Below are 461373 nucleotides of genomic sequence, written 5' to 3'. Positions count from 1 at the left end.
CTCCCGGATGGATGCCACGATCTTGGCCTTGGGAGCAATCTCCCGTGCCGTCAAAGTGACCAGCGCGGCGGTGTCGTCGCGGTTGGTGGCGACGATGATCGAGGCCGCGTGCTGGGCCCCGGCCAGCCGCAGTACGTCGGACTTTGTGGCGTCACCGTGCACGGTGACCAGGCCGGCGGTCGCGGCGTGATCAAGGGCGCCGCGATCGGTGTCGACGACAACAATGTCACCCGGGGCGGCCTGGTCACCGAGTATCGCGTCGACGGCGGTTTTGCCCTTGGTGCCATAGCCGATCACGACGGTGTGATTGCGCACTTTGTTCCTCCAACGCTGGATCTTCCATGCCTGTCGAGAGCGCTCGGAGAGGACCGCCAGAGTCGTACCCACCAACACGACCAGGAACGCGATCCGCAGCGGCGTCATGATCACGATGTTGACCAAGCGCGCGGCTTCGGAGTTCGGGGTGATGTCGCCGTAATCGGTGGCCGACAGTGACACCGTCGCGTAGTACAGACAGTCCAGGAAGGTCAGCGGCTCGCCCCGCACGTCGCGGTAACCGGTGCGGTCCAAGTAGACGATGGCGGCGGCACCGAACAACACCACCAAGGCGATGGCCACCCGGCGCGTGATGACTCGGGCGGGGCCGGCGTGATCTTCGGGAATGCGCAGGACGCCGACTAGCAGGTGACCGGGTTTAGCGGTCAGCGTCTCATCCAGCCCGCTCCGTTGCCGCAACCTACCCTTGCGCACGGCGATCCGTCATCGACTCGTCCCCAGCGCGCACGACACCAGACAAATGTAACCACCTTGACGTGCTCCCCGGCGTAAACGCCGGGGATTCCCGAGCGGCTACGCCGCTGTTGGGGTGCTTCCTGCTTCATCGCCCCGCGCCTTCCGAGTTGTGGAAGGACTTACCAGGACTCCACAGGGTCCGCCGGCGCGATCCCGCCCACGTTCGTGGGAGGCGTTTATTCTCTCCGCCCGCCCGGCGGCGAGAATGACTTTGGCGGCGTTGTAGTCGCGGTCGTGGACCGTCCGGCAAGCCGGACACATCCACTGGCGCACCTGTAGAGCCAGCGCGTCGAGCCGATGCCCACACTCCGAGCAGGTCTTGCTGGACGCCAGCCAACGAGACACCGAATGCAGTGTGCGCCCGTATCGTTGGGCTTTTTCGCCGATGATCCTCACGAACTGGCCCCAACCCGCATCGCTGATGGCCCGCGCGAGCCGACGGTTTTTGACCATGCCCACAATGTTGAGGTCTTCGACGTAGATCACTTGGTTGTCGCGAACCAACGCCAAAGCCTGCTTGTGGTGATCCTCCCGCCGCGCCCGGGCCACCTTGCCGTGCGCGAGGGCGAGCTTGCGCCGCGTCTTGTCCCTGTTGGCCGATCCTTTCTGCCGGCGGAACTTCTCCCGCTCCAACCGCCGCAGTTTGCGTAACTTGCGGCCCAAGAGCTTTGGGTTCTCGATATCCGTGCGGGTTTGGTCGCTGGTAGCGACTGTCGCCAACCGGCAGATGCCCACATCCACGCCGGCTTCTTGATCCACCACCGGCAGCGGGGTAGTGGCAACGTCGGCAACGAAGCTCGCGTAGTAGTGACCGTCGGGTTCGCGGATGATCGTGACCGAGGACGGTTCGCTGGGCAGTTCGCGCGACCAGCGCACCCGCACCTCGCCGACCTTCGTCACAAACAACCGGCCGTTCGCACGGACGCTGAATCCATTGCGGGTGAGCCGAAACGACTGCCGATGATCCTTCTTCGACTTCATGCGTGGCCGGCCCAACCGCCGGCCACGCCGTTTGCCCGTGGCCGAGTCGAAGAAATGGCGCCAGGCCCGGCGTGAGTCGTTGACTGACTGCACCAGCGCCAGGCTGGGCACTTCGGCCAGCCAGCCCCGTTCGGTGGTCTTCTTGGCTAAGGTGACGACGCGCCGTTGAATCTCGCTGTCGGACAGCTTGACCCCAGCCTGGTACGCCTGGTCGCGGACTCGCAGCGCGTCGTTGAACACCACCCGAACACACCCGAACACCCGCGCCAGCATCCACGCCTGGGCCGGTGTCGGTTCGATGCGGTATCGGTAGCGCATCTGCACACCGCAACCGTAAGGCCCGACACTGACAACCCAGACCTACCGCCGTGCCCGACACAGCGTGTCGGTGCCGCGCGCCACTAGGTGTTCGTGACCAAGTACAGATGCAGGCTCTTCACCCGCCAGAGGTGGAGTTCAACGGCGAAGCCGACCACGTGCGCCTGCTCGTCGCGTATCCGCCGACCTTGGCGATATCGACGCTGGTTGCAGCGGCTCAAGGGTCGCACGGCTAACGCCGTGCGACGCGCATTCACCGGCCCGTGTGTCCGCGCACGTATGCGCGGAGACCTTAGTCACCGTCCTACTTCGCCGTCTCCTGCGGAGGTGCCCCGCTGTCGATCATCAAGCACTACATCGATGGCCAGCCCGACCGCTTTGAGCGCCGGGCTGCGCCCGGCGACAAACGGGATGGGCTAACCCACGGGCTAAGCCGAAGTTGCGGTCAGACGTCGGCTCGGCGGCCGGCGTCCACAAGTAGCCCGGCCAACTCGGTGAAGTCGGGCAATCCCCCGCAAGCGGGCGCTACCCCCACATCGGGGATGACGGTGACGCCGCTGCGCACGTAGTAGAAGGCCGTCCGCACCGATGACTCCGGGCATCCGTTCAAAGCGGCCCACGCCATCCGGTAGACCGCAAGCTGGATGGCGGCCTGCCGCATGGCTTCCGGCCCATGCGGCGGCTCGCCGGTCTTCCAATCCACTATGGTGACGCCGCCGTCGGGGTCATCGAATACCGCGTCGATGCGGCCGCGCACCACGGTGTCACCGATCGGCATCTCGAAAGGCACCTCGACGGCGACCGGGGTACGGGCCGCCCAGCGCGAACCGGCGAAGGCCGTTTGCAACGCGGCCAACTCGACGGTGTCACCCACATCGGAGTCCGCGGCGCCCGGCAGATCGCCCAGATCGAACAACAACTCGGCGCCGTAGAACCGTTGTACCCAGGCGTGAAAAGCATCGCCCAGCAATGCATGCGGATCCGGACGCGTCGGCAGGCGATGTATCAGCCGCTGCGCAGCCCCGACGGGGTCGCGCGCCAGATCCACCAGACCGCTGACCGACAACTGGCCCGGCAGAGTGCGCACAGGCGGAATCGTCGCACGCGCCCGCTCGGCCAACAGCGCGTCGACGTCGGCGTCGGTATCGGTGGCCCGTCCCTCGATGCCGGTCATCTCAGCCGACATCGCCGCGGTCACTAGCGCGGCGCCACGTTCCACGTCGCCGCGGCGCGCAGCAAGCGGATCAGCGGGCCAAACTGCTTCGAAAACGTTGTCGCGCAATGGGTTTCGTTCTCCGTCGGCCGGCGCCGGCGCCCAGTGTTCCACGACGCCGCACGGATCACCCGCCGCTGCCGAGCGGTCGATGACGTCCTTGATTTCGCACAGGAATTCCGACGGACCACGCGGTTTGATCCCGGTGGAGCCCCAGTGATGGCCGGATACCAGCAGGGTGTCTTCAGCCCGGGTGATGCCCACATAAAGCAATCGGCGCTCCTCGTCGATGCGTCGTTGATCGAGCTGACTGCGATGTTCGAAGATCTTGTCCGACAGCTGTTTTCGATTGACGACGGCGCCGATGTCCAGTACCGGGATACCAAGTGCGCCCGCCGCGGCACGGTCACCACGCAGCAGCGGCGGCAACTCGGCAGCGTCGGTAAGCCAGGTGCTCCCGGACGCGGTCGACGAGAATGTTCCACCCGATAGGTGCGCCACGGCCACCACCTGCCACTCCAGTCCCTTGGCGGCGTGCACGGTGAGCACCTGGACCCGGTCCCGGGCGACGGCCGACTCCGCGGGCGGCAGACCATTCTCGACTACCTCGGTGGCGTCGAGGTAGGTCAGCAGGCCAGCTACCGATGCGCACCCGGCCGTAGCGGATGCTCGCTCGGCGTAGCCGGCGACCACGTCGGCAAACGCATCGAGGTGCTCGGCGCCGGCCCAAGCCCCCAGGGTCGCCCCCGGGGTCACCGCGGCGCGGACTTCGCAATCGACCCCCAGCACCCGGCGCACCTCGGCGACCAGTTCGGGCAGGGTATGTCCGAGGTGGCCCCGCAGGGCATCCAGTTCGCTGGCCAGCGCGCAGATGCGCTGATATCCCGCAGTCGAATACCCGCCGGCCGGACCCGGGTCGCTGATGGCGTCGGCCAGGCACGCGGTGTCGGCGTCCCCACCGGCCGCCATCGCCACCGCCTCGGGCGAGGGCGACGCACTCGACGCCGATCCGCCACTGATCGCCAGCGCGCGACGCCACAGTGCGGCGAGGTCGCGGCCGCCAAGCCGCCATCGTGCACCGGTTAGCACGCGCATGGCCGCCGCTCCGGCCGTCGGGTCGGCGACCAGCCGCAACATGGCGACCACATCGGCGACCTCGGGAACGGAGAGCAGACCGGCCAGCCCGACCACCTCGACCGGGATCCCCCGGGCCCGCAACGCATCGGCGATCGGCGCAGCGTCGGCGTTGCGTCGCACCAGCACCGCGGCGGTCGGTGGGCTGACGCCAGCGGCCTGGGCTCGCCGGTAGTGCCCGTGCAGGTGGTCGGCGATCCACTCGCGTTCGGCCTGCACATCGGGCAACAGCGCGCAGCGGACGGTTCCGGGCGGGGCATCCGGCCGCGACCGCAGCGCGCGCACCGCGACGGATCGCCGCCGGGCATCGGCCGATATCGCGTTGGCCACACGCAGCGCTCGCGGCGGGTTGCGCCAGCTGGTCCGCAGCTCCAGGACCGGCGCGGGGCTGCCGTCGGATCGGGGGAAGTCGGTGGTGAACCGCGGCAGGTTCGTCGCCGACGCGCCCCGCCAACCGTAGATCGACTGAATCGGGTCACCGACGGCCGTCAGCGCCAACCCATCGTCACGGCCACCGCCGAACAGTGCCGACAATGCGACGCGTTGGGCGTGCCCGGTGTCCTGATATTCGTCGAGTAGCACCACCCGGTAGCGATCACGCAGATCCTGACCGACCTGCGGGAACGTCGCCACCAGCCGCGCGGCGGAAGCCATCTGCAGGCCGAAGTCCATCACCTTCGCGGCGCGCATCCGGTCGCGCAACGCGTCGAGCAGCGGAACCAGCTCGGCGCGCTCGTGCTGGGTGGCCAGCATCCGCAGCAACCACTGGCTGGGGCCACGGTCACGCTGGTAGGGACCCGCCGGCAGCGTGTGAACCAGCCTTTCCAGCCCTACGTGGGTATCGCGGAGCTGCCGGGTGTCCACCAGGTGCTCAGCGAGCTGACCCCACAGCCGCAGCACCATCGCGGTGACCCCGGCCGGGGTCTTGCCGGTCCGCAGCTCGCCGCCGTACCCGTTGACCACGTCGAACGCCAGCTGCCATAGCTCGGTCTCGCTGAGCAACCGGGTGTCGGGCTCAAGCGATAGCAGCAGGCCGTAGTCACGTAGTAACGAGCCGGCGAAGGCGTGGTAGGTGCTGACCACCGGTGTGCCCGCGAGTTCCGGGGCCGCCGGACTGCCGCCCGCACCCATCCCGGCCAACCGCGCCAGCCGCGTGCGGACGCGGCGCAGCAACTGGCCGGCGGCCTTACGCGTGAACGTCAAACCCAGCACCTGGCCCGGTTCGGCGTAGCCGTTGGCGATGAGCCACACCACCCGTGCGGCCATGGTCTCGGTTTTTCCTGCTCCGGCCCCCGCGATGACGACCAGCGGTCCAGGCGGCGCGGCAATGACCGCGGCCTGCTCCTCCGTGGGCGGGAAAACCCCTAGCGCGCGGGCTAATTCAGCGGGGCTGTAGCGCGCCGACACAGCGGTCACAACGCTGACCTGCCGGCTTGGGCTGGACAGCACGGCCGTATCGGACAATGCCCGCAACCATCGTTGCGTCGCGCGACGAAATTCGGCCCGGCCGTCGCGGCGGCGGCCTGCCGAACAAGGTTGCGCCATTCGTCGCGGGCGGCCGGCGTAAGTGGATCCTGCTCCCGCTCGGTGGCGCCGCCGGTCCCGGGCTTGCCCAGGTAGACCAGCCGGGCACCGCCGGGCTCCGTACCGGCGGGGCCCGCCGCGATCATGCCTTCGGACACCGCCAGCTGATACATCGCAAGCTGTGCATGTCGTTGAGCGTCATCCTTGCTGACGGGTGTCTTGCCCGTCTTGATGTCGACGATCACCGGCCGCCCGGCGCCATCGCGTTCGAGGCGGTCGACTCGGCCGCGCAGCCGGACTTCTCCCCCGCCGTCGCGTGCTGTCCCCAGGACTCCGTCGACATCGACCTCCACGCCCATCTCGGTCAGCTCGGACCGGGTCTGTGTCCGCCACTCGACAAACGCCCGAATCATGGCGCGGTGGCGGGCAAGCTCATTGGCCGAATACCACTGCGCCTCGAACGGCAGGTGCTCCCACACCCGGTCCAGCTCGGCCAGCAGTTGCGCTTCACTTCCGGCCGGCTGGGCGATCAGCGCGTGCAACACCGACCCAACTGTGGACCGCAACTCGCGCGGGTTGGTCCCGCCATGCCGCTCGGCGAGCCAGCGCAGCGGGCAGTCGATGAGCGTCTGCAGGGTCGACGGCGTCAAGGTGACGAGGTCGTCGCCACCGCCGAGCGGGTCGCTGCTGCTGACCGGTATCAGGCCATGCCATCCCGCGGGATCGGCGCCCGGCACACCGGCTTTGGCCAAGCGGGCCAATTGCGTTGCCGCACCACGGCGAGCGGCGTCATCCACCGCGCCGTCGGGCGCGCACACCACACCGCGTAGCCGGCCCACCACTTCGGCGGCCGACAACACTCGCGGTGCCGAGATTGGCTGCGCCGCAACCGAATCACCCTCGCCGCTGGCCCACTGAGCTACCTCGTAGAAAAACGCCGACGGCAGCGCGGCTTCCACGTTGCTGCCGGCGTCGCTATCAATGGCGGTCACCAACAACCGGCGCCGCGCGCGGCCCATCGCCGCCACCAGCAGCCGACGCTCCTCGGCCACCAGCGGCGCTCGCAGCGATGCCTCCCCGGTGATGCCGTCGAGTTCATCGAGCAGCCGCTGGGTGCGCAGCACACCGCCACGCGGAACCGTGTTGGGCCACAACCCGTCCTGCAGGCCGGCGATGACCACCACCTCCCATTCGTGTCCCAGAGCCGCGTGCGCGCTCAGCACCGGGACCTGCTCGGCCGCACACACCGGCTCTGGGCTGACCCTCGGCAGCTGTAGGGTCGCGACGTGCTCGATGAGTCCGCGCAGCGATGCACCGGACGTGCGGGACACGTAGCGATCGGTGATGTCGAACAAGGCTGTCACCGCCTCGAGGTCGCGGACGGCGCGGGCGCTCGCCGGGCCGCCGCGTTCGCAGGCTGCCAGCCAGCGGCGCTGCAGACCGGACCGGTGCCAAGCCGCCCACAGTGTGAAGCGCGGATCCATTCCGTCGCGGTGGCAGCGAGCGGCGGCGTCCAGCACGGCGCGCACCCGCCGCACCGGGCGAAACTGCGCCCCGGACAACGGCGCGTCGCCGGTCAGAGCGTCGGCCAACAGCTCGCCGAATTTGCCTGGGACACAGTCAGTCCGGGCGCGCTGCAACGACCGGCGCAGCCGGCGAAGTGCGATCGGGTCGACGCGACCGATGGGACCGGTCAGCAAGGCGAGCGCCTGTTCGGCGCCCAGGCCGTTGGCGGTCGCCGCGAGGACCGTGAGCAGCGCCTGCGCCGCGGGCTCATCAGACAGCGGCCCGCTGGTTGGCGGCACGGCCACCGGCACTCCAGCGGCAGCCAAAGCGCGCGGCAATCGGGTGGCAGCTCGCGGCACCGATCTGACGATCACCGCCATCCGCGACCATGGCACCCCGTCGATCAGGTGCGCGCGCCGCAGCGCATCGGCGATCATCGCCGCCTCGGCGTGCGCCGACGCGGCCAGGCGCACCGTAACGCATCCCTCCTCGGCCCCCGTGCCCTCGATCTGCCTGCCGTCGCTGCTGCCGGGCAACCGGCGCGCGATGCCGCTGACGGCCCGCGCCACCGCGGGTGCGCAGCGACGCGACACCGTCAGCGTCACCGCGGGCGTGTCGTCGGCTAGCAGGCCGGCTAGTTCGCCGCCCCGAAAGCCGAACACCGCCTGGTTCGGGTCCCCGGCGACAAGGGCCAGCCCGCTGCCCGCCGCCAACACCCGCACCAAACGCGCCGCCTGCGGGTCGAGCTGCTGGGCGTCGTCGATCAGCAGGAGCCGGATCCGTGCACGTTCGGCGGCCAGCAACTCGGGATCAACCGCGAACGCCTCCAACGCGGCACCGACGAGTTCGGCGGCGCCCAGCGCCGGCGTCGTCGCCTGCGGCGCCGCCATCCCGACTGCCGCCCGCAACAACATCACCTGCTCGTACTGTCGGGCAAACTGGCCGGCGGCGGTCCACTCGGGGCGCCCGCGCCGGCGGCCCAGCCGCTCCAGCTCGTGCGGGTCAACCCCGCGTTCGGAGCAGCGCGCCAACAGATTTCGCAGCTCGGTGGCGAAGCCGGCGGTGCTCAGCGCCGGCCTCAGATGCGCTGGCCAGGTGGTCGTGGCCGCCGGTCCGTCTTCGAGGTCGCCGGCCAGCAGTTCCCGAATGATGGCGTCTTGCTCGGCGCTGGTGACCAGGCGCGGGGGCGCGTCGCCGGCACGCTCGGCGGCTCGCCGCAAGACGGCGTAGGCATAGCTGTGCACGGTGCGCACCAGCGGTTCGCGGACCGCGGCACGCGACGCCCCGCGTGACCCCAGCAACGCCGTCGTCAGCGTGCTGCGCGCCCGCATTCCGATGCGGCCGGAACCGGTGAGCAGCAACACCGATCCCGGATCGACACCGGCGGCGATGTGGGTGACCGCGGCGTCGACCAGCAGACTGCTCTTACCCGTCCCGGGCCCACCCAGAACGCGCACCAGGCCGCGCCGGCCCGGTGCCAGAACAGCCTGCGCTTCCGCACCCCACGTGAATGACATAGCGGCATGACATCACGAGGGTCCGACAAGGTGGGTGCGGCTAGGGCCCCGCGAACGCGGCCTGCAGCGGCCGCCCGTCCAACCCGCCCGGCGCCTGGCCGGTAACCGCGTACTCGTAGACGGCGACGCGGAAAATCTGGCTCAGCGCGCTCGAGACGAACGAGACGACGACGATGCCCGTGACCGTCGAGGCCAGGACCGCGACGCCGACCGCCAGCAAGCCGATCGCGACCAGTGCGGCGCCGCCGAACCCCCCGATGACGGCGATTCCGAGGTTGATCAAAAGGTCGCCAGGCCTATCGTGGCCGCCCCCGTCGCGCCGTAGCGAGTGAGTGATTTTTTAATGGTCACGCGACGCGCATCCCGTCTCGGGGGTGTTCGGCAGCGGTTCGGCTGCGTCCCTTGCGCGCTTCACGGCCACCAGCCGGGCGAGGCCCGGTCTTACGGTCGGCTCCACGCTTGACGGCGGCCCCAACTGGGCCGACGACGCTAGGTGTTTCCTCGTAGGCCGGGCGCGGGTGCTGGCGATCACGGCACGCCGGCCGACGCCGATGACCGCGCCCGAGGCCACCCGCGTGCTAGGCAGCTCGACCTGCTCGCCGATCAACCGCGAAAGACCGGTCTGCTCAGCCAATTCCAGCACCGGCACCAAACCCGCGGGCCGACACCAAATTCTGCTCGTCAAACACCGCCGACCCGGCGGTGAACGTATAGGATGAGTGCATCGAAAGTGCCTTCTCGGACTGTGGCCAACGACGACGTAAGCACTCGTATTGTCCCAGTCCGCAAGGCATTTTCGCTGTTCGCATGCCGACCAAATCACCGCCCATCCACGGATCCAGGCTTAGCCCGCCCAACGGGTACCCCACCCTGGTTTCAAGGGCGTCAGAGCGCGATAGGCGGCGTCAGCCGGATACTGGACCGGGAAGCCGACGAAACACGGTGGTAAGGAGGGGTTCCGATCATGAGGAACGTGGAGGACGTCGGTCCGCAGGACGAAGTGCCTGAAGCCGACGCAATGGAACAACGTCGCGCTGTCGAATTCGACGACGAGATCGGGTTAGACACCGCCTACCTAAGCGACGCCCGTGATCGGGATGCCAACGAGGCCGACGTGGTTGATCAGGCCTTCATCGTCGAGGTCGCAGACGACGAACGCGACATCGACCGCTAATCTCGCCGCGTCGCGCCGACGGGCCGGCCGCCCGGCTGCGACCACCGCAGCCCCAGCTGGCACCATCGAGGCGTGGCCGCTGATCTTCATGTGCATCGCTACGGTCCGTCCGGCCCCGTGCAGGTTTTGGCGATCCACGGGGTGACCGAGCACGGGCAGACCTGGCAACAGCTGGCCGGCCACCTGCCCGAAATCACCATCGCCGCACCCGATCTGCTGGGCCATGGCAATTCCTCGTGGGCCGCGCCATGGACCATCGACGCCAACGTTTCGGCACTGGCCGCACTGGTCGACGATCACGCCGACGGTCCGGTAATGGTGGTTGGGCACTCATTCGGCGGCGCTGTCGCGCTGCAACTGGCCGCGGCTCGTCCGGACCAGGTGGCGGCGCTGGTGCTGCTTGATCCGGCGGTCGGTTTGGACGGTACGCGGGTGCGCGAGGTCGTCGATGCGATGGTGGCCTTCCCCGACTACCTCGACCCGGCCGAGGCCCGGGCGGAAAAGGCAGACGGCGCCTGGGCGGATGTCGACCCTTCCGTGCTCGACGCCGAACTCGATCACCACCTCATCGCATTGCCGAATGGGCGATACAGCTGGCGGATCAGCCTGCCAGCGATGGTGTGCTACTGGAGCGAATTGGCCCGTGACATCGTGCTGCCGCCGCCCGGAACGGCTACCACTCTGGTACGAGCGGTGCGCGCCTCGCCCGCGTACGTCAGCGACGAGCTCGTCACGGCGCTTCACCAACGATTAGGAGTCGCATTCGAGCTGCTGGATTTCGAATGCGGGCACATGGTGCCCCAGGCCAAACCCACCGAGGTCGCCGCCTTGATTCGGGACCGGCTGGAAACGCCCCAACCGTGGCTCCGGTAACCGACGAGCAGATCGAGCGGGTCCGTACGCTCGTCGCGTCCATCCCGCCCGGCAGAGTTGCCACCTACGGCGACATCGCCGCCGTCGCAGGACTTTCCAGTCCGCGCATCGTCGGCTGGATCATGCGGACCGACTCTTTGGACCTGCCCTGGCACCGGGTGATCACCGCGTCCGGGCGCCCGGCCCGGCACCTGAGGACCCGACAGCTGGACCTGTTGCGCGCGGAAGGAGTTCTCAGCGTCGACGGCAGGGTCGCGCTGAACGAGGTCCGCCACGAGTTCCCGTCCAGCTGAACACGTTTAGAGCACCAGCCGAACCAGGGCCGCGGTGCGGGCCAGACCCGGAAACGCCTCCGCGGTGGACCGCGGGTGAAGTGCATGTACGGCCAGGCGAAACATCAACGCGCGCAACAACATTTGCGGCCACTCTGGCAACGCATTCCATCGCTCGATCAGTCCATCGTCGGCCTCCCCCCATGACAGCGCGTCGACAACGACCACGCCCGCGGCCCAGGATGCGGGCCGCCAGTAGGGCGTGATGTCGGTGATCCCGGGCGCGGCGGTGCCCACGAAAAGCACTGTCCCGTAAAGATCTCCGTGCACTACCTGGTTCGGGCTCTTGGTCGGCCGTCGCAGCGCGGCAAGCTGATTGATCAGATCCGTCGAACGCTCGGCGTCCGCTGCAGGAGGCGCCGTCCGCGCGCCCGGCGGGATCGACTGCAACGGCCGTTCTTCCCACGCGGCACGGTCGGCGGCGATGAAGACGTCGACGTCCTGCCAGGGCGCGCTGGGCCCCTGAGTCAGGAATCGGGGGCGTTCCAGTTTGCCGGTGGCTTCGTGCAGCCGCACCGCTGCAGAGACGACTTCATCGTGCCTGGGCTCCGGCGTGCCCGCGACGAATGTGTCTGCCCGCCAGCCGGAAACCACGTAGCGCCCATCGGTCGAGCGGACCGGTCGGGCCAGGCGCACGCCGTCGACGAACAGCGTCTCCCGCACCCGGGCCGACCAGGCCGCGCGGGCGTGGTCGGCCACCGTCGACACCACGACTTCCCCGCATCGCCAGCCGCCATCCCAGCTGCCACCCAAAGCAATGGGCTTCACACCGGTCAAACCAAACGCCGCCAAAACGTGCTCAGGCGGTGGCTCGACACTCACACGGGTCAGCGTAGTCGGGCGACAATGCGGGCCGGCACGACCCGCTGACATGCCCGAGAATCCGATCTAGAGCGAAGCCCGCGATCGACGACTAGTACATCACCATGTCGGGCTGCACCTGTTTCGCCCACGCCACGATCCCACCCTGCAAATGAACGGCGTCGGAGAAACCTGCCTTTTTCACCGCCACCAAGGCCTCGGCCGAGCGCACACCGGTCTTGCAGTACAGCACCGGCATGCGGTCCTGGGGCAGCCGAGCCAGGCCCTCACCCGAGTTGATCAACGACTGCGGGATCAGCTGGGCGCCGTCGATGTGCACGATGTCCCACTCCACGGGCTCACGAACGTCGATCAGGGCCAGCTTCTTGCCAGAATCCAGCAAATCGCGCAGCTCCCGCGGCGTGATGGTGGAATCGGTCACCGCTTCCGCGGCATCCTCGGACACCACGCCGCAGAAATTCTCGTAGTCGATCAGCTCAGTGATCTTAGGTGTGGCGGGATCCTTGCGGATCCTGATCGTGCGGTAGCTCATCTCCAGCGCGTCGTAGATCATTAACCGGCCGAGCAGCGGTTCGCCCAGCCCGGTGATCAGTTTGATCGCCTCGGTGCCCATCACCGACGCGATCGACGCGCAGATGATGCCCAGTACGCCGCCTTCGGCGCAGGACGGCACCATGCCGGGCGGCGGCGGCTCGGGGTATAGGTCGCGGTAATTAAGGCCACGCCCGTCGGGTGCGTCCTCCCAGAACACCGAGACCTGGCCCTCGAAGCGGTAGATCGACCCCCACACGTATGGCTTCGCGGCCAGCACGGCGGCGTCATTGACCAGATACCGGGTGGCGAAGTTGTCGGTACCGTCGAGGATCAGGTCGTACTGCTTGAACACGTTGACGGCGTTGCGCGGCGACAACCTGACCTCGTGCAATCGCACTTCGACCAGGGGGTTGATGGCGGCAATCGAGTCACGTGCCGACTGGGCCTTGGACCGTCCGACGTCGGCCACGCCGTGAATGATCTGGCGCTGCAGGTTCGACTCGTCGACTACGTCGAACTCGACTATTCCGATCGTGCCGACACCGGCGGCGGCTAGGTACAGCAATGCCGGCGCTCCGAGACCGCCAGCGCCGATCACCAGCACCCGCGCGTTCTTGAGCCGCTTCTGCCCCTCGACACCCAGGTCGGGAATGATCAGGTGGCGACTGTAACGGGCCACCTCTTCGCGGCTCAGCTCCCGTGCGGGCGCAACTAGCGGCGGCAGTGATGTCGGGGATGTCGGGGATGTCGGGGATGTCGACACCGAATATCACCTCGGTTGGCTTCGCGATTCAACGTTCTGATGCTAGTCGTCCACGACCATCACAACAGCTCTCATCAACAACGGCAAACGACTGCGGTAGCTTCCCGGGCTAGGCGATCGGGTACGGCCACGGATTGAATCGGCAGGTCTTGCCGTCCGGCTTGACCCACTCGGGGTCGAACTTGGCGCCGTCATCATTGGATGTGGAGAACGTCTGCTGCATCATCACCGGCGCCAGACCGCCCTGCTTGTCGCATGGCTCGTGGCGCACGTAGCCGACGGCATGGCCGACTTCGTGGTTGATCACGTACTGCCGGTATGAACCGACATCGCCTTCGAAGGGAACGGCTCCGCGCACCCAGCGCGCCTCGTTGACGAAAACCCGCGCCTGCCGGTCCGGCCCGAACGACGGGTTGTAGCAGGACGTCTCCAGCCGGAACTCGTAACCACACCCCTCACGCACCGTCATCGGCGACACCAGCGAGATCCGCAAGTCGGGTTTGCCCCCGCTAGTTCCGTCCACCCTGACGAACGCGAATTGCGGGTTGTGCGTCCAACCCTTCGGATTGGCCAGCGTCTGGTCGACCATCTGGGCGAACGCATTGTCGCCACCGAACATGGCGGGGTCTAGCCCGTTCTCAATCTCAACGGTGTACTTGAACGCCTTCGCGGTCCCTTGGCCGACCTGCGGCGCCGTGCCCGGCACTACCCGCCACGTCTTGTCGCCCGCTTCGGTGAACGGTCCGCCCTCCGGTAAGGTCCCGGCCGGCAAACTGGCGTCGAAGGCGGCCAGGCCACGGGGCGGCGCATCGAGAATCACGGTGCCCACCGCACCGATGGCCGGCGGGCCCTGGATGGGCTGGGCGGCCGCCTGCTTGGGCGCACGCGTTCCGTCCACCGTCTGGTACAACACCACCGCGGTGAGCGCCACCAGGACGGGCAGCGCATACGCGCGCCAGCCGTACGTCGACACGAACCGCCCCAGCCACGTTTGTTTGCGCCATTGGCGCGGGCGGTCGCGATGGGTGCGCACCCGTCCGGCACCCCGGGCGAGCGGATCACGCTGGGCCCGCAGCGGTTCACGCCAATCCTCGCGCAACACCGGTACTTGACCGGCACTGCGCACAGGCCCGGGGAACGTCATTTCCCCAGGATCGCATAGCCGGCGCCGGCTGGTACTCCTGGCGCGCCCGAAACGCGGCGCCCGACTCGGCCCGACCAGGTTCTGCTGGCACCGATAAGCGCCGGTTTAGGCCGGTGAGACGCCTCGGGTAGTAATGTCGTTGCGACAAAACGTGCGGCCGCGGGGATGGGAAAGTGGCCGTCGAACTTGATGCGATCGGATCGAGGATCGATGAGCGAACTCGCCAAAACGGCGCCACGCCGTGCCGTCAAGCCGGCTGACCGCGGTCACCCGGTCGACGTCGTAGCGGCCTCGAACCGGCGCGGGAATCGATTGCCCCGTGACGAGCGTCGTGGCCAGTTGCTTGTCGTTGCCAGCGATGTCTTTGTCGACCACGGGTATCATGCGGCCGGAATGGACGAGATCGCCGACCGCGCAGGGGTCAGTAAACCCGTTCTCTATCAACACTTTTCGAGCAAGTTGGAATTATATCTGGCGGTGCTTCATCGGCACGTCGAGAACCTCGTGTCGGGCGTGCAGCAGGCGCTGAGCACCACCACCGACAACCGGCAGCGGTTACACGCGGCGGTGCAGGCATTCTTCGACTTCATCGAACACGACAGCCAGGGTTACCGGCTGATCTTCGAGAACGACTATGTGACCGAGCCCGAGGTCGCCGCGCAGGTGCGGGTGGCCACCGAATCGTGCATCGACGCGGTGTTTGCCCTGATCAGCGCGGATTCTGGACTGGACCCGCACCGCGCCCGGATGATCGCGGTGGGCCTGGTCGGCCTGAGCGTCGACTGCGCCCGGTACTGGCTGGACTCGGATCGCCCGATTTCCAAGTCGGACGCCGTCGAGGGCACCGTGCAGTTCGCCTGGGGCGGGTTGTCACACGTTCCGCTTACTCGCTCGTAGCGGCCTTTCCGCCGCGCCTGGAGGCGGCATCGACGCCGATTCCGAAGCCGACCCGGCGGGCGTCGGCGACGCCGATCTCGACATAAGCGATCTTCGCGGAATGGATCAGGAAACGACGGCCTCGCTCGTCGCTCAGGCTCAGTAAGCCGGAGTCCGTGCGCAACGCGGCGCTGACGAGTTCTTCCACTTCATCGGGCGTCTGCGTACTGGTGAAGACCAGCTCGCGTGGGCTGTCCGTGATACCGATCTTGACCTCCACCCGGGCCCCTTCCATCGATGTTCCGTCGCAGGCGTGTCAGCAGCAGGCTAGTGGACACAGCTAGACGCATCGCCCGGCGGTCCCCGTGACCCCTTCGCGGTCCGCGAAACGGGGTCTTCCACGGATAACGATTCGCTCCCAGCTGGGCCAACATCGCACGCGACGCCAGACGCCCGATATTCACATCGGTAACATCGGCACCATCAGAAACACACTTGATGAGCTCTACGGCGAAGCCCACGGCCACCCCTACGACGAGAGCTACGAGACAGACGGAGCCGACTACGACGGCTACGGCGATCTCGTCTGGCCTGCGGATCGTCGGTGGCGCCCGGTGGCCGCGATCGTCGGCGTCGTGCTGGCGCTGGGCTCCATCGCCACCGCGGTGATCATCAATAGTGGAGACAGCGCCTCAACCAAAGCGACCGTCGGAGCACCCATGCCGCGGACGGTGATCTCCACAACTTCCATGCCTAAGCCAACGCCCTCGCCCGGCACCTCTCGGGTGCCCCAGCTACCACCCGAGACGGTCACCACCGTGCCACCGCACCGCCCATCGCCCAGCGTCGGGCCGACCACAACGCCGACCGCCGCGCCACCGCGAACAGCGCTACCGCCAACGGCCGTGCTCAATCCGCGCACCGTCGTCTACACCGTCACCGGGACGAAGCAGCTCCTTGACCTAGTGAACGTGGTCTACACCGATGAGCGGGGTTTCCCCGTGACCGAGTTCAACGTGTCGCTGCCGTGGACCAAGACGGTCATCCTGAACCCGGGCGTGCAGACTCAGTCGGTGATTGCGACCAGCGTCTATGGTCGGCTCAACTGCTCGATCGTCAACGCCGTCGGTCAGACGGTCGTGGCGAAAACCAATAACGGGATCATCGCGACCTGCACTCGTTAGATCCCAGTGCTTTAGCTAAGACCCAGTTCCCGCATCCGTTGGTCGTGCGTGTGCTGCAGCCGTTCGAAAAACGCGCCGATCTGGCTCAAACCACCGGTACCGGATACCACCAGGTCGACCAGCTCGTCGTGGTCGGCGAGCACATACTGGGCCTGGGTGATCGCCTCGCCGAGCAGGCGACGAGACCACAGCGCCAGCCGGCTGCGCTGTTTGCTGCTGCTGGTCACCGCGGCGCGCACTTCGGCGACGACGAACTGCGAGTGCCCGGTCTCCGCCAAGGCCGCCCGCACCACGTCGGCAACCTCGTCGGGCAGTCCGTCTGCGATCTCGAGATACAAGTCGGCGGCCAGAGCATCGCCGACATAGGTCTTCACCAGGGCTTCCAACCACGTGCTCGGCGTCGTCAACCGATGGTAGTTTTCCAGCGCTGAGGCGTATTTCTGCATCGCCGGCACCACGTCGACGCCGCGGGCTTCCAGGGCGTCGCGAAGTAATTCGTAGTGCGCCATCTCCGCGGCGGCGATGCTCGCCATCGAGATCCGTCCGCGCAGGTTGGGCGCCATCCGCGCCTCGTCGGTCAGCCGGTAAAAGGCCGCCACCTCGCCATAAGCCAGCAGCGCGAACAATTCGTTGACGCCAGGATGATCCGCCGACAACCGGGGCCTGGGCGAATCGGCCACCTGATCGGCGGACGAGGGCGAAGTCATGGCCACACTCTAGTCGGCCGGGTTCGGAGAAACGGGTGGCCGCCGAGCGAGCGGCTATCATTCACATAGGCAGTGACGGCGTGTGAAGTGCCGCCGCTGCCGGCGAAATGTGCGTGCACGCAGCTGGCCCGCTGGATCGAGCATGGGCCGGCGACTCGGCGACGTATCGGAGTCGGAACTCGTGCGCGCGTGAACCGCGACAGAAAACACGACACACGACCGATACCGTCACCGAAAGGCGTCTCACCCACACATGACCGCTCTGAAACGCACAACTGAACCGGCCCCGAAACCGACATTTGCCAAACTTGGAGTTCGCGACGAAATAGTGCGCGCACTGGCCGACGAGGGCATCGAGCGCCCTTTTGCTATCCAGGAACTCACACTGCCGCTCGCGCTCGCCGGCGAGGATGTGATCGGCCAGGCCCGCACCGGCATGGGCAAGACCTTCGCGTTCGGCGTCCCACTTCTGCAGCGCATCAGCGCGCCCACTGGTGCGAGGCCGCTAACCGGCACTCCGCGGGCCCTGGTCGTAGTGCCCACCCGGGAGCTGTGCCTGCAGGTGACCGATGACCTGGCCGCTGCTGCTAAGCACTTGACCGCCGACGGCGGCCGCCGCCTGTCAGTGGTGTCCATCTACGGAGGACGGGCCTACGAGCCCCAGATCGAGGCGCTGCACAAAGGCGCTGACGTCGTGGTGGGCACCCCGGGCCGGCTGCTCGACCTGTGTCAGCAGGGCCACCTGCAGCTGGGCGGATTGTCGGTGCTGGTGCTCGACGAGGCCGACGAGATGCTCGACCTGGGGTTCCTACCCGATATCGAGCGCATCGTGCGACAGATCCCCGCCGACCGGCAATCGATGCTGTTCTCGGCGACCATGCCGGACCCGATCATCACGCTGGCCCGCACGTTCATGGACCAGCCCACGCATATCCGTGCCGAGGCACCGGACTCCTCGGCGGTGCACGACGCCACCGAGCAGTTCGTCTACCGCGCGCACGCGCTGGACAAGGTGGAGCTGGTCAGCCGCGTGCTGCAGGCCCGCGATCGGGGGGCGACGATGATCTTCACCCGCACCAAACGCACCGCGCAGAAGGTTGCCGACGAGCTGAACGAGCGCGGCTTTGCGGTGGGCGCCGTGCATGGCGACCTAGGGCAGGTGGCGCGTGAGAAGTCGCTCAAGGCGTTTCGTTCCGGCAATATCGACGTGCTAGTGGCCACCGACGTGGCAGCCCGCGGCATCGACATCGACGATGTCACCCATGTCATCAACTACCAGTGCCCGGAGGACGAGAAAATGTACGTCCACCGAATCGGGCGCACTGGCCGCGCGGGGCGGACCGGGGTCGCGATCACCCTGGTGGACTGGGACGACCTGCCCCGATGGGCGATGATCGACAAAGCGCTGGCCTTGGGCTCCCCCGACCCGGCCGAGACCTACTCCAACTCGCCGCACCTGTACACCGAGCTGGCCATCCCCGCCGAGGCGGGCGGCACCGTCGGGTCGCCGCGCAAGGCCCAGGTCGAACGACGCGACGCCGACAAGGGGGCGGCGCGCAGCCGCGCCGGCTCCAAGAGGCGGCGCACCCGCGGCGGCAAACCCATCAGCGGACACCCCGCCACCAGCCCCGTTGCCTACGGTGAGGCGGCGCCGGAGACGCCAGCGTCCGGTTCCACGCCGAGTCAGGCTGGAGCTGCCCGGCGCCGGCGACGCCGCCGTCGCTCGCAGAGCGCCGAGCAGAACCTAGCAACGCAAGCCCACTGAACGTGCGCTGGCGCATGGTCAGACCCGAACGCCGCACCAAGGCCGACATTGTGGCCGCGGTGGCGATCGCCGTTGTCGTCGTGGTGGCCGCCGCAATTATCTGGTGGACGAGCGACGCGCGGGCCACCATCAGCCGGCCGGCCGCGGTTCCGGCGCCCAGCCCGACGCCGGCCCGGGAAGTTCCGGCTTCCCTGAGGGAGCTCTGGACGGCTCGCAGCCCGGCCACCCGCGTGCCCGTGGTGGTGGGCGGGACGGTGACCACCGCCGATGGACGCCAGGTGGACGGGCGCGACCCGGCCACGGGTGAGTCGCGCTGGAGCTACTCCCGCGACACCGACCTGTGCGGGGTGACCTGGGTTTACCACTACGCCGTCGCGGTTTATCGGGACGACCGCGGTTGCGGTCAGGTCAGCACCATCGATGGATCTACCGGTCGTCGCGGAGCCGCCCGCAGCAGCTACGCCGACCCGCGCGTGCGCTTGTCGTCGGACGGAACCACGGTGTTGTCGGCCGGTGACACCCGCCTGGAACTGTGGCGTTCCGATATGGTCCGAGTGCTGGCCTACGGCGAGATCGACGCCCGGGTCAAACCGTCGTCCCGGGGCCTGCATTCCGGGTGCACGCTGGAGTCGGCCGCGGCCAGTTCGTCGGCGGTATCGGTGTTCGAGGCCTGCGGGAATCCGGCCAATCTCAGGCTCACCCTGTTGCGGCCCGCCAAGGAAGACGACGAGCCCGAACAACACTTCGTGCCCGAGCCCGACGTGCGGCCGGGTTCGGGCGCTCGCGTGCTGACCGTCGCGCAGAACAAGACGGCGGTGTATTTGCCTGCGAATTCCGGCGCGCAGCCGAGGGTGGACGTGATCGACGAGACTGGCACCACGGTGGCGAGCACCCTGCTGGCTAAGCTGCCGTCGACCTCGGGCGTGGTGTCGCAGACCGGCAACCTGGTGACGTGGTGGACCGGCGACGAGTTGATGGTCTTCGACGCGACCAACTTGACCCAGCGCTACACCATCGCCGCCGGGGAGACGGTGGCGCCGCTGGGGCCGGGCGTGATGATGGCAGGTCAGCTGCTGGTGCCGGTCACGGGTGGGATCGGTGTCTATGACCCGGTCAGCGGCGCGAACAGCCGCTACATCCCGGTGGACCGGCCACCGGGCACCTCAGCGGTGATTCCGGCGGTGTCGGGTTCCAGAATCTTCGAGCAGCGCGGCGACATCCTGGCGGCCCTGGGCTGACCGGCGCGAGCAGTCGCAGAATCGCACGAAACCGCTGCGCGGCGTGCGATTCTGCGACTGCTCGCGCTACATCTCCACGGTGAACGTGGGCAGTGGTTTACCGGACTTCCAGTGCTTGAGCAGCGCCTGCGCCAGCTCGCGGTAGGCGGAAGCACCCTTGTTCTTGCGTGCGGCCATCACCGACGCCCCCGAGGCGCTCGCCTCCGCGAAGCGCACGGTGCGCGGGATGGGCGGGGCCAGCACCGGCAGGTCGTAGCGGTCGGCGACGTCGAGCAGCACGTCACGCGTGTGCGTGGTTCGGGAGTCGTACAGCGTCGGCAATGCGCCCAGCAGCCGCAGATTCGGGTTGGTGATCTGCTGGACATCCGCCACCGTGCGCAGAAACTGGCCGACGCCGCGGTGCGCCAGCGTCTCGCACTGCAGCGGCACGATGACCTCGTCGGCGGCCGTCAGCCCGTTGAGGGTGAGCACACCCAGCGACGGCGGGCAGTCGACGATGACCACGTCGAACTGTTCGGAGAGCTTGGCCAACGCGCGTTTGAGCGCATACTCGCGGCCGGCCCGCATCAGCAGCATCGCCTCGGCGCCTGCCAGGTCGATATTGGCCGGCAGCAGGGTCATTCCCTCCATCGTCGTGACCAGTGCGGCGTTGGGCTCGACCTCACCGAGCAGCACTTCGTGTACCGACACCGGCAGTTTGTCGGGATCGTGGCCGAGCGAAAAGGTCAGACACCCCTGCGGATCGAGGTCGACGAGTAGCACTCGCCGTCCTTTGTCCACCATCGCCGCACCCAGCGAGGCGACGGTCGTCGTCTTGGCCACGCCACCCTTCTGGTTGGCCACCGCCAGTACCCGGGTCTCAGTCATAAGCGCCATCCTGGCATGCCCGTCGCCGGGTGCTTCGAGCGACGGGCCCGGCATGTTGTCCGGCAGAATCGGTCGCTATGGGCTTGCACAACCACCGCCTGGTGCTGCTTCGCCACGGCGAGACCGAATGGTCGAAATCAGGCCAGCACACCGGTCGTACCGACCTCGAGCTAACAGACCTCGGGCGGGTTCAGGCCGAACTCGTCGCGCGGACGTTGCGTGAACTCAAACTCGTTGACCCGCTGGTGATCAGCAGCCCCCGCAAACGGACCCTGGCCACTGCGCAGCTCGCCAGCCTTACCGTCGACGAGGTGTCCCCGTTGCTAGCCGAATGGGACTACGGCACCTATGAGGGCCTGACCACGCAGCAGATCCGGGAATCCGACCCCGACTGGCTGGTGTGGACACACGGATGCCCCGGTGGTGAAAGCATCGACCAGGTCCGTGAACGTGCTGACAGGGCCGTGGGGATGGCGCTTGAGCACCTGGCATCGCGTGACGTGTTGTTCGTCAGTCATGGTCACTTCTCCCGTGCGGTGATCACGCGCTGGGTGGGGCTGCCGCTTGTCGAGGGCAGCCGCTTTGGCATGCCCACCGCCTCGATCGCGATCTGCGAGTTCGAGCACGGCGTTCGTCAGCTCGGTCGGCTCGGCTTGACCGGTCACTGGGCCCATTGATGACCGAGAAACAACCCTGCGAACCTCCGTTCGCGCTGTGCGGGCCGCGCGGGACTCTGGTTGCCGCGGGGGTGCAGACGCGTTACGGCGACATATCGGCGGCGCAGGCTGCAATGCGCTCGGGAGCAGCACCAATGCTGTTGGGCGCATTGCCTTTTGATGTGAGCAAGCCCGTCGCGTTGATAGCGCCGACCGGGGTGCTGCGCGCCGGCACGCTACCCAACTGGCCCACGGGCCCACTGCCGGGCGTCCGCATCGCCGCTTCCGTCCCAGCGCCGGCCGAATACCGAACCCGGATCTGCCGCGCACGCGATCAACTCGCCGCACCTGATAACCCGTTGCACAAGGTGGTGCTGGCCCGCGCGCTGCACCTTGTCGCCGACGCTCCGCTGGACGCCCGCATCCTCCTACGCAGGCTCGCCACCGTAGACCCAGCCGCCTACGGCTATCTTGTCGACCTCACCCCGGCCGGCGACGACTACGCCGGCGCGGCGCTGGTGGGTGCCAGCCCCGAACTGCTCGTCGCTCGCTCCGGCGATCGCGTTGTGTGCCAGCCGTTTGCCGGGTCGGCCCCACGTGCCGCCGACGTTGAACTCGACGCAGCCAACGGGGCCGCGCTGGCGGGATCGGCCAAGAACCGCCACGAGCATCAGCTGGTCGTCGACACGATACGTGCCGCGCTGGAGCCACTGTGCGATGGCCTGGCAATCGCATCCGAGCCCCGGCTGAGCCGCACCGCGGCAGTCTGGCACCTGTGCACACCGATCAGTGGCCGGCTGCGCGACACTTCAACTACGGCAATCGATCTCGCCATGGCGCTGCATCCCACACCGGCGGTCGGGGGTGTGCCGGCAAGCGCCGCGGCCGAACTCATCACGGCGCTGGAAGGCGACCGCGGTTTCTACGCCGGAGCCGTGGGTTGGTGCGATGCCTCCGGTGACGGCTATTGGGCGGTGTCCATCCGGTGCGCGCAACTGTCGGCCGACCGCCGCACGGCCGTCGCGCGCGCCGGGGGCGGCATCGTCGCCGAATCCGATCCCGACGATGAAGTTGACGAGACCACAACGAAATTCGGGACAATACTGTCCGCGCTGGGAGTAGAGCAGTGAGCGAGAAGGTCCGCCGAGCCAAACCGGAAGACGCCGCCGATATTGCGGCGATGATTCATGCATTGGCCGAATTCGAGCGCGCCGCCGATCAATGCACTGTCACCGAAACACAGATCTCCACAGCGCTTTTCGGCAGTTCGCCGACCGTGCACGGCCATGTCGCCGAGGTTGAGGGCGAGGTCGCCGCGATGGTGTTGTGGTTTCTCAACTTCTCCACCTGGGACGGGGTGGCGGGCATCTACGTGGAGGATCTGTTCGTACGGCCCAGATTTCGCCGCCGCGGCCTGGCCCGTGCGCTACTGGTGACGCTGGCGGGTGAATGCCTCGACAACGGCTACACGCGGCTGTCATGGGCGGTGCTCAACTGGAACTCCGGTGCCATCGCGCTGTACGACGGGATCGGCGCGCAACCGCAAAGCGAGTGGACCACCTATCGGCTGTCCGGCCCACGACTGGCCGAGCTGGCCGGCCCGCGGTGATCACCGCGGGCCGCCCAGCGCACGGCCGCGGGACTGAAGAGCAGCACCAATGCGCTCAAAGCCACGATCGCGACCGGGATCCCGAACGCCGGCTGATGCGAGCCCACCGCGAGATACCACGCCACGGGCAGCAATAACAGCTGTGTGAAGACGGCCAGCCCGCGGCCCCAGCGCTTGCCCGCCACCAGTGCGCAACCGCCAGCGAACACCCCGCCACCGATTAACACAAACCACATCGCGGTTCCCAACCCGTTGACCACGTGCTGGTCTGCTCCCCCGAACCCGCGCACCACCAAAATCGCGGCAACCACCAGCGCAGCAGCGCCTTGCGCCGCGACGATCAGTCCCGCACCACGCACGGCACCCGGAGCGCGAACGGTCACAGCGTCAGCGTAGTCATGCCGGCCGGCCGCGCCGTCTGCATCGTCGCCGCGCCTGACCTGATTGCCGCGCGCTCCTCAGCGGGCCGCTCACCGGCCCGCATCGTCGCACGGCCTAGGCTCGTGCGTCATGCGTGCCGTTCTGATCGTGAATCCCACCGCCACCTCCACCACACCGGCCGCTCGCGACCTCGTTGCGCACGCACTCAAGAGTCGCCTTCAGCTCGTCGTTGAGCACACCAACCACCGTGGTCATGGGGCCGAACTCGGCCGGGCGGCGGTTGAAAACGGGGTGGACCTGGTTGTCGTTCACGGCGGCGACGGCACGGTGAGCGGCGTGGTCAACGGCATGCTGGGCCGGCCCGGCACCCCCGGTTCCGGCCCCGCCGGCCCCGTGCCGGCGGTCGCGGTGGTGCCCGGTGGGTCGGCGAATGTGCTGGCCAGAGCGCTAGGCATTTCCCGCGACCCGATCGCCGCCACCAACCAGCTCATCCAGCTGCTGGACGACTACCGCCGCAACCAGACGTGGCGCCGCATCGGGCTGATCGACTGCGGTGAGCGGTGGGCCGTCTTCAACGCGGGTATGGGCGTCGACGCCGAGGTGGTGGCCGCGGTCGAGGCCGAACGCGACAAGGGCGGCAAAGTCACCCCATGGCGCTACATCCGCGCGTCGGTGCCCGCCGTGTGGCGCTACACACGCCGCGAACCGACCCTTACGCTGCAACTTCCCGGCCGTGACCCGATCACGGGGGTGAGCTTCGTCTTCGTGTCGAACTCGCGTCCGTGGACCTTCGCAAACGACCGCCCGGTGTGGACCAATCCCGGCTGCGCCTTTGATTCGGGACTGGGAGTGTTCGCACCTACCACCATGAAGACGATCCCGACCCTGCGGATCGTCCGACAGATGTTTGCAAAACGGCCGAAGTTCGAGTTCAAGCACCTCATCAACGAGGACGACGTGGCTTGTCTGCGGGTTACGTCCACCGCGGCCGCAATCGGCTGTCAGTTCGACGGGGACTACCTCGGCGTGCGCGAGAGCATGACGTTCCGCGCGGTCCCGAACGCGCTGGCGGTGGTCGCCCCACCCGCAAAATACCGGCCCTGACCTGCGGTAACCAAATCTGTGACGCGCTCGCGACGCAACTGTTGGGCGAAATTTGCGACACAGTGTAGTACAACTGAGTAAGGGCTTTGGTAAGAGAACGTCAAAGTGAGATAGCCCACGGGCCCACGTAACACTATTGACATCTGTTGAGCCTGTGAAACGATCAAAAGGTTGTATGCAGCGGCATGCAGAGATATGTAGGGGTACGGAACCTTTCCTGTGCAGCGATAACAGCGAGGAAACACGCGTGCGCAGTGCTGCGCACATAGTGAGGAGTAGCAACTAATGGATTGGCGCCACAAGGCGGTCTGTCGTGACGAGGACCCGGAGCTGTTCTTCCCGGTTGGAAACAGTGGTCCGGCTCTCGCGCAGATCGCTGACGCGAAACTGGTCTGCAATCGGTGTCCAGTGACCACGGAATGCCTAAGTTGGGCACTGAATACCGGCCAGGACTCGGGCGTATGGGGCGGCATGAGCGAAGACGAGCGGCGCGCTCTCAAGCGTCGCAACGCCCGGACGAAGGCCCGCAGCGGAGTCTGACCCCAGTCTCCGCCCGACAGTGCGGCCCCGACGATCGTCGGGGCCGCACTGTTGCGTATATGGTCACAGCACCAAACGGCCCCGACGACCAATGGGCACCCGCAGCACCACATCCGTGCCGCGCTCGGGCGCTTCCCGCATACCCAACGTGCCGTCCAGCTCGGCGGACACCAAGGTCCGCACGATCTGCAGGCCCAGGCTGTCCGACTTCTCCACGCTGAATCCTTCGGGCAGACCGCGCCCGTCGTCGTGCACCACGACGTCGAGCCACCGTGCCGAGCGCTCGGCCAGAATCGTCACCGACCCTTCTTCGGCCGTCGGGTCGAAGGCATGCTCGATCGCGTTCTGCACGAGTTCGGTGATCACCATGATCAGTGCGGTAGCGCGGTCGGAATCCAGCACGCCAAGGTCGCCGACCCGGTTGATCCGGATCGGCCTGTCCACCGATGCGACATCGTTCATGATCGGCAGGATCCGGTCGATGACCTCGTCGAGGTTCACCTGCTCGTCCACCGACATCGACAACGCGTCATGGACCAAAGCGATCGACGACACCCGGCGCACCGACTCGATCAGCGCCTCCCGCCCTTCGGCGTTGGCCGTCCGCCGGGCCTGCAGGCGCAGCAGCGCCGCCACAGTCTGCAGGTTGTTCTTGACCCGGTGGTGAATTTCCCGGATTGTGGCGTCCTTGGATATCAGGGCGCGGTCGCGGCGCTTCACCTCGGTGACGTCGCGGATCAAGATCGCCGCACCGGCATTGCGGCCATGGACCACCAGCGGCAGCGTCCGCAGCAGCACCGTCGCGCCGCCCGCGTCGACCTCCATCCGCATGCTCGACCCCCCTGCCAGCAAGTCGAGCACATGCTCGGCCACCTCCTGCGCCTCGAACGGGTCCGAGATCAGCGGCCGCGTGACTTTGATGAGATTGTGGCCCTCCAAATCGGAAGTCAGACCCATCCGGTGATACGCCGATAGCGCGTTGGGGCTGGCGTAGGCGACGACACCGTCGACGCCGAGGCGGATGAACCCGTCGCCTGCCCGCGGGGTAGAACGCGACATCGCCACGTCGCCCACGTCGGGAAAGGTGCCCTCCGACACCATGTGGAGAAGGTCCGTGGCGCATTCCCGGTAGGCGGTCTCCAGATGGCCCGACATGCGCCGGGCCGCCAGTTCTGTTTGGTGTACCGTCAGCACCGCTACCACCTGGCCGCCGTACCGCACCGGTGAAGCCTCAACGTTCGGACCGGGCAGTTGCCACGAATGCTGTTCGCCCGCATCGTTTTTCCGCACACCGTCACCGGCGGCGGCGGCGAAAGCCTCGGCGACCAGCGGCAGCCGATCGGCGGAGACGACGCTGCCGACGGCGTCGGTCTGCAGCACCGTCGGCGCGGTGTTAGGCCGGCACTGCGCCACGCACACGAGCACACCGTCGTCGCGGCGAACCCACATCAGGTAATCGGCGAACGACAGGTCGGCGAGCAGCTGCCACTCCCCGACGACCGCGTGCAGGTGGTCGACCGCATTGCCCGGCAGCACCGTGTGTTCGGCCAACAGGTCACCGAGGGTGGACATGATCTACTCCGAGTGGATCCCGGATGGCAGGCATGCAGCGTTCAACGGCTAGCTGATCACCGCGATCAGGTCGCCCGCCTGAATGACGTCCCCCACCGACACGCTCACCTTGCTGACGGTGCCGGCGACTTCAGCCAGGACGGGAATCTCCATCTTCATCGACTCCAGCAGCACCACGATGTCACCCTTGCCGATCTGGTCGCCTTCGCTGACAACGACTTCGAGCACGCTGGCCACGATCTCGGCACGAACATCCTCGGCCATCTTCACCCCACTCTTCCGGCCATTGGCGCATGCTGGCTGCTGGTCCATCGGGCTTTCGTCAGACCCGTGTATATCGAACCATAAGACCGCTCAGGCCCGCCGCACGTGGGCTACCGGGTCCTCACCTGACGCGGCGTGAGACACTGTGCAGCAACCCGGGCACGCCTTGGCTGCCCCGCATTTGACGACGACGGAGGTTCTCAGTATGGCCAAGCGTGGCCGCAAGAAGCGCGACCGCAAGTACAGCAAAGCCAATCACGGCAAGCGGCCAAATTCCTAGGACCTGGTAGATGGGGGCTATGACCCACCACGAATGATCGTGGTGCGGCGGATCTCCAGCCGGAGGCGCTCACGTAGGCCTTCAGGGGCCTTCTCGCCCTGGCACTTGGTGGCGATCAACGCCTTGATCCGCTCCTCGATCCCGTAATGCTGGAAGCACCCGGGACATGCCTCGAGGTGCCGACGCAGCTTTTCGCGAGTTTCCGGGGTGCATTCTCCGTCAAGCAGGGTCCATACCTCGGCGATCACTTCCGCGCAATCGAGGGTGCCGTGGGAATGAATGCCCTCGGCGGGCGAGCCGGAAGGGTTGGACGAGCACGAGAATTCGCTCTCCGAGCGCCGCTCCTCCTCATCGCTTCGCTCTGCATCGTCGCCGGCGCGGCTCATGACGACACCTCCTCGTGCGCTTGCTCACCACGAGCGAAGCCCCGCTCCTTGGCCACATCGGCCAATAGACCACGCAGCTGACGTCTGCCGCGGTGAAGCCGCGACATCACGGTCCCAATCGGCGTATCCATGATCTCGGCGATCTCCTTGTAGGGAAAGCCTTCGACGTCGGCGTAGTAGACGGCCATCCGGAACTCTTCCGGCAAGGCCTGCAGCGCCTCTTTGATCTCGGTATCCGGCAGCGCTTCCAGCGCCTCGACCTCAGCCGAGCGCAACCCCGTCGAGGAATGCTCGGCGTTAGACGCCAGTTGCCAGTCGGTGATCTCTTCGGTCGGATATTCCGCCGGTTGCCGCTGCTTCTTGCGATAGCTGTTGATATAGGTGTTGGTCAGGATCCGGTAGAGCCACGCCTTGAGATTGGTACCCGCCCGGAACGAGCGGAATCCCGCGTAGGCCTTCACCATCGTCTCCTGGAGCAGGTCCTCGGCATCGGCGGGATTGCGTGTCATGCGTAGTGCGCCGCTGTACAGCTGGTCCAGCAGGGGAATCGCGTCGCGCTCGAAACGCGCAGTCAGCTCCTCGTCCGTCTCCTCGGTCGAGACGGGATCCGAAACCTCCGAGCCGGTGGCACCACCCCCCAGGTTTTCCAGGTCGGCCATCTTGATTAACACGGTCCCTTCGGTCGCGGAGTCGCCGGACAGCACCGACAGCCACCCAGGACCGGCAAGAAAATCCAACCGCTCCTCTATCAACGGGCTCGCCGTTGACACCGGGCTGTCCTCCTCCCAATCTAAAGGCCGCGACCGACAGTGTCTGCCCCCCACTCCGCGAGGACACGGCCGGCAAACCGCCTCGAACAACAGCGTTGACAAGCGCGCTATTTCCAGCACCGCCCGGGTCGGAGCGGTCCCGCAGTCCGGTCGTATCGCGCATGGCGTTAGTGTGACGCCATGTCCCTCACCGGCAAGACCATGTTCATCTCGGGCGCCAGTCGCGGCATCGGCCTGGCGATCGCCAAACGCGCCGCGAGCGACGGCGCCAACATCGCTCTGATCGCCAAGACCGCCGAGCCGCACCCGAAGCTGCCCGGCACGGTGTACACCGCGGCGAAGGAACTCGAGGACGCCGGCGGTCAGGCGCTGCCGATCGTCGGGGACGTTCGCGACCCGGATGCCGTCGAGTCCGCGGTGGCCAAGGCCGTCGAGCAGTTCGGCGGTATCGACATCTGCGTCAACAACGCCTCGGCGATCAATTTGGGGTCGATCACCGAGGTGCCGATGAAGCGTTTCGACCTGATGAACGGCATCCAGGTACGCGGAACGTACGCGGTGTCGCGAGCGTGCATCCCGCACATGAAGGGCCGGGAGAACCCGCACATCCTGACGCTGTCGCCGCCGGTGCTGCTGGACAAGAAGTGGCTCAAACCGACCGCCTACATGATGGCCAAGTTCGGCATGACGCTCTGTGCGCTGGGCATCGCCGAGGAGATGCGCGACGAGGGCATTGCGTCGAACACGCTGTGGCCGCGCACCCTGGTGGCCACCGCTGCGGTGCAGAACCTGCTCGGCGGCGACGAGGCGATGGCGCGGGCGCGCAAGCCCGAGGTGTATGCCGATGCGGCCTACGTCATCCTCAACAGGCCCTCCCGCGAGTACACCGGCAATTCGGTGCTGTGCGAGGACGTGCTGGTGGAATCGGGTGTCACCGACCTGTCGGTCTACGATTGCGTGCCGGGCGCGAAACTGGGCGTCGACCTGTGGGTGGAGGAAGTCAACCCGCCGGGCTACGTCCAGTCCTAAGCACGCCCGCACGCACCTTCTCATCTCGCTCGGCGACCAGCGCACCACGATCGGAGGCCGGGGCCGATCCGTGGCATCGATGGTTCGCAGCCCGGTGATGAAGTGAGCGATATCCCCGACGAGCTGGGCAGGCTCGGCCGCGCTGGGGTTCTCGCCGGCCACCCAGCAACACACCGACCATGGCCATTCGAACCCCGCCGTCGGGGTGCCCAACCCCACCGGAATCGGATTGGCGACAGAAAGTTGTGGGGCTGTCCATGGCAGCCGCCGTTGCTCGACGTGCAGGCGTCTCGACGGCCCAGTGAATGCGCGGAATACGCACGCCATGGTCTCCCCGAGCCGATACATCGCATTGTCCGTGGCCGTGGAGCTGACCGTTCCGACCAGGGTTTCCTCAGGCATGATCCGGATGCCGAAGGACCGCAGCAACCCGTCGGTCGCCCATCGCTCACGGCCGTGCTCGATGTAGGCTTCGATGCCCTCCCGGGTCGCGCGCCCACCGCTGAGCCAGCGCACCAGCTGTTCGTCCTCGCCAGCCAGACACGACTCGACATCGTCGCTGCGCAAAGACGACAGCGTGACCATCCCGTCTGGTAGCTTCTGCTCGCGCACCCCGCGGTCCTGGCGGCTGAACGACCTTCCGACAATTCGACATTCGCGGGTGACGACCCGGCCGTTCTCGCCTGTTCTGGCTATTCCGCCGTCCTCGGCAGCTCGAAGCGGCGGATTTCGAAAGTGGCCAGCGCGCAGCGTAAGCACCGTCAACCAGCCCGAGAACTCCCGCACGACGAGGACGGCTGCTCCGGGGGGTTGCACATCCCCGCGCGCACAATGTGCTACAGCACAGTGATCTGTTCGGGCTGCGGCTCGACCGGCTCCAGCAGCTCGGGCCCGTTGTTGCGCACGCTGTTGACCAGCGTCGACACCTCGCGCAGCCGGATGTCGCCAACGTCGTGTGGGCGGGCCAGCAGCTCGGGATCCAACGGCGTGTCGGGATTCAGCCAGGCATCCCAGTCGGCTTCGGCCAGCATCAACGGCATCCGGTCGTGGATATCGGCCAGCTCCCCGACGGCGTCGGTGGTGACTATCGTGCAACTCAGCAGTGGCGCTGTGTCCTTCTGTTCTTTGCGACCTCTCCATACCGCCCACAGGCCCGCCGCGAACAGCGGCTCGCCGTCGCCCCGGTACATGTAGAACGGCGTCTTGGGAGACTTTTTGCCGGCCGGGCCGTCGGGGTTGACACGCCACTCGTAGTAGCCGTCCATGGGCACCAGGCAGCGCTTGGTTCTGGCAGAACCCCGAAAGGCCGGTGAGGTGGTGAGCTTGTCCGCCCGGGCGTTGATCAGTAACGGCGCCTTGTTGTCGGGGGCCCCGTTGGGACCGGCTTTGACCCACGGCGGAACCAGTCCCCAGCGCATGAGCCGGATCCGGCGAGTCGGCTCGTCGTCGGGTTCGCTATGGCGGCTGACGACGGTCGCGATGGTGGCGGTGGGAGCCACGTTGTAGTTGGGCGCCCCCGCGGACGAGGCGCCAGTGGCCGCGGTCGCTTCATCGATCGCCTTGATTTTCTCGGCCAGCAGGGCCGGATCCGTCGTCACCGCAAACCGTCCGCACATGACTCCCATGGTGCCTGGTGCACGCGACACCCGCCGACACGGCAGGATGAAACGGTGAGCAGTAGCGAGCCCACGAAAACATGGGCGGCCCCCCACGCGACGGCACCGGTGCACGCGACCGTGACCGTTCCGGGCTCGAAGTCTCAGACCAACCGGGCGCTGGTGCTGGCGGCGCTGGCCGCCGCGCAGGGCGAAGGTACCTCGACCATCAGCGGCGCACTGCGCAGCCGCGACACCGATCTGATGATCGGAGCGCTGAATACGCTGGGTCTGCGCGTCGACGGGACCGGTTGCGATCTGAAGATCAGCGGACGAATCCAACCGGGCCCCGGCGCCCGCGTGGACTGCGGCCTGGCCGGCACGGTGTTGCGCTTTGTTCCGCCGCTGGCCGCGCTGGCCGAGTGGGCGGTGGACTTCGACGGCGACGAACAAGCGCGGGCCCGTCCGATCGCGCCGCTGCTGGAGGCGCTGCGTGGTCTCGGCGTCCGCGTCGACGGCACGGGTCTGCCTTTCCGGGTTCGCGGAAGCGGATCGGTCGCCGGCGGCACCGTGGCCATCGACGCATCCGCGTCATCGCAATTCGTGTCGGGCCTGCTGCTGTGCGGGGCATCGTTCACCGAGGGCCTGACCGTGCGACACACCGGTTCGACGCTGCCGTCGGCGCCGCACATCGCGATGACGGTGACGATGCTGCGGCAGGCCGGCGTCACTGTCGACGACTCGACCGCCAACCGCTGGCGGGTGCAGCCCGGCCCGGTCGCGGCCCGGCACTGGGACGTCGAGCCGGATCTGACGAACGCCGTCGCATTCCTGGCGGCGGCCGTGGTCAGCGGCGGAACCATGCGCATCACCGGCTGGCCCGCGGAAAGCGTCCAGCCCGCCGACCACATCCTCAACATCTTACGAAGGCTCAATGCCGTTGTCACCCACAATGATTCGTCACTTGAAGTGCGTGGCCCAAAGGCGTACGACGGGTTCGACGTCGACCTGCGCGCCGTCGGCGAGCTCACGCCGTCGGTGGCCGCGCTGGCGGCGCTGGCCGCCCCGGGATCGGTGTCACGGCTGAGCGGCATCGCCCATCTGCGCGGTCACGAAACCGACCGGCTCGCGGCGCTGAGGACCGAGATCAACCGCCTGGGCGGCGACTGCCAGGAAACGCCCGACGGCCTGGTGATCACCGCGATCCCGCTGCGGCCCGGTATCTGGCGAACGTATGCCGATCATCGGATGGCGACGGCCGGCGCGATCGTGGGCCTACGCGTCGCGGGAGTGGAGGTGGACGACATCGGCGCCACCACCAAGACGTTGCCGGAATTCCCGCGGCTGTGGGCCGAGATGGTCGGGCCTGGCGACAATGCGGGTCGCCGTAGCGGCCCGGGGAGCCGGGCAATCAAGCGGGGGTCCGGCGGTTGAGGCCTGGCGACTACGACGAGTCCGACGTCAAGATCCGCTCCGGTCGAGGTTCGCGACCCCGGACCAAGACCCGTCCCGAGCACGCCGACGCCGAGGCCGCCATGGTAGTCAGTGTCGATCGCGGGCGGTGGGGGTGCGTGCTTGGCGGCGACCCGGCTCGTCGGGTCACGGCGATGCGGGCGCGCGAGCTCGGCCGCACCCCGATCGTCGTCGGCGACGATGTCGACGTGGTCGGCGATCTGTCCGGTCGGCCGGACACCCTGGCCCGCATCGTGCGGCGTGGACCGCGGCGAACGGTGTTGCGGCGCACCGCCGATGACACCGATCCGACCGAACGAGTGGTGGTCGCCAACGCCGACCAACTGTTGATCGTGGTGGCGCTGGCCGACCCGCCGCCACGGACCGGCCTCGTCGACCGGGCGCTCATCGCCGCCTACGCGGGCGGGCTGATGCCCATCTTGTGCCTGACCAAGACCGACCTGGCCCCACCAGAACCGTTTGCCAAGCAGTTCGTCGACCTGGACCTGAAGGTGGTCGCGGCGGGCCGCGACGATCCCCTGCTTGCGGTGGCGGACTTGCTCGGCGGCAAGATCACCGTGCTGCTCGGACATTCCGGGGTCGGCAAATCGACCCTGGTGAATCGTCTTGTGCCCGAAGCTGATCGCGCGGTCGGCGAGGTCACCGAGATTGGCCGGGGGCGGCACACCTCGGCACAGTCGGTGGCTTTTCCGCTAAGTGAGCCCGTGGAAGGTTCCGGTTGGGTCATCGACACCCCGGGAATCCGTTCGTTCGGCTTGGCCCACATCCGGTCCGACGACGTGCTGTTGGCCTTCTCCGACCTGGCCCAGGCGATCGAGGGCTGCCCACGCGGGTGCGGACACATGGGCCCGCCGGCCGACCCCGAATGTGCGCTGGACAACCTGTCAGGGCCCGCCGCCCGCCGAGTCGCCGCGGCCCGGCGGTTGCTGACGGTGCTCAGGGAGCTGTGAAACTGCCGAGCGCGCGTGCCAGCACACCGCACGCCGAGCGTGCGGCAGCCTAGGCCGCCAGGCCATCGTCGGCGCTGCGTCCCGGTCCGGTCGACGCACGCTTGCCGCGCCGCCAACCCTGTACGGTGGCGAGGGCCGTCTTCAGCCCGCGGCGACGTCCGGTTGCCGGATCGGTGCCCGCGAAACCCGGCTCGAGAGCAGCGAACATCCGCTCGCTGCGGGTTTCCGGCGCATCGTCGGTGCTGTCGAGCAGGTACCTGTTCGGCAGGGACAGCTTGGCGATGGTGCGCCACGTCTTGGCGTACTGCACCAGGAATGAACCGGTGGTGTACGGCAGGTCGTACTTGTCGCAGACCTCACGCACCCGCACCGAGATCTCGGCAAGCCGGTTGCTCGGCAGATCCGGATACAGGTGGTGCTCTATCTGGTGACACAGGTTGCCGCTCATGAACCGCAGCGCGGGCCCGGCGTTGAAGTTCGCACTGCCTAGCATTTGACGCAGGTACCACTGGCCCTTGGTTTCGCCGATCATGTCCGTCTTGGTGAATTTCTCGGCGCCATCGGGGAAATGGCCACAGAAGATCACCGCGTTGGACCACACATTGCGGATCACGTTGGCCATCACGTTGGCCGTCAACGTGGACTTGTACGTCGCACCCGGTGACAACGAGGTCAACGCGGGGAACGCCACATAGTCCTTGAACAGCTGGCGGCCGGCCTTGCTGGAGAACTCACGCAGCCGAACCTTGGCCGCATCGCGATCGGCCCGGCCCTTGAAGATCTTGCCGATCTCCAAGTGCTGCAACGCAACTCCCCACTCGAAGCCAATCGCGAGGATGGTGTTCCACACCACATTGAAGATGTTGTGGCGCTTCCAGCGCTGATCGCGGGTGACGCGCAGCATGCCGTAGCCCACGTCGTCGTCCATGCCCAGGATGTTGGTGTACTTGTGGTGCACGAAGTTGTGGGTGTATCGCCAGTGCTTGGCCGACCCGCTGATGTCCCATTCCCACGTTGTGGAATGAATCTCCGGGTCGTTCATCCAGTCCCACTGGCCGTGCATGACGTTGTGGCCGATCTCCATGTTCTCGATGGTTTTGGCCACGCCGAGGGTGACGGCGCCCGCCCACCAGGCCGAGCGCCGTGAACTGGCGGTCAGCAGCACCCGGCCGCTGACCTCCAGCGCGCGCTGCGCGGCGATGGTGCGACGGATGTAGCGGGCGTCCCGCTCGCCGCGAGAGTCTTCGATGTCCTGACGTATCGCATCGAGCTCGGCTGCCAGGCTTTCAATGTCGGCGTCCGTCAGATGGGCGAATACGTCGACATCTGTGATCGCCATCGTCTTCATCTCCCTGCGGTCGGTGGGGCTGCCTTAGACCTATCCCAGACCTACGCTATCGTAACCTACGAATCCGTAGGTTACCTGTGAGTAACCTTAGATGTCCACCACACAATCCCCCGATGCGGCTGACACACAGGTCTGGATCCGAGACCCGGGGTCGTGTTCGGCGCCCGTCCGCAGGTCCCGGACGTGACCTTCCACCAGGTCAACCACGCACGATTGACAGATACCCATCCGGCAGCCGAACGGCATCTGCACACCTGCGCCCTCACCCGCGTCCATCACCGACGTCGCGGCGTCAGCGGCCACGGTCTTGCCACTGCGGGCGAACGTGACCGTCCCACCCGCTCCGGCGGGTGCGGCCCTCGACACCGCGAACCGCTCCAGGTGCAGCCGATCGCCGATGCCCGCCGATGACCAGACCTTCTCGGCCTGGTTGAGCATGCCTTCCGGCCCGCAGGCCCAGGTCTGACGGTCGCGCCAGTCGGGCAGCTCCTGATCGAGCCGGGCAAGGTCGAGCCGGCCTTCGGTGCGAGTCTCTCGCACACGCAACCGATAGCCGGAGCGGTCGGCGGCCAGCGCACGCAGCTCGGGGCCAAACATCATGTCGGACTCGGTGGGCGCCGAATGCAGGTGCGCGATGTCGGTGATCTGGTCGCGGCGCGCCAACGTGCGGAGCATCGACATCACCGGGGTAATCCCGGACCCCGCGGTGAGAAACAGGATCGACGGCGGCGCCGGGTCGGGCAGCACGAAATTGCCCTGAGGCGCGGCCAGTCGCACGATGGTCCCGGGCTCGACGCCCGCCACCAGGTGGGTGGACAGGAAGCCTTCGGGCATGGCTTTCACGGTGATGGTCACGGTGCGCGAGGCCGTTACCGGGCTCGACGTCAGCGAGTACGACCGCCAGCGCCAGCGCCCGTCCAGCAGCAGTCCGATGCCCATGTACTGGCCCGGCTGGTAGTCGAAGCTGAAGCCCCAGCCCGGTTTGATGACGAGCGTGGCGGAGTCTTCCGTCTCCCGGCGGACCTCGACGATGCGCCCCCGCAATTCGCGCGCGGACCACAGCGGATTGGCCAGGTGCAGATAGTCGTCGGGCAACAGCGGCGTGGTGATGCGCGCAGCTAGCTTGCGCAGCACGTGCCAGCCGGAGTGCTTGTCCGCCCCGGCGATGGTTGGGCGCTTGGTGTCGACCACCTTGGCAGTGACCGGCGCGTACTTTTTGCCCATAGGAAGCTCCTGCTCACGATGCGGCCTTTGGCTTCCGCTCATGCTGGGGGCCGTTCCATGCCCACCCAATGAAGCTACGGTACCGTAACTTACGGTTGCGTATCTAGCCCTTGAACGGCCCGAATGCGTCACATCCACGGCCGCGCCGCGCTCGTCCCGATTGCCTGGCTCCCTCACGCCGTCGCCCTCGCCGCTACGCGGCTGGGCGGGACCCCAACGCGGCGAGCATCGTCGCCGGGCTCAGAGCAGGTCGAGCAGGAACGGCAGCTCCTGGTTGGCGTACCAGGCCAGATCGTGGTCCTGGGCATCACCGACAACCAGGTCAGCGTCCTCATCGCCGAGGTCGGCGGCATCGATGACCGCGACCGCCGCCGTGACGGCCGGCTCGGCGACGGCGTTGTCGACGTAGGCGGCGACCACCTGCTCGATCGTCACGGGTCCGCCCAGCCTGACGACGGCTTCGTCGAGATCGGGGCGGTATTGGACGTCATCGACCTCGGCGGCCAGCACAGCGCGCCGCGGCCGCACGGTCCGCGGGATGGCATCGGCGTCGGCTGCCAGCAATCGCAGCGACGCCAGCGCCGCCTCACGCAGCGCCACCTCGGCGAGTTCGTCGTCGTCACCCTCGGCGTACGACTCGCGCAACGCCGGTGTCACCGCGAATGCGGTGCCGTTGACCGGCCACAACGAACCCTCGGCGACGAGCTGCTGCAGCATGGGCAGGGTGGCAGGGATATAGACCGCGATCGCCACGGCTAACCACCCATCAGCGTGGCCACATAGTCATCGACATACGTCGACAACTCACGCGGCGGGCGCTTGTAGTTGTCACTGACGATCGGCTGCTGCGGGAGACGGACTTTGGGCTGCTTCACGTCGCGGTACTCGATCGTGGACAGCAGGTGCGCCATCATGTTCAGCCGCGCGTGCTTCTTGATATCGGATTCGACGACATACCACGGGCTAACCGGGGTATCGGTGTGCACCATCATCTCGTCCTTGGCGCGCGAGTAGTCCTCCCACCGATACACCGATTCCAGGTCCATCGTGCTCAGTTTCCATTGCCGGACAGGGTCATTCCGTCGCGCTTTGAACCGGCGCAGCTGTTCGGCTTCGGAGACCGAGAACCAATACTTGCGCAGCAGAATCCCGTCATCGATCAGCATCTGCTCGAAGATCGGCGTCTGCCGCAAGAACAGCACATACTCTTGAGGCGTACAGAATCCCATGACTTTCTCGATGCCGGCGCGGTTGTACCACGACCGGTCGAACAGCACGATTTCCCCCTTGGCGGGCAGATGTGCGATGTAACGCTGGTAGTACCACTGGCCGCGTTCCCGATCGGTCGGCACGGGCAGCGCCGCGATGCGGGCCACCCGGGGGTTGAGGTATTCGGTGATTCGTTTGATGGCTCCACCCTTGCCCGCCCCGTCACGGCCCTCGAAGAGGACGACAAGGCGTCCACCCGTATACCGCAACCACTCCTGCAACTTCACGAATTCTGTTTGCAGCCTGAATAATTCGGATTCGTAGAGGGCGTTGGGGATCTTGCGGGCGGCCCGCGCAGTCGAATCCTTTGTGTCCCCCTTCACCGACGCTCCTTTGTTCGTCGCGGTGCTCACATCAACGGATGGTATATCCGCTCACCAAACGTGGACCCCCGGCAGCTACCGGGCAATTACCGGGAAGCTTCCAACAGCTCGTCAAGCGATTGACTCAACAGCCCCGGCAGCAGGTCGACATCGCTCATTGCGGCGCGGTCGGCGTTGATTCCGAAATACAGCATGCCGTTGTAGGACGTCACGCTGATGGCCAGCGCCTGGTTGTGCAACAGGGGCGGCACGGCGTAAGCGGCCAGCAACTTGGTGCCGGCAACATACATCTGCGCCTGGGCTCCGGGGGCGTTCGTCACCAACAGGTTGAACAATCGTGCCGAAAAACTGGTGGCGACCCGGATACCCATGGCGTGCAGGGTGGGTGGCGCAAAACCGGACAGCGTGACGATGGTCCGGGCATCGACCAGGCTGGCGGCCGTCGGATTCGACTCGGTGGCGTGGGCGATCTGCGACAGCCGCACCACAGCGTTGCCCTCCCCCACCGGCAGGTCAACCAGGAACGGCGTCACCTGGCTGATCGCCTGACCTGGGCCGGTTGAGTCGAGCTGGTCATCGGCATAGACCGACAACGGCGCCATCGCCCGAATCGTCGCGGTGGGTGCCAACGCTTCGCCGCGCGACATCAACCAGCTGCTCAGCGCCCCGGCTATCACCGCAAGCACCACATCGTTGACGTCGCAGTCGTAGCGCGCTCGCACGGTTCGGTAGTCCTCAAGACGTCCCTGGGCAACGGTGAACCGACGATTGCGTGAAACGGTGGCATTGAGCGGGCTACTGGGTGCGGTGCCGCGGGCCAGTGTGCGGGCGATATCGACGAACCGGCGAGCGGTATCGACGACTTGTCCGGAGTTCGTCACCAACCCCGCGATCGCGGATCCGACGGCCTGCATCTGCGCGCCCGGGCCAACCACCCAGTCGCCGATCGCGCCCAGCAACAGCCGGATGTTGCCGGGATCGCGTTCCGGGATCCAGATGTCTTCGGGGAACGGCGGCGGACGCCGCGTCCGGTCGACGATGACGTGGCCTATCGCCAGCGCCGTCACGCCGTTGATAAGCGCTTGGTGCGACTTCGTGTAGAGGGCGACGCGATTCTTGTCCAAGCCCTCGACGAGATACATCTCCCACAACGGCCGCGACTTATCCAGCGGCCGCGCGGCCAGCCGCGCGATCAGCTCGTGCAGTTGCTCGTCACTGCCCGGCGATGGCAGCGCGGACCGCCGCACGTGATAGGTGATGTCGAAGTCGGGATCGTCGATCCACACCGGCCTGGCCATGGCGACGTTGACTTCGCGGACCTTCTGCCGGTAGCGCGGTATCTGGGGTAGCCGCTGCTCGATGGTGGCCAGAAGCGTCTCGTAGCTGAAACCCGCCCGCGGACGGGCCAGGATGAACAGCGAGCCGACGTACATCGGGGTGGCGGTGTTCTCCAGCCGGTAAAACGACGCGTCCACCGTGGACAACCGGGTCACCATTGCGGACCTGGCCTCCTTGTCAATTCATCGCGCCGACCGACGTTGTCGCTCACGCTAACCCCCGGACCGCGCACATCACCGGGCGGGTACGCACCACCCCCGGTTGTGCGATGATGGCCAAGCATCTGAACACCACCGCAACACCTGCCACTCTCCAGCAGGCTCGGAGATGATCGATGAGTTTGGAGGGTGCCCGTTGTCCGTTCGTCCCATCGCGAGCCCGCCCCGCCGCGATACCTTCGCCGTCATACCCGTCGTCGAATACGAGCCGCCGACACGAAACGTCCCGCAGTGCCGGCAGTCATCCCACGCGACGTTGCGGCCCCACCCCGCGCGTTCGACTCGCCGACAGCCGGCCGCCGCCCCGGCGGTCAGGGCGGCGGCCGCGTCTACCCCGATGCGCCAGGCGGCGGCCTTCGCCGACGCCGCACTGCGCCGAGTGCTGGAAGTCATCGACCGCCGCCGGCCGGCGGCCCAGCTGCGCCCGCTGCTGGCTCCAAGCCTCGTCGACTCCGTGCTCTCGGTCGGTCGCGCGGCGAGTGGGCACGCCGCCGGGCAAGGCTCCGCGGTGTTGCGCCGCACGCGCCTGCAGCCGGCCGGGCGTGACGCCCCGCAGACCGCGGCGGAGGTTTTCGGCACCTACAGTCGCGGGGACCGAGTCCACGCGATCGCCTGCCGAGTGGAACTGCTGCCCACTGCCAACGGAACCAAGTGGCTGGTGGTCGCCTTGCATATCGGTTGACCGGGCCGGCGCCGGCATGCGCCACGCTCCTCGAAAGTTAGTTCCGCCCAGCCGTTTCGGCCGGGCGCCGGCGTGGCCTCGGGAGCAGCATCGACACACTCCGGCGGTACTCGTGGTATTCGGGTCCCAGCGATGCGACGAGGTCGCGCTCCTCCAATTGCACGGCGATCAGGATGTAGCCCGTGGTGGCGATCGAGAAGAGCAGGTGCCCGGCGGTCATCGTGGGGGCCGCCCAGAACGCGATGACGAAACCGAGCATGAGTGGGTGCCGCACCAGCCGGTAGAACCATCGAGCCTGAAAAGCCAGGTCGGTGTAGGGCTCTCCGCGCCAAGCCAAATACACCTGCCGGAGGCCGAACAAATCGAAGTGGTTGATCATGAAGGTCGACGCGAACACGGTCGCCCACCCGAGCCAGAACAACGCCCACAGCACCAGCCGACCCGCCTGCGGTTTCACGTCCCAGATGACCGCGGGCATCGTTCGCCACTGCCAGTAGAGCAGCAGCAGTAGCGCGCTGGCCAGCAACACATAGGTACTGCGCTCAATCGACGGCGGCACGAATCGCGTCCACCACCGCTTGAACCACCGCCGCGCCATGACGCTGTGCTGGACGGCGAACGCACCGAGCAACAGCACGTTGATCGTGACCGCCGGGCCGATCGATGCCGTGATCGCGTGATCGACGCTCCGCGGCACCACGAGGTTGCCCACGAAGCCGATCGCGTACAAGAAAGCCACCAGGAAGACCACGTAGCTCGCGGCACCGTAACCGATGATCAAGTAGCGCTTCATGGACTAAGTGTCCGCCTCGCGGGCACGTTCGCATATAGCATGTTTGACTCAACCGCCCCCAACGGACTAGGCATTTTTGACTAGTCCACGTCGAAGCGCATGCAACCTGGCGCCGATCCGGTTCTACACGCCGATCTTGGCGTAGGAGCGCTCCAGGTGGTTGCGGGAGGTCATTTCGGTGATCGCCGACCACGCCGCGATCTCCTGGTTGGACGCGCCACGGGCGAGAAGGCACAGCACTTCGTCCTCTCGTGGGGTGAGGCCGTCCGGACGCAGGTTCGGCCGTGCGGTGGGCGGATGGGTAGCCGACCGCGGCCGCCAGAATCCCGCCGCGGGCCCGCTAGCGCTTCTTCACCGATTTCGGTGGCTTGGCGCCCCGACCTTGCCGTCGCGCGGCCTCGCGCCGCTCGCGCCGGCTGGCGCCCGCGGGCACGCCGGCCGGCGTCCGCTGTCCAGCGCCGTTGCGTTGCACCTGCGCCGAGCCGTCCTCGGACGGGCCCGAATACGTCAGTGCGGGCGCCTCGGCCTCAATTCCCTTGGTGCGCAAGGTGCTTGGCGCCTCCCGGCGCACGGCCGCGGGCGCGCCCCCGGTGCTGCGTTGCTGCGCCGCGGCCGCCGCGGCCGTCGCGAATTCCGCCAGGTCTTCGGGTTCTGCGACCGGGGCGACCTGCGGGGCCGGGACCGCCTCCACGGTGACGTTGAACAGGAAGCCGACCGACTCCTCTTTCAGGCCGTCGAGCATGGCCATGAACATGTCGTAGCCCTCGCGCTGGTATTCCACCAACGGGTCGCGCTGCGCCATCGCACGTAGCCCGATGCCCTCCTTGAGGTAGTCCATCTCGTAGAGGTGCTCGCGCCACTTACGGTCGATGACGTTGAGCAACACGTTGCGCTCCAGCTGCCGCATCGCGCCCTCACCGGCGATTTCCTCCAGCTCGGCTTCCCTTGCGGCATAAGCACGTTCGGCGTCTTTGAGCAGCGCGTCCAGCAGCTCTTCGCGGGTGAGCTCGTCGCGCTCGGACTCGTCGTCGTGACGCGTCAGCGTCTCGTGGGAGATCCCGACCGGGTAGAGCGTCTTGAGCGCCGCCCACAACGCGTCCAGATCCCAATCCTCGGCGTAGCCTTCGCTGGTCGCGCCGTCGACATAGGCGGTGACGACGTCGCGGACCATGTCCAACGCCTGGTCCTTGAGGTTCTCGCCCTCGAGGATGCGGCGGCGCTCGGCGTAGATCACCTTGCGCTGCTGGTTCATCACCTCGTCGTATTTGAGGACGTTCTTTCTGACCTCGAAGTTCTGCTGCTCGACCTGCGTCTGGGCGCTCTTGATCGCCCGGGTGACCATCTTGGCCTCGATCGGCACGTCGTCGGGCAGGTTCAGCCGGTTAAGCATCGCCTCCAGCGCGGCCCCGTTGAACCGGCGCATCAGCTCGTCGCCCAGCGACAGGTAGAAGCGTGACTCGCCCGGGTCGCCTTGGCGGCCGGAACGGCCGCGCAACTGGTTGTCGATGCGCCGCGACTCGTGCCGCTCGGTGCCCAGCACGTACAGGCCGCCGGCCTCGATCACCTCGGCGGCCTCCTTGAGGGCCTCCTCTTTGACGACGGGCAGTTCCTCGTGCCAGGCCGCCTCGTACTCGTCGGGCGTCTCCACTGGATCCAGACCGCGGGCCCGCAGCCGCTGGTCGGTGAGGAAGTCGACGTTGCCACCCAGCACGATGTCGGTGCCTCGCCCGGCCATGTTGGTGGCGACCGTGATGCCGCCGCGGCGGCCCGCCACCGCGATGATGCCCGCCTCCTGCTCGTGGTACTTGGCGTTGAGGACGTTGTGCGGGATGCGGCGCTTGGTGAACTGCCGCGACAGGTACTCCGAGCGCTCCACGCTGGTAGTGCCGATCAGCACCGGCTGGCCCTTCTCGTAGCGCTCGGCGACGTCGTCGACCACGGCGATGTACTTGGCTTCCTCGGTCTTGTAGATGAGGTCGGACTGGTCGGTGCGGATCATCGGCTTGTTGGTCGGGATGGTGACCACGCCGAGCCTGTAGATCTCGTGCAGCTCGGCGGCCTCGGTCTGGGCGGTGCCGGTCATGCCGGCGAGCTTGTCGTAGAGCCGGAAGTAGTTCTGCAGCGTGATGGTCGCCAGGGTCTGGTTTTCGGCCTTGATCTCGACGTGCTCCTTGGCCTCGATGGCCTGGTGCATGCCCTCGTTGTAGCGGCGACCGATCAGCACCCGACCGGTGAACTCGTCGACGATGAGCACCTCGCCGTCTCGGACGATGTAGTCCTTGTCGCGGTGGAACAGCTCCTTGGCCTTCAGCGCGTTGTTGAGGTAGCTGACCAGCGGCGAGTTGGCGGCCTCGTACAGGTTGTCGATGCCTAGCTGGTCCTCGACGAACTCCACGCCCTTTTCGTGCACGCCGACAGTGCGCTTGCGCAGGTCGACCTCGTAGTGGGTGTCCTTTTCCATCAGCGGCGCCAGCCGGGCGAACTCGGTGTACCAGTTGGACGCGCCGTCGGCGGGACCGGAGATGATCAGCGGGGTGCGGGCCTCGTCGATCAGGATGGAGTCAACCTCGTCGACGATCGCGTAGTTGTGTCCGCGCTGCACCAGGTCGTCCAGTGAGTGCGCCATGTTGTCGCGCAGGTAGTCGAAGCCGAACTCGTTGTTGGTGCCGTAGGTGATGTCGGCGTTGTAGGCCACGCGGCGTTCATCCGGCGTCATGGGGGCCAGGATCACCCCGACCTGAAGCCCGAGGAAGCGATGCACACGACCCATCCACTCGCTGTCACGTTTGGCCAGGTAGTCGTTAACCGTGACGATGTGCACGCCCTTACCGGCCAGGGCGTTGAGGTAGGCGGGCAACACGCAGGTCAGGGTCTTGCCCTCACCGGTCTTCATCTCGGCGACGTTGCCCAGGTGCAGCGCGGCCGCACCCATCACCTGGACATCGAACGGCCGCTGGTCGAGCACCCGCCAGGCGGCCTCGCGGGCCACCGCAAACGCCTCGGGCAACAGGTCGTCGAGGGTTTCGCCGTCGGCGAGGCGCTTTTTGAACTCGTCGGTCCTCGCCCTCAGCTCGGCGTCGGTGAGCAACGCGGCGTCGTCGGACAACGTGTTGACATAGTCGGCCACCTTTTTGAGGCGCTTGACCATGCGACCTTCGCCAAGCCGCAGCAACTTCGACAGCACAGCTATGTCCCCTGTTGGATTGAGTGTTCGGCGTCCCCCATCCTAGGTGACGTCGGGGTGTCGACCGTCGATCGTCAGGCCAGCCTGATCAAGCCATAGTCGTAGCCGTGCCGACGGTAGACCACCGACGGCCGCTCGGTCTCCTTGTCGTAGAACAAAAAGAAGTCGTGGCCGACGAGCTCCATCTCGTACAGCGCATCGTCGACCGACATCGGCTTGGCCGGGTGTTCCTTGGTGCGGACGATCCGCCCGGGTTCGTGGTCCTTCGTGGCTTGCAGGCCGACGTCGGCGCCGTCATGCTCGTGTGGCTCCACCACCTGGGTGTCAAAGGCCTGCTCCGGCGGCGGGATCACCGCGGTGGCCTCGGCCAACGACACCGGAGTCTTGTCGCCGTAGTGCACCTTGCGGCGATCCTTGCCGCGGCGCAGCCGGCTCTCCAGTTTGACCACCGCCGACTCGAGCGCGGCATAGAAGCTGTCGGCGCAGGCCTCCCCACGCACTATCGGCCCGCGCCCACGAGCGGTGATCTCAACGCGCTGACAGGACTTGCGTTGGCGACGGTTGCGTTCATGATCGAGTTCGACGTCGAACAGATAGATGGTCCGGTCGAACCGCTCCAAGCGGGCGAGTTTCTGGGAGACGTAGATGCGGAAGTGATCGGGGATCTCGACGTTGCGGCCCTTGAACACGACCTCGGCATGTGTCGGTTCGACCCGCTCGTCGGTTCCAGCCGACTCGTCGAGAACATGACCGGATTCCACGGTTAGCCTTGACATACGTGACAACTCGTTTCTCTTTTCACGTCACACGCGCCCTGCGTGTCCGGATTTCAGATACGCGCCGACGGAGTTAGAGCGGTTTGGACACGTTACCGCCGCAGGCTGCCCGCCGGAGCAAGATGTCGAATTCTCACCTCCTCCGCGGGGGGCACTTCAACGTGGGAAATCGCGACCGTGAGTCTGCTTCGTAAGTCTTGCAGGTTGTTCTCGACGTTAGCTCGTGTTCGCCTCGCCATGCCACCAATTTGGTCGACCTGTTGCGAGTTCTTCACGTTCTCATGGGAACTTCCTGGGTCCACGCCGATTCCGTCATGCCGCCGCTACCGCCAGCACCGCAGCGACCCGCATCCCGGCCGCCTGCAGGACACGCACCGACTCGCGCGCGGTCGCGCCGGTGGTGACGACGTCGTCGACGAGCAAGACTTCGTTGGCGGTCGGCAGCCGCCGACGCCTTAGCAGCACCCGACCGGCGATATTGCGCTCACGGGCGGAGGTGCCAAGGCCTACCGAGTCGCGGGCCAGCGCCCTTATGCGCAATGCCCGCACAACGGTGATCTCGGGGTCGCCGCCGACGGTGGCCGCAGCTAACCGGGCGAGCCGGGTGACGGGGTCGCCCCCGCGCCGCCGTGCCGCCGAACGCCGGGTCGGCGCGGGCACGATCGTCAGCGGGGTCTCGACGATGCCCCAGGACAGCAACCGGTGGACACCGCTGGCCAGTGCGCGCGCCAGGGGGTGCACGAGATCACCGCGGCCGCGCTCCTTCATCGCCAGGGTCGCCTGGCGACGGGCGCCGGCGTAGCGGCCCAGCGCGAAGACGGGCACCTGCGGGTCGGCGCGCGGGCTGATCAGATGCGGTTGGCCGGGTTTGATGACGAGTTCGGCGGCGCACCCTGCGCACCAGCGGGTCGACGGCGCCCCGCACCCGCCGCATTCCAGCGGCAGAATCAGGTCGAGCATGATGCGAGTATGGCGCGCCGGGGCGACAGGCGGGGGCGCGGCCGCTCAGTCGGAACCTCTTAGCAGCGACGGCCAGGTAAAGCTGAGCGCGCCCTGGCTCAACCGTGTGATGAGGTCTTCCAGATACTTCAGGGGCAACTCGGTTCGCCATTCCGGCAGTAGGGCCGACAGCGTCAGCGATTCCGGGGCGAGGCTGACGTCGGTGACGACGAGCCCATGCGGCAGGTCCGGCAGCCGCACCCGATAAGCGGGAATCCGCGCCGGGAGCACCCACCGTCGCTGGCCGGTCATCAGGGCGCGCGGTCGCAGCCACAACGTTGGTTCAGACGCCGTCCCGGCAACGTCGACGTCGACCTGGAGACTTCCCCAGCCCGGCTGGCGCGCCCAGTGCAGGCGAGCCGTCCCGTCGTCGCACAGCTCAGCGCGCAGCCGCGGCACCGCTTGACGCAACACATCGTCGAAAATCGTTGCCGGCAGCACCGACGACAACCTCACGGGCGCGGCCACCACCAGCGGTGGCATGCCCGGACGGATGTGCACGTTGCGCAGGACGGCAACGGCGTGCTGCAAGCGCTGCCGGTCCCATTTGATGTCGCGCGCAGCCACCCGGACCTCGCCGAGCTGGCCGACAGCCAGCCCCTGGGGCTCCAGTGCCGAGTCCAATTCGGTGACGGTCAGCACCACGTCCTGGTTGCCCACCCGGACCGTGACTTCCTTGCCGACGAGCAGCTGCTGCAGCGTCGTGAACAACGTCCGGTAGGGCGCGCCAACCGCATAGGCAGCCCCTGCGCTTACCGACGGCAGCCCGGTCGACGACCACAACGAGGCCAACGTTTCCAGCGCGCGGAAGGGATCATCCCAGCGCAGACGGGGAACTCTGGGCGACATCGACACGCGCCTCCTCAGTCAGAGGGTAGCCGGTGCGGCTGTCGCGTGATGAGGGGTCCGATTACTTACCCAGGCAGCACCGGCGCCGCCCCGGGCACCATCAGCCCCGCTACCCCCGACCAGCCCTGCTGGCTTTCGGCGGCGGACGCCGAATACATCAGCACCCCGTCCGGAGTGGCGACGTAGACCGTCGACGGGTTGGCCGCAATCGCGAAGAGCGGAATCTGCAATCCGCGGGCCGGGGCGTCGGAGTTCACCCCGTCGAGGTTCACATACGACACCGGATGAGAAGCATCGGTACGGGTCACCACGATGTCGTCACCGGTTCGCCAATACAACGACACCACCGAGGAGCCCAGACCAAAACCCAGCCGCCGCGGGTAGGTCAGAGCGAACTGGCCGGCCTGGGTTTGCTCGACACTGGCCAGGATCACCTGCCCTCCGATCACCATCGCGGCACGTGTCCCGTCGCGGGACAGCTGCAAGTCGGTGATCGGCCCCGGGAAGCGGCTGGCCACCGCCGTGGAATCCACCGGAATGCGAGCGGGTTGTCCGGACGCCGGTTCCTGAATCGCCCGCAGCACGTTGTTGGTGTCGACCACCACCCAGACGGCATCGTCCAGCGACCAGCTGGGTCGCGACAGGCTGTGCCCGTCGGCGGACTGGACCGCCTCGCCACCGAGGTCGCCGATCCACAACGACGCCGCCGCATCCGGGGCGCCACGCCGCAACGTCACCACCGTCGCCACCTGCCGGCCGCTGCGTGACAGCGCGGCGTCGGTCTGGTCCGGCATCCGCCCGAAGGCTCCGGCCACCGTGGTGATGCGCTGGCCGTCCAGCGACACCAGCGACCCACCCACCAGGGCATGCAATCCAGCCCCCGCGCCGTCGGCCACGCCCGGGTCGGTGGCCGCGACATCGGAGGTGGTCCACCCGTCGACAAACCTGTCGTCCAGCGGCGCGCCGTCGGCGTTGATCACGTACGGCCCTCTGATGTCCGCTCGGGCCAGCGTCCAAATGATCTGCGCGGCAAGCAATGCCCTGCTGTGTGGATCGGTCGTAGACAGCTTCTCCAGATCGATGCGCGCACCGCCGTAACCGCGCCCGATCCCGCTCTTGCCGCCGTCGGCCCGGGTGACCGGTCCGCGTAGCCGCAGCGGCGGAGCCAGCAGATTGCGCACCGCGTGCGCCATCTCCGGACGTGCACCCGCCAGCAGCTTGGAGATGAGTTCCGTGGCCAACTGATCGTGGTCGGACACCGCGACGTAACGCGGATCGGGGACCACGGTCTTACCGGTCGGGTCGGCGAAGTAGAGCGTGTTGCGCTTGTAGGTCGCCTGGAACTGCTGCCAGTCCAGGAAGACACCGTTGGGCAGGCGATCGATGCGCCAGCCACCGGATGTTTTCACCAACTCGATCGGCCCCGGGTCGGGCAGCTGGCCCTCGGCGGTCTCGAATACCCCCATGTCGGACAGCGAGCCCAGGATATCTGCCCGCATCGTGGCCGAAACCCGCTCGGCGCCACGGGTTTCCACGAACACAACGTGGTCGATCAGCAGCGCGCTACCGGCGTCGTCCCACGAGTTGGATGCCGATTGGGTGAGGAATTGGCGCGCCGCCAGGTGCCGATTGGCCGGATCGGCTGTGGCCTTGAGGAATTCGCGCAGCAGCACGTCGGGATCCATACCCGGGGTCGGCTTGGGCAAGTTCGACGGTGCCGGTCGCTCGACGGTGCCGATCGCCTGCGGGGCCGACGAGCTGGGCACTCCCGCACAGCCGGCGAGCAACACGGTCACGAACATCAGCGCCAGGACCCGCATTACGAGCCCCTCTCGGCGTGCTCGCGGTGACGCTGATGCTCTTTGCGTTCCGGCTTGTGTTCCGCGCCAGCGGGCTGCGGAATCGGCTGCGGGATGGGTTGCGGGACCGGTTTCATGGGCAGCGGGCTGGTGGTGACCTTGTGGCCACGAACCAGGGGAAGCGTCAGGCGGAAACAGGCCCCCTGGCCCGGCTCGCCCCATGCCTCCAGCCGCCCCTGGTGCAGGCGAGCATCCTCGATGCTGATCGCCAGCCCGAGCCCGGTGCCGCCCGACCGCCGCACCCGCGAGGGGTCCGAACGCCAGAACCGGCTGAACACCAGCTTCTCCTCGCCGGGCCGCAGCCCAACCCCGTAGTCGCGGACGGTGACCGCGACCGTGTCTTCGTCGGCGGCCATCCGGATGTCCACCGGTTTGTGCTCGGCATGGTCGATGGCGTTGGCAATCAGATTGCGCAGGATCCGCTCCACCCGGCGCGCATCGACCTCGGCGATCACCTCCTCGGCGGGCATGTCCACCAGCAACTTGATGCCGGCCTCCTCGGCCAGGTGACCCACGTTGCCCAGCGCGCTGTTCACCGTCGCGCGCAGGTCGACCGCCTCGACGGACAGCTCGGCCACACCGGCGTCGTGCCGGGAGATCTCTAGCAGGTCGTTGAGCAGCGTCTCGAACCGGTCCAGCTCGCTGACCATCAACTCGGTGGACCGCCGCAGTGTCGGGTCGAGGTCGGAACTGTGGTCGTAGATTAAGTCCGCGGCCATTCGCACGGTGGTCAGCGGCGTCCGCAGCTCGTGGCTGACGTCGGACGTGAAGCGGCGCTGCAGGTTGCCGAATTCCTCCAGCTGGGTGATCTGCCGCGACAAACTCTCGGCCATGTCGTTGAACGACACCGCCAGCCGGGCCATGTCGTCTTCGCCGCGCACCGGCATGCGCTCAGACAAGTGCCCCTCGGCGAACCGTTCGGCGATCCGCGACGCCGACCGGACCGGCACCACCACCTGGCGCGACACCAGCAGCGCGATGCCGGCCAGCAGGACCAGCAGCACCAGACCCCCGGTGGCCATCGTGCCTCGCACGAGCGTGATCGTGGCCTGCTCGTTCGCCAGGGGAAATATCAGGTATAGCTCGAGGTTGGCCACCCGCGACGACGTCGGTGTGCCGACGATCAGCGCCGGTCCGGAGAAGCCTTCGGTCTGCACCGTCGCGTACTGGTAGGCCGCCTGACCGGCCTTGACGAAACCGCGCAGCGCGCTGGGCACCTGATCGACCGGTCCGGCACTCGAGGCGGCGCGCGGCCCATCCCCCGGCACCATCAGCACCGCATCGAACGCACCGGCTTGGCCGGCGCCCCAGGCCGGGTCGGTTTTCGATGTCAGCGTGTTGCGGGCCAATTGGAGGCTGCTGTCCAGCGAGCGAGTTTCCTCACCGTTGACGATCCCGCTGACCGTGGTGCGGGCCCGCTCGATCTGGTCGATCGCCGCCTTGAGCTTGACGTCGAGCACACGATTGGTGAGCTGGCTGGTCAGCACGAAACCGAGCGCCAAGATCACGGCCAACGAAAGTCCAAGGGTCAACGCCACAACTCGCAGTTGCAGCGATCGGCGCCAGGCAATACCCACGGCTCGACTCAACGCGCCCATACCGCGCGTCATGGGACCAGAGCGCCCCCAGCGACCCCGAGTGCGTCGCCGCGAGCCCCGAATCAATGGCGCCACTCCTTAGCATCGCGACAACGCCCTGCGTCGTCGCCGGCGCGGATCACGGAGGTCCGGCCTTGTAACCCACTCCTCGAACGGTCAACACCACAGTCGGGTTCTCAGGGTCTTTCTCGACCTTGGCCCGCAGCCGCTGGACGTGCACGTTCACCAGGCGGGTATCCGCCGGGTGCCGGTATCCCCACACCTGTTCGAGCAGCACATCTCGAGTAAACACCTGGCGTGGTTTGCGCGCCAACGCGACCAGCAGGTCGAACTCGAGCGGTGTCAGCGAAATCTGCTCGCCGTTGCGGGTGACCTTGTGTGCCGGCACGTCGATGTCGACGTCGGCGATCGACAGCATCTCGGCCGGTTCGTCGTCGTTGCGTCGCAGCCGTGCCCGCACCCGGGCGACTAGCTCCTTGGGCTTGAACGGCTTCATGATGTAGTCGTCAGCGCCGGACTCCAGGCCCAACACCACGTCCACGGTGTCGGTCTTGGCGGTCAGCATCACGATCGGCACGCCGGAATCGGCGCGCAACACCCGGCACACGTCGATGCCATTCATTCCGGGCAACATCAGGTCCAGCAGCACAAGGTCGGGGCGCAGCTCGCGCACCGCGGTCAGGGCCTGCGTACCGTCACCGATGACAGCGGTGTCGAAGCCCTCCCCACGCAGCACGATGGTCAGCATCTCCGCCAGCGAAGCGTCGTCATCGACGACGAGAATCCTTTGCCTCATGCTGTCCATGGTGTCACCAGATCGGGACAAAACTGGCGCGCCACACGGGTGTTTCTTGCTTGATAGGGGCAATTACGCCTCAATTTCCTGTTCGGGGGCGCTTTACAGGGGCCTGTCACCCGCCAAAGTGGCCGCGAGCCGGCCCGGATCTACGTCGGCGTCGACGACCAGCCATCGCCCGCCCCAGCCCGCCGCGGCCAGCCCGGCGTATACCGCGCCGGTGCGCCGCTGAAGTTCGTCGTCACGTTCGTAGCTATCGCGCGCCCGGCCCGGATCGCTTTCGGCCCGGCTGCGGGCGCGCTCGGCGGCGAGCTCGGCGGGCACCGCGAGCAGCACTTGCCAGTCCGGCGCGGGCACCCCCAGCCTGCGGTATTCGATCTCGTGCACCCAGGCAACCGCCGCGCCGGCGGCGTCCTGGTGCAGACGCGCCGCACTATAGGCCGCGTTGGAGGCGACGTAGCGATCCAGGATCACCACGTCGTGGTCACGCCTGGCGCCCTCGATCTCCGCGATCGCGCCGGCGCGGTCGAGCGCGAACAGCATCGCCATCGCGTACGCCGACGACGCGAGGTCGCCGTGCGCGCCGTGCAGTGCCTCGGCCGCGACGTCGGCAACCACCGACTGCCCGTATCGGGGAAAGGCCAGCGTGGCCACCGACTTCCCGGCCGAACGGAATGCGCCGCCCAGCCCGTCCGACAAAGTCCGCTTGCCGGCGCCGTCGACCCCCTCGATCGCGATCAGCACGGCGCGAGCCTATCGGTGCGGGCGCGAGCAGACGCAGAATCGCGCGGCCAACGGCCTTTTCGTGCGATTCTGCGTCTGCTCGTGGAGGGAGTGGAGGGAGAGGGCCTCAGTAGCGGTAGTGGTCCGGCTTGTAGGGGCCCTCGACGTCGACGCCGAGGTATTCGGCCTGCTCCTTGGTCAGCTTCGTCAGATGACCGCCGAGGGCCTCGACGTGGATGCGGGCCACCTTCTCATCGAGGTGCTTGGGGAGCCGGTACACCTCGTTGTCGTACTCGTCGGACTTGGTCCACAGCTCGATCTGGGCGATCGTCTGGTTGGCGAAGCTGTTGCTCATCACGAACGACGGGTGCCCGGTGGCGTTGCCCAGGTTCAGCAGCCGACCCTCCGACAGCACGATGACCGACCGCCCGGTGTCGCCGAAGGTCCACAGGTCGACCTGCGGCTTGATATTGACCCGGGTGGCCCCGGAGCGCTCCAGCCCCGCCATGTCGATCTCGTTGTCGAAGTGGCCGATGTTGCCCAGGATGGCGTGATCCTTCATCGCCTTGATGTGCTCGAGCATGATGATGTCTTTGTTGCCGGTGGCGGTCACGACGATGTCGGCGTCGCCGATGGCCTCCTCGACGGTCACCACCGGGAAGCCCTCCATCAGCGCCTGCAGGGCGTTGATCGGGTCGATCTCGGTGACGCGGACCCGGGCGCCCTGACCCTTCATCGCCTCCGCGCAGCCCTTACCGACATCGCCGTAGCCACAGATCAGGACATTCTTGCCGCCGATCAGCGCGTCGGTGCCGCGGTTGATGCCGTCGATCAGGGAGTGCCGGGTGCCGTACTTGTTGTCGAACTTGGACTTGGTCACCGAGTCGTTGACGTTGATCGCCGGGAAGGCCAGATCGCCGGCCGCGGCGAATTGGTACAGACGCAGCACCCCGGTGGTCGTTTCCTCGGTAACGCCCTTGACCGACTCGGCGATCTTCGTCCACTTGCCCTTGTCGGTCTCGAAACGCTTGCGCAGCAGGTTCAGGAAGACCTTCCACTCGGCGGGGTCGTCCTCCTCGGCGGGCGGCACCACGCCGGCCTTCTCGTACTGCATACCCCGCAGCACGAGCATGGTGGCGTCGCCGCCGTCGTCGAGGATCATGTTGGCCGGCTTGTCGGGGTCGGGCCAGGTCAGCATCTGCTCGGCCGCCCACCAGTACTCCTCGAGCGTCTCGCCCTTCCAGGCGAACACCGGGACGCCCTTGGGCTCCTCCGGGGTGCCGTGCGGCCCGACGACGACGGCGGCCGCGGCGTGGTCCTGGGTCGAGAAGATGTTGCACGAGGCCCAGCGGACCTCGGCGCCCAGCGCGGTCAGGGTTTCGATCAACACCGCGGTCTGCACGGTCATGTGCAGCGAACCCGAAATCCGGGCCCCCTTCAGCGGCTGCACCTCGGCGTACTCCCGGCGCAGCGACATCAGGCCGGGCATCTCGTGCTCGGCGATCCGGAGCTCTTTTCGACCGAAATCCGCGAGCGACAAATCGGCGATCTTGAAATCGATGCCGTTACGTACGTCTGGGACTAGCGAAGTTTCGGTCAGCAAGTTTCCGGTCATGGCGTGTTTCATCCTTACTACGGGGCTCACGGGGGCTCTAAAGGTCCGAGCGGGCTGCATCGCCTCAATACGCTCGAGCGCCACTTTAGTCGCCTCACCGTCAGCCCCGCAGGTCAGGGGACGTTGATCACACCGTGCCGCTCCGCGAACGGCGTCATCAACCGCGCCAGGTCGGCCGCCACATCGTGGTCGGCCTCGGGCGGCATGGATACGTAGCTCAACGCCAGCCGCACGATGGCTCGCGCCAGTATGCCGGCGTCGTCATCGCTGGCAGCGACCCAGGTATCGGTGAATGCCGTTGCCAGCCTTCCGGCCGCGCGGTTGATGATGGGCGCACTATCGGTGGTAATGAGCTGCAGTAGGTCGGGTTTGGCGACTCCGGTCAGCAGCGAGATCACCAACGGATCCGCCGCCGACTCCGCGAAGAATCTCCGAAAGCCTTGCAGGAACGATTCGTAGATGTTGCCGACGTTGGCGTCCAGGGCCTCATGGACGGTGTCGACCAGGCGGTCGGCCAGGCGCAACGCGTAGCCCTGCGCCAGGCCCTGCCGCGAGCCGAACTCGTTGTAGATAGTCTGCCGGCTGATGCCCGCGACCCGGGCCACGTCGGACAGGGTGATCGCGGACCAGTCGCGGGTCAGCAACAGATCCCGCATCGCGTCCAACACCGAATCACGCAGCAGGACTCGTGACGCCTCGGCGTAAGGAATCCGCTTCACAGGCGCGACAATAGTATTTGGTGCGGTCACGGGCGAGCCACCTCCACCATCACGAAGTCCGACTTGGCCGCACCGCAGTCCGGGCAGCTCCAGTCATCGGGTATGTCATCCCAACGGGTGCCCGGCGCGATGCCGTCTTCCGGCCAGCCCAGCGCCTCGTCGTACTCGAACCCGCACTGGACGCACTGAAACAATTTGTAGTCACTCATTTGTTGCCCTTTCCCATTTGTCCAGCTCCTCGTCAGCCGCTTGCGCGGCTGCGTCGTCGCCGGACGCTATCTGTTCGAAATCGACCTTCTCGCGGACAGCGCAGTCCGGACAGCACCAGTCATCGGGAATCTGATCCCACGCCGTTCCGGCCGGGAAGCCTTCCCTGGCATCACCTTTGGCCTCGTCGTAGACGTAGTCGCAGACGGGACACTGGTAGGCAGCCATCATTGCCCGACTCCATGGCGGGCCAGCAGCTTCTCCCGCAGCCGGGGCTGCAGGTTAACCCTGGTGATATCGCCGTCGTAATGCTCGAGCACCCGGTGGTCCATCACCTTGCGCCACAGCGGCGGGAAGTAGGTCAGCGAGATCATCGACGCGTATCCGCTGGGCAGGTTGGGCGCGCCGGCCATGCTGCGCAGGGTCTGGTAACGACGGGTGGGGTTGGCGTGGTGATCGCTGTGCCGCTGCAGGTGGTACAGGAAGAGGTTGGTCACGATGTGGTCGGAGTTCCAGCTGTGCACCGGCGCGCAGCGCTCGTAGCGGCCGTTGGCATTCTTCTGCCGCAATAGCCCGTAGTGCTCGAGGTAGTTGACCGCCTCCAGCAGCAGGCAGCAGCCAAAGACCGCCTGGATGATCACGAACGGGATCAGCGCCGGGCCGAAGACCGCGATCAGCACACCCCACAGCACCACCGACATCAACCACGCGTTGAGAACGTCGTTGCGCAGATACGTCTTCGGATTCCACGGGTTGTCACCCGCTCGCCGCAGCCGCTGGGCCTCGAGGCGGACGGCCGAGCGCAGGCTGCCGATGACGCTGCGGGGCAGGAACTCCCAGAAGGTTTCGCCGAACCGCGCCGACGCCGGGTCCTCCGGTGTGGACACCCGCACGTGGTGACCGCGGTTGTGCTCGATGTAGAAGTGTCCGTAGCAGCTCTGGGCCAGCGTGATCTTGGACAGCCAGCGCTCCAGCGCATCCTTCTTGTGGCCCATTTCGTGGGCGGTGTTGATGCCGACGCCGCCGAGCACGCCGACCGACAACGCCACGCCAAGCTTCCCCACCCAGCTCAAGGCGCCGTCGAAGCCGAGCCAACTGAGATCGGCGGCGGTGAACAGATAGGCGCCCAGCACCACGCTGAGGTACTGAAACGGGATGTAGAGGTAGGTGCAGTAGCGGTAGTACTTGTCGTTCTCCAGCCGCTCCATGACCTCGTCGGGCGGGTTCTGCCCGTCGGGCCCGAAGCGCAGGTCGAGCAGCGGCAACAGGATGTAGAGCAGGATCGGCCCGATCCACAAGGGGACCTGCGCGGCGACGTGCCAGCCGAGTTGGTTGAGCCCCCAGACGGCCGGCAGCATCACCAACAACGCCGTCGGGGCGATCAGTCCCATCAGCCACAGGTAGCGCTTCTTGTCCCGCCACTCGGTCGGAGCTTCCCGGGCGAGTTCGCGTCCGAGCTGGGTGGTCATATGCCAAACCTCCTTGTGAGTCACACCACGTTGGGTTTGGACAATACGACACTTTGCGTCTCATGTCTAGACATTTAAGGCTCTTTTGTAAAAGACGTTTGGCGAACTAGGTGGCGATCTCCGCCTCGGCGTCTTCGGCCTCCCGACGACCCTGCACGGAATGGCGGCGGCCATAGAAGACATAGATCGCGACTCCCGCCAGCAGCCAGACGCCGAACCGGACCCAGGTCAAGGCGGTGAGGTTCACCATCAGCCACAGGCACGCGCCCACCGAGGCAATCGGAAGCAACGGCACCCAAGGCGCCCGGAACCCACGTTGCAGGTCCGGCCGGGTCCTACGCAGGACGATCACACCCGCGGAGACCAGAACGAACGCGAACAGCGTGCCGACGTTGACCATCTCTTCGAGCTTGGCGATGGGGAACGCGGACGCCGTCGTGGCCACCAGCAGCGCGACCAGGACGGTGATTCGGACGGGGGTGCCGCGTGAACCGGTCTTGGCCAGCTGCTGCGGCAACAGCCCGTCTCGGGCCATGGCGAACAACACCCGGCACTGCCCGAGGATCAGCACCATCACCACGGTGGTCAGCCCGGCCAGCGCGCCGACGGAGATGACGCCACTGGCCCAGTGCAGCCCGTGCGCCTTGAAAGCGGTGGCCAGGTTCGCGTGCGTATTGCTGCCCGGGACGCTCTTGAGCTGGGTGTAGGACACCATGCCGGACAGCACGACCGAGACCGCGACATAGAGCAAGGTGACGACCCCCAACGACGCCAGGATTCCCCGGGGGACGTCACGCTGCGGGCGCTTGGTCTCCTCGGCCATGGTCGCCACGATGTCGAACCCAATGAACGCAAAGAAGACGATCGATGCCCCCGCTAACACGCCGTAGAAGCCGTAATGACTGCCGGGAGCGCCGGTCAGCAGCGACAACACCGACTGGTCAATCCCGCGTGCGTCGTGTCCGGCTTCGGGCTTGGGAATGAACGGCGAGTAGTTGGCGACATTGATGTAGAAGGCGCCGACGATGACGACCAGGACGACCACCGACACCTTGATGGCGGTGACCACCGCGGAGAATCTCGACGACAGCTTGGTGCCCAGCGCACACAGGGTCGCGACCACGGTGACGATCAGCAGCGCGCCCCAGTCAAGACTGAGCCGGCCGAGATCGACTGTGCCACCTGCGAATCCGAACACCGTGCCCAGATAACTGGACCAGCCCTTGGAAACCACGGCCGCGCCGATCGCCAACTCCAGCAGCAGATTCCAGCCGATCACCCAGGCCATGAATTCGCCGAAGGTGGCATAGGAGAAGGTGTACGCGCTGCCCGCCACCGGCAGGGTCGAGGCGAATTCGGCATAGCACAGCGCCGCCAGCGCGCAGGTGGCCGCCGCGATCAAGAACGATATCCAGATGGCCGGGCCGGTGATGTCGCCGGCGGTCGATGCGGTGACCGTGAAAATTCCGGCGCCGATCACCACCGACACCCCGAACACGACCAGGTCCCACCAGGTGAGGTCCTTGCGCAGCCGGGTGCTCGGCTCGTCGGTGTCGGCGATCGACTGTTCGACCGACTTCGTGCGCCATCGACCAGCCATCCCCCAGGTCCTTTCTCACCGCTTGTGACCGCACAGTACCGAGTACTCTCGCGAAGATGCGCGGGCTAGAGGAAGACACGAGGCGCCACGCCGTAGTCATCGGGGGGAGCATCGCGGGGCTATGCGCCGCGCGGGTCCTCTCGGATTTCTATTCGCGGGTGACGGTATTCGAGCGCGACGACCTGCCGAGCGCACCGGCCAACCGGGCCACCGTCCCACAGGACCGTCATCTGCACATGCTGATGGCCCGCGGGGCAAACGAGTTCGAGAGCCTGTTCCCCGGTCTGCTGAAGGACATGGTGGCGGCCGGCGTGCCCATGCTGGAAAACCGGCCGGACTGCATCTACCTGGGCGCGGCGGGCCATGTCCTCGGGACGGGGCATACTCTGCGCGACGAATTCACCGCCTATGTTCCCAGCCGGCCCCACCTGGAATGGCAGATCCGGCGGCGAGTCCTCGACATCGACAACGTCGACATCGCGCGGCGCGCCGTCGCCGAGCCACGGTTCGAGCCGGCGCGACAGCGGGTGACCGGCGTGCTGCTGGATCCCGCCGACCGGGAAGGCGGACAGCCCGAATTCCCAGAATGCCCAGAATTTGTCGCCGCCGACCTTGTCGTCGACGCGGCCGGCCGCGGCACTCGGCTGCCGGGGTGGTTGGAACAGTGGGGCTACCAGCGCGCGCCGGAGGCGACGGTCGACATCGGCATCCACTACGCCACCCAACAGTTCCGCATCCCGGAAGGCTTGCTTGCGGAGAAGGTGGTGGTCGCCGGCGCGTCCCACGACCAATCGCTGGGTCTGGGCATGCTGGGCTACGAGGACGGCACCTGGGTACTGACCACCTTCGGGGTGGCCAATGCCAAACCGCCGCGGACCTTTCCCGAAATGCTCGCGCTTGCCGGCAAGCTACTGCCGGACCGCTTCAACACGGCGCTGGCGCATGCCGAACCCGTCGGCGAACCGGCATTTCATGCTTTTCCGGTGAGCAAATGGCGCTGTTACCACAAACTGAACCGCTTCCCGGCCGGGATCGTCCCCCTCGGTGACGCGGTGGCCAGTTTCAACCCCACCTTCGGGCAGGGCATGACGATGACGTCGTTGCAAGCCGGTCATCTGCGCCGGGCGTTGGAATCCTCCGGCAGGGACCCCGGTAAAGACGTTGCGGCCCAACTCAATCGGCTCACCGCCAAGACCACCTATCCGGTGTGGATGATGAACGCCATCGGCGACATCACGTTCCACCACGCCGTCGCCACGCCCGTCCCGTGGTGGTGGCGGCCATCCGGTGCGCTGTTTGACCAGTTCCTCGGGGCCGCCGAGACCGAACCCGTTCTCGCCGAATGGTTTTTGCGCCGGTTCTCGTTGCTCGACAGCCTGTACATGGTGCCGCCCCCGCGGATCATCGGCCGTGCGATCGCCCACAACATGCGGCTGTGGCTGGCGGAGCGACGTGAGCAACGCCAACAACGGCGAGCCGTCACAAGCCCACGGTCGCCCTGAACAGCCTGGCGCGCTCGCGAGCGACCAGCCGGATCGGGCCGTCGTCGGCTGCCACCCAGGCGGCCATGCCGCGTTGTAGCGTGAGCGAGTCGGACTTCGCGTGCACGGTCGTCACCCCCTCGGCGCACAACAGGATCTGCGGGCCCTCATGGCGCGACGACGCATCGACCTCGTGGCCCAGGTATTCGCCGTCCAGCACCAGCAGCGCGACCGCGAATTCGTCGGTCGAGGTGTCGTAGATCAGCGCCATGCCGTCGCGGCGGATCGGTGGCCGCAGCCCAGACTCGTCGGTTGGGGCAAAGTCCAGTACCCGCAACAACTCGGGCACGTCGACGTGCTTGGGCGTGAGGCCCCCGCGCAATACGTTGTCCGAGTTGGCCATTACCTCCAGGGCGAACCCACGCAAATAGGTATGCAAGTTGCCGGCGGGTAGGAAGATGGCTTCCCCGGGGGCGAGGCTGACGCGGTTGAGCAACAACGCTGCCAGCACTCCGGCGTCGCCAGGGTAGCGTTCGCCGAGCTCCAGCACGGTCTTGGCCTCGGCTGCAAATTCCGTTGCTCCGGAGCTGACGTAGTGGATGGCTCCCTCCAGCACGGCGGGCACCAGCACGTCGAGGTCCGGCTGTGGTGCGGTGATCCAGGTGGTGAAGAGCGCACGCAGGCCGTCGGCGTCGGACTGGTCGCTCAGCAAATCGATGAAGGGGTCGAGGTCGGAGACGGCCAACGCGGCCAGCAGATCTCTGGTCCGCGACGCCTGCCGAAACCCGCCCAGTGCCTCGAATGGCTGCAGCGCCACCAACAACTCGGGCTTGTGAGAGGTATCGCGGTAGTTGCGGACGGGCGATGACACCGGAATGCCCAGTCTTTCCTCGCGCAGGTAGCCCTCGACCGCCTGCTCGGCGCTCGGATGCGCCTGCAGCGACAGAGGTTCATCGGCGGCCAGGATCTTCACCAAAAACGGCAGCACATCACCGAATCGGGCACGGCATGCGGGGCCGAGCTGTCCCTCGGGATCGGCCGCCAGCGCGTCCAGCAACGACGTTTCGCCGGTGGGCGTTTCCAGCCAGGCCGGGTCACCGGGGTGTGCGCCGAACCAGAGTTCGGCCTCGGGATGAGCGGCCGGCACCGGCCGGCCGGTGAATTCGGCGATGGCAGTGCGCGATCCCCAGGCGTAGGTCCGTAACGCTCCGCGTAGCAGTTCCACCGTCTCACTATCCCCGCACCAGTCGCAGGTAGACCGCGGCCATCTCCAGCCGAACGGCCAACACTGCCAATTGCTGCTCGGCGCGACCGATCGCGGTCTGTGCCGACAACCCAGCCAGGCCGCCGGCCACATCGGGCAACTCCGGTACGTCCTCCGCCGCGACCAGGTGCACGTCGTGGAGGCCGGCGACCCGAGCGGCCACCACCGTCCGTTCGTCGGCCAGCGTCAGCGCCAGCACCCGCAGCCGCTCGGGCCGTGGTCCGTCGAGCTGTTCGTCGTGAAAGAGGGCATCCACGGAATAGCCGGCAACCCCGGATTCTGCGGTCGCGCGCAGTGCCACGACCGCATCCGCGAGACCGGTGGCCGCGACCACCTGGTGCGCGATCCGCAGCAGGACCGAACTCCCGTGGCGGGCCAGCGCCAGCGTCGCGGCGCTGTCGCCGGCCAGCGCCACCCGGCAATCGGCCACCCGCGCCGCGAGCGTCTTGGCCGGATTCGTGAACACCTCGCGGGCGGCGCTGTTACGCAGCGTTTCGGCGTCCAGTTCGTCGGCAACCAACGCCAGATCGACGCGCAGTTTCGGATCCACGGTGTGCAGGACGGCCAGGCCCGCCGCCAGGTACCGGGACAATCCGAACTCGTCGGGCACCCACAGCCGTGGCGCCAGCACCGCGACGCGGCCCGCGGTGGTGTCGCGCAGCGGACCCTCATAGGGTGCCACCACGACGACCCGCGCGCCCCTGCGCACCCCGGTCGCGGCCGCGGAGACCAGCGCGGGATCGCCGGGGTCGTCGCCGGCGACGATCAGCACATCAAGCGGCCCGACCCAGGGCGGCGCCCCGGTGACGACGGCGATCGGCGCGGCGGCCACCGCACCCAGGGTCGCGGCCAACATGGCCCCGGCCGTCTCGGCGGTGCCGCGGCCGGCCACCCAGATCACCGAGCGCGGCGGGGCGTCACCGCGCAGCGACTCCAGTTCGCCTTCCTCGTGCGCCGCGGCGACGGTGCGCACCTGCGCACCCGCGTTCGAGGCGGCCCGCAGCAGGCCGATCCGGTCGGCAGCGATCAGGCCGTCGGTGTCCTCGAGATCGATCGCCCGGGTGGCGTTCATGGCCCCGCCGTTTCGCGTGCCGCTCGGGCGATTTGCGCGCTGATCTCGGAAACCACCGCGTCGACATCCTCGACGCTGCGTCCCTCCACATTGAGCCGCAGCAACGGCTCGGTGTTGGAGCTGCGCAGGTTGAACCAGCTGCCGTCGCCCAAATCCACCGTCACCCCGTCCAGGTGATCGATCGACTGAATCCGGCTGCCGAGCGACTTCAGCACGGCGTCCACACAGGACGGCGCGTCGGCGACGGTGAAGTTGAGCTCGCCGGACGACTCGTAGCGTTGGTAGTCGGCCATCAGCTCCGACAGGGGTCTGGTCTGCTCGCCCAGCGCGCCGAGCACATACAGCGCGGCCAACATCCCCGAATCGGCGCCCCAAAAATCACGGAAGTAGTAGTGCGCCGAATGTTCCCCGCCAAAAATCGCGCCGGTGTCGGCCATCAGCGCCTTGATATAGGAGTGGCCGACGCGCGAGCGCAGCGGGGTGCCGCCGCGCTCGAGGACCAGCTCGGGCACCGCGCGGGAGGTGATCACGTTGTGGATCACGGTGGCGCCGATCTCCCGATTCAGCTCGCGCGCGGCCACCAGGGCGGTCACCGCCGACGGCGACACCGGCTGGCCTCGTTCGTCGACCACGAAGCACCTGTCGGCGTCGCCGTCGAAGGCCAGCCCGATGTCGGCACCGACGGCGCCGACGTACTTCTGCAGGTCCACCAGGTTCGCCGGGTCCAGCGGGTTGGCCTCGTGGTTGGGAAAGGAGCCGTCGAGCTCGAAATACAAGGGCAACAACGTGATCGAGTCGATCGGACCGAACACGGCCGGTGCCGTGTGGCCGGCCATGCCGTTGCCGGCGTCCACGGCCACCCGCAATGGACGCAGCCCGGAGGTGTTGACCAACGAACGCAGGAACGCCCCGTAGTCGCTGAGCACATCCCGATCCGCGATGGTTCCCGGCCGCTCTGCCCCCGTGCCGGGGCCGGGGCCTGGACTGATCAGATCGTCGGTGATGGCCGTCAGCCCGGTATCCGCACCAACCGGTTTAGCGCCTGCCCGGCACATCTTGATGCCGTTGTAGGCCGCCGGGTTGTGGCTCGCGGTGAACATCGCCCCGGGGCAATCCAGCAGGCCCGACGCGAAATAGAGCTGGTCGGTGGACGCCAAACCGATTCGCACCACGTCGATCCCCTGACCGGTCACCCCGGCGGCAAACGCAGCGGAAAGCCCCGGCGAACTGTCCCGCATGTCGTGGCCGATCACCACCTGGCGGGCGCCCTCAGCCCGCATCAGCCTGGCGAACGCGGCGCCAATGTCGGCGCACAGCGATTCGTCGATCTCTTCGCCGACCAGCCCGCGCACGTCGTAAGCCTTGATGACACGGCGGATAGCCGCGGCGGGCCAAGACATGCGGGGCTCCTGACGACGTGGATTGCTAAGCCTCTTCGCCGCCAGCCTAGTGGTCCGCGACGGATGCGGCCCGGCCTAGTCGGTACTAATCGGAGGGGTCGGGCAGCACCCGCAGATGGCCGCGCCGACGCCCGGAGCGGGGCTCGGGTGCAGCGAGCACGCCACCGCTGGGCGCGGTGGCCTGGGCCCCCGCATGGTGCAGGTGGGGATCGGAAAAGCCGTCGTAGCCGTTCAACGGCGCACCGGTTGCGGCCGGACGGGATCGACCCCCACCAGGGCCGCCCTCGCGCACCGCGTCCGCCAGCGCCACCAAGTCGTCCTCATCGGGATGGGTGGGCTCAGAACTAAGGGGCCCGGCATGGCGCACGAGTTCCCACCCGCGCGGTGCGGTGATGCGGCGGGCATGGCCGACGCACAGGTCCCAGGAATGCGGTTCCCGCGCGGTGGCGAGCGGACCTACCACCGCCGTCGAGTCCGAATAGACGAACGTCAACGTCGCCACGGCATAGTGCGGACACCCGGGCCGGCAACAGCGACGGGGTACGTTCACGATCGAAAGGCTATCGTGGACAAACGCCGCCGAAGCGGCGGACACGCGCATCCGTTCGAGCCGCGATGTTCAACCGTTACCATCGGCCCAGTGAGTGATTCCTGCAGCGATTCGCGCGGGTCTGGCCGGCGCGGTCGGTTCGGGCGCCGATCGGCGTCATACCGGGCGGCTCGGCGGGGCCGCGATCTGCGCGGTCCGCTGCTACCGCCGACCGTGCCGGGATGGCGCAGCCGGGCCGAGCGGTTCGATATGGCCGTGCTCGAGGCTTACGAACCCATCGAGCGGCGCTGGCACGAGCGGGTGTCCGAGCTCGATGTCGCGGTCGACGAGATCCCCCGCATCACGGCCAAGGATCCCGAGAGCGTGCAGTGGCCGCCCGAGGTGATCGCCGACGGACCGATCGCGCTCGCCCGCTTGATCCCCGCCGGCGTCGACGTCCGCGGCAATGCGACACGCGCACGAATTGTCTTGTTCCGCAAGCCGATTGAGCGGCGGGTCAAGGACACCGTCGAGCTTGGCGAATTGCTGCACGAAATCTTGGTGGCTCAGGTTGCCATCTACTTGGACGTCGAGCCTTCGGTCATCGACCCGACGATCGACGACGACTGAGCAGGGTTGGCTGGCCCTTCCTCAGATGATGCCGCGCTTGAGGCGGCGGCGTTCGCGCTCGGAGAGGCCGCCCCAGATGCCGAAGCGTTCGTCGTGAGCCAGGGCGTATTCGAGGCACTCGTGACGGACCTCGCAGCCCAGGCAGATCTTCTTGGCCTCACGGGTGGAGCCGCCCTTTTCCGGAAAGAATGCTTCCGGATCGGTTTGCGCGCACAGCGCGCGGTCTTGCCATTGGTCACTGCTGACCGGCAGGGGTTCGGCTTCGAATGCGGCCGGCGCATCGGGCACCACACTCAAACGCGGTCGGCCAGCTGCCCCCTGGGTCGCGCCGGCCCTGATGTGCGGCGTGATTCCCATTACGCCCCGAAGATGCTCGTAGGACATGCGTCGTCCGCCTCCTCACCCTGATTGGGAGTGAATGCTTCCACTGTTGTGATGTACAGACAATTCGAACAAGTGATCGAATCTCGGTCTGCGACACCGGAACCGGCCGGCCAACCGGGAAATGACACTGATGTGATTAGACACGGGTTGACCTGTCCGGTCAAGCATTACGCGGCATTTCCATACCATCTCGTGATCAAATTTCCGCGCTTCTGTCACGATTGGGCCCCGGCGTGTCGGGTGCAACTCCTCACATTGGTCACTTGAGATCACTCGAATCCCTTCTGACTCTTCCGTTTCGCTTACCTTCCTTCCGTTTCGACCCGTCGGCCCGTTGGCGCATGGCCGCCGGAAGGTACTGTCGTGCGCTGTGAAGGTCACCGTTCTGGTCGGTGGGGTCGGCGGTGCCCGCTTCCTGCTCGGGGTTCAGCAGCTGCTCGGCCTGGGCCAGTTTGCCGCGGGCGACGTCTATCCTGGGGAGGCGAGCCACGAGCTAACTGCCGTCGTCAACATCGGCGACGACGCCTGGATCCACGGACTGCGCGTCTGCCCGGACCTGGACACCTGCATGTACACGCTGGGCGGCGGTGTCGACCCGCAACGCGGCTGGGGCCACCGCAACGAAACCTGGCACGCCATGCAGGAACTGGCACGCTACGGCGTGCAGCCCGACTGGTTCGAACTCGGCGACCGCGACATCGCCACGCACCTGGTGCGCACCCAGATGCTGCGGGCCGGCTACCCGCTGTCACAGGTCACCGCGGCGTTGTGCGACCGCTGGCAACCGGGCGCGCGGTTGCTGCCCACCACCGACGACCGTTGCGAGACCCACGTGGTGATCACCGATCCGGCCGACGACAGCCGGCGCGCGATCCACTTCCAGGAGTGGTGGGTGCGCTACCGCGCCCAGGTGCCGACGCACAGCTTCGCCTTCGTCGGGGCCGAAAAGGCCAGCGCCGCAACCGAAGCGGTGGCGGCCATCGCTGATGCCGACGTCGTCTTGCTGGCGCCGTCCAACCCGGTGGTCAGCATCGGTGCGATCCTGGCCGTCCCGGGTATTCGCGGTGCGCTGCGCACGGCCACCGCCCCGATCGTCGGCTACTCCCCGATCATTGGCGGAAAGCCGTTGCGCGGCATGGCCGACGCGTGCCTGAGGGTGATCGGGGTGGAGTCCTCGGCGGAGGCGGTGGGCCGGCACTACGGCGCGCGGCGCGCAACCGGGATACTGGACTGCTGGCTGGTGCACGAAGGCGACCGCGCCGAAGTCGATGGGGTCGCGGTGCGGTCGATACCGCTGCTGATGAGCGACCCGAAGGCAACTGCGGAGATGGTGAGCGCCGGTCTACAGCTCGCGGGCGTGGCGGCGTGACCGGCCCAGGTTCAATGACCGAGCATGGCACCGGCTCGACGATCGAGATCCTGCCTGTCGCAGGGCTTCCCGAGTTTCGCCCCGGCGACGACCTGAGCGCGGCGATCTCCGCGGCCGCGCCGTGGTTGCGCGACGGCGACGTCCTGGTGGTCACCAGCAAGGTGGTCTCCAAGTGCGAGGGCCGGCTGGTGCCGGCACCCGAAAATGCCGAGGAGCGAGATCGGCTGCGCCGCAAGCTGGTCGAGGATGAGGCGGTGCGAGTGCTGGCCCGTAAGGGCCGAACGTTGATCACCGAGAACGGGCTCGGGGTCATTCAGGCCGCCGCCGGCGTGGACGGCTCCAACGTCGGCCGCGGCGAGCTCGCGTTGTTGCCCGTCGATCCCGACGCCAGTGCGGCGGCCCTGCGCGCCGGGCTGCGCGCGCGGCTCGGCGTGAGCGTCGCCGTGGTCATCACCGACACGATGGGCCGCGCCTGGCGCACCGGCCAGATCGACGCCGCCGTCGGCGCGGCCGGTCTTGCCGTGCTGCACAACTATTCGGGTGCCGTCGACCGATACGGCAACGAATTGGTGGTCACCGAGATCGCGGTTGCCGACGAGGTCGCCGCGGCCGGTGACCTGGTCAAGGGCAAGCTGACCGCGACGCCGGTCGCCGTCGTGCGCGGTCTCGGCAGGAATGTCGTGACGGACGACGGCTCGACTGCCCGGCGACTGCTGCGCCCCGGCGCCGAGGACCTGTTCTGGCTCGGTACCGCCGAGGCGATCGACCTCGGTCGCCGGCAGGCCCAGCTGTTGCGCAGGTCGGTGCGCCGGTTCAGCAGCGAGCCGGTGCCGCCCGAGCTCATCGAAGCCGCCGTCGCCGAGGCCCTCACCGCGCCGGCCCCGCACCACACCCGGCCCGCGCGCTTCGTCTGGCTGCGGACCCGCGCCACCCGCATTCGGCTGCTGGACGCGATGAAAGACAGGTGGCGTGCCGACCTTGCCGGTGACGGCAAGCCCGCCGGCGCGATAGAGCGGCGGGTGGCGCGTGGCCAGATCCTCTACGACGCACCGGAAGTCATCGTCCCGATGCTGGTGCCCGACGGCGCCCACACCTACACCGATCGCGCCCGCACCGACGCCGAGCACACCATGTTCACGGTTGCGGTGGGCGCGGCCGTGCAGGCCCTGCTGGTCGCGCTGGCGGTGCGAGGGCTGGGCAGCTGCTGGGTCGGCTCAACGATCTTTGCCGCCGACCTGGTCCGTGCCGAGCTGGACCTGCCCGCCGACTGGCAGCCGTTGGGTGCCATCGCGATCGGCTACGCCCAAGAGCCGGCCGCGCCGCGCGACCCGGCCGCTGTCGCGGACCTGCTGATCCGCAAGTGAGCGCCGATCCCAAGCTGCCGCGGAGATACTTGTCCCATGACGACCTTCGCCGGCAAGACGGCCGCGTCCGCTGACAAGGTTCGCGGGGGCTACTACACGCCGGCGCCGGTGGCCCGATTTCTGGCGCGCTGGGTTCGCAGGGCAGGGCCGCGGATCCTTGAGCCATCGTGCGGCGACGGCCAAATTCTCCGCGAGCTTGCCGCGATCACCAACCAGGCGCACGGCGTCGAACTCGTCGCGCGCGAGGCGAGAAAGTCGCGACAATTCGCTTCCGTCGACACCGCGAACCTCTTCAGCTGGATGCGCAGGAGCCGCACCGGCAGCTGGGATGGCGTGGCCGGCAACCCGCCGTACATCCGCTTCGGAAACTGGGCATCGAAACAACGGGCTCCGGCACTCGAACTGATGAGGCATGTGGGCTTGCGCCCGACCAAACTGACCAACGCTTGGGTCCCGTTTGTGGTGGCCAGCACGCTGCTCGCGCGTGACGGCGGACGAGTCGGCTTAGTAGTCCCGGCGGAATTGCTTCAAGTCACCTACGCGGCACAGCTGCGCGAATTCCTGCTGGGCCGCTATCGCGACATCACCCTGGTCACCTTCGAGCGGCTGGTGTTCGACGGAATCTTGCAAGAAGTCGTGCTGTTCTGCGGCGTTGTCGGTGCCGGTCCGGCACGAATACGCACCGTCAATCTCAGCGATGCCAGCGACCTGAGCGCGCTTGGGGACAAGGACCTCAACCACAAGTCGGCACCGGCCCTTCTCCACGAAAACGAGAAGTGGACCAAGTACTTCCTCGACCCAGCTCAAATCCGGCTACTGCGAAGACTCAAGCAGTGCGATTCCCTGACCCGGCTTGGCCGCATGGCTGACGTGGATGTGGGCATCGTTACCGGCCGGAACAGCTTCTTCACCTTCACCGATGCTGAGGCACAATCACTGGGACTGAGGAATCACTGCGTCCCCCTCGTCTCGCGCAGCGCTCAACTGAACGGCCTGGTGTACGACGACGATTGTCGGGCAAGCGATGTCGCGGCCAAACACCGGACGTGGCTACTCGACGCGGCCGACAATCCGACCGATCCCGCTCTGGTTGCCCACATCAACGCGGGTGAAACCGCCGGCGTCCACCTCGGCTACAAGTGCTCGATCCGCAAGCCATGGTGGACCACACCGTCGTTGTGGACCCCCGACCTCTTTATGCTGCGCCAGATCCACTTCGCGCCGCGCCTAACTGTCAACGCGGCCGCGGCCACCAGCACCGATACCGTGCATCGGGTCCGGCTTGACTCGAACCTCGACCCCGCAATATTTGCCGCGGTCTTCCACAACAGCGCAACATTCGCCTTCGCCGAAATCATGGGCCGCAGCTACGGTGGCGGCATATTGGAGTTGGAGCCCAGGGAAGCCGAGCAGCTACCCGTTCCATCGCCGGCGCACGGAAGCGCAGAACTTGCCCAGGATGTCGATCTACTCCTCAAGGCAAACGAGACCGAGAAGGCGCTCGACGTGGTGGATCGCCGTGTGCTGATCGACGGGCTGGGCTTGTCGCCCGGTCTCGTCGCGCAGTGCCGGGCCGCGTGGATCACGCTTCGCGATCGGCGGACGAAGCGAGGTTCCCGGCGAGCGTCCCGCCAATGAGCCTTCGACAATCGGCGATCGCCATCCTCACCGACTGGCAGGCGCCCGACCCGGCCCAGGAGTCGTTGCGGCACGCGGTGCTGGCCTTCGTGCACGGCCGTGCCGACGCCTGCCGTCGCGACTGCGAAGCGGGCCATATCACCGCCTCCACGCTGGTGCTCGACGACAGCGGCAACCAGGTGCTGCTCACTCTGCACCCCCGCCTCGGCCGCTGGGTGCAGCTGGGTGGGCACTGCGAGGACGACGACGTGGATGTCGTCGCCGCCGCGCTGCGCGAGGCCACCGAGGAATCGGGCGTCGCCGGTCTGCGCATCGACCCCCACCTGGCCGCTGTCCATGTTCATCCAGTCACGTGCTCGTTAGGGATTCCCACGCGCCACCTCGACCTGCAATTCGTGGCGCGCGCGCCGGCTGGAGCGCAGATCGCGGTCAGCGACGAATCCGAGGACTTGCGCTGGTGGCCGGCCGACGCGCTGCCGCACGGGTCCGACCACGCGCTGGCGTACCTGGTCGCTCGGGCCACGCGCCGAGCGTGAACCGGGCTCACACGTCGGACGAGTAGCGGATCCCGCCGTCGGGAATGGTGATGCCGGGCCACACCCGCGCGCCGCGCAGCAGCTCGCAGCGCGCGCCGATGTCGGCGCCGTCGCCGATCACGCCGTCGCGGATCAGCGCCCGCGGGCCGATGCGGACCCCGAAGCCGATGATCGAGCGTTCGATCACGCTGCCGGCCTCGATCTTGACGCCGTCGAAAATGACGGCGCCGTCCAGCCGGACACCGGCGCCGATCTCGGCGCCCCGCCCGACGACCGTGCCGCCAATCAATACCGCCCCGGGCGCCACCGCCGCGCCGTCGTGCACCAGTTGCTCTCCGCGATGGCCGTGCAGGGCCGGCGACGGGGCGATCCCGCGCACCAGATCCGAGGATCCGCGCACGAAGTCCTCCGGGGTGCCCATGTCGCGCCAGTAGGTGGCATCGACGTAGCCGAACACCTTGACTCCCCCGTCGGCCAGCAGGGCCGGGAACACCTCGCGTTCGACAGAGACTTCGCGGCCACGGGGAATCCGGTCGATGATCGCGCGCTCGAAGACATAGCAGCCGGCGTTGATCTGATCGGTCGGCGGATCCTCCGTCTTCTCGAGAAAGGCGACGACGCGGTGTTCCTCGTCCGTGGTCACGCAGCCGAACGCCCGCGGGTCCCCCACCCGCACCAGGTGCAGCGTGACGTCGGCCTGGTTGGTGCGGTGGAACCCAAGCAGCTGACCCAGGTCGGCACCGGAGAGCACATCGCCGTTGAACACCATCACGGTGTCGTGGCGCAGGCGGTCCGCGACGTTGGCGATCGCGCCACCGGTTCCCAGCGGTCGCTCCTCGGTCACGTAGTCGATCTGCAAGCCCAGCTTGGATCCGTCGCCGAACTCGGCCTCGAACACCGCGGCCTGGTACGACGTGCCCAGTATCACGTGCTCGATTCCGGCCGCCGCGATCCGCGACAGCAGGTGGGTGAGAAACGGCAGCCCGGCCGTCGGCAGCATGGGCTTGGGAGCCGACAATGTCAGCGGCCGCAGCCGGGTGCCCTTGCCGCCGACCAGGACCACCGCATCGACTTGGCTGGTCGCCACCTCAGTGCCCCCCTTCCGCCAGTTTCAGCGCATGCCTTCGAGACCTGCGCTGTGAGCTGCGCACCATGAGTCGGGAACGCACGGCCAACGATCCCCGTAGCGCCCAGCGCAGTGGGGCCCGCCACCAACCGGGATGCCGATCGGCCAAAAAGATGTAGGTGCTTCTGTGATGGGCAGTCAGGTGGCTTGCCGGGTCACGGCCGGTGGAGTGCCCCTTGTGGTGCAGCACCTCGGCCGACGGCACGTAGACACTCGGCCAGCCGGCCTTGCCGAGCCGGTCGCCGAGGTCGACGTCCTCCATGTACATGAAGTAGCGTTCGTCGAACCCGCCGACCTCGCGAAACGCCGACCGGCGCACCAGCAGGCACGACCCCGACAGCCAGCCCACCGTTCGTTCGCTGGGCTCCAGCCGCTCCTGGCGGTAGGCCGCGGTCCACGGATTGCGCTTCCAGATCGGCCCGAGCACCGCGTGCATGCTGCCGCGGACCAGGCTGGGCAAGTGGCGCGCCGACGGGTACACCGACCCGTCCGGGTCCCGGATGAGCGGTCCCAGCGCGCCGGCGCGTGGCCATCGGGCCGCGGCGTCCAGCAAGGCGTCGATGCTGCCCGGGCCCCATTGCACGTCCGGGTTGGCCACGATCACCCATTCATGAGCATCGTCGAGCTGGGCGATCGCGCGATTGACCGCGGTTCCGTATCCCAGGTTGGCCCCGGTGTCGAACACCCGGACGTTGGGGTAGCGCTCGACTGCGGCCTCCGGCGTTCCGTCGGTGGAGCCGTTATCGGCCAACACCACACTCACCGGCCGCTCAGTGGCCAGCGACAACGACGCCAGGAAGCGCTCCAGGTGCGGGCCCGGCGAGTAGGTCACCGCAACGACCGGCAGGACGTCAGTCACTCGTAGAGGGTAACGGTCGATCGGCCGGAGTTGTGCTGGCAGCCGCCATCAACGCGGCGACAAGTGCACTGCGCCAGGGCCTTAGCGGCGTCAAGCCCGCCGCGGCCCATGACCGGCCGGACAGCGCGGAATAGCTCGGCCGGGGCGCCGGTCGCGGAAATTGGGCGCTGCTGACCGGACGCACCCGCGCCGCGTCGGCCCCACATTCTTCGAACACCGCACGGGCTTGCCCGAACCGGGAGACCGCGCCCTCGTTGGCCGCGTGCAGGATGCGCCCCCGCACGCCGACCGGGTTGTTGTCGGCCAGCTCCAGCAGCGCGGCGGCCAGGTCGGCGACGTAGGTGGGCGAGCCGGTCTGGTCGTCGACCACGTCGACCGGGCCGTCCCCGGCGGCCAGTCGGCGCATGACGGCGACGAAATCCTTGCCGGTCCCGCCGGTGTAAACCCACGCGGTGCGTACCACGACGGCCTCCGGCAGCGCTGCCCGCACGGCCATTTCGCCGGCGAGCTTGCTGCGGGCGTACACGCCCTGCGGAGCGGTCTCATCCTCGGGCTCATAGGGATGCGGCTCGGCCCCACCGAAGTCGCCGTTGAACACATAATCAGTGGAGACGTGGATCAGCCGAGCTCCGGCACGTGCGCAGGCGCGGGCGAGGTTTTCCGGGCCGGTGGCATTGACCGCATACGCGGCCCGCTCGTCGCTCTCGGCGCCGTCGACGTCGGTGTAGGCCGCGCAATTGACGACGACATCGCCGCCTCTGATGATCCCCTCGGCCCCTCCCGGATCGGTGATGTCCCACTGCGACGACGCACACGCCAGCATCTCGCGGCCCTCACGGGCGACCAGCGCCGTCAAATGGCTGCCCAATTGCCCACCGGCACCGGTGATCACTAGCCGTCCTGGCCTCCCCGACATGCTTGAAGTCTGGCACGCCGAGCTTGGCTAACCGGAAAGTAGCTGTGACACACGTAACCTACAGTGATGCCTGTGCAACGTGTGGCTCGTGCGATTGGTACCGCGCTGGCCGTCGCGATCGTCCTCGGGACAGGAGTGGCGTGGAGCAGCGTCCGGTCATTCGAAGACGGCATCTTCCACATGTCCGCGCCCTCGTTGGGTCACGGCGGCGACGACGGCGCGATCGACATCCTGCTGGTCGGCTTGGATAGCCGTACCGATGCCCACGGCAACCCGCTGTCAGCCGAGGAACTGGCGACGCTGCGCGCCGGTGACGAGGAAGCCACCAACACCGACACCATCATCCTGATCCGCATACCCAACAACGGGAAGTCGGCCACCGCGATCTCGATCCCCCGCGACTCCTACGTCGCCGCCCCTGGATTGGGCAAGACGAAGATCAACGGCGTCTACGGCCAAACCAGAGAGGCCAAGCGGGCCAGCCTCGTCCAGGCCGGTGCTTCTGCCGCCGACGCCGCCGCGACGGGCACCGAAGCCGGCCGCGAGGCCCTGATCAAGACGGTCGCCGATCTCACCGGAGTCACCGTCGACCACTACGCCGAGATCGGACTGCTCGGTTTCGCGTTGATCACCGATGCGCTCGGCGGGGTCGAGGTTTGCCTCAAAGATGCGGTCTACGAACCACTTTCCGGCGCAGACTTTCCGGCCGGCCGCCAGAAACTCGACGGCCCGCAGGCACTGAGCTTCGTCCGCCAGCGCCACGACCTGCCACGCGGGGACCTGGACCGGGTGGTGCGCCAACAGGCGGTGATGGCGTCGTTGGCCCATCGGGTCATCTCCGGCCACACGCTGTCCAGCCCCGCCACCCTGAAGCGGCTGCAGCAGGCCGTGCAGCGCTCGGTGGTGCTGTCCTCGGGCTGGGATGTCATGGATTTCGTCCAGCAGCTGCAAAAGCTGGCCGGCGGTAACGTCGCGTTCGCCACCATTCCGGTGCTCGACGGGGCCGGGTGGAGCGACGACGGCATGCAAAGCGTGGTGCGGGTGGACCCGCACCAGGTGCAGGAGTGGGTCGCCGGCCTGCTGCACGAGCAGGATCAGGGCAAGACCGAACAGCTGGCCTACACACCCGCCAAGACCACGGTCAACGTCGCCAATGACACCGACATCAACGGACTGGCCGCGGCGGTGTCAAACGTGCTCGCCTCCAAGGGATTTACTCCCGGCGACGTCGGCAACAACGACGGCGGCCATGTCAAGGGCAGCCAGGTGCGCGCCGCCAAGACCGACGACCTGGGCGCGCAGGGGGTCGCCAAGGAGCTGGGCGGTTTGCCGATCGTCGCCGATGCGTCGCTGCCGGCGGGATCGGTGCGGGTGGTGCTGGCCAACGACTACACCGGTCCGGGCTCTGGGCTCGACGGCGGCGGCGGCGTGACAGCTGCCCGCGCATCGAACGCCGGATCCGGCGACGGCACCGCCCCCCCGCCGTCGCCGATCCTGACCGCGGGCTCCGACAAACCCGAGTGCATCAACTGACCACGCTCTCCGGGGCGATCCTGGACCCGATGCTGCGGGCCGATCCGGTCGGCCCGCGCATCACCTACTACGACGAGGCCAGCGCCGAGCGCATCGAACTGTCCGCGGCGACGCTGGCCAACTGGGCCGCCAAGACCGGCAACCTCCTGCGCGACGAGCTGGGCGCTGGACCGGCCAGCCGGGTCGCGATCTTGCTGCCGGCCCACTGGCAGACGGCGGCGGTGTTGTTCGGGGTGTGGTGGATCGGCGCCGAGGTGGTGTTGGCCGGCCCTGCCGACTTGGCGATGTGCACCGCCGACCGGCTGGACGAGGCCGACACCGCGGTCGGCGCCGGCGGCGAGGTGGCGGTGCTGTCGCTGGATCCGTTCGGCCGGCCGGCATCCGACCTGCCGGTCGGCGTCACCGACTATGCGACCGCGGTGCGGGTGCACGGCGATCAGATCGTTCCCGAGCGCCGCCCCGGTCCGGCGCTCGCCGGCCGATCCGTCGAGCAGATCCTGGCCGAGTGTGAAAACTCAGCGGTGACAAGGGGTTTGACCGCCGCGGATCGGGTCCTGTCCACCGCCCCGTGGACCACACCCGGCGAGTTGGTGGACGGCCTGCTGGCGGTCCTGGCCGTCGGCGCATCGTTGGTGCAAGTGGCCAATCCCGATCCGGCGCTCCTGCAGCGCCGCATCGACACCGAAAAGGTCACCCGCGTCCTCTGACGAGCAGACACAAAATCCCCCCAGAGGGGCCCGGTGTGGGCGCTTTTGCGTCTGCTCGCCGGGCACCAGATTCATGTTGATATCGCGATATTTAGATGTTAGCGTCGCAGGAGGCACAATGTCAGATCAGAAGGAAGGCTCAGGCAATGGCAGTGCAGGCGTTACTGGCGAAGGCGGCAACTACAGTGATCACCGGCCTGGTCGGCGTGACCGCGTACGAGGTGGTGAAAAAGGCCGCCAAAAAGGCGCCGCTGCACCAGACTGCCGTCTCGGCGGCGGAGCTGGGCCTGCGCGGAACCCGCAAGGCCGAGGAGGCGGCGGAGTCGGCCAGGCTGAAGATTGCCGACGTGGTGGCCGAGGCCCGCGAGCGCATCGGCGAGGAGGCACCGACGCCCGCCGTCAGCAGCGTCCACGACCACGACCACTGACCTCCTCGACATGACCCTCGCGATTGCTCGAGAACAAGTCGCAGCAAGCGACGACCCTGCCCTGGTGGTGGTCTCGGATGCGGCCGGGCGCATGCGCGTCCAGGTCGATTGGGTCCGCTCCGATTCCCGGCGCGCCGTGGCGGTCGAAGAGGCCGTCGCCAAGCAAAACGGAGTGCGGGTCGTGCACGCCTATCCGCGCACCGGGTCGGTCGTCGTCTGGTACTCGCCCAGACGTTGCGACCGCGCGTCGGTACTGTCCGCGATCAGCGGCGCCGCACATATCGCCGCCGACCTGATCCCTGCACGCGCGCCGCATTCGTCCGAGATCCGCAACGCCGACGTGCTGCGCATGGTCATTGGCGGTGTGGCACTGGTCCTGCTCGGCGTGCGCCGCTACGTGTTCAAAAGACCTCCCCTGCTCGGGCCCAGCAGCCGGACGGTCGCCACCGGCGTCACCATCTTCACCGGCTACCCGTTCCTGCGCGGTGCACTGCGCTCGCTGCGCTCCGGCAAGGCCGGCACCGATGCGCTGGTCTCGGCGGCGACGATCGCAAGCCTGATCCTGCGCGAGAACGTGGTCGCCCTGACGGTGCTGTGGTTGCTCAATATCGGTGAGTATCTTCAGGATCTGACACTGCGGCGGACCCGCCGGGCGATCTCGGAGCTGCTGCGCGGCAACCAGGACACCGCGTGGGTTCGCCTCACCGAAGGTCCCGACGCCGGCGCCGAGGTCCAGGTGCCGATCGACACCGTGCAGATCGGCGACGAGGTGGTGGTCCACGATCACGTCGCGATACCGGTCGACGGCGAGGTCGTCGAGGGCGAGGCGATCGTCAACCAGTCCGCGATCACCGGGGAAAACCTACCGGTCAGCGTCATCGTCGGGACCCACGTGCACGCCGGTTCGGTGGTGGTGCGCGGTCGTCTGGTGGTGCGCGCCCAGGCCGTCGGCAAACACACCACCATCGGCCGCATCATCACCAGAGTCGAGGAGGCTCAGCTCGACCGGGCGCCGATCCAGACCGTCGGCGAAAACTTCTCCCGCCGCTTCGTTCCCACCTCGTTCATCGTCTCGGCGATCACCTTGCTGATCACCGGGGACGTGCGCCGCGCGATGACGATGCTGTTGATCGCGTGTCCCTGCGCGGTGGGACTGTCCACCCCGACCGCGATCAGCGCGGCGATCGGCAACGGCGCGCGCCGCGGCATCCTGATCAAGGGCGGGTCTCATCTCGAACAGGCCGGCCGCGTCGACGCGATCGTGTTCGACAAGACCGGTACCCTGACCGCCGGCCGGCCGGTCGTCACGAATATCGTTGCGATGCACAAGGATTGGGAGCCCGAACAGGTGCTGGCCTACGCGGCCAGCTCCGAGATCCATTCCCGGCATCCGCTGGCCGAGGCGGTGATCCGCTCGACCGAGGAACGTCACATCAGCATTCCGCCGCACGAGGAATGCGAGGTGCTGGTCGGCTTGGGCATGCGCACCTGGGCCGACGGCCGGACGCTGCTGCTGGGCAGCCCGTCACTGCTGCGCGCGGAAAAGGTGAAGGTGTCCAAGAAGGCGTCGGAGTGGGTCGACAGTCTGCGCAGTCAGGCGGAGACCCCGCTGTTGCTGGCGGTGGACGGCACGCTGGTGGGCCTGATCAGCCTGCGGGACGAACTGCGGCCCGAGGCAGCGGCGGTGCTGAAGAAGCTGCGGGCCAATGGGATTCGACGGATCGTCATGCTCACCGGCGACCATCCGGACATCGCCAAGGTGGTTGCCGAGGAGCTCGAGATCGACGAATGGCGCGCCGAGGTGATGCCGGAGGACAAGCTCGAGGTGGTGCGCGAGTTGCAGGACGACGGTTACGTCGTCGGCATGGTCGGCGACGGCATCAACGACGCCCCGGCGTTGGCGGCCGCCGATATCGGGATCGCCATGGGCCTGGCCGGGACCGACGTCGCCGTCGAGACGGCAGACGTGGCCCTGGCCAACGACGATTTGCACCGCCTGCTCGACGTGCGGGACCTGGGCGCCCGGGCGGTGGACGTGATCCGGGAGAACTACGGCATGTCCATCGCGGTTAACGCCGCCGGGCTGCTCATCGGCGCGGGCGGGGCGCTCTCGCCCGTGCTGGCCGCTATCTTGCACAACGCGTCATCGGTGGCCGTCGTCGCCAACAGCTCCCGGCTGATCCGCTACCGCCTCGATTAGTGGCGATCGCCAGCGCGGCGGGGCCGGGCGCTGGGGGTTGCCGGCTGCTCCGTGGCGACCCCGCCCGCTTGCGCTGGACGGGTCGCCACGCGTCTACCGAGGCCTCAGCAGCCGCAGTCGTGGCCGCGCCAGGCTCGGACGCCCTGCCACGCCGCGACACCCGCGACGGCCAGCCCGACCATGGGGTCGATCCACCAGCCGCCGGACCACCAGGCGGTCACCGCGAGGCCGATCAACACCCCGGCGGCCTGGGCGGCGCATAGATAGTTCTGCGTACCTTCGCCCTCGGTGGCCTCCGATTTCAGCCGTGCGCCCAGCTTGTGGTTGGCCCAGCCGAGAACCGGCATCAGTCCCAAGGCGATGGCGGTCAGCATGATGCCGATCACCGAGGTCTCGGCGCGGTGCTCTGCCGTTAGGTGCCGGATGGATTCGACCGCGATGTACGGGGCGGTCAGCCAAAACGAGACCGCAACACCGCGTTGGGCGCGTCGCTCGGCGGTCGGGGACAGGGTGCGGTCGCCGGTGAAGCGCCAGATCACCATCGCGCTGGCCAGGCCCTCAGAGCCACCGCCAAGCGCCCACCCGGTCAACGCGACGGATCCGACCGCCAGGCCCTCCCACAACCCCAGGCCGCCCTCGGTGAGCAGCACGGCCAGGCTCGCCCAGGCCAGCCGCCGAGCCCAGAGGACGTTCCGCTGCCACCCGGCGTCCCGGGTGAGCGGCGGCGGGGATCCGTCGTGGCGGGCGCCGGCAACGAGCCCGGCGGGGGTCGGCATCTCCATCCCGACGATGGTAGGGGCAATTCGGATGCCGAGCAGTCGCAAATGCCCCTTGACACGCCGGGCGCCAGGGGCCTTTGCGTCTGCTCGGCGCATCGACGCGAAGAAGGCTTAGGGGGCCACAGTGGGCCGATCCCAACCGGGTGGCTACGGCGGCCCGTCCGTCCCGCGTTTGCCGAACAGCCACCCGGCGGCGCCACCGATGCCTCCGGGTGCGGGCGGGACACCAGCTCCGCCGTTACCGCCGTTGCCGATCAGCCGGGCGGCATCACCGCCGTCGCCTCCGCCACCTCCGGCGCCCGCATTACCGCCGGTGCCGCCGGCCCCGCCCGCCCCGCCATTCCCGCCGGCCCCGCCGTTGCCGTACACCAGCCCGCTCTGGCCGCCGCCGGCCCCAGCACCTCCGTTACCGCCATCCATGCCGACGCCGCCGACACCACCGGCGCCGGCCGAGCCGCCGGCGCCGCCGTCACCGAACAGCAGCCCGCCGACGCCACCGGCGCCTCCGCTGCCGCCGTCGCCCCCGGCGACAGGCAGAACCGTTATCACGCCGGGGTCACCGTTCCCGCCGGTCGCGCCGTTCCCGCCAGCACCACCGTTGCCGACCAGCCATGCGTGGCCGCCCACCCCGCCGTTGCCTAGACGAGCGCTGCCTCCGCCGCTGCCCCCGTTACCGCCGTGGCCGCCGTTGCCGTACAGCAGCCCACCGTTGCCGCCGTCACCGCCCGTTGCGCCTATCTGGGCCTGCAGCGGGCCCACCCCGACGTCGCCGCCGCTGCCGCCGTCGCCGCCGTTTCCGAGCAGCCCGACCTGCAACTGGAACCGCCCAGGGGTGCCGCCGTCGCCGCCGAGGCCGCCGAGGCCGCCGTAACCGGTCGTGGTGCCGGCGCCGCCGTCGCCGCCGGAACCCCCGCTACCGCCGGCCCCGCCATTGCCGACCAAAAACCCACCGAAACCGCCGCTGCCGCCCGACCCGCCGGAACCGCCGAAACCACCGTAGTCGTCGGCAGGAACTCCTCCTCCGGCCCCTCCGTGACCGCCGCTTCCCCCAGCCCCGCCGTTGCCGAACAGCGGCGAGGCGTCGCCGCCGGAACCGCCCGTGCCGCCAAAACCGCCTGTGCTGTGGAGGCCGACGCCGACGGCCCCGTCACCGCCGTTACCGCCGAGCCCCCCGCTGCCGAGCAGCAACCCGCCATTGCCGCCCGCGCCGCCGTCGCCGGCCAAACCGCCGCCACCGCCCAGTCCGCCGGGCCCGCCGGCCGCACCGACCCCGCCGACCCCGCCGGCTCCACCGTTACCGATCAGCCAGGTGCGCCCGCCGGCCCCACCGTTCCCCGCGGTTCCGCCGGTCCCGCCCGCGGCGCCGCCCCCGCCGGCCCCTTCTGGCCCGCCACCGTCCCGCCCGCCGCCGTTGCCGATAAGCCCGGCCACGCCCCACCGCCCGGCCGCCCGCCACCCCGTCCATCCATCCCGCCGCCCCCTCCCCGCCGGCATTTCCACCGCCCGCTTTCCTCCTCCGTTGCCGCCAGCACCGCCGGTGCCAGCGGTGCCGTTCACCCCGTCGTCGTCACCGCCAGCGCCGCCGTTACCGCCGCTGGCCCCGTCTCCGGGGCTGCCTCCCAATAGGCCCCCTCGCCCCCCGGCCCCGCCCTGGCCGCCGTTTCCGCCGTTGCCGGCTGTGCTTCCCATGCCGGACGCATTCGCGCCGGCCCCACCGTCGCCGCCCGGCGCGCCAGCCCCACCGTGGCCGAACAACCATCCGCCGTTGCCGCCGTTGCCGCCGTTGCCGCCATTGGCACCTGCCGCGGCGTTGCCGCCAGCCCCGCCGGCCCCGCCGTTACCAATCAATCCCGCGGACCCGCCGCTCCCCCCGGCCTGGCCCACCCCGCCGGATCCGCCGTTACCGCCGTTGCCGTACAACAGCCCGCCCGGTCCCCCGTCTGCTCCGGTTCCCGGGAGCCCGTCGGCGCCGTTGCCGATCAATGGGCGTCCCAGCAACGCCAGGGTGGGCGCATTCACCGCGTCCAGCAGATTCTGCGACGCGTTGGCGATTTCGGTGCTCACATACGACCCCGCACCCGCAATCAGGGCCTGCACAAACCCTTCATGAAAAGCGGCCGCTTGAGCGCTGAGCGTCTGATATCCCTGGGCGTAGGTCCCGAATGCGGCCGCGATGGCCACCGACACCTCATCGGCCGCTGCCGGCAGCACCGACGTCGTGGCGATCGTCGCGGCCGCGTTGGCGGCGCCTATACCGGAGCCGATCTGTCCCAAATCTCCTGCCGCAGCAGCGATCACGTCCGCAGCCGCTCGCACAAACGACACCTGGACCACCTCACAGCACCAGAACCGGCAACTTGTCCGATCGTCACCCAGGAAGCGGCAACGAAGAAAGCGTAACCACTCGCTGGCACCAAATTCCGCTTTCGCAAAAGGGACACGCCAACGCCTGAGCAACGCTCGGCAATTTCACGTAGGCTCGGCATTCTGTTGGCGGACATCGACATCTGCTCGGCCCCGCCGGGCGGCGGAGTGCGTGTGTTCAGACCCCAGTCTTTCGGAGGAGTTCCGTGAGGTTCACTCGATCTGGCGGCGCGCTTGGCCTGCTGGTTGCCGGCGCCTTGGTGTTATCGGCATGCGGCGGCCATTCCGGCACGTCGTCGACCTCCAGTGCGCCCTCCGTGCCGGTGGATTGTGGCGGCAAGAAGAAACTCTTGGCCGCCGGCTCGACCGCGCAAAAGAACGCGATCGAACAGTTCGTCTACGCCTACATTCACGCATGTCCGGGCCACACGCTGGACTACAACGCCAACGGTTCCGGCGCCGGGATGAAGCTGTTCCTGGGCAATCAAACCGATCTGGCCGGGTCCGATTCGCCGATGAATCCGTCGAAGGGTGAGCCCGACCGGGCGGCGGAACGGTGCGGGTCACCGGCGTGGGACCTGCCGGTGGTGTTCGGTCCGATCGCGGTGACCTTCAACATCAGCGGCGTGAGCGCGCTGAAGCTGGACGGGCCGACGATCGCGAGAATCTTCAACGGCGCCATCACCAGGTGGGACGATCCGGCGATCAGGGCGCTCAACCCGAATGGCAACCTGCCCCCCACGCCGATCCACGTCGTCTTCCGCAGCGACCAGTCCGGGACCACGGACAACTTCCAGAAATACCTCGACGCCGCGTCCGACGGCGCGTGGGGTAAGGGCGCCGGTCAGACGTTCAACGGCGGTGTCGGTGAAGGCGCCGCCGGAAACGACGGCACCTCCATGGCGATGAAGAGGACCGACGGCTCGATCACCTACAACGAGTGGTCGTTCGCGGTGGGCCACCAGCTGAACATGGCGCAGATCATCACGTCGGCGGGCCCGGAAGCGGTGTCGATCACCGCCGACTCGGTCGGCAAGACGATCGCCGGGGCCACGTTCCAGGGTTCGGGCAACGACCTGGTGGTGGACACGTCGTCGTTCTACCGGCCGACGCAACCCGGTGCCTACCCGATCGTGTTGGTGACCTACGAGGTCGTCTGCTCGAAATACCCGGATGCGCCGACCGGTACCGCAGTAAGAGCCTTTATGCAGGCCGCAATTGGTGATGGCCAAATTGGTTTGGACGAATATGGTTACATTCCGCTGCCGAAGTCGTTCCAATCGAAACTGGTGTCGGTGGTCAACCAAATCGCGTGATTAGGTGTTCCCGTGGCCGGCAACGGGGCGATCGGCTCCGCCACGTTCGCGTCGACGGTGAGCTCCGGAAGACGTCGCCGCACAGCGGTCGCCGGATGAATTCCTCGGGACCCGAGCGGCTTTGGACGCTGCAGCAAACAACCACACGATGGCGATCGCAATGGGCACGTACAATTCGTGACGTACACAGCCGTGGCTAAATCGTTGTGTTGGGTAGTCGCGCGCGACGTCCCGGATGATTGAAGAATTGGCTGAGAGTAGCGCGATTGTTATGGCGCGCGACTCACCGAAGATTTACCGTGTGTTCACCATCGGTTTCTCGGCGACACCGACGACGCCGGAATCGGGTGGCCGGGCGAAGGGAGCGTCGAGGAATGAGCGACAACCAGCCGGGTTCGCGGGTGGGGTCGCGGTTTGGGCCCTATCAGCTGCTGCGGCTGATTGGGCGCGGGGGGATGGGCGAGGTTTATGAGGCCGAGGACACCCGCAAACATCGGGTGGTGGCCCTGAAGCTTATTTCGCCGCAGTTCTCCGGCAACCCGATATTTCGCGCGCGAATGCAACGCGAGGCCGACACCGCAGGACGGCTGACCGAGCCACACATCGTGCCGATCCACGACTACGGCGAAATCAGCGGGCAGTTCTACGTTGAGATGCGCCTGATCGACGGCGCGTCGCTGCGCACGATGTTGACGCAGTACGGTCCGCTGACCCCGGCACGAGCCGTCGCCATCGTCCGCCAGGTCGCCGCGGCGCTGGATGCCGCGCACGGCAACAGCGTTACCCACCGCGACGTCAAACCGGAAAACATCCTGGTGGCCGACAACGACTTTGCCTACCTGGTGGATTTCGGTATCGCGCGCGCCGTCAGCGACCCGGGGCTGACCCAGAGCGGGACCGCCGTGGGTACCTACAACTACATGGCCCCGGAGCGGTTCACCGGCGACGAGGTCACCTATCGCGCCGATATCTATGCGCTGGCCTGTGTGTTGGGCGAATGCCTGACGGGGGCGCCGCCGTATCGCGCCGATAGCGTCGAACGGTTGATCGCCGCGCATCTCATGGAACCCCCGCCGCGGCCCAGCCAGCTTCGGCCCGGGCGGATTCCGCCGGCCCTTGACCAGGTGATCGCCAAAGGCATGGCGAAGAATCCCGCGGAGCGCTATCTGTCGGCCGGCGACTTGGCGGCTGCCGCCCACGACGCACTCACGACGGGCGAGCAGCGCCAGGAAGCCACCATCCTGCGGCAGGGCGGCAACGCGACCCTGGTTGCCGCCGCCGAAACGGGCTTTGCTGGCGCCTGGACCAACTACACCGGTTCGGGCCCCGAACCCCAAACAACGGCTGCGCCGCCGCGCTTTCTCGGCGACGACGAGACAATGGCCCGTCCGGTGCCCTCGGGTACCGGTGCCCAGAGCTGGCGCCAGACAGGACGGTCGGCCCCGGACTCCCCCACCCAGTGGCGCCAGGCCCCTGCCGCCGGCGGCTGGCCCAGTCAGCCCGGGATCCCCGCGGGCCAACCGACTTCCGGCCAGCCCACCCAGACCCAACCCGCGGCCAAGCCCCGCGACAAACGCAAGCTGTGGCTTGTCGCCGGCGGTGGTGCCGCGCTCGTCCTCGTCGTCGCGATCGTCGCCGCGTTTTTGATCGTGAAACCGTCGAGCGCACCCCAACAGGGGTCGGGGCAAATCGTGCTGCCGTTCACCGGCCTCAACTTCCGGCTATCCCCGGGCGGTGTGGCGGTTGACGACTCTGGCACCGTCTACGTCACCAATCAGGGGATGTACGGCCGGGTCGTGGCGTTGGCCGCCGGAACGAACACCCCGACGGTCAAACCGTTCACCGGACTTTACGAGCCCCAGGGCGTGGCGGTGGACACCTCCGGCAGGCTCTATGTCACCGATTTCAACAATCGGGTGGTGGCGTTGTCGGCCGGGTCGAACAACCAGGTCCAGCTGCCGTTCACGGGCCTCAATTACCCCGAGGGGGTGGCCGTGGACGCGCAGGGCAACGTGTATGTGGCCGACCGGGGTAACAACCGGGTGGTGAAGCTGGTGGCCGGGACGAACAACCAGATCGTGCTGCCGTTCAACGGCCTCAAGAATCCCGACGGGGTTGCCGTGGGCGCCGACGGCGACATCTTTGTGACCGACACCGACAACAACAGGGTGCTGAAGCTGGAGGCGGGGTCAAACGATCAGACCGTGTTGCCGTTCACCGGCCTCACCGCGCCGTGGGGTATTGCCGTGGACATCGTCGGCAACGTCTACGTCACCGAACACGACAACAACGTGGTGGTGAAACTGGCCCCCCTCGCGACCGCCCCGACCGAGCTGCCGTTCACCGGCCTCAACACCCCCCTATCGGTGGCGGTGGACAAGGACGGCAACGTATACGTCGCCGACCGCGGCAACGGCCGAGTACTCAAGCTCCCGCACAGCTGACCCGGCCGGGCGACACGCCCTCACCGCCGTCGGGTTGCCAGGAAGCGGATGCCCGCGGCCGTGAGGTTGATCGCCGCCACGATCAGTATCAGGGTCAGCGCCGCTCCCCAGATGCGCAGGTAACCGGCGTGCTCGGGATTGGTGAGCTCGCTGTAGATCAGCAGCGGCAGCGAGGCCATGTTGCCGTTGAAGATGTCGAGGTTGATGGAGCGGCTGTATCCGACCAGCACCAGCACTGGCGCGGTTTCACCGATCACGCGCGCGATCGACAACAAGACACCCGACACGATGCCCGGCATCGCGATCGGGGCGACGATTCGCACGATTGTTTTCCATTTCGGAACGCCCAACGCGTAGCTGGCTTCTCGTAGTTCGTCGGGCACCAGGCGGAGTATCTCCTCGGCGGATCGCACCACCACCGGCAACATCAGCAACACCAGCGCCAACGACACGGCGAAGGCGCTCTGCTCAAATCCCAGGGTGGCGATCCAGAGGCTGAAGATGAACAGCGCCGCCACGATCGACGGCACCCCGGCGAGCACGTCGACCATGAACGTGGTCACCCGCGCCATGCGCCCCGAACCGTACTCCACCAGATAGACCGCGGTCATCAATCCCAGCGGCACGGCCAGGACGGCGGCGACCCCGGCCTGAACCAGCGTCCCGTACAGCGCGTGATAGACGCCGCCGGCGAACTGCTCGGGCAGCACGCCGCGCAGCGAGTGGGTCCACCAGCCCGACCGGGTGATCGCGTACCAGCCGCGGCCCACCACCACCCCCAACACCCAGATCAGCGGCACCAGCGCGACGGCGAAGGAGGTGACGAAAAACAGTGTCGCGACGTTGTTTGTGATCCGCCGCCTCATGCTCAGCGGACGAAACACCACCGCCTTGACCGGCTCATCGAGCGCGTCGGTACCCGTCGGGGGGCTCATCGGGCGACTCACGCATTGACCTTCCCGCCGGCGATCGCGCGGGCCGCCGCATTGACCACAAACGTTAGGACGAACAGCGCGAATCCCGCCGAAATGTAGGCACCGGTGGGCAGCGGTTCGCTGAATTCTGACGCCGCGGAGGCGATCTTGGAGGCGAACGTATAACCACCGTCGAATAGCGACCAATCCCCGGGACGGGCGGCCGCGCGCAAAATGATCAGCACCGCAACGGTTTCGCCCAGTGCCCGGCCCAGGCCCAGCATCGACGCCGCGATGACGCCGCTGCGACCGTACGGCAGCACGGTCATCCGCACCACCTCCCACTTCGTCGCGCCCAGCGCCTGCGCCGCCTCCATATGGATGCGCGGGGTCTGGCGGAACACTTCGCGGGATACCGAGGTGACGATCGGCAGGATCATCACCGAGAGCACGATGCCGGCGGTGAAGATGGTCCCCCCGCCGGCCAACGACACGTTGCCCTCCCTGAACAGGAATATCCACCCCAGGTTGCGGTTGAGAAACGCCGCGATCGGCTCGAGCCTCGGCGCCAGCACGAAGATGCCCCACAAGCCGAAGACGATCGACGGGACCGCGGCCAGCAGATCGATGATCGCACCGAACGGGCGCGACAGCCTGGCCGGCGCATATTGCGTGAGGAAGACCGCGATCCCGACGGCGATCGGAACGGCCAACACGAGGGCGGATATCGAACTGAGCACCGTCACCATGAACAGGTCGCGGATGCCGAACGCCAGCTTCTCGTCGTCAGCGGTGTCGAATTCGGCGCTGGTGAAGAAATTCGCGTGGTTGGCTCGCAGCGACGGGACCGCGCGGACCAACAGGAATATCGCAATCAGCACGATCGCGATCACGATCACCGAACCGGCGGCGACCGCGATCGACTTGAACAGTCGGTCCGCGCGAGCGTGGGGAGCCACCAGCGCAACCCTCACCGCGGACGGATCCAGCGACCTGCCTAGCGGTCTTCGCGCCATCGCGGCCTCAGATCACGCGATGGCGTTGACCGCGGTCGACAGCCTCGACTTGAACTCGTCTGGAATGGGGATATATCCGTTGTCCCCCAAGCCGTTCTGGCCCGCGCCGATGGTGCTCTGCAGAAACGCCTTCACGGCCGTGCCGACCTGCGCGTCGGGATACTTCGAGCAGACGATCTCGTAGGTGGCCAGCACGATCGGGTAGGAGCCGGGCTTCGTGGGCCGGTAGAACGAGACCGTGTCCAGCACCAGGTCGTTACCCTGACCGCTGATCGTGGCCCCGGCAATGGTCTTGCCGACCGAGTCGGTGCTGATCGCCACCGCCTCCGGACCCGCTGATGTGATGATCTTGGCCATGTTCAGGTGCTGCGCCTGGGCGAACGACCATTCGTTGTAGGTGATCGACCCCTCCGTGGCTCTGATCGCCGCCGACGTGCCGTCGTTGCCCCTTGCGCCCTCGCCGACGCCGCCTTGGAACGCCTTTCCGGCGCCCCTGCCCCACGCGCCATTCGAAGCGGCATCCAGGTATCGCTGGAAGTTGTCCGTGGTCCCGGACTCGTCGCTGCGGAACACCACGTGAATCGGCACGGCGGGCAAGTTGGTACCCGAGTTGAGCGCGGCGATCGCGGGATCGTTCCAGCTGGTAATGGCGCCGTCGAAGATCTTCGCCAGGGTGGGACCGTCCAGATTGAGCGCATTCACGCCAGTGATGTTGAAGGTGACCGCGATCGGGCCGAACACGACGGGCAGGTTCCACGCCGGCGAGCCGCAGCGCTGCTCGGCGGCGGCATATTCGTCCTTGCTCAGTGGCGAGTCCGAGCCACCGAAATCTGTTTGGTTGCCGTTGAATTCGCTAATCCCGGCGCCCGAGCCATTGGCCGTGTAATTCAAGGTCTGACCCGGGCAGGCCTGCTCGAACGCGTTGACGAAGCGGGTCATCGCATTGGCCTGGGCGGTCGACCCACTGGCCTTCAGGGTCTTCTTCCCGCCGCAACTCACCTTCCCCGCCGACGCACCGGTGGTTGCGCCTCCTCCGGCCACGTTCTTGTCACTGCCACACCCCGACAACACCAGCGCGCCGGCGGCCAGGACGCCCAGCGCAGCACCAAATCGGTTGAGTTTCAATTCAGTTCCTAACGGTAGGGATGAAAACATACTCGCGAACCGCCGACGGCTGCGACCCGCCAACCAGCCGTCTTCCTCGCAGCCATGAAGCTAACAGTAACAAGGTTAACGTGCGGCGAACTTCTCCGGCGGTCGTTGCCTGAGATGACTACGCCCCTCAGGGCCCGTTACATCCGCAAGCACGTGTGCAAAACTAGAACCTGTTCCAGCATAGCCGCCAGTGCGATTCCGCCCGACAACCGAAGTGTGTGAGGCCAGCATGATCCTGGACAGGTTTCGCCTCGACGACAAAGTCGCCGTCATCACCGGCGGCGGCCGCGGCCTGGGCGCGGCCATTGCGCTGGCTTTCGCCGAGGCCGGTGCGGACGTCGTCATCGCCTCGCGAACGCAGTCTGAACTAGAGGCCGTCGCCGAACGGGTCCGCGCCACGGGCCGTCGCGCCCACGTCGTCGCCGCCGACCTGGCCCATCCCGAGGTGACCGCCGAGCTGGCCGGTCAGGCGGTCGGGGCTTTCGGAAAACTAGACATCGTCGTCAACAACGTCGGCGGCACCATGCCGAACACGCTGCTGACCACCTCGACCAAGGACCTCAAGGACGCGTTCACCTTCAACGTCGCGACCGCCCACGCGCTGACCATCGCGGCGGCGCCGCTCATGCTGGAGCACTCCGGCGGGGGCAGCATCATCAACATCACCTCGACCATGGGCCGGCTGGCCGGACGCGGTTTCGCCGCCTACGGCACCGCCAAAGCCGCGCTGGCCCATTACACCCGCCTCGCGGCGCTGGACCTATGCCCACGCATCCGGGTCAACGCGATCGCACCGGGGTCGATCCTGACGTCGGCGCTGGATGTGGTGGCCTCCAACGATGAGCTGCGCGCGCCGATGGAGAAGGCGACACCCCTGCGTCGCCTCGGTGATCCCGTCGACATCGCGGCCGCGGCAGTGTATTTGGCGTCTGAAGCGGGCGAATTCCTCACCGGCAAGACGCTGGAGGTCGACGGCGGCCTCACCTTCCCCAACCTCGACCTACCCATCCCGGACCTGTGAACCCATGAGGCGCGAGAAGACGCAAAAGCGTCCGACACGCACGGCGTGTCGGACGCTTTTGCGTCTTCTCGCGGTCTCACACCAGAGGAGCCCGTCATGGCCATACCCGTCGTTCAATTGGGCACCGGAAACGTCGGCGTCCACGCGCTGAGGGCGCTCATCACCAATCCGGAGTTCGAGCTCACCGGTGTCTGGGTGTCGTCGGATGCCAAGGCCGGCAAGGACGCCGCAGAGCTTGCCGGACTCGCGGATTCGACGGGCGTCAAAGCAAGCACCGACCTGGACGCCGTGCTCGCGACCGGGCCGCGGTGCGCGGTTTACAACGCGATGGCCGACAACCGGCTGCCCGAGGCCCTCGAGGACTACCGCCGCGTGCTGGCGGCAGGGATCAATATCGTCGGCAGCGGCCCCGTGTTCTTGCAATACCCGTGGCAGGTGCTTCCGGAGGAGCTCATCGCGCCCTTGGAAGACGCCGCGCGCCAAGGCAACTCGAGCCTGTACGTCAACGGCATCGATCCCGGTTTCGCCAACGACCTGCTACCGATGGCACTGGCCGGCACCTGCCAGAGCATCCAGCAGATTCGGTGCATGGAGATCGTCGACTACGCCACCTATGACAGTGCCGTCGTCATGTTCGACGTGATGGGTTTCGGGAAGCCCATGGACGAGATCCCGATGCTGTTGCAGACCGGCGTCCTGAGCCTGGCATGGGGATCGGTCGTCCGGCAACTTGCTGCGGGACTGGGCATTTCACTCGACGAGGTCGCCGAGGTGTACGTCCGCGAACCCGCACCCGACGACTTCGACATCGCATCGGGGCACATCCCCAAGGGCAGCGCCGCGGCGCTGCGGTTCGAGGTGTTCGGCATGGTCAACGGCGACCCTGTCGTCGTGCTGGAACACGTCACCCGATTGCGCGAGGACCTGTGCCCCGATTGGCCGCAGCCGGCCCAGCCCGGCGGTTCCTACCGCATCGAGATCACCGGCGAACCCTCCTACGCCGTGGATGTCTGCCTGAGCAGCCGCCTGGGTGACCACAATCATGCCGGGCTGGTCGCCACCGCGATGCGGATCGTCAACGCCATCCCGGCGGTGGTGGCCGCCGAGCCGGGCATCCGCACGACCCTCGACTTGCCCCTGATCACCGGCCGGGGGCTGTATGCGCCGTCCTGAGCGCGATGCGGCGCTCACCAGAGCTTGGGTGAACGGTACAGCTTTGCGGGATCGAAATCGGCTGTCCCCGTAGCGACTTCACCAATTGCCGCGAGCCCCCTGTGCAGCTCGTCGAGGCCGGCATCGCCGATGCGCTCGCGGATCTGATTGTCCAGCGCGGCTGCCACCTTCAGGCGCGCGGTCATGAAGTCGGTTGCCTTTGTGGTGAGTTCGACCACTTTCTCGCGCTGGTCGGTGACCGACGGGGTGGCCCGCACATAGCCGCGTTCGCGCAGTTCGGCCACGACCTTGCTGGCCGCCTGGCGGCTGATGGCGAACAGTCTCCCCATCTCCGAGATCGTCATCGGCCCCGGTTGGGCATACAGGGCGAACACATAGTTCATCGAGTAGTTTCGTTCGGGAAAACCCGCGGACTCCATTTCCATATCCACTCGACGGACATAGCTCCACCAGGCCATCCGCAGTGCCGTGCCGAGATCCGTCTGCGGTGCCCGGAACTCCGATGCGACAACCATGGTTGACAATATAGCCGACTGGCGTTATCGCCATGACCGTTATCCTCGGCGCCAGCAACTCCAACAACTAGGACAAGGTAGGTGGGCATGACCGTGACTCCCGACGACGTCAGTGCTCGGTCGGCGCCGCGTTTCGACGGGCTGCGCGCGCTATTCATCAACACGACGCTGAAGCGTTCGCCCGAACTCAGCCACACCGAGGGTCTGATCCAACGGAGCGCCGGGATCATGCGCGAGCATGGCGTCGAGGTCGACGGTCTGCGCGCCATCGACCACGACATCGCGACCGGCGTATGGCCCGACATGACCGAACACGGCTGGGAAACCGATGCCTGGCCGGACATCTACCGGCGCGTGCTTGACGCTCACATTCTCGTCTTGTGCGGGCCAATCTGGTTGGGCGACAACAGTTCCGTGATGAAGCGGGTGATCGAGCGCCTCTATGCGTGCTCGCATCTGCTCAACGAGCAAGGCCAATACGCCTACTACGGGCGGGTGGGCGGCTGCCTCATCACCGGCAACGAGGACGGCGTCAAGCATTGCGCCATGAACGTGCTGTACAGCCTGCAACATCTGGGCTACACCATCCCGCCACAGGCAGACGCGGGTTGGATCGGGGAGGCGGGTCCGGGCCCGTCGTACCTGGACCCGGGATCGGGCGGCCCGGAGAACGACTTCACCAACCGCAACACCACGTTCATGACATACAACTTGATGCACCTCGCGCAGCTGCTGAGGGCCGCTGGCGGTGTGCCCGCCTACGGAAATCAGCGCACCAAGTGGGACGCCGGTTGCCGACCGGACTTTGCCAACCCTGACTACCGGTAGCCAGGTCCCCGACATCGCCGTTGGCCCCAACGTGCGGGTTTCGGTTAACCTCACTTCTTGATTCGGCGAGATGGATCGAGGGGACGTTGGCGCAGGACACCAGGACCTCGCTCAAGACGAGCTGGTACCTGCTGGGGCCCGCCTTCGTGGCCGCGATCGCCTATGTCGATCCCGGAAACGTGGCGGCCAACGTCAGCGCCGGCACAAAGTTCGGCTACCTGCTGCTGTGGGTCGTGGTCGTGGCCAACGTTCTGGCCGCCCTGGTGCAGTACCTATCGGCCAAACTCGGCCTGGTGACCGGGCGATCGCTGCCCGAGGCGATCGGCAGGCGGATGCGCCGCCCGGCGCGGCTGGCCTTTTGGGCGCAGGCCGAACTCGTAGCGATGGCGACCGACGTTGCCGAAATACTCGGCGGGGCAATCGCATTGCGGGTGCTGTTCAACCTGCCGCTGCTGATCGGCGGGATCATCACCGGGGTGGTGTCGTTGTTGCTGCTGACGGTCAAAGACCGCCGCGGCCAGCTGATGTTCGAGCGCGTCATCACCGGACTGCTACTCGTCATCGCCATCGGTTTCGCCGCCAGCTTCTTTGTCGCGACACCGCCACCCGAAGGCGTACTCAGCGGCCTGGTTCCGCGATTCAGGGGCACCGAAAGCGTACTGCTGGCCGCCGCGATCCTGGGTGCCACCGTGATGCCGCACGCCGTGTACCTGCATTCGGGTCTGGCCCGCGACCGCCACGGTCACCCCGACGCGGGAGCGCGCCGGCGCCACCTGCTGCGAATCACCCGTTGGGACGTCGCGCTGGCGATGACGGTGGCGGGCACGGTGAACGCGGCGCTGCTGCTGCTCGCCGCGATCAACCTGCAGCACCACGGCGCCACCGCCTCCATCGAGGGCGCCTACGCCGCCGTCCACGACACCCTGGGGGCGACGATCGCGGTGCTGTTCGCGATCGGATTGCTCGCCTCCGGTCTGGCCTCCGCCTCGGTGGGCGCCTATGCCGGCGCGATGATCATGCAGGGCTTGCTGCACTGGTCCATATCCATGGTGGTGCGCCGGTTGATCACGCTGTGCCCCGCCCTGGCGATCCTTGCCATCGGTGTCGACCCCACCCGCACCCTGGTCCTCTCGCAGGTCGTGCTGTCCTTCGGCATCCCGTTCGCGGTGCTTCCGTTGGTCCGACTCACCAGCAACCGCGAGCTGATGGGCAGCGACACCAACCATCCGGCCACGACTTTTTTTGGCTGGGCGGTTGGCGCGATGGTTAGTCTGCTCAACGTGGTGCTCATCTACCTGACGGTGACCGGCTGAATGCCGGCACGTTGGCATCCCTATTTCGCATACGGGTCCAACCTGTGCGTCCAGCAGATGGCGGCGCGCTGTCCCGACGCCACCGATCCACGCCCTGCGGTCCTGTCCGATCACGGCTGGCTGATCAACCAGCGCGGGGTGGCCACCGTCGAGGAGTCCGCGCGGAGTCGGGTGCACGGGGTGCTCTGGCGGGTCTCCGATCACGACCTGGCCTCGTTGGACCGCGCCGAGGGCGTGCCGATGCGCTACCGTCGCGACCGGCTGACCGTGCACACCGACGCCGGCCCGTCGCCCGCCTGGGTGTACATCGACCACCGGGTGACGCCCGGGCCGCCCCGGCCGGGCTATCTGCCGCGCGTCATCGACGGCGCGATCCACCACGGGCTGCCGCAACGCTGGATCGACTTTCTGCACCGCTGGGAACCCGCGCATTGGCCTCGCCCGTCGTCCGTGCTGTCATCGTACGGCCCTGCACCACAATCGATTTCAGCGTTGTTGAGTGAACCCGCCGTGGTCGAGGTCGGCGGCGGGTGGAAGCAGATGACCGATGTGATCGCCGAGCGTCCCGCCGAAGCCACGGCGCGCTCCTGGCAAGTATCCTCAGACCGATAACCGGAGGTCGCTGGTGACCAAGGATTTTCGTTTCGGGCTCAGCGTCCGCTTCATCGAATCGCGCGCCGCGCTGCAAGCCAGGGCAAAACAGGCGGAAGACCTCGGATACGACGTTCTCTGCGTGCCCGACCATCTCGGCGCGGCGGCACCCATCCCGACGCTGACCGCCGTCGCCCTGGCCACCAACGGAATTCGACTCAGCATCTACGTGCTCAACGCCGCCTTTTACAAGCCGGCCCTGCTGAGCCGCGACCTGGAAGCGCTGGACCTGCTCAGCGACGGGCGCCTGGAGATCGGCCTCGGCACCGGCTACGTGCGGGAAGAATTCGAAGCGGCCGAGCTGCCGTACCCCAGCGCCGGTGCCCGGGTCGACTACCTCGAGCACATGACGGCCTACCTGAAGGAGCATCACCCGACGACGCCGATCCTCATCGCCGGCAGCGGCGACCGGGTAATGACCTTGGCCGCCCGGCATGCCGACATCATCGGGCTGACCGGCGCCAGGGTGCGCGACGTCGACGACCCGCTGGCCGAACGCATCGGGTTCGTCCGGAACGCCGCCGGCGATCGGTTTGGCGCGCTCGAGCTGAATCTGGCGATCACTGCGATGCCGCCCGCAGGAGAGAGCGTCCCCAACTTGGCGATACCCCGCAGATTTGCGCCGACACTGTCGGATGTGGAGTTGTTGGCCATGCCCTCGGTACTCAGCGGGTCACCCCGTGAGATGGCCGACACGTTGTTGGGATACCGCGAAAGATACGGGGTGACATCGTTCACCGTCCAGGACTCCCACACCGACAACTTCGCGAAGGTGATCGCGGAGCTGCGGTGACTTCCGCCCAGTCGACAAGGGTCTTTCGACTCCTGAGCCGGGCAAGCCATCACGATAGCGTGATCCACGCCATCGCTGGTCCATTGATGCGAGGCCAGAAAGCGGTTATCACTCCACGTGTTTCGCTCCCTCGGTTGAAAGGAGACGTCCCATGAGCTGGCCGACAGCTGCGGTTCTGATCGCCGTCGTGTTCGCGGTGATGGTGGTGTTCAGCACCTACCTCACGGGCCGCTTTTCGAGAAAATAGAGCGACCATGAGGTCGGTTCGCGACGCGGTGCGCATCTTCAACAAGTACGCCCTCAATCCCGCCATGCTGCACCTCGCCGGGCGAAAACACTGGTACGCGGCGGTGATTCAGCACACCGGCCGCAGCTCCGGGAAACGGTATTCAACACCGGTGGTAGCGGATCGGGTGCCGGACGGCTTCATTCTCCCGCTGCCGTATGGCACCCGCGTCGACTGGTTGCGCAACGTCCTGGCCGCTGGCCGGGCGACGATTCAAGCAAGCGGCCAGACCTACAACGTCATCGATCCTGAGGTCATCGGCGCCGCGTCGGCCGCTCCGCAACTCTCACCCCGACGCCGGCGCGCGTTTCAGCGGTTGGGGATCGACAACTTCGTCAAGATGAAGCTGGCTGCGCCCGAGGATTAGCGCCCGCGCCACCGCTGCGTCAACGCCGATTAAACGCCTCCACCGCGGTGGGCAGCGTCGGGAACATCCGGTCTTCGCCGATCTTGGCGAGCAGGCCCGCCGCCCGCAACGAGTCCCGGAGGTCCTGCTTGACCCTGGCCATCGCGAATACGATTCCCCGCCTTACCAATTCGGCGCGCAGCTGGTCCAGCGCATCGAGTGCGGTCAGATCAACCTCCACGTTGGCCTCGGCGTTGAGCACAAACCACTCGACGGGCACCGGGTCCGCATCGACCGCCGCAAGCGCGCGCCTTCGGAAGTCCTCGGCGTTGGCGAAGCACAACGGGGCATCGTAGCGGTACACGAGCAACCCCGGCAGCGGACTCGCCTGCGGGTAGTCGTCGATATCGTGCATCCCCGCCAGGCCCGGCACGATCCCAAGGACGCTGTCGTGCGCATGGGCGACACGGCGCAGCAGGTCCAGGATGGACAGCGCCACGGCGACGAGCACGCCGTACAGCAGGCCCAGAGCCAACACGGCCGCCGTGGCGGCCAGGGACAAGACCAGTTCGCTGCGGCGAAAGCGCGCCAACCGCCTGAACTCCGACACGTCGATCAGGCGCAGCGCCGCGTACACCACCAGCGCCCCAAGTGCCGCGGTCGGAAACATCGCCAGCATGCCGCGCCCGAACAGCATCGCCACGAGCACGAGGCCCAGCGCGGCCAGGGAGTACAGCTGGGTGCGACTGCCGACCGCATCGCCAAGCGCGGTGCGGCTGCCGCTGCAGCTCGCCGGGAAGCCGTGTGTCAGGCCGGCGGCGACGTTGCACACCCCCACCGCCCGCAATTCGGCGTTGGCGTCAATCTCCTGACCCTTGCGCAAGGCAAAGATGCGGGCGGTGACCACATTGTCGGAGAACGCAACGATCGCGATCCCACTAGCCGGAATGATCAGTGCCAGCAACTCTTTCACCGAGACATCCGGTACCGCTACGGTCGGCAGGCCCGTCGGGATCTGCCCGACGACGCCAATGCCCTTGGTATCCAAGGACAACGCGGCCACCAACGTCGTTGCGGCAAGCACGGCAATCAGGGGCCCTGGAGTGCGTGGGGCCCACCGAGCCAGCGCCAAGAGCAGCGCAAGAACCAGTGCCGACAACGCAATCGTCGGCCAATGCACTTGATCGATCGCGGCCGCGAAAGACCTAATCTCGTCGGTGAACTCATCTCCGGATACGGGCACGCCCGTGATCTTGCCGAGTTGGCTTGCGATCATCACGATGGCGACGCCGGTCATGTATCCGACTAGCAGCGGCCGCGACAGTAGGCTTGCGAGGAATCCCAATCGTATGGCGCCGCCCAACATGCAGATGACGCCGACAAGGACCGCGAGGGCTGCCGCCAGTGTGGCGTACCGGCTGACGTCTCCGGCAGCGATGGGGGCCAGCACCGCCGCGGTCATCAGGGCGGTGGTCGATTCCGGACCGACCGATAGCTGGCGCGACGATCCGAGGAACGCGTAGGCGGCCAGCGGTGCCATCGCGGCCCACAGCCCGACGACGGGCGGCAGTCCCGCCAGGGTCGAATAGGCCATCACCTGTGGAACCAAGTAGGCCGCCACCGTGACGCCGGCCGTTAGATCGCCGCGCAGCCAGGCTCGTTCGTAGTTGCGGAATTGCGCCAAGCCCGGTGCGCATGCGGTCCAGTTCATCGTGGGAATCATTCTGCGACTTCCCGTGCTCCCCGGTATGCACAGCCGGCCGCCTCGTGGCACCGATTGACCGCATCAACGGTATTGAACGATCGCGAGCCCATCGATACGCCGAAAGTCCGAGACGTTCACGGTGACGATCGGGAGGCCCAATCGCAGACTGGTGCAACCGATCCACAGGTCGTTGGTGCCGATCAGTTCGCCGCGCCGACGTAGCTCGCGTACCACTCGTGCGTAGACGAACGCGGTTTGATGATCCACCGGAACGAGGGTGTGGCCCTCGCGCATGGCTACGACGATAGGGTGCTCGGCTTGCTCGAACCCTTCGGCGAATTCGCCCAAGGCGATCGTCGAAAGAAACAGCTCGGCATCAGGCGAGCGTTTGAGGAATCGGTGCGCGGCGCCGTCGTCATCACCCGCGGACCGTTCCCGTTGCAGGTCGATGAGAAACGTCGTGTCGACGCTCAGCCGGAGCGCCATAGGTCCTCGGGCGGGGCGTCCGCCCGCTGCGCTTCATCGAGGCGCGCGAGAACGTCGTCGCCCGCCGCCGGTAGGCCGGCTAGTGCATCGAGAAGCGCCGCTGCCGTGGCAGCTTCGTCTCGCCAGTGCGCACGTTTGATGACGTGAGAAAAGGACTCGTTCGGCGAACGCCGGGCAGACCGAAGGCGCTCGTATGCCTCGAGATCAATCGATATCGTCTTCGTGGCCATAATGCGTGTATACATGCATGAGCCTGTGTATACAACGGCGGCGCGGCTGCGACATGCGCGATATCGGGTGCCATATCGTTCCCCAGCTGTAGCGACGCGTAGCATAACGTGCTACGCTCCCGTTGTGGCTAAGACAATCGCGCAGCGCGATCTCCGCAATGACAACGCAAGGGTGATCGACGCGGTAGCAGCCGGCGAGACGTTCGTCGTGACACGCCATGGTGAACCCGTCGCCGAACTTCGCCCAATACAGGCCGTTCGCCGCGTGTTCATCACTCGCGACGAAGTCGCGAGGCTGGCCAGCCCAGCGGTGCGCATCGACCATCGTGAGTTCCGCGCCGACCTCGACCGGTTTATCGACCAACGCCTCTGAGGTGACATCCGGCCTGTTGGATACATCGGTCGTCATCGACTGGCACGATCCGGCGGTGGTTGCCGCCCTGCCTGACGAGATGGCGATCTCAGCCATTACGGCTGCCGAGCTAGCCGCCGGTCCGCTGCTGGCCGCGACGCCGATCGAGGCAGCCAAGCGCCAAGCCCGGTTGCAGGAGGTGGAATCAAGGCTAGAGCCGATCCCTTTCGACGGGGTCGCCGCGCGCAGTTACGGGCTCATCGTCGCCGCCGTGGTCCGCGAAGGACGAAAGCCGCGAAGTAGATTCGCCGATCTCTTGATCGCCGCGACGGCGCACGCCAATCGGCTAGATCTCTACAGCCGAAACGCCGAAGACTTCACTGGGCTCGAGAAGCTGATCCGCGTCGTCGCGGTCTGACAACGACGTTCGACACCGAGCCTGCCCAACGCCGACAGCGGCCGTGGTCGCAGTGAAGACCGTGAATGCGGCAACAACACGCGCGCCCGCAACCTCTGCGGCTGCCGCATGACCGTCCAGGCAGCGCGCCACCGGCTACACTCACACTCGCCACAAACCCGATGGCCAGCGGCGCCCGCGCCCTCCGCCCTCGCGCCCTCGCGCCCTCGTAGCTCAGGGGATAGAGCACGGCTCTCCTAAAGCCGGTGTCGCAGGTTCGAATCCTGCCGGGGGCACCAGGGGTTTCCGCTGTTCAGAGGCAGTTTTCGGTCCCGACGCGGAAGGCCCGTGCGTTATCCGTGCGACATGGGGTCACCCTCGGCGGCCCTCCGGCTAACTTCACCTCGCTGAAGCCCCGCCTCGCCGACTCCCCTGGCCCGAGCAGGCGCCAGACCCACTCCGGGCCAACGCCGACGACGTGAATGTGCGCCATCTCGACCGCCTGGTGGGGCGCCTCGACGAACTCGACGAACTCGCGCTCCGACCCATCGACCTCCTCCAACCGGGGAACCAGGCAGTGCCGACGGGCGCTTCGACCGCCAATTGCCCCCGGTCGAGCGGGACTGCGGTCCTCGATAGACCGCCTCCGGTCGTCCCCCTCGTTGCGTTCCTCAAGGCGACCACACGCCCCCGGAGTGCGGCGACGCCTCGGTAGCTGTCAAGGTGTTTGAGACAGCGTCTCACTATGTGGACACTATTTTCGGTTGTGGGGTCGGTGGGTTGATCCATGCCGCGGTCGGTAGTTTCGGGGGCTGTGGTGGGCTGCTAAACCGGTTGGGGTTGGCGGCGTAGGCATCGGCCATGACCCGGGCTCGTTTGGCCTGGATGTCGGCGGCGGTGCCGAAGTACACCGACGCCGGTGTGCAGGCCGAGCGCGGAATGGCGGTGCTCGTGGCGCAGGTAGTCGAAGAAGTCTTTGCACCAGGTGCGGGCGTGCTCGATCGAGTCGAACCGTTCGGGAAAATCGTTGCGGTACTTCAGCGTTTTGAACTGGGATTCGCTGAACGGGTTGTCGTTTGACACCCGTGGGCGCAGTGGCTGCGCGCCACGCCGAGGTCGATTAGCAGCTGGGCGACGTTCTTCGACGTCATCGCCGAACCCCGGTCGGCGTGGATCGCGCCGGGCCGCCCGTGTAGCGCGGTCAGCTCGGCCATCCAGTCCTGGGCGATGTCGGCGTCCTCGTGGTACTCGACGCGCCAGCCGACGGGGTAGCGGCTGAAGATGTCCAGCATCACGTAGAGCTGGTAGAACTCGCCGCGCACCGGTCCCGCCAATTTGGTGATGTCCCAGGACCACACGTCGTTGGGTTGGTGGGCGACCAGCTCGGGTTTGACCCGCGGCGGGTGTGTGGCTACCCGCCGCCGTTCGCGGGTCATGTTGTGCGTGCGCAGGATCCGGTACATCGTGGACTGCGAGCACAGGTAGACGCCCTCGTCGAGCAGCTCGGCCCACACTTGGGCGACCGCCTTGTCGGCGAAGCGCGGCTGGCACAACACCGTAAGGATCTGCGTGCGCTCGGCCGCGTCGAGCGCATTGGGCGGCGGTCCGCTCGGCCCGGGTTTGCGGCGTGGACCGGCAGGGCGGTTGCGCTGCCGATACAGGCTCGCGCGCGGCTTGCCCAGCAGCGCGCACGCCTTCGCGGTCGAGGTCAGCCGCTCCACCTCGGGCAGCAACTGTGCGATCACTTCTTCGACCCGGGCCGCGTGCCCGTGCTCTCGGAGAGCGTCTCCAAGAGCGCGTGTGCTTTCCCACCAGATCCAACGCGGCCCTCGTGCGTTCAAGCTCGGCCTCGGCCCGTTCGGCCCGCTTCCGTAGCCGTTCGATCTCGGCCTGGTCGCGGTCCTTACCACGACCGCCTGACCGGGCCAGCCCGTCCAACGCGCCCGCGTCGCGCGCTCGGCGCCACTCCACGATGTGCGATGAGTACAGGCCCTCACGCCGAAGCAGCGCACCCCGCGCACCCGGCTCGGTCAACGCGTCGTACTCGGCCACAATGGCCGCCTTGTACTCCGGGGTGAAGTTGCGCCGCCGGGGACGATCCGCCCGCGGACCCTGGGCCGAATCGGTTCCCACGCCTTCATCATCGGCGCTACCCTTCCGGACCTCAGCCAAAGTCGCCGTCATTGTTCGTTGCAATCCTTACTTGCCCTCAATACCTGGTCAGATATTTTCGAACCCTGCTGTCTCAACTAACCCTGCCAGAGAGGGCCTCCCACGAAATGTCGGTGTCTTGGTCTAGCCTCGCAGTCGCCGCCACAGCGATCGTCGAAAGGGCCAAGGGTGCTGTTTCAATTTGTCTACCTTGACAAGCCGAAGCTGGCCGGCTGCGCGGCCCAGGTCGACGGTGGCCTGATCGCCGAGACCAAGACCCGAAAGGCGAAAACGGGCTCGGCCGGCGCGAACCTGGGCGCCAAGGTGCTGGGCCTCAAGGCGGACGGCTCAAGACTCGACGAGCAGGCACAGACATTGTCGGACGCGCCCGAGGCCCAGTTCCAGAGGCTCCTCGCCGCCGCCAACACCGACCCGGAGACGCTCGCATGGATCGAGGTTATGGACCAGACCGCGGACCTCGAATCGGCGCAAGTCGGCGAAATCGTCTCGTGGGAGTGCGATGTCGACATCCCCAACGTCTCACGCCTGATCGCGAAGGACGGGGCCGGTCAGCAGTACTTGCAGGTTGCAAATGTTCGTGGCCGCCGTGACGCAGGCCGGCCTGAAGGTCGGTGGTATGGACGGTTCCAACCTGGAGCCCGGTCAGGCCGAGGAGCTTAGAAAGGCGAAGGTCGCGGCCGACATCGCTGGTCGCCTCCTACAAGCGGTCAACGCCAACCGCATTGTCGTCGGTATAGATGGCGACACAGAATGGAAGGTGTTCGGAACCCTGAACGGTGACCACCTTCAGGCCGACGACATCGACAACGAGCGCCTACTCATCGTCGGGAAGGTTAAGCGCATCGTGCGGTCGGGGCAAACGAGAAGGATCGTCGACCTCGCGCGATTACGAAATGTGGCCAAAGCGCTTCAGCCGCAAGATGATACGCCAGATGCGCCAGAGCCGGGCAAGGAGCATGAGTTCGTGCACGGTCCCGCGTTGGAACTGGACATCCTCGCCATCTATCGCTAATGGGTGTCGCTGTCGTCTCATGCGTCACTCGAGTCACCAGCGGATTCGAAGTGGGCTTTGCCCGCCTCTGCGCGACAACCTGGGATGCTGAGCCGGATTCTCGCGCAGAGGCGGGCAGGTCGGCATGGCCCGAACTCTGCGTGACGGCTGGAAATCCTGAGCCGCACAGGGGCAACCGCCGGCCGCACACATACACACCCTGCGCAACCGCACCCGGCCAGGTACGCTGCCGCAGGCGCACCCTTACTTCGTGACCTCCGAACCCAGGTCGGCATCGAGGACCGGCAAGAGCCCCCGGGTGGGCACCTTGGCGAGGAAGACAACCGATGAGCGTGCGGAATAGCCTGCGGACCAACGGATCCGAGCAGAGTCGGTACCTTCGTCGAGTGGTTGCCGCGTCCATGGCCGGCACCGTCGCCGAATGGTACGAATTCTTCCTCTACGGCATCGCCGCGACGCTTGTACTCGGCAAGGTGTTCCTCAAGCAGGGTGGCAACGACCTCGACGCGATCCTTGCCGCCTTCGTGACGTATGCCGTCGGCTTCGCCGCCCGTCCGCTCGGCGGCATCGTAGTCGGCTAGCTTGGGGATCGGTACGGGCGCAAGAAGCCGCTGCAGTTCAGCCTGCTACTGGTAGGCGGCGCCACCTTCCTCATAGGCTGCCTGCCGACCTTCGCTCAGATTAGATAATGGCCCCAGCGCTGCTGGTGGCATTGCGATTCATCCAGGGCTTCGCCGTCGGCGGCGAATGGGGCGGCGCGGTACTGCTGGTCGCCAAACACGACCCCAGCTCCAGCCGCGGCTTCTGGGCAAGCTGGCCACAGGCCGGTGTGCCCGGCGAGAACATGCTTGCCACGTTGGTGCTGTTGGCGCTCACGTCGGCGCCTCCGACGCGGCCTTCGTCAGCTGGGGCTGGCGAGTGGCGTTCTGGTTGTCGGCGGTTGTCGTGCTGATCGGCTATTACATACGCACCAAGGTCACCGGCGCGCCGATATTCGTCGCAACCCAAAGCTGACCGAGCAGGCCAAGACGACCTCGATCGGTCTCACCGAGGTGTTAAAACGTTACCCGCGTGGGGTTTTCACCGCCATGGCCTTGCGGTTCGGAAAGAGCCTGGTGATCGAATTCCCCATTACGAAAGTGCACGTGCACGCGAACACCGTGACGATCTTGCGGTGGCCGCTGGCCGCGCATGCAGCGCGCACTTCGTGGTCATCCCGTTGGCCGGACATCTCAGCGACCGATTTGGCGGGCGCGCAATCTACTTCATCGGTGTGGTCACCGCGAGCACCGGGGGTCCTTCGCCTTCCCCATGGTGGACGGCGGCCGCAGCGCCAACATCTTGTCCGCCGTAGTCGTCGGCCCGGTGTCCCACGGCCTCATGTATGCGACGCAGCCGGCGGCCGCGGCGGCCATGGGCACCGATCGTCCGGCCGTCCACGCTGCCGTGAGCGCCGTGGCCGTCCTAGCGGCCCGCGAGATGGAAGGCGTGGATCTGACGGCCATTGATCTCGCGGACGCCCGCCGAATCGCGCGAATTCTTGAAGTCTCCGATACGGATCGCGGCCAAACCGGGGTCCAGTTGGCACGCGACGAAGTACCCTGCAGCTACGGGGCGCCTTCCGGTGCAGGGTTCTCAAGACATTTGCAAATCGAATTCCCTTATCGGACGGGCACTTCGGTGTTTCTGCGAGTTAGGAGAATCTGATGTCGTTTGTGGTCACCCAGCCGGAGAACCTGGCGGCGGCGGCCGGGAATTTGCAGGCGATCGGTTCGGCGGTCAGCGCTCAGAGCGCGGCCGCGCTCGCGCCCACGACGGGCGTGGCTCCCGCGGCTGCCGACGTGGTCTCGGCGCTGACGGCGGCGCGATTCACCGCGCACGCCCAGATGTATCAGGCGCTGAGCACGCAGGCCGCGGCGATTCACGACATGTTCGTGGCCACCCTGGAGGCCAGCGCCGGTTCATATGCCGTGACCGAGGCCGCCAACGCGATCGCGGCTGGGTAGGCAACGTGTTCGCGGTGGACTTCGGGGTGTTGCCTCCGGAAGTCAATTCCGGTCTGATGTACGCGGGACCGGGGTCTGGGTCGATGCTCGCGGCCGCCACCGCCTGGGATGGGCTGGCCGCGGTGTTGGATTCCGCCGCGGTTTCGTATAGGTCGGTGCTGGCGGGGCTGACCCTGGAGTCGTGGCTGGGTCCGGCGTCGGCGTCGATGGCGGCCGCGGCCGCACCGTACGCGGGCTGGTTGGGTGCCGCGGCGGCGCAGGCGCAGCAGACGGCCACGCAAGCCAGGACGGCGGCGGCGGCGTTCGAGACGGCACTTGCGATGACGGTGCCACCGCCGTTGATCGCGGCCAATCGCAGCCAGCTAACGTCGCTGGTCGCGACGAACATTCTGGGGCAAAATAGCCCGGCCATCGAGGCCGTCCAGGCTGATTACGCCGAAATGTGGGCGCAGGACGCGGCCGCGATGTACGGCTACGCCGCGGCATCCGAGGCGGCGTCGACGTTGACGCCGTTCACCCCACCCTCGCAGACCGCCGACCCGGCGGCGGCCCAAGCCGCGGCGGTTTCGGCGGCCGCGGGCACGGCCGCCGAAACGGACGCACAGGCGGCACTGGGACAGGTTTCGTCCATCGGCGCCCAAACGCTGCAAGGGCTCGCGTCGCTGGTATCTCCGGCGCAGTCGGCGCCCTTGGCCCAGCCGGCCGCCGGCATTTCAATCCCCACCCCGATCGGGGACTTGGACGTGCTCGCCGCCTACATTGCGGTCGCCGCGACCGCCAGCCTGGCCCTGGCCGCGGTGAACACCACCCGACCCTGGATCTTCAGCTACGACCACCACGGACACGGTGGCGCCGGCGCCGGCGGGCTGGAACCGATCGAGGAAAGCACCATCGGTGCGAGGACGACGTTGGTGTCGACGCCAGCCATCGCCCCGGGCGCCGGGCCCGCGTCCGCGGATGTGGGCCGGGCGGCACTCGTTGGATCCCTATCGGTCCCGCACAGCTGGACCATGGCCGCCCCGGAGATCAAGCTGGCCGTCGAGTCGCTTCCCAGCGCCGGCGTCACCGGGGTCTCGACGGATTTGGGGGGTGCCCCCGCGGGCCTGTTAAGTGGGATGGCTCTGGCGAGTCTGGCCGGACGCGGCGTCGGCAGTGGGGGCAGCCCTAGCGGCTCCGCCCCGGAAGAGGACGAGGGTCAACCCAAGCGCAAGCCGACGGTTGTGGTGATCCAGAAGCCGCCGCCCGCCACGGGACCGGCGGGTCAGTGAACAGGGCAAATCTACGTTTTCTCAGGTCACCGCGTGTCACCGACGTCGACCACGAAGTCGGTCGCAGATGTTTGTCGGCCAACGCGGATGGCAATAGGGCATCAAAGGCGGGCGTATCGGCCGGCTAGCTAGTACGCCCGCCCAGGCCCCGTTGGTTCAGTCCGAGAGCCGACGGGGCCGCCCATTTTGGTCTGTTCAGCGTGTCGATCAGGAGTACCGTGCCGCGTATGGACGGCTCGACACGGGTGTGGATCCTCGGCGGCTACCAGAGCGATTTCGCTCGAAATCTCAGCAAGGAGAACCGTGACTTCGCGGCCCTGACCGAAGAGGTCGTCGATGGCACGCTCACTTCGGCGAAGGTGGACGCGGCCGACATAGCCGCCACGGGAGTCGTCCATGTCGCGAATGCTTTCGGCGAGATGTTCGCCGGGCAGGGCCACCTCGGGGCGATGCCGGCCACGGTGTGCGACGACCTGTGGGGCATCCCGGCGTCGCGGCACGAGGCCGCGTGCGCGTCGGGCAGCGTGGCCGCGCTGGCGGCCATGGCCGACCTGCGGTCGGGCGCCTACGACAGCGCGCTCGTCGTCGGCATCGAGTTGGAGAAAACCGTGCCCGGTGACACCGCGGCGCAGCACTTGGGCGCCGCCGCGTGGACCGGCCACGAAGGCGCCGAGGCGCGCTACCTGTGGCCCTCGATGTTCGCGCAGGTCGCCGACGAATACGACCGGCGCTACGGCCTGGACGAATCGCACCTGCGGGCGATCGCGCAGCTCAACTTCGCCAACGCGCGGCGCAATCCCAACGCCCAGACCCGGGGCTGGACGGTGCCCGATCCGATCACCGATGACGACGCGACCAACCCGATTACCGAGGGCCGGCTGCGGCGGTTGGACTGCAGCCAAATGACCGACGGGGGCGCGGGACTGGTTTTGGTCAACGACGCCTTCCTGCGGGATCATCCGGGAGCGCGCCCGATCGGTCGCATCCAGGGCTGGGGACATCGCACCGTCGGGCTGGGTCTGCGGCAGAAACTGGACCGCGCTGCCGGCGATCGGTACGTACTGCCGCACGTGCGGGCCGCGGTGCTCGACGCGTTGCGCCGCGCACGGGTGTCCCTCGACGACGTCGACGGATTCGAGGTCCACGACTGCTTCACCCCCAGCGAGTACCTGGCCATCGACCACATCGGCCTGACGGGCCCGGGCGAATCGTGGAAGGCCGTCGAAAACGGTGAGATCGAGATCGGCGGGCGGTTGCCGATCAACCCCAGCGGAGGACTGATCGGCGGCGGACACCCGGTCGGGGCTTCCGGTGTGCGGATGCTCCTCGACGCGGCCAAGCAGGTCAGCGGCGCCGCCGGCGATTATCAGGTCGGGGATGCTAGAACGTTCGGGACACTGAATTTCGGTGGCAGCACCGCCACTACGGTCAGTTTCGTCGTCGGCACTACCAGGGAGTCGTGACATGCACGTTGAGATCGTCGGCAAGTTCCTGTCGACCCTGCCCGAGGACGACGACCACCCCTACCGGGCCGGTCCATGGCGGCCGCAGACCACCGAGTGGGACGCCGACGACCTGACGGCGGTGGAGGGCGAAGTTCCGGGCGACCTGGATGGCATCTATCTGCGCAACACCGAAAACCCACTGCACCCGGCGTTTAAGACCTATCACCCGTTCGACGGTGACGGCATGCTGCACGTGGTCGGGTTCCGCGACGGAAAGGCATTCTACCGCAACCGCTTTGTCCGCACCGATGGTTTTCTGGCGGAAAACGATGCGGGCGGACCGCTGTGGCCGGGGCTGGCAGAACCCGTGCAATTGGCCAAGCGCGAGCAAGGCTGGGGCGCCCGCACCCGGATGAAGGACGCGTCGAGCACCGACGTCATCGTCCACCGGGGCATCGCGCTCACCAGCTTCTACCAGTGCGGCGACCTGTACCGGATCGACCCGTACTCGGCCAATACGCTCGGCAAGGAGACCTGGAACGGGCGGTTCCCGTTCGACTGGGGAGTGTCGGCACATCCGAAGGTAGACAACAAGACCGGCGAGCTGCTGTTCTTCAGCTACAGCAAGCAAGAGCCGTACCTGCGCTACGGCGTCGTCGACCAGAGCAACGAACTGGCGCACCTCGTCGACGTCCCGCTGCCCGGGCCGCGGCTCCCCCATGACATGGCGTTCACCGAAAACTACGCCATCCTCAACGATTTCCCGTTGTTCTGGGATCCCAGGCTGCTCGAGCACGACGTGCACTTGCCCCGGTTCTACCCAGACATCCCGTCGCGCTTCGCGGTGCTGCCGCGCCGCGGCGGAATCGGCGACATCCGGTGGTTCGAGGCGGAGCCCACGTTCGTGCTGCACTTCGTCAATGCCTACGAGGACGGCGACGAGATCGTGCTCGACGGCTTCTTCGAGGGCGATCCTCAGCCCGTGGACACCGGCGGAACCAAGTGGGAGAAGATCTTTCGCTTCCTGGCGCTGGACCGCCTGCAGTCGCGGCTCCACCGGTGGCGGCTCAACCTGGTCACCGGCGCGGTCAACGAAGAACGGCTGTCGGAGTCCATCACCGAATTCGGAACAATCAATGCCGACTACGCGGCGAGCAACTACCGCTACGCGTACGCCGCGACCGGTAAACCGGGCTGGTTCCTGTTCGACGGATTGGTCAAACACGATCTGCTCAGCGGACACCAGGAGCGCCACTCGTTCGGCGACGGTGTCTACGGCAGTGAGACCCAGATGGCGCCACGCCTGGGCGCCACGGCCGAGGACGACGGCTATCTGGTCACCCTCACCACCGACATGAACGCCGACACCTCCTACTGCCTGGTCTTCGACGCCGCCCGGATCACCGACGGCCCGGTGTGCAAACTCCAACTGCCGGAACGTATCTGCAGCGGGACGCATTCGGCCTGGGTGCCCGGCGCTGAGTTGCGGCGCTGGAATACCGCGGAGTCACCGGCGAACACGGTAGGACTGTGACGGTGTACCCGGCCCAGCGGACTACGCACTGGCCCGTGCAGTTGGCGTCGATCGGCGCCATCCGCTTCGCTCGCCGGTCGCCGAATTTCGCCGAAACAGTGCGGTTTTACCGTGAGCTGGTTGGGCTACCGCTGTACGAGACGTTCGAGTCCAGCTACGGCAGCAATGGTGCGATATTCGGCCTGCCCAGCTGGAACCTGACGCTCGAAATTGTGGAGGCGGTGTCGCAAACCGGCGATACCGTCCCGGTGGACCACCACGAACAGCTGTGCCTGTACTTTCCCGACGAAGACGCACGGCAAGCGGCGACCGCGCGCCTTCAAGCGTCGGGACTGACACCCGTGAAACCGCAGCACCCGTACTGGGAAGCGACCGGCGCCGTCACCTATCGCGACCCGGACGGTCGCGAAGTCGTGTTCGCGCCGTTCGTGTACGGCGTCAACGAGCCCGGCGACAGCGCGGCCTCAGGCAAGCACGAGTTTCCGTCGGCCTGAGACCGTCACCGCCGGGAGCGTCCGGCAACCGCCGCGACCACTGCCCACAGCGAGCACACCACCGCGCATACCGCGCTGACCGCACCGACATAGAGCCCGTACTCGGCCGACACCGGCGGGTTGACGTTCAGCGTGTAATACCACACCGTGAGCGCCACGACGAGCAGCGAAATCACCAGCGCGGCAACCGAACCAAGCTTCACCGACAGGCCACGACCCACCATCGCACCGGCCACCAGCAGCATGGAGGATAGCAACACGATGAGCTGGCCCGCACCGAATCCCGACGGGAGTTCCAGGCTGCCGTGGGTGCCCCCGATGGCGTTCGCCCAGCCGCCGCCGTTGACCGATGTCGTCAGCCACGGCATCCAGGCACTGACCGCCATGAGCGCGGCGAAAAACGCCACCAGCCAACCGGGGCGGGGGATCATGATTGCGACCTTAATATGCCGTCGGGCCGGATCGTCGCTCGGCGCGCGCGTGCTGCCCGTGACAGGGATCCACCGAACGGGGGACACCGGATTCATCCCGTCCCTGACCGATCAGTCTACAGATATCACCCGATCACCGAGGCATCGTGGCAACCAGTGCACCTAAGCACACATGCGACCTGCAACACTGATCCTGCGGACGGTAGTGGCGATGGCGGAACTTCCCGAGTGGGCCCGTGGGCTGGACTTGGCTCCCCACCCCGAGGGCGGCTGGTTCCGGGAAATGTGGCGCAGCGATCTGATCCTCAGCCGGTCCGCGTTGCCGCCGGACTATACCGGACCACGCAGCGCCGGAACGGCGATCCTGTTCCTACTGATGCCCGGCCAGCAGTCGGCGTGGCACACGGTACGCGGTCCGGAATTGTGGCTGCATCATCGGGGTAGCCCGTTGCTACTCGACGTCGGCCCCGAAAGGCGCTGCACCACAACACAAGTACTGGGCAGCGACATCGGCGCCGGTGAGCAACCGCAGCTACTGGTACCGGCGCGCCATTGGCAGCGGGCGCGACTGCGCGACAACGCGCCCAGCCTGGTCAGCTGCGTGGTGGTGCCGGGCTTCGACTACGACGACTTCATGCTCGCTGCGGCGGAGTGAGAGCAGCCGGCCCCGGCGGCCCGCTCCGCCCGGTTATCCCTGCATGAGGACAAGTTGAAGATGACACCCGTCGGGTCGCTCGCCGCAGCCAGCCGACCGTAGGGGGTGTCCTCGGCTTGACGCAGCACAGCGCCGCCGTGGTCGGCAATCACCTGCAGCGTCTTGTCGACGTCCTCGGCGCCGAAGAAGATGATCCAGTTCGACGGCACGCCCTCGGGGAGAAAGCCGGCGCCATCCATCACGCCGAGTAACGGCTGATTGCCGAACAACGCTGTGGTGTAACGGAATTCGTCGGTATCGCCGATCTGCTCAGTGTGCCACCCGAAGACCTCGCGGTAGAAGTCGAGGGCGCCGCGGTAGTCACGGGTCGTCAGCTGGTGCCAGACGGGTGCGCCGGCCTCGCCGACCAGCTCGAAGCCGCGGTGTTCCAGTGGCTGCCACAAGCCGAAGAACGCGCCCGACGGGTCGGTCGCCAGGCTCATGAAGCCCTTGGCGGGTACCTCCATAGGGTCCAGGCACGACGAGCCGCCCGCGGCGGTCACGGCGGAACTTGTCGCGTTGATGTCGGCGGTGTGGAAGTAGGTGGCCCAGGCGTCCGGCGACTGCCAATCCGGGTTGTTGGCCATCAGGCCGGCGACGGGGTGGCCGTCCTTGGCGGCATTGATATATCCGCCGTACTCGGGTCCCGCGGACTCGAACGTCCAGCCGAATACCGTGCCGTAGAAGGCTTGAGCGCGGTCCACGTCCGACGTCGTCAAGTCGATCCAGCAGGGTGCGCCCAGCGGCGCATGGTCACGGATGGGCACGATGACCTCCTTGTGGTTTCGTTTAGGCCCTCCGATCGGGGTTCACCGGTATCGACCTCTCCCCAACCCGAAACTCATCGGTGGCGGATTCGACCGCGGGAGCCTCAGGACGAGGCGAATACGGTGACGAACTTCTGCAGCGATTCGCGGATATCGCTTCGGAGCGCGGCGGCAACGATCATGCCGATCGGGCCGAACAGCGCCGGCCCACCCAGATGCACGTCGAAGCTGACGACGGACCTGTCGTCTTTCGGCGCGACCCTGGCGATCAGCTTGACCTTGACACCGCCGACGCCATCGCCGTTGAGCGTCATGCCCTCCGGCGGCTTGTAACGCACGATCGTCCACTTGATCCGGTTGTGCATGCCCTTGACCTCGACGATCGACTCGACGACCGCACCCTTTTCCAAGACATCGGGCAGCTTGCTGCGCCAAACCCGGTGGATCGTCAGCCACTCCTTGTACCGGGACAGGTCGGAGGCATGCGTCCAGGCCTGTTCGGGCGGCAGCGGGACTTCAATCGATCCGGAAAGCTTTGCCATATGCTCAGTTCTGCTGGTCACCCGTCGCATCGGAGCCGGCGACCCTCTTGGCCTGCTCCTGCACCTTGTGGATGGTGTCGGAGTACTTGCGTTGCGTCTTCTCATCGGCGAATTCGCCGGCCTTGTTGATCACCGTCTCGACCTTGTCGGCGTTCTGCGCCAACAGGTCCTTCGCCTTGTCCAGGATTCCCATCTTTTCCATCCCTTCCCCGGGGCCCCCACGACCTAAGGGAACCCTCGTCGCTGGGGCAACCCTACTTTGCCCTATCCAGCCACAGCCGACTAGCGCCACAATCGCGGTTCCACGCCTAGCATCCTGGCCCGAATCCACCACGTCGCCTCGATCGCCGCCGCCCCCAACGCGCCGATCCCCAGCGCGGTCGACGTCGCCATCACATTCGACGGGTCAAGAAAGAACTTCTCCCGAGCCAGTGGCAGGCTGAAGATCACCACATAGGCCAGGCCCGAGGCGATCACCAGCCCCAACCGCCACCACTCGTAGGGGCGTGCCACCACCGCGAGCACCCAGAGCGCCGTGACCAGCAACGTGATCAGCGCCGCGGTTGAGGCTTGGTCTTGCTCCACCCACGTCGCGTGCCGGCCGTGGTAGGCCGCCAGGTAGGACGCGAACGTCGCGACGCCGACGATGAGTCCGGACGGCAGCGCGGACGTCAGCACCCGCCGCACGAAACCCGGATATGCGCGCTCGTTGTTGGGTGCCAGCGACAGAATGAACGCCGGAATCCCGATCGTGAACCACGCCGCGATCGTGACGTGGATCGGCTGGAACGGAAACAGCAACGGATCCGCCTTGATCACCTTGGAAAGTAGGCATTCGGCGCCCACCAGCAGCGCCAACAGCACCGAATACACCGTCTTGGTCAGAAACAGATTGGCGACTCTCTCGATGTTGCCAATCACCCGCCGGCCCTCACCGACGACATACGGCAGCGTGGCAAACCTGTTGTCCAGCAACACGATCTGTGCCACCGCGCGGGACGCTGGGCTGCCTGAGCCCATCGCCACGCCGATGTCGGCGTCCTTGAGGGCCAGCACGTCGTTGACGCCGTCGCCGGTCATCGCGACCGTGTGCCCGTGCGATTGCAGGGCGTGCACCATGGCGCGTTTCTGGTCGGGCCGCACCCGGCCGAAGGTGGTGTGGGCGTCCAGCGCGTCCGCCAGTTCGGCCTGGTCGGTGGGGAGACGGCGCGCGTCCATCGTCTCGCCGCGCAGCCCGAGCTTGTCGGCGACCGCTGCCACCGACACCGCGTTGTCGCCAGACAGCACCTTGACCGAAACATCTTGGGCGGCAAAATACTCCATCGTTGCGCGGGCATCGGGACGCAGCTTCTGCTCGAGCACCACCAGCGCGACCGGGGTCACCTGGCCGGGCGCGTCGGGATGATCCATCGCCACACAGCCGGCAGCCAACAACAGCACCCGCAGGCCCCGTGCGCCGAACCGCTCGGCCCGTTCGGCGGCCTCCGACGACGGATCGAGCAACACATCGGGCGCACCGATCACCCAGTTGCCGTGATCGCGGTAGGACACGCCGCTCCACTTGGTGGCCGACTTGAAAGGGGCGGTCGCGGTGGGGATCCAACCGGGCGGCGAACGATAGGCGTCGGCGATTGCCTGCATGCTGGCGTTCGGGCGGGCGTCGGCGGCGGCCAGCGCGGCCAGCACATCCGCGACGCTTTCCCGCTTAGCGGTCGCGTCGAACTCCGTGACCTCGCAGACCCGCATTCCGCTCTCGGTCAGCGTGCCGGTCTTGTCGGCGCAGACCACGTCGACCCGGGCCAAACCCTCGATGGCGGGCAATTCCTGTACCAGGCATCGACGTTGACCGAGCCTGATGACGCCGACCGCGAACGCGATCGACGTCATCAGCACCAGGCCTTCGGGGACCATCGGCACCAGCGCACCCACCATTCGCAGCAGCGAGTCTTGCCAGCCCGCGTACGTGGTGAACAACTGGGTGTAGATGGTCAGCAGGCCGGTCGGCACCAATAGATAGGTAACGAACTGCAGAATCCGGTTAATTCCGTTGCGCAGTTCGGATTTCACCAGCGTAAACCTGCTGGCCTCCGCGGCCAGCTTGGCGGCGTAGGCCTCGCGGCCAACCTTGGTGGCGCGGTAGGCGCCGGTGCCGGCGATGACGAAGCTTCCCGACATCACGGCGTCGCCAATATCTTTGGCGATCGGGTCCGCCTCACCCGTCAGCAACGATTCGTCGACTTCCAAGTTCTCGTGCTCCACGATGTCGCCGTCGACCACCACTTGATCCCCGGGGCCGAGCTCGATGACGTCGTCGAGCACCACCTCGCTGGGCGGTAGCGTTCGCGTTCCGGATTGCCTGCGTACCAACGGTTTCGCCTGCCCGATGATCGCCAGTTTGTCCAGCGTCCGCTTGGCCCGGATCTCCTGGATCATGCCGATGACGCTGTTGGCGACGATGAGCAGGCCGAACAGGCCGTTGATCATTGAGCCAGTCGCCAGCACGATGAGCAGCAGGACGCCAAGAATCGCGTTGATCCGGGTAACGACATTGGCTGCGACGATCTGCGGGATGGTGCGCGTGGCCCGTTCCGCAATGTCGTTGCTGTTGCCCTCGGCTACTCGTTGTGCCACTTCGGCATCGGACAAGCCGCGGGCCGCCGTCATCGGGTGAACGTTCCCAGCTTGTTCGCGTCGTAGTACTCCAGGTTCAGCGTGTTGCCGGAGAACACAGCCTTGGAGATCGTTCCGGGCGGGGCATTTTCGGTCGACAATCCGAACGTGAAGGTGTCGCCGTCCCAGTGGGTCAGAGTGAATGTCTGATTCTTCGGCCCCAGCGAGACCTGCAGTTGGCCGTCGTGGTCGGTCACCGTCGCCGGACCCCAGTAGTCACTGGTGTACACGCCGATGTAGTCACTCAGCGGCCTGGCCGGCGCCGGGTTGGCCGGTGGCCGCTTGCCGACCAGCGAGCCCTCCGGGTTGTTCATCGGGGCAATTGCCTTCCTGTACAGGTCCGCCCAGTCCTCGCGTAGTTGGCCATACTGCACCAGATCCATGAATTCGGCGGTCAGCGTCTCGGGCACTCCGATGGGCGCGGCGTTGGTCAGCGCGATGATGCCGGTGTCTTCGGACGGCAGCACCGCAAAGTTCGTCGCGGCCCCCAAGACGAAGCCACCGGAATGGCCGTACTCGGTTCGTCCCGACGAGGTCACCGAAACGTTGAAGCCATGACCATAGAGGCCGGCGCGCGCCTTCGGCGACGCCGCGGCCACCGAGACGATCTGCGGGGTGATAGCCGGCAGCAGGGCCTCCGGCGACGTGATTCGCTGGCCGTCGTACGAGCCGTTCGCCATCACCATGGTCAGCCAGCGTGCCATGTCGTTGACCGACGAACTCACCCCGGCCGCGGGCGTCTGGGCATCGGGATCCCGCTGGAAGCGTGGCTCCCATTTGTCTCCGATCTTGATGTGGTTCACCGCGTGGTCGGGCCGGGCGATGAAGTCGACGAACCTCGAACTCGTGGACGCCATGCCCAGCGGGCGGTAGAGCACCTCATCGGACAGGTCCTCCCAGGACTTGCCGGCTGCCGCCGCCACCGCCTCCGCGGCGGCGGTCACCCCGAAGTTGGTGTAGGCGTAGCTGATTCGAAATGGGGCCAGCGGCAGGTACTTCAGCCGCTCCAGCACCTGTTGACGGTCGTAGCCCAGATCCTCCAGCGCGTCGCCGCCATGGTCGGGCAGTCCGGAACGGTGCGAGTACAGGTCGGCGATGGTCACATGGCTGCTGACGTAGGGATCGGAGAGCGCGAACCACGGCAGCGTCGACGCCACGGGTGTGTCCCAGGTGACCACGTTGTCGCTGACCTCGTGCGCAACCACCGTCGCACCAACCGATTTCGACACCGACGCCAACTGAAATACGGTGTCGGCGTCGACCTTGTTGTCGCCACCGCCACCCTTACTTGCGTCCCTGACGCCGAAACCCTTGGCATACACCGTCTTTCCGCCATGGACGATGGCCACGGCCATTCCCGGGATGCCGGTGGCCTTCATCAGGTCGCCGACCAGCCCGTCGACCTTGGCTATGGCATCGTCGATGCGACCGGCGGGGATCTGCAGGGCCGACACCTCGTTGGGAGGAGCGTCGGATAACGGGGACGGCGGGCCGGATACCGGTTGTCGGGACCCACATCCCATCAGCGCCAGCAACATCACCAGGACTGCGGCCGGCCCCGCGCGTTTGGTCATGGCCGCAGATAGTACTGACGTCCTCCTCGCCCTGAGGCGCGGGGATTCTCGTGCTGACCGGCTGTCTCGATAGGCGCTCATGCGGCTATCGCCGTCGGCTGGCCGGTAGTGGAGGTGCGCGCCGAGCGGGTCTGTCGCCTCGCGGCCCTGCGGGCCTTGATACGCGCCGGCCTCCGCGAGGGCACCGATTTGGCGGGGATCGGCTCGGCGGTCAACACGGGCGCCCACACCGGCCTCGGCCAGCACCCGGCTTTGTCGGCGGCCGGCGGCGAGGTATGCGTGAGCTGCCCAACGCAATCAACGCAACCCCGCGCTAGCCGCGCCGCCCGGCGGCCGGGGCCCAGCCGGTGATCAGGTCGGCTATCGCGGGCACGCAAGGCCTCGAAACCGTCGGCACGCACGGAGGCGACAAAACGCCATCGACAGCTCCGAATGCCGGTCGTACGGTCAACCGACGCTCAGGAATCAGAGCCGCCACCACGGGTTGAACCGCGACGGCGCGGCCGGATCAACCCGCTGACCGGGCAACGGCACCGCCACCTGAACACCGGCGGACTCGGCCGCCTTCAGCACCCGCTCGACCGGCTCGGCCCACGGATGCGGCGCCAGCCGGAAGGTGCCCCAGTGAATCGGCACCAATAGCCCCGATTCCGTGACATCCAGATGCGCCCGCACCGCCTCCTCGGGGTTCATATGAATGTCCGGCCACGCCGTGTTGTAGGCGCCGACGGGCATCAGGGTCAGGTCGAACGGTCCGTGGTCCGCGCCGATCTGCGCGAAGCTCTTCGTGTACCCGGTATCGCCGCCGAAATACGCGCGACGATTCGGACCGATGAGTCCCCACGACGCCCACAGCGTGTTGTTGCGGCTGAAAAGCCGCCCCGAAAAGTGCCGCGCCGGCATGCAAATCACGGTGAGCTGATCGACCTGGGCGCTCTCATTCCAGTCGAGCTCGACGATGCGATGCTGCGGAACACCCCAGGATCGCAGGTGGGCACCCACGCCCAGCGGCACGAAGAACGGGGCCCGCTGGGTGCGGGCCAGCGCTCTAACGGTGTCGATGTCGAGATGGTCGTAATGGTCGTGACTGATGATCACCGCGTCGACGGCCGGCAAGCCCTCCAGCTGCACCGGCGGCGGGTGCAGCCGCTGCGGGCCGACGAGATCCGATGGCGAGCACCGGTCACTCCACACCGGATCGGTGAGCACGCGGTAACCATCGATTTCCACCAGCGCCGTCGAGTGCCCGAACCAGCTGACCGCGAGCCGGCTGGCGTCACCCCGAAAGATCTCCGGCGACGCCAACGGGATCGGCTTCGCGGGCCGGCTCCCACCGCGGTTCCCCACCAGTTCCCACGCGATGAGCCGCAGTTGCTCGCGGTCCATGACATACAACGAGGCGGGGTCGAGGTTGACGAACGCGCCGTCGCGATAGTTCGCGGACCGCTCCGCCGCAGCGCGGATCAAAGCGGGATCGGCGCCCAGCGCTGCCGGCGCGCCATGCAGCGCCCGCACCAGCCACCCACCGGCCGCGAGCGACGCGGTCCCGGCGGCCAGCCGTAGCGCTCGGCGCGTCATGGCGATCAGGCCCCCTGGAACCTCGGCGGCCGTTTCTCCACCCGGGCAATCTGCGCCTCGATGACATCCTGGCTGGACCAAGCCTTGTCGAAGAGCTCCTTGTGGGCCGGCTCCGGCTCCTCGATGGCGCCGTCGTCGTTGAGCACCCGCTTGGCATGCTGAATGGCCAGCGGCGCCAGGTCGGCGATCTCGGCGGCCCACGCCTGCGCGTCGGCCAGGGTGCCGATGCGGTTGGCCATCCCGGTGTGCAGCGCCATGTCGGCGGTCAGCTTCTCCGCGGCGAGCAGCATCGCGCGCGCGCGCCCGTGACCGACCAGCGACGACAGCCGCCGGATGCTCCAGTTGTCAAGGGCCAGGCCGTATTTCGAAGTAGGAAACTGGAAGAACGCCTCCGGTGCGACCACCCGAAGGTCGCATTGCATGGCCAGCTGCAGGCCGGCGCCGATGGCGGGCCCGTTGATGGCGCCGATCACCGGTATCAACGTCGCGTCCAGGACCCGGTGCAGTTCGATGAGCCGATCGGGATAGTCAGCGGCGAATGCATCTCCGCTCAAGTCGGCCCCGGCGCAGAATGCCGTGCCCTGGCCCGTCAGCACGATGGCCCGAACCGACCCGTCCCCGGCCTTCAGCACCACCTCCCGCAGCTCCTCGACGAGCTGGGAATTCAACGCGTTGCGCCGCTCCGGCCGCTGCAGCTCAATGGTCATAACGGCTTCGGTCTGGGTGACACCGATCATGGGGGCCAGGATATATAGCCTCAACGGGTGAGCCATATCACGACCGACCAGCTGCGGGACGCGGTGCTGGACGAGGGCTCATTCGTCAGCTGGGACAACGATCCGCTGGCGATGCCGGTCAGCGAGTCCTACGCCAGGGAGCTGGCCGCCGCCCGGGACGCCACGGGCCGGGACGAATCGGTGCTGACCGGCGAGGGGCGCCTATGCGGGCGCCGGGTCGCGGTGGTGGTTTGCGAGTTCGGCTTCCTCGGCGGCTCGATTGGGGTGGCGGCGGCCGAACGGATCACCGCGGCGGTGGAGCGCGCAACCGCCGAGCGGCTGCCGCTGCTGGCGTCGCCGAGCTCCGGCGGTACCCGCATGCAAGAGGGCACGGTCGCGTTCCTGCAAATGGTGAAGATCGCCGCGGCGGTCCGGCTCCACAAACGGGCGCACCTGCCCTACCTCGTCTACTTGCGCCATCCGACCACCGGCGGGGTGTTGGCGTCGTGGGGCTCGCTGGGCCATGTCACCATCGCCGAGCCGGGCGCGCTGATCGGGCTGCTCGGGCCTCGGGTGTACGAGCAGCTCTTTGGCGAAGCATTCCCGCCCGGCATCCAGACCGCGGAGAACCTGCAGCGGCGCGGGTTGATCGATGACGTCGTTCCGCTCGAAGGGCTGCGGCCAACGCTGGACCGGGCGCTGACGGTGATTGCCGATGCACCCGGCCCCCCACCCACCTCGCTGGCCTCCGAAGCGATTCCCGATGTGCCGGCGTGGGACTCGGTGGCCGCGTCGCGACGACCGGACCGGCCAGGGGTTGGTGACCTGCTACGGCACGGCTGCACCGAGGTCGTGTCGCTGTCCGAGGCTGGGCCGGACGAGGCGGCGACGATGCTGCTGGCGCTGGCCCGATTCGCCGGTCAACCGGCCGTGGTGCTCGGCCAGCGGCGCGTCGTTGGCGGGATCGTCGGATCCGCATCTCTACGGGAAGCCCGCAGGGGAATGGCGTTGGCCGCCGAACTACGCCTACCGCTGGTGCTGATCATCGACACCGCCGGCCCGGCGCTGCCGGTCGAGGCCGAGCAGGGCGGTCTGGCCGGCCAGATCGCCCAGTGCCTGGCCGAGCTCATCACGCTGGATACGCCGACGGTGTCGGTCCTGCTGGGTCAGGGCAGCGGCGGGCCCGCATTGGCGATGGTGCCCGCCGACCGGGTGCTGGCCGCGCTGCACGGCTGGCTGGCGCCGCTGCCGCCGGAGGGCGCCAGCGTGATCGTGTTCCGGGACACCAAGCATGCGGCCGATCTCGCTGCGGCCCAAGGCATTCGGTCGGCCGACCTGTTGCGGTCCGGGATTGTCGACGTCATCGTGCCGGAGCATCCGGATGCCGCCGACGAGCCGGTGGAATTCTCCCAGCGACTGTCGAGCGCCATAGCCGCCGAGGTCCACGCGCTGCGCGGGATGCCGGATGACGAACGCATGGCCGTTCGACTGCGGCGCTACCGCCGCATCGGCCTACCCCACGACGCGTAACGGGCGTCAGCCGCAACATGAAAATGGCGCGGGCGACACGCCGCTTCGCGTGCCTCCCGCGCCACTGCGTAGGTGATCACGTAGTAGTGATCGAGGCAGTTGTTGGTCGGAGATACGGTCAGGTGAACAAGTTTGTAACCGATAGCGCAAGGGAACGCAGAATCGCATCGGAGTCAAAGACTTTGACGCGATTGTGCGACGACTGGCCGACGAGCCACGCCTGTCGGGTCCCGAATCACCCCGACGGCGCAACCAGCTGCCAGTCGTCGCCAAGACCGTGTGCCTTTACCGTCGCGCCCTCGGCTTCGAGGTGCACGGTCATGCTGCCCAGACGCAGATTCGTCAACGCGATACCGCCCCAGGCCTGCGGCAAATGCGGTGACACCGACAGCCTGCGGTGTGGGACATGCGGGTCGAGCCCCAGAAATGACCGCAGCAGCAATAGCGGCGCGGCGCTTGCCCATGCTTGCGGAGAGCAGGAAGTCGGATACGGCACCGGCGAGCCGAACTGCGAGCGCGGGAACCCGCAGAAAAGCTCGGGCAGACGCCCGCCGAATGTCATTGCCGCGTCGAGAAGCCCGGTCGCGAGGCGCTCGGCCAGCGCCACGGCGCCGGGCAGGTGGCGATAGCGCAGCAAGCCGGCCACCGCGATCGCGGTGTCATGAGGCCACACCGAACCGTTGTGATAGCTCATTGGGTTGTAAGCGCCCATGGTGGTCGCCAGCGTGCGCAACCCGAACCCGGAGTCCATCTCGACGCCGGACAGCCGCTCCACGATGGCCGCGGCATGCTCGTCGCTGGCAATGCCCGTCCACAAACAATGGCCGACGTTGCTCGTCAACGCGTCTACCGGGTGCTTACGTCGGTCGAGCGCAACCGCGTACCAGCCCTGTGCCGGCAGCCAGAACGTGTGGGCGAACGCGGCGCGCAACTCGTCCGCACGTGCACGCAACCGCGTCGCTTCGGCCGCGTCTCCCAATGCCTCGGCGAGCTCAGCCCGCGACGTCAGGGCGGCGTACAGATAGCCCTGCACCTCGCACAGCGCGATGGGCGGTTCGGCGGTGCGACCGGCGGCGTCGTTGATGCCGTCGAAGCTGTCCTTCCAGCCCTGGTTGACCAGGCCGCGGTCGGTGGCGCGCTGGTATTCGACAAAGCCGTCGCCATCTCGGTCGCCGTACCGGTCCGCCCAGGTGAGCGCAGCATCGGCCGCGGGAAGCAGCGACCGAACCACCGCTTCGTCGGCCCCCCACCGCCAACATTCGGCCAGCAGCATCACAAAGAGCGGGGTGGCGTCGATCGAGCCGTAGTAGATGCTGCCGCCCAATACATCGGCGCTGGCGGGACCGCGGCGCGCCTCGTGCATGATCCGACCGGGCTGTTCTTCCGTGACGGGGTCGACGTGCCGCCCCTGGACGGCCGCGAGCTGCCGCAGCGTGCCCACCGCAAGACCGACGTCCAGCGGCAGCGCCATCCATGCGGTCAGCAAGCTGTCCCGGCCGAACAACGTCATGAACCAGGGCGCCCCCGCCGCGACAAACGGCCGGCCATGACCATCGTCGTCGTGAATCAACAACGCCCCGAGGTCGCTCTCGGACTGGCGCAGCACCCGAGCCAACACCGCGTTGTCGGTGTCCACCGTAGTCGCGGTGTCACGCCAGGCCTCGATCTTGCGGGCCGGCGCGCTGGATTGCATGTGTTCGCCACGCGGAAAGCGGGTTCGGATCTTATGATTCGCCCACGTCGGCTGCACCAAGATCTCGGTTTGCCAGCGCTCGCCGGGCGCGACCACCACTCGCCAGTTCAGCGCGCCGGGCAACACGATCGGATCACCCGTGGCGGCCACGGTCAGGCCGCGCACCCCGTCGCCCCGTTCGCGTAGCACCAGTTCCCCGCCGGCCACGGACATGTCCGCACCGCCGACCGCTGCTCGTCCCGCCTTGACCGCGAACAGGTCGGCGAAGTCGGCGTCGGCGCGCAGTTCCAGGGAAACCACCGTGCTCTCTTTGTCGAGGTTGTGCAGCGTGATGGTCTCGCGCAGCCCGTCGGCGACCAGCCGCTCCCGGACCACCAGCAACGTGCTGTCCACCAGGCCCGAGCGGGGCGCCCGGCGCAGGATGAACTGTGCGGCGAACGCCTCCGTCGACTCCACCGACAACGATTCGGCGACCTGGCCGTCGACGCGGAGTTCCCATCGCGACAGGACCCGGGCGTCACGGAAGAACAGCCCATGCGACGTGCCCACGACCACGTCGCCGTGGCGGTCGGACAGGCAAAATGTCCCTCCTTCGACCAGCGTCACGGTGTCGTTGCCCGAACCGACTCGGGCCGGCGCGCCGCTGTTGAACGCCGCCGGCATCGTCACGCGGTGGCCTTCTCTCCCAAGTCACGGCCGCGTATTCCCGACTCGAGGGAGTCGACGACACCCCGGGTCGAGATGCCACGAGCGCCCAGCGTGTGATGCAGGGCCCTGCGATAAATCCGCTCGTAAGCGGAGCCGAACCGTGCCACGTCGAAATTCGCGGCGACATGGCGCCGACACGCGTGCGGATCAAACGTCCGCGCCCGCTCCATCGCTGCGGGCAGATCCTCCACCCGGTCGCACACGAGGCCCGTCACACCGTCGACGACCACCTCGGGGACAGCACCTCCGCGCAGTGCGACGACCGGCGTGCCGCAGGCCATCGCCTCGATCATCACGATCCCGAACGGCTCCTCCCACTGGACGGGAAACAGCAGGCAACGCGCGTTGGCCAACAGCTTGCGCTTGCTGACGGCGTCGGCCTCGCCGAATACGTGGTCGTTGTCGGTGAGCAGCGGCCGCACCTGTTCCTCGAAGTACGCCTTCTCCGCGGGCTCGTTGCACTTGCCGGCCAGGACGAGCGGAATCCCTGCCTCGTGGGCGGCCCGCACGGCCAAATGCGCGCCCTTGTAGGGCGCGAACCTGCCCAGAAACAGGGCGTAGTCGTGCTTTTCGGTTTCGAACGGCCAGTCCTCCAGCCGCAACGCATTGTGTACGCGCCCAATCCAATTCAGATCGGGAGCGAGTTCTCGCTGGCGGTCGCTGATGGCGACCAAACCGACACCGTCGCTGAGTTCACGGTAGTACGGATACAGGTCGTCATCGATCGGGCCGTGCACGGTCACGATCGTCGACACGCCAAGCGCTTGGTAGGCCGGTGCATTGATCGGACCGGCGAAGGTGTGGTCGTGCACGATGTCGACACCGTCGGCGGCGGCGATCCTGGCGATGGTCCGGCGCGCCTTAAGGGCGTGCATGACCTCCGGATAGGGCTCGCCGAGCCGGTGGGGTATCGCCTGGTCCCACACGGGGATGAAGTGGGCCGCCGTGCCGGGTTCGCCCGCGCCCAGCACGGTGACCTGGTGTCCGCGCGCGACGAGGGTGTCGGCGAGGTCGGCGACCACCGCCTCCACGCCCCCGTAGCCGCTCGGCGGAATATCGAAATACGGCGGGGCGACCAGCACGACCCGGATGGAACGGCTGGGGTCTGAAATATCGGTCCGCAAGACGAAATCAGCGCCGCGCATTGACGTTTCCCTCCTTACCACACCCATCACACGCGTTAGCAGTCTCATCCGACGAGTGCTAATTATGATCGTTCGCACGGGCTTCGCCAAGGGAGCAGACTCGTCGCCTCACGAATCGCCGGCAGTGCACCGTCGGGCCTCCGCGAAAATCAGGGAATGCTGCACCCGGACATGCCGGCACCGGTGGCCCGGGCCCGGGATCGGGCCGCGCTGCAGGCGGTGAACTTCTTCATGGCCGACATGGAGGCCGGCATGGGCCCGTTCCTGGGCGTATTGCTGGCAGGCCGTGGCTGGACGACCAGCACCATTGGTGCGGTGATCACCCTGGGCGCGATCGTCGGCATGGTCACGGTCGGCCCAGCGGGGGCGCTGGTCGACGCCACCCGCCGCAAGCGGGCCTGTGTCATCGCCGTCGGTCTGGCCGCCGTTGCCGCTTCGGCGGTGATCCTGACGTCGCCACATTTCTGGGTCGTCGCCGCCGCCCAGGCCGTCATGTGCATTTCTGGGGCGACGATCGCCCCCGCGGTCATCGGCATCACCCTTGGCGTGGTGGGCCAGGCGGGCTTTACCAGGCAAAATGGTCGAAATCAGGCCTTCAATCACGCCGGGAACATGGCCGGTGCCGCGATCGCGGGGCTGCTGGGTTGGCGGTACGGGTACGTCGCGGTGTTCTGGCTGGCCGCGGGGTTCGCGGTCGTGACCGTCGTGGCCGTGCTGGCGATCCCCGCCGGCCGCATCAACCACCACGTCGCGCGGGGCGAGGCCCGCACCGACCAGGCGCCGGTCAAAGCGATGCGGGTGCTCCTGCAGTCCCGGGCGCTGCTGGCACTAGCCGCCGCGGTGGTGCTGTTCCACTTGGGAAACGCGGCCATGTTGCCGCTCTACGGACTGGCGGTGGTGGCCACCCACGCCAACCCTTTCACCACTGTGGCCAGTACCGTCGTCGTCGCTCAGGCGGTCATGGTCGGCACCTCCCTGGCCGCGATGAGGATCGCCCGAAGGCGTGGCTATTGGCTGGCCATCCTGATCGCGTTCACCGCCTTACCGGTCCGCGGGTTGCTCGCCGCAGGTGTCATCACGACCTGGGGAGTCATACCGGTGCAGGTGCTCGACGGTGTCGGCGCTGGCATGCTTTCGGTCGCGGTGCCGGGGCTGGTGGCTCGGATACTCGACGGCACGGGCCACATCAACGTCGGCCAGGGCGCGATCATGGCGGCGCAGGGGCTCGGCGGCGCGCTCAGCCCGGTGCTGGGCGGCGTAGTCGCGCAGCATCTCGGATTCCCCGTTGCCTTCCTGATGCTCGGTGGACTGTCGCTGGGATCGCTGATCATCTGGCTCTGGTTCGGTCCCATCCTGCGCCGAGCCGGCGCGCGTGTTACCGCGAGCAGCTACCAGTGGAACTGAGCTTCGCCTCTGCTCGCGCCTCCCGGCACCGTGGCCAACAATCAGGCAAAATGGGCCGCATGGACACTGGCGGGACCTCACCTCGAGTCTTGGTGGTCGACGACGATTCCGATGTGCTTGCCTCGCTGGAACGCGGCCTGCGGCTGTCCGGCTTCGAGGTATCGACCGCCGTCGACGGCGCCGAGGCCCTGCGCAGCGCCACCGAGACCCGGCCGGACGCGATCGTCCTCGACATCAACATGCCCGTGCTGGACGGCGTCAGCGTCGTCACCGCCCTGAGAGCCATGGACAACGACGTGCCGGTGTGCGTGCTGTCCGCGCGCAGCTCGGTCGACGACCGGGTCGCCGGTCTGGAGGCCGGCGCCGACGATTACCTGGTCAAACCGTTCGTGCTGGCCGAGCTGGTCGCGCGGGTGAAGGCGCTGCTGCGCCGGCGCGGTGCCACCGCGACGTCGTCGTCGGAAACCATCACGGTGGGCCCGCTGGAGGTGGACATCCCCGGCCGGCGGGCCCGGGTCAACGGCGTCGACGTCGACCTGACCAAGCGGGAGTTCGACCTGCTCGCGGTGCTCGCCGAGCACAAGACCGCGGTGCTGTCGCGCGCGCAACTGCTCGAATTGGTGTGGGGCTACGACTTCGCCGCCGACACCAACGTCGTCGATGTGTTCATCGGGTACCTGCGGCGCAAGCTGGAGGCGGGCGGCGGCCCCCGGCTGCTGCACACTGTCCGAGGGGTCGGGTTCGTTCTCAGGATGCAGTGAGGCCATGAACCTGCTCTCCCGGATCTTCGCTCGCACGCCTTCGCTGCGGACCCGGGTGGTGCTCGCGACGGCCATCGGCGCCGCGATTCCGGTGCTCATCGTCGGCACCGTCGTCTGGGTCGGGATCACCAACGACCGCAAGGAACGGCTGGACCGCCGGCTTGACGAGGCGGCGGGTTTCGCGATCCCGTTCGTGCCGCGCGGCCTCGACGAGATCCCGCGCTCCCCCAACGACCAGGACGCCCTCATCACGGTCCGCCGCGGCACCGTGATCAAGTCGAATTCCGACATCACCCTGCCGAAGCTCAACGTCGACTACGGCGACACCTACGTCCGTGGGGTGCGCTACCGGGTGCGGACGGTGGAGATCCCGGGTCCCGAGCCGACGTCGGTGGCCGTCGGCGCGACGTACGACGCCACCATCGCCGAAACCAACAACCTGCACCGCCGAGTGCTGTTGATCTGTGGCTTCGCCATCGGCGCGGCGGCGGTGTTCGCCTGGCTGCTGGCCGCGTTCGCGGTGCGCCCGTTCAAACAGCTCGCCCAGCAGACCCGATCGATCGACGCCGGGGACGAGACGCCGCGGGTCGAGGTGCACGGCGCCAGCGAGGCCATCGAGATCGCCGAGGCGATGCGGGGCATGCTGCAGCGCATCTGGGACGAGCAGAACCGGACCAAGGAGGCGCTCGCGTCGGCACGCGACTTCGCGGCGGTGTCCTCCCATGAGCTGCGCACCCCGCTGACCGCGATGCGCACCAACCTCGAGGTGCTGGCCACCCTGGATCTGCCCGAAGACCAACGCAAAGAGGTGCTGGGCGACGTGATCCGCACCCAGTCGCGCATCGAAGCCACCCTGGGCGCGCTGGAACGGTTGGCTCAGGGCGAGCTGTCGACCTCCGAGGATCACGTGCCGGTCGACATCACCGAGCTGCTCGACCGCGCCGCCCACGATGCGATGCGGATCTACCCGGACCTCGATGTCTCGCTGGTGCCGTCGCCGACCTGCATCATCGTGGGGTTACCGGCCGGGTTGCGCCTCGCGGTCGACAACGCCATCGCCAACGCCGTCAAACATGGCGGCGCCACCCGCGTCCAGCTGTCCGCGGTCAGCTCGCGGGCCGGCGTGGAGATCGCGGTCGACGACAACGGCAGCGGAGTTCCCGAAGACGAGCGCCAGGTGGTGTTCGAGCGGTTCTCCCGCGGGTCGACGGCCTCCCACTCGGGCTCCGGCCTGGGCCTGGCGTTGGTGGCGCAGCAGGCTCAGCTGCACGGCGGGACGGCGTCACTGGAGAAAAGCCCATTGGGCGGCGCGCGGCTGCTGCTGCAACTGCCCGGCCCGAGCTAACTCTTCTTCGTGCTCGCGCGCCACGGCGTAAAAAAGGCCCGCCGGGCCGCCTCCTCGTCCTGGAACCAGACCTGGGCGACGATCGGGTCGTACGTCGGATCGTCGGGGGTGTAGTAGAGCCGGGTGTCCGTGCGGCCCTTCACCAGCCAGCCTTGCGGTCCGCCGCCGTCGGCGCCGGCGCGCGCGGAGCCAGGGCCGTACGACGGGTACGACCACTCCGGGATTTGCGTCGTCGGCGGCTCTTCGACGGCCGGGGTTTGCGTCGGCGGCGGCTCTTCGGCGGCCGGAATCTCGGTGGTCGGTGACTCCTGCGCGAGCGAGATTTTCGTCGTGGGCGGCTCGGCGGCGGTGGCTTTCTTCGCCGTGGCCGGCCCGGATTTCGCGCCCGACGGGCCCTTCTCGTGAGCGGGCTCTTGCGGGGTGACGCGGCCGACCATCAGCGCAGCCGTCAGTCCCAACCCGATCACAAAGGCCAGCACAACCAGCGGCCACTGCACGTGGCTCATTACCGGGTACCGGTCTCGGGCGAGCCTGACGCATCCGCCGGGACTTCCTCAGCGCTGGTGCGTTTGATCGACACCGTGACGACCACCCAGGCGACCGCCGAGCCAGCCAGGAATCCGGCCACGCACCACAACCACTGCATCGCGAAGTCCATGCTGGATTCTCCTTAGCCGACCACGATTTCGGCGCGGCGATTCTTGGCGCGGCCGTCGGCAGTGTCGTTGGGGGCGATCGGGTTTGCCGAACCGAGACCCTTGGCGACGACGAGATCGCGGGCAACGCCGTGGGAAACGAGGAAGTCGGCGACCGCCGTGGCTCGCCGCGCGCTGAGCGCCGCGTTGACGCCGTCGCCGCCGCTGTTGTCGGCGTAACCATTGATCGTCACGCGCGCGTTCGGACATGCCTTGAGCTTGTCCGCCACCTGGGTAAGGGCTTGCTCGTCGGCCGGGGTCAGGCTAATCCCATCGTTCCCAAAGTAAATCGGCCCGCCGGTTGCGGTATTGATGGCCGATTGCAAATCGGTGCAACCGCCTGGACCAGGGGCGCCGGGTGATGCGGGAGGGGCGGCATTGGGCGTTGCCGGCGGCGCAGCAGGCGGCGGATTTGGGCCCTTAACCTCAATCCTGTCAACAACATTCACGCCCGACCAGGCGGTCGCGGCCGCCTGCGCGACCGCGGACTTCTGCTCCATCGACGCGGCGGTTCCCATCAAGATCACGCTGTCGACGTTGACCGTCAGGTTGAAATCGGGAATGGGCGCGCTGGCGCTGAAAACCGGTCCCGCGTTTGTGAAATCGAGCGCCTTGGCATCGGGATTGATCCAGATTTGGTCGATGACGTTGACGTCCGGTGTCAGCGAGCCCTTGAGCGCGTTCATCAGCGCCGCCTTGGCGGAATCGTCGGGGAAGTCGCCGCTGACGGTAATGCTGTTGGCGTTGCGGACAATCGATAGCGCTGCCAGTGACGGCCGCGGCGCAGCGGAGGTGTTCGACGCGCCGGGTGTCGGTGCCGGCTCGTTGGCGGGCTGGGATCGGTGCGCCACGATGTAGCCGATTCCCGCTATCAGCAAGGGGATAACGAGCAGGCCGATCAGCCAGGAGCGGCCCAGCGGCTGCCGATAGAACGTCGGTGCCGACGGCGCGCCGGTGGTCGCGGGCCTTTTCCCGGAACCCGCCATCGCCCCTCCTCTCAGGTCGCCCAACGGCAGTCGTCCGTGCTGCGGGCGATATGCAGCCTACCGAGTCGGCGCCCGTTGAACGGCTCATCTCCGGCACACTGGAGCGATGGGTATGGGCAGGAAACCAACGGACAGCGACACGCTGGCGCGCATCCGGGCGCTGGTAGCCGAGGAGAAGACGCTGCGCGCGAAGCTGCAGCACGGCGACATCACCGAGTCCGAGGAGCATCAGCAACTGCGCCGCATCGAGATCGAACTCGACCAGTGCTGGGACCTGCTGAGGCAGCGTCGGGCGCTGCGCGAGACCGGTGGTGACCCGCGCGAGGCGGTGGTGCGACCGGCCGATCAAGTCGAGGGTTACACCGGCTAGGGACGGCATGCCTCGCGCACCGGATTTCGATGCAGTCGTCGTTGGTGGCGGCCACAACGGCCTGGTAGCGGCCGCCTACCTGGCCCGGGCGGGCCTGCGGGTGCGGTTGCTCGAGCGGCTGGGGCAGTCCGGCGGGGCCGCCGTGTCCGCGCAGGCCTTCGAGGGCGTCGAGGTTCGGGTGTCGCGGTATGCCTACCTGGTCAGCTTGCTGCCGCCGCGCATCGTCGACGACCTGGGTGCTCCAGTGCGCCTGGTCCGGCGGCGGTTTTCGTCGTATACCCCTGACCCGGCCACCGCCGGGCGCTCTGGCCTGCTGATCGGGCCGCACAACACGTTTGCCGCGATCGGCGCCGCTGACGATGAGCGCGGGTTTGCCGCCTTCTACCGGCGCTGCCGGCTGGTGACCGAGCGGCTCTGGCCGACCCTGGTCGAACCGTTGCCCACCCGCGAGCAGGCCCGCGGTCGCGTCCTCGAAGCCAGTGATCCCGATGCGGAAGCTGCGTGGCGGTCAATGGTGGACGAACCGATCGGGCACGCCATCGCCGAGGCGGTGGGCGACGACCTGGTCCGCGGCCTGATCGCCACCGACGCGCTGATCGGCACCTTCGCCCGCCTAGGCGACGAGTCGCTAGAGCAGAACATCTGCTTCCTGTATCACGTGCTCGGCGGGGGCACCGGAGACTGGGACGCCCCGGTCGGCGGCATGGGCGCGGTGACCGCCGCGCTGGCCGCGGCGGCCGTCCGCCACGGAGCCGAAATCATCACTGGCGCAGACGTTTACGCGGTAGCCCCGGACGGCGAAGTCCGCTACCACACCGGCGGCGCGGACCATGTGATCCGGGGCCGCTTCGTGCTGGCCGGTGTCACACCGGCGGTTCTGGCCGGCCTGCTCGGCGAACCCGCGCCGGCGGGAGCCCAGGGCGCGCAGGTCAAGGTGAACCTGGTGGTGCGGCGACTGCCGCGGTTACGCGACCAGCGCGTCACACCGGAACAGGCGTTTGCCGGGACGTTCCACGTCAACGAGACGTGGACGCAACTCGATGCGGCATACACGCGGGCGGCCGCCGGCCAGTTGCCCGATCCGTTGCCATGCGAGGCCTACTGCCACTCACTGGCCGACCCAAGCATCCTGTCGGCCGGGCTGCGCGAGGCCGGCGCCCACACGATGACCGTGTTCGGCTTGCACACACCGCACTCGGCGTTTGGCTCCACCGACCCCGACACGTTGCGCGATCGGCTCACCGAGTCGACGCTGGAATCGCTGAACTCCGTTCTGGCCGAACCGATTCAGGACGTGCTGATGACTGACGCGCGGGGGCGGCCGTGCATCGAGACGACGACGACCGTGGACTTGCAGCGCACGCTGCGGATGACCGAAGGCAACATCTTCCACGGCGGATTGTCCTGGCCGTTCGCCGACGATGACGACCCGCTCGACACGCCGGCGCGGCGGTGGGGGGTGGCCACCGCCCACGAGCGGATCGTGCTGTGCGGCTCGGGAGCCCGTCGCGGCGGGGCGGTGTCGGGCATCGGTGGTCACAACGCCGCGATGGCGGTGCTGGCTTCCCTGGCGAGCAGACGTAAAAGCCCCTAAAACCTGCCGGTTTAGGGGCTTTTACGTCTGCTCGCCAGGGCTACCGAGCGTCGATGGTGACGTAGTCCCGCTCGGTGTAGCCGGTGTAGATCTGGCGCGGACGGCCGATCTTGCTGTCGCCCTCGTCGTGCATCTCACGCCAGTGCGCGATCCAGCCGGGCAGCCGGCCCAGCGCGAACAGCACGGTGAACATCCGGGTTGGGAACCCAAGGGCCCGGTAGATCAGGCCGGTATAGAAGTCGACGTTCGGGTAGAGCTTGCGCTCGATGAAATAGTCGTCGGTGAGTGCCGCCTCCTCGAGCCCCTTGGCGATGTTCAGCAAGTCGTCGTCGCCGCCGAGCTTGGCCAGGATCTTGTCGGCCTGTTCCTTGACGATGCGGGCCCGCGGATCGTAGTTCTTGTAGACGCGGTGCCCAAAGCCCATCAATTTCACACCGGCTTCGCGGTTCTTCACCTTCCGGACGAATTCGGTGACGTTGTCGCCGCTCTCCCGGATGCCCTCGAGCATTTCGAGCACCGCCTGGTTGGCGCCGCCGTGCAGCGGGCCCCACAGCGCGTTGATGCCGCCGGAGATCGAGGTGAACAGGTTGGCCCGCGACGAGCCCACCAGGCGCACGGTTGACGTCGAACAGTTCTGCTCGTGGTCGGCATGCAGGATGAACAGCATGTCCAGTGCCCGCACCACCTCGGGATCGGGTTGATAGGGCTCGGCCGGGAAGCCGAACGTCATCCGCAGGAAGTTCTCCACCAGAGTCAGCGAGTTGTCCGGGTAGAGGAACGGCTGGCCAACCGACTTCTTGTAGGCGTAGGCGGCGATGGTGGGCAGCTTGGCCAGCAGTCGGATAGTCGACAGCTCGACCTGACCGTTGTCCATCGGGTCCAGGGCATCTTGGTAGTACGCGCTCAACGCGTTGACCACGCTGGACAACACCGGCATCGGATGCGCGTTGCGCGGGAAGCCGTCGAAGAACCGTTTGAGGTCCTCGTGCAGCATGGTGTGCCGCTGGATCCGGTGGGTGAATTCGGCCAGCTGGTCGGTGTTCGGCAATTCGCCGTAGATCAGCAGGTAGCTGACCTCGATGAAGGTGGACTTCTCCGCCAGTTGCTCGATCGGGTAACCGCGGTAGCGCAGGATGCCGGCGTCGCCGTCGATGTAGGTGATGGAGCTCTTGGTCGAGGCGGTGTTGCCATAGCCAACATCGAAGGTGGTGTACCCGGTCTTGGCCAACAGCGAGCCGAGCGCAATGCCGTCCGCTCCCTCGGTGGCGCGAGCGATCTGTAGTTCGATCTCGCCCCCTGGGTACTTCAGAGTGGCGGTGTCGTCGGTGTCGGCCACGAGAACCCCTTTGCGCTCTGGCTGATGGCTGTTGGTATAGCTGTGAAGGTAGTCGTTATCACCCACGAGCGCCTGCCCGGGGTCGGGTGTGCTGGTCCGGCGGCGTGCATCGAGCGGGCCGAATACCCGCCGGACGAGTTGGTTGGTTCAACCACCGCTGGCTCAACGAACAACTCACCGCCGGGCCTCCCAATCCGTCGGCAGTGCACGATTCGACTGGCCGTCTAACCCAAGGGCTCTCAAGTCGGCGCCGACGTAGCCGATGTAGGGGAGGGTCAACCAAGCATGGCCGCCATCAACGTCGGGGACGGTCCAGTTGGTGCGCGAGCATTCGGGGTCAGCGCAAGCGCCACTGCCACGTTGGCGGCTTACCCGCCCGCGTAAGACAAGCCGCAAAAACGCCCGACCGTGCCTGAACACCGCGACGGCGGCCGACACGTCATCGGGGCCACCACCCCAATCGTCGGACCATTTGCTGCAACATCGGCCGAGCGGATCGCAGAACTCATGCTCGACAAGTCCGGAGTTGCGGCCCGGGAAATATCTGTGCTAATGGAAGAACCCCGATTCGTCATTTCCCGTGTTGAAGGCTCCCGAACTATCGTCGCCCGCGTTCGCTATACCGGAGGTGTAAGTCCCACCGGCGTTGGTTGCCGAGTTTACGACCAGTTTCCACTCCCCAGATTTGCGTTGCCGGTATTTCCGTGACCCAGGTTCGTGTTGCCGGTATTTCCGTTGCCCAGATTCGTGTTGCCCGTGTTTCCGCTTCCCACATTGCCGCTGCCAACGCTGCCGCTCCCGAAGTTGAGCGAGCCGGTGTTTCCGCTGCCCAGGTTGCAGTCGCCGTCATTCCCGAGGCCGCTGTTGATGCCCCGCACGCCGGTTGCACTCGGGCCCACGGCGCTCGCGGCGTGGCCGACCAGCTGGCCCACCATACCCGGCAGCGCCTGCACCATTCGCGGCCACGACGTCAACCGGGCGACGGTCGATGACGCCCCGACGTGGTAGTTCAGCATCGCCGCGACATCCTGAGCCCACATGCGCTCATATTCGGCCTCGGTGGCCGCGATCGCCGGGGCGTTCTGCCCGAATAGATTGGAGGCCACCAGCGAGACCAGCTGGGCGCGATTACCCGTGACCAATGCCGGATGGGTGGCCGCTGCCCGGGCTGCCTCATAGAGCGAGCCCGCCGCCTGGCCTGGTAAGCCGTTGCGCCCGCGCGAGCGGCCGCAGCGGTCAACCACGCCGCGAACGGCGCGGCCGCATTCGCCATCGCCGTCGACGCCTGACCGCGCCACGACCCACCCGCCAACTCCAAAGTCACCGACGCAAACGAACCGCCGCCGACCCCAACTCCTCGGCCAAACCCTCCCAAGCCGCAGCCGCCGCTAGCATCGGCCCCGAACCCGCACCGGAGAACAACAGCAAAGAATTCACCTCCGGCGGCAACACCAAGAAATTCATCACACCCCGCATACCGTTGCATTAGGTTTCGCGACTGATTGTGTCCGTCAGTTTGTGGTCGAGACCACTTGTTGTGGTGTGGCTTGTGAGCGCTCTCTGGTGTCGACCTGGGTTGAGGCGCCGCCCAGCGCCCGACCCCTGACGATTGGTGACGCCGAGGGCCGGAATAACGCGAGCCCCCTAAATGACGAGCAAGGTTACGACGTTGGTCCGCGCGACTTGGATGAAAGATCCTGGCCGGGTGGAAGACCAACCAGAGGAGGACACTGAGCAAATGCCGGGCCACGGTGCCTCATTCAGGCTGACAGGTTCCGCAGCGCGCTTCGAGCACGTGACCCAGCCCGCATCCGCTAGCCGGGTTTCAACGGCAACCGGAACACAGCCCGCGACCACGTGTTAACGCCGATACGCACCACGGAAGATCTACGACCCCGCGGCGCGCGATATACGCGTCGCGGCCGATGATAATCGCCGCTCGGAGGTCCACAGTTGACGTCAGCGCTTGATTGAAAGGGGGTGCCGAAAAAAGGACAGTCGCACGTGACGCTGCATGTGCCGTCGCGGTCGCGCCGACCGCGCGAGTGCGCATCCACAGCTCCTCAGCGGCCAGCGAACCACGAGTCGAAGCACACGCTAGGCCGAGCTGTGCGGCCGTTGCACCGCTAACGACCACCACCACCGAGAACGCGTGCGTCTGCGGTACGACGGTCCCATGCCGCTTCGCCAGCCACAATCCGCTTGTCGCCCAAGTCGATTGGTACGGCGCTCACCGAAATACCCGGGCCGTTGGTGAGATCGTCGCCGAGGTGCCGCCAAAATCACGGCATAGCCTCGTCGCAATATCGGCGTCGAGTGCGGCCGCACAACGATTCTTGGGCTATCGCGAAACGCATCCGCTTCCAGTAGCATCGCGAAGATTCCCGTTACGGCCAGTCTTGCACGGCTACAGCAAAGCCTAGTCGCGAGAGCCAAACTCATACACCGCACGACGTAGCGCGGGCCGTTTGTCCTGCACAAGCTGGACACGCGGTCTGAGTCCAGCGTGGCCTCAGCAAAGCGCCGCGCCCTGGGCTCACTCATGGACAACGCCGCTGCCACCCGTCGCATCACAAAGCGAAACGGCCCCAACCGCCGCCACGCAGGCGGGGCTGGGTGGACCCACGGGAAGGACGTGTCCACGCGCTGCGATTCACCGGACCACCGACAAGTCAGTCATGGAGGTACACACTTGGCCAATCCCCGCCCTATCGACGGTGACAGGTTGCTGGCCGACCGCCTCGCACAGGCGAGCCCCGATTTGCTACGCGAGCTGCTTTCGACCTTCATTCACGCGTTGATGAGCGCAGACGCCGATGCGATGTGTCGCGCCGGCTATGGTCAGCGCAACGACGGCCGGGCCAATAGCCGCAACGGGTATCGGCGCCGCAACCTCGAGACCCGCCTCGGCGCAATCAAGTTAGCCATTCCCAAACTGCGCTTCGACAACTACTTTCCAGACTGGCTCTTGGGGCACCGCGAGCGCGCCGAACGCGTACTGACAAATGTGGTGGCCATTTGCTACCTGCTCGGTGTATCGATCCAGCGGATGGAGAGGCTGGTCGAATCTCTTGGCGTGACACGCCTGTCCAGGTTGCACGTAGCGGTCATAGCAGCCGAACTCGATGCGGCTGTAACCGCACTTCGCACCCGTCCGCTCGACGGCGGTCCGCACCGGTTCGTGGCCGTCGATACCCAGATGCTCATGGTTCACCAACGCGGCCGAGCCGTTGGGCTGCAGTTGGCTATCGCCACCGGCGTCAACGCGCACGGCCACCGAGAGATCCTGGGGACGCAATTATCGCGCGGCGAGGACGGGGCCCGCTGGCTGAGATTCTTCAGCGAATTGCGGGCACGCGGCCTATCCGGCGTCGCGCTGGTCACCAGCGACTCCCATACCGGCCTGGTTGCCGCCATTGACGCCACCTGGCCAGGGGCGGCCTGGCAACGCTGCATAACGAGCTACGGTGCCGAACTGATGTCGGTCACTCCTCAGTCGTGTTGGCGGTGGGTTCACACCCTGCTGCATTCCGTGTTCGACCAAACAGATGCCGAATCCGTTGTGAACCAATATGATCGGGTGCTTGAGATACTACGTGAGCAGCTGCCCAAGGCGGGCGAGCACGTCGCTGCTGCCCGCAGCGAGCTACTGGCCTATACCGCGTTCCCTCATCAGTTCTGGCGCCAGATTTATCAAAACAACCCTTGCGCCTATCCCAGATCCGACCGGTGTGCCGTGAACGGTACATAGCGGTCGGTCTCCGGGTCCGTGCGGGTCATTCTGGCCCATGTGAGCCAGAAGGGTCGACCGCACTGGGCAGGACGGGAGTGCATACGGTCCATCGACCCCCATCCACCGCGCGCTTGCGGTGCAACATCGCGCGGGAGCGTGATGATCGCTCAGCATGGCTGACCACCTGCTGGATGAGTTGGACGCGCGAGGTGACACCAAGTTTGGCGTAGACGTGCGTCAGATGGGTTTGCACCGTCCGAGGCGAGATGAAAAGCCGCGTCGCGATGTCCTTGTTGGCCAGTCCTTCGCCGACCAACCGCACGACGTCATGCTCGGCCGGCGTCAGCGACTCCCAACCGGTGGCCGGCCGTTTGCGACCACAGTGGCCGCGATGTGCATAGCCGATGGCCTCGTCGACGGACAACGCCGCACCCTCGGCCCAGGCCGTGTCAAAGTCCTTTTCACCCATCGCATCTCGCAGCTTGGCCACCGAGGCCTGGTATCCGTCTTGATAGACAGCGAAGCGGACCAAGCCAATGCGCTGCCGGATCGCCTCCGCTGCACCGAAAAGCCTTGCCGCTTCCACGTCGGTGCCGGCGTCGCTGGCCAGATCGGCGAGACATTCGAGCACGTCGGGGATATCCACGTACGCCGCACTGTCGGCGGCGCAGGCCAGCGCGTCAAGGGCATCGCGTTCGGCCTCCTCCAACCTGCCCTCGGCGATCGCGATACGGGCGCACGTAATCAACGCCACTGCCAGGTGCCGTCCGGTCGCTGTCTCAGCGGCGTCGTCTCCCCACCGGCGGGCGGTAACGAGATCACCGCTCGCGAGCGCAATTTGGGCAATGAACGCGCTCTGCGCAGCGGCCGACCGGGGCACCGCCAAACTCAGGTTGCGCCATGCCGCCTCGCTCGCGTCTTTCGCGGCCTCGACGTCGCCGGCGGCCAGGGCCGTCGTGGCCAACGCCGAGTAGCCCATGCCCGCGTAATATTCGCCCAGTTCTGCGGCCTGCAGAGCCGCATCGGCCGCGGCTTGCGCCTCGCTCACCGCGCCCTGGTATGCGAGTGCATAGGCCAGGCCCTGCAGGCAATTCGCCCTGTGCGTGACTTCGTGAGCCGCCTCGGCCTCGTCCGCCGCCGCACGGAATTCTGCAGCTGCCTCGGCGAGATTGCCTGCCATCAGCTGTGCGAACCCGAGACATGAGCGGCACCAAAGCGAATCGGACCGGTCCCCGATCGCATCCGCCAGGTCGCGTCCCTCTGAGGCGGCCGCGCGCGCGGCGACCGGGCAACCGGCCATGACCGCGTCGAGCGCCTGAAAGACAAGGATCTGAGCCAGCCGCCACCGATCGCCCACCGCGCGGGCCAGGTCGATCGCCTCGGCGAAGTACTGCGCGGCCGCCTCGGTGCGGGCCACAGCAATACAGATCAAGCCGCAGACCGTGAGCGCGCGTGACAGCAGGGCCGGGTCACCGATCTCGCGCGCGATCTCCAGCGCTTGTTCTGCCTGATCGGCTCCCGCGGCGGCGTCGACGAAGACGTCAAGCAGGGCCTTGTCGGCAAGCGCCCGTGCCCGTACCGCGGCCGCCACCTCAAGCTGGGACCCGTCCTGACCGGTGAGTACGGAGGCAAACCAGGCCCGTCCTTCTCTCACGCGGCCTCGTGTCAGCCACACGGGCTGCAGCGAGGACGCCAGCGTGAGGGCGAGCTCGGTATCGGCATTTTCGCGGCTCCACACAAACGCGGCCCGCAGGTTGTCGATCTCGGTTTCCGCCTCGTCGATCCATTGTGCGTAGTCGGCACGGCCCGGGTTGTCGAGCAGGGCCGCCATCGCCGTATAGTGATCGCGGTGACGGGCCCGCACGAGGTCGACCTCGCCGGCCTGCTTGAGCTTTTCCAGCGCGTACTCACGCATCGTCTCGCATAAGCGGTAGTACGTTCGACCGCCGCGTTGCTCTGCCATTACCAGCGACTTATCAACAAGAAGCGAAAGCTCGTCGAGGACTTGATATCTCTGGGTATCGCCGTCGCAGGCGATCGCGTGCGCGTCGACGAGGAAGAAGTAACCCACGAACACCGCCAGCCGGCGCAACAAGACCCGTTCGGGCGCGGTCAACAGCTCAAACGACCAATCCACCGAGGCCCACAGTGTCTGCTGGCGGCGCACCGCGGTGCGGGCACCACCGGTCAGCAGCTGGAACCGGTGCTGCAAACCATCGAGGATCTCGTCCAGCGACAACGATCGCACCCGCGCGGCCGCCAGCTCTATTGCCAACGGCAAGCTCTCCAGGCGACGGCAAATCTCGGTCACCAACGCACGGTTGTCATCGGTGAGGTCGAAGTCGGGTCGCACCCGCCGGGCCCGAAAGGCGAACATCTGGATGGCTTCATCACTCAACGACAGCGGCGGCACCCGGTAGCTCACCTCGCCCAGAACCCGGATCGGCTCCCGACTGGTCGCCAACAACCGCACATCCGGACACGCCTTCACCACCGTCACTACCAAAGCGGCGACCGCATCGAGCAGATGTTCACAGTTGTCGAGCACCACCAAAGCCCGGCGAGTGCCGAGGGAGCGCAGCACCGTGTCGATCGCGCGCGGGCCGAGCAGGTCGTGGAGGCCCAGCGCGCGCGCCACCGTGATCGGCACCAGATCCGCATCGGTGATCGGCGCCAGGTCCACATACCACGCGCCGCCAAACTCGGTGGCTATCCGTTCCGCAAGCTGCACCGCCAGCCGTGTCTTGCCCACCCCGCCCGCACCTGTCAAGGTCACCAACCGGTTATCGAGCAGCAGCTGATGCACCTCGCCGATCTGCGCAACGCGCCCCACGAAACGCGTCAAATGCGCCGGAAAACCGTGGGCCGCGACATCATTGGCATCGCACGGCGGTGGGAACTCGGCCGTCACGTCGGGATGACACAACTGCACCACCCGCTCGGAACGCGGCAGATCGCGCAGCTGGTGAGTCCCCAGATCCGTCAACCACGCGCCATCGGGCATGTGATCGACGGCCAGGCTCTCGGCCGCCCCCGACAACACCGTTTGACCGCCATACGCCAGATCACGCAATCGTGCCGTTCGGTCGATGGTCGGGCCGGCGTAGTTTCCCTCGTCGCGCGACCGCACCTCCCCGGTGTGCACACCAATACGCAACCGAATCGGCGCCAACGGCGCGCGCTGCAAATCCAACGCCGCCGCCACCGCATCCGAGGCACGGGCGAACGCCAGCACAAGACTGTCACCCTCGCCCTGCTCGACGAGCCGCACTCCACCATGGGCGGCGATCACGCCCGACACCGTCTCATCGAGGCGCTTGACCGCGGCACCCATTTCCTCGGGTTGCGCCTCCCATAGGCGCGTCGAACCCTCGACATCACCCACCAGCAATGTCACCGTGCCCTCAGGCAGCAACTCGCTCACGCCCATCGCTCCACTCGCTCGCACTGATGCTAGCCAGCATGTTGCGACCGTGGACCGTTAGGACGCAGAACGACCTGCGCTGTCGAACTCGACATACGAGCCCCGCACCAGGCATTTACGCAATTCGGCCGATGGTGCAACGCATACACCACTGGACACTCGATTCCGTTACCCACCGCAGGGAGGCAAATCATGTCCGACGATGCGAACGGTGCCGTGTCTGGCTGCATCGACCCGGATAAGGCTCACTGCCTCATCAACCGGTGCGTGATATTTCCGATGTGGTCGACGTGGGTGCTCGCCGTTAGTCTGGTGATCCATATCATCAGCGGAGTCTGCGCCCATTTGCTTGCCGCGGATGACGACGCAGCGTAGGACAGTCAGATCGCCCCCCGTGTCGCGGCCTCCCGCTTGCATAGCATTTGCCCAACCTGCTACCGCGCCGACAAGTCGTTGGCCGAAGGCAAGGCAAGAAACGCCGCGACAACCCATGCAGCCGAGCACCGCTCAGGGGGCGGTCAAATCCTGCGTTGCACCGAGAGCTCACACACGACATAGTCGCGACGCCAGATCCTCTGTTCTGCACCAATGTCGCCGAGGCCTGGCCGGGCACCCGCTCGGAAACCACCGTGCAGCACCCGGCTACAGCGTGCGGAGCGCGATCAGGGCTGTAGCCGCTCGACGCGAGAGCCAATGACCCGAATCCGGTTGTGCAGCCGGTTTTCCCGGCCCTGCCAGAATTCCACCACCTCGGGCGCGATCAGGTATCCGCCCCAATTCGGAGGCACCGGAACGCGTTCTGTGTCGGCGAAGCGCGCCGTCACCTCCGCAAGCTGGTCGTCCAGCGCCGCGCGCGACGCGATCGGGCGCGACTGGTGCGACGCCCACGCGCCCAGCTGCGAGCCGCGCGGCCGCTTGAACCAGTAGTCCTCGGTGACCTGCGGGTCAACCTTGCTCACCGGACCGCGGATGTGGACCTGCCGCCCGAGCTGGTACCAGGGGAAGGTCGCCGATGCGTAGGGCGTCACCGCCAGCTCGGCACCCTTGTCGGAGTCGTAGTTGGTGAAAAATGTGATCCCGGTCTCGTCGGCGCTCTTGCACAACACCGATCGGCTGACCGGCCGACCCGCCGCCACGGTGGCCAGCACAAAAGCGTTGGGCTCGACGATTCCGGCGCTTTCAGCATCGCCAATCCACTTGCGGAACAACGCAAGCCAGCCGTCGGCCAGCCAGTCGGCGTCCAGGTCGGGACTGCCGTCTCTTTCGACGGACCCGTACTCCGCTCGCATGCCGGCCAGCTGCTGGTCATCCGGTCCTGCCATCGGGCCAACGCTACCCGGGCGTTGCTACCGGCCGGTAGCGTCGGCCCGCAGGTGGGGTGCGAGAATTTTCCCATGACTGTGGTCCCGGAAAACTTCGTCGCCGGCCTCGAGGGCGTGGTGGCGTTCACCACGGAGATTGCCGAACCGGACAAGGACGGCGGCGCGCTGCGCTATCGCGGCGTGGACATCGAGGATCTGGTGGGTCAGCGGGTCACCTTCGGCGACGTGTGGGCGCTGCTGGTCGACGGCACGTTCGGCCACGGGTTGCCGCCCGCCGAGCCGTTCCCGCTGCCGATCCACACCGGCGATGTTCGCGTCGACGTCCAGGCCGGCCTGGCGATGCTGGCGCCCATCTGGGGCTACGCACCACTGCTCGACACCGACGACACCACCGCCCGCGAGCAGCTTGCCCGGGCCTCGGTGATGGCGCTGTCCTATGTCGCGCAGTCGGCCCGCGGCATCTACCAGCCGGCCGTTCCGCAGCGCATCATCGATGAATGCCCCACGGTGACAGCACGTTTCATGACCCGCTGGCAAGGCGAGCCGGACCCCCGGCACATCGAGGCCATCGACGCCTACTGGGTGTCGGCCGCCGAACACGGGATGAACGCCTCGACGTTCACCGCGCGGGTGATCGCCTCCACCGGCGCCGACGTGGCGGCGGCGCTGTCCGGCGCGATCGGGGCGATGAGCGGCCCGCTGCACGGCGGGGCGCCGGCCCGCGTCCTGCCGATGCTCGAGGAGGTCGAGCGCACCGGCGACGCCCGCGGCCTGGTCAAGGGGATCCTGGACCGCGGCGAGAAGCTGATGGGGTTCGGCCACCGGGTCTACCGCGCGGAGGACCCGCGGGCGCGGGTGCTGCGGGCGACCGCCCAGCGGCTGAACGCGCCGCGCTACGAAGTCGCGGTGGCGGTTGAGCAGGCGGCCCTGGCGGAGTTGCGGGAGCGCCGTCCGGACCGGGCCATCGAAACCAATGTCGAGTTTTGGGCCGCGGTCATCCTGGACTTCGCCCGGGTGCCGGCCAAGATGATGCCGGCCATGTTCACCTGTGGGCGCACCGCTGGCTGGTGCGCCCACATTCTCGAGCAGAAGCGACTCGGCAAGCTGGTCCGACCGTCGGCCATCTACGTCGGGCCGGGACCACGCAGCCCGGAATCCGTCGAGGGCTGGGACCGGGTTCTCACCACCGCCTGAGCAAACCGTTTCTGAGCGGCTTTTGCGGTCGGTACAGCCTGTCGGTGGGGCGCGCTAGCGTCGGGGCGCGATGAGAATCGCCGCCGCGCTTGGTCTGTACCTGTGAGCCCCGGGCGGGCGACACCAACCAACCGAAGGAGTGACCACGATGCCCATCACCATTGAACCCGCATTGTCCCCACACCTCGTCGTCAGCGACGCGGCTGCGGCTATCGACTTCTACGTCAAGGCTTTTGACGCCGTCGAGCTGGGGCGGGTGCCCGGCCCCGACGGCAGGCTGATCCACGCCGCGGTGCGCATCAACGGCTTCACGGTGATGCTCAACGACGACTTCCCCGAGATGTGCGGTGGCAAGTCGATGACGCCGACGTCACTGGGCGGAACGCCGGTCACCATCCATCTGACGGTCACCGACGTCGACGCCAAGTTCCAGCGGGCGCTGGACGCCGGGGCCACCGTGGTGACCCCATTGGAGGACCAGTTCTGGGGAGACCGCTACGGCGTGGTCGCCGACCCGTTCGGCCACCACTGGTCGCTGGGACAGCCGGTGCGTGAGGTCAGCATGGACGAGATCCAAGCGGCGATGGCGGCGCAGGCCGGCAGTTAGCCGGCGATCCGCTCGCGCCGCCGGGCCCGCAGGCGTCGTCGCGACGGCGTCTGCGGCGCCCCGGCCGCGGCCGCAAGCATGTCGGCGACGGCGGTGAACTTGTTGCGCGGCCGGCCGTCGTTGTTGCCCCGCGCGATCTCGGCGGCGTCGATGGCGCGCCATCCCGCGGAGTCGACGGTGTCGGGCTGGCGGGCGAGCACCAGCCTTTCCAACGCCAGCGGTTCGGCCACCGGATCGGTCAGCTTGCCGGCGTTGAAGTCGGCGACGACGGCCTGAACGGTCTGCAATGAGCACGCCTTGTTGGTGCCGATGAACCCGGTCGGTCCGCGCTTGATCCAGCCCGCGACGTACGCGCCCGGCACCGGTCGGCCCGAGCCGTGGCCCCCCCGGGGGTCCAGGACACGGCCGCCGTCATTCGGCACGACGGCCGTGGCGTCGTCGAACGGCAGATCGCGAATCGGCTTGCCGCGGTAGCCAATCGACGTCAGCACCAGGCCCGCGTCGATCCTGCGCACCTCGTCGGTGCCGGTGACCGAGAACTCGACGGCGCTGGCGCGCCGCCGACCGAGGACCCGCCGGGGTGTGAGCCGATATGCCAGCCGGATTCGCGGGCGCCCGATTCGCGGGGCCGGCGCCGAGGCGCCCCCGAGGGAGCTCAAAATCTCCAGCTTGCCGCGGGTCAACGGGTCGGACGCGGCGGCCAGGTCGTCGCGGACCCGCTGGTGGTCGGCCGCGTCGAGCACGACGTCGGAGGTGCCCGTGAGGCCGATCAACTCGGGCAGGGTGAACGCCGAGTGGGTCGGCCCGCGCCGGGCCGCGATCACCACCTCACGGATCGCCGAACCGCGCAGCGCTTGCAGCGCATGGTCGGCGATGTCGGTTCGAGACAGGTCGTCCGGGTGGGTGGTGAGCACGCGCGCCACATCCAGAGCGACGTTGCCGTTGCCGATGATGACGACGCGTTCGTGGCCGAGATCGACTGGTAGATGGGCAAAGTCGGGATGCCCGTTGATCCACGCGACCAACGCCGTGGCAGTTCCGGTGCCCGGCAGACCCATCCCCTCGATGTCCAGCCGCCGGTCCTCGGGCGCACCGACGGCATACAGCACCGCATGATGGTGGGCCAGCAGCTCGGCGTGGCTCAGGTGCTTGCCGATCTCGACGTTGAGATAGAACCGGAACCGGTGATGGCCGGCGACGCGGTCGAAAAGTTGGGTGATCCGCTTGGTCTCCTGGTGATCCGGCGCCACCCCCGCGCGCACCAACCCGTAAGGGGTGGGCAGCCTCTCGAAGACGTTGACCCGCACGCCATTTTGGACCAGCAGCTCATCGGCCGCATACATCGCCGCGGGCCCGGACCCGACGATGGCCACGGTCAGCGGTTGGCGACGGGCATGGACCTCGGCGGCCGGGAGCACGGGGGCCAGCTTCGACGTCGGCGGCACCTTCACGTCGGCCGGCCGCTCCGGGTAGTACGACGCGTTGACCTCGGCGAACGGCAGCTGCTTGGCGTCCAGCCGGTTATCGGGCACGATCGCACCGACCGGACAGGCACCCACACACGCACCGCAGTCGACGCAGGCCACCGGATCGATGTAGAGCATCTCCGACGTGGCGAAGCCCGGCTCGTCCGGCGTCGGGTGGATGCAATTCACCGGGCACGCGAAGACGCAGGACCCGTCGTTGCAGCACGACTGGGTAATAACGTGCGGCATAGAAAAACTCGTTACAAGCTACGCGGCCGGCGCGGTGGCCAGGTGCTGGCGCTGCGGCTCGCTGCGGTAACGCGACGGCCTGCCGTTGATCTTGCACAGCCGCCACATCAGCCGGGCCGAGCGATTTTCCATCAGGCCGGTGTCGTAGGCCAGCATGCGGACGTCGGCGAACATGTCGCGCAACCACTTTCGCGACTCCGGCGAGCCGAAGAACAACTCCTTCTTGACCTCACGCGGGATGTCGAATTCCTGCCAGAACGCCTTCGGCGGAATCACGATCGCGTTGCACAACGACCGCATGGTCAGCGGGAAGTACAGCGAGATCCAGAACCGCTGCGCCCGGGTCAGATGCGGCAACCGCTTGCGCAGATACTCGTGGGCGAACGAGATGTGCCGCGCTTCCTCGGCCACGTGGATGGCCATCACGCGCTCCATGATCGGGTGCAAGGTCTTGCCTTCGCGCAGCACCTGCTTCTGGGTGTGGTCGATGGGCTCCTCCCCGGCGAGCACGCCGATGAAGAACGCCACCGGCAACGGGCCGGCCAGCAGCGGCACCAGGGGGGAAATCCATCGCAGCCGCCGCGGCATTCCCGGGACGTCGGCGCCGACCCGGTTGACCATTTCCTGGAACATCATGGTGTGGTTGCACTCTTCGACCGATTCGTGCAGGCAGTACCGATATTCCGGTGAGCCGTTGGGCATCCAGAACGTGTAGTTCATCAGGCCACGAATCAGGATGGATTCGAAGTGCAGGCCGACCTTGGCCACGTTGGCCTGGCGCCACATCCCGATCTCGATCTGGCGTTCCTGCGACTGCGCCCGATACCAGGGGTGGCGGCCCAGCGGGTCGGTGGCCGGCAGGATCCACCGGGGATCGTTGTCCGTGACGGCGAACTCGGGTGACTCCCAGTCGATATCGGTGTAGGGGTTGAAGTTTCGCCGCACAGACCCCTCGGACAGTGTGGCGAGCGTGCTCACGTACTCGGCGTCGTCGCGCACCTCCATGTTGCGGCGCCATCGCCGAACCATTCGCGTCCTTGCCTTCCCGACAGCCATCGGACGCCTCCTGACGACGTTTACATCCGGACGTGTGACGTACACGGTACCGCTGGTACCGGGAATTATCCAGCCCCCTCCGGCGCACTGTGGCCTGACCGGCGGTCGGCCATGACGTGTGGCCTTGCTCACATGGCGATACCCCTTGCTAACGCCTCTGCCAGCCGGTTCCCGTGGGACGTGCATCGATGTCCACGCGCCGTTCGGCCCGTTCAGCGATCGCGCAGGGTCGCTCACTACCCTGATGGCCATGGCTGACCAGCTCCAGATACCCGCTGACATCAAACCCCGCGACGGACGGTTCGGCTGCGGACCGTCGAAGGTGCGGCCCGAGCAATTACAGGCCCTGAGCACCACCGCGGCCGCGTTGTTCGGCACCTCGCACCGACAGGCGCCGGTCAAGAATCTGGTGGGTAAGGTTCGCTCCGGGCTGGCCGAGCTCTTCTCGTTGCCCGACGGTTACCAGGTCATTTTGGGCAATGGCGGTGCGACGGCGTTCTGGGATGCCGCCGCGTTCGGGCTGGTCGACAAGCGCTCGCTGCACCTGGCCTACGGCGAGTTCAGCGCGAAGTTCGCCTCCGCCGTCGCCAAGAACCCGTTCGTCGGCGACCCGATCGTCGTCAAGGCGGATCCCGGTAGCGCCCCCGAGCCGCAGTCCGATCCGTCGGTCGACGTGATCGCGTGGGCCCATAACGAGACCTCGACCGGGGTCGCGGTACCCGTGCGTCGTCCCGCGGGCGCGGGCGACGCGCTGGTCGTCATCGACGCCACCTCCGGCGCTGGCGGCCTGCCGGTCGACATCACCGAGGCCGACGCCTACTACTTCGCGCCACAGAAGAACTTCGCCAGCGACGGCGGCCTGTGGCTAGCCCTCATGAGCCCGGCCGCGCTGGCCCGCGTCGAGGCGATCGCCGCGTCGGGTCGCTGGGTCCCCGACTTCCTGTCGCTTCCGATAGCGGTCGAGAACAGCCTGAAGAATCAGACGTACAACACGCCCGCGATCGGCACGTTGGCGCTGCTGGCCGAACAGCTGGACTGGCTGCTGGGCAACGGCGGGCTGGACTGGGCGGTCAAACGCACGGCGGACTCGTCGCAGCGGTTGTACTCCTGGGCGCAAGAGCGGCCCTACACGACGCCGTTCGTCACCGACCCCGGGCTGCGCTCGCAAGTGGTCGGCACCATCGACTTCGTCGACGACGTCGACGCCGCGGCGGTGGCGGCGACCTTGCGGGCCAACGGCATCGTCGACACCGAGCCCTACCGCAAACTCGGCCGCAACCAGCTACGGGTCGCGATGTTCCCCGCGGTTGAGCCCGACGACATCAGCGCGCTGACCGAATGCATCGACTGGGTGGTCGAGCGGCTCTAGCACACAACCACCCCGCGTGTCCGCGCGGGCTATGGGCGCCAGCTGCACTAGAGTGCGCACCTAACAGGTCCGGTGCTGGCCTGCACGGTGCCTGCGAGGAGAAGCCATGCGGGAACTCAGGGTGATTCGGCTCGATGCCGACGGCAAATACGTCATCTGCGAAGGCGCCAACCCAGCCGAAAAGTTCAAGCTGCCCGCCGACGACCGCCTGCGGGCGGCCCTCAAGGGCGACCCGCTACCGCCCGAGCAGCCGCAGCTCGACATCGAAGTCAGCAACATGCTGAGCCCCAAGGAAATTCAGGCCCGAATCCGCGCCGGCGCGTCGATCGAGCAGGTGGCCGCGGCGTCGGGCTCCGACATCGCCCGGGTCCAGCGGTTCGCCCACCCGGTGTTACTGGAACGCTCACGGGCCGCGGAGCTGGCAACGGCCGCACACCCGGTCCTCGCCGACGGCCCCTCGGTGCTGACGCTCCTCGAAACCATCACCGCGGCCTTGGTGACGCGCGGACTCGAACCCGACCGGCTCGGCTGGGACGCCTGGCGCAACGAGGACGGCCGCTGGACGGTGCAGCTTGCGTGGAAAGCAGGACGGTCGGACAACCTGGCCCATTTCCGATTCACGCCCGGCGCCCACGGCGGAACGGTCACTGCGATCGACGACGCGGCCAGCGAGCTGATCGACCCTGACTTCAAACCGCCGCGGCGACCGCTTGCGCCGGTGGCGCACATCGCCTTTGACGAGCCCGCGGCGCCGGCGCCCGCGGCGCCGTCGCAACAACCCGTCACCAGCCGACGGGGCAAGCCGGCCATTCCGGCTTGGGAGGATGTGCTGCTGGGGGTGCGCTCGGGCGGGCGGGGTTAGTCGCAGGCCAGCCGCAAAGCCGGGTGGTCCTAGCCCTCCCCCTTTTTTCGTGTGGCGGGGTTGGCGCGCGCCGTTGGGCGCGCATACGCATAGATGATTGCTACTACCTTACTACCTAGGTAGCATTACGGTATGAAACTGAGCGTGAGCTTGTCTGACGAGGACGTCGCAGCATTGGACGCATACGTCAAGAGGGCGGGGCTGCCGTCGCGGTCGGCAGGTTTGCAGCGTGCGGTCCAGATGCTGCGCTACCCCGACCTTGAGGACGACTATGCCGAGGCATGGGCACAGTGGTCTGCCGACGAGTGTTCGGCTGCGTGGGAGAGCACCGTTGGAGATGGCGTGACCCATGCTGCGCGGTGAGATCTGGCAGGTCGACCTGGATCCAGCTCGCGGCGGCGAGGCGAACAAGCGGCGGCCGGCAGTCATCGTCAGCAACGACCGGGCCACCGCGGCCGCGACACGCCTCGGCCGCGGTGTGGTCACGGTTGTTCCGGTCACCAGCAACACCGAGAAGGTCTATCCATTCCAGGTCTTGTTGTCGGGGGCCAACAGTGGCCTCGCCGTCGATTCGAAGGCACAGGCCGAGCAGGTCAGATCCGTCGCAACACAGCGCCTGTTGCGCCGAATCGGCCGAGTCTCCCCTGCCGAGCTGACCGATCTCGACAATGCGCTCAGGCTTCATTTGGCGCTGTAGCCATGCGAATATGCCGACATCCGCGCGCCACCCTCTTCACCACGCGTGACGGGACGCACCGCCTCAGCGTCCAGCGGACTCCTCGCGCGCCCGACGTCTCCGGGGCGCGGATCCGACGCGACGCGCCAGCGCACGGTTCTGGCCGGACGAAAACCACTTGAGGCTAGCCGCTCCCCAGCGCCGCCATCGCGAGCAACGCCAGCCACGCGACTGCCACACCCACTCCCGCACCCAACACAAACCAGCGCAGCACGAGGGTGCGCCGCCAGCCCCACAAGGTCGGCGCCAGGCCCCCGACCGCCATAATGTTGAGTCCGACGGCCAACGCAGGATGCACCCGGATCAGCCCCAGGCTTAGCACCACAACCGCCACCGCGACAACCACGGCCACGAAGCCAGCCACCGCCAAACCCGTTGCCCAGGGCGTGGATTGGCCACGCTGGTCATTCACGAGCCGGGCCTAGCCTGAATTGCACGCTCGTAGAACGCCAGGGCGGCCGCCGTCGCGACGTTGAGTGAGTCGGTGCCCCGCGACATCGGAATACGCACGCGCACATCGCTTATGCGCAGCGCGGCCGCCGTCAGGCCCGGGCCCTCGGCGCCCACCAGCAATGCGACTCGTTCGTCGCGCACGACGGCCATCGCCTCCGGCAGCGCGCACGCCTCGCCGTGTGGAGTCAGCGCCAACACGCGAAAGCCCTTCTCTTGCAGCATCACAAGGTCAGCGGGCCAGGCGGCTGCTCGTGCATACGGGACTAGTAACGCGTGACCCATAGACACCCGCACCGCACGACGGTACAGCGGATCGGCGCAGCCGTTGCCGAACACCACAGCATCCACGCCCAGCCCCGCCGCGTTGCGGAAGATCGAGCCCAGGTTCTCGTGGTCGGCGACGCCCTCGAGCACCGCGACGGTGCGGGCGCCCGCGACCAGCCGGGCGACGCTCAGCTCGGGAACCCGACGTGCGGCGGCCAGCACCCCACGGTTGAGGTGAAAGCCGACCACCCGCGCCATCACCTCGGGTGACGCTCGGTAGTACGGCGCTTCGCCACCGGCGGCGGCCAGATCGTCCTTGAGCTCGGCAAGCCGGCGGTCGGTGCCCAGCAAGGCCAGCGGGGTGAACCGGGACGCCAGCATGCGCCGCACCACCAGCACGCCCTCGGCGATCACCAGCCCCTTCCCGGTCGGCAGATCGGGGCGACGGTCGATGCTGTTCAGGTCGCGGAAATCATCGAGTCGCGGGTCGGCGGGATCACAGACATCCCAGACATCGACCCCCGGAAAACGACCGGGTGGACTCACGGGCTCTCGTCAACCAGGGCCGAGATCAGATCGGCGGCGTTGCGCAAGATGTCACGTTTGTCGCTATCCAGCGTCGCGAGCCGTTCGGCCAGCCACTCCTGGCGTGCACGGCGGGCCGCCTTGACCAATTCGGCACCGGATTCGGACACCGAGACCAGCACCTGCCGGCCATCGACGGGGTGTGGGGCGCGATCCACCAAACCCATGTCGGCCAGGGACGCGATCACCCGCGTCATCGACGGCGGCCGGACCCGTTCGCGAATCGCCAGCGCGCCGGGCGTCATCGCGCCTTCGTTGGCCAACGTCGTCAACGCCGACAGCTGCGAGAGCGATACCGGCGACGACGGGTTCCGGAACCGCAATTGCCGGGCCAGCCGCATGACCGCCAACGACAGGTCGCTAGCCAGCCGCGCATCGCTGTCGAGCACAGCGCGACATTACAACGGAACCTAAGGACTCGCGATCAGAACGCCCAACGACGGACCTCTTCGTTTTCGTCGCGTTCGTCGCACTGCCCGCAATGTCAATGACGAATGCCCGCTCGCGCCGCCCCGCAAGCGGCCCGCATCGCCGCCGGGATATGTTAAGCGCGATGACCGCCGAACCCGACCAGGGCCCCGAGCCGCCGCCGCTGCCGCCCGCGCTGCTCGAGGTGTGGCCGGTCATCGCGGTGGGCGCGCTGGGGTGGCTGGTCGCCGCGGTGGCCGCATTCCTGGTGCCCGCCCTGGCCGATTGGCGCCCGGTGACAGTGGCCGGACTGGGCGTGGGATTGGTCGGCACCGGCATCTTCGTGTGGCAGCTGGCAGCTGCCCGCCGTGGCGCGCGCGGCGCACAAGCCGGGCTCGAAACCTATCTCGACCCGAAATAATTTCGCAGAACATTCGAGACATCATGTGCGCACCGGGAGGACCAATGGCAGCCCCGCTATTACAAGCCCAAATCGAGATCGACGCGCCGGCGGCTAAAGTCTGGGCGCTGATATCCGATTTCCGGCGGATGCCGCAGTGGAGCCCGCAGTGTCGCTGGATGAGACCCTTCGGCCCGCTGCGGCCGGGCACCCGCACCGTCAACCTCAACCGCCGCAACCGCTTGTTCTGGCCCACCACATGCACGGTCGTCGAAGTCATCCCGGAGAAGAAACTGGCGTTCCGGGTCGACACCAACCGCAGCATCTGGAGCTATGAGCTCGAGCCGAGCGGGCAGGGCACCCGGGTGATTGAGAGCCGCCACGCCGAGAACGGCGTCACCGCATTTTCCAGCCTGTCGGTCAACGCACTGTTGGGTGGAACCACGAACTTCGAGCGCGAATTGGTCGAGGGCATGAACACCTCGCTCGCCAGGATCAAAGCTGCCGCCGAGAACGCCTAATCCTCATCGGAAGGCGGCGCGGGAGGCCCCCCGTCCGGCGTCCCCATGATGTCGAGTACGCCGTCGTCGTAGGGCTCGTATGTCGGCGAGCCGCTGCCCGCCGGCGCGGGAGTGTCGGAGTGCGCACCGCAACCGTACTGCCTGTCGACGACATGCCCGTCGGCCGACATCTCGTTGCCGCACACCCCGAACATGGCGCCCAGCGATCCGGCCAGCGGCAGAAAGAAACCGCAGTCGCGGCACACGCGTTTGGTCGAGCGCGCCATCGGCGAGTCGGGGCCATAGTCGCCGTCGTGCCATCGCCCGGCCGCCGCGGAGCGGCCGAAGGCGCTCATCACCCAGCGTCGGCCCAGCCCGAACTCCGCCGCGACTTCGTCGACTTGATCGTCACCGCTGGCGGTGTAGCCAGGCACCAGCCGTGGGTCGTCCCGTGCGGGTGCGAGCAGGTCTCCGGGGCCCAGGTCACCGGGCCGCACGCGCTGCTCCCACGGCACCCACTCGGGCGCCAGCAGCGCGGTGGGCCCGGGGACCAGGACCACCTCGCTGATCGTGGCGTGGTCGGCACCGACGTAGCCGGCGACGACGACGGCCCACTGCCACCCTTGGTAGCCGGGCAGATGCGCCAAGAACCGATGGGTGGCCGCGTTGGGGCCTTCGTAGCTGACGCCCAGGTAATCGCCGACCGCCTCCGGATCGCTGAACTCCGCGATGGCCGCCCGGGCGGCGTCGACCGCGCCCGTCAGTAGCGCCGCCAACCCTTCGGGCCACTCGGCCACGGTCGCCACAGCGGATTCCTCAGTGGGCTCGGTCACGCTCTCCCCTCTCTGCACTGCGTCTCCAATACTGCCGGAAGACACGGTGGGCGAGCCACACCCGGTTGGCTACGCGCGCAGTCGGCGTAGGACAGAATTGATCCGTGTCTGGACGTCGGCGTGATCGTCCGAGCCCGATGGCGTCGAGCCCGGGGCGTCGGACCCGCCGTGCTTACCCTGAATCGGGCAACCAGCACCCCGGCATGGCCAACTACCCGGCCGACGACGCCGCGTATCGCCGTTCGCGGCGCCCGCCCCCGATGCCCAGCGCCAACCGGTATCTCCCACCGCTGGGCCAGCAGCCGGAGCCCGAACGTGTCAGCGCTCCGCCGCCCCGGGGTGTGGGCGGCGAACGGATCACCGTCACCCGCGCCGCGGCGCAGCGAAGCCGCGAGATGGGTTCCCGGATGTACTGGATGGTGCAGCGGGCCGCGACCGCCGACGGCGCCGACAAGTCCGGCCTGACGGCGCTCACGTGGCCGGTGGTGGCGAATTTTGCCGTCGACGCCGCGATGGCGGTTGCCCTGGCCAACACGCTGTTCTTCGCCGCGGCCAACGGGGAAAGCAAATCCAGGGTCGCGCTGTACCTGCTGATCACCATCGCACCGTTCGCGGTGGTCGCGCCGCTCATCGGTCCGGCCCTGGACCGGCTACAGCACGGCCGCCGGGTGGCCCTGGCGTTGTCGTTCGCGCTGCGGACCTTGTTGGCGGTGCTGCTGATCATGAACTACGACGGCGCCACCGGAAGCTTCCCGTCGTGGGTGCTCTATCCCTGTGCGCTGGCCATGATGGTGTTCTCGAAGTCGTTCAGCGTGTTGCGCAGCGCGGTGACCCCGAGGGTGATGCCGCCGACCATCGACCTGGTCCGGGTCAACTCCCGGCTGACCGTGTTCGGTCTGCTTGGCGGCACCATCGTCGGCGGCGCCATCGCGGCCGGCGTCGAGTTCGGTTGCACGCATTTGTTCGAGCTGCCCGGCGCGCTGTTCGTCATCGTCGCGGTCACGGTCGCCGGCGCCTTCCTGTCGATGCGGATTCCCCGCTGGGTTGAGGTGACCGCGGGTGAGGTCCCGGCCACGTTGAGCTATCACCGGCACAGCGGCCCGCCCCGGCGCAACTGGCCGGAGGAAGTCAAAAAGGTGGGCGGCACTCTACGACAGCCGTTGGGCCGCAACATCATTACTGCGTTGTGGGGTAACTGCACCATCAAGGTGATGGTCGGTTTCCTGTTTTTGTATCCGGCGTTTGTCGCCAAGGCACACGAAGCCAACAGCTGGGTTCAGCTGGGCATGCTGGGCGTGATCGGGGCCGCGGCCGGGGTCGGCAATTTCGCCGGCAATTTCACCAGCGCACGTCTGCAGCTCGGCAGGCCGGCCGTGCTGGTGGTGCGCTGCACCGTGGCGGTGACCGTGCTAGCCGTAGCGGCCGCCGTGGCCGGCAATCTGGTGGTGGCCACCATTGCCACCCTGATCACGTCGGGGTCCAGCGCGATTGCGAAGGCCTCGCTGGACGCCTCGTTGCAGCACGATCTGCCCGAGGAGTCGCGGGCATCGGGCTTCGGGCGGTCGGAGTCGACGCTGCAGCTGGCCTGGGTGCTCGGCGGCGCGCTGGGCGTCTTGGTCTACACCGAATTGTGGGTCGGCTTCACCGCGGTCAGCGCTTTGCTCATCCTTGGTCTGGCGCAAACCGTCGTCAGCTTCCGCGGTGATTCGCTGATCCCCGGCCTGGGCGGTAACCGGCCCGTCATGGTCGAGCAGGAAGCCACGCGTCGCGGAGCCGCGGTGATGCCGGAGTGAAACGCGTTGTGCCGGCTGCGATCACGGCGGTGGTGCTGCTGCTTTCCGCCGCGGCCGGGTTCGGCGCGTGGCTGCTGGTCCACCAGCCCGGCCCGTACCGACCGGTGATCAGCGCGTACTCGCACGGGCACCTGACTCGGGTGGGGCCATACCTGTACTGCAATGTGCTTGACCTCGACGACTGTCAGACGCCGCGGACCCAGGGCGAGCTGCGGGTGAGCGAACGCTTCCCGGTGCAGCTCTCGGTCCCCGCGGCCATTTCCCGCGCACCCTGGCGCCTGTTGCAGGTGTATGACGATCCCTCCAACACGACCACCACCCTCTTCCGGCCGGACAGCCGGCTGGCCGTCACCGTTCCCACCGTGGACCCGCAGCGCGGGCGGTTGACCGGGATCGTCGTACAGTTGCTGACGTTGGTGGTCGACCCCTCCGGTGAACTGCGGGACGTTCCACACGCGGAATGGTCTGTGCGGCTTATCTACTGACGCCGGTCTACGGCCCGTGGCCGACGGGCAACGACTGCCCCCGACCGCGGCCGGCACAGGGTACCATCGCCGAAAGGATTGCCCCCCAAGGCTTTCCGGCCATGAGGGGACAGTCAGCCGGCCAGCTCGGGGCCCTTGGGCGCGATGCCGGTCTGATGTCGGCATGCACGACGTAGTGGTGCTGTTTGATCTGGACGAAGTCGACGGTATCGCCGAAACCCGGTGTCTGGAAGAGGTCGCGGGCATAAGTCCACAACACCTGCATCTCGGACAGCTTGCTCCGATTGCGCTTGAAATGCCCGTGGTGGCCAGCGTGGTGAACAGCCGCACGTCGGCCTCGGTGACGAGCACCGACTTCACAAACTCCTAACCAAGCCGAAATAAACATAGGCAACTATTTCTATCCAATCGTTATGCGCTGGATGATTATTTCTCTAGTCAACATTCAGCTGCGGCTCTACGACGACGGCGTCGCTGCACCAATCCCTCTGTGTGCTCAGGACGGTCAGATGGCTTTCGAGACCCCCATCGACGCAACTGCCGGCTCGGCGCGCGCACCCCTGGCCGGCTCGGCGCTTGGCGCCAATGCGACCGTTGCCGACTCATTGATGACGGCCAATGCCTGCGGCGTCCCGCTGGCTCGCCTCGCCGCCGGGCCCGATGATGTGTCCGTACCCGCGGCCACGACGCATGCCGCCGTTGACGTCGGCGACATCATGCCGCGGCTGCTGCGTCAGTCCCGAATCGTGTTCGACTTCGGGGCATTACCGCCCGAGATCAATTCGGGACGGATGTACAGCGGCCCGGGATCTGGGCCCCTGATCGCCGCCGCGGGTGCTTGGGAAGGGCTGGCCGCGGAATTGAGCCTAGCGGCGACGGGCTGCAGGTCGGTGATCTCGGAGCTGACCAGCTTGCCGTGGGTAGGGCCCGCCTCGGCGGCAATGTTGGCCTCAATCACGCCATACATGGATTGGATGAGCGCCACCGCAGCGCGCGCCGAGCTGGCCGGGATGCAGGCGAGCGCGGCCGCGGCCGCCTACGAAACAGCGCGCGCAATGATCGTTCCCCCGCCGGTGATCGCGGCCAACCGGGCCTTGTTGATGACGCTGATCGCAACCAACTTCCTGGGGCAGAACACGCCGGCGATCGCGACCACCGAGTACCACTACGCCGAGATGTGGGCCCAAGACGCCAGCGCCATGTACGGCTATGCCAGCTCCTCGGCGGCCGCCTCGATGCTGGTCCCATTTACGGCGCCACCGAAAACCACCAACCCGGCCGGCCTGGCCGGCCAGGCCGGCGCGGTTGCCAAAGCCGCAGCCACGCCGGCGGGCAACTCCGCGTCGGCGACGTCGTCGATGACCTCAGAGATGAGCACCGTCTCCGCTCAGGTAGTGCATAATCTCTCGGCTACGCCTTGGTATGACGCAGTCCTGAAGTGGCTGCAGAGCATCCCCACCCAAGTCTGGATCGACCTACTGAACCTCGACTATGACATCGGGGGACTGGTATACGACAGCCAGGGCTATACGCTCAACATCGTCCAGCTCGGACAGGCGCTCACCTGGCCCTCGCCCGGTATAGCGGACGGTGTAGGCGCAGCATCCACTGGAGTGGGCGGGGCAGCCTTGGGATCGGGTTTCAACCAACCAAGCGCGGCAGCGGTATCGGCGAGTTGGGGCCACGCCGGCAAGATCGGGCCGATGTCGGCGCCACCGAGTTGGACTACTGCCCCGTCGACACCACACATTGAGGCTGAGACAATTTCGGCCCCGGTTGCCGAAAATCTCGTGCAGGCAAAAGGGACGTCGGGTCTGCTTCGGGGCTTGCCGATGGGTGGCCCCGAACGAACGCCGAACCTTGATCAACGCCGGTATGGGTCACGTCTCAGTGTGGTCGGCCCGCGGGTCATCGGTTAGCGCAATGAGTCGAAGGGAATCGGGAGAACACCGGCGCACCACATCACGTCCTGCGCACCGAGCAACCAAGCGACGGTCGACTTTGTCGAATTCTTGAAACCCATTGCGCCTGAGAGATATTGAGGAGGATGTGTCATGTCAGAGATAACCATGCAACCGCAGGTATCGGCGACGGCCGGTGCGCTGCGGGCTACAAGCTTGACGATTAGCGCCCACAGCAGCGACCGCGACGAGGTAGGGGGTTGGTAGCGATGGACTTCGGAGCGTTACCGCCAGAGGTCAACTCCTTGCGCATGTATTCCGGGCCGGGATCGGCGCCGATGTCGGCAGCTGCGTCGGCCTGGAACCGATTGGCCGCCGAGTTGGATTCGGCCGCAACCGGTTACGAGACGGTGATCACAACACTGCACAGCGAGGACTGGCTCGGCTTCGCGTCGAGTTCGATGGCCGCTGCCGTCACGCCTTACGTGGCTTGGATGAGAGCCACCGCAGCTCAAGCCGAGGAGGCGGCCAGCAAGGCGCGCATGGCGGTCGCCGCCTACGAGGCCGCGGTGACGTCAGTGGTTCCTCCGCCGCTCGTTGCGGCCAACCGTGTTGAGCTGGTGTCGCTGGTCAAGGCCAACGTCTTCGGCCAATACACGGCATCCATCGCGGCCCTGGAGGCACAATACGGTGAAATGTGGGCCCAGGACGCGATGGCCATGTACAGCTATGCCGCGGCCTCGGCGAGCGCCTCGACGGTGACACCGTTCGTCCCGCCGCCGCAGACCACCAACGCAGCCGCCGGGGCCTTGCAGGCCGCCGCGGTCGCCCAGGCCGCCGCCACCTCAGCCGGAACCATACAGACAACGTTGGCGCAGCTGATTTCTGGCGTGCCGGGCGCGCTCATCGACCTGACACGGCCGTTCACGGCGCTCGCGACCGCAGCCGGAGTGTCCGCTACGCCGCAATGGCTGCAGTACTTGGAAACGTTCCTGAACATCATTTCACCGTTGACAGGTACCTGGTATAACACCACCGGCTTGCCATACTTCGGCATTGGTATCGCCAACAGCATCGCCTCGGCGGAGAGGGCTATGGGAATTATCGGTCCGGATGCCGCGGCGCCGGTTGCCGGTGCAGAAGCCGCGCTTGGCGCCGGCATCTCGCGCGCCGATCTTCCGGTAGCCGCCGGTTTGGGCAACGCGGCCTCTATCGGCAAGCTCTCGGTGCCGGCCAGCTGGCCAACGGCCGCGCCGGAGCTCGCCCCGACGGTGGGGTCCGCCTCTGCGCCACTAGTTAGCGACGTAGTCGCGCCGGAGGCCGCGCCAGCTGGAAACCTGTTGGGCGGCATGCCGCTGGCGGGTCCGGGCCTGGGCAGCGCAGGCAGCGGTCCACGCTACGGGTTCCGTCCCAAAGTGATGATGCGCCCCACGTTTGCGGGATAGCGGGCGACACTCCACACCCCAGGACTGTTCAGATTGTTGTCGCCACGATGTCGCTGAGTCCACCCGATGAGGACGCCGCATGCGCTGAATGATGTCGCGGTTACCCACGCGGCAAGGCCTTTGGTCGATGAACGCGCACGGGCGCCGGACATCATCACGGTCCGCGCATTCCGCGCCTGCCGCGACCTACTGATGACACAGGGCGGCCGCGGCTGTGTGGCTAGGCCTGTACCGACCAGGGACGAGGAGTTGTAGCCACAATTGGCATCAACAAGCCTTGGCGCACAACCGATTCGGTGAATCGGAAATGAGGGAGTCACACTGTTGTCTGCGCGGGTGGCGACACCGTCAGAAACCGGCGGGCCAGATTCGTCTCGGTGGACGGACCCGGTTCCCAGTGCGCGATCCACGGTCCCGTGCCCTCCGACTGATCGATAATCCCCCGCTCCAGCCAGGTGTAACGGCCCTCAAGGACGTCGTTTGCCAACCGATCATCGATGCCGTCGGTGTTGCTCCACAAGGCGTGGAACAGCGCCTCGACCCGCAGGGTGGCCTGCTGGCAGAACGCCTCGGCCAGTTCGTATGCCCGTTCGCCTTCGGCCGGATCGGCGGCTCGCTGCGCCTCGGCGCGCACACATACCGCGGACATGGCGAACAACTCCGCACCGATATCGACGATGCGCCCGAGGAATCCTTGCTTTTGCTCCAGGCCGGCTTGCCAGCGTGCCATCCCGTAGAAGGTGTTGCGGGCCAACTTGCGTGACGAGCGCTCGACAAAACGTAGATGCGTGGCCAAGGCGCCGAACTCGCGGTACGCCGTGGGTCGCTGGCCTTCCCCAAAAACCAGTTTCGGCAACCACTTTGCATAAAAGCCGCTCGCCCCAGCCGCCGCGGCGGCCTTCTGTCGCAGATCGGCTTTAGGGTTCGCGAGGTCACCGGCCGCAGTCAAATGAGCGTCGACCGCCTCACGCGCAATGAGCAACCGCATGATCTCACTGGAGCCTTCGAAGATGCGGTTGATCCGCAGGTCCCGCACCGCCTGCTCCACCGGTACCGCGCGCTCCCCACGCGCGGCTAGGGACTCCGCGGTCTCGTAGCCGCGGCCCCCGCGGATCTGCAACAGCTCATCGACGATCACGTCGGCCATCTCGCTGCACCACAACTTGGCCAGCGCCGCCTCGATCCGGATGTCGTTGCGCCCCTCGTCGGCCATCTGGCCGGCCAGCTCGAGCACCGCATCGAGCGCGTAAGTGGTGGCGGCTATGAAGGCGAGCTTGCTGGAAACCGCCTCATGTTTGCCGACCGGCTTTCCCCACTGCACCCGCTCGCGGGACCATTCCCGCGCTACCTTCAGCGACCACTTGGAGGACCCGGTGACGACCGCGGGCAAGGACAGCCGTCCGGCGTTGAGTGTGGTCAGCGCGATCTTCAAACCATCGCCTTCGCGCCCGATCAGGTTTTCGGCGGGGACTCGAACGCGGTGCAGCCGGGTCACCCCGTTTTCGATGCCGCGCAGTCCCATGAACTTGTTGCGCCGCTCGACGGTGATCCCGGGTGCGTCGGCCTCGACAACGAATGCGCTGATTCCCCCTCGATGCCCCTCGCTCTTGGGTACCCGGGCCATGACGACCAACAGTTCGGCGACCACGCCGTTGGTGGTCCACAACTTCACGCCCTCGAGCTCATAGGCCTGGCCGTCGTCGACCGGCGTCGCCGTGGAGGCCAGGCGCGCCGGGTCAGAGCCCACGTCCGGTTCGGTGAGCAGGAACGCCGATATGGCGCCAGCGGCACAGCGCGGCAAGAATTTTCGCTTCTGTTCCGGGCTCCCGGCAAGCTTGAGTGGTTCGGGTACCCCGATCGACTGGTGGGCCGACAGCAACGCTCCGAGACTAGGATGAACGGACGAAACCAGCATCAGTGCGCGGTTGTACGCAACTTGCGACATGTTCAGGCCGCCGTACTCCGACGGTATCTTTATGCCGAAACAGCCCAGCTCGGCGAGGCCCTTCACATACTCATCGGGAATCTGCGCGTCACGCTCGATGACGCTGCCATCGATGGTGTCGAGAAATTCCCGCAGCCTGCCGAGAAACTCTTCGATGCGAGCCTCCTCGGCGTCCGACGGCCTGGGGAACGGGTGTATGAGCTCCAGCGGGAAGCGGCCGAGGAACAGCTCCTTGGCGAAAGATGGTTTATCCCAACCACTTTCGCGGGATTCTTCGGCAAGGGCTCTTGCCTGCTCCTCGGTGACCTGCGCTTGCTGTGCCATCGTCGCCTCCTCGCTAACGAATCACATCGAGGCATAGGTGCCCGGTGTCTGCCCGAATGTTACGCGCCGGTAGCTTCGCGGCGCACGTGTCGGTTCTGGGTCGCCGGATGAGCTGAAATTGCCCGGCCTCAGCGCGGGCACGACCGGCCCAATCGCGTCTCGTTGGTCGCGGCGACGGCCGGGTGTGTGTCGCAGTGAGATGGGCATGACGAACATCCGGCCGGACAGAGGCCAATGTGGCGGATGTGACAAGACGCCGCGGATTCGCGCTGCTCCGCGGCGCGCATCGTCGTCGGGCTAGGCCTCGAACTCTCGGGCCACCGCCTTGACCACCTCGGACACCCGCCGAGCCGTCTTGCGGTCCGGGTAGCGACCCTTGCGCAACTCCGGCTGCACCGTGCTCTCCAGTAAAGTGATCATGTCCTCGACCATCCCGTGCAGCTCATCGGGGCTGTGCTTGTGCTCGGCCGGGGCCTCCCGGCGAGTCCGGGAGAGGCTGGGCGGCGGATCGATCAGTTTGAGGCTCAATGCCTGCGGCCCGCGCCGCCCGGAAGCGACGCCGAACTCTACGCGCTGGCCTGCTTTGAGCCCCTCGACACCCGCGGGCAACGCCGACGAACGGACGTAGACGTCCTCGCCGTCCTCCTGCGACAGGAAGCCGAACCCCTTCTCGGAGTCGTACCACTTCACCTTGCCGGTCGGCACTGGTCTCACCTGCTTGTCTGACGGTTACTGGGAATCGGCAACAGAAGACGCGTCCCGCAACGCGCAGGACGCGATGATGATGTCAGATCCTACTCGGGTGCTCGCCCGCCGAGCACCCCTCTTACCGGTGGCTGGGTAGGCTGGCACTACCGCTGGAGGAGGCATGCGCGTGATCCTGAACGTCGTCTGGCCCGTCTTCGGTGGCCTCTGGTCGGCCGCCGGCTACCTGGCCGCGGCACTTGTGAGCTTCTCGCTCCTCGTCACCATCCCCTTTACCGCTGCTATCGTTTCCACTCCCGAGCGGGCAGCCGCATGACGCTGACCGCGTTGGGCCTACCGACGGTGCGCAGCCGTCCGGACGACATTGCCGCCGCGCGGACCGCACCTCAGACTGGCCCGTTGATTGACACTTTCGGCCGAGTCGCCACCGACCTGCGGGTGTCGCTGACCGACCGCTGCAATCTGCGCTGCAAGTACTGCATGCCGGAAGAGGGACTGGACTGGCTGCCCCGCGAACAGGTGCTGCGACCCGACGAGCTGGCCCGGCTGATGGGCATTGCCGTCACCCGGCTCGGTGTGACCAGCGTTCGGTTTACCGGCGGTGAGCCGCTGCTGGCCCGGCATCTCGAGGAGGTGATCGCGGCCGCGGCCAGTCTGCGGCCCCGCCCGGAGATCTCGCTGACCACCAACGGCGTGGGGCTGGCACGGCGGGCAGCCGCTCTGGCAGCGGCAGGCCTGGACCGGGTCAACGTGTCCCTGGACAGCGTCAACGGCGCCCGCTTCGCGGCCATCACCCGTCGAGACCGGCTCGCTGACGTGCTGGACGGCTTGGCCGCCGCCAAGCACGCCGGGCTGTCGCCCGTCAAGGTGAACGCCGTGCTCGACCCGGCCACCGGTCGCGAGGATGTCGTCGGATTGCTGAGGTTCTGCCTCGACCATGGCTACCAGCTACGGGTCATCGAGCAAATGCCGCTGGACGCGGGGCACGAGTGGCGGCGTGACGCCGCGCTGAGTGCCGACGACGTCCTGGCGGCGCTGCGGCCTCACTTCCGGCTGCGGCCCGATCCGGCGCCGCGGGGTTCGGCTCCAGCCGAGCTCTGGCTGGTTGACGACGGCCCGAATACACCGGCCGGGAAGGTTGGCGTCATCGCCTCGGTGTCGCATGCCTTCTGCGCGAACTGTGACCGCACCCGGCTGACGGCCGACGGACAGATCCGCAGCTGCCTGTTCTCCACCGAGGAGACCGACCTTCGGGGCCTCTTGCGCGGCGGCGCCGACGATGACGCGATCGAGGCGGCGTGGCGCGCCGCGATGTGGGCCAAGCCGGCCGGCCACGGCATCAACGACCCCGGATTCGTCCAGCCGGACCGCCCAATGAGCGCGATCGGCGGTTAGGGTGCCCGACACATCGGCCGGAATTCAGGTGACCGTCCGCTACTTCGCGGCCGCGCGGGCGGCTGCGGGCGCCGAGTCGGAGACGCTGACGCTCCGGCCGGGCACGACGGTCGCCGAGCTGGTCGACGGCCTGGCGGTGCGCAGGGCTCGTCTCGCAGCGGTGTTGAGCCGGTGCTCTTATCTCTGCGACGGGATTGCCGTCCGAGATGAGGCCACAGCGTTATCCGCCGGCAACACCATTGACGTACTCCCGCCCTTCGCCGGCGGCTGAGCGGTGTGAAATACCTCACGTAACGGAACAATAACGGGCGGGACACGCTCCGATTGCGAAGCCGTCTGAACTGCGGAAACGCCATGTTTTCCTGGCCTTTTCCCGGACTTCGGCGGCGGAAACGCCGAAAAAGCCGACAGGTGACGAGATCGCCGGAAACCGCTACCGTCTGCGGAAGCCCGCCAGCGCCCGATGGCGTGCTTCCCTCCCTATAACGCGCCGAGCTCCATCCAATAGGCGAGGGATTCCGACCGCGGATGGAGGCGGGGGACCCACCAGGTCCGCCGAGATCGGACCGGAGCCGCGCGGTGGCTCCTTGGGGTGAAGCCGACGTCGTCTCGCCGAAGTACGACGCTGGCCGGGTGACCTCTCTGGTTTGAATCCAACCCGAACCCGACAGCTGACCTCGCAGGCGTGTATAGAGAGGAATTACCGACGTATGAGCGGACGTCACCGTAAGCCCACCACCTCGAGCGTCAGCGTCGCCAAAATCGCGTTTACCGGAGCCGTGCTCGGTGGCGGCAGTATCGCCATGGCCGGCCAGGCGGCCGCCGCTACCGACAGCGAATGGGACCAGGTAGCCCGCTGCGAGTCCGGCGGCAACTGGTCGATCAACACCGGCAACGGCTTCTACGGCGGCGTACAGTTCACCGCCGGTACCTGGGCCGCGCATGGCGGCGGCGAATACGCCCCGTCGGCCCAGTTGGCAACGAGGGATCAGCAGATCGCCGTCGCCGAGCGGGTGCTGGCAACCCAGGGCCGCGGCGCCTGGCCGGTGTGTGGTAGGGCGCTGTCGGGTCCGACGCCCCGCGCCGTTCTTTCCGATTCGCAGGCGAACGCGCCGCTGGACGCGCCCGCGGTCAACGGTGAACCGGCTCCGCTGGCCCCGCCGCCCGCGGACGAGCCCGCACCGCCGCCACCGCCCGCTGACCCCGCGCCGCCGGCCGACCCGGCTCCCGCGGTGGAGTTGGCCAGCAACGACCTGCCAGTGGACCTGCCGCCGGCTCCCCCGGAGGACCTGCCGCCCGCGCCGCCCGAAGACCTGACACCGCCGGCTCCGGGCGTGCAGCCCGCGCCGCCGGAGGACCTGCCGCCCGCGCCCCCCGAAGACCTGACACCGCCCGCTCCGGGCGAGCAGCCCGCGCCGCCGGAGGACCTGCCGCCCGCGCCCCCCGAAGACCTGACACCGCCCGCTCCGGGCGAGCAGCCCGCTCCCGACGCCCCATCGGTCATCGAGGCGGGATCGCAGTCACCCGAACTGGTGGACGTCCCGCTGCCGGCACCCGACGAGGACCAGAACCCGCCCGTGGAGATCCACCAGGTGTCGACCGTCGCTTTCACGAAGCAAGTGTGGCAGGCGATCCGGGCGCAGGACGTGAGCGGAAACGACGCGCTCGACGCGCTCGCTCAGCCATCATCGGTTATTGGCTGACAACGTAGGGCGTCAGATTGCCCGCTGCGTTAGGCCGAACCCACCCATTCTTCGGTCCCATCGTCGAAGAACTGGTGCTTCCAAACCGGTAGCCGCGCCTTGATGGTGTCCACCAGCTTCGCGCAGGTGGCAAACGCCGCACGCCGATGGTCGGCGGCGACCGCGACCACCAGGGCCGCCTCACCAATCTGCAGGACGCCGATCCGGTGGCTGGCCGCGATGGCGCGCACGCCGCTGGACTCCGCGGCGACCTCGGCCACGACGTCGGCAATGACCTCAGCGGCCGACGGGTGCGCGGAGTATTCGAGCCGCGACACCCCGCGCCCACCGTCGTGGTCGCGGATCATGCCGACGAATCCGACGATCGCACCCGCCGATTGGTGGCGGACCAGGTCCTCGTGCTCGGCCAAGGAGATCGGTTGGTCGGTTAGGGCCGCGCGCAGGACCAGCGTCATCCCGGGTGATCTTCGCCGGCGAGTTGTTCGAGCGCATGATCCAGCACCTCGGCAAGCACCGCAAGGCCGTCGCGCACCCCACCCGGCGACCCGGGGAGGTTGACAACCAACGTCTGTCCGGCCACACCACACACCCCGCGCGACAACACGGACGTCGGCACCTTCGGCCAGCCCGAGCGGCGGATCGCGTCGGCCAGCCCGGGGATCATGTAGTCCAGCACCGCCGCGGTTTGGTCCGGCGTGCTGTCGCTGGGCGAGATGCCGGTGCCACCCGAGGTGATGATCACGTCGACGCCGGCGTCGAGGGCGCCGCGCAGCGCCTGGCCGACCGGCTCTCCGTCGGCGACCACCTCCGGTTGCACAGGCGAAAACCCATGCTGCCCAAGCCATTCAGCGATAATCGGGCCGCACCGATCGTCGTACACACCGGCCGACGCGCGGGTGGAGGCGACGATGACCCGTGCCGATCGGGCGCCCATCACCGTGTCCAGGTTCCGGTCTTGCCGCCCTCTTTGCGGAGCACGCGGACGTCATCGATGGCAGCGGCCGGGTCGACCGCCTTGATCATGTCGTAGAGCGTCAGGGCCGCCACGCTGACGGCGGTCAGCGCCTCCATCTCCACCCCCGTGCGGTCGGTGCTGCGCACGGTCGCATTGATCTCGATAGCCGACTCGCCGATGGTGAAATCGACGTCGACGCCGGTGAGCGCGAGCTGGTGGCAAAGGGGAATCAGGTCGCTGGTCCGCTTGGCCGCCAATATGCCCGCCACCCGCGCGGTGGCCAGCGCGTCACCCTTGGGCAGGCCGCCGGTCGAGATCAGCGCCACCACGTGCGCCGAGGTACGCAACGAACCGGCGGCAACGGCGGTGCGCCTGGTGGCTCCCTTTTCCGTGACGTCGACCATGTGCGCTGCCCCCCGCTCATCCAGGTGCGACAGCGGTGCGGGCTCGCAGCTCGCCGGGTTTCTGGATGCCCTGGAAGCCCTGGCCATCCCGGCACCTAGCGGTTGACGACCGTCACCGGGTGGACGTATGGCAGGTGGTCGGCGGGCATCGGGAACACCAATTCACCGAAGGGTGATAGCGCGCCCGTGCGGTCGGTCACGAGTTCGCTTACGGCGTGGTCGTCCGGATCCGTGGTCGGCCAGCCGGGGTCCACGTACTTGGTCTTGCGTTCCTTGCCTTCAGCAATGTCAGCCACGCGGTCCATTCTGACAGGTCCCACCGGCGCGCGTGGCGCAAGGTTGGCCACTCGTGAACCGACTCACCCGCCCGCCCGGTCACCGGGTGTGACGGTCCGCCGGCTGCTTTACCCCAGGTCAACCCCCTACCCTGGTCAACCCCCTACCCTGGTCAACCCCCTACCCTGGTCAACAATGACGGAAAACACCCCGGATATCCCGCTGGGGTCCTGGCTGGCCGACTTGCCCGACGAGCGGCTGATTCGGCTGCTGGAGCTGCGGCCGGACCTTTCTCAGCCGCCACCGGGCAGCATTGCCGCCCTGGCCGCACGCGCTCAGGCCCGTCAATCGGTCAAGGCCGCAGCCGATGAGCTCGACTTCTTGCAGCTGGGAGTGCTGGACGCATTGCTGGTGCTGCAGGCCGATACCGCGCCGGTGCCGATCGCCAAGCTGCTGTCGCTGATCGGTGACCGCGCCGCCCAAGCCGACGTGGTCGACGCGCTCACGGCCCTCAAGGAACGCGCCCTGGTCTGGGGCGAAGCCGCAGTCCGGGTGGCGGCCGGCACCGCCACGGCGTTGCCCTGGCATCCGGGGCAGGTCACGCTGGAGGACGGCTCGCTCACCGGGGAGCAGATCGCCGAGCTGATCGCCGAGCTCGACGACGCGCAGCGGAATGTGCTGCAGAAGTTGGCAGAAGGGTCCCCGATGGGGCGTACCCGTGACGCCGCGCCCGGCGCGCAGGCGGACCGGCCGGTGCCGCGACTGCTGGCGTTGGGCCTGCTGCGACGCATCGATGCCGAGACGGTGATCCTGCCCCGCCACGTGGGTCAGGTGCTGCGCGGCGAAAACCCGGGTCCGATCCAACTGATCGCACCCGACCCGGTGGTCTGCACCACTGCGCCCGACGATGTCGATGCCGCGGCGGCCGGCGCCGTCATCGACCTGCTTCGTGAACTCGAAGTACTACTCGAAACCCTCAGCGCCGCACCGGTTGCCGAGCTACGCAGCGGCGGACTGGGAATTCGCGACGTCAAGCGGCTGGCCAAGGCTACCGGCATCGACGAACCGCGGCTGGGCCTGATCCTCGAGGTTGCGGACGCGGCCGGACTGATCGCCAGCGGCAAGCCCGATCCCGAGCCACCCCAGGGCGACGGACCCCATTGGGCGCCAACGGTGGCCGCCGATCGGTTCACCTCGATGCCGGCCGCCGAGCGTTGGCATCTACTAGCGAGGACCTGGCTCGACCTCCCGGCTCGGCCCGCGTTGATCGGCAGCCGCGGCCCTGACGCCAAAACTTATGGCGCCCTTTCGGATTCGCTGTTCTCTACGGCGGCCCCACTGGACCGCCGGCTGTTGCTCGGCATGCTCGCCGAGCTGCCCGCCGGCGCCGGTGTCGACGCCGCCGAGGCGTCGGCGGCGTTGATTTGGCGGCGTCCGCGGTGGGCCAGGCGGCTACAGCCAGGACCCATCGGGGACCTGCTGGCCGAGGGCCACGCGCTGGGTTTGGTGGGTCGCGGGGCGATCAGCACACCCGGCCGGGCGCTACTGCAAGAAGCCTTAGAGCCGGCCGGAGCCCCCGCCGCGGCGGTCGACGCGATGACGCGGGCGCTGCCCGCACCGATCGACCACTTCCTGGTGCAGGCCGACCTGACCGTCGTGGTACCCGGGCCACTTCAGCGCGACCTCGCCGACGACCTCGCAACGGTCGCCACCGTCGAATCGGCGGGCACCGCGATGGTGTATCGCATCAGCGAGCCCTCGATCCGGCACGCGCTTGACGTCGGTAAGACCCGCGATTGGATGCATGCACTCTTCGCGAAGCACTCGAAAACGCCGGTGCCGCAAGGACTGACATATCTTATCGATGACGTCGCACGCCGGCATGGGCAGCTTCGCGTAGGCATGGCCGCGTCATTCGTGCGGTGCGAGGACCCCGCGCTGCTGGCCCAGGCCGTCGCGGCGCCCGCCGCCGACGGGCTGGCGCTGCGCGCCCTGACTCCGACGGTGGCGGTGTCTCCCGCACCGATATCCGAAGTGCTGATCGCGCTGCGGGCGGCGGGCTTCGCCCCGGCCGCCGAAGACTCCACTGGCGCGATCGTCGACGTCCGGACGCGCGGCGCCCGGGTGCCCGCACCGCACCAGCGCCGGCCGTACCGTCCCCTGGCGCGCCCGGGCCGTGAAACACTCAACGCCCTCGTCTCGGTGCTGCGCAGGGTGACCGCCGCACCGTTCGGCACCATCCGCGTCGACCCCGCGGTCACGATGTCACTGTTGCAGCGCGCGGCCAAGGACGATGCCACGGTGTTGATTGGCTATCTTGACGCCGCGGGTGTGGCCACCCAACGGGTGGTGTCGCCGATCGTGATACGGGGTGGTCAGCTGACGGCCTACGATTCGTCGTCCGGGCGGCTGCGCGAGTTCGCCATCCACCGCATCACCTCGGTGATGTCGGCCGACGACTGAATAATGGGTCTCATGCCTGACGGGCCGTTGATCGTGCAGTCCGACAAGTCGGTACTGCTCGAGGTGGACCACGAGCTGGCCAGTGCGGCACGCGCGGCCATCGCGCCGTTCGCCGAGCTGGAACGCGCACCCGAACATGTGCACACCTACCGCATCACACCGCTGGCGTTGTGGAACGCCCGTGCGGCTGGCCACGATGCCGAACAGGTGGTCGACGCGCTGGTCAGTTTCTCCCGCTACGCGGTGCCCCAACCACTGCTCGTCGACATCGTCGACACCATGGCCCGCTACGGCCGGCTGCAACTGGTCAAGAACCCGGCGCACGGCCTGACGCTGGTGAGCCTGGATCGTGCGGTGCTCGAGGAGGTGCTGCGCAACAAGAAGATCACCCCAATGCTGGGCGCGCGGATCGATGACGATACCGTCGTCGTCCACCCCAGCGAGCGCGGCCGCCTCAAGCAGCTGCTGCTCAAGATCGGTTGGCCCGCAGAGGATCTCGCCGGTTACGTCGACGGCGAAGCGCATCCCATGAGCCTGCGGCAGGAGGGCTGGCACCTGCGCGACTACCAGCAGATGGCCGCGGACGCTTTCTGGTCCGGCGGCTCGGGCGTGGTCGTCCTTCCGTGCGGCGCCGGCAAGACGCTGGTCGGCGCGGCCGCGATGGCGCGGGCCAGCGCGACAACGCTCATCCTGGTCACCAACATCGTGGCGGCCCGGCAATGGAAACGCGAGCTGGTCGCGCGCACCTCCCTGACCGAGGACGAGATCGGCGAATACTCCGGGGAGCGCAAGGAGATTCGGCCCGTCACCGTCTCGACGTACCAGATGATCACCCGCCGCACCAAGGGCGAGTACCGTCATCTGGAACTCTTCGACAGCCGCGACTGGGGACTGATCATCTACGACGAGGTCCACCTGCTGCCGGCGCCGGTGTTCCGGATGACCGCCGACCTGCAGTCCAAGCGGCGGCTGGGCTTGACCGCCACGTTGATCCGGGAGGACGGCCGCGAGGGCGACGTGTTCTCCCTGATCGGCCCGAAACGCTATGACGCACCATGGAAAGACATCGAGGCGCAGGGCTGGATCGCGCCGGCGGAGTGTGTCGAAGTCCGGGTCACGATGACCGACAGCGAACGGATGATGTATGCCACCGCCGAGCCCGAAGAGCGCTACCGGCTGTGCTCGACGGTGCACACCAAAATCGCTGTGGTCAAGTCGATTCTGGAGAAGCACCCGGGCGAGCAGACCCTGGTGATCGGCGCCTACCTGGACCAGCTCGACGAGCTTGGCGTCGAGCTGAACGCTCCGGTGATCCAGGGCGCGACCAAGACCGCCGAACGCGAAGCATTGTTCGACGCCTTCCGTCGCGGCGAGGTTTCCAGGCTGGTGGTCTCCAAGGTCGCCAACTTTTCCATCGACTTGCCGGAAGCCGCTGTGGCGGTGCAGGTTTCGGGAACGTTTGGCTCACGCCAGGAGGAAGCCCAACGGCTGGGCCGGCTGCTGCGGCCCAAGGCTGATGGCGGTGGGGCCATCTTCTACTCCGTGGTGGCCCGCGACAGCCTGGACGCCGAGTACGCGGCCCACCGGCAGCGATTCTTGGCCGAGCAGGGCTACGGCTACATCATCCGCGACGCCGACGCGATTTAGATTGGGGCGAGCAGTCGCAAAAGCCCCGAAACCCCGTTGTTTCGGGGGCTTTTGCGACTGCTCGCCGCCATTGCTAGAGCGACAGGATGGTCGCCGACGCGGTGCCCGGTGCGCCGTAGACCTGCGCCAGGCCGACGCGCGGGTTGCCGGGCACCTGACGCTCACCCGCCTCGCCCCGCAGCTGGCGCACCAGCTCGTGTGTCTGCCGCAGCCCCGACGCTCCAATGGGCTCGCCGTTGGCGATCAGCCCGCCATCGGTGTTGACCGGCATCGAGCCGTGGATCTCGGTGGCCCCATCGGCCACAAGTTTCTCTTGCTCGCCGTCCGCGCACAGACCCGTCTCGGCCATGTGGATGACCTCGGCGCCGGCGTCAGTGTCCTGCAGTTGGGCGATGTCGATGTCCTCGGGTCCGATGCCCGCAGCCTCGTAGGCGGCCTTAGCGGCGTATACCGTCGGCGAGGCGTCCTCGTCCACCGGAGCGAACGTGGCGTGCACTTCGTAGGCGCCGTAGCGGCGGGTACGGATCTCGCAGGCTCGCACGTACACCGGCTTGTCGGTGAACTTATGGGCTAAGGCGGCACGGCACATGATCACCGCAGCGGCGCCCTCGTCGGGCGCACAAAACATGTACTGTGTCAGCGGGTAGTTGAGCACGGCCGAGTTGAGGATCTCATCCTCGGGAAGCGCCCTGCGACGGAAGGCATTTGGGTTCAGCGCGCCGTTCCGGTAGTTCTTGGCGGCGACCCTGGCCAGCGTGGCCTGGGAGATGTTGTGGTCGTGTAGGTACTTGTTGGCCTTCATCCCGAAGAACTTGGTGGTGACGAACTGCCCGTTCCGCGCATACCACTGCGGCAGCGCCAGTTTGGCGGGGTCGTCGGTGAACGCGCCGCGAGGGTGCTTGTCCAAGCCGATGGCGATGCCGATGTCGTACTTGCCCAACCGGATGGTGTTCACGGTCTGCGCAATGGCACTGGCCGCGGTCGCACAGGCGTTGAAGACGTCGGTGAACGGAATGCCGGTCAGCCCCACAAGCCTGGTGACCGCGTCGGGGTTGGACACCTCGTGGCTGCCGCCGAAGCCGAACTGGATGTCCTTCCACTCACACCCGGCGTCCGCCAGCGCGGATTGGATGGCCTCCGCGCCCATCTGCATGGCCGTCTTGTCGAACCTACCGAAGGGATGCAGGCCCACGCCGATGATGACCACGTCGTTCGTCATCTCAGGCTCCCTGAAGCGGCCGGAACGCAAAGGTCATGACCTCGGCGCCCTCCTCGTCAATGGTCAACGGCACCATGGTGAGCTCGACCTCCTGGCCGAACCGCAGTTTGGTCGGGTCGTTCTCGGTCAGCCGCCCCTCGACCCGGATCACCTCACCCAGTTGGACCAGGCCCACGCCGAACGGCACGAAATCGCTGCCGGTTGGACCGGCGTAGGGGGGCCCGGGCGGGAAACCCTGGGTGGTCCACGCCACCAGGCTGCCGCGCCGCGGCAGCAACACTTCGCCCATCTGCCCACCACTGCAGCGTGGACACCACCGCTGCACCGGAAATGTCGTGGCGCCACAAGCCTCGCAGCGACTGCCAATCAGCTGCGGATCCTCATCAGGCCACGTTGAGATACCGGGGGCAAGCGTCTTCTGCATCGCGGGATCCTCCGTCCTCGGCGACGGGAATAATGCTGCTCACCAAACCGTACAACAGCATTCCAGATTATTGGAAATTACGTTCTCGTTGCGGGTGGTCTACGAACTCTGGGAGACGGTCGAGCACGAAGAGGCCGATCGCACATTCCGCGCCGACGAAGGTCGGCTGACGCAGCTCCCTGCTCTGCCGGCCGCGCCTCCCGTCAAGACGACGTACGTCACGATCGATGTCTAGCTCAGCGCGGGAATGACTTCGCGTTCAAAGAGTTCGATCCCGGAGCGATCATACGCGGCCTCGGGGAAATAGCAGATCGCATATTCGCAGCCGAGGTCGCGGACCTTCGCCATCCGTTCGATCACCTGTTCGGGTGTGCCCATCGCCGAATCCGGGAGGCCGCCAACCATCGCATCCGCCGCCGCCTCGGGCACATAGCCGACCACACGGTCGCGCACCCGCCGCAGCCGCTCTTTGACGTCGGCATCCGACGTACCGACGACGGCGGTGAAGTTGGCCGAGCGCACGATGGCGTCAAAGTCGGTGCCCAGCTGGCGGCAGTGCGCTGCCAATATCGCCGACTTGCGGGCGAATGCCGCAGGCTCCGGCGCGAAGTTGGTGTACTGGGCGTATTTCGCCGCAATGCGCAGCGTCACCTTCTCGCCTCCACCGGCTATCCACAGCGGAATCCCTCCGTCCTGCAACGGCTTTGGAGCGACAATCGCACCGTCGACCTGGTAGTGCGTGCCCTCGAAGCTGACCTTGCCGTGGCGCCAGGCATCCCGCATGATCTGCACTCCTTCGTCCAGCCGACCTAACCGCACACCGGCCGACGGAAAGCCGTAACCATAAGCGCGCCACTCATGTTCGTACCAGCCGCCGCCGATACCCATCTGAATTCGGCCGCCGGAGATGATGTCGGCGGTCGCCGCAACCTTGGCCAGGTATACCGGATTGCGGTAGCTCATCGCCGTGCACATCTGGCCGAGCTTGATCCGCGAGGTAGTCGCGGCGTACGCCGACATCAGCGACCACGCCTCGTGAGTGGCCTCACCGCTCGGCAACGGGACGGTATGAAAGTGGTCATAGACCCACAGTGAGTCCCAGGCGCCGCCGTCGGCGTAGCCGGCGAGGTCGCGCATCACCGCCCAGTGCTTCTCGGGTTCGATGCCGACGAGATCCATTCGCCAGCCTTGCGGAATGAACAGACCAAAGCGCATAGGGGTGACTCTAGCGATGCCCCATCCGGCCTCACATATCCAGCGCTGCCAGCGCGGCTTCCACCGAGCACGCACGCAACTCCTCGTGGGGCGCGTCGGGAAACCTGATGCAACAGTCCTGCAGGCCGCCGAAGGCAACGACGGCGCGGGTGGCTTGCGCGAGCGTCGGCCTCGGGCCGAACACCAGCCGGCCCAGCCGTTCGCGCCAAGCCAGCACGGTGTCGATAAGGCCGAGGTCGGCCAGCATCGTCAATTCGGCCAGCACCAGCTTCAGGTCTTGCCGGTGCCGGTAATGAAAATCGAAGTAGCCCTCCACCAACCGGCAGACATCGACGTCGCCACGCTTCTCCTGGTCGGCGACGAATCGCTCACCCTCTCCGATCAACGGCACCACGATGCTGCGCACCAGGTCTTCGCGCGACGTGAAGTGGTAGTACAGCGCGGGTTTGGTGATGCCGAGTTGGTCGGCGATGTCCTGCAGGCTGGTGCGCTGCACACCTTGGCGGAGGAATAGCTCGCGAGCGACCTCTTGGATCCGTTGCCTGGTGTCCGACTGGGGCCTGCTCACCGAACGAGCTTAACTGACTTACCGATAGGTAAGTGATGTGTTAGGCTTACCTAACTTAGAGAAGTTCCGGGAGGTCGTCGTGCGCATTCTGATCTCTGGGGCCAGCATCGCCGGCCCGGTGCTGGCGTACTGGCTTAGCCGCTACGGTTTCGAGGTCACCGTCGTCGAGCGCGCGGGGCAGTTGCGCAAGACCGGTGGCCACGCGGTCGACCTATTCCGGCCGTCGATGGAGATCTCGGCGAAGATGGGCGTGCTGCCACAGATCGAGGCACTTGCCACCGGAACGAACACGATGACGCTGTATCGCGAGGGCGTTGCACGACCGGCAACGATCGATATCACCAAGATCATCAACGCCGCATCCGACCGACACGTGGAGATCATGCGAGACGATCTCGGCGAGGTCTACTACGACGCCGGCCGCGACGACGTCGAGTACGTGTTCGGTGACTCGATCACCGCCATAGCCCCCGACGGCCAAGTGACGTTCGAGCGCGGCGCACCGCGAAAGTTCGACGTTGTGGTCGGCGCCGACGGGCTGCACTCGAACGTCCGGCGCCTGGTTTTCGGTGACGACGCCGGACACACCGAGTTCCTCGGTGGGTACCTGGCGGTGATTTCGGTGCCGAAAATGCTTGCGCGCGACGGAGAATCCGTTACCCACCTCGGCGCCGGCCGCGTCGCGATGATCTACACCGCGCAACCCCTGGACGACGCGCGAGTGGTGTTCCTTTTCCGCAGCAAGGACGAACTGACATACCACTACCGAGATGTCTCGCGGCAGAAGGAGTTATTGCGCGCAGCGTTCACCGGTATGCACCCGCGGGTCGACTGTTGGCTCGCGGAAGTCGACCGCACGCCGGCGTTCTACTTCGACTCGATCACCCAGTTGCGGCTGGACACCTGGTCGCGCGGACGGGTCGCACTGGTCGGTGACGCCGGGTATTGTCCGGGACCCGCCGTCGGCGGCAGCACTAGCATCGCGGTGCTGGGCGCCTACGTGCTGGCGGGTGAACTGGCCGAGGCGGGTGGGGACTACGGGCGGGCGTTCGCGCAATACGAGCGGCACATGGGTGAACCGGTGCGCCGCAGCCGCGCCTTTGCGCGTGCGGCCAGCAAGACCATCGTCCCCGGCTCCCGGGCCGGCGTTTGGGCATTGACCCGCGCCGGTCAGCTGATCTCGGCACTTCCCTCGGGGCTCACCAGGGCGATCGCGAAGATGAACACCAAGGGCGCGCGGTTGCACGACTCCATGCAATACAAGGACTACGCCTTGGTGCGCGAGCAGACATAGAATCGCACGCAGGCACGGCGTGTCGCGGGATTCTATGTCTGCTCGGCGCAGAAACTAGCCGGTCAGCGAGTCCGGTGGCAGGAAGCGGTCGCCGTACTTCGCCGCCAGCTCACGGGCCCGGGCGACGAACGCCTCCTTGCCCGTGCCGGCCGGGCCGGTGTAGCCGACGATGAACTGCGCGCTGCCACCGGTCCACGGCGGGAAGCCGATGCCCATGATCGACCCGATGTTGGCGTCGGCCGTCGACGTCAGCACGTTCTCATCAAGGCACTTCTGGGTCTCCAGCGCCTCGGCGAACAGCATCCGGTCGATCATGTCCTGCAGCGGCGGCGTCGACGAGCCGGACTTGAACGTCTCCCGCAGCCCTGGCCACAGGCCGGACCGCTTCCCGTCGACGTACTCGTAGAAGCCGGCTCCCTTGAGCCGGCCGGAGCGGCCGAGTTCGATCATCTTCTCGACGACCGCCTCCGCCGGGTGCGGCTCGTAGGTGCCGCCGGCGTCCTCGACGCCCTTACGGGTGGCGACGGCGATCTTGTGCATCAGCTCCAGGTTGAGCTCGTCGGACAGCTGCAGCGGCGGCGCCGGGTAGCCGGCCTGCGACCCCGCCTGTTCGATCGAAGCCGGCTCGACGCCCTCGCCGAGCATCGCCAGCGCCTCGTTGACGAAGGTCCCGATCACACGGGAGGTGAAGAAGCCGCGGCTGTCGTTCACCACGATCGGGGTCTTGCCGATCGCCAGGGTGTAGTCGAACACCCGGGCCAGCGCCTCGTCGGAAGTCTTCTCGCCCTTGATGATTTCCACCAGCGGCATCTTGTCAACGGGCGAGAAGAAGTGGATCCCGATGAAGTCCTCTTGCCGCTTGACGCCGGCCGCCAGACCGGTGATCGGCAGGGTCGACGTGTTGGACCCGAGGATCGCGTTGGGCTCGACAATGTCCTCGATCTCCTGGAACACCTTGTGTTTGAGTTCCTGGTTCTCGAACACGGCCTCGACCACGAAGTCGACGCCGGCGAGGTCGGCGGCGTCACCCGTCGGGATGATCCGGTCCAGCAGCGCCTTGGACTTTTCCTCGGTCGTGCGTCCCCGCTCCAGCGCCTTGGCTTCCAGCTTTTCGGAGTAGCCCTTGCCTTTGGCGGCGGCCTCCAGGCTCACATCTTTGAGCACCACGTCGTAGCCGGCCTTGGCCGAGACGTAGGCGATGCCGGCGCCCATCATGCCGGCACCCAGCACACCGATCTTCTTGATCGGGGTCTTCTCGATGCCCTCGGGCCGTGACCCGCCGGAGTTGATGTGCTGCAGGTCGAAGAAGAACGCCTGCATCATGTTCTTGGCGACTTGGCCGGTGACCAGGGAGGCGAAGTACCGGCTCTCGATGCGGGTGGCGGTGTCGAAGTCGACCTGTGCACCCTCTACGGCGGCGGCCAGGATGGCCCGCGGCGCGGGCATCGGCGCCCCCTTGAGCTGCTTGCGCAGGTTCGACGGGAACGACGGCAGGATGGCCGCAAGCGCCGGCGACGACGGAGTGCCGCCAGGCATCTTGTAGCCCTTCTTGTCCCACGGCTGCTCGTGCGCGTCCGGGTTGGCCTTGATCCAGGCCTTGGCGGCGGGTACCAGCTCCTCGACCGTCGGCAACACCTCGTCGATCAGTCCGATCTCCTTGGCCTTGGCCGGCTTGTACCGCGTGCCCTGCGCCAGCACGCTGACAAAGGCGTTCTGGATACCCAGCATCCGCACGGTGCGGGTCACCCCGCCGCCGCCGGGCAAGAGCCCCAGCGTGACCTCGGGCAGGCCGAGCTGGCTGCCCTTGACGTCGGCGGCGATCCGATGATGACAGGCCAGCGCGATCTCCAGGCCGCCGCCAAGGGCCGCCCCGTTGATGGCGGCGACGACCGGCTTGCCGAAAGTCTCCAGGGTGCGCAGTTGCTTCTTGACCGTCTCCACGGTGTCGAAGACGTTTCCGGCGTCTTCGGGCTTAGCCTGGATCATCGTCTTTATGTCACCGCCGGCAAAGAACGTCTTCTTCGCGCTGGTGACCACCACGCCGGTGATCGAATCCTTTTCGGCGACAATGCGATCCACGGCCTTGCCCATCGACTCGAGGTAGGCCTCGTTCATCACGTTGGTCGACCCCGAGGGATCGTCCATGGTGAGCGTGACGATGCCGTCGGCATCCTTGTCCCACCGGATTGTGTTGTCTGCCATGCGCTTACACCCTCTCGATGATCGTCGCGACGCCCATGCCGCCACCGATACACAGCGTGATGAGCGCACGCCGGGCGTTGCGGCGCTCCAGTTCGTCGACCATGGTGCCCAGGATCATCGCACCGGTGGCCCCCAACGGGTGGCCCATCGCGATCGCCCCGCCGTTGACGTTGAGCTTCTCGTCGGGGATGTTGAGGTCCTTCTGGAACTTCAGCACCACGGAGGCGAACGCCTCGTTCAGCTCGAACAAGTCGATGTCGTCGACGGTCAGCCCGGCGCGCTCGAGCACCTTGCGGGTGGCGGGCGTCGGGCCGGTGAGCATGATCACCGGGTCGGCGCCGCTGGTGGCGGTGGCCACGATGCGCGCCCGCGGGGTGAGGCCCTGTGACTTGCCGGCGGCCTCGCTGCCGATCATGACCAGAGCGGCGCCGTCGACGATCCCGGAGCTATTGCCGCCGGTGTGCACGTGGTTGATCTTCTCGATCCAGTGGTACTTCTGCAGCGCGACGTCGTCGAAGCCACCCAACGCCGCCAGGCCCTCGAAGGCCGGCTTCAACTTGGCCAGCCCCTCCATGGTGGTGTCCGGCCGCATGTGCTCGTCGTGGTCGAGGATCAGCAGGCCGTTCTGGTCGCGGACCGGCACCACCGACTTGGCGAAGTAGCCGCCCGACCATGCCTCGGCGGCCTTCTCCTGGCTGCGCAACGCGTAGGCGTCCACATCCTCGCGGGAGAAGCCCTCGATGGTGGCGATCAGGTCGGCACCGATGCCCTGCGGGACGAACATGACGTCGTAGTTGGTCGCCGGGTCCAGCCCCATGGCGCCGCCGTCGGATCCCATCGGCACCCGGCTCATCGACTCCACACCGCCGGCCAGGACCAGGTCGTCCCAGCCGGAGCGCACCTTCTGCGCGGCGGTATTGACGGCCTCCAGGCCCGATGCGCAGAACCGGTTGAGCTGCACACCGCCGGAGGTGACGGGCATGCCCGACGCCAGCACCGCGGCGCGGGCGATGTCGCCGCCCTGGTCACCGACCGGCGAAACACACCCCAAGATGACGTCGCTGATCAGGTTCTCGTCGAGGTCGGGAAAGCGCTTGCGCAGCTCCTCGATCAGGCCGACGACCAGGCTCAGCGGCTTGACCTCGTGCAACGCTCCGTTCTTTTGCTTGCCACGGGGTGTGCGGATGGCCTCGTAGATGAAGGCTTCTTCGGACATGTCGATTCCTGTTCCAACTGTTGCAAATCAAAAGGGGGTGGGTTCGGATCCGTCTTAAAGAGTAGGTCCAGTACGGGCACACTAACAGGGCCGTCGGCCAACCTGTTGGTTGGGCCGGACTTCGCTGGTCAGGTACGCCTACAACAGCACACCCGTCGCCACAACGTCACTTTGGTCGCAGTTGCCACATCAGTCTCTACACCACCGGGCACACGATTTGCCCACCTCATAGCGACAGACAGACACCAACCAGCGATCGCATCCACGCATTGTCGCTATGAGGTGGGCAAAAAGACCATCTGCCCGCGCAGTGGCCAATGAGGCCAATGTGGCGGATGTGGTAAACGTTATGTGTGCCGATCGACAGTCGCGGCACAACAGCGTCGCATCTCCGCTCGGGTCTACGCTCGACCGCCATGACGGTGTCGCGACTGCAACCCTATGCGACCACGGTGTTCGCCGAAATGTCGGCGCTGGCCGCGCGCGTCGGCGCGGTCAACCTCGGGCAGGGGTTTCCCGACGAGGACGGACCACCGGGGATGCTTAAGGCCGCCCAAGACGCCATCGCCGATGGCGTCAACCAGTACCCGCCGGGGATGGGCATCCCGGCATTGCGGCAGGCCATCGCTGCCCAGCGGCGGCGGCATTTCGGCGTCGATTACGACCCCGACTCCGAGGTGTTGGTGACGGTCGGGGCCACCGAGGCCATCGCGGCAGCGGTCCTCGGCCTTGTCGAGCCCGGCTCGGAGGTGTTGCTGATCGAGCCGTTCTATGACTCCTATTCGCCGGTGGTGGCGATGGCGGGAGCGCACCGGGTGGCCGCGCCGATGGTCCCGGATGGTCGCGGCTTTGCGCTGGACGCCGACGCATTACGGCGCGCGCTGACACCCCGGACCCGGGCGCTGATCGTCAACTCGCCGCACAACCCGACCGGCGCGGTGCTGAGCGCGACCGAGCTGGCGGCCGTTGCGGAGATCGCGGTGACGGCCGATCTGTTGGTGATTGCGGACGAGGTCTATGAGCACCTGGTATATGACGGCCACCAACACCTGCCGCTGGCCGGCTTCGACGGCATGGCCGAGCGCACGATCACAATTTCCAGCGCGGCCAAGATGTTCAACTGCACGGGCTGGAAGATCGGATGGGCCTGCGGCCCAGCGGAACTGGTCGCTTCGGTACGCGCGGCCAAGCAATATCTGAGCTATGTCGGCGGCGCGCCGTTCCAGCCGGCGGTGGCCCTGGCGCTGAACACCGAGGACACCTGGGTCGCCGCGCTTCGCGGCTGCTTGCAGGCCAGGCGCGATCGACTGTCGTCGGGGCTGACCGACATCGGCTTCGCGGTGCACGATAGCCACGGCACGTACTTCCTGTGCGCCGACCCGCGGCCGCTGGGGTACGACGACAGCACGGCGTTCTGCGCGGCACTACCGGAAAAGGTCGGGGTGGCCGCCATCCCGATGTCGGCGTTCTGTGATCCCACGGCCGACCGCGCTGACGTATGGAATCACCTGGTGCGCTTCACCTTCTGCAAGCGCGACGACACCCTCGACGAGGCGATCAGGCGGCTGGGCTCACTGCGCGACGCTCGGTAGGCCCGCCCTAATCGCCCATCACCCGCTTTCGCAGTCCCTCCAGCGCGGCGCTAAGGATCTTCTTGCGAGCCCGGTTGACCAGGAACTCCGGCAGCGGCGCGGATGGTTCGACCGTGATCGTGAATCGCACCCGGGTTTTGTCGTCACCCTCGCGAAACAGGTTGTATTCGCCGTGCTGGCCGTGTTGCTGAATGGTCTTTGTGGCGTCCCACACCATCCAGTCCGGTCCCCAGTGGTACTCGAGCAATTCCGTGTCGACGAGGCCCACCACTTTGACCGTGACCTTCACGTGGTGGGGACGGCCATCGGGATGGGTGTCGACGACTTCGGCCCGCTTGTGCACCGAAGACCACGACGGCACCGCGTCGATGTCGGCCAGCGCCTCCATGATCGCTTCCGGGGGCGCGTCGATGACGATTTCGCTCGATGCTTGTACGGCCACTGCTATCAAATTAGCAATCACGGCCCCGTGCGCGGATCCGCCGACAGCCGACTACGTCGCGTCGTCCGCTTCGCGTTGATCGCCACCGCCGAGAAGCAACTTGTTCAGCCCCTTGGCCGCGGCATCCAATACATGCTCGCTTGCGCGCTTGACGATGAAACCGGGAATCGGTCCCGCCGGTTCGACGGTGATGTCGAAACGTACCCGGGCCTTGTCGACACCCTCGGGTTTGACGCTGTACTCGATGTGCTGTCCGTGTTGCTGGAATGTCTGGTCGGCATCCCAGACCACCCAATCCGGCCCCCAGTGATATTCGAGAACCTCTCTGTCGACGAGTCCCAGGATCTTGACGGTGGCCTTCACATGGTGGGGCCGACCGTCGGGGTAATAGTCGATTACTTCCACCTGTTTGTGCAGCGGTGACCAGGACGTCAGGACGCCGACATCTGACAGCGCCTCCATGACCTTCTCGGGGGGCGCATCGATGACGAATTCCCGCGATACTTGTACGGCCACCAAGTCCAAGCTAGCAACGCCACCCCGGTTGCGGATGGGGTTGAGCGCAATACTTGGTTACCATCCGATTTCGTCAATCGGTGTCGTCGCGGCGGGCGGCGGCCCGACCGGTCCGGCGGGTGTTCGGGAGAAACGTGGAGCCGGGGCGGCCTGCTCTACTCCGTGCGCGGTGATCACCGTCGATCGGGCGGTCAACTGGGCCCCTGCGGCGGCTTCGCTCCAGGTCAACACGGGCGTCACGCATGCGTCGGTGCCGGCGAAAACCCGGGTCCACTCGTCCCGGGTCCGGCCGGCAAACCGTTCGGCGAAGACCCGGCGCATCCGCGGATACGAGCCGACATCGAGTTGATTGGGCACGTCGTCGGGCGACAGACCGAGCCCGGTCAGCAGCTCCGCAAAGAACTGCGGCTCGATGGCCCCGACGGCCATGTACTTGCCGTCGGAGGTCTCATAGCAGCGGTAGAACGGGGCGCCGCCGTCGAGCAGAAACGATTCGCGCTCGTCGCGCAGGCTGCCAATCGCCTTCATCGTCCACATCATCTGCGCCAGCACGCTGACCCCGTCGACCATTGCGGCGTCGATGACCTGGCCCTTGCCCGAACGTTCCCGCTCATACAGCGCCACCACGATGCCCAGCAGCACCAGCATGGAGCCGCCGCCGAAGTCGGCGACCAGGTTCAGCGGCGGCATCGGCGGCCGGTCAGCATAGCCCAGCGCCGACAGCACACCGGTCTGCGACAGGTAGTTGATGTCGTGGCCGGCCGTCGAAGCCAGCGGCCCATCCTGTCCCCAGCCGGTGATGCGCGCGAAGATCAGTCGCGGATTGACCGCCGCGCAGTCGGCGGGTCCGATGCCGAGTCGCTCGCAGGTGCCGGGACGGAAGCAGTCCAGCAGCACGTCGGCCTTGCTGGCCAACTCCAGCAGCATCCGCGGGTGAGTCTTGACGTCCAGGTCGACGATCCGCTTCCCGCGGTGCAGCAGGTCGCGATCCTCGGACGGCATCGTCAGGCCGCCGGGACGGCGCACCCGCACCACATCGGCACCGAGGTCGGCGAGCACCATCCCGGCATGCGGCCCCGGTCCGATGCCGCCGAGTTCGATCACCTTCACCCCGGCCAGTGGCCCCCCACCAGTCACCAGGACTACTTACCCTTCTGCACCTTCAGCACCCGCTGGCGCAGCCCGTCCGTATTCAGCTCCAGGACCCCTTTGATGGCACGCTTGATCACAAAGCCGGGCAGCGGCACGCTCGGATCCAGCTTCAGATCGAACTTCGTCCGCGTCTTGTCGCCTTCCGGGGTGAGCGTGTATCCCCCCTCCTGGGACCGAGACGCTTTCGCGCTTTCCTGCGTCCACGTGACGCCGTCGTCGCGCCAGGTGTAAGCGAGCACGACCTCGTCGGTGACGCCGGCCGTCTTGACCTTCATCCGGGCACGCCGCGGCCGACCCCGCTCGTCGCGTTCGAGCACCTCGGCGCTCTCATGGATCGACGACCACTCGGGCATCGCCTCGACGTCGGCCACAACGTCGAGGATCTCCTTGGGAGTCGCTTCGATGACTACTTCGCGGGAATCCTTGACTGCCATGGCGCCGACGATAGCGAAATGGCGTCACGGCGGGAATGGTTTCAACCGGGCGTACCGTCGATTCCGTGACAAATCCCTCCTTTGGTCCCGTCTACACCGTGGGTGACTACCTGCTCGACCGCCTCGCCGAACTCGGTGTCTCCGAAATCTTCGGCGTTCCCGGCGACTACAACCTGGAGTTCCTCGACCACATCGTCGCCCATCCGGCCGTTCGCTGGGTGGGCAGCGCCAACGAGCTGAATGCCGGATACGCGGCCGACGGCTACGGCCGGCTGCGCGGAATGTCAGCTGTGGTAACGACATTCGGAGTGGGCGAACTCTCGGCGACCAATGCGATCGCGGGTAGCTACGCCGAGCACGTGCCCGTGGTGCACATCGTCGGCGGACCCTCCAAAGACGCCCAGGGCACCCGCCGGGCCCTGCACCACTCACTCGGCGACGGCGACTTCGAGCACTTCCTTCGGATCAGCCGCGAAATCACCTGTGCCCAAGCCAATCTCATGCCCGCGACGGCCTGCAGAGAGATCGACCGCGTGCTGTGCGAGGTGCGGGAGCAGAAGCGGCCGGGGTACATCCTGATGTCCACCGACGTGGCGCGCTTCCCCACCGAGCCACCCGGCGCGCCGCTGCCGCGCTACACCGGCGGCACCAGCCCACGCGCACTGACGCTCTTCACCGAGGCCGCGACCAAACTGATTGCCGACCACCGGTTGACCGTGCTGGCCGACCTGCTGGTCCATCGCCTGCAAGCCGTCCAAGAACTCGAAGCGCTGCTGGCGGCCGACGTGGTGCCGCACGCCACGTTGATGTGGGGAAAGAGTCTGCTCGACGAGAGTTCGCCCAACTTCCTGGGAATCTACGCCGGGTCGGCCAGCGCCGAACCGGTGCGCCGGGCAATCGAGCAGGCGCCCGTGCTCGTGATGGCGGGCGTGGTGTTCACCGACATGGTCAGCGGCTTCTTCAGCCAGCGGATCGATCCGTCCCGGACCATCGATGTCGGGCAGTACCAAAGCAGCGTAGCCGGCGAGGTCTTCGCGCCGCTGGAAATGGGCGCCGCGCTTCAGGCACTGGCCACGATCCTGGCGCATCGTGGGATCAGTTCGCCACCCGTGGCGGCACCGTCTGTAGACCCGCCCGCCGAAACACCGGCGCGCGATCAACCGCTCACCCAGCAGATGGTGTGGGACCGGCTTTGCGCGGCGCTCACACCGGGAAACGTGGTCCTCGCCGATCAGGGGACCTCGTTTTACGGCATGGCGGACCACCGGTTGCCGCAGGGGGTCACCTTCATCGGCCAACCATTGTGGGGCTCAATCGGTTACACGCTCCCTGCGGCGGTCGGGGCCGCGATGGCGCACCCGGACCGCAGGACGGTGTTGCTCATCGGCGATGGAGCCGCGCAACTGACCATCCAGGAACTCGGCATCTTCTCCCGCGAGGGGCTATCCCCCGTCATCGTGGTGGTCAACAACGACGGCTACACCGTCGAACGCGCGATCCACGGAAAGACCGCTCCCTACAACGACATCGTCCGCTGGAATTGGACCGAGATACCCGTTGCGCTGGGGGTGGCCAATCACCTCGCATTCCGGGCGCGCACCTATGGCGAACTCGACGACGCATTCACCGCGGCAGCGCAGCATAAGGATCGGCTGGTGCTGGTAGAGGTTGTCTTGCCGCGACTCGAGATCCCCCACCTGCTAAGCCAACTCGTGGGACCCATGTCGCCGGACGGGCGTGAGGGTCGCTAAGGCGACGGCTCAGTGGGCATCGATACGCATCGTGTCGAACAACCGGCCGACGAACAGCGGCGGGTAGGCCCCCACCCCGGCTCCGGACATCCACTGGGCCGCGGCGTCGGGATGGTCGATCCACTGCCGCGCGCTCTCCTCGTCGGGGAACTCCTGCAGGATCAACACCTCGTGAACATCGTCAAAAGCCTGGAATACCCAGGTCTTTCGGATTCCTGCCGCGGTGAGCCTGTCCATCGCAAGGCGGACTTGGCGGGTCAGCGTCGATACGTCGTCGACAGATGCGATCGCGGCCACCACCACTCCAGGTGCTCTGGGATTCGACGGCGGGGCCGCGGGTGCGGCGATGAACCTGTCGACGATCTCGCCGGCAAAGACCGCAGGGATGTCGTCGACGCCGATGGCATCGAACCAGTCGAAGAACACCTGTGAGCGGAGCAGCTCCACGATCGGCTCACGGCTATGCACTCCGATCATCACCAGGACGCGGCCGTGGTCGTGCGTGGACGCATACACCAGAACGTGGTGGGCGCCGATGCCGGCAAGCGCCGACCTATTGCGCTCGAGCAGGGGCCGCACACGTGTCGGATCCGGAACCCGGTAGTCCGACGCGATCACCATTGCGTGAATGTCGCCGTCAGTCAACGGAGTTGGTCCTTCATCACCTTCCCTGTGGCATTGAGCGGCAGCTCGTCGAGGAACTCGATGGAACTCGGCGCTTTGAATCCTGCCATTCGCTCCCGGCACCACGCGAGCAAGTCGTCTTCCGACACCTTAGTTCTTGGTCTTCTGTACTACGAAGGCCTTGCCCACCTGGCCGAGACGATCGTCGGGGAGTCCGATCACCGCGGCCTGCGCCACCGCGGGGTGCTCGCGCAGGAAGCCCTCAATCTCCGCCGGGTAGGCGTTGAACCCGCCGAGGATGAACATGTCCTTCTTGCCGCCCACCACGCGGAGGCGGCCCGCGTCGTCGACGTTGCCCAGGTCTGCGGTGTGCAACCAGCCCTCGGCATCGATCGCTTCCGCGGTCGCGACGGCATCGCCGAGGTAGCCCTGCATGACGTTGTATCCGCGCACCAGGATCACGTGGTCGTCCGCGATGCGCACCTCGACCCCCTCGCAGGGCAGGCCGGCGGTGGTGGCCACGTCTTCGAGCGAATCGCCAGGCCGAGACAAGTTCACGTTGCCGGCCTCGGTGAGCCCGTGACCGGTAGCGGTCACCCTCACGCAGATCGGCGAGCGTCGCCCATTCCTCGTACATTCGCAGCGTTTGCTGATGATTCAATCATCGCGCCCCTCGGGCGGCCGGTCGTGCCCGAGGTAAAGATGACGTCGGCGACGTCGGCGCCGCTCACCGCGCGCACCGGGATCCGCCGGAAAGAAAGCCCGATGTGAGATCGATGACCGGTGTACCCGCGGGCGCGGTGTAGTCCCGCCCCAGGAACTGCTTTTGCACCAGGACGGCCTTGGCTCCGCTGCGGCCGATGACGTCGCCCGCTTCCTCGGTCTTGAACCGCGTGTTGACCGGCACGAGCACGCCGCCCGCGGTGAGCAGCCCGAACGCGGCGATGATCCACTCTGCGGAGTTGGGTGCCCAGATGGCGACCCGTTCTCCGTTGCGGACACCGAGATCAACAAACGCCCTTGCGGCACACCGGATTCGATCGATGTCTTGCGCGAACGTCAGCCGCAGCGAACCGTCGACGATCGCTTCCGCGTCGCCGAAGCGTTCCGCCGCGCTGCAGACCATTTCAGGGATGGTCTGCCACTGCGTCATCTGGCGCTGCTCCTCGTCGGGCGGTTCTGAGCCCCTGATCGTCGCAGCGCGGCGTCACACGGAAACGAGCCGAGCCAAGTTGCCGCCCATGATCTTTGCCTGGTCTGCGACGGGAAGGTGCTGCAACGCGTCGGCATAGTGGGTCGGCTGCGCCAGCCCCTCCGGGTGCGGGTAGTCAGACCCGTAGAGCACACGGTCCACGCCGATGAGGCCGATGAGGTCGTCGATCCCGTCCTCGTAGAAGGGGCTGACGTGGACGCGGTTCTTGATCTCCTCGACCGGGTCGCCGCCGGGGAAGCTCTCCGGGGTCTTCTTGTAGACGTCGGCGAGACCGTCCAGCAGCGGGAACATCCACTTGGAACCGGCCTCGATCACCGCCACCTTGAGCAGCGGATTGCGATACAGCGCACCGTGAATCACCCACGACGCCACCGCATCCTGCACCGGGCGCCACTCGTTGAGCATGGCGAACGCGTTCGTCTGGAACGGCAGCATCTCCTGGTCGCCGCCATCCCACTCGGCGGTGTAACGCGCATAGCCGCTGTCGGACGAGTGCATGGCGACCAGCACGTCGTACTCGACGCAGCGCCGCCAGAACGGATCGAACTCGGGCAGCGCATAGGACCGCGGGCCGCGGTAGCCGGGCACCGGGGCTGGGCGGACCAGGATCGCCCGGGCACCGCGCTCGACGACCCAGTCGAGTTCTTCGATGGCCTTCTCGACGATCGGCAGGCTGATCACCGGCACGGTGTATATGCGGTTCTGGTAGTTGAAGCCCCACACGTCGTCGAGCCACTCGTTGAGGGCGTGCACGACGATGTGGATCAGCAGCGGGTCGTCGCGCATGCGCTCCTCGATGAGGCTCGCGAGCGTCGGAAACATCAGCGAGCGGTCCACCCCGAGCTCGTTCATCAGCGCCAGGCGAGGGCCGGGCTCACGGAAGGCCGGGATGGCGCGCATCGGCTCGCCGAAGATCTCGCGGCGGCTCTTGCCCTCGGGGTTGCCGTGCTTGAAGTACTCCTCCATCGCGCCCGGACGCGCGACCACCTCGAAGGTCGGGTTGGGGATGTAGTCGCTGATCACTCCCCGGATCGCGATCTTGGTACGCCCGTTGACCTGCACGTACTGGATCGCTTCCCGGTACCGCTTGGGCAGGAACTTGGTCAGCGACTCCTCGGTCTCGTAGAGATGGTTGTCCGCGTCGAACAGCGGATACGACAAGGTGGTCGACGCCATGGAATCCTCCTTCGCGATTTATGAGAATACTATTCTCCGCTGATGGTCGACCGCAACGTGGTAGCGACGCAGTCAGCACATGACGATCTTGACGGTGGCGGTGGCCGGTTCACCGGGTTTGTCGGTCCGCTACCCGGTGGCAGTCCGCACTCGGACACCTCGATCCCGGGCGACGAAACTTCTGGACCTGCGGCGATGATGTTATTCTCCCGATAAGAGAATGCCAATATCGGCTGCGTTCGGCCAAGGAGCAAGCACGCATGGTGGAGCTGGAGGTCGATGACGGGTTGGCCGTGGTAACCATCGATCGTCCCCACGCGCGCAATGCCATCGCACTGGACACCATGCGGCGGCTGGAACAGGCGCTCGACGCGGCATCAGGCGCGCGAACCCTGGTGATCAAGGGTGCCGGCGATCGGGCCTTCGTCTCGGGCGGCGACCTCAAGGAGCTGAGCACTCTGCGGACGGAGGAGGACGCCGCCGCGATGGCCAAGCGGATGCGGTCGATCTGCGATCAGCTCGCCCGGTTCCCGGCTCCGGTGGTCGCCGCGCTGAACGGCCACGCGTTCGGCGGCGGCGCCGAAGTCGCGGTCGCCGCCGACATCCGGGTGGCGGCCGACGACATCAAGATCGCCTTCAATCAAGTGGAGCTGGAGATCATGCCGGCCTGGGGCGGCACCGAGCGACTGGCCGCGCTCGTCGGAAGGGGCAAGGCGCTGCTTCTGGCGGGCACCGGAACCGCGCTCGACGCGGTCGAGGCCGAGCGGATCGGCCTGGTCGATCTGGTGCTGCCCCGCTCATCGTTCGACGCGGGCTGGCGATCGATCGCGCGGTCGCTGGCTCACCACCCGGCGACCGAGATAAAGCGCGTCATCAGCGGAGTTTCGCCGGACGAGGCGATAGCATCCTTTGCACGGCTGTGGGTTGCCGACGCACATTGGCGGGCCGCAGAGCGGGTCATGAACCGCACCGCCAGTCCACGTACGGCAGCCGAAGGAGCGACATGACCACCGCGTACAGGTTGTCGGGCGCGGGATCAGCCGTGCTCGGTGCGGTGCTTCTGGGGGGGACCGGTCTAGTCACGAGCACCGGACAAGCACATGCCGACGACCCCGTCATGCATCACGTCACGTACACCGTCACCGCCCAGAATCCGATCTACGCCGACATCTACTACATCGATCACGAGCCGGCCATCTTTGCCGACTACAGCCACAACCCCTACTCGTTCACCCCCAACATCCAGGCCGATATCGCGCCGGGCAAGCCGTGGAGCTTCGAACTGGAGCTGGCGAACCCCGACCAGTGGGCGATGGTCTCGGCCAGCAGCGGTACCGAACCCGGCACGCCGCAGTTTCATTGCGACCTGTCGGTGGACGGGACCGTCGTCGTATCCAAGGACGGACCCAAGGGCGTGCTCTGCTCGCTGCGCCATTGGTGAACCATCCAGGACCGCGGTATGTCCGCAATCGGCTGCGGCTCGCCTTCCAGGCGGCGCAGATAACTTTCGACCAGCTCAAAGGTTTCGGCATGCCCGGCCGACATGCCGATAGCCTGCTCGAGCACCAGTAGCCGCGACAAGCTGGTCATGATCACCGTCCACACCACCGGCGGCACATCCTGGCTGTCCACCCCATACCGCTGCAGCGCAGCCGTCACCGCTTTTCGTTGTTCCTCGCGGAAACGTTCAGCGTAATAAGCGATTTCGGCTCGCATCTGCTTGCGGTGGTTGGCGAGCGCCATGAATTCCATCGAGATTCGGGTGAACGCCGGATCGGTGCCGAACCTCCACAGCGCCCATAGCGGTTGGGGCGATTGCAGCGCTCGCGCCTGCACCTCGAGACCTTCTTCGGCGCGGCGGCGGAAGACCTCGACGAACAGCTCCTCCATGGTGCGGAAGTAATAGTGCACCAATTGAGGTTTCAGCCCCGCCTTGTGCGCGAGGCGGCGCGACGTGACCGCGGCGTAGCCCTCCTCGACCATCAACCGCTCGGCCGCGTCGAGCAGCAGGCCGCGGTTCTTCGCGTCCGGCGCCCCAATCCTGCGGGCCGATCTCATGCCTTGACACCGTACCTGCCCGACCGCAAACCCGACCTCCGTGCTGCCGGGCGTAGGTGACCTTGACCCTGGCATCACCGCCATGCTAAGCAGGTGCTCAGCAGTTGGGGAGGCGCGCACGACATGAGCGAGTTTGAAACGATCGACTTCTTCACCGATCCGTCTCTCGTTCGCGATCCGCACCCCTACTTCGATTACCTGCGCAGTCAAAACCCCGTGCTTCGACTGCCCCACTACGGCGTCGTCGCCGTCACCGGCTACGAAGAAGCCACCGAGGTCTATAAGGACCCGGACACCTTCTCGAACATCGTCGCGCTCGGCGGGCCGTTTCCCCCACTGCCCTTCCACCCCGACGGCGACGACATCGGCCCGCAGATCGAGCAGCACCGCAGTTACTTCCCGATGTTCGAGCACATGGTGACCATGGATCCACCGGACCATACCCGCGCTCGATCGCTGCTGAGCCGGCTGCTGACCCCAAGCCGGCTGAAACAGAACGAGGCGTTCATGTGGCGCCTGGCCGATCGCCAGCTCGACGAGTTTCTGGCCAACGGCGAGTGCGAGTTCATTGGCGAATACTCAAAGCCGTTCGCAACGTTGGTGATCGCCGATTTGCTCGGTGTCCCCGAGGAGGACCATAAGGCGTTTCGCGTCGTCTTGGGTGCCGACCGCCCGGGCCGCGTGGGCGCGCTGGACCATGAGTCGGTCGGCGTCAACCCGCTGGAGTGGCTCGACGAAAAGTTCGGCTCCTATATCGAGGACCGGCGACGCCAACCGCGCGACGACGTCCTGACCGCGCTGGCGACCGCGAAGTATCCGGACGGATCCACACCCGAGGTCATCGAGGTCGTTCGTTCAGCCACGTTCCTCTTCGCGGCCGGACAGGAAACGACGGCCAAGCTGCTCAGTGCCGCGCTACAGGTGATGGCGGAGCGGCCCGACATCCAGCGACACGTACGTGACGACCGCAGCCTGATCCCCGGGTTCATCGAGGAGTCGCTGCGCATCGACAGCCCCGTCAAGAGCGACTCGCGGCTGGCCCGCAGGGCCACCAGGGTCGGCGGCGTCGACATACCCGCCGGCACCGTCGTGATGGTGTTACCGGGTGCGGCCAACCGCGATCCGCGCCGGTTCGACGACCCCCACGAGTTCCGGCTGGATCGAAAAAACGTCCGCGAACACATGGCGTTCGCACGCGGAGTGCACTCGTGTCCCGGTGGGCCGCTCGCCCGGGTGGAGGGCCGGGTCTCCATTGAACGCATCCTGGACCGCATGGCCGACATCAAGATCAACGAGGACGAACATGGGCCGGCCGACCATCGCCGATACACGTACGAACCGACGTATATTCTGCGCGGACTGACCAAACTTTGCCTCACGTTCACGCCGAAAGGTTAGGTCGCAGCGACAAATCCCTTGCGTGCCTTACGTTGTCGCGGTGAGGCGCTCGGGCCCGGGATACGTGGGGCAGATGTGACTACCACAGCCCAGGGCACCACCGATCTCGTGACTGCATCAGCGGCCCCCAAGTGCCCGGGCAGGCGGCGACGATACGCACACCCACGCGTCCACCGGTCGGCACGATAGGACCAGCGCGTAGCCGATCGGCTAGGCTCCCGTTGTGGTTTCTCCAAGGCTCCAGAGCGGGTTTCGTTTCATCACGCGCAGCGCCGCGCAGACACGTACCCTGGACGCCGCGCTGAAGTTGATCGCCGAGCACGGGGTCGGCGGAACGTCGTTACAGATGATCGCCGATGCCGTCGGAGTCACGAAGGCGGCCGTCTACCACCAGTTCAAGACCAAGGAGCAGATCGTCATCGCGCTCACGGAACGCGAACTCGGCCGGCTCGAGGAGGCTCTGGAGGCGGCCGAGGCCAACGACCACCGGGGCAAGGCACGCGAGGAGCTGCTCGACCGCATCATCGACCTGGCCGTCGAGCGTCGCGGCGCGGCGAGCACCCTACAGTTCGACCCCGTCGTCGTGCGGCTGCTGGCCGAGCACGAACCCTTCCGGCAATTCATCCAGCGGCTGTACGGTGTGCTGCTCGATGACGCCGCCGACGACGCGCGGGTGTCGGCGGCGATGCTGTCGGGCGCCATCGCGGTTGGAGTGTTGCATCCGCTGGTGGCCGACGTCGACGATGACACCCTGCGCGCCCAGCTGGGGCGCATCACCCGCCGGCTGATCGATGCGGTCGACTAATCGCGGCGTTATGTGTCGGCGCGGACCCAGGTCGTCACACCGTCATGGCCAATGCAGACCAGGAACAGGCCATCGGGCGCTTGCGCGACGTAGTTCTGGTACCGGGTGCAGTCGGCGCCCTCCTCCTTGACTCCCGCCATCGGAGGTGATCGGAACCATCGCGGCTCGTATCTTCTCGGCGAGCCGCAGAACATCAGCCGTCCCGGCTGTGAGGCGAAGGAGACGTAATAGTCCGCGGTCCCGAAAACGTAGTACGTGGTGTTGTCGCACGGGGCGCCGAGGACGACGTGCGGCATGATGCCAGGGGTGCAGGCCGGGTAGTCGCACACCGTTGGCTCGGCGGAGGCGCGCGGCGCCGCCAGCACGCCGGCACCGAGCAACGCGGCAACCAGTGCCACGATCGATCGCACCCCCTCACTCTGCCACACCCGAAAAGGGACTGAAAAGGGAATTCTCCTTCTTGGAGAAGATCACGTGGCGCAACCGCCCTCGACCCATCGAACGCCCCCGAATGCCGCCGCACCGCGTCGGCTGACGCACGGGTATTTCCGCATGTTAAGAGCCACACAAGCCCTCCTCCGATGACCGCGGTACGCCCTGGCCGGAAGTGATAGGCTGCTTCTCCGTGCACGATCCGGAGCGACCGGAAAGGTCCACCCGGCGGTCGCGGCGGCGTTCGTCGGAACCGCCTGCCGACCATCGTGCCGACCCCGGGGACATGCCCGGCCCCAACCAACCACCGCCGCGCTCCCGGATCGGTTCCGGCGACGAGACGCCCATTTCGGCAGCCGACGCAGAGGACGAAGTGGCCCGGGCCGAAGCGCGCGCCGCGGCGGCCCGGGCCCGCGTCGCGCGCCTGCGCCGGGCAGCCGGAACCACAGAAACCAGTGGCGCCGGCCGCGTTGACCGCCGCCCCACAAAGTCGCCGTCGCGGTTACGCCGGCTGGGCCGCCCAGGACGGAAGGCGGTGGCCGCGACCACTGCGACCGTGCTCGCCTGCGTCTCGCTCGCCGCGAACGGCTACGTGGTGTGGCAGCACCACACCGTCATGCACAAGCGACAGCTCGCCCGGGAGTACGCTGCGGCGGCACGTCTCGGGGTCACGACGCTGATGTCGATCGACGCCAACCACGCCAGGGAGGACTTCCAGCGCATCATCGACGCCTCCACGGGCCAGCTGAAGGCCCAACTGTCAGCGACCTCAAGCCTTCTCGCCAAGCAGGCGGAGGATTCAAGGGTCAGCAGCAAAGTGACCGTGGACGCCGTCGCCGTCGAATCGGTGACCGACAACTCGGCAGTCGTGCTCGTCGCGGCGAAATCCGATGTCACCAATCCTGATAACACGAAACGACCACCGGCCATGTGGCGGCTCAGCGTCAACATCGAGCGGGACGGCGGCCAGCTCAAAATGTCGAAAGTTGACTTCCTGCAATGATTGTCAAGCACACGTCATCGGCCGACACCATGGAAGCCCCGATCGGCAGCACCGAAACTCCGTCCCCCGGCGAGATGGAGATACCGCCCGCTTCGGCGGGATCGGCGGGCACCCGCGGACTGGCCGCGATCGCACGCTGGACCCGACGGTGTTTGACCAGGTGGCGACCAATGGTCGCGGCGGCCGTGGTCGTTGCCGCGATGGGAGTCGCTGTCGGCTTGTTCGTCACTCAGTACCGACCGGATCGGCAGATCGACGACTCGGCAGCGCACCGGGCAATCCAGGCGGCCTGCGACGGCGCCGTGGCGCTGCTGTCGTACTCCTACGACAACCTTGAGCACGATTTCGCTACCGCGAAATCGCGTCTCACCGGCGGCTTCCTGGCCTACTACGACAAATTCAGCCAACAGGGCCTGGCGCCGGCGGCACGGGATGGGCAACTGACGACGACAGCCAAGGTGGTTCGGGCCGCCGCGTCGGAGTTACACCCGGATTCGGCCGTTGTGCTGGTGTTCCTCAATCAGACCACTGCAAGCAAGATAAAGTCCGAAACCCTGACGACCGCTATCAGCGTCCTTGTCACGCTGACCAAGGTCAAGGGTTCCTGGCTGATCGCAAAGTTCGATCCGCTGTGATCTCATCGCACGAGGAGCACCCGATGCGTTCAGTAGGAACAATCCCCACCGCAATCCTATTGGCCGCCACCGCGTTCGGCGGTCTGGCTGCGGCACCGTCGGCACCGTCGGCCCGTGCATCCATGGACGACGTCCCGATCAACGGGACGTACCGCGCCACTTCCATCGGTGAACGGGCCAAGACGAACGAGCAGTATCACGCCGAGCCGACGGTAACCAGCACGTGGACCATCAGCTCGTCGTGCACCACGTATCAGGAATGCACCGGCACGGTGACAAGCGATCAGGGATGGAGCGCACCGCTCTACACGCATGACGGGGGCACTTGGTACGTCAAACGCGACGTGCCGAACTGGGAGCGGTGTCCCGACGGCACCGCCTTCACCGGGAAGCAGACCTTTTACTTTTATGGGGTGAACTCACAGGGCCTACCGCAACTCGGGTCACCGACAATGGCCGGTAAGGACAAGACCATCGGCCCTAGTGGCGCATGCGGGCAAAACCAGTGGCTTGATGTCGAGCTGCCGTTCCGGCTGGACAAGATAGGCTGACCGGCTCGTTCACGGCTTTAGGTGGGCAGCATGTCCTGCCACTTTTTGGGCGCTGTCGACGGCACGAGATCCGACTGCTCGTATAACTTCCCGTCCGGACCGACATACCGACCGGTGTGCGGGTCGTATTGGGCGATCGCAACCGACGGCACGGGTTTACCGGCCATGCCGCCGAACGAGCTTGGGGCGGCCTGCGGCTGTCCACCATTGGCCGAGTCGGGCGGTGCGGGCGCGGCGGGTGGTGACGGAAGCTCGCCCGCCAAGGGGACGTCAAGTGGCGCTATGGGCGGAAAGTCAGCCGCCTGTGTCGACATGGTGGCCGACGACGGCAGCGGCGGGGCAGCATATCCCTCCCCCGGCGGTCCATACGTTCCCCGCGGCCCCGGCGGTGTTCCCCTCGGGACCGCTCCAGGCGGCAGCGGTGTACCCTCCACCGGGCCGAAGATCCTGTCGTTGGCGGTGACCCGGTCATCGGGCGGGACACCCTGCGAGAGCAGGTTCGGATCCAGCGGGTAGGGGCCGAGCACATGCTGTCTCATCGCCAGCGGCTCGTATGGCTTGTCGCTGTTGCAGATTTCGACTGTGGGCGCCCGCTTTCCGGGGTGCCCCATGCATGGATAGTTGCGAGCGCCGCGTACCGCCAGCGGTGAATCCTGCGGGAGCTTGCAGTACAGCCCATCCGGCGTATCGATGACGGTGGTGTCGGCCGGGGATCGCCACATGTTGGGGGGCATGAAGCCGACCGTACAGATAGGCGGATCGTCGATCGTGATTGCGAAGTCGCCGACGGGCATTCCGTCCGGGTGGTTCTGGCTGCCCGACTGCAGGGTTGCGCTGACGGCTGGCGGCAGCAGCACCAGCAGCTGCTCCAGCGAGGGATGGTAGGTGATGCCGATCTGGCCGATCGTGGTCAGGTTGGCGAGCAGCACCGGCAGCGTCGGTTTGACCTGATTGAGCAGCCGCGACGCCTCGTTGGCAGCCTCGGGTCCGTTTCGAAGCAGAGTGCGCACCCGTGAATCGTCCTCGGCCAGCACGTCCGAAATCCCGGCGAGGCTGCGTGCCCACGTTCTGATGGCATCGGTGGTGCGAGCTTGCGAATCCAGTAGCGGCCCGGTGTCTTCGGTGAGCGTTCGGGTGCGGTCGGCGACGCCGTTGGCGTCACCGGAGATTCGTGCCGACGAGTCGAACAGCGATCCAAGGTCGTAGCCGGATCCGTTGAAGCCCTGGAAGGATTCGTCAAGCAATTGGCCGAGTTTGGTCTTGGGGATACTATCGATGAGGGCACTGACCTGATCGAGCATGGGGCCGACCGCTTCCGGGATCGTGGTGTCGCGCATGGCGATAACCGAGCCGTCGTGCAAGTAGGGCGGCGAGTCGATCCTGGGCCGCAGGTCCACGTATTGTTCGCCCACCGCGGAAACGCTGCGCACCTCCGCTTTCAGGTCCGCCGGAATCTTGGCCGAAGTGTCCAGGGACAGCGTCGCTTTGGCGCCGGTCGGCGTCAATCCCACCGACGTGACCTTGCCCACCTGCACGCCGCGGTAGGTCACGTTGGAAAACCGGTACAGGCCGCCGGCGGCCGGTAGCTCCAGCGTGACCGTCATCCGACCAATGCCCAACAGGGTCGGCGCTTGGATGTAGAAGAGGACCATCGCGATCACGCCGATGATCCCGACGATCGTGAAAATCGCCAGCTGGATCCGAACGAAGCGCGACAGCACTATCCACCCGCCCCCGTCGCCGGTGCCTCCAATGGCGGCACAGACGCACTCTGATCCGTTGTGGGCGGCAGCATTTCACCAATACCCGCCGCCGGCGCCGGTACGGCGGCGGGCGGCGGCCCGGGAAGCGGAGAACCGGGCGGGGGTCCCGCCACGCCGGCCCGTAGTGGATCACGCGTGTAATTCAGGTAGAAGGGTTCGCCCGGCGCCGGTGGCTCCGGTTCGTGCAACTGCCCCCAATGGGTCCCCAACATCAGGCCGCGCTTGAGCCGAGGAATCGTCAAGTCCAACTGAGCAAACAGGTTGAAGTAGTCGCCTCGGACACCTCGGTTGATGAGGTTCTGGGGGAACGGCCAAATCGGCGCCTGCGCGAGCGCCACGCCGAGGTCGGGTCCGAGGTCCGCGAGCGCGCGGATGGTGGGCTCCAGGTTTTTCAGGTTCTTGACGAGATCGGCCTGCGCGTCGTTGACGAGTTTGTTTGCCGTGTCGCTGAAGGTGCCGAGCTTCTCGAGTGCCGTCACGATCCGGGGCCGCTCATTGATCAGAACCTCAAGCGCCGGCGGTACCTTACGCAGCGCCTGGGAAATGACGTCGCGCTGTCCGGCGAACGTAGCGGCCAGCCGGTTCAACGCCTGGATGGACGCGATCAGGTTGTCGCGCTGGTCATCCAGTGTGCCCACGAACTTGTCCAGGCGAGTAATCAGGTCACGGACCGCGCCCTGGCGGCCGGCCAACGCGGCACTGAAATTGTGCACGATGTCTTCGATCTGCCCCAGTCCCCCGCCGTTGACGATCACCGACAGCGACGACAGCGTCCGCTCGGTCGACGGGTAGGTCGACGACTTGTTCAGCGGGATGGTGGCGCCCGGTTGCAGGCGCCCGGTCGCGGGCTGACCGAGCGGCGGATTCAGCGCCAGATGCATCGACCCCAGCAGGCTGGTCTGACCGACGCTGGCTACCGCGTTGGCTGGAACGACTGCATCATGCTTGACCGAGATCTCGACATCGGCGTGCCAGCCCCGCACCCTCATCGGGCCTACGCTGCCGACCACCACATCATCGATCATCACCGGCGAATTCGACTCCAACGTTCCGACGTTCGCGATTTCGACGTGGTAGACGTCGGCGCCCGGCCCGCGTCCCACCGCGCCGGGCAGCGGTAGGGAGTTCAGGCCGTGGAATGCGCATCCCGTCGCCGTCAATACCACGCAACAACCGATGGCGAACACTCGTCGAGCGACAACCCGGGCGGTCATGGTTGGCCCTCTTCGGCTGGCAGCGGTGACGGTTCCGCCGGCGTCGTCGGCGCGGGCGGCAACGGCATCGCCGCGCCCGGTATCCGTGCCGGCGGCACCGCCCCGGGCGGCCCGACGGGATCTCCCGGCAGGCCGGTATACGCCGACACCGCGGGCGGGATTTCGGGCGGTCCGGGTTTCGGGCCCTCGCCACCGGGCGCCAGGCGCGGCTCGGTATAGATGATGCTCTCCGGGCGGGCCGACGGCTGCAGGAATGGGTCGAGGGGAATCGGCAGATTGTTGTAGTTGAGCAGCCGCATCCCGGGGCCCAGGAACAGCGCGCACAGTTTGCTCGATTCGACCGCGGTGACGTTCGCGATGCTGCCGGTGGCGGAACAACCGGGTACGGGAAGCGGGACGAGCACACCCGAAAATGTGGGATTCGCCTCGTTGATTACCCCGAAGCCTCCGACGATGGTTCCGGTGTCGGGGTTGTAGTCGTTGTAGAAGTTGGCGATCGCATTCGGCGCGACGTGCAGAATGTTTTCCAGCGCCATGCGCTTATCCACGAGAATCTGTGTGAGATCGGCCAATCGGGCGACTTGCTCGCTGGTCTGATTGCGCGTGCCGGCGATGAATCGCTGCACCTCGCCGACCGCCGTGGACAGATCGCTCAGCGCCGCGTCGAGCTCGGATCTGCTGTCGTCGACCACGCTGGTGAGCGTGGCCAGCCGATTGTTGAACGCGACGATCTGGGTGCTGCTGTCGCGCAGCGCGGTGACGAAGGCTTGCAGGTTCTTGATGACATCGACGATGTTGCCGCTACCGTTGGCGAGAATCCGCCCCACGCCAGACAGTTGCGCCAGCGTCTGCCGCAATTTGTCGCCGGTACCCTCGAGCGCGTTGGCGGCGCTGTCGATGAACCGGCCCACCGACGTGCCCGACACACCACTTCTGGGTCCCAAATCCGTTGCAAACCGCATCAATTGGGCTTTGACCTCGTCCCATTCGACCGGCACCGCGGTCCGTTCGACGGGTATAACGCCACCGTCGGGCATGATCGGCCCGCTGTCCCGATAGGCCGGTGCGAGCTGGACGTAGCGGGCGGCCACCAGATTTGACGCGACGATGACCGCTTTGGCATCCGCCGGAATGGGCACGTCCCGGTCGACCTGGAGCGTCATCTTGGCTACTGTGCCCTGCGGTTGGATGGACTTGATCCGACCGACTTTTACCCCGGAGACCCGCACCTCGTCACCGGGATAGATCGCGGTGGTGGTCGTGAAATAGGCGGTAATCGTCGTCGGGCGGAAGACGGTATCGCGGAGGACCAATGCCGCGCCGGCCACGATCAGCGCTACCAGTACGACCGCGACCATAGGCCTCTTGCGCGGCATTCGCGTGAACCGTGACATCACTGTCCGCCCCCGATCCTGCCACCCAACGTACAGCCATCGCAGGGGGGAATCCCGTTGTACGGGAACGGGAACAACGACCGCGGCACGGTCGAGGGCGTGCCGGGACCGGTCGCGGTGTCGAAGGTGCGGAAACCGAAGAGGTAGTCGAGGAACGGCTGGAAGAGTTGCCCGACAAGCAGGTTCGGTACGAACGCCTGGTAATAGAAGCCGCCGGCGACGGCCTCGCCCAACGAGATTTGATACTTCGCCAGAGCCGGCAACGCTTTGCTGATGTTATCTCGGTTCTTCTCCAGCATCGCTACCACCGAGTTCAGCCTCTCCAACGTCGGCGCCAGCTCACTTTCGTTGTCGTGCACCACTCCCGACAGCTGCTTGGCCACCGCCGACGTGTTGGCCAGCAGGTCGACGATCTCCTGCCGACGCGCCGCCAATACCTCGAGCAGATCGTCGGCGTTGAGGATGAGGGCGTTGACCTGTTGGCTGCGCTCGGACAGTATTCCCGTGACATCGCTGGCGGTCTTGAAAAGATCGCCCAGTTTTTCGTTGCGGCTGTTGAGGCTTCGCGACAACCGCGTCAGCCCGTCGAAAGTCGGCCCCAATTGCGGCGCGATCTGGTCGAGCGTCGCCGACAACGTATCGAGCGACTGGTTCAGCGATCCGGTGTCGGTACCGGCGAAGTTCGTCGTCACGTCGCTGACGGCGTCGGTCAAAGAGTAGGGGGACGACGTGCGCGAGACCGGGATGACGGCCATCGGACGCAGCGTGCCGCTGCCGGCCGACTCCAAGGTCAGCACCCGTTCGCCGAGCAGGGTACCGGTCCGGATATGCGCGCTGGTTTGCGAGCCGAGCGGAACGCTCCCCTTGATCATGAACGTCACCAGGGCATCGCCTTTTTGCAGCGAAACACTGGACACCGTGCCGACTTTGACCCCCGAAACCGTCACGGCGTTGCCCAGCGCGAGGCCGCCGGCTTCGGAGAACAAGGCCTGGTACCTGACCATCGTTGCCCACGAGATCAACCGTTCCGGCGACAGGCCCACCAGGATGACGAGCACAACCAAGACAGCGCCGATGAATCCGGCCCTGATCAGCCCAACTCCGCGATATCTCAGCATCAGGGCTCCGAGCACCTTCCGGCATCCGACTTAAACCACGGGGCAACCACGGTGCGGCCCTGCAGGTCCGTACCCCGCAGCCACAAACCGCAGACGTAATACGGAATGGTGCTGCCCATGGTGCCAAGTCGCACCAGCTTGCGGTAGTTCTCCGGCAGCTTCTGCAGGGCAGCGTCGATGCGATCCTTGTCCTGATCGAGGAGCGGGGCCGTCCGGTTGAGCTGGTCCACGGAGCCGGCCAGCGGCCGTCTCGCGTTCGACAGCAGATCGGTCAGCGAGGCGGTCCCCCTGTCCAGCGAATCGATCGCCGCGCCGATCGGGTCACGGTCTTGGGAAAGGCCGCTGATCAGTCGTTCGAGGCGGTCGATGGCGCTCGAAAACTTGCCGCCTTCCTTATCGATCGTGGCCACCACGGTGTTCAGGTTGTCGATCAGTTGCTGCACCGTTTGATCGTTGTCCGCCAAGGCATTCGAAAACGTGGACGTCTTGGCAAACAGCGAACGCAGGGTGTCGCCCTGCCCTTGGAATATCTGCAACAGCGCCGACGTCAACGCATTGACATCTTGCGGATTCAGGCCCCGGACAACGGGTTTCAGTCCGCCGAGTAGCAGATCGAGGTCAAGCGCCGGTAATGTGCGGTCGACGGGAATCTGCCCGCCGGCCGGCAGCCGTTTGGCCGAGCCCGGGCCGTCCATGAGCTCCAGATACCGATCGCCGACCAGGTTGAGGTAGCGGACCGCCGCTCTGGTGCCCTCGGTGAGGACCACGTTGCGATCCGCGTCGAATTTCACCAGGACTTTCTTGTCCGGCCGCAGCGAAACGCTGTTGACCGTACCCACCCTGATCCCGGCGACCCGCACCGACTGCCCCGCCTTGAGACGCGATGCGTCGGCGAACACTGCCGAATACCCGGTCGTCGCACCGGTCCGGTATTGGCCGAAGATGAAGAACAGGAAGGCGGTCAGCACCGCCATCACGACCCCGAAGACCGCGAATTTGATCAGCGTGGCGCGCGTCCTCATCCGGGTTCTCCGATCTGAGCGGAGTTGCGCGGTGGGCCGGCGATGGGCCCGTAGAGCAGCTGTTTCAGCAGGTCGGAGTTGATCAGCAGTTGCGGGTTTCCGTACTCCCACGGGTTGGCGCCGACATCGGCGACGACGAACGGCGGACTCGTATTGAAGGGAATGTTCGGAAGGCCCACGCACTGCGGGCCGCCCGTCGCCGCCACCTTGGGCAAATGCGTTGGGTATCGGTAGCGTTCGGCGCCCCACACCAGACTGGCCGACAACCAGATGCCCGGCTCGAGCAACGGCGGAAGCGTGGCCTGCTTCGCGACCCCGCCCAAGCCGCACGTCAGCGCCTTGTTGTAGGCGTTGGTCAGGTCGGTGGTGGGCACCAGCAGATGCAGCACATCGGTGAGCGGCTTGCGGTTGGTGCCCACGACGTCATTGCCGATGTCGGCCAATCCGATCGCGCTGACCAGCAACGCATCCAGGTTGCGCTGCTCGTCGACAATCGTCTGGCTGATCCGCGTCGCGTTAGCGGCGGTCTTCACCAGGTTGGGCGCCGCGTCGGAATAGGCGTTGAACACCTCCGGCGAGACAGCGATGTCGTAACTCAATGCGGGAAGGCTCGGATCCAGCTTGGCCAGAAGCGAATCCAGGTCGCTGAGCGATTGACCGATCTTTGCGCCACGCCCGTTGAACGCCCTTGCCAGCGCGCCCAGTGTCTCATTGAGCTTGGCCGGATCGAGCTTCGACAGCACCGACGTCAGTTGCTGAAACACCGTGTTGATTTCGACCATGACGTGCTTGCCCTGCAGCGTTTGGCCGGCGTGTAGCCGCTGCGCCGAGGGCTCGGCGGGTGCTACCAGTTGGACGAACTTGGCGCCGAACACCGTCGATGACGTGATGTCGACGAGCACGTTGGCGGGAATGTAACCCAACTGCGACGGGTACATCGCCAGGTGGATGGCCGCTTGGCCGTTCGGCAGCGATTCGATCGAGGCAACCTTGCCCACCTGCACGCCGCGCATCTTCACCTTGGCGTCCGGGTTCATCACCAGGCCGGCGCGTGGCGAGATCACGGTCACCGGCACGGTTTCGGTGAAGCTGCCCCGGAACAGGCCCACCGCCAGCACGAAGATCGCGACGACCACCGCAACGGTCGCCAGGCCGGCCAGCGGTCGCCCGTACGATCGGGCGCCGAAGTGCTGCCCCGGCGAAGCGCCGATCGGCGCTGCCGCACTGGTGGTTTCAGACCGGTGGATGGGACCCGGTCCGAGATTTCCCGTCACTCTTCTGTTCCCATCCTCTCCTATCCCGACAGGTTGAAGTTGCCGTTGCTACCGTAAATAGACAGCGAAACCAGCAGCGTTACCGACACCACGACGACAAGCGAGGTGCGCACCGCGTTTCCAGTCGCGTTGCCGACGCCGGATGGTCCACCGGAAGCGAAATAGCCGTAGTACGTGTGGATCAGCAAGATGGTGAGCGCCATGAGGACGGCTTGCAGGAACGACCACAACAAGTCGATCGGGTTCAGGAATGTGTTGAAGTAGTGGGCGTACAATCCTTCCGACTGCCCGAACAGGAAGGTCGTGGTGAACTGGCTGGCGACGAATGACAGGATCACCGCGATGCTGTACAGCGGCGTGATCGCGAGCATTCCGGCCAGGATCCGGGTGCTCACCAGGTACGAAATCGGGCGAATGGCCATGCTTTCCAGCGCGTCGATCTCTTCGTTGATCCGCATGGCACCCAGCTGAGCGGTCACCCCGGCGCCGAAGGTTGCCGCCAGGCCGATCCCGGCGACCACTGGCGCCGAAATACGCACATTGATGAACGCGGCGAGAAAGCCGGTCAGCGCCTCGATACCGATATTTCCCAGCGAGCTGTAGCCCTGAACGGCCAGCGTGCCGCCCGCGGCCAGCGTCAGGAAGCCGACGATCACCACGGTTCCGCCGATCATCGCCAAAGTGCCTGCGCCCATGCTGATCTCGGCAATCAGCCGGATGACCTCGCGCCGGTAGTGCACCGCCGCAAACGGTGCCCCAGCGATCGCCTTCCCGTAGAAAATGGTGTGATCGCCAATTCGGTTGAGGGTGCCTATCGGGCGTTCGAGTTGGCGGAACAGCCCGGGATAGGCGGCGCGCAGCGTCATCGCATCTCCCCCGTTACTTCGCCGTCATCTTGATGCCGATCGCGGTGACGACCACGTTGACGACGAACAGCGACATGAAGGCGTAGACCACGGTCTCGTTCACCGCGTTGCCAACGGCCTTGGCGCCCCCGCCACTGATGATCAGGCCGCGATAGCACGCCACCAATCCGGCGATGAGGCCGAAAAGCGCTGCCTTGACACAGGAAATGATCACCTCGGGGACGCCGGTCAACAGGGTGATGCCTGCGGCGAATGCGCCGGGATTGACGTCCTGGACGAATACCGAGAACGTATAGCCGCCCAGAATTCCGATGATGACGACCAGGCTGTTGAGCAATAGGGCCACCAACCCCGAGGCCAGCATCCGCGGTGTCACGAGGCGTTGCACCGGGTTGATCCCCAGTACCTCCATCGCGTCGATCTCCTCGCGGATGGTTCGCGACCCAAGATCCGCGCACATCGCCGTGGCACCCGCGCCCGCCACGATCAACACCGTAACCAGCGGGCCCACCTGGGTGACCGCGCCGAACGCGGCACCCGCACCCGAGAGGTCCGCGGCGCCCAGTTCACGCAACAAGATGTTGAGCGTGAAACTGACCAGGACGGTAAACGGGATGGCCACCAACAGCGTGGGGGCCAGCGAAACGCGCGCGACAAACCATGACTGTTCCAAGAACTCGCGTGCCTGGAAAGGCCGTCGAAATACGAACTTGACGGCGTCCGCCGACATCGCAAACAAGCCCCCGACTGCCTGCATGGGCCCGGAGAGGTCCCATTTCAGTTTCAGCGGGGGCAATCCGGGTGACCAGCGGTCGACGCGCCTATCTGCCATCGGCATCAGATCCTTCCGACGTTACGAGACAGGCGTTCGGCTCAAGCATTTCAGGATCTCCGGCTCCCTGCTGTACTCAAGTGACGGCGCCGGCCGTCTTGAGTTCGATGATGCGGTCCCAATCGAGTCCGAGTTCCAACAGGATCTCGTCGGTCTGCTCGGCGAATCCGGGTGCCGGCCCGGTGTGCGGTGCGGTGACATCGAATTGGACCGGGTTGGCGACCAGGTCGAGTTCGCCTGCGCGCAGCACATACTCGTTCGCGCGGACCTGGGCGTCGTCGGCCGCTTGCAGGGTGTCCTGCACCGGCGCCCACGGCCCGGCGAGCGTCGCAAAGCGTTCGCTCCACTCGGCAAGCGTGCGGGTTGCGATGACCTTGGTCAAGATCTCCACCGCATCTGCCGTGTTTGCGGCGATCTTCTCCGCGGTCGCGAACCGGGGATCGTCGGCCAGTTCCGGCCGATCGATATGCCGGCACACGTCGGCCCAGAACTTGCCGGGCTGCATCATCACCAACGAGATGTAGCGGCCGTCGGAGGTCGGGTACACCCCCACGAGCGGGTTGACCGGGGAGCCGTGTATGCCCGGCGGCGGCGCTTGCATGAGCTGACCCAGGTGCATGGTCAACGCCACCGTGTGGCCCAAGGACCACAGGCCGCTGCCCAGCAGCGACACGTCGACGACGGACGGTTCACCGGTACGCTCGCGCTTGAGCAACGCCGCCGCGATGCCACCGGCGAGGTTGGTGCCGGAGATGGTGTCGCCGTACGCCGGCCCCGGCGGGTTGATCATCCCGTCGTAGCCCATCGGGGTGATGGTGGCGGCGGTTCCGGCCCGGCACCAGAAGGCGGTCATGTCATAGCCGCCCTTGACGGACTCCGCGCCGCGGGGGCCGAGCGCGCTGCCTCGGGCGTAGATAATCTTCGGGTTCACCGCGCGAATGTCGTCCACGTCGATGCCGAACTTCTGCCGCGCACCGGGCAGGAAGCTGGTCAGGAACACGTCGGAACGGCGCGCCAGCTCGTAAAGCACCTCCTTGCCCTCGGGTACCGACATGTCCAGTCCGATGCTGCGCTTGCCGCGGTTGGCGTGTTCGATGTTGGGGTTCGGGTCGCCTTCGACCCGCAACATGCCGGTCTGCCGGAGTCCGCGTTGCGGATCGCCGGTCACGGCGTGCTCGACCTTGACCACGTCGGCGCCCCATTCGGCCAGCACCGCACCCGCCGACGGGACGAACCCGTACATGGCGACCTCCAGCACGCGGATGCCTGCCAGCGGATTCATGCCGGGGCTCCTCCAGCCGGCCCGGCGGCGTCGGCCTCCGCCACGCCGGCATCCGGGGCGTGTCCCAGGACCGCACCGGTCGCGCGATTGATCGACGAGAAGATCTGCCCGACTGCGACGAGTCGGCCGTTGATCAACAGCCGGCGGTCGGCCAGCGAAGGCGTGCGGGCGCCTTGTGTGGTAACAATCACGATAATTTCATTCTCCTTCTTGGCGAATCTTACATTCGAGGTCAGCGAATTCAAGAAGGTCCTTGAAACGGCGCAGACCTGCCCGCCAGCTAAGCAATCGCTCAGCGGTAGGCGCCGTGGACCTCTCGGCGCAGGCCGAGCAGCAGTTTTCGGGCAAGCTTGCCGGCCGCTCGCAGATGAGAGTAAGGTTCTCACAATTGAAAGGAAGATTCTTTATGATTGAGACGGCCTGGCTGTTATACGTAAAGGCGTACGCAAAGGTCGCCACGTGAAGACCGCCGTCGTCACCGGCGGCGGCTCCGGCATCGGCCGGGCCGTCGCGCAGCGCCTGCGCGCCGACGGCCTCGACGTGGCGACCATCGACCTCCAACCATCCGACACGGACCTCGCCTACACCGCCGACGTCACGGAGCGCGCGCAGGTGGATGCCGCGCTGTCGGAAATCCGCGGCCGGCTGGGACCGGTCACCGTGCTGGTCAACGCCGCCGGCCTGGACGGATTCCAGCGTTTCAGCAACATCACGTTCGAGGACTGGCAGCGCGTGATCGACGTCAACCTCAACGGCGTTTTCCATACGATCCAGGCGGTGGTGCCCGACATGATCGAGGCCGGATGGGGCCGGATCGTCAACATCTCGTCGTCGAGCGCGCATTCCGGCCAGCCCTACATGGCTCACTATGTGGCGGCGAAATCAGCCGTCAACGGGCTCACTAAATCCTTGGCGCTCGAGTACGGGCCCAGCGGCATCACGGTCAACGCCGTGCCACCGGGCTTCATCGACACCCCGATGTTGCGCTCCGCCGAGGCGCGGGGGTTCCTCGGCGACGTCGAGCAGAACATCGCGAAGACCCCGGTACGCCGGATGGGCAGGCCGGAAGACATCGCCGCGGCGTGCGCCTTTCTGGTGTCCGAGGAGGCCGGCTACATCACCGGGCAGATTTTGGGCGTCAACGGCGGCCGAAACACCTGAGCAGGAGTGCCCGGCGGTGTCCAACGACCACGACGTCAACAACGAACGCCGTGGCTAGAAAGGCATTTCGATCCCGACGGTTAGGCGCATCAACGGGGTGCGCGGGGGCATCCTCGAGATGGACGGCCCTGAGCACCGCATCTATCGCAACGTCCTGAACCCCTTATCTGTCACCGGCCGCTGTCAGGCGCTGGGCGCCATTCATCGACGAGGTGGCGCGCGCCCGCCTCGACGACAGGATCGAGGAAGGCAGCATCGAATTCGTCGACGATCTGGCCAACGTCGTGCCCGCCGTTCTGCCGCTGGCGCTCATGGGCATCCCGTTGAAGAAATGGAAGATCTACAGCGAGCCGACGCATGCCGCGGTCTACACCCCCGAGCACAGCCCGGACATCCAACGAGTTGCCGAGTTGCACCGCAGATCGGGCTCGATCTGGTCAACAACATGATCGAGATACGCGCCAATCCCCGACCCGGTCTGGTCAGCGCCCTGCTCGAAATGCGCATCGACGGCGAGCCCGCTCCCGATCTGGAAACATTCGGGAACCTGGGGTTTGTCATCCGTGGTGGCTTCGAGACCACGACGGTCCTGACCGCCCATGCGCTGGAATGGCTTTCACAGCACCCCGGCCTACGAGCGCTACTCAACACGCGGCGCGAAACCCCGCTCGACCCCGCGGCCGAAGAGTTCCTGCGCTACTTCACCGCAGCGCCCGGTGATGGCCAGACCTTCTCCGAAGACGTCGAACTGATGGGATCCACTTCAAGGAGGGCGAGCGGTTTGGATTTCGTAGGCGATGGCAAACCACGACCCGTCGGGCCTGGGCCGCTTCGCCACCCAACTTGGGGGCACCGCCAGAGATGGTGGGCCGTGAGTGCCGAGATTTTTCCGAGTAGTCGTGTTCAGCGTGACCGCGCCTTATATTCAGGCCAAGCCCGCCGAGCGCGTTCGCAGAGATGGGAGACAGACCGGTGAGGACATTAGCCCTAAGCCTTGGGCTTGCCATGGCCACGCTGACTCTTACGCCGGCCGCCCGCGCGGACATGGTGGTCGGCAACTACCGGTTGGACACCGACCGCGATCCTGGCCACAGCTGGCTTTGGGCGATTCGGGCGTGCACCAGCAACGAGCCGGGATGCCTACATATAGAAGCGATACCGCAACCCAACGGGCAAGCGGCGCCCTACGACGGAAATGCTTACCTGGCGGATGGTCGCTACACCATGAGCGTCGACGTGCCCGATGGTGTGCGCTGCGTGATCCAGTTCTTTCCCTCACATGACGTCTATTCGTGGGATGCAGCCTCACTGGGCGGCCAGGTGGTCTCCACGTTCGACACGGGATGCGGCGGCGGACCAGGAGGCACCCACACCTACCCCTTCTCGCTCGTGCGATGGTAGTGCCGGAGTTCGATCGATGATGTTGGTGACGGGTGGTATGCGCGATGGCTGAGGCGAAAGAACCGCCGGAAGATTTAGCCCCGTCGAAGGCCGACGCGATGGCGTTGATCGAAGAGGCCGAAGCAGAAGCAGCCGAAGCCGAAGCGCTGGCCGCCGCCGCGCGCGCCCGCGCCCGCGCGGCCAGGCTGCGGCGCGCGGCGGCGGCCGAGGCCGCCGAGACCGCCGACAAGACCCTCGCAGCCGCGGAACCCGAATCCGGGCAGGCCGGCGGGCGACGACGGTTGCCGTCACTGTCGGCGATCTCCAAGGCGGCCACGATCGTTCTCATCTGCGCCCTTGCCGGAGTCAGCGGATACATCTTGTGGCAAGACCGAGACGCCGCCGAGCGAACGCAGCGCGCCGCGAACTTCGTCGCGGGGGCCAGGCAGGGCGTCGTCAACATGACCACCATGGACTTCAAGAAAGCCCAGGAAGACGTCCAGCGCGTGCTTGACAGCTCCACCGGCCAGTTCAGGGACGACTTCGGCCAGCGCGCAAAGGATTTCGCGTCGGTGGTCGAGCAGTCCAAAGTGGTCACCCAGGGAACGGTCAACGCGGCCGCCATCGAATCCATGCACGAACATTCCGCATCGGTACTGGTTTCGGCGACATCGCGGGTCACCAATTCCATAGGCGCCAAGGACGAACCGCGTGTGTGGCGGCTCCGCGTAACCGTGACCGAAGAGGGCGGACAGTACAAGATGTCGAAAGTCGAGTTCGTACCGTGACCGATGACACCCGCGACATCGAAACCAACGAGGCCGCCGAGGCGGTCGAGGACGATCCGGACGGGGCCGAAACCGCGGTCGACGAGTCGGCGACGGAGCTGCCCGCCGAAGATGATGACTCCGCCCGGCGGTCGCGCCTGCTGCGCAACGTGAAACTCGTCCCCGTGATTCTGGTCGTGTTGCTGCTGACGTCTGGCGGTGCCACGACGTGGCTGTACTTCAAGCGGTACCAGCCAAATCAACGCACTGACCCCGCCGTCGCCCGGGCGGTGATCAGCGCGGCGTCCAACGGAACGGTCGCGTTGCTGTCCTACTCGCCCGAATCGCTCGACAAGGATTTTGCCACCGCCAAGTCGCACCTTTCCGGTGAATTCCTGTCGTACTACAACCAATTCACCGAGCAGATCGTGGCTCCGGCCGCCAAACAGAAGTCGCTGAAAACGACCGCCCACGTGATGGGCGCCGCGGTATCGGAGTTGCATCCGGATTCGGCCGTGGTTCTGGTGTTCGTCGACCAGAGCACCACAAGCAAGGACAGGCCCGATCCGTCGATGGCGGCCAGCAGCGTGCTGGTGAGCTTGACCCGGATCAACGGCAACTGGCTGATCACCAAGTTCGACCCAGTCTAGGAATCGCGCCCGCGGCGTCTACCGCGAGCAGACGCAAAGGCGCCCAATTAGTCGGCGTGTCGCGAGCTTTCGCGTCTGCTCGCGCTAGCCGCGAGGGAGGCCAAGCAGTCGCTGGGCGATGATGTTGCGCTGGATCTCGGAAGTTCCGCCGGCGATGGTGCCGGAAAAGCTTCGGGCATAACGCTCGAACCAGCTGCCGAAATAGTGGTCGAGGTTCATCGGCGCGTACGGACCGCTCAGCGCGGGGTGGATCAGGCCGTCCGGCCCGGCGGCCTCCAGGGCCTGTTCGCACGCGCGCAGCTCGGCTTCGGAACCGAGCAGCTTGAGCACCGACAGCGCGGCCACATCGTCTTCGCCGCGGGCGGCGCGTGCCAGGGCCACCGAACCCAACAGGCGGAGGGCATGTTTGTCCATGATCGTGGTGGAGTAATGGTCGCGCTCGCGCGCCGTCGTGGGACGGAAGTCGGCGATCACGTTCTCGAGTCGATCCACGAAGCCCAGCCACATCATCGTGCGCTCATGACCAAGCGACCCGTTGGCCACCTGCCAACCCTGGTTCTCCCGCCCAACCAGGTTCTCCGCCGGCACCCGCACGTCGGAGAAGAACACCTCGTTGAAGTCCAGGTCATCGGCCGCGCAGATCGACGGGAAGGGCCGGCGCACGATGCCGGGGGTTTCGGTCGGTATCAGCAATGCGCTGATGCCCTTGTGTTTTGGCGCATCCGGATCGGTTCGCACAAACGTCAACAACACGTCGGCGTCGTGTGCTCCGGAGGTCCATACTTTCTGGCCGTTGACGACGTAGTGATCGTCCTCGAGCACAGCCCGAGTACGCAGCGACGCCAGATCGGACCCTGCACTCGGCTCGCTCATCCCCAACGAGGCGGTGATTTCGGCCCGGAGGATCGGCACCGCCCAGCGGTGTTTTTGCTCCTCGCTGCCGAACGACAACAGTGACGCCGCAACGATGTTCACGCCCTGCGGGTTGAAGCTGTGGTAGATCCGCCGGCGGCTGAGTTCCTCCAGGTAGACGAATTGCTGCAGCACGGTCGCGTTGCGGCCGCCGAATTCCGGTGGCTGACCGGGCAATAGCCAGCCGCTGTCGAAGAGCAGGCGCTGCCAGCGACGCGCCCACGGTGGCATATGGGAGACCGACCGGGGACGCTCGCGCGTTTCGCCTGCGGGAGGCAGATTCTCGTCGAGGAAGGACGCAAACTCCGCACGGAACGCCTCGACATCGGATTCAAAAGTCAGCTGCACGGTACTCCTCGGCGATCCGCGCGCGATGCTCGGCGGCGCCGCCCAGCATCAGCTCACCGGCCTTGGCTCGCTTGAGCGCGAACTGCAGGTCGTTCTCCCAGGTGAACCCCATGGCGCCGAAGAGCTGTAGGCCGTGGCGGAACACCAGCGACTGGCACTCACCCGCCGATGCCTTGGCCATCGCGGCCGCCAACCGCCGCCGCGGGTCGTCGGCGGCGATCGTCAACGCGGCGTAGTACGCCAGCGCCCGAGCGCGCTCCACAGCGACGTGCATGTCCGCGGCCTTGTGCTGGACGGCCTGGAAAGAGCCGATTGGCACGCCGAACTGATGACGGCTGCGGACATGCTCGAGGACCAGATCGAGGATGCGTTGGCACGCGCCGACCATCGTCATCGCCATACCCGTCAGCGCAACATGATGCGCCCGCTCCCGGTCAGCGGTTACCCGGACGCTGTCGGGCACGCGGACGCCGCAGAATGACAGGTCAGCGACATGCAGCACCGGATCGAAAACGGCGCAACGCCGGGCCGACACCTGATCGGACCCGACGATGAACACCCCGGCGTCGGTCACCACCGCCAGCTTGTCGGCGCGATCGCCGTCGAGCACATGGCGCGCGCTACCGTCCAACACCCAACCATCGGCGTCCCGGTGCGCCGACACCCCGTTGTACGCCGCGGCACCCGACTGGTGCGGGTCGAAGTGACCCCACGCCAACGGCGCGAACTGGCTCATCGTGGCCAGGAAGGGGCTGGGATCGGTGGCCCGGCCGAGCTCTTCGAACACGATCGCCAGCTCCACCGCGCTGGCCGGCTCGTGGAGCTCGGTCCAGCCGAGCTCCACATAGACGTTCCACAACGGGCTCGGGTCGACGCCATCGTCGGCCACCGCACGCACCAGCGACGGCGGACACTGCTTGGCGATGGCATCGCGCACCGTGTGCTGCCACAGCCGCTGATCGGCATCGAATTCCAACAGCATGAAGGTGCCTTCCCGTCGCCCATCACCGATGCGAGAATATCATTCTCGGCTACGGAAGTAGCAATCTCGCAATTTGGTTATGGGGTGCGTGAAGGGATCGGAATGCTCGACACCGCAAGGACGCGGTGGGAGATCGAAGCCATCAAGCAACTCAAGGCGCGTTACTGCAGTCTTCAATCCGCTGTTTTCCGTGCGCATCTCGCCTCGGTGGCGTCACGCCGGGGCCTTTCTGGTGCGGAGGTTTGGCCGGTGAACGACCAGGCCGAGCCAGCGATGAACGGGACCGCCCGGTTTTTCGCCGCGCGCTCAGCGGATTAGGCCACAATCGTCCGCTACTCGAATGATCGTGTCGGTATTGCGCAGCATCACGCGAACATGAATAGTTCGCCGCCCAGTCAAGCAAGCGTGGCGACTCAGGGGTCGTCTTCATCCTCGTCCACCAGTAGTTTTTCGGGGTGGTGGTAGCTGTTGGTCCTCGGCTGGCCGTGGTCGAGGTGCGGCGGTGGGATCCATTCGGTGGTGCCGTCTTTGCGTTTTCGGGTGGTCCAGCCTTGTTCGGCCAGTGGGTGATGCCCGCCGCAGGCGAAGGTCAGGTCGTTGACGTCGGTGGTATGGCAGTGGGCGTAGGGGGTGCAGTGGTGCACCTCGCAGTAGTAGCCGGACACGTCGCATCCCGGCGCGGTGCACCCGCGGTCCTTGGCGTACAGGACAATTCGTTGCCCGGGGGAGGCCAGGCGTGTGGTGTGATACAGCGCCAGGGCCTTGCCCTGGTCGAAGATCGCCAAGTAGTGGTGGGCGTGGCGGGCCAGGCGGATCACATCGGATATGGGCAGCATGCCGCCGGCGCCGGTGCGCCCCTTGCCGGCGGCGGCCTCGAGGTCGTTGAGCGTGGTGGTCACGATGATGCTGGCCGGCAACCCGTTGTGCTGGCCCAGCTTTCCGGAGGCCAGCAGCGCGCGCAGCGCGGCGTTGAGACCATCGTGGTTGCGCTGCGCGGTGCTGCGGGTGTCGTGCCGCACGGCCTGTTCCGACGGCGCGCCGTCGATGACCGGCGTCTCATCGGTGGGGTTGCACATGCCCGGGGCGGCCAGCCTGGCCAGCACCGCCTCCACGGTGGCCCGCGCCTCGGGCGTCAGATAGCCACTGATCCGTGACATCCCGTCGACATCGTGCTTGCCCACCACCAGCGCCGGCGCGCCCGATCCTCCTCGGAGAAGTCGCCGTCGGGGTTAAGGCAGTCCATCAACCGCGCGGCCAGCCTGGCCACCTGGTCGGGGCGAAACTGGGTGGCCAACCGGGCCAGATGGGCCTCGGCCTGGTCTTGGGTCTCCACATCAACACCGACCGGCAGGCGGCGAACGACATCACGGATCACCCGAACATGCCCGTCACCGATCCGGCCCGCCCGCTGCGCCGCCGCGGTCGCGGTCAGCCGCGGCGCCAACGGCTGACCGGTCAACGCCCGCCGCTCACCCAGATCGGCAGCCTCGGCCACCCGCCGGCTGGCCTCACCCCGGGTGACACCCAACCGGCTGGCCAACACCGACCCCAGCTTGCCGCCCAACTCCTCCTCGCCGGCCCGCTCGGCGAGCTGATTGATCAACCCATGCCGAGCCACCGGCAGCCGACGCGCCTCGTCTTCGAGTTTCTCCAGAAACCCCAACCGCTCCGGGGTGGTCAACACATCAAACGACAAGCCGCACAAGCGGTCCACATCATGATCGAGCGCGTCGCAGACCTCAACGATCTCCTCGCGCGTGCTCGAACCCATACCCCAATACTATGAGCCGCCACCGACAGAAACCGGTCCGCTAAAACCACTGAAACTACAGTGACACACGGGATTTCATCGCAGCGACGACAGCATGCGTCCGCATCGAGACCTGCTCTTCCGTCGGTGGAGTACCGCGGGCGAGGCTGCTCGTACACGCGCTTACGCGACCGAGACAACGACCCTTACGTTCGGGCCGACCGAGCCATTCGAGAAGGCTGCGGGGTCTCAGCCGGTGAACCGCCAGTAACTTCCACGTTGAACGTGGCAGAGAATGATATTCTTACTTGTGAAGAACACTACTTGCGCCCTGGCCACATATAGCCACAGCTACCAGTACTAATGATTAACCGAAATGCTTACGGGAAATCCATTGATTGGCGGCCAGCGAGAATGTTAGGTTATCTATCATATGGCCCGGCCGGGCTCACTTTGGCTGCCGGAACCGGAGGGCGACTGACGTGATCGAACACGCTGACGGAACCCGCACGCCCTTTATCGACGCGAGCGTGCACATCTTCTTCCCGTCCAGCAAGGACCTGCGCTCATTCTTGCGTGAGCCCTTCAAGAGCCGCGGTTTCCCTGACTACGAGATGGACTGGTACGGGGCGCCCGGCGGCGAGTACGCGCCGAACACCGACGGAGCGAACCAGCGGTATCCGGGTTCGGATCCGGAATTCGTTGCCAACGAACTGTTTTCGAAGCGCGGGGTCGACATGGCGGTCCTGCATCCGATGGGACGCGGCATCATGCCGGACCGGCATCTGGGCAGCGCGCTACATGCCGCTCACAACGAGATGATGGTGTCGCGCTGGCTTGAGCACGGCGAGTTCGGCCACCGCTTCCGCGGCACGATCCGGGTCAACCCCGACGACATCGCTGGCGCGGTGCGCGAGGTCGACAAATGGCGCACGCACCCGCGCGTGGTTCAGATCGGTGTGCCGCTGCAGTCCCGCGAGCTCTATGGCAAACCGCAGTTCTGGCCGCTGTGGGAAGCCGCCGCCGAGGCGAATCTTCCGGTGGCTGTGCACATCGAGTCGGGCGAGGGCATCGCCTTTCCCCCGACACCTTCCGGCCACACCCGGACATACGAGCAATACGTCAGCTTCATGGCGCTGAATTACCTCTATCACCTGATGAACATGATCGCCGAGGGGGTGTTCGAGCGGTTCGCAAACCTGAAGTTCGTGTGGGCGGACGGTGCGGCGGACTTCGTGACGCCGTTCATCTGGCGGATGGACGTCTTCGGCCGGCCGCACCTAGAACAGACGCCGTGGGCGCCGCGCATCCCCAGCGACTACCTGCCCGGACATGTCTACTTCGTCCAGGGCAGCCTCGACGGTCCCCCCGAAGATGCCGACTTCGCCGGTGAGTGGTTCGGCTTCACCGACAAGGACGACATGGTGATGTTCGGCTCCAGCTATCCGCACTGGCAGTGCGCCGACGTCGGCAAGCTGCCGAGAGCGCTGTCCAGCGGACAGCGCGAGAAGCTGTGCTGGCGCAACGCGGCCAACCTGTACGGGATCGACATTTCTGTGGGCTCCGGCGCACAGTAGACGGTAGACAAGGGAGGCCACCATGCTGACACAGACTCACAAGCGGGTTCCCGCCGCCGAGCGCATTGCCGTCCGGTGCGTCGACTCGGACATCCACCCGTACCCAAGGCGCGGTGAGCTGGTCGAATACATACCGGAGCCGTGGCGCAGCAAGTACTTCCTGGCCCGCCGGGTCGGCGAGACCATCTACTACGACGCTCCGGACTACGCGCACGCGTACGCGATGCGCGTCGACACCTTTCCGCCCGATGGCGAATTCGCCTGCAGCGACCCGGAAATGGCGTTCCGGCAGCTGATCATGGAGGCCGGCGCGGACATCGCGATCCTGGAACCCCTGGGAGCGGCAACGCGCCTTCCGGAGACTACCCACGCCTTCGCTTGTGCCCTCAATGATTGGCAGGCCAACCACTGGCTGGACGGCCACAACAACTGGCACGAACGGTGGCGCGGTTCAATCTCCGTCGCCATCGAGGATCCGGAGGGCGCAGCCCGCGAGATCGAGAAGTGGGCCGGCCACCCCTACATAGCGCAGATCCTGATCAAGGCCGAGCCAAGACCGTCGTGGGGCGACCCGAAGTACGATCCGATCTGGGCGGCTGCCACCAAGCACGACATCACGGTGAGTTGCCACCTCGCACGCGGCGCGTACGAAACGCTGCCGATCCCACCGGTGGGTTTCCCCAGCTACAACCACGACTTCATGGTGACCTACTCGCTGCTGGCCGCCAACCAGGTGATGAGCCTGATCTTCGACGGCGTCTTCGACCGGTTCCCGACGCTGCGGATCGTGTTCGTCGAGCACGCCTTCAGCTGGATCCTGCCGCTGATGTGGCGCATGGACGCGGTCTACCAAGCGCGCAAGTCGCGGGTGGAGATCAAGCGCAAGCCAAGCGAGTACGTCAAGGACCACATCAAGTTCACCACCCAGCCGCTGGACTACCCGGAAGACAAGACCGAGTTGATCCGCGCCTTGAAGTGGATGGAATGCGAGAAGATCCTGCTGTACTCCTCGGACTACCCGCATTGGACGTTCGACGACCCGCGCTGGTTGGTCAAGCACCTTCCCAAAGCGGCTCGCGAGGCGGTGATGTTCAAGAACGGCATCGCGACGTATCACCTCCCGGAGACGGTTCCGGTTCTTGAGGGTCAAGTGCGGGTGCTCTGAATTGGCGGAAGAAACCCCCAAGCGACCCCCACCCCGTCTCGCTCAGGGCCGCGAGCATGTCGTCGCGACGGTGGACGAGATTCCTCCGGGCACGCACAAGCTGGTGCCGATCGGACGGCACGGCGTGGGCGTCTACAACGTCAACGGCAACTTCTACGCCATCGCGAACTACTGCCCGCACCAGGGCGGTCCGTTGTGCTCCGGGCGCGCCCGGGGACGCACCATCGTGGATGAGAGTGTCGCCGGGGACGCCGTCATGGTTCGGGATCTCGAGTTCATCTACTGCCCCTGGCATCAATGGGGTTTCGAGCTGGCGACGGGCACCACCGCGGTCAAGCCGGAGTGGAGTATCCGCACCTATCCGGTCCGTGTGGTGGGCAACGACGTTCTGGTGATGGCATGACATTGCAGGAGAACCGCGTGTCGTCCGTCGAGGTGAACGGCGGAAACGTCGTCTACGAAATCCTTGGCGACTCAGGTGATCTCATCGTACTGACACCCGGCGGCCGGTTCAGCAAGGATGTTCCTGGCCTGCGGCCGCTGGCCGAGGCACTGGTCGGTGGCGGCTACCGGGTGCTGCTGTGGGACCGGCCCAATTGCGGCGCCTCCGATGTACAGTTCTACGGCCAAAGCGAATCGCACATGCGCGCCGAGACCCTGCACGGTGTGCTGGCCGCGCTCGGTGTCCAGCGGTGCATCATCGCCGGGGGCTCGGGCGGGGCGAGGGATTCCATGCTGACAACGATGCTCTACCCCGAACTGGTCGAGCGGCTCGTCGTGTGGAACATCGTCGGCGGCGTGTACGGCACGTTCGTGCTGGGTTCCTACTACGTGGTCCCAAGCATTCTCGCGGCGCGCGGAACCGGAATGGCCGGGGTGATGAGGGTGCCCGAGTGGCGCGAGCGGATTGAGGAGAACCCGAACAACAAGCAGCGGTTCCTGGCCCTCGACCGCGACGAGTTCCTCAAGGTGATGCTGCGCTGGCTCAACGCGTTCGTGTCCAAGCCTGGACAGACCATTCCCGGCGTCGAGGACGAAATGTTCGACCGCATAACGGTTCCCACGCTGATTATCCGCGGAGGTGAGAACGACTGGGATCATCCCAAGCGGACGTCGCTCGAGGTGAGCTGCTTGATCAAGGGATCCAAGCTGATCGATCCGCCCTGGCCCGAGGATGCGTGGGAGCGCGCGGCCGAAGACCGCGCCGCGGGCAGGGTGACCCACTTCAACATGTTCGACACCTGGGTGCAGGCCGCGCCCGCGATCCTCGAATTCTTGGGCTCGTGATGTCCCACTATGCCCTACCTGGTGCGGATGTGAACCTCACAGTTCAGCGACGCCTCAAGGGCCGTGTGGATCCGGCTTTCCGGGATGCGTTCGAGGTCGGCCTCGCGCAAGGTCACGTAGACGACGTCAAAGCCCTCCGCATCGGCGCACCGGACGATTTCACCGGCAAGCCCGAACGCGGACAGCACGCCGTGGGCATCGTCGTCGGTTCCCCTGCTGATGAAGGTGACCGCGCCTGCCACCGGGCCGGTGTTGAACACTTTGCTGCACAAGTCAATTGCGGCCCGCTTGGCCACCTCGACGTCATCGCTGGCGATCAGCAGTTGAACGTCGCGGCCACGGTCGCTTTCGACGACGTCGGCGCCAGTCTCTCTAGTGAGCCCGAGGAGCACCGAGATGCCCTCGCGTAACTGTTCCGGGGTGAGCACACCGGTCGGGTCGACGTTGACACGCACCACGGCAGTTCGCATGTCCGCAAGACTAACCGCGACGATGGGGAGCTAGCTGATGGAAACCAGCACCGCGCCGACCGTCGTCGTCGCCACCTGGCCCGGCTGCCCGTCGCGGCTGCTGGGCGAGGCGCCCGGCCACATGCGGGAGAGCTTCGCCGAGTACCGGAAGCGCGGCGGCTACCGTCCCCTCGCCGCCCCCGACGAGGTGCTCGGCGAGGTCGACCACAGCGGGCTGCAAGGGCGCGGCGGCGCGGCGTTTCCGCTCGCGGTGAAATTGCGCACCGTGCGCGACAACGGGCGTACCGCCGGTGGCACCGTCGTCGTCGCGAACGGCGAAGAGGGGGAACCGGCGTCGATCAAGGATCGATGGTTACTGCGGCACCGGCCGCACCTGGTTCTCGACGGGCTGCGGCTGGCCGCGGCGATCGTGGCCGCCGACCGCGCCTACGTCTATGTGTCCGACCCGAAATCCGCTCGCAGCGTGGAAACCGCGTTGACCGAGCTCGAGCCCGGCGCGTTCGGTGACGTCGGAGTCGAGCTGTGGGAGGTCGATCCGGGGTACATCGCCGGCGAGGAAACCGCCGTCACCCGCGCGATCAACGGCGGTCCGGTGAAGCCGACCGACAAGCCGCCGCGGCCGTTCCAGAAAGGCGTCGGCGGGCGACCCACCCTGGTGAGCAATGTCGAGACCCTGGCCAACCTGCCCTACCTGCAACAGCACGGATCTGCGGAATTTCGCTCGCTGGGCACGGCATCCTCGCCCGGTACCTTCCTGGTAACCCTCACCGGCGCTGGCCGACCGCCGGCTCTCTACGAGATCCCGCACGGCCTGCCGTTCACCGAACTCCTTGCCCTGCACGGGGTTTCGTCCGAGCAGGTGCGGGGTGCGCTATTGGGCGGGTATTTCGCCGGGCTGCTGAATCGCGCGGTGCTGGACGCCACGTTGGACCACGAGACGCTGCGTGGCCTCGGCAGCGGCCTGGGTTGTGGCGCGATCGCGGTGATCACCGACGACTGCCCGGTTGCGGTTGCCGCGTCCGTGCTGGCCTACTTCGACCGCGAAAATGCCGGGCAGTGCGGATCGTGTTTCAACGGAACGGCCGCGATGGCGGCCGTCGCCGGGGCGCTGCGCGACGGCGTCGCCACCACCGGGGACCTCAGCCGGTTGCGGCGCTGGTCGGTGCTGCTGCGCGGCCGCGGGGCGTGCGCCACGCTGGACGCCGCCACCAATGTGGCGCGCAGCCTGCTCGACCAGTTTCCGCGCGCGGTGGCGCGCCATCTCGACCGCGCCTGCGAAGCGTGCCGCACCAGCGCTTTTCGCGCCGAACGGCCCTACGAGGTGGAGGCGGTGAGGCCCGCGTGACGAAAGGCATGAAAATTCACCTCGACCGCACCATCTGTGACGGCTTCGGCGTCTGCGCCAAGCACGCGCCGGGATACTTCTCGCTCGACGACTGGGGATACGCGGGCCTGATCGGGGACGGCGCCGTCGCCGAAGCCGACCGCGACGCGGTCATGCGCGCGCTGATGGACTGCCCGGTCCACGCCATCATGGAGATGGATGAACGTCGACCGGATGCCGTGCCACCACCGTTAAGCACCGACGAGGATCCCGCCGCTCACCTCAAGACCGAGGCGAGCGAAGCCGAGTGGGGTTTCACGCGTTGAGCGGTCCGATGGCGGCACACCCCCGATCCCCAGTCATTGACGGTGAATAGGGGTTGGACACGGCGGCGTTGGAGGTGGATCGACCGATCCTGACTGTGACCACTGGTATGAGCAAGGCGGTGCGAACGACGTCCAGCGACGCGGAGTACCCGGAGGTGCGTGCGTTGGGCGCTGAGTATTTCAGGCGCAATCCGCGTTCGGTGAAGTCGCGCTAACCACCGGCGGCCAGCATCGGCGCCGCTGGTCATTTCGCCATGTCCGAGGCCGCGGTGTGCGACACGCCGCGATGCGTGCGCATATGGTGCATTCTCGGCGTCCGCGGCTCTAACCGACTGAGCTATCGCCCCTGGTGCTAACTACAGTCGCCGTGACGTCTTTGGTCAGCAGGTAAAGATCGAGATTTGTCGCATCCTCGGAGTCGAACGGTTCGAAGCCGAATCGCTGCCACCAATTGAATGCCGCGGGGTTGAGTGCAGTGACGACGACGGCTCGGCAAGCTGCCTTCAGGTTCAGTTCGGCCGCAGTCGCTAGAATGTGCTTCACCATTTGAGTGCCGAGTCCAAGTCCCGTGACCCGCGTGTCAGTGGCCAATCGACCGACAAGCAGCGCGGGAACTTGCGTCGGGCCACCCTTCGCCAACGGAGCCGGGCTAGCGGCTCGATCCACCGAAGTCATCGACAAGGTTGCGTAACAACCCACCCGATGGCCGCGATCGGCGATGACCCACACCGCCGCGGTCTTGCCGCGTCGGTTCTGACCTGCGTAGCGGCGCAGCCACTCGTCTAGAGACGGCTCGCCCGAGGTGAATCCCTCGCGCTGATGCTTTTCCGGGTCCAGCAGCGTCGGCCGATAGAACTCCACTCAGTCCAGCCAGCTGAACTGCTGTGGGCGCTGCAATGCAGCCGCCAGCCGCTCGTTCACCCGCGCCGGACGGTTAAGTGCTTCCGTGAACGCGGCCGCCGCGTCGGGCGACAGATGGATGGTCTGTCGTTCGGCTAGCAGGTCGTCAGCTGCCTGACTAGCGGCCTGCAGTACGAATGCCGACACACTTAAGTGCGCCTCGCGGGCAGCCTCCTCCAGCCGACGCTTCGACACCGCATCGACGCGCAACTGCACACGCTCATCTTTCATGGCGGTCATGTACTTACAATGACAGTACGCAGCGGACTTAGTCGAGCGATACGCAATCGGCACTGTTCACTGCGCCTGAGCCGATACCGCGGTTGATACCGCAGCACTCTTTGACCCGTCCGGCTCCAGCCAGCGCGACAACCCCCCGGCCGCGCACAGCCGATACGGCCTAGATCGTGCCTGCTGGTAGGTGATAACGTAATTCTCTGATTCGTATAACGGTCCTACCGTGCCGTTGGCGGGCGCGCGACTCCCGGAGGTGACGTGTCAGCTGCACCGGGTCGCCCGCTGCCTCTGGTCACGCCCGAGAACGAGTTCTTTTGGACTGCCGGTTCCGACGGCACGCTGCGGTTGCAGGAATGTAGGTCCTGCGAGGCGCTGATCCACCCGCCCGCGCCGGTGTGCCGCTACTGTCGCTCGCGCGATATGGGCGTACGAACCGTCTCGGGCAGGGCGACCCTGGCCGGGTTCACCGTGAACCATCGGTTCAGCCTGCCCGGGCTGCCGGCGCCATACGTGGTCGCCCAGGTGGCGATTGCGGAAGATCCCCGGGTTCGGTTGACCACCAACATCATTGGGTGCGATCCCGATGAGCTCGAACTCGGACAGCAGGTGGAGGTGGTCTTCGAGCGGGTCGAGGACGTCTGGCTGCCCTTGTTCCGGCCAACGGCGGACGCTGAGCCCGGTCCCCTGCCGGTCGATGAGATCGCGCCGGAGCGCTTCGGCGAACACGTCCGCCCCATGCTGACTACCGAGAAGTTCGAGGACAAGGTCGCGCTCACCGGGATAGGCATGTCACCGATCGGGCGCCGGTTGATGGTGCCCCCGCTGTCCCTGACGGTGCAGGCGTGCGAGGCGGCCATTGCCGATGCCGGGCTGACGTTCGCCGACATCGACGGCCTGTCGACCTATCCGGGCGGCGGCAACCTGGGCGGGTTCGGCGAGGGTGGGGTGACCGCGTTGGAAGCGGCGCTGGGTATCCGGCCGACCTGGCACAACGGTGGCATCGAAACCTTCGGCCCCGGCGGATCGGTGATCGCGGCGATGCTCGCGATCGCCGGCGGCCTGGCTCGCCACGTGCTGTGCTTCCGGACGCTGTGGGAAGCCACCTACAGCGAGCTGATGAAGCAGGGCAAGATCACCCCGTCCGGTGGCCGCACGACCAGCTGGCAGTTCCCGTTCGGCGCCACGTCGGCGGCGCACACCCTGGCGATCAACGCGCAACGGCACTTCCATCGCTACGGCACCACGAAAGAGACGCTGGGCTGGATCGCGTTGAACCAGCGGGCCAACGCCGAACTCAACCCGACCGCCGTCTATCGGTCCCCGATGACGATGCAGGACTACCTGAACGCCCGGCCCATCACCACACCGTTCGGTCTCTACGACTGCGACGTGCCCTGTGACGGCGCGATAGCCGTCGTCGTCTCCGCCGTCGACGCCGCCCGCGACCTGGCCAAGCCGCCCGTTCTGGTAGAGGCGGTGGGAACGCAGATCATCGAGCGAATCGATTGGGACCAAAGCACTCTCACGCATGAGCCGCAGGTGCTGGGCCAGGCCGCACACGTGTGGACGCGAACTTCGCTGCGGCCCAGCGACGTCGACGTCGCCGAGCTCTACGACGGGTTCACCATGAACTGCCTGTCCTGGATCGAGGCGCTGGGGTTCTGCGGGATCGGTGAGGCCAGGGAATTCCTGGACGGCGGCAAGAACATCGCCCGCGACGGGCTGCTGCCGCTCAACACGCACGGCGGTCAGCTCTCACACGGCCGCACGCACGGCATGGGTCTGCTGCACGAGGCCGTCACGCAGTTGCGTGGCGAGGCCGGCGCGCGCCAGGTCGCCGGCGCCCGGGTCGGCGTGGTCAGCAGTGGCGGCCTCACCCCCAGCGGCGTGCTCCTACTGAGGGCGGCCACGTGAGCACCCCCCGCCCCCGGGTGGTGGTCGTCGACGGCGTGCCGATGTCGGGCCTCGTAGCGGAGGCCGAAGACCCCAGAGCCGTCATCGTGGCGATCCACGGCGGAGGCGAGCTGTTGTGGCACCCGGAGCGGTTGTATCCGTCCGAGGTCCTCACCGGAATCACGGTCTCGCCGGCGGCGCCGGCCTACGAGGACCAGATGGTGTCCGACTGGGCCCGCCAGAACTTCGCGGCGCTCGCCCCGGCCGTGCGCGTCCCCGTGCAATTCAGCATCGCCGAATACGAGCGGGTGTGGCAGACCGATCCCCCGGCGTTGAGCGAGATCGGTGCCCCGTTCACGGGGTGTCCCCGGTTCACCGTCGATCAGCAACCCGAGGCGGGCCACAACATCAGCCTCGGGCACACTGCCGGCGCCTACCACTCGAAGGTCTTTGCCTTTGCCGACGAATGCGTGACCGCATCCGGTTCGGCGACTCCGGCCCGCAACTCGTCAGCGAGGAGTGTCCCATGACCAAATCGAGGCTGGTCTTCGACCCGTTCTCCGAGGAATTCTTCAACGGCGCCTGGGAGACGTACCGGCGGATGCAGGAGGAGGCGCCGGTCTACCACAGCGAGGAGTACGACTTCTACGCGTTGACCCGTCACGAGGATGTGGCCGCCGGGCTCAAGGATTTCGAGACGTATTCGTCTGCCTACGGGATTGACCTGTCGATGGTGCGGTCCGGCAAGCGGACACCGCAGAAGTCGATCATTTTTATGGACCCGCCCGAGCATCGGCACATGCGCAGCCTGCTGAACAGGGTATTCACGCCGCGCGCCATCCAGTCTCAGCGGCCGACGGTCATCGAGAAGATCGAAAAGTACCTCAATGCGGCCGATCCCGAGCGATTCGATGCGGTGCAGGATTTTTCCGCTCCATTCCCGGTCGAGGTGATCACCACGATGCTGGGGGTGCCGCAGGAACACGCGCAGCAGGTGCGCCACTGGATCGACGAGTCGCTGCATCGCGAGCCCGGACAGGTCGAAATCGGCGAGCAGGGCATGCAAGCCAACATCAACACGGCGATGTTGTACTACGAGCTGGTAACGCAACGCCGCGCCGAACCGCGTGACGACCTGTTCACCAAGCTCATCGACGCCGAGATCGAACGTGAAGACGGGCAAAAGACAAGGCTGGACGACATCGAAATCGCCGGCTTTGCAACGCTATTGGGCGGCGCCGGCGCCGAGACCGTCACCAAGCTGGTCGGCAATGTGCCGGTGGTATTCGCCCGCCACCCCGAGCAGTGGCAGAAGCTGCTCGGCGACCGCAGCAAGATCCCGGCCGCGGTCGAAGAACTACTGCGCTACGAGGCGCCGTCCCAATATCAGGTCCGTCGCTCGATGAAAGACGTTGTGTTGCACGGCGTCACGATTCCAGCCGGAAAGCCGGTGTTCCTCATCAACGGTGCGGCCAACCGTGACCCCGCGGCCTGGACGGATCCCGACAGATTCGATATCGACCGCGACCGGCACGAAGCGCTCAACCTGGGATTTGGCTACGGGATTCACAGCTGCCTCGGTGCGGCGCTGGCCCGCATGGAGAGCGCGATCGCGCTGGAGAAGTTGCTCGACTTCATGCCGCGTTTCGAGGTGGACTGGGGAGGCTGCGAGCGCGTCCACATGCAAAACGTTGCCGGGTGGAAGAACGTGCCGGTGAAGGTGCTGCGATGAAAGTCGATGTCGAGTTCGGGCTCTGCGAAAGCAACGGCGTGTGCGTGGGCGTCATCCCGGAGGTCTTCCGCCTCGGCAACGAGAGGCTGACCGTGCTGCAGCCCGTGGTCACGCCGGCGAACGAATCGTTAGTGCGTGAAGCCGTCCGCCGATGCCCGCGTCAAGCGGTCTCCGTAAAGGAGTAGCAACTCGCAAAACACGGATCAATCGACGAGGACGGCGATACGATCGACGTCTCCCAGCGATCGGAGGACCGTGCATGTCGTTTCTCATCGCCGCACCGGAGATGCTCGCAATGGCGGCAACAGATTTGGAGTGTATCGGCGCGGGGATCAGCGCGGGCAACGCGGCCGCGCCCGCCCCGACGACGGCGCTAGCCGCCGCGGCCGCAGACGAGGTATCGACCGCGATCGCAGCGGTGTTCGGCCAGCATGCCCAGGCCTACCAGGCGCTCAGCGCGCGGATGGCGTCGTTTCACGAGCAGTTCGTCAGCGCCCTGAACGCTGGCGCACATACGTACGCCAGCGCGGAGGCCGCCAACGCCTCGCCGTTGCAGGAACTGTTGAACCTGATCAATGCACCCACCCAGGCGCTGCTGGGGCGTCCGCTGATCGGCGACGGCACCGATGGGGCACCGGGAACCGGCCAAAACGGCGGGGCCGGCGGGCTGTTGTTCGGTAACGGCGGCAACGGCGGTTCCGGCGGCGGTGCGCATCCCATTGGCGGCAATGGCGGCGCCGCCGGACTGTTGGGCAATGGCGGCAGTGGTGGGCTAGGCGCCCCAGGTGCGGCCGGCGGAAACGGCGGTGCTGGTGGGCTGCTGTACGGCGCTGGAGGTGCCGGCGGCAACGGCGGCGGCGCCATCGTCGCGGGTGCCAACGGCGGAAACGGCGGAAATGGCGGAAACGCTGGGTTGTTTGGCCAAGGCGGGGCCGCTGGCAACGGCGGCCAGGGCGCGCCCGGTGCCCCCGGTGTCAACCCCAGCCCCCTCCCCGCGGGCCCCCCGGCGAACCCTGGCACCGACGGGGCCAGTCCGGGCGGTGCTTTCGGCGGCCCCGGTGGGCCAGGCTCCGACGGGGTTAGCACCGCCACCCTCGGTCAGCCCGGTGGGCACGGTGGCCGCGGCGGCGATGGCGGCTTTGCCGGCTTTCCTGGCAACGCGCGCGGGGGCGACGGTGGCACGGGAGGTGCCGGCGGCGTCGGCGCCGCGGGTGGCGCGGGCGGTGTCGGCGGAGACGGCATTGCTGACCTCGCGTATGTGTCCGTTGGGGGCGCCGGAGGCACTGGCGGCGCCGGGGGGGCGGGAGCACCCGGCGGTATGGGCGGCACCGGCGGCTTCGGCAACAGTGCCGGAGGTGTCGGTGGCACCGGCGGGAACGGCGGCACCGGAGCTGCGGGCGGTAAAGGCGGCCTCGGCGGCGGCGGCACTGTCGGAGGCAGTGGCGGAGTCGGCGGGGCCGGCGGTGTCGGCGCGGCGGGCGGCGCCGGAGGCAGCGGCGGCGTCGGTGGCAGCGGCGGTCATGGCGGGCTGCTGTTCGGCGACGGCGGCGCCGGCGGCAACGGCGGCGCCGCCGGTGCAGGCGGCGCAGGCGATACGGGCGGCAAAGGCGGAACGGGCGGAGACGGCGGCAACGGGTTCTTGGATGGTGCCGGTGGCGCCGGGGGCGTGGGCGGCAACGGCGGCAACGGCGGCAACGGCGGCAACGGCGGGAACGGCGGCGCGGGCGGCGGCGGCGGTCTGTTCGGCCAGACGGGCGCTGGCGGCGCGGGCGGCACCGGGGCCGCCGGTGGAGCGGGCGGCGGATTCGGCGCGGGCGGCGGTGGCGGATCTGGGATCACGAATGGTCTTGCTGGGGCCCCGGGACAACTCGGCACCGACGGCGTCGATGGTGTCGACGGCCTGACCGGCTAATCGATCAGCACTCGCTAACCGCCTCTCGGGGCAGCATTCGATGCCCCTCGAGCGGCGACCTCCAACACACGGAAAGCAACGAGGCGCTGGTGGGCGACACTGTGCGGCATCGCCCCGGCAGGTGATCTCGATCAGGAAGTGCGGACGCCAGCGCCCGGACCGGCGACGGAAAGTACGGACGCATCAAGGAGGATGCCGATAACCTGCTGCTCCCGCGGCAAATCGCGGCCTCCCGCTTAGAAAGCAATCTCCTTCCGCGATGCGACCCGGCGATGCCGCAACGAACGGTACGTTTCGTGCATGGGCAATGTACTCGATCTGGTCGACCAGGGCATGTTCGCCGGCGAGCGGGCCACCGGAACCACCGCCCTGCTGCAGTGCGTCTGGGTGTACGACCGAGCGATCGACATCGAGGGGTTACGCAAGTTCCATGATCATCTTCAGCGCGGCCGGCTATCCCGCCTCATCGAACGGTCGCCGCTGCCGTTCGGCCGCCATCGCTGGATATCGCACGGCCGACCGTCCGATGTCGAGATCGTTGGCTCGGCCCGGCCGCGTGAACAATTCGACATCTGGCTGACCGAGCAGACCAACGCCCACCTGGATAGCGAGCGCGGGCCCGGCTGGCACCTGGCGACGCTCCCCTTCACCGACGGCGGTTCGGGGTTGAGCCTGGTCATTGCCCATTGCCTCACCGACGGACTCGGGTTGTGCGAGGCGTTGGCGGACGCCGCGTCCGGTCGCGAAGAGGTGCTCAGCTGGCCTGCTGCCGGGTCTCGCCGGCGCGGCCGGGCGGTGGTGGAGGACCTGCGCCAAACCGTGCGCGACATCCCGAGCATCGGCCGCGCCGTAGGCGCCGCGGCACGATTGGCCAAGCGTGGCCACGACCGTGCCGCTACCGCCAGCCCGCTACGTGCCAAACCACCAGCGCCTACCGGACCCGACGAACGAATCGCCCTGCCCATGGCAGCGATCTTCGTCGACGCCGACGAGTGGGACGCCCGCGCACACTCCCTGGGCGGGACCGGCAACGCGCTGCTCGCGGGGTTGGCGGCCCGCCTCGCTCAGCGGGTGGGACGGGTCGCGGAAGACGGCTCCGTCACCTTGGCGATGCCCGTCGACCAGCGCGACGCCGACGATACCGCCGCCAACGCGGTGACGAACATCGACTTCGCGATCGATCCCGCAACCGCGACGACCGACCTTCGCGAAATCCGGGCGGCAATCAAGCGAGCGCTGATCCGCCACCAGGAAGCGCCCGACGAACTGTGGGCACTGCTGCCCATCGTTCCCTTCGTGCCTCGGTGGCTCGCCCGGCGATTAGTCAACGTGGTCGCGGGCAGTCCGCACACCGTAATCTTCTCCAACCTTGGCGCGATCAACCCGGACACCAATCGGCCAGACGGCACCGAAGCCGACTACTTCGCCATGACATCGCTCTTCCCTGGCGTCACCAAGGCGATGATGCATCGCACCGGTGGACGGCTCGCGTTGCTTTCGGCAAGGGTGCACGGAAAGGTTTCCGTCTCGGTCGTCGGGTATCAGCCGGGCCGCCCCAACTCGACCGAGGACTTGCGGCGCAGCCTTTCGAGCGTGCTGAACGACTTCTCGCTTACCGGCACGACGGGCTGGTGACGCCGGCAGCCCGTGAGCGGGGCCCGGGAGGTGTCCCACCCACGAACGAAGAGGTCACCGTGTCTAAACCCGTTGCCGCCGTGAGGACCTGGACGCGCATCGATCCGTTTTCGGTGCTGGGTCGCTTCGTGGTGCGCGCGCCCTGGCTCGCCATCGCCGCATGGATTGCCGCGGTTTTCGTGCTGGCCGTGGCCTTCCCGCCGTTGACGAAGGTGGTCGAACGCCAGACCATGCGGCTGCTGCCGCCCCAAGCCATGGCGGCTGCCGAGCAGATGGCCGCGGACTTCGGTGAATCGGCGCAGAACACCCTCATCGTCGTACTCACCGACCAGCGGGGACTGCAGCCTGCCGATGACAATGCCTACCGCGAGCTGTCAGTCGCGCTACGCGGCGCGAGCAGCGACGTGGCCGGCGTGCAAGACGTCTTGACGACCCCGGCGTTGCGTCCATTATTGGTCAGCGCCGACAATAAGGCGTTTTTCATGGCGGTCACGCTGCGGGCGCCCGTTGGCTCGCCGGACTCTTCGCGGGCCTACCAGCGGATCACCGAAATCGCCAAACACTCCACCGCGGGATCCCAGCTGACCGCGGAGGTGACCGGACAGCCAGCCATGATCGGCGACCTGCTGATCATCAGCGCTCGCGACATGCACATGATCGAGATCGCCACCGCCTTGCTCGTGCTGACCATCCTGGTGGTGATCTACCGACGACCCGTGACCGTGCTGCTGCCATTGGTCACCATCGGAGTTTCGGTGGCGACGGCCCAGGGCGTGGTGTCCGGGTGGGCTCAGCTCGGACTCGGGGTGTCCGCGCTGACGATCGCGTTGATGACGACCATGATCATCGGCGCCGGCACCGACTATGCCGTCTTCTTGATCAGCCGCTACCACGAGAACATTCGCTCTGGCACCGACTCGGACCTCGCTGTGCAGCAGGCGTTGGCGTCCGTGGGCAAAGTCATAGCGGCGTCGGCGGCCACGGTCGCCATCACGTTCCTGTGCATGGTCTTCACCCGCCTCCCCGCGTTCACGAGTGTGGGCCCGGCACTGGCGATTTCGATCACAATCGCGTTTCTTGCCGCCGTCACGCTGTTGCCCGCCGTACTCGTGCTCGCCGGTCGACGCGGCTGGGTGACACCGCGGCGGGAGCTCAGCGGCCGGCTGTGGCGCCGATCGGCCGTTCAGATAGTGCGCCAGCGCGAAGTGCACCTGCTGGCCAGCTTGTTCCTGCTGATCGCGCTGGCGTCCTGTGCGGCCTTCCTGCGCCCCACCTTCAACGACCGCCTGCAGTTGCCGCACTCGGCGCCCAGCAACGTCGGCTTTGCGGCGATGGAGGCCCACTTTTCGACAAGCACGCTGCTGCCGCAATACATCTACGTTCACTCGCCCCACGACCTGCGAACGCCTCGGGACTTGGCCGACCTGGACCAAATGGCACAACGCGTGTCGCAGCTGCCCAATATCGCTGCGGTGCGCGGCATTACCCGTCCTAGTGGCCAGCCGATTGATCAGACCAAGCTCAGCTTTCAAGCCGGAGAGGTCGGCACCAATCTCGAAAATGTCTCGGCACAGATCAACGACCGAGCCGATGACCTTGACGCCCTGACCCGTGGCGCCGACCAACTCGCTGCAACCCTCGCCAAGGTTCGCAACCAGATCCGCGGCGCCAGCGGGTCGGTGACCGGGCTCGCCACCACGCTGAACCGGGCGCAGCAGCAGCTCGCCGCGGCGGCCCAACTTCTGGACACCATCCGCGGTCTTGCGAACGCCGACGGATCCGCTCAGACACTTGCCACCAGCGTCGTCGACTCGGCGGGCCCCATGCTCGACGCCTTGCGCAACAGCCCCCAATGCAGCGCCGACCCCGCGTGCAGCACCGGCCGCTCCCACCTCGAACAGCTCGTCTTGGCGCGCAACAACGGTACCTTCGGCGTCGCGCAGAGCCTGGAATCAGCCGTCCAACAACTGACCACCCTGCTCGCAACGACAAGCGCCAGCCTGCGCACGGCGGGCCTCAACACCCCTGCCGGCGCGCAACAAACGATTGCCCAACTGCTCCACGGCGCCGACGAGCTGACCGAGGGCAGCCGGCAACTGGCCGACGGTGTGCGGGTGCTCGTCGACCAAACCAAGCAGCTGGGTTTGGGCATGAACCAAGCAGCCATGCTGCTGTTGTCGATGAAACGCGACGCGCCGCACAGCTCCATGGCGGGCATGTACATCCCACCCCAGGTGCTCAACTCGGACGACTTCACCAACGCCGCGAAGATGTTCATCTCGCCCGACGGGCATTCGGCGCGCTACATCGTCGAAACGAAATGCGATCCGTTCAGCACCGCCGCGATGGACCAAGTGAAATCTATACTCGACACGGCTCGTGGCGCGCAGCCAAACACGTCACTCGCGGATGCCTCGATATCGGCGGTCGGCACCACTCCGATGTACAGCGCGATCCGCAGCTACTACTTCGGCGACCTTCGACTGGTCGTCATCGCGACGCTGGCGATTGTCTTCTTCATCCTCATCGCGCTACTGCGGGCGATCGTGGCTCCCCTGTATCTCATTGCCTCCGTGGTGCTCTCGTATCTGTCGGCCTTGGGTGTGGGAGTCGTTTTCTTTCAGTTCATCCTTCACCAGGCGATCTCGTCGAACGTGCCACCGACCGCGTTCATCGTCCTGGTCGCCGTTGGGGCGGACTACAACCTGTTGTTGATCACCCGGATTCGTGAAGAGTCAAACACCGGCATCCGCTCGGGCATCATTCGTGCTGTCCGTTCGACGGGGGGTGTCATCACCTCGGCCGGGATAATCTTTGCCGCATCGATGTTCGGTCTGCTGTTCGGCGGCATCTCTACCATGGTGCAAACCGGGTTCATCATCGGCGTCGGCCTGTTGATCGACACCTTCGTGGTGCGAACCATCACGGTGCCGGCACTGGCGGCGATAATCGGGCGGGCGAACTGGTGGCCCGACTACGACCAGCGACGGGTCAGCTCTCGCTGATCGCCCGCTCCGGGCAGCATGCGATGGCCTCCCGGGCAGCGGCCTCCAATTCGTTTGGCACATCGGATGTTATGGCCACCGAGTAGCCGTCATCGGTCAGGCTGAAGACTTCCGGACACAGCGTGACGCATACGCCATGACCGCGACAGCACTGGTCGTCGACCGAGACCTTCATGCCGGCGTGAACTCCAGGTGCAGCTCGGTTAGGCCACGCAGGATATAGGTCGGAACATATTGGTAGCAGCGGTCATTCGCCGGACCATGGACGCGCTCGTCGATCCCGATGTCGGACGTCCGGTCGAGCAGGCGTTCGACCGCCACCCGCGTTTCGGCTCGCGCCAGCGGCGCACCGGGACAGCTGTGGATCCCCCGCCCGAACGACAGGTGTTGCCGGGCGTTCTTGCGCGCGGGATCGAACGTGGTGGGGTCGGCAAACCGGCGCGGATCGCGGTTGGCGGCCGCCTGCAGCACCATCACGGTGGTGCCCGCGGGAAGGTCGACCCCGCCCACGTTTACCGACACCCGGGACAAGCGGAAGTCCCCCTTCACCGGGCTCTCGATGCGCAGCGCCTCCTCGACGAAGTTGGGAATGAGGCTGCGGTCCTTGCGTATTTGATCCTGGATGTCGGGACGCTCCCCGATGATCTGCAACGCCGCCCCCAACAGCCGCACGGTCGTTTCCTGGCCCGCCGAGAAGACGTTGCACGCAACCCGGGCCACGTCTTCGACGTCGGGAACGGAGCCGTCGGGGAAGGTCGCGGTCGCCAGGCCGGTCAGCACGTCGTCGCGGGGCGCGCGGCGGCGCTCCCGAACGTAGTCGCCAAAGGCCCCGTAGAGGAACTCCAGCGGGTTGTGCGCCAGCGCTTCCGTGCCGGTGCCCCCGACACCGCCGCCGGAGTGCCGGCGGATGTTGTTGACGAACGTATCGCGGTCCTCTTCCGGCACCCCCAGCAAGTCGGCGATGACCAGCAGCGTGAAGGGGCCCGCGAATCCCTTGATGAATTCGCCCTGACCCGGAGCCAGGAACCCATCGAGCACCCGATCGGCAAGCACCCACATGGCGTCCTCGTTCTCCTTGAGGCGCTTGGGGGTGATCAGCCGCATCAGCAGCGAGCGATGGTTGGTGTGTGCCGGCGGGTCCAGTGTGGGCAGCTGGTCGCTGAACGGCAGCTCGTCGCGGTGTCGCTCGATGAGCTCGGTCACGTCGTCACCCTCGAGCGGCACCGGAAAGCCGGGAAATGGGCCGGTCACCGAGATGCACGAGGAGAACGTCTCCGCGTCGTTCAACACGCCGACGGCCTCGTCCCAGCCGGTCACCATGGTGACCCCATGATGCTCCTCGCGGGTGACGGGGCACTGCTGCCGAAGCGCCTCGTAGTAGGGGTACGGGTTTTCGACGAGCCGGTGATCGCGGAAGAAGTCCATCTCGGTGACGTCGCGCATGAGAACCTTCCTCTCACAGATGAGTATGACATTTCCGCAGAGAGGTCGCCAACCATCGCCGGATTCACGGTCGAGACAGTTGGGCGGGCACCAGATCGGCCGCGACCGACGCAGACACCCTCAGCCCGCCACGGAAGGTTTCGGTAAGGCCGACGGATTTCGCCGCCAACGCGGCGGCCGCCAGGGCCTTCGCCTTGAACGTCTGCGCGGCCGTGCTCAGCCGATGCTGTACCGGGCCGACGCTACGATCCAGCTCGGCGGGCCAGGTCTCGCCCCACAGCGTGACTTCGGTGACGCCGCGATCGAGGGCGGCAAGCACGCCCCGCCGCACCCGTGAGTCGCATCCGAAAAGATCCGTCGCGGCCGCTAGCGCCTGTGGGCGGGGACGCGTACCCACCGATGCCAGGGCGTCTTCGAGGTCGAGTGTCTGAGCCCCGAGGATGTGCAGCGGCCGATCGTCGGGGTGGTCGGTGAGGAGCACGGTGACATCCCATCCCGCCATTGCCCGGTCGAACAGCCACCCGCCGGCGAACTGCACGACGTCGGCGACAGTGGAGGCGACGACGTCGAGGCGGTATCTCACGTCGTGCTCGGCGGGGCGAAGTCCCGTGCCAATGACCCGGCGTACTCCTCGAACACCTCGGTCAGCGGTAACGAAGGATCGAGCAACCATGTCAGTTCCATTCCGTGGATGAAGGCGAGAACCTCCACTGCCTTGACGGCGGGGTCTATGTCGGTGCGATACCGGCCCTCCGCCTGACCGCGGCGAATGGCCTCGGCGACGATGGCGATCGCATCCCGCTGCCGTGCCACCAGGCGGTCGTGCAGCGGAGCGTCGGGGTGGATGCTCTCCACCAGCAGCACGGTGAACGTGCCCACCAGTTCGGGGGCCCGATTGAACCTGTCGGCCACCTGGGCAATCTCGGCCAGCAGATCACCGCCACGGTCGGCATGGGAGTCGTCGTCGAGGTCACGCTGGTCCAGCACCGCGTGCAGCAACTGCTCCTTCGACTCGAAGTGATGCAGCAACCCGGCGGGGGTGACCCCGGCTTCGCTGGCGATCTGGGCGAGCGTCGTGTTACGCCAGCCGTTGCGTGTCAGGAGCCGCTGCGCGACCGTAAGGATCCGCTGCCTGCGGTCCTCACCCTTGGCGAGAAGCGTGTCGTATGGCCGTGTGCCGGGCACCGTACTCCTCACAACTCGTCTCGCGAACTAACCTACTGAACACACAGTAGGTTGGTTCGCCTACGCTCACAAGAGCGAACGCGCGCGCACTGGGTTAGTGCACCAGCTCGAGCAGGGTGGCGTTGGCGGTGCCGCCACCTTCGCACATGGTTTGCAGCCCGTAGCGAATCCCGTTGTCGCGCATGTGGTGCACCATGCGCGTCATCAGCACCGCACCCGATGCCCCGAGTGGATGCCCCAGCGCGATGGCGCCGCCCAGTGGATTGAGCCGACGCGGATCGGCTCCGGTTTCCGCGAGCCATGCCAATGGCACCGGCGCAAAGGCTTCGTTCACCTCGAAGACGCCAACCTCGTCCAGGGCGACGCCGGCCTTGCGGAGCACCTTCTCGGTGGCCGGAATCGGGCCGGTCAGCATGAGCACCGGATCGGCCCCGGTGACCGCGCCCGCGCGGTAGCGCACCATCGGCGTCAACCCCAGCTCCAAAGCCATCGCCGAGGTGGTCACCAGCAACGCGGCGGCGCCATCGGAGATTTGCGACGAGTTGCCCGCGTGGATGAGACCGTCGGCGACGAACGCGGGCTTGAGGGTTGCCAGTTTCTCGACGCTGGTCCCGCGCCGCACCCCCTCGTCAGCGTTGACGACCGTCCCTCCGTCGACAAAAACCGGCAGGATCTGGCCGATGAAGGCTCCGCGGTCCTGCGCCGCGGCGGCCAGCTCATGGGACCGAACGGAGTATTCGTCGAGCTGGTCGCGCGAGAACCCCCATTTCTTGGCGATCATCTCCGCCGACAGTCCCTGATTGAACGAGAAATCACCATAGCGGGCAAGGACTTTCGGCCCGTAGGGCATCCCGGTCGCCCGGGCCGCACCGAGTGGAACGCGGCTCATGACTTCGACACCACCGGCCACCACGACGTCCTGTTGGCCCGACATCACCGCGTGCACCGCAAAGTCCAGAGCCTGCTGGCTGGAACCGCACGCTCGGTTGACCGTGGTTCCTGGGATGCTCTCCGGCCACCCCGCGGCCAGGACCGCGTAGCGGCCGATGTTGCTGGACTGATCGCCGACCTGGGACACGCATCCCCAGATCACGTCGTCGACGATCCCGGGGCTGATACCAGTGCGTTCCAGCAGTTCGTTGAGGACGACCGCGGACAGGTCGGCGGCGTGCATGCCGGACAATCCGCCGTTGCGCTTCCCGACCGCGGTTCGCACCGCCTCCACGATGACTGCTTCACGCATTGATCCGCTCCTATCTCGGTACCGGCCCCGTTCCGCCACCCCATAATCGCCCAACGTGTAGTGGGTGCGAAAAAAATTCGCCGTGAGCACACGTCGACGTGAGGCCTCAGTAGCTCCGGGGCAGCTTCAGGGCATGGGTCCCCAGGAAGTTGAGGATCATCTCCTGGCTGATCGGCGCGATCTTCATCAGCCGGGACTCACGGAAGTAGCGCGCGACGTGGTATTCCTCCGCGTAGCCCATGCCGCCGAGGGTTTGCAAGGCCCGGTCCGCGGCGGCAAAGCCGGCATCGGCGCACAGGTACTTGGCCGTATTCGCTTCACGCCCACAGGGTTTGCCGTTGTCGTAGAGCCACGTCGCCTTGCGCAGCATCAGCTCGGCGGCGTCCAGCCGGGCCAGCGAGTCGGCGAGCGGGAACTGGATGCCCTGGTTCATGCCGATCGGCCGGCCGAAGACCTCGCGTTCGTTGGCGTATTTCACCGCCTTGTCCAGTGCCACCCTGCCGATCCCTAACGCTTCGGCCGCGATCAGCATCCGCTCCGGGTTCAGTCCATCCAGGATGTACTGGAATCCCTTGCCTTCCTCGCCGATTCGGTCCTCGACGGGAATCTCCAAGTTGTCGATGAACAGCTCGTTGGAGCTCACGGCGTTGCGTCCCATCTTGCGGATGGGACGGATGTCGATGCGACTGCGGTCAAGGTCGGTGAGAAACAGCGTCATGCCGTCGGTCTTCTTGGTTTCGTCGTACGACTTTGTGCGGGTCAGCAGCAGTATCTTGTCGGACTCCATCGCCTTGGAAATCCATATCTTGCGGCCGTTGACCACATAGCGACCGCCGTCGCGTTTGGCGAAGGTGGTGATGCGCGACGTGTCAAGCCCCGCACCGGGTTCGGTGACGCCGAAGCAGACATGCACCTCACCGGTCGCGACGGACGGCAACGTGCGCGCCTTGAGTTCCTCGGAGCCGTGCACCACCACGGGATGCATACCGAAGATCGACAGGTGGATGGAGCTGGCGGCATTCATGGCGCCACCGGACTTGGCGACCTCCTCGAGCAGGATCGTTGCTTCGGTGATGCCCAGGCCATGGCCGCCGTACTCGGTTGGAATCGTCATCCCCAGCCAGCCGCCGTCGGCTATGGCGCGGTAGAACTCGGCCGGAAACTCGTGCGCCTCATCCTTTTCCATCCAGTAGTGGTCGTCGAACTTACGCACCAACTCCGCGACCGAGCGGCGAATCAGCTCCTGGTCTTCGGTCAGCTCAAAATCCATTCACCGCGCCTTTCCTGAGCGCGAGCAGACGCAGAATCGCACGATTGCTGCCCCAACAATGCGATTCTGTGTCTGCTCACGAGGCAACCGGCGCCCTCAATCCTGGTTGCCGGTCAGCTCTTTCGCGCTGGCGGCAAACTCCGCGAACGACGAACCCGCACGCTCGTCCTTGTGGTGGCTCAGCGCCCGAATCGACACGTCGTGACCCTCGGCCGCCTTGCGCAGTGCGCCGACGGTCGCTTGCTCCCGCGTGATGTGGGTGAACGGGTCGAACGAGTACCAGCGCATCGCGTTCTCGTGTGTCATCTTGTTGATCTCGTCGTCTGGCACGTTGTTCACCGACAGGACGTCCCATAGCTCCTCGGGCGCGCCCGGCCACATGGAGTCGCTGTGCGGGTAGTCGGCCTCCCAGCAGATGTTGTCGATGCCGATCATGTTGCGCAGCGCCACACCCACCTTGTCGCTGATGAAGCAGGTCAGGAAGTGCTCGCGGAACACGTCGGACGGCAGCTTGTCGCCGAAGTTCTGATGCGTCCACGTCGAGTGCATCTCGTAGGTCCGGTCGGCGCGCTCCAGGAAGTAGGGAATCCATCCGGTCCCACCCTCCGACAACGCGATCTTGAGGTCCGGATACTCCTTGATCGGCCGCGACCAAAGTAGGTCCGCGGCGGCCTGCACGATGTTCATCGGCTGCAGCGTGATCATCACGTCCATCGGCGCATCGGGCGCGGTGATCGCGAGCCGCCCCGAGGATCCAATGTGGATATTCATCACGGTGTTGGTGTCGCACAACGCTTTCCACAGCGGATTCCAGTACTCGTTGTGGAAGCTGGGGTATCCCATCGCGGCCGGGTTCTCGGTGAAGGTCAGCGCGTGCACACCCTTCTTCGCGACCCGCCGCACCTCGGCGGCGCACGCCTCGGCGTCCCAGATTACCGGTATCGCCATCGGGATGAACCGCGCCGGATACGCCCCGCACCACTCGTCGATGTGCCAGTCGTTGTAGGCCTGCACCAGGGCCACCGAGAAGTCGGGATCATCGGTCGCGAACAGGCGCCCGGCAAAGCCCGGGAACGAGGGGAAGCAGATCGAGGCCAGGATGCCGCCGGCGTTCATGTCCTTGACGCGCTCGTCGACGTTGTAGCAGCCCGGCCGGATCTCGTCCAGACCCGTGGGCTCGATCCCGTACTCCTCCTTGGGCCGGCCAGCCACCGCGTTGAGCGCCACGTTCGGAATGACGGTGTCGCGGAACTTCCACATGTCCGAGCCGTCGGGGTTGTGCACCAACCGGGGCGCGTCGTCCAGATACTTCGACGACAGGTGGTTCTTGAACATGTTCGGCGGTTCGACGGTATGGTCGTCGACGCTGATCAGGATCATGTCCTCTTTGTTCATGGCCGGCTTCCTCTCCATTGAGTCCATCGGGTTCATTGAGTACGCCCCCGCCGCATACGCCAACCTCCCTGCTACTGAAAACTATCTTCTCGCCAAGTGAGAATCAACATCCAGCGAGCGTGCGCGGCTCGGTCCGCGCGCAACGACTAGGCAAATTGCGCCCTTCGGAGCGGCATCGGGCAACCCGGCGCCACCGGGCCGCAGCCAGCTCGGCGGACCCCACCGGCGAGCATTGACCGGCAGGCCCGATCGTGCAAGTCTATTAGTTAGAAATGAGAATCTAATTCTCTTTGGTCGAGAGGAGCTGGCCGGATGCGCCTGCAGCCGCTGCCTGCCGATCAGTGGGACGAGGCCGTGCGGCGATCGTTGGCCGACATGCTGCCCCCGGAGCGCCGCAATCCGCGCGATGCGGGCAACGCGCTCGCGACGTTCGCCCGTCACCCCGCGCTGGCCAAGGCCTTCCTCGGCTTCAACATCCACCTCTTGTTCGGATCCACGCTGCCGCCCCGGGTTCGCGAGCTCGCCATCCTGCGCATCGCGCATCGTCGAGATTGCACCTACGAGTGGACCCATCACGTGGCCCTGGCCACCAAAGCCGGAATCGCCGATGACGAGATAGCCGCGGTTCGCCGGGGTGAGGCGGCCGACGAGTTCGAGCGCGCCGTGCTTGCCGGGGTCGACGAGCTCGACGAGAAATCCCGGTTGTCCGCCGAGAGCTGGGCAGCCCTCGGCGAACGCTTAGACGACCGCCAACGCATGGATTACGTCTTTACCGTCGGCTGCTACGCGCTACTGGCCATGGCCTTCAACACCTTCGGTGTCGAGGTAGAAAGGTAGATCCTTGCCCCACTTCGCGAAACCAGCCGCGGGAAGCTGGACGCAAAATTATCCCGAACTGGGCACCGCACCGGTCGACTACACCGACTCGGTTGATCCTGCATTCTTCGAAACCGAGCGTGAGGCGATCTTCAAGCGCACGTGGCTCAACGTTGGTCGGGTCGAGCGGCTACCGCGCACCGGCAGCTATTTCACCAAGGAGCTTCCCTCCGCCGGCCGTGGCATGTCGGTGATCGTCGTCAAGACCAAGGACGGGTCCGTCAAGGCCTTTCACAATCTCTGTCGCCACCGCGGAAACAAGCTGGTGTGGAACGACTATCCGCATGAGGAGACCTCGGGCACCTGCCGGCAGTTCACCTGCAAGTACCACGCCTGGCGCTACAGCCTCGACGGGGAATTGACCTTCATCCAGCAGGAGGATGAGTTTTTCGACGTCGACAAGAGCCGGTACGGACTCGTGCCGGTGCGCTGCGAGGTCTGGGAGGGGTTCATCTTCGTCAACCTCGACCAGCACGCAAAGCCGCTCGCCGATTACCTCGGACCACTGGCCAAGGGCATCGAGGGATACCCCTTCCACGAGATGACCGAGGTGTACTCGTACAAGGCCGAGGTCGGCAGCAACTGGAAGCTGTTCATCGATGCCTTCGCCGAGTTCTACCACGCTCCCGTGCTGCACCAGGGCCAGTACACGAAGGAAGAAGCCGCCAAGATCTTGAAGTACGGCTTCGAGGCGCTGCACTACGAGGTGGCGAGCCCGCACGGGATGATCTCGGTATGGGGAGGTCAGTCACCGCCCGCGGACCTGAACATGGTGAAGCCGATGGACCGGGTGCTGCGCAGCGGACTGTTCGGGCCATGGGAACGGCCCGACATCGAGGGCCTTGATCCGCTGCCGCCCGGCGTCAACCCGGCGAAAGCCAAACAATGGGGCATAGATTCGTTCCACTTCTTCCCCAACTTCATGCTGCTGATCTGGGCACCCGGCTGGTATCTCACCTACCACTACTGGCCGACCGCCGTCGACAAGCACATCTTCGAGGGGACCCTGTACTTCGTGCCACCCAAGAACGCCCGCGAGCGATTGGCCCAGGAGCTGGCCGCGGTGACGTTCAAAGAGTATGCGCTGCAGGACGCCAACACCTTGGAAGCCACGCAAACCATGATCGGCACCAAGGTGGTCCGCGACTTCCCGCTCTGCGATCAAGAAATCCTGTTGCGCAGCCTGCACAAGGTGGCCGGGGACTACGTCAAGGAGTACAGCAACAATGGCGCTGCCCGCTGAATTCGAGGATCTTGAGCCCTACCGGGATTGGGACCTCGCCACCGAACCCGAGCGCTACGCCAAACGGCTGGCCTCGTCGATGACCGAGATGCAGGCCTTTTACGACGCCGCGTTCCCCCGCGTGAACGACGTGATCGCCTACTGCGACAAGTTTCCGATGGACAACCTGCCCGAAGACGCGCGGACACTCATGCACATGATGCAGTCCCTCATCACCGTGTCGTTCCCCATCGAGGCCTGGAAGCAGCCGAAGGTGCCCGACAGCGGGGCCACCTACCTGGACTGCGTCAGGGAACCGGTGATCTGAACGGTGTTGACGCTCAAGGCCGCTGGGCTGCTCGACGTCGACGCCGGTGAGATCGTCCGGCCCGGGGTGCTGCGGGTGGACGGCGACCGGATCGCCGGCATAGGCGGCTCGCCGGACGGCGACATCGTCGATCTCGGCGAGGCGATCCTGCTGCCCGGGCTGATGGACATGGAGGTCAACCTCCTGATGGGCGGGCGCGGGGAGAAACCCGGGCTGTCCCAGGTCACCGACGACCCGCCGACGCGGGTGTTGCGTGCGGTCGGCAATGCGCGCCGGACGCTGCGCGCCGGGTTCACCACCGTGCGCAACCTCGGTCTGTTCGTCAAGACCGGTGGGTATCTGCTCGATGTCGCGCTGGGCAGGGCGATTGACGTCGGCTGGATCGACGGGCCGCGGGTGGTGCCGGCCGGGCACGCGATCACGCCCACCGGTGGGCATCTGGACCCGACGATGTTCGCCGCCTTCGCGCCGCACGTGCTGGATCTGACGGTAGAGGAAGGCATCGCCAACGGAGTCGACGAGATCCGCAAGGCGGTGCGCTACCAGATCAAGCACGGCGCGGAGCTGATCAAGGTGTGCTGCTCGGGCGGGGTGATGTCGCTGACGGGTCCGCCTGGCGCGCAGCACTATTCGGACGAGGAGCTGCGCGCGATCGTCGACGAGGCGCACCGGCGGGGGCTGCGCGTGGCCGCGCACACACACGGCGCCGATGCGGTCAGGCATGCGGTCGCGGCCGGTATCGACTGCATCGAGCACGGCTTCCTGATCGACGACGCCGCGATCGCGACGATGGTCGAGCATGGCACCTTCCTGGTCACCACCCGGCGGCTGGCCGACGGCGATGCCATGGACGTCTCGCACGCCCCGCCCGAACTACGGGCCAAGGCCGCCGAGATGTTCCCGATGGCGCGCACATCGATACTGGCGGCCTACGAAGCCGGCGTGAAGATCGCGGTCGGCACCGACGCGCCCGCGATCCCGCACGGCCAAAACGCCGACGAGCTTGTCACCCTTGTCGATTGGGGCCTGCCGCCGTCGGCGGTGTTGCGGGCGGCCACATTGACCGCCGCCGAGCTCATCAACGCCACCGACCGCGGCCGGCTGGCACCGGGCCAGCTCGCCGATATCATCGCGGTCCCGGGAAACCCGTTGGAAGACATCGCCGTTACCCGCAGCGTCAGCTTCGTCATGAAAGGCGGCAAGGTCTATGCCAACAACCAGAACTGACGACTTGGTCGAGATCCAGCAGCTGCTCGCGCGCTACGCGGTCACCATCACCCAAGGGGACATCGACGGACTGCTGGACGTCTTCACGCCCGACGGAACCTACAGCGCGTTCGGCGACACGTACCGGTTGGACCGGTTTCCCGAGTTGGTGGCCGCCGCCCCAAAGGGCTTGTTTCTCACCGGGACCGCGGCAGTGGAGCTCGACGGCGATTCGGCCAGCGGGACGCAGCCGTTGTGCTTCATCGAACACGCAACTCACGACATGCGGATCGGGTATTACCGCGACACCTACTCCCGCACCCCCGACGGATGGCGGCTGAAGACCCGTGCCATGACGTTCATTCGCCGCAGCGGCGTGCACGACTCCGGGCGCCCACACACCGTCGGCCGTCCGGCCCCGTGAACATCGCGCAGTTCCGGGCGGATCTGCGCGCGTGGCTCGACGACCACGATCTCACACCCGGATCCGATCGCTCGCTGCAAGGCCAGATGCGGCAACTCGCCCGCGTCCACCGGGCCCTGTATGACGCCGACTGGATGCGGTACGGCTGGCCCGTCGAGGTCGGCGGATTGGGTGGGGCTGCGGTGCTTCGCTCGATCGTCGGCGAGGAGGTGGTGGGCCGCCGTCTCGCCGAACCCGGCCCGTATTCGATGGTCGAGGTGCTGGCACCCACGATGATCGATTACGCCCCTGCGGAACTCGCCGCGGAAATGGTGCCGCGACTGCTGTCCGGCCGCGAGCGGTGGTGTCAAGGCTTTTCCGAACCGGGCTCCGGTAGCGACCTGGCGTCACTGACCACCCGCGCCACACCCCGGGGAGAGGACTGGATCGTCAACGGTCAGAAGGTCTGGACGAGCTTCGCGCAGTTCTCCACCCGGTGCGTCCTGCTCACCCGCACCGGGGCATGACGGACTCACCGCCTTCTTCGTCGACTTGGACTCACCGGGCATCACGATTCGGCCGCTGCGGACCATGCACGGGGTCGACGAATTCTGTGAGGTGTACTACGACGATGTGGTTATTCCGGCGAGCCGGATGCTGGGCCGGCCGGGCGACGGCTGGCGGCTCGCGATGGACCTGCTGCCCTACGAACGCTCCACCTGCTTGTGGCAGCGCATCGCCTACCTTTACTCGCGATTCGACGCACTCATCGCCGAAGCGCAGGATCTCGACGAATCCGCCTTGGGCGCAGCCTATCTCGCGTTGCACACGGTGCGCTGCCGGTCACGAGCCACCCAGCACCGGTTTTCCGACGGAGAGCGGCTCGGGCCGGAGACCTCGATCGACAAGGTGCTGCTGGCCACCGCCGAGCAACGGCTCTACGACACCGTCCGCGACCTGCTGCCGGGGGCGCTCGAACTCGAAGACCCACCGTGGCGCTCGGAGTACCTCTACTCGCGCGCGGCGACCATCTACGGCGGTACCGCCGAGATTCAGCGCAATATCATCGCGCGCCGGCTGCTCGACCTCGGGAGGGAGTGAGGCGTGGACCCTGAGGCGCAGCGCATGCTGGCCGTCGCAGTGCGAACGACGATGATCGCCGCATCGGGCGCCAAGCTCGACGCGGCATTGGCCGACCTCGGCTGGCTCGACATGCTCGCTGAAATCCCGGACATCGCAATTCCGTTGGTGTTCCGGCTGCTTGGCGAGACCGGCGCGCATGCGCCCATCCTCAACGACGTCGTGCTGCGGGCGGCCGGGCGTGCGGGCGGCGGTGCCTTGCCACTGCCGTTTGCGGGCGGCTCGTGGGTGGTCTGGGAACGCGCCGGTGAGCCCGCGTCGGCGCTTGACCCCGAACTCCCGATACACCGTGTGCCAGCAGGCGATCCGGTGCCGTTCGCTGCCGGAAGGCGCGCTTTGGGCTGGTGGCTGGTCGGCACCGGCCGCGCGATGCTGTCACTGGCACGCCAGCACGCCCTGGACCGTGTTCAGTTCGGCCGACCGATCGCATCGTTCCAGGCAGTCCGGCACCGGTTGGCCGAAACGCTCGTCGCCATCGAAGGCGCCGAGGCGACGCTGCGACAAACCGACGAATCCGATGAATTCGCTTGTCTGCTGGCCAAGGCCGCCGCCGGCCAGGCGGCGCTGACCACCGCGCGTCACTGCCAGCAGGTGCTCGGTGGCATCGGCTTCACCGCCGAACACCGGTTGCATCATCACGTCAAGCGGGTCTTGATCCTGGACGGACTACTGGGCAGCGCGCGCGAACTGACGCGCGAGGCGGGAGCCACCGTGGTTGCCAACGGATCTGCGCCGCGGCTGGCGAATCTCTAGCTGGCCATCGGCGCAGTGAGTCAGCCCACTGTGAATTCAGCGACGCGACACGCCCCCGACGAACCGTCGCCAGATTCACACTCGCGCAAGCATCCTCTTCCCCGCGGTCCGCCCGGGCCGGCGCCGCGGAGCCCAACAGCCGCACCTCCGCCGAACTCCTCGTGGCGTAACTCTTCGCAATCGGCTTCCATACGGGCATATAAGAGAATACTATTCTCGTCATGGGAAAGCTACGATCTCCAACACGTCGTCCGTAAGGGGGGCGAACGCAGCAATGCCACGACGTTCTCCGGTACAGTCAAATCATGTTCTCCCCTCGCGGCAATCGACCGGGCCGTCGATGACCAACCCCAGCGAAGAGCCGGCCTGGAAGCAGCGCGCCGTCGAACGCTCCATCAAAACCGCGAAACTGCGGGCGGCACAGCGCGTTCAACGCTTCCTGGATGCGGCACAGGCGATCATCATCGAAAAGGGCAGCACGGACTTTACCGTCCAGGAGGTCGTGGACCGGTCACGCCAGTCGCTGCGAAGCTTCTACCTGCAATTCGACGGCAAGCATGAGCTCCTGCTCGCGCTGTTCGAAGACGCGCTGAGCCGATCGGCCGACCAGATCCGCGCCGCCACGGAAAGCCACTCCGATCCGCTGGAACGGCTGAAGGTCGCCGTCGAGCTGTTGTATGAGGCCTCACGGCCGGACCCGACGGCCAAGCGGCCGCTGTTCACCGACTTTGCGCCGCGGCTGCTGGTCACGCACCCGGCCGAGGTCAAGGTCGCCCACGCGCCCCTGCTGGCGTTGCTCACCGAATTGATGGAAGCCGCCGGTGACGCCGGCGAGCTGCGCGCCGGTATCAACCCCAAGCGGGTGGCCGCCATGACGATGCAGACGGTCATGTTCATCGCGCAGTCCAGCGGCGCCCCCGACGACGCGACAATCCATCCCATCACCGCCGACGAGGTGTGGGACTTCTGCTCACGCGGATTCGCGCGCGCGAGCGGCTGAGAACCGCTTGTGACCGGAGCGAATATCGCCCGTGGCTGCATTGGTGAGAACAGTATTCTCGATATTTGCAAACACAAATTGGCTAAAACGGATTCGGCGTTGACACTCGTTGGTGGGTGATGACAGAGTTCAGATGCGACACGATTCGCGCTCGCCGGGGGAACGGGGTGAGCGCGGTTCCGGCGAGAGGCGACCACCGTTGACAATCCGCGCGGCCAGCGACGTCCACTTCGATCCGTATGACGTGGAACTCAACGCCGACCCCTACCCGATGTTCCGGCGGCTCCGCGAGGAGGCGCCGCTGTACTACAACGAGCAGCACGACTTCTACGCGCTGAGCCGGTTTGCCGACGTCGACCACGCGATCGTCGATCACCAGACCTTCAGCTCGGCCCGCGGCGCGATACTCGAGGTCATCCGCGCGGATATCGAGATGCCGCCGGGCGTGCTCATCTTCGAAGATCCGCCGATCCACGACGTCCATCGCAAGCTGTTGTCTCGCATGTTCACACCGCGCAAGATCAACGACCTGCAACCCAAGATCCGCGAATTCTGTGCTCGGAGTTTGGATCCGCTGGTCGGCAGCGACCGGTTCGACTTCGTCGCCGACCTTGGCGCGCCGATGCCGATGCGGGTGATCGGCATGCTGCTGGGTGTGCCCGAGGAAGACCAAGAAGCCGCGCGCGATCTCGCCAACGCGCAGATGCGCACCGAGGCCGGTAAGCCGATGGCCATCGCGCAGGGCATGGCCAGTGGCGAGTTCTTTGGCCAATACATCGACTGGCGCACCGAACATCCCTCCGACGACATCATGACCGAACTGCTCAACGTCGAGTTCGAGGACGAGACGGGAACCGTTCGCCGGCTCACCCGCGACGAACTCCTCACCTACGTCAGCGTCGTGTCCGGGGCCGGCAACGAGACCACCACCCGACTCATCGGCTGGGCCGGCAAGCTGTTGGCCGAGCATCCCGACCAGCGTCGCAAGCTGGTCGAGGACCCGTCGTTGATCGCGCAGGCCGTCGAGGAACTGCTGCGCTACGAGCCGCCCGCGCCGCACGTGGCGCGCTATGTCACCCGTGATGTCGAGTACTACGGCCAGCGGGTGCCCGCGGGCAGCGTGATGATGATGCTCATCGGGGCGGCGAACCACGATCATCGCCAATTCCCGCCGGACGGCGACGTTTTCGACATCTTCCGCGAGGCGCACCAGCATCTGACGTTCAGTGTCGGCACCCACTACTGCCTCGGCTCGGCGCTGGCCCGCCTCGAGGGGCGGATCGCGCTCGAGGAGATCCTCAAGCGTTTCCCCGACTGGGACGTCGACCTTGCCGAGGCCAAGCTTTCCCCGACATCCACCGTGCGCGGCTGGGAGACGATGCCGGCCGTTGTGAGCTGAGGAGTTGAGTTATTCATGACGGGACGCGTAGATGGCAAGGTCGCCTTTATCACCGGGGCGGCGCGCGGTCAGGGCCGCAGCCACGCGGTGCGGTTGGCGCAGGAGGGCGCCGACATCATCGCCATCGACGTCTGTAAGCCGATCGTCGAGAACACCACCATCCCGGCGTCGACGCCCGAGGATCTGGCGCGGACCGCCGATCTCGTCAAGGGCCATAACCGCAGGATCTTCACGGCCGAGGTCGACGTGCGCGATTACGACGCGCTGAAAGCCGCGGTGGATACCGGTGTCGAGCAGTTGGGCCGGCTGGACATCATCGTGGCCAACGCCGGCATCGGCAACGGCGGCGACACCTTGGACAAGACCACCGAACACGACTGGCAGGAAATGATCGACGTAAACCTGTCAGGTGTGTGGAAGACCGTGAAAGCCGGTGTGCCACACCTGATCACGACCGGCAACGGCGGTTCGGCCATCTTGACCAGCTCGGTCGGTGGGCTGAAGGCCTACCCCCACTGCGGTAGCTACGTCGCGGCCAAACACGGCGTGGTGGGCATCATGCGCTCCTTCGCGGTCGAGTTGGGGAAGCACATGATTCGGGTCAACTCCGTGCACCCCACCCATGTCAGCACCCCGATGATCATGAACGAGGGGACCTGGAAGCTGTTCCGCCCGGATCTAAAGAATCCCGGTCCCGACGACATGGCCGCGATCTGTCAGATGTTCCACACGCTGCCGATTCCGTGGGTCGAAGCCAAGGACATCAGCAATGCCGTGCTGTTCCTGGCCTCCGACGAATCCCGGTACATCACCGGGGTAACCCTCCCCGTCGACGCGGGTGGCTGCCTGAAATAGGGTTCCGTCCCATGGACGGATTCGAGGGCCGGGGGGCGGTGATTACCGGCGGCGCGAGCGGCATCGGTTTGGCCACCGCCACCGAATTCGCCCGCCGCGGAGCCAAAGTCGTGCTTGCCGACATCGACGAGCCCGGGCTGGAACAGGCCGTCGCCGGGCTACGTTCCGAGGGGCTCGAGGCCCACGGCGTGATGTGCGACGTTCGCCATCTGGACGAGGTCCGTCACCTCGCGGACGAGGCTTTCCGCCTGCTGGGCCGCATCGACGTCGTATTCAGCAACGCCGGCATTGTCGTGGCGGGTCCTCTTGTGGAAATGACGCACGACGACTGGCGATGGGTGATCGATATCGACCTGTGGGGCTCGATCCACGCCGTCGAAGCGTTCTTGCCGAGGCTGCTGGAACGGGGCGGCCACATCGCTTTTACCGCGTCCTTCGCCGGGCTCGTGCCCAATGCCGGACTCGGCGCATACGGCGTTGCCAAGTATGGCGTCGTCGGCCTCGCGGAAACCCTGGCCCGCGAGGTCAAGGACCGCGGGGTCGGGGTCTCGGTGCTGTGTCCGATGGTCGTTGAAACCAAACTGCTCGCCAACTCGGAACGAATCCGCGGAACCGATCACGGACCGTCGGTCGGGCCGCTCCCCGCGCAGGACGCCGGCCTGGGCGTCGACGACGTGGCACGCCTGACAGCCGACGCGATTTTGGCTAACCACCTGTATGTGCTGCCGCACGCTGCCGCCCGCGCGTCGATCCGCCGCAGGTTCGAGCGCATTGACCGCACGTTCGACGACCAGGCCGCCGAGGGCTGGCGGTACTGACCCGACTTTTAGGTGAGACTCGGCGCGCTAGAGGTTACCGGCGCTAGTTCATGTCTACTAGGTAGACCACTAAATATGTCTACACCAACGACCATGATCAGGGGCCTGGGCGGCCAGCCGGTCGCGACTCTGAGCCGGAACCCCGCCAGCGCGGGGTCTCCATCGCCGCTCTACTCACGGAGCTGGCCACCCGTGCCGAACAGGAGGCGATCTTCCGCGCCCGAACGTGAGGCCACCCGCGCCGAGGCGGCGCTGTCAGCCGTCCGCGACGAGAACCGCGACTGGGACACCACAATTGGCGACGGCCTTGGCTGAACCGCAACGCGGCGAACTCTGGCTCGTCGCCCTCGGCGCCGCCCGCGCCGGCGAACCCGGCAAACACCGCCCTGCGGTCGTCGTCTCCGTCGACGACATCCTCGCCGGCATCGGTGACGAACTCATCGTCGTGGTACCTGCGCCTAGCTCACTCGCCCACAACGCGTTGCGGCCATGCATCTCAGCCGCCGAAGGCGTCGAAACCGAAAGTGTCGCCGTCTGCCGCGGGATCCGCGCCATCGCCCGCACCCACCTACGCAAGCGACTCGGCACCCTGACCCCCGACACGATGCGGCAAATCGAACGCGCCCTCGCGCTGATTCTGGGCATCCAAATCGCTCGAGCCAAAATGCGTTCTGCCTCGCCAGAGTTAACCCGGGACCGACCGCATCGCGTCAGGATGGAAGTGTGCAAATCAGAATTGTGGGAACGCAGCTGCCGGGGCGCGAATGCGGACCGGGGCGTGACTTTCCCGGTTACTCCAACATCCACGTCGCAGTGCAACGGAGGGACCGGCGAGAGGAGTTGTTGGATCCGCATGCGGGCGACGCGGCGACGGCGGTGTGGACCCTTGATTGTGTGCTCAACGACGGGGATGTGCGTGGGCCCTATATTCAGGGCCCACCAGGTGGGCGGTTCATCTACTTGAGTTGGGGCAGCGTCGATGATGCCGGCCGCTTCACGATGTTTCGGCGCGCAAAGCTCATGCTTGCCGACGTGCCGGTCGACGTGCTGGATTCCGCGGCGGCGTCTGGGCTGTTGGTTGGCAGCCTGGGTCTCACCGACGCGAAGGGTCATCCGTTGTGCGCGCGGGTACGGCCTCCGCTGATCAGCTGGACGGCAGGGTAGCCGGGGCAGTTGCCGCCGGGGTCATGGCGCGTCTGCGTCGAGAAGCCGGTTGCCAATCGGCCGCAGGTGCGGGTACGCATCCGCCACCGGCAGCACCGTCCCATCGGGGTGGGCGGCGAGCCAACCGTGGGCGGCCGCGGCGGTCGCGAAGAAACGGCCGGGGTCGCATGTGGTGGCGCGCACCCTGGCGATGTCCATCTCCTGGGGGCCGGGAATCGAGATCACCGCCGTCACCGGCGACACATCACTCACTCCGGCGTGCGGGTCGACGGTTAGCCTGATGACGGTACCTGTTGTCGGACAGCGTGATTCGATTTGCGCCGGACTTTCCAGGATCGCCGGGAACAGCAGGGTGTCGGCCGCGCACCACGTGTAGAGACGCCGCCCGTTGACGATGTAGGCGTGCGCGGTTGGATTGAGGGTCAGGCCCCATCCGATGATGCGGTGCTGGTCGTCGTATTCGATGTCGTGGCCCGCGGGCGTCGTGGTGAGGTCGCCGACCTCGACACCGGCGGCGGTTGCGAGTTGGCTCATCGTGATTGGTTCACCGTCGGCGAGTAGCCGCACCGCGGCGCGCATCAGCTTCCTGCCGGCCTGGTGGTGCGGGCCAAGCAGGGTGTCGGCGGCGGCGCGGCGATCGGCGGTCATGGTCTGGTCTCCTGCCGGCGGGTGTGATCCGGTCGATGGGCGCGCAGCGCGCCGCGGACCCGTTGGAGTGTGGGCAGGTCAAGTCGGCACGCGTCGCCGATTCCGGCTACGGCTTCGGGCCGCATCACGTCAATTCCGTTGATGAGCACCGTCGGTGACGGATACCGGCCGACCTTCTCGATGATCCTTGCGGCGACGCCCAGTTCGGCCACACAGTCGACAACCATCTGCTTGACAGCGCTGGCGTGGGGGCATCCGGGCGCGGTGAGCAGTTCAACACGCATGCGGCTCACGCTGTGGCCCCGGATGAGGCTGCGGTGGCGGCGATTTCGATCTCGCGTAGGATCGGGCAGTCACGCTCGCCGCGAGGCTGATCACAGGTGTCGACCAGCCGCGTTAGTGCATCACGCATGCCGGCCAGCTGGGCGATACGCTGCTGCAGGTCCGCGATGCGGGCCATCGCCATGACCTTGGCTTCCTGACAGGACGCCGGACCACCCTCGGCCAAGTGCAGTAGCTCCTCGATGTCGTTGAGCGTGAATCCCAGTTGCTGGGCGCGCTTGACGAAACGAACCACCCGGACCGCCTCGGCGGTATAGGCGCGATAACCCGAGCCGGTCCGCTGCGGTTCGGGCAGCAGGCCGCGGCGCTCGTAATACCGCAACGTTTGGGTGTTGACCTGCGCCTGCGCGGCGACCTCACTGGTTCTCACCCCACCAGCATGAAGCCTGTACCCAACTACCGAGTCAAGCGGGCACGGTCCGCCTCGCTTGCTAGCTCGGCCCCAGCCGGTATTCCCCCGTCCGCGGGTCCTGATACCAACCGCCGGCGCCGTGGGTTCCGCCGTCGACGTGGATCGTCTGCCCGGTGCGGTAGCTGGCCCGCACGACGCGCTGGGCGCACAGCAGGATATGGCGCAGGTCGGCGCGGTACAGCGCGTCCGAGCCGCAATGCGGCATCGACCTGGGTGCTGTCGCGGACGTCAGTCACTATCGCCAGGTTTACCTCCCGCGAGCAGACGCAGAATCGCACGGCGCGAGCCGCGCGCGTGCGATTCTGCGTCTGCTCGCGGCCAAAGTCACGCCTGCGTGCGGCCGATGACGCCGTCGGCTTCCAGCTCGGCGATCTGCGAATCGGTCAAGCCCAGCTCGGCCAGCACCTCGTAATTGTGTTGCCCCAGCAGCGGTGCGGGCTGGGTGTGGAACCGGCGGGGCCCGCCGGACAACCTCATCGGCAGGGTGCTCAGCCTAGCCGGGCCGGTCACCGGATGATCGACAACCTCGAAGAAGCCCCGAGACGCCAGCTGATCCAGCTCCACCTGCCGATGCGGCTGCATCACCTTGGCCACCGGCACACCGGCATCCCAGAGGGTGGCGACGATGTCGTCGCCGCTGCGCCGCCGGCACCATGCGGCCAACTGCCCGTCGATCAGGTCCTCGTGCTGTCGCCGGCCCGCCGCGGCGGCAAGCTTCGGATCCGTTGCCCAGGAGGGCGATCCGAGCGCCTCGCACAACCGCCGCCACTGCTCGTCGGATGCCACCGCGACGGCGACCCAGCTGTCGAGGCGACCGAATTCGTCGATATCAGCGGTGCGGTAGAGATTTTGCGGCGCCGCGGTTGGTCCGCGGTTGCCGGCACGTTGCAGCAACGTGCCGTATGCCGAGTGCTCGACGCTCTGCTCGGCGGCGACGTTGAGCGCCGCATCCACCATCGCCGCCTCCACCAGCACGCCCTCGCCGGTGCGGCGGCGGTGCTCCAGCGCCAGCAACAGGGCGTTGAGCGCATGCACGCCCGCGCACGCGTCACCGACCGAATACGGTTCGTAGGGAAGGCGATCGGGATAGCCGGTCAGCCAGGTCACGCCCGACGCGGCCTCGATGACGTAGGCGAATGCCGGGTGGTCACGCCACGGCCCGTCCAGTCCGAACCCGGGCATGCGCAGCATGACCGTGTCGGGCCGAATCGCCTGCACCGCCGCGAAATCCAGGCCGATCTGGTCGAGCACCCGCGGTGTGAAGTTCTCCGCGACGACGTCGCACGTGGCGACGAGCCGGCGCAGCAACGCCCGCCCGAGTGGGCTTTGCAGGTCCAGCGTCAGGCCCTTCTTGTTGGTGTTCAGCGCCGCGAAGATCGGCGACTTCTCCCACCACCGGTCTTCGGTGATCGGGATGCCCGCGATCAGCCGGGTACCGTCCGGACGGCGGGTGGCTTCCACGTGGATGACCTCGGCTCCGAGCAAAGCCAAAAAGTGGGTGCACCCCGGGCCCGCCCAGAACGTCGTCATGTCCAGCACCCGCAGCCCACTGAGCGGCAGCGGTTTTGCCGGATCGGCCAGCAGCACCGCCGGCCGGGGAGCCCCACCGAAAGCGCGGTAACGCGCGGTGTGCTCGCCCAGCCGTGGCGCCGGCCCCGGCCGCCGCAGCCGTGCGGGGCGCAGTCGGTAGGGATGGGCCGGCTGCTGGAATCCGTCGCGCGGATTGCACACGAACGAACCGCGTTCCCGGAAGTGATCCAGCGACGCGATGTTGGCGCCGTTGGCAACCGGAGCGTTGGGGATGCGAAATGCCGTCGCGACTTCCCGGATCTCATCGACCGAGTGGCGCGCGACCCACGCATAGATCTCGTCAGCGTGGACGCTGGCCTGCTCGGTGATCGACAGCGGCGATTCCTCGTCGATCCACTCCGGGTGGCCCACCATCGCGCACAGGTCGAACCACTGTTGTGCGGTCCCGCAGCCGAGGTCCACAAGCCCGTCGCTGGCGCGCGCCACACCCGGGACGGTGAGACGCCGGCCGTCCCGCCACGGCCGCCCGAGCATGTCGAAGTAGGTCACGGGATAATAAGTCAGACAAAGGATCTGGACTTCCAACATGGACAGATCGACCAGTTCGCCTGCGCTGCGCCGCCGACAGCGCGACGCCAGGGTGGCGACGCTCGCGTAGGCTCCGGCCAGATACTCTCCGACCTGCCCGCCGACGAACACCGGCGCCCGGTCCGGCTCACCACGTCCGAGCCCGACGATTCCGCCCGACCATGCCTGCAGCGTGAACTCGGTCGCGGCGCGGTCGCGCCAGGGACCCTCCAGCCCGAAGGGGGTGATCGAGGTGACGATGAGGTGAGGATGGGAACGAAGGAGCGCCGCGGGTGTAAAGCTCGGGTGCTCAGCGGCTTTCGAACCGGCGGACCACACCACCGCGTCCGCGGCCGCCAGCAAACCGTTGGCCAATTCGATGTCGTCGTCGACCGCGGGGTCGACGACGACGCTGTGCTTGCCACCCGCGAGAAAGCCGAACAACGCGCCGTCGCTGCCGGGTTCGATGGTGGCACCCGAGGCCGACCACCGGCGCAGCGGATCACCTTCCGGCGGTTCGACTTTGATAACGTCGGCACCCCCGTCGGCCAGCAACTTGGTGCAATAGGCGCCCGCTATACCGGTGGACAGGTCGACCACCGTAAGGCCGGCCAGTGGCGGGTCCACTAGCGCTGTCGCTTCCGGTTGGCCTTCTTGTCGCCGCGCCCGCTCTTGCTCAGCCGCCATTCCGGCGGGAACTTGTCGTCGTTGTCCTTGACCGCGTCGCCCAGACCCTGCTCGATGGCGCCGTCGAGCATGAGGTCGTTGCTATCCGGCCGGATGGTGGCCCCCATCGACTCAAAGAAACCGCTGAGCACGCTGCCCATGTACTCGCCCTGGAACTGCTTGAAGATTTCGAAGAAGACCTTCTGCATGAACACCGTGTCGGTGGGGCGATTGCGCGCGCAGGCCAGCGCATACTTCTGCACCTCCGCTTCGAGTTGGTCGCGGGGAACCACGCTGTTGAGGAAGTTGCAGTCGTACATCTCCGCGGCGGTGAAGGCACGCCCGGTGAACACCATTTCCTGAAACTTGCGGATGCCCATGGTCTGTGCCCACCACCACATTCGCGGCCCCCACCCGTAGTAGCGGAATGACGGGTGGCCGAACAGCGCGTCGTCGCTGGCGATCACCAAGTCCGCGTCGGCCGCCTGGTAGAAATGCCAACCGTAGCAGTAACCCTTGACCTCGACGATGCTGATCTTCTTGAAATCCTGCAGACCGCGGATCCCGGAGTTCGGGTTGGCATACCACTGGCTGACGGTGCCGCCATGACGGAACGAGCCCTCGGGGGGATATCTGACTTCGTCGGCGCCGACACGGAACTCGGCGAGCAGCGCGCCTTGATCCGCCGAATCCTGCGCCCGCATGAATTCCTCGAGATCCGCACCCGAACCCAGGTCGTCACCGGCCCCGCGGACGACCAGCACCTTGACCTCGTCGTCGATGCTGGCGCGGTGCAACAGGTCGGCGTAACGCAGCCGGGCGGCGGTCGTCGGCGCGTTGAGATGGCCCGGCCGGTCGAACGTGATGGTCGCTATGCGGGTCTTGGTGTCCTTGTGGTACCGGACGATCTTCGTCGCCGGAGGGTCCGATTTGGCGGCCATCGCTATGCGCACCAGAACGGGCTGGACGTCAGCACCTCGGAACCGCCGTCGGTGATCAGGACCGCCTCGCGTCCAAACACCGCCCCGATTCCCGATTCCCATACGTAACCCGTCACGGCCAGAACCATGCCCGGCTCCAATCGCTCTTCGCCCACGGTCGCGGGCAGGTGCTGCGAGACGACGGGCGGGTCGAAGCCCATGCCCAGACCGCGGGCCACCGGCATCGGCGGCGCCGGCTCCCCCGCGTGCCGGTACGCGGCCAGCAACTCGGCGGCCTGGGCGCCGGGTCGGCATGCGGCTATCAGCCTGTCCCACAAGCTGTCCCAGCGCCCATAGAGGCTCATGGCACCAATGGCGCCACTGGCGAGATCCGCGGGCCAGGTCCGGCCCACCTCACCGATGTAGCCGCCGGCGAGCACCCCGGCGGAAAGGGCCACCAAATCACCGGCCCGCACCCGGCCATCCCCGTTGACCCGCCGCCACGGATGATCGCGCGACGTCACCCACGCAACATCCTGATTCGACGGGGTGCTCACCCCGCCGGCCGCCAAGGCCTCCAGCAAGACACCGGCCAGCGTCTGTTCGCTGACGCCGGGCCGCAGCTCGGAAACCGCGGCGGCCAAGCCCGATTCGGCCACTGCGATCGCTTCCCGCAACGCGACCACCTCCTCATCCGTCTTGATGCGCCGGGCGGCCCGCATGGCCAGCTCCCCGTCGACCAACTCGGCATTGGGAAACGCCTTGGGCATTAGGTCGGCGAAAACCGGTGACAGCGCGTCGGTTCCGACCCGCTTGGCGGTGGCCGCACCCTCGATACGTTGCAGCACCGAGATGGTGTTCGCCGGATTCCACGAGATTCCGTACAGGTTCTCGTGCGGGATATCGTCGGGAACGCCTTCGTCCCAAGTGCTCAGCAAGTGAACGACGCCGGTCGCGCGGACCAGCACACAGGCCGGCCCGAACGGCCGGGTCCCGGCGATCCACAGCTGCGGAGTGCCGGAGACATAACGGACGTTGGCCTGGCGACCCAGGACCAGGACGTCAAGGTCGTGCGCCGCCATCTGCCGCAGCGCCCGTTGCCGGCGCCCCAATCGCAGAGCGCGATCGTCGGGCAGGACCTCAGTTGCCATAGGGGTCATATGGGTAGTCGGTCAATCGCGTCCAGCCTTCCTCGGTGATCACAAAGACCTCCTCGCTGCGGTAGCCGCCGGTGCCGTCTTCCCACACCACCGGCTCGAGGACCAACACCATCCCCGGTCGCAGGACGAATTGCTCGTCGAACTCGTCGCCGAGATCGGTTCCGATCATCGGCATTTCGGCGGCGTTTACCCCGATGCCGTGGCCCAGGTAGAAGTGGGGCAGCCAGGGCCGGCTGCCGCCGTTGGCCGCGATTGCGGCCCGGCCCAAGTCGGCGGCGGTGGCCCCGGCCCGGGTCACGTCCAGCACCGCGGTCATGATCCCCTGCCACCGGTCGAACTGGGCCTGCTGGCGCGGCGCCGGATCGCGGCCGACGATCCAGGTCCGCCCGAAGTCCGAGCAGTACCCGCGGTAGGTGATGCTCACGTCGGTCCACAGCACGTCGCCTTCGGCGAGTTCGCGCTCGGTGGTCAGCAGCGGCAGGGCCAGGTCCCCGTGGGTTGTCCACACGCCCTCGGCCCGGCTCGGCGGCATCACCTGCCAGATCGGCTCCAACATGGCAGCGGTGGCCCCCAATTCGAAGGCCCGGCGCACGAAGCGCGCCGACAGGTCGATCTGCCGGATACCGGGGGCCAGCGCCTTGTGGACTTCGACCATCGCCTCGTCGGTGATCCGGATGGCCGTGCGCAGGCAGGCCAATTCGTCGGCGGTCTTGATCACCTTCGCCGCGCCGACAATGGCGGCCGCGTCGGCGGGAGGAGCGCCGGGGAACAGCAGCCGCTTAGCGCGCGACATGGCGCCGGTGCACTCGTCGACCGCGACCACTGCCCCTGCCGGGAGAAGGTCTGCCAGCAGGCGCGCGAAATCCTGTACCCCTTCGTCGAATTCGAGATAGACCGGGCCGTGCAGGTGGTCGGCCGGCAGCTCCGACTCCAGCGAGGCGCCCTCCCGAAACGGCCGAAACAGATGTGGCCATTCGTCATCGGCGAGCACCACGGCCACCGGCCGCTCGACGTAGGACAGCCCGGCGTCGCCCAGCGGCCAACTGGTGCCGGTCGCGTAGACCACGGCGTTGTTGCCCAGCAGGATCATCGCGTCGACGCCTTGTCCGGCCATCGCCGCACGCAGCCGGGTGCCGGTCTCGCGGCGCATGCGCGCCAGGTCAGGCGTTTGGGGAATCACCAACGTTGTCACAATCCAAGGAATTCCGTGATGTTGCCGCTGACGATCCGCGCCGCGTCCGCCGGCCCCACCGCATCGACCACCGCCGCCAGCGACCTCTCGGAATAACCGTAGGTGCTTTCGTTGTGCGGATAGTCCGACGACCACATGACCCTGTCGACCCCGATCCGGTCGATCAACTCCAGGCCCAGCGGATCGACCATGAACGACGCGCTCATGTGCTTGTCCCAGTAGTAGCGCACGTCGTGCTCGAGCGGTCGGTTGAACATGTGCCGATACGACGCCACCAGGTGCTCGGCGTCCTGCAGCGCCCACGGAACCCAGGAGATCCCGCCCTCGAACCAGCCGATGCGCAGCCCCGGGTGCCGGTCGAGGATGCCGCCAAAGATGTACTTGGAGAACGTCTCCCGGAATCCGTCGATGTTGATCATCATGCCGACGACGACGCTGTTGAACTCGCACGGGCTCTTCGGCGGGGTCTCGCCGATATGGTGCGCGAGGGGAACACCGGAGGCCTCGATCTCCTCCCAAACCGCGCTCATGGCCGTGCCCGCGTAGTCGATGGGGTTGCCGTCGTCGTCCTTGCCCGGGTTCAGCGGCATCAGAAACGTCTTGAGCCCCAGCGACTTCAGCTCGTCCAGCGTTCGCCTCGTGCCCTGCGGATCCCACCAGTTGATCAGCCCGGCACCGTAGAAGTGCCCACCCGAGCGCTCTTGCAGGTCCGCGATGTACTCGTTGTAGACGCGGAAGGCGAGTTCGCGAAGCTTCTTGTCCGGGTAGTGGAAGAGGGCCAGGATCGCGTTGGGGAAGGCCAGTTCTTTGTCGACGCCGTCGTCGTGCAACTCCTGGATCCGGGCCTCGATGTTGCTGCTCGCGGCGCCGGGCAGATCGTCGTACTGCATCAGCACCGCACTGAAATCGCCCGGCAGGAACGACTGTCCCTTGCGCCCCACTTGATAGGCGCCTTCCTCGTACCAGATCCGCGGCGCCTTGTCCTTGAGATCGTCCGGGAAGCGCTCGTAGAAGATGTCGTCGGCCAGGGAAATGTGGTTGTCCGCCGAGAAAACCACGGTCCCTTCCGGCAGGCCCAGCTCGACGCCGCCGGCATGCCCTCGGCGATCCTTCGGCGCGCCAAAGCCTTCGGGCGGGTAGAGCGAGACGGTGCCGGTCGACGTAGCCACGGTTGCCCCTCCATTCGGATCGGCAGTTTCGAGAGTGTTCACCAGGTCACCGGCAGCTCGTAGACGCCGTAGGCCAGCCGGTCATGTTTGAACGGGATGTCGCTGACTCCGACCGCCAGCGCCAGCGTGGGCACCCGGCGCAACAGCGTGCGGTAGACGATCTGCAATTCGGCACGGGCCAACTGCTGGCCCACGCACTGATGCCGGCCGTAGCCGAAGGCGACGTTGCGGTCGGCCCCCGAGCGGTGCAGGTACAACCGATCCGGCTCCGCGAAGGCGAGCGCATCCCAGTTCGCCAGGGCCAGATCGATGATGATGCCTTCGCCGGCGCGGATGCGCTCCCCGGCGATCTCGATGTCCTCGAGAGCGACGCGCCGCTGGCCGTTCTGGATGATGCTGAGGTAGCGCAGCAGTTCCTCGACCGCATTGGCGACAATCCTGGGGTCGTCGGCATCGCGGACAACGGCCGCCTGGTCCGGATTTTCCAGCAGGACAAGCACACCGAGGCCGATCATGTTCGCGGTGGTCTCATGCCCGGCGATCAGCAGGCCGGTCCCTAACTGCGCGGCCTCCTTCACGCTGAGCTCGCCGGCGTTGACCCGTTCGGCCAGATCGGAAACCGCGTCTTCTCCGGGAGTGTCCATCTTGGCCTCGACCAGCGCAGCCAAGTATTTGTGCAGGCTCATGGCGCCATTGACGGTGTCCTGACCGGTCGCAAAGCGCGCGAGCCCGACGTTGGCGTGGCGCTGGAACATCTCGGCGTCCTCGTAAGGAACCCCGAGCAGCTGGCTGATCACCAGCGACGGCACCGGCAGGGCCAGTTTTTCGACGAGGTCGGCCGGCCGCGGCCCGGCCAGCATCGCATCGATGTGGTCGTCGGTGATCTGCTGGATGGTCGAACGCAGGCCTTCCACCCGCCTAAAGGTGAACGGCTTCGACAGCATCCGGCGGAACCGGGTGTGCTCCTCGCCGTCGGAGGTGAAGACGGATCGCGGACGGCTGTGCACGGTCGACAACATGCCCGCGTTCCAGTGCGGGAAGCCGGGGAGCCGATCGTCGACGCTGACGCGGGAGTCGGAGAACAGCTCCCGGCATTGCTCGTAGCCAGTGACGAGCCAGGGCGTGCTGCCGTCCCAGATGCGGACCCTACTGAGCGGCTTGCGTTCGGCAAGCGCCATCACGTCCGGAGGCGGGGCGAAGGGGCAGCCGGGCCGCCTGGCCATCGGGTACTCAGGGATGTCGCTCGTCGTAGTTGCCAGTGCGTCGGACACGGTCATTCCTCGATGCGGATTGCCAGAGCCGGGCACGCAGCGGCCGCCCGGCGGGCAGCCTCGGCTTGCTCGGCGGGGGGGTTCGCGTCGCGCAGGACGACGACGCCGTCCTCGTCGCGCTGGTCGAAAACCCCGGGAGCAGTCCTGACGCAATTTCCCGATGAGGCGCAAATACCTTGGTCGACAAACACTTTCATCCATGGTCTCTTCACTCGTACGGGGTCACGGGCGCCAGCCACAGGCCGACAATCGCGTCGATGAGGCCGGATGCCGCAGCCCGCCATGACGATTGGTGCGTTGACGTGCCCGCGGCGAGCGCACGTTCCCGATCCGCGCAGGTGTGCATCAACAGGTTGCGCGCCATGATGTTGCGCTCGTAGCGCACCTCGGCCGGCAGGTCGGGCAGGCAGCGGTCGATGCCGTCAACAACCTGAACGAGCGATGGCGAACTGAGTGCGCCCTTGACGATGATGTGGTAGTAGGCGGGATCGGTCATCGCCTGGGCGGCGAAGCGGGCGTACCACGTGGGGTTGCCAAGCGCCTCGAGATGATCGGTGAGCGGGCGCACCAGGCATGCCACCCAGTCCCGCATGTGGGCGGACTCGTCGAGCTGAGCCACCATTTGCTCGCGCAGCCGTTCCACCGGTCCCCGATGCTTCTCCTCGATCGCGCGCACCAGGTCGGCCTTGGTGCCGAAGTGATAGCCCACCGCGGCGTTGTTGCCTTGGCCGGCGGCCTCGCTGACCTGCCTGTTGGACACTGCGAACACACCGTGCTCGGCGAACAACCGCTCGGCCGCCGCCAGGATCGCCTCTTGGGTGGAGCTGGCCCGCTCGCTGCGCACGGCCCGGCCCACTGTGGTCATGCCGCTAGTCAACCGCTAGCCCCGGATTAAGTCAAGCGCTTGCTTTAATTCGAAGAACCGAGCGTTGGGACGGGCGCTCGGGCTGGGGGTCCGTGGTTCAGAGCCCGTTGCGGTGAAGGGCGTCGGTGACGATGCGTTTGGGTTGGGTGAGGTCTCCGGCGGCGTTGATTTCGTCGAATGTGAGAAGTTGGGTGTTCAGGCACCTGCGCGGCCGGTGAGCATCGCCGAACGTGAACACAGCGCGAAAGGCGGGGACTTCGCCGCCAGTTCACGTTCGGTGCGAACGAATCGCCTTGCCCGCGACCGTCCCCCCGTCCACCGGCAGCACGGTCCCGGTGACGTATCGCGATCGCTCGCTGGCGAAATACAGTGCCGCCTCGGCGATGTCCCCGGGTGTGCCCTCACGCTTCAGGGGCCGGTCGGCCCGCATCGTCTCGCGGATCGCCGCCTCATACCGCTCGATTTCCTCTGGATCCATGTTCGCCGCCGACGACGCCAACAGCGGCGTGCGGATGTTACCCGGCGCGATGGCGTTCACCCGAATCTCATAATGCGCCAACTCAATTGCCGCACACTTGGTGAAATGGATCACCGCCGCCTTTGACGCGCGGTAGGCCATCACGCCGGCGCCGGCCTGGATACCGCCGATCGAGGTGATGTTGATGATCGATCCCCCGCCGCTATCTGCCATGTGCCGAGCGGCATCTCGGGTACCCGCCATCACGCCCAGGACGTTGACCGCCATGACGCGGTCGAAGTCGGCCAGATCATCGTCGAGGAATCGGCGGTGCATGGTTCCGGCAACACCGGCGTTGTTCACCATGACGTGCAGACCGCCGAACCTCGCGACAGCCGTCGCGACTAGCGCACCAACCTGGTCGGGGTCGGAGACGTCGGTCCGGCGGAAGAGAGCCCCGGGGCCCAGCGAGTCCGCCAGGTCGGCACCGAGGTCTTCTTGGACATCGGCGATGACGACCCGCGCGCCCTCAGCCGCAAACCGCTCCACCGTGCCGCGACCGATGCCCGAGGCACCGCCGGTGACGATGACGACCTTGCCGGCTAGTTCGTTGACCATACGACGAGTTAATTCGCGCTGCGAGGGTTAAGTCAAGCAGTTGATTTAAAGAAGGCTCAGGTGTTCCCAGCAGCACGAATCGAGGCGATGCTGGATTCGCCAGGTTCATCGAGAAACTTGAAAGGCTCGCTCATGAAGGTCCTCGTCATCGGCGGTAGCGGACTCATCGGCTCGCGGGTTGTCGCCAAGCTCATCAAGTTGGGCCACGAGGCGGTCCCGGGTTCGCCGAGATCGGGGGTCAACACCGTGACCGGCGAAGGTCTCGCCGAAGCCGTTGCCGGTGTCCACACGGTTGTGGACGTGTCCAACTCGCCGTCCTTCGCCGACGACGACGTGATGCACTTCTTCACCACCTCGACCAAGAACCTCCTCGCGGCGGAGCGGGCCGCCGGTGTGCAGCACCACGTCGCGCTGTCGATCGTGGGCACCGACCGGGTGCCGGAAAGTGGCTACCTGCGGGCCAAAGCGGCTCAAGAAAAACTGATCGAGGAGTCGGAGGCGCCATATTCCATCGTGCGGGCGACCCAGTTCCTCGAGTTCGTCAAGGGCAGCGCCGATTCGGCCACCGACGGCGACACGGTCCGCCTGCCGCACGCGGCGATCCAGCCCATTGCCGCCGAGGACGTCGCCACCGCCGTCACCCGGGCGACCGTGGGCCAGCCACTCAACGGGATTACCAACATCGCCGGCCCGGACAAGTTCGGCATGGACGACCTCATCCGGACGGCCCTTGCCGCATACGGCGATCCACGCCAGGTGGTGACCGACCCCACCGCCCGCTATTTCGGTGCGATGCTCGACGACCACAGCATCGTTCCCGTCGACGGCGAGGACGTGACCGTCTACCCCACCAGCTTGAGCGACGTGGTGGCCTCTCGGACCTCAGATCGCTTGCGGTAAGTCGTGGCGGAACCGGCGCAGTAGCAACGCCGCTGCCACGGCGAACCCCGTGCTCAGCCCAATCCACACTCCGGCCCCGTGCAGGTGCGCCGGGAAAGCGAGCAACAACATGGCGGGCAGGCCGACCAACCAATATCCGGCTGAGGTTGCTCGCAGTCCCGCCGTGGTGTTTCCGATGCCGCGAAGCAATCCCACGGCGATGTTCTGTGTGAAATCCACGATTTGCTGGGCGATCGCGAAGAGTAGGAAAACCTTGGCCAGCACAATGGTTGCCGAGTCGGCGAAGTCCAGGAATGGCCGCAACACCCAGGCCGGCGCCACTATGTAGAGCACCCCAAGTGCGACTGTGGTGATCGCACCCTGCACGAGCGCCACCACGGCTACCCGCTCGGCCTGCCCGTTATCACCCTTGCCGATCGAACGGCTAATGAGGATTGACGACCCGTGCGACAGGCCGATGCTCATTTGGAACGCGATGCGGGTCAGTTGAGTCACCACATTGTGTGCCGCCAGCACGATTGGGCCGAAGGCCCCCATCACCACGGCGGCCAGGGAGGTGATCCCGGCCTCTGAGCCGTACATCAAGGAAATGGGAACGCCCAATCGTACGATGCTGCGGGCCATACCAGGGTCGGCATTCCAGCCGTCGACCGACAATAGTGGAGCGAGCCGATCATCACGGCGCAGCATAAGGTAGAACGCGGCAACGGTGAGCAGCTGCACCAGCGTTGTTGCCAGCCCGATTCCCGCCAGCCCCAGCCGCGGGATGCCCAGCAGACCGTAAACGAACACCAGGTCCAGCGCGGCGTTCACGGCGATGGACGCGATGCTGACGGCCAACAGCGGACCCGGGCGGCGCATGCCAACCGAGAACTGGCGCAATACATTTAGCCATACCATCGGCAACAGACCGGGAGCCAAAGCGATCATCATTGGTCGTGCGAGTGCCAGCACGCCCCGGTCCAGCCCGAAGAATGGCAACATGTAGCCCAACCCAATCAGCGCGGCTCCCAGGAGCGCGGCCGTAACGGTGGCCACCAGGAAAGCCGATCGCGTGATCTGGCGTATATGCGCGCTTGCCGCAGCGTCTGGGCCGTCGCCTCCGGAGCGTGCCTCACCCTGACCGGCCGCACCGGCAACCAGGTTTCCCACCACGGTCACCACCCCCACGCTCATGGTGCGCATCAAGTTGTACAAGACCGCGGCCAGTCCACCGGCGGCGATGGCCTGCACACCGATCAGTCCCATCACAGCCAAATCGGTCGTGGTCAAAGCCACTTGGGCGAATTGCACCCCGGCGATCGGTGCCGCCAGAGCGGTGAGTTGGCGACTGGTCCGCACCAGCGGACCAAGACGCGCCTTACGAACTGCACTCACGGGCACGTGGCTCACGGTCGATCACCGCTGTTGTCGTGCCGCCAACGAAACCGGCCCTGATCGTCAAGGGTTACCTCGAGTTTCGGCGGCAGCGGAAGACCATGGAACTCGGATTCGTTCTTATCCATCTGGTAGCCGGCGGTGTTGGGGTAGATGAGCAAGTCGCCATGGCGAGGCGCCCGTGGCAGCGCGACTTTGCGCCAGGTCAGCATGTCGTATTCCAGGCAGCTCGCCCCACCAACGCAGCATCGGAGCGCTCCTGTCGGCTCGTGGTCGTCGGAGCTCATTTCTGGCCACAGCGTCGGGTCGGGGAGGAACTCGCTGGACTTCCATTGCTCGGACAGGCTCATGCTCAACCCGGCGACGGTGACGATCCCGTAGTCGCCTCGCCGCTTGAACCCCTGGACGGGAAAGACCGTGCACCCCGCCCCGTCAAGCAACGCCCGCCCGGGTTCAAGCAGCAACTTGGTTCCGGTCCTGGCGAACTTGTCGCCGACTGTGCCTTCACCGCAGACGTCCTCGTGGGCAAGGATCGCGGCCAACATGTCGGCCCCCGTCGGCGCCTGATGATAGGGATAGAAGTGGGTGAACGTCTTTCCGGCGTGGAAGTCCGTTTCGTTGCTCTCGCGCAAGAATCGGGCCCAGGTCTCGGCGTCGAGATAGCTCACCGCGAACCCGCCGCCGATGGAAATCGACGTCGCCGCGAGTCCCAGTGCTCGCGCGTGGACGAGGCGGTCAATCAATTGGGCCGCCAGCTGCGCCCGTGGTTTGACCTCATATCCGTTGAGGTGGAACGAAAATCCTTCCATCGACACCCGGGACGGCTGCTGCACGCATCGCTGCAGGGCGGCGTCCAACTCATCCGAATCCAAACCAAATCGGCTGTGCGGGTTGATATCCGGAAGCACTCGCAGCAGGATGCGTACCCTCTCATCGCCGCCGGCCAGCGCGAGCAGCCTATCGAGCTCGTCCAAAGCATCGACGGCGATCAAGCAACCGTGGCGGACGGCCAGCCACAGCAGATGCTCGCTCTTGGCGGGCCCGGTGACCACGATGTCGCGACCACGCACACCGCAGCCAAGCGCATGAACCAATTCCGGGGCGCTGGCCGCGTCGACGCCGGCACCGGCCTGGGCGCAGACCCGCAGCCAACATCCCGCCTTGTTCGCCTTCTTGGCAAAAAACACTTGCCCCGCCACCCCGGCCGAAGCGATGACGTCGGTAAAGGCCCGCAGGTTTCGGGCGAACCGTGGCGCAAACACCACGTGAAATGGCCCTCCTGCCGCGTGAGCCATATCCGCCAACAGCGAGCGGTCGGTGATGACTCGACGAAACCAGCTCGGCTCAATCGCTCCCAACGACAACGGATTCTGCGCTAGCTCCACAGCTTTATCTCCTGCCCACGCCCAAGCGCTATCGCTTGCGCGGCCAGCGCGTGGGCCACCGGGATGTCGGTGATGGCCATGCCGCTGTTGAAAACGAAGACCCGGTCATCCTCGGCTCGCCTCCCCGGTGCATTCCCGGCGAGGATGTCGGGAAGTTCGGCGTCTAGGTTCAAGGAACCGTCCTCATCGGCGAAGCGGGTACCGGTCACCGCCAGCTGGCCCGCGCTCGTCGCGACCGCATAGTCGGCGTCGCGCAGCGACGAGGGGTGCACCCCGGTCCCATTCACCGAAACGAACAAAGCCCCCGGTTTGAGCCAGCTCGTGCGGAACTTGACTTCGGCGGCAGGGCCGGCCGAGGTAGCGACGAGCACATCCGCTGCGCTGGCGGCTTTTTCGGGATCGGAGACGAGCTCGATATCGCGGTCTGGGTGCTGGTCGCGCAGATAGGCGCGGACGGCGGCGATGCCGTCGGGATGTGTGCCGAACAGGAGCAGCTGACCCAAGTTGGGCAGTGCAGTCAGCAGGAATGGAAAGGTGTAGCGGGCTTGCGCACCTGAACCGGTCACCAACGCGGTGCGCGCCCCGGTGGGCGCGCATGAGCCCGCGATCAAGGCAGTGCTGGCGGCGGTTCGCAGCGCGGTCACCCGAAAACAATCCATAAACGCTATCGGCACACCGGCCTTATCGTCGTACAGGGTGATGGTGATGTATTCTTTCTTCCCTTCGTCATTTTGCATGTAATAATCTTTAAACGCTGTCATTTGTAACCCGCCGTCGTAGCCGGGCATGGCATAGGCAACCGAATCGCGGTGCGGGGAACGCATCATGATTTTCGCCGGGGCGCGAGACGAACCGTCAGCCACTCGCAGGTAGGCCCCCCGCACAGCCTCGATCACGTCGCTAGCAGCGATGGGGATGTCGGCGATGTCGCTGCGCGTCAGCACGCGCAGCGACATTCCCTCACGGCCCAGGATCTGTTGTACCGGTTGGCTGGTTGTTGCTGGCGAGACCATTTGTGTGTTCCATCCTCTACTGTTCCTAGCGCAGCGGCGCTAATGGATTGGGTTTTCGCAACGCGCACTTATGCCGGGATTTTCACCGCGTCCGCGATCGGCCGCCGCCTTTTCAGTGCCGGGTCGACGACGGTGGCGCATCGGGTCCAGGAGTTGACGACCTGTTCGCCGGGGTCGGCGATCACCGCGGGTTCCGCGGCGGGTGTCCAGTCCAGCAGGTCGTGTCGGCGGCAGTAGTCGTCGTTGTAGATGGTGTCGAAGTAGCGTTGCGGCCCGTCGGGAAACACCGCGGCAATGGTGATATCGGACGCGAGGGTGCGCGCGGCCCAACCGGCGACCAGCGCGACCGCCCCCACGCTCCAGCCGCCGCTGGCGAACTGGCGGCCCGCCAACGCACGACACGCCCACACGGCGTCCGCCGGTGCCACCCAATGCACCTCGTCGAAGGCGTCGTAGTCGATGTTGCCCGGATAGATGCTCGACCCCAGCCCACGCATCAACCGGCTCGCGGCGGGCTGGCCGAAAATCGTCGACCCGATCGTGTCGACCCCGATCAGATTCATCGCAGGGTTGAACTGGCGCAAAACCCGCGCCACCCCCGCCGAATGCCCGCCGGTGCCCACCGAGCACACCAACACGTCGACCTTGTCGAGCTGATCGCGCAACTCCAAGGCCAGCGACTGATAGCCCGCCACATTGTCGGGGTTGTTGTATTGGTCGGGGTTCCAGGCGTCCGGGTCGGCGGCCAGCAGCGCCGCGACCCGGTCTGTGCGTGCCTGCTGCCACCCGCCGACCGGGTGCGGCTCGGTGACCAGATCGACGTCGGCGCCATAGGCGGCCAGCAGATGTCGAATGATCGGCTCCATGCCGGTATCGGTGACCACCGTGACCGGATGCCCGTATGCTTGGCCGGCCAGTGCCAGACCTAACCCCAGGCTGCCGCTGGTGGACTCGACGATGCGCGCCCCGGGACGCAACTCACCACGCGCCCGAGCCAGCTCGACCATGTGCATGGCCGGGCGGTCTTTCATGCTGCCGCCGGGGTTGAATCCTTCGAGCTTGGCCCAAAATCCACGATCGGCGGCCCCAACGGCGCCCGAGGCCCCGGACAGCTCGGGTATCCACAGCGCCGGGGTGTTGCCGACCATGGTGCCCGGTTGGCGATTTCGCCCGGGAGTGAGGTGATAGCCCTCAGGGACCGCGCGATACCGGTCCCGGGTCGGCCTCGGCCTGACCCAGGGGAAATGTGACCGGCCGGGAACGAGCATCCTCGGGTTGTTCGGGTTGCCGCCGCCGGTGGGAAAGTTGTTGTTCATTTTGGTCGCCGATTCTGCATCGAGGCCGCGAGCTCATGCGCGGCAATTGACGTGGGTCAGCCGGCACCGGCCGTGGCGAATGGCCACGGTCTGGCGCTGACCAGTCAGCGACGAGCGAGGCAGAACCGGGTCAACAGGTGTTGACCGGGGCGAGCGACAACCACACCCGCGGGCGGACCGCGCCCGGCCGGCACGACGAGGTAGGTGAGCACGCCCACGAGGCCCGCGGCCACCGCAACGGTGAACGACGCGAACAATGGGTCGACGGGCCGGGGTAGCACCGCGGTGGCGAACTGCTCGGGGCAGGCGGGTGTCGAGTTGTCGGAAAGGTGCGCGTGGTCGCTGCTGACCGCAAACTCAGCCCCCAGCGACGTCACCAGCGGATGGTCCGGATGAACCGTATGAGCGTGGGGTTGCGGAAGCCAGCATTGAGCGAATATGGCAACGCCTACCCATGCAAGGGCAAGCGTGATCATCGGGGATCGCATCCAGTCCACGTGCCGGCCCTTCACGCCGCTCACTGTATACCCTATACGGGTATGGTGTAAAGCATCGGCGGGCATCAGTTGCAATATGTCGTTTACCTGAGCAGGGTGTAAAACGCCGGGACAAATCGACAACTTTAGGAGGCGCGGTCAATGCCGGTGCTGCCAACGAGCGGTATCTCCAGCGAAGGGGTGCAGTTGAGCAGGCGCGGCTTCATCGCTGCCGGGATCGCCGGCGGGTTCGCGTTGGTCGCCTGCAGCCAATCCAAGGCCCCGACACCGGCGGCCCAAATGTCCGCCGCCATCGCCGCCGCCGAGGCCGCCCGGCCGCACAGCGGGCGCACCGTGACTGTCAACGTGTCCCCCCAACAGATAGAGATCGACCTGGGTGGGCCGATCGTCCGCACGCTGGCCTACGGCAACACGATTCCCGGCCAGCTGATTCGGGCCACCGTCGGCGATGAGCTGGTGGTCACGGTCAAAAACCAGCTCGACCATCCGACGTCGATCCATTGGCATGGCATCACACTGCGCAACGACATGGACGGGGCCGAGCCTGCCACCCCGAACATCGGTGCCAGTCAGGAGTTCACGTATCGGTTCTCCGTCCAGGACGCGGGCACCTACTGGGCCCATCCACACACCGGCCTCGACGGCGACAAGGGGCTGTATCTGCCGGTAATCATCGACAATCCGACCGAGCACATCAGCTACGACGCCGAATGGATTGTCGTCCTAGATGATTGGACGGATGGCGTCGGCAAGACACCGCAACAGCTCTACAACGAACTGACCAATCCGAACAAGCCGAGCACGACGACTACCACGACGACCACGGCAACGACGACCACCCCGACGACGTCCGGCACGTCCGAGACAACTTCGACTAGCCCGACAACCACGACGACCTCGGCGAGCACGATGCCCGGTATGCCCGGCGAGGTCGGCGCCAGCGACCTGCTGGGCGGCGACGCCGGCGACATTTCCTACCCCTACTATCTGGTCAACGGGCGAATTCCCACGGCCGCGACGACCTTCAACGCAAAACCGGGCCAGCGAATCAGGATTCGGATCATCAACGCCGGTTCCGACACCGCGTTTCGCGTCGCTCTGGCCGGTCATTCGATGACCGTCACGCACACCGACGGTTACCCGGTGATTCCCACCCAGGTCGACGCCCTGCTAATCGGCATGGCCGAACGCTACGACGTCATCGTCACCGCGGCCGACGGCGTATTCCCTTTGGTCGCGGTCGCGGAAGGCAAGAACGCGCTGGCGCGCGCGTTGCTTTCCACCGGCGCCGGCGCCGCGCCGGACCCCCAATTTCGCCCGACCGAGCTGACCAAGCGGGTGGGAACGGTCGAAATGTTCACCGCTACAACGGCTGTCAACTTGGGTCGGCCAGAACCCAACCTCGAGCTCCCGGTCGTCCTAGGCGGCAATATGGCGAAATACGACTGGATGATCAACGGCGAGCCCTACAGCAAGACCAATCCGCTGCACGTGCGCCAAGGCCAGCGGCCGACCCTGATGTTCGACAACACCACCATGATGTACCACCCAATCCACCTGCACGGGCACACCTTTCAGCTGATCAGGGCTGACGGCACTCCTGGTCCCCGGAAGGACACCGTCATCGTGCTGCCAAAGCAAAAACTGCGCGCCGTGCTGTTCGCCGACAACCCTGGCGTGTGGGTGATGCATTGTCACAACACCTACCACCTCGAAGCCGGCATGATGACCCGCCTCGAGTATGTCTTTTGACGCCGAGAAGACGTAAAAGCCCCCAATTTCGGGTGCTCCTGACCTATCCGTGGGTTGATGGGTTGGAAGTTTCTTCTTGCTCCCTTCCGCGATAGTTGCTCGTTGGCGCTGCCTGCGTGGGAGGTGTCCATGTGGAGCCCCCCGAGCGCAGCGAGGCGGAACGACATGGACACCGACGCGCGGGTGGCGCAGAATCGGCGACGTTGCGGAAGGGGCCCGCCAGGGGTGCCCTGGTGGGGTGTTAGCCGCGGCCGGGCAGTGTGGGGCGGTGGCCGCCGAGGGCGAGCATGGCCAGCGCGATCAGTGCGGCGGGGTTGTGAAACCCGAACGCGACGCGGGTCAGGACCCGGATTTTGGTGTTGGTGGATTCGATCAGTCCCTGGGACAGGCCGTGGTCGAGGGCGGCGTCGATGGCCTGGCGGTGGCGCACGATGCGGCCGGCCAGCTCGACGAATACCGGGATGCGGCAGCGCCGCGCCCAGGAGATCCACCGGTCCAGGGCCTGTTTGCCTTCCTCGCCCTTGACCGAAAACACGTGCCGTAGGCCCTCTTTGAGCAGATAGGCACGGTATAGCCGGGGATCGGTCTTGGCGATCCAGGCCAGTTTGGCGGTTTGACGTTCGCTGAGGTCTTCGGGGTTTTTCCACAGCGCATAGCGGGCACCCTTGAGCCGCCGTGCCCGCTCATGACCCGGCCGCGGCGCGGTGTTCTTGGCGGGCCGGCCACGGCCCCATTTGGCCTCGGTACGCGCCAGCGTCCGCGCGTCATTCCAGGCCCGGCGCCGCTCGGCGTCCAGGGCCTCGGTGGCCCAGGCCACCACGTGAAACGGATCGGCGCAACGGATCGCGGCCGGGCAACGCTCGGCGACGACGTCGGCGATCCAGTCCGCCGCATCGGCGGACACATGGGTGATCTGCGCGGCCCGGTCGGCACCCAGCGCGTCGAAGAAGCGCCGCAGGGTGGCGGTGTCGCGTCCGGGCGCGGCCCAGATCAGGTGGCCGCTGTCGTGGTCGACCACCACCGTCAAATACTTGTGGTGGCGTTTGTAGGCAATCTCGTCAATGCCGATACGACGCAGATTGGCGAACCGATCGACGGTCTTTTCGGTGTCGGCCCACACCCGGGCCACGACTGCCCCCACGGTGCGCCAGGCGATTCGCATCAGTTCGCACACCGCGGTTTTCGAGCAGGCCACCGCCAGCCAGGCCACCGTGTCATCAAAGGCAAACGTGTGTCCAGCATGGTGACGCGCCCACGGCACCATCACCACGGTCGGCCCATGGGCGGGGCAATTCACCCGCGGCGCCTCGGCCTCCAAAAACACCCGGATCGTGCCCAAGTCCAAGCCCGCCACCGCCGCGGTCCCTCACCCCGGTCATACCAGGGCGCCTTGCGTTGACAGCGGCCACAGCGGCCCGACATACCGCTGCGCGAGCGCACCCGCGCCACCACCAACTCCGCGCCATCGCCGTCTTCAGCGAACTCGATGTCCTCGATTACCGTGCGGCGGTCGACACCAAGCAGCGCACGCCATAGCCTCACATTGCGCACGTCGTTGCTGGCTCCTTTGGTTTCGGACCCTTCACAAGCCAGAAACCTTAAGCCACAACGGCGTGCGCCCCTACTTCGCTGCTATCCACCCACGGAACTGTCAGAAGAGCCCAATTTCGGTGCGAAATGGGGTGCTCCTGACCTATCCGTGGGTTGATGGGTTGGAAGTTTCTTCTTGCTCCCTTCCGCGATAGTTGCTCGTTGGCGCTGCCTGCGTGGGAGGTGTCCATGTGGAGCCCCCCGAGCGCAGCGAGGCGGAACGACATGGACACCGACGCGCGGGTGGCGCAGAATCGGCGACGTTGCGGAAGGGGCCCGCCAGGGGTGCCCTGGTGGGGTGTTAGCCGCGGCCGGGCAGTGTGGGGCGGTGGCCGCCGAGGGCGAGCATGGCCAGCGCGATCAGTGCGGCGGGGTTGTGAAACCCGAACGCGACGCGGGTCAGGACCCGGATTTTGGTGTTGGTGGATTCGATCAGTCCCTGGGACAGGCCGTGGTCGAGGGCGGCGTCGATGGCCTGGCGGTGGCGCACGATGCGGCCGGCCAGCTCGACGAATACCGGGATGCGGCAGCGCCGCGCCCAGGAGATCCACCGGTCCAGGGCCTGTTTGCCTTCCTCGCCCTTGACCGAAAACACGTGCCGTAGGCCCTCTTTGAGCAGATAGGCACGGTATAGCCGGGGATCGGTCTTGGCGATCCAGGCCAGTTTGGCGGTTTGACGTTCGCTGAGGTCTTCGGGGTTTTTCCACAGCGCATAGCGGGCACCCTTGAGCCGCCGTGCCCGCTCATGACCCGCCGCGGCGCGGTGTTCTTGGCGGGCCGGCCACGGCCCCATTTGGCCTCGGTACGCGCCAGCGTCCGCGCGTCATTCCAGGCCCGGCGCCGCTCGGCGTCCAGGGCCTCGGTGGCCCAGGCCACCACGTGAAACGGATCGGCGCAACGGATCGCGGCCGGGCAACGCTCGGCGACGACGTCGGCGATCCAGTCCGCCGCATCGGCGGACACATGGGTGATCTGCGCGGCCCGGTCGGCACCCAGCGCGTCGAAGAAGCGCCGCAGGGTGGCGGTGTCGCGTCCGGGCGCGGCCCAGATCAGGTGGCCGCTGTCGTGGTCGACCACCACCGTCAAATACTTGTGGTGGCGTTTGTAGGCAATCTCGTCAATGCCGATACGACGCAGATTGGCGAACCGATCGACGGTCTTTTCGGTGTCGGCCCACACCCGGGCCACGACTGCCCCCACGGTGCGCCAGGCGATTCGCATCAGTTCGCACACCGCGGTTTTCGAGCAGGCCACCGCCAGCCAGGCCACCGTGTCATCAAAGGCAAACGTGTGTCCAGCATGGTGACGCGCCCACGGCACCATCACCACGGTCGGCCCATGGGCGGGGCAATTCACCCGCGGCGCCTCGGCCTCCAAAAAACACCCGGATCGTGCCCAAGTCCAAGCCCCGCCACCGCCGCGGTCCCTCACCCCGGTCATACCAGGGCGCCTTGCGTTGACAGCGGCCACAGCGGCCCGACATACCGCTGCGCGAGCGCACCCGCGCCACCACCAACTCCGCGCCATCGCCGTCTTCAGCGAACTCGATGTCCTCGATTACCGTGCGGCGGTCGACACCAAGCAGCGCACGCCATAGCCTCACATTGCGCACGTCGTTGCTGGCTCCTTTGGTTTCGGACCCTTCACAAGCCAGAAACCTTAAGCCACAACGGCGTGCGCCCCTACTTCGCTGCTATCCACCCACGGAACTGTCAGAAGAGCCCGAAATGGGGGCTTTTACGTCTGCTCGCGGAAGAAAGCCAGCAGTAGCCCGTTGACGGTGGACGACTGCTCGATCTGCGGGCAGTGACCGGCTCCGTCGATGACCAGGTGGCGTCCGCCGTCGATCTGCTTCGCGATCTGCGCGGCCCAACCCGACGCGAGCAGCTTGTCGTTGGCCCCCTCGACGACAAGGGTCGGCACCTGGATGCGTTCATACGGCCGCGCACTTGACGGAGCCGCGGGTGACGCGGCGCCCGGACGCCGAAAGCGGGCCGCCGCCACGGCCTCCCACGCCCCGGGCGCCATGCTTGACTCGTAGCGGCGCCGCACATAGTCATCATCGGCCGGATAGCTGGCGTCGTAGAACAGCGCCTCGACAATGCGCCGCATCGCCGGCAGCGTCGCGTCATATTCCTGGAGCGCCTCAAAGTGCCGATTTTTCTGGATGTCCCCGCCGCCGCAGATGACTGCCATGCTGCGGACCGGCAGCCATGGCGCATCCGAGGTCGTGTCGGTGAGCAGCATGATGGCGCCCATCGAATTCCCGGCGAAATGCGCGGAGTCGATGCCGAGCGCGTCACAGAAGCGCGCCACATGCCGGATGCGCATCCCACGCCCATCGACGAAGTCGATGACCTTCGCCGACCGGCCGAATCCCAGCATGTCGGGCGCCAGCACCCGGTGATGCGCGGCCAGGGCGGCGATGTTCCGCTCCCAGCCCAGCTCGGCGCTGGCGCCGAACTCGCCGCCGTGCAGCAGCACCACCGGGTCACCGTCGCCAGCCTCCAGATAGGCGGTGACGAGGCCGTCGACCACGGTGGTACGGTACTCCATCACTTGATCGCGATCGGATTCACCGGAGAGCCCACGGCGCCAACAAATCTCAAGGGCGGCGCGACGAGCTGGAACTCGTAGATACCGTCGGCGGCGCAGTCGGCCGCCAGCGCGGTGAGGTCCCAGTACTCGCCCAGCATCAGACCCATGTCACGCAGGCAGAGCAGGTGGAACGGCAGGAATAGTCCCTCGACACCGGAAACCGGGTCTTCGACCTGGAGGTTGTCGGCCGCGACCGCGGCGATCTCGTGGTGGTGCAGCCACTGGGCGCATCGCCAGTCCAGGCCGGAGTACGGCTCCGTCTTGTTGCCGGTCTGCAAAAACCTTGCCCACCAACCGGTTCGGATCAGCACGATGTCGCCTCGCTCGATCGTCACCCCCTGCGAACGGACCACGTCGTCCAGTTCTTCCGGGGTGATCGGGTTTCCGTGCTCGAGGAACACCTCGGCGCCGCGGTGGCGCACCAGATCCAACAGTATGCCGCGTGAAGTGATGCCCTTGACGTCGACCTTGTCGATGCCGCAGTGGTAGGCCCCAAGGCTGGTCACCGAACCCGCCGGGAAGCCGTTGTAGAGCCGGTCGTCGTAGTAGCAGTGTGACAGGGCATCCCACTGGCTGGCCGCCTGTAGCGGCATGATGATCATGTCGTCGTTGAAGCGGAACGGATTGTCGACGAGGTACTGGCTCGTCTGCTGCGCCATCAAGTTTTGCGCCCACCCAGGCCCGTACTGGGCTAACGTGTTCACGTCGCCCCCGTCCACGGTCATGAGGTGTATGGGGTTTTGCCGGAACGCAAAGGCGCCCTGTGGGCCCGACGACCCGAAGTCCACGCCAAGCGGAAACACTTTGCCGTGCCGTACCAGGCTCGCGGCCTGCGCAACCTTCTCGGCGGTAATGAAATTCAGGGTGCCGAGCTCGTCGGCCTCTCCCCATCGTCCCCAGTTGCGAAGATCGCGAGCTACCCGCCGAAATTCAGTCAGGCTGGCCATGGGGATCATCCCTCCTCGAGTTCACCGGCGATGGCTGCGCCCACGTTGCCGCCGTCGACCCACACGACCTGGCCCGAAATATAGCTGGCCGCACGGCTATTCAAGAACAGCAAGACGGCGGCCTGCTCGGCCGGGTCGGCGACCCGGCCGAGTGGCTTGGGTATGTCGTCGAGGAACGGCTGTCCATATGCGGTGCGCAGCTGGTCCAGGATCGGTGTTTCGGTAACCCCGGGACCGGTGCAGTTGATCCGGATGCCCCGCGCACCGAGGCGAGCGACGTTTCGCATGGTGTAGAGGACGATCGCTTCCTTGGACAATCGGTAGCCCGAACCCAGCGCGTCGGGATGGCGAACACACCACGCGATGCCGTCGGCCATCGTCGCGGTGTTCAGCAGTGGCGCGACGGCCTGTTGGTGTTCCCGGTATGCGGCCGCGGCTAGCGACGACACGCTCACGATGGACGACCCCGCGGGCATCTTCGGGATCAGCGCCTCGGTGAGATGGCGCAGGCCCAGGAAGTTGATCGTGACGACGAGTAACGGGTCGCCGATTCCCGAAGAGACACCGGCGACGTTGAAGAGCGCGTCGACCTCTCCCCCGATAGACGCGACCGCCCGATCGATCGATTCCGCATCGGCGAGATCGACCTCATGAAAGTCGTTGATTGCGACGACCGGCCGGTCTTTGTCAAGTCCGACGACGCGCGCCCCGAGCTCGGTGAGCTGGCCCACCACGTGCGCGCCAATGCCCGACGCGCATCCAGTGACCACCGCGCGGCGGCCGTCGTAGCGCCACAACTCGTCCAACGGTCAGCCGTCTTCCGCTGTCAATTCGCTTTCTGAGCCCTGCTGCTCCTTTGCGCGCCGCGCCGCCTGGACACGGCCCTCGTTGATCTCGGCCATGGCTTCGGGAATCTCGCTGGCGGTGAATGTCCCGCCGCGACCGGTGGGCAGGCCGCCGAACGAGTAGTTTTCGTCGAACCGCGGCGCGCCAGAAGGTCGTGTTTCCGGCCGGCGGGCCTCGACCTTCTCGATGACGGGCGCCAACCGAGCGGCCTTGTCCACCACCGCCCTTTCGTCGCGTTCGAGGAACTCAGGCAACACCTCGGAGCCCATCAACTCGATGGATTCCATGGTGCCCTCATGGCTGCGCGGGTTAAGCAGCAGGACGATTTCGTCGACGCCGCTGTCCTCATAGCCGCGCAGAAACTCGCGCACGGTGGCCGGCGAGCCGATCGCGCCGCGCCCGGGACCGTAGGCCAACGTCGGATCCTTCTCGACCTCTTCGAGGTAGCGCTTCCACACGCCCGTCCGCCCGGGAGTGTGCACACCGGTCATGTAGTAGTGCATGATTCCGAACGAGAAGAATCCGCCGCCCTGTCCGAGACGCCGTAGCGCCTGCTCGTCGGTCCGGGCCACCATCATCGACAGGTCACCACCGATGGCCAGGATGTTGGGGTTGATCCTGGGCGTGGCTGGGACACCGTTCTCCTCGAATTCTTTGTAGTAGCCGTTGACCCGCTCGGTGAGCGGACCGGGCCCGGTATAGGCGAAACTCAGCGCGCCGATGCATCTTTGGGCGGCCATCGAAACGGTGGCCGGGCGAGTGCAGGCGACCCACACGGGGGGATGCGGCTTTTGCATGGGCTTGGGAATCACGTTGCGGGCCGGCATCTCGATGTGCTCGCCCTTGAATCCGGCGAAGGGCTCCTCGATCATGCAGCGGATCGCGACCTCGAGCGCCTCCTCCCATTGTGCGCGCTTGTCGGCGGGATCGATATTGAATCCCCCCAGTTCGCCGACGGACGAGGATTCCCCGGTGCCGAACTCGACGCGCCCGTTGGAGATGAGGTCCAGGGTAGCGATGCGTTCGGCCACTCGGGCTGGGTGATTGACCGCGGGCGGCAGGTGCATAATGCCGAATCCCAGCCGGATGTCCTTGGTGCGCTGGCTCGCCGCTGCCAGGAAAATCTCCGGCGCGGTCGAATGGCAGTATTCCTCGAGGAAGTGGTGCTCCGTGAGCCACACGCTGGAGAAGCCGGCCTTGTCGGCGGCCTCGACCTCGTCCAGGCACTCGTGCAGCATGACCCGTTCGTCGTCGGGTGCCCAGGGACGCGGCAGGGCGAATTCGTAGAATAGTGAAATTTTCATCGGTACCTCCTATGGGAATTAAGAGCCTGTGCGACAAGGTGTTTCGCTGCGACAAAGCCGAAGGTCATGGCCGGACCGATGGTTGCCCCGGCGCCGGCGTAGCTGCGGCCCATCACCGGCGCGGCCGTGTTGCCGACCGCGTACAGGCCGCGCACAACCGTGTCGTCGGGGCGCAGTACCCGCGCATACTCGTCGGTGCGTAGACCGCCTGACGTTCCCAGGTCGCCCAGGACGATTCGAAACGCGTAGTACGGCGGATCGCCCAGCGGGTACAGGTTGGGGTTGGGCAGGGTCGGATCACCGTAGTAGTTGTCGTAGACGCTGTCGCCGCGGTTGAAGTCGTCGTCGTGACCCTTGCGCGCCAGCGCGTTGAAACGCGTCGCGGTGGCGCGCAGGTGGGCCGCGGGCACTCCGATCCTGGCCGCGAGTTCGTCCCAACTCGATGCGGCTTTGACCACTCCGGATTCCAGCCAGGCCGCGGGGACCTTGTGGCCGGTGGGCACTGGCGCCCCGGGGATCCTCGGTATCGGCAGATGGCCGGCGATGACATAGCGATTGAAGGACCGGTGATCGGTGACGAGCCAGCACGGGATGTGCGTCACCCCGGACTTCTGGCCCGCGATCATGGCGTGGCCGAAGTCCATGTAGGGCGCGGCCTCGTTGATGAACCGCCTACCGTCGCCGTTGACGATGAACTGCGCCGGCATCATCCGTTCGTTGAGCATGAATTGCATTCGCCCGTCCGGCCATTGAATGGCCGGGAACCACCAGGCCTCGTCCAGGAGTTCGGTTGCCGCCCCGATCTTTTGGCCTGCGCGGATGCCGTCGCCCATCGCGGCGGGGTTGCCGAAGCTCCAGTCCTGCTCGACCAGGGGCTGTTGCTCCCGGCGCCAGGCGAGGTCGTGGTCGAAGCCCCCGGAAGCCAGGATCACCCCGTGGCGCGCGCCGATCCGCCGCAACCCTGCGCCGCTGTCCACCACTGCGCCGGTCACCGATCCGTCGGCGTCGGTAAGCAGCTCCACCATCGGCGAGTTCAGCCACAGGGGGATGCCGCGCTCTTTCATCGCCAGCCTCAGCCGCGCCGCCAGCGACTGTCCGATCGCGGCCATCCGCTCGCCGAAGACCCTGGCTCGCACCATCCGCGAAACGAGCTTGAGCAGAACGCCCTTGCCGGCCCATGATTGCCGGATCTGGTAGAATGAGCGTAGTTCCTTGGGACCCAGCCAGATTCCCCTGGGCGCGAGCGCCAGCGGCTTGAGTAGCCTGGATTCGTCGGCTCCGAGTTTGCGCAGATCGATGGGCGGCACGTTGATGGTACTGCCCTGTTCGGAGCCGCCCGGCAATTCCGGATAGTAATCGGCATAGCCTGGCTTCCAAACGAACTCAAGCCACGCACTGAGCCCTTCGAGGAACTCCAGCATCCGCGGCGCCGACTCGACATACTGCCGTATCCGCTCCTTGCTGACCAGGCCGTCGGTGATCAGCCGCAGGTACTCGACGACGCCGTCGGGCGGAGGGGCATAGCCCTCCCTGCGCTGCGCGGGTGCCCCGGGTACCCACATCCCGCCGCCGGACAGGGCGGTGGAACCCCCGAAGTAGGAGGACTTTTCCACGACCAATGTCCGCAGGCCGTCGGCATCGGCGGTCAACGCGGCCGTCATGCCGCCGCCGCCGGACCCGATGACGAGCACATCGACAACGTGATCGAACCCAGCCAAATGTGCGGCGATCACACCGGCGCCGCCGTTCTGATGGCGAAGCCGGCAATCAGTTCGGCAGCCGCCTTGTAGTAGCGCACCCTGGTCCGGTAGGGCCCCGCCGTCGACAGCGCCGCGAAAGCCGCTATCCACGTTCTGATTTCATGGGCGGAGCTTCCACCCTCGTGCACCACGAACGAGTTCGACCATTGATCCAGATCGCCGAGGTGGCCCCCGTCAATGATTTCCAGGAAGCGATGATCCCACGCCGGATTGAGGGGCTGCAGGTCGCCGGACCCCTTGGCGAAGCTCTTGGCCGCATCGATCACGGCGGCCTGCCGGGCCCGCCGCTGCTGCGGCGTCATTGGCCGGCCGTGCACGATCCGCTCCACCACCGCGGGCCCCGCGGTCACCAGATCCGGCACGGGAGGGCTATGCGAGAGCCCACCGGATCCAACCACCAGGACCCTGCGGTCCAGGGTTGCCACGTAGCGGCCCACCGCGGTGCCGAGCGCCCGGCAACGGTGTAAAGGCCCTAGCGGTACGGCGATCGCATTGATGAAGATCGGAATGACCGGTCGCGAGGTGGCCGCGCCGAAGAGGTTCTCCAGCGGCTGGACCGTGCCGTGATCCACGTCCATGCTCGCCGACACTGCGACGTCAACTCCCGCGCCGAGCACGGCCTTGGCGCAGTCCTGCGCGAGGTCCGCGGGAACGTCGAGCGGTCCGGCGTGGGTGCCGTAATCGCCGACTCCGTTCGCGCGCGTGCCGATACAGAACGGCGGCATCACCTTGTAGAAGAAGCCGTTGTAGTGATCCGGGGAAAAGATGACGACGAGTTCGGGGTCGAAGGCCCGGACGAATTCTCGCGCTTGGCCGATCGCGCCGCCGACCTGGTCAAGCAGGTCCTGCGGCGGCCCGGGTAGCTTCAGTAGCGGGCTGTGGGACATACAGCAGAGAGCCAGTGGCACTTGGGAAATCACCCCCTCTACCAGACAGTGTGAGGGCGTCAATGAGCGCGGCGCTCAGCTCGGGCGCGCGCTGAGCTATGCAGGCGCCCGCGATGCACCGATCGGGCCGCAGGAACAACACCGATTCGTGGTGGGCGTCGAACCAGGATTTGAGGTCACCGGCGCGGTCACCGACGATCACCACATCGGGATCGTCGTCGTCGGCCCAGTGCAGCTGGACCGACGGCCGGATGGCAACGAAGCGCGCGTCCAAGGCCTTCCAGTTGGCGAACGCCTCGTCGCCGAGAATCTTGTGGGGGTTGTTGTTCCAACACAACACGGCGAACCAAGCGCCCAGCACGTCGTCGAGCAGGACATCTTGCCGCCCCCGCGTATCAACGCGAGGCTGAATGAACAGTGTGCCCACCGGCGAGCCGCGGTGGCGGGACCGCTCGGTCGCGAACGAGTGCACCACCGCGCCGTGCTCGTAGCGCGGCATCGGCTTGAACCTCATCTCCAGCACATATCGCTTGAGCGGGGGCACAATTGACGCGGACCGCACTATGAGGTCGCGCGCGGCAGCGACCCGGCGGTTGGTCGGAGAGATGACGCGGCCCACCATGGTGGATAGGTCGATCATCGCCCGGGCGTGCTTGCGCCGCTCCACATCGTAGCTGTCGAGCAACGCGTCGTCGGCCCGGCCGGTCACCACCGCGGCGAGCTTCCATCCCAGATTGGCCGCATCCCGGATGCCACTGTTGTAACCCTGCCCCTGCCACACCGGCATCAGGTGCGCGGCGTCCCCGGCCAGCAGCAACCGGCCACGGCGGAACGCGCCGGCGATCCGCGAGTGATGGGTGTAGATACGGCGCCGGATCACGTCGACCCGGTCGGGGTGCGGGACCATCCTCGCCAGCATGCGCGTCAAAAAGGCGGGATCCTCCGCCTGCTCGTCGGTCTCGTCGGCGCGGATCATGAACTCGAACCGGCGAACCCCGTGCGCGATGGCGATCGAGGCGTACGGGCGTTCCGGGTCGGCGCCGACCTCGCTGTTGGGGTGGCCCAGCGGATCGTTGGCGATGTCGACCACCAGCCATCGCATGGGTGACGTCGTACCGTCGAACGACACACCCATCATCCTGCGGGTGATGCTACGGCCGCCATCGCAGCCAACCACGTAGCGCGCTCGCACAGTACATGCATCGGCTCTGGCGCCCAGTTCGACGGTCACCGCATCCTCGGTTTGGGTGCACGACCTCATCGGACGGCCCCACCACACCGCGACGTGCTCGAATCTCTCTAATCCGTGCAGCAATTCGGCGTCGACCAGCGGCTGCACGAACCCGTTGCGCTTGGGCCAGCCGAAACGGGCATCGGGCGGGGCCATTTCGGCAAGGAGCCGGCGCCGGGCGTCGACGAACCGCAGTATCTGGTTGGGCACCGTGTGCGGCAGGACGCGGTCCACCAGGCCGATCGATTGGAAGGTGCGCAACGCCTCGTCGTCCAGCCCGACCCCGCGCGGATAGTCGATCAAGCTCGCCCGCTCCTCGACCACCAACGTGCGGACGCCTTGCAGGCCAAGGATATTGGCCAGGGTCAGCCCCACCGGGCCCGCGCCCACGATCACGACCTCGAACTCGCTGCCATCCATCAGCGCCCCAGCAGGAAATCGAGGTGCAGGCGGTTGAAGGTCTTGGGATCCTCGTATTGCGGCCAGTGACCACAGCCCGACATCACCTCGAAGCGCGCGCCGGGAATCATCGACGCGATTCGGCGGCCCTCGGGCACGTCGGCGGTCGGGTCATCACTTGTCCAGAGCACCAGCGTGGCGGCGGTGATGGCGCCGTATTCGGCCGGGCCCAGGAGGTTTCGGGCCCGGATCTCGGGGTCCTGCAGCGCCATGATGTCGCGCATGGCAGCGACGAAACCCGGTTGCCGGTAGATCCGTTGCCGGCTGGCCACCAAGTCGTCGTAGTCCTTGGACTTGTCCGCCATCAGCAACTTGATCCGCGCCCGCACGGCCTCCCGGGTGGGGTTCTCGACGGCGGCCATGGACAGCGTGACGATCCGCGCCATCACCTCGGGATCGGCCTTGGAGCCACCCGCCGTGTTGAGGACGAGCCGGTCGACGACGTCGGGATGGTCAACGGCCGTCCGCGCGGCCACCCAGCCCCCGAGCGATTCACCGCTGAGGCTGGCGCGCGCAGCGTCGATGGTCCGCAGGAACGCGATCAGGTGTTCGACGTAGTGACCGACTTCCAACGGGTGGCCGGGCTTGTCGGTGTAGCCGTGGCCGAGCATGTCGATCGCCCACGTCCAGAAGTGCTCGCCGTGCGCGGCGAGATTTCGGACATAGGCCTCGGCGTGGCCACCGGACCCGTGCAGCAGCACCAACACCGGCTTGCCGGCATCTCCGGCACGCAGATAGCGGGTCCGAACTCCACCGGCCGTGAGATAGCCCTGCTCGAACGCGACGCCCTGGAGATCGCTCCACATGCTCTCGAACTCCGCCACGGGTCCCTCTCCGGCCTCGCGCTAGATGATGAAAATGCGACTCTCGCTTTTGGCAAGAATTGTTGTGCTAATATCGCACATTGATGTGCGATATATGTAGAGCTTTGCTCTCACAACACGGTCTGTCAAGACCGTGACGGGTTCGGGGACGGGTTCGCAGACCCTGGCCAGGGGCCTGGTCGCGCTGCAACTGGTGGCGGCGTCCCCTACCGGACTCACCATGGCTGAGCTGGCCGACCAAGTCGGCGTGCACCGGACCATCGCCTATCGACTGCTCACGACGTTGGCCCAGTTCCGGCTCGTCGCCAAGGGCGAGGGCGGGCGCTACCGGCCGGCGGCCGGCCTCGCCGTACTCGGCGCATCCTTCGACCGCAACGTGCGCCAACTGTGCCTGCCGACGCTGCGGACACTGGCCGACGATCTCGGCACCACGGTGTCACTGCTCGTCGCCGAGGGCGACCAGCAAGTGGCGATCGCGGTGATCGTTCCGACCCAGGTCGCCTACCAACTCTCCTTCCACGAGGGCAGCCGATATCCGCTCAACCGCGGCGCCGCCGGGATAGCGTTGCTCGCGAGCATGCCCCCGCGCCCGGGAGAGCGGGACCTGGTCGTCGCGGCCCGCGAGCGCGGCTGGGTCACGACGTACGCAGAGATCGAGCCGAACACCTACGGTCTGGCGGTGCCAGTCCGCCGCCCAGCGCCGTCCGCACCAACCTGTATCAACCTCATCTCCCACCGCGAAGACGTCGTGATGCGGGGAAAGGACGCGGTCATCGCGGCCGCGGAGGAGTTGTCCAAGCTGCTGAGCTGAAGGGAGGGGCGGCTTGTCTTGGGACCACGAAGTCGATGTCTGCGTGCTCGGCACCGGCGGTGCCGGGCTGACCGCCGCATTGGCGGCGAGGGTTGCCGGCGCCTCGGTGCGGTTGTTCGAGAAGGCTCCGACGATCGGTGGGACCACCGCGGTGTCCGGCGGGATCGTCTGGATCCCGGCCCATAACCGCTGCCCTGACGGGGAATTGACGGTCGCCGATGCCTTGCGATACCTGCGCGCGCAATCTTTCGGTTCGATGGACGACGCGCTGGTGGAAACGTTCGTACGAACCGGCCCGGTGATGCTCGACTTCGTCGAGGCGCACAGCGGCCTGCGCTTCGCGATCGCGGCGGGCTTTCCCGACTACCAACCCGAGCTGCCGGGCGGAAAACCCACCGGGGGCCGGTCGCTGAGCGCGGCCCCCTTCGATCTCGCCCAGCTCGGCGCGTGGGGTGAGCGGATCACATCGTTTCCCGCCGACTGGTCCAACGTCGGTTTCGATGCCGAGACCAGGGCCCGCCTGCATGCCGACGTCGATGAGCGAGCCGGCGACGTGTGCGTGGCCGGCACCGCGCTGGTCGCCGGCCTGCTGAAGGGCTTGCTGGACGTCGGGGTGACGCCGTGCACCAACGGGCGGGCCGACGAACTCGTCGTCGACGCGGGCGAGGTCACCGGGGTACGGATCGCGGGGCCCGAACGGCGGATCAGCGTGCGCGCCCGCCGCGGCGTCATTCTGGCCACCGGCGGCTTCGAGTGGGATCCGGTCTTGGCGCAGGCCTTCTTGCGCGGACCGATGCACGGCGCGGTCTCGCCGCCGACCAACACCGGCGATGGGCTGCGCATGGCGATGGCTCAGGGCGCCGACCTGGCCAACATGGGCGAAGCGTGGTGGGTGCCCATCGTCCGGATCCCCGGCGACACCATCGAGGGCAAGCAGCGCAGCCGAAGCGTACGCCTGGAACGAACCCGGCCGAGAAGTATCATCGTCAACCAGGCCGGGCGCCGATTCGTCAACGAGGCGTGCGATTACAACTCGATGGCCGGCGCTTTCCACTACCTCGATCCCCGAGGCGGGTACGTCAACGATCGCGGATGGATTGTCTTCGACTCGATTCACCTGCGACGCTACGGATTTCTGGGTATCACCCCTGATGAGCAGGTCCCGGGCTGGTTCTGCGAGTCGTCTGACCTCACCGAATTGGCCGCCAAGACCGGCATCGACGCCGACGGCCTGATCGGCACGGTCGAGCGGTGGAACCGCCATGTCGCCGCCGGCACGGATCCCGACTTCGGGCGCGGTTCCAGCGCGTACGACGGTTACTGGGGTGACCAGCAAGCCACCACGCTTGCCGGCAAGACACTCGGCCCGATCGACACCGCCCCCTTCTACGCGGTGCCGCTGTGCGTGGGCGCGATGGGCACCAGAGGGGGACCGCGGACCGACCGTGACGGCCGCGTCCTCCATGTCAGCGGGCAGCCCATACCCGGCTTGTTTGCCGCGGGCAACGCAATGGCCGGTGTTACCGGCCGGGCCTACGGTGGCGCCGGAGGAACCATCGGTCCGGCAATGGTTTTCGGCTTTCGCGCGGGCCACGCCGCAGCCACCGGGAAGTCGGTTGACGTTCGGTAACGCTGGCTTAGCCGCTGGCGGTCGTTCGGGAGTCAAGCGGTAGCTCTACGCAGACATGGGTGCCCGTGGGGGTGTCGAGGAAGACGAACACTCCGCCGGCGGCATCCACCCGCGCCCGGTGCGACGCCAGGCCGATATGCCCCTCGCCCAGACGGCGCGCCATGGTGTCGCCGGTGATTCCCACGCCGTCGTCGGCCACATCCAAAACGCAGACGTCGTCGGTGATCCCGAGGCTGACCGACGCGTGCGTTGCCCTCGAATGCTGCACCACGTTGGACAGCAACTCCCGGGCGACCCCGAACACGATGGGATCGATCGGACTACGAATCGGGTAGTCGATGTCGGCGGTGATCTTGATCCCCGAACGCTGCGCGGTGTAGGCGGCCAGCTGGCTTACCGCCGCACCCAACCCCACCTCCTCGAGGACAGCCGGATGCAGCTCGAAGGTGGCCTGCCGCAGCCGCTCGGAGGCAACCTGCAGACCCGCCAGCGCGCGCCCCAGGCGCTCGTCATCGGGGGCGGCGGCCTGCAGCTCGATGAGCTCCTGACGCGCGACCAGCACGTCCTGCAGCGGTCCATCGTGAATGGATTCCGAAATGCGGCGCTGCAAATCCTCCGAGGCCGTCATGGTTTGGGCAAGCAGCTCTTCGCGCAGCGCGCTCAGGCCGGCGACCGAACGGGCGTGGCGCTCCTCGATGCGGACCACCACCAGGGCCGTGGCGCACAGGAACGCATAGAGCATGAACCGAAAAATGGCTTCGGGCCATCCAATAGCGCGCACCATCACCGGGTCCTCGACCACCGCGACCGCGAACCCGACAAGCGTGCAGGCCAGCACCACCGCCGCGCGCCGCGATGATACGTCGAGGCCCACCAGCACCGGCAGCAAGGTCATGATCAGCAGTGGGTAGATCCCGTCGGTGGATTGCAACTGAAAGCCCGTCAGCGCCAGCACGTCGATGGCGGTGAAGGCAAAGGGCTCGAACCGGTTCATCTTGTCCAACGGGGGCAGTCCTACCCATTGGCGGAACGCGGGAGAGCAGGCCAACACGAGTGCGCACAGTGACGTGGATCCGTACAAGGCGAGTAAGACAGATTGCTGCGCCCATTCGGAGCGGCGAGTGCCGACGAGCATGGCAGCGACCGCCATCATCACGACGCCAATCCGCAGCACCGAAGCGATCCGGTAGGAACGCACCTGGTGGACCCGCAGCACCCGATCCAATTCCACGTCGCTGGTCAATGCCACGAGAAACACCGTACCCATGGTGAGGAGCACGCCCACCCGGAAGTTGCCAACTGAACGGATGACCGACATACCCACCGAGAATGCGAATCCGCGCCCCACTGCGGGCGAATCGGTATCCGGCTGCGGGGCGAATTCACGAAGTGATACCCGACCAGACTTTGACAAATTCTTGGCAAGATCTGGTGCTCACCTCCAAAGAGCAAACCAGCCCTGCGCCCCACTAGCTTGGCTAGCTAGAGGGCGAAGTGCATAGCGTAGGCCACCCGCCCTTAGCTTAGGATCGCGCACGTGGGATCCGATGTACTGCAGGTCGTTCTCGACCAATTAGCCGCCACGGCCAGCGGGTGGCAGGGCGCAGGCGCTCAACTCACCGGGCCTGCGCCGCCTTCGCCGGGGCAGCCATTCCAGGCCACCACGGCGGCGATCAACGCGATCAACGCTGCCATCGGCGCAGCGGGAGCGGCGTTGACCGCCCGGACCCAGTCCACGGCTGCCGGCGTGGCTACAGCCGCCGCTGGATACGGCAACCAAGAAGCCGCTGCGGCGGGCGGGATGGCCGCCGTGACACACGCGATGGTGGTATAGCGATGCCCGCCACACTGTCGCAAATCCGGGCATGGAGCACCGAGCACCTCATCGACACGGCCAGCTACTGGACTGCGACCGCGGACCGCTGGGAAGACGTGTTCTTGACCATGCGAAACGAATCGCATGCCATCGCGTGGCAGGGCGCCGGCGGTGACGCGTTACGGCAGCGGACCAGCGCCGACTTACCCATCGTCAGTGGCAAGGCCGATCAGTTGCGCCAGGCAGCCGGGATCGCGCGCAACGGTGCCGGCGACATCAGCGCAGCCCAGCGGCGCGTGCTGTACGCCGTCGAGGACGCCCAGAATGCGGGCTTCAACGTCGGCGAGGACTTGTCGGTCACCGACACCCGCACCAGCAGCAACGTCGCCGAGCAGGCCGCCCGCCAAGCCCAAGCGCAAGCGTTTGCCGGTGACATCCGCCTGCGCGCCGAACAACTGGAAGAGGCGGACCTGAAGGTCGCCGGTCAGCTCACCGCCACCACCGCCGATCTGGGGACCGTGGGGTTCGCATCGGACAAGAGCGGGGTCCAGTTGGTCGATTTCACACAACACAGCACATCCGCAGCACCCCCGAACCTCCCGCAGCCAATCAAGGACTTTATTAACTACCAACTCCAAGGTAAGCCGCTACCTCCCATGACTGGCCCACCCATCACCGAGATCGAAAATCGCATCAAGGTGATCCAACAAGCCCAGGAATGGCAACAATGGCTGGCCGCACATCCCGATCAACACACGTGCGGCACCGGCGACATCATGAAGGCATTGGGCGCAATGGCGGGTGGAGACCTTTCCCTCCTTGCCGGTGCCGCAGCCGCCCCCGAAACGTTCACGGCAAGTTTCTGGGTCGGTCTCATGGGCTGGGCGGCAGGCCAGGCAACCGCCATCGGCGGTATCGCGCAGTGCGCATCGTAAGCTGGCGGAGGGCAGCATGCAACTCGGAGTAGCAATACCTGGCGCCACATTCGTAGCCGTGGCTCTTATCGTCACCGTCCGCCGGCTGGTCCAATCGCAACCACGCTCAAAGACCAGGGCAGCTATGTGGGGCACCTTGGGACAGTTGGGGGCGACGGCCATATTCCTGGTGTTGGCCACCGACTACATGTACGGCGACAACTCACTATTTAGATGGGCACTACTCGCGGCATCGGCACTCACCGCGTCCAACGTCGTCTTAACACTGGTCATATCCCAAAGGCGGGCTAGCGCCAAACGCTTCTGAGCGAGTTTGGGCCCCGTGGGTGGGTGATTGGCCCCGCGCAGGTTCTGCGGTCACGTTGGTCAACCCGGCCTACACATCACAACAAGTACGCCCGTGCGGGCGCCTCGATGTGCGGCGCGGGAACAAAGGTCACTGGCAGACCGCGGGCTGCCCGCAGCAGGAGTACTGGCCCCACGGCGCGAGAGATGAGTAGCGAGGTGCCTGACGCGAAGATGCGGTAGTGAGTGGGCGCAGGTGACCGCACGGCGACCGTGACTGGTGCTGGGGTGTTTTGGATTTGGGTTAGGCCGCTTGTGCGGTTCGGGAGGGTTCGCCGTTGGTGGGGATGTGCCAGATCGCGATCGGGAGGGAATGCTCGATGGCTACGAGGGCGCGTGTTGGCCCGCGGCGGGCCGCGAGTCGCTTGTAGCGGTTTTGGAAGAACGACCATTTGTCCGCACGGCAGCCATCGCGGCGATCCCGAGCGCGCCTTTGAGGTGGGCGTTACCCGGGCGGGCCGCACCTGGCGGGACTTGCCGGCTGATTCATGGTGTCCTGAGCAGACACCGGCCCAAGAGGCGAGCTGAGCGGCGGTATTGAAGCAGGTCATGTCGCCCCCTGTCTCAGCGAGGATGTTCTCCGCGCCGGTTTCACTGATGCGGGGGATCGTTGCGAGCAGTTCCCGGGCCCAGCCCAGGCTGTGCTCGTTGATGAGTGCGCCGATCAGCCCGGTGAGCATCTTGATGTGCGCGTATTAGCAGGTCGATGCGGTCGAGGTGCCCTTGGGTGAGGTTGCCGCGGTGGGTGGTGAAGTTGCCTTCGAAGGCGGCCCGTAGCTGCTCGGTTTTGACGCGCAACCGTCCTTTGGCGAGGTCGGCAAGGGACGCCGGGTTTCACTCTCCAGCGATAAGGGATTCCAGGAATAATCGACCGGATACGCCAAGGGACCGGGTTGTGACCGAGGTGTACTTGATTCCGGTCGACTCGATCAGCTTCTCAAGCTGCTAGATTTCCCGGGATCGCTGCCCAATCAACGTACGGCCGCGAGCGGGTCTGGGCGATGTCGCGGGCCTGCAGCCACGCGGCGACCTCGTGGTTGATGAACTCAGCTCCGCAGTCTGAATCGAAGATCACCATGGGGAATGGGAACCGCTGCTGCAGTTCATCGATGCCCTCGAGGATCCACGTGGAGGCGTTGTTGCGGATCGAGTGGTTCTCGGTCCAGCCGATCACCAGATCGGTCATCGTCAGCGTGCGGGCGAACTCGCCGATCAACGTCGGGCCGCAGTGCGCCACGGTGTCGGCCTCGATCACTCCCGGGGCATCAGGTGCCTCATCGGCGCAGGTGCGGATGCTGATCGAATTCCGCAGCAGCGGTGAGGGTTTGGTGGTCGAGATGCCCTTGATGCGCATCGCATCCCGGGCGGGTTTGAGGTAGCGGTCCACGGTGGCCGCGCTCATTGTCTTCAGCTCCGCTACGACCGCTTCGGTGGCGAACGGCTTGTCAAGATCACCGGCGGCGGCCAAAAGCGGCAGCCATAGTTCGACCATGACCACCAGGTACTTGCCGCACGGCATGCCCATCAACGCCCACACGCGCTCCAACAGCGCCCTGGCGTCGTCGCTGAAACCCCACGGCCGCAGAGCGCGCCCATCGACCTGCTCGGCCGGTGCCGGCAGCCTCGGGCCGGTCAACATCCGCCGCGCCGTCGAGCGGCCCATCCCGGTGGTGGCCACCACCCGATCCAAAACCTCGCCCTTGTCCGCCGTGGACGCCTTGCGGTACTGGGTGCGCAGCTTGTTCGTTACCTGTCGTCTCGCGGCCATGTCGATCTTGCCTTCCACGTCGGGCAAGCCTTCCGGGTCACGCGCTCAAGATAGCTGAGGCACCACTCCCCGCCACGCGCTCAAAGTAGGTGAGGCACGCCGAGTTGCAGCAAACGATCGACATACCGCGTTAAACTCATCGCCATGGTCGGCGCTCGATGAGTAATCCACAGCCCGACAAGGTGCGTGTGGTGGTTGGCGATGATCACCCGCTCTTTCGCGAGGGGGTTGTGCGAGCCCTGTCGTTGAGCGGCTCGGTGAGTGTCGTCGGTGAAGCAGATGACGGCGCGACGGCTCTCGAATTGATCAAGGCCCACCTGCCCGATGTCGCATTGCTGGATTACCGGATGCCCGGGATGGACGGCGCGCAGGTGGCCGCGGCGGTGCGCAGCTACGAGCTGCCGACCCGGGTGCTGCTGATTTCGGCGCACGACGACTCGGCGATCGTCTACCAGGCGTTGCAGCAGGGCGCGGCGGGATTCCTGCTCAAGGATTCCACGCGCACCGAGATCGTCAAGGCGGTGCTCGACTGCGCCAAGGGCCGCGACGTGGTGGCGCCCTCGCTGGTCGGGGGCCTTGCCGGGGAGATCCGCCAGCGCGCGGCGCCGATGGCCCCGGTGCTCAGCGCGCGGGAACGCGAGGTGCTCAATCGGATTGCTCGCGGGCAAAGCATCCCCGCGATCGCCGCGGAGCTGTATGTGGCGCCGTCGACGGTCAAGACCCATGTGCAGCGGCTATACGAGAAGCTCGGTGTCAGCGATCGCGCGGCGGCGGTCGCCGAGGCGATGCGGCAAGGGCTGCTCGACTAGGGGTACGGAGGCGCTCGACGAACGGTCTTCGGAGCTGTCTTCGGGCGCTGGGACGGCGGTTATGCGGCAGCTGCGCTGCGCGTGTCGGGCGAACACTTCGGCCCGCTCAGGCGTGTCCCCTTGGCAGATGATGTAGGCGGCGTGAAGCATCGCCCCCTGCAGGTCACCGGTGGAGTCGCCGTTGCGCAAGACGATCTGGGCCTCGATCACCCCGGGCACCTTGAGCAGGTCCGCCTCGTCGGGCATGCCGGCGATGACTCCCGAACCGGTGACCGGGATGACCGCCCACGAGAACGAGCCCCGCGACACGGCATGGGTGCGCGGCCGGCGCCCGCCCAGCTGCTCGACCAACAGCTCCAGGTTGTCGATGCCATAGCTGAGCCGCAGCATCCGGGGTATCAAGAGTCCGCCGGGCCGTGCGGCGAACTCGCCGACCAGCCACCTGCCGCATCGGTCGCGAAAAATCTCGCAGTGCCCGAATCCGTCGGTGACGCCCAAGGCCGACGCGGCGGCGCGCGTTAGGCTGCGCACCTCGATCGCATCCGCCGAGTCCGGGTCGAGAAGCACCGATCCGTACGCGTTGTTGGCGAGGACCGGTGTGAAGTAGCGGCCGGCCAGGCAGTGCACCTCCGAGCCCCGATGCAGCATTAGCTCACAGTGGAATTCCTCAACGACGTCGACGAAGCGTTCGACCAGACAGCCAACCTGGCCGACGTCGGATGCCAGGGATGTCGATCGGATCCATTCTGGAAGGTTCGCCGGCGGACCGAAGGCGCCGGCGGAGGCCAGCTGATCAAAATTGTCCCGGTTGACCCGATGCGTGTTGATGGTTCCAAAGCCATAACGCGGTTTGACGACGATCTCGCCGCCCGCGTCGTCCAGGAATTTGCGGATCTGCCGCACGTCGTGCACCACCCGATGCTCAGCGACTGGGACACCGGCGGCAGCCAGGCGCCGCTTCATGACCGACTTGTCGGTGCACGCGACGGCGCTGCGGTGATCAAGTCCGGGCAGGCCCAGCAGCTCGTTGACGAAAGCGGCGGCGCGAACGCAGGGCTCATCGATCGTGGCGACAGCCGTCACGCCGAGCGCTTCGAGTTCCACCGCGATTCGGGCGAGCTCGGTGTAGTCGTCGAAATGATCGATGGTCCTGATCGGATATCGCGGATTGGTGGACTCGCGCGGTTCTCGCATGCTTTCGGGAATCACCGCGACAATCTTCTCGCCGCGCGCGGTGAGAAAATCCTCCAGCCGCGGACGGTATGCGGACAAAACGACGATCACGACGTTGAGCCTTTCGCGGGGGACAGGGACTGGTTTGGAGGTTGGGGATCATCGGCAAGTTCGTAGAAACCCTCGCCGTCGAGGTAGCGCAGCGTCGCAAGATCACGAAGCACTATCTCGTCCACCTCATGCATCAGCGTCAGCGAGACGGGGTAGGTGCTGTCGTCGATGGTGCGACGCAGTCGCTGCCCGGGTTTGATTAAAAGGCGCATGTCGTAAAAGCTTTCCAACTGCTTGATGGCGTCCAGCGCGCGGTAGGAGACCAGTACACCACTGCGCGGGCTGACCATCAGTGCCCAGGCGATGCTCCGACGAAGCTCATAGGGCCGCCCGTGGCGTTGCTTGAATCGGCCGGGATTGGTGTAGGCATCCACTGTCCATTCAGTCTGGGATTCACCGATAGCCATGGCCGTGTAGCCGGGCAGGTCCTGGCCGGCGACCCGCGCTCCGACCTCAATCAGGCAGGGGCCATCGGGAGTCATCTTGATTTCGATATGGCCTGCGCCATGGCGGATTTCGAGCGCGTCGAGCACGTCGAGCGCGTATGGGACCAGCTGATCCTGGATTTCCCCGGTGGCCGGCAAGATCTGGCATGCCACCACCAGGTCGGACACTCCGTTGGCGCTGATGCGATGTGTCTTCCAGATGTCGCAGACGTGATGCAACCCGTCCCGGCTCACGGTGTTGACCAGGTATTCCGCGCCGACCAGGTATTCCTGCGCCACAACACCGTCATTGGGCAGGTTGACGACGTTCTCTCTGCCATTCAGCTGGCGAAAGGCCCGGACGGAGTCGTCCGCCGTGCGGCACCATGTGACTCCGTCGTTGGCCGCGCTGCGCAGTGGTTTGAGGATGGCCATGCCGCCCAGTTGGGTGTGCCATTCCCGGAGTTGGGATTCGCTCTCCACCCGGATTTGTCGCGCCCCGCGCAGACCGCATTGCTTGATCCGCTCGATCATCAGGTACTTGTCGCGCCGCGCCGCACTGAGGGCGGTGCCGTTGGTGGGCGCCCCGGTCAGTGGATTCAGCGCTTCGCTGAGTGCGTCGGCAAATTCGACCCCGTGGTCACAACCCGCGATGACGGCGACGGGATGAAGCGGCGCTATTTCGCTTACCGTTTCGTCCAACGAGCCACGGTGCATGAACTCGAAGGGGTAAGGGAACGGATCAGGGTAGCCGCGGTAGAGCTTAGGAGTCTGGGCCGTGCTTTGCACCCTGACGGGGACGTAGCCGGCGGCTTCGAACGCGGGCGCCAGCCGCGATGCCGACGGGCCGTAGGTGTCCACCAAAACGACATGGCCACACCGGTTTTCGAGGTAGTTGCCACTCATTGGGCGGTCCATCCTCCATCCACAGCCAGGGCCTGTCCGGTGATATAGGCCGCTTGGTCGGAAGCCAGCCAGACCACGGCGTTGGCAACTTCGTCAGGGCTGCCAAGCCGGCCCATTGGGATGTGCGACAAGTAGAAGCCCTCGGCGCCCGGTCCTCGCGCGGCTCTGGCTTGGGCCAGCATCGGGGTCAGGATGGGCCCCGGGCATACCGCGTTGACCCGGATCCCCTCGGTCGCGTGGTCGATGGCGGCGGCGCGGGTGAGCCCGACCACGCCGTGCTTGCTCGCGGTGTAGGGAGCGGCTCGGGAGTAGCCGACGAGGCCGGCGATCGACGCGACGTTGACGATTGCTCCGCCGGAATGCGTTCGCATGTAGGCAATTTCGTGTTTCATCGACAACCACACTCCTTGCAGGTTGGTGTCGACGACGTGCTTCCACCGCTCGAGCGTCCACCCGTCGGTGGGCTGTCCCGCTCCCGGCGCGCCAGCGTTGTTGCACGCGACGTTCAATGCGCCGTAGCGATCGACGATCGTCTCGACGAGTCGCACCACGTCGGTTTCGCGGACAATGTTGGCCCGCAGGGCTTCAGCCTTTCCTCCGTTGCTCGCGATGATCGACACGGTTTCCAGCAGGGGATCAAGTGTTCGGCCCGCGACGACCACAGCTGCACCCTCTTGGGCGAATCGGCACGCCGTTGCCCGACCAATCCCGGTGCCGCCGCCGGTGACCAGCACGACTTTGCCGGCGAATTGTGTGCTCATCCGCGGTCGCGCGCTTTGATGGGATGGCAACGGGTCAGCTCAGTTGCCATGAGCCGCTTGGTGGCCCGCACGATGTCGTGGCTGCCGCTCAGCGCGGCGGACTCCAGGCGGGGGCTCGCCGGATAGGGCACGGCTAGCGCACCGACCCTGGCCACCGGCGCGCGTAGGTCCTCGAAGGCCTGTTCGGCGATGACCGCGGCGATCTCGGCGGTGGGCCCATAGCGCATCCAGGTCTCGGCGGCCACCACAACGCGTCCGGTCTTGCGGGCCGACGCCACGAGCGTTTCGGTGTCCAGCGGGCGCAGTGAGCGCACGTCGATAACCTCGGCATGCACACCGGCCGCCGACAGGCTGGCTGCGGCGTCGAGCGAGTGGCGCACCATACCCGACATCGCGATGATGGTGACGTCGGTCCCCTCGAGAAGCACGCGCGCGGTCGCCAACGGGGTGACGTGTTCCCCGTCGGGAACCAGGTCTTCGGTGGCGTACAAGGCTTTGTGTTCGAACAGCACGACAGGATCGTCGGATCGGATGGCCGCGGTCAGCAGCCCCTTTGCATCCGCGGCATCGCTGGGCATCACGGTGTGGATCCCGGGCAGGTGGGCTGTCCACTGCTCGAGCGATTTCGAATGCTGTGGCCCCGCACCGTTGCCCGGCCCGCCCTGCGTGCGGACCACCAGCGGAATGTTGACTTTCCCTTGCGAGACAAAGGGATACACGCTGGCCGCATTGGCAAGGCTGTCGAGAGCCAGACACAGGAAATCGCTGTACATGATCTCCACCACCGGTCGTAGACCGGACATGGCCATGCCGATTGCCGCCCCCACAATTCCGTTCTCCGAAATCGGGGTGTCAACCACCCGGCCGGGACCGAACTCATCCAGCAACCCCTTGGTCACACCGAAAATCCCGCCGTAGACCGCCACGTCTTCACCGAGCACGATCACCCGATCGTCGCGTCGCATCTCGTGGCGCAACGCGTCGTTGAGCGCCTCCGCATAGGTCATCGGTGTCATCGACGTCATGTGCCCAACGACCGTCATCCGTCCCATTTGCGGGCTGTCACAACCAATTCGGCGGGGTCAGGCCAGGGGCTGGCCTTGGCGAAGGCCACCGCCTCATCGACCGCCCGCCGCGCGGTGCGCTCCACCTCGTGCACCCGCTCGCGCGAGATACCTGTCGCGATCAAACGTTGTTTGGTCACCATTAGGGGATCCGGCCACCGGTCGGCCTCGCCGCAATCGCGATAACCACCGCGGTCGGCACCCGAGAAGACCGCGTTGCGGTAGGTGACGGCTTCCACCAACGTGGGGCCAGCGCCGGCGCGCGCTCGGCGCACCGCTTCGCCCACACAGTCTCGAACCGCTTCGACGTCGCCGCCATCGACCTGCACCCCCGGCATGCCATAACCGACCGCCCGCCGATACAGCCGGGTCTCGTGCACGTGCTGGTCCAGGCGCACGCTGAGCGCGTACTGGTTGTTCTCCACGAAGATCACCATCGGCAACTGCCAGAGCGCGGCCATGTTCGCGGCCTCGTTGAAGGCCCCGGAGTTCACCGCACCGTCCCCGGTGACACAGAGCGTCACCCGGCCGTCTGCGGCCAACATTTGCGAGTAGGCGTGTCCGACCGCCAACAACAGCGAATGACCAACAATGCCCGAGGGAGCGAGCAACCCGCGGTCGGGATCAACGATGAGCATATGCCCGCCCCGGCCGCCGCATTGGCCATCGGCTCGACCCATCATCTCCGCGATACTCGGGCCCAGCGGAAGGCCAAGACCGACATATTGTGCGTGCGGGCGATGAGTAGCGGTCGTGACATCGCCTCTGCGTAACACCGCAGTGGCCCCTATACCCGCCGCCTCCTGGCCAAACCCGACGTGCATGGGCCCCTTGATCAAGCCCTCGGCACGCAACTCTTCCAACGCGATGTCGAGCAGCCGCAACACCCACATCCGCCGGTACAGCTCCAGCCGATCCGGGACCACCGAATTCATGGCGCGGACTCCTTACTCACCACGGGAACCTCGGCGGCGCGGGCACGGCTAACACCTGCCGGTGGCATGCGATAGTCGCGGCTTCGGTCACGGATCTGAGAGTAGAGATGCCTACCTGGATAAACCTCCTCCAATCGGCCCTAAAACGGACGGACGTCCCTCCACTAATCGGGGGACAGGGCAACGACTCCCGCGGCCTGGTTGCGCGGGCAGACGCAAAAGCACCCCCGAAAGTACCTTTTGGGGGTGCTTTTGCGTCTGCCCGCGCAACCCTACAACTTCAGAGGCACCTCTACACAGACATGGGTCCCCGCGGGGGCGTCGAGGAAGACGAACACTCCGCCGGCGGCATCCACCCGCGCCCGATGCGAAGCCAGGCCGATGTGGCCCTCGCCCAAGCGCCGCGCCATGGTGTCCCCGGTGATCCCCACACCGTCGTCGCAAACATCCAAAACGCAGCTCCCGTCCGTGATTCCGAGGGTGACCGAGGCATGGCGGGCTTGCGAATGCTTTTCCAGGTTGGACAGCAACTCACGAGCCACGCCGAACATGATGGGGTCGATCGCATTGCGAATCGAATACTCGATGTCGGTGGCGACGTCGATTCCTGAACGCCCCGCGGTGAAGCGGGCCAGCTGTTCCACCGCCGCACCCAACCCGACCTGCTCGAGAACCGCCGGATGGAGCTCGAAGGTGGCCTGCCGCAGCCGCTCGGAGGCAAGCTGCAGACCCGCCAGCGCGCGCCCGACCCGTTCATCGTGGGGGGCCGTCGCCTCCAGCTCGACGAGTTCCTGACGCGCGAGCAGCACGTCTTGCAGCGGTCCATCGTGAATGGATTCCGAAATCCGGCGCTGCAAATCCTCCGACGCCGACATGGTCTGGACAAGCAGCTCTTCGCGCAACGCGCTCAGACTGGCCACCGAGCGGACATGGCGCTCCTCGATGCGGACCACCACCAGCGCCGTGCCGCACAGAAACGCGTAGAGCGCCAGCAGAAAGGCGGCGTCCGGCCAGGCGCTCGTCAGCACGTGGTCGTGAACCCCGGCGACCACGAACCCGACGAGTGTGACGGCCAGCACCACCGCCGCGCGTCGCGATGACACATCAACGCCCACCAGCACCGGCAGCAAGATCATGATCAGCAGCGGATAGATCCCGACGTCGGACAGCAACTGAAAGCCCGTCACCGCCAACACGTCGACGGCGGTGAAGGCAACGGGCTCCAACCGGCGCATTCCAGCGAATCGGCCGATCCCGCGCCACCGGCGGATCGGAAAAATCGCCAGTAACAGGGCGCACGATGCGACGGCTGCGTAGATGAGGATGAGAACGGTTTGCCGGGCCCATTCCGGCCGGGGGGTGCCCATGAGCATGGCGGCAACCATGAACACCACCACACCGATCCGAAGCACCGAGACGATTCGAGACGAGCGCTCCAAGTGCATCCTGCGCACTCGATCGAGTTCCACGTCACTCGTCACCACGGGAATACGGTACTCAGCGCGACCGGGAGCGTGCGGCGTGCTAACCGCTGATCGCGGTCGTCGCCGCATCAATCAACCAACGCTGTTACCTGCGTCACGGCCCGACCAGACAAGAGCTCGCCCAAGGGTGAACGAATTTCGAACGGCAGGCACCCAATCGGGGGACTCAAAATCCATCGGTCGGGGGACACGGGATTCAACCCTTTCGCGGCCGGTCGGCCGACAGACGTCACCGGTTCGCCGCGGCAAGCTAATAACAGTGTGGAGGCTGGTGAGGAGAGGTATGGTTCCGGCGATCAGGAGCGGACCGAAGGGGGGCCGTCTTCACAGTTCTGGCGGTCTAAGCCGGTGGACCATGGCTGCCACCAAAGAGATCAACTACGAGGTCATTGAAACCGCCGATCTGTTCAATCCACGCAACCCGGAATTGGGTCGGCAACCCGGCGATCATCCGAATGAGGCCACCCGTCTGGTAGCGATGGACGAGGCCGTGGCACAGCTTTTCGGTGAGCGCATCCGGGCATATTTCGCCGCGAACTCCATTGCGGTCTCATACCTTGTCTTACCCAGTGGGGACGAAAACAAGGTCATCGAAAACGTGCTGCGGGTGGCCAGCCGCCTCAATGCCATCGGCACCCCGCGAGTGGGCAGCGCCCCCATCGCGATCGGCGGTGGGACGCTGCAAGACATGGTCGGAATGGCGGCCAGCCTGTATCGGCGAGGTATCCCCTACGTGCGGGTGCCAACGACCCTGCTCGGCCAAATCGACGGCAGCGTGTCGGCGAAGACCGGGGTGAACCACGACGGATTCCGCAATCGTTTGGGCACCTTCGCTCCTCCGCCACGCACCCTCATCGACCGGGGCTTGCTCGCCACGCTGCCCGAGCGCCAGATCAGCAGCGGGCTGGGCGAGGCACTCAAGATGGCGCTGATCAAGGACGCTCGCCTGTTCGAGATCCTGGAGGCTCACGGCCCGCGACTTGTCGCCGAGCGCCTGCAGGATCCCGGGCACGACGGGCCCGGCATCCCGCCGGGGCAAGAGGTGATGCGCCGGTCGATCACCGGAATGGCCGAGGAACTGCGGAAGAACCTGTGGGAGGACGATCTGCAGCGGATCGTCGACTACGGCCACACCTTCTCGCCCATCGTGGAGATGCGGGCGTTGCCCGAGCTGCTGCACGGCGAGGCCGTCGCGATGGGCTGTGTCTTCTGTGCCATCCTAGCCGCCAACCGCGGCCTGCTCACCCGCGCCGAGTTGGACCGCATCGTCGCCACCACTGTCGGACTGGGTCTCGCGCCATCGCATCCGCTGTTCTGTGACGCCGAGCTGCTCACCGAGGGCTTCGTCGACACGGTCCGCCATCGCGGCGGGCAGCAGCACCTGACTCTGCTGAACGGCATCGGCAAAACTGTCTTCGTCAATGACCTGGCCGACACCGAGATCGCCGCCGCGGCGGCCGAAATGCGAATGCTCCGTCAGGGGCACGACACCGGCGCATCAATCTGCAGTGGGTCGATGGCATGACCGCCGTCTAGCCAACCGCGCTGCGGCCAAGCGTTGGGGTCCTCCCAGTCGATCGACGCGGCCGCCGTCAAGCTGTTCACCATCCGACCACTGAACACGAAGGTAGGAACACAATTCATGGCCGGCCCGCAGATTCATCACGTCGCCTTGCTAGTCGCCAACCTGGAAGCCGCGATCGAACGCTGGTCGGCGGCAACGGGATACACCTTCAGTCCGGTCGGCCGCTACTGCACCGAGCGATACGCGGACAGCAGCAATCCCAAGCCGCATCACCACGATGCGCGCATCGCCTTTTCCAAGGAAGGCCCCCCACACATCGAGCTGATGGAATTCACCGGAGAAGGAACCCACTCGGTTTCGCAGGGCGAAGGGTTTCACCACCTCGGCTTCATGGACTACCCCAACGTCGAAGGCCGGCTCAAGGAGCTTGCGGAACTCGGTTTCGGCCACGACGGCATGGCGTTGACCGACGATGACCGGATCCTGCTGTTCTTCACCGAGAAGGCCGATTTGAACGGCATGCGCCTGGAGTATGTCGCCGAGTTGCCGCAACCGATCATCAAGGACGACGGCAGCGAGCCGTACCTCGACGACCGCGGCTTCCCCGGCCTATGGCCACCGGGGAACGAGTGACGCGATGACGACGACGACCGCGAATCTGTGGGTCGGGAAGAACCGATTCGAAACGATCGAGATGCCCCTGCCTTCGCCGCCCGAGGAGGGTCTTCTCATCGAGGTCACGGCCAACGGCATCTGCGGGTCCGACCGGCACTTCGTCTCCACCGACCCGACGGTGCCGATCGTGCTGGGGCATGAAATCGTCGGCACCATAACCGCTTTCGGCGCCGGGCACTCCCGACGCGATGCCGCCGGCCAGCCGTTGCGCGAGGGAGGCACCGTCGCCCTGTTCCCCTGGGTGCCGTGCCTGCGGTGCTGGGGCTGCCGCCGCTTCGGGCCCGGCGCGACCACGTGCGGCAATGCGTTCGTGTATGGCGTCCCGCCCGAAGCCATCGGACTCGAGCCGCTGCCGCAGGACAGCGGCGCCCACACGCCCACGCTGACCGGCGGCTTCGGCAAACACGTTGTCGTTCGACCCGGAACGTATCTGTGGCGGGTACCCGACCATGTGCCGGCGCGGGTGGCGTCGCTTCTTGATCCCCTTGCCGTCGCGGTCCGCGGGGTCAATATCGCGAAGACGCCCGCAGGTGTGCCGGAGGAGGTGCTGACGTTCGACGCCACCGCGGTCATTCTCGGCGCGGGTGCGGTGGGGCTGCTCACCGGGCTGGTGCTGCGTCACCTTGGCATCGGCACCATTGTGGTTTCCGGTTCCCGGGCGAGCAGGCTGGACGCCGCCCGCGACATCGGCATGGACGTCGTGCTCGACACCGCAGAACTGGACGTGATCCAGCGCCGCGAGGCGGTCATGGAACTCACCGGCGGCCTCGGGGCCGACATCGTGATCGACGCGGCCAACAACGCCGCAGCCCTCGGTGAAGCCCTGGGCATGGTTCGCCGGCTGGGCACGGTCGTGGAAGTCGGAAACATCGTTCCCGGCAACGCGGGCATCAGCGTCGACCCGGCGGTCGATGTCTGCCAACGCAATGTCCGATTGCTCGGCATGAGCTTCAATCCGCCGCGCTCCTACAGCGAAGCCATGGCCATGCTGAGCAAGCATCCGGGCATCCCGTTCGAGCGCTTGATCACCCATGCGCACACGTTTGACCACCTCGACCGGGCGCTCGCAGATCTGGCGGGCGACGCGGTCAAGGTCACCCTCACCGCATAGCCCACGACCTCCAGCAGCCAACCCCGACAAGGACGAACACGGTGGCAGTACTCGAAGTCGGCGGCACCGGGCTCCCCTCCCGGCCCGGCCCGATCAGGTGGCGACTCTTGCTCGTCGGAGGGTCCGCCGGAACGCTGTTCGGGTATTCGATCGCGGTCAGCAATGACGCCATCGGGCCAATTCGGCAGCAATACTCGCTGTCCGGGTTGGCAGTTGGGACGGTTGTCAGCAGCTTGATCGCCGGCGCTCTGGTCGGGTGCATGCTCGCTGGGCCCGCCGTCGAACGCTATGGTCACCGAGTGGCGCTGGGAATCGCCGGGGTTGTGGCCGCGGCCGGGTCTCTCGTCGCCGCAACGGCGGACGGCGCCCCGTCGATGGTGATCGGCCGGTTGATTCTCGGTGCCGCGGTGGGCATAACAACCGCCGTCACGCCCACCTACATCGGCGAGATTGCTCACGGCCGGAACCGGGGCGCGATGATGGCCGGCTACCAATTCTCCATAGCCAGCGGGTTTCTCCTCGCCTTCACCGTCGGAGCCATCCTCAGCCTGGGTGGCCACGAATGGCGGATCATGTTCGCCGCCAATGTCATTCCTGCCATTCTACAAACCCTGACGATGACAAGAGTTCCATCCAGCCCGCACTCGCTGGTCGCCCGCGGCCGCCCCGACCACGCTCGCGAGTCGCTGCTGGCCACTCGGCATCCCGACGATGTCGCCGCCGAGCTCGAATGCATCATCGCCGCCCACCGGCGCAACACCGAGACCGGCGCACGGATGAGCCTGGCGCGGCTGGTCAATCCGGAACCGTCCCTGCGTCGGCCCATCTTGATCGCGATGGGCGCCTCGTTGATGGATGTGCTCGTCGGAATCTGCGCCATCGTCTACTACTCCACCCCGGTGTTCGCCATGGCCGGTGTCCGCGGCCGCGCCGGCGCCGAGATCGCCTCGTTTTCCATCGGGGTCGCCGACGTCGTGTTCACCGTCGTCGCGGTGGGGCTGCTCAACCGCTACGGACGTCGGCCATTGCTTACCGTCGGGTTGACCGGAATCATCGTGTCGCTCTTGGCCACAAGCTTCGGCCTGGTGTCGTCATCCTGGGTCGCCGGGGCGATAACCATTGCCGCCATGCTTGCGTTCATGGCTTGTCACGCGTTCTCGGCCGGACCCATCGGCTGGCTGCTCGTCGCCGAGGTACTGCCCCCGCAAATCAGGTCGCACGGCAGCGCGGCGGCGATCGCGGTCAACTGGCTGGCGAACCTGGTGGTGGTCTTGCTCTTTCCGATCCTGGTGGGAACCCCCGGTGAGCCTCATCGCGCCGCCATCGGATTCCTCATCTTCGCCGGCATCTCGATCGGGTTCCTGGTTTTCGTTCGGGTGTGGGTCCCGGAAACCAAGGGACTCACCCTCGAACAGGTGCAAGCGAAGTTGGCCGGGCACCGGGTCAAGGCGAAATAACATGACCCAGCCTCACCTTGACAACGACCGGGTTGATACGCCCGAGTTGAGAAACTGGGCGGGCAACGTCGCCTTCACCCCCGCGCGCCTGCACCGGCCGACGACCATCAAGGAGCTCTGCGAGATCGTCGCCGACGCTTCGCATGCGCGGGCGCTTGGTGGCGGGCATTCCTTCAGCCGAATCGCGGACACCACCGGCGATCTCGTCGCGGTCGACCGGCTGCCGTCGGTGATGGACATCGATCGTGCGCGGATGAGCGTGGAGGTCAGTGCCGGTACCCGATATGGTGAACTGGCAGACCATCTGCACCGTAACGGCCTAGCGCTGCACAATCTTGGCTCGCTGCCACATATCTCGGTGGCCGGCGCATGCGCCACCGGCACGCACGGTTCGGGAAACTTCAACGGTTCGCTCGCGGACGCCGTCACATCGGTGACCCTCGTGAACGCGGACGGCCAACTCGTCACCTTGTCCCACGCGGATCCCGGCTTCGGTGGTGCCGCCGTTTCGCTGGGCTCGCTTGGCATCGTCACCAGCCTGCGCCTGCGCCTGTGCCCGACGTTCGACGTCGAACAGTACGTCTACGACGGGCTCAGCTGGGATTCGCTGCTGACCCACCTCGACAGCATCACCGCCGGCGCCTACAGCGTGAGCATCTTCTCCCGGTTCGGCGAGGCCAACCGGATCTGGGTCAAGCATCGCTGCGGCGATCCTCGCGCGGACCTCACCCACGCCGGAGTGCAACCGGCCCTGACGCGTCAACACCCGTTGGCCGCGTTGCCGGCAACCAACTGCACCGAGCAACTCGGTGTTGCCGGACCCTGGCATCAACGACTTCCACACTTTCGTCCCGACTTTCGGCCTGCGACCGGCGACGAGTTGCAGTCCGAATATCTGCTGCCCAAACGGCACGCGGCCGCCGCCCTTGACGCCCTGCACCGAATCCGCGCCGTGATCGCGCCGGCCTTGCTGATCTGCGAGATCCGCACCGTCGCGGCCGACGATTGCTGGCTGAGCCCCAACCACGGCCGCGACAGTGTGGCCATCCATTTCGCGTGGCGCCCCAACACGTCCATGGTGATGCCCGTCCTCGCCGACGTCGAGGGAGCGCTCGCACCGTTTGACCCGCGTCCACATTGGGGCAAGCTCTTCACGATTGGTGCCGACGCTCTGCGCGCCAGCTATCCGAGATGGGGCGACTTTGACGGTCTCATGCGGGCGATCGACCCGGGCGGGAAATTCCGCAACGACCTCATCAATAGTTGCTTTCCACAGTGAAACCCGTGCCCAAGGAGAAATGATGCCGCGAAATCCACGCCACGTTCTTATCACCGGATCCACGTCCGGCATTGGTGAAGCCGCCGCGCTCGCCTTCGCCCGCGGTGGCGACACCGTTTATGTGAACGGGCGCAATGCGGAGCGAACCGCGAAGGCCGCCCAACGCATCCGCAATGCCGCCGGCGAATCGGCCGGCGAGATCGTCGCCGTGGCCGCCGATATCGCCACCGCGGAGGGTGCCGAGGAGATCTTCACGGCCATCGGCGAACTCGACGTCCTGGTCAACAACGCCGGCATCTACACAGAATCACCGCCATTCGAGATATCCGACGAGGAATGGCGCCGCCACTTCGAAGTCAATGTGCTCAGCGGTATCAGACTCACCCGGCACTATGCGCCTCGCATGGCCGAACGCGGCTGGGGCAGGGTGATATTCATCAGCAGTGAGTGCGGGGTCACCACGCCTCCCGAAATGATCCACTACGGGATGACCAAGTCGGCGCTGCTCGCGGTGTCACGGGGATTCGCGATCGGCGTCGCCGGCACCGGGGTCACGGTGAACTGTGTTCTGCCGGGGCCGACCCGCACCCCGGGCGCCGAGGAGTTCGTCGCCAAGATGTACGGCGATATCCCGTTCGAGGAGGCCGAGCGCCGTTACTTTGCCGAGGTTCGCCCGGCATCGTTGATCCAGCGATTCAGCCTCCCGAGCGAAGTGGCAAACCTCATTCACTATGTGGCCTCCGCCGGCGCATCCGCTACTACCGGCGCGGCACTGCGGGTCGACGGCGGGGTCATCGCGACAATAATCCCGTGACGGATGGAACTACTGCCGGGACCCGCCCGATAAGTTCGAGCACTCGCAACCGGTGGGGGACAAGATGAATTCGGGAACGCCGTCGTACCGGGCCGATGTCTTGATCGTCGGCTCCGGCCCAATCGGGGCCACGTTTGCCCGCAAACTGGTAGACGGCGGATCCAGTGTCGTTGTGGTGGACGCGGGCGCCCAGCTCTCGGCCCGTCCCGGCCAAAACCTCAAGAACTCCTATATCTACCAGCACAATCCGGATCTGTTCGAACCGGTCATCCGCAGTCATCTGCATGTGCTCTCGATCCCGCCGAGTGCCCGGGCCGAGCTCGCGGTCGATCCGTCGGCGTTTCCCGAATTGGGCGACAATCCCAGCAACGCTCGCAACGCCGAGAATCCTGAGCAGAACCCGTACCGCAATATCCCCGCGGCCGCGGCCTGCTATGCCGTGGGCGGCATGGCCACCCACTGGACATGTGTGTGTCCGCGTCACCATCCCACGATGGAGCGTTACAACGGGATTGCGGCGGACGAATGGGATCGGTACTACACCGAGGCAGAACAACTGCTGGGCGTCCAGCAGGGCGTGTTCGACCACTCGGTCAGACAGACGCTGCTCATCGACGCGCTGCGACGGGAGTTCTCCGAGCTCCCGGCCGAATACCAGGTGCAGGACCTCCCGCTCGCGGTCAACCGGATCCCCAACAATCCCCGGATGGTGAAGTGGACCGGCGTCGACACAATCCTGGGCGACCTGGCAGATCCGGGCGGCGACCCGGAACGGTTCCGCATTCTCCAGGAGCACCTGTGCAACCGCTTGGTTCGGGATTCGGACGGCTCGCGGATCGAATACGCCGAGGTGCGCGACCTTGTCGGGATGCGAACGGTGCGCATCTATGCCGACCACTATGTCGTGGCGTGCGGAGCCGTGCTGACCCCACAACTGTTGTGGGCGTCGGAGATACGGCCCGAGCCGCTGGGTCGATACCTTACCGAACATCCCACGGTGTTTTGCCAGGTGGTCCTGCTTCGCGATCTTGTCGATCGGATCGAGGGCGACGAACGATTCACCGAGGCGTTGCGGGCACATCGGCGGCTCTACCCCGATGACACCCTGCCAATTCCCTGCGCGGATCCGGCGCCGAACATCTGGATTCCGGTCACGGAAGGCCGTCCCTGGCATGCCCAGATCAATCGGGACGCCTTTCACTACGCGGATCTGGTGCCGCACGTCGATACCAGACTGATCATGGATTTGCGGTGGTTCGGAATGGTCGACCCGCGGCCCGACAACCGGGTGTGGTTCTCCGATCGCTACACCGACGTGCACGGCATGCCGCAGCCCACTTTTGATTTCACCTTTAGCTCCGAAGACGCGGCGCGCCTGCACGCGATGATGGCCGAGATGCTGCGAGCCGCGATGGCCATCGGCGGATTCCTGGGCGGGTCCGAACCGAGCTTTCCGACTCCCGGGCTGCCGCTGCACATCGCCGGTACGGTCCGCATGGGTGAGGATCCGGACACCAGTGTTGTCGACACGAACTCGCGGGTGTGGGGATTCGAGAACCTCTACCTTGGCGGCAATGGCCTGCTGCCGACCTCAACCGCGTCGAATCCGACGCTGACCAGTGTGGCGATCGCCTTGAAGGCAGCGGACCGCATGGTCGAAAAACATTACACAGCAAGCTGATTCGGGACTCACCGCCGCCTCATCGGAACGGGTCGCCACTACGGGCGCACGCCGCCGGACGCCTTGGTCAGTGTGTCGGCGGCAAACCTCAGCCCGTCCAGGACGTCCAGCTCGTCGTCCTCGTGCTCGATGTTTATCGCGATCGACGGATTGACCTTGCGCAGAGCGCCGACAAACGACGTCCAGTACTCGACATCGTGACCCCGGCCCACCGCGACAAACTGCCAAGAAGGGTTCGCCGGCGACCGATTGAGAAGATAGCGGCCACCGAGCGTGATGGCCGAGGGATCGTCGGCGTCCGGCGTCACGTAGCGATCGTCGAGTATTCCGTTCAAGCGGCAATTGGCTTCGTTCACCCGCGTGTCCTTGGCCGCGGCATTGAAGACCCGGTCGCCCAGGTAGTTGATCGCCTCGATCGGTTCGATTCCCTGCCAGAAGAGATGGCTCGGATCCATTTCCGCGCCGATGTGTTCACTGTCGGTGCGCTCGATCAGTCGCATCAAGGTGGCCGGGTTGTACACCAGATTGTGGGGGTGCATTTCGATGCAGACGCGCACGTCGGCAGCGCGGGCGCGCCGTTCGATATCCCTCCAGAAGGGAACGGCTACGTCGTCCCACTGGTAGCGCAACACATCGGTGGCGGCGCTGTGCCAAGGCTGGGGCATCCACGTCGGAGCCAGGCACCCGGGATGGGCGCCGGGCAGGCCGGACATCGTTACCACGTTTCGCACGCCGAGCAAGCCCGCCAGGTCGATCGCCCGCCACAGGTCGCGCACGTAGGTGCCACGCACTTCGGGATCGGGGTGCAGCGGGTTGCAATTCACGTTCAGGGCGGTAAGCGCGATGTCCCTATCCGAAATCTGTGCGAGATACTCTCGACGGGCCCGCGGGCTGGCCAACAATCCATCAACCGGGAGATGCGGAGCGTTGAGAAACCCACCGGCGTGCACTTCGATGCTGTCCAGGCCCAACTCACCGATGGTGTCCAGACACTCGACCAACGTCATGTCGGGAAGGCACGCCGTATAGACACCGATTTTCATATCAACCTCGACCCTGAAGCGTCCGCAGCAACATGTTGAAGACACATTCAACACGTCGATCGCCGTGGCGAGTCCCTAGGATCGAGACTCCGTCTGTCCGTCCGACTGGCTTCCTGTTCCCCAGGGCCCCCCATTATCGCGATGCGGCCTCGCTTTGGCGTACGCCAAAGCGTCGGCCACCAGGTCGCGCGCCACGCGCTCCGTCTCGTCGAGCTGACCGCGGGTGACCCCGGCAGCAAGCAGCCGCCGTCGCGCGAAGACCAATGGATCCAGGAACTGCTCGGACCCCGCCAGGTCGCGGTAGCCGCCACGGTCGGATCCAGAGAAATCAGTCGTCCGGTACGTGATCGCTTGCACCAGTGTGGGGCCGCCGCCCGCGCGCGCTCGTTCCACCGCCCTGGCCACGCAGTCCCGAACCGATTCGACATCGTTGCCGTCGACCGACACCCCCGGCATCCCATAGCCCGCTGCCCTGCGATACAGCTGACTGTCCCTGTCGGGTCTGCCTAGGCGGACGCTTAACGCACAACGAATGTTCTCGACGAGAATCACCACCGGAAGCTGCCATAGCACAGCCATGTTCGCGGCCTCGTGGAAGGTGCTGGCATCGACATCGGAATCCTCGGTGGCACACAGTGTCACCCGGCCGTGGTCATCGAGCCATTGCGAGTAGGCATACCCGATGGCCAGCAACGGTGACTGCGATGCGGCGCCCGGCGAGGCCGGCAAACCATACTCGGGATCAACGATGCGGCCGATCATTTCGGCGATCATCGAGCCAAGCGGATTGCCAAGGCCGACCTGCAGGGCGTGTGGGCGATGCGTCGTGGTGGCGATGTCGCCTTCGCCCAGTGCCGCGGTGGCGCCGATAACCACCCCCTCCTGACCGAACCCTGCCTGCAGGGGCCGTTCGATCAGACCTTCGACGCGCAATTCTTCCAAGGTCATATCAAGCAGCCGCACCACCCACATCCGGCGATACAGCTCCAATTGACCGGGCAAGAGCGTCGCCGAACTCTCACTGATGCAAGTCACTAGTCGGCTCCTCCCTCTTCACGGGGATCTCGTTGGCACAGGCCAGAACACGAGCCAGTGGCGAAGACAGCGCCGCGCCGAGCAGACCAACCGACACCGTGGTAGCAGCCACCAGCGGACGCCCGCCGTGTGTCAGGCTGCACGAAGCCAGGATTGGCGCGATCACCGAGGCAGCCGCGAGCGCCATCGCCCAGATTCCGTGGTAGCGCCCGCCGTTGGCGGGTGCAGCGATCCGATGCACGATGCCGGCGCTCACCACAAACCAGGCGATCTCGCCGGGTGCACACGCGACCGCAGCCGCACCGAAGCCAACCGTCGTATGCGCCAGCGCTGCGGCCCCCATGCATAGGCTCACCCACACAGCCGCTCCAGCCAGGATGCCAAGCCGCGGGCCACTAGCGAGCTGCTCGCTCAGCCATCGCGTCAGCAACGGGGTGAGTGCGATGGCGGCCAAGGCGTTGCTCAACTGCACCCAGCCGCAGGCGCCGGCACCCAGCCCGCAGTCGCGCATCAGCATGGGCAACGCGGAGAAGAACCCCATCAACGCCGTCAGCGTTGCCAGGCCAGATGCGAACAACAGGACCAGCCGCTTATCCGAGAACGCTTGCCGATAGCCGGTTTTCGCCATCGTTGCGCCGGTGCTGGGCACCCCTGAATATTCACGCACTCGGCCGTGCACCCCAGCGGGTATGCAGCGAGCCGCCACCACCGCGTAGACCGCGCACGCGATGCCGTTGATCCAATACAACACCGGGGTGCCCCACCGGTCGGCGAGCAGACCGCCTACCCCGCCGGCGATCGCGGCACCGACGTTCAGCACCCACCCGTAACGCCAGGCATCGACTCTCGCCCGTCGCGCGGGCTCGGAAACCAAATCGGCGATCGCGGCGCCCAGCACGGGACGCGATGAATCGCAAACCAGACCGGCGATCGTGGCCCCGACCAGCAACGCCGCCAGGCTCGGCGCCCCGGCCATCAGAACCAGCGCCGCGGCGGCCACGGACATGGTGGACACCAGCGTCGTCCGGGCCCCGATACGGTCCACCAGCCATCCGCACAGCAGTTGTCCCACAGCCCATCCCAGCCCGTAGGCCGCTAGGACCACACCGATCGCTGCCGGGGCATGGCCCCGCCCGGCCACGTGGTAGGCCAAGAACGGATAGGCAAAACCTGCCGAGCGCACCAGCAGGTTCCCGCCCAGCAGCAGCCAGACCACGGTCGGATAGCTATCCCGGGTCGTTGGCGCCTCGGTCCCGACCTCGGCCAGATCGCCCGCGGCAGACGGACGGAGGCCGCCGGAATCGACGGTTGGGCAGGCCGCATCGGGATCGCTGGTCAGCACCCGATCCGTGACTGCGATGGCCGCCGCTGTGGTCACAAATCTCAAGGTAGAGACGGATTCCGGCGCAGTCCTCCTCCGATCGGTCCGAAAGGATGACGAACGCCTCCTCCCCCAATCGGGGGACACCACCAAACCGGTTCAGCGTCGGGTTCGCTCGTTGCGCTTCGGCGGCGCTGTGCGGGTGCGGATTTCGCCAAATTCCTACCTCTGGGCGCACGTTAACGCCGTCAGCCTGCGACCCTCGACATGCGAAGTCGCCTGGCAGGCGACTCGGCGGTGGTGGCGCGATGCGCGGTCTTCTCCCAGAGGAACGGCGCCGTGACCAGCTGGTAGAGCGCACGCCATGCCGCGGCCCAGTGCGCCAGCCAGTACACGGGAAGGGCGGCAACCGCGCGCAGATGACTCCAGCGTCGTTCGCGATGGGCCAGGTACGTCGCTATCAACCAGGTCAGCGTGGTGCCAACTTGAACCGCCGCGATGGCGCCGGGATCGACCTCGACTGCGATCAGACCCCCGTAACCGAGCGTGTCACCGACACCGAGAGCGAAAATCAGTGTTTGAGCTAGGAATTGGACCGGCATACCGAGGACGAAGACGATGAGACTCAGCAGGCCGCGGGGGCCGAACCTGCGGATCGTGTCGCGCGGTGCCCGGGTGTGGACGAGCGCGGTTAGGAGGAAGCCCTTGTGCCAACGGGTGCGCTGCGAGATCCAGTCGCGCAGCCGATCCGGTGCGTCGCCGTACGTGACGGAGTCGACCACGTTCGACCGGTAGCCCAACGCGTGCAGCCGCATGCCCAGATCCGCGTCCTCCGAGACGTTCCAGGCGTCCCAGCCACCCACATCCCGCAACACCTGGGTGCGAAAGTGGTTGCTGGTTCCGCCCAGCGGAAATGGCGCGCCGAGCGCCGCCAATCCCGGCACCGTCAATCGGAAACGTCGCGCGTACTCCACGCCGAAGCAGTGCGCGAGCAAGTTTGTTCGCATGTTGCTGGTCTGCAATACGGCCTGCACGCAGGCCAGCTCGCCAGAATCCGCGGCGAACACCGCGGCGGCCTTCCTGAGCTGATCGGGCTCCGGCCGGTCCTCGGCGTCGAAGATCACCAGCAACTCGCCCCTGGCCACCAACAACCCGGCGTTGCAAGAACGCGGCTTTGTGCGCGGTGGCCCAGGCGGCACCTGCACGATTCGCATGTACGACGGCGGCTCCGCCGCGGCGATGGCCCGCTGAGTCGCGACGTCCGTACGTTCTACCAGCAACAGCACTTCAAGCCGCTCCGGTGGGTAGTTCAAGTTGGCCACGCAGCGGACCAGATCGCCGATCACCTCCTCCTCGCGATACGCCGGGACCAACACCGTGTACGTGGGCAGTTGCTCGTCCGCCAATTCAGGGATCGGCTTACGCCCGTTGCTTTTCGCATCGCGCAGACCCGCCATCGCGACCACAAACGACACCAGCACGATCGCGGTCGTCAGCGCCAGCAAGACAAGCAACAGCGCCGAGGGCGCCACCACCGCCGTGATCACGCATGCCGCCGCCACACCCTGGGCGGCACACTTCTGCCACATCCGAATCCCCTGCCGGGCAGACATCGCCGGGTTGGTGCGGGCGAAGTCGTGCATGATCGCTTGGGCGACTTCGGTTTCCGACTCGCTAAAGGCGCGGTCCTGCAGCGACGTCGGCTGCCTATGCAGGTCCGCCAGGTCGACCTTCGCGCGTTCGTCCGTGCCAGAGCTCATCACCGATGGAACCGCCTTGCTTGTGGAAACGGGAATGGACGTCAATTCGTCGGCTCCGCATTCATCGGGGCGTGCCCCCTGGACCCACTCAACACGCGCGCAAGCGGCAGACACAGGGCGGCACCGATCAAGCCAACAGTCACCGTGGCGACGGCGACCAGGAGATCGCCACCATGGGTCAGGCTGTAGGAAGCCATGATTGGCGCAATCACCGAAGCAATTGCCAGGGTCATCGACCAGATTCCGTGGTAGCGCCCGCCATTGGCGGGTGGGGCGATCCGGTGCACGATACCGGCCGCGATCACCAGCCAGGCGATCTCCCCCGGCGTACATATTGCCGTGGCCAGGGCGAAACCCAACGTGGTGTGCGCGAACGCGGCGCCCGCCATGCTCAAGGTCGTCCACCCGCCCGCGACGACCAGGATGTCAAGCCTCGCGTGGCGACGGGCCGCGACTCGCCGGCCCAGCCAGGGCATCATCAGCGGGGTGAGCGCGATGCCCGCGAGCGCGTTGGCCAACTGCGCCCAGCCGAATTCACCGGCACCCAGCCCGCGGTCGGCCATCAGCATGGGCACCGCGGCGTACAAGCCCCTGACCGCAGTCATTGTTGCCACGCTGGAGGCGAACAGCAGAACCAGGCGACCGTCCGCGAAGGCCTGCCGGTAACTGACGTGTTCGGGCCCAGCCGCCTTCGCCGGGGCCGCGCGGCACGCTTGACCAGGGATGCAGCGGGCCGCAACCAACCCGAGCAGCGCGCAAGCGGCGGCGTTGACCCAAAACAGCACCGCAGTGCCGGACCAGCCGGCGACCAAACCGCCGACCACGCCGGTGACCGCACGGCCGACGCTGAGGATCCAGCCGAAGCGAAAGGCGTCGAGCTTCGCTCGCCGCCGGGGGTCAGGGATCAACTCAGCGATCGCGGCACCCAGCACCGGGCGCGGCGCGTCGTAGACCACGCCCACGATCAGGGCCCCGACGGCCAACGCCGGCACGCTGCGCGCCTCGGCCATCAGCGCCAGCACCACGGCCGCCACCGCCATGGTGGACATCAATGTCGCCCGGCCCCCGATGCGGTCCACCAGCCACCCGCAGACCAGCTGCCCCGCGGCCCAACCCACACCGAAAACCGCCAACACGGTGCCAACGGCCGCTGCCGCATGTCCCCGCCCGGCCACGTGGTACGCCATGAACGGGTATGCGAATCCCGCCGCGCGCACCACCATGTTCCCGGCCATCAGCAGCCAAATCACGGCCGGGTATCCGTCCAGGGTCGCGCGGGCGGGACCGGAAACGATGGGGGGGCGTGCCGCAATCGCCGCTTGGGTGCGGACGTAACCATCGCTGGGGCCTGCGCTCGACGCGCGCAGGTGGCAGGCGGCAAGCGTTCGCAGGCGCAGATAAGCGGTCGTGAGGTCGACGCCGGGGCCGGGGCCCAGCACCCGGCGATTGACCGCGACGGTTGTCGTCACGCAGCGCACGTTATTTGCCGTCCGCGGCGCAGACCTCCTCCGATCGGCCCTAATAGCCGGCGAATGCCGTTCCTCTGATCGGGGGACATAGCCATGCGGATAATTGCCACTTCCCACTGGTCCAAGACTCGGGCGGTCAGATCAACTGGGGCAGCACCCGCAGCGGCGCGATCCCATCTTGGGCGCCGTTGCCAGCCGCTTCGGCTCGGCCGGGCGAGGCCGACATCGGCAATCCGCCCAACAGGCCCGGGGCGCCGCCGGCCGGGCCGGCCGAGGGAGCGGCGCTCATCGCGGCACCCGGCAACGCCGCCATCGCCGAAGGGCTGAGCGTCGGAGCCGACGCGGCCCAGGCCGGCGGCACCGACAATGCCCCGACCGTCGTCGCCTGACCGAGGCCCGCCGACGCCACACCGCTCAGGGTTGCCGAACCCATGGCCGCAGCCGCCTCCGAAGCGGCCGCGCCAAGCCCCGTCGCGACCTGGCTCGCCACCGCCGCGGCCGCCGGTGCGAAACCCTTGATGGTGGAGATCGCCGACATCATCAACCCGGCCGACGATGTGCACACGAAGAACGGCGTGCCGAGGATGCTCATCACCGTCGATAGATCCTCCACCCATTGCGGGAGGTTCGAATCGCCGGCCGCCTGCAACAGCGGGGACACCGCGGACGTCAGCTGGGACAGCGTCGCCACCACATTGTTGGCCGCGGAGTTGCCGGTGGCTTGCGTGAGCGCGCCCGCCTGAGCGGCCAGCCCGGCGGGGTTGGCGATCTGCGGCGGCTCGGTGAACGGCGTCAAATTGGTCGCGGCGGCCGAAGCCGCCGCATAGCCATACATCGCGGTCGCGTCCTGGGCCCACATTTCGCCGTATTGGGCCTCGGTGGCCGCGATCGCCGGGAAATTTTGGCCCAGCAGGTTGGTGGCGATCAGCGTCATCAGCTGAGCGCGGTTGGCCGCGACCAGCGCGGGGGGCACCGTCATCGCATACGCCGCCTCGTAGCCGGCCACCGCCGCTCTGGCCTGGCTGGCGACCTGTTCGACCTGAGCGGCGGTGGCGCGCAGCCACGTCACGTAGGGCGCGGCCGCGGCGGCCATGGCCACCGAGGAGGCGCCGAGCCACGCCCCGCTGGTCAATCCGGAAATCACCGATTCGAAGGAGATCGCGGTGGAGCTCAACTCGCCGGCCAGCGCATCCCAGGCGGCCGCGGCGGCGAGCATCGACCCCGCTCCCGGGCCTGCGTACATGCGCCCCGAGTTGATCTCGGGCGGCAGCGCCGCATACACCATGTGGCAGTCCTGTCAGCGGGTTGCGATCGCGTTAGCCGCCTCGGTCGCCGCGCAGGAACCGCCGCCGGTCCCGAGGGTGGTCACGAAACACATGACACCAGAGTGCAGTCACGGCACGACGATGTCTGTCGACTGACCGGTCACTGGGCGGATGAATCACACCGTCCCCCGATCGACGGATGTTGTGTCCCCCGCCCCGGGTGAGGCGCCGACGCGCTGTCCGACTCGGCGGGCCGTCCCCTCAATCCTGCCGGTCCGATGTGTCCGATGGGTCCGATGTGTCCGATGTGGGAGACAACAGCCGTTCGGCCGCGGTGTAGGGATCGTGGCCGCCGTCGACCACCGACTCGGCGAGGCGGTCCAGGTCCGGCCTGGCGCGCAACAGGGTTTGCGCCAGCGACAGGATCTGCGCTCGGGCGCGGGCCAGCCGGCGGGCACGGCTGTCGGCGCGGTGATGGTCGTCGATCGCGGCCAGCAACTCCTCCAGGCCCTCCCCGCGGGCTGCGCTCAGGCTGACGATCGGGGCCTGGGTTTGGGCCCGTAGATCACGCGCGGTCTGCTCGGCGCCTTCCCGATCGGCCTTGTTGACCGCCACGATGTCGGCGACTTCCAGCAGGCCCGCCTTGGCCGCCTGCACCGCATCGCCGGCGCCGGGATGGAGGATGACGACGGTCGGGTCGGCGACGGCTGCGATCTCGATCTCCGACTGTCCCACGCCCACGGTTTCCAGCAGGATTACGCGGTAACGGATGGCTCCGAGCAGCCGGATGGCGGCGGGGACGGCGGCGGCCAGACCGCCGATGTGACCGCGGCTTGCCACCGATCGGATCAGCACATCGGGGTCGTTGATATGAGCGGTCATCCGGATGCGATCGCCGAGCAGCGCGCCGCCGCTGACGGGTGACGACGGGTCCACGGCCAAGACGGCCACCCGGCAGCCCCGCTTCCGGTAGGCGGCGACCAGGGCCGCGATCGTCGTCGACTTGCCCGCGCCCGGCGGCCCGGTGACGCCGATCACCCTGGCCGCGGTCGCCGATGACGGCCCGATGCCGGCCAGCACCTCCTCGCGTCCCGCCCCCTCGACGAGGCTGAGCAGCCGACCCGCCGCACGCTGAGATCCGTTGCGCGCATTGGCAATCAGATCGGCTAGGTCCATCTTGCGTAGTTTACGGAGCGGCGACCTCGATGACGGTCGCGGAACCCATGCCGCCGCCCGCGCACATCGCCGCGACCCCCACACCGCCGCCGCGCCGCCGCAATTCGTGCACCAACGTCACCAGCATCCGGGCACCGGTTGCCGCCACCGGATGGCCCAGGGAGCAGCCACTGCCGTTGACGTTGACCCGGTCCGGATCCAGGTCGAGCATGTTGACGGTGGCCACACACATCGACGCAAACGCCTCGTTGATTTCGAACAGGTCGACGTCCGAGATCGAAAGCTGTGCCCGGGCAAGGGCTTTCGGGATTGCCTCTACCGGCGCCAGGCCGGTGGCAGCGGGGTCGACGCCGACGGATGCCCAGGACGCGATCCTGCCCAGCGCGGGCAATCCCAGCCTGGCACCCAGCCGATCGCTGGCGATGGTCAGCACGGCGGCGCCGTCGTTGGCGCCGCAGGCGTTGCCCGCTGTGATCGAGAAGCCCTCGATCTCCGGATGCAGCGGCTGGAGCGCGGCCAGCTTTTCCATGCTCGTGTCGCGGCGGGGATGCTCGTCGACGCCGAAGAGGCCGTGCGGGGTCTCGATGGGAACGATTTCCTCCTTGAAGCGGCCCTCGTCGATAGCGGCGATCGCGTTGCGATGCGACCGCAGCGCCCACGCGTCCATCTCCTCGCGGCCGATGCCCGCCGTGACCGCGGCGTTCCAGCCGACGGTGATCGACATGTCCATGTTGGGCGCATCGGGCCGGTCCGGATGGGTCGGCGGGAACCAGTCGACCCACGCGCCGTCCACGTGGAGCCGTGACCGCGGCGACGTCGATGCCGAGTTCACGCCGCCGGCGATGATGAGTTGATCCATGCCGGCGCGCACACTTGCCGCCGCGCTCTGCACCGCCGCCTGACCGGCCGCGCAATGCCGGTTGTTGGCCAGTCCGGGCACCGACGCGAGCCCCGCGGTGATGGCTGCGTGCCGGGCGAGCACTCCGCCGCCGTAGAGGCCTTCGCCCAGGATCACGTCATCGACCTGCGACGGGTCCAGGTCCGCGGCGGCTTCGGAAACCACATGGTGGGCCAGGTCATAGGCGGTGGTGTCGCGCAGGGTTCCTTTCCGGGCGGTGCCGATGGGCGTGCGCAACGCGGACACAATGACAGCTTCAGGCACGGGTCTTCTCCGTCTGCATGGCGATGAGAACACCATTCTCTCATTCTGAGAGTTAGAGTTGCAAGATGCTGGCTCGCGAGCAGACGCGGAATCGCACAAATCGGGTCCGATTTGTGCGATTCCGCGTCTGCTCGCCAAACGGCTCAGTTCTTATCGGCCGTCAGCTTGGTGACGATCGACCGGAAGTCCTCGGTGGTAAACGATTGGTGCTCGGCCGACAGGGCGTAGTCCAGGCTGGCCAGCACGGCGCGCTCCAGGTGGATGTTGAGCACCCGCTTGGTGCTCTCCACCGCCTGCTGGGGCAGTTCCATGATTCGTTTTGCGCAGGCCACCGCTTCGGCGAGCGGGTCGGCGGCGACGTGATTGGCCAGGCCGAGTTCCACGGCCCGTTCGGCACGAATCTTCGTGCCGGCCAATGCGTACTCCTTGGCCAGCATCAGGCTGATGTGCAGCGGCCAGGTGAGCGGGCCGCCGTCGGCGGCCACCAACCCCACCTGCACATGCGGGTCGGCGAGAAAGGCGTCTTCGGCGATGTAGACAATGTCGCTCAGCGCGACCAGGCTGCAGCCAAGTCCCACGGCCGGGCCGTTGACGGCCGCCACCACGGGAACTCGGCAGCGGGCCATGCCGAGGACGATCTCGCGACCATGCGCGATGGTCTTGGCCCGCAGATCGCCGTCATGGGCCAACTCGGCGAGATACGAGTAATCTCCACCGGCCGAGAAGGCCTTGCCGCAGCCGGTCAGCACCGCGGCGCGGGCCGTGCGGTCATCGCTCAACCGTGGCCACAGCCGCGCGAGTCCGGTATGCAGATTGTCGTTGACCGCGTTGAGGGCATCCGGCCGGTTAAGGGTGATGATCCGCAGCGCCCCGTCGGCCCGGACGTCGATTTCGGTTGGCATGTCGTACATGTCAGACTCCCAATCCCAAGATCCGGGAAGCGATGATGTTCTTCTGTATCTGTGATGTCCCGCCCATCACGCTCTGCGCGCGGCTGTAGAGGTAGGCGCTGAGCAGGTCTGGATCGCGGGTCCCGCCGACCGCCAGTGCGGCGTGCCCGATGGACTGCTCGACCCAAGTCATGAGCAGCTTGTCGAGCGATCCTTGGGGCCCGTGCGACACTCCGTCGAGTTGTTCGGAGAGCCGCCGCTGGACATGATGGGTGAGCATTTCCGCCTGGACCGCGGCCCATGCAAGCTCTTCGGTGACCGGGCCATGAATCTTCGAGTTGCGCGCCAACAGGGTTCGCACGAGCTTGGTGTATCGGGCGGCATAGCCCAGCGTGGACGGTTCGCGCTCGTGGCCGACGACGGTCATGGCCACCGCCCAGCCGTCTCCGGGGGCGCCCACCATCTGCTCCGCCGGTACGGTTGCACCGTCGAAGAACACCTGGCCGAATTCGTTGGTGACCCCGTTCATCATGCGCAGCGGACGCTGTTGCACGCCAGGCTGTTTCATCGCGATGACGAACGCCGACAGGCCGCGGTGGCGCTCGGCCTGCGGGTCTGTGCGAGCCAGCAGCAGGCACCAGTCGGCGACGTCGGAGTAACTGGTCCAAATCTTGTGTCCGTGCACCACATAGGTGTCGCCCTCGCGGGTGGCGGTGGTGGTCAGCGACGCCAGATCCGAGCCCGCGCCGGGCTCGCTGAAACCCTGACACCAGCGTTCGGTGCCATCGATGATGCCGGGCAGGAACCGTTGCCGCAGCCCGTCGCTGCCATGCCTGCCGATGCCGAAAACCAAATAGCCCACGCTGGGGCGCGGCGGAGCGCCGGCGCGTGCCAGCTCCTCATCGACGATGCCGTCGTAAACCGGCGGCAGGTCCTGGCCGCCGTACTCGCGGGGCCATGACAAGCCGAAGAAGCCCCCCTCATACAGGGCCCGATGCCACTCGGCCTGACGGGCCCAATACTCGTCGCCGGAGCTGGGAAAGTCTCCTGCGCGCAACGAAAGCCAGGATCGCAGCCGCTGCCGGAAGGCGGCCTCGGTGGGCGAGTCACGAAAGTCCAAAGTCAATCTCCTCGAGGTTTGCCGGCCACAGCTCGGTCGATGTCAGCGCACGGCGCAGGTAGACGTGGACCAGACAGTCCCAGGTGTTTCCGATGCCGCCATGCACCTGCACGGCGGTCTCACAGACGGTTCGGGAGGCGCGCGCGCAGTACACCTTCGCGACCTGCGCTGCCCGCACGGCCTCGGCCGGCTCGAGTGCATCGACCGCCCATGCCGCATGCCGCAGCACGCTCACCGAACCTTCGATCAGCGCAAGGCTTTCCGCCAATAGATGGGCGACGGCTTGATAGGAACCGATGAGCTTTCCATGCTGCTCACGGATTTTCGCGTAGTCGCAGGCGATCGAATGAGCGCCTCGCGCAACACCGACCAGATCCGCCGAGGTGGCGGCCAGCGCGAGGGCCAGCCAGCGCCCGGCGACCTCGGCGGACACCCCGCCGACGGCCACCGGCGACCCGATGATGCCCGCTTGGGCCCTGGTCAAATCCGCGCCGCCGCGATCGGGGTCCAGGTCGGCCATCAGCACCGTGGTGCCCGACAACAGCAGAGCCCGTCGACATCCGCGCGCATCGATGGCACGGTCGCCGACCGCCATGGTCGTTCCCTGGGCCTCGGCACCGATGTGCCGGGCCAGATCGCCGGCCAGCACCGGCCCGAGGAACGGTGCGTCGACCAGCCTGCGCCCGAATTCCTCGGCGACGATGGCGACTTCGACGCCGGACGCTGCATCGGACCGCAGCGATCGCCAGCCTGTCAACTCAATGTGCTTGTCCAGGCGCGCAATTCGGCTCTCGTCGGCGAGATCGGCAACCGCCCCGGGCCCAAGGTTGTCGGCCAGCTTGGCCGCGGCGTCGCGCAGCTGCTGCTGCTCAGCTGTCAGACGTACATCCATGGCGCTCCTCGAGGACTCGGCGCAGCACCTTGCCGGTGGGCAGGCGAGTAATGTCGGCCACGAATACGACCCGGCTCAGGCCCTTGTAGGACGCCAGCTTCTCGCCCACCCGGGCGACGAGGACGACGGCCCCGACGGGAGCGTGCGTCGTGACCGCGGCAACGACCGCCTTCCCGTCGACCGCGTCGGGCACACCGAAGACCGCGCAATCTTTGACGGCCGGATGAGCCTGCAGCACCGACCGTGATGCGGTCGTATTCGACGTGGCAAAGCATCGCCTCGACGTCGAACCGGCGATGCAGCCGCATCCAGGCGCCCGCCCACAGCGCGGTAAGGATGTTGAGCAGGCCGAGGATGTGCGACGGCGGCGTGGCGACCTGGATACGGTCGCGGCCCGTCGGTTGCAGCGCGTCACGCCGCTGCCGGACGCCCGCGTGCAACGACGCACGGCTGTGGCGCACGGCCTTCGGCAGGCCGGTGGTGCCGGAACTGAACACCAGCAGCGCATCGCCCCGCGGCGGCTGCGGTGCACCGAACACGTACGCCGCCGGCTCGGTCACGTCCCGTTCCTCCCGGCGTCAATCCGCACTGTCTTGAGAAGATCCTATCGCCTGGTGAGAATAATATTCTCTATGCTGAAGAACGCAAGTACATAAGGGGTGGTCAAGGTGACGGTCACCCGCATCATCGAGGAGACCCCACGGGTGACAGATCCCGCACCAACCGGCGGCACGGTCACGATCCACCTCGACCGCAAGAAGGTGTCAGTGCCCCTGGTGCCCGGCGAGACGCTGCTTCAGAGCGCGCGGCGGGCCGGGCTGGACCCGCCCTTCAGTTGCGAGGCGGGAAACTGCGGCACGTGCATGGCCAGACTCACCGAGGGCCACGCGACCATGCGGGTCAACGACGCTCTCGAAGACGACGAGGTGGCCGAGGGCTACGTTCTGACGTGCCAAGGGGTACCCGATACCGATTCGATCACCGTGCGCTACGAGTAGCCACCAGAGAGGCCGTGACATGACAAAAGGGATCATCTATGTCGAGAGTCGACCCAGTTCTCCCGATCGCGACCGGGAGTACAACACCTGGTACGACGAAGTCCACATGCCCGAACTCGTGGCGCTCGACGGATTCGTTTCGGCGCGGCGCCTGAGGACAGTCGATGGAGACGGTCCATACGTCGCGCTCTACGAAATCGAAGGTGATGATCTGCAGGCGATTTTGGACAACATGGTCGCCAACGCCGGCCAGCTGCACATGTCCGACGCGCTGCAGTTCGATCCGCCGCCGGTGATGCGGTTACTCGAGGTGACGACCGAGTACACACCGGCGGGCTAGCACCCGCCAACCCATGCGCCGTCGCGACACCCCAGTCACATCTAGCACACCAGCCTCCCCAGGGAAGCGACCAGCAGTTTGCCCAGCTCATAGCGACAACCCAGGTGCCGCACGGCACCAACCCGCATTGTCGCTAGGAGATGGGCGCACCGCGCATCCCCCGGCGGACAGACCTGTGCGACAGAAGTGACCAGGCGACACGGCTTCTCAGACGCCGTCGGTCCCCAGCCCCGGCGGCGGCCGATACTCGGGCTGGTAACCGGAAACATGGATCGGGTTGCCGACGAGGCGGAAATCACCTGCCGCCACAACCACTTCCGGGGTCGCCTTGAGCGCCTCGGAGAGCGTGCGGACGGCCGCTGCCGGAACCCCTAGCGGGCGCAGTCGCAGCTCCCAGCCCGCGGCGGTGTCGGTCGCCAGCGCCGCGGTCACGACGGCCAGGACCTCGTCGCGCCGGACCAACCGCTCGGCCATCGTCGCGAAACCGTCGATGCGCGCCTCAGCGGCGAAGGATCGCCAGAACCCGTCGTGCGTGATGAACAGTGCAAGATACCCATCGGCCGTCGGGAACAGCTGCGCCGGAACGTAATACGAGTGCGCACCGTACGGTCGACGATGCGGCTCGACGGCGTCGTTGAGGTAGGCGGCGGCGTGGTAGTTCAGCTGCGACAGCATGACGTCGCGCAGCGACACGTCAACCTGCCCGCCCTCCCCCGAGACGATCTTGGCGAGTAGTCCGAGCGCCGCGCACATTCCGGTGGAGTTGTCGGCCGAGGAATAGCCGGGCAGCGTCGGTGGGCCGTCCGGCTCACCCGTCAGTGCTGCGATACCGGTTGTCGCCTGAATCACGTAGTCGAAGGCCGGATCATCGCCGCCGTGCAGCCCGAAACCGGTGATCGCCACGCAGACGATCCGCTCGTTGTGCCGCCGCAGCGCCTCATACGTAAGGCGCAGCCTGTGGATGGCCGACGGCTTCAGGTTGACCAGCAGCGCATGCGACCGCGCCACGAGCTCGGCCAAGCGGCGCTGTCCCGCATCGGAATTCAGGTCGAGGCAGATGCTCAACTTGTTGCGGTTGAGGCTGGCGAAGTAGCTATCCCCGACCCCGCGGGAGATCTCGCCGCCCAGCGGCTCGATCTTGACGACCTGGGCGCCGAGATCGGCCAGCAGCATGGTGGCATATGGCCCGGCCAGCATGGTGCCGACCTCGAGAATCCGAAGTCCCGCCAGCGGACCTCGACCAGTCACCGCAACTCCGTTGCGAGGGCCGCGATTACGTCGCGCGTCCGGCGCTTGGAGGCCACCCGCTCCTCGCGGTTGTCGCCGATCGGCAGGAGCCGCACCGACAGATCGGTCACGCCGGCGTCGGCGAATCGGCGAAGCCGTTCCAGGATCGCGTCCTCGTCGCCGGCCGCGCAGATGTCGCCGACGTCCTTCGCGTCCCCGTACCCGAGCAGTCGCTGATAGTTCGGCGACACCTCGGCCTCCCCCAGTATCCGGTTGGCCCGCTCGCGCGCGACGTCGACTTCGGCTGTGCCGCATAGGCAGACGGGTACACCGGCGACGATGCGCGGAGCTGGGCGCCCGGCATTGTCGGCGGCCTTGGTGATCCGCGGGACCACGTGCTCGGCGATGGCGCGTTCGTCGGCCATCCACAGCACGGTGCCGTCGGCGCGCTCGCCGGCCAGTGTCAGCATCACCGGCCCGAGCGCGGCGACCAACACGGGTAAAGGTGCCACCGGGGCCAAGTCCAGAGGGTTGTGCACCCGGAAGGTGTCGTTTTCGACGTCGACCGGGCCGGGGTTGGCGAACGCGGCGTGCAGCACTTCGAGGTAGTCGCGGGTGTAGGCCGCGGGCCGCTCGTAGGGAATCCCGAGCATGTCGTCCACGATCCAGTGGTGCGACGGGCCGACGCCCAGCACCAGCCGTCCGCCGGTCGCGGCATGCACCGATAAGGCTTGACGGGCCAACGCAATTGGGTGCTGCGCCTGCAATGGGACGACGGCCGTGCCCAGTTCGATGCGACTGGTGTGCGCACTCATCAGCGCAACCGCCACCAGCGCGTCGAAGTCGTTGGGGATCTGCGGGATCCAGGCAGTGTCCAGGCCGGTGGTTTCGGCCCAGTCGATGTCGGCCAGCATCCGGATCACCTTGCGCGCGGAATCGCCGCGCTCGGGTCCGACCATCACTCCGATGCGCACTCTTCCTCCACAGCAGGTGCGGGTTTGCCGGTCAGCGCGCGGATGTCACGCACCAGCGCGTCGAGCGGTGTTCCGGTGGGAAACACCGCCGCGGCGCCGGCGGAAAGCAGCTTGGGCACATCCGCATGCGGAATCGTGCCACCGACGACGACGGCGATATCGGCGGCGTCGGCAGCGCGCAGCGCCTCGATGGTACGTGCGGTGAGCGCCAGGTGCGCACCGGACAGGATGCTGAGGCCGACAACGGCGACGTCTTCCTGGACGGCGATCGAGGCGATGTCTTCGACCCGCTGCCGGATCCCGGTGTAGATGACCTCGAAGCCGGCGTCACGCAGCGTGCGGGCGACGATCTTGGCGCCGCGGTCATGACCGTCGAGTCCGGGCTTGGCAATCAGGATCCGGACGGCCATCTAGAACACCACCGGCTGCTGGAATTCCCCCCATACCGCCTTGAGCGCGGAGACCATCTCGCCGACCGTGCAGTAGGCGTTGGCGCAGTCGATCAGCATGTGCATGAGATTGTCGGATCCCTCCGCGCCGCGCGCCAACGCGGCGAGGGTAGATCGCACTGCGGCACTGTCTCTTTCGGCTCTGACCTTCGAGAGCCGCTTCAGCTGGAGATCGCGCCCCTCGGCGTCGAGTTCGTACGTGACGATGTCCGGCTCCGGCTCCTCGGAGACGAACCGGTTGACCCCGACCACCGTCCGGGTGCCGGCCTCGATGTCCTGATGCATCCGAAAGGCTTCGTCGGCGATCAGGCCCTGCAGATAGCCGTCCTCGATCGCGCTGACCATGCCGCCGTGCCGCTCGAGGTCGTCCATGATCTCGATGATGCGGGCCTCGGTGGCCTCGGTAAGGGCCTCGACGAAGTACGACCCGCCGAGCGGATCGGCGACCTTGGCCACACCGGTTTCGTAGGCGAGGATCTGCTGGGTGCGCAGCGCCAACGTGGTGGACTCCTCGGTGGGCAGCGCGAACGGCTCGTCCCAGGCCGCGGTGAACATCGACTGCACGCCGCCCAATACCGCCGCCATGGCCTCGTATGCCACCCGCACCACGTTGTTGCGCGCCTGCGGCGCATACAGTGACGCGCCGCCGCACACGCAACCGAAACGGAACATCGATGCCCGGTCCGTCTTGGCACCGTAGCGTTCCCGCACCAGGGTCGCCCACCGCCGGCGTCCCGCACGGTATTTGGCGATCTCTTCGAAAAAGTCGCCGTGGGTGTAGAAGAAGAACGAGATCTGGGGCGCGAACTCGTCGATCGTCATGCGGCCTCGCTGGATCACGGTGTCGCAATAGGTGACGCCGTCGGCAAGCGTGAACGCCATTTCCTGCACGGCGGTGGCCCCGGCGTCGCGGAAGTGCGCGCCGGCCACTGAGATCGCGTTGAATCGTGGGACCTCGGCAGCACAGAACTCGATGGTGTCGGCGATCAACCGCAGCGACGGCTCCGGAGGCCAGATCCAGGTACCGCGCGAGGCGTACTCCTTGAGGATGTCGTTCTGAATGGTCCCGGTGAGCCTTGCCCGCGGTATCCCTTTTCGCTCGGCGGCCGCGACGTAGAGGGCCAGCAGGATCGCCGCGGTGCCGTTGATCGTCATGCTCGTGCTGATCTTGTCCAGCGGGATGCCGTCGAACAGGATCTCGGCGTCGGCCAGGCTGTCCACCGCAACGCCGACGCGGCCGACCTCCTCACCGAACTCGGGATCGTCGGAGTCATAACCGCACTGGGTCGGCAGGTCAAGCGCCACCGAGAGCCCCGTCCCGCCTTGTTCCAAGAGGTAGCGGTAGCGGCGATTGGATTCCTCGGCGGTACCGAAGCCGGAGTACTGGCGGAAGGTCCACAGCTTCCCTCGATACCCGGACGCGAAGTTGCCCCGGGTGAAGGGAAACTCGCCCGGCGGCGGAGGCTCCGCGCCTCGGTCCGGGGGGCCGTATACCGGGGCAAGCGGAATTCCGGACGGTGTCTGAGAGCCATTATCCATCGGTGAATAACGTACTTGCAAAAAAAGAGAATGCCAATACCGCACGTCCCGTCCTACGCTGAGCAGACGCAAAAGCCCCCATTTCGTCCCGAAATGGGGGACTTTTGCGACTGCTCGCGCTCAGGCGACGACTAGACGGAGGTCGACATGGCGGTTTCCAGGCCATCGGCGGCGGACATCGACGCCGCGGCCGCGCACTTCGGGTTCCACCTCGACATCGAGGCCCAGCAGAGATACCGGGCCGCCGTCGAGCACACCCTGAGGTCCTACGACGTGGTCGACGAGCTGTACGACGAGGTCGCGCGCCCGCAGGCGCCCGAACGTGGCTACCGATTCCCGCAACCGGGCGAGAACCCCCTCGGCGCCTGGTATGTCACCGCCGAGATCGCCTCCGGCGCCGACGGGCCGCTAGCGCGCAGGGCGGTAGCCATCAAGGACAACATCGCCGTCGCCGGGATTCCGATGATGAACGGGTCGCGAGCGGTGCAGGGTTTCGTCCCAAGCCGCGACGCGACCGTCGTCGAGCGCCTGCTCGCGGCCGGGGCGATCGTTGCGGGCAAGAGCGTCTGCGAGGACATGTGTTGCTCGGGTTCCAGCTTCACCTCGGCCACCGGGCCGGTGCGCAACCCGTGGGACCCCACACGCGAAGCGGGCGGGTCGTCCAGCGGCAGTGCGGCGCTCGTCGCCGCCGGTGAGGTCGAGCTGGCCCTCGGCGGCGACCAGGGCGGATCAGTCCGGATCCCGGCGGCGCTGTGCGGCATCGTCGGGCACAAGCCGACCCATGGCCTGGTGCCCTACACCGGCGCGTTCCCGATCGAGCGAACGATCGATCACCTCGGTCCCATGACACGCACGGTTGCCGACGCGGCGCTGATGCTCACGGTGCTCGCCGGACCGGACGGCCGAGATCCACGTCAGCGTGGCGATGTGCCCGTTATCGACTACCGGGCCGGGCTCACCGGCGAGGTCGCCGGCCTGCGGGTAGGCCTGCTCGCGGAGGGCTTCGGCCAGTCGGGCTCGCGTCCGGAGGTCGATGAGCTGGTGCGGTCGGCGGCACAGCGCTTCACCGAGATCGGCTGTACGGTCGGCGAGATCAGCGTGCCCTGGCACCGGAACGCGATTCATGTCTTCACGGTCATCTTTACCGACGGTGCCAGCTATCAAATGCTCGACGGCAACGGTTACGGGCTCGGTGTGGACGGACTCTACGACCCAGAGCTGATGGCGCACTTCGCACGTCAGCGACTCGCCCAGGCCGATCAGTTCGCCAGCACCATCCGGGCAACGGCGCTGTGCGGCCACTACGGCCTGAGAACGCTTTGCGGCGCATCCTATGCCAAGGCGCGTAATTTGCTGCCGTATCTGCGCGCCGCCTACGACGATGCGCTCGATCGATACGACGTGCTGGTGATGCCCACCGTCCCCGGCACGGCCGACACACTCCCGACGGGCAGCCCCCAAGATGTCACGCTGCTCGCCAATGCGCGCGGCAAGGCCGTCAACACCGCACCGCTGGACATCACCGGCCATCCCGCGATCTCGGTGCCTGCCGGCCTCGTCGACGGACTGCCCGCCGGAATGATGATCGTGGGCAAGCGATTCGACGACGCCACCGTGCTCAAGGTCGCCGATGCCTTCGAATCCCTCTGCGGGGGTTTCCCTACCATATGATGGCGCGGTCATAGCGCGAGCAGCCGCAAAAGCACCCCAAAAGGCTCATTTTGGGGTGCTCCTGACCTATCCGTGGGTTGATGGGTTGGAAGTTTCTTCTTGCTCCCTTCCGCGATAGTTGCTCGTTGGCGCTGCCTGCGTGGGAGGTGTCCATGTGGAGCCCCCCGAGCGCAGCGAGGCGGAACGACATGGACACCGACGCGCGGGTGGCGCAGAATCGGCGACGCTGCGGAAGGGGCCCGCCAGGGGTGCCCTGGTGGGGTGTTAGCCGCGGCCGGGCAGTGTGGGGCGGTGGCCGCCGAGGGCGAGCATGGCCAGCGCGATCAGTGCGGCGGGGTTGTGAAACCCGAACGCGACGCGGGTCAGGACCCGGATTTTGGTGTTGGTGGATTCGATCAGTCCCTGGGACAGGCCGTGGTCGAGGGCGGCGTCGATGGCCTGGCGGTGGCGCACGATGCGGCCGGCCAGCTCGACGAATACCGGGATGCGGCAGCGCCGCGCCCAGGAGATCCACCGGTCCAGGGCCTGTTTGCCTTCCTCGCCCTTGACCGAAAACACGTGCCGTAGGCCCTCTTTGAGCAGATAGGCACGGTATAGCCGGGGATCGGTCTTGGCGATCCAGGCCAGTTTGGCGGTTTGACGTTCGCTGAGGTCTTCGGGGTTTTTCCACAGCGCATAGCGGGCACCCTTGAGCCGCCGTGCCCGCTCATGACCCGGCCGCGGCGCGGTGTTCTTGGCGGGCCGGCCACGGCCCCATTTGGCCTCGGTACGCGCCAGCGTCCGCGCGTCATTCCAGGCCCGGCGCCGCTCGGCGTCCAGGGCCTCGGTGGCCCAGGCCACCACGTGAAACGGATCGGCGCAACGGATCGCGGCCGGGCAACGCTCGGCGACGACGTCGGCGATCCAGTCCGCCGCATCGGCGGACACATGGGTGATCTGCGCGGCCCGGTCGGCACCCAGCGCGTCGAAGAAGCGCCGCAGGGTGGCGGTGTCGCGTCCGGGCGCGGCCCAGATCAGGTGGCCGCTGTCGTGGTCGACCACCACCGTCAAATACTTGTGGTGGCGTTTGTAGGCAATCTCGTCAATGCCGATACGACGCAGATTGGCGAACCGATCGACGGTCTTTTCGGTGTCGGCCCACACCCGGGCCACGACTGCCCCCACGGTGCGCCAGGCGATTCGCATCAGTTCGCACACCGCGGTTTTCGAGCAGGCCACCGCCAGCCAGGCCACCGTGTCATCAAAGGCAAACGTGTGTCCAGCATGGTGACGCGCCCACGGCACCATCACCACGGTCGGCCCATGGGCGGGGCAATTCACCCGCGGCGCCTCGGCCTCAAAACACCCGGATCGTGCCCAAGTCCAAGCCCGCCACCGCCGCGGTCCCTCACCCCGGTCATACCAGGGCGCCTTGCGTTGACAGCGGCCACAGCGGCCCGACATACCGCTGCGCGAGCGCACCCGCGCCACCACCAACTCCGCGCCATCGCCGTCTTCAGCGAACTCGATGTCCTCGATTACCGTGCGGCGGTCGACACCAAGCAGCGCACGCCATAGCCTCACATTGCGCACGTCGTTGCTGGCTCCTTTGGTTTCGGACCCTTCACAAGCCAGAAACCTTAAGCCACAACGGCGTGCGCCCCTACTTCGCTGCTATCCACCCACGGAACTGTCAGAAGAGCCCATTTTGGGGTGCTTTTGCGGCTGCTCGCGACCGGGAGCCTATGCCCGGCAAAGGATTTCGCCGTGGGGGATCGCGAGCCAACCGTCCGGGGCCGCGGTCCAGTCCCGCCACGCCTTCGACATCTCCTCGAGCTCTGCGGTGGTGGCCAGACCTGAATCCAGCAGCTGGTGAGCCAGATCCGACTGAAGAATGCGGTCGGCCCACATTCCGCCCCACCACTGCCGGTCCGCGGCCGTCGCGAAGCACCAGAGACTGCCGGTGGGCGTGATGTCGTCGAATCCCGCCCGTTGGGCCCACGACAGCAGCCTTCGGCCCGCATCCGGTTCGCCGCCGTTGGCACGAGCCGCGCGTTCATAGAGATCCCGCCAACGGTCCAGCGCCCCAAGGCGGGGGTACCAGATGAACCCCGCGTAGTCGGCGTCACGAGCCGCTACTAATCCGCCCCGCGTACAGACCCGCCGCATCTCGCGCAGGGCCCGCACCGGATCGGCGACGTGCTGCAGCACCTGGTGCGCGTGCACGACATCGAACGCGTCGTCGGGAAAGTCGAGCGCGTGCACGTCGGAGGTCACGAACGAGACGTTTGCCAGACTGCGCAGCCGGACCTCCGCGCGAGCCAGGTCCAAGGCGTCGTCGGTGGGTTCGACGGCCGTCACCGGTCCGGGCGCGACCCGGGCGGCGAGGCCGGCGGTGATCGTTCCGGGGCCGCAACCAATGTCCAGGACGGACAACCCCGGCTGCAGGTGGGGCAGCAGGTAGCCCGCGGAGTTCTCCACGGTGCGTTGCCGGTGACCGCGCAGCACCGACTCGTGATGTCCGTGCGTGTAGATGGCTGGACGGTTGTCGCTCACTGTGCGGCCCCTTGCTCTGCGCGTGCTCCGCTGGCAGCCTACAACGCCGGATCACATTATGAAATGCATGTCTCAATATATGAGACAGCTAGTCGACCGGCACATTCAGAATCGGACGGCCGACGCCGGCGCCGGGACCATCGAAGTGCCACCACTCACCCGGGTACACCGTCAACCCGCCGTAGTTCATGGCGTCTCGCAGAACCCTGCGGTTCGCCTGAGCCTGCGCACTGACGCCCTGGGTCGCGAATGCCGTTGCCCGCGGGGTGAAGTCGTCGAAATCCGTTCCCATGTCGGCAAGGCACAGCCCGCTGGCCTGCCGCTCGGACGGGCACTGCTCTTGCACGCCGGTGAATGTCACGTCAACCGAACGCCCCGCCTCATGGCTGGTCGCATACGGACCCGGGCGTGCCACCCAGGCCGGGTTGGGGACCGCGTTGAACATCCTGACTTGAACGTCGTGCGGCCGGTAGCAGTCCCAGAACACCAGCACGTGCCCCTGCGGCCGTAACGCCGCCGCGGCCGCGGCGAGGCCTGCCGCCAGGTCTTGGTGTACCAGGCATCGGGCGGTGGAGGGATACAGCTGCGTGTGGGTGAAGTTGTTGGTCGTCGCGTAGCGCAGGTCGATCACCGCGTCGGCAACCACACTGCGAACATCGACGAACCCGGCCGCACGGGCGGCGTCGCCGACTGGCGGGACGTCGGGGCTGGTCGCAACGGTGGTGCCGACGGGGTGGATACGCGGCGGTGTGACGGTCGCGGATTCGGACGACGAGCCAACTTTGCAGGCGCCGGACGCCGTGACGAGCGCGACGACGACCACGAGCGGAAGGAGACGCCGCATGCGACGCATCCGAACATTGTCGCCCGTCACCGAGCCCCGGTCCCATACCACCCGTTGCACATGCCCGCGGACTCAGGGCGGTTCACCGAACCACCCGAGTCCGCCCGCAACACGGCCGATCGCCCCCAGCGCGGGATCAGGCCCGCTCGCCGATATCGCCGTCGACGTAGCGCTGCAGGTTGGGCGCCACCGCCGCAATCACCTCATCGTCGGACATCGACGCGATTGGCTCCACTTTCCAGATGTAGCGCAGCAGCGCGAAGCCGATCAGCTGGCTGGCGATCAAGCTGCTGCGGCGCAGCCGGTCGTCCTCATCGGTGCCCAGGGTGGATTCCCCTATCAGGCCGTGCTCCACGATCAGTCCTAGCTTCTCGCGGGTCTTGGTTTCGTGGGCGGCGGTCAGTACCACTGCCCGCAGGATCGGACCGACTTCCCCGTCCGACCAGCTGTCCAGCACGTTGCGGATCAGCTGCCTACCCAACTCGGCCTTGGGCGTCGCCCACGTCTTGACGACCGAATCGAGCCATTTCTGTGGCGGCGCGGTAGCGGCGTCAAGCAGCCCCTCCTTGGAGCCGAAGTAGTGGTAGATCAGCGCCGGGTCGACATCCGCGGCGCGAGCGACGGCACGGATCGCGGTGCCGGCCCAGCCGTGTTCGGCGAAGGCGTCGCGGGCCACGGCCAGGATGCGCGCCGCCAACACGCCACGTTCGTCGCGTGGGCCTGGGGGGATGGAGCGTTTCGCCACAGTCCCACCATACCCGTGAAATTTCATCTTGCGTTGAGACTAGTTTCAACTTAGCGTGAAACTATGCCTGGAACCACTCGACCGCTCAACGGTCCGCAGACCACCGGACGGGAATACCGAAACCTCAGCGAGCCCCGCTACGCGTCCCGCAGCGACATCAACGTGACGGTCACCATGCGCGACGGCACCCCGTTGTTGGCCGACATTCACCGGCCCGACTCCGACGGCCGCTTCCCCGCGCTGGTGGCCGCCTCGCCCTACCCGCGCCAGATGCAGGACCTCGGCGCGCCGGCCGGGTTCATCGAGGCCGGGGCGACCGAGTTCTGGGTAGCCCGCGGCTACGTCCACGTCATCGCCAACCTGCGCGGCACGTGCGGGTCCGGCGGCACGTATGGCTTTTTCGATGCCCAAGAACGCCGAGACATGTACGACCTCGTCGAGTGGGTCGCGGCCCAACCTTGGTGCGACGGAAGCGTCGGCATGATCGGCATCAGCTACTTCGCGATGACCCAACTCGAGGCGGCGGTCGAGCGACCGCCACATCTCAAGGCGATCTTCCCGCTCGCCGTGTCGGCTGACGGGTACGAGGCCGCCAACCACCATGGCCTGTTGAGTTCGTCGTTCGTGACGCCGTTCCTGGCGATGATGGGCCTGACCTCCGAGCGCAGCGACAAGCTGTGGCGCAGCAAGGCCGTCGGCCTGGCCCGCCGCGTGCTGAACACACCACGGCTGCACAAGAAATTCGCGACCATGAACGGGGAGTCGGCGGTCACCATGCTGCGCCAACTGATGAGGCTGCCGCACAACCCCCACCCGTGGGACGAGTTGTGGCTGGAAGCCGTGGTCAATCATCCGACCCGCGACCAGTGGTGGGACGAGCGAAACCTGTTGCCACTGCTGAAGGAAATCGACATTCCGGTCTACCTCGGGTGCGACTGGGAGAATGTGCCGCTGCACCTAACGTCGACGTTCGCTACCTGGAAAGGCCTGTCGGACAACGCATGCGTGCGGATGGGTATGCTCGGCAAGTTCGGCCTGACCTGGCCCTGGGAGAGCATGCACACCGAGGCGCTGGCCTGGTACGACCATTGGCTCAAGGGCCGCGACACCGGGATCACCGACGGGCCACCGATCCGGTACTTCCTACCCGGCGCCGACGAATGGCGCACCGCCGACTCGTGGCCGCCGTCCAGCGCTCCGCATCGCGAACTCGCCTTGCGCGCCGACGGCGGGTTGAGCGAGGACGAAGGCGAGCCGGGGAGCCGCGAATTCATGGTGCTGGGAGCCGGTCTGGGCCGAGTCAAGCCCAGCGCGATCGATCCGCCGTCGGCCCTGACCTGGACCAGCGCACCGCTGAGCGAGGACACCGACATGATCGGCGACATCGAGCTGCGGCTGGTCGCATCGGCGACGGCGATCGACACCGCCTGGATGGCAACGTTGCAAGACGTTGCGCCCGATGGGGAGACCACCGATGTGACGGCGGGCTGGTTGCGGGCCAGCCTGCGTGAGGTCGACGAGGCCGCCAGCCGGCCTGGCGCACCGGTGCTGCCCTGCCGGAATGCGCAGGGGGTACCGATCGGCGAGGATGTCGTCTACCGAATCCCGTTGGTTCCCAACGCTCGACGGTTCGGCCGCGGCCACCGCATTCAGTTGGTGCTCACCAGTGACGACCAGCATCCGTCGGCGCCGGCGATCATGAACTTCCGGCATGCCAGCGTCGGAGCCAGCAGCCTGAATACGGTTCGCTCGTCGTCCCGGCTGCTGATCCCGGTACTCTCCCAATAATTTGCCCCGACAGGACTACTTGACGCGATCCGTGGCGGTCTGAAGGACGGTGTGTGCGATCCGGTCTGCGGGCTCAAGACCCACCACGCCGACGGACATCAGCACCGAGGATTTCTCGCGATACACGTGGCTCCAGCCCCTGGCACTGATCCTCAGGGTGGAGGAGTCCGGCTTTTCCAGGGTGAAATCGTAGTTGGCGTCGCCCAACGCGGCACACGCTTGTAACGACGACTCCAGCTGATGGAAGACACCGCGCGCTGTACTCGAGTTCGGGTACACCGCAACGGCCTGACTGACTGTCTGGATCATTGCGGGCCCCCCCGGTTTTAGGTCGTCGGTTATGCCGTGGTAGCCGGCGCTACGAAACTCCGACCATGCGCTTCCGAACGTCACATCGCTGTATCCCACTGCGCGGCATGGACCCGGAGCGTTCGCGTCACTGTGCGGCGGCTCGCGCAAGTCCGCGTGGGTATGTGAGGTGAGTTCCTCATAGTTGGCGATGCGCCGCACCTCTTCCACGCTGATGATCAACGAATCGGCGCGGGACGCGGCCGCGGCGCTCGGCTTGGCCGATGGGCCCTGATGCGAGCACCCCGTGATCGCGACCATCGCACAGCAGGCGACGACGGCCGACCTGCCCGCGCCGGAAAACGAGGCGCGGATCACCCCTGGCCGCTTTGGCCTTCTCGCGCTGGGTTTCGCGTCGTTGCGGGTCGAGCCTCTGGGCCTCATCGTCGATAGCCGTTCTCTGCGGACCGCCGCCCCCGGTCGGTCATGCCGGCGTGTTCGTCATAGGCGGGTTCCCGCTCGATCGACGCCGTTGTCAATATTTTACGGGCTTCCGCGGTCCTACGATGCGCCGACACGCGATGCGCCGACACGACCCGGGCTCGGCCACGTGAACCTACGACGCAACCACAGGGCCACGTAGACGAGGCCGAGCAGCACGGGCACCTCGATGAGCGGGCCCACAACTCCGGCTAGGGCTTGGCCGGAGGTGGCCCCAAACACGCCGATGGCGACGGCGATAGCCAGCTCGAAGTCGTTGCTGGCCGCGGAGAACGCCAGCGCCGCCGTGCGGGCGTAGGACAGGTTTAGCCACCGGCCGACGGCGAACCCACCGATCCACATGAGGGCGAAGTAGATCAGCAGCGGCAGGGCAATGCGGGCCACGTTCACCGGCTGGGAGGTGATCGTTTTGCCTTGCAGCGCAAAGAGAATGACGACGGTGAACAACAGCCCATACAAGGCAATCGGCGCAATGCGGGGCAGCAGCGCGCTCTCATACCATTGTTGGCCTCGGGCACGTTCACCGAGGGTTCGTGTGAGGTATCCAGCGACCAGCGGGATCCCCAGGAACACGACAACGGTGACGGCGATCGCAGCGAAGGACACCTGCAGGCTCTGCGTCGGCAGGTCGAGCCAGGCGGGCAGAACGTTGAGATAGAAGACGCCGAGCCCGGCGTAGGCCAGCACCTGGAACACGGCGTTCAGCGCAACGAGCACGGCGGCCATCTCGCGGTCGCCGCAGGCCAAATCGGTCCAGATCAGCACCATCGCGATGCATCGGGCCAGACCCACCAGAATCACGCCGGTGCGGTAGGCGGGCAGGTCTGCCAACAGCAGCCAGGCAAGGCCGAACATGACTGCCGGTCCGACGATCCAGTTCAAAATCAACGACACGGTGATCATGCGGCGGTCGGCGGTGATCTGCCCGATCTCCCGATACCGGACCTTGGCCAGCACCGGGTACATCATCAACAACAGGCCGATGGCAATCGGCAGGCAAGTGCCGTGGAGGGACACGGCATTGAGCCACTGTGCCAATCCCGGGATGAGGCGACCCAGCAGCAGCCCGGCGGCCATCGCCAGTGCAATCCACAACGGCAGGAATCGATCGACCGTCGACAATCGGGCCACGACGTGGCTGTCATCCGACCGCGGAGTTCGGGTGGCGCTGGGGGTGTGGCTCATTCGGTTCAATCCCGTTCTTCGGTTGGGGTGGGCGGCATCGGTTTCATGACCGGACCGATGGACTAAGGGTTTCGGTTCCCAAAAGCTGCGAGAGTTGTTGCAACACAGTCGGATTAACCCGGTAATACACCCATGAGGCACGGCGTTGGCTGTCGAGCAGACCAGCGGTGCGCAGCACTTTTAGGTGATGGGAGATGGTCGGCTGGGTCAGCTCAATCCCCGCTGACAACTCACAAACGCAGGCTTCACCACCCTCGTGGCTGGCCACCACGCTCAGCAGGCGCAACCGCACCGGGTCCGACAGCGCTTTCAGGGTGCCCGCCAATTGGGTGGCCGCTTCGGCCGAGAGTGGCTCACGCACCAGCGGGACCACGGCGCACCCCTGTTCCGCGCGCCGCCATGACTTTGACATCCTTCGATATTGACGAATATCGAATCAGTAATCAAGTCAGCAACGCGAGACCACGCGAAACCCCGGGAGCGGAGGGCGGGATCACACCGATCCCGCCCGCCCCGCGGTGATGGCGGTCAGCAGCAAGAGGGGCTGGCCGCCGTCGCCCTATCGCCCGCGGCCGGCGATCCGCCACAGCACACGGGCCCTTCCTCGCGATCGAGGCTCCGAGGGCTTGATCCGAACGTCTCCGAGTCGGCCAGCACCGTGTAGACCTCCCACTTCTCTCCGGCCGGCCCGGTCACCCAAACCTTGTCCTGGGTGGCGAAGCAACAGGTCGTTCCGAGCTCCTCGTCGGTGAACAAACCCTCGCCCTGCAACCGGGCGATCTCCTCGTGCACCCGCTCGCTCGACTGAACCTCCACCCCCAGGTGGTTGAGCGTGCCGCCCTGTCCGGGGTTCTCCAACAAGACCAGCTTGAGCGGCGGCTCAGCGACGGCGAAGTTGGCGTAGCCGGGCTTGCGTTTTGCCGGCTCGGTGTTGAACAGCTTGGAGTAGAACGTCACGGCATCGTCGAGGTTGTCGACGTTGAGGGCGAGTTGGACGCGAGACATGAGAGCGCACCTCCATACGTGTGAGACATATATCGAACTACTGGACGCACCCATCATGCCACCTTTTTGATATATGTCAAATCATCCTGGCCTCTGGACGGTCCTGGCCCCGCGCGGCTGCAGGTCAAATGGCCGGATCGCCGAATATTGGCCCGCACCTTGCTTTTCCCGCGGTAGCTCAGTAGAAATTGACTTAATCATGATTGAGCTATCCCGGGATGCGGTACGGCGGGCACAGGTCCACGGCGCCCTGGCCGACCCGGGCCGGCTGGTGATCGTCGACCGGCTGATGCTCGCGGACGCCTCGCCCTCGGAGCTTCAAAACGCGTTGTCGATGTCGTCGAGCCTGATCGCGCACCATCTGAGGGTGCTCGAGGGCGCGGGCATCGTGCGTCGAGTCCGTTCGGAAGGAGATCGTCGTCGCAACTATTTGCAGTTGATCCCCGAGTCGCTGGACTTGCTGGTACCCGCCGCGGCGACGCGTGCCGACCGAGTGGTGTTTGTGTGCACCCAGAATTCGGCGCGCAGCCAGTTAGCCGTCGCGGTGTGGAATCGGCGCAGCTCGGTGCCGGCAACCTCGGCCGGGACTCATCCCGCCGCCGAGGTGCATCCCGAAGCGGTGGCCGCGGCGGCTCGGCGCAAGCTGCCGATGCGACCTCGCGCCCCGCGCCACCTCGATGACGTCGTTGCGCCTACCGACCTCGTCATCGCGGTCTGCGACAACGCCCATGAAGAACTTCCGGCCGACGGTCGGCGCCTGCATTGGTCGATCCCCGACCCTGTGCGCGCCGGCCGAGCCGACGCCTTCGAGCGGGTCCTCGATCAGCTCACCGTTCGCATCGATCACTTGGCGCCCAGCCTGCGTCCCAACTAACACGGAGCACGCCATGCGCAGCACATCGCACCCGACGCCCGCCGGCAACCACCGCCACATTTCAACGGGCCAATCCTTGAGGGCCGTGGGCTTGCTGGCGGTCACCGTGCTGATGCTTTCGGCGTGCGCGCGCGAGCACTCCACTCCGCCATACGCCACCTCGGCGAAAGTGGACTGCGCAGGTAAGCAGGCGTTGAAGGCCAGCGGCTCCACCGCGCAGGCCAACGCGATGACCCGGTTCGTCAAAGCCTACGAAAAAGCCTGCCCTGGGCACACTCTCAGTTACACCTCGAACGGCTCTGGTGCGGGGGTGGGCGAATTCCTAGCAGGCCTAACGGATTTCGGTGGCTCAGATTCGCCGCTATCCGGAGACGAGTACGCCAGGGCCCGGCGGCGGTGCGGCTCGGAGGCCTGGAACCTGCCAGTTGTGTTCGGCCCCTTGGCGATCACTTACAACCTCAACAGCGTTGACTTCCTGGTGCTCGACGCCCCGACACTGGCCAAGATCTTCAACGGCACCATCACCCGGTGGGATGACCCGGCGATCAAGGCGCTCAACGCGTCGATGCCGCCCGAACCCATCCATGTGGTGTACCGCAGCGACGGGTCGGGCACCACCGATAACCTCCAGCGCTACCTCGACGCCGCCTCCCATGGCGCCTGGGGCAAGGGAACCGGCAAGCAATTCAACGGCGGGGTCGGCGAAGGCGCAGCAGGCAACGAGGGCACGTCGGCGAAAGTCAAGAACACCGAGGGCGCCATCACCTACAACGAATGGTCGTTCGCGCAACAGCACCGGCTCTTCGCCGCCAAAATCGTGACCTCGGCAGGGCCGGCCGCGGTGGCTATCAACGCCGACACGGTCGGCAAAACAATCGCCGGGGCGACCGTCGCGGGCCATGGCAACGACTTGGTGTTGGACACCTCGTCGTTCTACGAGCCCACCCAGCCCGGCGCCTACCCCATCGTGCTGGCAACCTACGAATTGGTGTGTTCGAAATACCCGGACCCGCAAACCGGCGCGGCGGTACGAGCGTTCCTGCAGTCCACCGTCGGCCCAGGACAGGTCGACCTCGAAGACTTCGGGTACTTCCCGTTGCCCGAACAGTTCCAGTCGAAAGTGGCCACCGCCGTCAACGTCGTCAGCTGAGACGTCACACCGATTGCCGAACCCGCGCCGCGCCGCGGCGCCCACACCCGAGGAGCCATAGCCGCATGACAGCACGTCACATCGTCGCGATCGGTGGCAGTGACGCCGGCATCAGCGCGGCGCTGCGCGCCCGGGAACTCGACCCCACGACCGATGTCACCGTGGTCGTCGCCGACGCCTACCCGAACTTCTCGATCTGCGGCATCCCGTACTACGTCTCCGGGGAAGTCACCCATTGGACCAACCTGGCCCATCGCACCGCCGCCGATTTGGCCGCCACCGGCATGCGGGTGCTCACCGACACCCGCGTCACCGCGATCGATGCCGAGCAGCGCACCCTTGACGTCCTCGACCCCACCGGCGCGCCACAACAGCTGTCCTACGATGCCCTGATCGTCGGCACCGGCGCCGTCAGCGTCCGCCCACCGATCCGCGGGCTCAGCGGCCCCGACGCGCTCCTCCCGGCCGATGGGGTGCACGTACTGCACTCCATGGGCGACACCTTCGCTGTCATGGACTCCCTGCAGCAACGCAACCCCGCCACCGCGGCGATCGTCGGCGCCGGCTATATCGGCCTCGAGATGGCTGAAGCCCTCACCTCCCGCGGCATCCGCGTGACCCAGATCGAAGCGCTGCCCGAAGTTTTGCCCACCGTCGACCCCGAACTCGGCGCCCTCGTGCACGCCGAATTGGAACGCAACGGGGTCGAGGTCCTCACTGGCACCGCTGTCACCGCAATCACCCGCAGTGCCACCGGAGCGCTCACCGTCACCGCCGGCCATGACAACCAATTAGTTTCGCGCACAGTCGATTTCGTCCTCGTCGTCGTCGGAGTCCGGCCCGACACCGAACTCGCCGCGGACGCCGGCGTCCGCCTCGGTGTCAAAGGCGCCATCGATGTCGACGAAGCCATGCGCACCAACCTGCCCGGCATCTTCGCCGCCGGCGACTGTGTGCACACCCATCACCGGCTCCTCGGCATCACCTGGTTGCCGTTGGGCACCACCGCGCACAAGCAAGGCCGCGTGGCCGGTGAAAACGCCGTTGGCGGCCACGCCGTCTTCGCGGGCAGCCTGGGCACCCAAGTCGTCAAGGTCTTCGACCTCGTCGCCGCCCGCACCGGCCTGCGCGAACATGAAGCCCTCGTCGCCAACCTCGGCTGGACCCCGGTCACCAGCCAATCGAGTCCCGATGACCACAAGGCCTACTACCCGGGCGCCACCCCCATCCACATCCGCATCTGCGGCGACCAACACAGCGGCCGCCTGCTCGGCGCTCAACTCGTCGGACACCGCGGCGCCGAAATCGCCAAACGCATCGACACCTATGCCACCGCCCTCTTCCACGAAATGACCATCGACAGCCTTGGCGAGCTCGACCTGTCCTACACCCCGCCACTCGGGTCGCCCTGGGACGCCACCCAAGTGGCCGCCCAAGGATGGGTACGCGAACATCGGTCGGCAACTCCCCGACCCTTAACCGCCTAACCAAATATCGGGACGGCACGCCGTTCGATGCGCGCGTGCCGAGTTCGCCGTCGATGGCGTCCCGGCGCAGGATGTTTCGCGAGAGAACGGAAGGGGCCCCCGGAGCCCCGAGGCGCTCAAGCGCCGAAATTGGCTGCACCACTGAGTTTTCAGGCATTTCGGCGACGAGTTGCGATGTACGTGGGTCGTCGACGTCAAGCGCGCGCGGACGTGTCCTGCCAGTTGGGGGCAGGGTGCCCGGATGTGATCGATGAGAGCCGTCGACGGCAGGTGGTTTCCCGGGGAACGGGGTTGTCACCCATCACGCGAAATATCGTCGGATACGTTCGAATTCGCCGCCGGGAGGGCTACCATCCGATTGACGGGAGTCGCGATCGACGGTCCGGATCACACGGGTTGCGGGAGGCGTCAGATGTCGTTTGTGATTGCAGCGCCGGACGTGTTGGCGACGGCCGCAGAGAATCTCGCGGGTATCGGTTCGTCGCTGGCCGTGGCCAATGCGGCGGCCGCGGTCCCGACAAGCGGGCTGGTGGCCGCTGCTGGTGATGAGGTGTCGGCGGCCGTCACGGCGTTGTTCTCCGGCTACGCGGAGCAGTATCAGGCGCTTGGCGCTCAGGCGTCGGCGTTTCATGCCCGGTTCGTGCAGGCGCTGACCGGGGCCGTGGGCGCGTATGCGGCGGCGGAGGCCGCCAATGCCTCGCCGTTGCAGACGCTGGGGCAAAACCTGCTGGGTGTGATCAATGCCCCCGCCGCCGCGTTGTTGGGCCGCCCCTGGATCGGCAATGGCACCAACGGTGCCCCGGGAACCGGGGAGGCCGGTGGGCCCGGAGGGTTGTTGTTGGGCAACGGCGGCAACGGTGGCTCAGGCGCCCCCGGGCAGGCCGGGGGTGCGGGTGGGGCCGCCGGGCTGATCGGCAACGGCGGGATTGGCGGGGCCGGCGGCGCCGGCGCGCCGGGCGGCATTGGCGGCACCGGCGGGTGGCTGTGGGGTAGCGGCGGGGCCGGCGGCGCCGGCGGCGTCGGCGGCGGGTCCGGTGGGGCGGGAGGAAACGCGCTGATGTTCGGCATTGGTGGCAACGGCGGACCCGGCGGGGCCGCCAGCGGAACCGGGAACGGCGGCGTCGGCGGCGTCGGCGGCGCCGGCGGCAGGCTCGTCGCCATCAGCGGTGCCGGCGGGAACGGCGGTGCGGCTACCAGTGGAACCGGCGGGGCCGGCGGGGCCGGCGGCGACGCATTGGGCCTGTTCTTTGGCCAGGGCGGGGCCGGCGGCAATGGTGGTGCAGCCACTACGGGAACCGGCGGTGCCGGCGGGGCCGGCGGCACGGGTGGCGCCGCCAGCCCCATCGGGATCGACATCGGCATCGGCGGGGCCGGCGGGCACGGCGGCGCCGGTACCAGTGGCGGCGCCGGTGGCGCCGGCGGTATCGCCGGTTCTTCGGGCAGTGTTTTTGCGATCGACTTGATCTGGGGCGGTGCCGGCGGCAATGGCGGTGCGGCCACCACCGGGACCGGCGGGGCCGGCGGTGTTGGCGGCTTCGCTCTTGCCCCCGACTTCATCGGGTTCGCCGTGTCCTACGGCGGCGCCGGCGGGGCCGGCGGGGCCGCCACCGGGATCGGCGGCACCGGCGGAGCCGGCGGCGCTGGTGGCACCGGCATCGCGATCGTGGGCGCCGGCGTCGGTGGCGCCGGCGGGGTTGGCGGGGCCGCGACCGGTACCGGCGGGCACGGGGGCGCCGGTGGCGAGGGCTTCGGGCTGCTGGGCGTGGGCGGTGCCGGCGGGCACGGCGGCGACGCTCCCGCTGGTACCGGCGGCAATGGCGGAGACGGCGGCTACGCCCTGGGGGCCATCGGCGTGGGTGGGAACGGCGCCGGCGCCGGCACCGGCGTCGGTGTCAACGGCGCCAACGGCGGCAACGGCGGCAGCTCCTTCGGCGCACTCGCGGCCATCGGCGGGGCCGGCGGAACCGCCGGCCCCGCGACCAGCGGAAACGGTGGGTTCGGCGGTGGCGGCGGCAACGCTGAGGGCCTGTTCTTTGGCCTGGGTGGAGCCGGCGGGAATGCCGGCGACGCCTCAACAGGATTCGGCGGAACCGGCGGTCCCGGCGGCACGGGCACCGCCCGCAGCTACCTCGGGATCAATATCGCCATCGGCGGGGCCGGCGGGCATGGCGGCGCCGGTACTAGTGGTGGTGCCGGTGGCGCCGGCGGCGCCGCGCTTTCCTACGGCGTCGTTACGGTCGCCCTAAACCTGGCCGGGGCCGGCGGCAATGGCGGCGCAGCCACCACTGGGACCGGCGGCCCCGGCGGTCCCGGCGGCGCCGCCTTTGCCCCCGTCGATTTCCTCGGGTTCGCCGGGCTGCACGCCGGCGCCGGCGGGGCTGGCGGGGCCGCCACCGGGACCAGCGGCACCGGCGGGTCCGGCGGCACCGGTGGTTTCGCCGCCGCCCTGTGGGGCGCGGGCAGCGGCGGCGCCGGCGGGGATGGTGGGGCTGCCACCGGGGCCGGTGGGACCGGCGGCGACGGCGGCGACGGTGGCAAGGCCGAATTAGTTGGGGTCGCCGTGGCCGGTGCCGGCGGGCATGGCGGCGAGGCCCCCACCGGTACCGGCGGCGACGGCGGCGACGGCGGCGGCGCCCTCGGGTTGTTCGGCTCGGGCGGGAACGGCGGCAACGCCGGCAACGGCGGCGGGGCCGCCGACGGCGGCAACGGCGGAGACGCCGGGCTCGTCGTCAACGGCACCTTCAACCCGTCGATATACGGCGACGGCGGCAACGGAGGCAACGGCGTCAACGGTGGCAGCGGCGGTACCGGCGGCCGCGCCGGCCAGTTTGGCGGCACACCGGGGAAGCACGGATCGCCATAGCTGGATGAGCGGGCGCCGACGGCCGGCACTGCCGGCGCCAATCTCTACGGGTCCGGCGCCTCTCGATGACTTTTTACGTGCAAGCCGTGGTGCGCGTGACCACGGGCCACGCCGCCGTTGAGCCGCCCCAGAGGCCCGCACATCGCAGGGGTGCCAGCTGATGAACGGACCGAGCTGGCAGCCACGCTGGCCTACACCCGGGTGATCCTGGCGATCAAGACGGCGACCGATCATGACCGCCGGCCCGGACAATATCTTTCTGTCGGGGTCGACCCGATTCCTGACGGTACCGACGCTGTCGGAGTCACTCGCCGGACGGATAGCGATCCTCGACCTGTGGCCGCTATCTGTCGCCGAGCGGGCAGGTGTCCGGCCGGAGATCGTCACGCAACTGATCACAAACCCGCAAGCGCTCCTGAGCATCGAGGCCGCGCCCGTCAGGCGCCACGACTATCTGCAGCTGGCCCACACCGGCGGCTTTCCGGAAGTTGTACAGCGGCCCGCGGGTCGCGCCCGCAGCCGATGGTTCTCGGACTTCTGCGCACGGTGACACAGCGCGACGTGCGTGAGCCGAAGCAGATCGAGCAGAGCGAGCGCCTACCTCGGTTCATGCGCTACCTGGCCGCGATCACCGCGCAGGAGCTGAACGTGGCCGAAGCGGCGCGGGTCATCGGGGTCGACGCAGGGACGATCCGCTCGGATCTCGCGTTGTTCGAGACGGTCTATTTGGTGCATCGCCTGTCGGCCTGGTCGCAGAATCTGACCGCGAAGATCAACAAGCGCGCCAAGATCCACGTCGTCGACAGCGGTTTCGCCGCCTGGCTACGCGGGCAAAGCGCCGACTCTCTGGCCAGGCCAGCCGCGCAGGGCTCGGGCCCGATCAGGGAAACGTTCGTGATCAACGAGCCGATAAAGCTACGTGCGGCAGCCGATCTCGAGGTCGACTTGTATCACTTTCGCGACCGCGACGGATCAGAGATCGACTGCATCCTCCAGACATCAGACGGTCGCATCGTCGGTGTCGAGGTCAAAGCCTCGGCAACAGGGAACATCCACGACTTCCGACACCTGTCATTCGCGCGCGACCGACTCGGCGGCCAGTTCACCACCGGCGTGGTCTTCTGCACCGGAGCCGGAGCTCTGCCGTTCGGCGACCGGTTAATGGCCCTACCCATCAACCTCCTCTGGAACGGACAACCCGTCTCCGGCCTGTGGTCGCATACCCAATTGCCTTACGGCAAGGGCGCGTTGGAACGTCGTCCACCGACTGCCGCCAGGCACGGGTCCGTGGATCGGAGTCGGGAAGCCACTCGCGGAAATGATCGGGTTATGTCTCTGGTGGCTTCGTAGCGGCCTCGCCGCGTGGTGATCGTCGCTGCCGCTCGGCGGCCGCCACGATCCGAGAATCGTGAACACGCGGCAGCGCCGCCATCGAATGCACAAGCCGGCATTCGGTTGCTACGAAGACGAATTCGCCGACTTCCCGAAGGGCGCGGCGCGGCTGCATACTTTGCCGTCCCGCGCCGGATAGCCTGGCGCCGCGTACCACGAAAAGGGAACCGAGTCCTGATCCTGCACGGGTTCTGGTCCGCCTCGAACGGTCTGTGTTTGTGGGCGGAGGATTCCGACCTGACAATCAAGAGCCCTAGCCAGGGGCTGCGCGCCGCCCGACCGCATCCGTTCGCCGCGCCCGCCGACGTAATCGCGGGCATCCATGCCCGTAAGGCGGGTGGGGGCACCGTTGGCGCAGCGCACACCCTCGGCAAACCGACACACCGATGGTTGATAGGGCCAAGGGGTTTTGAGGAATCAATCAGGTCAGCTGTCGACGCCGATCACATCGCGACGAACCCGAGCTCCTCAGCGACCTTGCGTTGTGCCTCGTCGCGGGAGGCGAACGCCTTCGGCTCGCCGGGTTCGAGCAGCGATGGAACAACAAGTGCGGCGACCGCCAGATGCCAGGCGTCCATTGCGCGCAGCGCATGCCGGCGAACGAGTTCCAGAGCGTGCCGCTCCACCTGGTCTTGTGGCGCGCCAAGCATAGCCACCGGGCCCGCGAGGTCGGCGTCGAGCACCGCAAGCAACCCCTTCTCATCACCGCGGCCTGCGCGCGCTGCACGAACCAGCGCGCCCGAGACCTCGATCCGTGTCCACGTCCCGGTAACGGTGGCAATCTCGGGGTCAGCGAGCAGCGCGGCAGCGTGGTCGTGTCCGTCCTCATCGACAAGGTATGCACGTGCGAGAACCGAGGAGTCCAGGTACGCTATCACGGCCGCTCGCGCTCTTGCGCGAGCAACCGATCGACTTGCGGGCCCAGGCCGCGGGTTGACTCAATTATCCGCCGGCGCCGGGCCGCACTCACCGGCCGCGCGTTCACCCTGCTCAATGTGCCTGCCGCGGCCGCCGCAGCGCGTAACTGCGCGCGCCGATCGCCACTGTCGGCATCGGCCGCCGCGTCGAGGATCTCGGTCGCGAGCGCGTTCAGGCTGCGCCCTTCACGCGCGGCGCGGGCGGCCAACCGGCGGTGAATGTCTTCCGGTACCCGGAGCAGTAGCTGCTTCACACCCCGATGCTATCACTGCATAGCTAGTGATAGCACAGACGCGGTAATGGGTGGCGAGGACGACCACCGCATCCATCGACAATGCGTCCTGCCTCGAGCAACGCAGCCAGGAACGAAGTCGCAGCCGCCAGTGAGTTCAGGAACCCGCCTCCACGTGGGCGGGGCTCGGGTCGCTGGTTGACACGCTCGTGAAACCTCCAGGAACCCGCCTCCACGTGGGCGGGGCATTACTTGACGAGCAAATACCCGACCTCAGCGGGCCCAAAGCGGTGGCGGCGCTGGGCGTCATCCTGGCGCACCGTCGATGCGTCGAGTTGTTCACCTCCCGCGTCGAATCTACTAACCGAAGCCCGCGGAGCAGTTCCTTAACCCGGACGGCCGACGGGCAGCTCCGTCACCCTTCGCCGAACCACGATGGCGGCCATTGATGGTCGCGGACAGGACGCCGACGGACGGAACGATCTTCCCGCGCCGCGCGTCGACCGATGTTCCGACGGCCATGCGGGAGGTCAGCCTGCGGCGGATTTTGGCGGGAAAATGCAATCGCCAGCGGTGATCGGCCCCACCAACAACCGGTGAACTGCGCGTTTCCTGTGGCCAGGGGCGGGATCGAACCGCCGACCTTCCGCTTTTCAGGCGGACGCTCATACCGACTGAGCTACCTGGCCGGAAGGCAGCATGTGCCTCGCCGTACTGGCGACCCTGACGGGACTCGAACCCGCGACCTCCGCCGTGACAGGGCGGCGCGCTAACCAACTGCGCCACAGGGCCTTGCTGTGTTGTCGCTCCGCGGCACCGCGTCGCAAGTACCCCCTACGGGATTCGAACCCGCGTTACCGCCTTGAAAGGGCGGCGTCCTAGGCCGTCTAGACGAAGGGGGCCAGAACCGAATCTCTCCGGGGCACTCGCAACTCACAGTTGGGAGCCACGCCAGCTTAGGTCACCGCAGGCCTAATCCTCAAACGAGCTGTGTTTCCAACGCAGTATCCTGAATTTTTGCGCCCCTATAGCTCAGTTGGTAGAGCTACGGACTTTTAATCCGCAGGTCCCAGGTTCGAGTCCTGGTGGGGGCACCACGAGAGCGCCAGGGGGGCACCACAGGGCACCGGGACGCCTATCGCGGGACCCAAGGGACCCTCGACCACGGGTGCGGCGGTTCGGGCGCCACACGACTTGGCTATGCTTCGCGGGATGAATGACGCCGAGGTCTCCCCAAACGCACCCGTCGCCCTGGTGACGATGGAAATCCGTCACCCGGCAACCGATTCCCTCACCGAATCGGCGAGCCGGGAGCTCAAACAGCTGCTCGCCGATCGCTTGCCGATCGAACGCCAGGCACAGGACGTCGCTTGGGGGATGGCCCCAGGTGGGCAACCAGCCCCCACGGCGGACCGCTTCGTCCGCTATGTCAACCGCGACAACACGCTGGCCGCCTCTCTGAAGACGCAGGCGGTCGTCATCGAGACCACCGCCTACAGCAACTTCGACGCCCTGTGCGACCTCGTGATGCACGTCGTGGACGCCCGCGCGCAGGTCTCGTCAATCGTGGGACTCGAGCGCATCGGCCTGCGCTACATCCTCGAGCTCCGCGTCCCGGCGGGCGTCGATGGCCGCATCGAGTGGAGCAACTGGATCGACGAGCAGCTGCTCGGGCCGCAGCGCCTCACCCCCGGCGGCCTGTTCCTGACGGAGTGGCAGGGGGCCGCGGTCTACCGCGAACCGCAGCCGGGTAAGTCGCTGATCGTGCGCTACGGACCCGGAGTCGGCCAGGCGCTCGACCCGAATTACCACCTGCGCCGAGTAACGCCGGCCCAAACGGGCCCCTTCTTCCTGCTGGATATCGACAGCTTCTGGGCTCCCGGCGGCTCCATCCCCGAATACAACAGAGATGCGCTGCGGACGACCTTCCAAGACTTGTATGGTCCGGCTCAGAGCGTGTTCCAGGAGACCATCACCAGCCGCCTCAAGGACGAGCTGCTTCGGCAGTAGGGCGACGTCAGCCACGGTCAACCGCGAAGCCGCCGGTTGAATCGCCTCATCACATCAGCACAGCGTTGGCATAGGTCACATCGGCAAACGCCGCGGCGAGTTCGTCGTCGGGATAGACAAAGCCATTGGCCTCGTGCAACTCCTCGACCGTGCGGGACGTGGTCTGCCAGCCACTGCGGGTCAGGTGGTCGATGACGTGGCTGGGCTGGCCGTGGTAAACGAGTTCGTTCAAGTCGAGCTCGAACCCGAGCTCACTCATCCGTTCGTGGTGGCTGCGCCAGCGCTCGTCGGCGAAAATCGCGGTGTCTGGCACGAATTCAAAGGCCAGCCGACTGCCGGGGGCGCTCAAGGCGGTGATGTGGTCGAACAGCGCGTCCGCGGCCGCGTCCGACAGGTAGACGAGCAACCCTTCGGCACTCCACGCCGCACGCGCCTGCGGGTCGAATCCCGCCGCCTGCAGCGCGCTGCCCCAGTCGTCGCGCAGGTCGACCGCGACGGTCCGCCGCTCGGCGGTCGGCTGGGCGCCGAGACCGCTCAGCGTCGCCGTCTTGAAGGCGATGACCTCCGGCATGTCGACCTCGTAGACGACGGTGCCCGCCGGCCATGACAGGCGGTAGGCACGCGCGTCCAGGCCGGCCGCGAGGATGACCACCTGACCAATGCCGCTGTGTACCGCATCGACGAAGAATCGATCGTAGAACCTGGTGCGGCAGGCCATCCCCTTGGCCATTCGTTCCGGATCGAACTCGGAGTCCTCGCCGGTGGGAATCTGCCAGTCAACCAGCCGCGTGTAGACGTCCAAACCGACGGCACGCACCAGCGGCGCCGCGTACGGGTCATCGATGAAGGCATACGCCGGGTCGGCGGCCAGCGCCCGCTGGGCGGCGACCATGGTCGCCGTCGCCCCTACACTCGTCGCGAGATCCCAGCGATCATGCTCCGTGCGCACCGTGCCGCTCCCTCATCCGGAGGCCGCTATAAATATAGATAGCCTAGTTACTATCACAGCCTCAGCCACATCGCGCGGACTACCCTTTCGAACCATGACCGACTTCGCCCAGCGCACCATCGACCTGGCCCGCCGCAACGTCGCCGAGGGGGGTCGCCCATTCGCGACCGTGATCGTCAAGGACGGCGAAGTCCTCGCCGAGAGTGCCAATAAGGTTGCGCAGACCAACGACCCGACGGCCCACGCGGAGATCCTCGCCATCCGCGAGGCATGCACCAAGCTGGGCACCGAGCACCTGGTCGGTACCACGTTCTACGTGATAGGCCATCCGTGTCCGATGTGCCTGGGATCGCTCTACTACTGCTCACCCGACGAGGTCGTCTTTCTGACGTCGCGGGACGCTTACGAGCCGCATTATGTCGATGTCCGCAAATACTTCGAGCCCGCCACCTTGTACGCCGAGTTTGCCAAGGAATGGCAGCACCGACGCCTGCCCATGCGCCAGGATCCTCGCCCGGAGATCAGGGCCGCCGCCGTGGATGTCTTCCGGTTCTGGCAGGAATGCAACGGCGGCGAGCGCATCGCAAGCAACGATTCGCCCGCCTGAACCGGCCTCGAACGACCTCAAGCTTGACATCACACCGTGCCAACGCACTATTGTCTGCGTATGCATGCAGATAATAGACCAGTTCGGTTGCCAGACGATCAGGTCGGTCTGGTGGTCGAGGTGTTCCGGATGCTGGCCGATGCCACCCGCGTGCAGGTCCTGTGGTCGCTGGCCAGTCACGAGATGTCGGTCAACGACCTCGCCGAGCATGTTGGCAAGCCGGCACCGTCGGTCTCCCAGCATCTCGCGAAGTTGCGGATGGCACGGCTGGTCCGCACCCGCCGAGACGGAACCACCATCTTCTACAGCCTGGAGAACGACCACGTCCGCCGGCTCGTCATCGACGCCGTCTTCAACGCCGAGCACGCCGGTCCCGGGGTTCCTCGTCATCATCGCGCCGACGGACGGCTGCAGGCGGTCGCCGAAGCTTCGACTACCGATGGGTGAACGAATCTACCGTAAACACAACACATTTCGCACGAAGGAATGACGTCGATGGCCGATCAGCACACCCATGACAAACCGCACACGCACGAGCACCACCATGGTGACGTGACGCACACACATGCGCATACCACGCACGAGCACGACCACGTCGAGCACCAGCACGCGCACAGCCACGACGACGGGACCGAGCACGATCATCGGCACGTGCATCAGACCGGCCTCGAAGACGTGCACAGCCACGCCCACGGGTAACGCCGAACACCGGCGGCGCCTCGAAGCCCAGCTGCGACACCGGACCACCGCTGGCCACGCCGTCGGACCCGCGAGGCGTCGCCCCGCCGCCCGCGAGGGGCGACCGGAATCCCCGCTCGTTTTGAGCGCTGGTCAGGGGATGGGGAGCCGACGTATGTTGAGTCACCGGTCGGTTTACTTGGCGTGGGCAACTCGGACTACATGCGTTGTCACTTTGGAGCTTGACGGTAGGAGCGATGTGCAGGCCAGTCAGAGACGGCGTCGCTGGTCCGGGGTCCCCCTCGAGGATCGCCACGCCTTACGTCGCGACAACCTCATCGACGCCGGCGTCCAGTTGCTCGGTGGGGAGGATGGCCCCGCGCTGACCGTCCGCGCGGTCTGCCGCCACGCCGGCCTGACCGAGCGCTACTTTTATGAAAGCTTCTCCGACCGTGAGCAATTCGTGCGCGCGGTGTATGACGACGTCTGCACGCGAGCGATGGCCGCGCTCACCTCCGCGAAAACCCCGCGGGAAGCCGTCGAGCAATTCGTCGCCCTGATGGTCGATGACCCCGTGCGCGGCCGCGTGTTGTTGCTGGCGCCGGCGGTGGAACCGGTACTGACCCAGTCCGGCGCGGAATGGATGCCCAGTTTCATAGATTTGCTTCAGCACAAGCTTTCCCGGATCCCGGATCCCGTTCTGCAAAAGCTGGTCGCCACCAGCTTGATCGGGGCACTTACCGGCCTGTTTACCGCCTACCTCAACGGACAGCTGGGAGCCACCCGCACACAGTTCATCGACTACTGCGTCGACATGCTCCTCAGCACGGCGGCGACCTACCTGCCGCAGCGGGAGCGGGGCGAAGCCGGGCGCGCCATTCCAGCCGCGCAGCGCGACTGACCGCCGGCTGCAGCCGGGACCCGCAACCTGCGAGATCCGCAGGCGGCGCGGACCGCCGGTCACGTCGCCACACCGAACGCAAACTTGATGCTACTGGCAGACACAGATATATTGAGTGCAACCCCCCGACACAGATAACTGGAGGCCCCATGTCAGCCCCGCTGACCGACCTACAGCTGTTGCAAGAACTTGAACCGGTCGTCGAGCAGTACTTGAACCGGCACCTGAGCATGCACAAACCGTGGAACCCGCACGACTACATCCCGTGGTCGGAAGGCAAGAACTTCTACGCGCTCGGCGGCCAGGAGTGGGACCCCGAGCAGAGCAAGCTTTCCGACGTCGCCCAGGTGGCGATGGTGCAGAACCTGGTCACCGAGGACAACCTGCCGTCGTATCACCGCGAGATCGCGATGAACATGGGCATGGACGGCGCGTGGGGGCAGTGGGTCAACCGCTGGACCGCCGAGGAGAACCGGCACGGCATCGCATTGCGCGACTACCTGGTCGTGACCCGTTCCGTCGACCCCGTCGAGCTGGAGTTGCTTCGTCTCGAGGTGGTCAACCGCGGCTTCAGCCCGGGCCAGAACCACCAGGGTCAGTACTTCGCCAACAGCCTCACCGACTCCGTGCTCTACGTCAGTTTCCAGGAATTGGCCACCCGGATTTCGCACCGCAACACCGGCAGGGCCTGCAACGACCCCGTGGCCGACCAGCTGATGGCCAAGATCTCCGCGGACGAGAACCTGCACATGATCTTCTACCGCGACGTCAGCGAGGCCGCGTTCGACCTCGTGCCCAACCAGGCGATGAAATCGCTACACCTGATACTGAGCCATTTCCAGATGCCCGGGTTCCAGGTGCCCGAGTTCCGGCGCAAAGCGGTGATCATCGCGATGGGCGGCGTGTATGACCCGCGCATCCACCTCGACGAGGTCGTCATGCCGGTGCTGAAGAAATGGCGCATCTTCGAGCGCGAGGACTTCACTGGTGACGGAGCCGAGTTGCGCGATGACCTTGACCGCCTGATCAAGGAACTCGAGATTGCCTGCGACAAGTTCGAGGTGTCCAAGCAACGCCAACTCGAGCGGGAAGCCCGTACCGGCAAGAGGGTCACCGCACACGAGCTGCATAAAACCGCGGGCAAGCTGGCGATGAGCCGCCGGTAGCCCGGCGACGATGCGGAGCGCGCAGCGCGATGAGGTGGGGTATCCCCAGCCGCGAAGCAGCGAGGGGCAGAGGCGGGCAGTCCAGCCTAGCCCGGCCTTGCGCATAGGTCCGATCGAGCTCGCCAGCCCGGTGGTGCTGGCTCCGATGGCCGGTGTGACCAACGTCGCATTCCGGACGCTGTGTCGCGACTTTGGTTCGATGCGGGGCGACCCGCTACGCCCGGCTCCGCCGCGCCTGCGATCCCCACGAGAAGGATCGAAGATCGGCACGGTCAGCGGGTTGTACGTCTGCGAAATGGTGACCGCACGCGCGCTCGTCGAGCGCCATCCGGCAACCATGCACATGACGACCTTCTCCCCGGACGAATCCCCACGCTCGCTGCAGCTCTACACCGTCGACCCGGCCACCACGTACGCGGCGGCCAGGATGATCGCCGACGAAGGCTTGGCCGATCACATCGACATGAATTTCGGCTGCCCCGTGCCGAAGGTGACCAGGCGCGGGGGCGGCGCGGCGCTGCCGTTCAAACGGCGGCTGTTCGGCCAGATCGTCGCCGCAGCCGTACGCGCCACGGAAGGCACCCAAATACCGGTCACCGTCAAGTTCCGCATCGGCATCGACGACGTCCACCACACCCATCTGGATGCCGGCCGCATCGCCGAAGCCGAAGGCGCCGCCGCGGTCGCGCTGCACGCCCGGACCGCGGCCCAGCGGTACTCCGGCGCCGCCGATTGGGAGCAGATCGCCCAGCTCAAGCAGCGGGTGCGGACGATCCCAGTGCTCGGCAACGGCGACATCTACGACGCCAGCGATGCGCTGACCATGATGGCCGCTACCGGATGCGACGGCGTCGTCATCGGCCGTGGATGCCTGGGCCGGCCGTGGCTGTTTGCCGAGCTGTCGGCCGCGTTCACCGGCGGCCCCGCGCCGACCCCACCATCACTCGGTGAGGTCGCCGACATCATCCGCTGGCACGGCACGCTACTGGCCGCCCACTTCGGCGAAGAGAAGGGCATGCGCGATATTCGCAAGCACATCGCCTGGTACCTACACGGCTTCCCGGCCGGATCCGAATTGCGACGGGCGTTGGCGCTGGTCAAGACGCTCGAGGAGCTCGATCGGCTGCTAGACGGGTTAGACCGCGCCATTCCGTTCCCGGATGCGGCCACCGGCCGGCGGGGCCGGCAGGGTTCGGCCGCGCGCGTCGCCCTGCCAGATGGCTGGCTAGACGACCCCGACGACTGCCGGGTGCCCGCCGGGGCGGACGTCATGCATTCGGGTGGCTGAACCGAGACGCTCTCGAAATCGCGTCTCGGTGGATAAATCAGTACGATGTGGAGCTTGCCGTACTGCGCTTTGCGGCGGGACCGGTTTTGTTCCGCTGCACGGGGGGTTACCAGTGCGGCGCGACCCCACGGGCGGCGTGGCGTTCATCACGATCGCACCGCCCTGACCAGCGCGCACGGACACCGCTGATGTCCGTCCGTAACGAGTTTCGGAGGCCGGTAGGACATGGGTGACGGCGCGAATTACGCCGGTCTAGCCCGCCGGCGCGCGCCTGGCGGCGACGGTCAGTGGATCAGCCCAAATCCGCAGGAAACACGGGGCGCCGCGCCGTGGGAGCGGTTCTCCACGCCAGCGCACCACGACGGCCCCCACCGATGGCAGGTTGAGCTGCCGGACGAACCCGGGGACGACCGTTCCGAACAGGTCGGATGCCACGTCAACGGCGGCGTCAGCGTCGCCGAACTGATCGCCAGACTCGGCGCCTGCGTGCCGGATCAGCCCGCCCGCCACCACGTCGCCCCGGATACCGAGCCGCTCGGCGCCTTCCCCGATGACCCCGACGACGAGGCGGACACCCAGGTCATCACCTCGCCGGCCTACTCCTTTGAGCTCGCCTCGGAACTACCCGACCTCGGGAACCACTGCGCGGATGGCAGCGACAACTCCGAATCCGATCCGACTCGCGTGAAGGCGCCCAGGCGTAACTCTCGCCGACGCCCGATGTTGCTGGCCGGACGCTCGCTGGCGGCACTGTTTGCTGCGCTGACGCTGGCCTTGACCGGCGGCGCATGGCAGTGGAGCGCGTCGAAGAACGACCGCCTCAACATCATTAGTGCGCTCGACCCGAATTCGCGTGACATCGTCGACCCCAATGCGCAATACGGCGACGAAAACTTCTTGGTCGTCGGGATGGACTCTCGCGCCGGAGCCAACGCCGATATGGGCGCCGGCGACACCGAAGACGCCGGGGGCGCACGGTCGGACACCGTGATGTTGGTCAACATCCCGGCGAGCCGCAAACGCGTGGTGGTGGTGTCGTTCCCTCGCGATCTGGCGATCACCCCGCTGCAATGCGAGGCCTGGAACCCTGACACCGGCAGGTACGGCCCCATCACCGACCCCAAGACGGGACAGACGGGTCCCCGCATGGTGTACACCGAGACGAAACTGAACTCGGCCTTCTCCTTTGGCGGCCCGAAATGCCTGGTGAAGGTCATCCAGAAGCTCTCCGGTTTGAGCATCAACCGGTTCATTGCCATCGACTTCGTCGGTTTCGCGCGAATGGTTGAGGCCCTCGGTGGGGTGGAGGTGTGCACCACCACCCCGCTGCGGGACTACGAGTTGGGCACGGTGCTCGAACACGCGGGACGCCAGGTCATCGACGGGCCGACCGCGTTGAACTACGTGCGCGCCCGCCAGGTCACCACCGAAGAGAACGGGGACTACGGCCGGATCAAACGCCAGCAGCTGTTCTTGTCGTCACTGCTGCGTTCGCTGATCTCCGAGGACACGTTGTTCAATCTCAACAAGCTGAACAACGTCGTCAACATGTTCATTGGCGACAGCTACGTCGACAACGTCAAGACCAAGGACCTGGTGGACCTCGGTCAGTCGTTGCAAGGCATCGCGGCCGGGCACATCACGTTCGTCACGGTGCCGACCGGCGTGACCGACCAGAACGGCGACGAGCCCGCGCGCACAGCCGACATGCGGGCACTCTTCGACGCCATCATCAACGATGATCCGCTGCCCGGCGAAAACGACGCGAACGCCCAGAACCTGGGGAAGATCACCACGCCCGCGCCCACTACCAAGAAGCCGTCGCAGGCCAACCCGAACCCCGAGAGCCACCCGGTGCAGGTGACGACAACCTCTCCGCACGACGTTACCGTGCAGGTCTCCAACTCGACCGGCCAAACCGGTCTGGCCACAACCGCCACCAATCAGCTGCAGCGCAACGGCTTCAACGTGATGACGCCGAACGATTATCCGAGTTCGCTCAAAGCCACGACCGTGTTCTTTTCGCCCGGCAACGAGCAGGCCGCCGCGACGGTCGCGTCCGCGTTTGCCAATGCGAAGGTCGAACGGGTCAGCGGTATCGGTCAAGTGGTTCAGGTCGTCCTGGGCCCAGACTTCAACGCGGTCACCACCCCCGCACCTAGCGGCTCCTCGGTGAGCGTGCAGATCGGTCGCGGCACCAGCGGCCCTCCCACCAGGCTGCCCGAGGACCTGACCGTTACCAACGCGGCCGACACCAGCTGCGAGTAGCCGCCGTCGCACCGTGCTTTGTCGTCCTTTCGGCCGGCAGGAACGTAGGCTTGACGACATGCGGACCGCCTACCATGAGCAGCTCTCGGATTTGTCCGAGCGTCTCGGTGAGATGTGCGGGCTGGCAGGGATCGCGATGGAGCGGGCAACCCAAGCCTTGCTGCAGGCCGATTTGGTGCTGGCCGAACAGGTGATCTCCGACCACGAGAAAATTGCGAGATTAAGCGCCCGCGCGGAGGAGAGCGCCTTCGTGCTGCTGGCCTTGCAGGCGCCAGTCGCCGGCGATCTCCGAGCCATCGTGAGCGCCATCCAGATGGTGGCTGACATCGATCGGATGGGCGCCCTGGCACTGCACGTCGCCAAGATCGCCCGCAGACGGCATCCACAGCACGCGTTGCCCGAAGAGGTCAACGGCTATTTTGCCGAAATGGGCAGAGTCGCAGTCGAATTGGGCAACAGTGCGCAAGAGGTGGTGTTGTCCCGCGACCCGGAGAAAGCCGCCCGGATCCGTGAAGAGGACGACGCGATGGACGACCTGCACCGCCACTTGTTCACCGTGCTGATGGACCGGGAGTGGAGGCACGGCGTGGCGGCCGCCGTCGACGTGACGCTATTGGGACGGTTCTACGAACGCTTCGCCGACCATGCCGTCGAAGTGGCCCGCCGCGTCTTCTTCCAGGCCACCGGCAGCCTTCCCGAGGACGAGGCGACCCCGAGCCCGGGCTGAGCTGGATTGCCCGACTTGCCCCCTCGCCGCTTCGCGGCTGGGGTACCCCCACCTCACCCCGCCGCGCGGGCTGCATCGTCGTCGAGCTAACCGAAGCGTCCGGAGATGTAGTCCTCGGTGGCCTTCCGACTGGGGTTGGAAAAGATCTTCTCGGTGTCGTCGATTTCCACCAGCCGGCCGGGCTTTCCGACGGATTCCAGGTTGAAGAACGCCGTCTGATCGCTGACCCGCGCAGCCTGCTGCATGTTGTGGGTGACGATGACGATGGTGTAATCCTGTTTCAACTCACTGATCAGATCCTCGATGGCCATCGTCGAGATGGGGTCCAGCGAGGAGCACGGCTCGTCCATCAGCAACACATCGGGTTGCACGGCGATGGCGCGTGCGATGCACAACCGCTGCTGCTGCCCTCCGGACAACCCACCGCCGGGCTTGTCCAACCGATCCTTCACCTCGTCCCACAGGTTCGCGCCGCGCAGTGAGTATTCGGCGGTTTCATCGAGCACCTTGCGATTGCGCACACCTTGTAGCCGCAGACCGGCCACCACGTTGTTGCGGATCGACATGGCGGGGAACGGGTTCGGCCGCTGGAACACCATCCCGATGGCGCGGCGAACACCGACCGGGTCGACGCCGGGGCCGTAGATGTTTTCGTCGTCGAGAAGCACGGTCCCCTCGACCCGCGCACCGGGGATCACCTCGTGCATCCGATTTAGGATGCGCAACACGGTCGTCTTGCCGCAGCCCGACGGACCGATGAACGCTGTCACGCTTCGCGGCAGAACCGACAGGGAGACATCCGCCACCGCCTGAAACGACCCGTAGTAGATGTTGACGTCCTTGAGGTCCAACCGTTTGGCCACTAGACCACCTGCCTACGACTTGGTGAAAAGATCTTCGCGACCGCCCTGGCCGCGATGTTGACGACGGCGATTACCAGGATCAGTGTTAACGCGGCGCCCCACAACCGATCGGCGGCAACCGGATTGGTGCCAGCGCCAGCCGATATCTGGTCATACATCATGCCAGGCAACGATCCCAGGAAACCGCCAACCACGTTGAAGTTCATGGCCTGCGAATAACCGACCAGGACAAGCAGCGGCGCCGTCTCACCCATCACCCTGCCTAACGCCAGCATGATCCCTGTGACGATGCCGGACAGTCCTGTCGGGATCACGACCCTGGCAATGGTTTTCCACTTGGGGATCCCCAGCGCGTAACTTGCCTCGCGGAGATCTGCCGGAACGATGCGCAGCATCTCCTCCGTCGCCCGCACGATCACCGGCAGCATCAACAACGCCAGCGCCAATGACACCGCGAACTCCGATCGAGGAAAACCCAACGTTCCCACACCGACTGCGTAGATAAACAGTGCCGCCACGATAGAGGGCACACCGGTCAGGATGTCCACCATGAATGTGACGAGCCTGCCCAGGATTGTTTCACCACCGTATTCGACCAGAAAGATCGCGGCCAAGAGGCCAATCGGAACAGAAACCACAGCGCATAACAATCCCTGTAGGACCGTGCCAACGACGGCGTGGTAGGCACCGCCACCAGCCACGAACGCGGTCATACCAGCTTGTGAGTGCGTCCACCACACGGTCGATGTGACCGCCTTGAACCCCTTGGCGATCACCGAGCTCAGCACCCACAGCAACGGTGTCAGGGCGATCACCGTCGACAGCGTCACCAACGCGGTCGCGACGTTGTTCGCGACTCGGCGGCGCCGCCCGACCCCCGAGAGCGTCCGGGCCTTCAGGGGACGGTCCAACATCGAGGTCATCGGTTTCGTCTTCCGGTTCTGGTTACCAGTCCGGCTACGGCCGCGCGCGCCAGGGCGTTGACCACGAAGGTAAGCAGGAAAAGCACCAGTCCCGCGGCGATATACGCGCCGGCCTTGTATTGGTCGGTGAATTCCCAAGCGGCGCCAGCGATCTTGGTTGCGAAGGTGGAACCGCCGTCGAACAGCGACCAACCGAACGCTGCCTGGGTGCCGCGCAGGATGATCAACAGCGCAACCGTCTCACCGAGGGCGCGGCCCAGCCCCAGCATCGCGCCGCTGACATATCCGGATCGCCCGAACGGCAACACCGTCGTCTTGACCACCTCCCACCGCGTGGCGCCGAGCGCCAGCGCAGCCTCGATCTGACCCTGCGGAGTCTGAACGAACACTTCGCGCGTGACCGCGGTGATGATCGGCAGGATCATCGCCGCCAAGACGATCCCGCCGGTGAAGATGGTGCCGCCACCGGTCACCGATGAATTGCCGGTGGCGAACAGGAAGCACCAGCCCAGCGAGTGGTTGAGCCAGGTCGCCATCGGCCGCAGCTGGGGGGCCAGCACGTGCAGGCCCCAGACGCCGTAGATGATCGAAGGCACCGCGGCGAGCAGATCCACGACGTAGGCCAGCGCCCCGGCAACCCGTCGCGGGGCGTACTGGGTGAGGAAGATCGCAACCCCCAGCGCGACCGGCATCGCCAGCACTAGCGCGAACAACGACACGAGCACGGTCACCTGCAGTAGATCTAGGATGCCGAATCGCATCGCCGACGGGTCGGTTGTGACCCAGACGCCCCTGTAGTTAAGAAAATTCGCTTTGTTGCGCGCGAGCGCCGGCATCGAGCGCCAGAGCAAGAAAGCTCCGATCATGACGATCAGGACGACGATCAAGACACCGGAACACTGCGACAGCCACCGAAAGATCCGGTCTCCCATTCTCGGTTTGGCGCTGCCCCAAGGGCTGATCGGGACGACTGGAGGTTCGGGGAAGGGGGCAGCGACGACTGCACCCGAACCTGCGTCGGCCGGGTTTGGCGTTGTCACGGTGAACCCATCACGGTTGGCAGTGCCGTCCCTCCGCTGACCCTCTTTCGGTCCTGTTGATCCAAGTCACTCGTGGTCAACCGGTCATTCCATTGCGTTGACCGCGATGACCAGGCGCTCCCTGACTCTATCTGGCAAGGGAACGCAACCGATGGCGCCGGGCGTGACCTGCACGGCCTGGACCACACCAGCCGACCTCTGGGCACCTTCGCCGACACCGCCCTGAAACTCGGTGCCGACACCTCTGCTCCAGCTCTCTGGTGCGGCGGCGGTCAGATACTTCTGGAAGTTATCGGTGGTTCCCGACGAGTCCGACCGGTGGATGGGCGTAGTCGAAACCCCACCGCAGAGTGTCACCGCGACCACCGCCGCCGCCAGCCGCTTGGGCACCGTGCCGAGCCTCACCGATCTCGCTTTCTTCACTGCATTGTCGACGGTTGCCGGCGCTGCTTGCCGTTTCCCCACACGGAGGTTGCGTTGCCAACTCAATCGGAAGATATGCGCCGTCGGCGGCCAAACGACGTCCTGGTCGGTGAACGACAGCTGAACAACCGGAGTTCACCTGGGATTTCGGTCAGCCGCCGGTGGCGGGCTGCGCGTAGGCGGTGTCGACGCTGTAGGTGGTGAAACCCAGGCTCTGATAGGTCCGCACCGCGGCGAGGTTGTCCGACTCCACGTAGAGCATCACGGTGGGGTCGTCGGAGCCCGCCAGCCGTTGCGCCAGCGACGCGATGCCGATCGACGTCAACACCTTACCGAGCCCGCGGCCCTGCGCCGATGGGTCGACACCCAGGACGTAGACCTCGCCCAAGCCCGGCCGCTCGGCATGAACTTTGGTCCAGTGAAAGCCGATCAGCCTGCCGGCCTGTTCGGTTGAGGAGTCGTCGAAGGCGAGGAATAACCCCGCGGGATCGAACCACGGCTCGTCGCGCCGCTCGGCGAGCTGCACTGCGGTCCAGCCGCCCTGTTCGGGATGCCCGGCGAACGCGGCGTTGTTGACCCGCAACAGCTCGCTGTCATCCGACGGGCCCGCGTAGGTGCGAACCCGCACCTCGCGGAACCGGTCGGGGATCTCCGGTTCGGGGATATCACCCAGGGTGCGGCGCAGCTGCACCAGTTCGCGGACCGGAACCAGGCCCAGCGCGGATGCCGTCGCCCGGGCAGCCTCGAGGGTGCCGTGCGCCCAGAACTGGTTATGCCCGGCGGACCTGGTCAATGCCGCGCGCGCCATCGAGCTGCCAACACCGCGGCGACGGGCCCGCGGGTGTACCACGAGCTCGGCCATCGCGCCAGCCGATTCACGCGGCGCACCAAGATTGAGGTAGCCGATGACCGTTTTGTCCGAGCGCGCATCGGTAACCAGTAGATGCTCGGTGCGTTCCCGGCCGAGTTCCCGCAACACCTGCTCACCGACGGGGGCTATACCGTCGAATTCGGTTGCCGCCGTGACGAGTTCGCGCACGCCCTGCTGCTCGTCGGCGGTCAGCGTCCGGCGCCAGTCAAGCGTCACTGACTGCGCAGCGGATCGGCCAACGGGTCTTGCAAACTGTCTTGGCCGGGCTCGGCTTCTTCGCCTGCGTCTTCGTCGGGGTCGGCGACCGGCGATCGGCCGCGCGCCGGTCGAACCGCCTTGTACCCCACGTTGCGCACCGTCCCGATCAACGCTTCGTGCTCGGGGCCGAGCTTGGCCCGCAGTCGCCGGACGTGCACGTCGACAGTCCGGGTGCCGCCGAAGAAGTCATAGCCCCATACCTCGTGTAGCAGCTGCGCGCGGGTGAACACCCGGCCGGCATGCTGCGCAAGGTATTTCAGCAGCTCGAATTCTTTGTAGGTGAGGTCCAGCGGACGGCCACGCAGGCGCGCGGTGTAGGTGCCTTCGTCGATTACCAGCTCTCCCAGGCTCACCTTGCCGACGCTTTCCTGGTCGGCCATACCGCCGCGTCGGCCAACCACCAGCCGCAGTCTGGCGTCGATCTCGGCGGGACCGGTGCTCGGCAACAGGATCTCATCCAGCCCCCAGTCAGCGCTGACCGCCACCAGCCCCCCTTCGCTAACCACCGCCAGGACGGGCGTCGACCGGCCCGCCGTGCTCAGCAGGCGGCACAGACCGCGCGCGGACGAGAGGTCGTTGCGCGCGTCGACAAGTACCGCGTCCGCGTTTCCCGCCTCCAGCAACGACGAGGCCTCCGGCGGCGCGGTACGCACGGTGTGGGAAAGCAGCGACAGCGACGGCAAAACCGGGTCGGGATACAGCTCCGAGGTCAGCAGTAATAGGTCCAACAAGCCCCTCCAGCCTGGTGGGAAAGGCATCTCCCAATTCATCGCGCCATGTGGCGTTAGCGGCCAGCTCATCTAACGATAACGTGCCACCTGGTCTTCCGCGCTGCGACGATGCGTTCCGGGACGGAACGCTGAGGAGCAGCGCCATCCAGCCACGCGCTGCGACGATGCGTTCCGGGACGGAACGCTGAGGAGCAGCGCCATCCAGCCACGCGCTGCGACGATGCGTTCCGGGACGGAACGCTGAGGAGCAGCGCCATCCAGCCACGCGCTGCGACGATGCGTTCCGGGACGGAACGCTGAGGAGCAGCGCCATCCAGCCACGCGCTGCGACGATGCTCGTCACATCCGCCACATTGGCCCCCGCCGGGCGGAATGCTCTTTGTGCCCACCTCGTAGCGACAGCCGGCTATTTCACCATGGTGCCGCCCACAGAACCGGAACGATTGAGCTATTCAGCGAGGGTGATCGGGTACTCCGATCGGGCTGAAGCGATCTGACGGCGTCTCTTGGCCTCGTCCACACCTGCAGGGGCCGATTCACCAGCGGGCCGGCTGTCGCTACGAGGTGGGCAAATTGTGGCCCTTTCAAGACAGATACACATGTGACGACTGTGACCGATGTGACGCAATTGGGAATGTTGTCGGCCTAGCCTCGATTTTTCGCGCTGCTTGATGGGTGGGGTGTGAGCGGGGTTCTGGCCGGCTGGTGACGCCGATTCTGGCAGGTGGGTGCGACAGGTCGCCGGCTGTCGTGCCGGTGGGCGGGCTTCCTGGGGGCCGGGGTCTTTCGTCTGGTCGGGTCAGGGAGGTCGGGTGGTTAGGTGAAGGCGGCGCGGATGCGAATCCAGGCGGCGGTGATGGCCTTGGCCCAGCGCCAGGTGGCGTCGATGCGCAGGCGAACCTGGCGGGCGCCGCGGGTGATGCGGGCGGCCACGTGCAGCACCCGGTAGCGGAAGGCGGCGATCTCGCAGCGCGCCAGGTCCGGGTCCTCGGTGAAGCCGATCAGTTTGGTCCAGGCGATCAGATCGGTGGCTGCCAGGACGATTTCAAGCCAGGCGGCATTGGCGTCAAAAGCACTGAACGGTAGATTCCGCAGGCCGGTGGCTTTGGCTTGGCGGATGCGGTCTTCCACCCGGGCGTGTTGGCGGTGGCGCAACTCCAGGCCGGCCAGCTGGCCGGGGATGGCCCCGTCGGCGGTGTCGGTGAGAAACCCGGTGACCCGGTGGCCGTCAGAATCGGTGAACCGCAACTGGGCGCCGGGGTGCGGGCGCTCCTTGCGTAGGACCAACCGCGTGCCGGCCGGCCAAGCCGACAGATCCACCAGATCGGTGGCCTCGGCGACCCAGGCGCCGTCGCGGATGGCGCCGTCGGTGTCGATGGCCGGATACCAGGCATCGGCGTCGTTGAGGATCTCGACAGCGTTTTGCACGCGGGAGTCGATGACCGCGCCCAAGGAGAACCCCACGTGCGCGGTACGGCAGGCCGCGGCGAACCCGTAGGTGGCCCCGGCCGAATCCGAGCGGATCAACACCGCCGGCCCGTCGGGGTTGTCCGGGTCGGGACGGTAGGCCGCCGGTAGCGATTCCAGCGCCTGCTCAAGAACGGTGATGTGGTCGGCGGTGGTGTTCGAGCCGGCGTTGCCTGCGCGCAGCAACCCGGCCAAGGCCTCCCCGGCGGCGATGTCGGGACGGTCCAAAAACACCAGCAGCGGGTGGAATCCGAAGGTTTTCTTCCAGGTCGCTGCCGCGTTTTCCTTGTTGTCGGAATGATCAACGCAGATGGTGGCATCGACATCCAGGTGCAGCCACCCACCGTGCTCGGGGGCCGCCCCGGCCGCCCACGCCTGGGCGCGGGCATGCGCGCGGGCCGCCCGAATCCCCGGCAGATGCGCGGCGTCGATGCGCTCATCAACCAACCGCCACAGCGTGCTCGTCGAGGCCACCGGCCCGAACGCCTGCTGGCGGTCACCCCACAATGCGCCGACCGAATCGATGCAGTCCGCGCCGTCGGCCACCGCCGCGGCCAGATCAGCGAACACCACCCCGGGTGCATGCATCCACGGCCCCCGGTAGGTATCGGCCAACACGGCTGTGACCTGCGACGACAGCCCGGTCAGATCGGCGACCTCCCGCAGCATGCCCACCCCGGCATGCGACACGACACCGGCACCGTCGGCTGATACTTTCACCCGCGGACCCGCTGCGCTACCGTTCACTTAGAAAGTGCCTCCCCGCTGGATACTGACGACTTGAAGAAACCTCATTATCCATTGCAGGACAGGCACTTTCGCTAACTCAACACCGTGTCACGCACAGTTTCGCGAAAAATCCGGGCTAGCCCGACGTCGTCGAGGCACCACCCGGTTGCATGGGAGTGATCCGGACGGAAGCGCGAGGCGCCGGCCGGTCAATCCCAGCCAGCTGCTAGGCGACAATATGCGGATGCGAAAGGTGCTCATCGGGGTGATCGCAGCGGCGGTCACGTTAGCCGTCATCGCCGCCGGTGCCGTCGGGGTCGATTTCGGCGCGAGCATCTACGCCGAGTACCGCCTCTCGTGCAATGTGCGCAAGGCGGCAAACCTGGGGTCGGACCCGTTCGTCGCGATCCTGGCATTCCCGTTCATCCCGCAGGCGATGCGGGATCACTACAAAGAGCTCGAGATCAAGGCCAACGCGATCGATCACGCGATGGTCGGCAAGGCAACGCTCGAGGCCACTATGCACTCGATCGACCTGACCTACGCATCGTGGCTGGTCAGGCCCGATGCCAAGCTCCCGGTGGGCAAGCTGGAGAGCCGAATCATCATTGACTCGATGCATCTGGGCCGGTATCTGGGCATCAACGACCTGATGGTCGAGGCGCCGCCCCAGGACACCAACGACGCCACCGGCGGTACCACCGAGTCCGGGATATCCGGCAACCACGGGCTGGTGTTCAGCGGCACCCCACCGAAGTCGGCCAATTTCGACCACCGGGTCAGCATCTCGGTAGACCTTTCGATCGCCCCGTATGACCAAGCGACATTGGTGTTGACCGCCACACGCGTCGTCACCGGACCCGAAACCGCGAACCAGGTCGTTCCGGACGACAAACGGGACGCGGTGCTCCACGCCTTCAGCGGCAGGCTGACCAACCAGCGGCTGCCGTTCGGAGTGGCCCCGACCACCGTGGGGGCACGCGGTTCCGACGTCATCATCGAAGGCATCACCCGGGGAGTAACCATCACCCTGGAAGGGTTTAAGCAGTGATGACCGCCATGACCGTAGCGAGGGTATCGCGGTGCTGCGCAATCGCTGTTGGCTTGATCACTATGTCTTTGGGTAAGCTTGCCGACGTGTCAGCCCGCCTTGAGCCCATGCTCACCAAGCGTCGCGCAGTTGATCTGTGCCGCATTGCGGGATGTTGCTGTTGCTGTAGCTGCTGAGTACGCGCGCTCCCGCATAGCACTCGGAGCGGCTCGGAGCCCCACCGTCGCATGTCTCCCCGCCATTCCTGTGCAACGGAGCACCTAGGAGTATCACCGTGTCGACCACCAACGCCCCGCCGGGAATGTCGGCGTAGATACTCGCCGGTTGACCACCCGGTCAGCAACCGCAAATCGAAAGGATCCCCACCATGGCACGCTCGGACGTCCTGGTCTCCGCCGACTGGGCTGAGAGCAACCTCGACGCCGCCAACGTCGTCTTCGTCGAGGTCGACGAGGACACCACCGCGTACGACACCGGCCACCTCCCGGGCGCGATCAAGCTGGATTGGCGCACCGATTTGCAGGACCCGGTCAAGCGCGACTTCGTCGACGCCCAGCAGTTTTCGAAGCTGCTCAGCGATCGCGGCATCGCCAACGACGACACGGTGATCCTCTACGGCGGCAACAACAACTGGTTCGCCGCCTACGCGTACTGGTACTTCAAGCTCTACGGGCACTCTCAAGTCAAGCTGCTGGACGGCGGACGCAAGAAGTGGGAGCTCGACGGTCGCCCGCTGTCCAGCGACCCCGTCGGTAGGCCGGCGACCTCCTACACCGCGGCACCACCGGACAACTCGATCCGGGCGTTCAGGGACGAGGTCCTCGCGTCCATCGGCGTCAAGAACCTGGTGGACGTGCGTTCCCCCGACGAGTTCTCCGGCAAGATCCTGGCGCCCGCGCACCTGCCGCAGGAGCAAAGCCAGCGGCCAGGACATATCCCCGGCGCCATCAACGTGCCGTGGAGCAAGGCCGCCAACGAGGACGGCACCTTCAAGTCCGACGAGGAGTTGGCCGAGCTGTACGCGGACGCCGGCCTGGACGGCACCAAGGAAACGATTGCGTACTGCCGGATCGGGGAACGTTCCTCGCACACCTGGTTCGTTTTGCAGGAATTACTCGGCCACAAGAACGTCAAGAACTACGACGGCAGTTGGACAGAATACGGCTCCCTGGTGGGTGCCCCGATCGAGTTGGGAAGCTGATATGTGCTCTGGACCGAAGCAAGGACTGACGTTGCCCGCCAGCGTCGACTTGGAGAAGGAAACCGTGATCACCGGCCGTGTCGTGGACCGTGACGGTCAGGCCGTGGGCGGCGCGTTTGTGCGCCTGCTGGACTCCTCCGACGAGTTCACCGCGGAAGTCGTCGCATCGGCCACTGGTGACTTCCGGTTCTTCGCGGCACCGGGATCCTGGACGCTGCGCGCGTTGTCGAAGGTCGGCAACGGCGACGCAATCGTGGAGCCGACGGGTGCGGGCATCCACGAGGTGGACGTCAAGATCGCCTGACTCGGTCCGAATGGCGGCCAGACAGGCCCAGCCCCGGAAGCCGCCACCACCGGATAAAGGCGAATAGACTCGTCCCCGTGGTGCTGTTCTTCGAGATCATGCTGGTCGCGGCGACCTTGGTCATCTCATGGTTTGCGCTGTATGTGCTGTACCGTCTCATCACTGACGAGTCGTGACATCCGACGAGGGCCCCGACAGAGCGGACGATCTCGCAGGCTCCGGTGACCGAGCGGTTGCCGCCGCCGCGGAACGAGCCAAGCTGACCGCGGCGCGCAACATCCCCTCCTTCGACGATCTGCCGATTCCCGCCGACACCGCGAATCTGCGCGAGGGCGCCAACCTGAACGACGCGCTGCTGGCGCTGCTTCCGCTGGTCGGCGTGTGGCGCGGCGAAGGCGAAGGCCGAGGACACGATGGGGATTACCGGTTCGGCCAGCAGATCGTGGTCTCGCATGACGGCGGCGACTATCTGAATTGGGAAGCCCGGTCGTGGCGGCTGAACGACAGCGGCGAGTACCGGGAACCAGGGTTACGGGAGGCGGGCTTCTGGCGCTTTGTCAGCGATCCCGACGACCCGACCGAGTCTCAAGCCATCGAATTGTTGTTGGCCCATTCGGCCGGCTATATCGAATTGTTCTACGGGCGGCCGCGAACGCACTCGTCGTGGGAGTTGGTGACCGATGCGCTCGCCCGCAGTCGGTCGGGCCTGCTGGTCGGCGGCGCCAAACGGCTCTACGGCATCGTCGAGGGTGGCGACCTGGCCTATGTCGAGGAACGGGTGGATGCCGACGGCGGGCTGGTGCCACATCTGTCGGCGCGGCTGTCCCGGTTCGTCGGGTAGCGGCACACCGGGGTAACCCGGTCCCGTTGTTGCCTTCAGCAGCCGATTCTGCTTACTGTTCGACGTCCGAGCAGCCGATACGACGAAAGGAAGTCGACGGATGCCGCGTACGAGGACAACCCCGCCCGCCGCGCGGTGGGCCGTGTCCGTGGTCGGCCTGGTGTTGATCGGTTATCTGGCCGTCGTGTCGCTGCAGCCCGCCACCATCGACGCGTTGCCGGCCTGGCTGGGGTGGTTCGGCCGGCCGGGATCGATGCCGACGCTCGGAATCATGGTCGCGGTGTTGATCACGGCGTGCGTGCTGACCTTTCGGGCGGACGGCAGCCACCGGTTGGTGGGAGTTTCGTTCACCGTGATCGCAGTCCTCATTTCCATGAGTGCGGTCCTGGCCCTCAGCGCCTATTGGGGATGTCACGACGCCAATCACCCGGCCTTTTTCACCCCGCTGATGGCGACCGCCCAGTTGGTCAAGGGCGGGATCGGTGACTATTCACTGAGCGGGCATACCTGCCCGAACCCCACCCCGGTCGGCCTAGAACTGGCCCGGATAGCGGCGCTGTCGGCGATCTTCACCGGGTTGGGTGGCGTCGTGGTCGGCGTCTTCCGGTCGCAGGTGGACAGGCTGCGGGCCAACCTCGCCGATTCCGTCACCGCCATTGTCGGTGTCGATGACGACGCCCTGCCGATGATCAGCGCGGTCGCCCGGACGTTGGATCGGCGCGGCACATTGGTCGTCATCACCGGCGCCGGCGACGACCTGGTACAGCGGGCCCGCAGGCGGGGCGCCCGGGTGGTGCTGGTGGACTTCAACACGCCGTCCACCCTGGTGTCGCTACGGTTGTGGCGCCACCTCGGTCGGCTCTACCTGATGGCGGCCGACCCGGCGATCAACCTGTTGTGGCTGGACCTGATCAGTCGTCGGCTGTCCGAGGTCGCCAACAAGCAACGGTTGCCCCTCATCGTGCGCATCGACGACCCATGGTTGGCCGAAGCGTGGCGCGCCCAGCAGTTCGGCGGATCCGACACCCGGTGGGCGGCCGATGTGGTCGGCAAGTACGAGGTGACCGCTGGCCGGCTACTCGACGGCATCGTCGCCGCAGGCAACATACAGCGCGTATTCGTCTGCGGCACTTCGCAATTGACGCTGGCACTGTGCGCGAACCTGACCCGTCGCGCGCTGGAGCGCGACTTCTACACCCCGCCCGGCGCAGCTCCGCTGCCGACGCTCACACTCGTCGACGGAGACGCCGAGGACTACCTGAGGGATCACGAGTTTTACCGTCAGCAATCCGGATTCATGTCGGAGGGACCGACAATCGACGCGATAGCGGAGGCGCCGACGATACCGACCATGGTGAAGCTGATCGGTGATGCCGGCCCCGCGACCTGCGCGGTGATCTTGGTGGACACCCACGCCGCGACGACCGGCACCAGGCTGGCCGCCCGCTTCCCCGAGATGCCCGTTTACACCTCGGACCGCAACACCAGCATCGCCGACGACTCGATCCCCGTCGTCGGGCTGCTGCAGTCCTACTCCCTGGTGCTGGACACCCGGGAGGGTCAGGTCCAGGACGCCTGGGAACGGGCGGCAAGGCTGATCCACGAGCGCTACGTCGCGACGATCGACCCGGAGGCGCCGCGGTCCCCGGCCTCGATGCCGTGGGCGGAGCTTAGCGAGTTCTACCGCGGATCCAATCGACGCCAGGTGCGCAACGCGTTGTGGATGGTTGAACGGATCGCGGGACATACCTGGAATACCTGGGGCAGCCCGCCGGCCCAGCTATCCGGGCGCGATATGGCCGGATTGCCGCCACTTGAACAGCTTTCACTCATGGGCTTCGACCACTACTCCGCGATAAACATGGCACGGGCAGAACATGAAGACTGGTGTCGCTACTACCGCCGCAACGGCTGGAAATACGGCTCCCCACGCGACGACTCGCGCAAGATTCACGACAAGCTGGTCGACTGGTCGGTGGTCGAAAGCACGCCGGATCTGCGCAACGCCGCAATACGCAGTTTGGCGGGAACCCTGTGGAGCCTGCGCCAGCTCGGCTTTCGGTCCCGTCCGCTGTGGCGGTCGTTCACCCGAGTCGGGACTGTCACCGCCGAACAACGGAGCACACCGTGGACGTGGAAGTCGGATTCGGGACACACCATGCGGGCCGCCGCCGGAGATTGGGCGGTGCACGCCGACGGGAAGACTTGGTCGGTGCGCGGCGACATCTTCCGGGCCACCTACGAGCCGGCCGGCGACGGGCAATGGCGCAGAAGGGGGCTGGTCCAGGCCCGACCGGCAAACGGGGGCGAAACCATCAACACGTTGGAAGGCCCCGCCGTTGCCGCGGACGGGGACTGGGTCGTCCGGGGCGCCGACGGCGAGCAATGGCCGGTTCCGGGCCACGAGTTCGCACGCCGTTACGCCGAATTCCATCCCCCGGCCGAGGCGACCGTCACCGATGTGTAGGGATCGCTGGGGATGAACGCCTCGACCACACGGTCGGGGCGCGCGTTTGCCAACGACGATTGCTGCGCCCAACACCATGAGCTACCGTCGCTTGTCGGATTCGCCGTGTTAGCTCCCTATGGCTGTCGTCGAGGAGACTGTTAATGGCCCTGTTTATCAGCTACTCGAGCCAAGACAGGTCGTCGCTCGAGGCCCTGACGACCGCGCTCAAACGCGCCCAACAGCAGGTTTGGTTCGACCAAGAGCTGGGGGGTGGGGACGCCTGGTGGAGCGCAATCCTGGAGCAGATCCGCACCTGTGAGGTTTTCATCGTCGCGCTGTCGAATCACTGGCTGCAGTCCAAGCCGAGTCAAGCCGAGTTGCGCTACGCGCAGGCTCTAAACCGGCCGATCCTTCCGGTCAAGGTGGGGCCGGTCGACAGCGTCCGGGTCAATCCCGTCGCCAATCTGCAGATCATCGACTACCAAAACCCGACCGTCGATGCCGGCATCCAACTGGTTACCGCCATCCACGCGCTCCGCGGCAAGGTCCAGCCGTTGCCCTCGCCGCTGCCCGAAGAGCCGCCCGTGCCGTTCGGCTACATAACGCGGTTGGGCAACACCCTCGCCGAAAAAGAACTCAGCCCCCAACAGCAGCTCCAACTGATGGTCGAACTCAGATCCGGACTCGACGAGGACGGTGACGACCCCAGCGCTCGAAGCGACATCGCCCAACTGCTGCGCATGCTGCGCCTCCGACACGACGTCACCTACCGCACCCGCAGCGAAATCGACAACGTGCTGGCCGAGATCGACGCCAAAGACAAATCGGCGGGTCCGTCGCCAACACCCGCCAAGACAGAACCGCAGCGACCGGCGGGCGCAGGTACCCTTCGCAGCCCGGTACCAGCGCGGCGCCGCGCCCGCCGACGGGGCAACGCGTCTCGCCCACACCGGCGGGCGCCGGATCAAACAAGCGGCTGTTGATCATCGGCGGCGTCGCCTTGGCCGTCGTCGTCGCAATCGCGCTGGTGGTGGTCTTTGCCACCCAGGGAGGGGGCGGCCGCAAGCCGGCCGCGCAGCCAACCGGCGCGGCCAACGCTCCAGCTGCTCCGCCCCGCGTGGAATCAATCCTGCTCGGCGCACAAGAAATTGGCACGATCCTGGGCGACCCAAACATCGTGTCCTCGGGGCACGGCGACCAGCTGCGTGCCCAGCAGGGAACGCTGTCGAACCCGGAGTGCCTCGGTTTTTTCGAACCGCTCGAGGAATCGGTGTATCGGCCCTTCGGCCCCACCGCGATGCGCAGCGAGGTACTCCACACCACTGGAAATGACTCCGGGCACCGGGTGGTCGAAGCGGTGGCGAGTTTTGCGTCTGCTGAGAAGGCCCGCGCGTTTGTAGAAGCGTCGGCCGAGAAGTGGCGGTCCTGTGCCGGCCAAACCGTCAGTTTGACCAGTTCGAACAAGACGAACGAGTGGAGCGTCGGAAACGTAACCGGGGCCGCCCCGAAGATCACACAGGTGCGCACGCTGACCGACGGCAGCGGCCGGAGCTGCCAGCACGTGCTCAGCGCGGTGTCTGATGTCGTCATCGACGTCCAGGCGTGCGGACCGGACATCACCGACGGAGCCGGTCGGATGGCCGAGGACATGGGCACCCGGGCGACCAAATAGGTCGTCGTGCGCTGCGCCGGCTCGCCGTCGGCACTTGAACGTCGTTGCCGCCCCGCGCGCCCCGGCACGAGCGGCGTCAAGGCCGTGCTGAGCTCGGGAATAGGGAGGCCAGCGCCTCGGGGACGTCATTGACGCAGAGGGCGTCGACTCCGACAGCCAGTAGCTCCGGCGCGAACTCCAGGGGCGGACACCAGGCAAGGAACTCCCGTCCGCTGCGGTGGACCAGGTCGACGACGTACTCGAGGGGCCGTTGCAGCGCTTCCGGCTCGATCTGGTTGGGACGCAACGAGCCCCAGTGCGGGGCGAGTACCTGGACGTCTAGATGTCCGGCCGCCGCGACTGCCTGGCCGATCGGGAACCGGAGCCAGGTCAGCAGACCGCGCGGCACGCCAGGGGCCAGCTCGCGGGCGATGTCCAGCGCCCCGGGGTCGAACGAGGTCACCAGCACCGGCCGCCTGCGGCTCTCCCGCACCACGACAGGGGCCAGCCGTCCCATGGTGGTGTGGTCGCGCTCGCGGGTCGCGTCCTCCATCGATGTCTTGACGTCGAAGTCGACGCCGATCCCCGGGGGCAGCGCCTCGAGCAGCTCCTCCAGGCGTAGCGAGCCCCGGTCGGACGCCTCGTGACCGGTGATGTCGGCGTAGAAGACACCGTCGTCATCGGCCGGGTTGTGCGCCACGACTAGCAGGTCGTCCGAGGTGCGGCGGACGTCCACCTCGAGCCAGTCGACACCGTACTGCACCGCCGCGAGGAACGACTCGAGGGTGTTCTCCAGGAACCCGTCGACGGTTCCTCGGCCGCATCCCCGATGGCCGAGGATTGTGGACGAGGGGCCGAAGACCCGCTCGGAGCCGTTCGGGAAGACGTTGCTGCCGTTCATAATGCGCCGTCACGGCCGGTTGCCGCACCCCTCCCCGGGTCGCTCCCGGGGACGAGGTCACGCGGCGGGCGTGACGATCCTGCTCACCTCCGTGTTCGCCCGCTCGAGGTCATCGACGAAGTCCACCTCAACGACGAAGCAATCGGAGATGTCCAACGCCTGAACACGCAGCCGGCCCTCCTTGATCGCGGATTCCATACCGCGTTCAAAGAAGTCCTGGTCGGTGCAGCGCTCGAGGTGCTCGATCAGCGCCGCCTTGTCGGCGGACGCCACGTAGTTGATTCCTACTGCCTCACCGCGCCCGTCGATGACGGACTTGGAGAGCTCTGTCAGGTAGCCGTCGGCATCGGTGCGATATTTGACCTCCTCCTCGCCGACAGTAGCGGTGTTCACGCAGGCGAACGTGAGATCACTATCGATCAGCGGCTGGGCCCGCTCCAGCAGTCGGGGGTCGAACACCACATCGCCATTGAGCCACAGAACGCCCCCGGAATGCGAGCTGCGCAGGGCCTTCAGCAGGCTCCGCGCGGTGTTAGTTTCGTCATACCGCTCGTTGTAGACGAACCTGACCTCCGGCGCGGCCCGCATGATCAGGTCGTACCGGAAGCCGACCACCACGGCGATCCGGGCGGTGTCGGCGAAGGCCTGGCGGAGGTTGTCCAGCTGGTGGCCGAGGATGCTCCTGCCGTCTGCGAGCGGGGCGAGCGGCTTAGGTAGCGGCAGGTTGAGCCGGGTACCGAGTCCTGCGGCCAGGATGACGACCTGGATCTCGCTCATGCCGACCCCTCTCGTTGTGGGTCCATAGATGTGCCTACGGGACCAGGAGCCGCCGGTCCCACGTCCGCCGCGCGGCCAACGCTTCCTCGACGGCCGCCAGGAAGCGCTTGGTGTTCTCTCCAGGGGCCGGGTCGCCGAAGTAGTAACGGCGCATGGCCTCCCGCTCGGCGCGGTATGCGTCGCGCGCCAGCCGCTCGGCGAGCGTGCCCGTGAGCGAACCGACCGTGGCGGCGTCCACCACATCGGCGCAGCGGCTCACGGGAGCCTGGGCGTTGAGCCCGGCTCGGTCGTTGCGGCGGTCGGTGACGAAAAGCGGCTTGTCGACGTGCAGATAGAGAAAGTCCAGGCCGACCGAGGAGACGTCGGTGATCAGCACGCTGCAACCGGGGAAGACCGCCAGGATGTCGGCGTCGATCAGGACCCGGTGACCGGCAGCGGGCTCGCGCCGCGCGGCTTGTTCCACCAGCTCGACGATCCGCCGGTGTGCCGCCGCCATCCCGTGGTCCGTACTGCTCGCCACCCGCGAGTGCGGCTTGTAGACCACACGCACGTCTGGCAGCGCGAGGGCCGCGGCCGCGATGGCCGGGCCGTGGACGTCGACCGAGGTGAAGTTGTTCGCGGCGTTCTCGCCCTCCCAGGTGGGGGCGTAGAGAACCGTGCGCCGTGCGGTCGGGGGCAGGACGGGCGCGGGGCGGAGGTCGAGCTGCGGGCGGCCAACCGGGACGAACCTGCGCTCGTCGAACTCGATCAGCGCTTCCCGATAGCGCCGCAGCGCGGCCTCGCCTGCCACGAGGACGCGGTCGTACGCCTTTGCCTGGTTGCTCGCCATGCAGGCCTTGTCGCTTTCGCCGTGGTTCACATGGATATGAACCATCCGGGTGGCGGCCAGCGAGTGGAAGTTCAGCGCGGAGTTGTTGACGTAGATCGCGGCCTTGAGGTCGCCGTCACCGTATAGCTGGACGAGCTCCGCTAGATTCGGCACGCATACGCGGCGCAGCCGGGTGAGCCGGCCCAGCTCGGCGTACGTCTGCGGGTGGCGCGTCACAACCAGGATCGGATGAGCCCGATCGAGCAGCTCGAACACCGGGAGCCATTGACGAAGTTGGTAGAGCCGGCGCGGATCGTCCGCGAAGTACACGACCACCTCGCCCGGCACGGGCTCGCCAGGAACCCACCAAGTGGTGGCAGGAACCTGGGAGCACACGGGACACCTCCGCAACACCTCCGGGGTGAGACCCAGTTTCCCCTCAGGGCACCTTTTCGACAACGCTCAGACATGGGAGATTCGCCCGAATGTCGCCGAGCGTGCGACACCCACACTCCCGCACGTGGGGACCGCAACGCCGCAAGGAGGCGCTACCCGAATTGCCAAGCGCCATACAAACACTCACATTTCGGGTAACGGCACCACGACCTACACGCACGTCTCCCTCGTTCCTCTGCTGAGCAGACCGAGTGGCTTCCCGGGCCCAGACATGGAACGACCCCCGAGCACATTTCCGGTTGGACAGACCGAAGGCTCGGGGGCCGGGTGGCTGCGGAGAATTCGCCAGCGCTTTGATCGCCGGCTCTTCCGAGCCAATGCAGCTAGCGCGCAGTCACCTCACATGTCCATGAAGCTATCAATTTCGCGGACCACCTCCTTCCTTGTGTACGGCCGACCGTACCCGTGCTCCGGCCTACCCACAACAGAATTCATGCTTCAGCGATCGCTCACGATAGCGGCGTCGACCAACTCGGCGAAGGCGGCGGCGACCGGGCCGCGGGCTAACCGGCGCCCGTCAAGGGTGTGCACGCGCGCGGCCAGGGTCATGCTCGATAGGAGCCAGACCCCTCGGGCGTCAAACAGGTCGGCGATCTGCAGGGCGCGGTAGTCGCAGTCGAAACCCTTCGACCGGGCAACCTCAAACAGCGCCTGTTGTGTCGTGCCACGCAGGATCGGAAACCAAGGCGGCGGCGTCAGCAAGCACGGGTTTCCGCCCGTTGCTTCGTCGCCGTCGGCGGCGATCACCACCGTTGATCGCGGACCTTCCAGGATGTAGCCATCAGAGCTGAGGAAGATGACGTCGCCGGCGCCCTGCCGGGCGGCGTGACGCAGCGCGGCCATGTTCACCGCGTAGGACAGCGTCTTCGCGCCGGCCAGCAGCCAGGGCATTGCGTCGGCACCGGCAGCGGGCAACCCACGGTTCAGGGTGATTGCCGACAGGCCATCGCGGCGGACTGCGGCCACCCGGTCCGGGACGGGGTTGACCATGACGTAGGCCGTCGGCGCCGCGCCACTTTCTGGGCCGCGGCTGGAGATCAACCGCATCGCGCCCTCGTCGTCGGTGGTCTGAACCCACCGCTGCGTCGCCAGGTCGATCGCGCGCCGCCAGCCAGGCAGGTCAGGCTCGGGCAGATCCATCAACCTGGCCGACTGGGTCAGCCGCTGCAGGTGGGCCTCGACCAGACACGCCCTGCCATCCCGTACCAGCAGCGTCTCGAAAATGCCGTCGCCCCGGACCACCGCCAGGTCATCGGCGTGCAGCAGCGGCGTCTCCGGTTCGAGGATCTCGCCGTCGAGCGTGACGACCACACCCGTCTGGCCAGCCATGAACGAGCAGCCTAACGGCGATCGCAAGCGCGGCGCAGCCGGGCGCTGCGGGTCGCCACCATCAGACCCCGTGGCGATCGCAAGCGCGGCGCAGCCGGGCGCTGCGGGTCGCCACCATCAGACCCCGTGGCGATCGCAAAGGTCCGTAGAGTTGAGTATGTGTCTGCGGTGCCCGCTCCAGATCCCGGACCCGACGCCGGCGCGATCTGGCATTACGGCGATCCGCTGGGCGAGCAACGGGCCGCCGAAACCGATGCCGTGCTGGTGGACCGCTCGCACCGTGCGGTGCTCACCCTGACCGGGGCCGACCGGCGGACCTGGTTGCACAGCATCTCGACCCAACACGTCAGCGAATTGCCCGAGGGCGCCAGCACCCAGAATCTGAGCCTCGACGGACAGGGCCGGGTTGAGGACCACTGGATCCAGACCGAGCTGGGCGGAACCACCTATCTCGACACGGAACCGTGGCGGGGTGAACCGCTGCTGGGCTACCTGCGCAAGATGGTGTTCTGGTCCGACGTCGCCCCGAACACCGCCGATATGGCGGTGTCATCGCTAATCGGGCCGAAGCTGGCGGATCCGGCCGTGCTCGCAGCCCTGGGTCTGGACGCCCTACCCACCCAAGAGGCGGCGGTGCCACTACCCGGTGGAGGCTTCGTGCGGCGGATGCCCGGGGCTCCCGCCGACCAGATCGAGCTGGACCTGCTGGTCCCGCGCGGCGAGTCCGCTAGCTGGCAGCACCGCGTGACCCAGGCGGGTGTGCGGCCGGCAGGCGTGTGGGCCTATGAGGCCCACCGAGTAGCTCACCGAGTGGCGGCCTTGCGCCCGCGGCTCGGTGTCGACACCGACGAGCGCACCATTCCCCACGAAGTGGGCTGGATCGGCGGTCCTGGCGTCGGGGCCGTTCACCTCAACAAGGGCTGCTACCGCGGCCAAGAGACCGTTGCGCGGGTGCACAACCTGGGTAGGCCGCCCCGGATGCTGGTGTTGTTGCACCTCGACGGCTCCGCGGAGCGGCCTTCCACCGGTGATCCGGTGCTGGCCGGCGGTCGCGCCGTCGGACGCCTCGGAACGGTGGTCGAGCACGTGGACCTGGGGCCCGTGGCGCTGGCCCTGCTCAAGCGCGGGCTGCCGGCCGATACCGACCTGGCGACCGGACCTGACGCCGGGGTGGCCGCGGTGATCGACGTCGACTCGCTGCCCCCCGCCGACGAGGTGGGCGCCGGACGACTGGCGGTCGAACGGCTACGAGGCGGTCCCCGATGATGTCCGGTGACGCCGGCCGTGCCGTCCGGGAAGCCGGACAGGGCTGGCCCACACCGGCTCGCGCGGCACGGTAAACTGTCGGCAGGACAATAACGACACCAAGAGATCGGAGCCGCCTACTCGTAGGCCGCTCCGTTATTTTCGCGAGGGGGTTCCCCCATGGGCCGCGGCCGGGCTAAGGCAAAGCAGACCAAGGTTGCACGAGAACTGAAATACAGCTCCCCGCAGACAGACTTCCAGCGGCTCCAGCGCGAGCTGTCAGGGATGGGTACCGATGAACCTGACGAGCGCGACGGCGACAGCCAGTTGGCCGGCGGGTCATGGGACGACGAAGACAACTGGCGCCGTTAACAACGCGGTTCGCATCGGCGCGGCGTAGTGCTCCGGTCGCTTAGAATCTCGGGTGCTGCCCCACCAATTTGGCTCGCGGCCCGTCTTTTCCGCCTTTGCAGACGGTCCCCAGCACCCAGCAGTCCAGGTGCCGCGCGGTCAATATCGCCAATGCGCGGTCGGTGTCTTCGGGGGCCACGATGGCTATCATGCCGACGCCCATGTTGAACGTCTTTTCCATCTCGGCGCGCGTAACCCGACCACGCTGCGCGATCATGGCGAACACCGGTGCGGGCGTCCACGTGCCGCGGTCCACCTCGGCGACCAGCCCATGCGGTATGACGCGCCCCAGGTTGCCCGCCAGCCCACCTCCGGTGACGTGGCAAAACGTGCGGACGTGGGTTTCGGCAGCCAGCGCCAGACAGTCCTTGGCGTAGATGCGGGTGGGCTCGAGCAGTTCCTCGCCCAGGGTGCGACCGAACTCCTCCACGTAACCGGCCAGATTCATCCGGTCGATCTCAAGTAGGACCGCGCGGGCCAGGGAGTACCCGTTGGAATGCAGCCCCGAAGACCCCATCGCGATGATGACGTCACCGGGTTTAACGCGGTCGGGCCCCAGAACATCGTCGGCCTCGACCACGCCGACACCGGTGGCCGAGATGTCGTAGTGGTCCGGTTCCATCAGGCCGGGGTGTTCGGCGGTCTCGCCTCCCAGCAGCGCACAACCGGCGCGCACACACCCCTCGGCGATGCCGCTGACGATCGCGCTCAGTCGTTCCGGCACCGTGCGGCCGACCGCGATGTAATCCTGCAGAAACAGCGGCTCGGCACCGCACACCACGAGATCGTCGACCACCATCGCCACCAGGTCGAGGCCGACGGTGTCGTGCTTGTCCATCGCTTGAGCGACCGCCAGCTTGGTGCCCACACCATCCGTCGACGCCGCCAGTACCGGCTCGCGGTAGTCGCCGCGGAGCGCGAACAATCCGGCGAATCCGCCCAGCCCGCCGCGCACCTCGGGTCTGGTGGCCTTGGTCGCCAGCGGCTTGAACAACTCGACAGCGCCGTCTCCGGCTTCGATGTCCACCCCGGCCGATGCGTAGGTTATGCCCTGGCTGCCCGAGCCGCGTCCGGATCTACCAGAGCTATCGCGGGTATCCGTCATCGCGATAAAGGCTACCGGGCGGCACCCACCGCTGGTATCGGTTGCTCACGCTGCATGCCGACCGCATAGATCGACACCCTTCAACGCAAGGACCGATTCTCGTCGGCGCCCAAGGGAACTTCATCGGCGCCGAATTCGGTTGGTGGCGACCCGCTGCGCCCGGCGTCGCGCGCCGCGCTGGCCAGCATGTGCTCGATGACGTTCTTGCCAAGCGCGGTCTCGCGGGGCAGCTCGATCGGATACGTGCCGTCGAAGCACGCCGCGCACAGCCGCGAGGCGGGCTGCTCGGTGGCGGCGATCAGACCGCGTATCGAGAGGTAACCCAGGGTGTCGGCGTTGATAGCGTGCCGCACCGCTTCGAGCATTTCGTTCTCATCCTCGACGGCGTTGGCGATCAGCTCCGCCGGTGAGGGGAAGTCGATGCCGTAGAAGCAGGGCCACTTCACCGGCGGCGAGGCGATGCGCACGTGCACTTCCACGGCGCCGGCCTCCCGCAGCATCCGCACCAGGGCGCGCTGGGTATTCCCCCGCACGATCGAGTCGTCGACCACGATGAGCCGTTTGCCGCGGATTATCTCTTTGAGCGGGTTCAGCTTCAGCCGGATGCCCAGCTGACGGATGGTCTGCGACGGCTGGATGAACGTGCGCCCGACGTAGGCGTTCTTCATCAGGCCCTGCCCATAGGGGATGCCGGACTCTTGGGCGTAGCCCACCGCGGCGGGGGTACCCGATTCCGGCACACCGATCACCAGGTCGGCGTCGACCGGGCATTCCCGGGCTAGTCGACGACCGATCTCCAGGCGGGCGGCGTGCACCGACCTGCCGGCGATCGTGCTGTCGGGCCGGGCCAGGTAGACGTATTCGAAGACGCAGCCCTTGGGCGTGGGGTTGGCGAAGCGGGTGGACCGCACCCCGTCGGCGTCGATCGCCAGCAGTTCGCCCGGCTCGATATCGCGGACGAACGAGGCGCCGACGATGTCGAGCGCGGCCGTTTCGGACGCGACCACCCAGCCGCGATCCAGCCGTCCGAGCGATAGCGGCCGCACTCCATACGGGTCCCGGCAGGCGTACAGCGTGTTTTCGTCCATGAACGTCAGGCAGAAGGCCCCGCGCACGGTCGGCAACAGTTCGAGCGCCGCCCGTTCCAGGGTGGAATCGGCGGCACCGTGAGCCAGCAGGGCGCCGAGGATGTCCGAGTCGGTGGTCGCGGGGGCGGGGCAGCGGGTACCGATCAAACCCGCATCGCGGGCGCGGGCGGCAAGTTCGGCGGTGTTGACCAGATTTCCGTTGTGCCCCAACGCAACCCCGGTGCCGGCCGCGGTATTGCGGAAAACCGGTTGGGCGTTTTCCCACGTTGTGTCGCCGGTGGTGGAATAGCGGCAGTGCCCGATGGCGACATGACCCTCCATCGCGGCCAACGTCTGCTCGTCAAACACCTGGCTAACCAGGCCAAGGTCCTTGAAGACGAGCACCTGCGATCCGTCGGCCACTGCGATCCCCGCGGCTTCCTGGCCGCGATGCTGCAGCGCGTACAGCCCGTAATAGGTGAGTTTGGCGACTTCTTCACCCGGGGCCCAGACCCCGAATACACCACACTCTTCACGGGGCGAGTTCAGGTTGTGGTCGGGCTGCTGGACGGTCACGATTTGGCGGCTCCCTGGGGCGCGGTTGGTGACGTAACGCAGTCTACGGGCATGACTGCTGCGTCGCCGAATCAATTCAGCGTGTCGGGTGCCCCGGCTATTCCTCGCCCCCAGACACCCAGGTCAATCGGCAAAATCCGAGCTTAAACCCGGCTCAGTCGTACCAAAGGCAGCCAACTCTGGATTTCACCGGCCCGGGGCCCGGAAAGGCGCAGCGCCCCGGTGGCCTTCGCTTGCGCCAGCGGTAACAGCCCGGTGGCCAACAGCAGCCACGTCCGCGGATCCGTCTCCACGACGTTGGGCGGTGTGCCACGGGTATGCCTGGGCCCGGCGACACACTGCACCGCGACGAACGGCGGGATCCGGACCTCGACGGCGGCGCCGGGCGCCAGCGTCGCAAGGGTGCGCGCCGTGAGCCGAACCGCCGTGCCCAGAACGTCCCGGTCCGGCGCCAGAACACTGTCGTCGCGCAACCAGTCGGCCAGGTCCAACACGACCTGACGCGTCTTTGCCGCATCGGCTCTATCACGGGCAGCCATACCTTAGGGTCTCAAAAGCATGGAGCCGCGAACGCGGGCACCGTACCGGACCATTGGCCTGGTGTCGCTGATGGTCACGGCACTTGTTGCCGTCTCTTTGTACTTGCAGTTCCGCGGCGCGTTCACGCCGAAGACGAAGTTATCCATGGTTGCTCCGCGGGCGGGTTTGGTGATGGATCCGGGCGCCAAGGTCACCTACAACGGCGTGCAGATCGGCCGGGTGTCGAGCGTTTCGGAGGTGACGCGTGACGGCCTGCCCGCGGCCAAGCTGGTGTTGGACGTGGATCCGAAGTACGTCGATCTGATTCCGGTCAATGTGGCGGCCGCGGTGACGGCGACGACGGTCTTCGGCAACAAGTACGTGTCCCTGAAGTCACCGAAACAACCGGCGCCGCAACATATCACGCCCTCCACGGTGATCGAGGCGACGTCGGTGACGACGGAATTCAACACGGTGTTGGAGACGCTGACCTCGATCGCCGAGAAGGTCGATCCGATCAAGGTCAACCTGACGCTGGCCGCGGCCGCCCAGGCGCTGACCGGGCTCGGCGACAAGTTTGGGGTCTCATTGACCAACGGCAACGCCATCCTCGACGAGGTGAACCCGCAGATGCCGCAGATCCGCATCGACATTGCGCGCTTGGCGGCACTGGGTGACACCTACGCCAACGCCGCACCGGACTTGTGGGACGCCCTCGGCCACGCCGCGGCCACGGCCCGCACGATCGATCGGCAACAGCGCGATCTTGACGCGGCGCTGCTGGCGGCGGCCGGATTGGGCAACACCGGCGCTGACGAGTTCGAGCGGGCCGGGCCGTATCTCGCTCGGGGAGCCGCCGATCTGGTTCCCAGCGGCCAGCTGCTCGATGAGTACAGTCCCGAAATCTTGTGCACCATCCGCAACTTCCACGACGTGGCGCCCAAGATCTACGCCGCGCTCGGCAATAACGGCTATTCGCTGGGAACGCACTCAGCGGGCTCGGCCGCGGGGGCACCGAGCCCGTACATCTATCCCGAGAATCTGCCGCGGGTGAACGCCAGGGGCGGACCCGGTGGGCAGCCAGGCTGCTGGCAGCACATCACCAGGGCGCTGTGGCCCGCCCCGTTCTTGGTGATGGACACCGGCGCCAGCTTGGCACCATACAACCACTTCGAACTCCCCTCACCGCTCGTCGTCGAGTACGTGTGGGGCCGCCAATTGGGTGACTACACCATCAACCCCTAAAGCTCGGTACGCTACGGCGGTCCACCCGATCGGGCACCGTTGGCGAGAGACAAACATTGACACGGCCGCCTTTGCGAGCGCTCGCTGCTGTGAGTGCGGGCATGCTGGGGCTCGCCGGTTGCGGTGGCGCCGGCCACCATCAAGGCGTCGGCGCCCACGGCACCGGCTGCCGAACCCTCGCCGCCGATCCGGCATGGTATGGCGACAACCGCAATCGGATCAACGAGATGATCAGCCGACTCGGCACCTGCGGCAAATCCGGAGCGGTGGCCAACGGCGCGCCGCTGGCGTTGCTCGACTGGGATAACACCACGGTACGAAACGACGTCGGCAACGCGACGTTCTTCTGGATGGTGCGCAATTCCAAGGTGCGCCAACCCGCCGCAGCTGACTGGACCATCACAAGCCCGTACCTCACGCCGTCCGCCGCCGCCGCGCTGGCCGACGCCTGTGGTGGGCTCGCGGCGCCCGGTCAGCCGTTGCCCACCGGCGCCGACACCCCATGCGCCGACGACCTGGTGTCGGTGTACACCAACGGCGAGACCCGTGCGGGCGCACCAGCGTTCGCCGGCTATAACCATCGTCGGTTCAAACCTGTCGATGCCTGGGCGGCGCAATTGCTCGCGGGCTGGACCGACGCGGATGTGACCGGGTTCGCCGAGGCGGCGCGGCAGCAGAGTCTGGACGCCCCCGAGGGGGCCGAGCAGACCGTGGGCAGCACCCGCCAAACCGCCTGGGTGCGTTACTACCCGCAGATGCGGGACCTCGTCGGCACCCTGCAGGCCAATGGATTCGATGTGCGGATCGTCTCCGCCTCCCCGGAGCCGGTGGTGCGGGTCTGGGCCGCGGACCTGGGTATCGCCGCCGACCGCGTGATGGGCGTCGTTACCGAACACGACGGCGACGTCCTGACGTCCCGGCTCGCGCTGTGCGGCGGCGAACCGTCCATGCCCTACAACGAAGGCAAGCGGTGCCGGGTCAACGAGCAAGTGTTCGGCGTCCAGGGCGCGGCGGCATTCGACGAGTTGCCCGCGCCACGGCGCCCGGCATTCGGGGCCGGCGACTCGAACGGGGACGTGACATTCATCACAGATGCGACCGCGTTGCGCCTGGTGATTAACCGGAATCAGATCGAGTTGATGTGCCGGGCCTACGACGACTCCGACGGTCGATGGCTGGTCAACCCGATGTTCATCGACCCGCTGGGCGTCAGTCCCCCATACCCATGTGCGACTCAGGGTTTCGATGAGCCCGACGGTGATCACGCGCCGCTGCGGCGGCCCGACGGCAGCGTCGTCGGCGACCAGCAGGACAGGGTGCACTGAACCGGCCGTTCGCTCCCGAACTTAACGTGATATTTCTCGATTGCAACCGCAAGGTTACCGGCACATTTCTGCCGATCGCCAAATCGCCTGCCTTGCAAGAGGTATCGACTTACAGGCACCATATATAAGCACAAGTGGGGCCGACCGGGCACCCGGGCAGCTCGCCGTGCGCCGACGCCCCATGTATGAGATTCTCCCGAGGCCGTAGTCACGTTCGTTAAGGCGGTGATTTGATGACCAAGATCGTTTCGAGCGAGGGCGCCCGTCCCATCCAGCGCACCGTCGACCCCATCATCGTCACCCGGCGCGGCAAGATTGCCCGCCTGGAATCTAGCCTGACCCCGCACGAGGCACAGATCGAGGACCTGATCTTCCTGCGAAAGGTGCTAAGACAGGCCGGCATTCCCTTTCTTCTGATCCGCGACCACAAGAACCGCCCGGTGCTTGCCGTCGACGTCGAACTACGCCCCGCGGTCGAGCGAGCACTCGCGGCCGCCTGTGTCGCGGAACCGATGTACGCCAAAACGATTGATGAACCCGGCATTCCTCCCGTTCTGGTGGCCAACGGCCAGCTGTCCAGGCTGGTCGATCCACGTATCGTGCGGCTGCATCGGCGCCGCATCGCACCGGGCGGGTTCCGCTACGGGCCCGCGTTCGGCGTGGACCTTCAGTTCTGGGTGTTCGAGGACACCGTGATTCGCTGTCCCGTGGAAAACTCCCTGACCCGCAAGGCGCTGCCACGCGCGGAAATGGTTCCGGCGACCGTCAAGCTCTACGGGTATAAGTGGGCCACCATCGAGGGGATGTTCAGCCCGCATGCGAGCGACGTGACGTTCGATATCGACATGGTGTTCTCCTGGGTCGACGGCAGCGATCCGGAATTCCGGGCACGGCGCGCCGCGCAAATGGCGCAGCACGTGGTGGGTGAGGGCGACGACGCCGAAGCGCGGATCCGGCAGATCGATGAGTTGAAATACGCGTTGCGGTCCGTGAACATGTTCGCTCCGTGGATTCGTCGCATCTTTATTGCGACGGATTCCGCGCCGCCGCGATGGTTGGCCGACCATCCGAAGATCACCATTGTTCCCGCGGAGGAACACTTCTCGGATAGGGACGCGTTACCCACCTACAACTCGCATGCGGTGGAAAGTCAGCTGCACAACATCCCCGGCCTGAGCGAGCATTTCCTGTACTCCAACGACGACATGTTCTTCGGTCGACCACTCAAAGCCAGCATGTTCTTCTCTCCGGGCGGCGTGACCAGGTTCATCGAGGCCAAGACCCGGATCGGGCTGGGCGTCAACGACCCGACACGCAGCGGGTTTGAGAATGCGGCGCGGGTGAACCGGCAGCTGCTCTTCGAACGGTTCGGCCACGTCATCACGCGCCATCTCGAGCACACCGCGGTGCCGTTGCGCAAGAGCGTGCTGATCGAGATGGAGCGGGAATTCCCGGAGGAATTTGCCCGCACCCAGGCCAGTGCGTTTCGGTCCGGCACCGATATCTCGGTCACCAATTCCTTCTACCACTACTACGCGCTCATGACCGGGCGCGCCGTCCAGCAAGAAAAAGCCAGGGTCCTGTATGTGGACACCACCAGCCACCGGGGCCTCGCGTTGCTTCCCGAGCTGCGGAAGCGACGCGGATACGATTTCTTCTGCCTCAACGACGGCAGCTTTCCCGAAGTCTCGGCCGCCGAGCGGGCCCGACGGGTCGTCAGTTTCCTGGAGCGCTACTTCCCGATACCCGCGCCCTGGGAGAAAGTCACCGGCAGCTGCTCTGGGGTCAGTCGGGACGATTTCGCCACTCCGACGGTGTCAGCACCATCGGAAGGTGGGTAAAGAGCGAATCCCGCAGCGACGGTTCGATGAACATGCCGCTTTCGGTGATTTCGCGCCTGGCCTGAGCTGGAGAGACAAAGGTGCCCACGGTCTTTCCGCCACCAAGCGGAACCACCGAGTGCACGACGGTGTCCCCATAGACGTGTACCAGGTTGCAACCCTGGGCACCGTCGCGGCCGCGCGTTCCCCCGGCGGCGACCGTCAGATCCTGGGTGTAGCAGGTCGCCGACGCGACCGACACCGGGATTCCGACGAAGGTGGCGTTCGTCGAGTAGTGCAGGTGCCCGGCCAGAATGGCGCGGACATCGCTCCCCTTGAGCACCCGCCCGAGGGCAGCCTGGTCGCGCAGTTCCACCGTCACGGCCAGGTCCAAGACGCTGGGAATCGGCGGATGATGGAGCGCCAAAATGGTTCCGTGCGGTGCGGGCGTCCCCAATTGTCTGGCAAGCCAGTCCAATTGGGACTGTCTGATTTCGCCGTAGTGATGCCCCGGCACCGACGTGTCCACGGTGATGATGCGCAGGCCGTCGATTGTGCACACGCGGTCGAGCGGCGCCATCGACGGCGCTTCGTCCAGCAGCAGTCGGCGCAGCTCGGCCCGGTTGTCGTGGTTGCCCATCACCCAGATCAGCTGGGCGCCCAGCTCGGCGGCGAAGGGCTCGACCAGGCGACGAAGCTTGCGATACGCCTGCGGCTCGCCCTTATCGGCCAAATCACCGGTGAAGACGATCGCATCGGGACGTATCCCGGAGTGTCTCAGCTGGTCAAGGAGCTCGCCCAGCCTGCCGTCGGCATCGACCGCGCCATAGAGGGAGCCGTCGCCACCAATGAGATGGGTGTCGCTGATATGCAGAAGAACGTAATCCGGCCGCGGATGCTCCGCGGCCCTAAGTCTGTGCACCGCAGGTGCCACACCCTTCCCATGTTTGTCGGATTGTCGATTCAAGACGCGGACCCACGAGTATAGCCGCGCTGGATGGCCAACGCGGCCACCGCGCCGGCCTCGTTGACGGCAAGATGCGCCAGCATCGGCGCGGCGAGGCTGTCGGAACGCTGCGCCAACCAACCGAATAACCAGCCGGCAATGCCGGTGACTAGCACGGTGGGCAGCAGCGGCGCACCCGTCGCGCGGGCGTCCGCGATGTGGGACAGGCCAAAGGCGGTGGCCTGCAGCAATCTTCCGCCGGACCGACCGAACGCCTCGGCACCGGCGGTGGCCAGCGCCGCGCGAAACGCGGCCTCTTCGCCCCAGACCGTGCCGACGGGTATCTGCAAGGCCAGCCACCCAAGCACCGACTGCGGCAACACCCGGCTGGCCATCGCCGTCCGCACTTCGGACACCGATGTGGTGGCCGCGATCACAGTCATCGCCGCGACCCCGGCCGCCGACCCCATCCGCAACCCCGCCCACAACCGCGGCGGATGCAGCCCCAACGGCGCGCGCGTCGCGGCCACCAGCAACCCGCCGCCGCCGGCCTGCAGCGCTATCCGCCACGTCACCGGCAGGCGCGGACCGGCAAAGCTCCAACCAACCAGCGCGGCGGCCAACGACACCGCCCTCAACCGACTTATCCGAAGTATCGCGGCAGCACCGCCTCGGACGTCGCGCGCAGCTCGGCCAGGGATACCGTGAACAGGCCCTGAACCTCGATCGAGTCCGAGCCCTGATCGACGACGCCGATCCGGACCGCCGGCAATCCGCGTGCTTCGCACATCGATCGGAACCGGCTCTCTTCGGTGCGCGGCACGGCGACCAACACCCGGCCCGCGGACTCCGAGAACAGCAGCACGAACGGATCGGCACCCTCGGGAAGCACTATGCGGCAACCGATTTCACCCGCCAGCGCCGACTCCACAATGGCCTGGGCCAGCCCACCTTCGGACAGGTCGTGCGCCGCCGACACCAGCCCGTCGCGCGACGCCGAGCTCAGCACGTCGGCCAGCAACTGCTCCCGCACCAGGTCGACCGCCGGGGGCAGCCCGCCCAGATGGTCGGCGGTCACCTGCGCCCAGACCGAACCGTCGAATTCGTCGCGCGTGTCCCCCAACAACATCAAGGTTTCGCCCGGCTCGGTACCGAAGGACGTGGGAATGCGCCGGGCGACGTCATCTATCACGCCGAGCACACCGACCACCGGCGTGGGGTGGATCGCGGCCGACCCGGTTTGGTTGTAGAAGCTGACGTTGCCGCCGGTCACCGGAATCCCCAGGGCCGCACAGCCATCGGCCAGGCCGCGCACCGCCTGCGCGAACTGCCACATCACGGCGGGGTCCTCGGGCGAGCCGAAGTTGAGGCAGTTGGTCACCGCGACCGGGGTGGCGCCGGTGACGGCGACGTTGCGGTACGCCTCGGCCAGCGCGAGTTGAGCCCCGGCGTAGGGATCCAGCAGGGTGTAGCGTCCGGACGCGTCGGTCGACAGCGCGATACCGCGGCCGGTGGACTCGTCGACGCGCAGCATGCCGCCGTCGGCGTGCTCGGCCAGCACGGTGTTGCCGCGCACATACCGGTCGTATTGCTCGGTGATGAACGCGCGGCTGCACAGGTGCGGGCTGCCCAGCAGCGCAAGCAAAGTCGCGCGCAGCTCGTCGCCGGTGACCGGCCGCGGCAGTTTGTTCGAGCCGTCCGCGTTCAGGGCATCCTGCGATTCGGGTCGGGCGACCGGACGCCGGTACACCGGGCCCTCGTGGGCCACGGTGCGCGGTGGCACGTCGACGACCGTCTCGCCCTGCCAGGTGATCCGCAATCGGTCGCCGTCGGTCACCTCGCCGATCACGGTGGCCAGCACCTCCCATTTGCGGCACACCGCCATGAAGGCATCCACGTTCTGCGGGGCGACCACCGCACACATGCGTTCCTGCGACTCGCTGCACAGCACCTCGGCGGGCGTCATCTCCTTGGCCCGCAGCGGTACGGTGTCCAGGCGGATCGCCATGCCACCGTCCCCAGCGGAAGCCAATTCCGATGTAGCGCAAGCTAATCCGGCTCCACCCAGGTCCTGGATGCCGATCACCAGCCCGCCGGCGTAGAGCTCCAGGCAGCACTCGATGAGCACCTTCTCCATGAACGGGTCGCCGACCTGGACCGAGGGCAGCTTCTTGCGGGATCCGGTGGCATCGAAGGTGTCGGACGCCAGCACCGACACCCCGCCGATGCCGTCCAGCCCGGTGCGCGCGCCGAACAGGACGATCTTGTTGCCGACGCCCGAGGCGAACGCCAAATGCAGGTCCTCCTGGCGCAACACGCCCACGCACAACGCGTTGACCAACGGATTGCCGGCGTAGCACGCGTCGAAGACGGTCTCCCCGCCGATGTTGGGCAGGCCCAGCGAGTTGCCGTAGCCTCCGATTCCGCGGACCACGCCGTCGAGCACGCGACGGGTGTCGGGGGCGTCGGCGGCGCCGAACCGCAGCTGGTCCATCACGGCCACCGGTCGCGCGCCCATCGCCATGATGTCGCGCACGATCCCGCCGACTCCGGTGGCCGCGCCCTGGTAGGGCTCGACATAGGACGGATGGTTGTGCGACTCCACCTTGAAGGTGACGGCCCAACCGTCGCCGATGTCGACGACGCCGGCGTTCTCGCCGATTCCGGCCAGCATGCCGGCGCGCATCTCGTCGGTGGTGGTCTCACCGAAGTAGCGCAGGTGCACCTTGGAGGACTTGTACGAACAGTGCTCGCTCCACATCACCGAGTACATCGCCAGTTCGGTGTCGGTTGGCCGGCGGCCCAGGATGTCGCGAATCCGCTGGTATTCCTCGTCTTTGAGGCCCAATTCGTGAAACGGTTGCGGATGGTCGGGGGTGGTGGCGGCATGTACAACGGTGTCCAGGGTGACCAGGGTGTCCAGCGCAGGCGTGACGCGCGGCGTCTGAGCGGGCGGAGACGGCACGCAAGCAGTCTAGGCCGTAAATCCGCGCGGCCGCGTTGGTGCGCACGGGCCAATTACCGACCCACTACGCAGAACACGTTGCCCTCGGGGTCGGCCAGCACCACCCAGCGTAAGTTCTCGCCGAACCGATGCCGCTCAACCTCGGTGGCACCGGCCGCCGTCAGCCGCGACACCTCGGCGTCTACGTCCGCGGCCCGGAAATCCAGGTGCACCCGGTTCTTGCCGGGGGTGGGCTCGGGCACCCTCTGAAAGCCGAGCCGGGGCCCTTCCGACCGGGCCACCGCGATGAACTCCCCGGGGAGCAGCTCGTGGGTCGTGCCCCCGAACTGCTCGGCCCACCAGCCGGCCAGCGTCGCCGGGTCGCTGCAGTCGAACGTGACCATCTCCACGTTGAGCGTCATACCGCCAGACCCTATGCCTCCGGCGACAGAAACGCGTGCAGCGCCGCCGAATAGGCGGCCACGTCGTTGGCGCCCATCAGCTCGCGCGCGGAGTGCATGGCAAGTTGAGGGGCTCCGACGTCGACGGTGGGGATGCCGGTGCGCGCCGCGGCCAGCGGCCCGATCGTCGACCCGCACGGCAGGTCGGCGCGATGCTCGTAGCGCTGCAGCTCCACGCCGGCCTGCCGGCAGGCCAGCGCGAACGCCGCCGCGGTGCGCCCGTCGGTCGCGTAACGCAGGTTCGGGTGCACCTTGAGCACCGGGCCCCCGTTCACCTCGATCGGATGGCCGGGCTCGTGCCGCTCGGGATAGTTGGGATGGGTGGCGTGCGCCATGTCGGCGGACGCCAGCAGCGACGCGGGCAGCAGCCGCAGGAAGTCTTCTCGGCCGCCGCCGGTTGCGAGCACGATGCGCTCCAGCACGGTGGCCAGCAGGTTCGACTGTGCGCCGTGGTCGGAGGCCGAGCCGACCTCCTCGTGGTCGAAGAGGACTAGCACCGGCAGGTAGTCGCGTGGCTGGGCGGCCAGCAGGGCTTCCATGCCCGCGTAGCAACTCGCCTGATTGTCCAGGCGCGGCGCGCTCAGCAGGCTGCTGCCGGCGCCGATCACCGCCGACGGGGTCAGGTCGTGGGTCATCAGGTCGGCGGCCAGCACGTCGGCTTCGGCCACTCCGGCGCGCTGCGCGACGTAGCCGATAAAGGAACCCGCTTCCTGACCGACCCCCCAGACCGCGTTGACGTGTCGTTGCGGATCCAGCGTCAGCGATTTGCGGTCCTCGGCCAGATGGATGGCCAGCTGCGGCACTCGCAGGAGCGGCTCGTCTATCCGGACGAGGCGATGGTGGACCCCGGCGCCGTCAGATTCCGCGCGCACCGCTAATCGCCCGCTGACGCCCAGATCGCGGTCCAACCAGGAGTTGAGCCACGCTCCGCCGTACGGCTGCAGCGCCACCACCCGCCAGCCGGCGGTCAGCCGGTCGGGATGCTGCTTGACCCGGAGGTTCGGGCTGTCGGTATGCGCGCCGACGATACGAAACGCCCCGACATGGCCCCCGGAGTTCCAGGCCACCAGTGAGCCGGCGCGGACGGTGAAGTATCGACCCGGTTGGTTGGGCCAGCGGTCGGCTTCGCTCAGCTCCGTGTATCCCGCAGCAAGCAGCCGTCGGGCCACCGTGGCGCACACATGAAACGGCGACGGGGACGCATCGATGAATTCGCACAGGCCCGGTGCCGTAGCCGTCATGTACGCATGTTTAGCATCACCGCGATTCCAGAGACGTTAGGGTCATGCCTGTGCCCGCCGCTTCGCCGCAGCCGATTCTGGCGCCGTTGACGCCGGCCGCGATCTTCCTGGTGGCCACGATCGACGACGGTGGCGAGTCGACCGTGCACGACGCGCTGCCGGACCTATCGGGGCTGGTGCGCGCGATCGGCTTCCGCGACCCGGCGAAACGCCTGTCGGTGGTCGCTTCGATCGGCTCGGACGCCTGGGACCGGTTGTTCGCCGGACCCCGGCCCGCCGAGCTGCATCCGTTCGTCGAGCTATCGGGCCCGCGCCACGTCGCGCCGGCCACGCCGGGCGACCTGTTGTTCCACATCCGCGCCGAGACCATCGACGTCTGCTTCGAGCTGGGCGGCCGGATTCTCAAGTCGATGGCCGGCGCGGTCACCGTGGTCGACGAGGTGCATGGATTCCGGTTTTTCGACAACCGCGACCTGCTGGGTTTCGTCGACGGCACCGAGAATCCGGGTGGGCCGGCGGCCGTCGGCGCCACCGCGATCGGCGACGAGGATCCGGCGTTCGCGGGCTCGTGCTATGTGCACGTGCAGAAGTACCTGCACGACATGGCCGCGTGGGAATCGCTGTCGGTCACCGAGCAGGAACGCGTGATCGGCCGCACCAAGCTGGAGGACATCGAACTCGACGACGACGTCAAGCCGTCCAACTCCCACATCGCGCTCAACGTCATCACGGACGACGCCGGCGCCGAGCGCAAGATCGTGCGGCACAACATGCCGTTCGGCCAGGTCGGCAAGCGCGAGTACGGCACGTACTTCATTGGCTATTCGCGCACGCCCGCGGTCACCGAGCACATGCTGCGCAACATGTTTCTGGGCGATCCGCCCGGCAACACCGACCGTGTCCTTGACTTTTCCACCGCAGTCACCGGTGGATTGTTCTTTTGCCCTACCGTCGATTTCCTCGACGATCCGCCACCGCTGCCCGATCCTGCGGCTCCCGTGGACGATCGTGCTTCCGACGACGGATCACTCGGAATCGGCAGTCTGAAAGGAACCTCTCGATGAATAACCTGTATCGCGATCTGGCACCGGTGACCGAAACCGCCTGGACGGAAATCGAATTGGAGGCCACTCGCACGTTCAAACGCCATATCGCCGGGCGCCGGGTGGTCGACGTCAGTGAGCCCGGTGGACCCGTCGTCGCGGCCGTCGGCACCGGGCGGCTGATCGACGCGCAGGCACCCACCGACGGTGTGGTGGCCCACCTGCGCGCAAGCAAACCCCTTGTCCGGCTGCGGGTTCCGTTCACCCTGTCACGTCACGAGATCGACAACGTCGAGCGCGGTTCCAAGGACTCCGACTGGGAACCCGTCAAGAACGCGGCCAAGAAGCTGGCGTTCGTCGAGGACCGCGCCATCTTCGAGGGCTATTCGGCCGCCTCGATCGAGGGCATCCGAAGCGCCAGCTCGAACCCGGCGTTGACGCTGCCGGACGATCCCCGCGAAATCCCCGATGTCATCTCGCAGGCGTTGTCCGAACTACGGCTGGCCGGCGTCGATGGCCCGTATTCGGTGCTGCTGGCGGCCGACGTCTACACCAAGGTCAGTGAGACCACCGAACACGGCTATCCGATCCGCGAGCACCTGAACCGGCTCGTCGATGGGGACATCATCTGGGCGCCCGCCATCGACGGTGCTTTTGTGCTGACCACCCGTGGCGGTGACTTCGACCTGCAGCTGGGTACCGACGTGGCCATCGGTTACCTCGGCCATGACGCCGACACCGTGCAGCTCTATCTGCAGGAGACGCTGACGTTCCTGTGCTACACCTCCGAGGCGTCGGTCGCCCTCAGCGCCTGAAGGGAGCTAGATGCCGGCGAGCGTGTGCCGTGGATGGGGTCAATCAACGGCCAGAAGACGCAGAAGTTCCTATCCACCAGGCGTTTCGCGAGCCTTTGCGTCTCCTCGGCAGGTTACGTCAGCGATGGAAGAAGCCGGAATGCCCGCTATGGGTGCCGGGAAAGACGCTTACGTTGCCGACGCCCGAGTTACGGATGCCGGTGTTGAAGAAGCCGGAGTTTTGGAAGCCCACGCCATTGTTGACGTTGTTGAAGAAGCCGGATCCCCGATCACTGGAGTTCATGAAACCCGAGCCCGCGAAGCCCAGGTTGGCCATGCCCGAATTGTCGGGACCGGAGTTACGGACGCCCGAGCTACCGTCGCCCGCGTTGGCCAAGCCCGAGGCGTTGTCGCCCGAGTTGAAGAAGCCCGAGGTCCCGGTGCCCGTATTCCCGAAGCCCGAGCTGGGGCCGGGGCCATTGACCGTGCTCCCGATGCCGGTGTTCAGGTCGCCGGAGTTAAAGAAGCCGGTGTTGATGTCGCCGGAGTTCCCCCACCCGGTGTTCGTATGACCGGCGTTGGAGAAGCCGGTGTTGGCCTCGCCCGAATTGAAGAAGCCGGTGGACACCCGGCCCGAATTGAACATGCCCGTCGCTTGATCGGCGGAGTTGAAGAAGCCCGTCGAGTAGCGACCGGAGTTGAAAGCACCGGTGACTTCACTGGAGGTGTTTCCGAAGCCGGTGGCCTCCAGGCCCGTGTTCCAGAAGCCCGTGTTGGTGCCACCCGTGTTCCACAAACCGGTATTGTTCGTGCCCGCGTTCGCGTAGCCGGTGTTGGCAAAGCCCGAGTTGAAGATGCCCACATTGTTGGTGCCGGAGTTGAAGAAGCCGATGTTTCCGCTACCCGAATTGCCAAACCCGATGTTCCCGCTGCCGGTGTTCAGGTGACCGATGCCGATCTGATTATTGCCGGTAAGGCCGAATCCGATGTTCCCGTTGCCGGTGTTACCGAAGCCGATGTTGCCATTACCGGTGTTGGCGAAGCCCCAGTTAGAATCGCCATTGTTCGCTAAACCTCTGTTGAAGTTGCCGATATTTCCGCTGCCGATGTTGAAGTTGCCGTTGATGTTGGTGGGACCCACGTTTCCGAAGCCAATGTTTCCGTCACCGTGGTTGCCGCCGCCGACGTTCCCATTCCCCTCGTTGCCGAAGCCCCAATTGTTCTGGCCGGAGTTGCCGCCGCCCACGTTCATCTCGCCGTGGTTTCCGCCGCCCACGTTGGAGTTGCCGCGGTTTCCGCCGCCCACGTTGGAGTTGCCGGCGTTACCACCGCCGACGTTGCCGCTGCCGGTGTTGCCGCTGCCGGCGTTGGAGTTTCCGAGGTTCCCGTTGCCCACGTTGGCGTCGCCGTGATTTCCGTTGCCGACGTTGTCGTTGCCGATGTTGCCGATGCCCAGGTTTTGCAGGCCCAGCGCGCTGAACACCTGGCCCCGCAGGCTTTGCAGGGACTGCTGCCACGGCGCCAACTGCGCGGCCGCAGCCGAGGCACCGGCGTGGTAGCCGAGCATCGCCGCGACGTCCTGAGCCCACATTTCCTGGTAGGCGCCCTCCATGGCCGCGATGGCCGGCGCGTTCTGACCGAACAGGTTCGACAACACCAACCGCACCACCTGAGAACGGTTGGCCGCCACGGCTATCGGCTGGACCGTCGCCGCCCGCGCCGCCTCGAACACCGCGACGACTGCCTGGGCCTGTCCGGCCGCCCCCGCGGCTCGCGCCGCCGCGGCATCCAGCCAGCCCGCATACGGTGCGGCCGCGGCCGTCATCGCCGCCGCCGCGGGGCCCTGCCATGCCTGGCTCGCCAACCCCGAAGTCACGGCGCCAAACGAGGACGCCGCCGAACCCAGGTCGGCGGCCAACCCCTCCCAGGCCGCGGCCGCCTGCAGCAACGGTCCCGACCCCGCACCGGTGAACATCAGGGCCGAATTGATTTCGGGCGGCAGCAATGCGAAATGTGCCGGCATTACGACTCCTCGACTCGCCCCCACCGCAGCAACCACTCGCGCGGTGGCTGCGCTCAACCTAACAAGTGCGGCGGCCGGATTGTGGGCAAATCGGTAATCCTTTTGCACCAGTGGTGATTTGGCGGCAGTCCGTAGCCGCGGCGCCGTCGCCGCGCGACCCGATAGGATCTTCGACATGGCAACGGACCAACAGGAACAGTACGACGTCGTGGTGCTGGGCGCGGGGCCGGTCGGACAGAATGTGGCGGACCGGGCCCGGGCCGCGGGGCTGACCGTAGCGGTGGTCGAGCGTGAACTTGTGGGCGGCGAATGTTCCTACTGGGCCTGTGTGCCCAGCAAGGCGCTGCTGCGTCCGGTCATAGCTATCTCGGATGCCCGCCGGGTGGACGGGGCACGCGATGCCGTCAACGGTGCGATCGACAGCGTCGGGGTATTTGGCCGGCGCGACCGCTACGTGAGCGACTGGGACGACACCGCCCAGGCCGACTGGCTGGATGGCATCGGCGCGAGCCTGATACGCGGACATGGACGGTTGGACGGTCCGCGACGAGTTGTCGTCACCACACCCAGCAGCAGGGAGGTGGTGCTGACCGTCCGGCATGCGGTTGTCGTCTGCACAGGAAGCCGGCCCGCGCTTCCCGACTTGCCCGGCCTCGCCGAAGCCCGGCCGTGGACCAACCGCGAAGCCACCGACAGCAGCGACGTCCCGAACCGGCTTGCCGTCGTCGGGGCCGGCGGCGTGGGCGTCGAAATGGCAACGGCCTGGCAAGGATTGGGCTCAAAGGTGACCTTGCTGGCTAGAGGATCTCACCTGCTGCCCCGGATGGAGCCCTTTGTGGGCGAGCTTGTCGGTCGCGGACTCGCCGACGCGGGCGTGGACGTACGCACGGGTGTGTCAGTCCGCGAACTCAGCCGGGCTTACCCCTATTGCCCCGTGGTCCTCACATTGAGCGACGGCAACGATCTCGAGGTCGATGAAATACTCTTTGCCACCGGCCGAAAACCCCTCACCGACCACATCGGCTTGGAGACCGTCGGCTTGACGCCGGGTAGCTGGCTAGATGTCGACGACACCTGCCGAGTGCGGGCGGTCGAGGAGGGTTGGCTTTACGCGGCCGGCGACGTCAACCATCGCGCGCTGCTGACCCACCAGGGCAAGTACCAGGCGCGCATTGCCGGTGCGGCCATCGGCGCCCGCGCCGCGGGAAAGCCGGTGGACACCGCGTCGTGGGGCCCGCACGCGACCACCGCCGACCATCACGCGGTGCCGCAGGCTTTCTTCACCGACCCCGAGGCCGCCGCGGTGGGTTTGACTGCCGAGCAAGCGGCAGCGGCCGGGCACCGGATCAAGATAATCGACGTCGAAATCGGCGACGTCGTCATGGGGGCCAAGCTCGTCGCCGACGGCTACACCGGACGGGCGCGCATGGTCGTCGACGTCGATCGCGGCCATCTGCTCGGTGTGACCTTGGTCGGGCCCGGGGTCACCGAGTTGCTGCATTCGGCGACCATCGCCGTCGCCGGCCAGGTTCCCATCGACCGGTTGTGGCACGCCGTGCCGTGCTTTCCGACGGTCAGCGAGCTGTGGCTAAGACTCCTTGAGGCCTACCGGGATTCGTTTTTTGCAGTCGTCTAGCGAATTGGAGCACTCGGCTGCCGCTTGGTAAAGCACTCGAGCTGGCGGAGCTGGCCGCCGAGGCGCTTGGCCCTGCTCAGCGTTTGCGCGCCCGCCAGCGTCAACACCATCCCAGCCATGACTGGTCGAACGGTCTCTTGCGTCCGACGACGACCCAATCCTTGTGGCGGTGCCCCGCTTCGTCATCGACAGCTTCGGCCGCAGCAGCATGGCTCGAGTCGACCGTCCAGTGAAACCGATCGGCCACGACGATCAGTTTTGATTAGCAACAATCGTTGGACAGCTGCGGTAGCTCTTGGTGATGATCTAACCACCTTGGGGGTTCGCGGGAGAAAGCGCTCGCGGTGCCGCTCCACCACGCCGGCTCGCTTTGATCTTTGAAGTGCCTACCCACAGGCCACCGTTACCCGCAGGCGCGCCCCGCAGTGGGATGGCTGAACTTCCAGCCGCATTTGAGTGATTCGAAGGGAACGGCCGATGAGTGTGGGCAACGGCTTGCGACCTGGGCTCTTGACCCGGGGGCAGTCATACCTGCATCAAGTTGTCGTCGCGTCCATGGCCGGCACTGTCGTGGAGTGGTACGAATTCTCCCTCTACGCCACCGCGGCAACACTGGTGTTCAGCAAGGTGTTCTTCGCGCAGGGCGGCAACGACCTTGACGGCGTTGTTGCAGCGTTCGCGACTTACGCCGTCGGCTTCCTCGCCCGACCACTCGGAGGCGTCGTTTTCGGCCAACTCGGGGATCGGTACGGACGCAAGATACTGCTACAGCTCAGCCTCCTGATGGTGGGCGGCGCCACTATTCTCATGGGTTGCCTGCCTACCTTCGCCCAGATCGGGTACTGGGCGCCGGCTTTGCTGGTGGTGTTGCGCTTCATTCAGGGCTTCGCGATCGGCGGCGAGTGGGGCGGCGCCGTTCTGCTCGTCGCCGAGCATAGCCCTAACGCGAGCCGTGGCTTTTGGACAAGCTGGCCGCAAGCCGGTGTGCCCGGCGGAAACCTTGTGGCCACGGCGGCGCTGCTGTTGCTCACCTCAACGCTGCCGGATGCAGCGTTTCTCAGCTGGGGCTGGCGGGTGGCGTTCTGGTTGTCGGCGATCTTCGTTGTGATCGGCTATTACATTCGCACCAAGGTCACGGATGCGCCGATCTTCGTCGAGGCTCAAGAACAAGCCAAGCACTCCAAAGCTATCTCGCTCGGCCTTGTCGAAGCGTTAAAGCATTACCCACGAGCCGTTTTCACCGGCATGGGATTGCGTTTCGGTGAAAACACGATGTACTTCCTGGTGGTCACCTTTTCGATCACGTATCTGAAAGTGCTGCACGCCAACACGGTGGCGATACTGTGGTGGCTGCTAGCCGCACACGTCGCGCACGTCGCGGTCATTCCTTTGGCGGGACATCTCGCCGACCGATTCGGCAGGCGCGCAATCTATCTCGTCGGCACAGCAACAGCCGGAACCTGGGGTTTCGTCGCGTTTCCGATGATGAACAGCGGCCGCAACGCATTCATCATGTCGGCCTTCATCATTGGCTTGGTGTTCCATGGCCTCATGTTTGCGCCCCTGTCGGCGGTGATGGCGGAGATGTTTCCCACCCGGATCCGTTATTCCGGGGTTTCCCTTAGTTACCAGGCCACCTCAATCGTGAGCGGGTCGGTAGCTCCCATTGTCGCCGTCCGCTTGCTGGAGACCTACAAATCCTGGGTCCCCATCGCCTGGTATCTGGCGGCTACCGTAACGGTCAGCGCCGTGGCCGCCCTGCTCACCCGCGAGACCAAGGGCGTGGACCTGGCTGCCATCGACTTTGCCGATGCCCAAAGCCATTCCGCCCCAATTGAACCTCCCCTCGACCAGTGGGCAGCTAGATAGGCGGATGAATGATCCCGCGGGAACGACGTCACCATGTGACGAACACGTCGGACTTCACGTTGACGCGGTCCTCGACGGCGGCTCGCAGATGAGCGTCAACGCGTCCAGGCGGCGGCTGCCCGTAGCGAGGAGCCCTTGACGTCGGCCGTTGGATCGATCGGGTCGCTATTATCGGGTCTCTGACGGCCGCCGCCATCCTGCCCCGGGGTATGAACAGCCCGGTCGAATCCGAAGATCGACTCGCTCAGACGACAAAAGTTACCCGACCCTGTGTCACCAAACGGGCCGAGCCCAATTACGCGCTCCCCTAACCAATTGTTCACTGTACGGAATCAATGGCACCGAAGATATTCGGATATTTTGGTCAGTCGGATAAAGACCAGTCCGAATTGCATGCGGCACTTAAACTAGGCACTGATTACCATCACGGCCAGCAAGGGGACCGGAGGTAGCCAATATGGACTTCGGGTCGCTACCGCCGGAAATCAACTCGGGACGAATGTACCTGGGGCCGGGTTCGGGCCCATTGCTGGCCGCGGCCGCGGCCTGGGACGCGTTGGCCGCGGGCTTACACGCTACGGCCGCCGCGTATGGTTCGACGATTCAGCAACTGACCGCCGGGCCATGGACGGGCCCGTCGTCGGTCACAATGGCGGCTGCGGCCGCTCCGTATGTGGCGTGGATCAGCGCCACCGCTGCACAGGCTGAGCAGGCGGCCACCCGGGCCAAGGTAGCCGCGCAAGCCTACGAAACGGCATATGCGGGCACGGTCCCGCCACCGGTGATCGCGGCCAATCGCGCGTTGTTGCTGTCGTTGATCGCCACCAACATTTTTGGGCAGAAGGCTCCCGCCATCGCGGAAACCGAGGCCCAGTACACGCAGATGTGGGCCCAAGACGCCGCCGCGATGTACGCCTACGCCGGTTCGTCGGCGGCAGCGTCGCAGCTGACACCGTTCACCGAACCGCCCCAGACCACGAATCCCTCGGCGGTGGGCGCCCAATCGGCCGCGGTGGGTCAAGCCGCCGGCGGCGCGGCCACCTCGGACGTGACGACGCAGCTGGCTCAGGTGATCTCAGTGATACCAAACGCGCTGCAAGGCATGGCAACAGCGACCACCTCACCGGCCGCAACATTGTTGCCCGTATTCAACCTGCCGGCGTTGCCACCGCAGCTTGCAACCAACGTATCGAACTGGAACAGGATCCTCGGTGCGCTTACCGGGCCCTATTCGATACAGCTGACGGTCCTTCCCAGCGCCGCGTTCTTTTACACCGGGTTGTTTTACACCAGTGCCCAGAATGCGCAGGGGCTGCAAAGCTTCTTCACTCCCGCTAAACCCATCGGGGGAGGGCTGGCGCCGATCGCAGGCTCATTGGGCGCAAACCTCGCGTCCTCGGCTGTCGGCGGAGCGCCGGTTTCGGGGGGTTTGGGCCGTGCCGCCTTGGTGGGAAGTTTGTCGGTACCGCAGAGCTGGACAACAGCTGCCCCAACGCTGAAAACACTCGCTTCGCTGCTCCACACCAACTTTGCGGCCGCCCCGGCCGCAACCATGTCAGGCGAGGCCGGCGTGTTCAGCCAAATGGCCCTTTCCAGCCTGGCGGGGCGCACCGTGGCCACTTCGGCGTTCGGCCCGGGAGCAGGTCGTGCGGCCAGCTCGTTGGGTGGCGTGGCCGCCGAGGCCGACCCTAGCGCAGCCACCATAATCGTCCTTCCGGGAATCGAGGACTGACGACGACTGCCGCGACGACAGACAGCAGCCCAACGCGGGCCGTTGCGACCCGCACAGCAGGGAACGGGCACGACACACGTTACCGAGGGTGACCGCCGGAATGCTGGCCGCCGCTGCAGCGGCCCTCCAAAGACGGTATCCGCCTCACACGCGCGGCCCATCCAAGCCGAAGACCGGACGGGAGACCAAGAAGTCCAAGACCATACGCTCAGAGGCCGAACCGAGTCAGCTCTCGGTCGCGGCGCCCGCCGATACTTTCCGCGGCAGAAGCGTCCACCGGATCAGAAGTCGACGGCGATATATTTCTCCTCCAGGTACTCCTCGATTCCCTCCGAGCCGCCCTCTCTGCCGAGTCCGCTTTGTTTGATGCCACCGAAGGGCGCGGCTGGGTCGCTCAGGACGCCCTTGTTGACGGCGACCATACCGGCCTGCAGGCGGTGCGCGACCCGCATGGCACTGCATGCGTCACCGTAGACATATCCGACGAGCCCCATCTGAGTTCGGTTGGCCCAGTCGACGGCCTCATCCTCGGTATCGAAAACGATGATCGGGGCCACCGGCCCGAAAATCTCGCGCTGGGTGATCGCGGCGTCCGGATGCACACCCGCGAGAACGGTCGGCGGGTAGAACGCGCCCGGTCCCGAAGGTGGGTGCCCACCAACAAGGGCGATGGCCCCTTCATCGACCGCGCGCGCCACGACGGCGGCAACCTTGTTGCGCTCGGCGTCGGAGATCAGTGCGCCCAGGGCGTTGGCGGGATCGAGGCCGGGACCCATCGTGGTGGCGCGCATCGCCTCGGCAAAGTCCCGGGTGAACGCGTCAGCCAGCGAGCGGTGGACATAGAACCGATTGGCCGCGGTGCACGCGCAACCACCATTGCGCATCTTGGCCACCATGGCACCCGCGACAGCCGCGCCAATGTCTGCTGACTCGAGCACTAGGAACGGCGCGTTTCCGCCGAGTTCCATCGACGCGCTCACGATGTTATCGGCCGCTTCGTGGAGCAGGAGCCTGCCGACCTCGGTGGAGCCGGTGAACGACAGTTTGCGTACCGCCGGGTGGTGCAACATGGCCCTGACCGCGGGCCCTGCGGGCCTAGGCGTGACGTAGTTGACCACTCCGGCCGGGACGCCGGCACGGGCCAGAATGTCGACGATCGCCCCCGCGGTGAGCGGGGTTTCTGTCGCGGGCTTGACCACCGCGGTGCATCCTGCGGCCAGAGCGGGCGCGAGCTTGCGAGTGGCCATCGCCGCCGGAAAGTTCCACGGCGTCACCAGGACGGCTACTCCGATGGGTTCACGACTGACCACAATTCGCTTGTCGCCCTCAGGGGACAGTCGGTAGTCGCCACCGATGCGCACGGCCTCCTCGGCAAACCATCGGAAAAACTCGGCGGCGTAGTCTATTTCGGCTTGCGCGTCCGCATACGACTTACCGTTCTCGGTGGTGATCAGTGCGGCCAGGCTCGCCCGTTCGGCAACCATGATCTCCCAGGCGCGGCGCAGTATCTCGGAGCGGTGCCGCGGCGGCCTCGCCGCCCAGGATGCGGCCGCGTCGGCGGCTGCGGCAACGGCGGCCTCACAGTCGGCCACGGTGGCGTTGGCGACCGTAGCAATGAGCGACCCGGTGGCGGGATTGTGGACCTCGATTCTTTCGCTGCTTCCCGGCGGGCGCCATTGGCCGGCGATGTACAGCTCGGTGAACAGCGCGTCCGGGATGGCTCTCGATTCTCGGTCTTTATCGGCACGGTCGACGTCCTGCAACGTGGTCATGCGGGGGCTCCGATTTCGTCGCTTCCGATTTCGTCGCTGTTGGAGAAGATATCGCTGGTGCCGGCAAAGGCGCGTTCGACGACGGGGGCGATCAGTTGGCGGGGATCTGCACCCGGAGCGTTGCTGACAAGTCGGCCGACCGCCGCTGCCTGCTCGATAATGCGGGGCAGGTCACGGCGGCTGAGTCCGATCCGGGACAAGGTGTGCGGGACGCCGATGCGGTGTCGCAGCGTGACCACAAATCGAATGGCCGCGACCGCGGCACCGTCGGTGCCCGTGCCGCTCTCGGTCACTCCCATCGCCTCGCCGATGCGGGCGAACTGTCCGACCGCCGTAGGCAGGCAGGCCTCCATTACATAGGGCAGCAACAGCCCTACTCCCAGGCCGTGGGGGGTATGCGTGGCATCGCCGACCGGGTATTGGATGGCGTGGGACAGGTGTGTCCCCGCGGTCGCAAACGCCAGCCCGGCAAGCATCGACCCGTACGCCATGGCGGTACGCGCGCCAAGATCGCGACCCTGGGTCACTGCCGTGACAATATTGCGCGCGAGCGCGCCGGCAGCTTCCAAACCGAATGCAGCGCTCAGCCGGTTTGCTCCCACGAAGACTGGAAGAGGATGCGACAAGTTGAGCGTGTGTGTGCGCGCCGAATAGGACTCGATGGCGTGGGTTAACGCATCGATTCCCGAGAAGGCTGTTACCGCGGGCGGGCAGGTCAGGGTCAGTTCCGGATCGACGACAGCGGCGACCGGGACCAGATACGGGCTGGAGATACCGACCTTCGAGTTTCTCGACGGGTCGGTGAGCACGGCGACCGGGGTCACTTCGGAACCTGTGCCCGCGGTGGTGGGCACTGCAATGACCGGCAGAACCTTTGAGGGAATGCAGTTTTCGCCGTAGAAGTCGGCCAGCGGCGCATTAGTGACCAACCCGAGTGCCACGAGTTTGGCTAGGTCGAGGGCACTGCCGCCGCCGAACCCGACGACGGCGTCCGGGAAGACGGTACGCGCGGTATCGACGGCGACAGTGACATTGCCCAGGGGCAGTTCAGGTTCGGTTGCTGCGAAGACCGCCACCTCGATGCCGCAGTCGCGGATTTCCGAGATTGCCTCGGCGAAAGCGAGGGTCCCGGCGATCACCGGATCAGTGCACACGAACGCTCGGCTTCCCATGCCCGAAAGCACGCGTCCGAGCGCATGACGCGCACCTGCTCCAAACAAGACTTCGTGGGGGGCGCGCAGTAGACCGATTTCGGGTGTGGTGGCCGATTGAGGGTTAGCAGCAGTGTCCATCACGGTGGCTCCTTGCTTGGTCACGCATTGCCAGCGCTGCGGTCCATGCGCTCTGGTGAAGCGGAATCCCATACTTGAGGCGGTGCTGACGGCAGGTCCTGGCCCTATCGCCGGGCACCCTCACCGGGTCTCCGCTGACCCCGGAAGCGCGTACCTGCTCGAGGTAGTCGGCGATCTGGGGAAGCAGGTGAGACAGCCCAAGGACGTGCGGGGAGATGCAGATAAGGAGGTCGCCCTTGTTGCAGGGGGAGGTCTCGTCGAGAGTTCCGCGGATATCGCGTCCCAGTGCGGTACCGGTTAGTGCCGCCACCACAGCTTCGACGGTGATGCCGAGCGCATATCCCTTGGCACCGCCGAATGGCGAGATCGCGCCGGCGCGCGCCGCTAAGCTCGCGTTCGTCGTGGGTTGCCCCAAGGGCCCGACCGCCCATCCGAGTGGAATCGGTTCCCCGCGTTGCGCATACGACAGGATCTTGCCCATCGACACCGAGCTGGTCGACATGTCAAGTACCAGGGGCTCACTGTCAGGGCCGGTCGGCGCGGCAATGGCGATCGGGTTCGTCCCGACCATCGCGGTGGCCCCGCACCATGCATGGACGAGCGCTTCGCTTGTGGTGAGAGCGATTCCCACCATTCCTGCCTCCGCCATCTTTTCGACGTAGGGCGCAAGCATGCCCAGGTGGTTGGCGTTGCTGATCGACGCGAGCGCGACCCCCGTCGTGGCGGCCCGGTCAAGGATCGCCTGCACGGCGGAGAATGCCACCACGGGCCCGAATCCCCGGTTACCGTCCACCCGTAGGACGGCCGCGGTCTTCCATTCCTGGCGAGGTTGAGCCCTGGGTAGGAGTACGCCGTAGCGGATGCGGCCGACGAGGACCTCCAGCCGCCGGAGTCCGTGGGAATGTTGGTCGCGGAGGTCTGCCTCGACAAGGTTTTGGGCTTGCACATGTGCGTCGACTTCGCGCGCCCCGTAAGCCGTGAGCACGTCGACGATGAGGGCTTGTAGGCTATCGGCCGAGACCATGCGGAAATCGGTCGCTGGCGTCATCGCCGCAATGGATTCCTTAGGTGCGCAACGTGTTTCGCTTACGGTAGTGGCATGCTTGGGACGGTTCATGTCGTCGCCGGCGGTCATGGTTACCGCCACTATCCCTTGATGTACTTCATCATCCGATGCTGACCGACCTCGGCGCCGAAGATGTTGCCGGCCGCATCTGCGGCGAGTCCCTCGGCTCCGCTGGTGTTGTCGCTGTAGTCGACCGGGTCGGGGATCAACGCCCACACCGAGCCGTCGATGACACTTCCCACACGGATGCCGCGTTTCCAGCCGTTGTGATTCGGGGCCAACGACTCCGACTCGGAGTCGGCGACGTAAATGACGTCGCCGGTGATGTAGATACCACTTGGCCGGCTGAACTGCGTCCACTGGTCAAGGAATCGCCCGTCCTGATCAAAAATCTGGATGCGGTTGTTATTGCGGTCCCCGACGAACAGCCTCCCGGCCGAATCCATAGCGATGGTGTGCGGTGTGTCGAACTCGCCGGGGCCAGTGCCCTTGTGCCCCCACTGCTTGATGAAGTTGCCGGTCTTGTCGAACTTGACGATGCGCGCGTTGGTGTCTCCGCCATGTCCATCGGCGACGAAGATGTCGCCGTTGGGTGCTGCGACAACGGCGGAGGGTGAATTGAATTCGTTCACGCCATCGCCTGGCTTGCCAGCCTTGCCCAGCGTCAGCAACAACTGGCCGTCTGGACTGAACTTCAACACCTGCTGCCCTTTGCCGCCGTAGCACAACCCGTCGACGACCCAGACATTGCCCTCCCGATCGACGTAGATACCGTGCGGAAACACGATCAACCCTGCGCCGAAGCTTCCCAAGAACTTCCCGTCGGTGTCGAACTTCAGGATCGGATCCAGTGGCGACCCCGCACACCCGAATGGCGCGCCGAGCTCGATCTGCGCAGGCGCGCGGGTCTCCCCGCACCGCTCGGCTACCCACACCGTCGTGCCGTCCGGCGCGATGGCCACCGCGCTGGTCGAGCCCCATTTGCGGCCGCCCGGTAACGTACCCCAATCCTTGATCGTGCGGTATGGATTAGGCAGTGAATTGGTGGGAGCATCCGCCGAGGCCCGAACGGCCGTCGTGAACGGAGTCAGGCATAACCACGCAAACGCAATTCCCAGCGCAATTGTGCGCGCCGTAGGCATGCCGCCTGGCCGCCGCGGCGCACTTCGCTGGCTCATGTTGCGTTAATCTAACGGCGGGTAATTAAAGCTGTCCAACGATTGTTTCCGATCACATCTGATCGCGTAAATCGAACGGTCATTGCTATTCGGTAGGGTATAAGTGACCGAGCCACCCGTGATCGATTGCGTTACGGAATTGTTTATGGTGCCATGTTGGCGTGACGCAGGTGCTGGACATCGTTCCGCTCCGCAGCTTGGTAGCTGTGGCCGACTACGGCGGAGTGCACCGTGCAGCGGCGGTTCTGCATCTGACCCAATCAACCGTCAGCCAGCACTTGCGCAAGGTCGAACAGGCCATCGGCGGGCCGGCGGTAGAGAGGTCAGGGCGCGGGCTGGTGTTCACCGAACTTGGCCAGCAGACGCTGCGGCACGCACGCACTATTTTGGCGGCCCACGACAGGGCCCTGGAGGAACTCGGTGCTGCCGATGAGCAAACCCTGGCCATCGGCGCCACGGAGCACGGTGCTGACGTGCTCATCCCGGGACTCACCGCCGCGCTGCGTGAACGGCTGCCCGATCGCCGGGTGCGTTTCCGGCTGGACCGGAATGTGTCGCTTGCCGATTCGATCGAGCGGGGGCTGCTCGACGTGGCGGTCATGCTGGACGGGTCCGGGTTGGATAGCGCCAACGCATCGGGAGTCGTCGAGCTGTCGTGGCTGGCATCCACAACCTTCCAAGCGCCGGTCGGCCAACCGCTGCCGCTGGTGGTTTTCGCCGAGCCCTGCACCTTTCGCGAGCCGACGTTCGCGGCGCTCGATAAGGCGGGTGTTTCCTATCAAGTGGTCGCCGAATGTGCCAATCTGGCGGGGCTGTACGCGGCGATACGCTCCGGGCTGGGGGTTGCACTGCTCCTGCAGCTCGGCCAGTTGCCGGGCGGTGTGCGATTCGCCGAGGGCCTGCCCTCGGCGAGCCGCGTCTCGGTGTTCGTCCGAAGCCGCGGTGGAATCGATCCAGCGACGCGATCAACAGTTAGCGAATCGTTGCGCGACATGCTAGAACGTGTGCGAAAATAATTGAGGTTTTCGGCTCCAACTCGGGCCGCGGTCGCGTAGCGATGTGCGGTGGCCTTTTGGTAGGCCGCGGTTGAGCAGGAGCCGCCCGATTAACCTCGCCGAACCGCTGGAGATCCAATTCCTCGCGCGTATTTTCGTGGCCACCGAACCATTGTTCCGGGTTCGGGATCGAGGCGACGGGAGCTGAAATGTCGTCTTTTTTGACTGCCGCACCAGAGGCTTTTGCCGATGTGCCCACGAACTTGACCGGGATCGGAGTGGCGATTAGGTAGGCCGAGGCAGCCGCGGCGACCTGGACGACGGGGATTAGGGCCCCGGGTCAACCTGTCGGAACCGTATCCACGCTGGGCGGCGACGGCGTCAACACCTACCCTTCGTCTATTGCGGTCAGCACAGTCACGTCGACCGGCTTCGTGAGCAAACCGTCGAGCCGTGCCCGGTAGTTCACGTAGTGCGGCGAAGCGCGGTGTGCGTCAAGTGCATCGCGATCGCGATACCGCTCGAAGACCACAAACTCACCTCGGTCGTCGGCCTCGTAGAGGTCATAGGTGCGGCACCCGTCTTCGGCACGCGTTGGGGCGGTCATTCCGTGCAGGACAGTGCGCACGGCATCCCGGGATTCGGGGTGCGGCGTAAACCGGGCGATGACGGCGATCGACATGGATGGCCACCTCCGTTGCGAGCAGCGACGTTTGACGTATATAGTCTAAGACGTTTTAATACATCTTATGACGACTGTCAAGCTGGATCTGGGCGCGGCCGATCTGCGGATATCGCGCGGCAGCGTGCCCGCGAGCGCCCAGCTTGCCGAGGCGCTGAAGGCGCAGATCGTGCAACAGCGGCTGCCGCACGGCGGGCGTCTGCCCAGCGAGCGGGAGTTGATCGAGCGCTCCGGTTTGAGCCGGGTGACGGTGCGCGCCGCGGTCGGGCTTCTCGAGCGCCAGGGGTGGCTGGTCCGCCGGCAAGGCCTGGGCACTTTCGTGGCCGACCCGGTGAAACAGGAACTGGCCTCCGGCGTGCGCACGATCACCGAGGTGTTGTTGGGCTCGGGCGTCACCCCGCAGGTGGACGTGCTGTCGCATCGCACCGGCCCCGCGCCGCGACGGATCGCCGAGGCGCTCCGGTTGCCGGAAGTCCTGTGTATTCGCCGGCGTTTTCGGGACGGCGATCAACCCCTGGCCCTGGTCACTGCCTACCTTCCGACCGGGTTGGGCGAGGCTGTCGAACCGTTGCTGTCCGCGGGACCCAGCACCGAAACCACCTACACGATGTGGGAGCAGCGATTGGATGTTCGCATTGCCCGGGCCACCCACGAAATCCAGGCGGCGGGCGCACCTCCCGAAGTGGCGGACGCGTTGGGGCTGGCGGTCGGCTCACCCGTGTTGGTGCTCGAGCGGACCAGCTACACCGCCGACGACAAGCCGATCGAGGTCGTGGTGTTCCACTACCGCCCGGAGTGGTACCGGTTTGCCGTCACATTGCCCCGAACAATGCCCGAACCGGGCGCCGGAATTATCGAGAAGCGAGATTTCACATGAACCCCGATCAGAGCGCCCACATCGGGCTCATATTGGCGCTGACGGTTAAAGGCCTGGCGGTGAGCACCTATCGCGATATGGTCGCCATTTCGCAGACCGCGGAGAAATACGGATTCGATTCCGTGTGGCTCTGCGACCATTTCCTCACGATAAGCGCCGATGACTATGCGAAAGATGCCGGCATCGCCGCCGAAGCAGGCGAGCGGGACGGGGACGCACGACCCAGGTCGCTGCCGCTGCTGGAGTGCTGGACGGCATTGGCGGCCCTGGCCCGTGATACCACCCGGCTGCGGCTCGGCACCAGTGTGCTGTGCAACTCCTATCGCCACCCTTCGGTGCTGGCGAAGATGGCCGCCACCCTGGACGTCATTTCCGAGGGACGTCTGGATCTGGGCTTGGGCGCCGGCTGGTTCGAGCGCGAGTTCGATGCCTACGGCATTCCGTTCCCGCCGGTGCGCGATAGAGTCTCCGCGCTTGACGAGTCTCTTCAGGTGATTCGGGCCGTGTGGACCGAGCCGAACCCGGTGTATGCCGGTCGGTTCTACACCTTGGACGGCGCGGTCTGCGATCCGCCACCGGTCCAGCGCCCACATCCACCGTTATGGATCGGCGGGGAAGGCGACCGCGTTGCGCGCATCGCCGCCAAGTCCGCGCAGGGCCTCAACGTGCGGTGGTGGTCGCCCCGGCAGGTGACCCAACGTCGGGGCTTTCTGTCCCAGGCGTGCGAGTCGTTCGGGCGGGATCCCGACAGCTTGCGACTGTCGGTGACGGTCCTGCTTGCCCCCACCCACTCCCCCGCAGACGAAGCCCGAGTTCGGGCGGAATTCGCGTCCATTCCATCCCCAGGGCTAATCACCGGATCCCCCGACAAATGCATGGAGCGCATACGCGAGTACCAGGACTGCGGCGTCGATCATTTTCTCTTCACAATTCCGCACCTCGTGCAATCCGAATTCCTGCATATTGTCGGTCGCGACATCATTCCCCTGATCAAGCCGTCGACATGATGCAATACTTGGCGCCCACCGACTATCTCGATGCGGACCATCGACTCGTTCGTTCGACGACGGAAAACCTGGTGCGCGGCGCCACATCGGACATCGAGCGGGCCGGGCGCATCTACTACTACGTTCGCGACCTGCCCTACGACGTCCTGGCGTCGTTTCGCTACCTCGCGCAGGGACGACACCGCGCGAGCGACGTGCTCCAACACGGCGTCGCCTTCTGCATGGGCAAGGCGAGCGTGTTCGTTGCCCTGTGCCGCGCCGCGGGTGTGCCGGCCCGCATCGCGTTCCAGACGCTGGACTGCCCGGACAAGGAGTTTCTCTCCCCGCAAGTGCGTGCGTTGTGGGGAGGTAGAAAAGGCAGGCCACTGCCGTGGCACTCGCTGGGCGAGGCCTATCTGGGTCAGCGATGGGTCAAGCTGGACGCCACCATCGACGCGCCCACCGCCGCCCAGTTGGGCAAGCCCTACCGGCAGGTTTTCGACGGCGTCACCCCCATCCGGACGGTCGAAGGACCCATCGTGCGCGAGAACGGCAGCTACGCCGACTATCCCGCCGCCGTGGCGCAATGGTACGAGCGCATCGCCCATTCGGTCCTGCGGGCCTTGCAGTCTCCGAGATTCACAGCGCGGTAGCCGCCGATGACGAACTGTGGGCCGGTCCCCCGCTGGAATCGGTGGCACGCATGTCGGTGGCATGAGCGCGCCGCCCGGCATTCAGCAAATTCTCAACGGATTATTCGCGGCCGCTTTCCGGTGTTCCAAGGATCCGCACAGCGACCAGGCTCAGCATGGGCCTCATGACGGAGCCGGTGTCGGAGAACCTGATCGATCGCTACCTGCGCGCGCGTGGGCGCCGGTACTTCCGCGGCCAGCACGACGGCGAATACTTCTTCCTGGCAAACGCCGGTCCCCGGCGGCTACATGTCCACCTCGAGATCTGCCGCGTGCACCCGGATGTCTTCACGCTTCGGGTCACCCCCGCGTGCTTCTTCCCCGTCGCCGACCGCGCCCGACTGACGCAGTTCGCTAAGACGTGGAACCGGCGCAATTCCGCGGTCAGCGCGATCGTGCACGAGTCCTCCGACCCGCAGCGCATTGGTGTGATCGCGAGCAAGTCCCAGTCGATCGGAGGTCTCGTCCGCTTCGACGACTTCGCCGGCTTCGTCGACCGCACCCTGGCCGCCGCGATCGACCTATTCGGTGCGCTGACCCCGGTTCCCGAGGCGGCGTCGATGCCGTTGCTGCGAGACGCCTGCTGAACTCCCGACGCGCAGCTCAAGCCGCCATGAGGGCGTCCAGGGCCGAATAGAACAGGCCAAGCCCGTCGTCGGAGGGACCGGTTAGCGCTTCGATGGCGTGCTCGGGATGTGGCATCAGCCCGACGACGCGGCCGTTGGCGGAGCTGATCCCGGCGATGTCACGCAGCGAGCCGTTGGGGTTGTCGTGGTAGCGGAACACCACCCGGCCCTCGCCCTCCAGCTCGTCAAGCACCTCCTCCGGCGCCACGTAGCGGCCCTCGCCCGACTTCAGCGGCACCAGCAGATCGGCGTCGGGCTTGAAACGCGACGTCCACGCCGTCGAGGTCGACGCCACCCGCAGCCACACATCGCGGCAGACGAAGTGCAAACCCGCGTTGCGGGTCAGTGCGCCGGGCAGCAGCCCGGCCTCACACAGCACCTGAAAACCGTTGCAAATCCCCAAAACCGGCAGGCCGCGGGCCGCGGCGTCGACCACTTCGGCCATCACCGGGGCGAACCTGGCGATCGCGCCGGCGCGCAGGTAATCGCCGTAGGAAAACCCTCCGGGTACCACCACCGCGTCGACCCCCTTGAGGTCGGCGTCGGCGTGCCACAGACCGACCGCCTCGGCGCCGACGCGGCGCGCCGCGCGCGCGGCATCGACGTCGTCAAGCGTCCCGGGAAAGGTGATGACGCCGATGCGGGCCGTCACCGCGGGTCCCGACTTATCGTCCAGTCCTCGATCACCGTGTTCGCCAGCAACGATTCCGCGATTTCAGCGAGCGTGGAGTCGTCGACCGTATCGTCGACCTCTAGCTCAAACCTCTTGCCTTGACGGACATCTGAGACGCCGGTATGTCCGAGCCGGCCCAGGGCGCCGACGATCGCCTGACCCTGCGGGTCGAGGATCTCCGCTTTGGGCATCACGTGCACGACCACCCGGGCCACCGGCGCTCCTCCTCAGATCTGATCGCAAGGGGTCCGCGCCAACTCTACCGGCGATCGGTGCCGCGCCGGCTCATCGGGGCACAATCGTAGGCATGCAACTGACGCATTTCGGCCATTCCTGCCTGCTCGCCGAGTTCGGCGACACCAGCCTGCTTTTTGATCCGGGGACCTTCGCGCACGGGTTCGAGGGGCTCACCGGCCTGTCCGCGATCGTGATCACCCACCAGCACCCCGACCACGTCGACGTCTCCAAACTGCCGGCGCTGCTCGAGGGGAACCCTGACGCCGCGCTGTACGCCGATCCGCAGACCGCCGAGCAGCTGGGCACGCCTTGTCAGGCGGTGCGGGTCGGCGACCAGCTGCGAGTCGGGGGGCTGACCATCCGTGGGGTCGGTGGCCGCCACGCGGTGATCCACCCGGAAATTCCTGTGATAGACAACATCTCGTATCTGGTGGGCGACGGTGAGCATCCCGCCCGGTTCATGCATCCCGGCGATGCATTGTTCGTTCCCGACGAACCGGTGGACGTATTGGCCACCCCGGCGGCGGCCCCGTGGATGAAGATCTCCGAGGCCGTCGACTATCTGCGGGCGGTGGCACCGGCCCGCGCGGTGCCCATCCACCAGGGGATCATCGCTCCCGACGCACGGGGCATCTACTACGGCCGGCTCACCGAGATGACCAACACCGACTTCCAGGTGTTGCCCGAAGAAACCGCGGTCACCTTCTAGGGCGAGCAGACGCAAAAGCCCCCATTTCGTGCCGAAATGAGGGGCTTTTGCGTCTGCTCGGCCCAACTAGGTGATGTCCTCGGCGGCCCCGCGGCCGGCGGCGCGGCCGGAGAAAATGCACCCACCCAGGAACGTGCCCTCCAAGGCTCGGTAGCCGTGCATGCCGCCACCGCCGAACCCGGCCGCCTCGCCGGCCGCGTACAGGCCGGTGAGCGGGGTGCCGTCGGGCTTGAGCACCCGCCCGTCCAAGTCAGTCTCGATCCCGCCCAACGTCTTTCGGGTCAGGATGTGCAGCTTGACCGCGATCATCGGCCCGGCCTTCGGGTCGGTCAACCGGTGGAGCGCGACCACCCGGCCCAGGCGGTCACCCCGATATTCGCGGGCGGCGCGGATCGCGGTGATCTGCCCGTCCTTGCTGTACTTGTTGACCACCTCACGATCGCGCGCGGTGACCGCGGCCTCGACCGTCTCGTAGTCCAGTGGCACCACATCGGGCAGCTTGTTCATGCCGGCGACCAACTCGTGCAACGAGTCCGCGCTGACGAAGTCCACGCCTCGGTCGATGAAGGCCTGCACCGGCCCCGGCGGGCCGGACCGAACCCGAGAGCGCAGCAGCTCGCCCATGCTGCGCCCGGTCAGGTCGGGGTTCTGCTCCTGCCCGGACAGGGCGAATTCCTTCTCAATGATCTTGGTGTTCAACACAAACCAGGTGTAGTCGTGCCCGGACTTGGTGATGTACTCCAAGGTTCCGAGAGTGTCGAAACCGGGATACAACGGAACCGGCAACCGCTTCCCAGCCGCATCCAGCCACAGTGACGACGGGCCTGCAATGATGCGGATGCCGTGCCGCGGCCAGATCGGGTCATAGTTGGTGATGCCCTCGGTGTAATGCCACATCCGGTCGGGGTTGATCACCCGCGCGCCGGCCTTCTGAGCGATCCCGATCATCCTGCCGTCGACGTGTGCCGGCACGCCGCTCAGCATCTGCTTGGGTACGCGGCCCATCCGCCTCGGCCAGTTCTTGCGCACCAGGTCGTGGTTGCCGCCAATGCCGCCGCTGGCGACGATCACCGCCGACGCACGAAATTCGAACCTTCCCATAGTCTTTCGTGATGACGGCGCGCCTCGGGGCTCATCGGATGGCTCCAGCACGGTACCTCGAACACCCGTCACCGCGTTACCCTCGACGATCAACCGGTCGACCTGATGCCGGTGCGTGAAACGCACGGTGGGCCGGTCCCGCAGCTGACGCGCGAAGATCTCGACCAAAGCGGGACCGGTGCCCCAGGTGATGTGAAAGCGGGGCACCGAATTGCCGTGCCCCTGTGCGTCATAACCGCCACGCTCGGCCCAGCCCACCAGCGGGAAAATCTTGAGCCCCCGAGCGCGTAGCCAACTGCGCTTCTCCCCCGCGGCGAAATCGACATAGGCGTGCGCCCATTGCCGCGGCCAGTAGTCCTCGGGCCGATCGAACGCCGCCGTGCCCAGCCAATCCTGCAGGGCCAGTTCGTGGCTGTCGCGGATTCCCAGTCGGCGCTGCTCGGGGCTGTCGACGAAGAACAGACCACCGAACGACCAGTAAGCCTGCCCGCCCAGGTTGGCGCTGTTCTCCTGGTCGAGGATCAGCACCCGCAAGCCGCGATCCGCCAATTCGCAGGCGGCGACCAGACCAGCCAGTCCAGCTCCGACAACAATCGCGTCAGCGGCGAACCCGTCCGACCCGGCTGAAGAGTCGCTCATGTCGGTACAGGGTAGTGCCCCCGGTCGGGAGGCCCCCGTCACGCTGCGTCGAGCACCGCCCTGTCTGATCGCCACCGGTACACCATCGGTGTGCAGCCGTGCATCTGCGCGAGGTCAACGGCATCCAGCATCGCCTGCAGCGGGCCGGGCTTGCGCAGCTGGCGGGCGGCAACCGCGACCCGGACGACGCCCCCGCGGCGCGCGATCCGCTCCGCGGACAGCACCACCATCCGGCACCACCACGGCTCGGTCAGAAAGCCCTCACCGATGCCGAGCACCCGGGCCCGCACGGTGGTGTGCCGAACCAGGTCGGTGATTCCGTGCAGATCGGCGAGCAGCCGAAAACCGTTCGCCGGCAGCGCCTCGACGACACCCGGCGACACCACCCAGCCCGGCGCCGCGAACAGCCGGGTGCGCAGCCCGAGGTGCTCGAGCACCCGGTCGGCGGCCATCAGCCGCAAGTTGGCCTCGTGTGCGCGCAGGATCGCGAATTCGCCGCGCCGTTTCTTGGTGGCGGCGTCGTCGTAGCCGTGCAGCACAATGGCGTCGCCGCCGGCACGCCGGGCGGTCAGCCATTCGACGGTGCGCGGGTCGCGGTCGAGCCGGTAGTCACCGCGCAGCCGCGGAGCCACCAGCAACGACAGCGGCACCTTGCGGGCATCCATTTGCGCACAGAATGCGTCGACGTCGGCCAGGGTGTGCTCCCCGATCCCCGAGACCGAGACGATCAATCTTCCAGACACACCCGCAGTTTGCCGAAGTCAGGTGTCGGGACGGTGAAGGACACGCAGACAACAGGGGTATATCCGGCCCCGTCGGGGCGCGGGTCGGGTCGTCGACACCAGCTAAGAGCTGTTTGCTGGCCTTGCCGGCCGCGAAGGCCGCAAGTTTGCCGCCGCGCCGATCCCTGCGTCGTTGGGGTGACCGGTGTCGATATGCTCGGCAACGCGATGAAGAAGGCGCGGTCCGCAGACTCCGACCTACCCGCTAGCGCCACGGGGCGGCCGGCCCCTGGCCAACCTGTCTACCCCGACAAGCTCGACGCCTCGGTCCTCCGGATCGCCGGGGTCTGTGTGCTGGCGTCGCTGATGACGATCCTGGACGCGACCGTCATCAACGTCGCGCAACGCACCTTCATCGTCGACTTCGGTTCCACCCAGGCCGTAGTCGCCTGGACGATGACCGGCTACACACTTGCCCTGGCCACCGTGATCCCGATAACCGGTTGGGCGGCCGATCGATTCGGGACCAAACGGCTCTGGATGGGTTCGGTGCTGGCGTTCATTCTGGGCTCACTGCTCTGTGCGATGGCACCAAACATTCTGCTGTTAATCGCATTTCGGGTGGTGCAAGGCGTCGGTGGCGGCATGTTGCTGCCGTTGGGATTCATGATCCTCACCCGCGTGGCGGGCCCGAGGCGGTTGGGCCGCATGATGGCGGTCTTAGGCGTCCCGATGCTGCTCGGCCCGATCGGCGGGCCGATCCTGGGCGGCTGGCTCATCGGCGCGTTCGGCTGGCCGTGGATCTTCTTGGTCAACTTGCCGATTGGGGTCACGGCGGTCGTGCTGGCGGCGGTCGTGTTTCCAAGAGATCGCCCGCAGCCGTCGGAGACCTTCGACCTCATCGGCGTGCTGCTGCTGTCGCCCGGGCTGGCGACGTTCCTGTTCGCGGTGTCCTCCATCCCCGGTCGTGGCACGGTGGCCGATCGCCATGTGTTGATACCGGCGATCATCGGCATGGCGTTGATTGGCGCGTTTGTCCTGCATGCACGGTGCCGCGCGAATCACCCACTCATCGATTTGCGGCTGTTCAACAACCCGGTGGTGACCCACGCCAATGCCACGGTGCTGGTGTTCGCCGTGGCCTTTTTCGGCACCGCCCTGCTGCTGCCCAGCTACTTCCAGCAAGTGATGCATCAAACGCCGATGCAGTCCGGGGTGTACATGATCCCACAGGGCGTCGGGGCCATGCTCACCATGCCGTTTGCCGGAGCGTTCATGGACCGACGGGGACCGGGCAAGAGCGTGCTGCTTGGCGTCATATTGATAGCTACCGGCCTGGGCATCTTCACCTTTGGCGTCGCCAGACAGTCGGATTACCTACCGACGCTGCTGGCCGGGCTGGCGATCACCGGCATGGGTATGGGCGCCACGATGACGCCGCTCTCCGGGGCGGCGGTGCAGACGTTGGCCCCGCACGAGATCGCCCGCGGCTCAACGCTGATCAGCGTCAACCACCAGCTGGGCGGCTCGATCGGGACCGCACTGATGTCGGTGGTCCTGACCAATCAGTTCAATCGCAGCGAAAACGTCGCCGCGGCAAACAAAGTCGGGTTTCTCCAGCAGAATGCCGCCAGGACCGGGGTGCCCGTTGACCCGTCGGCGCTTCCGCGGCAGGCGCTTGCTCCCGACTTCGCGGTCCATGTGCTGCACGATCTTTCACACGCCTACGCGGTGGTGTTCATGCTCGCGGTCGCGTTGGTGGCGACGACGATCATCCCGGCCGCGTTTCTGCCGAAGAAGCCGGCCGGCTGACCGGGCTACCCGGGCTACCCGGGCTACCCGTCGAACAGCATCGTCGCGATCCGCATCACGGTGTCCATCGGATCGGCCGCTCTCACTTGCTCGTTGACCGCGTCGTTGAGCCAGAGCATCGAAAAGCCGTGCACGAGTGACCAGGCCGCAAGCTGGGCACCAGCCGGATCGGCACGCGCCTTCGGATCGTGCAGCGTCGAGACCCCACGCGACAGCTCGGCGCCGGCGGCGGCCTCCGCGGCCGCCAGCTCAGCGTCGGAGCTGTCCAGCAGCGACCGGTTGAACATCACCTGGTAGTGGCCGGGGTGCGCGATCGCAAACCGCACGTACGCCAAGGCCGCATCGGCAAACCGCGGCCGGGCCGCGGCGAGGGCCTCGGCCAGCAGCCGAAATCCCTGTGTGGCCAGCGCGGTGAACAGCCCTCGCCGATCGGTGAAGTGGTGGGCCGGCGCGGCATGTGACACCCCCGCGCCCCGGGCCAACTCGCGCAGCGAAACCCGGTCGGCGCCCCGTTCGGCGACCAGGCGGGCGGCCTCGGTCAGGATCACGGCCCGCAGGTCGCCATGGTGGTAGGTCGGGCGGGTCATTGGGCCAGCATAGCGGAGATAACTTGACAGCGACTAGATGAGCTCGCTAGCGTAGCGATATCTTGTCACTGTCTAGATCATGGAGGCTGGGATGGCTCCGCTAATCACCCTGCTGCTGGGCACCATCGTCGCCCGCGTCACCGGCTGGATTGGCCTCGATTACGTCAACGGCTGGACCGCCGCGATCGCCGTCGGACTGGCGGCCATGTTCGTGCTGACCGGCGTCGCGCACTTCGCCCGGCCGCTGCGCGGCGACCTCATCGCGATCGTGCCGCCCCGGCTGCCTGCGCCCGGTTTGCTCGTCACCGTCACCGGCGCGCTGGAGCTGTTGGGCGCCTTGGGCCTGTTGCTTCCCGCCACCCGAGTGCCTGCGGCCGGGTGCCTGCTGGTGCTGATGCTGGCCATGTTCCCGGCCAATATCCACGCGGCGCGGATGCCGAACCCGCCCAAGTCGATGACGACGCGGTTATCGCTGCGCAGCGCCACCGAGGTCGTCTTCCTGGCCGCCGCCGCAGCGGTCGCCATCGGCGGCGGCTAGCAGCCAGGCGTATTGGAATGCGGTTTCCTGCCAGGACTTGTAGCGACCGCTGACGCCACCGTGCCCGGCGCTCATCTGCGTCTTCAATAGCACTTGGGGCACGTGGTTGCCGTTGGCGTTGGCGTGCCGCAGCGCCGCAACCCACTTGGCCGGCTCGACGTAGTAGACCCGGGTGTCGTTCAGCGAAGTCATCGCCAGAATGGCGGGGTACCGCTTGGGCTCGACGTTCTCGTAGGGCGAATACGACTTCATGTAGGCGTAAACATCGCTGTCGCTCAACGGGTTTCCCCATTCGTCCCACTCGGTGACGGTCAGCGGCAACGACGGATCCAGGATGGTGGTCAACGGGTCGACGAAGGGGACCTGGGCAAGGATTCCGGCGAAGAGATCCGGTGCCATGTTGGCCACCGCACCCATCAGCAGACCGCCCGCGCTGCCACCCATTGCCACCAATTCTTGGGGTCGGGTCAGGCCCGAGTCCACCAGATGCTTTGCCACCGCGACAAAGTCGGTGAAGGTGTTCTTCTTCTCCAGCAACTTGCCGTGTTCGTACCACAACCGGCCCATCTCACCGCCGCCGCGCACGTGGGCGATGGCGAACACCATGCCCCGGTCCAGCAGCGACAACCGCGCGATGGAAAAGCTGGGGTCGATGCACGCCTCGTACGCGCCATAGCCGTAAAGCAATGCGCGCGCGGGGAATTCGATTCCGGCGCGGTGCACTATCGAGATCGGGATCCGGGCGCCGTCGGCCGCGTACACCCAATCGCGCCGCTCGACGTAGTCCGTGGGCCGGTAGTCGCCGAGTACGGGCTGCTCGCGTAATAACGTGCGCTCGCCGGTAGCCACGTCGACGTCGTAAATCCGCGCCGGGGTGACCAGAGATCCCGCCCTGATCCGCAGCTTGGGCGAATCCCAACTCGGATTGGCGCTCAGCCCGGCCGTCATCAGCTCCGAGTCGAACGAGATCTCTTCGGGCTCACCGTAGTCACCGCCGGGCTCGATCGGCCACAGCTGGATGCGCGGCAACGCCTCACGCCGGTAACTGACCGCCAGATGGCCGGCGAAGGCGTCCACACCGTCCAGCCGGACGTCGTTGCGGGGTGGGATCAGCGTGCGTTGCCGCCCGGGATCACCGACCGGGGCCTCCGCCAGGGTGAAGTTCACCGCCCCGTCGTTGTGCAGGAGCAGGAATCGGTCCTGCCCGCCGATCACCGCATGCTCGACGGAATACTCGACCCCGTCGCGGCGCGGCAGCACGACGGTGAACTGCGCATTCGGATCCGCCGAGGGCGCGTAGCGGACCTCGGAGGTGATGGCCGACCCCGCGACGATGAGAACGTAGGCCTCACTTCGGGTGAGCCCCACCGCCACGAAGAACCGCTCGTCGGGTTCGTGATACACCTGCTCCGACGGTTGGCCGGCCCCCAACCGATAGCGCCACACCGTATCCGGGCGCCATGCCTCGTCCACCGTCACGTAGTACACCGTGCGGTTGTCGGCTGCCCAGGTCACTCCCGCGCCGATGCCGACGATCTCGTCTGGGAACTGCTCGCCGCTGTGTAAGTCCTTGAACCGCAGCGTATATCTCTCGTCGCCGACGACGTCGACGGAATACGCCAGCAGATTGCCATCCAAGCTGACCAGGCAGGCGCCCAGCGCGAAGAAGTCGTGGCCATCCGCTTCGGCGTTCGAGTCGAGCAACACCTGCTCACCGGGTATCTCGGTGTTCTCATCGAGGGTCGGTGGGTTCCAGTCGTCGGGATCGGTGACCGGACAACGACACTGGACGCCATATTGCTTTCCCTCGAAGGTGCGTGCGTAGTACCACCAGTCGCCTTGTCGAATCGGCACCGACAGGTCGGTTTCCTTGGTGCGCGCCTTGATCTCGTTGAATATCTCTTGCCGCAGGGGCTCCAGGTGGGCGGTCGCGCGGTCGGCGTACTCGTTTTCCGCCTCAAGGTGAGCGATGACTTCGGGGTTGGCCTTGTCGCGCAACCATTCGTAGGGGTCGACGAAGACGTCGTCGTGATGCTCCCGGCGGGTCTCGACCCGTTTGGCCGTGGGCGGTTGGGGGGTCATGCGCCCGGGCCTATCCAGTCGCCGAAACTCAGACCCGAAATCCGTTCGTAGGCATCGATGTAACGGCCGCGGGTGGCCTCGATGATATCGTTCGGGAGCGGGGGCGGCGGCCGGGTACCGGCACGGTCCCAGCCGGACGCGGGGCTGGTGAGCCAGTTGCGGACGAACTGCTTGTCGAAGCTGGTCTGCACGACACCCGGCCGGTAGCCGTCGGCGGGCCAATACCGCGACGAGTCGGGCGTGAAAATTTCGTCGGCCAGCACCAGGCCACCGTCGCGGTCGATCCCGAACTCGAACTTGGTGTCGGCGATGATGATTCCCCTCGTCAGAGCGTGATCGGCCGCCTGCACATAGATCTGCAGCGTACGGTCGCGCAGCTGGTTGGCGCGCACCCCGCCGACCAGCTCGATCACCCGGGCAAACGAAATGTTCTCGTCGTGGTCGCCCAGTGCGGCCTTCGTCGCAGGAGTAAACAACGGTGTGGCGAACTTGCTGGCCTCGACCAGGCCCGGCGGCAAGGCGATACCGCAGATCTTCCCGGTCGCCTGGTAGTCCAGCAATCCCGAGCCGGTCAGGTAGCCGCGAGCCACACATTCCACCGGAAGCATCTCGAGTCGCCGCACCACCAGCGCGCGGCCGAGCACCTCGTCGGGGATCCGCGGGTCATCCGGTGGCCCGGCCAGGTGGTTGGGCGCATCGACAAGGCCGAAGAAGAACACGCTCATGGCGGTCAGGATGCGGCCCTTGTCCGGGATGGTGCTGTCGAGGACATAGTCGTACGCCGAAATCCGGTCGGTGGCGACCAACAGCAGGTGCTCGTCGTCGACACGGTACAGCTCACGAACCTTGCCGCTGGCCAGATGCTGGTAGTCGGACAACGCGGAGCGCATCGCGTCACTCTAGCGGGCAGCCCCGTGCTGGAATCTAACCCTGTGCTGGTATGGAGGCTATGAGACTGCGGTTATTGCCCTACGCCACCACACCCGTTCGACTGGGCGCCCAGCTCACCAGCGACATCGCCGTCGCCGCCTGGACGGCGACATGGGTGTTCGTGGGCCTGGCCGTGCACAGCGCCATCTCGACCATCGCCGAGGCGGGGCGCCAGATCGAGAACGGCTCGCAGGGAATCGCCGGCAACCTGGCCTCGGCGGGTCACGGCGCGCAGCTCATCCCGGTGGTGGGCGATACGGTCAGCCAGCCGATTACCGCGGCCAGCCAGGCCGCGCTCAACGTCGCGGGCGCCGGCCACAGCCTGGACACCACGGCGAGCTGGCTGGCGGTGCTACTTGCGCTGGCCGTCGCCGCGACGCCGATCCTTGCGGTGGGCATGCCGTGGATTGTCCTGCGGCTGCGGTTCTTCCGCCGCAAGTTGGCGGTGACCGCCCTGGCCGCCACCCCGGCCGGTCGACAGCTGCTGGCGCTGCGGGCACTGACAAACCGGTCGCCGCGCAAACTGGCCGCGGTCAGCGCGGATCCGGTCGGCGCGTGGCGCCATGAGGATCCGGTCATCATCCACCAGCTCGCCGCGCTCGAACTGCGGGCGGCCGGCATCACGACTCGGGCAGGTTAGCGAGGGCCCGACAGCAATTCGACGACCAGGTGCCGAATGCCGGTGTGCCGGTTGCTGCGAGTCCATTCGACGGGCTCCACCACCCGCACGTCGCCGAAGCGCGACAGCAGCTCCTCGTACAACACCCGCAGTTCCAGCCGCGCCAGGTTAGCGCCCAGGCAGTAGTGCACACCCTGACCGAAGCCCAAGTGTGGGTTGGGTTTTCGTGCGATGTCGAACTCATCGGCGCGGTCGAACACGAGGGCGTCGCGGTTGGCCGAACCCTCCCAGATCTGAACCTTCTGTCCCGCCTCGATGGGGAGTCCGCCGAGCGTGACATCGCGTGTCGCGGTGCGCCGCTTGGACGGGGACGGCGAGGTCCACCGAACGATCTCCTCGATGGCCGTCGGCAGCATGTCGAGATCGTCACGCAGCGCCTGCCACTGGTCCTTATGGCCGGCCAGCGCCAACAACCCGCCCGCGACCGCGTTGCGCGTCGTCTCGGCGCCGGCGCTGAACAGCAGGCTGAAGAACAGGTACAGTTCGAGATCCGACAGGGCCGGCGCGTCCATGTCGTCGAGCCTCGCGTTGGCCACCACCGACAACATGTCGTCGGTCGGTAGCGCCCGCTTCGACGCGATCAACTGCTGGCCGTAGGCGTACATCCGTGACCCGGCCTCTTCGGCCGACAGCTGCGATAGCTGGGATATTGACGCCTTGCGCGAGCCGCCGAAGTCGAACTGCGGCTCGATGGCCTCGAACAGCCAATGTCGTTCCGATTCCGGCACTCCCAGCAGGATGCAGATCATCTGCATCGGCAGCTCGGCCGCGATGTCGACCAGGAAGTCGAACGGTTCGCCCGGCACCACCGCATCCAGCAGCCGGCGCGCCCGGGCCCGCAGGTCGTCCTCGACGCGACGGATCATCCGCGGCGTCAGCCCGGAGCTGACGAGTCGCCGAATCTGGGCATGCCGCGGGTCGTCCATCATGTTGAGCACCTGGCCCGCGATGGCCAGGTCCTGCAAGAGCGTGCCACCGAATGGTCGCCCACCGCCGGTGACCGAGGAGAAGGTCACCGGATCCTTCAGCACCGCAAGCGTTTCCGCGTGCGTGGCGACGGACCAGAAACCTTCCCCGTCGGGGGTGTTGTCGGTCGGCGCGTGCCAGTACACCGGCGCCTCGCGACGATGGACGGCGAACAGCTCGTGCGGAAATCCGTTGGCGAAGTTGTCCAGATCGGTGAAGTCGATCCCCGAGAGCGCACCGACGGCGGTCACAGGATCGCTCCTGGGGTGTACTTGGCCGCCTCCGGATAGCGGCCCACCAGTGTGTCCACCATCGCGGCCACCTCGTCCACTTGCTCGCCGGCGGCACCGGTGAACGCGGTCTTGTCGGCCAGCGCGGCGTCCAGTGCGGCACGGTCCAGCGGCAGCCGGGGATCGGCGGCCAACCGGTCCAGCAGGTCGGGTTCGGCGCCGCGTTCGCGCATGGCCAGTGCCGTCGCCACCGCGTGCTCGCGGATCACGTGATGTGCGGACTCGCGACCCATGCCCGCGCGCACCGCCGCGATCAACACCTTGGTGGTGGCCAAGAACGGCAGATAGCGGTCCAGCTCGCGCTGGATCACCGCCGGGTAGGCGCCGAACTCGTCGAGCACCGTCAAGAACGTCTCGATCTGCCCGTCGATGGCGAAGAAGCTGTCCGGCAACGCGACCCGGCGCACCACCGAGCAGAAGACGTCGCCCTCGTTCCATTGCGCGCCGGCCAGTTCGGCCGCCATCGATGCGTATCCGCGGAGCACCACCTGCAGCCCGTTGACCCGTTCGCAGCTGCGGGTGTTCATCTTGTGCGGCATGGCCGACGACCCGACCTGGCCCGGCGCGAAACCCTCGGTGACGAGTTCGTGCCCGGCCATCAGGCGGATGGTGTGTGCCAGCGACGACGGTCCCGCGCCGAGCTGCACCAGCGCGGAGACCACGTCGTGGTCCAGCGACCGTGGGTATACCTGTCCGACGCTGGTCAAAACCGTTGCAAAGCCCAGAAATTCAGCGATGAGGCGTTCCAGTTCGGCGAGTCTGGCGGCCCCTTGTTTTCTGCCGCCCAGGAGGTCGAGCATGTCCTGGGCGGTGCCCATCGGGCCCTTGATGCCACGCAGCGGATAGCGGTCGATCAACTCGCGCAGCCGGGTCAACGCGATCAGCGTCTCCTGCGCCGCGGAGGCGAACCGCTTGCCCAACGTGGTGGCTTGCGCGGCGACGTTGTGGCTGCGGCCGGCCATGACCAGATCGCGATTGGCCACTGCCCGCTCGGCGAGCCGCGCGACCACCGCCACCCCGTGTGAGAAGACCAGTTCCAGCGAACGCCGAATCTGCAACTGCTCCACGTTCTCGGTCAGGTCGCGGCTCGTCATCCCCTTGTGCACGTGCTCGTGACCGGCCAGCGCGTTGAATTCCTCGATGCGAGCTTTGACATCGTGGCGCAGCACGCGTTCGCGGGCCGCGATCGATGCCAGATCGACATCCTCGAGCACCCGCTCGTAGTCGCCGATCGCTTCGGAGGGAACGTCTACCCCCAGCTCGGCCTGGGCCCGCAGCACCGCCAGCCACAGTCGACGCTCCGCGACCACCTTGGCCTCGGGCGACCAAATCGCGACCATCTCGGCGCTGGCGTACCGGGCGGCCAGGACGTTCGGAATGCTCACAAAAACACAGCTTACGGTCGCGGCCCACGTGCGTGGTCGCCGAGCGTACGCCACTGCGAAGAATCGGGCGGGGCGGCACCTCGCAGTGGTGTTACGCTCGCGGCTGCCGCGCGGCCGCGGCGCTGCTCCCGTGTCATACCCTGGCCCGGTGTACTTCGTCGGCGTGGACCTCGCCTGGGCCGGTCGGCGACCGACCGGTGTCGCGGTGGTCGACGCTGACGGCGCTTTGCTGGGTGTCGGCGCGACCCGCGACGACGCCGACGTGCTGGCGGCGTTGTGGCCGTACGTGCAGGGCGATTGCGTGGTCGCGTTCGACGCGCCGCTGGTGGTGGCCAACGCGGGCGGCCAGCGCCCGGCGGAGACCGCGCTGAACCGTGACTTCCGCAGGTTCGAAGCCGGAGCACACCCCGCTAACACCGGCAGGCCCGAGTTCGCACAAGGCTCGCGTGGCGCACACTTGGCTCGCGCGCTGGACTTGGACCTGAACCCCTTCTCGTCCGCGACGCGGCGCGCCATCGAGGTCTACCCGCATCCGGCGACGGTGGTGCTGTTCCGGCTGGCGCGCACGCTGAAGTACAAGGCCAAGCCGGGCCGTGACGTTCACCAGCTCAAATCGGAGCTGCTGCGGCTGATGGACGGCGTGGAGGGCCTCGCGCACGGCTCAGTGCCGCTGCACGTCGCAAACCTCGATGCCTGGGTGGAGTTGCGCCGGCAGGTGGTGACCGCGCGCCGCAAAAGCGATCTCCGCCGCGCCGAAGACCCGGTCGACGCCGTGGTCTGTGCCTATGTGGCGCTGTACGCCGAGCGCCGCCCGTCCGACGTCACGATCTACGGGGACATCGCCACCGGGTACGTCGTTACGCCGACGCTGCCGACGGATTTACTTCCAGTCAGACCCGCACCGGCCGCTGATCGACCGGTGCGAGCACGTCGATGAGGTCGATCAACGTCATCAGCGCGGCCGAACGGGGATCGCGCCCTTCGACCAGCGCGGAGACCACCGATCCGTCGACCGCGCAGATCAGCGTGCACACCAGTTCGATATGGACCGATCGCCCTGATCGTTCTATGGCCTCCCCGACCGCTTCGGCGCGCTGCCGCAAGTTGCGCCGCATGGTTTCGCGCAGCGCGGGCAGGCGGGTACAGGCAATGTGGCGTTCGTAGCGCGAGATCAACTGCTCGGCAAGCCCCGGACCGGACACATCCCCCACCAGCAGGTCGACCAGCACCTCCGCGGTGGTCTCGGGCCCGCGACGCCGCCGGGACAGGGTGTTGACCCTGGCCCGTAGCTGCGCCACCTCGAGCATCCCGACGTGTTCGACCGCGCGGGCGATCAGATCGTCGAGCGACGAGAAGTAATAGGTGGTCGATGCCAATGGCAGGCCCGCCCGCCGGGCGACCGCCCGGTGCCGCACCGCCTCGAACCCGCCTTCGCCAAGCAGCTCGGCGGCAGCGCTCACTAGCGCGTACCGCCGACGTTCTCCTTTTGGAGTAACTGCTGCCGTCACGCCCACACATGCTGCCAGTCAAAGTGGTACTGCATTGCCATTTTGGCCAAACGTCCATGGCATGATGACCCGCATGCCAGACTTGAGCCGCCGCGCCGTGCTCGGCCTCGGTGCCAGCGCGGCTTTCGGCGCGTTCGGGGCATATGCGCTCGACATGCTGTTTCAGCCGCGAACATCACACGCCATGCCCGCGCCGGCGACTGGCACCGCTGTTCCGTTGAAACCGCCGGCACCGCCGCTCGACCCGGCCCCGCCGGCTCAGGCGGCGCCCACCATGGTTACGGGATCGTTCGTGTCGGCGGCGCGCGGTGGCAAATCAACCGCTTGGGGCATCGCGCGCCCACCGGGCCAGACCAAGGCGTTACGGCCGATAATCGCGCTGCACGGCCTGGGAGGTAGCGCGTCCGGCGTGCTGGAGGGCGGCGTCGAACAGGGCCTGGCGCAGGCCGTCAACGCCGGGTTGCCACCGTTTGCGGTGGTCGCCGTCGACGGGGGCGGGAGCTATTGGCACCGGCGCGCGTCCGGCGAGGACACGGGGGCCATGGTGCTGGACGAGCTCATCCCGCTGCTGGACACCCAGGGTCTGGACACCTCGCGGGTGGCGTTCTTGGGCTGGTCGATGGGCGGCTACGGCGCACTGCTGCTCGGCGGCCGGCTGGGGCCCGCGCGCACCGCGGCGATCTGTGCGGTGAGCCCGGCGCTGTGGCTCTCCCCCGGCGCGGCCGCACCCGGCGCGTTCGACGGCGCCGACGACTTCGCGGCGAACTCGGTGTTCGGGATGCCGGCGCTGGCGTCGATCCCGATCCGCGTGGATTGCGGTGATGGCGATCCGTTCTACGCCGCGACGAAGCAGTTCATCGCCTCCCTGCCCAACCCGCCCGCGGGTGGCTTCTCACCCGGCGGGCACGGCGCGGGGTTCTGGACCTCGCAGCTGCCGGCCGAGTTGACCTGGATGGCGCCGTTGCTGACGGCCTAGGCAGACTTGCGACGATGACCGCATCTTTCGACTGGAGCCTCCCCTACGCCTGGCCGCGCAAGCCCGTCCTGGCGGCCAACGTTGTCTGCACGTCACAACCGCTGGCCGCCCAAGCGGGTCTTCGGATGCTCGCGGGGGGCGGGAACGCGGTCGATGCGGCCATCGCCACCGCGGTCACCCTCACCCTGGTGGAACCGGTATCCAACGGCATCGGCTCGGACGCCTTCGCGATCGTCTGGGACGGTGAGCAACTGCACGGATTGAACGCGTCGGGCCGCTCGCCCGCGGCGTGGACGCCAGAGTATTTCGGCGGCAACGCTGTTCCCGCAGTCGGGTGGAACTCGGTGACCGTGCCCGGCGCCGTGTCGGCATGGGCCGAGCTGCACGCCACGTTTGGAAGGCTCCCGTTCGAAAGGCTATTCGAGCCGGCTATCTCGTACGGCCGCAACGGATTTCTGGTCTCGCCAACCGTTGCGGAGCAATGGGCGGCACAGGTGCCGCTGTTCGAACGCCAGCCCGGGTTCGCCGATGCGTTCATGCCCGGTGGGCGCGCGCCAAAACCCGGTGAGCAGTTCAGGTTTCCCGACCACGCGACCACACTAGAGAAGATCGCGGCCAGCAACGGCGAGGCGTTCTACCGCGGAGAGCTGGCGGCGAAACTCGAGGCGCACGCGGCGGCCAACGGCGGCGTCATGCGCGCCAGCGACCTCGCTGCCCATCGTGCCGACTGGGTCGGCACCATCGACGGAACCTACCGCGAGTACACCGTCCACGAGATACCGCCCAACGGCCAAGGGATCGTCGCATTGATGGCGCTCGGGATCCTCGAGCAGTTCGACATGTCCTCGTACCCGGTCGATTCCGCCGACAGCGTGCACTTGCAGATCGAGGCCCTTAAGCTCGCCTTCGCCGACGCACAGGCCTACGTCGCCGACCTCGACCACATGCCGGTGCGCCCGGAACACCTGCTCGATGCGGAGTACCTGAAGCAGCGCGCCGCGCTGATCGATCGGGCAAGGGCCAAACCGGCGTATGCCGGAAGCCCGAAGGGCGGCACCGTGTATCTCACCGCCGCCGACGCCTCGGGGTTGATGGTGTCGATGATCCAGTCGAACTACCTGGGGTTCGGCTCCGGGGTGGTGGTCGGAGGCACTGGCATCTCGCTGCAAAACCGTGGCACCAATTTCGTTGCGACACGAGGACATCCGAACCGAGTCGGGCCGAACAAGCGTCCTTTTCACACGATAATTCCCGGCTTTGTGACCAAGGACGGCACACCGGTGATGAGCTTCGGGGTGATGGGCGGCCCGATGCAACCGCAGGGCCACGTGCAGGTGGTGGTGCGCATCGCCGACTATGGCCAGAACCCGCAGGCGGCCTGCGACGGCCCCCGGTTCCGCTGGGTGCAGGGTTTGCAGGTCAGCTGCGAGCAGGGTTTCCCGCCGTCCACGCTCGAGGAACTGCGCCGGCGCGGGCACGACCTGGTCTCCGTTGGCGACTACAGCCAGTTCGGCAGCTGCCAGGCCATCTGGCGGCTCGACGACGGGTATCTCGCGGCCAGTGATCCACGCCGGGACGGCCAAGCCGCAGCGTTCTGAGGCGTCCTAAACGCTGATCTTGCCCTCGGCCGCCAGCAATCCGATGTCCCTTCGGAAATGGCTGCCAGGCAATCGGATTGAACCGAGAATGTCATACGCCCGCGAGCGCGCGGCGGACAGGTCGGGGCCGGTGCCCACCACCGAGAGCACTCGACCGCCCGACGAGACGATCGCGCCGTCGTCGCGCCGGGCGGTGCCGGCGTGCAGCACCCCCTCGGCTTCCGAACCGACGACGACATCACCGACCCGCGGGCGCCCGGGATAGTTTTCGGCCGCCAACACCACCGTCACGGCCGCACCATCGCGCCAGCGCAACTCGCCGAAGCTGGCCAACTCCCCGGTGCCCGCCGCATACAGAAGCTGCCCGAGCGGTGAATCGAGCAGCGCCAGCACGGCCTGCGTCTCCGGATCGCCGAAGCGGCAATTGAACTCGACGACCGCCGGCCCGTCGGCGGTGATCGCCAGACCAACATACAACAATCCACAGAACGGGCTGCCACGCCGAACCAGTTCGCCCGCAACGGGTTCGACGATCTGGCCGACCACGTGCCGGTACATGTCGTTGGGCAACCAGGGCAACGGCGCATAGGCGCCCATGCCGCCCGTGTTGGGTCCGGTGTCGCCCTCTCCGACACGCTTGAAGTCCTGCGCCGGCAGCAGCGGCACCACGGTTTGGCCGTCGACGACGCAGAACAACGACACCTCGGGGCCGTCGAGATAGGACTCCAGCAGCACCGGGTGCCCGGCCTCGAGCAGCCCGGCGGCGTGGGCGCGCGCGACGTCGCGGTCCGGCGTCACCACCACGCCCTTGCCGGCGGCCAGGCGATCGTCTTTCACCACCCAGGCCGGGTCACCGGAGGGCGGCCCGAACCGATCCAGCACCGCGTCCAAATGCGCCGGGTTGTCCACGATTTCGCTCTTGGCGGTCCGCACACCGGCCGCCGCCATGACCTCTTTGGCGAACGCCTTGGAGCCTTCGATGCGCGCCGCGTCCTTGCTGGGCCCGAAGCACACGATGCCGGCGGCGCGCACGGCGTCGGCCACCCCGAGCACCAGTGGTACCTCGGGACCGATGACCACCATGTCGGCCCCGACCTCGCGAGCCAGGGCGACGACGTCCTCACCGGAGGTGATGTCGACGTCGTGCTGCTCGGCCAGCCGCGCCGTGCCCGCGTTGCCCGGCGCGATGATCAGTCCCCTGACCTGCGGGTCCCTGCTCAGCGCCAAGAGCAGGGCATGCTCACGGGCACCGGAACCGATCACCAGGACGCGCACGACACGTCAGAGTAGTCGGAGCCTGCGTCTGGGTGTCAGGGCTTCGACGGTGTTCACCCGGCGGAGGATTCGCCGACCCCGCCCTTGTGCGTACGTTCGACGCCGCGGGCGCCCGGCTCCCCAGGGCGATCTGGGTTGGTCGGCCTGCCGCGCGGGGACTTCGGTGACGGCAGCCTTCGTGTCCGCCTGCGCGCGGCCCTCGGCGGCCTTCTTGCGCTTGGCCGCAAACCCGCACCGGCTGACGGTGCACGCCCGCCTCGACGACGGCATCGTGCCTAACCTGGCTTTAGGATCGGGCGGACCCGGTACGGGGCTCGGCCACTGACGGCAGGACTTGCCCAATGCCCCGAGCGAACAGAGGACGCAGCGTTGTGCATCTAAAGCCCCGAATCGACTTCGGCCCTGTTTGGATCCTCACCAGAGCCGTGGGCCGCAGGCTACCCGAAGCCCGCCGGCTCGTGTATCGAGGTGTCTTGATGGCCGCGGCCATAGCGACCCTTGTTGGGCCGCCGATTGTTGCAGCCAAACCGGCGGCTCCGAATCATCCTGCGGCCGACCGTGATGCACTGTGGAAAATTGTGCACGACCGTTGCGAAGCGGGCTATCAACGTACCGGCGCGTATGCTCCCTGCATATTTGTGGATGAAGAGTCCGGCACGGTCTTGTACAAATCCAATTTTGGTTCGTACCACTTCCTGCTAGTTCCACTTGCTCGCATCACGGGAATCGAAGACCCCGTCCTGCTGGAGGCAGCGACCCCCAATTATCTCTATTACTCCTGGCGTGCCCGGTTCCTCGTAACCTCGCACCTGAATAATTTACTTTCAGAGTCGGATGTAATCCTCACAGTTAACCCGAAGAACGCGCGTACCCAGGATCAATTGCACATTCACATATCGTGTGCGACGCCGACGCTATCGTCGATCCTAAAGAACATCGATCCATCCGAATACGTTCAATGGAGCCAGCTCCCCACCAATGTGGAAGGTCACGCCTATCAAGCTTTGGTGGTTAGCGGCGACGCGCTCAGATCCGAGAATCTGTTCAAGGACGTCAACACGAAGGTAACGGCTGACGGCAAAGAGATGGAATATGCGTCGGTCGCACTTGCAAAGGTTGCGCCTGAAAGATTCTTGCTGCTGCTAGCCGAGGGAACCGAGGACCAGCCCGCTCCGGCCGAGACGCTCCAAGACCCCGACTGCTCCATCGCCAAGAGCGGATGACACCCTTTGCCGCGGCGCGAAGGCCACGACACGTCACCTCAGCCGGATTTACCCGGCTCCCCAGCGGCCGCCCCCTCTCGGCCGCTGAGGAGCGAGCTACCCCGATTCGCCGGCCTCCTTCGCCAGGACTTCGGCCGCATTGGCCTTCGCGTCGGCCCGCGCGCCGTCCTTCTTGCGCTTGGCGGCAACCCGTTCGATCGCGCTGTTCAGCCTCGATCCCAGCGGGAAGCCGACGTAGTGGGTGATGAAAATGGCGAGCTCACGCAACTCGTCGAGGGTGAATTCCTCGTTGTGCAGAACGGCGTTGACCTGGACCTCCAGCAGGTCCGACTGGCCCTGGGCGGTGAGGACCGCGATCACCGCCATCCGGCGGTCACGCATCGACAGCCCGGGACGCGTCCAGATCTTGCCGAAGAGGTGGTCGACGGTCAGCGCGAAGTACTCGCCCGGCATGTCGGGCATGTCCCAGGCGTAGACCTGGTTCATCGTGTCCAGGCCCTTGCGGCGCAGTTCGTCCATCACGTCTCCTCAGGTGGGTTGGGGTCCGGGTGCGGTACCCCGAGGCCGATCGCCAGCCGCTGCAGCGCCAGTCGGGCCAGCGGCAGGTCGACCGATACCGCCTCGCCCAAGGCCAGCGCCAGGCCCAGATCCTTCTCCCCCAGCGCGCGGGTGTGCTCCAGCAGCGGACGGAACGGGTCGTCGGCTTGCATCGGCGCCGTCGTCGTCCGGAACATGATCGCCCCCGGACCACCGGTGAGGGCATCGGTGTGGCGCACCACTTGGGCGAGTGCCCGCAGGCTCAGGCCGCTTGCCTCGGCCAGCTTCTCCGCCTCGGCCGCGGCCGCGTAGGACACGAAGGTCAGCATGTTGCGCGCCAGCTTCATCCTGGTGCCCGCCCCCGGCTGACCCGCGTGGATAACCAGGGACGCCCATTGCTGGAACGGCTCTTTGATCCTCTGGAACGTCTCGTCGTCCGCACCCACCATCGTGGCCAGTTCACCTTTGGCTGCCGCCCCCGCACCGCCGCTGACTGGAGCATCCACGATGTGGATGCCCCGCGGGTTCAATTCGCGGGCAAGGTCGACGGCGGTGGTGTCGCTGATGGTGGAGTGGATCGCGATGATGGTGCCGGGCTTGGCGCGCGCGGCCAGTCCCCCCTGGCCGGTGACAACCTCGCGCACCTGCGCGTCGTCGAACACGGTGATGCCGATGATGTCGGCCTCGGCGACGTCGGACAGCGCGGCCGCGGCGGTGGCGCCGCCGTCGATGAAGGGGGCCATGGCCTCGGGGCGCACATCGAACACCGTCAGGCCGCCCGGCCAGTCCAGGTAGCGCTTAGCCATCGGCGCGCCCTGGTTACCCAGGCCGACGTACCCCAGCCGCGGCGCGCTCGCGTCGTGAGTCATGACCGGATGATCTGTCCGCCATCGACATTGAAGATCTGCCCGGTGATCCACGACGCCGCATCCGACAACAGGAACAGGCACATCCCCACCAGGTCCTCGGGTGTGCCAATCCTGGACAGCGGGATGGTCTGCACCATGTTCTTGACCAGTTCGCCGGGCGCGACGGTTCTGGTGGCTTCGGTGTCGATGGGCCCGGGTGCGATCGCGTTGATCCTGATCTTCATTCCGCCGAGCTCGCGGGCGAGCTGCTGGGTCAGTCCGTTGACGCCTACTTTGGCCAGACCGTAGAAGTTGGAATACAGCCACGCCGCGGTGGACGACTGGTTGACGATCGCGCCGCCGCCCCGCTTGGCCATGTGCCTGTACACGGCGCGGCTGCACACCAGCGCCCCGTCGAGGTTGACGCTCATGAATCTCTTGTAGTAGTCCAGCGGCACGGTCAGCAGCAGGTCGACCTTCATGCCGCCGTAGATGGCGGCGTTGTTCACCAGGCAGTCGATGCCGCCGAATTCGGCCACGGCGCGATGGGCCATGGCCTTGGCCGAATCCTCGTCGGAAACGTCAACGGGCACCGCGATTGCCGCGCCGCCGTCGGCGACGATCTGCTTGGCCACGGCTTCGGCCCCGTCGACATTAATGTCGGCGACGACGACGGACGCCCCTTCGCGGGCCAGGGCCCGAGCGTACGCTTGCCCGATGCCCTGGGCGGCGCCCGTGACGATGGCCACCTTGTCGGCGAACTGCATACGTTTCCTCTCCGCTAGCTCAAATCACCGCGGTGGCAATGAGTTTGGTTTCCAGGTACTCCTCGAAGCCGGCCAGGCCCATCTCGCGGCCGATGCCGGATTGCTTGTAGCCCCCGAACGGTGCGTCGGCGGAGTACCAGACCCCGCCGTTGACGTTGACTGTGCCGACCCGCAGCCGTGCGGCCACCCTCGCGGCGCGTTGCGGATCCGCACCAAACACGGTGCCGGACAAACCGTATGGCGAATCGTTGGCAATGCGCACCGCGTCGTCGTCGCCGTCGTGGCCGATCACGACGAGGACCGGTCCGAAGATCTCCTCGCGGGCGGACCGGGCGTCGTTGCTCAGACCCGCGACAACCGTTGGCTCGATGAAGAAGCCGACGTCCCTGCCTGCCGGCCGGCCGCCGCCACACGCGAAAGTCCCGCCCTCGGCGATGGCCAGGTCGAGATAGCCCTGAACGCGATCCCGCTGTCGCGCCGAAATCAGCGGCCCGCACACGGTTCCGGGGTCGCTGGGGTCGCCGGGGGTGATCGATGACATGGTGGCCGCGGCGACGGAGACGGCCTCGTCATAGCGGGCCCTCGGCACGACGAGGCGGGTCGTGATGGCGCATCCCTGCCCGGCGTGCATGCACGCCGAGAATGCCGATACCCCGCTGGCGGCACCCAGGTCGGCATCATCGAGCACGACGAACGCCGATTTGCCGCCCAGCTCCAGGAACACCTTCTTGATGGTGGCGGCGGCGTCTGCCATTACGCTGCGGCCGGTGGCCGTGGACCCGGTGAACGAAATCATGTCCACCCGAGGATCTTTGGCCAACAACGCACCCAAGCCGTGATCGGTAGAGGTGACCACGTTGATCACGCCCGGTGGAAATTCGGTGTGCTCGGCGATGATTTCCCCGAGCACGGCCGCACACCAGGGCGTGTCGGGCGCGGGCTTGAGGACGACGGTGTTGCCCGCGGCCAGCGCGGGCCCGAGCTTGGCCAGGTTGATTTGGTGCGGGAAGTTCCACGGGGTGATGGCGCCGACGACGCCGACGGCTTCGTGTGCGATCGTGCGCCGCGTGGCGATGCCCATCGGGGACGCCTCGCCGAGGTCGGTGTTCCACGCGTAGGACTCTGCCGTGTCGGCCGCGAATGCCAAATCGGCGACCGGGCCCTCCAGCTGAGCGCTGGCGGTGAGCATCCGCGGTGCGCCGACCTCCGAGATCGTCAACTCTCGTAGCTCCTCTATGTGTTCGCGCATCGCGTCGCGCAGCTGGCGCACGCACCGCACCCGTAGCTCGGTGTTGACCGCCCAGTCGGTGTCGTCGAAGGCTCGCCGCGCGGCGTCGATGGCGCGGCTCATGTCGTCGGCGTCGGCGTTGGCCGCGACCCCCAGCACCTCCTCGGTGGCCGGATTGATCGTCGGGAAGGTGCCCGCCCTGCCGTCCGACAGCTTGCCATCGATGAACAGCGAACTAACGCCGTCGGCCAACAGGGTCATGCCTGCCTCCTGCCCGTATTAGTCAAGCGATCAATGAAGTGGACACATGTCCGATATTGCCTCCCGGAACCATAGCCGCCAGCCCGTCGACGGTGCAAGGGCCGATCCGGCGACGCTGCCAAAACCGCACTAAATATCCCAATTCACGGCATGTTTACTAGGGGAACTTGCTTCGTGGCCGTCCATCCGATAACGTGGACAGGTGTCCAGCGATGTTCTCGTCAGCGTTTCGCCGCAGACCGGCGAGTCGCCGCGCAACCGCCGCCAGGAGGAGACCTTCCGCAAGGTGCTCGCCGCCGCCATGGAGACGCTGCGGCAGAAGTCGTACGCCGACCTGACCGTGCGCACGGTGGCCGCCCGCGCCAAGGTGGCCCCGGCTACCGCCTACACCTACTTCTCGTCGAAAAACCACCTGATCGCCGAGGTCTACCTCGACCTGGTCCGTCGGGTTCCCTACTTCACCGACGTCAACGACCCCATGCCCACCCGGGTGGATCGGGCGTTGCGCCACCTGGCGCTGGTGGTCGCCGACGAACCCGAGGTCGGCGCCGCGTGCACGGCGGCCTTGCTCGGCGGCAGCGCCGACCCCGCCGTGCGCGCCGTGCGCGGACGGATCGGCGCCGAGATCCACCGCCGCATCACGTCTGCCATCGGGCCGGGCGCCGACCCCGGCACCGTGTCCGCGCTCGAAATGGCCTTCTTCGGCGCACTGGTGCAAGCCGGCAGCGGTGCCTTCACCTACCATGACATCGCCGACCGGCTGGCCAACGTGGTCGGCCTGATCCTGGCCGGAGCCGGAAAGGGCTGCGACGCATGAGCATCCGTGTTGGCGAGCCCCAGCTGATGCTCGATCCCTACGACTACGACTTCCACGAAGATCCGTACCCGTACTACCGGCGACTGCGCGACGAAGCCCCGCTGTACCGCAACAAGGAGCGGAAGTTCTGGGCGTTGTCTCGCCACCAGGATGTGCTGCACGGCTTCCGCAACAGTACCGCGCTGTCCAACGCCTATGGCGTCTCGCTGGATCCGGTGTCGCGCAGCGCCGATGCCCACCGGGTGATGTCGTTTCTGGCCATGGACGATCCGGGGCATCTGCGGCTGCGCACCCTGGTGTCCAAGGGCTTCACCCCACGCCGGATCCGTGAACTCGAGCCGCGCGTGCGCGACTTGGCGCGTGCGCATCTGGACGCGGCCTTACAGAACGAAACGTTCGATTTCATCGCCGAATTCGCCGGCAAGCTGCCGATGGATGTGATCTCGGAACTGATGGGCGTCCCAGCGGCGGACCGGACCCGCATCCGCACGCTGGCCGACGGTGTCATGCATCGCGAGGACGGAGTGGCCGATGTCCCGGCTTCGGCCATGCGGGCGTCAGCCGAACTCTTGGTCTACTACGCCGAATTGGTCAAGGACCACCGCAAGAAGCCGTCCGGAGACTTGACGTCGGCGTTGCTCGAGGCCGAGATCGACGGGGACCGCCTCACCGACGAGGAGATCATGGCGTTCCTGTTCCTGATGGTGGTGGCCGGCAACGAGACCACCACCAAACTGCTTGCCAACGCCGCATATTGGGGCTGGAAGAACCCGGACCAGCTGGCCGGTGTCTACGCCGACAACTCCCGGATCCCGCTGTGGGTGGAGGAGACGCTGCGCTACGACACGTCCAGCCAGATTCTGGCCCGCACGGTCGCGCGGGATCTCGTGCTTTACGACACCACGCTGCGCGCCGGTGAGGTGCTCTTGCTGCTGCCGGGCTCGGCCAACCGCGACGACAGGGTTTTCGACGACCCCGACGACTATCGCGTCGGCCGCGAAATCGGCTCGAAACTAGTCAGTTTCGGCAGTGGGGCACACTTCTGTCTGGGCGCGCACCTGGCCCGGATGGAAGCTCGCGTGGCGCTGGGTGAATTGTTCACCCGGATCCGCGGCTACGAGGTGGACGAAAACAGCGCGGTGCGCGTCCATTCCAGCAATGTGCGCGGATTCGCCGCCCTTCCGATCACCGTGGAGACCAAGTAGATGCCTCGCTTCGAGCCGCATCCGGCCCGCCGACCCGCGATCGTCGCCGGCGCGTCATCGGGCATCGGCGCGGCCACCGCGACCGAACTCGCCGGCCGCGGCTTCCCGGTCTCTTTGGGTGCCCGACGTATGGACAGGTTGGCCAGGCTCGTCGACGACATCCGCGCCGACGGTGGCGAGGCGGTGGCCTTCCCGCTCGATGTCACCGATCCCGAGTCGGTGAAATCGTTTGTGGCGCAAACGATCGACGCACTCGGCGAGGTGGAGGTGCTGGTGTCCGGCGCCGGAGACATGCTCCCCGGACGGCTGCACGAGATCAGCACCGACGCCTTCACCGAACAGGTTCAGATACATCTGGTCGGCGCCAACCGCCTGGCCACCGCGGTGCTGCCGGACATGGTGGCACGCCGACGCGGCGACCTCATCTTCGTGGGTTCGGATGTCGCGCTGCGTCAACGGCCACACATGGGCGCGTATGGCGCGGCCAAGGCGGGCCTGGTCGCCATGGTGACAAACCTGCAGATGGAGTTGGAAGGCACCGGTGTTCGCGCGTCGATCGTCCATCCCGGCCCGACGCTAACGGGCATGGGCTGGCAGCTGTCCGCCGAACAGGTCGGCCCCATGCTGGCCGATTGGGCGAAGTGGGGTCAGGCCCGGCACAACTACTTCCTGCGTCCCAAGGACCTGGCGCGGGCGATCGCGTTCGTCGCCGAAACGCCGCGCGGGTCGGTGATCGTCAACATGGAGGTCCAGCCCGAGGCGCCGCTGAGCGATGCGCCGGCCGACCGTCAGGAACTAGCGCTCCGCGAAGAGGGGATGTCGAACCCATGAGTGTTGGTGCCATTGCCCGGGTTTCCGGCGGGAAGGACGAACACGGCCACCTCGATGAGTTCCGCACCGACCCGATCGGTCTGATGCAACGGACCCGCGACGAGTGCGGTGACGTCGGCACCTTCCAATTGGCCGGCAAGCACGTCGTTTTCCTTTCGGGCGCGCAAGCTAACGAGTTTTTCTTCCGGTCCAGCGACGACGACCTGGACCAGGCCGAGGCCTACCCCTTCATGACGCCGATCTTCGGCAAGGGAGTCGTTTTCGACGCCAGCCCCCAGCGGCGAAAGGAGATGCTGCACAACGCCGCGCTGCGCGGCGAGCAGATGAAAGGCCACGCCGTCACCATCGAGAACGAGGTGCGCCGGATGATCGCCGACTGGGGCGAGGCCGGCGAGATCGACCTGCTGGACTTCTTCGCCGAGTTGACCATCTACACCTCCTCGGCCTGCTTGATCGGCAAGAAGTTTCGCGACGAACTCGACGGGCGATTCGCCAGGCTCTACCACGAGCTCGAGCGCGGCACCGATCCGCTGGCCTACGTCGACCCCTATCTACCGATCGAGAGCTTCCGCCGCCGTGACCAAGCCCGCGAAGGGCTGGTGGCGCTGGTGCAAGCCATCATGAACAACCGAATCGCCAACCCGCCGACGGACAAGAGCGGCCGGGACATGCTCGACGTGCTCATCACCGTCAAGGACCAGGACGGCAATCCCCGCTTCTCGGCCGACGAGATCACCGGCATGTTCATCTCGATGATGTTCGCCGGGCATCACACCAGTTCGGGCACCGCATCGTGGACGTTGATTGAATTGATGCGCCATCGCGAGGCCTACGACGCGGTGATCAGGGAACTCGACGAGCTCTACGCCGACGGCCGGTCGGTGAGTTTCCATGCGCTGCGCCAGATTCCGCGGCTGGAGAACGTGCTGAAGGAGACGCTGCGGCTGCATCCGCCGCTGATCATTCTGATGCGGGTGGCCAAGGGCGAGTTCGAGGTCCAGGGCCATGCGGTCCACGCGGGCGATCTGGTGGCCGCCTCACCGGCGATCTCCAACCGGATACCCGAGGATTTCCCCGACCCCGATGACTTCGTGCCGGAACGCTACGAGGAGCCACGTCAGGAAGACCTGATCAACCGGTGGACGTGGATTCCGTTCGGCGCCGGCAGGCATCGCTGCGTGGGCGCGGCATTTGCCACCATGCAAATCAAGGCGATCTTCTCGGTTTTGTTGCGCGAGTATGCATTTGAGATGACACAGCCGCCGGAAAGCTATCGCAACGACCATTCCAAGATGGTGGTACAGCTGGCGCAGCCGGCGCGCGTGCGTTACCGCCGCCGGAAGGGAGGTTGATGATGGGCTACCGAGTCGAGGCCGACCTGGATTTGTGCCAGGGCCACGCGATGTGCGAGCTGGAGGCGCCCGACTACTTCCGCGCGCCCAAGCGCGGCCAGGTCGAAATCCTCGACGCCGAGCCGCCCGAGGCGGCCCGCGGCGAGATCATGCGGGCCGTGCGGGCCTGCCCCACCCAGGCCTTGTCGATCCGAGATGCAGGGTCGAACCCAGAAACAGCGTCCATCCGAGGACGAGGAACGGGAGATTGATCGTGGCCGAATTCCCGCGTTCGGAACTGGAAGGGGTGGTGCAGCGCTGGTTGGAGGCCAACCGCCAGGCGGAGCGGACCGGCGACTGGACCCTGCTCGCCGCGTTCTACACCGACGACGCCACGTATGGCTGGAACATCGGTCCCAAAGAGGACGTGATGTGCGTCGGGATCGACGAGATTCGCGACATCGCGCTCGGCCAGGAAATGGAAGGCCTGCAGGGCTGGCGCTACCCGTACCAACGCGTCGTGATCGACGACAAGCTGGGCGAGGTCGTCGGGTTCTGGAAGCAGGTCGCCACCGATTGCGACGGAGCCGAGCAGGAGGTGTATGGCATCGGCGGCAGCTGGTTCCGCTACGCCGGTGGTGGGAAATGGAACTGGCAGCGCGACTTCTTCGACTTCGGGCATGTTTCGGCGCTCTACCTGGAATTGATCAAGGCCGGCAAGCTCTCGGCGGGCATGCAGAAGCGCATTGAACGGGGCATCTCCGGTGACAAAGTGCCTGGTTATTACCCGCTCGGGAAGACTCCGGTACCCCTCTGGTAGGCATGTGGTGATCGCCCGTTCAGCCAATCGGTTGTTCCGGGGCCGTTCGTAGCCAACGTTCAACGATGAAAGCAGGTTCACGGTGAAGACCAAGGGCGCACTGATCTGGGAGTTCAACCAGCCGTGGTCCATCGAAGAGATCGACATGGGTGACCCGGTCAAGGACGAGGTCAAGATCCAGATGGAAGCGGCGGGCATGTGCCACTCCGACCACCATCTGGTCACCGGCGGGATCCCGATGGCAGGCTTCCCGGTGCTGGGCGGACACGAGGGCGCCGGTATTGTCACCGAGGTTGGTCCCGGCGTGGAAGACATCGCCCCGGGTGACCACGTGGTGTTGTCCTTCATCCCGTCCTGCGGCAAATGCCCGACCTGTCAGGCGGGGATGCGCAACCTGTGTGATCTAGGGGCCGGACTGCTGGCCGGCGCGGCGGTGAGCGACGGCACGTTCCGCATCCAGGCCCGCGGCCAAAACGTCTACCCGATGACGCTGCTGGGGACGTTCTCGCCGTACATGGTGGTGCACAAGAGCTCGGTGGTGAAGATCGACCCGTCGGTCCCGTTCGAGGTCGCCTGCCTGGTCGGCTGCGGTGTTACCACCGGCTACGGTTCGGCGGTCCGCACCGCCGACATCCGGCCGGGCCAGGACGTCGCCATCGTCGGTGTCGGCGGGGTCGGTATGGCGGCGTTGCAGGGCGCGGTGGCGGCCGGCGCGCGCTATATCTTCGCGATCGACCCCGTGGAATGGAAGCGTGATCAGGCCTTGAAGTTTGGCGCCACCCACGTCTACCCGGACATGGAGGCCGCACTGCTGGGCATCGCCGAGGTCACCTACGGTCTGATGGCCCACAAGGTGATTCTCACCGTCGGCGAACTCAAGGGCGCCGACATCGACAGCTATCTGAACATCACCGCCAAGGGCGGCACCTGCGTGGTGACCGCGATTGGCAGCCTGCTGGACACCCAGGTGAACGTGAACCTGGCGATGCTGACCCTGATGCAAAAGAACCTGCAGGGTACCATCTTTGGCGGCGGCAATCCCCAGTACGACATCCCCCAACTGTTGGCGATGTACAAGGCCGGCAAGCTCAACCTCGACGACATGGTCACCACCCAGTACAAGCTCGAGCAGATCAACGACGGCTACCGAGACATGCTGGACGGCAAGAACATTCGCGGCGTCATCCGATACACGGACGCGGATCGGTAAACGCCACCTGCCTGGAGTGGCCTGGAGTGGCCCGCTTTCCGCACCTGTTGGCGCCGGGACGAATCGGCGCCATGGCGGTGCGTAACAGGCTCGTCATGTCGCCCATGGAGACCATGTACGGCACCCCGGACGGGCTGCCCTCGGAACGCACCCGCGACTATTTCGCCGCCCGCGCGAAGGGCGGCGTCGGCCTGATCACGGTGGGCGCCACCGGAGTAGACAATCGGCACCCCGAGACTCCCGCCGGCCTGCACCTGGCCACCGACGCCTCGGTCGATGCGCATCGGGCGCTGGTGGACGTGGTGCACGAGCACGGCGCCAAGATCCAGCCGCAGATCGTGCACGCCGGACCGGACGGCCTGGGGCCGGAGATGTTCGGCGTGACGTCGCTGGGGCCGTCGGTGATTCCTTCCTATCTGACCGGCCGCCCGTCGGCCGAGATCACCAAGGAGCGGCTCGTCGAGGTGTTCGATCTGTTCAAGGCCGCCGCGCGGCGCGCGGCCGAAGCCGGCTACGACGGTATCGAGCTGCACGCCGCGCACGGCTACATGTTGTTAGGCTCATTCCTTGCCCCACAACGCAATCGGCGTACCGACGAGTACCGTGGTGACTCCCCACATGGCCGGCTGCGAGCGGTGCTGGAGGCGCTGGCCGCGATCCGGTCCGAAATCGGCGACGCGCTGCCGATCACGCTGCGCATCTCCGGATACGAGCGGGTCGCCGGGGGTCGGCCGATATACGAAACCGCCCGGATGGCGCCCGAACTCGTCGCCGCCGGCGTGGACGCATTCCACGTCAGCGGAGGCGTGATCGATCGGCTCGTCACCGGGATGGTCAATGGCGCCGACGACGGCGATGAAGTCAATGTCGGTGCCGCGGCCGCGGTCAAGCAGGTGGTCGACGTGCCGGTGATCGCCGTCGGCCGGATCCACGATCCCGCCCGGGCCGAGCGGATCCTCGCCGACGGACGCGCCGATTTCATCGCGATGGGACGTCCGCTGCTGGCCGACCCCGATCTGCCGCACAAGCTGCTGTCCGGTCAGGCGCGCCAGGTGCGCAAGTGCATCTCGTGTGAAAACTGCATCGACGCAATGGAACAGCGTTTCTCGGTGGACTGTGCGGTCAACCCCCGCACCGGCAGGGAGCGCGAACTGGCGGGCCCTCGCGCCAAGTGCCGCAAGCGGGTGGTGGTGGTCGGTGGCGGTCCGGCCGGACTGGAGGCCGCGCGCGTGGCCGCCGAGCGCGGGCATCACGTCACGCTTTTCGAACGCGGTGGTCAACTGGGCGGAGCGCTGCGCTGGGCATGCGTCCTGCATCCGGAAAACCAGCCGTTCCTGCATTACCTGCGCCAGGAGATCCGGCGCAGCACCGCGAAAGTTCGTCTCGGCCATACTATTTCGGCCGCCGAGGTTGTCGCCATGAGGCCGGATGCGGTGGTGGTGGCCACCGGTGGCCACGTCGTGGTGCCCGAGATTCCCGGTGCTGAGCTGCCACACGTTCGCACGGGGCCTGGGTTGCGTGAATTGCTGGATGGCACGCTGTTGGCCGGCTGGCGGCAGCGGCTGGTGCGTCCCACCGTGGTTAGGCTCGCCGCCCGCGCATGGATGCCGGTCGGCCGCCGTGTCGCGATCATCGGCGGTGACCTGGTCGCTCTCGAACTCGCCGAGTTCCTGGCGACCCGTGGCCGACTGGTGTCGGTACTGGAGGCGGGTAAGGACATAGCCCCGGAGGTGGGCAACAAGCGCAAGACCGAGCACATGGATCGGCTGGACCGGCTGGGTGTCGCCGTTCACGTCCGTGCTGCCGTCTCGCGGATTACGCCCGCCGCCGTGGTGTTCTCACCGTCCGGCGGGGCCAGCCGGGAACTGGCCGCCGACAGCGTGGTGCTGGCCGGCGCCATGGAGCCCGACACCGCGCTGTTCGACACCCTGGTCGCCGCCATGCCCGATGCCGAGGTGCACGCCGCCGGCGATTGCAGCGGCCTGGGCCTCATCCGCAAGGCCACCGAGGACGGCGCTCGCGCCGCGTGCGCCATCTAGAAAATCAACAGGAGAGATAGCCCGATAGGAGATGTCAATGACCCAAACAGCCCAATCCCCGGCATTGACCGCGTCGCAGGCCTCGTGGCGCTGCGTGCAGGCCCACGACCGCGAAGGCTGGCTGGCTCTGATGGCGGACGACGTCGTCATCGAGGACCCGATCGGCAAGTCCGTCACGAATCCGGATGGCACCGGGGTCAGGGGCAAGGATGGGGTCGCCACTTTCTACGACACCAACATCGCGGCCAATCAGCTGACGATCACCTGCGAGGAGACCTTCCCGTCCAGTTCGCCCAGCGAGATCGCTCATATCCTGGTGCTGCACAGCAAGTTTGAGGGTGGCTTCACCAGCGAGGTGCGCGGCGTGTTCACCTACCGTGTCAACGACGCCGGGCTCATCACCAGCATGCGCGGGTACTGGAACCTCGACATGATGAAGTTCGGCAAACAGTGAGACCCGGCGACGCGCGACGGCGGCCCTGACGCCGTCGTGGGCCTCCGCCGCCACCCCCACTGAGTTGGGGCCCAGCAACATGGGGCGGGTATACCCCGCTCGGGGGACATTGGCCTCCGCCGGCTGGCTGGGCACCCCCCATCTTGAACTACTGGGGATTCTCAGTGGTGCCGGTGTGGGATTCGTACTTCCTGCAGTGGGGCTTCTGGCTATTCGGGATCTGGGTTCCACTGCCTGGCCAGTGATACGGCCTTAGCTGCTCGAACGCTTACCCGGACATGCCGCACCCAACGTCGTGGGCTGCTCTCACCAGCTACCTGCGATCGTCACCAAGTGGTACCGAGCTGTTGACAGGTACCCAGCACACCCCCCGTATGCCACGATGCTGTCGGTCCAGGCGGCCTCGTCATACTGCGTGCCCGGACCGGGACGAACACTCGCACCGAACAGCTACATGTCATCGATGTAGCGCTGCACCGCGCGGGTCATCAGGCGCGGCGGACAATGCTGTCTGAGCTGGGATGATTGGAGTTTCCGCGCAACATTCCGACCAACAGGTGAAAGGCGCTTCCGGTGAGAGCGCCCCACAGGTTCGCGCTGGATTCCGCGGTGTTCGACGATGACAATCTCGCGTCGAGCTGCTGGCTGTCGACCGTCACGTAATTCCCCAGGGCTGCCGTCACGGAATTCCCCAGGTGCGGGCCTCGATGGTATGTGTACCGTGCCCGCGGTGGCGTTGTCTAGCTGACGCTGCGTCCGGGCCGTTTGCGGGGCCGGTAGCTGGGTCCGTCCATGAGGATCTGGTAGCTGCTGTTGATGATCCTGTCGAGTAGCGATTCGGCGACGACCGGGTTCGGGAATAGGCCGTACCAGTCGTTGGGGGCGCGGTTGGAGGTCAAGATCAGCGGCTTGCCGCTGACCGCGCGTTCGTTGATTAGCTCGTAGAGGTCGTCGGCGTGCATGGTCGTGTGCTCGCGCATCGCAAAATCATCAAGAATCAACACGAGCGGTTTGGTGTATTCGCGGATGCGTTGGCCCCAACTGCGGTCGGCGTGCCCGCCGGCGAGGTCGGCGAGCATCCGAGAGGTTTTGGCGAAACGGACGTCGCCGCCGCGTCGGGCTACAGCATGCCCGAGTGCTTGTGCCACATGGGTTTTGCCTACCCCAACGGGTCCGTAGAGGATGACCGACTCGCCGGCGTCGAGCCAGCGCAGCGCGGCCAGGTCGCGCAGTATGGCGGCGGGCAGTTTCGGGTTGGCGGAGAAGTCGAAGGATTCGAAGGTGGCTTGTTCTTCGAACTTCGCGCGGCGGATGCGCCGTGTCAGGGCGGCCGATTCGCGGCGGGCGATCTCGTCCTCGCACAGTGCTTGCAGGAATTCGAGGTGCCCGAAGTCGCCGTTGCGGGTCTGGGCTAGCCGGGCGTCGAGGGTGTCAAGCATGCCCGACAGTTTCAGAGTGCGCAGCGCGTTGCGCAGCGCGGGGTCACAAATACCCATGAAGTCGTGTTCTCCTTGTGAAATAGCTTATGTGGGTTGTGATTCGGTCAGATTCCGGGACCCGGGTGACTTTCAGCCGACTCCGCCGGTGTCGCCGGTGGCGAACTGGTCGGGGCCACGCAGGAACGCCGCGGTAGTGGCGGCGGCGCCAGTGGCCGGTTCGGCGGTGGTGGCGTCGTGTTCGGTGCCGGCGGCCAGGATGCCCTTGATGGTCCGATACGCCGGGTCGCCGACGGCGATCGCGCAGGCGCAGGCGGCTTCGAGCCGATCACAGCCGTGCTTGTCGCGCAGCCCGAGCACTCCTTGCGCCGAGCGCAGGTGGTGGATCGCGTTGTCGCGCATGAATTCGGCGATCACCGCTTCGCAGGCGGGGCCGACCTGGGCGGCGGTGTGCCGACACCAGGTGGGGGTTTTCATCGCGAAGGCGACCTTCTCCGGCGGGTAGTGGGAGAAGTCGGTGGAGCGCCCCGAGGCCCGCCGCACATGGGTGGCGACGACCTCGTTGTGGGCAAAGATCTGCACGATGTCACCGGCGGTGCGGGCGTGCAGGCGCCGCCCGATCAGCCGCCATGGCACGCTGTAGAGGGCCTTGCCGACCTTGAGGTGCGTATCGACCCCCACGGTGCCGATAGACCAGGTGGTGAGTTCGAACGCGTGGCGCGGCAACGGTTTCAACGTATCGGCCTCGATCGCTTCGAACACCCGCAGCGGCTGGCCGCCGTCGAGGGCCCGTGAATGTCGTAGCCCGGCCACCTCCCGGCTCCACCGGGCCGCCTCGCCCTGCATCTGAGCCAGCGAGGTGAACTCGCGGCCCCGCCAGAACGAATCCCGCACATACGGCATCGGCCGCTCGACACGAGGTTTGTCCTTGGGCTTGAACGCCCGGGCCGGGTCGATCAAGCAGTCGTAGTGGGCGGCCAGCTCGGCGTAGGTGCGGTTGATCTTCGGGTCATATAGGTCGGGCTTGTCCACCCCGGTCTTGAGGTTGTCGCACACCAGCCGGGCCGGAATACCATTGAAGAATTCGAATGCCTCGACATGGCAAGTGCACCAGGTGGTTTGGTCCATCCTGACCACAGGGCGAACGAACAGGTGCCGCGAGCACGACAGCACCATGACAAACGCCCACACTGCGACTCGCTTGGCTGTGGCCGGGTTCAGCCACATTCCTAACCGGCCGTAGTCGATCTGCGCTTCGCTGCCCGGCGGCACTTCGCCGCGCGGCACGCTCACCCGAGCACGAGCCACCTCATCGGCGAAATTCATTGCCACCCAACGCCGCACAGAGGACTCCGACACGTCGACCTGATGGTCGTCACGTAGCCGCTGCGCGATCGTGGCGACCGTAACATCGGCGTGCAGCCAGTCCTTGATCCGGTCGCTATGCCGGTCGATCAACGGCCACGTCGATGCCCGCGCGCCGCGATCATCCAGTCCGGGAAACCACTGCGCGATCCGCGCCGCCCACTGCTCGGCGCTCAGCGGTTCTCCGCCTGGGCCAATGCCCTCGGCGACCGCCGGGGCCAGATACTTGCGGATCGTCTTACGATCCATCCCCAGCGACTGCCACAACTGCACCTGTGAGCGACCAGCCTGCCAATGCGTGTACAACTCGATCAGATCGAACATCTCGATATCTCTCCTCGCCATCAGTGCCCCTTCGTCCGCCGTACTCCGACGGATCAAGAGCGAACATGTGTGCGAGGCCCACACCCGGCAGACACACCGCCCAGGGTGGGGAATTACCTGACAGCCAGGGTGGGGAATTCCGTGACGGACAACCCCTCAAACCTGGGGAATTGCGTGACCGCTGACAGCTGGCCGGCGCCGATGTACGCGCGTTCATCGATATCGATTCGCTGCTTCGCCCGGTCTCTGGGCATGCCAGACAGGGCACCTCCTACGGACATACCGAGATCGCCGGCAAGCAGGTACCAGGCAAGCGCCTGTCTCCACTAGCGACGAAGCCGCGATGCGGGCGTCGCTATATCAAGCCAGCGATCGCGCCAACCACCTGACTGACGAAATCCTCATAACCGCAGGTGGATTCATCGGACAGTTACCCAGGCCATCACCGACTCTCATCGGGTACCGCGACTCCCCGCCGTGGTCGGTGGCCGAACTGCGCGAATTGTTCGAGCAGCAGGCCTGACGACCTCAGCCGATGCGCCCGAGTCCTCATGATTTCGCTTCGACGGCTCGCAGCGCCTTTGAATTGCTTTGTGACTCACCTTCTAAGCACTACATAGTAACGAAATCACTTGTGTCACTGTGGTTTCAGTGGTTTGTGGGCGCCGGTTTTTTGTCGGTGGCCTGCGATAGTTTCGCGGTATGGATCGCGAGGTAATCACCGCGGCGTTCGACGCACTCGATGCCGCGGTCGACGGCGTGGTCGGGCTGAGATTCGATGCGTTGAGCACCCGGGAGTGGCTGGCGCTGCTGGAACGCTGCGAAAAGGTGCGCCGCCGGCTGCCGGTGCCCGAGCATCAGTTGATCAACAACCTGGCCCGCCAAGCCACTGCCGAAGAATTGGGCGCCAAGCTCTCGCATGCGATCGCCGACTAGGCACTGACCAGCCGCGCCGAAGCCTCCCGACGCATCAACGAGGCCGCCGACCTCGGGCCGCGCCGCGGGCTCACCGGCGAACCCCTACCGCCGATGCTGGCTGCGACGGCCGCCGCGCAGAAAGCCGGGAAACTCGGCGCCGGCCACATCGCGGTGATCCGCCGCGTCCACCACCGGCTGCCCGGCTGGGTCGACGCGGCCACCCGCGAGCGCGCCCAAGCCGACCTGGCGCGCCAGGGCAGCCAATATCGACCCGAACAATCCCCCGCAAGCGGGCGGTACCCCCACGCCGGGCTGGCCGACACCATCGCCGACTGCCTTAATCCTGATGGCACCTACCGCGACGAGGACCGGGCGCGGCGGCGCGGGCTGAGGTTGGGTAACCAGCAGTCCGACGGCATGTCGGAGCTACGCGGGATGATCACCCCCGAGTTGCGCGCCACCCTGGAGGCGGTGTTGGCCAAACTGGCCGCCCCCGGCATGTGCAACCCCGACAGCGACACCCCCTGTGTGGACGGCACCCCCAGCCAAACCGCCATCGACACCGACACCCGCACGGCAAACCAACGCAACCACGACGGCCTCAACGCCGCCCTGCGCGCCATGCTGGGCCTCCAGAGATTTGGGCCAGCACAACGGGTTACCAGCGTCGATCATCGTGTCCACCACCCTGGCCGAGCTGGAAGCCGCCGCCGGCACCGCACTCACCGGCGGCGGCAGCATCCTGCCGATGAGCGACGTGATCCGCCTTGCCCGCCACGCTCACCACTATCTGGCCATCTTCGACCAGGGCAAAGCCCTGGCGCTCTATCACACCAAACGCCTGACCTCACCCGGGGCAACGAATCGTCCTGTACGCCAAGGACCGCGGCTGCTCGGCGCCGGGCTGCGACGTCAAGGGCTACAACGCCGAAGTCCATCACTGCACCCCCTACGCCCAATGCCGCACCACCGACGTCAACGACCCGACCTTCGCCTGCGGCGGCCATCACCCACTAGCCGAACAAGGCTGGACCACCCGCAAACGCGCCAACGGCGACACCGAATGGATACCACCGCCCCACCTAGACCGCAGCCAACCTAGCACGAACACCTTCCACCACCCCGAAAAACTGCTACACAACGAAGACGACGACGAGGACGACAGCTCAGGGGCGGCATGACCGGCGATACCTGGCGCCCCGGCAATTTCGGCGACCATATGCTGATCCAATGCCCACGATCTTCACCAAGATCATCAACCGTGAACTGCCCGGTCGCTTCGTCTACGAGGACGACGAGGTCGTCGCGTTCCTGACGATCGAGCCGATGACGCAGGGGCACACGCTGGTGGTGCCGCGTGCGGAGATCGACCACTGGCAGGACGTGGACGGTCCGGTCTTCGGCCGGGTCATGGCAGTGAGCCAACTGATCGGAAAGGCCGTGTGCCGTGCCTTCGGAACAGCACGCGCCGGGGTGATCATCGCCGGACTGGAAGTCCCCCATCTGCACGTCCACGTCTTTCCCACCCGACGCCTGAGCGACTTCGGCTTTGCCAACGTCGACCGCAACCCGTCACCGGAATCGCTCGACGAGGCGCAGGCCAAGATCAGGGCGGCCCTAGCTCAATTGGCGTGACCAATACGTGCGTGTAGTGCAAAGGTTTGTTCCAAAACTTGTGCTGGACGCTGATATAAGGGCTGCTTGAATTCGTGGGCGGCAGCCATGTCGTTCGTGGTGGTGACGCCGGAGATGGTGGCGGCGGCAACGACGGATCTGGAGGGCATCGGTTCGGCGTTCAGTGGGCCAATGCCGTAGCGGTAGCCCCGACCACCGGGGTGGCGTTAGCAGGCCAGCGGGCTAACCGACGTGCGCGGCCACCTCGCTCACACGCGGCAGCGTGACGCGGAAGCAGCAGCCCTCCCCGGGCGCGGTCGTCACCGTGACGACGCCACCGTGGGCCTGCACCAAGGAATCAACGATCGAGAGCCCCAGTCCGGTACCGCCGCTGGCCCGCGCCCGTGATGAGTCGGTGCGATAGAACCGCTCGAACACCCGCAGCGCATCCTCCGCACTCATGCCGGGCCCCTTGTCGGCCACTTCGAGCACGGCGTCGTCGCCATCGGTGCCGACCCGAACGATGACGTCGGCGCTCTCCGGCGTGTGCTGCAAGGCATTCGCGACGAGGTTGCTCAGCACCTGACGAATCCGCGGTTCATCACCGAGCACCTCCGGGGTGCCAGGGCCGTCGAGGACGTCCATCGTGATCCTGCGCTTGGGGGCGATCGCCTGCGCGTCATGCACGGCGTCGCTGGCCAGCGCCAGCAAGTCCACCCGATCGTGCTCGAGCGGCCGTTGCACGTCCAGCCGGGCAAGGAGCAACAAATCATCGACCAGCAGACCCATCCGGCTGGCTTCGCTTTCGATGCGCGACAACAGCATCGCCACGTCGCGGGCGGCGCCCTGGCGATACAACTCGGCGAACCCGCGAATGGTGGTCAGCGGAGTGCGCAATTCGTGGCTCGCGTCGGTGATGAACCGCCGCATCCGGTCCTCCGAACCGCGGGCCTTCGCCGCCGAACACTCCGAGTCGGCCATCGCCTGCTGGATCTGGGCAAGCATTCCGTTGAGCGCCAAGGAAAGTCGGCCCACCTCGGTGCGGGGGTCGCGCTCCGGAACGCGGCGATCCAGCTGGCCGGCAGCGATCGCCGCGGCGGTTTCCTCGACTTCGGTCAGCGGACGTAGGCTGCGGTGCACCACCGCGAAACCGGCGATCCCGACCACGACCAACACCGCGACCCCGATGCCGACCTGCAACCAGACCAGCGACCGCACCGTGTGCTGTACGTCGGATAGGTCGATCGCGACTGTGGTCAGGCCGTGCGGCCCGCGCACCGACACGGCCCGCCATTCGATATCGGAGCCGTTGACGGATTGCAGCGTCGTCGGGTTGGGGCCCACGTCGTTGTCGGGTGGCAGCGCCGGTTCAGCGTTGCGGTCGTTGATGGCGGTGAATGGGACGCCGTCGGCGTTGATACCGCGCACGTAGAACTTCGACGGCGGCCGGCCGGGGTCGGGGCCATCGGCCGATTGCCGTCTCGGGGCTTGCGCCCAGGTGCGCGACGCGTCGAGCAGGGTCGAGTCGATCCGGCTGATCAGGCTGTGCCGCAGGATCGAGGTGACCGCGACCCCGGAGACCGCCAGGCCGCAGGCCACCAAAGCCAGGGTGGCCGCGACCAGGCCCACTCGCAGTGGCAATGCGCGTCGACGGAATTTGGCCATGCGCGTATTCTTCGCTAACGCTGGATGTCTCGCCCGCCGGGGCACACGTTCATCGCGGCTCCCGCAACACGTAACCAACGCCGCGCAGGGTGTGCAGCAGCCGCTTCTCCCCGGTGTCGATCTTGCGGCGCAGATACGACACATACGACTCGACGACGTTGACGTCACCGCCGAAGTCGTAGCGCCAGACGTGGTCGAGAATCTTGGGTTTGCTCAGCACCGTGCCCGCGTTGATCACGAAGTAGCGCAGCAAAGTGAATTCGGTCGGCGACAGCGACACCGGCTGCCCGGCCTTCCACACCTCGTGGGTCTCCTCGTCGAGTTCGATGTCGGCAAAGGTCAGGCGGGCGTTGCGCGGTTCCGAACTGCCCTTGCCGGCGCGCCGCAGGATGACCCGCAGCCGGGCGACGACCTCCTCCAGGCTGAAAGGCTTCGTCACATAGTCGTCGCCACCCAGGGTCAGGCCGGCGATCTTGTCCTGCAGGGAATCGCGGGCCGTCAGGAACAGCGCCGGCGCATCGATGCCGTCGGCGCGCAGCCGGCGCAGCACCCCGAAGCCGTCCATGCCGGGCATCATCACGTCGAGGATCACCGCGTCCGGCCGGGCCTCGCGGGCCCGGTCCAGCGCTTGGGCCCCGTTGGTCGCCGTGTGGACCTCGAATCCCTGGAATTTGAGGCTCACCGAGAGCAGTTCGACGATGTTGGCCTCGTCGTCGACGACGAGGACGCGAGCCTCCGGTGTGGTGGCTTCGCCTGCGGTCGCTGCCGTCATGAGGTCAGTCCCCTCGCACTTCTTGAACGCCAAGCTTCACAATCGCCCACCTTCACAATCATTGTGTAATTCCTGAAAGCTCGTTGCCAATAGTCTGCTAATAGTCTGCCAATAGTCTGCCAGGTGTCGTTGTGTCGGCTTCGGACCCTCAGCGGATTTCTGCGGCGCGTCGTGCATAGACTCGCAGGATGAATCTCGGCAAAAGCATCGTGGCGGTTGCGACCGCCCCGGTGCGAATCGGGCTGGCTGCCGCGGACGCGAGCCTGAACCTCGCGGGTGCGGGCGTTGCCATGGCGAAGCAGGCGCTGGGCGACGGCGGCGGCAGCGGCTCGAGCGCAATCTCCAACATGCTGGGAATCGACGAAGCGTTGGCGCGCGCCAACCGGCTCAGCAGGCTGCTGGACGACGATGCCCCGCTGGGACGCGCGATCGCGCCCGATGGGCCGCTGGACCGCCTGCTGCGCCCGGGCGGGTTGGTTGACCTGGTGACGGCGCCGGGCGGTTTGCTCGATCGCCTGACCGCGGAAGGCGGCGGGCTGCAGCGGGCGCTGCAACCGGGCGGGCTGGCCGATCGGCTGCTCGCGGAGGACGGGATGATCGAACGGTTGCTGGCCGAGGATGGGGTGGCCGAGCGGCTGCTCGCCGAAGGCGGACTGATCGACCGGATCACGTCGAAAAACGGACCGCTCGAACAGCTCACCGACCTCGCCGACACGCTGTCCCGGTTGGCGCCCGGGATGGAGGCGCTGGAGCCGGCCATCGCCACACTGCAGGACGCCGTCATCGCGCTCACCATGGTGGTCAACCCGCTGAGCAACATCGCCGAGCGCATCCCGCTGCCGGGGCGCCGCCCCCCGCGCCGTTCGTCGTCGCGGCCGGTGCGTTCGCAACGCGTCGTGGACAGCGAGTGACCGGTTAGGCTTGCACCGGTTTCACCGGCCTCCTTAGCTCAGTGGTAGAGCACTCGCCTTGTAAGCGAGCGGTCGTCAGTTCAATCCTGACAGGGGGCTCTAGAGCTGTAGCTGCGTTTGCGCTGGTAAACGCTTTTTTGTGTTTGCTAGACGGCCTCGCTCGGCTGCCGTGCCCACATTTTGCCCACAGTTTCATCCAATTTCTCGGCAACTGCAGTGAGTCATCGTCCAAAAGATCCGCGTACACGTCCAAGGTCATGGCCGCCGACGCATGGTCCAGCATCCGCTGAACCACCTGAACATAGGCGCCCGACGAGATTGCCAGGGACGCCGCGGTGTGCGGTAGCGCGTGCGCTGTGATCATCGGGAACGCCTTGTCTGCCTTCCGGCAGCGGTCGACCGCCCCGGACAGCCACGAGTCGTGCGACGACGGTGGCCCCAGGTAGCCACCCGACCGTGCCGGCCACAGCAGCTCATCACGATCCTTGCCCGCACACGTCTTGGCCAACTCATCAACGACGAACCTGGCCAGCGCGATCGTGCGGTGCTTCCCGGACTTCAGGGTGCCGACATGGACCTTGCTGCCCACGCTGACCGCGTTCTCGTGTAGCACAATCCTTCGCTTGAGGAAATCCACATCCCTGACCCGCAGCGCCGCAGCCTCACCCCATCGCAGCCCGGCAGTGCGAAGCAGCAGAACCAGCGACCGGTACCGCCCGGCCGCCACCGCCAGTGCGTGGAGCTGGTCCGCACTCAGGTGGACATTCTTGCGCCTAGCACGTACCGGCAGTTTGACGCCGCGCGCCGGGTTCTCCGCCGGCCGCCGATCCCGCACGTCATCCAAGATCCGCGCCAACACCGAGTAGCAAGCCGATTCGACAACTCGGTGTAGTTCCTTGGCCGTAGCCACAGGTTAGTCGACGAGCCAGCGACCGCCTCGTCGCAGCGTAGAAAACAACCCCGTGAGCTGAGCTCCGGGGTGGTTTGGTATCCACAGTCTTCCTCCGATCCGGCGGTTTGGCCTATGATCGGCTCCCCGCGGCCGTGGTGCCATCGCCGGAGAAAGCCGCGGACGGAATACCGCCCCGCCATCAGCTTGCGGTGTTCATGGTCGGCCCGGTCCCAGGACCAGTCAGACTTGTCCGAGATACCAAAACAGCGACACGTCGATTTGTTCTAGCCGCGCCGGGTCGAGGTGACCGGTGAAGTCTTCGAGGTGCTGCTTCTCGATGGATTGCAGGGCAGGCACTCGCACCCAGCACTTTTTCTGGACTCCGGCCTCTCCAGCACCGAGCGCAATATCGAACTTTGTCTTCCAACTTGTCTGGCCGGAGATCGGGCAGCCTGAGACAAGCGGCCAGCCGGTGTCAGCGTTCGTCTCATCGCCGCTGAGAACTACAAAATAGCGTCGGCGGTGAAGAACTTTACGGAGCTGCTTTGGTAGTAATACCAAGATGTCGTCGGGAACGAGGCAAACGCCACCCCTGACTATTGGTGGTTTAGCCATCCGCTAGGTGAGCCGATTTGCCAGCTGTCGCAGCCACCCGAAGCCGCGTACCTCATTCGTTAACCCGGATAGGTCGCCCTCGTTCTTCTCTTCGGGCATCTCGGCCTTGAGTTTGCGCAGATAAGCTCGCCGGTCCTCGACTGCGCCAGCGATCTCTTGTGTCGCTTGCTGAATCTCGGCATAGAAGTGCCGCGGTAACAGGTGCACACCGCCGTGCTCGTCTTGGAGCACCACGAACTCTTCCATCGGGTGCCCGACCTCGACGACGAGCTGTGACTTTTTGTTGACTCGCACCACTGGTGGGTCGTTGAGAGTGGTCATTTCGGCTTTCCGCTCGGCTTGAGCGCGTTTTGTTCGCAGAACCGAAACGTACAGGGCACACCACAGTATGCCTCATTCGCTGAATACGCGGAATTAACGCCGTCACGGTGTTGTCACGGGGAGCCCCGGGCGGGCCTCCTCACCGAATGGGTTGTGTTGGCGAGCAGTGATCGGCTCCGCGCCGCCGCCTCTGCTGCGGACTGGCGACAGCCGCGGCCGTCAGCACGCGATGCTACCAGTCAGCCCTAGCCGCCAACGCTTGCCGGCGCCGCCGCTCCCGATCCACCACATACGCCACGGCACCGCCCACGATCAGCGGAATGAACACCCACGGGTAGGCGCCGATCGCGCCGAGCACGAACAACACCGTCGGAACCCCGAGCGTCAGCGCGGCCACCGGATGCCGATCCGCCCAACTCCCATACGAACACCGGGCCTCAAGCCCACAGCGCGGGCACGCATGACTGGTCATGTGCGTGAAGCTACGCCCAGGAGCGAGAGGTCATTTGATGCAGTTGAACCGGCCCTTGGCGACGGTCACACCGACCCTCGACGGCGACGTGCCGGCGGTACTGGCGACGCACGATGCCACCTTCACCACCGGCCAGATTCATCGCATCGTGAACAACATCTCAGAGGAAGGCATCCGGAAGGTCCTCACGGGCTGGTGGTTCAAGGGGTAGTCCTGGCCGACCGGGTGGGCAACGCCTCAACACCAAACATCTCGCAGCAGAGCCGATCCGGGCTCTAGCGAGGCTGACAAACACTTTTTTCACCCGACTCGAGCACCACTTTGAAGGCTGGCAGGAGCCGCCGGTGTACGCCGCAGTGTTCGGATCCGCGGCAACGGGCACCATGACGCCGCACGGCGACGTGGACGTCTTGCTCGTCCGCAACCACGACTCCTCCGACGCCGTCTGGTCGGACCAAGTTGGGAGCTTGCCACGACGGTTACCGGGTGGCACGGTAACGACGCGCGCGTCGTCGAGTACACCATCGACGAGCTACGCGCGGCGAGCGCCGAGCCGATGATCCGAGATGTGGTCGATCACGGGCTCACCGTGGCCGGGTCACGAGCCTGGCTGATTAGGCTGCTCCGAACCACGCCGAACGGGGCACGGTCACGATGACTGGGCGCACGAGGGAGAGTTCTGGCGCGCTTAAGGCGGGCCAGCTGAGCAAGGCGACAGAGTTTCATGATGCCGCGACGTTGATCGAAGACGATGCGCCAAATGCTGCGGTTGATTTTTTCGTCGATGCGCGTATCGCGGCTGCGGACGTCATATGCGGCACCAAGCTTGGCGAGTACGCGACCGGCGAGAACCACAATGAGGCGATCGCCCTGCTAGCGAAGGCTCAGCCCGATGTGGCCGGGCATCTACGCGCGCTTTTGAACCTGAAGTCCAAAGTCGCGTGTACGCACCAATCGGTATGTTCGGACGCCCGTAAGAAGGCGAGCCGCGCCGCCTCGCAACTGGTCGAGGCGGCGCGCCGCATCGCAAAGCCCGCGTCCGGGGAAGACGGATGACTCGGTCATGGGAGCAGGGTGGTCAGGTCGGCCGCCAGGCCAGCCAGGTTTGCGCCGCACACGGCGTCCACCACATCTGCGGCGACCGCGAACGGGAATTGGACCGTCGCCGCGCCGACCTCGTCGATGCCGTCTCGAATCGCGTTCACGATCGTCGCCGGGTCGCCGGTGAACAGGGACGTACCGATGTCGAAGGCGGCAAATTGCGGCGCCGTGATGAGGTTACGCACGTCGACGAATAGCTCGATCGGCAATGATGCCGGCGGGACGGGTATCCCGTCCCAACTGACCAACGTCCAGCCACCCTTGGGGTCGCCCTCCACCACGACACTGCCGGTGTTGGGCAGCGGGTGGGTGAGCATGAGTAAGGGGTCGGGGTTATTGACGTTCATCAGCGTCCCGATCTCGATCGTGAACGCGCTTGAGTACGAGACCACGGTGATCTTGCCGTCCGCTGCCGTCACCGGGTGCGCCATGGCGGTGTCATACATCGTCTGAACCGCGCCGTTGAAGGCCTGGTCGAAAACCACGCCGTTAAGGTCGCTGGAGCCCGGGTTCAGCATCGGCACGAGCGGGAATCCGACCGTCCACGCGATCGGGCCAACTAGATATAAGAGACCCGCGGGGCTTATCTGGGGAAAGTCTTCGAAAATGCCGGCATTGATCTCGTTGAGCCCCGGCAATGCCTGCGCGTTCATCCCCAGCAGGGCAGCCAACGGCGCGGCGGTCTGCTGCGTCCTGACCAACTGCGAGTCGAACAGCCCGGCATACGGCCCGTTCGGCGCGAGTGCGCCGGCGACGGCCTGTGCCTGTTGCTGGCCCAGCGCGGTGAGACTGGCTCCCGGTACTGCCGTGTCCATCAAGCCCGCCACGTTGGCGGTCGTCTGCCCGTGCCGCACGAAGTCGATGACGATCGACTGCTGGTTGCCGCCGCTGGGGTGGTCGAACCAGGCGGCGACGTTGATGGGGTCGCCGATGAACAATCCGCCGCGACCGCTCGGGGCGCCGGCCCCGCCGGGGCCGCCGTTGCCGAACAACAAGGCTTGGCCGCCCGCACCGGCTTGACCGCCGACACCGCCGCCACCGCCCATGCCGCCGTTGCCCATCAGCCAGCCGCCGGTGCCGCCCGTGCCGCCGGTCCCACCGGCGAACCCGGCGCCACCGGTACCGCCGTCGCCGATCAACCCGGCGTTTCCGCCCCTGCCGCCGGCCGTGGCGCTCACGCCCCCGGTGGGGGCATAGCCGGCCCCGCCGTCGCCGAACAGGAAACCGCCGGCACCGCCGGTGGGGCTCGCGGCCGTGCCGGCGGCTCCGTTGCCGATCAGATCACGCCCGAACAGCGCGTTGGTGGGCGCATTGATGATCGGGTCGAGCGCTGCCCCGAGCGGGCTGCTGATCCATGCTTGGCCAGCCGTGTGGACCGGTCCGTAGACGACCGTCTGGAACCCGTCGGAAACGGACGCGGCGAGACTGGCCAACGGATCGGGGCCGTTCAGCGGGGTCACCAACAGCGCCTGGGCAATCGCGGCCTCGGTACCCGCGTACGATGCGGCCGCCGCGCTCATGGTGCGCACGAACTGCTCGTGATACGTCGCCGCCTGCGCCGCCGCCGCCTGATACTCCTGGGCGTGCGCGCCAAACAGCGCCGCAATGGCCGCCGACACCTCGTCGGCGGCCGCCGCCGTCACCTCAGTCGTCGGGACGATTGCTGCCAGATTGCCGGCACTCACTGCCGAACCGATCCGCGCCAAATCCTTCGAGGCCGTCGCCAAGATGTCCGGCGCCACGAGCACAAATGACATCGACCACCCCTGGTGCTATCGCGTACCAGCCATGATGGGGCGCAACGCCGGAAAAGGTGCGCATATCGAAAAATTGGAACCAGCAGCTAAGTGCTCCCCCGGGCAGCCTTTCCGCGGCGGCGCCCACGAAGCGCTGGGCGTCGATTCGATTCCAGCTGGGATGCATCCCAACGACCTGGGCGACGACGTCGGTGCGAGCCTGTCCGGGCTCAGGTAAAACCAGACAACGTAGGCGGCCGTGTTGCGATAGGTCGGCTCGCGCAACCTCAGATGGTCGAAATCCCGTGCGACGACCGCGGAATGACGTCGCGCACCAGCGCCGAAGGCGCGCCGTCGGAGCTCGCGAAGGCGAGAAAGTGGGGCCCTACCCGATCAGCTTGGTGAGCCAGGTCGGATCCTGGTAGTTGACGGCGCTGTTGCCGTCCCACACGAACGGCGTGCCACCGGCGTTGAGCCCGGCCATCGTCGTGTCACCGTTTGCGGCCTTCGTCTTGGCGGTGACGACCTCGTCTCCCGACTTGATGCAGTTGATCACGCTGGCGTCGACGCCGACGGTCTTGGCCAGCTGGGCCAGCTCGCCGTCGGTGCGATCTTCCGGGGCACCCTCTTGCGGCTGGAAGTTGCTGGCGAACAGGCCGGAGTAGAAGTTGACGTATAACTTCGGGTCGTTTTGCGCTGCAACGCAATACGTGGCCGCCACCGCGCGGGTCGAGTAATTCCTGCTGTGCGACCTGTCGTCGAGGAAATTGAGCAGGTGATAGCGCACCGCGAGCTTCTTGTTGTTCACCGCGGTGTCGATATCGCCCGCATTCGACCTGATGAAACTGCCGCACGGCGGGCAGATGGGTTCGTTGAAGATGTCGATCGTTGTCGGAGCCGCCGAGCTGCCGACATACACGCCGTCATCGAGGACCCGGAGCACAACCGCATCCGCCGGCGGCGGTGGCGTCGTCGGCTTCGCCGGCGTCGACGATCGCCATGGGTGGGCCAGGGCGAGGATCAGCCCGCCCACGACGGCGACCACGACGAAGACGGCGACACCCACCCACAGCCACGGCTTGGACACGCCCATGGGCGGCGGCTGACCCCACGGCGGTACCCCGGTGCCAGCCGCGCCCCAGACGGGAGCGCCGGTCCATGGCGTCGGCTGGGGCACCGGTCCACCGGCAGCGACCGGTGACCCGGGAGCCGACGTCGCGGGCCATATTTGGCCGTGTGGCGGGGAAGGGGTCGCCATCGCGGGCGGCACCGACGCAAAACCGCCGGGCGGCTGGCCGGCAAGCGCGGCCGGCGGCTTCGCCACCTGGCTGCGCTGCAAGATGTCAGTGGCGCGATCCTGATCGGGCGTGGCCAGCGCCGCGTAGGCGGCCGCCGACAGATCACCGCAGGTGGCATAGCGGTCCGCGGGATCCTTGGCCATGCCGCGGGCGATCACGGCGTCGAAGGCGACCGGAATGCCCGGTCGCGCGGCGCTGGGCCGCGGGATCGCCGAGTTCAGGTGTGCGCCCATCACGCTGAACTGGTCGCCGCCATACGGCGGGGACCCGGTCAAGCACTCGTACAACACGCAGGCCAACGCGTAGATGTCGGCCCGATAGGTGACCTCGGCCTCGCTGAACCGCTCCGGCGCCATGTATTTGACGGTGCCCACCGTGGTGCCGAACTGTGTCAGCTTTTCGTCCGAGGTGGCGCTGGCGATCCCGAAATCGACGAGATAAGCGAAGTCATCGGCGCTGACCAAAATGTTCTCCGGCTTGACGTCGCGATGAAGCACCCCCGCGGCGTGCGCGGCGTCGAGCGCCGAGCCGATCTGGCGCACGATAGCCACCGCGCGGGGCGGGGACAGCGGCCCATACCGGCCGACCATGGCGGCCAGGTCTGTGCCGTCGATCAGGCGCATGTCCACGTAGAGCTGCCCGTCGATCTCGCCGAAGTCGTGGATCGGCACGACGTGTGGTTCCTGCAGCCGCCCCGCGGTGCGGGCCTCCCGCTGCATACGCGAACGGAACACCGGATCGTTGGAGAGCGTCTGCGACATCAGCTTCAGCGCGACGATCCGCTCGCGCACCGTGTCCTCGGCCTCGTAGACGTCGCCCATGCCGCCGCGTCCCACCAGCCGACGCAGCAGATACGGCCCGAACTTCGAACCCTCCCGCGACTCCGCGGTGTCACCCATCGCCGACTCCTCACCCCGCCAAGCGCGCCTGCGCCGTGGGCCAGGCATAAGGCTAATGGTTACGGCAATCGCGGGGCCGCCAGTCCCGCGAGCAGACGTGAAAGCCCCCGAAAACACCGTTTTTCGGGGGCTTTCACGTCTGCTCGCGGGAAACATGGCGGGCCAGGAAATCCAGCACCGCCCCGGCGAAGACGTCGTTGCGATCGCCGGCAACCATGTGGCCCGCGCCGCGGACATCGGTGAACTCGACCTGCGGGAACCGCGCGAGAAACTCGTCGGCGCGCTCCTGGCTGACCAGGTCACTCATCTGGCCCCGGACCAGGAGTATCGGCACGCCGCCACGCAGGATCGCGGCAACGGCCGCATGCATGCGATCGGGGTCGGTGACCTCGAACGGGGGAAACGCCGCGGTCCCGCTGATGAACTGCGGATCCCAGTGCCAGTACCACCGATCGCCGCGACGGCGCAGGTTGGTGGTCAGGCCATCGAGATCGGTGGGCCGGGGCCGATGCGGGTTGTACTCCGCGATCGCGTCGGCGACCTCTTCGAGCGAGTCGAAGCCCGATTCCACCCGGTCGGCCATGAAGGCGTGGATCCGATTCGCCCCGGATTGCTCCATGTTCGGCACGATGTCGACGAGGACGACCGCGCTAGCAATACCGGGGGAGAGCTCCCCCGCGAGCAGCATCGAGGTGAATCCGCCCAGGGAGGCGCCCACCAACACGGGACGCGGGGGGAGTTGGCGCAGCACCTCCCGGACGTCGCCGGCGAAGCTGACGACGCGATAGTCGCCGTCACTGGACCAGTCGGACTCTCCGTGGCCGCGCAGATCGATGGTGACGGCTTGAAAGCCACGCTTGGCGACGGCGGCGGCCGCCCGGCCCCACGAGCGGCGGGTCTGGCCGCCACCGTGCAAGAACACCACGGCACGGGATTGCGGATCGCCCAGACGGTCGGCGACGACGCGCACGCCGCCCGGCCCGAGCGTCGTGAACGGTTCGGGTGCCATCGGCATCAGAAAATCCTAGGACGCTCGCGATTCCGTCAGTGGGCGAGAGCGGCATGGACGCGGCGCTGCGGGACCCGAACGTCGCCGCCGGCCGGGTGAAACACGCCGAGGTGATAGGAGCTGTCGGCGTACTCCTTGGAACCCACCAGCCGCGACAGCGGCGTGTGCACCGACTCCCCGCTCGCCAGCCGGGCGGCGATCGCGTGCAGGTCGAACCGCGGACGCCATCCGAGGTCGCGCCGCGCCCGGGCGTTGACGTACACGCGGTCCAGGGTGTCGGGGAATCGCCACCCCAGCTCCTTCCACACCGCCGCGGCCAGCGGCACCCGGCGCGCGTACACCGATGCCGCGTCGGTGCGCAGCTCCGCCATGTCCTCGCGGGTGAACGGTGTGGTGGCAGATACGAGATAGCGCCCGAACCCGAGATGGGGCGCTCGCCGCGCCGCCTTCAGCTGCGCGTCGACGACGTCCTCGAGCGCGACCCGGCGGCACGCGTACTCGTTGGCCTTGATGTTGTCCTCGCTGCGCCCGTCGTAAAGGCCTGGCATATCGTCGCCCTCGACGAAAAATCGCGAGGCGCGCAGCACGACGCAGGCCAGGCTCGCGTTGCGATGCGCCAACTGGCAGAGGTCCTCGGCGCTGGCTTTGGTGACGCCGTAGATGTTCTTGGGAACGGGCGTGACCGACTCGTCGATCCACGCGGCGGGCTGCCCCGGCGGCGGAATGAGCGCGTCCCCGAAAACCGTTGTCGACGACGTCATCACGACGGCGCGCACGTTCGCGGCGACGGCGGCATCCAGGACGGTCTGGGTACCGACGACGTTGGTGTCGAGGAATGCCTGCGGGGGCAAGAAGGCTATCTGCGGCTTGTGGTGGGCGGCCATGTGGAAGACCACCTCGACACCGTCCATCACCTCACGCATCAGCTCTGGATCACTAACGGAACCAATGATATTCGTGTGAGGCGAGGGCCGGCTGTCGAGGCCGACGACGTCGGCGCCACCCAGGCGCAGGGTGCGCACCAGCGCCTCCCCGAGGTGACCGGAGCTGCCGGTTACCAGCGCGCGCATGCCGCCGTCGGCGGCGGCCGTCGCCGGGTGCGAGAACAGCGGCGTGGATCGCATGCCGGAGCGGGCCCTCATGGTGGCCAGGTGTGCTTCGGTGGTGCCGATGTCGAACAGCACGTGCGTCCCCTTTACTCGAACCCGTTGGTGTATGCCGTAAATGGTGTGCCCCCGCCATCCCCGGATCCTTGGCGAATTCTTGGAACAGCTCAGGACGGGGCCTTCAGGCCCGCATGCCGCCGACCACCCGATCGATGTCCTCAGGGGAAAGCCACGGCCCCGCGACATTTTTCGCGATCGCCCGGATCACGCGGGACACGGAAAGGCTGGCCTTTTCCGCCGCGGCGCGGATGCGATCGAGTTGCAACGAGTCGAGGCCGTGGAATCCGAACGCGATCTCCCACGGGTCGATGCCGTAGGACTCGGGGACCCGCCCCAGCATGTTCGACCGCGCCGCGTCGAGAATCCGATCCAGGTCTACGCCGGCCAGGTGGCCGCGCCGCTGCAGCGCGGCGATGAGACTCTCCGTCTGGCAGTTCCCCGCCCCGCGGCCGAAGCCCATCAGGGTTGCGTCCAGGAAATCGGCGCCCGCCTCGAACGCCTCCAGCGTGTTGGCGACGGCCATGCCGAGGTTGTTGTGCCCGTGGTAACCGACGGTGATGTCGCCGACGTCGCGGAGGGCCTCGACGTAGCGCCGGACGTCCTCGGGCAGGAAGGTTCCCGTCGTGTCGACCACGTAGACGATCCGAACCCCGAGCTCGCGGGCCTGCTTGGCGGCGCGGGCCAGCACATCCGGCTCGAACAGGTGGGACTTGACCAGCTGAATCGAAACCTCGAGCCCGCGGGACCGCGCGCGCTCGACGAAGGGCACCGCCTTCTCGAACTCGGTGGCGATCACACACATGCGGAGAAAGTCCAGATAGTCCGCGGCCACGTCCACCGACTCGATCGGCGCCAACGCCGGCACGATCACCGCGCCGAGCTTCGCTTTGCGAACTGTCGCGCGGGCGGCGCGGAAATACTCCTCGTCCGTCCGGGCCGCCCGGCCCTGCGCCGCGGTGGCGCCGATGGTGACGCCGTGTCCGATTTCGACGTAGGGAATGCCCGCCCCGTCGAGGTCCCCGATGATCTTGCGGAGGTCATCGTCGTCGTAGCCGAAGTTCACCGCGTAACTGCCGTCGCGGATGGTGGTGTCGAGGATGACCGGTTCTCTCGTGGTCGCGGTGGTGAGCATCTGTGTCCCCGTCTATCGAGTCGGTTGTTGCCTGCTATACGGTCCGGCCGCGCCCTTGCCGGATCCTTGGTGGATTCTTGGAGCGACCGGACAGGGCGCTACTTGCCCACGCCGATATCGGGTTTGTTGAATTCCGGGTCGATCGCGACATCCAGCACGCAGGGGCCGGTCGCGGCCAATGCCTTCGCCACCGAGGCGCGAAGCTCGGAGCGCTTGTCGACCCGGATCCCTTCCGCCCCAAGAGCGCGGGCCATCGCCGCCAGGTCGTTCGCACCGATGCGGGCGACCGTTGCCGGATCCATCCGCCCGGCGATCGGACCGGTGCTGGCGGTCATTTGGCCGTCGTTCAGGATGACCCAGGTCGCGCGGATCCCCTGCGCGACCGCGGTGGAAATCTCCGTGCCGTGCATCAGGAACGCGCCGTCGCCGGCGATGCAGACGACCCGCTCGTCGGGCCGGGCCAGGGCCACGCCGAGGGCGCCGGCGATGCCGCATCCCATGGGCGAAAAGTCAATGGTGGCAAAGAATCCGCCGGGCCGGCGCACCGGTATTCCTCGAAAGGCCCAATAGATGCAGGTCCCCACGTCCGCGCAGACGGTGGCGTCCGGTGCCAGCTTCGAGTCCAATTCGCGCATGACCTCCAGCGGATGGATGAATTCCCCTGGGGTTTCCGGGATCCCGGACGACACGGCGGGCGCCGCCGGCGGCAGGGCGGCGCGCCGGGACGGCCGCGGCGGGCGCCCGGAGCGCAGGGACTCCACGAACGCACGGCCGGACATGGTGATCCCCAGCGACGTGGCGACGAATCGGCCGAACGCCGACGGGTCGGGATCCACGTGGACGACGTCGGCTCTCAGTCCGCCCCATCGGGGTGAAAACGAGCGGGTGACCAGGCCGTCGAACGCGACACCGACCGCGATCAGCAGGTCGCACGGCGCATCGAAGAGGTACTCCTCGGCCCTGCCGTCGCCAAACAGGCCAAGCACGCCGAGGGACAGCGGATGCGTTTCCGGGACGATCCCCCGCCCGTTCGGCGTCGTCGCAAACGGAAGTCCCGCACGTTCGCAAAACGCGACGATCTCCTCGTGGATGCCGTCCAACCGGCAGCCATTGCCCAGCAGCAGCATGGGGGCAACGGATCGGTCCACCCGGCCGATCACCTCTGCGGCGATCTCGGGGCCGCGCGGCGCGAGGATTCCCCCGGCCCCGGGGCCGGCCATCGACGTCGGAAGCTGGTGGGCCGGCAACGCCTCGTCCACCAGGTCGCGCGGCAGGGCGATGTGCACCGGTCCGCGGGGGACGCCTGCCAAGGCGCGGAACGCACGGTCGATCTTGGTCCGCGCGTTGGCGACCGATTCGATCGACACCGAACAACGGCACAAGCGGCGGAACGTCGCGCCCAGACCGAGCCCGTCTTGGCTCGTATCCTGCTGCGAATGCAGGCCGAATTCGCCGACGGACACCTCCCCCGTCAGGACGAGCATCGGGACGTGATTGACCGACGCGTTCGCCACGGCGCTGATCACATTGGTCGCCCCGGGTCCCGCCGCGAAGACGGCCGCCGGCCTGCCGCACGCGCGGGCGAACCCGTCGGCGAGGTAGCCGGCGCCGCCCTCGTGCCGTGCCAGCACGATCCGGAATCCGGGGTCCTGGGACACGCGCACCAGCAGCGAGTCCAGCCGGGTCGTCGGCAGTCCGCAAAGGACGGAGATGCCCGCCTCGCGCATCCTGGTGACGAGATGGTCTCCAAGGGTGGTCACGGCGCCACCCGCCGATCACGTTGCGGCACGTACGCCGGACCGCAGGCGCACAAGAACGCCAAGGGATCTGGGCCGAGGTTGCGGATTTTCTGCGGGACACCGGCCGGTATCCAGACCGTGTCGCCGGGCCCGACCTCCCGGGACTCGTCCCCCACCGAGAGAAGCCCGCGTCCCGACAGAACGAAGTAAATCTCGTCGGTGTCTTCCAAGCGATGCCATACGGTCTCCGCACCGGCCGCCACGGTCGCATGGGCCAGGCTGACCGAGGCGATGCCCACATTCGTCCGGTCCACCAGGAGCCGGATCTCGGACAGGTCCGCCGCCAGGAACGGCTCAGCATCCCTGGCGTTGCTTACGAACATACGCGTGCCCTTCTCCGATTTGCGGCCTTCGTGGCGGGATGTGGGAAAGGGTCCGTCCACGCCCTTGCCGGATTCTTGACGGATCCTTGGAGCGGCGGTCGCGCTGGTCGCGGTGACGGTGGCGGACCGCGATGTCGGCGGATAGATTGACACGATGCGCCGCCGGGCGAGTCGGCTGCCGCGCGAGCCACAGGTTGAAGCCAGCACAGAGGCCGCGGCCGAATCGCGGCCGGGCAGCGCCTATCCCGCAAGTCGGGACTCCCGGCTGGTGCTGACCGCCGTGACGTGTGTGCTGCTGCCAGTGATGGTCACCATGGACACCACGGTCGTCAACGTGGCGCAGCGGACCTTCATCGCCGACTTCTCTACGACGCAGGCGGTCGTCGCGTGGACACAGACGGCCTACACGTTGTCGCTGGCGGCGGTGATCCCGCTCACCGGCTGGGCCGCCAATCGGTCGGGGACCAAGCGGCTCGTTCTGGGTTCGGTGCTGCTGTTCTCGTTGGGATCGTTGCTGTGCGCACTGGCGTCGAATATTGCGCTGCTGGTGGCATTTCGGGCATTGCAAGGCCTTGGCGGCGGAATGCTCACGCCGCTGCAGCTGATCATCCTGGCTCGCGCCGCCGGTCCGCAACGATTGGGCCGGGTGCTGACCCTCAGCATGGTCCCCATTCTCATGGCCCCGATGTGTGGACCCATACTGGGCGGCTGGTTGATCGACTCGTTCGGCTGGCAATGGATCTTCCTGATCAACATCCCAATCGGACTGCTCACCATGGTGTTGGCGGGATTCGTTCTCCCCCAAGATGTTCCATTGCCTACGGAGTCGTTGGACGTCATCAGCATGCTCCTGCTGTCGCCCGGGCTGGTGCTGTTGCTCTATGGCGTGTCACTGCTACCGGCACGCGGCACGATCGCCGACCCGTTTGTCTGGGTTCCAGTGGCCGCCGGTACGGTTCTGATCGGCGCCTTCGTAATCCATGCCCTGCGTTGGACCGATCGTGCGCTAATCGACTTGCATCTGCTCGAGCATCGGGCGGTCGCGGCGGCCAACGCGACCAGATTCCTGTTCGCCGTGGCCTTTTTCGGCAGCCTCCTGTTGTTTCCCGCGTACTTTCAGCAGGTGCTCGGCAAGACGCCGTTGGAGTCTGGGCTGTTTCTGGTTCCGCAAACCGCAAGCGCCGCTGTGGCTATCCCGATTGTGGGACGGCTGATGGAAAGGCGGGGACCGCGCCGCGCCGCGCTGATCGGGACGGCGTTGACCGCCATGGGCCTGGCCGTGTTTGTCTACGGCATGAGTCGAGAGCACGTCGACCTCTTGGTGCTGTTGGCCGGGCTGGCGATGTTCGGCGTCGGCACCGGCGGCTTGATGACTCCGGTCACCTGGGCGGCAATACACACGCTCGATTCAAGCGAAGTCGCGCACGGCTCAACGTTATTCAATGTCAACCACAACACTGCCGCGTCCGTCGGCGCCGCGCTGATGTCGGTGATAGTCACCAGCCGATTCAATGCCAATGCCACCATCACCGCGGCAAAACGAGCGGATTCGATCCGGGAGGAGGCGGCGTCACGGGCCTACGCCGGGGTTTTCGTGGTGTCCATGATCGTGGTCGCGGCGACGGCGATCCCCGCGTGGTTCCTGCCGAACCGGGCCGCGCCACCAGCCGCGGGTCGAGCGTGGCAAGGTAGGCCGAGGGCCCACCCGCGTGGCGGACCCCGCTAAATCGAGGGGGCGCCATGGCATTCGACACGCCTTCACCCGTGACGGAGTTGACGCAGGAGCTCCGGCTCGCCACGACCATGACCGGCGGTGTCAGCCTCGCGATCTGGATGGCCGGGGTCACGCGGGAGATCAACCTGCTCGCGCAGGCGTCGCAGTGGCGCAGGGTGGGCGGAACGTTCCCGGGCCGCAGCCAACTCAGCAAGGTATCGGTCGCGTCCCTGCGGCTCTACGCCCAACTCATCGACCTGCTCGACGTGGTCGTGGACGTCGACGTCTTGTCCGGCACCAGCGCGGGCGGCATCAACGCGGCCCTGCTCGCGTCCTCCCGGGTCACCGGGTCTGACCTCGGCGGGTTGCGTGACCTCTGGCTGGACCTCGGCGCCCTGACCGACCTGCTGCGAGACCCGGCGGACAAGAGCACGCCGTCCCTGCTCTACGGCGACGAGCGCATGTTCGCCGCGCTGGCGCAGCAGCTTCCCAAACTCTCGACCGGGCCGTTTCCGCCCGCGGCGTTTCCGGGCGGTGCGCGCACCCCATCCACGACGCTGTACATCACGACGACTCTGCTGAACGGAGAGACAAGCAGGTTCACCGACTCGTTCGGCACGCTGGTGCAGGACGTCGAGCGGCGCGGCCTGTTCACGTTCACCGAGAATGACCTCGCCAAGAAGGGCACCGCCGGTGCGTTGGCCTTGGCCGCACGCAGTTCCGCGTCGTTTCCCCTGGCGTTCGAGCCTGCCTTCGTGCCGTTCGCGAAGGGAACCGCAAGAAAGGGGGGCGTGCCGGCTCGGCCCCCAATGGCGCCCTTTGCCAACATCACTCGGCCACACTGGGTCGCCGACGGCGGCCTGCTCGACAACCGGCCGATCGACGTGCTGCTCAAGCGCATCTTCGATCGTCGGGCCCGTCGGCCGGTTCGCCGGGTGCTGCTGTTCGTCGTGCCGTCCTCCGGGCCCGAACCCGACCTGGTGCAAGAGGTCCCGCTGGACGACGCCGACGAGCCGCTCGGACTTCTCGACGCGCTTCTCAAAGACCTCTCCGCGATCACGACCCAGTCGATCGCGACCGACCTGCGCGCAATCCGGACCCATCAGGACCGCATGGAAGCGCGTACCGATACCAAACTGCGGCTCGCCGAGCTGGCGGCCGCGCTGCCCGACGGCGCGCGGTTGCTCACCACGTCCCTGCTGTCGGATTACCGGACCCGCGAGGCGACCAAACAGGCTCAAGCCCTCACCGGCGCGCTGCTGCGCCAGCTCAGCACCTGGCCGCCGGCGTCCGGCCCGGCAACCGAAAGCATCCCCGCCAACTGGGAGTCCGAGCTGGCCGTGGGCGGCGACGCCGAGAAGGTGTGCCGGCGGCAGATCACCGAATCGATCCTGCGTCGTTGGTCGCAACCGCCCGACCGGGCGCTGCCCGACGGGCCGGCCGACTTTGCTCGGTATGGCCAGCCCGCGTACGACCTCGCAAAGGGATGTGCGCTCGCCGTCGCCCAGGCGGGATACCAGCTCGCGAAGTCCGACGCCGATATCGCCGCCCTGGCCGAGCTCACCAAAGAAATCCACCAGGCCTGCGAACCGCCCGCACCAGAGGATCTCGGCGAGCTCGTTCGCACGGTGTGCACCAATTCGGTTGTCCGCCAACGGTCGCTGGCGAACGCCGCCGCCATGCTCGCTGCGGACTATCTCCAACAGGCCGAGGCGCCCGAGCAAGCCTGGGACAGGCTTGGCGGCGCCCTGGTGAACGGCTTCGGCACCTTGACGCGACTTGCCGCCGGCGCAGCACCGGCGCCCGGCGCCCAGCGGGATCCGCTGCTTGCGCAGGATCGGGCCGCGGCCGTCCAGCTGGCGACCTATCTCGACTACCTGGGGCCCGGGGACCACCCACAGGCCGTGGCGACGAAGCTGTTCGACCTGGCCACGGCGCAGCGCGCGATGCTTCCCGCCGAGGCCGACATCGAGCAGTCCCTCGAGCTCGTGCAGGTGAGCGCCGATACGCGCAGCCTGCTCTCCCCCGACTGGCGGACGGCCCAGCAGAAGCTCACCGGCATGCAGTTCCACCATTTCGGTGCGTTCTACAAGCGGTCATGGCGAGCCAACGACTGGATGTGGGGCCGGCTCGACGGGGCGGGTTGGCTCGTCCACGTGCTGCTGGACCCGCGTCGGGTGCGGTGGATCGTCGCGACGCGCGCGGACAAGCGCGGCACCGACGAGCCCGGGAGCGGGGCCCAATGGTTCCTTGACAAGCTCAAAGCGCTTGGGGCGCCTGACTTTCCGAGTTCCGGCTTCCCAGTGTCGGCCGCCGGCGGCGAGTCGGTCCAGTACCTGACCGAGGACATGCTGCTCGACGAGCTCGGCTTCCTGGACGACCCGGCCAAGCCGATGCCGCCCAGCATTCCGCGGACGTCGCTGTGGTTGGCGCAGGCCTGGCAGCAGCTGGTCCTCGACGAGGAATTGGACGGGCTGGCCGACACGGTGATCAACCCGCAGCCGGGGAAAAGGCCGGACTGGAGCCCGGCTAGCTCGCTCACATGGGCCAGGAAGGTGCTGGCCGCAAGCCCGGGTGAGGCCAAATACGGCCTGCTGAACGAGAATCCGGTCGCGCGCGAGACGTTCGTCAGCGACAGGGGTTCGCCGCTGATGGCGCATACCATCACCAAGGCCGCCGCGACGGCATCCGGAGCGGCCGGTTCGGTTCGCGAGCTGCCCGGCGTCATCAAGCCGCCGCTGATGACCTTGCGGACCCTGGCGCTGGGCGGATATCGAGTGGTGTCCTTGACCAAGGGCATCGCCAGGTTCACCATCATCGCCGGCGCCGTGCTGCTCGTTCTGGGCGCGGCCGCCGCGATGGGATCGGCGACATCGTTCGGAGCCGGGGGCCTGATCGTGGCCGCGGTCGGTGGTTATCTCATCGTCTTGGGAACCTGGCAACTTTCGAGCCGGCTGCTTTTCGCGCTGCTGTCGACGACCCTTGTCGCGGCGGCGCTTTCGCTGGCAGCGCCCGTGGTGCGCGCATCGCTGTTCGGCACCGAGAAGGACCCCGGCCTGGTCGGCACGCACGCCTACTGGCTGGGCGCGCAGTGGTGGCACCCCCTGATCGTGGTCGCGGCGATCGCCCTAGCCGTCGCCCTGATCGCGGCCGCCAGGCCGCGGCGTAAGTGACAACGCCTCGGCGGCCTCGCCGAGAAGACGCATAAGCCCCGGCACGCACGGCGTGGCGGGGGCTTATGCGTCTTCTCGGCGAAAATGGTTAGCGACAGATTTGCGTCGCGTACCTCATCGTGACGATGGACGGCGTGTTGAACTGAGTCGCCAACGTGAGCTTGGGAACAACCGACTGATCGTTGACCCCCAATCGCTTGAGATCGAGGTAGATCTCCATGGTGTCAGCCGCGGTCCTGCGGGCGTGCGTGTCCCTGTCCGACCGCATGTTCGCCTCGGCGGCATTGCCCGCCGCGA

At 66.7% G+C, this 461373-nt stretch carries 421 protein-coding genes, 6 tRNA genes, 31 pseudogenes and 1 riboswitch (2 of these 459 running past the window's edge); of the genes and pseudogenes, 202 read left to right on the top strand and 256 right to left on the bottom strand.

Going from position 1 to position 461373, the window contains the following annotated elements:
- Positions 1-750 carry the 5' portion of a potassium channel family protein gene (locus G6N24_RS02520; RefSeq protein WP_085161115.1) on the bottom strand. 321 nt of this gene lie to the left of the window's left edge, so 750 of the gene's 1071 nt are visible here — the first part of the coding sequence; the start codon lies at positions 748-750; the stop codon falls past the left edge of the window.
- Between the two features lie 99 nt (positions 751-849).
- Positions 850-2091, bottom strand: a complete 1242-nt coding sequence (locus G6N24_RS02515; protein WP_232070854.1) for an RNA-guided endonuclease InsQ/TnpB family protein — start codon at positions 2089-2091, stop codon at positions 850-852.
- 107 nt (positions 2092-2198) lie between these two features.
- Between G6N24_RS02515 and G6N24_RS25645 the strand changes: the two genes are divergently transcribed.
- Positions 2199-2327: a transposase gene (locus tag G6N24_RS25645; RefSeq protein WP_407938688.1), complete on the top strand. Its 129-nt coding sequence runs from the start codon at positions 2199-2201 to the stop codon at positions 2325-2327.
- A 209-nt stretch (positions 2328-2536) separates the two neighbouring features.
- Here the strand turns inward: G6N24_RS25645 and G6N24_RS02505 are convergent, their stop codons facing one another.
- The 5 genes and pseudogenes from G6N24_RS02505 to G6N24_RS26030 form a co-directional block, all read right to left on the bottom strand.
- A complete protein-coding gene (locus tag G6N24_RS02505; protein WP_372514516.1) occupies positions 2537-5854 on the bottom strand; it encodes an ATP-dependent helicase in 3318 nt (1105 codons plus the stop codon).
- Positions 5851-8985, bottom strand: coding sequence for an ATP-dependent helicase (locus G6N24_RS02500; RefSeq protein ID WP_085161119.1), 3135 nt, complete (start codon positions 8983-8985; stop codon positions 5851-5853). Before G6N24_RS02500 ends, G6N24_RS02505 begins: the two co-directional genes overlap by 4 nt.
- A gap of 40 nt (positions 8986-9025) precedes the next feature.
- Positions 9026-9268 carry a hypothetical protein gene (locus tag G6N24_RS02495; protein WP_085161121.1) on the bottom strand — a complete coding sequence of 81 codons (243 nt, stop codon included), beginning with the start codon at positions 9266-9268 and terminating at the stop codon, positions 9026-9028.
- A gap of 64 nt (positions 9269-9332) precedes the next feature.
- Positions 9333-9491: pseudogene (locus G6N24_RS02490) on the bottom strand (IS607 family element RNA-guided endonuclease TnpB); the annotation flags it as partial.
- 32 nt (positions 9492-9523) lie between these two features.
- Positions 9524-9710, bottom strand: a pseudogene (locus tag G6N24_RS26030) (IS1380 family transposase); the annotation flags it as partial.
- Positions 9711-9949: 239 nt separating this feature from the next.
- Here G6N24_RS26030 and G6N24_RS02480 point away from each other — a divergent pair.
- The 3 genes from G6N24_RS02480 (at position 9950) to G6N24_RS02470 (ending at position 11325) form a co-directional block, all read left to right on the top strand.
- Positions 9950-10159: a hypothetical protein gene (locus tag G6N24_RS02480; protein ID WP_085161123.1), complete on the top strand. Its 210-nt coding sequence runs from the start codon at positions 9950-9952 to the stop codon at positions 10157-10159.
- A gap of 72 nt (positions 10160-10231) precedes the next feature.
- Positions 10232-11032, top strand: a complete 801-nt coding sequence (locus G6N24_RS02475) for an alpha/beta fold hydrolase (RefSeq protein ID WP_085161125.1) — start codon at positions 10232-10234, stop codon at positions 11030-11032.
- Entirely contained in the window at positions 11020-11325 is a 306-nt protein-coding gene (locus G6N24_RS02470) for an MGMT family protein (protein ID WP_085161127.1), read from the top strand. The genes G6N24_RS02475 and G6N24_RS02470 overlap by 13 nt, the downstream gene beginning before the upstream one ends.
- A 6-nt stretch (positions 11326-11331) precedes the next feature.
- On the opposite strand, the gene G6N24_RS02465 is transcribed toward G6N24_RS02470, so the two are convergent.
- The 3 genes from G6N24_RS02465 to G6N24_RS02455 all read right to left on the bottom strand — a co-directional run bounded on the left by G6N24_RS02465 (position 11332) and on the right by G6N24_RS02455 (position 14627).
- Entirely contained in the window at positions 11332-12186 is an 855-nt protein-coding gene (locus G6N24_RS02465) for a TIGR02569 family protein (RefSeq protein WP_085161129.1), read from the bottom strand.
- A gap of 91 nt (positions 12187-12277) precedes the next feature.
- Positions 12278-13444, bottom strand: a complete 1167-nt coding sequence (gene moeZ / locus G6N24_RS02460; RefSeq protein WP_085161233.1) for an adenylyltransferase/sulfurtransferase MoeZ — start codon at positions 13442-13444, stop codon at positions 12278-12280.
- 148 nt (positions 13445-13592) lie between these two features.
- On the bottom strand, positions 13593-14627 hold the full coding sequence (locus G6N24_RS02455; RefSeq protein ID WP_085161131.1) for a DUF3152 domain-containing protein: 1035 nt from the start codon (positions 14625-14627) through the stop codon (positions 13593-13595).
- A gap of 210 nt (positions 14628-14837) precedes the next feature.
- Between G6N24_RS02455 and G6N24_RS02450 the strand changes: the two genes are divergently transcribed.
- A complete protein-coding gene (locus tag G6N24_RS02450; protein ID WP_085161235.1) occupies positions 14838-15524 on the top strand; it encodes a TetR/AcrR family transcriptional regulator in 687 nt (228 codons plus the stop codon).
- Here G6N24_RS02450 and G6N24_RS02445 read toward each other — a convergent pair.
- Positions 15511-15783: a DUF3107 domain-containing protein gene (locus tag G6N24_RS02445; protein ID WP_085161133.1), complete on the bottom strand. Its 273-nt coding sequence runs from the start codon at positions 15781-15783 to the stop codon at positions 15511-15513. The two genes, G6N24_RS02450 and G6N24_RS02445, sit on opposite strands and share 14 nt — an antisense overlap.
- A 358-nt stretch (positions 15784-16141) precedes the next feature.
- On the opposite strand from G6N24_RS02445, the gene G6N24_RS02440 reads away from it, so the two are divergent.
- Positions 16142-16687, top strand: coding sequence for an MmpS family transport accessory protein (locus tag G6N24_RS02440; protein ID WP_085161237.1), 546 nt, complete (start codon positions 16142-16144; stop codon positions 16685-16687).
- A gap of 11 nt (positions 16688-16698) precedes the next feature.
- Here G6N24_RS02440 and G6N24_RS02435 read toward each other — a convergent pair whose 3' ends face one another.
- The gene (locus tag G6N24_RS02435) at positions 16699-17394 is read right to left on the bottom strand and encodes a ferritin-like fold-containing protein (protein ID WP_085161135.1); all 696 of its coding nucleotides are present in this window, start codon (positions 17392-17394) and stop codon (positions 16699-16701) included.
- A gap of 253 nt (positions 17395-17647) precedes the next feature.
- On the opposite strand from G6N24_RS02435, the gene G6N24_RS02430 reads away from it, so the two are divergent.
- Positions 17648-19159, top strand: coding sequence for a DEAD/DEAH box helicase (locus G6N24_RS02430; protein WP_085161137.1), 1512 nt, complete (start codon positions 17648-17650; stop codon positions 19157-19159).
- A 14-nt stretch (positions 19160-19173) separates the two neighbouring features.
- A complete protein-coding gene (locus G6N24_RS02425; RefSeq protein ID WP_085161239.1) occupies positions 19174-20397 on the top strand; it encodes an Rv3212 family protein in 1224 nt (407 codons plus the stop codon).
- A 66-nt stretch (positions 20398-20463) separates the two neighbouring features.
- Here G6N24_RS02425 and G6N24_RS02420 read toward each other — a convergent pair whose 3' ends face one another.
- The gene (locus G6N24_RS02420) at positions 20464-21264 is read right to left on the bottom strand and encodes a ParA family protein (RefSeq protein ID WP_085161241.1); all 801 of its coding nucleotides are present in this window, start codon (positions 21262-21264) and stop codon (positions 20464-20466) included.
- Positions 21265-21341: 77 nt separating this feature from the next.
- Between G6N24_RS02420 and G6N24_RS02415 the strand changes: the two genes are divergently transcribed.
- The 3 genes from G6N24_RS02415 to G6N24_RS02405 are packed head-to-tail and all read left to right on the top strand — an operon-like array spanning position 21342 to position 23529.
- A complete protein-coding gene (locus G6N24_RS02415) occupies positions 21342-21941 on the top strand; it encodes an acid phosphatase (protein ID WP_085161139.1) in 600 nt (199 codons plus the stop codon).
- Complete coding sequence (locus G6N24_RS02410; RefSeq protein ID WP_085161141.1) at positions 21941-23050, top strand: isochorismate synthase; 1110 nt, start codon at positions 21941-21943, stop codon at positions 23048-23050. The genes G6N24_RS02415 and G6N24_RS02410 overlap by 1 nt, the downstream gene beginning before the upstream one ends.
- Positions 23047-23529 (top strand): GNAT family N-acetyltransferase, encoded by a 483-nt coding sequence (locus tag G6N24_RS02405; RefSeq protein WP_085161143.1) that lies wholly within the window; start codon positions 23047-23049, stop codon positions 23527-23529. The genes G6N24_RS02410 and G6N24_RS02405 overlap by 4 nt, the downstream gene beginning before the upstream one ends.
- On the opposite strand, the gene G6N24_RS02400 is transcribed toward G6N24_RS02405, so the two are convergent.
- Positions 23481-23912, bottom strand: coding sequence for a hypothetical protein (locus G6N24_RS02400; protein ID WP_085161145.1), 432 nt, complete (start codon positions 23910-23912; stop codon positions 23481-23483). The two genes, G6N24_RS02405 and G6N24_RS02400, sit on opposite strands and share 49 nt — an antisense overlap.
- A 127-nt stretch (positions 23913-24039) precedes the next feature.
- Here G6N24_RS02400 and G6N24_RS02395 point away from each other — a divergent pair, with 127 nt between their 5' ends.
- On the top strand, positions 24040-25014 hold the full coding sequence (locus G6N24_RS02395; protein WP_085161147.1) for a diacylglycerol/lipid kinase family protein: 975 nt from the start codon (positions 24040-24042) through the stop codon (positions 25012-25014).
- A 285-nt stretch (positions 25015-25299) separates the two neighbouring features.
- Positions 25300-25554 carry a transcriptional regulator WhiB1 gene (gene whiB1, locus G6N24_RS02390; RefSeq protein WP_023371700.1) on the top strand — a complete coding sequence of 85 codons (255 nt, stop codon included), beginning with the start codon at positions 25300-25302 and terminating at the stop codon, positions 25552-25554.
- Positions 25555-25617: 63 nt separating this feature from the next.
- Here the strand turns inward: whiB1 and G6N24_RS02385 are convergent, their stop codons facing one another.
- Both G6N24_RS02385 and G6N24_RS02380 read right to left on the bottom strand, forming a co-directional pair.
- The gene (locus G6N24_RS02385) at positions 25618-27126 is read right to left on the bottom strand and encodes a sensor histidine kinase (protein ID WP_085161149.1); all 1509 of its coding nucleotides are present in this window, start codon (positions 27124-27126) and stop codon (positions 25618-25620) included.
- A 48-nt stretch (positions 27127-27174) separates the two neighbouring features.
- Positions 27175-27390 (bottom strand): biotin/lipoyl-binding carrier protein, encoded by a 216-nt coding sequence (locus G6N24_RS02380; RefSeq protein WP_085161243.1) that lies wholly within the window; start codon positions 27388-27390, stop codon positions 27175-27177.
- A 205-nt stretch (positions 27391-27595) separates the two neighbouring features.
- Between G6N24_RS02380 and G6N24_RS25640 the strand changes: the two genes are divergently transcribed.
- Positions 27596-27670, top strand: coding sequence for a 50S ribosomal protein bL37 (locus G6N24_RS25640; RefSeq protein ID WP_003416889.1), 75 nt, complete (start codon positions 27596-27598; stop codon positions 27668-27670).
- 17 nt (positions 27671-27687) lie between these two features.
- Here G6N24_RS25640 and rsrA read toward each other — a convergent pair whose 3' ends face one another.
- Both rsrA and G6N24_RS02370 read right to left on the bottom strand, forming a co-directional pair.
- Positions 27688-27951 (bottom strand): mycothiol system anti-sigma-R factor, encoded by a 264-nt coding sequence (rsrA, locus tag G6N24_RS02375; protein WP_232070853.1) that lies wholly within the window; start codon positions 27949-27951, stop codon positions 27688-27690.
- 101 nt (positions 27952-28052) lie between these two features.
- Positions 28053-28715, bottom strand: a complete 663-nt coding sequence (locus G6N24_RS02370) for a sigma-70 family RNA polymerase sigma factor (RefSeq protein ID WP_163745624.1) — start codon at positions 28713-28715, stop codon at positions 28053-28055.
- Positions 28716-29006: 291 nt separating this feature from the next.
- On the opposite strand from G6N24_RS02370, the gene G6N24_RS02365 reads away from it, so the two are divergent.
- Positions 29007-29855, top strand: a complete 849-nt coding sequence (locus tag G6N24_RS02365; protein ID WP_085161155.1) for an SDR family oxidoreductase — start codon at positions 29007-29009, stop codon at positions 29853-29855.
- Between the two features lie 836 nt (positions 29856-30691).
- Here the strand turns inward: G6N24_RS02365 and G6N24_RS02360 are convergent.
- The gene (locus G6N24_RS02360) at positions 30692-31471 is read right to left on the bottom strand and encodes an SOS response-associated peptidase (protein ID WP_085161157.1); all 780 of its coding nucleotides are present in this window, start codon (positions 31469-31471) and stop codon (positions 30692-30694) included.
- 54 nt (positions 31472-31525) lie between these two features.
- Here G6N24_RS02360 and aroA point away from each other — a divergent pair, with 54 nt between their 5' ends.
- Both aroA and rsgA read left to right on the top strand, forming a co-directional pair.
- A complete protein-coding gene (gene aroA, locus G6N24_RS02355; RefSeq protein WP_085161159.1) occupies positions 31526-32884 on the top strand; it encodes a 3-phosphoshikimate 1-carboxyvinyltransferase in 1359 nt (452 codons plus the stop codon).
- Positions 32881-33873 carry a ribosome small subunit-dependent GTPase A gene (rsgA, locus tag G6N24_RS02350; RefSeq protein ID WP_085161161.1) on the top strand — a complete coding sequence of 331 codons (993 nt, stop codon included), beginning with the start codon at positions 32881-32883 and terminating at the stop codon, positions 33871-33873. Before aroA ends, rsgA begins: the two co-directional genes overlap by 4 nt.
- Before the next feature lie 49 nt (positions 33874-33922).
- Here rsgA and G6N24_RS02345 read toward each other — a convergent pair whose 3' ends face one another.
- From G6N24_RS02345 to G6N24_RS23670, 5 genes are all read right to left on the bottom strand, one after another.
- The gene (locus G6N24_RS02345) at positions 33923-35212 is read right to left on the bottom strand and encodes a fatty acid desaturase family protein (protein ID WP_085161245.1); all 1290 of its coding nucleotides are present in this window, start codon (positions 35210-35212) and stop codon (positions 33923-33925) included.
- 96 nt (positions 35213-35308) lie between these two features.
- Positions 35309-36445 carry a ferredoxin reductase gene (locus G6N24_RS02340; RefSeq protein WP_085161162.1) on the bottom strand — a complete coding sequence of 379 codons (1137 nt, stop codon included), beginning with the start codon at positions 36443-36445 and terminating at the stop codon, positions 35309-35311.
- 240 nt (positions 36446-36685) lie between these two features.
- A complete protein-coding gene (locus G6N24_RS02335; RefSeq protein WP_139822449.1) occupies positions 36686-37162 on the bottom strand; it encodes a DUF6912 family protein in 477 nt (158 codons plus the stop codon).
- Positions 37163-37200: 38 nt separating this feature from the next.
- The gene (ppk2, locus tag G6N24_RS02330) at positions 37201-38067 is read right to left on the bottom strand and encodes a polyphosphate kinase 2 (protein ID WP_085161164.1); all 867 of its coding nucleotides are present in this window, start codon (positions 38065-38067) and stop codon (positions 37201-37203) included.
- A 56-nt stretch (positions 38068-38123) separates the two neighbouring features.
- Positions 38124-39533, bottom strand: a complete 1410-nt coding sequence (locus G6N24_RS23670) for a WS/DGAT/MGAT family O-acyltransferase (protein ID WP_085161166.1) — start codon at positions 39531-39533, stop codon at positions 38124-38126.
- A gap of 196 nt (positions 39534-39729) precedes the next feature.
- Between G6N24_RS23670 and G6N24_RS02315 the strand changes: the two genes are divergently transcribed.
- Positions 39730-40275, top strand: a complete 546-nt coding sequence (locus G6N24_RS02315) for an Rv3235 family protein (RefSeq protein WP_085161168.1) — start codon at positions 39730-39732, stop codon at positions 40273-40275.
- A 37-nt stretch (positions 40276-40312) separates the two neighbouring features.
- On the opposite strand, the gene mddA is transcribed toward G6N24_RS02315, so the two are convergent.
- The 16 genes and pseudogenes from mddA to G6N24_RS02235 all read right to left on the bottom strand — a co-directional run bounded on the left by mddA (position 40313) and on the right by G6N24_RS02235 (position 57462).
- Positions 40313-41068, bottom strand: a complete 756-nt coding sequence (gene mddA, locus G6N24_RS02310) for a methanethiol S-methyltransferase (RefSeq protein ID WP_085161170.1) — start codon at positions 41066-41068, stop codon at positions 40313-40315.
- 123 nt (positions 41069-41191) lie between these two features.
- A pseudogene (locus tag G6N24_RS02305) lies at positions 41192-41359 on the bottom strand (LuxR C-terminal-related transcriptional regulator); the annotation flags it as partial.
- Positions 41360-41408: 49 nt separating this feature from the next.
- Positions 41409-44252 (bottom strand): preprotein translocase subunit SecA, encoded by a 2844-nt coding sequence (gene secA, locus G6N24_RS02300; RefSeq protein ID WP_085161175.1) that lies wholly within the window; start codon positions 44250-44252, stop codon positions 41409-41411.
- A 74-nt stretch (positions 44253-44326) separates the two neighbouring features.
- The gene (hpf, locus tag G6N24_RS02295) at positions 44327-45013 is read right to left on the bottom strand and encodes a ribosome hibernation-promoting factor, HPF/YfiA family (RefSeq protein ID WP_139822450.1); all 687 of its coding nucleotides are present in this window, start codon (positions 45011-45013) and stop codon (positions 44327-44329) included.
- A gap of 327 nt (positions 45014-45340) precedes the next feature.
- Positions 45341-45988 carry a ComF family protein gene (locus G6N24_RS02290; protein ID WP_085161180.1) on the bottom strand — a complete coding sequence of 216 codons (648 nt, stop codon included), beginning with the start codon at positions 45986-45988 and terminating at the stop codon, positions 45341-45343.
- Between the two features lie 45 nt (positions 45989-46033).
- Positions 46034-46876: a hypothetical protein gene (locus tag G6N24_RS02285; RefSeq protein ID WP_085161182.1), complete on the bottom strand. Its 843-nt coding sequence runs from the start codon at positions 46874-46876 to the stop codon at positions 46034-46036.
- A 65-nt stretch (positions 46877-46941) separates the two neighbouring features.
- Entirely contained in the window at positions 46942-48696 is a 1755-nt protein-coding gene (gene lpqB / locus G6N24_RS02280) for an MtrAB system accessory lipoprotein LpqB (protein ID WP_085161185.1), read from the bottom strand.
- Positions 48696-50399, bottom strand: coding sequence for an MtrAB system histidine kinase MtrB (gene mtrB, locus G6N24_RS02275; protein WP_085161249.1), 1704 nt, complete (start codon positions 50397-50399; stop codon positions 48696-48698). The genes lpqB and mtrB overlap by 1 nt, the downstream gene beginning before the upstream one ends.
- A 52-nt stretch (positions 50400-50451) precedes the next feature.
- Complete coding sequence (gene mtrA, locus G6N24_RS02270) at positions 50452-51138, bottom strand: two-component system response regulator MtrA (protein ID WP_055576516.1); 687 nt, start codon at positions 51136-51138, stop codon at positions 50452-50454.
- A 93-nt stretch (positions 51139-51231) separates the two neighbouring features.
- Complete coding sequence (locus tag G6N24_RS02265) at positions 51232-51873, bottom strand: dTMP kinase (RefSeq protein ID WP_085161187.1); 642 nt, start codon at positions 51871-51873, stop codon at positions 51232-51234.
- 106 nt (positions 51874-51979) lie between these two features.
- On the bottom strand, positions 51980-53467 hold the full coding sequence (gene ahcY / locus G6N24_RS02260) for an adenosylhomocysteinase (RefSeq protein WP_085161251.1): 1488 nt from the start codon (positions 53465-53467) through the stop codon (positions 51980-51982).
- A 113-nt stretch (positions 53468-53580) separates the two neighbouring features.
- The gene (alkX, locus tag G6N24_RS02255; RefSeq protein WP_085161189.1) at positions 53581-54186 is read right to left on the bottom strand and encodes a TetR family transcriptional regulator AlkX; all 606 of its coding nucleotides are present in this window, start codon (positions 54184-54186) and stop codon (positions 53581-53583) included.
- A 26-nt stretch (positions 54187-54212) separates the two neighbouring features.
- Entirely contained in the window at positions 54213-54395 is a 183-nt protein-coding gene (locus G6N24_RS02250) for a rubredoxin (RefSeq protein ID WP_085161191.1), read from the bottom strand.
- Between the two features lie 67 nt (positions 54396-54462).
- A pseudogene (locus G6N24_RS02245) lies at positions 54463-54621 on the bottom strand (rubredoxin); the annotation flags it as partial.
- A complete protein-coding gene (locus tag G6N24_RS02240; protein ID WP_085161193.1) occupies positions 54621-55862 on the bottom strand; it encodes an alkane 1-monooxygenase in 1242 nt (413 codons plus the stop codon). The gene G6N24_RS02240 and the pseudogene G6N24_RS02245, both read right to left, overlap by 1 nt.
- A 106-nt stretch (positions 55863-55968) precedes the next feature.
- On the bottom strand, positions 55969-57462 hold the full coding sequence (locus G6N24_RS02235; RefSeq protein WP_085161195.1) for an amino acid permease: 1494 nt from the start codon (positions 57460-57462) through the stop codon (positions 55969-55971).
- A gap of 56 nt (positions 57463-57518) precedes the next feature.
- Between G6N24_RS02235 and G6N24_RS02230 the strand changes: the two genes are divergently transcribed.
- Positions 57519-58964 (top strand): FAD-dependent oxidoreductase, encoded by a 1446-nt coding sequence (locus G6N24_RS02230; RefSeq protein WP_085161197.1) that lies wholly within the window; start codon positions 57519-57521, stop codon positions 58962-58964.
- Here the strand turns inward: G6N24_RS02230 and manA are convergent.
- The 4 genes from manA to G6N24_RS02210 all read right to left on the bottom strand — a co-directional run bounded on the left by manA (position 58942) and on the right by G6N24_RS02210 (position 63229).
- Positions 58942-60168, bottom strand: a complete 1227-nt coding sequence (gene manA / locus G6N24_RS02225) for a mannose-6-phosphate isomerase, class I (RefSeq protein ID WP_085161199.1) — start codon at positions 60166-60168, stop codon at positions 58942-58944. The two genes, G6N24_RS02230 and manA, sit on opposite strands and share 23 nt — an antisense overlap.
- A gap of 7 nt (positions 60169-60175) precedes the next feature.
- Entirely contained in the window at positions 60176-61279 is a 1104-nt protein-coding gene (locus G6N24_RS02220) for a TobH protein (protein WP_085161201.1), read from the bottom strand.
- Positions 61276-62679, bottom strand: a complete 1404-nt coding sequence (locus tag G6N24_RS02215) for a phosphomannomutase/phosphoglucomutase (RefSeq protein ID WP_085161203.1) — start codon at positions 62677-62679, stop codon at positions 61276-61278. Before G6N24_RS02215 ends, G6N24_RS02220 begins: the two co-directional genes overlap by 4 nt.
- Before the next feature lie 85 nt (positions 62680-62764).
- Positions 62765-63229 (bottom strand): DUF3499 domain-containing protein, encoded by a 465-nt coding sequence (locus tag G6N24_RS02210; protein ID WP_197743106.1) that lies wholly within the window; start codon positions 63227-63229, stop codon positions 62765-62767.
- A 186-nt stretch (positions 63230-63415) separates the two neighbouring features.
- Here G6N24_RS02210 and G6N24_RS02205 point away from each other — a divergent pair, with 186 nt between their 5' ends.
- Positions 63416-63838, top strand: a complete 423-nt coding sequence (locus tag G6N24_RS02205; protein WP_085161255.1) for a metallopeptidase family protein — start codon at positions 63416-63418, stop codon at positions 63836-63838.
- Between the two features lie 21 nt (positions 63839-63859).
- Here the strand turns inward: G6N24_RS02205 and G6N24_RS02200 are convergent, their stop codons facing one another.
- A complete protein-coding gene (locus G6N24_RS02200) occupies positions 63860-64195 on the bottom strand; it encodes a WhiB family transcriptional regulator (RefSeq protein WP_085161207.1) in 336 nt (111 codons plus the stop codon).
- 397 nt (positions 64196-64592) lie between these two features.
- Between G6N24_RS02200 and cofD the strand changes: the two genes are divergently transcribed.
- From cofD to G6N24_RS02180, 4 genes are read left to right on the top strand one after another with little or no spacing between them, the layout of a single operon-like run.
- Positions 64593-65591, top strand: coding sequence for a 2-phospho-L-lactate transferase (gene cofD / locus G6N24_RS02195; RefSeq protein WP_085161211.1), 999 nt, complete (start codon positions 64593-64595; stop codon positions 65589-65591).
- On the top strand, positions 65588-66955 hold the full coding sequence (locus tag G6N24_RS02190; RefSeq protein ID WP_139822446.1) for a coenzyme F420-0:L-glutamate ligase: 1368 nt from the start codon (positions 65588-65590) through the stop codon (positions 66953-66955). Before cofD ends, G6N24_RS02190 begins: the two co-directional genes overlap by 4 nt.
- A 36-nt stretch (positions 66956-66991) precedes the next feature.
- Entirely contained in the window at positions 66992-68593 is a 1602-nt protein-coding gene (locus G6N24_RS02185; protein WP_085161215.1) for an Eco57I restriction-modification methylase domain-containing protein, read from the top strand.
- Positions 68590-69129 (top strand): NUDIX hydrolase, encoded by a 540-nt coding sequence (locus G6N24_RS02180; RefSeq protein WP_085161217.1) that lies wholly within the window; start codon positions 68590-68592, stop codon positions 69127-69129. Before G6N24_RS02185 ends, G6N24_RS02180 begins: the two co-directional genes overlap by 4 nt.
- A 7-nt stretch (positions 69130-69136) precedes the next feature.
- Here the strand turns inward: G6N24_RS02180 and manB are convergent, their stop codons facing one another.
- From manB to rfbD, 3 genes are read right to left on the bottom strand one after another with little or no spacing between them, the layout of a single operon-like run.
- Positions 69137-70216 carry a mannose-1-phosphate guanylyltransferase gene (manB, locus tag G6N24_RS02175; protein WP_085161219.1) on the bottom strand — a complete coding sequence of 360 codons (1080 nt, stop codon included), beginning with the start codon at positions 70214-70216 and terminating at the stop codon, positions 69137-69139.
- Position 70217: 1 nt separating this feature from the next.
- Positions 70218-71114: a glycosyltransferase family 2 protein gene (locus G6N24_RS02170; RefSeq protein WP_085161221.1), complete on the bottom strand. Its 897-nt coding sequence runs from the start codon at positions 71112-71114 to the stop codon at positions 70218-70220.
- Positions 71107-72030, bottom strand: coding sequence for a dTDP-4-dehydrorhamnose reductase (gene rfbD, locus G6N24_RS02165; protein ID WP_085161223.1), 924 nt, complete (start codon positions 72028-72030; stop codon positions 71107-71109). The genes G6N24_RS02170 and rfbD overlap by 8 nt, the downstream gene beginning before the upstream one ends.
- A gap of 66 nt (positions 72031-72096) precedes the next feature.
- Here rfbD and G6N24_RS02160 point away from each other — a divergent pair, with 66 nt between their 5' ends.
- From G6N24_RS02160 to ctpC, 4 genes are all read left to right on the top strand, one after another.
- The gene (locus G6N24_RS02160) at positions 72097-73563 is read left to right on the top strand and encodes an LCP family protein (RefSeq protein WP_085161225.1); all 1467 of its coding nucleotides are present in this window, start codon (positions 72097-72099) and stop codon (positions 73561-73563) included.
- Entirely contained in the window at positions 73551-74270 is a 720-nt protein-coding gene (locus G6N24_RS02155; RefSeq protein WP_197743105.1) for a TIGR03089 family protein, read from the top strand. Before G6N24_RS02160 ends, G6N24_RS02155 begins: the two co-directional genes overlap by 13 nt.
- Before the next feature lie 146 nt (positions 74271-74416).
- Positions 74417-74698, top strand: coding sequence for a DUF1490 family protein (locus G6N24_RS02150; RefSeq protein ID WP_085161227.1), 282 nt, complete (start codon positions 74417-74419; stop codon positions 74696-74698).
- Between the two features lie 10 nt (positions 74699-74708).
- Positions 74709-76898 (top strand): manganese-exporting P-type ATPase CtpC, encoded by a 2190-nt coding sequence (gene ctpC / locus G6N24_RS02145; RefSeq protein ID WP_085161229.1) that lies wholly within the window; start codon positions 74709-74711, stop codon positions 76896-76898.
- A gap of 104 nt (positions 76899-77002) precedes the next feature.
- Here ctpC and G6N24_RS02140 read toward each other — a convergent pair whose 3' ends face one another.
- Together G6N24_RS02140 and G6N24_RS02135 are read right to left on the bottom strand one after the other, a co-directional pair.
- A complete protein-coding gene (locus G6N24_RS02140) occupies positions 77003-77674 on the bottom strand; it encodes a cation transporter (protein WP_085161259.1) in 672 nt (223 codons plus the stop codon).
- 150 nt (positions 77675-77824) lie between these two features.
- Positions 77825-80002 carry a PE family protein gene (locus G6N24_RS02135; RefSeq protein ID WP_163745387.1) on the bottom strand — a complete coding sequence of 726 codons (2178 nt, stop codon included), beginning with the start codon at positions 80000-80002 and terminating at the stop codon, positions 77825-77827.
- Between the two features lie 245 nt (positions 80003-80247).
- Here G6N24_RS02135 and pstS (G6N24_RS02130) point away from each other — a divergent pair, with 245 nt between their 5' ends.
- Both pstS (G6N24_RS02130) and G6N24_RS02125 read left to right on the top strand, forming a co-directional pair.
- A complete protein-coding gene (pstS, locus tag G6N24_RS02130; RefSeq protein ID WP_085162026.1) occupies positions 80248-81357 on the top strand; it encodes a phosphate ABC transporter substrate-binding protein PstS in 1110 nt (369 codons plus the stop codon).
- A gap of 374 nt (positions 81358-81731) precedes the next feature.
- Entirely contained in the window at positions 81732-83801 is a 2070-nt protein-coding gene (locus tag G6N24_RS02125) for a serine/threonine-protein kinase PknD (protein WP_085162027.1), read from the top strand.
- 20 nt (positions 83802-83821) lie between these two features.
- On the opposite strand, the gene pstA (G6N24_RS02120) is transcribed toward G6N24_RS02125, so the two are convergent.
- Genes pstA (G6N24_RS02120) through pstS (G6N24_RS02110) form a run of 3 tightly spaced genes read right to left on the bottom strand, consistent with a single transcriptional unit; the run spans position 83822 to position 86856 of the window.
- A complete protein-coding gene (pstA, locus tag G6N24_RS02120; RefSeq protein WP_085162028.1) occupies positions 83822-84736 on the bottom strand; it encodes a phosphate ABC transporter permease PstA in 915 nt (304 codons plus the stop codon).
- 8 nt (positions 84737-84744) lie between these two features.
- A complete protein-coding gene (gene pstC, locus G6N24_RS02115) occupies positions 84745-85731 on the bottom strand; it encodes a phosphate ABC transporter permease subunit PstC (RefSeq protein ID WP_085162029.1) in 987 nt (328 codons plus the stop codon).
- Between the two features lie 12 nt (positions 85732-85743).
- Positions 85744-86856 carry a phosphate ABC transporter substrate-binding protein PstS gene (gene pstS, locus G6N24_RS02110; protein ID WP_085162030.1) on the bottom strand — a complete coding sequence of 371 codons (1113 nt, stop codon included), beginning with the start codon at positions 86854-86856 and terminating at the stop codon, positions 85744-85746.
- 259 nt (positions 86857-87115) lie between these two features.
- Between pstS (G6N24_RS02110) and G6N24_RS02105 the strand changes: the two genes are divergently transcribed.
- Together G6N24_RS02105 and G6N24_RS02100 are read left to right on the top strand one after the other, a co-directional pair.
- Positions 87116-87907 carry an SDR family oxidoreductase gene (locus G6N24_RS02105; protein WP_085162031.1) on the top strand — a complete coding sequence of 264 codons (792 nt, stop codon included), beginning with the start codon at positions 87116-87118 and terminating at the stop codon, positions 87905-87907.
- A 96-nt stretch (positions 87908-88003) separates the two neighbouring features.
- Complete coding sequence (locus G6N24_RS02100) at positions 88004-89080, top strand: NAD(P)H-dependent amine dehydrogenase family protein (RefSeq protein WP_085162032.1); 1077 nt, start codon at positions 88004-88006, stop codon at positions 89078-89080.
- Positions 89081-89094: 14 nt separating this feature from the next.
- Here G6N24_RS02100 and G6N24_RS02095 read toward each other — a convergent pair whose 3' ends face one another.
- Positions 89095-89595, bottom strand: a complete 501-nt coding sequence (locus G6N24_RS02095; RefSeq protein ID WP_085162033.1) for a MarR family winged helix-turn-helix transcriptional regulator — start codon at positions 89593-89595, stop codon at positions 89095-89097.
- 87 nt (positions 89596-89682) lie between these two features.
- Here G6N24_RS02095 and G6N24_RS02090 point away from each other — a divergent pair, with 87 nt between their 5' ends.
- The 5 genes and pseudogenes from G6N24_RS02090 to G6N24_RS02070 all read left to right on the top strand — a co-directional run bounded on the left by G6N24_RS02090 (position 89683) and on the right by G6N24_RS02070 (position 93833).
- On the top strand, positions 89683-90423 hold the full coding sequence (locus tag G6N24_RS02090; protein ID WP_085162043.1) for a flavodoxin family protein: 741 nt from the start codon (positions 89683-89685) through the stop codon (positions 90421-90423).
- A gap of 20 nt (positions 90424-90443) precedes the next feature.
- Positions 90444-91736 (top strand): Nramp family divalent metal transporter, encoded by a 1293-nt coding sequence (locus G6N24_RS02085; protein ID WP_372514496.1) that lies wholly within the window; start codon positions 90444-90446, stop codon positions 91734-91736.
- Positions 91737-92324: pseudogene (locus G6N24_RS02080) on the top strand (gamma-glutamylcyclotransferase family protein); the annotation flags it as partial.
- 37 nt (positions 92325-92361) lie between these two features.
- The gene (locus G6N24_RS02075; RefSeq protein ID WP_085162036.1) at positions 92362-93180 is read left to right on the top strand and encodes an LLM class F420-dependent oxidoreductase; all 819 of its coding nucleotides are present in this window, start codon (positions 92362-92364) and stop codon (positions 93178-93180) included.
- Positions 93181-93434: 254 nt separating this feature from the next.
- A complete protein-coding gene (locus G6N24_RS02070; RefSeq protein WP_085162037.1) occupies positions 93435-93833 on the top strand; it encodes a PNPOx family protein in 399 nt (132 codons plus the stop codon).
- A 19-nt stretch (positions 93834-93852) separates the two neighbouring features.
- Here G6N24_RS02070 and sulP read toward each other — a convergent pair whose 3' ends face one another.
- From sulP to G6N24_RS02055, 3 genes are all read right to left on the bottom strand, one after another.
- A complete protein-coding gene (gene sulP / locus G6N24_RS02065; RefSeq protein ID WP_085162038.1) occupies positions 93853-95535 on the bottom strand; it encodes a sulfate permease in 1683 nt (560 codons plus the stop codon).
- Between the two features lie 63 nt (positions 95536-95598).
- Complete coding sequence (locus G6N24_RS02060; protein WP_085162039.1) at positions 95599-96003, bottom strand: type II toxin-antitoxin system VapC family toxin; 405 nt, start codon at positions 96001-96003, stop codon at positions 95599-95601.
- Positions 95988-96233: an antitoxin VapB family protein gene (locus G6N24_RS02055; protein WP_085162044.1), complete on the bottom strand. Its 246-nt coding sequence runs from the start codon at positions 96231-96233 to the stop codon at positions 95988-95990. The genes G6N24_RS02060 and G6N24_RS02055 overlap by 16 nt, the downstream gene beginning before the upstream one ends.
- A 124-nt stretch (positions 96234-96357) precedes the next feature.
- Between G6N24_RS02055 and G6N24_RS02050 the strand changes: the two genes are divergently transcribed.
- The 3 genes from G6N24_RS02050 (at position 96358) to G6N24_RS02040 (ending at position 97281) form a co-directional block, all read left to right on the top strand.
- Positions 96358-96606: a type II toxin-antitoxin system Phd/YefM family antitoxin gene (locus G6N24_RS02050; RefSeq protein WP_085162040.1), complete on the top strand. Its 249-nt coding sequence runs from the start codon at positions 96358-96360 to the stop codon at positions 96604-96606.
- 1 nt (position 96607) lies between these two features.
- The gene (locus G6N24_RS02045) at positions 96608-97003 is read left to right on the top strand and encodes a type II toxin-antitoxin system VapC family toxin (protein WP_085162041.1); all 396 of its coding nucleotides are present in this window, start codon (positions 96608-96610) and stop codon (positions 97001-97003) included.
- A 202-nt stretch (positions 97004-97205) separates the two neighbouring features.
- A tRNA-Arg gene (locus G6N24_RS02040) sits at positions 97206-97281 on the top strand.
- A gap of 444 nt (positions 97282-97725) precedes the next feature.
- Here the strand turns inward: G6N24_RS02040 and G6N24_RS24070 are convergent.
- From G6N24_RS24070 to G6N24_RS02035, 3 genes and pseudogenes are all read right to left on the bottom strand, one after another.
- Entirely contained in the window at positions 97726-97893 is a 168-nt protein-coding gene (locus G6N24_RS24070; RefSeq protein ID WP_232070645.1) for a hypothetical protein, read from the bottom strand.
- A gap of 70 nt (positions 97894-97963) precedes the next feature.
- Positions 97964-98065: pseudogene (locus tag G6N24_RS24065) on the bottom strand (IS3 family transposase); the annotation flags it as partial.
- Positions 98020-98727, bottom strand: coding sequence for a DDE-type integrase/transposase/recombinase (locus G6N24_RS02035; RefSeq protein WP_232070670.1), 708 nt, complete (start codon positions 98725-98727; stop codon positions 98020-98022). The gene G6N24_RS02035 and the pseudogene G6N24_RS24065, both read right to left, overlap by 46 nt.
- 595 nt (positions 98728-99322) lie before the next feature.
- On the opposite strand from G6N24_RS02035, the gene G6N24_RS02030 reads away from it, so the two are divergent.
- The 8 genes and pseudogenes from G6N24_RS02030 to G6N24_RS01995 all read left to right on the top strand — a co-directional run bounded on the left by G6N24_RS02030 (position 99323) and on the right by G6N24_RS01995 (position 106913).
- Entirely contained in the window at positions 99323-99814 is a 492-nt protein-coding gene (locus tag G6N24_RS02030) for a DUF6414 family protein (RefSeq protein WP_085156093.1), read from the top strand.
- Entirely contained in the window at positions 99771-100166 is a 396-nt protein-coding gene (locus G6N24_RS02025; RefSeq protein WP_085156095.1) for a DUF6414 family protein, read from the top strand. The genes G6N24_RS02030 and G6N24_RS02025 overlap by 44 nt, the downstream gene beginning before the upstream one ends.
- Before the next feature lie 326 nt (positions 100167-100492).
- Positions 100493-101873: pseudogene (locus G6N24_RS02020) on the top strand (MFS transporter).
- Positions 101873-102172 (top strand): PE family protein, encoded by a 300-nt coding sequence (locus G6N24_RS02015; protein WP_085156098.1) that lies wholly within the window; start codon positions 101873-101875, stop codon positions 102170-102172. The pseudogene G6N24_RS02020 and the gene G6N24_RS02015 overlap by 1 nt, the downstream one beginning before the upstream one ends.
- Before the next feature lie 14 nt (positions 102173-102186).
- A complete protein-coding gene (locus G6N24_RS02010; protein WP_085156355.1) occupies positions 102187-103440 on the top strand; it encodes a PPE family protein in 1254 nt (417 codons plus the stop codon).
- A gap of 227 nt (positions 103441-103667) precedes the next feature.
- Positions 103668-104903, top strand: coding sequence for an acetyl-CoA acetyltransferase (locus G6N24_RS02005; protein WP_085156101.1), 1236 nt, complete (start codon positions 103668-103670; stop codon positions 104901-104903).
- Between the two features lies 1 nt (position 104904).
- The gene (locus G6N24_RS02000; RefSeq protein ID WP_085156104.1) at positions 104905-106419 is read left to right on the top strand and encodes a carotenoid oxygenase family protein; all 1515 of its coding nucleotides are present in this window, start codon (positions 104905-104907) and stop codon (positions 106417-106419) included.
- Complete coding sequence (locus G6N24_RS01995) at positions 106416-106913, top strand: VOC family protein (protein WP_085156107.1); 498 nt, start codon at positions 106416-106418, stop codon at positions 106911-106913. The genes G6N24_RS02000 and G6N24_RS01995 overlap by 4 nt, the downstream gene beginning before the upstream one ends.
- Positions 106914-106918: 5 nt before the next feature.
- On the opposite strand, the gene G6N24_RS01990 is transcribed toward G6N24_RS01995, so the two are convergent.
- The gene (locus tag G6N24_RS01990; RefSeq protein WP_085156357.1) at positions 106919-107344 is read right to left on the bottom strand and encodes a hypothetical protein; all 426 of its coding nucleotides are present in this window, start codon (positions 107342-107344) and stop codon (positions 106919-106921) included.
- Positions 107345-107555: 211 nt separating this feature from the next.
- Between G6N24_RS01990 and G6N24_RS01985 the strand changes: the two genes are divergently transcribed.
- A complete protein-coding gene (locus G6N24_RS01985) occupies positions 107556-107999 on the top strand; it encodes a cupin domain-containing protein (RefSeq protein ID WP_085156110.1) in 444 nt (147 codons plus the stop codon).
- A gap of 44 nt (positions 108000-108043) precedes the next feature.
- On the opposite strand, the pseudogene G6N24_RS01980 reads toward G6N24_RS01985, so the two are convergent.
- The 7 genes and pseudogenes from G6N24_RS01980 to G6N24_RS01950 all read right to left on the bottom strand — a co-directional run.
- A pseudogene (locus G6N24_RS01980) lies at positions 108044-108805 on the bottom strand (VOC family protein); the annotation flags it as partial.
- Positions 108806-108909: 104 nt separating this feature from the next.
- The gene (locus tag G6N24_RS01975) at positions 108910-109347 is read right to left on the bottom strand and encodes a type II toxin-antitoxin system Rv0910 family toxin (protein WP_085156116.1); all 438 of its coding nucleotides are present in this window, start codon (positions 109345-109347) and stop codon (positions 108910-108912) included.
- A gap of 4 nt (positions 109348-109351) precedes the next feature.
- Positions 109352-109540 (bottom strand): antitoxin, encoded by a 189-nt coding sequence (locus tag G6N24_RS01970; protein ID WP_085156360.1) that lies wholly within the window; start codon positions 109538-109540, stop codon positions 109352-109354.
- Between the two features lie 89 nt (positions 109541-109629).
- On the bottom strand, positions 109630-112011 hold the full coding sequence (locus tag G6N24_RS01965) for an HAD-IC family P-type ATPase (RefSeq protein WP_085156119.1): 2382 nt from the start codon (positions 112009-112011) through the stop codon (positions 109630-109632).
- The gene (locus tag G6N24_RS01960) at positions 112008-113591 is read right to left on the bottom strand and encodes a serine hydrolase (protein WP_085156122.1); all 1584 of its coding nucleotides are present in this window, start codon (positions 113589-113591) and stop codon (positions 112008-112010) included. The genes G6N24_RS01965 and G6N24_RS01960 overlap by 4 nt, the downstream gene beginning before the upstream one ends.
- A 465-nt stretch (positions 113592-114056) precedes the next feature.
- Positions 114057-115169 (bottom strand): MBL fold metallo-hydrolase, encoded by a 1113-nt coding sequence (locus tag G6N24_RS01955; RefSeq protein ID WP_085156128.1) that lies wholly within the window; start codon positions 115167-115169, stop codon positions 114057-114059.
- Positions 115170-115174: 5 nt separating this feature from the next.
- Complete coding sequence (locus G6N24_RS01950) at positions 115175-115906, bottom strand: enoyl-CoA hydratase (protein WP_085156131.1); 732 nt, start codon at positions 115904-115906, stop codon at positions 115175-115177.
- 27 nt (positions 115907-115933) lie between these two features.
- Here G6N24_RS01950 and G6N24_RS01945 point away from each other — a divergent pair, with 27 nt between their 5' ends.
- Positions 115934-117415, top strand: a complete 1482-nt coding sequence (locus tag G6N24_RS01945; protein ID WP_085156134.1) for an acetyl-coenzyme A carboxylase carboxyl transferase subunits beta/alpha — start codon at positions 115934-115936, stop codon at positions 117413-117415.
- A 235-nt stretch (positions 117416-117650) separates the two neighbouring features.
- Here the strand turns inward: G6N24_RS01945 and G6N24_RS01940 are convergent, their stop codons facing one another.
- On the bottom strand, positions 117651-119771 hold the full coding sequence (locus tag G6N24_RS01940) for an amylo-alpha-1,6-glucosidase (RefSeq protein WP_275996423.1): 2121 nt from the start codon (positions 119769-119771) through the stop codon (positions 117651-117653).
- Between the two features lie 2 nt (positions 119772-119773).
- Positions 119774-120961, bottom strand: a complete 1188-nt coding sequence (locus G6N24_RS01935) for a glycosyltransferase family 4 protein (protein ID WP_085156140.1) — start codon at positions 120959-120961, stop codon at positions 119774-119776.
- A gap of 156 nt (positions 120962-121117) precedes the next feature.
- On the opposite strand from G6N24_RS01935, the gene G6N24_RS01930 reads away from it, so the two are divergent.
- The 3 genes from G6N24_RS01930 to prrB are packed head-to-tail and all read left to right on the top strand — an operon-like array spanning position 121118 to position 124471.
- Positions 121118-122365 (top strand): MFS transporter, encoded by a 1248-nt coding sequence (locus G6N24_RS01930; protein WP_232070669.1) that lies wholly within the window; start codon positions 121118-121120, stop codon positions 122363-122365.
- A 50-nt stretch (positions 122366-122415) separates the two neighbouring features.
- Complete coding sequence (gene prrA, locus G6N24_RS01925) at positions 122416-123126, top strand: two-component system response regulator PrrA (protein WP_139822170.1); 711 nt, start codon at positions 122416-122418, stop codon at positions 123124-123126.
- Between the two features lie 4 nt (positions 123127-123130).
- Complete coding sequence (prrB, locus tag G6N24_RS01920) at positions 123131-124471, top strand: two-component system sensor histidine kinase PrrB (protein WP_085156146.1); 1341 nt, start codon at positions 123131-123133, stop codon at positions 124469-124471.
- On the opposite strand, the gene arfC is transcribed toward prrB, so the two are convergent.
- The 3 genes from arfC to arfA are packed head-to-tail and all read right to left on the bottom strand — an operon-like array spanning position 124468 to position 126152.
- Entirely contained in the window at positions 124468-124977 is a 510-nt protein-coding gene (gene arfC / locus G6N24_RS01915; RefSeq protein WP_085156149.1) for a channel accessory protein ArfC, sunset domain variant, read from the bottom strand. The two genes, prrB and arfC, sit on opposite strands and share 4 nt — an antisense overlap.
- Positions 124977-125129: a channel accessory protein ArfB gene (gene arfB, locus G6N24_RS23665; protein WP_169716055.1), complete on the bottom strand. Its 153-nt coding sequence runs from the start codon at positions 125127-125129 to the stop codon at positions 124977-124979. The genes arfC and arfB overlap by 1 nt, the downstream gene beginning before the upstream one ends.
- 12 nt (positions 125130-125141) lie before the next feature.
- A complete protein-coding gene (arfA, locus tag G6N24_RS01910) occupies positions 125142-126152 on the bottom strand; it encodes a channel-forming protein ArfA/OmpATb (protein WP_085156152.1) in 1011 nt (336 codons plus the stop codon).
- A 106-nt stretch (positions 126153-126258) separates the two neighbouring features.
- On the opposite strand from arfA, the gene G6N24_RS01905 reads away from it, so the two are divergent.
- Both G6N24_RS01905 and G6N24_RS01900 read left to right on the top strand, forming a co-directional pair.
- Positions 126259-126522, top strand: a complete 264-nt coding sequence (locus G6N24_RS01905; protein WP_085156155.1) for a DUF2630 family protein — start codon at positions 126259-126261, stop codon at positions 126520-126522.
- 7 nt (positions 126523-126529) lie between these two features.
- Positions 126530-128116 (top strand): phytoene desaturase family protein, encoded by a 1587-nt coding sequence (locus G6N24_RS01900; protein WP_085156158.1) that lies wholly within the window; start codon positions 126530-126532, stop codon positions 128114-128116.
- A gap of 40 nt (positions 128117-128156) precedes the next feature.
- Here G6N24_RS01900 and G6N24_RS01895 read toward each other — a convergent pair whose 3' ends face one another.
- On the bottom strand, positions 128157-129452 hold the full coding sequence (locus tag G6N24_RS01895) for a citrate synthase (RefSeq protein WP_085156365.1): 1296 nt from the start codon (positions 129450-129452) through the stop codon (positions 128157-128159).
- A gap of 668 nt (positions 129453-130120) precedes the next feature.
- Positions 130121-130916 (bottom strand): annotated as a pseudogene (locus G6N24_RS01890) (PPE family protein); the annotation flags it as partial.
- A 1228-nt stretch (positions 130917-132144) separates the two neighbouring features.
- On the opposite strand from G6N24_RS01890, the pseudogene G6N24_RS01885 reads away from it, so the two are divergent.
- Positions 132145-133158: pseudogene (locus tag G6N24_RS01885) on the top strand (IS256 family transposase); the annotation flags it as partial.
- 214 nt (positions 133159-133372) lie between these two features.
- Here G6N24_RS01885 and G6N24_RS01880 read toward each other — a convergent pair.
- Both G6N24_RS01880 and pdxH read right to left on the bottom strand, forming a co-directional pair.
- Positions 133373-136609, bottom strand: a pseudogene (locus G6N24_RS01880) (helix-turn-helix transcriptional regulator); the annotation flags it as partial.
- Positions 136610-137271: 662 nt separating this feature from the next.
- Complete coding sequence (gene pdxH / locus G6N24_RS01875) at positions 137272-137931, bottom strand: pyridoxamine 5'-phosphate oxidase (protein ID WP_085156165.1); 660 nt, start codon at positions 137929-137931, stop codon at positions 137272-137274.
- Positions 137932-138003: 72 nt separating this feature from the next.
- Between pdxH and G6N24_RS01870 the strand changes: the two genes are divergently transcribed.
- Positions 138004-139125, top strand: coding sequence for a citrate synthase 2 (locus G6N24_RS01870; protein WP_085156167.1), 1122 nt, complete (start codon positions 138004-138006; stop codon positions 139123-139125).
- A 148-nt stretch (positions 139126-139273) separates the two neighbouring features.
- On the top strand, positions 139274-139732 hold the full coding sequence (locus tag G6N24_RS01865) for a VOC family protein (RefSeq protein WP_085156371.1): 459 nt from the start codon (positions 139274-139276) through the stop codon (positions 139730-139732).
- Here the strand turns inward: G6N24_RS01865 and G6N24_RS01860 are convergent.
- On the bottom strand, positions 139729-141447 hold the full coding sequence (locus tag G6N24_RS01860; RefSeq protein WP_085156170.1) for an FAD-dependent oxidoreductase: 1719 nt from the start codon (positions 141445-141447) through the stop codon (positions 139729-139731). The two genes, G6N24_RS01865 and G6N24_RS01860, sit on opposite strands and share 4 nt — an antisense overlap.
- Before the next feature lie 18 nt (positions 141448-141465).
- On the bottom strand, positions 141466-142503 hold the full coding sequence (locus tag G6N24_RS01855; RefSeq protein WP_139822172.1) for an AurF N-oxygenase family protein: 1038 nt from the start codon (positions 142501-142503) through the stop codon (positions 141466-141468).
- 244 nt (positions 142504-142747) lie between these two features.
- On the opposite strand from G6N24_RS01855, the gene serC reads away from it, so the two are divergent.
- The 4 genes from serC (at position 142748) to G6N24_RS01835 (ending at position 145431) form a co-directional block, all read left to right on the top strand.
- Positions 142748-143872, top strand: a complete 1125-nt coding sequence (serC, locus tag G6N24_RS01850; RefSeq protein ID WP_085156176.1) for a phosphoserine transaminase — start codon at positions 142748-142750, stop codon at positions 143870-143872.
- A 106-nt stretch (positions 143873-143978) separates the two neighbouring features.
- Positions 143979-144734, top strand: a complete 756-nt coding sequence (sepH, locus tag G6N24_RS01845) for a septation protein SepH (protein WP_085156179.1) — start codon at positions 143979-143981, stop codon at positions 144732-144734.
- 132 nt (positions 144735-144866) lie between these two features.
- Complete coding sequence (locus tag G6N24_RS01840; RefSeq protein WP_085156182.1) at positions 144867-145097, top strand: ribbon-helix-helix domain-containing protein; 231 nt, start codon at positions 144867-144869, stop codon at positions 145095-145097.
- On the top strand, positions 145084-145431 hold the full coding sequence (locus G6N24_RS01835; RefSeq protein WP_085156185.1) for a type II toxin-antitoxin system PemK/MazF family toxin: 348 nt from the start codon (positions 145084-145086) through the stop codon (positions 145429-145431). Before G6N24_RS01840 ends, G6N24_RS01835 begins: the two co-directional genes overlap by 14 nt.
- A gap of 163 nt (positions 145432-145594) precedes the next feature.
- Here the strand turns inward: G6N24_RS01835 and G6N24_RS01830 are convergent, their stop codons facing one another.
- Genes G6N24_RS01830 through G6N24_RS01820 form a run of 3 tightly spaced genes read right to left on the bottom strand, consistent with a single transcriptional unit; the run spans position 145595 to position 147161 of the window.
- A complete protein-coding gene (locus tag G6N24_RS01830; protein WP_085156188.1) occupies positions 145595-145882 on the bottom strand; it encodes a DUF2537 domain-containing protein in 288 nt (95 codons plus the stop codon).
- Positions 145879-146733 carry a TrmH family RNA methyltransferase gene (locus tag G6N24_RS01825; protein WP_085156190.1) on the bottom strand — a complete coding sequence of 285 codons (855 nt, stop codon included), beginning with the start codon at positions 146731-146733 and terminating at the stop codon, positions 145879-145881. Before G6N24_RS01825 ends, G6N24_RS01830 begins: the two co-directional genes overlap by 4 nt.
- A complete protein-coding gene (locus tag G6N24_RS01820) occupies positions 146730-147161 on the bottom strand; it encodes an Rv0880 family HTH-type transcriptional regulator (protein WP_085156193.1) in 432 nt (143 codons plus the stop codon). Before G6N24_RS01820 ends, G6N24_RS01825 begins: the two co-directional genes overlap by 4 nt.
- A 164-nt stretch (positions 147162-147325) precedes the next feature.
- On the opposite strand from G6N24_RS01820, the gene G6N24_RS01815 reads away from it, so the two are divergent.
- Positions 147326-147601: a DUF2530 domain-containing protein gene (locus G6N24_RS01815; RefSeq protein WP_085156196.1), complete on the top strand. Its 276-nt coding sequence runs from the start codon at positions 147326-147328 to the stop codon at positions 147599-147601.
- A 44-nt stretch (positions 147602-147645) separates the two neighbouring features.
- Entirely contained in the window at positions 147646-148101 is a 456-nt protein-coding gene (locus G6N24_RS01810) for an SRPBCC family protein (protein WP_085156199.1), read from the top strand.
- Here the strand turns inward: G6N24_RS01810 and G6N24_RS01805 are convergent.
- Complete coding sequence (locus G6N24_RS01805; RefSeq protein WP_085156202.1) at positions 148098-148913, bottom strand: DUF3027 domain-containing protein; 816 nt, start codon at positions 148911-148913, stop codon at positions 148098-148100. The two genes, G6N24_RS01810 and G6N24_RS01805, sit on opposite strands and share 4 nt — an antisense overlap.
- Before the next feature lie 137 nt (positions 148914-149050).
- On the opposite strand from G6N24_RS01805, the gene G6N24_RS01800 reads away from it, so the two are divergent.
- Together G6N24_RS01800 and G6N24_RS01795 are read left to right on the top strand one after the other, a co-directional pair.
- A complete protein-coding gene (locus G6N24_RS01800; protein WP_139822174.1) occupies positions 149051-150706 on the top strand; it encodes an MFS transporter in 1656 nt (551 codons plus the stop codon).
- Positions 150703-151191 (top strand): DUF2771 domain-containing protein, encoded by a 489-nt coding sequence (locus G6N24_RS01795; protein ID WP_085156208.1) that lies wholly within the window; start codon positions 150703-150705, stop codon positions 151189-151191. Before G6N24_RS01800 ends, G6N24_RS01795 begins: the two co-directional genes overlap by 4 nt.
- A 7-nt stretch (positions 151192-151198) precedes the next feature.
- Here the strand turns inward: G6N24_RS01795 and G6N24_RS01790 are convergent.
- Positions 151199-151536: pseudogene (locus G6N24_RS01790) on the bottom strand (glutathione S-transferase family protein); the annotation flags it as partial.
- Positions 151537-151937: 401 nt separating this feature from the next.
- Here G6N24_RS01790 and G6N24_RS01785 point away from each other — a divergent pair.
- Both G6N24_RS01785 and G6N24_RS01780 read left to right on the top strand, forming a co-directional pair.
- Positions 151938-153110, top strand: a complete 1173-nt coding sequence (locus tag G6N24_RS01785) for a PPE family protein (protein ID WP_456320190.1) — start codon at positions 151938-151940, stop codon at positions 153108-153110.
- Positions 153111-153361: 251 nt separating this feature from the next.
- Positions 153362-154537, top strand: a complete 1176-nt coding sequence (locus tag G6N24_RS01780) for a PPE family protein (RefSeq protein ID WP_085156211.1) — start codon at positions 153362-153364, stop codon at positions 154535-154537.
- Positions 154538-154853: 316 nt separating this feature from the next.
- Here G6N24_RS01780 and G6N24_RS01775 read toward each other — a convergent pair whose 3' ends face one another.
- Positions 154854-156806: an acyl-CoA dehydrogenase family protein gene (locus G6N24_RS01775; RefSeq protein ID WP_085156214.1), complete on the bottom strand. Its 1953-nt coding sequence runs from the start codon at positions 156804-156806 to the stop codon at positions 154854-154856.
- Between the two features lie 297 nt (positions 156807-157103).
- Positions 157104-157511, bottom strand: coding sequence for a cold-shock protein (locus G6N24_RS01770; protein ID WP_085156217.1), 408 nt, complete (start codon positions 157509-157511; stop codon positions 157104-157106).
- Positions 157512-157674: 163 nt separating this feature from the next.
- On the opposite strand from G6N24_RS01770, the pseudogene G6N24_RS01765 reads away from it, so the two are divergent.
- The 4 genes and pseudogenes from G6N24_RS01765 to G6N24_RS01750 all read left to right on the top strand — a co-directional run.
- Positions 157675-157785 (top strand): annotated as a pseudogene (locus G6N24_RS01765) (YccF domain-containing protein); the annotation flags it as partial.
- A 38-nt stretch (positions 157786-157823) separates the two neighbouring features.
- Complete coding sequence (moaA, locus tag G6N24_RS01760; RefSeq protein ID WP_085156222.1) at positions 157824-158906, top strand: GTP 3',8-cyclase MoaA; 1083 nt, start codon at positions 157824-157826, stop codon at positions 158904-158906.
- A 1-nt stretch (position 158907) separates the two neighbouring features.
- The gene (locus G6N24_RS01755; protein ID WP_085156225.1) at positions 158908-159177 is read left to right on the top strand and encodes a MoaD/ThiS family protein; all 270 of its coding nucleotides are present in this window, start codon (positions 158908-158910) and stop codon (positions 159175-159177) included.
- 207 nt (positions 159178-159384) lie between these two features.
- Positions 159385-159608: riboswitch (cyclic di-AMP (ydaO/yuaA leader) on the top strand.
- Positions 159609-159616: 8 nt separating this feature from the next.
- Entirely contained in the window at positions 159617-160609 is a 993-nt protein-coding gene (locus tag G6N24_RS01750; RefSeq protein WP_163745385.1) for a transglycosylase family protein, read from the top strand.
- A gap of 29 nt (positions 160610-160638) precedes the next feature.
- On the opposite strand, the gene G6N24_RS01745 is transcribed toward G6N24_RS01750, so the two are convergent.
- From G6N24_RS01745 to G6N24_RS01730, 4 genes are read right to left on the bottom strand one after another with little or no spacing between them, the layout of a single operon-like run.
- Positions 160639-161064, bottom strand: a complete 426-nt coding sequence (locus G6N24_RS01745) for a molybdenum cofactor biosynthesis protein MoaE (protein ID WP_085156231.1) — start codon at positions 161062-161064, stop codon at positions 160639-160641.
- A complete protein-coding gene (locus G6N24_RS01740) occupies positions 161061-161543 on the bottom strand; it encodes a MogA/MoaB family molybdenum cofactor biosynthesis protein (protein WP_085156234.1) in 483 nt (160 codons plus the stop codon). The genes G6N24_RS01745 and G6N24_RS01740 overlap by 4 nt, the downstream gene beginning before the upstream one ends.
- A complete protein-coding gene (gene moaC / locus G6N24_RS01735; protein WP_085156239.1) occupies positions 161543-162055 on the bottom strand; it encodes a cyclic pyranopterin monophosphate synthase MoaC in 513 nt (170 codons plus the stop codon). The genes G6N24_RS01740 and moaC overlap by 1 nt, the downstream gene beginning before the upstream one ends.
- A gap of 8 nt (positions 162056-162063) precedes the next feature.
- Positions 162064-162264, bottom strand: a complete 201-nt coding sequence (locus G6N24_RS01730) for a hypothetical protein (RefSeq protein WP_139822176.1) — start codon at positions 162262-162264, stop codon at positions 162064-162066.
- A gap of 175 nt (positions 162265-162439) precedes the next feature.
- Between G6N24_RS01730 and G6N24_RS01725 the strand changes: the two genes are divergently transcribed.
- Positions 162440-164707, top strand: coding sequence for a helicase-associated domain-containing protein (locus G6N24_RS01725; protein ID WP_085156244.1), 2268 nt, complete (start codon positions 162440-162442; stop codon positions 164705-164707).
- 12 nt (positions 164708-164719) lie between these two features.
- A complete protein-coding gene (locus tag G6N24_RS01720; RefSeq protein ID WP_085156247.1) occupies positions 164720-166354 on the top strand; it encodes a DNA repair helicase XPB in 1635 nt (544 codons plus the stop codon).
- Positions 166355-166427: 73 nt separating this feature from the next.
- On the opposite strand, the gene G6N24_RS01715 is transcribed toward G6N24_RS01720, so the two are convergent.
- Entirely contained in the window at positions 166428-167573 is a 1146-nt protein-coding gene (locus G6N24_RS01715) for a thiolase family protein (protein WP_085156250.1), read from the bottom strand.
- A gap of 1 nt (position 167574) precedes the next feature.
- The gene (locus tag G6N24_RS01710; RefSeq protein ID WP_085156253.1) at positions 167575-167997 is read right to left on the bottom strand and encodes a Zn-ribbon domain-containing OB-fold protein; all 423 of its coding nucleotides are present in this window, start codon (positions 167995-167997) and stop codon (positions 167575-167577) included.
- A 70-nt stretch (positions 167998-168067) separates the two neighbouring features.
- On the opposite strand from G6N24_RS01710, the gene G6N24_RS01705 reads away from it, so the two are divergent.
- Positions 168068-168232, top strand: coding sequence for a hypothetical protein (locus G6N24_RS01705; RefSeq protein WP_232070668.1), 165 nt, complete (start codon positions 168068-168070; stop codon positions 168230-168232).
- On the opposite strand, the gene G6N24_RS01700 is transcribed toward G6N24_RS01705, so the two are convergent.
- Positions 168229-169212: an LLM class F420-dependent oxidoreductase gene (locus tag G6N24_RS01700; protein WP_085156256.1), complete on the bottom strand. Its 984-nt coding sequence runs from the start codon at positions 169210-169212 to the stop codon at positions 168229-168231. The genes G6N24_RS01705 and G6N24_RS01700 overlap by 4 nt on opposite strands.
- A gap of 31 nt (positions 169213-169243) precedes the next feature.
- On the bottom strand, positions 169244-169780 hold the full coding sequence (locus G6N24_RS01695; protein WP_085156259.1) for a TetR/AcrR family transcriptional regulator: 537 nt from the start codon (positions 169778-169780) through the stop codon (positions 169244-169246).
- Positions 169781-169859: 79 nt separating this feature from the next.
- Between G6N24_RS01695 and G6N24_RS01690 the strand changes: the two genes are divergently transcribed.
- Positions 169860-171074 (top strand): FAD-dependent monooxygenase, encoded by a 1215-nt coding sequence (locus G6N24_RS01690; protein WP_085156262.1) that lies wholly within the window; start codon positions 169860-169862, stop codon positions 171072-171074.
- Positions 171075-171128: 54 nt separating this feature from the next.
- Here G6N24_RS01690 and G6N24_RS01685 read toward each other — a convergent pair whose 3' ends face one another.
- Both G6N24_RS01685 and G6N24_RS01680 read right to left on the bottom strand, forming a co-directional pair.
- On the bottom strand, positions 171129-173276 hold the full coding sequence (locus G6N24_RS01685) for a 3-hydroxyacyl-CoA dehydrogenase NAD-binding domain-containing protein (RefSeq protein WP_085156264.1): 2148 nt from the start codon (positions 173274-173276) through the stop codon (positions 171129-171131).
- Between the two features lie 4 nt (positions 173277-173280).
- Positions 173281-174492, bottom strand: coding sequence for an acetyl-CoA C-acetyltransferase (locus G6N24_RS01680; RefSeq protein WP_085156267.1), 1212 nt, complete (start codon positions 174490-174492; stop codon positions 173281-173283).
- 416 nt (positions 174493-174908) lie between these two features.
- Here G6N24_RS01680 and G6N24_RS01675 point away from each other — a divergent pair, with 416 nt between their 5' ends.
- On the top strand, positions 174909-176084 hold the full coding sequence (locus G6N24_RS01675; RefSeq protein WP_085156270.1) for a pyridoxal phosphate-dependent aminotransferase: 1176 nt from the start codon (positions 174909-174911) through the stop codon (positions 176082-176084).
- Between the two features lie 7 nt (positions 176085-176091).
- Here G6N24_RS01675 and G6N24_RS01670 read toward each other — a convergent pair whose 3' ends face one another.
- The 4 genes from G6N24_RS01670 to G6N24_RS01655 are packed head-to-tail and all read right to left on the bottom strand — an operon-like array spanning position 176092 to position 178628.
- Positions 176092-176526, bottom strand: coding sequence for an SRPBCC family protein (locus G6N24_RS01670; protein ID WP_085156273.1), 435 nt, complete (start codon positions 176524-176526; stop codon positions 176092-176094).
- 51 nt (positions 176527-176577) lie between these two features.
- The gene (locus tag G6N24_RS01665; RefSeq protein ID WP_085156377.1) at positions 176578-177042 is read right to left on the bottom strand and encodes an SRPBCC family protein; all 465 of its coding nucleotides are present in this window, start codon (positions 177040-177042) and stop codon (positions 176578-176580) included.
- A gap of 57 nt (positions 177043-177099) precedes the next feature.
- Complete coding sequence (locus G6N24_RS01660) at positions 177100-178179, bottom strand: CaiB/BaiF CoA transferase family protein (RefSeq protein ID WP_085156276.1); 1080 nt, start codon at positions 178177-178179, stop codon at positions 177100-177102.
- A 5-nt stretch (positions 178180-178184) separates the two neighbouring features.
- A complete protein-coding gene (locus tag G6N24_RS01655) occupies positions 178185-178628 on the bottom strand; it encodes an SRPBCC family protein (protein WP_085156279.1) in 444 nt (147 codons plus the stop codon).
- 35 nt (positions 178629-178663) lie between these two features.
- Between G6N24_RS01655 and G6N24_RS01650 the strand changes: the two genes are divergently transcribed.
- Positions 178664-180379 carry an alpha-keto acid decarboxylase family protein gene (locus tag G6N24_RS01650; protein WP_085156282.1) on the top strand — a complete coding sequence of 572 codons (1716 nt, stop codon included), beginning with the start codon at positions 178664-178666 and terminating at the stop codon, positions 180377-180379.
- 9 nt (positions 180380-180388) lie between these two features.
- Here G6N24_RS01650 and G6N24_RS01645 read toward each other — a convergent pair whose 3' ends face one another.
- The 6 genes from G6N24_RS01645 to G6N24_RS01635 are packed head-to-tail and all read right to left on the bottom strand — an operon-like array spanning position 180389 to position 183392.
- Entirely contained in the window at positions 180389-181024 is a 636-nt protein-coding gene (locus G6N24_RS01645) for a fatty-acid--CoA ligase (RefSeq protein WP_085156285.1), read from the bottom strand.
- Complete coding sequence (locus tag G6N24_RS25630) at positions 181021-181113, bottom strand: hypothetical protein (RefSeq protein WP_372514585.1); 93 nt, start codon at positions 181111-181113, stop codon at positions 181021-181023. Before G6N24_RS25630 ends, G6N24_RS01645 begins: the two co-directional genes overlap by 4 nt.
- Positions 181114-181153: 40 nt before the next feature.
- Positions 181154-181600, bottom strand: coding sequence for an AMP-binding enzyme (locus G6N24_RS25625; RefSeq protein ID WP_372514584.1), 447 nt, complete (start codon positions 181598-181600; stop codon positions 181154-181156).
- Between the two features lie 2 nt (positions 181601-181602).
- Positions 181603-181770 (bottom strand): AMP-binding protein, encoded by a 168-nt coding sequence (locus G6N24_RS25620; RefSeq protein ID WP_372514587.1) that lies wholly within the window; start codon positions 181768-181770, stop codon positions 181603-181605.
- Positions 181731-182156, bottom strand: coding sequence for an AMP-binding protein (locus G6N24_RS25615; protein WP_372514582.1), 426 nt, complete (start codon positions 182154-182156; stop codon positions 181731-181733). The genes G6N24_RS25620 and G6N24_RS25615 overlap by 40 nt, the downstream gene beginning before the upstream one ends.
- Positions 182157-182210: 54 nt before the next feature.
- The gene (locus G6N24_RS01635; protein WP_085156288.1) at positions 182211-183392 is read right to left on the bottom strand and encodes an amidohydrolase family protein; all 1182 of its coding nucleotides are present in this window, start codon (positions 183390-183392) and stop codon (positions 182211-182213) included.
- A gap of 260 nt (positions 183393-183652) precedes the next feature.
- Here G6N24_RS01635 and G6N24_RS01630 point away from each other — a divergent pair, with 260 nt between their 5' ends.
- Together G6N24_RS01630 and G6N24_RS01625 are read left to right on the top strand one after the other, a co-directional pair.
- Positions 183653-184399: an enoyl-CoA hydratase/isomerase family protein gene (locus G6N24_RS01630; protein ID WP_085156291.1), complete on the top strand. Its 747-nt coding sequence runs from the start codon at positions 183653-183655 to the stop codon at positions 184397-184399.
- A 110-nt stretch (positions 184400-184509) separates the two neighbouring features.
- A complete protein-coding gene (locus G6N24_RS01625) occupies positions 184510-184833 on the top strand; it encodes a hypothetical protein (RefSeq protein WP_139822183.1) in 324 nt (107 codons plus the stop codon).
- Here the strand turns inward: G6N24_RS01625 and G6N24_RS01620 are convergent.
- Positions 184749-185450, bottom strand: coding sequence for a TetR/AcrR family transcriptional regulator (locus tag G6N24_RS01620; RefSeq protein WP_085156294.1), 702 nt, complete (start codon positions 185448-185450; stop codon positions 184749-184751). The genes G6N24_RS01625 and G6N24_RS01620 overlap by 85 nt on opposite strands.
- A 123-nt stretch (positions 185451-185573) precedes the next feature.
- On the opposite strand from G6N24_RS01620, the gene G6N24_RS01615 reads away from it, so the two are divergent.
- On the top strand, positions 185574-186848 hold the full coding sequence (locus G6N24_RS01615) for a cytochrome P450 (RefSeq protein WP_085156384.1): 1275 nt from the start codon (positions 185574-185576) through the stop codon (positions 186846-186848).
- 289 nt (positions 186849-187137) lie between these two features.
- Positions 187138-187653 carry a TetR/AcrR family transcriptional regulator gene (locus tag G6N24_RS01610; protein WP_275997478.1) on the top strand — a complete coding sequence of 172 codons (516 nt, stop codon included), beginning with the start codon at positions 187138-187140 and terminating at the stop codon, positions 187651-187653.
- A gap of 8 nt (positions 187654-187661) precedes the next feature.
- Here the strand turns inward: G6N24_RS01610 and G6N24_RS01605 are convergent, their stop codons facing one another.
- Positions 187662-188063, bottom strand: a complete 402-nt coding sequence (locus G6N24_RS01605) for a hypothetical protein (RefSeq protein ID WP_179963458.1) — start codon at positions 188061-188063, stop codon at positions 187662-187664.
- A 308-nt stretch (positions 188064-188371) separates the two neighbouring features.
- Here G6N24_RS01605 and G6N24_RS01600 point away from each other — a divergent pair, with 308 nt between their 5' ends.
- The 3 genes from G6N24_RS01600 to G6N24_RS01590 are packed head-to-tail and all read left to right on the top strand — an operon-like array spanning position 188372 to position 190274.
- Positions 188372-189088 (top strand): hypothetical protein, encoded by a 717-nt coding sequence (locus G6N24_RS01600; protein ID WP_085156303.1) that lies wholly within the window; start codon positions 188372-188374, stop codon positions 189086-189088.
- Positions 189085-189723, top strand: coding sequence for a hypothetical protein (locus G6N24_RS01595; protein WP_085156305.1), 639 nt, complete (start codon positions 189085-189087; stop codon positions 189721-189723). The genes G6N24_RS01600 and G6N24_RS01595 overlap by 4 nt, the downstream gene beginning before the upstream one ends.
- Before the next feature lie 23 nt (positions 189724-189746).
- Positions 189747-190274, top strand: coding sequence for an Rv2253/PknI dimerization domain-containing protein (locus G6N24_RS01590; protein ID WP_085156387.1), 528 nt, complete (start codon positions 189747-189749; stop codon positions 190272-190274).
- Positions 190275-190291: 17 nt separating this feature from the next.
- Here G6N24_RS01590 and G6N24_RS01585 read toward each other — a convergent pair whose 3' ends face one another.
- The 10 genes and pseudogenes from G6N24_RS01585 to G6N24_RS01540 all read right to left on the bottom strand — a co-directional run.
- On the bottom strand, positions 190292-191995 hold the full coding sequence (locus G6N24_RS01585) for an MlaD family protein (RefSeq protein ID WP_085156308.1): 1704 nt from the start codon (positions 191993-191995) through the stop codon (positions 190292-190294).
- Positions 191995-193251 (bottom strand): MCE family protein, encoded by a 1257-nt coding sequence (locus tag G6N24_RS01580; RefSeq protein WP_085156312.1) that lies wholly within the window; start codon positions 193249-193251, stop codon positions 191995-191997. The genes G6N24_RS01585 and G6N24_RS01580 overlap by 1 nt, the downstream gene beginning before the upstream one ends.
- Complete coding sequence (locus tag G6N24_RS01575) at positions 193248-194627, bottom strand: MCE family protein (protein ID WP_232070666.1); 1380 nt, start codon at positions 194625-194627, stop codon at positions 193248-193250. The genes G6N24_RS01580 and G6N24_RS01575 overlap by 4 nt, the downstream gene beginning before the upstream one ends.
- 17 nt (positions 194628-194644) lie before the next feature.
- Complete coding sequence (locus tag G6N24_RS01570) at positions 194645-195763, bottom strand: MCE family protein (protein WP_085156390.1); 1119 nt, start codon at positions 195761-195763, stop codon at positions 194645-194647.
- Positions 195763-196785 carry an MCE family protein gene (locus G6N24_RS01565; RefSeq protein WP_085156318.1) on the bottom strand — a complete coding sequence of 341 codons (1023 nt, stop codon included), beginning with the start codon at positions 196783-196785 and terminating at the stop codon, positions 195763-195765. Before G6N24_RS01565 ends, G6N24_RS01570 begins: the two co-directional genes overlap by 1 nt.
- Entirely contained in the window at positions 196782-197996 is a 1215-nt protein-coding gene (locus G6N24_RS01560) for an MCE family protein (protein WP_232070852.1), read from the bottom strand. The genes G6N24_RS01565 and G6N24_RS01560 overlap by 4 nt, the downstream gene beginning before the upstream one ends.
- 83 nt (positions 197997-198079) lie before the next feature.
- The gene (locus G6N24_RS01555) at positions 198080-198925 is read right to left on the bottom strand and encodes an ABC transporter permease (RefSeq protein ID WP_085156321.1); all 846 of its coding nucleotides are present in this window, start codon (positions 198923-198925) and stop codon (positions 198080-198082) included.
- A gap of 13 nt (positions 198926-198938) precedes the next feature.
- On the bottom strand, positions 198939-199757 hold the full coding sequence (locus tag G6N24_RS01550; RefSeq protein WP_085156396.1) for an MlaE family ABC transporter permease: 819 nt from the start codon (positions 199755-199757) through the stop codon (positions 198939-198941).
- A 76-nt stretch (positions 199758-199833) separates the two neighbouring features.
- Positions 199834-201039: a CaiB/BaiF CoA transferase family protein gene (locus G6N24_RS01545; protein ID WP_085156326.1), complete on the bottom strand. Its 1206-nt coding sequence runs from the start codon at positions 201037-201039 to the stop codon at positions 199834-199836.
- Positions 201040-201062: 23 nt separating this feature from the next.
- Positions 201063-201236 (bottom strand): annotated as a pseudogene (locus G6N24_RS01540) (aldehyde dehydrogenase); the annotation flags it as partial.
- Between the two features lie 262 nt (positions 201237-201498).
- Between G6N24_RS01540 and G6N24_RS01535 the strand changes: the two are divergent.
- From G6N24_RS01535 to G6N24_RS01515, 5 genes and pseudogenes are all read left to right on the top strand, one after another.
- Entirely contained in the window at positions 201499-202200 is a 702-nt protein-coding gene (locus tag G6N24_RS01535; protein ID WP_085156333.1) for an SDR family NAD(P)-dependent oxidoreductase, read from the top strand.
- Positions 202136-203015, top strand: a pseudogene (locus G6N24_RS01530) (cytochrome P450); the annotation flags it as partial. The gene G6N24_RS01535 and the pseudogene G6N24_RS01530, both read left to right, overlap by 65 nt.
- Positions 203016-203157: 142 nt before the next feature.
- Positions 203158-203601, top strand: a complete 444-nt coding sequence (locus G6N24_RS01525; protein WP_179963457.1) for a hypothetical protein — start codon at positions 203158-203160, stop codon at positions 203599-203601.
- A gap of 44 nt (positions 203602-203645) precedes the next feature.
- The gene (locus tag G6N24_RS01520) at positions 203646-204368 is read left to right on the top strand and encodes a hypothetical protein (RefSeq protein WP_085156339.1); all 723 of its coding nucleotides are present in this window, start codon (positions 203646-203648) and stop codon (positions 204366-204368) included.
- Positions 204365-204997, top strand: a complete 633-nt coding sequence (locus tag G6N24_RS01515; RefSeq protein WP_139822180.1) for a hypothetical protein — start codon at positions 204365-204367, stop codon at positions 204995-204997. The genes G6N24_RS01520 and G6N24_RS01515 overlap by 4 nt, the downstream gene beginning before the upstream one ends.
- Positions 204998-205081: 84 nt before the next feature.
- Here the strand turns inward: G6N24_RS01515 and G6N24_RS01510 are convergent, their stop codons facing one another.
- The gene (locus G6N24_RS01510) at positions 205082-206257 is read right to left on the bottom strand and encodes an acyl-CoA dehydrogenase family protein (RefSeq protein WP_085156342.1); all 1176 of its coding nucleotides are present in this window, start codon (positions 206255-206257) and stop codon (positions 205082-205084) included.
- Positions 206241-207239, bottom strand: a complete 999-nt coding sequence (locus G6N24_RS01505; RefSeq protein ID WP_085156346.1) for an acyl-CoA dehydrogenase family protein — start codon at positions 207237-207239, stop codon at positions 206241-206243. The genes G6N24_RS01510 and G6N24_RS01505 overlap by 17 nt, the downstream gene beginning before the upstream one ends.
- Positions 207240-207341: 102 nt before the next feature.
- Between G6N24_RS01505 and G6N24_RS01500 the strand changes: the two genes are divergently transcribed.
- The gene (locus G6N24_RS01500) at positions 207342-207557 is read left to right on the top strand and encodes a hypothetical protein (protein WP_085156349.1); all 216 of its coding nucleotides are present in this window, start codon (positions 207342-207344) and stop codon (positions 207555-207557) included.
- Between the two features lie 95 nt (positions 207558-207652).
- On the opposite strand, the pseudogene G6N24_RS01495 reads toward G6N24_RS01500, so the two are convergent.
- Positions 207653-209010, bottom strand: a pseudogene (locus G6N24_RS01495) (HNH endonuclease signature motif containing protein).
- A 461-nt stretch (positions 209011-209471) separates the two neighbouring features.
- Between G6N24_RS01495 and G6N24_RS01490 the strand changes: the two are divergent.
- Genes G6N24_RS01490 through G6N24_RS01475 form a run of 4 tightly spaced genes read left to right on the top strand, consistent with a single transcriptional unit; the run spans position 209472 to position 213018 of the window.
- A complete protein-coding gene (locus G6N24_RS01490; RefSeq protein WP_085155930.1) occupies positions 209472-210566 on the top strand; it encodes an amidohydrolase family protein in 1095 nt (364 codons plus the stop codon).
- A gap of 22 nt (positions 210567-210588) precedes the next feature.
- Positions 210589-211731 carry an amidohydrolase family protein gene (locus G6N24_RS01485; RefSeq protein ID WP_085155932.1) on the top strand — a complete coding sequence of 381 codons (1143 nt, stop codon included), beginning with the start codon at positions 210589-210591 and terminating at the stop codon, positions 211729-211731.
- Position 211732: 1 nt separating this feature from the next.
- Complete coding sequence (locus G6N24_RS01480) at positions 211733-212134, top strand: Rieske (2Fe-2S) protein (protein WP_085155935.1); 402 nt, start codon at positions 211733-211735, stop codon at positions 212132-212134.
- 17 nt (positions 212135-212151) lie between these two features.
- On the top strand, positions 212152-213018 hold the full coding sequence (locus tag G6N24_RS01475) for an alpha/beta fold hydrolase (protein WP_085156047.1): 867 nt from the start codon (positions 212152-212154) through the stop codon (positions 213016-213018).
- 14 nt (positions 213019-213032) lie between these two features.
- On the opposite strand, the gene G6N24_RS01470 is transcribed toward G6N24_RS01475, so the two are convergent.
- Positions 213033-213488: a hypothetical protein gene (locus G6N24_RS01470; protein ID WP_085155937.1), complete on the bottom strand. Its 456-nt coding sequence runs from the start codon at positions 213486-213488 to the stop codon at positions 213033-213035.
- 37 nt (positions 213489-213525) lie between these two features.
- Here G6N24_RS01470 and G6N24_RS01465 point away from each other — a divergent pair, with 37 nt between their 5' ends.
- Positions 213526-214833: an NADH-ubiquinone oxidoreductase-F iron-sulfur binding region domain-containing protein gene (locus G6N24_RS01465; protein WP_085155940.1), complete on the top strand. Its 1308-nt coding sequence runs from the start codon at positions 213526-213528 to the stop codon at positions 214831-214833.
- Between the two features lie 8 nt (positions 214834-214841).
- Positions 214842-215138: a ferredoxin gene (locus G6N24_RS01460; RefSeq protein ID WP_085155943.1), complete on the top strand. Its 297-nt coding sequence runs from the start codon at positions 214842-214844 to the stop codon at positions 215136-215138.
- A 324-nt stretch (positions 215139-215462) separates the two neighbouring features.
- Here the strand turns inward: G6N24_RS01460 and G6N24_RS01455 are convergent, their stop codons facing one another.
- Together G6N24_RS01455 and G6N24_RS01450 are read right to left on the bottom strand one after the other, a co-directional pair.
- Positions 215463-215999, bottom strand: a complete 537-nt coding sequence (locus G6N24_RS01455) for a GNAT family N-acetyltransferase (protein ID WP_085155945.1) — start codon at positions 215997-215999, stop codon at positions 215463-215465.
- Positions 216000-216278 (bottom strand): type II toxin-antitoxin system TacA family antitoxin, encoded by a 279-nt coding sequence (locus G6N24_RS01450; protein ID WP_232070665.1) that lies wholly within the window; start codon positions 216276-216278, stop codon positions 216000-216002.
- Positions 216279-216533: 255 nt separating this feature from the next.
- Between G6N24_RS01450 and G6N24_RS01445 the strand changes: the two genes are divergently transcribed.
- The 7 genes from G6N24_RS01445 to G6N24_RS01415 all read left to right on the top strand — a co-directional run bounded on the left by G6N24_RS01445 (position 216534) and on the right by G6N24_RS01415 (position 226452).
- Entirely contained in the window at positions 216534-218189 is a 1656-nt protein-coding gene (locus tag G6N24_RS01445) for a thiolase C-terminal domain-containing protein (protein ID WP_085155948.1), read from the top strand.
- A 41-nt stretch (positions 218190-218230) separates the two neighbouring features.
- Complete coding sequence (locus G6N24_RS01440; protein WP_085156054.1) at positions 218231-218698, top strand: hypothetical protein; 468 nt, start codon at positions 218231-218233, stop codon at positions 218696-218698.
- The gene (locus G6N24_RS01435) at positions 218695-219900 is read left to right on the top strand and encodes a cytochrome P450 (RefSeq protein WP_085155951.1); all 1206 of its coding nucleotides are present in this window, start codon (positions 218695-218697) and stop codon (positions 219898-219900) included. Before G6N24_RS01440 ends, G6N24_RS01435 begins: the two co-directional genes overlap by 4 nt.
- Positions 219897-220085, top strand: a complete 189-nt coding sequence (locus G6N24_RS01430) for a ferredoxin (protein ID WP_085155953.1) — start codon at positions 219897-219899, stop codon at positions 220083-220085. Before G6N24_RS01435 ends, G6N24_RS01430 begins: the two co-directional genes overlap by 4 nt.
- A gap of 74 nt (positions 220086-220159) precedes the next feature.
- Entirely contained in the window at positions 220160-221812 is a 1653-nt protein-coding gene (locus tag G6N24_RS01425; protein ID WP_085155956.1) for a PE family protein, read from the top strand.
- 300 nt (positions 221813-222112) lie between these two features.
- Positions 222113-223447: a hypothetical protein gene (locus tag G6N24_RS01420; protein WP_085155959.1), complete on the top strand. Its 1335-nt coding sequence runs from the start codon at positions 222113-222115 to the stop codon at positions 223445-223447.
- Between the two features lie 59 nt (positions 223448-223506).
- Positions 223507-226452 (top strand): MMPL/RND family transporter, encoded by a 2946-nt coding sequence (locus G6N24_RS01415; protein WP_085156057.1) that lies wholly within the window; start codon positions 223507-223509, stop codon positions 226450-226452.
- Here G6N24_RS01415 and G6N24_RS01410 read toward each other — a convergent pair.
- The 7 genes from G6N24_RS01410 to G6N24_RS01380 form a co-directional block, all read right to left on the bottom strand.
- A complete protein-coding gene (locus G6N24_RS01410) occupies positions 226439-226627 on the bottom strand; it encodes a ferredoxin (protein ID WP_085155961.1) in 189 nt (62 codons plus the stop codon). The two genes, G6N24_RS01415 and G6N24_RS01410, sit on opposite strands and share 14 nt — an antisense overlap.
- On the bottom strand, positions 226624-227895 hold the full coding sequence (locus tag G6N24_RS01405) for a cytochrome P450 (protein ID WP_085155964.1): 1272 nt from the start codon (positions 227893-227895) through the stop codon (positions 226624-226626). The genes G6N24_RS01410 and G6N24_RS01405 overlap by 4 nt, the downstream gene beginning before the upstream one ends.
- A 64-nt stretch (positions 227896-227959) precedes the next feature.
- Positions 227960-228478, bottom strand: a complete 519-nt coding sequence (locus G6N24_RS01400) for a hypothetical protein (RefSeq protein WP_085155967.1) — start codon at positions 228476-228478, stop codon at positions 227960-227962.
- Positions 228475-229080, bottom strand: a complete 606-nt coding sequence (locus G6N24_RS01395) for a TetR/AcrR family transcriptional regulator (RefSeq protein ID WP_085155970.1) — start codon at positions 229078-229080, stop codon at positions 228475-228477. Before G6N24_RS01395 ends, G6N24_RS01400 begins: the two co-directional genes overlap by 4 nt.
- A 94-nt stretch (positions 229081-229174) precedes the next feature.
- On the bottom strand, positions 229175-230323 hold the full coding sequence (locus G6N24_RS01390) for a thiolase family protein (RefSeq protein WP_085156060.1): 1149 nt from the start codon (positions 230321-230323) through the stop codon (positions 229175-229177).
- Positions 230324-230429: 106 nt separating this feature from the next.
- Complete coding sequence (locus G6N24_RS01385; protein ID WP_085155973.1) at positions 230430-231593, bottom strand: acyl-CoA dehydrogenase family protein; 1164 nt, start codon at positions 231591-231593, stop codon at positions 230430-230432.
- Positions 231594-231689: 96 nt separating this feature from the next.
- The gene (locus tag G6N24_RS01380) at positions 231690-232988 is read right to left on the bottom strand and encodes an amidohydrolase family protein (RefSeq protein ID WP_085155976.1); all 1299 of its coding nucleotides are present in this window, start codon (positions 232986-232988) and stop codon (positions 231690-231692) included.
- 312 nt (positions 232989-233300) lie between these two features.
- Between G6N24_RS01380 and G6N24_RS01375 the strand changes: the two genes are divergently transcribed.
- The 13 genes and pseudogenes from G6N24_RS01375 to G6N24_RS01315 all read left to right on the top strand — a co-directional run bounded on the left by G6N24_RS01375 (position 233301) and on the right by G6N24_RS01315 (position 244152).
- Positions 233301-233825: a carboxymuconolactone decarboxylase family protein gene (locus tag G6N24_RS01375; RefSeq protein WP_085155979.1), complete on the top strand. Its 525-nt coding sequence runs from the start codon at positions 233301-233303 to the stop codon at positions 233823-233825.
- Positions 233826-233829: 4 nt separating this feature from the next.
- Positions 233830-235107 (top strand): aromatic ring-hydroxylating oxygenase subunit alpha, encoded by a 1278-nt coding sequence (locus tag G6N24_RS01370; RefSeq protein ID WP_085155982.1) that lies wholly within the window; start codon positions 233830-233832, stop codon positions 235105-235107.
- The gene (locus tag G6N24_RS01365) at positions 235091-235414 is read left to right on the top strand and encodes a hypothetical protein (protein ID WP_085155985.1); all 324 of its coding nucleotides are present in this window, start codon (positions 235091-235093) and stop codon (positions 235412-235414) included. The genes G6N24_RS01370 and G6N24_RS01365 overlap by 17 nt, the downstream gene beginning before the upstream one ends.
- Before the next feature lie 3 nt (positions 235415-235417).
- The gene (locus tag G6N24_RS01360; RefSeq protein WP_085155988.1) at positions 235418-236641 is read left to right on the top strand and encodes a metal-dependent hydrolase family protein; all 1224 of its coding nucleotides are present in this window, start codon (positions 235418-235420) and stop codon (positions 236639-236641) included.
- Positions 236622-237044, top strand: a complete 423-nt coding sequence (locus G6N24_RS01355) for a nuclear transport factor 2 family protein (RefSeq protein WP_085155991.1) — start codon at positions 236622-236624, stop codon at positions 237042-237044. Before G6N24_RS01360 ends, G6N24_RS01355 begins: the two co-directional genes overlap by 20 nt.
- Positions 237041-238124: pseudogene (locus G6N24_RS01350) on the top strand (acyl-CoA dehydrogenase family protein). The gene G6N24_RS01355 and the pseudogene G6N24_RS01350 overlap by 4 nt, the downstream one beginning before the upstream one ends.
- A 24-nt stretch (positions 238125-238148) precedes the next feature.
- A complete protein-coding gene (locus tag G6N24_RS01345) occupies positions 238149-238916 on the top strand; it encodes an acyl-CoA dehydrogenase family protein (protein WP_085156064.1) in 768 nt (255 codons plus the stop codon).
- A gap of 340 nt (positions 238917-239256) precedes the next feature.
- Positions 239257-239916: a TetR/AcrR family transcriptional regulator gene (locus G6N24_RS01340; protein ID WP_085155994.1), complete on the top strand. Its 660-nt coding sequence runs from the start codon at positions 239257-239259 to the stop codon at positions 239914-239916.
- A 199-nt stretch (positions 239917-240115) separates the two neighbouring features.
- Positions 240116-241315: a cytochrome P450 gene (locus G6N24_RS01335; RefSeq protein WP_085156067.1), complete on the top strand. Its 1200-nt coding sequence runs from the start codon at positions 240116-240118 to the stop codon at positions 241313-241315.
- 15 nt (positions 241316-241330) lie between these two features.
- The gene (locus G6N24_RS01330) at positions 241331-242170 is read left to right on the top strand and encodes a mycofactocin-coupled SDR family oxidoreductase (RefSeq protein WP_085155997.1); all 840 of its coding nucleotides are present in this window, start codon (positions 241331-241333) and stop codon (positions 242168-242170) included.
- Between the two features lie 11 nt (positions 242171-242181).
- On the top strand, positions 242182-242988 hold the full coding sequence (locus G6N24_RS01325; protein ID WP_085156000.1) for an SDR family NAD(P)-dependent oxidoreductase: 807 nt from the start codon (positions 242182-242184) through the stop codon (positions 242986-242988).
- 226 nt (positions 242989-243214) lie between these two features.
- Positions 243215-243568 (top strand): annotated as a pseudogene (locus G6N24_RS01320) (type II toxin-antitoxin system PemK/MazF family toxin); the annotation flags it as partial.
- A gap of 143 nt (positions 243569-243711) precedes the next feature.
- A complete protein-coding gene (locus G6N24_RS01315; RefSeq protein WP_085156003.1) occupies positions 243712-244152 on the top strand; it encodes a DUF5990 family protein in 441 nt (146 codons plus the stop codon).
- 21 nt (positions 244153-244173) lie between these two features.
- Here G6N24_RS01315 and merB read toward each other — a convergent pair whose 3' ends face one another.
- The 13 genes and pseudogenes from merB to G6N24_RS01250 all read right to left on the bottom strand — a co-directional run bounded on the left by merB (position 244174) and on the right by G6N24_RS01250 (position 255969).
- Positions 244174-244800, bottom strand: coding sequence for an organomercurial lyase MerB (gene merB, locus G6N24_RS01310; RefSeq protein ID WP_085156006.1), 627 nt, complete (start codon positions 244798-244800; stop codon positions 244174-244176).
- The gene (locus G6N24_RS01305) at positions 244797-245084 is read right to left on the bottom strand and encodes a thioredoxin domain-containing protein (RefSeq protein ID WP_085156070.1); all 288 of its coding nucleotides are present in this window, start codon (positions 245082-245084) and stop codon (positions 244797-244799) included. Before G6N24_RS01305 ends, merB begins: the two co-directional genes overlap by 4 nt.
- A 5-nt stretch (positions 245085-245089) precedes the next feature.
- Positions 245090-245512: a MerR family transcriptional regulator gene (locus G6N24_RS01300; protein WP_085156011.1), complete on the bottom strand. Its 423-nt coding sequence runs from the start codon at positions 245510-245512 to the stop codon at positions 245090-245092.
- Between the two features lie 61 nt (positions 245513-245573).
- Positions 245574-245681 (bottom strand): annotated as a pseudogene (locus G6N24_RS01295) (oxidoreductase); the annotation flags it as partial.
- A gap of 197 nt (positions 245682-245878) precedes the next feature.
- Positions 245879-248338 (bottom strand): CaiB/BaiF CoA-transferase family protein, encoded by a 2460-nt coding sequence (locus G6N24_RS01290; RefSeq protein WP_085156017.1) that lies wholly within the window; start codon positions 248336-248338, stop codon positions 245879-245881.
- Positions 248278-249258, bottom strand: coding sequence for an enoyl-CoA hydratase/isomerase family protein (locus G6N24_RS01285; protein WP_085156020.1), 981 nt, complete (start codon positions 249256-249258; stop codon positions 248278-248280). Before G6N24_RS01285 ends, G6N24_RS01290 begins: the two co-directional genes overlap by 61 nt.
- A 2-nt stretch (positions 249259-249260) precedes the next feature.
- The gene (locus G6N24_RS01280; protein ID WP_085156023.1) at positions 249261-250388 is read right to left on the bottom strand and encodes a M24 family metallopeptidase; all 1128 of its coding nucleotides are present in this window, start codon (positions 250386-250388) and stop codon (positions 249261-249263) included.
- A complete protein-coding gene (locus G6N24_RS01275) occupies positions 250378-251547 on the bottom strand; it encodes a M24 family metallopeptidase (protein WP_085156073.1) in 1170 nt (389 codons plus the stop codon). The genes G6N24_RS01280 and G6N24_RS01275 overlap by 11 nt, the downstream gene beginning before the upstream one ends.
- Positions 251548-251585: 38 nt before the next feature.
- Positions 251586-252647 (bottom strand): amidohydrolase family protein, encoded by a 1062-nt coding sequence (locus G6N24_RS01270; RefSeq protein WP_179963486.1) that lies wholly within the window; start codon positions 252645-252647, stop codon positions 251586-251588.
- Positions 252648-252796: 149 nt separating this feature from the next.
- Positions 252797-254029, bottom strand: a complete 1233-nt coding sequence (locus tag G6N24_RS01265) for a cytochrome P450 (protein ID WP_085156079.1) — start codon at positions 254027-254029, stop codon at positions 252797-252799.
- Positions 254030-254031: 2 nt separating this feature from the next.
- Complete coding sequence (locus tag G6N24_RS01260; protein ID WP_085156083.1) at positions 254032-254226, bottom strand: ferredoxin; 195 nt, start codon at positions 254224-254226, stop codon at positions 254032-254034.
- Between the two features lie 11 nt (positions 254227-254237).
- On the bottom strand, positions 254238-254894 hold the full coding sequence (locus G6N24_RS01255) for a TetR/AcrR family transcriptional regulator (RefSeq protein ID WP_085156026.1): 657 nt from the start codon (positions 254892-254894) through the stop codon (positions 254238-254240).
- A gap of 268 nt (positions 254895-255162) precedes the next feature.
- Complete coding sequence (locus tag G6N24_RS01250) at positions 255163-255969, bottom strand: SDR family NAD(P)-dependent oxidoreductase (RefSeq protein WP_085156029.1); 807 nt, start codon at positions 255967-255969, stop codon at positions 255163-255165.
- A gap of 132 nt (positions 255970-256101) precedes the next feature.
- Between G6N24_RS01250 and G6N24_RS01245 the strand changes: the two genes are divergently transcribed.
- Positions 256102-256869 carry an SDR family oxidoreductase gene (locus tag G6N24_RS01245; RefSeq protein ID WP_085156032.1) on the top strand — a complete coding sequence of 256 codons (768 nt, stop codon included), beginning with the start codon at positions 256102-256104 and terminating at the stop codon, positions 256867-256869.
- Here G6N24_RS01245 and G6N24_RS01240 read toward each other — a convergent pair.
- The 5 genes from G6N24_RS01240 to lpqS all read right to left on the bottom strand — a co-directional run bounded on the left by G6N24_RS01240 (position 256852) and on the right by lpqS (position 262448).
- Positions 256852-258252, bottom strand: coding sequence for an MATE family efflux transporter (locus tag G6N24_RS01240; protein ID WP_232070664.1), 1401 nt, complete (start codon positions 258250-258252; stop codon positions 256852-256854). The genes G6N24_RS01245 and G6N24_RS01240 overlap by 18 nt on opposite strands.
- A 5-nt stretch (positions 258253-258257) precedes the next feature.
- The gene (locus G6N24_RS01235) at positions 258258-259541 is read right to left on the bottom strand and encodes an alanine racemase (protein WP_085156086.1); all 1284 of its coding nucleotides are present in this window, start codon (positions 259539-259541) and stop codon (positions 258258-258260) included.
- 80 nt (positions 259542-259621) lie between these two features.
- Entirely contained in the window at positions 259622-260644 is a 1023-nt protein-coding gene (locus G6N24_RS01230; RefSeq protein WP_163745384.1) for an ornithine cyclodeaminase, read from the bottom strand.
- A gap of 68 nt (positions 260645-260712) precedes the next feature.
- Positions 260713-261912, bottom strand: coding sequence for a PLP-dependent cysteine synthase family protein (locus tag G6N24_RS01225; protein ID WP_139822168.1), 1200 nt, complete (start codon positions 261910-261912; stop codon positions 260713-260715).
- Between the two features lie 152 nt (positions 261913-262064).
- Entirely contained in the window at positions 262065-262448 is a 384-nt protein-coding gene (gene lpqS / locus G6N24_RS01220; RefSeq protein WP_275996314.1) for a putative copper homeostasis (lipo)protein LpqS, read from the bottom strand.
- 150 nt (positions 262449-262598) lie between these two features.
- On the opposite strand from lpqS, the gene G6N24_RS01215 reads away from it, so the two are divergent.
- Positions 262599-264209 (top strand): multicopper oxidase family protein, encoded by a 1611-nt coding sequence (locus tag G6N24_RS01215; RefSeq protein WP_085156044.1) that lies wholly within the window; start codon positions 262599-262601, stop codon positions 264207-264209.
- A 241-nt stretch (positions 264210-264450) separates the two neighbouring features.
- Here the strand turns inward: G6N24_RS01215 and G6N24_RS01210 are convergent.
- From G6N24_RS01210 to G6N24_RS01165, 10 genes and pseudogenes are all read right to left on the bottom strand, one after another.
- Positions 264451-265760 (bottom strand): annotated as a pseudogene (locus G6N24_RS01210) (ISL3 family transposase).
- Between the two features lie 340 nt (positions 265761-266100).
- Positions 266101-267411, bottom strand: a pseudogene (locus tag G6N24_RS01205) (ISL3 family transposase).
- Positions 267412-267536: 125 nt separating this feature from the next.
- Complete coding sequence (locus G6N24_RS01200) at positions 267537-268355, bottom strand: alpha/beta fold hydrolase (RefSeq protein WP_085162251.1); 819 nt, start codon at positions 268353-268355, stop codon at positions 267537-267539.
- The gene (locus G6N24_RS01195) at positions 268355-269344 is read right to left on the bottom strand and encodes a cyclase family protein (protein WP_085162254.1); all 990 of its coding nucleotides are present in this window, start codon (positions 269342-269344) and stop codon (positions 268355-268357) included. The genes G6N24_RS01200 and G6N24_RS01195 overlap by 1 nt, the downstream gene beginning before the upstream one ends.
- Positions 269345-269349: 5 nt before the next feature.
- The gene (locus G6N24_RS01190; protein ID WP_085162250.1) at positions 269350-270150 is read right to left on the bottom strand and encodes a coniferyl-alcohol dehydrogenase; all 801 of its coding nucleotides are present in this window, start codon (positions 270148-270150) and stop codon (positions 269350-269352) included.
- Positions 270151-270153: 3 nt separating this feature from the next.
- The gene (locus tag G6N24_RS01185) at positions 270154-271494 is read right to left on the bottom strand and encodes an LLM class flavin-dependent oxidoreductase (protein WP_085162249.1); all 1341 of its coding nucleotides are present in this window, start codon (positions 271492-271494) and stop codon (positions 270154-270156) included.
- Positions 271491-273212, bottom strand: coding sequence for an FAD-binding protein (locus G6N24_RS01180; protein WP_085162253.1), 1722 nt, complete (start codon positions 273210-273212; stop codon positions 271491-271493). The genes G6N24_RS01185 and G6N24_RS01180 overlap by 4 nt, the downstream gene beginning before the upstream one ends.
- Positions 273213-273223: 11 nt before the next feature.
- Entirely contained in the window at positions 273224-274141 is a 918-nt protein-coding gene (locus G6N24_RS01175; protein ID WP_232070663.1) for a 3-carboxyethylcatechol 2,3-dioxygenase, read from the bottom strand.
- Entirely contained in the window at positions 274089-275792 is a 1704-nt protein-coding gene (locus G6N24_RS01170) for a bifunctional 3-(3-hydroxy-phenyl)propionate/3-hydroxycinnamic acid hydroxylase (RefSeq protein WP_085162247.1), read from the bottom strand. Before G6N24_RS01170 ends, G6N24_RS01175 begins: the two co-directional genes overlap by 53 nt.
- A complete protein-coding gene (locus G6N24_RS01165; RefSeq protein ID WP_085162246.1) occupies positions 275792-276655 on the bottom strand; it encodes an alpha/beta fold hydrolase in 864 nt (287 codons plus the stop codon). Before G6N24_RS01165 ends, G6N24_RS01170 begins: the two co-directional genes overlap by 1 nt.
- 133 nt (positions 276656-276788) lie before the next feature.
- On the opposite strand from G6N24_RS01165, the gene G6N24_RS01160 reads away from it, so the two are divergent.
- Complete coding sequence (locus G6N24_RS01160; RefSeq protein ID WP_085162245.1) at positions 276789-277466, top strand: IclR family transcriptional regulator; 678 nt, start codon at positions 276789-276791, stop codon at positions 277464-277466.
- 13 nt (positions 277467-277479) lie between these two features.
- Positions 277480-279096 carry an FAD-dependent oxidoreductase gene (locus tag G6N24_RS01155; RefSeq protein WP_085162244.1) on the top strand — a complete coding sequence of 539 codons (1617 nt, stop codon included), beginning with the start codon at positions 277480-277482 and terminating at the stop codon, positions 279094-279096.
- A gap of 7 nt (positions 279097-279103) precedes the next feature.
- Here the strand turns inward: G6N24_RS01155 and G6N24_RS01150 are convergent, their stop codons facing one another.
- Entirely contained in the window at positions 279104-280363 is a 1260-nt protein-coding gene (locus G6N24_RS01150; protein WP_085162252.1) for a sensor histidine kinase, read from the bottom strand.
- 270 nt (positions 280364-280633) lie between these two features.
- Between G6N24_RS01150 and G6N24_RS01145 the strand changes: the two genes are divergently transcribed.
- Together G6N24_RS01145 and G6N24_RS24060 are read left to right on the top strand one after the other, a co-directional pair.
- On the top strand, positions 280634-280930 hold the full coding sequence (locus G6N24_RS01145; RefSeq protein WP_085162243.1) for a hypothetical protein: 297 nt from the start codon (positions 280634-280636) through the stop codon (positions 280928-280930).
- Between the two features lie 2 nt (positions 280931-280932).
- On the top strand, positions 280933-281847 hold the full coding sequence (locus G6N24_RS24060) for a hypothetical protein (RefSeq protein WP_085162242.1): 915 nt from the start codon (positions 280933-280935) through the stop codon (positions 281845-281847).
- Between the two features lie 383 nt (positions 281848-282230).
- Here the strand turns inward: G6N24_RS24060 and G6N24_RS25610 are convergent, their stop codons facing one another.
- From G6N24_RS25610 to G6N24_RS23800, 3 genes and pseudogenes are all read right to left on the bottom strand, one after another.
- Positions 282231-282872, bottom strand: a complete 642-nt coding sequence (locus G6N24_RS25610; protein WP_085162240.1) for a transposase — start codon at positions 282870-282872, stop codon at positions 282231-282233.
- A 257-nt stretch (positions 282873-283129) separates the two neighbouring features.
- Positions 283130-283546, bottom strand: coding sequence for an integrase catalytic domain-containing protein (locus G6N24_RS25455; RefSeq protein ID WP_331253233.1), 417 nt, complete (start codon positions 283544-283546; stop codon positions 283130-283132).
- 24 nt (positions 283547-283570) lie between these two features.
- Positions 283571-283855: pseudogene (locus G6N24_RS23800) on the bottom strand (integrase catalytic domain-containing protein); the annotation flags it as partial.
- Between the two features lie 263 nt (positions 283856-284118).
- Between G6N24_RS23800 and narL the strand changes: the two are divergent.
- The gene (gene narL / locus G6N24_RS01125) at positions 284119-284769 is read left to right on the top strand and encodes a two-component system response regulator NarL (RefSeq protein ID WP_085162239.1); all 651 of its coding nucleotides are present in this window, start codon (positions 284119-284121) and stop codon (positions 284767-284769) included.
- Here the strand turns inward: narL and G6N24_RS01120 are convergent.
- From G6N24_RS01120 to G6N24_RS01095, 6 genes are all read right to left on the bottom strand, one after another.
- A complete protein-coding gene (locus G6N24_RS01120) occupies positions 284695-286053 on the bottom strand; it encodes an ATP-grasp domain-containing protein (RefSeq protein ID WP_139822550.1) in 1359 nt (452 codons plus the stop codon). The two genes, narL and G6N24_RS01120, sit on opposite strands and share 75 nt — an antisense overlap.
- Positions 286050-287384 carry an ATP-grasp domain-containing protein gene (locus G6N24_RS01115; protein ID WP_163745622.1) on the bottom strand — a complete coding sequence of 445 codons (1335 nt, stop codon included), beginning with the start codon at positions 287382-287384 and terminating at the stop codon, positions 286050-286052. The genes G6N24_RS01120 and G6N24_RS01115 overlap by 4 nt, the downstream gene beginning before the upstream one ends.
- Positions 287381-288145, bottom strand: coding sequence for an SDR family NAD(P)-dependent oxidoreductase (locus tag G6N24_RS01110; protein ID WP_085159275.1), 765 nt, complete (start codon positions 288143-288145; stop codon positions 287381-287383). Before G6N24_RS01110 ends, G6N24_RS01115 begins: the two co-directional genes overlap by 4 nt.
- The gene (locus G6N24_RS01105) at positions 288142-289188 is read right to left on the bottom strand and encodes an alpha-ketoacid dehydrogenase subunit beta (RefSeq protein ID WP_232070662.1); all 1047 of its coding nucleotides are present in this window, start codon (positions 289186-289188) and stop codon (positions 288142-288144) included. The genes G6N24_RS01110 and G6N24_RS01105 overlap by 4 nt, the downstream gene beginning before the upstream one ends.
- Positions 289185-290144 (bottom strand): thiamine pyrophosphate-dependent dehydrogenase E1 component subunit alpha, encoded by a 960-nt coding sequence (locus G6N24_RS01100; protein ID WP_085159277.1) that lies wholly within the window; start codon positions 290142-290144, stop codon positions 289185-289187. The genes G6N24_RS01105 and G6N24_RS01100 overlap by 4 nt, the downstream gene beginning before the upstream one ends.
- Before the next feature lie 272 nt (positions 290145-290416).
- Positions 290417-291589, bottom strand: a complete 1173-nt coding sequence (locus G6N24_RS01095) for a sensor histidine kinase (protein ID WP_085159279.1) — start codon at positions 291587-291589, stop codon at positions 290417-290419.
- A gap of 394 nt (positions 291590-291983) precedes the next feature.
- On the opposite strand from G6N24_RS01095, the gene G6N24_RS01090 reads away from it, so the two are divergent.
- The 7 genes from G6N24_RS01090 to G6N24_RS01060 all read left to right on the top strand — a co-directional run bounded on the left by G6N24_RS01090 (position 291984) and on the right by G6N24_RS01060 (position 300170).
- Positions 291984-293153 (top strand): sedoheptulose 7-phosphate cyclase, encoded by a 1170-nt coding sequence (locus G6N24_RS01090; RefSeq protein WP_139822334.1) that lies wholly within the window; start codon positions 291984-291986, stop codon positions 293151-293153.
- 117 nt (positions 293154-293270) lie between these two features.
- A complete protein-coding gene (locus G6N24_RS01085) occupies positions 293271-293786 on the top strand; it encodes a VOC family protein (RefSeq protein WP_139822335.1) in 516 nt (171 codons plus the stop codon).
- Positions 293787-293790: 4 nt separating this feature from the next.
- Complete coding sequence (locus G6N24_RS01080; protein ID WP_163745383.1) at positions 293791-294939, top strand: zinc-dependent alcohol dehydrogenase; 1149 nt, start codon at positions 293791-293793, stop codon at positions 294937-294939.
- Positions 294940-294980: 41 nt separating this feature from the next.
- On the top strand, positions 294981-296396 hold the full coding sequence (locus G6N24_RS01075; protein ID WP_163745382.1) for a sugar porter family MFS transporter: 1416 nt from the start codon (positions 294981-294983) through the stop codon (positions 296394-296396).
- A 1-nt stretch (position 296397) separates the two neighbouring features.
- A complete protein-coding gene (locus G6N24_RS01070) occupies positions 296398-297675 on the top strand; it encodes an FAD-binding protein (RefSeq protein ID WP_085159287.1) in 1278 nt (425 codons plus the stop codon).
- Between the two features lie 22 nt (positions 297676-297697).
- A complete protein-coding gene (locus tag G6N24_RS01065; RefSeq protein WP_232070661.1) occupies positions 297698-298489 on the top strand; it encodes an SDR family NAD(P)-dependent oxidoreductase in 792 nt (263 codons plus the stop codon).
- Positions 298490-298553: 64 nt separating this feature from the next.
- Complete coding sequence (locus tag G6N24_RS01060) at positions 298554-300170, top strand: pyranose oxidase (protein ID WP_085159328.1); 1617 nt, start codon at positions 298554-298556, stop codon at positions 300168-300170.
- 38 nt (positions 300171-300208) lie between these two features.
- Here the strand turns inward: G6N24_RS01060 and G6N24_RS01055 are convergent, their stop codons facing one another.
- The 12 genes and pseudogenes from G6N24_RS01055 to G6N24_RS01000 all read right to left on the bottom strand — a co-directional run.
- A complete protein-coding gene (locus tag G6N24_RS01055) occupies positions 300209-301213 on the bottom strand; it encodes a sugar phosphate isomerase/epimerase family protein (RefSeq protein ID WP_085159291.1) in 1005 nt (334 codons plus the stop codon).
- Between the two features lie 75 nt (positions 301214-301288).
- On the bottom strand, positions 301289-302248 hold the full coding sequence (locus G6N24_RS01050) for a thiamine pyrophosphate-dependent dehydrogenase E1 component subunit alpha (protein ID WP_085159293.1): 960 nt from the start codon (positions 302246-302248) through the stop codon (positions 301289-301291).
- Entirely contained in the window at positions 302232-303626 is a 1395-nt protein-coding gene (locus tag G6N24_RS01045) for an MFS transporter (protein ID WP_085159295.1), read from the bottom strand. Before G6N24_RS01045 ends, G6N24_RS01050 begins: the two co-directional genes overlap by 17 nt.
- A 191-nt stretch (positions 303627-303817) precedes the next feature.
- Positions 303818-305329 carry a glycosyltransferase gene (locus G6N24_RS01040; RefSeq protein ID WP_085159297.1) on the bottom strand — a complete coding sequence of 504 codons (1512 nt, stop codon included), beginning with the start codon at positions 305327-305329 and terminating at the stop codon, positions 303818-303820.
- A 41-nt stretch (positions 305330-305370) separates the two neighbouring features.
- On the bottom strand, positions 305371-306642 hold the full coding sequence (locus tag G6N24_RS01035) for an MFS transporter (protein WP_372514567.1): 1272 nt from the start codon (positions 306640-306642) through the stop codon (positions 305371-305373).
- A gap of 292 nt (positions 306643-306934) precedes the next feature.
- Positions 306935-308083 (bottom strand): PPE family protein, encoded by a 1149-nt coding sequence (locus G6N24_RS01030; protein WP_085159299.1) that lies wholly within the window; start codon positions 308081-308083, stop codon positions 306935-306937.
- Positions 308084-308324: 241 nt separating this feature from the next.
- Positions 308325-309239, bottom strand: coding sequence for a methylmalonyl Co-A mutase-associated GTPase MeaB (gene meaB / locus G6N24_RS01025; protein ID WP_085159301.1), 915 nt, complete (start codon positions 309237-309239; stop codon positions 308325-308327).
- A 10-nt stretch (positions 309240-309249) separates the two neighbouring features.
- Positions 309250-310401 (bottom strand): thiolase family protein, encoded by a 1152-nt coding sequence (locus G6N24_RS01020; protein WP_085159303.1) that lies wholly within the window; start codon positions 310399-310401, stop codon positions 309250-309252.
- A gap of 143 nt (positions 310402-310544) precedes the next feature.
- Positions 310545-311312, bottom strand: a complete 768-nt coding sequence (locus tag G6N24_RS01015) for an enoyl-CoA hydratase/isomerase family protein (protein WP_085159305.1) — start codon at positions 311310-311312, stop codon at positions 310545-310547.
- A gap of 1 nt (position 311313) precedes the next feature.
- On the bottom strand, positions 311314-312411 hold the full coding sequence (locus tag G6N24_RS01010; protein WP_085159307.1) for an acyl-CoA dehydrogenase family protein: 1098 nt from the start codon (positions 312409-312411) through the stop codon (positions 311314-311316).
- Positions 312398-313303: an acyl-CoA dehydrogenase family protein gene (locus tag G6N24_RS01005; protein WP_085159309.1), complete on the bottom strand. Its 906-nt coding sequence runs from the start codon at positions 313301-313303 to the stop codon at positions 312398-312400. Before G6N24_RS01005 ends, G6N24_RS01010 begins: the two co-directional genes overlap by 14 nt.
- Positions 313281-313854 (bottom strand): annotated as a pseudogene (locus G6N24_RS01000) (AMP-binding enzyme); the annotation flags it as partial. The gene G6N24_RS01005 and the pseudogene G6N24_RS01000, both read right to left, overlap by 23 nt.
- 117 nt (positions 313855-313971) lie before the next feature.
- On the opposite strand from G6N24_RS01000, the gene G6N24_RS00995 reads away from it, so the two are divergent.
- Positions 313972-314301 carry a 2Fe-2S iron-sulfur cluster-binding protein gene (locus G6N24_RS00995; RefSeq protein WP_085159332.1) on the top strand — a complete coding sequence of 110 codons (330 nt, stop codon included), beginning with the start codon at positions 313972-313974 and terminating at the stop codon, positions 314299-314301.
- A gap of 19 nt (positions 314302-314320) precedes the next feature.
- Positions 314321-314641 (top strand): DUF4286 family protein, encoded by a 321-nt coding sequence (locus G6N24_RS00990; protein ID WP_085159311.1) that lies wholly within the window; start codon positions 314321-314323, stop codon positions 314639-314641.
- A gap of 207 nt (positions 314642-314848) precedes the next feature.
- Here G6N24_RS00990 and G6N24_RS00985 read toward each other — a convergent pair whose 3' ends face one another.
- From G6N24_RS00985 to G6N24_RS00970, 4 genes are read right to left on the bottom strand one after another with little or no spacing between them, the layout of a single operon-like run.
- Positions 314849-315838 carry a CaiB/BaiF CoA transferase family protein gene (locus tag G6N24_RS00985; protein WP_232070850.1) on the bottom strand — a complete coding sequence of 330 codons (990 nt, stop codon included), beginning with the start codon at positions 315836-315838 and terminating at the stop codon, positions 314849-314851.
- Between the two features lie 47 nt (positions 315839-315885).
- On the bottom strand, positions 315886-316842 hold the full coding sequence (locus G6N24_RS00980) for an LLM class F420-dependent oxidoreductase (protein ID WP_085159316.1): 957 nt from the start codon (positions 316840-316842) through the stop codon (positions 315886-315888).
- Positions 316827-317252 (bottom strand): cobalamin-dependent protein, encoded by a 426-nt coding sequence (locus G6N24_RS00975; protein ID WP_085159318.1) that lies wholly within the window; start codon positions 317250-317252, stop codon positions 316827-316829. Before G6N24_RS00975 ends, G6N24_RS00980 begins: the two co-directional genes overlap by 16 nt.
- Positions 317253-318830, bottom strand: a complete 1578-nt coding sequence (locus G6N24_RS00970) for a methylmalonyl-CoA mutase family protein (protein WP_085159320.1) — start codon at positions 318828-318830, stop codon at positions 317253-317255.
- Between the two features lie 147 nt (positions 318831-318977).
- Here G6N24_RS00970 and G6N24_RS00965 point away from each other — a divergent pair, with 147 nt between their 5' ends.
- A complete protein-coding gene (locus G6N24_RS00965; RefSeq protein WP_085159322.1) occupies positions 318978-320501 on the top strand; it encodes an amidase in 1524 nt (507 codons plus the stop codon).
- A 264-nt stretch (positions 320502-320765) separates the two neighbouring features.
- Here the strand turns inward: G6N24_RS00965 and G6N24_RS00960 are convergent, their stop codons facing one another.
- The 4 genes from G6N24_RS00960 to G6N24_RS00945 form a co-directional block, all read right to left on the bottom strand.
- Positions 320766-322073 (bottom strand): ISL3 family transposase, encoded by a 1308-nt coding sequence (locus tag G6N24_RS00960; protein WP_163745381.1) that lies wholly within the window; start codon positions 322071-322073, stop codon positions 320766-320768.
- Positions 322074-322223: 150 nt separating this feature from the next.
- Positions 322224-323036 carry a methyltransferase domain-containing protein gene (locus G6N24_RS00955; RefSeq protein WP_085161390.1) on the bottom strand — a complete coding sequence of 271 codons (813 nt, stop codon included), beginning with the start codon at positions 323034-323036 and terminating at the stop codon, positions 322224-322226.
- An 88-nt stretch (positions 323037-323124) separates the two neighbouring features.
- The gene (locus G6N24_RS00950) at positions 323125-323889 is read right to left on the bottom strand and encodes a M15 family metallopeptidase (protein ID WP_085161411.1); all 765 of its coding nucleotides are present in this window, start codon (positions 323887-323889) and stop codon (positions 323125-323127) included.
- Between the two features lie 127 nt (positions 323890-324016).
- Entirely contained in the window at positions 324017-324625 is a 609-nt protein-coding gene (locus G6N24_RS00945) for a TetR/AcrR family transcriptional regulator (RefSeq protein ID WP_232070660.1), read from the bottom strand.
- 63 nt (positions 324626-324688) lie between these two features.
- Here G6N24_RS00945 and G6N24_RS00940 point away from each other — a divergent pair, with 63 nt between their 5' ends.
- Positions 324689-326413, top strand: a complete 1725-nt coding sequence (locus tag G6N24_RS00940; RefSeq protein ID WP_085161396.1) for a CocE/NonD family hydrolase — start codon at positions 324689-324691, stop codon at positions 326411-326413.
- A 15-nt stretch (positions 326414-326428) separates the two neighbouring features.
- Here G6N24_RS00940 and G6N24_RS00935 read toward each other — a convergent pair whose 3' ends face one another.
- From G6N24_RS00935 to G6N24_RS00920, 4 genes are all read right to left on the bottom strand, one after another.
- A complete protein-coding gene (locus tag G6N24_RS00935; protein ID WP_232070849.1) occupies positions 326429-327022 on the bottom strand; it encodes a sensor domain-containing protein in 594 nt (197 codons plus the stop codon).
- Between the two features lie 240 nt (positions 327023-327262).
- Positions 327263-328387 (bottom strand): ACR3 family arsenite efflux transporter, encoded by a 1125-nt coding sequence (gene arsB, locus G6N24_RS00930; protein ID WP_085161400.1) that lies wholly within the window; start codon positions 328385-328387, stop codon positions 327263-327265.
- 43 nt (positions 328388-328430) lie between these two features.
- Positions 328431-328799: an ArsR/SmtB family transcription factor gene (locus G6N24_RS00925; protein ID WP_085161402.1), complete on the bottom strand. Its 369-nt coding sequence runs from the start codon at positions 328797-328799 to the stop codon at positions 328431-328433.
- 116 nt (positions 328800-328915) lie between these two features.
- Entirely contained in the window at positions 328916-329392 is a 477-nt protein-coding gene (locus G6N24_RS00920; protein ID WP_085161404.1) for an ArsI/CadI family heavy metal resistance metalloenzyme, read from the bottom strand.
- A gap of 199 nt (positions 329393-329591) precedes the next feature.
- Between G6N24_RS00920 and G6N24_RS00915 the strand changes: the two genes are divergently transcribed.
- The 6 genes and pseudogenes from G6N24_RS00915 to G6N24_RS00890 form a co-directional block, all read left to right on the top strand.
- Entirely contained in the window at positions 329592-330266 is a 675-nt protein-coding gene (locus G6N24_RS00915) for an arsenate reductase/protein-tyrosine-phosphatase family protein (protein ID WP_179963456.1), read from the top strand.
- 112 nt (positions 330267-330378) lie between these two features.
- Complete coding sequence (gene pstS, locus G6N24_RS00910) at positions 330379-331416, top strand: phosphate ABC transporter substrate-binding protein PstS (protein ID WP_232070848.1); 1038 nt, start codon at positions 330379-330381, stop codon at positions 331414-331416.
- A 65-nt stretch (positions 331417-331481) separates the two neighbouring features.
- On the top strand, positions 331482-332903 hold the full coding sequence (locus tag G6N24_RS00905; RefSeq protein WP_085161409.1) for an FAD-dependent oxidoreductase: 1422 nt from the start codon (positions 331482-331484) through the stop codon (positions 332901-332903).
- Between the two features lie 412 nt (positions 332904-333315).
- Positions 333316-335766 carry a PE family protein gene (locus G6N24_RS00900; protein ID WP_163745380.1) on the top strand — a complete coding sequence of 817 codons (2451 nt, stop codon included), beginning with the start codon at positions 333316-333318 and terminating at the stop codon, positions 335764-335766.
- A 201-nt stretch (positions 335767-335967) separates the two neighbouring features.
- Positions 335968-336978, top strand: a pseudogene (locus G6N24_RS00895) (ATP-binding protein); the annotation flags it as partial.
- Between the two features lie 315 nt (positions 336979-337293).
- A pseudogene (locus G6N24_RS00890) lies at positions 337294-337491 on the top strand (hypothetical protein); the annotation flags it as partial.
- Positions 337492-337601: 110 nt separating this feature from the next.
- Here the strand turns inward: G6N24_RS00890 and G6N24_RS00885 are convergent.
- The 5 genes from G6N24_RS00885 to G6N24_RS00865 all read right to left on the bottom strand — a co-directional run bounded on the left by G6N24_RS00885 (position 337602) and on the right by G6N24_RS00865 (position 339210).
- Positions 337602-338036, bottom strand: coding sequence for a type II toxin-antitoxin system VapC family toxin (locus tag G6N24_RS00885; protein ID WP_085160158.1), 435 nt, complete (start codon positions 338034-338036; stop codon positions 337602-337604).
- Positions 338033-338329 (bottom strand): FitA-like ribbon-helix-helix domain-containing protein, encoded by a 297-nt coding sequence (locus G6N24_RS00880; RefSeq protein ID WP_085160160.1) that lies wholly within the window; start codon positions 338327-338329, stop codon positions 338033-338035. Before G6N24_RS00880 ends, G6N24_RS00885 begins: the two co-directional genes overlap by 4 nt.
- 594 nt (positions 338330-338923) lie before the next feature.
- Positions 338924-338997, bottom strand: a tRNA-Phe gene (locus G6N24_RS00875).
- A 26-nt stretch (positions 338998-339023) separates the two neighbouring features.
- Positions 339024-339100 (bottom strand) — tRNA-Asp (locus G6N24_RS00870).
- 36 nt (positions 339101-339136) lie between these two features.
- Positions 339137-339210, bottom strand: a tRNA-Glu gene (locus G6N24_RS00865).
- Positions 339211-339329: 119 nt separating this feature from the next.
- On the opposite strand from G6N24_RS00865, the gene G6N24_RS00860 reads away from it, so the two are divergent.
- Together G6N24_RS00860 and G6N24_RS00855 are read left to right on the top strand one after the other, a co-directional pair.
- Positions 339330-339405, top strand: a tRNA-Lys gene (locus tag G6N24_RS00860).
- 103 nt (positions 339406-339508) lie between these two features.
- Positions 339509-340318, top strand: coding sequence for a TIGR04255 family protein (locus tag G6N24_RS00855; protein ID WP_085160162.1), 810 nt, complete (start codon positions 339509-339511; stop codon positions 340316-340318).
- Between the two features lie 49 nt (positions 340319-340367).
- On the opposite strand, the gene G6N24_RS00850 is transcribed toward G6N24_RS00855, so the two are convergent.
- Entirely contained in the window at positions 340368-341210 is an 843-nt protein-coding gene (locus G6N24_RS00850) for an SAM-dependent methyltransferase (protein ID WP_085160164.1), read from the bottom strand.
- A gap of 151 nt (positions 341211-341361) precedes the next feature.
- On the opposite strand from G6N24_RS00850, the gene G6N24_RS00845 reads away from it, so the two are divergent.
- The 8 genes from G6N24_RS00845 to phoU all read left to right on the top strand — a co-directional run bounded on the left by G6N24_RS00845 (position 341362) and on the right by phoU (position 348902).
- Positions 341362-341874, top strand: a complete 513-nt coding sequence (locus G6N24_RS00845; protein WP_085160166.1) for a nucleoside deaminase — start codon at positions 341362-341364, stop codon at positions 341872-341874.
- A 60-nt stretch (positions 341875-341934) separates the two neighbouring features.
- A complete protein-coding gene (locus G6N24_RS00840) occupies positions 341935-342321 on the top strand; it encodes an ArsR/SmtB family transcription factor (RefSeq protein ID WP_085160168.1) in 387 nt (128 codons plus the stop codon).
- A 48-nt stretch (positions 342322-342369) separates the two neighbouring features.
- Entirely contained in the window at positions 342370-342573 is a 204-nt protein-coding gene (locus G6N24_RS00835; protein ID WP_085160190.1) for a zinc transporter Slc39a7, read from the top strand.
- Positions 342574-342811: 238 nt separating this feature from the next.
- Positions 342812-343453 carry a TetR/AcrR family transcriptional regulator gene (locus G6N24_RS00830; RefSeq protein WP_085160170.1) on the top strand — a complete coding sequence of 214 codons (642 nt, stop codon included), beginning with the start codon at positions 342812-342814 and terminating at the stop codon, positions 343451-343453.
- Positions 343454-343602: 149 nt separating this feature from the next.
- Positions 343603-344619 (top strand): acyl-ACP desaturase, encoded by a 1017-nt coding sequence (locus G6N24_RS00825; RefSeq protein ID WP_085160172.1) that lies wholly within the window; start codon positions 343603-343605, stop codon positions 344617-344619.
- 10 nt (positions 344620-344629) lie between these two features.
- Complete coding sequence (gene dusB / locus G6N24_RS00820) at positions 344630-345907, top strand: tRNA dihydrouridine synthase DusB (protein WP_139822377.1); 1278 nt, start codon at positions 344630-344632, stop codon at positions 345905-345907.
- Positions 345908-346132: 225 nt separating this feature from the next.
- Entirely contained in the window at positions 346133-348175 is a 2043-nt protein-coding gene (locus tag G6N24_RS00815; protein WP_085160176.1) for an LCP family protein, read from the top strand.
- A 58-nt stretch (positions 348176-348233) separates the two neighbouring features.
- Positions 348234-348902, top strand: coding sequence for a phosphate signaling complex protein PhoU (gene phoU / locus G6N24_RS00810; protein ID WP_085160178.1), 669 nt, complete (start codon positions 348234-348236; stop codon positions 348900-348902).
- 86 nt (positions 348903-348988) lie between these two features.
- Here phoU and pstB read toward each other — a convergent pair whose 3' ends face one another.
- The 7 genes and pseudogenes from pstB to G6N24_RS00775 form a co-directional block, all read right to left on the bottom strand.
- Positions 348989-349765: a phosphate ABC transporter ATP-binding protein PstB gene (pstB, locus tag G6N24_RS00805; RefSeq protein ID WP_085160180.1), complete on the bottom strand. Its 777-nt coding sequence runs from the start codon at positions 349763-349765 to the stop codon at positions 348989-348991.
- Positions 349765-350688, bottom strand: a complete 924-nt coding sequence (pstA, locus tag G6N24_RS00800; RefSeq protein ID WP_085160182.1) for a phosphate ABC transporter permease PstA — start codon at positions 350686-350688, stop codon at positions 349765-349767. Before pstA (G6N24_RS00800) ends, pstB begins: the two co-directional genes overlap by 1 nt.
- The gene (pstC, locus tag G6N24_RS00795; RefSeq protein WP_085160184.1) at positions 350685-351728 is read right to left on the bottom strand and encodes a phosphate ABC transporter permease subunit PstC; all 1044 of its coding nucleotides are present in this window, start codon (positions 351726-351728) and stop codon (positions 350685-350687) included. Before pstC (G6N24_RS00795) ends, pstA (G6N24_RS00800) begins: the two co-directional genes overlap by 4 nt.
- Positions 351729-351869: 141 nt before the next feature.
- Positions 351870-352058: pseudogene (locus tag G6N24_RS00790) on the bottom strand (substrate-binding domain-containing protein); the annotation flags it as partial.
- Between the two features lie 244 nt (positions 352059-352302).
- Entirely contained in the window at positions 352303-353238 is a 936-nt protein-coding gene (gene mshD, locus G6N24_RS00785; protein ID WP_085160186.1) for a mycothiol synthase, read from the bottom strand.
- Entirely contained in the window at positions 353235-354011 is a 777-nt protein-coding gene (locus G6N24_RS00780; RefSeq protein WP_139822378.1) for a winged helix-turn-helix transcriptional regulator, read from the bottom strand. Before G6N24_RS00780 ends, mshD begins: the two co-directional genes overlap by 4 nt.
- Before the next feature lie 816 nt (positions 354012-354827).
- A complete protein-coding gene (locus tag G6N24_RS00775; RefSeq protein WP_085159334.1) occupies positions 354828-356225 on the bottom strand; it encodes an IS1380 family transposase in 1398 nt (465 codons plus the stop codon).
- 220 nt (positions 356226-356445) lie between these two features.
- Between G6N24_RS00775 and lmeA the strand changes: the two genes are divergently transcribed.
- From lmeA to G6N24_RS00740, 8 genes are all read left to right on the top strand, one after another.
- Positions 356446-357258 (top strand): mannan chain length control protein LmeA, encoded by an 813-nt coding sequence (gene lmeA, locus G6N24_RS00770; protein WP_085159259.1) that lies wholly within the window; start codon positions 356446-356448, stop codon positions 357256-357258.
- Positions 357258-357434, top strand: a complete 177-nt coding sequence (locus G6N24_RS25605; RefSeq protein ID WP_372514550.1) for an Ms5788A family Cys-rich leader peptide — start codon at positions 357258-357260, stop codon at positions 357432-357434. Before lmeA ends, G6N24_RS25605 begins: the two co-directional genes overlap by 1 nt.
- A 191-nt stretch (positions 357435-357625) precedes the next feature.
- Positions 357626-358459, top strand: a complete 834-nt coding sequence (locus tag G6N24_RS00765; protein WP_085159257.1) for a sulfurtransferase — start codon at positions 357626-357628, stop codon at positions 358457-358459.
- Position 358460: 1 nt separating this feature from the next.
- Entirely contained in the window at positions 358461-358763 is a 303-nt protein-coding gene (locus G6N24_RS00760; RefSeq protein ID WP_085159255.1) for a DUF1416 domain-containing protein, read from the top strand.
- A gap of 172 nt (positions 358764-358935) precedes the next feature.
- Complete coding sequence (locus G6N24_RS00755; RefSeq protein ID WP_085159253.1) at positions 358936-359604, top strand: FABP family protein; 669 nt, start codon at positions 358936-358938, stop codon at positions 359602-359604.
- A gap of 100 nt (positions 359605-359704) precedes the next feature.
- A complete protein-coding gene (locus G6N24_RS00750) occupies positions 359705-362071 on the top strand; it encodes a hypothetical protein (protein ID WP_085159251.1) in 2367 nt (788 codons plus the stop codon).
- Positions 362072-362214: 143 nt separating this feature from the next.
- A complete protein-coding gene (locus G6N24_RS00745; protein ID WP_163745379.1) occupies positions 362215-363036 on the top strand; it encodes a toll/interleukin-1 receptor domain-containing protein in 822 nt (273 codons plus the stop codon).
- On the top strand, positions 363033-363725 hold the full coding sequence (locus tag G6N24_RS00740; protein ID WP_163745378.1) for a sensor domain-containing protein: 693 nt from the start codon (positions 363033-363035) through the stop codon (positions 363723-363725). The genes G6N24_RS00745 and G6N24_RS00740 overlap by 4 nt, the downstream gene beginning before the upstream one ends.
- A 76-nt stretch (positions 363726-363801) precedes the next feature.
- Here G6N24_RS00740 and G6N24_RS00735 read toward each other — a convergent pair whose 3' ends face one another.
- The 4 genes from G6N24_RS00735 to G6N24_RS00720 form a co-directional block, all read right to left on the bottom strand.
- Entirely contained in the window at positions 363802-364605 is an 804-nt protein-coding gene (locus tag G6N24_RS00735) for a glycerophosphodiester phosphodiesterase (RefSeq protein ID WP_085159247.1), read from the bottom strand.
- A 57-nt stretch (positions 364606-364662) separates the two neighbouring features.
- Complete coding sequence (locus G6N24_RS00730) at positions 364663-365382, bottom strand: phosphocholine cytidylyltransferase family protein (protein ID WP_085159245.1); 720 nt, start codon at positions 365380-365382, stop codon at positions 364663-364665.
- A gap of 34 nt (positions 365383-365416) precedes the next feature.
- The gene (locus G6N24_RS00725; protein WP_085159243.1) at positions 365417-366538 is read right to left on the bottom strand and encodes a CDP-glycerol glycerophosphotransferase family protein; all 1122 of its coding nucleotides are present in this window, start codon (positions 366536-366538) and stop codon (positions 365417-365419) included.
- A 546-nt stretch (positions 366539-367084) separates the two neighbouring features.
- Positions 367085-367957, bottom strand: a complete 873-nt coding sequence (locus tag G6N24_RS00720; protein ID WP_139822332.1) for an aminodeoxychorismate lyase — start codon at positions 367955-367957, stop codon at positions 367085-367087.
- Positions 367958-368134: 177 nt separating this feature from the next.
- Here G6N24_RS00720 and ygfZ point away from each other — a divergent pair, with 177 nt between their 5' ends.
- Together ygfZ and G6N24_RS00710 are read left to right on the top strand one after the other, a co-directional pair.
- On the top strand, positions 368135-369241 hold the full coding sequence (gene ygfZ / locus G6N24_RS00715) for a CAF17-like 4Fe-4S cluster assembly/insertion protein YgfZ (RefSeq protein ID WP_085159239.1): 1107 nt from the start codon (positions 368135-368137) through the stop codon (positions 369239-369241).
- A gap of 159 nt (positions 369242-369400) precedes the next feature.
- The gene (locus G6N24_RS00710; protein ID WP_085159237.1) at positions 369401-369592 is read left to right on the top strand and encodes a DUF3073 domain-containing protein; all 192 of its coding nucleotides are present in this window, start codon (positions 369401-369403) and stop codon (positions 369590-369592) included.
- 40 nt (positions 369593-369632) lie between these two features.
- On the opposite strand, the gene purM is transcribed toward G6N24_RS00710, so the two are convergent.
- From purM to G6N24_RS00695, 3 genes are all read right to left on the bottom strand, one after another.
- Positions 369633-370736 carry a phosphoribosylformylglycinamidine cyclo-ligase gene (gene purM, locus G6N24_RS00705; protein ID WP_085159235.1) on the bottom strand — a complete coding sequence of 368 codons (1104 nt, stop codon included), beginning with the start codon at positions 370734-370736 and terminating at the stop codon, positions 369633-369635.
- An 80-nt stretch (positions 370737-370816) separates the two neighbouring features.
- The gene (gene purF, locus G6N24_RS00700; RefSeq protein ID WP_085159233.1) at positions 370817-372379 is read right to left on the bottom strand and encodes an amidophosphoribosyltransferase; all 1563 of its coding nucleotides are present in this window, start codon (positions 372377-372379) and stop codon (positions 370817-370819) included.
- A 143-nt stretch (positions 372380-372522) separates the two neighbouring features.
- The gene (locus G6N24_RS00695) at positions 372523-372918 is read right to left on the bottom strand and encodes a sterol carrier family protein (RefSeq protein WP_085159231.1); all 396 of its coding nucleotides are present in this window, start codon (positions 372916-372918) and stop codon (positions 372523-372525) included.
- A gap of 19 nt (positions 372919-372937) precedes the next feature.
- On the opposite strand from G6N24_RS00695, the gene G6N24_RS00690 reads away from it, so the two are divergent.
- The 3 genes from G6N24_RS00690 (at position 372938) to G6N24_RS00680 (ending at position 377309) form a co-directional block, all read left to right on the top strand.
- Positions 372938-374143 carry an MCE family protein gene (locus tag G6N24_RS00690; protein ID WP_085159229.1) on the top strand — a complete coding sequence of 402 codons (1206 nt, stop codon included), beginning with the start codon at positions 372938-372940 and terminating at the stop codon, positions 374141-374143.
- A gap of 71 nt (positions 374144-374214) precedes the next feature.
- A complete protein-coding gene (locus G6N24_RS00685; RefSeq protein WP_085159228.1) occupies positions 374215-375468 on the top strand; it encodes a haloacid dehalogenase-like hydrolase in 1254 nt (417 codons plus the stop codon).
- A 233-nt stretch (positions 375469-375701) separates the two neighbouring features.
- Positions 375702-377309, top strand: coding sequence for a stealth family protein (locus G6N24_RS00680; RefSeq protein ID WP_085159226.1), 1608 nt, complete (start codon positions 375702-375704; stop codon positions 377307-377309).
- Here the strand turns inward: G6N24_RS00680 and G6N24_RS00675 are convergent.
- The 5 genes from G6N24_RS00675 to G6N24_RS00655 form a co-directional block, all read right to left on the bottom strand.
- A complete protein-coding gene (locus tag G6N24_RS00675) occupies positions 377254-378210 on the bottom strand; it encodes a phosphodiesterase (RefSeq protein ID WP_085159273.1) in 957 nt (318 codons plus the stop codon). The genes G6N24_RS00680 and G6N24_RS00675 overlap by 56 nt on opposite strands.
- A gap of 41 nt (positions 378211-378251) precedes the next feature.
- The gene (locus G6N24_RS00670) at positions 378252-378881 is read right to left on the bottom strand and encodes an Rv0804 family intramembrane glutamic endopeptidase (protein ID WP_139822330.1); all 630 of its coding nucleotides are present in this window, start codon (positions 378879-378881) and stop codon (positions 378252-378254) included.
- Positions 378878-381139, bottom strand: a complete 2262-nt coding sequence (gene purL / locus G6N24_RS00665; protein WP_139822329.1) for a phosphoribosylformylglycinamidine synthase subunit PurL — start codon at positions 381137-381139, stop codon at positions 378878-378880. The genes G6N24_RS00670 and purL overlap by 4 nt, the downstream gene beginning before the upstream one ends.
- A 113-nt stretch (positions 381140-381252) precedes the next feature.
- Positions 381253-381600, bottom strand: coding sequence for a VOC family protein (locus tag G6N24_RS00660; protein ID WP_085159224.1), 348 nt, complete (start codon positions 381598-381600; stop codon positions 381253-381255).
- Between the two features lie 11 nt (positions 381601-381611).
- A complete protein-coding gene (locus G6N24_RS00655) occupies positions 381612-382880 on the bottom strand; it encodes a M18 family aminopeptidase (protein WP_085159222.1) in 1269 nt (422 codons plus the stop codon).
- A 44-nt stretch (positions 382881-382924) separates the two neighbouring features.
- On the opposite strand from G6N24_RS00655, the gene G6N24_RS00650 reads away from it, so the two are divergent.
- Positions 382925-383944: a Dyp-type peroxidase gene (locus G6N24_RS00650; RefSeq protein WP_085159221.1), complete on the top strand. Its 1020-nt coding sequence runs from the start codon at positions 382925-382927 to the stop codon at positions 383942-383944.
- On the top strand, positions 383941-384738 hold the full coding sequence (locus G6N24_RS00645; protein ID WP_085159219.1) for a family 1 encapsulin nanocompartment shell protein: 798 nt from the start codon (positions 383941-383943) through the stop codon (positions 384736-384738). Before G6N24_RS00650 ends, G6N24_RS00645 begins: the two co-directional genes overlap by 4 nt.
- Positions 384739-384856: 118 nt before the next feature.
- Here G6N24_RS00645 and G6N24_RS00640 read toward each other — a convergent pair whose 3' ends face one another.
- Positions 384857-386740 carry a PPE family protein gene (locus G6N24_RS00640; RefSeq protein WP_085159217.1) on the bottom strand — a complete coding sequence of 628 codons (1884 nt, stop codon included), beginning with the start codon at positions 386738-386740 and terminating at the stop codon, positions 384857-384859.
- A 175-nt stretch (positions 386741-386915) separates the two neighbouring features.
- On the opposite strand from G6N24_RS00640, the gene G6N24_RS00635 reads away from it, so the two are divergent.
- The 3 genes from G6N24_RS00635 to G6N24_RS00625 all read left to right on the top strand — a co-directional run bounded on the left by G6N24_RS00635 (position 386916) and on the right by G6N24_RS00625 (position 391977).
- On the top strand, positions 386916-388376 hold the full coding sequence (locus G6N24_RS00635; RefSeq protein WP_085159215.1) for a dihydrolipoyl dehydrogenase family protein: 1461 nt from the start codon (positions 386916-386918) through the stop codon (positions 388374-388376).
- 477 nt (positions 388377-388853) lie between these two features.
- Positions 388854-390245 carry an MFS transporter gene (locus G6N24_RS00630; RefSeq protein WP_085159213.1) on the top strand — a complete coding sequence of 464 codons (1392 nt, stop codon included), beginning with the start codon at positions 388854-388856 and terminating at the stop codon, positions 390243-390245.
- A 457-nt stretch (positions 390246-390702) separates the two neighbouring features.
- Entirely contained in the window at positions 390703-391977 is a 1275-nt protein-coding gene (locus tag G6N24_RS00625) for a PPE family protein (protein WP_085159211.1), read from the top strand.
- A 281-nt stretch (positions 391978-392258) separates the two neighbouring features.
- On the opposite strand, the gene G6N24_RS00620 is transcribed toward G6N24_RS00625, so the two are convergent.
- From G6N24_RS00620 to G6N24_RS00605, 4 genes are read right to left on the bottom strand one after another with little or no spacing between them, the layout of a single operon-like run.
- A complete protein-coding gene (locus tag G6N24_RS00620) occupies positions 392259-393749 on the bottom strand; it encodes an NAD-dependent succinate-semialdehyde dehydrogenase (protein ID WP_085159209.1) in 1491 nt (496 codons plus the stop codon).
- Positions 393746-395041, bottom strand: coding sequence for an iron-containing alcohol dehydrogenase (locus G6N24_RS00615; protein WP_163745377.1), 1296 nt, complete (start codon positions 395039-395041; stop codon positions 393746-393748). Before G6N24_RS00615 ends, G6N24_RS00620 begins: the two co-directional genes overlap by 4 nt.
- Positions 395025-396176 (bottom strand): Ldh family oxidoreductase, encoded by a 1152-nt coding sequence (locus G6N24_RS00610; RefSeq protein WP_197743102.1) that lies wholly within the window; start codon positions 396174-396176, stop codon positions 395025-395027. Before G6N24_RS00610 ends, G6N24_RS00615 begins: the two co-directional genes overlap by 17 nt.
- Positions 396177-396187: 11 nt before the next feature.
- Positions 396188-397069 carry a peptidyl-alpha-hydroxyglycine alpha-amidating lyase family protein gene (locus G6N24_RS00605; RefSeq protein WP_232070657.1) on the bottom strand — a complete coding sequence of 294 codons (882 nt, stop codon included), beginning with the start codon at positions 397067-397069 and terminating at the stop codon, positions 396188-396190.
- Positions 397070-397446: 377 nt separating this feature from the next.
- Between G6N24_RS00605 and G6N24_RS00600 the strand changes: the two genes are divergently transcribed.
- Positions 397447-398301: a LysR substrate-binding domain-containing protein gene (locus tag G6N24_RS00600; protein ID WP_085159202.1), complete on the top strand. Its 855-nt coding sequence runs from the start codon at positions 397447-397449 to the stop codon at positions 398299-398301.
- Between the two features lie 367 nt (positions 398302-398668).
- Here the strand turns inward: G6N24_RS00600 and G6N24_RS00595 are convergent, their stop codons facing one another.
- Positions 398669-398962 carry a putative quinol monooxygenase gene (locus G6N24_RS00595; RefSeq protein WP_085159200.1) on the bottom strand — a complete coding sequence of 98 codons (294 nt, stop codon included), beginning with the start codon at positions 398960-398962 and terminating at the stop codon, positions 398669-398671.
- Positions 398963-399029: 67 nt separating this feature from the next.
- On the opposite strand from G6N24_RS00595, the gene G6N24_RS00590 reads away from it, so the two are divergent.
- The 4 genes and pseudogenes from G6N24_RS00590 (at position 399030) to G6N24_RS00575 (ending at position 402104) form a co-directional block, all read left to right on the top strand.
- On the top strand, positions 399030-399839 hold the full coding sequence (locus G6N24_RS00590; protein WP_085159198.1) for an Rv0792c family HTH-type transcriptional regulator: 810 nt from the start codon (positions 399030-399032) through the stop codon (positions 399837-399839).
- Positions 399836-400846, top strand: coding sequence for a TIGR03619 family F420-dependent LLM class oxidoreductase (locus tag G6N24_RS00585; protein WP_085159196.1), 1011 nt, complete (start codon positions 399836-399838; stop codon positions 400844-400846). The genes G6N24_RS00590 and G6N24_RS00585 overlap by 4 nt, the downstream gene beginning before the upstream one ends.
- A pseudogene (locus G6N24_RS00580) lies at positions 400843-401543 on the top strand (transglutaminase-like domain-containing protein). The gene G6N24_RS00585 and the pseudogene G6N24_RS00580 overlap by 4 nt, the downstream one beginning before the upstream one ends.
- A gap of 99 nt (positions 401544-401642) precedes the next feature.
- A complete protein-coding gene (locus G6N24_RS00575) occupies positions 401643-402104 on the top strand; it encodes a hypothetical protein (protein WP_085159265.1) in 462 nt (153 codons plus the stop codon).
- A gap of 16 nt (positions 402105-402120) precedes the next feature.
- Here G6N24_RS00575 and purQ read toward each other — a convergent pair whose 3' ends face one another.
- On the bottom strand, positions 402121-402795 hold the full coding sequence (gene purQ / locus G6N24_RS00570) for a phosphoribosylformylglycinamidine synthase subunit PurQ (protein ID WP_085159194.1): 675 nt from the start codon (positions 402793-402795) through the stop codon (positions 402121-402123).
- Positions 402792-403031 (bottom strand): phosphoribosylformylglycinamidine synthase subunit PurS, encoded by a 240-nt coding sequence (purS, locus tag G6N24_RS00565; protein ID WP_085159192.1) that lies wholly within the window; start codon positions 403029-403031, stop codon positions 402792-402794. The genes purQ and purS overlap by 4 nt, the downstream gene beginning before the upstream one ends.
- Before the next feature lie 92 nt (positions 403032-403123).
- On the opposite strand from purS, the gene G6N24_RS00560 reads away from it, so the two are divergent.
- On the top strand, positions 403124-403762 hold the full coding sequence (locus G6N24_RS00560; RefSeq protein ID WP_085159190.1) for an MBL fold metallo-hydrolase: 639 nt from the start codon (positions 403124-403126) through the stop codon (positions 403760-403762).
- 66 nt (positions 403763-403828) lie between these two features.
- Here the strand turns inward: G6N24_RS00560 and G6N24_RS00555 are convergent, their stop codons facing one another.
- Together G6N24_RS00555 and G6N24_RS00550 are read right to left on the bottom strand one after the other, a co-directional pair.
- Positions 403829-405502, bottom strand: coding sequence for an FAD-binding dehydrogenase (locus G6N24_RS00555; protein ID WP_085159188.1), 1674 nt, complete (start codon positions 405500-405502; stop codon positions 403829-403831).
- A 38-nt stretch (positions 405503-405540) separates the two neighbouring features.
- Positions 405541-406245 carry a DUF2334 domain-containing protein gene (locus G6N24_RS00550; RefSeq protein WP_085159186.1) on the bottom strand — a complete coding sequence of 235 codons (705 nt, stop codon included), beginning with the start codon at positions 406243-406245 and terminating at the stop codon, positions 405541-405543.
- A gap of 192 nt (positions 406246-406437) precedes the next feature.
- Between G6N24_RS00550 and G6N24_RS00545 the strand changes: the two genes are divergently transcribed.
- A complete protein-coding gene (locus G6N24_RS00545) occupies positions 406438-408036 on the top strand; it encodes a DHA2 family efflux MFS transporter permease subunit (RefSeq protein ID WP_179963485.1) in 1599 nt (532 codons plus the stop codon).
- A 23-nt stretch (positions 408037-408059) separates the two neighbouring features.
- Here G6N24_RS00545 and G6N24_RS00540 read toward each other — a convergent pair whose 3' ends face one another.
- Positions 408060-408623, bottom strand: coding sequence for a TetR/AcrR family transcriptional regulator (locus G6N24_RS00540; protein WP_085159184.1), 564 nt, complete (start codon positions 408621-408623; stop codon positions 408060-408062).
- Positions 408624-408714: 91 nt separating this feature from the next.
- Between G6N24_RS00540 and G6N24_RS00535 the strand changes: the two genes are divergently transcribed.
- Complete coding sequence (locus tag G6N24_RS00535; protein ID WP_085159182.1) at positions 408715-409161, top strand: DoxX family protein; 447 nt, start codon at positions 408715-408717, stop codon at positions 409159-409161.
- Here the strand turns inward: G6N24_RS00535 and G6N24_RS00530 are convergent.
- Entirely contained in the window at positions 409090-411243 is a 2154-nt protein-coding gene (locus G6N24_RS00530) for a S9 family peptidase (RefSeq protein WP_085159180.1), read from the bottom strand. The two genes, G6N24_RS00535 and G6N24_RS00530, sit on opposite strands and share 72 nt — an antisense overlap.
- Positions 411240-412133, bottom strand: a complete 894-nt coding sequence (locus tag G6N24_RS00525) for a phosphoribosylaminoimidazolesuccinocarboxamide synthase (RefSeq protein ID WP_085159178.1) — start codon at positions 412131-412133, stop codon at positions 411240-411242. The genes G6N24_RS00530 and G6N24_RS00525 overlap by 4 nt, the downstream gene beginning before the upstream one ends.
- Positions 412134-412192: 59 nt before the next feature.
- Between G6N24_RS00525 and G6N24_RS00520 the strand changes: the two genes are divergently transcribed.
- Positions 412193-412813, top strand: coding sequence for a hypothetical protein (locus tag G6N24_RS00520; RefSeq protein WP_085159176.1), 621 nt, complete (start codon positions 412193-412195; stop codon positions 412811-412813).
- Here G6N24_RS00520 and G6N24_RS00515 read toward each other — a convergent pair.
- Both G6N24_RS00515 and purB read right to left on the bottom strand, forming a co-directional pair.
- Complete coding sequence (locus tag G6N24_RS00515) at positions 412810-414069, bottom strand: cytochrome P450 (RefSeq protein ID WP_085159174.1); 1260 nt, start codon at positions 414067-414069, stop codon at positions 412810-412812. The genes G6N24_RS00520 and G6N24_RS00515 overlap by 4 nt on opposite strands.
- Positions 414066-415493, bottom strand: coding sequence for an adenylosuccinate lyase (gene purB, locus G6N24_RS00510; protein WP_085159172.1), 1428 nt, complete (start codon positions 415491-415493; stop codon positions 414066-414068). Before purB ends, G6N24_RS00515 begins: the two co-directional genes overlap by 4 nt.
- Before the next feature lie 148 nt (positions 415494-415641).
- Between purB and G6N24_RS00505 the strand changes: the two genes are divergently transcribed.
- Positions 415642-416430: a DUF429 domain-containing protein gene (locus tag G6N24_RS00505; RefSeq protein ID WP_085159170.1), complete on the top strand. Its 789-nt coding sequence runs from the start codon at positions 415642-415644 to the stop codon at positions 416428-416430.
- Here G6N24_RS00505 and G6N24_RS00500 read toward each other — a convergent pair.
- Positions 416384-417007: a TetR/AcrR family transcriptional regulator gene (locus tag G6N24_RS00500; protein WP_139822325.1), complete on the bottom strand. Its 624-nt coding sequence runs from the start codon at positions 417005-417007 to the stop codon at positions 416384-416386. The two genes, G6N24_RS00505 and G6N24_RS00500, sit on opposite strands and share 47 nt — an antisense overlap.
- Positions 417008-417062: 55 nt before the next feature.
- Here G6N24_RS00500 and G6N24_RS00495 point away from each other — a divergent pair, with 55 nt between their 5' ends.
- Together G6N24_RS00495 and G6N24_RS00490 are read left to right on the top strand one after the other, a co-directional pair.
- Positions 417063-417977, top strand: a complete 915-nt coding sequence (locus tag G6N24_RS00495) for an alpha/beta hydrolase-fold protein (RefSeq protein WP_085159166.1) — start codon at positions 417063-417065, stop codon at positions 417975-417977.
- A 14-nt stretch (positions 417978-417991) separates the two neighbouring features.
- Positions 417992-419575, top strand: a complete 1584-nt coding sequence (locus G6N24_RS00490) for a gamma-glutamyltransferase family protein (RefSeq protein WP_085159164.1) — start codon at positions 417992-417994, stop codon at positions 419573-419575.
- Between the two features lie 6 nt (positions 419576-419581).
- Here G6N24_RS00490 and purD read toward each other — a convergent pair whose 3' ends face one another.
- A complete protein-coding gene (gene purD / locus G6N24_RS00485; RefSeq protein ID WP_085159162.1) occupies positions 419582-420850 on the bottom strand; it encodes a phosphoribosylamine--glycine ligase in 1269 nt (422 codons plus the stop codon).
- A gap of 476 nt (positions 420851-421326) precedes the next feature.
- Here purD and G6N24_RS00480 point away from each other — a divergent pair, with 476 nt between their 5' ends.
- Entirely contained in the window at positions 421327-422073 is a 747-nt protein-coding gene (locus tag G6N24_RS00480) for a CDP-diacylglycerol diphosphatase (protein ID WP_139822324.1), read from the top strand.
- A 96-nt stretch (positions 422074-422169) separates the two neighbouring features.
- Here G6N24_RS00480 and G6N24_RS00475 read toward each other — a convergent pair whose 3' ends face one another.
- Genes G6N24_RS00475 through G6N24_RS00460 form a run of 4 tightly spaced genes read right to left on the bottom strand, consistent with a single transcriptional unit; the run spans position 422170 to position 425714 of the window.
- A complete protein-coding gene (locus G6N24_RS00475) occupies positions 422170-422595 on the bottom strand; it encodes a carboxymuconolactone decarboxylase family protein (RefSeq protein ID WP_139822323.1) in 426 nt (141 codons plus the stop codon).
- Positions 422592-423479, bottom strand: a complete 888-nt coding sequence (locus tag G6N24_RS00470; protein ID WP_085159155.1) for an NAD(P)-dependent oxidoreductase — start codon at positions 423477-423479, stop codon at positions 422592-422594. Before G6N24_RS00470 ends, G6N24_RS00475 begins: the two co-directional genes overlap by 4 nt.
- The gene (locus G6N24_RS00465) at positions 423476-424225 is read right to left on the bottom strand and encodes an SDR family oxidoreductase (protein ID WP_085159153.1); all 750 of its coding nucleotides are present in this window, start codon (positions 424223-424225) and stop codon (positions 423476-423478) included. The genes G6N24_RS00470 and G6N24_RS00465 overlap by 4 nt, the downstream gene beginning before the upstream one ends.
- A gap of 19 nt (positions 424226-424244) precedes the next feature.
- Complete coding sequence (locus G6N24_RS00460) at positions 424245-425714, bottom strand: aldehyde dehydrogenase (protein WP_085159151.1); 1470 nt, start codon at positions 425712-425714, stop codon at positions 424245-424247.
- Between the two features lie 202 nt (positions 425715-425916).
- Between G6N24_RS00460 and G6N24_RS00455 the strand changes: the two genes are divergently transcribed.
- The 9 genes from G6N24_RS00455 (at position 425917) to G6N24_RS00415 (ending at position 434421) form a co-directional block, all read left to right on the top strand.
- Positions 425917-426531 carry a TetR/AcrR family transcriptional regulator gene (locus G6N24_RS00455; RefSeq protein WP_085159149.1) on the top strand — a complete coding sequence of 205 codons (615 nt, stop codon included), beginning with the start codon at positions 425917-425919 and terminating at the stop codon, positions 426529-426531.
- Positions 426528-427736, top strand: a complete 1209-nt coding sequence (locus G6N24_RS00450) for a cytochrome P450 (protein WP_085159147.1) — start codon at positions 426528-426530, stop codon at positions 427734-427736. Before G6N24_RS00455 ends, G6N24_RS00450 begins: the two co-directional genes overlap by 4 nt.
- Positions 427737-428567: an SDR family oxidoreductase gene (locus tag G6N24_RS00445; protein ID WP_085159145.1), complete on the top strand. Its 831-nt coding sequence runs from the start codon at positions 427737-427739 to the stop codon at positions 428565-428567.
- Entirely contained in the window at positions 428564-429919 is a 1356-nt protein-coding gene (locus tag G6N24_RS00440) for a cytochrome P450 (RefSeq protein WP_085159143.1), read from the top strand. The genes G6N24_RS00445 and G6N24_RS00440 overlap by 4 nt, the downstream gene beginning before the upstream one ends.
- 2 nt (positions 429920-429921) lie before the next feature.
- On the top strand, positions 429922-430170 hold the full coding sequence (locus G6N24_RS00435) for a ferredoxin (RefSeq protein ID WP_139822322.1): 249 nt from the start codon (positions 429922-429924) through the stop codon (positions 430168-430170).
- Between the two features lie 2 nt (positions 430171-430172).
- Positions 430173-430718, top strand: a complete 546-nt coding sequence (locus tag G6N24_RS00430; protein WP_085159139.1) for a Cif family virulence factor — start codon at positions 430173-430175, stop codon at positions 430716-430718.
- An 82-nt stretch (positions 430719-430800) separates the two neighbouring features.
- On the top strand, positions 430801-431928 hold the full coding sequence (locus tag G6N24_RS00425) for an NDMA-dependent alcohol dehydrogenase (RefSeq protein ID WP_085159137.1): 1128 nt from the start codon (positions 430801-430803) through the stop codon (positions 431926-431928).
- A 26-nt stretch (positions 431929-431954) separates the two neighbouring features.
- Positions 431955-433967 carry an oxidoreductase gene (locus tag G6N24_RS00420; protein ID WP_139822321.1) on the top strand — a complete coding sequence of 671 codons (2013 nt, stop codon included), beginning with the start codon at positions 431955-431957 and terminating at the stop codon, positions 433965-433967.
- Between the two features lie 37 nt (positions 433968-434004).
- Entirely contained in the window at positions 434005-434421 is a 417-nt protein-coding gene (locus G6N24_RS00415; RefSeq protein WP_085159135.1) for a ketosteroid isomerase family protein, read from the top strand.
- Positions 434422-434909: 488 nt separating this feature from the next.
- Here G6N24_RS00415 and G6N24_RS00410 read toward each other — a convergent pair whose 3' ends face one another.
- The 3 genes from G6N24_RS00410 to istA form a co-directional block, all read right to left on the bottom strand.
- Complete coding sequence (locus tag G6N24_RS00410; RefSeq protein WP_139822320.1) at positions 434910-435104, bottom strand: hypothetical protein; 195 nt, start codon at positions 435102-435104, stop codon at positions 434910-434912.
- A gap of 57 nt (positions 435105-435161) precedes the next feature.
- A complete protein-coding gene (gene istB, locus G6N24_RS00405) occupies positions 435162-435917 on the bottom strand; it encodes an IS21-like element helper ATPase IstB (RefSeq protein WP_085161386.1) in 756 nt (251 codons plus the stop codon).
- Positions 435918-435989: 72 nt separating this feature from the next.
- Positions 435990-437546: an IS21 family transposase gene (gene istA, locus G6N24_RS00400; protein WP_169716088.1), complete on the bottom strand. Its 1557-nt coding sequence runs from the start codon at positions 437544-437546 to the stop codon at positions 435990-435992.
- A gap of 188 nt (positions 437547-437734) precedes the next feature.
- Between istA and G6N24_RS00395 the strand changes: the two are divergent.
- From G6N24_RS00395 to G6N24_RS24050, 5 genes and pseudogenes are all read left to right on the top strand, one after another.
- Positions 437735-437881 (top strand): annotated as a pseudogene (locus G6N24_RS00395) (IS1380 family transposase); the annotation flags it as partial.
- 8 nt (positions 437882-437889) lie between these two features.
- On the top strand, positions 437890-438069 hold the full coding sequence (locus G6N24_RS00390; RefSeq protein ID WP_163745376.1) for a hypothetical protein: 180 nt from the start codon (positions 437890-437892) through the stop codon (positions 438067-438069).
- Between the two features lie 179 nt (positions 438070-438248).
- A pseudogene (locus tag G6N24_RS23795) lies at positions 438249-439645 on the top strand (HNH endonuclease signature motif containing protein).
- Positions 439646-439694: 49 nt separating this feature from the next.
- Positions 439695-440099, top strand: a complete 405-nt coding sequence (locus G6N24_RS00380) for an HIT family protein (RefSeq protein WP_085162125.1) — start codon at positions 439695-439697, stop codon at positions 440097-440099.
- Positions 440100-440186: 87 nt separating this feature from the next.
- Positions 440187-440279 (top strand): PE family protein, encoded by a 93-nt coding sequence (locus G6N24_RS24050; protein ID WP_085162126.1) that lies wholly within the window; start codon positions 440187-440189, stop codon positions 440277-440279.
- Between the two features lie 42 nt (positions 440280-440321).
- On the opposite strand, the gene G6N24_RS00370 is transcribed toward G6N24_RS24050, so the two are convergent.
- Positions 440322-441743, bottom strand: a complete 1422-nt coding sequence (locus G6N24_RS00370) for a sensor histidine kinase (RefSeq protein WP_085162127.1) — start codon at positions 441741-441743, stop codon at positions 440322-440324.
- A gap of 49 nt (positions 441744-441792) precedes the next feature.
- Positions 441793-442515: a two-component system response regulator PhoP gene (gene phoP / locus G6N24_RS00365; RefSeq protein WP_085162128.1), complete on the bottom strand. Its 723-nt coding sequence runs from the start codon at positions 442513-442515 to the stop codon at positions 441793-441795.
- Between the two features lie 188 nt (positions 442516-442703).
- Here phoP and G6N24_RS00360 point away from each other — a divergent pair, with 188 nt between their 5' ends.
- Both G6N24_RS00360 and G6N24_RS00355 read left to right on the top strand, forming a co-directional pair.
- Positions 442704-443426, top strand: a complete 723-nt coding sequence (locus G6N24_RS00360) for a hypothetical protein (RefSeq protein ID WP_085162129.1) — start codon at positions 442704-442706, stop codon at positions 443424-443426.
- Positions 443427-443453: 27 nt separating this feature from the next.
- Positions 443454-443525: transfer RNA gene (locus G6N24_RS00355), tRNA-Thr, on the top strand.
- A 190-nt stretch (positions 443526-443715) separates the two neighbouring features.
- Here G6N24_RS00355 and G6N24_RS24045 read toward each other — a convergent pair.
- The 4 genes and pseudogenes from G6N24_RS24045 to G6N24_RS00335 all read right to left on the bottom strand — a co-directional run.
- A pseudogene (locus G6N24_RS24045) lies at positions 443716-444153 on the bottom strand (site-specific integrase); the annotation flags it as partial.
- Between the two features lie 405 nt (positions 444154-444558).
- A complete protein-coding gene (locus tag G6N24_RS00345) occupies positions 444559-444933 on the bottom strand; it encodes a type II toxin-antitoxin system PemK/MazF family toxin (protein ID WP_085162130.1) in 375 nt (124 codons plus the stop codon).
- A 3-nt stretch (positions 444934-444936) separates the two neighbouring features.
- A complete protein-coding gene (locus tag G6N24_RS00340) occupies positions 444937-445254 on the bottom strand; it encodes a hypothetical protein (RefSeq protein ID WP_085162131.1) in 318 nt (105 codons plus the stop codon).
- Between the two features lie 232 nt (positions 445255-445486).
- Complete coding sequence (locus tag G6N24_RS00335) at positions 445487-445726, bottom strand: hypothetical protein (protein ID WP_139822537.1); 240 nt, start codon at positions 445724-445726, stop codon at positions 445487-445489.
- A gap of 37 nt (positions 445727-445763) precedes the next feature.
- Here G6N24_RS00335 and G6N24_RS00330 point away from each other — a divergent pair.
- Both G6N24_RS00330 and G6N24_RS00325 read left to right on the top strand, forming a co-directional pair.
- A pseudogene (locus G6N24_RS00330) lies at positions 445764-446384 on the top strand (nucleotidyltransferase domain-containing protein).
- Positions 446381-446782, top strand: a complete 402-nt coding sequence (locus G6N24_RS00325) for a hypothetical protein (protein WP_085162132.1) — start codon at positions 446381-446383, stop codon at positions 446780-446782. The pseudogene G6N24_RS00330 and the gene G6N24_RS00325 overlap by 4 nt, the downstream one beginning before the upstream one ends.
- Before the next feature lie 5 nt (positions 446783-446787).
- Here G6N24_RS00325 and G6N24_RS00320 read toward each other — a convergent pair whose 3' ends face one another.
- The 7 genes from G6N24_RS00320 to G6N24_RS00290 form a co-directional block, all read right to left on the bottom strand.
- Positions 446788-448584 (bottom strand): PE domain-containing protein, encoded by a 1797-nt coding sequence (locus G6N24_RS00320; RefSeq protein WP_085162133.1) that lies wholly within the window; start codon positions 448582-448584, stop codon positions 446788-446790.
- A gap of 364 nt (positions 448585-448948) precedes the next feature.
- Positions 448949-450760 carry a serine/threonine protein kinase PknE gene (locus G6N24_RS00315; protein WP_085162135.1) on the bottom strand — a complete coding sequence of 604 codons (1812 nt, stop codon included), beginning with the start codon at positions 450758-450760 and terminating at the stop codon, positions 448949-448951.
- A 133-nt stretch (positions 450761-450893) separates the two neighbouring features.
- Entirely contained in the window at positions 450894-451769 is an 876-nt protein-coding gene (locus G6N24_RS00310) for an alpha/beta fold hydrolase (RefSeq protein ID WP_179963484.1), read from the bottom strand.
- A 35-nt stretch (positions 451770-451804) separates the two neighbouring features.
- A complete protein-coding gene (locus tag G6N24_RS00305; protein ID WP_179963483.1) occupies positions 451805-452839 on the bottom strand; it encodes an NAD-dependent epimerase/dehydratase family protein in 1035 nt (344 codons plus the stop codon).
- A 217-nt stretch (positions 452840-453056) separates the two neighbouring features.
- Positions 453057-454067, bottom strand: a complete 1011-nt coding sequence (locus tag G6N24_RS00300; RefSeq protein ID WP_085162136.1) for a 4-hyroxy-2-oxovalerate aldolase — start codon at positions 454065-454067, stop codon at positions 453057-453059.
- 98 nt (positions 454068-454165) lie between these two features.
- Positions 454166-455794 (bottom strand): thiamine pyrophosphate-binding protein, encoded by a 1629-nt coding sequence (locus tag G6N24_RS00295; RefSeq protein WP_085162164.1) that lies wholly within the window; start codon positions 455792-455794, stop codon positions 454166-454168.
- A 29-nt stretch (positions 455795-455823) separates the two neighbouring features.
- Positions 455824-456189, bottom strand: coding sequence for a cupin domain-containing protein (locus tag G6N24_RS00290; RefSeq protein WP_085162165.1), 366 nt, complete (start codon positions 456187-456189; stop codon positions 455824-455826).
- Between the two features lie 154 nt (positions 456190-456343).
- Here G6N24_RS00290 and G6N24_RS00285 point away from each other — a divergent pair, with 154 nt between their 5' ends.
- Both G6N24_RS00285 and G6N24_RS00280 read left to right on the top strand, forming a co-directional pair.
- Complete coding sequence (locus tag G6N24_RS00285; protein ID WP_085162137.1) at positions 456344-457915, top strand: DHA2 family efflux MFS transporter permease subunit; 1572 nt, start codon at positions 456344-456346, stop codon at positions 457913-457915.
- Positions 457916-457929: 14 nt separating this feature from the next.
- On the top strand, positions 457930-461076 hold the full coding sequence (locus tag G6N24_RS00280) for a patatin-like protein (protein ID WP_085162138.1): 3147 nt from the start codon (positions 457930-457932) through the stop codon (positions 461074-461076).
- An 88-nt stretch (positions 461077-461164) separates the two neighbouring features.
- On the opposite strand, the gene G6N24_RS00275 is transcribed toward G6N24_RS00280, so the two are convergent.
- Positions 461165-461373, bottom strand: the 3' end of a protein-coding gene (locus G6N24_RS00275) for a DUF2510 domain-containing protein (protein WP_232070861.1). 346 nt of this gene lie beyond the right edge of the window; the window shows 209 of its 555 coding nt (coding positions 347-555); its start codon lies beyond the right edge, outside the window; the stop codon is at positions 461165-461167.

This window comes from Mycobacterium lacus, assembly GCF_010731535.1.
Lineage (GTDB): Bacteria > Actinomycetota > Actinomycetes > Mycobacteriales > Mycobacteriaceae > Mycobacterium > Mycobacterium lacus.
The sequence above is the reverse complement of the archived record's forward strand: the minus strand, read 5'-3'. Positions and strand labels throughout refer to the sequence as shown.

Bases quoted from the DNA above. Each gene is read 5' to 3' on its own strand.
- G6N24_RS02515 (WP_232070854.1), bottom strand. From the start codon at position 2,091: ATGCGCTACCGATACCGCATCGAACCGACACCGGCCCAGGCGTGGATG.
- G6N24_RS25645 (WP_407938688.1), top strand. From the start codon at position 2,199: ATGCAGGCTCTTCACCCGCCAGAGGTGGAGTTCAACGGCGAAGCCGAC.
- G6N24_RS02500 (WP_085161119.1), bottom strand. From the start codon at position 8,985: ATGTCATTCACGTGGGGTGCGGAAGCGCAGGCTGTTCTGGCACCGGGC.
- G6N24_RS02480 (WP_085161123.1), top strand. From the start codon at position 9,950: ATGAGGAACGTGGAGGACGTCGGTCCGCAGGACGAAGTGCCTGAAGCC.
- G6N24_RS02455 (WP_085161131.1), bottom strand. From the start codon at position 14,627: ATGACGTTCCCCGGGCCTGTGCGCAGTGCCGGTCAAGTACCGGTGTTG.
- G6N24_RS02450 (WP_085161235.1), top strand. From the start codon at position 14,838: ATGAGCGAACTCGCCAAAACGGCGCCACGCCGTGCCGTCAAGCCGGCT.
- G6N24_RS02435 (WP_085161135.1), bottom strand. From the start codon at position 17,394: ATGACTTCGCCCTCGTCCGCCGATCAGGTGGCCGATTCGCCCAGGCCC.
- G6N24_RS02430 (WP_085161137.1), top strand. From the start codon at position 17,648: ATGACCGCTCTGAAACGCACAACTGAACCGGCCCCGAAACCGACATTT.
- G6N24_RS02425 (WP_085161239.1), top strand. From the start codon at position 19,174: ATGGTCAGACCCGAACGCCGCACCAAGGCCGACATTGTGGCCGCGGTG.
- G6N24_RS02420 (WP_085161241.1), bottom strand. From the start codon at position 21,264: ATGACTGAGACCCGGGTACTGGCGGTGGCCAACCAGAAGGGTGGCGTG.
- G6N24_RS02415 (WP_085161139.1), top strand. From the start codon at position 21,342: ATGGGCTTGCACAACCACCGCCTGGTGCTGCTTCGCCACGGCGAGACC.
- G6N24_RS02410 (WP_085161141.1), top strand. From the start codon at position 21,941: ATGACCGAGAAACAACCCTGCGAACCTCCGTTCGCGCTGTGCGGGCCG.
- G6N24_RS02395 (WP_085161147.1), top strand. From the start codon at position 24,040: ATGCGTGCCGTTCTGATCGTGAATCCCACCGCCACCTCCACCACACCG.
- whiB1 (WP_023371700.1), top strand. From the start codon at position 25,300: ATGGATTGGCGCCACAAGGCGGTCTGTCGTGACGAGGACCCGGAGCTG.
- G6N24_RS02385 (WP_085161149.1), bottom strand. From the start codon at position 27,126: ATGTCCACCCTCGGTGACCTGTTGGCCGAACACACGGTGCTGCCGGGC.
- G6N24_RS02380 (WP_085161243.1), bottom strand. From the start codon at position 27,390: ATGGCCGAGGATGTTCGTGCCGAGATCGTGGCCAGCGTGCTCGAAGTC.
- G6N24_RS02370 (WP_163745624.1), bottom strand. From the start codon at position 28,715: ATGGCCGACCTGGAAAACCTGGGGGGTGGTGCCACCGGCTCGGAGGTT.
- G6N24_RS02365 (WP_085161155.1), top strand. From the start codon at position 29,007: ATGTCCCTCACCGGCAAGACCATGTTCATCTCGGGCGCCAGTCGCGGC.
- G6N24_RS02360 (WP_085161157.1), bottom strand. From the start codon at position 31,471: ATGTGCGGACGGTTTGCGGTGACGACGGATCCGGCCCTGCTGGCCGAG.
- G6N24_RS02345 (WP_085161245.1), bottom strand. From the start codon at position 35,212: ATGGCGATCACAGATGTCGACGTATTCGCCCATCTGACGGACGCCGAC.
- G6N24_RS02340 (WP_085161162.1), bottom strand. From the start codon at position 36,445: ATGGGCAAAAAGTACGCGCCGGTCACTGCCAAGGTGGTCGACACCAAG.
- G6N24_RS02335 (WP_139822449.1), bottom strand. From the start codon at position 37,162: ATGCTGCAGCAGCTCGTCGCCGAGGGTTCGTTGTGGCCGGTCAACGGC.
- G6N24_RS23670 (WP_085161166.1), bottom strand. From the start codon at position 39,533: ATGGTGACCCGGTTGTCCACGGTGGACGCGTCGTTTTACCGGCTGGAG.
- mddA (WP_085161170.1), bottom strand. From the start codon at position 41,068: ATGAAGCGCTACTTGATCATCGGTTACGGTGCCGCGAGCTACGTGGTC.
- G6N24_RS02290 (WP_085161180.1), bottom strand. From the start codon at position 45,988: ATGCTCGACCTGATTCTGCCGCTGGAATGCGGCGGGTGCGGGGCGCCG.
- G6N24_RS02285 (WP_085161182.1), bottom strand. From the start codon at position 46,876: ATGTCGCCCAGAGTTCCCCGTCTGCGCTGGGATGATCCCTTCCGCGCG.
- lpqB (WP_085161185.1), bottom strand. From the start codon at position 48,696: ATGCGGGTCCTGGCGCTGATGTTCGTGACCGTGTTGCTCGCCGGCTGT.
- mtrA (WP_055576516.1), bottom strand. From the start codon at position 51,138: ATGGACAGCATGAGGCAAAGGATTCTCGTCGTCGATGACGACGCTTCG.
- ahcY (WP_085161251.1), bottom strand. From the start codon at position 53,467: ATGACCGGAAACTTGCTGACCGAAACTTCGCTAGTCCCAGACGTACGT.
- G6N24_RS02250 (WP_085161191.1), bottom strand. From the start codon at position 54,395: ATGAGTGACTACAAATTGTTTCAGTGCGTCCAGTGCGGGTTCGAGTAC.
- G6N24_RS02240 (WP_085161193.1), bottom strand. From the start codon at position 55,862: ATGACCACCCAGCTCGGACGCGAACTCGCCCGGGAAGCTCCGACCGAG.
- G6N24_RS02235 (WP_085161195.1), bottom strand. From the start codon at position 57,462: ATGGCTGGTCGATGGCGCACGAAGTCGGTCGAACAGTCGATCGCCGAC.
- G6N24_RS02230 (WP_085161197.1), top strand. From the start codon at position 57,519: ATGCGCGGGCTAGAGGAAGACACGAGGCGCCACGCCGTAGTCATCGGG.
- G6N24_RS02220 (WP_085161201.1), bottom strand. From the start codon at position 61,279: ATGAACGCCACCCGGGCGATCGATCTCGAGGACACCGACGGCCTGATC.
- G6N24_RS02215 (WP_085161203.1), bottom strand. From the start codon at position 62,679: ATGTCTTGGCCCGCCGCGGCTATCCGCCGTGTCATCAAGGCTTACGAC.
- G6N24_RS02200 (WP_085161207.1), bottom strand. From the start codon at position 64,195: ATGGGAATCACGCCGCACATCAGGGCCGGCGCGACCCAGGGGGCAGCT.
- G6N24_RS02185 (WP_085161215.1), top strand. From the start codon at position 66,992: ATGACGACCTTCGCCGGCAAGACGGCCGCGTCCGCTGACAAGGTTCGC.
- G6N24_RS02180 (WP_085161217.1), top strand. From the start codon at position 68,590: ATGAGCCTTCGACAATCGGCGATCGCCATCCTCACCGACTGGCAGGCG.
- rfbD (WP_085161223.1), bottom strand. From the start codon at position 72,030: ATGTCGGGGAGGCCAGGACGGCTAGTGATCACCGGTGCCGGTGGGCAA.
- G6N24_RS02160 (WP_085161225.1), top strand. From the start codon at position 72,097: ATGCCTGTGCAACGTGTGGCTCGTGCGATTGGTACCGCGCTGGCCGTC.
- G6N24_RS02150 (WP_085161227.1), top strand. From the start codon at position 74,417: ATGGCAGTGCAGGCGTTACTGGCGAAGGCGGCAACTACAGTGATCACC.
- ctpC (WP_085161229.1), top strand. From the start codon at position 74,709: ATGACCCTCGCGATTGCTCGAGAACAAGTCGCAGCAAGCGACGACCCT.
- G6N24_RS02140 (WP_085161259.1), bottom strand. From the start codon at position 77,674: ATGCCGACCCCCGCCGGGCTCGTTGCCGGCGCCCGCCACGACGGATCC.
- G6N24_RS02125 (WP_085162027.1), top strand. From the start codon at position 81,732: ATGAGCGACAACCAGCCGGGTTCGCGGGTGGGGTCGCGGTTTGGGCCC.
- pstA (WP_085162028.1), bottom strand. From the start codon at position 84,736: ATGAGCCCCCCGACGGGTACCGACGCGCTCGATGAGCCGGTCAAGGCG.
- pstC (WP_085162029.1), bottom strand. From the start codon at position 85,731: ATGGCGCGAAGACCGCTAGGCAGGTCGCTGGATCCGTCCGCGGTGAGG.
- G6N24_RS02105 (WP_085162031.1), top strand. From the start codon at position 87,116: ATGATCCTGGACAGGTTTCGCCTCGACGACAAAGTCGCCGTCATCACC.
- G6N24_RS02100 (WP_085162032.1), top strand. From the start codon at position 88,004: ATGGCCATACCCGTCGTTCAATTGGGCACCGGAAACGTCGGCGTCCAC.
- G6N24_RS02095 (WP_085162033.1), bottom strand. From the start codon at position 89,595: ATGGTTGTCGCATCGGAGTTCCGGGCACCGCAGACGGATCTCGGCACG.
- G6N24_RS02090 (WP_085162043.1), top strand. From the start codon at position 89,683: ATGACCGTGACTCCCGACGACGTCAGTGCTCGGTCGGCGCCGCGTTTC.
- G6N24_RS02070 (WP_085162037.1), top strand. From the start codon at position 93,435: ATGAGGTCGGTTCGCGACGCGGTGCGCATCTTCAACAAGTACGCCCTC.
- sulP (WP_085162038.1), bottom strand. From the start codon at position 95,535: ATGATTCCCACGATGAACTGGACCGCATGCGCACCGGGCTTGGCGCAA.
- G6N24_RS02060 (WP_085162039.1), bottom strand. From the start codon at position 96,003: ATGGCGCTCCGGCTGAGCGTCGACACGACGTTTCTCATCGACCTGCAA.
- G6N24_RS02055 (WP_085162044.1), bottom strand. From the start codon at position 96,233: ATGGCCACGAAGACGATATCGATTGATCTCGAGGCATACGAGCGCCTT.
- G6N24_RS02025 (WP_085156095.1), top strand. From the start codon at position 99,771: ATGGACGGTTCCAACCTGGAGCCCGGTCAGGCCGAGGAGCTTAGAAAG.
- G6N24_RS02015 (WP_085156098.1), top strand. From the start codon at position 101,873: ATGTCGTTTGTGGTCACCCAGCCGGAGAACCTGGCGGCGGCGGCCGGG.
- G6N24_RS02005 (WP_085156101.1), top strand. From the start codon at position 103,668: ATGGACGGCTCGACACGGGTGTGGATCCTCGGCGGCTACCAGAGCGAT.
- G6N24_RS02000 (WP_085156104.1), top strand. From the start codon at position 104,905: ATGCACGTTGAGATCGTCGGCAAGTTCCTGTCGACCCTGCCCGAGGAC.
- G6N24_RS01990 (WP_085156357.1), bottom strand. From the start codon at position 107,344: ATGATCCCCCGCCCCGGTTGGCTGGTGGCGTTTTTCGCCGCGCTCATG.
- G6N24_RS01985 (WP_085156110.1), top strand. From the start codon at position 107,556: ATGGCGGAACTTCCCGAGTGGGCCCGTGGGCTGGACTTGGCTCCCCAC.
- G6N24_RS01975 (WP_085156116.1), bottom strand. From the start codon at position 109,347: ATGGCAAAGCTTTCCGGATCGATTGAAGTCCCGCTGCCGCCCGAACAG.
- G6N24_RS01970 (WP_085156360.1), bottom strand. From the start codon at position 109,540: ATGGGAATCCTGGACAAGGCGAAGGACCTGTTGGCGCAGAACGCCGAC.
- G6N24_RS01965 (WP_085156119.1), bottom strand. From the start codon at position 112,011: ATGACGGCGGCCCGCGGCTTGTCCGATGCCGAAGTGGCACAACGAGTA.
- G6N24_RS01960 (WP_085156122.1), bottom strand. From the start codon at position 113,591: ATGACCAAACGCGCGGGGCCGGCCGCAGTCCTGGTGATGTTGCTGGCG.
- G6N24_RS01955 (WP_085156128.1), bottom strand. From the start codon at position 115,169: ATGACGCGCCGAGCGCTACGGCTGGCCGCCGGGACCGCGTCGCTCGCG.
- G6N24_RS01950 (WP_085156131.1), bottom strand. From the start codon at position 115,906: ATGATCGGTGTCACCCAGACCGAAGCCGTTATGACCATTGAGCTGCAG.
- G6N24_RS01940 (WP_275996423.1), bottom strand. From the start codon at position 119,771: ATGCCGGCGGCGTTCAACAGCGGCGCGCCGGCCCGAGTCGGTTCGGGC.
- G6N24_RS01935 (WP_085156140.1), bottom strand. From the start codon at position 120,961: ATGCGCGGCGCTGATTTCGTCTTGCGGACCGATATTTCAGACCCCAGC.
- G6N24_RS01930 (WP_232070669.1), top strand. From the start codon at position 121,118: ATGCTGCACCCGGACATGCCGGCACCGGTGGCCCGGGCCCGGGATCGG.
- prrA (WP_139822170.1), top strand. From the start codon at position 122,416: ATGGGCCGCATGGACACTGGCGGGACCTCACCTCGAGTCTTGGTGGTC.
- prrB (WP_085156146.1), top strand. From the start codon at position 123,131: ATGAACCTGCTCTCCCGGATCTTCGCTCGCACGCCTTCGCTGCGGACC.
- arfC (WP_085156149.1), bottom strand. From the start codon at position 124,977: ATGAGCCACGTGCAGTGGCCGCTGGTTGTGCTGGCCTTTGTGATCGGG.
- arfB (WP_169716055.1), bottom strand. From the start codon at position 125,129: ATGGACTTCGCGATGCAGTGGTTGTGGTGCGTGGCCGGATTCCTGGCT.
- arfA (WP_085156152.1), bottom strand. From the start codon at position 126,152: ATGGCGGGTTCCGGGAAAAGGCCCGCGACCACCGGCGCGCCGTCGGCA.
- G6N24_RS01905 (WP_085156155.1), top strand. From the start codon at position 126,259: ATGGGTATGGGCAGGAAACCAACGGACAGCGACACGCTGGCGCGCATC.
- G6N24_RS01900 (WP_085156158.1), top strand. From the start codon at position 126,530: ATGCCTCGCGCACCGGATTTCGATGCAGTCGTCGTTGGTGGCGGCCAC.
- pdxH (WP_085156165.1), bottom strand. From the start codon at position 137,931: ATGGCAGGACCGGATGACCAGCAGCTGGCCGGCATGCGAGCGGAGTAC.
- G6N24_RS01870 (WP_085156167.1), top strand. From the start codon at position 138,004: ATGACTGTGGTCCCGGAAAACTTCGTCGCCGGCCTCGAGGGCGTGGTG.
- G6N24_RS01865 (WP_085156371.1), top strand. From the start codon at position 139,274: ATGCCCATCACCATTGAACCCGCATTGTCCCCACACCTCGTCGTCAGC.
- G6N24_RS01860 (WP_085156170.1), bottom strand. From the start codon at position 141,447: ATGCCGCACGTTATTACCCAGTCGTGCTGCAACGACGGGTCCTGCGTC.
- G6N24_RS01855 (WP_139822172.1), bottom strand. From the start codon at position 142,503: ATGGCTGTCGGGAAGGCAAGGACGCGAATGGTTCGGCGATGGCGCCGC.
- serC (WP_085156176.1), top strand. From the start codon at position 142,748: ATGGCCATGGCTGACCAGCTCCAGATACCCGCTGACATCAAACCCCGC.
- sepH (WP_085156179.1), top strand. From the start codon at position 143,979: ATGCGGGAACTCAGGGTGATTCGGCTCGATGCCGACGGCAAATACGTC.
- G6N24_RS01840 (WP_085156182.1), top strand. From the start codon at position 144,867: ATGAAACTGAGCGTGAGCTTGTCTGACGAGGACGTCGCAGCATTGGAC.
- G6N24_RS01835 (WP_085156185.1), top strand. From the start codon at position 145,084: ATGCTGCGCGGTGAGATCTGGCAGGTCGACCTGGATCCAGCTCGCGGC.
- G6N24_RS01815 (WP_085156196.1), top strand. From the start codon at position 147,326: ATGACCGCCGAACCCGACCAGGGCCCCGAGCCGCCGCCGCTGCCGCCC.
- G6N24_RS01810 (WP_085156199.1), top strand. From the start codon at position 147,646: ATGGCAGCCCCGCTATTACAAGCCCAAATCGAGATCGACGCGCCGGCG.
- G6N24_RS01800 (WP_139822174.1), top strand. From the start codon at position 149,051: ATGGCGTCGAGCCCGGGGCGTCGGACCCGCCGTGCTTACCCTGAATCG.
- G6N24_RS01780 (WP_085156211.1), top strand. From the start codon at position 153,362: ATGGACTTCGGAGCGTTACCGCCAGAGGTCAACTCCTTGCGCATGTAT.
- G6N24_RS01775 (WP_085156214.1), bottom strand. From the start codon at position 156,806: ATGGCACAGCAAGCGCAGGTCACCGAGGAGCAGGCAAGAGCCCTTGCC.
- moaA (WP_085156222.1), top strand. From the start codon at position 157,824: ATGACGCTGACCGCGTTGGGCCTACCGACGGTGCGCAGCCGTCCGGAC.
- G6N24_RS01750 (WP_163745385.1), top strand. From the start codon at position 159,617: ATGAGCGGACGTCACCGTAAGCCCACCACCTCGAGCGTCAGCGTCGCC.
- G6N24_RS01745 (WP_085156231.1), bottom strand. From the start codon at position 161,064: ATGACGCTGGTCCTGCGCGCGGCCCTAACCGACCAACCGATCTCCTTG.
- G6N24_RS01740 (WP_085156234.1), bottom strand. From the start codon at position 161,543: ATGGGCGCCCGATCGGCACGGGTCATCGTCGCCTCCACCCGCGCGTCG.
- moaC (WP_085156239.1), bottom strand. From the start codon at position 162,055: ATGGCCAGGGCTTCCAGGGCATCCAGAAACCCGGCGAGCTGCGAGCCC.
- G6N24_RS01725 (WP_085156244.1), top strand. From the start codon at position 162,440: ATGACGGAAAACACCCCGGATATCCCGCTGGGGTCCTGGCTGGCCGAC.
- G6N24_RS01720 (WP_085156247.1), top strand. From the start codon at position 164,720: ATGCCTGACGGGCCGTTGATCGTGCAGTCCGACAAGTCGGTACTGCTC.
- G6N24_RS01715 (WP_085156250.1), bottom strand. From the start codon at position 167,573: ATGACGAACGACGTGGTCATCATCGGCGTGGGCCTGCATCCCTTCGGT.
- G6N24_RS01710 (WP_085156253.1), bottom strand. From the start codon at position 167,997: ATGCAGAAGACGCTTGCCCCCGGTATCTCAACGTGGCCTGATGAGGAT.
- G6N24_RS01700 (WP_085156256.1), bottom strand. From the start codon at position 169,212: ATGCGCTTTGGTCTGTTCATTCCGCAAGGCTGGCGAATGGATCTCGTC.
- G6N24_RS01685 (WP_085156264.1), bottom strand. From the start codon at position 173,276: ATGGCAGACAACACAATCCGGTGGGACAAGGATGCCGACGGCATCGTC.
- G6N24_RS01680 (WP_085156267.1), bottom strand. From the start codon at position 174,492: ATGTCCGAAGAAGCCTTCATCTACGAGGCCATCCGCACACCCCGTGGC.
- G6N24_RS01675 (WP_085156270.1), top strand. From the start codon at position 174,909: ATGACGGTGTCGCGACTGCAACCCTATGCGACCACGGTGTTCGCCGAA.
- G6N24_RS01655 (WP_085156279.1), bottom strand. From the start codon at position 178,628: ATGGCAGTCAAGGATTCCCGCGAAGTAGTCATCGAAGCGACTCCCAAG.
- G6N24_RS01650 (WP_085156282.1), top strand. From the start codon at position 178,664: ATGGTTTCAACCGGGCGTACCGTCGATTCCGTGACAAATCCCTCCTTT.
- G6N24_RS25630 (WP_372514585.1), bottom strand. From the start codon at position 181,113: ATGGCAGGATTCAAAGCGCCGAGTTCCATCGAGTTCCTCGACGAGCTG.
- G6N24_RS25615 (WP_372514582.1), bottom strand. From the start codon at position 182,156: ATGACGCAGTGGCAGACCATCCCTGAAATGGTCTGCAGCGCGGCGGAA.
- G6N24_RS01635 (WP_085156288.1), bottom strand. From the start codon at position 183,392: ATGGCGTCGACCACCTTGTCGTATCCGCTGTTCGACGCGGACAACCAT.
- G6N24_RS01630 (WP_085156291.1), top strand. From the start codon at position 183,653: ATGGTGGAGCTGGAGGTCGATGACGGGTTGGCCGTGGTAACCATCGAT.
- G6N24_RS01625 (WP_139822183.1), top strand. From the start codon at position 184,510: ATGCATCACGTCACGTACACCGTCACCGCCCAGAATCCGATCTACGCC.
- G6N24_RS01620 (WP_085156294.1), bottom strand. From the start codon at position 185,450: ATGAGATCGGCCCGCAGGATTGGGGCGCCGGACGCGAAGAACCGCGGC.
- G6N24_RS01615 (WP_085156384.1), top strand. From the start codon at position 185,574: ATGAGCGAGTTTGAAACGATCGACTTCTTCACCGATCCGTCTCTCGTT.
- G6N24_RS01600 (WP_085156303.1), top strand. From the start codon at position 188,372: ATGCCCGGCCCCAACCAACCACCGCCGCGCTCCCGGATCGGTTCCGGC.
- G6N24_RS01595 (WP_085156305.1), top strand. From the start codon at position 189,085: ATGATTGTCAAGCACACGTCATCGGCCGACACCATGGAAGCCCCGATC.
- G6N24_RS01590 (WP_085156387.1), top strand. From the start codon at position 189,747: ATGCGTTCAGTAGGAACAATCCCCACCGCAATCCTATTGGCCGCCACC.
- G6N24_RS01580 (WP_085156312.1), bottom strand. From the start codon at position 193,251: ATGACCGCCCGGGTTGTCGCTCGACGAGTGTTCGCCATCGGTTGTTGC.
- G6N24_RS01575 (WP_232070666.1), bottom strand. From the start codon at position 194,627: ATGCCGCGCAAGAGGCCTATGGTCGCGGTCGTACTGGTAGCGCTGATC.
- G6N24_RS01570 (WP_085156390.1), bottom strand. From the start codon at position 195,763: ATGCTGAGATATCGCGGAGTTGGGCTGATCAGGGCCGGATTCATCGGC.
- G6N24_RS01565 (WP_085156318.1), bottom strand. From the start codon at position 196,785: ATGAGGACGCGCGCCACGCTGATCAAATTCGCGGTCTTCGGGGTCGTG.
- G6N24_RS01555 (WP_085156321.1), bottom strand. From the start codon at position 198,925: ATGACGCTGCGCGCCGCCTATCCCGGGCTGTTCCGCCAACTCGAACGC.
- G6N24_RS01550 (WP_085156396.1), bottom strand. From the start codon at position 199,757: ATGGCAGATAGGCGCGTCGACCGCTGGTCACCCGGATTGCCCCCGCTG.
- G6N24_RS01545 (WP_085156326.1), bottom strand. From the start codon at position 201,039: ATGAATCCGCTGGCAGGCATCCGCGTGCTGGAGGTCGCCATGTACGGG.
- G6N24_RS01525 (WP_179963457.1), top strand. From the start codon at position 203,158: ATGGGAGACAGACCGGTGAGGACATTAGCCCTAAGCCTTGGGCTTGCC.
- G6N24_RS01520 (WP_085156339.1), top strand. From the start codon at position 203,646: ATGGCTGAGGCGAAAGAACCGCCGGAAGATTTAGCCCCGTCGAAGGCC.
- G6N24_RS01505 (WP_085156346.1), bottom strand. From the start codon at position 207,239: ATGCTGTTGGAATTCGATGCCGATCAGCGGCTGTGGCAGCACACGGTG.
- G6N24_RS01500 (WP_085156349.1), top strand. From the start codon at position 207,342: ATGCTCGACACCGCAAGGACGCGGTGGGAGATCGAAGCCATCAAGCAA.
- G6N24_RS01485 (WP_085155932.1), top strand. From the start codon at position 210,589: ATGCTGACACAGACTCACAAGCGGGTTCCCGCCGCCGAGCGCATTGCC.
- G6N24_RS01470 (WP_085155937.1), bottom strand. From the start codon at position 213,488: ATGCGAACTGCCGTGGTGCGTGTCAACGTCGACCCGACCGGTGTGCTC.
- G6N24_RS01465 (WP_085155940.1), top strand. From the start codon at position 213,526: ATGGAAACCAGCACCGCGCCGACCGTCGTCGTCGCCACCTGGCCCGGC.
- G6N24_RS01460 (WP_085155943.1), top strand. From the start codon at position 214,842: ATGAAAATTCACCTCGACCGCACCATCTGTGACGGCTTCGGCGTCTGC.
- G6N24_RS01450 (WP_232070665.1), bottom strand. From the start codon at position 216,278: ATGACCGCCATGAAAGATGAGCGTGTGCAGTTGCGCGTCGATGCGGTG.
- G6N24_RS01440 (WP_085156054.1), top strand. From the start codon at position 218,231: ATGTCGGGCCTCGTAGCGGAGGCCGAAGACCCCAGAGCCGTCATCGTG.
- G6N24_RS01435 (WP_085155951.1), top strand. From the start codon at position 218,695: ATGACCAAATCGAGGCTGGTCTTCGACCCGTTCTCCGAGGAATTCTTC.
- G6N24_RS01430 (WP_085155953.1), top strand. From the start codon at position 219,897: ATGAAAGTCGATGTCGAGTTCGGGCTCTGCGAAAGCAACGGCGTGTGC.
- G6N24_RS01425 (WP_085155956.1), top strand. From the start codon at position 220,160: ATGTCGTTTCTCATCGCCGCACCGGAGATGCTCGCAATGGCGGCAACA.
- G6N24_RS01420 (WP_085155959.1), top strand. From the start codon at position 222,113: ATGGGCAATGTACTCGATCTGGTCGACCAGGGCATGTTCGCCGGCGAG.
- G6N24_RS01410 (WP_085155961.1), bottom strand. From the start codon at position 226,627: ATGAAGGTCTCGGTCGACGACCAGTGCTGTCGCGGTCATGGCGTATGC.
- G6N24_RS01405 (WP_085155964.1), bottom strand. From the start codon at position 227,895: ATGCGCGACGTCACCGAGATGGACTTCTTCCGCGATCACCGGCTCGTC.
- G6N24_RS01390 (WP_085156060.1), bottom strand. From the start codon at position 230,323: ATGCGTGAAGCAGTCATCGTGGAGGCGGTGCGAACCGCGGTCGGGAAG.
- G6N24_RS01385 (WP_085155973.1), bottom strand. From the start codon at position 231,593: ATGGATTTTGAGCTGACCGAAGACCAGGAGCTGATTCGCCGCTCGGTC.
- G6N24_RS01380 (WP_085155976.1), bottom strand. From the start codon at position 232,988: ATGAACAAAGAGGACATGATCCTGATCAGCGTCGACGACCATACCGTC.
- G6N24_RS01375 (WP_085155979.1), top strand. From the start codon at position 233,301: ATGCGCCTGCAGCCGCTGCCTGCCGATCAGTGGGACGAGGCCGTGCGG.
- G6N24_RS01365 (WP_085155985.1), top strand. From the start codon at position 235,091: ATGGCGCTGCCCGCTGAATTCGAGGATCTTGAGCCCTACCGGGATTGG.
- G6N24_RS01355 (WP_085155991.1), top strand. From the start codon at position 236,622: ATGCCAACAACCAGAACTGACGACTTGGTCGAGATCCAGCAGCTGCTC.
- G6N24_RS01345 (WP_085156064.1), top strand. From the start codon at position 238,149: ATGCTGGCCGTCGCAGTGCGAACGACGATGATCGCCGCATCGGGCGCC.
- G6N24_RS01340 (WP_085155994.1), top strand. From the start codon at position 239,257: ATGACCAACCCCAGCGAAGAGCCGGCCTGGAAGCAGCGCGCCGTCGAA.
- G6N24_RS01330 (WP_085155997.1), top strand. From the start codon at position 241,331: ATGACGGGACGCGTAGATGGCAAGGTCGCCTTTATCACCGGGGCGGCG.
- G6N24_RS01325 (WP_085156000.1), top strand. From the start codon at position 242,182: ATGGACGGATTCGAGGGCCGGGGGGCGGTGATTACCGGCGGCGCGAGC.
- merB (WP_085156006.1), bottom strand. From the start codon at position 244,800: ATGACCGCCGATCGCCGCGCCGCCGCCGACACCCTGCTTGGCCCGCAC.
- G6N24_RS01305 (WP_085156070.1), bottom strand. From the start codon at position 245,084: ATGCGTGTTGAACTGCTCACCGCGCCCGGATGCCCCCACGCCAGCGCT.
- G6N24_RS01290 (WP_085156017.1), bottom strand. From the start codon at position 248,338: ATGGCGGCTGAGCAAGAGCGGGCGCGGCGACAAGAAGGCCAACCGGAA.
- G6N24_RS01285 (WP_085156020.1), bottom strand. From the start codon at position 249,258: ATGGCCGCCAAATCGGACCCTCCGGCGACGAAGATCGTCCGGTACCAC.
- G6N24_RS01280 (WP_085156023.1), bottom strand. From the start codon at position 250,388: ATGGCAACTGAGGTCCTGCCCGACGATCGCGCTCTGCGATTGGGGCGC.
- G6N24_RS01275 (WP_085156073.1), bottom strand. From the start codon at position 251,547: ATGCGCCGCGAGACCGGCACCCGGCTGCGTGCGGCGATGGCCGGACAA.
- G6N24_RS01260 (WP_085156083.1), bottom strand. From the start codon at position 254,226: ATGAAAGTGTTTGTCGACCAAGGTATTTGCGCCTCATCGGGAAATTGC.
- G6N24_RS01255 (WP_085156026.1), bottom strand. From the start codon at position 254,894: ATGACCACAGTGGGCCGGGCCGTGCGCAGCGAGCGGGCCAGCTCCACC.
- G6N24_RS01250 (WP_085156029.1), bottom strand. From the start codon at position 255,969: ATGGTCAACGAACTAGCCGGCAAGGTCGTCATCGTCACCGGCGGTGCC.
- G6N24_RS01245 (WP_085156032.1), top strand. From the start codon at position 256,102: ATGAAGGTCCTCGTCATCGGCGGTAGCGGACTCATCGGCTCGCGGGTT.
- G6N24_RS01235 (WP_085156086.1), bottom strand. From the start codon at position 259,541: ATGGCTCACGCGGCAGGAGGGCCATTTCACGTGGTGTTTGCGCCACGG.
- G6N24_RS01230 (WP_163745384.1), bottom strand. From the start codon at position 260,644: ATGGTCTCGCCAGCAACAACCAGCCAACCGGTACAACAGATCCTGGGC.
- G6N24_RS01225 (WP_139822168.1), bottom strand. From the start codon at position 261,912: ATGCTCGTTCCCGGCCGGTCACATTTCCCCTGGGTCAGGCCGAGGCCG.
- lpqS (WP_275996314.1), bottom strand. From the start codon at position 262,448: ATGCGATCCCCGATGATCACGCTTGCCCTTGCATGGGTAGGCGTTGCC.
- G6N24_RS01215 (WP_085156044.1), top strand. From the start codon at position 262,599: ATGCCGGTGCTGCCAACGAGCGGTATCTCCAGCGAAGGGGTGCAGTTG.
- G6N24_RS01200 (WP_085162251.1), bottom strand. From the start codon at position 268,355: ATGGAGTACCGTACCACCGTGGTCGACGGCCTCGTCACCGCCTATCTG.
- G6N24_RS01195 (WP_085162254.1), bottom strand. From the start codon at position 269,344: ATGGCCAGCCTGACTGAATTTCGGCGGGTAGCTCGCGATCTTCGCAAC.
- G6N24_RS01185 (WP_085162249.1), bottom strand. From the start codon at position 271,494: ATGAAAATTTCACTATTCTACGAATTCGCCCTGCCGCGTCCCTGGGCA.
- G6N24_RS01175 (WP_232070663.1), bottom strand. From the start codon at position 274,141: ATGTCCCACAGCCCGCTACTGAAGCTACCCGGGCCGCCGCAGGACCTG.
- G6N24_RS01170 (WP_085162247.1), bottom strand. From the start codon at position 275,792: ATGGATGGCAGCGAGTTCGAGGTCGTGATCGTGGGCGCGGGCCCGGTG.
- G6N24_RS01150 (WP_085162252.1), bottom strand. From the start codon at position 280,363: ATGGGTACGGTGTTTCTCGTGGCATTGACCAGCGACGTGGAATTGGAT.
- G6N24_RS24060 (WP_085162242.1), top strand. From the start codon at position 280,933: ATGCCCGCCACACTGTCGCAAATCCGGGCATGGAGCACCGAGCACCTC.
- G6N24_RS25610 (WP_085162240.1), bottom strand. From the start codon at position 282,872: ATGCTCACCGGGCTGATCGGCGCACTCATCAACGAGCACAGCCTGGGC.
- G6N24_RS25455 (WP_331253233.1), bottom strand. From the start codon at position 283,546: ATGCGCATCAAGGGCATCTCGACCACCAAACCCTCACCGCTGCTGCGG.
- narL (WP_085162239.1), top strand. From the start codon at position 284,119: ATGAGTAATCCACAGCCCGACAAGGTGCGTGTGGTGGTTGGCGATGAT.
- G6N24_RS01115 (WP_163745622.1), bottom strand. From the start codon at position 287,384: ATGAGTGGCAACTACCTCGAAAACCGGTGTGGCCATGTCGTTTTGGTG.
- G6N24_RS01110 (WP_085159275.1), bottom strand. From the start codon at position 288,145: ATGAGCACACAATTCGCCGGCAAAGTCGTGCTGGTCACCGGCGGCGGC.
- G6N24_RS01105 (WP_232070662.1), bottom strand. From the start codon at position 289,188: ATGACGGTCGTTGGGCACATGACGTCGATGACACCGATGACCTATGCG.
- G6N24_RS01100 (WP_085159277.1), bottom strand. From the start codon at position 290,144: ATGAATTCGGTGGTCCCGGATCGGCTGGAGCTGTACCGGCGGATGTGG.
- G6N24_RS01095 (WP_085159279.1), bottom strand. From the start codon at position 291,589: ATGCACTTGGAGCGCTCGTCTCGAATCGTCTCGGTGCTTCGGATCGGT.
- G6N24_RS01090 (WP_139822334.1), top strand. From the start codon at position 291,984: ATGGCTGCCACCAAAGAGATCAACTACGAGGTCATTGAAACCGCCGAT.
- G6N24_RS01085 (WP_139822335.1), top strand. From the start codon at position 293,271: ATGGCCGGCCCGCAGATTCATCACGTCGCCTTGCTAGTCGCCAACCTG.
- G6N24_RS01080 (WP_163745383.1), top strand. From the start codon at position 293,791: ATGACGACGACGACCGCGAATCTGTGGGTCGGGAAGAACCGATTCGAA.
- G6N24_RS01070 (WP_085159287.1), top strand. From the start codon at position 296,398: ATGACCCAGCCTCACCTTGACAACGACCGGGTTGATACGCCCGAGTTG.
- G6N24_RS01065 (WP_232070661.1), top strand. From the start codon at position 297,698: ATGCCGCGAAATCCACGCCACGTTCTTATCACCGGATCCACGTCCGGC.
- G6N24_RS01060 (WP_085159328.1), top strand. From the start codon at position 298,554: ATGAATTCGGGAACGCCGTCGTACCGGGCCGATGTCTTGATCGTCGGC.
- G6N24_RS01055 (WP_085159291.1), bottom strand. From the start codon at position 301,213: ATGAAAATCGGTGTCTATACGGCGTGCCTTCCCGACATGACGTTGGTC.
- G6N24_RS01040 (WP_085159297.1), bottom strand. From the start codon at position 305,329: ATGAGCTCTGGCACGGACGAACGCGCGAAGGTCGACCTGGCGGACCTG.
- G6N24_RS01030 (WP_085159299.1), bottom strand. From the start codon at position 308,083: ATGGTGTATGCGGCGCTGCCGCCCGAGATCAACTCGGGGCGCATGTAC.
- meaB (WP_085159301.1), bottom strand. From the start codon at position 309,239: ATGGACCTAGCCGATCTGATTGCCAATGCGCGCAACGGATCTCAGCGT.
- G6N24_RS01015 (WP_085159305.1), bottom strand. From the start codon at position 311,312: ATGTACGACATGCCAACCGAAATCGACGTCCGGGCCGACGGGGCGCTG.
- G6N24_RS01005 (WP_085159309.1), bottom strand. From the start codon at position 313,303: ATGGATGTACGTCTGACAGCTGAGCAGCAGCAGCTGCGCGACGCCGCG.
- G6N24_RS00990 (WP_085159311.1), top strand. From the start codon at position 314,321: ATGACAAAAGGGATCATCTATGTCGAGAGTCGACCCAGTTCTCCCGAT.
- G6N24_RS00985 (WP_232070850.1), bottom strand. From the start codon at position 315,838: ATGCTGGCCGGGCCATATGCCACCATGCTGCTGGCCGATCTCGGCGCC.
- G6N24_RS00975 (WP_085159318.1), bottom strand. From the start codon at position 317,252: ATGGCCGTCCGGATCCTGATTGCCAAGCCCGGACTCGACGGTCATGAC.
- G6N24_RS00970 (WP_085159320.1), bottom strand. From the start codon at position 318,830: ATGGATAATGGCTCTCAGACACCGTCCGGAATTCCGCTTGCCCCGGTA.
- G6N24_RS00965 (WP_085159322.1), top strand. From the start codon at position 318,978: ATGGCGGTTTCCAGGCCATCGGCGGCGGACATCGACGCCGCGGCCGCG.
- G6N24_RS00950 (WP_085161411.1), bottom strand. From the start codon at position 323,889: ATGCGTCGCATGCGGCGTCTCCTTCCGCTCGTGGTCGTCGTCGCGCTC.
- G6N24_RS00940 (WP_085161396.1), top strand. From the start codon at position 324,689: ATGCCTGGAACCACTCGACCGCTCAACGGTCCGCAGACCACCGGACGG.
- G6N24_RS00935 (WP_232070849.1), bottom strand. From the start codon at position 327,022: ATGGTCGCGATCACGGGGTGCTCGCATCAGGGCCCATCGGCCAAGCCG.
- arsB (WP_085161400.1), bottom strand. From the start codon at position 328,387: ATGAGCCACACCCCCAGCGCCACCCGAACTCCGCGGTCGGATGACAGC.
- G6N24_RS00925 (WP_085161402.1), bottom strand. From the start codon at position 328,799: ATGTCAAAGTCATGGCGGCGCGCGGAACAGGGGTGCGCCGTGGTCCCG.
- G6N24_RS00920 (WP_085161404.1), bottom strand. From the start codon at position 329,392: ATGTCTCGCGTCCAACTCGCCCTCAACGTCGACAACCTCGACGATGCC.
- G6N24_RS00915 (WP_179963456.1), top strand. From the start codon at position 329,592: ATGATTGAGCTATCCCGGGATGCGGTACGGCGGGCACAGGTCCACGGC.
- pstS (WP_232070848.1), top strand. From the start codon at position 330,379: ATGCTTTCGGCGTGCGCGCGCGAGCACTCCACTCCGCCATACGCCACC.
- G6N24_RS00905 (WP_085161409.1), top strand. From the start codon at position 331,482: ATGACAGCACGTCACATCGTCGCGATCGGTGGCAGTGACGCCGGCATC.
- G6N24_RS00900 (WP_163745380.1), top strand. From the start codon at position 333,316: ATGTCGTTTGTGATTGCAGCGCCGGACGTGTTGGCGACGGCCGCAGAG.
- G6N24_RS00855 (WP_085160162.1), top strand. From the start codon at position 339,509: ATGCTTCGCGGGATGAATGACGCCGAGGTCTCCCCAAACGCACCCGTC.
- G6N24_RS00850 (WP_085160164.1), bottom strand. From the start codon at position 341,210: ATGGTCGCCGCCCAGCGGGCGCTGGCCGCCGACCCGGCGTATGCCTTC.
- G6N24_RS00845 (WP_085160166.1), top strand. From the start codon at position 341,362: ATGACCGACTTCGCCCAGCGCACCATCGACCTGGCCCGCCGCAACGTC.
- G6N24_RS00840 (WP_085160168.1), top strand. From the start codon at position 341,935: ATGCATGCAGATAATAGACCAGTTCGGTTGCCAGACGATCAGGTCGGT.
- G6N24_RS00835 (WP_085160190.1), top strand. From the start codon at position 342,370: ATGGCCGATCAGCACACCCATGACAAACCGCACACGCACGAGCACCAC.
- G6N24_RS00825 (WP_085160172.1), top strand. From the start codon at position 343,603: ATGTCAGCCCCGCTGACCGACCTACAGCTGTTGCAAGAACTTGAACCG.
- dusB (WP_139822377.1), top strand. From the start codon at position 344,630: ATGCGGAGCGCGCAGCGCGATGAGGTGGGGTATCCCCAGCCGCGAAGC.
- G6N24_RS00815 (WP_085160176.1), top strand. From the start codon at position 346,133: ATGGGTGACGGCGCGAATTACGCCGGTCTAGCCCGCCGGCGCGCGCCT.
- phoU (WP_085160178.1), top strand. From the start codon at position 348,234: ATGCGGACCGCCTACCATGAGCAGCTCTCGGATTTGTCCGAGCGTCTC.
- pstA (WP_085160182.1), bottom strand. From the start codon at position 350,688: ATGACCTCGATGTTGGACCGTCCCCTGAAGGCCCGGACGCTCTCGGGG.
- lmeA (WP_085159259.1), top strand. From the start codon at position 356,446: ATGCGGATGCGAAAGGTGCTCATCGGGGTGATCGCAGCGGCGGTCACG.
- G6N24_RS25605 (WP_372514550.1), top strand. From the start codon at position 357,258: ATGACCGCCATGACCGTAGCGAGGGTATCGCGGTGCTGCGCAATCGCT.
- G6N24_RS00765 (WP_085159257.1), top strand. From the start codon at position 357,626: ATGGCACGCTCGGACGTCCTGGTCTCCGCCGACTGGGCTGAGAGCAAC.
- G6N24_RS00760 (WP_085159255.1), top strand. From the start codon at position 358,461: ATGTGCTCTGGACCGAAGCAAGGACTGACGTTGCCCGCCAGCGTCGAC.
- G6N24_RS00750 (WP_085159251.1), top strand. From the start codon at position 359,705: ATGCCGCGTACGAGGACAACCCCGCCCGCCGCGCGGTGGGCCGTGTCC.
- G6N24_RS00745 (WP_163745379.1), top strand. From the start codon at position 362,215: ATGGCCCTGTTTATCAGCTACTCGAGCCAAGACAGGTCGTCGCTCGAG.
- G6N24_RS00735 (WP_085159247.1), bottom strand. From the start codon at position 364,605: ATGAACGGCAGCAACGTCTTCCCGAACGGCTCCGAGCGGGTCTTCGGC.
- G6N24_RS00730 (WP_085159245.1), bottom strand. From the start codon at position 365,382: ATGAGCGAGATCCAGGTCGTCATCCTGGCCGCAGGACTCGGTACCCGG.
- G6N24_RS00710 (WP_085159237.1), top strand. From the start codon at position 369,401: ATGGGCCGCGGCCGGGCTAAGGCAAAGCAGACCAAGGTTGCACGAGAA.
- purM (WP_085159235.1), bottom strand. From the start codon at position 370,736: ATGACGGATACCCGCGATAGCTCTGGTAGATCCGGACGCGGCTCGGGC.
- G6N24_RS00695 (WP_085159231.1), bottom strand. From the start codon at position 372,918: ATGGCTGCCCGTGATAGAGCCGATGCGGCAAAGACGCGTCAGGTCGTG.
- G6N24_RS00690 (WP_085159229.1), top strand. From the start codon at position 372,938: ATGGAGCCGCGAACGCGGGCACCGTACCGGACCATTGGCCTGGTGTCG.
- G6N24_RS00680 (WP_085159226.1), top strand. From the start codon at position 375,702: ATGACCAAGATCGTTTCGAGCGAGGGCGCCCGTCCCATCCAGCGCACC.
- G6N24_RS00660 (WP_085159224.1), bottom strand. From the start codon at position 381,600: ATGACGCTCAACGTGGAGATGGTCACGTTCGACTGCAGCGACCCGGCG.
- G6N24_RS00655 (WP_085159222.1), bottom strand. From the start codon at position 382,880: ATGACGGCTACGGCACCGGGCCTGTGCGAATTCATCGATGCGTCCCCG.
- G6N24_RS00650 (WP_085159221.1), top strand. From the start codon at position 382,925: ATGCCTGTGCCCGCCGCTTCGCCGCAGCCGATTCTGGCGCCGTTGACG.
- G6N24_RS00645 (WP_085159219.1), top strand. From the start codon at position 383,941: ATGAATAACCTGTATCGCGATCTGGCACCGGTGACCGAAACCGCCTGG.
- G6N24_RS00640 (WP_085159217.1), bottom strand. From the start codon at position 386,740: ATGCCGGCACATTTCGCATTGCTGCCGCCCGAAATCAATTCGGCCCTG.
- G6N24_RS00635 (WP_085159215.1), top strand. From the start codon at position 386,916: ATGGCAACGGACCAACAGGAACAGTACGACGTCGTGGTGCTGGGCGCG.
- G6N24_RS00630 (WP_085159213.1), top strand. From the start codon at position 388,854: ATGAGTGTGGGCAACGGCTTGCGACCTGGGCTCTTGACCCGGGGGCAG.
- G6N24_RS00625 (WP_085159211.1), top strand. From the start codon at position 390,703: ATGGACTTCGGGTCGCTACCGCCGGAAATCAACTCGGGACGAATGTAC.
- G6N24_RS00620 (WP_085159209.1), bottom strand. From the start codon at position 393,749: ATGACCACGTTGCAGGACGTCGACCGTGCCGATAAAGACCGAGAATCG.
- G6N24_RS00615 (WP_163745377.1), bottom strand. From the start codon at position 395,041: ATGGACACTGCTGCTAACCCTCAATCGGCCACCACACCCGAAATCGGT.
- G6N24_RS00610 (WP_197743102.1), bottom strand. From the start codon at position 396,176: ATGACCGCCGGCGACGACATGAACCGTCCCAAGCATGCCACTACCGTA.
- G6N24_RS00595 (WP_085159200.1), bottom strand. From the start codon at position 398,962: ATGTCGATCGCCGTCATCGCCCGGTTTACGCCGCACCCCGAATCCCGG.
- G6N24_RS00590 (WP_085159198.1), top strand. From the start codon at position 399,030: ATGACGACTGTCAAGCTGGATCTGGGCGCGGCCGATCTGCGGATATCG.
- G6N24_RS00585 (WP_085159196.1), top strand. From the start codon at position 399,836: ATGAACCCCGATCAGAGCGCCCACATCGGGCTCATATTGGCGCTGACG.
- G6N24_RS00575 (WP_085159265.1), top strand. From the start codon at position 401,643: ATGACGGAGCCGGTGTCGGAGAACCTGATCGATCGCTACCTGCGCGCG.
- G6N24_RS00560 (WP_085159190.1), top strand. From the start codon at position 403,124: ATGCAACTGACGCATTTCGGCCATTCCTGCCTGCTCGCCGAGTTCGGC.
- G6N24_RS00555 (WP_085159188.1), bottom strand. From the start codon at position 405,502: ATGAGCGACTCTTCAGCCGGGTCGGACGGGTTCGCCGCTGACGCGATT.
- G6N24_RS00545 (WP_179963485.1), top strand. From the start codon at position 406,438: ATGCTCGGCAACGCGATGAAGAAGGCGCGGTCCGCAGACTCCGACCTA.
- G6N24_RS00540 (WP_085159184.1), bottom strand. From the start codon at position 408,623: ATGACCCGCCCGACCTACCACCATGGCGACCTGCGGGCCGTGATCCTG.
- G6N24_RS00535 (WP_085159182.1), top strand. From the start codon at position 408,715: ATGGCTCCGCTAATCACCCTGCTGCTGGGCACCATCGTCGCCCGCGTC.
- G6N24_RS00530 (WP_085159180.1), bottom strand. From the start codon at position 411,243: ATGACCCCCCAACCGCCCACGGCCAAACGGGTCGAGACCCGCCGGGAG.
- G6N24_RS00525 (WP_085159178.1), bottom strand. From the start codon at position 412,133: ATGCGCTCCGCGTTGTCCGACTACCAGCATCTGGCCAGCGGCAAGGTT.
- G6N24_RS00520 (WP_085159176.1), top strand. From the start codon at position 412,193: ATGAGACTGCGGTTATTGCCCTACGCCACCACACCCGTTCGACTGGGC.
- G6N24_RS00495 (WP_085159166.1), top strand. From the start codon at position 417,063: ATGATGACCCGCATGCCAGACTTGAGCCGCCGCGCCGTGCTCGGCCTC.
- G6N24_RS00490 (WP_085159164.1), top strand. From the start codon at position 417,992: ATGACCGCATCTTTCGACTGGAGCCTCCCCTACGCCTGGCCGCGCAAG.
- G6N24_RS00480 (WP_139822324.1), top strand. From the start codon at position 421,327: ATGGCCGCGGCCATAGCGACCCTTGTTGGGCCGCCGATTGTTGCAGCC.
- G6N24_RS00470 (WP_085159155.1), bottom strand. From the start codon at position 423,479: ATGACTCACGACGCGAGCGCGCCGCGGCTGGGGTACGTCGGCCTGGGT.
- G6N24_RS00465 (WP_085159153.1), bottom strand. From the start codon at position 424,225: ATGCAGTTCGCCGACAAGGTGGCCATCGTCACGGGCGCCGCCCAGGGC.
- G6N24_RS00460 (WP_085159151.1), bottom strand. From the start codon at position 425,714: ATGACCCTGTTGGCCGACGGCGTTAGTTCGCTGTTCATCGATGGCAAG.
- G6N24_RS00450 (WP_085159147.1), top strand. From the start codon at position 426,528: ATGAGCATCCGTGTTGGCGAGCCCCAGCTGATGCTCGATCCCTACGAC.
- G6N24_RS00445 (WP_085159145.1), top strand. From the start codon at position 427,737: ATGCCTCGCTTCGAGCCGCATCCGGCCCGCCGACCCGCGATCGTCGCC.
- G6N24_RS00440 (WP_085159143.1), top strand. From the start codon at position 428,564: ATGAGTGTTGGTGCCATTGCCCGGGTTTCCGGCGGGAAGGACGAACAC.
- G6N24_RS00435 (WP_139822322.1), top strand. From the start codon at position 429,922: ATGGGCTACCGAGTCGAGGCCGACCTGGATTTGTGCCAGGGCCACGCG.
- G6N24_RS00415 (WP_085159135.1), top strand. From the start codon at position 434,005: ATGACCCAAACAGCCCAATCCCCGGCATTGACCGCGTCGCAGGCCTCG.
- istB (WP_085161386.1), bottom strand. From the start codon at position 435,917: ATGGGTATTTGTGACCCCGCGCTGCGCAACGCGCTGCGCACTCTGAAA.
- istA (WP_169716088.1), bottom strand. From the start codon at position 437,546: ATGTTCGATCTGATCGAGTTGTACACGCATTGGCAGGCTGGTCGCTCA.
- G6N24_RS00390 (WP_163745376.1), top strand. From the start codon at position 437,890: ATGCGGGCGTCGCTATATCAAGCCAGCGATCGCGCCAACCACCTGACT.
- G6N24_RS00380 (WP_085162125.1), top strand. From the start codon at position 439,695: ATGCCCACGATCTTCACCAAGATCATCAACCGTGAACTGCCCGGTCGC.
- G6N24_RS24050 (WP_085162126.1), top strand. From the start codon at position 440,187: ATGTCGTTCGTGGTGGTGACGCCGGAGATGGTGGCGGCGGCAACGACG.
- G6N24_RS00370 (WP_085162127.1), bottom strand. From the start codon at position 441,743: ATGGCCAAATTCCGTCGACGCGCATTGCCACTGCGAGTGGGCCTGGTC.
- phoP (WP_085162128.1), bottom strand. From the start codon at position 442,515: ATGACGGCAGCGACCGCAGGCGAAGCCACCACACCGGAGGCTCGCGTC.
- G6N24_RS00360 (WP_085162129.1), top strand. From the start codon at position 442,704: ATGAATCTCGGCAAAAGCATCGTGGCGGTTGCGACCGCCCCGGTGCGA.
- G6N24_RS00345 (WP_085162130.1), bottom strand. From the start codon at position 444,933: ATGGCTAAACCACCAATAGTCAGGGGTGGCGTTTGCCTCGTTCCCGAC.
- G6N24_RS00340 (WP_085162131.1), bottom strand. From the start codon at position 445,254: ATGACCACTCTCAACGACCCACCAGTGGTGCGAGTCAACAAAAAGTCA.
- G6N24_RS00335 (WP_139822537.1), bottom strand. From the start codon at position 445,726: ATGACCAGTCATGCGTGCCCGCGCTGTGGGCTTGAGGCCCGGTGTTCG.
- G6N24_RS00325 (WP_085162132.1), top strand. From the start codon at position 446,381: ATGACTGGGCGCACGAGGGAGAGTTCTGGCGCGCTTAAGGCGGGCCAG.
- G6N24_RS00320 (WP_085162133.1), bottom strand. From the start codon at position 448,584: ATGTCATTTGTGCTCGTGGCGCCGGACATCTTGGCGACGGCCTCGAAG.
- G6N24_RS00315 (WP_085162135.1), bottom strand. From the start codon at position 450,760: ATGGGTGACACCGCGGAGTCGCGGGAGGGTTCGAAGTTCGGGCCGTAT.
- G6N24_RS00310 (WP_179963484.1), bottom strand. From the start codon at position 451,769: ATGGCACCCGAACCGTTCACGACGCTCGGGCCGGGCGGCGTGCGCGTC.
- G6N24_RS00305 (WP_179963483.1), bottom strand. From the start codon at position 452,839: ATGCGCGCGCTGGTAACCGGCAGCTCCGGTCACCTCGGGGAGGCGCTG.
- G6N24_RS00300 (WP_085162136.1), bottom strand. From the start codon at position 454,067: ATGCTCACCACCGCGACCACGAGAGAACCGGTCATCCTCGACACCACC.
- G6N24_RS00295 (WP_085162164.1), bottom strand. From the start codon at position 455,794: ATGCGCGAGGCGGGCATCTCCGTCCTTTGCGGACTGCCGACGACCCGG.
- G6N24_RS00290 (WP_085162165.1), bottom strand. From the start codon at position 456,189: ATGTTCGTAAGCAACGCCAGGGATGCTGAGCCGTTCCTGGCGGCGGAC.
- G6N24_RS00285 (WP_085162137.1), top strand. From the start codon at position 456,344: ATGCGCCGCCGGGCGAGTCGGCTGCCGCGCGAGCCACAGGTTGAAGCC.
- G6N24_RS00280 (WP_085162138.1), top strand. From the start codon at position 457,930: ATGGCATTCGACACGCCTTCACCCGTGACGGAGTTGACGCAGGAGCTC.